Source organism: Nonomuraea sp. NPDC048882, from assembly GCF_040649755.1.
In the GTDB taxonomy this organism is placed as follows: Bacteria; Actinomycetota; Actinomycetes; order Streptosporangiales; family Streptosporangiaceae; genus Nonomuraea; species Nonomuraea maheshkhaliensis.
This window is the reverse complement of the sequence record NZ_JBEZGB010000010.1, coordinates 1-431,440: the sequence shown is the minus strand read 5'-3', so window position 1 is coordinate 431,440 and position 431,440 is coordinate 1. Positions and strand designations below refer to the sequence as shown.

The following is a 431,440-nucleotide window of genomic DNA, read 5'->3' as shown; positions in this document are numbered from 1 at the left end:
TCATGATCGCGATGGTTGCCTATGTCCCGAGACACACTCTGTTGAAGTTTCCTATGTCTTGCGACATGGGTTTCCTATGTCCTGAACCAGCACACCACCCGGGGCACCATCAGCCGCCCGGCTTCCTGGTCGGGCGGCTTTTGTCGTACCCGACTGCCACACTCTCCGCATGCATGACATCGCTCTGCGCGACCAGTCGCGCCGGCTGCTGAGCTCCGGGCTGAGCGTCAGTGAGACGAGCCGCCAGGTCGGGGTCAGCCCCGCCACTGTTCGCAGGTGGCGTGACAAGCCTGCGGACGATTCGCCCATGACCGGCACCTGCCCCCGCTGCGCCGCTTCTCCTCAGCTGCCCTCGCCTCCTGGGGCCTACGCCTACCTCCTGGGCCTCTACCTGGGCGACGGCTGCATATCCTGGGTGGGCGACCGCGCCAAGCAGGTCTGGGCTCTGCGGATCGCCTGTGCCGACACGTGGCCCGGCCTGGTCCAGGAGTGTGTCGACGCGCTGCGCGCCGTCCGGCCGACCAACAGGGTACGCGTGCTGCAGAAGCAGGGCTGCAAAGACGTCAACTCCTACTCGAAGCACTGGCCGCACCTGTTCCCCCAGCATGGCCCCGGCAAGAAGCACGAGCGCGAGATCGTGCTCGCTCCTTGGCAGCGAGAGATCGTTTCAGCTCACCCTGGACGGCTTGTCAGAGGGCTCATGCACTCCGACGGCTACCGAGGGATCAACCGTGTCCGCCGCGACCTGCCCAGCGGTGTCCATTGGTACGAATATCCCCGCTACCTGTTCAAGAACGAGTCCCCCGGCATTCTCGCCCTCTGCGGCGAGGCGCTCGACCTGCTCGGCGTCGCCTGGCGCTTCAACAAGCGCAACGAGTTGTCCGTGGCCAGGAGGGAGGCCGTGGAGTTGCTCGATCGGCATGTCGGCCCCAAATACTGACCGCCCAGGCCCGCGTTCAACCGCGCAGGGTCTGCCAGGCCGCGCGGGCCGCTGCCAGGGCTTCTTCTTCCGAGGCGCCGGTGTGGAGTGCGGCGCGGGCGAACTCCTCGGCCGCTTCGGCGAGCCTGAGCCGGAGCCGGTCGGCATTGTCGGTGATGACGGCCGCCCGGCCGCGCCGCAGCTCCACCAAGCCCTCGTCGCGGAGTTGCTGGTAGCCGCGCAGGACGGTGTGCAGGTTGATGCCGAGGGCGGCGGCCACGTTACGGGCGGAGGGGAGCCGGTCGCCGGGTGCGGCCGTGCCGCCGGCCAGCGCCGCCCTTACGGAGGCGGCCACCTGGTCGGCGAGCGGCTGGGGCGAGGCCGGGTCGATGCTGATGAGCATTACGCCGTCTCTCCTTGGCGCTGTCCGTTGAGCGTCACGCCGTCTCTCCTTGGCGCTGCCTGCTCAGCCATCCGTTGACGAGTGCCGCGGCGGTCTCGGCCCCGCGGGTGGAGTAGACGAACTGGCGGTCGTCGCTCAGCCTCGCCACCAGGGCCGGTCCTCTCCCACTGGTGATTCCCCAGCCGTCGTCGCCGTCGTGCAGCCGGTAGCGCCCTGGCGGGCGGCCGGTGCTGGCCTGGGCGAACCGTATCAGGCGGTAGGGCAGGGTCCGGTGCAGGGCGGGCAGCCAGGCGGCCCGTACGGTGATGCCCGCGTCGTCGATCTGGAGGCGGGTGCGTGCCTGGGCCAGCTCGAAGAGCGTCCATGCGCCCAGCAGTACGGGGCCCTGCCAGGTTTCCGAGCCGGCGAACGTGCTCAGCACGGTCAGCGTGCCCAGCACGGCGGCGGCGACCAGCCTGGGCCGCGACCAGGCCGACGTCACGAAGAGGGCGCGCTGAGTCGGCCCGAGCGCCATGGCGGGCGCGTGCACGGGTGGCGCGACTTTGGCCTCGGGCGGTTTCGGGACCGGGCCGGCGGCCAGGTAGCCCACCGCGACCGCGGCGACGGTCACGGCGATCTCCACGGCCCGGTGCCACGGTGGTGAGGGAACGGGGCCCGACTGCCCGGCGAGCGCGGCCACGGACAGAACGACGGCCGTGGCACGGGAGACGCCGACGAAGAACGCCAGGGCCACCACGCCGCGCTGCAGCTGGGGAAGGCGCCGGTAGCAGAGGAACGGGAAGATGAGCGCCGCTTCGAACACCACCAGGGACATCCACTGCTGAGAGAGCCAGCCTTCCCAGGAGGGCGCGTCCTGGGGTAAGGCCGACCAGCTGTCGACGTAGGCGCGGTCGGGGAGCCGATCGCCGTACCAGCTGACCGTGATCACGGGAACGGCCACCACAAGCAGGGGTGGAAGCACGGTCAGGGTCAGGCGGCGCAGGCGTCCTCGCGCCGCGAGATCGGAGGAACGGGGCATGGCGACCTCCAACTGTTTGTTTCTGACTATAACACTGCTAACAGTTGGCGTGGAGGGTCCGCAGTGCGGGGGTGGGGACTTTTCGGGATCGCTCCCATGGGGAATAGCCGTTTCAAGATCGATGAATACGGGGGTGGGCGGGATGCCGTTGAGTGTCGCGGCGCGGGAGGCGTTTCTGGCGGAGACGCACATCGCGAGCCTGGCCGTGGAGTCCGGCGAGGGGCGGGCGCCGCTGACCGTGCCGGTCTGGTACGACTACAGCCCCGGCGGCGAGATCCGGTTCCTGACCGACGGCGACTCGCACAAGGCCAGGCTGATCGCGAAGGCGGGCCGGTTCTCGATGCTGGTGCAGCGGGCGAGCCCGACCTACCGGTACGTCTCGGTCGAGGGGCCGGTCGTGCGGTCGGGGCCGACGACGCTGGAGGAGCTGACCCGCATCTCGGGGCGTTACCTGCCGCCCGACGCCGTGTCGGGATATGTGCAGGGCTCGGATCTGAACGTGCTGGTGACGTTCAGGATGCGACCGGAACACTGGCTCTCCGCGGATCTCGGCGCCCTGGGCTGACCCGCGAAGAGCTGCTGGCCTCCCAAGTGCCGTGGGCTGACCTGCGAAACGGTATTTTTGGCCCGTGACTGCTATCGCTCCCGACTCGACCGGCGCCTTCGGCGTCGGCCTCGCGACCATCGCCGCCGACGGCACCGTACTCGACACCTGGTTCCCCGCTCCCCAGCTGGGCGCGCCGCCTGTGAAGGGCACCGAACGGCTCTCCGTGGAGGAGGCGGGGCAGCTGGACGGGGAACTGGCCGAGCTGGTCGGCCCGGACCCGGCGCGCGGCGTGGAGGTGGTGGCGGTGCGCACCGGCATCGCCGACCTCGCCGAGCCGCCGGTGGACACGCATGACGTCTGGCTGCGCCTGCACCTGCTCTCGACCCGCCTGGTCCGGCCGCACGGCGTCAACCTCGACGGGGTGTTCGGCCTGCTGGCCAACGTGGTGTGGACGAACTTCGGCCCGTGCCCGGTGGCGGACTTCGAGCGCACGCGGCTGCGGCTGCGGGCGAAGGGGCCGGTGTCGGTGTACGGGGTGGACAAGTTCCCGCGCATGGTGGACTACGTGCTGCCCGCGGGCGTACGGATCGCCGACGCCGACCGGGTGCGGCTGGGCGCGCATCTGGCCGACGGCACCACGGTGATGCACGAGGGCTTCGTGAACTTCAACGCGGGCACGCTGGGCGCGGCGATGATCGAGGGCCGGGTCTCGGCCGGGGTGGTCATCGGCGACCACTCCGACGTCGGCGGCGGCGCGTCGATCATGGGCACGCTGTCGGGCGGCGGCAAGCAGGTGATCTCGGTCGGCGAGCGCTGCCTGCTGGGCGCGAACTCGGGGCTGGGCATCTCGCTGGGCGACGACTGCGTGGTGGAGGCGGGCCTGTACGTGACGGCGGGCACGAAGGTGGCCCTGCCCGACGGCACGGTGGTGAAGGCGGCCGAGCTGTCGGGCACGAACGGCGTCCTGCTGCGGCGCAACTCGCAGTCGGGCGCGGTGGAGGCGGTGCCCCGCAAGGGCGACGGCATCGAACTCAACGCCGCCCTGCACGCCAACTGACCCGGGCCTCAACCGCCCGGGCCCGGCGACCGGCCGTCACTCACCATGGGGGTGGCGGCCACCATGAGATCGGTGGCGGGCCGTCACTCACCATGGGGGTGGCGGACGCTGCTCACCATGGGATCGGCCGTGCCCGCCGACCAGCGGCCCGGCCGGCAACCGATCTCCCGCCGACGACGGCCACCGGCTTGGGAGCCGACGGCCGAACCGGTGAACGACGCGCGACAGCCCACCTCGACCATGGAGAGGGCCCACAGGGCGCGCCGTATCGGCGCCCGGCCCGTGAAGGGTCAGAGGCCGTTTCCCTGGAGGGCCTTCAGCGATCTACGTCGGGTGGCAGACCACGTCGCAGCGTAAAAGATAGCGATTTAGTGCACGTGAGAGACAGCGGAGCCAATCGTGTGGACGCGGAGAGCATTGGTGGAGCCGGGGGTGCCAGGAGGGGAGCCGGCCACGATGACGACCTTGTCGCCCTTCTCCAGCCGTCCCGAGGACAGCAGCGACGCCTCCACCTGCCGCACCATGTCGTCGGTGTGGTGCACGAACGGCACGTGGAACGTCTCCACCCCCCACGTCAGCGACAGCTGCCCCCGCACGTGGGGCGCGGAGGTGAAGGCGAGCAGCGGGATCGGTGAGCGGTAGCGGGCCAGCCGGCGCGCCGTCTCTCCCGACATAGTGAACGCGATCAGCGCCTTGGCCCCGACGATGGCGCCGACCTCGGCCGCGGCCCTGGCGATGGCGCCGCCGGTGGTCTCGGGCATGCGTTCGAGGGTGTGGGTGGCGTGCAGGAAGGACTTCTCCGCGGCGCAGGCGATGCGGTCCATCGTGTTGACGGATTCGATCGGGTAGTTGCCGACGGAGGTCTCGCCCGACAGCATGACCGCGTCGGCGCCGTCCATGACGGCGTAGGCGACGTCGGAGGCTTCGGCGCGGGTGGGGCGCGGGGCGTTCATCATGGAGTCGAGCATCTGGGTGGCCACGATGACCGGGTGGGCCTTCTCGCGGCACAGCTCGATGATGCGCCGCTGCACGATCGGGACCTCTTCGAGTGGCAGCTCGACGCCGAGGTCGCCGCGGGCGACCATGATGCCGTCGAAGGCGTCGACGATCTCGGGGAGGCGGTCGACGGCCTGCGGCTTCTCGATCTTGGCGATCAGCGGGAGGCGGACGGCCTCCTGCTCCATGATGTTGCGCACCACGTCGGCGTCGGACGGGCGGCGGACGAAGGACAGGGCGATCATGTCGCAGCCGGTGCGCAGGGCCCAGCGCAGGTCGGCCTCGTCCTTGTCGGTGAGGGCGGGGGCGCTGACGTTGACGCCCGGCAGGTTGAGGCCCTTGTTGTCGGAGATCATGCCGCCGATGACGACGCGGGTGACGATGCGTTCGGGGTCGACGCGGGTGGCTTCGAGGACGAGCCGGCCGTCGTCGACCAGGATCGTGTCACCGGGGCGGACGTCGTTGGGCAGCCCCTTGTAGGTGGTGGAGACCTGCTCGCGATCGCCGGGGACGTCTTCTGTGGTGATGGTGAAGACGTCGCCGAAGCCCAGCCTGACGGGGCCTTCCTCGAACGTGCCGACACGGATCTTGGGGCCCTGCAGGTCGGCGAGCACGCCTACACCGCGGCCGAGGTCGGCCGCCACCTCCCTGACCCGGTCGTAGACCTCTCTGTGCATGTCATGATTGCCATGGCTGAGGTTGAACCGTGCCACGTCCATGCCTGCGGCGATCAGCTCGCGGAGGCGTTCTTTGCTGGAGGTGGCGGGGCCTAGGGTGCAGACGATTTTCGCGCGACGAGTCACGAGTCCTACCTTAATTGGTACAGACCACTTGGCAGTCATTGACGACGGAGAACGTACCCGGCGTAGGAGAACAGAATGAGAACTGCGACTCCCAGACGTGCCAAGTTCGTGTACTCCTCCGGGTAGACGACGCCTTCGATGTAGTGGTCGATGAAGCCGCCGGCGGGCAGGCCCTGCTGGCCTGCGCTGCGCCGGGCCCAGTCTTCCACGTGCGTGAGGGGGCATTCGACGCCGGTGACGACGGACAACACTCCCCACGCGACGACGGCGACGTGCGCCCACAGCGTACGCCGCCACCGCCACGCGACGAACCCGCCCAGGGCCAGGTAGAGGAGAAAGGCGAAATGCGCCACCATCGCCGCGTCGGCGAGGAGGCGGTACATCATGGCTCTACGGGGTGGCGGCTTTCCAGGCGTCTACGATGCCGTGGCCGTAGAAGCCGTTGTCGGCCTCACCGCCCTCGCACGCGTGGGTCTCGCTCTGGCCGAAGGACTTGTAGACGTACTGGCGGGGGGTGGGGCAGGACTTGGGCGTGGCGGTCTTGAACAGGAGTTCCTCGGTGGTGGCGGGGGCGAGTTCGAGCCCGCCTCTTCCCGGCTTGCCGAAGCGGCTGACGAGGATGGCGGCGACGCCGGCGGCGTGCGGCGAGGCCATGGAGGTGCCTTCGAGGTACTGGTAGTAGGAGCAGACGCCGTTCTTGCAGTCCTTGACGACGTCGGCGCCCTTCGGCTCGCCCTTGGCGTCGATGCGGCCGGCGGCGCGCAGCACGCGTTCGGGGGCGGCGGCGAGGATCGTCCTGGTGACCTTGACGCCTTCGCCGTCGAGCGCGTCGCCGCCGGGGGCGGACACGTCGGTCTGCTCCTCGCCGTAGTCGCTGTAGATGGCCTTGCGGCCGGAGGGCCCGACGGCGGAGACGGAGATGACGCCGTTGGACTCGGCGGGCACGTTGAGGCAGGAGTTGTCGATCTGGCGGGTCCGCTCGTCGCCCTTGGGGTAGCCGGGGCTCTGCTTGTCGACCGTGGGGCGGCCGAGGTCGGTGGAGCCGTTGCCGAGGGCGGAGACGAGCGTGACGCCCTTCTGCCTGGCGTAGTCGAGGGCGCGCTGCATGCCGGTGATGATCGCGCGCTGTTCGAGCTGCTGCTTCTTGCTGTCGGCCTTGTTGGCGGCGCAGTTGTACAGCCAGGGGTCGACGTAGTAGCTCATGTTGACGACGTCCACGCCGATGTCGCCGGCGTAGGTGAGGGCGTCGAGGCTGGGCTTGAGGAAGAAGAAGCCGGAGTCCTGGCCGGCCCTGATGTTGACGATCTGCACGCCGGGCGCGACGCCGGCGATGCCGATGCCGTTGATCGGGGAGGCGATGGTGCTGGCCACGTGGGTGCCGTGGCCGTCGTCGTCGGCGTCGACGGGGTCCTTGCAGTCGCTCGCCTCGCAGGGGCCGTCGAGGGTCTCGCCGTAGTCGTCCTTGGGCCGGTCGGTGACGAAGTTGCGGCTGAGCTCGCGGTTGAAGTTGGGGGCGAGGTCGGGGTGCTTGCCGTCCACGCCGGTGTCGATGACGCCGACGAGGACCTTCTTGGTGCCGGGGGCCTTGGCGTTCGCGCGGTCGGCGCCGATCATCCGCATGTCCCACTGGCGGCCGGCCAGGGGTTCACCTCTGGCCTTGGTGAACGACTGCTCGTCGGGGAACCTGCCGGACGAGCCGATTCCCGAGGTGGCGGTGTCTGACGTGGCGGTGTCTGAAGTGTCGGGGCGGGCGGTTCTGGGGCGGGCGGTGGCGAAGCCGATCTGGCGGTCGGGTGAGACGCCGACGACGGACGGGTCCGCGCCGACGGCCTCCTCGAACCCGGTGCCCGAGCCGCCGGCGAGGAGGTAGCCGAGCTTGGTCTCGGCGGAGTACGTGGAGCCGCCGGCGCGTTCGACGGCCGCCTCCGCTTCGTGCTGCCTGCCGTTCGCGTAGAAGACGAGGAATTCGGCCTGCCCGGGGGCGGGCTCGCGGGGCGTGGCCGACGCACAGGCGCCGACCGCGACCACGGCGGCCAGCGCCATGATGCCAGAGGCGACCCGCCGCATTGTTCCCCCATCCACCGACTTGCCGCAGAACCTGCATCTTCCCGACAGTTATCAGCTGATGCAACTTAGTGGTGAAATTTCGGTCGATGGCAGGCGAAGCGGACCCCCTTTCGGGGCCCGCTCCACGCCCGGGCCGACCGGGCTCCACGGGCCAGGCCGATCGGGTCAAGCGGGCCGACCGGAACGATCAGGCCGGCCGCGGTCCCGCGTGGAACCCGCCGTCCGGGTCAGCCGTGGTGGGTGAGCCGTACGTTCCGCAGGCACGCCAGTAGCACCGCGACGACCAGCATGATCGGCCCGATCCAGGCGAACACCCCGGTGATCGCGTCCGAGAAGGCCAGCTGAGTCGCGTGCCGCACCCCTTCCGGCAGCGCCTGAATCGCCTCGGGCGTGAGCGCGCCCTGCCCGCCGCCCAACCGTCCGCTGAAGACGCCGCCCAGCACGGCCACCCCGACCGCCCCGCCGACGCCTCTGGCGAACGTGACGGCCGAGGTCGCCGCTCCCCTGTCGGCCTCGGGCGTGGTCGTCTGCACGGCGAGCAGCAGGTTCTGGCCGATGACGCCGAGCCCGGCCCCGGCCAGCACCATGTACGCGCCGGAGGCGAACGCGCTCGTCTCCAGCCCCATGGTGGCGAACAGGAACCCGGCCACGGCCGCCGACACCGCTCCCCCGACCATGAGCCACTTGTAGTGCCCGAGCCGGGTGACGATCTGCCCGCCCAGTGTCGAGGCCGCGATCATGCCGGCCATCATGGGGAGGAGCAGCAGCCCGGAGTCGGACGCGCTCGCGCCCGTGGCGAGCTGCAGGAAGAGGGGCAGGAACGTGGCCGTGCCGAGCATGGCGGTGGCCATCAGCACGACCGCGACGACCGGGATGGTGAACGCCCTGTCGCGGAAGAGCCGCAGCGGCAGCACCGGTTCGGCGACCCGCCGTTCCACCAGGAAGAACAGCACGGCCAGCAGCACCGCGCCGGCGCCGAGCCCGACGATGACGGGCGAGGTCCAGGCGTAGGCGGCGCCGCCCCAGGAGGCGAGCAGCGTCAGGCAGGTCAGCAGCCCGGCGATCAGCGCGGCGCCGAGCCAGTCGACGCGGTGGGGGGACGTGCGGCGGGGCAGCTTGAGCACGGTGAAGGCCACGGCCAGGGCGATGGCGCCGAGGGGCAGATTGAGGTAGAAGATCCAGCGCCAGGAGGCGTGCTCGGTGAGGTAGCCGCCGATGACGGGGCCGGCGATGGAGGCGATGCCGAAGACGGCGCCGAAGAGGCCCTGGAATTTGGCGCGTTCCCGCGGGGTGGCCAGGTCGGCCGCGATGATCATGGTGAGCACCATCCCGCCGCCCGCGCCGAGGCCCTGGAAGGCGCGGAAGGCGATGAGCTGGCCCATCGTCTGGGCCAGGCCGCACAGGGCCGAGCCGGCCAGGAAGACGATGATGGCCGCCAGGTAGAGGTGCTTGCGGCCGTACATGTCGCTGAGCTTGCCGTAGAGGGGGGTCACGACGCCCGAGGCCAGGGCGAACGCCGTGACCACCCACGACAGATCCCGCAGGCCGTTCAGCTCGCCGGCGATGGTCGGCATGGCGGTGGCCACGACGGTCTGGTCGATCGCGGCCAGGAACAGGACGAGGAGGAGTGAGCTCATGCTCACCCAGAGTGATCGCCGAGGGGGAGCCTCGGCGGGGATTGTCGCTACCATGGGGGTCGACTCCTTGCTTCTTTTTCGCGAGAGGGCAGGAGGAATCCGCGGCGATCGGGGGTGCCACCCCGGTCGCCGCTTCCGTTTGCCGAAATTTCAGCGGTCAGAGCCCGTTTTCGAGCAGGGTCAGCGCCTCCTCGAGCAGCTCTTCCACCGATCCGCCCGACTCGGCCGCCTCCTGGACGGCCGAGATCGTGGCGCCGAACGTCCCGATGACGAGCATCCTGGCGTGCAGCTTGCCCGACACTCCCGGCCGGTCCCTGACGGCCTCGAACACGTTCTCCATGATCTTCGTCTCGTCGGCCGCCCTGGCCTTGGCGGCCAGCTCGGGATGGCGCCGGCGCAGCTCTCCGAACAGCTGCGCGTCCGCCCAGATCGGGCCGACGCGGGCCGCGAGGATCCGCGCCACCGCCTTCAGCGACTCGAACGCGGGCTCGTCGCCGGGACGGGCGCCGAGCAGTTCGGTGAACTCCTCAGGGCGCCACAGGGGCTCCATGACGAGCGCTTCTTCCTTGGTGGAGAAGTAGTTGAAGAACGTGCGCGGCGAGATGTCGGCCGCCGCGCTGATCGCCTCCACGGTCGCGGCTTCGAGACCTTCGTCGAGCGCGATCTTGACGGCGGCCGTCCTGATGGCCTGCCGCTTCTCGGCCCGGCGCCGGTCGCGCCGCTCCTGTGGAGTCTCCATGCTTTGCACTCTACGCACCTTTTGCACACTCTGCAACCTTTGCACGGTGTGCAAAGAAAAGGACGGCCCGGCCGAAGCCGGGCCGTCCAGAGCGGCAGATGTCAGACCAGCGGACGCGCCGTCGGCAGGATCGGGTACGGCAGCGCCGTGTCCCCGGTCAGGAACCGGTCCACGCCGGAGGCGGCGGCACGCCCCTCGGCGATGGCCCAGACGATGAGCGACTGCCCGCGTCCCATGTCACCGGCCACGAAGACGCCGTCCACCTTGGACATGTACGTCTTGTCGCGGGCCACGTTCCCCCTGGCGTCGTAGAAGCCGTCACCGGCGACCTCGGCCAGGTCCTGCAGCAGCGCGCCCTTCTCCGGGCCGAGGAAGCCCATCGACAGGGTGACGAGCTCGGCGGGGATCTCCCGCTCGCTGCCGGGGATCGGCTTGAAGCCGGCCTGCGGCCCCTCGACCTCGACCAGCCGCAGCGCGCGCACGTTGCCGTCCGCGTCGCCGACGAACTCGGTGGTGGAGACCGCGTAGACCCGCTCTCCCCCGCCGTCGGCCAGCTCCTCGTGGGCGCTCTCCATCTTGAACAGCATCGGGTAGGTCGGCCACGGCTGGTTGGCGGGCCGCTCCGCCGGCGGCCGCGGCATGATCTCCAGCTGGGTGACGGACGTGGCGCCCTGCCTGATCGCCGTGCCGATGCAGTCGGCGCCGGTGTCGCCGCCGCCGATCACCACCACGTGCTTGCCCTCGGCCGAGACGGGCGGGGTGGCGTAGTCGCCCTCCTGCACCTTGTTCGACAGCGGCAGGTATTCCATCGCCTGGTAGACGCCCTTGAGCTCGCGCCCGGTGACCGGCAGGTCGCGCCACTGGGTGGCCCCGCCGGACAGCACCACCGCGTCGAACTGCTCGCGCAGCTCGGCGGCGGTGATGTCGACGCCGACGTTCACGCCGGTGCGGAACTCGGTGCCCTCGGCCCGCATCTGCTCAAGCCGGCGCTCGATGTGCCGCTTCTCCATCTTGAACTCGGGGATGCCGTAGCGCAGCAGGCCGCCGGCGCGGTCGGCCCGTTCGAACACGACGACGTCATGCCCGGCCCTGGTGAGCTGCTGGGCGGCGGCCAGGCCCGCGGGGCCCGAGCCGACGACCGCGACCCGCTTGCCGGTCCTGACCGCCGGGGGCTGCGGGGTGACCCAGCCCTCGGCGAACGCCCGGTCGATGATCTCGACCTCGACCCGCTTGATCGCCACCGGGTCGGAGTTGATGCCGAGCACGCACGCCGCCTCGCACGGAGCCGGGCAGAGCCGGCCGGTGAACTCGGGAAAGTTGTTCGTGGCGTGCAGCCGCTCGATCGCCTCGCGCCAGTCGGTGCGGTAGACGAGGTCGTTCCACTCGGGGATGAGGTTGCCCAGCGGGCAGCCGTTGTGGCAGAACGGGATGCCGCAGTCCATGCAGCGGGCCGCCTGCTTGGTCAGCTTCTCCGGGGAGAAGTCCTGGTAGACCTCGCGCCAGTCGCTGATGCGGACGTCCACGGGGCGGCGTGCCGGCAGCTCCCGGTCGTGCGTGAGAAAACCCTTCGGGTCAGCCATTCGGTACGCCTCCCTTGTCGTGAACGTGCGTGTGCAGGATGGGCCCGCCGCGGTGACGGCGGGCCTCGGAACGGCGGGTCATGACCGCACCGCGGCCGCCATGACGGCCTCGTCGACGTCCCTGCCCTCGATGCGGGCGGCCTCGGCGGCCTCCATCACCCTCTTGTAGTCGCTCGGCATGATCTTGCCGAACCGGGCCAGGGCCGCGTCCCAGTCGGCCAGCAGCTGCTTGGCGACCGGCGAGCCGGTCTCCGCGAAGTGCTTCTCGACCGTCTCCTTGAGGAACTCGGCGTCCTCCTCGGTGAGCGCCTCGATGGCGACCATCTCGCGGTTGACCCGCTCGGGCCGCACGTCCAGCAGGTACGCGATGCCGCCCGACATGCCGGCCGCGAAGTTGCGCCCGGTCGGGCCGAGCACGACGGCCTTGCCGCCGGTCATGTACTCGCAGCCGTGGTCGCCGACGCCCTCGACGACGGCCGTGGCGCCGGAGTTGCGCACGCAGAACCGCTCGCCCACGACGCCGCGGACGAACACCTCGCCGGACGTGGCCCCGTACAGGGCGACGTTGCCCGCGATGATGTGACCGTCGAGCGGGGCCTCGTCGTGCGGCCGGACGGTGATCCGCCCGCCGGACAGGCCCTTGCCGAGGTAGTCGTTGGCGTCGCCGGTCAGCCGCAGCGTGATCCCGCGCGGTAGGAACGCGCCGAACGAGTTGCCCGCCGAGCCGGTGAAGGAGATGTCGATCGTGTTGTCGGGCAGGCCCTTGCCGCCGTAGCGCTTGGTCACCTGGTAGCCGAGCATCGTGCCGACCGTGCGGTTGACGTTGCGGATGGGCAGCTCGAGCGTGACCGGGGTGCCTTCCTGGATGGCGCCCTCGGCGAGCTGGATGAGCGTGTTGTCCAGCGCGTGCTGGAGCCCGTGGTCCTGCTCGACGAGCCGGCGCAGCGCGGTGCCCGCGGGCAGCTCGGGCCGGTGCAGGATCGGCGACAGGTCGAGGCCGCTGGCCTTCCAGTGGTCCTCGGCCGCCGTCATGTCGAGCATCTCGACGTGCCCGATCGCCTCGTCGAGCGAGCGGAAGCCCAGCTCGGCGAGGTATTCGCGGATCTCCTCGGCGATGAACTCGAAGAAGTTGACCACGAACTCGGGCTTGCCGGTGAAGCGCTTGCGCAGCTCGGGGTTCTGCGTGGCCACGCCCACCGGGCAGGTGTCGAGGTGGCAGACCCGCATCATCACGCAGCCGGAGACGACCAGCGGAGCGGTGGCGAAGCCGTACTCCTCGGCGCCGAGCAGCGCGGCGATGACGACGTCGCGGCCGGTCTTGAGCTGGCCGTCCACCTGCACCACGATGCGGTCGCGCAGGTCGTTGAGCAGCAGCGTCTGCTGGGTCTCGGCCAGGCCGAGCTCCCACGGGGCGCCCGCGTGCTTGAGGCTGGTGAGCGGGGACGCGCCGGTGCCGCCGTCGTGACCGGAGATGAGCACCACGTCGGCGTGCGCCTTAGACACACCGGCCGCGACCGTTCCGACGCCGACCTCGGCGACCAGCTTCACGTGGACCCTGGCCTCCGGGTTGGAGTTCTTCAGGTCGTGGATGAGCTGGGCCAGGTCCTCGATGGAGTAGATGTCATGGTGCGGCGGCGGCGAGATGAGGCCGACGCCGGGCGTGGAGTGGCGGGTCTTGGCGATCCACGGGTAGACCTTGTGGCCTGGCAGCTGGCCGCCCTCGCCGGGCTTGGCGCCCTGGGCCATCTTGATCTGCAGGTCGGCGGCGTTCACCAGGTATTCGGAGGTGACGCCGAAGCGGCCGGAGGCCACCTGCTTGATCGCGCTGCGCCGGGCCGGGTCGTACAGCCGCTCGGGGTCCTCGCCGCCCTCGCCGGTGTTGGACTTGCCGCCGAGCCGGTTCATCGCGATGGCGAGCGTCTCGTGCGCCTCCATCGAGATGGACCCGTACGACATCGCGCCGGTCGAGAAGCGCTTGACGATCTCCGAGACCGGCTCGACCTCCTCGATCGGGATCGGGTTGCCCCCGCGCAGCTTGAACAGGCCACGCAGGGTCATCAGCCGCTCCGCCTGGGAGTCCACGAGGTTCGTGTACTCCTTGAAGATCTCGTAGCGGCGGGTCCTGGTGGCGTGCTGCAGCTTGAAGACGGTCTCGGGGTTGAACAGGTGCGGCTCGCCCTCGCGCCGCCACTGGTACTCGCCGCCCACCTGGAGCCTGCGGTGGGCGTTCTCCACCCGCGGGTAGGCGTGGGCGTGGCGCTGCGCGACCTCGGTGGCCAGCACGTCGAAGCCGACGCCGCCCAGGCGGGAGGTGGTGCCGGTGAAGCAGGCGTCGATGACCTCCTGGCTCAGGCCGAGCGCCTCGAAGATCTGCGCGCCGGTGTAGGAGGCCACCGTGGACACGCCCATCTTGGACATGACCTTGATGACGCCCTTGCCGTACGCCTTGATCAGGTTGCGCACGGCCTTGCGCTTGTCCATTTGCAGGGCGCCGGTGTCGACCAGGTCCTCGATGGTCTCGATCGCGAGGTAGGGGTTGATCGCGGCGGCGCCGTAGCCGATCAGCAGCGCCATGTGGTGGCACTCGCGGGCCTCGCCGGTCTCGATGACCAGGCCGATCTTGGTGCGGGTCTTCTCCTGGATCAGGTGGTGGTGCACCGCGCCGGTCAGCAGCAGCGACGGGATCGGCGCGAGCGTGTCGGAGGAGCCGCGGTCGGACAGCACGACTATGCGCGCTCCGTCCGCGATGGCCTGGGACGCCTCGGCGCGGATCTCCGCCAGGCGGCGCAGCAGCGCCTCGCCGCCGCCGGCGACCTCGTACAGGCCGCTGATGACGTACGGATGGAAGCCGGGCAGGTCGTGCTCGTCGTTGATGTGGATGATCTTCGCGAGTTCGTCGTTGTCGATCACCGGGTACGGCAGCACGAGCTGGCGGCAGGAGGTCGGCCCCGGGTCCAGCAGGTTGCCCTCGGGCCCGAGGGTGCTGGCCAGCGAGGTGACCAGCTCTTCCCTGATGGCGTCCAGCGGCGGGTTGGTGACCTGCGCGAACAGCTGGGTGAAGTAGTCGAACAGAAGCCGCGGCTTCTCGCTCAGCACGGCCACCGGCGTGTCGGTACCCATGGAGCCGATCGGCTCCTGGCCCGCCTTCGCCATCGGCGACAGGATGATGCGCAGCTCTTCCTCGGTGTAGCCGAAGGTCTGCTGCCTCTTGACGAGCGCCTCGTGGGTGGGGATCTCGCGCTGGCGGGCCGGCAGCTCCTCGAAGCGGACGAGCCCGGCGTGCAGCCAGTCGGCGTACGGCAGCTCGGCCGCCAGCTCCGCCTTGATCTCGTCGTCCTCGATGATCTTGCCGCGGGCGGTGTCGATGAGGAACATGCGGCCCGGCTGCAGGCGGCCCTTGCGGACCACGTCCTCGGGCCTGAAGTCGAGCACGCCGGCCTCGGAGGCCAGCACGACCAGGCCGTCGGCGGTCACCCAGAAGCGCCCGGGGCGCAGGCCGTTGCGGTCGAGCACGGCGCCGGCCAGGGTGCCGTCGGTGAACGTGATCGAGGCCGGCCCGTCCCACGCCTCCATGAGCGTGGAGTGGAACTCGTAGAACGCCCGCCGCGCCGGGTCCATCTCGGTGTGGTTCTCCCACGCCTCGGGGATCATCATCAGCACGGCGTGGGGCAGGCTGCGCCCGCCGATGTGCAGCAGCTCCAGCGCCTCGTCGAAGCTGGCGGTGTCGCTGCCGTCGGGGTCGCAGATGGGGAAAAGTCGGGAAATGTCGCCCGGGATGCGGGCCGAGACCAGCATCGCCTCGCGGGCGCGCATCCAGTTGCGGTTGCCCTTGACCGTGTTGATCTCGCCGTTGTGGGCGATGTAGCGGTAGGGGTGGGCCAGCGGCCAGCTGGGGAAGGTGTTGGTGGAGAAGCGCGAGTGCACCAGTGCGATGGCGCTCTCGTACCGTTCGTCGCTCAGGTCGGGGAAGAACGGCTCGACCTGGTCGGGCGTGAGCATGCCCTTGTAGACGACGGTCCTGGCCGACAGCGAGGGGAAGTAGACGTCGGCCTCGTGCTCGGCCCGCTTGCGCAGGCAGAACGCGAGCCGGTCGAGTTCGAGCCCCTCCTGCCCGTCGGGGGAGGAGACGAACAGCTGGGCGAAGTGCGGCATGACGGCCCGGGCGCTCGGCCCCGGCAGGTCACGGTCGACCGGCAGCTCACGCCAGCCGAGCACGGTGAGGCCCTCTTCGGCCGCGATCTCCTCGATGAGGCGCGTGGCCACGCCCCTGGCCTGCTCGTCGAACGGCAGGAACGCGATGCCGGTCGCGTACGACCCGGCGGCGGGCAGCGCGAAGGGCACGCTCGCGCGGTAGAACGTGTCGGGGATCTGCGTCAGGATCCCGGCTCCGTCGCCGGTGTCCGGCTCGCTACCCTTGGCCCCCCGATGATCAAGATTGCACAGCGCCGTCAGCGCCTTCACCACGATCCCGTGTCCACGGCGTCCCGCGACGTCGGCAACCATGGCGACACCGCAGGCATCGTGCTCATTGGCGGGGTGGTACAGGCCCTGGGGCTCGGGGAACCCGAGGTGGGCAGCAGGCATTGAATCCCTCCCGTCGTCTTCGTCTGTCTGAACTGCGCTACAGGCGGGGACGACGTTGGCCCTGCTGCATATCGTGGATAGAGGTTACCCCACCCTGCCGGAATGGTGCCCGCCGCGTCCGTATTGCGAACATTCGCACCGCTCCGGCATCCGAACGCTCTATCCCAAACCTCCAGCATGGGGCCCGAAATTCCCCGTCCAGGCCGCGGATTCGCGTCACGGCGATCGAGTGCCCCCGGCCCCGATAGGGTTCACCCATGGAGCGTGACGGGGTCGAACGGCTACTCACCGCAGCAGGGGCCGACAGCAGGCGGCTGAGGCACGCCCTGGCCCTGCTCTGCGAGGGCCACTGGTGGACCCTCGCCGAGCTGGTCAGGCAGAGCGCCACGTCGAGGCGCACGGTCGAGTCGCTGCTGCGCGAGGTCGTCCTGGAACGCGACGGCGAACGCTTCCGCGTCCCGCTCGTCGACACCCCCGCCTACCAGGACCTGCTCGCCGTGGCCGCGCCTCCGGAAGACCCGGTCGCCCACCTGCTGCCCCACTACGCCCACGTGCTAGACCGGCTGACCGCCCTCGTGGCCAAGGCCCCGCGCGCCCGCCACGTGCTCGACCACGTCTCGGCCACGCCGGAGACCGTGCTGCGCCGGGCGCTGCTGGTCGGCACCCGCTTCTGGCTGCCCGGGGCCCGCCTGCTGTGCGTGGGCGACCACGACCTGACCTCGCTGGCCGTCAAGCTCGTCCATCCCGAGACCGACGTGACGGTGGTCGACGTCGACGAGCGCGTCCTGGCCTACATCGACGAGCAGCGCCTGGGCGTCCGCACCCGCTGGGCCGACCTGCGCCTCGGCCTGCCCGCCTCGGCCAGGGACCACGACCTGGCGCTCACCGACCCGCCGTACACGCCCGAGGGGGTCGGGCTGTTCGTGGCGCGGGCGGTGGAGGGGCTGAAGGACGAGGGGCGGGTGCTGCTGGCGTACGGGGCGAGCGAGCGCACGCCGATGCTGGCCTTCAAGGTGCAGCAGGAGCTGTCGGAGCTCAACCTCGTCTACGAGGCCATCTATCCCGACTTCAACCGCTATTTCGGGGCAGAAGCGATCGGCTCGGCCGCCGACCTCTACCTCCTGCGCCCCACCACCAAGACCCGCCCCGCCGTCCAGTCCCGCCTCACCCGCCACCCCACCGCCATCTACACCCACGGCCCCCAGTCGATCGAAAGCAGCTCCTCGGCCGGCCAGAAAGCCGCCGCCCCGGGGGCGGAGGGTTCACCGGTCACCGGGCCCGCCACCGAGGACGCGCTGGCGGGCTTCGAGGCTGACCTCCTGGTGGGCGACTGGCCCAAAGGCCTCCCGCAGCCGCGGGTCCGGCTCTCGACCTGGCTGGCCAAGCCGTACGCCGCCGCACCGCAGCGGGTCGCCGTGGCGGTGCCGCCCGGCCTGGAGGCCGCACTCCCCCGCCTCCTCCTGGCCACCCGCGGCACCCACGTCCGCCTCGTCGGCACCTCCCTCCCACCCCTGCCCAAGGCCCTGTCGCCCGTGTACGAGGTGAGCGAAGCAGGCGAGAACATCCTGGACGCCGTACGCCTGCCGCAACCGGAAGGGGATGCGGACACGGTCCTGCGCCGCATCCTCGACCACGGCCACGCCAAACTGGCCAACACCTGGCGCGAGGCCCTCATCGCGGTGGCCGCCGCACAGGGATCGTCCCTGACGAAGAACGAGGCCCGCGCCCTGATCCGCGAGGCCGCCGACTGGTCAGACGACCTGACCCCCCTCGACGCCCCAATCCACCGCCTCTCATCCCTGCACGAGGCGGTCACCAGAACAGTCACAGCCCTGACCACGACCACGTGACCACGACGTTCGACCCCGCTACGACGACCTGCCACGCGAACGGATTGGCCGACATGGCCCGGTTCGGGTGGCCGCGACCATTCTTCAGCGTGAGCACCGTCGTGAGCCGACCATCGTCGGCGCGGGCACCATCGTGAGCCGCCAATCGTCAGTGATACACGGCCGACCTCCGGCAACGGCCGCGAATCCTTATCAGCGGAGCGATTCTGCAGGCGGGACTCGTCATTAGCGGAGCCAGGCATCAAAGCAACTGACAATCAAACGTCGGCGAAGGCAGGACCCAGGTGGCGGTCAGCATCGCCAGCCACAGCACCGGCCAAGCGACAGGCGGCCACAACTGCGGCCAGCACCAGCACCGCCAAGTCTGCGCAGCGCCGCGAGTACCCCGGCGGCTGTCAGGTGGCGGCGACGACGCGACCCTGGACTGCTCGGCCGAGGCCGTCCAGGGCTATGAGGGCGGCGACGAGATCCTGCCCGGGTTGTGGGAGTTGCGCAGTCGGCCCAGGATCCGAAGGTTGTGTGGACTCCGCGGGTTGCCCCGGTCGGCCGGTGCCCGCGAGGCCGCCCAGTTGCTCGGTGCCCGCCGATCGCCCCCGGCCGACATCTGATGGCTGGCCGGTGTCCGTGGGCTTCCTAGGCCGACCCACTTCCGTGGGCTGCTCAGGTCGGCCCATTTCCGCGGACTGCCCTGATTGGCCTGCTTCCGTGGACTGCGTACGTTGCCCTGGTTGGTCCGTGCCCGAGGGGCGGCCTTCCCGGCCCGTTTCTGTGGGCTGGGCCGGCTGGCCGGACTCGTCACGTTGGTCGGACTGGATGGGCTCGTTCAGCTGGCCGAATGGTTCGGAACCGGCCGGCGTCTGGCCCGGTTGCGCGGGCTGGGTGGTGCCGGTCCAGCTCACCGTCACGTAATGGCCCATCGCACGGACCTGGGCCAGGCTGCCGACGGGCTCGAACGCGACGTCCTGCCGTACGAACCCGTCCTTGCGCAGGGCGGACACCAGGGCGTCGGCCGCGCGCCCGTCCGCGAGGTTGAAGATGACGAACTGACCCGCCATGGAGCCGCCCGCGTACGTGGCCTGGAGCGCCTGTGTGCATTCGGTGGCTGAGGTGCCCCAGAGGAGTTCGTCGCAGTCGGTGAACTGGCGGGTGGACACCTGCCCCATGCCCGCCAGGCTCCGGGTGGACGGCGGGAACACCTCCTCGGTCGTCAGCGGCGTGGCGTCGCGCCGGCGGGTGTCGACGGCCGCGTAGAAGGCGGAGGTGAGTTCGGCGTGGAGGGTGGTGGGACGCGGGTCGTCCCCGCGCAGCCACAGCCAGCCCGCCACGGCGGCCCCCACCAGGACGGCGGCCACTCCGGGGATGACGATCCGGCGGGACATCAGGAGGACGTCCCCGTGATCGCGACGACGCGGCGGTAGACGGCCTTCTCCGCCCCGCGCAGAGCCAGGGTGAGGGAGACGAAGTCGTCCTTGGCGGTGGGTTCGGTGCCGTCCAGCCGGCCGAGCCACACCAGCCCGACGTAATGGCCGAGCGCGTAGCCGCCCGCCTCCGAGTAGCCGCCAGGCGGGAAGGCCACCTTGGCGGAGGTCAGCGGGCTGGCCCAGCCGCCGCGATAGAGGGTCTTCAGAGCCTCGACCAGTTCTGAGGCCGACTTGCCGTCCTTGAGGTTGAGCAGCGTGTACTGGCCGACGTAACGGCCGTCGGAGCTGGCGTACAGGCCGCGGGCGACCTGGGTGCAGCCGGCGTTCGCCGTCAGCTCGTGCAGGCGCTCGCCCCAGAGGGCCGTGGCGCAGTCGGCGTCGAGTTGCTTGGCGACGAGCTTGAGCTTGAGCTTCTTCGACACGGCCAGCGTCTTCTGGCTGAACACCTCCTTCTCCGTGAGCGCCTTCGGGTCCTTGGCCCGCTCGGTGACGGGGTCGAACAGCTTGGGCGAGTTCCAGCCGTGGAACACCTGCGGGACGGCCGCGTCGGGGCCGAGCACGGAGGCGGTGACCTGCCGTTCCGGGCGGTAGGTGCCCAGGGACCTGACGACTGTCACGAAGGCTCCGGCGGCGACCAGCACTCCGGCGACCGTGGCGATGATGACGAACAGTCGCTGCTGTTCCGGGCGGAAACCCATGTCGGTGAGTATGGGGAACTGCCAGTCGGAGCGTGGGGTCCTGCGCCGCTTGTGGTAGGCGGGCTCCCGTCGCCCGGATCCGTCGTCGTCACCCGCGCCACCGCCGGCGACCGTCAGCCCTTCGGCGTCGAACTCACCGGTCGCAGGCCCGCCGGCCCCCGCCTTCCGCCGCCCGGACTCAGCTTTCCGCCGCCCGAGCGTCGTTTCCGCACCACCAGAGTCCGCTTCCGGCCAGAACGCCGACTCGCGGCCGCTGTCCTCACCGCTCAGCCAGCCGGACGCCGTCTCCTCGTCACCGGTCTCGCCTCTCCGCCCTCCGGACGCCGCCTTCCGCCCGCGCCCGAACCGCCGTCTGCCGTCCGACTCCGATGCCTGTCGCGCACCGCCGTCCCCGGCACCAGCACCGTCCCCGCCGCCGGCACCGCCAGCACGGCCCGCGCCATCGACCGACCAGCCGCCGTCAGCCGTTCCGGCCATGAACATGGCGCCACTGTCCGGACCCGCCGACCTGCCATCGCCCGGCCGTCGGCCACCGTTCGCATCCGCCGGTCGGCCACCGTCCGCATGGGTGCCCCGGCCACGACCCGACCGCCGACCACCAGACCTATCCGCCGAACGGTCACTGTCGGCCGGCCGACCATGACCCGCGTTCGCGCCTCGGTCGCCGTCTTCCTGTCGGCCATCAACCGACCACGCATCATCCGCCGAACGGCCACCGTCCGCACTCGCGCCCCGGCCCCGGCCACGACCCCACCTGCGGCCACCACTCGCACCCGCTGACCCGCCATCGGCCGTATCCGCCGACCAGCCATCATCTGCCGGTCGGCCGCCGTCCGCGTTCGTGCCCCGGCCGTCGGAGCCCGAGCGGCCGCCTGCCATCAGTCCGCCGCCGGGCGCGTCCGTCGACCAGCCGTCGTTCGACAACAGGCCGTCGCCTGTGCTGGACGCCTGCCAGTTGCCGTTCACCGGCTCCTCGGCTCGGCCGCCATGGGAACGGGCGGCTCTGCGGCTGCCGCGTCCGCCCTCCGAGCGGCGGTCTTCCGGCTCGGCCGCCTGCGGGCCGCCGCCGGTGGCGTGCCAGCCGCGGCCGTCGGTGCCTGTCAGTGGTTGGCCGCCGTCCGCGCCCCTACCCTCGGCACCGCCCGCCGGCCAGCCACCGCCGTCGGTATGCGCGCCAGAACGGCCACGGCCCCGGCCGAAGTCGCCACCGTCCGAACGACGGCTCCGACCACCCGCACCCGCTCCGGACCGACCATCAGCAGCCGCCGACCAGCCACCGCCATCCGTCCCAGCAGCCTGCCAGCTTCCGCTGCCCGTTCCCGCAGCCCGCCAGCCCCGGCCATCGGTCCCGGCAGCCTGCCGGCCCCCATCGTCGGTCCCGGTTGTGTGCCAGCCGCCGCCGTCAGTCCCGGCTACCCGCCGACCACCACCATCGGTCCCGGCAGCCTGCCAGCCGCCACCGTCCGTCCCGGTGGCATGCCGGCCGCCGCCATCGGTCCCGGCAGCCCGCCGACCACCAGCGTCCGTCCCGGCGGCCTGCCAACCTCTGCCATCTGTCCCTGCCGCCGACCTACCGCCGTCCGTCCCATGACCGCGCCGCCCAGCCTCGGGGCCGGTACCGTGCCGACCACCGTCCGCACCGGCACGGGATCGGCCGCCGTCAGCACCGGCACCGGACTGACCGCCGTCGGTGCCTACACCGCGTCGCCGACCCTCCGGAGCGGCACCATGGCGGCCGCCGTCCGCACGGGTGCCGTCGCCCGCCGGCCAGCCGCCGCCGTCGGTATGCGCGCCAGAACGGCCACGACCCCGGCCGGAACCGCCGCCGTCCGAACGACGGCTTCGACCACCCGCGCCCACTCCGGACCGACCATCACCAGCCGCCGGCCAGCCACCGCCGTCCGTCCCCGCTGCACCAGCGGCCGGCCAACCGCCAGCGTCTGTCCCGGCGGCCCGCCAACCGGCACCATCCGTCCCGGCGGCCGAGCGACCACCACCGTCAGTCCCGGCAGTCCGCCAGCCGCCACCGTCCGTCCCGGCGGCCCGCCAACCGACACCATCCGTCCCGGCGGCCGAGCGACCACCACCATCGGTCCCGGCAGCCCTCCGGCCACCACCATCCGTCCCAGCTGCTGACCAGCCGCCGCCGTCGGTCCCGGTGGCGTGCCAGCTGCCGCCATCCGTCGCAGGACCGGGCCGACCGCCTTCGCTACCCGCGCCGCGTCGGCCACCGTCCGTGCCGGTACCGCGCCGACCGCTCTCGGCGCTGGCACCGCGTCGGCCGCCGTCAGGAGTTCCGCCGCGCCGTCCACCGTCAGAGGTCCCGCCGCGTCGGCCACCATCAGGGCTCCCGCCGGGTCGGCCGCTGTCAGGGGTCCCGCCGGGTCGGCCGGCATCCGTGTCGATGCTGTGGCGGCCGTCCGGAGCCGGCGCGCCAGGCCAGCGCGTGTCCGGGGAGGTGCCGTGGCGGTTGCCGGGGTCGGGGTCCGCGGCGGGCCAACCTGTGCTGTCTGTGGCCGGGGTCGAGCGGTTGTCTCTGGTGCGGCCCGTTCCGTCGTTGCCGCCTGAACGGCCGCCCTTGGAGCCGGACGGTGATCTTTTACGGGCCATCACAGCCCCGCCGCCCCGACGAGGTTTCCGACGGTGAAGGTGACCACCGCCGCGACCGCACCCACCAGTAGCTGGCGTAGCCCGGAATACCACCAGCTGCGTGCCGTCACCACCGAGACGATCGCCCCGGCCGCGAACAGCGCCACGCCGGACAATCCGGCCGACCAGAGCAGGTCGTGCGCCCCGAGCAGGTACGGCAGCAGCGGCAACAGCGCCCCCACCCCGAACGACAGGAACGACGACACCGCCGCCACCACCGGCGACGGCAGATCGCCCGGCGCGACCCCGAGCTCGTTGCGCGCGTGCACCTCCAGCGCCTGATCGGGATGGAGCGAGATCTGCCTGGCCACCTCGGCGGCCAGGTCGGGCGTCACGCCCCGGTCCACGAACGTCTGCGCCAGCTCCGCCCGCTCGTCGTCGGGATGGCTGGCCAGCTCGCGCCGCTCGACGGCGATCTCGGCCTGGGCCAGCTCGCGCTGGCTGGCCACCGAGACGTATTCGCCGCCCGCCATGGACAGCGCCCCGGCGGCCAGGCCGGCGGCCCCGCCGAGGGCGATGATCCTGGTGTTGGCGGTGCCGGCCGCGACGCCTGCGATGAGCGCGAAGTTCGACACCAGGCCGTCCATCGCGCCGAACACCGATGGCCGTAGCCAGCCTCCGGTGACGTCGCGATGTCGGTGGTGGGCCTCCGCGCGACCGCTCATCGGGAGTTCTTCTCCTTCGTCGCGGGTTCAGGCTCGGGAGATTCGGCGGTGGAAGGCTCTCCTGGGTCGTTGTCCGTCGCCTTGGTGCCCGTGTCGGTGTCGGCAGCACCGGCCTCCGCCGCCGCCGAACCCGTCTCGGTGGAGCCGGTCGTGGTGGGTTCAGGGGCCGCCGGTGCGTCGTCGGTGGCATCCGCGGTGTTGTCCTGGGAGCTCTCCGTACGCGCCGACTCCGGCATGTCCGCAGGCTCTTCGGCGGCGGCCGTGTCCGGCTGCTGGTCCCCGGCCTCTGGCTGGTCGGAGGCCGCAGGGTCCTGCGCCGAGGGCCCCGTGGACGGCTCCGTGGACGGCTCCGTGGACGGCTCCGTCGTCGTTTCCGGATCCGGAGTCTCGCCGGCCGTGGGGGCGTCGCCTGGAGGGGCGTCGGTCTTGGAGGACTCGCCCGTGCCGGGGTCGGCCTGGCCTGCCGAGTGCTCCGGGTCGGCGTCGGCCTGCGCGCCGGGCTCGTCCGACGACGGTGGCGAGACGATCTCCACGCCCGTCTTGTTGCGGGTGGCGAAGAAGTAGACCAGGGCGAGCACGAACAGCACGATCGAGGTCCACTGATTGATCCGCAGCCCGAGGAAGAGCACCGCGTGGTCGACGCCGCCGACCGGGTCGATGCGCAGCCCTTCGATCCAGAAGCGGCCGAGCGTGTAACCGGCGACGTAGAGGGCGAACAGCCGCCCGTGGCGCAGCGTCAGGGCGCGGCCCGCGAAGATGAGGGCGAAGCCGAGCGCGAGGTCCCACAGCGACTCGTACAGGAAGGTCGGGTGGTAGAGGACGCCGGGCTCGCCGCCGTGCTCGACGTCGATCTCCAGCCCCCACGGCAGCGTGGTCGGCGAGCCGTAGAGCTCCTGGTTGAACCAGTTGCCCCAGCGGCCGATGGCCTGCGCGAAGGCGATGCCGGGCGCGACCGTGTCGGCGACCGCGCCCATGGAGATGCCGCGCTTGCGCACGGCCAGCCAGACACCGAAGGCGCCGAGCGCGATCGCGCCCCAGATGCCGAGGCCGCCCTCCCAGATGAACAGCGCCTGGATGGGCTCCTTGATCGCGCGCGGGCCGAAGTAGGTCTGCCAGTCGGTGATGACGTGGTAGAGCCTGCCGCCGATCAGGCCGAAGATGACCGCGGGGACCGCGATGTCGATGATCGTCCCTTGCTGGCCGCCGCGGGCGCGCCAGCGCCGCTCGCTCAGCCAGACGGCGACGATGACGCCGAGCACGATGCATAGCGCATAAGCCCGGATCGGGATGATTCCGAGATACCAGACCCCCTGGGAAGGGCTGGGAATCGAGGCAAGGGGCATGTCAGGTGAGGGTAGCGGAAGCGAGGCTACTTGGCCGCCTTCGTAATCTCATCGCGAAGTTGCGACGGGCTGAACAGTACCGGATTGTCTATCTCTGTACCGTTCAATTTCACTGTCGGCGTGTGGTCGAGCTTCTGCGCCTCGCTGACCTTCTTGCTGTACGCGAGCTGCGCGTCGGCGTTCTTGTTCGAGGTCACGCAGGCGTCGAAGCCGGGATCGGTGACGCCGGCGTCCTTGCCCCACTGCTTGAGCTGGTCGGCCGTGAAGCCCACCTCACTCTCGGGGGGCTGGTTCTGGTAGAGCAGGTCGTGGAAGGCCATCCACTGCTTGCCGTCCGCGATGCACCTGGCCGCGCTGCCCGCCCGTACGGAGTTGGACTTGGTCGGCTCCTGCGAGAAGATCGTGATCGGGTGGAAGACCACCTTGGCCTTGCCCTCGGCCGCGAGGTTCTTGAACGTCGGGCCGCTGACCCGCTCCAGCTCCTTGCAGGCCGGGCACTGGAAGTCCTCGTAGATGTCCACCACGGGCTTCGTGACGCCCGCGTTGGCCATCACGACGCTGCCGTCGGGCTGCACGGTGATCGGCGCGAGCGCCGCGCCGGCCTCCTCGGAGCGGGAGATGCTGGCGGCGTACCACGCGCCGAGCCCGACGGCGGCCACCGCGACCACGCTCGCGGTCGTGTAGGCCACCACCTTGCGGCGCCTCTCCTTCGCCCGCGCCTCCGCCTGCTGCGCCTTGATCTTCTCGCGCGCCGACTGCGACTTCGTCTTGGTACGGTCGCCCTTGCTCATCGCTGGTCCCCCTCGTCGTCATCACCTGTGTCACCCTCGATGCCGAGGGCACCGTCGAGCGCGAAGCGCCCCGGCGGGAAGCGCACCGTCCAGGCGCCGAGCAGGACGAGGCCGAAGTCGCGCAGGATGTCGAGCAGGTAGGTCGGCTCCTGGCCCACCCCCAGCTGCCCGCCGCCGCCGAAGCAGCCGCAGTCGATCCGCAGGCCGTTGGCCCACGCCCAGGCGATCCCGAACACGAACGCGAACATGAGCAGCCCGGCGATCACCGCGGCCACCCTGGTGAGCAGCCCGACGATCAGCAGCACGCCGACCACGATCTCCAGGATCGGCAGGGCGTATCCCACCGCGACGGCGACCGGCTCAGGCAGCAACTGATAGGCCTTGACCGCCACGACGGAGTCGGCCGGGTTGCCGATCTTGAGCGCGCCCGCCGCGATCAGCACCCCGCCCAGCACGAGCCGGGCAACGGTTGTCACCCAGGGTATCGCCGTTGTCGCCCTCGGCAACGGTAGAGACGCGGCCACGTGTGTTCTCCTCTGGATCTGCGCGGAAGTCGCGCACAGTACCGGGATCTCCATCTGACCACGCCGCAGATAAGCATCAGCTAAGCGCGTTCCCCCTGGCCGACCTGGGAGAGTCGCCGCTTTTCACGACAAACGACACGGAGAATCGCCACGCCGCACACGGACCCAGGTCACACGGTGAACATGCTCCCCAAGCGCGCCGGCGTCTCCGCGCACGGCACCCGGGCCGCGCCCTCAGCGGGCCGCGCCCTCAGCGAGCGGGGCACTCAGCGAGCGGGGCCCTGGCTGATGGCCGTCCGGTCCCGGCGGCGCGCCACCGAAAGCGCGGCTCCGGTGGGCGCCCAAGCGGTGGCGGTACGTACGTGAGCGCCGGCGCACGCGGCCCCGCACTCAGGCGGCCGACCGGCGTTCGCTCAGCCGCGTACGCCCCACGTTCAGGCGTCCGACCGGCGTTCGCTCAGCGGCGTACGCCTCGCGCCATGTCCCTGGCCAGCGTGGCGATGGACTCCCGGCCGGCCGCCTCGTCGGGCGCGTCGAGGATGCGCCGGATGAACGCCGACCCGACGATGACCCCGTCGGCGTAGGCCGCCACCTCGGCCGCCTGCGCGCCGGTGCCGACGCCGAGCCCGACGCACACCGGCAGGTCGGTGTGGGCCTTGGTCCGCTCGACCAGCCCTTCGGCGGCGACGTTGACGCTCTCCCTGGCGCCCGTGACGCCCATGAGCGAGGCCGCGTACACGAAGCCGGTGCAGCAGTCGACGACGGCCTTGATGCGCTGCTCGGTGGAGCTGGGCGCGACCAGGAAGACCGTGTCGATGCCGGCCGCCGCGGAGGCGGCGCGCCACGGCTCGGACTCCTCGGGCGTCAGGTCGGGCGTGATCGTGCCGACGCCGCCCGCGTTGGCCAGGTCGCGCGCGAACCGGTCGGCGCCGTACTTGTCGATCGGGTTCCAGTACGTCATGACGAGCGTGGCGGCGCCGGTCGCGGCGACGCCCTCCACCGTGCGCATCACGTCGGCGATGCGCGTGCCGTTGGTCAGCGACCTGTGCACGGCGTCCTGGATCGTCGGCCCGTCCATGAGCGGGTCGGAGTAGGGCAGGCCGATCTCGATGACGTCGCAGCCGGCTTCCACCAGAGCCGCGGCGGCGGCGATGCCACCGTCCTTGGAGGGGAAGCCGGCGGGCAGGTAGCCGACGAGCGCGGCCCGGTTGTCCGCCTTGGCCTTGGCGAAAACCGTCTGAAGAGTCGTCATGTCTATCCGTTTCGAAGGTCGAGTCTCACCATGATGCCCTGCCGCGCGCCCGCCCCAGAATCCCCCGCGCCGGTCGGGCGCCGATGTGTCACGGCGGCTTCCCGGCCGCCACGAAGCCGCCACCAAGCCGCCGGGCCGCAGAACCGTCGAGCCGCGGTGTCACAGGGCCGCAGGTGTCAGAGGTTGAAGTACTTCATCGCCGTGCCCATGTCCTTGTCGCCGCGCCCGGACAGGTTGACCAGGATGGTGGCCGAGGGGCCGAGCTCGCGGCCCAGCTCCAGCGCGCCGGCCAGCGCGTGGGAGGACTCGATGGCGGGGATGATGCCCTCGGTCCTGGCCAGCAGCGAGAACGCGGCCATGGCCTGGTCGTCGGTGACGCCGTGGTAGGTGGCGCGGCCGGTGTCCTTCAGCCAGGCGTGCTCGGGGCCGACGCCCGGGTAGTCGAGCCCGGCGGAGATGGAGTGGGACTCGATGGTCTGGCCCTCGTCGTCCTGGAGCACGTAGGTGCGCGAGCCGTGCAGCACGCCGACCGAGCCGGCGGTGAGGGTGAGCGCGTGCTCACCGCTCTCCAGGCCGTGGCCGGCGGCTTCGTAGCCGTGCAGCGCGACGTCCTGGTCGTCGAGGAAGGCGTGGAAGACGCCGATCGCGTTGCTGCCGCCGCCGACCGCCGCGCACACCGCGTCGGGCAGCGCGCCGGTCAGCTCCAGCATCTGGCGGCGGGCCTCGACGCCGATGATGCGCGCGAAGTCGCGCACGATCTCGGGGAACGGGTGGGGCCCGGCGACGGTGCCGAACAGGTAGTGGGTGGTGTCGACGTTGGTCACCCAGTCGCGGAAGGCCTCGTTGATGGCGTCCTTCAGCGTCTGGGAGCCGTTGGTCACCGGCACCACGGTCGCGCCGAGCAGCTTCATCCTGGCCACGTTGAGCGCCTGGCGCTCGCAGTCGACCGCGCCCATGTAGATGACGCACTCCAGCCCGAGCAGGGCCGCGGCGGTGGCGGTGGCCACGCCGTGCTGGCCGGCGCCGGTCTCGGCGATCACGCGCTTCTTGCCCAGCCGCTTGGTCAACAGGGCCTGGCCGAGCACGTTGTTGATCTTGTGGGCGCCGGTGTGGGTGAGGTCCTCGCGCTTGAGCACGATCCTGGCGCCGCCGGCCTGCTCGCTGAAGCGCCGCACGTCGGTCAGCGTGGTGGGCCGGCCCGCGTAGGTGCGCAGCAGGTGGTCGAACTCGCGCAGGAACTCCGCGTCGTTCTTGGCCTTCTCGTAGACGGCGGCGACCTCGTCGAGCGCCGGGATGAGCGCCTCGGGCACGTAGCGGCCCCCGAAGATGCCGAACTTGCCGTGCACGTCGGGGTCGTCGCCACGCGCGCCGTTGCCGGCCAGGTCGGCGGCGGTCAGGATGGTGCCTTCGTTTGCCACTGCTATCCCTCTGCTGAGTGGTCGGGGCGCGTCGACGGGTGGGCGCCGGCGGTCACCAGCGCCTCCACTGCCTTGCGCGGGTCCTTTCCGGTGACCAGGCTCTCCCCCACCAGCACGGCATCGGCGCCGCCACGGGCGTAGGCGAGCAGGTCGTGCGGCCCGCGCACCCCCGACTCGGCGATCTTGATCACATTATCGGGGATCTTCGGCGCCAGCTTCGTGAAGACATCGCGGTCGACCTCGAGTGTCTTCAGATTGCGCGCGTTGACGCCGATGACCCGGGCGCCGGCGGCGACCGCCCGATCGAGCTCGTCCTCGGTGTGCACCTCGACCAGCGGGGTGAGCCCGATCGACTCGGCCCGCTCGATCAGCGACACCAGCGCCTCCTGCTCCAGGCACACGACCATGAGCAGAGCCAGGTCGGCGCCGTGGGCACGGGCCTCCCAGAGCTGGTAGGAGGTGAGGATGAAGTCTTTGCGCAGGATCGGGATGTCGACGCGGGCGCGGACCGCGGCCAGGTCTTCGAGGCTGCCGCCGAACTTGCGCCGCTCGGTCAGCACGCTGATGACGTGGGCGCCGCCCGCTTCGTAGTCGGCCGCCAGCGCCGCCGGGTCGGCGATCGCGGCGAGCGCGCCCTTCGACGGGCTGGAGCGCTTGACCTCGGCGATCACCGAGATCCTGTCGCCCCCGAGCGCGGCCATGGCGTCTCTGGGCGCGTGCGCCCGCTCGGCTCGCTGCTTGAGCTCGTCAATGGAGACGTCCCGCTGACGTGCGGCGAGGTCGGCGCGCACCCCGTCGAGGATGTCGTCGAGGACGCTTGGCCCTTCCGTCCGCTCACTCACGCGCTTGAGGTCCCTCCGGTCGGCTGCTGGGGGCGGCGGAGAGTTCGCGTCGCGTCCGCTCTCTCGCCTTTATCCTGCGATGGTATCGGCCCGCGTGGGGTCACCTCGCCACCGGCACCCGGTCAGGGAGCGAGGAACGCCCCGAAGGGCAGATTACGGACGACCCAGTAGACCATGACCACTCCGATGAACACCCACAGCCACGCCGGATGCGCCAGCGTCGTGCGTCGCGGCCGCCCCTGCCACGACCGCAGGACCCACCGTCCCCACCAGAACAGCAGGAACGGGATCATCGCCATGGCGAGCGGGTTGAGCCCGAGCGCGGCGACCGGGTCGAGGTGGGCCAGGGCGTGCATGGTGCGCAGCGTGCCGCACCCCGGGCAGTAGAGCTTGGTGATCGCCAGGAACGGGCAGGTCGGGTAGTGACCGGGCTCGTTGGGATCCACCAGGCCGACCACGGCGAACGCCACGCCGGCGGCGGCCGCAACACCGAGCGGCGGCAGCAGGGCCTTGAGGCGTCTCGTGCCGTGCCGCTCGGTTGTTGCGAAGCTCATGCTCTCAGTATCCGCCTTCCGGTACGTGCTCGTCGTCTCACGCGGCCTAGTACGACGAGTACGAGGACATGCTGGCGGCGAAGATCACGAAGAACAGCACGTACGCGATGATCAGCAGGCCGGAGCCGATGGCGCCGACGATCAGGCTGCGCTTCCACCACGTCTTGGCCTCTTCGGAGGCCTGCTGGGCGCCCGCGTAGTCGCCGATCTGCCACTTCTGGTTCACCTGCGACGACTTGACGATCGACACGACGCCGAGCGGGAGGCAGCAGAAGAGGGTGGTGAGGATGGCGGGGACGAGGTGGTTGTCCGGCGGGTTGCCGCCGGGGCCGCCGGGGCCGCCGCCGTAACCGCCTCCGTAGCCACCGGGAGGCTGCTGGCCGTAACCGCCACCGCTCGGAGGCTGCTGCCCGTAGCCACCGCCGTAGCCGCCACCACTGGGGGGCTGCTGGCCGTAGCCACCGCCACTCGGAGGCTGCTGGCCGTAACCGCCACCGCTGGGGGGCTGCTGGCCGTAACCGCCGCCACTCGGAGGCTGCTGACCGTAACCGCCACCGGGCGGCTGAGCGCCGTATCCGCCGTCGCCCTGGTTACCGTAACTCATGCTAATGACCCCTCATGTCGTCATCTTTGAGTCTGAGTTGCGCGCGGCAGCCTAGCGAGAAACCATCTACTACGTGGACTAACGTCCATCTTGCGGACAATTCGTAATCGGACCGCAAGCGGGTCGTCACGGTCCGGCTACGCGCGGCACATGTCGCCGCCGGTTTCAGTAGTCGTACGAGGACGACGTGGCGGCGGCGCTCAGGCCCATCAGGGACAGCAGCATGCCGCCGAAGATGAGCCAGCACAACACCCAGATGACAACCGTGATGTACGAAGTGACCAGACCGCCCACGGCCATGCCCGAGCCTTCCTCGCCCGTGCGCTTGATCCGGTTGAGCGCGATGTGGCCGAGGATCACGCCGGGGATGCTGGTCAGGCCGCAGAAGATCAGGCCGATGATGCCCAGGACGAGCGAGGCCACCGCCATGCCGTTGGTGGAGCGGGGCGGCGCGTAGTAACCCGGCTGCCCGTAGCCCTGCTGGCCATACCCTTGCTGCCCGTAACCGCCGTAGCTGGGCGGCTGCTGACCGTAGCCCCCGCTGGGAGGCAGCTGACCGTAGCCGAGCTGCTGCGGATGGCTGGCCGGCTGCTGCCCGTAACCGCCGCCGTAGCCACCGGGAGGCTGCTGCCCGTAACCGCCGCTGCTCGGCGGCTGCTGGCCGTAACCGCCGCTCTGGGGCTGCTGGCCGTAGCCTCCCCCCGTCGACGGCTGCTGGCCGTAGCCTCCCCCCGGAGGCTGGGCCCCGTAGCCGCCGTTTTCACCCTGATCCCCGTAGCTCATGAGCCGGCTCCTCAAATGTCCGTGGCGAGTTGCAACGGCAGCTTATTGAGGAAACGTCCGCCTGGCGGACAAGGCTTCAGAACAATGGTGGATCCGCCAGGGCCGGGTGCTCAGCGGGGATCGGTCGGGTCGTCGCCGCGGTCGAGGGCGTCCCAGAGCGCTCTGTCGTCGGCGACCTGCGCCTCCGCGCCGGCGGGCGGGCTCTTCTCCCGGTCGTAGCGGGCCGACATGCCGGCCCACGCGCCCGCGCGCACGACCGCGACCGCTCCCCCGGCGATCATCAGTACGGCCCCCGCGCCGGACACGACGGGCCACCAGGCCACCGGCTCCCAGGGCAGGTCGGTAACGCCGTGCAGCACGTTGCGTTCGCGCAGCCAGCCGGTGACGCCGGCGTCGTCGAGCGCCGTCCACGTCCCGGCCGCGGCGGCCACGCCGCAGAGGGCGAGCAGCACGCCGACGACGCGGCGGCCGAGCCCCTTGGCGGCCAGCACGGCCACCACCCCGGCCAGCCCGGCCAGCGCGGCGGGGGTCAGCACCGGGCCGAGGTCACCGCCGGTGGGCGCGACCGCCCCGGCGCCGCCGAGCACCCGCACCCAGGTCTGCCCGGCGGCGAAGAGCACCAGGAGGCAGCCGAGCGCGGTCGCCACGACCCAGCCCCACAGCTCGCCACGCCCGGAGGCCCGGCCCGATCCGGCCGCCCGATCGGCCGCCGTATGAGCCCCGTCCGGCCCTTCTGCCCTGTCAGCCCCCATGCCGTCCGCCTAGCTCAGCACGATGTCGAGCCGGTCGGCGTCGAAGCAGGTGCGCTCGCCCGTGTGGCAGGCCGCGCCCTCCTGGTCGACCTTGACGAGCAGGGTGTCGCCGTCACAGTCGAGCGCCACCGACTTGACGTGCTGGACGTGGCCGGAGGTGTCGCCCTTGACCCAGAACTCGGCGCGGCTGCGCGACCAGTAGGTGGCCCGGCCGGTGGTGAGCGTGCGGTGCAGGGCCTCGTCGTTCATCCAGGCCAGCATGAGCACCTCACCGGTGTCGTACTGCTGGGCGATGGCGGGGATCAGGCCGTCGGGGTTGCGCTTGAGCCGGGCGGCGATCTTGGGGTCGAGCGACATGCTGCCATTCAACCAGCCCAGGGTCGTGCCCCCGCCACCGCTGTGCCGCGCAGGCCTCCCCCGGATCTCAGGCCAGGGCCTGGGAGAGCGTGTCGTAAATGGGGAACAACGGCGCCAGATTGGTGCGCCGCAGCCGCCGCAGCACCAGCCCGTCGGGGACCACCAGGGCCATGGTCCCGTCGCGGTCGCGCAGCGCGGCCAGCTGCCGCACCAGCACGCCGAGCCCGGTGGTGTCGATGAACGTCAGCCCACTCAGATCGACCACCAGCCGGGGGCCGTGCGCGCGGACGGCCTCGTCGAGGCACCGGCGCACCCGGGAGACGTTGTCGACGTCGAGCTCACCCGCCAGGCTGACCACCACGAGCTCCCCGTGTTGATGTCGTGACATCTCCAGCACATCCACGCCCATGCTCCTCATGTCCCCTCCCACGGGTGGCCCCGCCGAAAAGGTACACCGGTCTGGGGTGCGTCACAGTGGGTTTTACAGAGAATGCGCTACGTGATGGCGTGGACCGGAGTAATTTCGGAGCCGACGCGTGCTAGGGGAGGACACGATCGTGGTGCACGTCGCGGGCTCCGTCCTCGATCCCGACCTGGGTGATCACGTCTGCCTGCCGTTCGAGGGCGAGCGGGAGCGGATGACGGCCACGCAGGCGTTCACGATGAACGGCCTGCGCCGCCGGACCAAGGTGGTGCTCATCACGCACGCCGACAGCCCCGAGCGGACGCGCGCGTGGCTGGCGCCGCTGGTGCCGGGGTTCGCCGACGCCGAGCACGCCGGGCGGATCGAGATCGTGGCGTGCGCCGACACCTACTTCACCGGCGGCTCGCTCGATCTCGAACGGGTGCACGCGAAGCTGGCCGGCGCCCACGACCGGGCCCGCGAGCACGGGCAGCACGGCGTGTACGCGCTGATCGACGCCTCCTGGGGCGTGGGCGACGCGCGCGGGCAGGCGACGTTCGAGGCGGCGACCAACGAGCTGTTCGGGGAGCGGTGGCTGGCCGCCGTGTGCCAGTACGACCGCCGGCTCTTCCCCCGCGACGCTCTCGACCGGGCCGCCTCGGTGCATCCGATCTCCCCCGAGCAGGCGCTGCTGCGCTTCGCCAACACCTGCTCGCCGCCGGGGCTGCGGGTGTGGGGGGACGTCGACCTGACCAACCGGCCGGCGTTCGCCTCGCTGCTGGCGCGGCTGGAGCACGAACCGGGCGAGGTCGTGGTCGACGCCACCGGGCTCGACTTCATCGACGCCGGCTCGGCGCAGCTGCTCACCGTCACGGCCCTGGCCAGGCCGCTCGGCAGCACCTCCGTGGTGTGCGGGGCGTCGGTGGCCCGGGTGCTCAAGCTGATCAGGGCCGACGAGGTCATCGCCGTGCGCCGGGTCGGCGATGTGTAGACAGGTGTACTGCACGAGCTTCGCACGGGGACGGATCACGTTCCTGCGCAGGGCGGTCGCCGAGCACGCCGGGCGCGCGGGGCTGAGCGGCAGGGGGCTGGAGGACTTCGTGCTGGCCGTCAACGAGATCGTCACGAACGCGGTCGTGCACGGGGGCGGGCACGGGCGGCTGCGGCTGTGGACGCGGGGCGAGCGGCTGTGGTGCGAGATCAGCGACGAGGGGCCGGGGCTGCCGGCGGGGTGGATGGGCGACATGCGCCCGCCCGCGGGGTTCGACTCCTGCGGGCGGGGGTTGTGGCTGACGAGCATGTTGTGCGAGCACATCACGATCGTGTCGGGTCCTGCGGGCACGAGCGTCACCTTCGCCGCCATGCGCGCCTGAGCCTCAGGAGCGGCGGCGCTCAGAGCGGGCAGGGCTCAGGAGCCGGGGGGCGTCAGGAGCGGGCGGCGGAGATCCAGGAGGCGTGCAGGTCGGCGTACACGCCGGGCTCGTCCACCAGCTTCGCGTGCGGCCCGCGCTGCACCAGGCGGCCGGAGTCGAAGACCAGGACCTCGTCCGCGTTCTCCGCCGTGGACAGGCGGTGCGCGATCGAGACGGCCGTGCGGCCCCTGGTGACGCCTTCGAGGGCGCGCGCCAGGCGTACCTCGGTGGCCGGGTCCACCGCGGAGGTGGCCTCGTCCAGCAGGAGCAGGTCGGGGTCGGCGAGGTAGGCGCGGGCCAGGGCGACGAGCTGGCGCTCGCCCGCCGACAGCGACTCGCCGCGCTGCCCGACCGGCGTGGCCAGGCCGGCGGGCAGGCCCTCCAGCCAGTCGGCCAGGCCGAGCTCGGTCAGCGCCAGCTCGATCTCCTCCGCGGTGGCCGACGGCTTGCCGAAGCGGATGTTGTCCTCCAGGGTCCCGTCGAACAGGAAGCCGTCCTGCGGGACCATGACGATCCGTTCGCGCAGGGAGGAGAAGCGCACGTCGCGCAGGTCGTGGCCGTCCACCGTGACACGCCCTGAGCCGGGGTCCATGAGCCTGGTCAGGAGCTTGGCGAACGTGGTCTTGCCCGAGCCGGTCTCCCCCACGATCGCGACGCGGGAGCGGGGCGGGATCTCGATCGTGACCTCGCTCAGCACGGGCACGCCGCCGGGGTAGGAGAAGTGCACGTTCTCGAAGGCGACCTCGATGGGGCCGCGGGGCAGCTGCACGCCGTTCTCGCCGGGGTCGGCGACGTCGGGAGGGGTGTCGAGGACGCCGAGGATGCGGCGCCAGCCGGCGACGGCGTTCTGCGCCTCGTTCAGCACCTCGGTGGCGGTCTGCAGCGGCGAGACGAACAGCGTCACGAGGAACAGGAACGCCACCAGCTCGCCCTGCGTGATGTCGCCCGACAGTCCGAGCCGCACGCCGAGCAGGACGATGCCGGCGATGGCGAGCGCGGCCACGATCTCGGTCAGCGGGAAGACGAAGCCGACGATGGTCTGCGCCCTGGTCTGGGCCTTCTTGTTGGCGTCCACGGCCTGGTCGACGCGCTCTGCGGTGCGCCGCTCCGAGGCGTAGGCCCTGATGACGGCGGCGCCGACGACGGACTCGCTGACGGCGGCCAGCATGTCGCCGGTGCGCTCGCGCACGACCGTGTACGCCCGCGACAGCAGCCGCTGGAAGCGCGGCAGGGCGATCATGAGCGGAACGAAGCAGGCCCAGACCAGCAGCGTGAGCTGCCAGGAGTAGACGAACATCAGGACGGTGGCCACGAACAGCTGGCCGAACGCCACGATGATCATCAGCCCGCCCCACTGCATGAAGGTGCTGATCTGGTCGATGTCGTTGGTGACGCGGGAGACCAGGGCGCCGCGGCGCTCGGTGTTCTGGGTGAGCACGGACAGGTCGTGGACGTGCCGGAAGCCCCGCACGCGCAGGGTGGCCAGGGAGGACTCGGTGGCCTTGTAGAGGCGCACGTTCATCACGTACGCGGCCAGGGCGGTGAGCACCACCGCGGCGGCGCAGATCACGACGGCGCCGGTGATGTACGGAACGTCGGGAGTGCCGCCCTTGAGGCCGGTGTCGATCGTCTGCTGCACCGCGATCGGCACGATGATCTTGCCGATGGTGGCGATGACGGCCAGCGCCAGCGTGCCCGCCAGCCCCTTGCGGAACTCGGGGGTCAGGGAGAGCCCCTGGCGCACCGTGGCCAGCGCGGAACGTTCCGAATCGCGCCGGATGCTCTGGACCGTCATGCGCTGATCTCTTCTTCCTCGATCGGGGGAATGTCGATGGCCGCGCGCTCGGCCTCCTCGCGCTCGTAGGCCGTCACCAGGTTGCGGTAGCCGGGGCAGCGCGCGAGCAGCTCCTCGTGCGTGCCGCGGTCGACGACCCGGCCCCGGTCGAGGTAGACGACCTCGTCGGCCAGCGCGATGGTGGCCAACCGGTAGGCGACGACCACGACCGTCGATGCCTCGGCCGCATCGCGCAGGCCGTGCAGGATCCTGGCCTCGACCTGGGGATCCACGCTGGAGGTGGCGTCGTCGAGTACGAGCAGGCGGGGGCGGCGCACGACGGCCCTGGCCAGGGCCAGGCGCTGGCGCTGGCCGCCGGACAGGGTGGCGCCGCGCTCGCCGACCCGGGTGTCGAGCCCGGAAGGCATGCGGGCGACGAACCCGTCGGCCTGGGCCAGGCGCAGGGCGGCCCACACGTCCTCATCCCCAAGATCGTTACCGCCGAGCGCGATGTTGCCGCGTACGGTGTCGTCGAACAGGAAGGTCTGCTGCGGCACCAGCGCCACCGACTCCGCGACGCCCCCGTACGGCAGCTCGCGCAGGTCGACGCCGTCGAGCAGTACCTGGCCTGAGCCGGGGTCGACCAGGCGGGCCAGGAGCTGGACGAGCGTGGACTTGCCCGAGCCCGTGGGGCCGACGAGAGCGACGGTGCGGCCGGCGGGCACGTCGAAGGTGACGTCGTGCAGCACCTCCGCTTCGCCGTAGGCGTAGGAGACGCCGCTGATCCGCAGCTCGGCCGGGTCGGCGGAGGTGGCGGCGGTGGTGCCGTACTCCATGGAGCCGGTCGCCTCCAGGACGGCCTGCACCCGCTGCCAGCCGACCACGCTGCGCGGCAGCTCGGCCAGCACCCAGCCCAGCGCCCTGATGGGGAAGGCCAGCAGCGTGAACAGGTAGGCCACCTGCACCAGCCCACCGGCGTCGATCGCGCCGGCCGACAGGCGGCTCGCGCCCACGGCCAGGACCGCGAGCACGCCCAGCGTGGGCAGGGCCTCCAGCATGGGGTCGAACAGGCCGCGCACCCGGCCGACGGCGATGTTGGCGTCGCGCAGCTCGTGGGCGCGGCGCCGGAACCGGTCGGTCTCCAGCTCCTCGCGGCCGAGCGTCTTGACGACGAGGGCGCCGTCGAAGCTCTCGTGCGCGATCTCGCTGACCTCGGCGCGCAGCTGCTGGGCCCGGGTGGCGAGGGGGCTGAGCCGGCGCTGGTAGACCAGGTTGAGCACGGCGATGGCCGGGAAGATGAGGAAGCCGACGAGGGCCAGCACCAGATCGGTGAACACCATCGCGACCGCCGCCGTGACCAGCATGACGATCACGCCGACCGCCATCGGCAGCGGCGCGAGGGGCGCCCAGGCGGCCTCGGCGTCGGCGCTGGCGTTCGACAGGAGCTGCCCGGTGGGGTGGCGGTGGTGCCACGACAGCGGCAGCCGCAGGTACTGCTTGGTCACGTCGCGGCGCGACCTGGCCTGCATGCGGTACTGCATGACGCCGGCCAGGATCCGCCGCCCCGCCACGCCGATGGCCTTCAGCAGCGCGGTGCCGAAGATCAGCAGCACGCCGGTCCACAGCGCGCCCGCCGTGACGTCGCCTTCGGTGAACGAGGTCAGCACCACGTTCTGCGTCGCCCAGCCGAGTGCCCAGGCGGAGGCGACGGTCATGCCTCCGTAGAGGGCGCTGGCGGTGACCGCCAGCGCGAAGACCGTCTTCTCAGTGCGGATGGCCACCCCAAGGACACGGAGTCCTTGACGCATCACGGCCGAGGTGACCTTGCTCGCCACGCGGGGGATTTCCTCTCAAGCTCGCACGTTTATACGTATGTCAGTATCACGTCTGATCACTTCGTTATTCCCACCGGTAGGGTTGGCCTGTGACTCATGCTCGTGGCGAACGCACCGCGCTCTGCGACCTGCTCGACCGGCTCGGCCCGGACGAGCCGACCCTGTGCACGGGCTGGACCACCGCCGATCTGGCCGCCCACCTCGCGATCCGCGAGCGCAGACTGGACGCGGCGCCCGGTCTCGCGCTCAAGCCGCTGGCCGGCTACACCGCCTCGGTGCAGAACCGCCTGAAGACGCGCCTGCCCTATCCCGAGCTGGTCGGCCTGGTCCGCTCACCCGGCGGCGTGTACGCGCTGCTTCCCGCGCTCGACGAGGCCGTCAACACGCTGGAGCTGTTCGTGCACCACGAGGACGTGCGCCGCGCCCAGCCCGACTGGGAGCCCCGCGCGCTGCCCGACGACCTCGAACGGCTGATCTGGAAGCGGGTCTCGGGCGGGGCCCGGCTGATGCTGCGCAGGTCGCCCGTGGGCGTGGTGCTGCACCGGCTCGGCGGCGGCATCGCGCTCGGCGGCCCCAAGGGCGGCGCCCGGGTCGAGGTCACCGGGCGGGCGGCCGAGCTGCTCATGTTCTGCTTCGGGCGGCAGGCGCACGCCAGGGTGGAGCTCACCGGCGAGCCCGACGCCGTCAGCGCACTGCGCGAGGCCACCCTGGGGGTCTGAACGACACGCCGACCGGCCCTGCCCGCGATCGGGCCGCCGAGCGGGATCCGGGCTCGACGCCCGCCCGCCTGCACTCCGATCGACCCTTGTGACCTGGCTGAAAGCCGATCAATCTTCTGTCACGGGGCACCCACCTGCCGCACCCCTGCCGTCACGGAAATCCCGGCGCGGCAGGCGCTCGCGCGCGGGTTCAAGCCCGTACCATGGCAGGAGAAAGAAGCCCCCCGGTTAGGATCATGTACATCTTCACAGAAGATGCCTAGTGATCGCCCAGATCCGGGTATATACGGCTGGGAATGGACTGCAGGAGGCCCCCCATGCAGGTCAAGAAGGTGATCACGTACGTGGCTGTAGCGTTCGTGGTCTTCTACCTGTTCACCCGGCCGGCCCAAGCCGCCGCCGCGGTCAACGGTGTGTTCGACGGAATCATTCAGGGAGCCAATCAGTTGGCCGTGTTCTTCTCAAGTGTTCTGACCTGACGGAAGGTTCTGTCTGCGTCAGGTGCTTCCAAGCGCTGCCAGATCGTGTTACGCAGGCAGAATGACAGATCGCCCGAGCGGCACCAAGATCAATCAGCTCGATCCCCACGCCCGGCGGATCCTCGAACGGGCCGAGCTTGAGGGCATCGAGCTGATCCGGTTCCTGTACGCCGACCACGGTGGCGTGATCCGTGGCAAGGCGGCTTCTCGGTCGCGGCTGGCCGAACGGCTCAGCACAGGCATCGGGCACACGGTGGCCATGATGGCGATGAACATGCTCGACCAGCTCCAGGATGTCGAGCACATGGGTCCGGTGGGTGAGGTACGCATCGTTCCCGACCCCGCCACGTATGTGCCGCTGCCGTACGCTCCCGGCGCCGCGGCCATGCTGTCGGACCTGCGCCGTCCCGACGGCGCCCCCTGGGAGGCGTGCGCGCGGACGTTTCTCAAGGACGCCATCGCCGATCTGGCGACCGAGGGTTACACACTCGTCGCCGCGTTCGAGCCGGAGTTCACGCTCGGCCGCAGGCTGCCCGATCCGGCGGGCGGGCCCGACCGGCTGGTGCCGATCGACGACACGCTCTGCTATGCCGGGCTGGGCTTCGACACCGCCCACGACTACACGATCAAGCTGATGCGCGCCCTGGAGACGCAAGGGCTGCGGGTCGAGCACTACCATCCGGAGCTGGGCCCCGGCCAGCAGGAGCTGTCCGTGCGCCACGCCCCCGCCCTGCGGGCCGCCGACAACCACGTCATCTACCGCGAGACCGTACGCGGCGTGGCCCTGCGCATGCAGATGTGGGCCTCGCTGGCCCCCAAACCGCTGGCCGACCAGGCCGGCAACGGCACCCACCTGCACCTGTCGCTGTGGAGCGACTCCCGTAACCTGTTCGCCGAGGACGGCGAGGTGCGGGCCGGCTTCATCGGCGGGCTGCTCGCCCACCTGCCCGCCCTCACCGCGCTGACGTGCGGCAGCGTCAACAGCTTCCGCCGGCTGGCGCCCCGCATGTGGTCCAGCGCGTACGCCGTCTACGGTCCCGACAACAGGGAGGCGGCCGTGCGCGTGTGCTCCCCGCTCGGCGACAGCGGCGAGCCCAACCTGGAGCTGAAGCCCTCCGACTCCTCGGCCAACCCCTACCTGTCGCTCGGCGCCGTCATCCACGCCGGGCTCGACGGCATCCGGCGCAAGCTCGACCCGGGCGAGGCCGTGGACGTCGACCCCGACACGGTTCCCGGCCGCTATCCCCGCCTGCCGGCCTCGCTGGAGGAGGCGCTGGACGCGCTGGAGGCCGACGAGGTGCTCATGGAGGCGCTCGGGCCGCTGCGGCGCAACGCGTACCTGACCGTCAAGCGGTCCGAGGCGGCCGCGTTCGCCGCCAAGGACGTCTCCTACGAGCTGTTCAACCATCTGCGGGTGTTCTGACCCGCGCGACAGGGACGCCCGTGACGGAACAGGCCCGGAGCGGCGCCGACGCCCGCCGGGGCGCGGCGGGCGTCAGGACAGAGGTTCAGCGGACCGGGTGGCCCGCCATCCGCAGCGTCTCCTTGACCTCTGAGATCTTCAGGGTGCCGAAGTGGAACACGCTGGCCGCCAAAACGGCGTCGGCGCCCGCCGCGACCGCCGGAGGGAAGTCCTCCAGCCGGCCCGCGCCACCGCTGGCGATCACCGGCACCCGCACGGCCGCCCTGACCGCGCGCAGCATCTCCAGGTCGTAGCCGTCGAGCGTGCCGTCGCCGTCCATCGAGTTGAGCAGGATCTCGCCCACGCCCAGTTCCTCGCCCCTGGCGGCCCACTCCACCGCGTCGATCCCGGTGCCGCGCCGGCCGCCGTGGGTGGTCACCTCGAACCCGCTCGCCGTGCCCTGCGCCCGGCGGGCGTCCACGGACAGCACAATGCACTGTGCGCCGAAGCGCCTGGACGCCTCGGTGAGCAGCTCGGGCCTGGCGATGGCGGCCGTGTTGAGCGACACCTTGTCGGCTCCCGCGCGCAGCAGCCGGTCGACGTCCTCGACCGCGCGGACGCCGCCGCCGACGGTGAGCGGGATGAACACCTGCTCGGCGGTCCTGCGCACCACGTCGAGCATGGTCTCGCGCTCGCCCGACGACGCCGTGATGTCGAGGAAGGTCAGCTCGTCGGCGCCCTCCTCGTCGTAGCGCCTGGCCAGCTCGACGGGGTCGCCCGCGTCGCGCAGGTTCTCGAAGTTGACGCCCTTGACCACACGCCCGGCGTCCACGTCGAGGCAGGGGATGACTCTTACCGCAACGGTCATGCTCGCAGTGCCTCTATCTCGATCTCGACCAGCATGCGCGGGTCGACCAGTCCTGCCACCCGCACCCCGGTGCAGGCGGGCCGTACTTTGCCGAAGACCTCGTTGATGGCCCGCCCGGCGTGGTCGAAGTGGCGCTGCTCGACCACGTAGTAGCGGACCATGATGACGTCCTCGCGCGCCAGGCCGCCCATCAGGACGGCTTCGAGCGCGATGTCGATCGCGGTCCGGGCCTGTCTGTAGGCGTCGCCGACGTGGCGCACCTCTCCGTCGACCGTGGAGGTGCAGCCGGACACGATCACCCGGTCACCCGCCACCACGGCGCGGGCGTAGCCGTACTTCTCCTCCCAGATGCCGCCCGAGAACACCCGGTATCCGGTGCTTTCCATACCGATGGAACCGACGCTCATCTCGCCCCCTCCCGGCAAGAGCTACACGCGTACCGCGGCCAGCGCGTTTCCCAGTGTGAACGCGTGAGCGTAGAGCGCCCTGCCCACGATGGCGCCTTCCACTCCCTCCGGGACGAGAGAAGCGAGTGCCAGCAGGTCATCGAGGCTGGAAACGCCGCCGCTGGCCACCACGGGCTTGTCGGTATGGGCGCAGATGCGGCGGTAGAGGTCGAGATTGGGGCCCTGCAGCATGCCGTCCTTGGTCACGTCGGTGACCACGTAGCGGGGGCAGCCGTCGGACTCCAGCCGGTCGAGGACCTCCCACAGGTCGCCGCCCTCCTCGGTCCAGCCGCGGGCGGCCAGGGTGGTGCCGCGTACGTCGAGCCCGACCGCGATCCGGTCGCCGTGCTCGGCGATGATCTTCCTGCACCACTCGGGGTTCTCCAGCGCGGCGGTGCCGATGTTGACCCGGCGGCAGCCGGTGGCGAGGGCGGCGGCCAGGGACTCGTCGTCGCGGATGCCGCCGGACAGCTCCACGTTCACGTCGACCCGGCCGATGACCTCGGCGATCAGGTCGCGGTTGGTGCCGCGGCCGAAGGCGGCGTCGAGGTCGACGACGTGGATCCACTCGGCGCCCGCCTCCTGCCAGGCCAGCGCGGCGGCCAGGGGCTCGCCGTAGCCGGTCTCGGTGCCGGCCTCGCCCTGCACCAGGCGTACGGCCTGGCCGTCGGCGACGTCCACGGCGGGCAGCAATACGAGCGACATTCAGATCCTCCGGTCGAAGGCGAGGGTCACGACAACGGGCGCGAGCAACAGGGAGAAGATGAGGACGCCGAAGCTGACCGGGAGCGAGCCCCACATCAGCCAGGCGATCACCTGGACGATCACGAAGCCGAGCGCCACCACCGCGTTCTGGGCGCGGTGGCGGCGGGCGAGCAGGCCGCCCTGGCGGTAGAACCGGATCGGGCGTGGGACCAGGCGGGCCAGCCAGGCGCGGCGGCGGGCCCTGCGGGCCTGCCGTTCCTCGTTGACCTGGATCGCGCGGGCCCGCTCGGCCTCACGTTCGGCCCGCCGCCGGGCGCGTTCCTTGCTCACGGTCTCTCCCGGCGGGCCTGACAGGCCAGGTGCGCGGCAGAGCGGCGGCTCATGGCGCCCCGGGCCGGGTGGTACGCGGCGGCGCGGCGGCTCATATCGTGCCGAGCCAGTTGCGCAGCAGCGCGGCTCCGGCGTCGCCGCTCTTCTCCGGATGGAACTGGGTGGCCATCAGCGGGCCGTTCTCCACCGCGGCCACGAACGGCACGCCGTGCTCGGCCCACGTGACCAGCGGCTCGGCGAAGCCGTCACCCGTGCGCAGCTCCCACTCGCGCACCCCGTAGGAGTGCACGAAGTAGAAGCGGGTGGCCGCGTCGAGCCCGTCGAACAGCACGCTGCCGCCGGGCGCCTTGACGGTGTTCCACCCCATGTGGGGCAGCACGGGGGCTTCGAGCCGCTCGACCGTGCCCGGCCACTCGCCGCAGCCCTCGGTCTCGACGCCGTGCTCCACGCCCCTGGCGAACAGGATCTGCATGCCCACGCAGATGCCCAGCACCGGCCGCCCGCCGGCCAGCCTGCGCCCGACGATCTGCTCGCCGCGCACGCCCTTGAGGCCCTTCATGCACGCCTCGAACGCGCCCACGCCCGGCACGACGAGACCGTCGCAGTCGAGCGCCGCGGCGAAGTCGGACGTCACACTCACCTCGGCGCCGATCCTGGCCAGGGCACGCTCGGCCGAGCGCAGGTTGCCCGAGCCGTAGTCGAGCACCACCACGTTCTTCTTGCTCACCACCACAACACCCCCGCCGTGATCGCCAGAACCGCGCCGACCGCGCAGACGGCCGCGCCGATCTTCAGCCCCTGCTTGAGCAGGGAGAACACACCGCCGCCCAGGAACAGCCCGATGAACACCATCACCCCGGCGAGCAGGTTGTCGGTCACAGGACGCCCTTGGTGCTGGGCACCCCGGTGGCGCGCGGGTCGAGCTCGGACGCCTCACGCAGCGCCCTGGCCAGCGCCTTGAACTGAGACTCCACGATGTGGTGGGCGTTGCGGCCGTAGGGGACGTGCACGTGCAGGCAGATCGCGGCCTGGGCGACGAACGACTCGAGGATGTGGCGGGTCATCGTCGTGTCGTATTCGGGGCCGATCATCGGCGCCATGCCCTCGGGCTCGGAGTGCACCAGGTAGGGGCGGCCGGACAGGTCGACGGTGACCTGGGCGAGCGACTCGTCCAGCGGGCACGACGCACTGCCGAACCGCCTGATGCCCGACTTGTCGCCCAACGCCTCGCGGAACGCCGCGCCCAGCGCGAGCGCGGTGTCCTCGATCGTGTGGTGGGAGTCGATGTGCAGGTCGCCCTCGGTCTTGACGGTCAGGTCGAAGAGACCGTGCTTGCCCAGCTGGGCCAGCATGTGGTCGTAGAAGCCGACCCCTGTGGCCACCTCGACCCGGCCGGTGCCGTCGAGGCCCACCTCCACCAGGACCGAGGTCTCCTTCGTGACACGCTCGACGCGACCTACGCGGCTCACAAGACTCCTTCCAGGGCGGCGCGGAACGCCGCCATCTCCTCGCCCGTGCCGATCGACACACGCAGCCATTCGGGCGGGCCCACCTCGCGGATGAGCACGCCGTGCTCCAGCATCCCCTCCCACACCTTGCGCCGGTCGGGGAAACGCCCGAACAGCACGAAATTGGCGTCGGAGTCGGCCACCGACAACCCCTTGCCGCGCAGCCAGGCCACCGTCGCGTCCCGCTCGCGCCGCAGCGCGTCGACCGTGCCGAGCAGCTCGGCCCGGTGCCGCAGCGCCACCAGCGCCGCCGTCTGGGTGAGCGTCGACAGATGGTACGGCAGCCGTACCAGCAGCAGCGCCTCCACCACGGCCGGATGCGCGGCCAGGTAGCCCAGCCGGGTGCCGGCCATCGCGAACGCCTTGGACATCGTCCGGGTGACGATCAGCCGCGGATGGGCGGGCAGCAGTGTCAGCGCCGACGGCGTGCCCTCCCGGGCGAACTCGGCGTAGGCCTCGTCCACCACGACCATGCCGGGCGCCGCGGCCAGCACCGCCTCGATCGTCTCCAGCGGCTGGGCGGTGCCCGTCGGGTTGTTGGGCGAGGTGAGGAAGACGACGTCGGGGCGGTGCTCCTCGATCGCGGCGGTGGCCTTGCCCGGATCGAGGGAGAAGTCCTCCTCGCGGGTCGCCCTGACCCACTCGGTGCTGGTGCCGCCGGTGATGATCGGGTGCATGGAGTAGGACGGCTCGAACCCCAGCGCGGTGCGGCCGTGGCCGCCGAACGCCTGCAGGATCTGCTGCAGCACCTCGTTGGAGCCGTTGGCCGCCCACACCTGCTCGGTGGTCAGGCTGTGGCCGAGGTAGCCGGCCAGGCCGGCGCGCAGCGCCACCGCGTTCCTGTCGGGGTAGCGGTTGAGCGTGCCCGCCTGCTTCCCGATCTCGCGGGCCAGGTCGGCGACCAGCTCGGGCGAGGGCGGGTAGGGGTTTTCGTTGGTGTTGAGCCGGACCGGGACGTCGATCTGGGGGGCGCCGTAGGGCGTCTTGCCCCGCAGATCGTCTCGGATCGGCAGATCGTCCAGGTTCACGCGGTCTCCGTCGGCACTCGCCAGTCGAATCGGGCCCGGATCGCGGCGCCGTGTGCGGGCAGGTCTTCGGCGTCGGCCAGCACCGACACGTGCGCCGCCGCGCCCGCGAGCGCCTCGCGGGTGTAGTCGACGACGTGGATGCCGCGCAGGAACGACTGCACAGAAAGGCCACTGGAGTGGCAGGCGCAGCCGCCCGTGGGCAGCACGTGGTTGGAGCCGGCGAGGTAGTCGCCGAGCGAGACCGGCGCGTAGGCGCCCACGAAGATCGCCCCCGCGTTGCGCACCCGCGCCGCGACGGCCGCCGCGTCGGCGGTGTGGATCTCCAGGTGCTCGGCGGCGTAGGCGTCGACCACCTTCAGCCCGTCGTCGATCGAGCCGACCAGCACGATGCCGGACTGCCGGCCGCTCAGCGCCTCGGTGATGCGCTCGGTGTGGCGGGTGGCCGAGACCTGGCCCGGCAGCTCCTTCTCGACCGCGTCGGCCAGCTCGGCGCTGGTGGTGACCAGCACCGCGGCGGCGATCGTGTCGTGCTCGGCCTGGCTGATCAGGTCGGCGGCGACGTGGACCGGGTCGGCCGTCTCATCGGCCAGGATGGCGATCTCGGTCGGGCCGGCCTCGGAGTCGATGCCGATGCGCCCCTTGAGCAGCCGCTTGGCCGCCGCCACATAGATGTTGCCAGGACCGGTCACCATCGTGGCCGCCGGGCACTCCTCGGTGCCGTAGGCGAACATGGCCACCGCCTGCGCCCCGCCCACCGCGTAGACCTCGTCCACGCCCAGCAGCGCGCACGCGGCCATGATCGTCGGGTGCGGCAGCCCGCCGAACTCCTTCTGCGCCGGGCTGGTGACGGCCAGCGAGCCGACGCCTGCCTCCTGCGCGGGCACCACGTTCATCACCACGCTGGACGGATAGACCGCCCGGCCGCCGGGGACGTAGAGGCCCACCCGGTCGACCGGCACCCACCGCTCGGTCACGGTGCCGCCGGGCACGACCTCGGTGGTCACGTCGGCGCGGCGTTGGTCGCGGTGGACCAGCCTGGCCCGCCTGATCGACTCCTCAAGGGCCGCCCGCACCCTCGGGTCCAGCTCGGCCAGGGCCCGCTCCAGGGTCTCGGCGGGGACGCGGGCGGAGGCGATCTCGACACCGTCGAACCTGGCGGTCAGCTCCCGTACGGCTGCCGCCCCGCGATGGCGTACGTCCTCGCAGATGGGCCGCACCTTCTCCAGGGCGGCCTCGACGTCGAGCTCGGCGCGGGGCAGCACGTCGCGCAGATTCCCGGGCAGGGAAGCGCGCATGTCGATACGGGAAATCACCCTGACAGTCTACGGAGTCCAGACCCTGAATCCGGTTCTGTCCACATCGCGGAACGGCCCGGCGGTCGCGGGGCGGCGCTCGCCGACGCACGCCCCGCGGCCGCCGCACCCCGGACCGGGCCTGCCGGGGTGGCCGCCGTGGCCGTCACGGGGGTACGGCCACGGCCGGGGAAAGCTCCGACACGCACCACTGCCCCCGGCGCGGCCTCACTAACGCGCCACGCCAAGAAAAACTTCGAGTAACCTAAAGTTAACGTTGCGTCGTTTTTACCCGCGCCGCGTGTCGTGGAGGGCGGTTTTCACCGGGTTTCCCGGCGTCTCCCCGCGACCACGGGGGCCGCCGGCATTACCTGTCCATTATGTCCACTCCCATACTCTTACCGGCATGGGACAGTGGCGCGGCCCCGACGGCATCCTGGTGGAGGCGATCATCCTCGACGATCGCCCGCTGCTGCGCGTCTCCCATCAGGTCAACGGCCGCACCTACCTGCGCGGCTACTGCGCCACCGTCGCCGAACTCGGCCAGCACGGTGTCGACCTGGCCGAACTCGTCGAACACACGCCGCTTGACCATCTGTAGACCCCTCCCCGTCACTGTCGATCAAGCAGACGGGGTACGGCATGCACCATGTCGCGGCTGCCGGCCTACTCGCCGATGCTGGCCCAGCTCGGCACCCTGACCTCCGTCCAGGGTGCGGACTGGGCCGTGGAGATGAAATGGGACGGAGTGCGCGCCCTCGCCTACGTCGAGGACGGCGCCGTCCGCCTGATGTCGCGCAACGGCAAGGACATCACCCCCGCCTACCCCGAACTCCAGCTCATGGCGGGCGCCGCCGGCCCGCTCCCCACCGTGCTCGACGGGGAGATCGTCGCCTTCGACGAGGCAGGACGGCCCAGCTTCGAGGCCCTGCAACCCCGCATGCACCAGCGCAACCCCGTCGCTGTCGCCGAACTGACCAGGACCACGCCGGTCACGTTCATGGCCTTCGACCTGCTCCACCTCGGCGACGACAGCGTCATCGCCCGCCCCTACACCGAGCGGCGCGAACTGCTGGAGAGCACGCTCACGCCGGGCTTCCGCTGGCAGGTGCCCGTCTGGTTCGCCGACCACGCCGCGCGGGCCTTCGACTCCTCGCGGCAGCTCGGGCTCGAAGGGGTCGTCTGCAAGCGCACCACCTCGCCGTACCGGCCCGGCCGGCGCAGCGCCGAATGGACGAAGGTCAAGAACGTCAGCACCGTCGAGGTCGTCATCGGCGGCTGGAAACCCGGCGGCGGGCGCCGGTCGGGGACGATCGGGTCACTGCTGCTCGGCGCGTACGACCCGCGCGGGCGGCTGCGCTACGTCGGCCACGTCGGCACCGGCTTCACCGAGACCATGCTGCGCGACCTGCTCGAACGGCTCACGCCCCTGGAACGCCCCGACCCGCCCTTCGGCGAGCCGGTGCCGCGCGAGCACGCCCGCGACGCGCGCTGGGTGGAGCCCCGGGTGGTCGGCGAGGTGCAGTACGCCGAGGTCACCGGTGACGGGCGGCTGCGGCACCCGTCCTGGCGGGGGCTGCGGCCCGACCGCGAACCGGCCGAGGCGAGCACGAACGAGATCCTTCCCCCGAACACGACCGGCGACGCCGCGGCGGGCTGACGTTTCGCTTGTCCCGGCAGGCGAACAGAGTGCGTCCGCCGTCATCCTCGCGACACGCCCACCCCGACCACTCTTCGCACCCTTATGGTGACTTAAAGTGATCGCTATATCGGTCGAGCTGCTCGGGGGACATTGTGCGGAGAACTCTGGTCACCACCCTGATCACGCTGACGGGCGCCGCGCCCGCGCTGCCCGCGGCGGCCGACCAGCCACCCGCGGCGCCGGCCGTCCTGTCGGCCGAGCAGGCGGCGGCCCCGATCCGGTCCGCGTGGGGCGCCGAGGCGTCGCCGCTGATGCGCCCCGGGAAGGCCGTGCGTTACTGGACGCCGGGCAAACAGGCCCAGGCCACCGCCTCCGACCTGCCCCAGAGCCTGCGGAGCACGACCCAGGAGACCACGGCCTCCCGGAACGCGGCCCCCGGAAGCTCAGCCCTGGGAAACGCGGTCGGAGTGAACGCGGCCCCCAAGAGCGCCACCGTGCGGCACAGCGTGCCCCCGGCCAAGCTGATCACCCCGGGCGGCGACGACAACGGATACGCCCGCATGCGCAGGCCGTACACCGACGCGCCCCTCAGCCGCATCAGCGGCCGGCTCTTCTTCGTCAACGCCGCCGGCAGCGGCGACTCCTGCAGCGCCTCCGTCATCCGCTCCGCCTCCAAGCTGCTCATCGTCACCGCCGCCCACTGCGTGTACGGCGTGCCGGACGACTCCTCGACCGGCCGGTGGCACAGCAACTTCGCCTTCGTCCCCGCCTACGACGGCCGAGGCGCCGGCATACGGGAGCGGGAGCCGTACGGGCGATGGGGCGGCCGGCGGGCGTGGAAGCCCGACGGATACACCGGCACCAGCGGCGGCGACTGGAACAGCGTCTACGACATCGCCATCATCGAGGTCGGCAAGCGCGACGGCACCCTTCAGGACGCCGTCGGCGCCTTCACCCCCATGCTCAACCAGGGCGGCAAGCACACGATCACCACCACCGGCTACCCCGGCCTGCTCGGCAGGAAGCCGTACGACGGCAGGGACCAGCTCTGGTGCCTGGGCAGGACCAGGCAGATCGCCGGCGTCAGCCACGCCGAGCCCATGCTCTCCGCCCGCAGCGCCACCGGGGAGACGGGCCGGGCGGGGCGGCTGGAGACGTACAACTGCCATCTGTTCAAGGGGCACAGCGGCGGGCCGTGGGTCATCAAGGGCACCGGCGACCTGGTCGGCGTGCTGTCGGCGGGCAAAGAGGACGGCGAGGCCGACGGCAACTCCGTCGCCAACGCCCTCAACGTCGAAGGCTACGGCGCGATCGTCAAGCAGGCCGACCCTGACGGCGTCTACGACGCGCTGTCCGTCAAGCTGAGCGGTCCCGCGCGCCCGGTCGCGCGCGGCGGCTCGGCGACCGTCACCGCCACCGTCACCATGCGCGGGCTGGCCGCCGCCGCCCAGGTACCGGTCCAGCTCACGTTCCCGGCCGGCGTCCGCCCCGCCTCGGCCGGCGGGGCCGCCTGCAAGAGCGCGGGCCGGAACGTGGCCTGCACGATCGCCGCCGTCCACCCGGGCAGGCCGGTACGGATCACCGCCCGGCTCGACCTCGCGGACGACGCCGCGCGCCGGCTGCCGATCACCGCCCGCGTCACCTCCACCCGCCTCGACCCGACCCAGCGCGACAACGTCAGCACCTTCCGACTCCAGACCCGCGCCTGACCACCACCCCTTGGTCAGGCCGGCGACGGGGCGGAGCGGCCCTCGTCCGGCCGGGCCGGCACCGGAGCCGGATCCTTCAACGTCCTGGCCAGCAGCCAGGCCAGGACAGGGAACACCATCAGGCAGGCCAGCGCCGTCCTGAGCGAGGACGCCTCCGCCACCGCCCCCACCAGCGGACTGGCCAGCCCGCCCACGCTCACCGCCAGCCCCAGCGTCACCCCGCTGGCCGTGCCCACCCTGGTCGGCAGGAAATCCTGGCCGAGCGTGACATGCAGGGAGAACGGCGCGTACAGGGCGATCGACGAGGCGGCGACGAACACGTACGCCACCGGACCGGGCACGAGCACCACGCCCGCGACCGCCGGGACGGCCAGCGCGTACGCCAGCCGCATCGTGCGCACCCTCCCCCACCGCGCCGCCAGCCGGCCACCCAGCACCGTCCCCACCGCCCCACCGGCGAACAGCACGAACAACGCCACCGCCCCCGCCGCACCGCCTCCCATGTAGAGGGCCACGAAGGCGCTCAACCCCACGTACACGACGGAACGGAACACGATCACCAGCGTCAGCCTGACAAAAGACGGCCAGTCGTCACTCCCCGCGGCCGGCCCCCCGACCAGCCCTGCGGCCTTGGCCGCCCGCTCACCCCCGGACAGCGCCCTGATCGCCGGCAGCGTCACCACGGCCCCCAGCACCGCCGGCAGCACCAGGAACGGCGAAGCCCCCAGACCCCACCCCGCCAGCAGCGGCGTCACCAGCACGGGAGCCGAGGCGAACCCCAGCGTCCCGCCCAGCGAGAACCAGCTCATCCGCACGTGACTGCCCTCGCTCGCGATCCGGGCTAGGCGCGCGGACTCCGGATGGTAGGCCGCCACCCCCAGCCCCGACAGCGCCACCGCCAGCCAGGTCAGCACGTACGAGTCCGTCACCCCGCCCGCCGCCACCCCCGCCCCGGCCAGCACCATGCTCAGCGGGATCAGCCACGGCATGCGCCATCTGTCGGTCAGCACCCCGAACAACGGCTGCACGATCGACGACAGCAGCGTGGCGGCCAGCACGATGCCGGACACGGCGACATACCCGTAACCGCGCCCGGCCACCAGGAACGGCACGAGAGCGGGGACCGCGCCCTGGTAGAAGTCCACGGTGGCATGGCCGGCGGCGAGCATGGGGATCCTGTTCACGGTTCCATCGTTCATCAGGGCGCTCTGGCTCGCTTCCGATAAAATGCCAACCCATGCCGGAAATCCGCCACCTGCCGCAAGCGCCCACCGGGCGGCGCCCGCTCGCGCCCGGCGCGGGCATCGACGCGCACCGGCACGACACCCACCAGATCGTGTACGCCTGCCGCGGCGTCCTGTCCGTCACCACCGGCGCGGGCATCTGGGTCGCCCCCGCCAACCGCGCCATCTGGGTGCCGGCCGGAACCGTGCACGAGCACCGGGCACACGGGGACACGGACCTGCGGCTGGTGGGGCTGACCGGCAACCCGCTCGGGCTGGAACGGCCGGCGGTGCTGGTGGTAGGGCCGCTGCTCCGCGAACTGATCATCGCCTACACCGACCCCACCGGCACCCCACCGTCCACCGGCCCATCGACCGGCCCACCCGGCGGGAGCGAGGGCGACGGCGGACGGGAGGGTGACGGTGGGGAGCGGGAGCGGTTGCTGGGCGTGCTGCTCGACCAGCTCAGGCGCGCCCCCGAACAGCCCCTCCACCTGCCCGCGCCCAAGGACTCCCGCCTGGCCGCCGTCTGCGCCCTGCTGCACCGCGACCCCGCCGACAACAGCACCCTGGACCGGCTCGCCGCCCGGTGCGGCACCAGCGACCGCACCCTCGCCCGCCTGTTCAGGGCCGAGCTCGGCATGAGCTTCCCCCAGTGGCGCACCCAGCTCCGCCTCCACCACGCCCTCCTCCTGCTCGCCGACGGCGTCCCCGTGACCACCGTGGCGCACCGGTGCGGGTGGGCGTCGGCGAGCGCGTTCATCGACGTGTTCCGGCGGGCGTTCGGGTACACCCCGGGCCGGGCCTTTACAATGTAGATTCGCTACACTGGGATGTCGTGAGCAAGACGAAAGGCAAGGGCGGCACCCCGGCCACCGTGGCGCTGGCCAAGGCGAAGGCGGAGTTCACGCTCCATCCGTACGAGCACGACGCCTCGGCCCAGGCGTACGGCGAGGAGGCCGCCGACGCGCTCGGCGTGCCGTACGAGCGGATCTTCAAGACCCTGGTCGCCGAGGTCGAGGGCGGGCTCGCGGTGGCGGTCGTGCCGGTGGCGGGCAAGCTCGACCTCAAGGCCCTGGCCGGCGCCCTCGACAGCAAGCGGGCCGCGATGGCCGACGCCGCGAAGGTCGAACGGGTGACGGGCTATGTCGTGGGCGGCATCAGCCCGCTGGGGCAGCGCAAGCAGCTCCCGACCGTGGTCGACTCCTCGGCGCTCGGCTTCGACACGATCTACTTCTCGGCCGGGAAGCGCGGGCTGCAGATCGAGACGGCTCCCGCCAACCTCATCACCCTCACCAGGGCCGTGACCGCACCCATCGGCAAGGCCGGCTGAGCTTACCTCCGCACGGGCGCTCAGCGCCGTTCAGCGACGGCCCTCGCCACCCTGTTCAGGACGCTGACGCACCGGCGGCCAGACGACCCGTTCGGGACGGCTCGGAGCCTGTACGGCGGGCCGCTGGGGACGGCTCGGAGGCTGGACGGCGACCCGTTCGGGACGGCTCGGCGGCTGGGCGACCGGCTCTTCGGGGCGGACGCGCACGGACGGCGGTGACGACACGGGAAGGTCGCTGGTGAGCCACTGCCGCAGCCGCTCCGACCGCCGCGGCCCGGGATCGTCCGTGGCCGAGTGACCGAGCAGCCACTCGAACAGCCGCCGGTGCCGCCGCCCGAACGGCCGCACGCCGCGCTTCTTCCGCTCCTCCTCGGCCAGCGCCTCCTTCAGCCCCGGCGTGTGCCCGCCGCCGAAGCGCGCCATGTTCGGCCCGGGGAACCCGCGCGGCTCCGTACGCCGCAGCGCCGGCCCCATCGACTCCACCCAGATCGGCCCGGGCAGCGACGCCCCCTGCACCGACCCGTACGAGCGGCCCCCGATCTCGACCCCGCGCAGCGGGAACTTGTAGGAGCCGCGGATGTCCCCCACGCTGACCGCCGCCGCCAGGGACGGCGTGTAGCCGGCGAACCAGGCCGAGGTGTAGCCGTTGTTGGTGCCGGTCTTGCCGGCGGCCGGCCGCCCGATGCTCTGCCCCTTCATCGTGCCCTGGTCGAAGACGCCCTTGAGCACGTGGTTGACCGCGTCGGCGATCGGCCGCTCGATGACCTGCTCGCACGAGGGCGGCACGTGCGTACGCCGCCCGTCCCTGCCGATGATCTCCATGATGGCCAGCGGCCGGCAGTAGAGCCCCCTGGCCGCGAACGCCGCGAACGACGCCGCCACCGTCACCGGGTCCATCTCGTTGACGCCCAGCGTGAACGTGGGCACCTCGCGCAGCGGCCCGCCGTCGGCACGCGCGATGCCGAGCTTCTTGGCGGTGCGGACCACGTTGCAGAGCCCGACCTTGCGCTCCAGCATCATGTAGAAGATGTTCACCGACTTCCAGGTGCCGGTCTCGATGCTGTGCGGGCCGCCCGAGCCCTCGCCGCTGGCGTTCAGTATGCGGGTGTCCGGGTCGTTCACGGAGCGGCCCGAGCAGTCGCGGTAGCCCTGCGCCGGCGACATCGCCCCAGGCGTCTGGAAGCCGTCGCCGAAGCGCCAGCCCTGCTGCAGCGCCGTGGCCAGGGTGAACACCTTGAACGTCGAGCCGGCCTGGAAGCCCTGGCCGCCCCCGTGCGCCACGTCGGCGGCCAGGTTGAAGGTGGTCTTGGCGCCGTTCTTGCGGTTGCCGGGGTTGCGGCCGAAGCGCTTGCTGGCCGCCATCGCCCTGATCCGCCCGGTCCGGGGCTCCACCATCGCCTCGGCGGCCACTTCGGTGTCCTCGGGTGAGACGTGCTCGCGGATGGCGCGGTCCGCGGCGCGCTGGGCGATCGGGTCGAGGCTGGTCCTGATCACCAGGCCGCCTCTGGCCATCCTGGCCTGCCGCTCGCGGGCGGTGTTGCCGAAGACGGGGTTCGACAGCAGCTCGCGCTGCACGTACAGGCAGTAGTACGGGTAGTCGCTCTGGGCGCAACCGCCCGGCTCGGGCCTGAGCCTGATGTCCAGCGGCGCGGCCTTGGCGTCCGCCGCCTCCTTCTGGCTGATCAGCTTGAGCCCGGCCATGCGGTCGAGCACGAGGTCGCGCCGCATCTTCAGCCGCGCCTGGTGCGTCGCGCCGAGCGAGGGGTCGGTCGAGTACGGCATGCGCACGGCCCCGGCCAGCGTGGCCGACTGGGTCAGCGTCAGCCGGGAGGCCGAGGTGGAGAAGAACCGCCTGGCCGCCGCCTCCACGCCGTACGCGCCCGCGCCGAAGTAGGCGATGTTCAGGTACCGCTCCAGGATCTCGTCCTTGCGGTACTTCTTCTCCAGCGCCAGCGCGTACCGCAGCTCGGTGATCTTGCGGGCCAGGTTCGGGGCGCGGGCCTTGTCCCGTTCGGCGTCGCTGCGGGCGCTCTCCACCAGGATGTTCTTGACGAGCTGCTGGGTCAGCGACGAGCCGCCCTGCCGGATGCCGCCGGCCTGGGTGTTGGTGAGCAGCGCCCTGAGCGTGCCTCTGACGTCGAGGCCGCCGTGCTCGTAGAAGCGGGCGTCCTCGATCGCCACTATGGCCTGGCGCATCACGGGCGCGACCGAGCCGAGCCGGACGGCCGTCCTGTTCGCCTCGTAGAACTGGGCGAACTGGCGGCCGTCCTTGTCGAGCAGCCGGGTCACCTGCGCGAGCGGCTCCTCGTGCGGGGCGGGCGGCAACTCCACGAACGTGTTCGCGACGCTCATCGTGGCCAGGCCGCCGCCACCGACGACGGGCGCGGCCACGGCGGCCACCAGCACTCCCCCGAGTGCCCCCGCCAGCCCGAGCGTGCCGACCGATCTGAGTAGGCTCACGCTAGTTGATCTGCGACGTCCGGATCAGTGGCAAACGCCCGCTTGGCACCTCTTTACCTGGGCATATTCACCGTTGACGTGTGCCGCGGAGCCCTGGCTTCACTGTTGACGCTTGAGGTTGAGCCCCAGCGAGGCGAACTGCTCGAACGGCCGGTGGTAGCCGCGCTCGATGTGGTGCACGCCGCGCAGCGTGGACGTCCCGTCGGCCACCGCCGCCGCCAGCACCGCCGAGAAGCCGGCCCTGATGTCGGGCAGCGTCACGTCGGCGCCCTTGAGCTTGGACACGCCGCGCACGACGGCCGAGTGGCGGGCGTTGGTGTCGTGGTAGCGGCAGGCCGGCCCGCCCAGGCACTGGTCGAACACCTCGATCTCGCAGCCCATCTTCTGCAGCGCGGGCACGTACACCAGGCGGTTCTCGAAGACCGTCTCGTGCAGCACCGACATGCCCTGGCTCTGCGTGAACAGCACCATCAGCGGCGTCTGCCAGTCCGTCATGAAACCCGGGTGCGTGTCGGTCTGCACGGCCGCCGCGCGCAGGCCCTCGGGAGGCGCCGTGGCGCACACGTACTCGTCGTTGATGTCGAACTGGGCGCCCATCCTGGCCAGCGTGGTGATCGCGGTGACCAGGCGGTCCTGGGGGCAGCCGTGCACGCGCACCTCGCCCTGGGTGACCAGGCCCGCCGCCAGGTACGAGAACGCCTCGATGCGGTCGCCGGTCAGCCAGGTGGAGGCCCCGCGCAGCCGTTCGACGCCCTCGATGACGATCCTGCGGTCGGGCGACAGCTCGATCCTGGCCCCCATCCGCTGCAGGAACAGCGCCAGCTCCACCACCTCGGGCTCCATGGCGGCGTTCTTCAGCACCGTCTTGCCCTCGGCCAGCACCGCCGACATGAGGATCGTCTCCGTCGCGCCCACGCTCGGGTAGGGCAGCTCGATCCGGGTGCCGTTGAGCCGCTTGGCCTTGGCGTAGATGCCGGTGTCGCCCACCTCCACCTCGGCGCCCATCGCGCGCAGCGCCTCGACGTGGAAGTTCACCGGCCGCCGCCCGATCGGGTCGCCGCCGACCAGCGGCACGAACGCCTCGCCCGCCAGGTGCAGGAGGGGGCCGAGCATGAGGATGGGGATGCGGTTCAGGCCCGTGAACGCGGCGGGCACCCGCGGCTCGATCTCAGGTCCCTGCTCGATCCTGATCTCGGTACGGGAGATGTCCACGTTGATGCCGAGGGCCCGCAGCATGGCGGCGGTGATCTCGACCTCGCCCACCTCCGGGGCGTTGTGGATGCTGCTCTCGCCGTTGCCCAGCATGGCCGCGACCATGTGCTTGGACACGCCGTTCTTCGATCCGCGTACTTCGACGTCACCCCGGAGCGGGCCGGAGGGTTCTATGAGCCAGACCTCTTCTGCAATCACGAAATGAGCCTAACCGGGGGATACCATCGAGCTGATTCGGCCGTACATGCGAGGGGGAATGGCGTGACGAGGGAAGTACGCGCTTTTGCGGTAACTGTCCTCACACTCGCCACTCTCGGGGTCGCCGCCGGGCTGCTCTGGTCCGGGCTGACCCCGCGCGCTCCGTACCAGGTCACCGAGCGGGGCACGGTGCTGGCCGACCCCGCCACGCAGGCGCTGATCGCGGCCGACGGCTGGTTCGCGGTGATCACGGGCGGGCTCGGGGTGCTGTGCGGCGGCGTGGCCTGGTTCTGCGGGCGGCGCTGGATGCTCGCCGTGCTGCTGGGGCTGTGCGCGGGCGGGGCGCTGGCCTCCTTTCTGACGTTGTGGACCGGCTCCACGTTCACGATCGGCGCGGTCACGGTCGAGGCCGCCGCGACGCCCGGGGTGAAGGTCGTCCCGGGCGCGCTCAAACTGACGGCCTCCGGCGTGCTGGTGTCGTGGCCGCTGCTGGCCGTGGGCTTCTTCGGGCTGCTGGAGGGCATGCACGGCTACCGCGAGTCTCCGCTGCGGCAGCCGTACGGCGGCCTCGACCCGAGCTGACCCGCCACCCGGAGCTCCTACAGCGGCGGCCGGCGCAGGCCGTGGCCGGCGGCCTGTTCGAACGCCCGCGCCACCCGCAGCACCCTGGCGTCCTCGAACGGCCGGCCCACGATCTGCACCCCCACCGGCAGCCCGTCCCCGGTGAACCCGGCCGGCACGGAGGCGGCGGGCGCGTGCAGGACGCTGATCCAGTACGCCGAGCGCATCCAGGCCAGATAATCGGGCAGCGGCTCACCGTTGATCTCGCTCACGTGAGGGTGCTCGACCGGGAACGGCGGCACCTGGCTCACCGGCGCGAGCAGCACGTCGTAGGTGTCGAAGAAGGCCGCCATGCGCTGGTAGAGGCCGCTGCGCGCCACCTCGGCCCGGACCAGGTCGGCGCCCGTGACCATGCGGCCCTGCTCGACGTTCCAGGCGGTGTTGGGCCCGAGCCCGCTCTTGTCGCCGTGGGCGAGCAGGTAGAACCAGGCCCGATAGGTCCGGAACGCCTCCTCGGCGCCGCTCAGGTCCAGCTCCACCTGCTCGACGTGGGCGCCTAGCCGCTCCAGGACGGCGGGCGCGGTCGCGGTCACCTCCGCCGTACGCGTGTCCACGGGCAGCCCGCCCAGGTCGGGGCTCCACGCCACGCGCAGCCCCGCCACGCCCTGCTCGGGCTCGGGCGCGAAGACCTCCTTGATCGAGTACGGCGAGCGCCGGTCGAACCCGGCGATGGCCCCGAGCATCAGCGTGACGTCGTCGACCGTCCTGGCCATCGGGCCGGGCACGGACAGGGTGTACCAGGCGGCGGTCTCGGAGTGGCTGGGCACCCGGCCGGGCGTGGGCCGCAGGCCGACCACGTTGCAGAAGGACGCGGGATTGCGCAGGGAGCCGCCCATGTCGGTGCCGTCGGCCAGCGGCACCATGCCGGTGGCCAGCGCGGCGGCCGCTCCCCCGCTGCTGCCGCCGGCGGACTTGGACAGGTCGTACGGGTTCCTGGTGGCCCCGAACACCTCGTTGACGGTGTGGGAGCCGGTGCCGAACTCGGGGGTGTTCGTCTTGCCCATCGTGATCGCGCCCGCCGCGCGCAGCCGCTGGACGACCACGTCGTCCCGGTCGGGCACGTTGTCGGCGAAGAGCGGCGAGCCGTACGTGGTGCGGATGCCCGCCGTGTCGGTCAGGTCCTTGTGCGCGACCGGCACGCCGTGCAGCGGCCCGGCGGGGCCCTCCCGCCGCAGCGTGGCGTCGGCCACCTCGGCCGCTCGCAGCGCCTGGTCGGCGACGAGGGTGACGACGGCGTTGACGTGCGGGTTGACCTGGTCGATGCGGTCGAGATGGGCTCGGACGACGTCCACCGCGCTCACCTGCCTGGTCCTGATCAGCTGGGCCAGCTCGGTCGCGGTCAGGTAGTGCAGTTCACTCACGCCTGCGATCCTGCCCCACCCGTGCCGGAAGTACGACGGCGAGCCTTGCCCACGAACGACACCCGCCCACAGGCGATCATTGCCCACCGGCCGCCGCGAAGCCGTAAAAGATGATCAAGCGCCCAGACAGGCGGGACCGAGCAGCTGCTTGAGATCGCCCATCAGAGCAGGAGACGGCGTGACTCTGAGCCGATCGCCGACGCGCATGACGGTCGTCTTAGGGCCGTTGTGCACCTGGAGGTGGACCTCGGACGTGCCCGGGTGCGTCGTCAGGATCTCCTTCAGCCGCCCCACCACCGGAGGCGTGCAGCGGGTCAGCGGCAGGCTGACCAGCAGCGGCCCGCCCGCCTCCCGGGTCAGGTCGGGCGCCGTCACCTCCATGGCGATCAGCTTGGCGACCTCCTCCCGCTTGTCGATGCGTCCCTTGACGAACACGATCGCGTCCTCGGCCAGGATCGTCGAGCACAGCTGGTACGCCGACGGGAAGATCATCACCTCGATGGCGCCCTCAAGGTCCTCCAGCTGGGTCAGCACCCACGTGTCGCCCTTCTTGGTGATCTTGCGCTGCACCCCGCTCAGGATGCCGCCCACGGTCACCACCTGCCCGTCGGCCCGGCTCTCGTCCTGCACGGCCGCGACGGAGCAGTCGGCCCCGGCGGCCAGGATGTGCTCGACCCCGAACAGCGGGTGGTCGGACACATAAAGGCCGAGCATCTCGCGTTCGAACTGCAGCAGCGTGTTCTTGTCCCACTCCCCCACCGGGATCTGCACGTCGAAGGTCTGGTCCTCGCCGCCGTCGATCGCGCCGAACAGGGAGTCCTGGCCGATGGCCTCGTTCTTCTTGATGTCGATGATCGCGTCGACGGCCTGCTCGTGCACCATGACCAGGCCCTTGCGGACGTGGCCGAGCGAGTCGAACGCGCCCGACTTGACCAGCGACTCGATCACGCGCTTGTTGCAGACGATGGCCGGCACCTTGCGCAGGAAGTCCTTGAAGTCGGCGAAGCGGCCCTTCTCCTTGCGCGCGGAGATGATGCCGTCGACGACGTTGCCGCCCACGTTGCGCACCGCCGACAGGCCGAAGCGGATGTCGGTGCCACGCGGGGTGAAGTCGAAGTCGGAGTCGTTGACGTCGGGCGGGAACACCTTGATGCCCATGCGGCGGCACTCGTTGAGGTAGAGGGCCGACTTGTCCTTGTCGTCCTTCACCGACGACAGCAGCGCCGCCATGTAGGCCGCCGGGTGGTTGGCCTTGAGGTAGGCGGTCCAGTACGCGATGAGGCCGTAGGCGGCGGTGTGGGCCTTGTTGAAGGCGTAGTCGGAGAACGGCAGCAGGATGTCCCACAGCGCCTTGACGGCGGCGTCGGGGTAGCCGTTGTCCTTCATGCCCTTCTCGAAGGAGGCGTACTGCTTGTCCAGCTCCGCCTTCTTCTTCTTGCCCATGGCGCGGCGCAGCAGGTCGGCGGCGCCGAGCGAGTAGCCGGCCACCCGCTGGGCGATGGCCATGACCTGTTCCTGATAGATGATCAGGCCGTAGGTGGTGTCGAGGATGTCTCTGAGCGGCTCTTCCAGCGCCGGGTGGATCGGCGTGATGTCCTGCTGGCCGTTCTTGCGCAGGGCGTAGTTGGTGTGGGAGTTGGCGCCCATCGGGCCGGGCCGGTAGAGCGCGAGGGCGGCGGAGATGTCCTCGAAGTTGTCGGGACGCATGAGCCGCAGCAGCGAGCGCATGCCGCCGCCGTCGAGCTGGAACACGCCCAGCGTGTCGCCCTTGGCCAGCAGCTCGTAGCTCTTGCGGTCGTCGAGCGGCAGGCCCAGCAGGTCGACCTTCTCACCCGTGGTCGCCTCGATCATCTTGAGGCAGTCGTCCATGATGGTGAGGTTGCGCAGGCCCAGGAAGTCCATCTTGAGCAGGCCGAGCGTCTCGCAGGTCGGATAGTCGAACTGCGTGATGATCGCGCCGTCCGAGTCGCGGCGCATGATCGGGACGTGGTCGGTCAGCACCTCGGCCGACATGATCACGCCGGCGGCGTGCACGCCGGTCTGCCTGATCAGGCCCTCCAGGCCCTTGCCGAGGTCCATCGTCGCCTTGACGTCGACGTCTTCCTCGTAGAGCCGGCGCAGCTCGCCGGCCTCGTTGTAGCGCGGGTGGTCCTTGTCGAAGATGCCGGCGAGCGGGATGTCCTTGCCCATGACGGCCGGCGGGAACGCCTTGGAGACGCGGTCGCCGAGCGCGTAGGGGTAGCCGAGGACGCGGCCGGCGTCCTTGATGGCGGCCTTCGCCTTGATGGTGCCGAACGTGGCGATCATGGCGACCTTGTCGGCGCCCCACTTCTCGGTCACGTAGCGGATGACGTCGCCGCGCCTGCGTTCGTCGAAGTCGATGTCGACGTCGGGCATGGACACGCGCTCGGGGTTGAGGAACCGTTCGAAGATCAGGCCGTGCGGGAGCGGGTCGAGGTCGGTGATGCCCATCGCGTACGCCACCAGCGACCCGGCCGCCGAGCCACGCCCCGGCCCGACCGGGATGCCGTTCTCCTTGGCCCACATGATGAAGTCGGCGACCACGAGGAAGTAGCTCGGGAAGCCCATCTGCTCGATGATGCCGATCTCGTATTCGGCCTGCTTGCGATGCTCCTCGTCGTAACCGCCCGGCCAGCGGCGGTCCATGCCCTCCCAGACGGTCTTGCGGAAGAACTCGCTCTCCGTCATGCCCTCGGGGATCGGGTAGGTCGGCATGAGGTTCTTGAAGGCGAAGAATCCGGCCGGATCGACCTTCTCGGCCACCAGCAGCGTGTTGCGGCAGCCCTCGGCCCACAGGTCGGAGGAGTCGACCGCGCGCATCTCGTCGGCGCTCTTGATGTAGTAGCCGCTGCCGTCGAAGCGGAACCGGTCGGGGTCGGACAGCTGCTTGCCGGTCTGGATGCACAGGAGGGCGTCGTGGGAGGCGGCGTCGGACTCGTAGGTGTAGTGCGAGTCGTTGGTCACCAGGGGCGGGATGTTCAGCTCCTGGCTGATCCTGGTCAGCCCGTCGCGGACGCGGCGCTCGATGTCGAGGCCGTGGTCCATGATCTCCAGGTAGAAGTTGTCCTTGCCGAAGATCTCCTGGTATTTCGCGGCCGCCCTGACCGCCTCGTCGTACTGCCCGAGCCGCAGCCGCGTCTGCACCTCGCCCGACGGGCAGCCGGTGGTGGCCATGAGGCCCTCGGCGTGCTCGGCCAGGATCTCGGCGTCCATGCGCGCCCACTTGCGCACGAAGCCCTCGGTGTAGGCGCGCGAGGACAGCCGCATCAGGTTGTGCAGGCCCGTCTTGTCGCGCGCCCAGATCGTCATGTGGGTGTAGTAGCCGCCCGCCGAGACGTCGTCGCGCTTCTGGTGCGGCTCGCCCCACAGCACCGGCTTCTTGTTGTGGCGCAGCTCCGGCGCGACGTAGGCCTCGATGCCGATGATCGGCTTGATCCCGGCGGCGGTGGCCTGCCTGTAGAAGTCGTAGGCGCCGTGCATGTTGCCGTGGTCGGTGATCGCGATGGCGGGCATGCCCAGGTCACCGACCTGTTGGAACATCTGCTTGAGGCGGGCGGCCCCGTCGAGCATCGAGTATTCGGTGTGGACGTGCAGATGGACGAATGAGTCGCTGGACGACATGGAGCGGCGCCTCCCCGTCTCAAGCCGGTGTGCGATCCGACTTTAGTAGGCCCGGCCGACAATCCGGGGCCGCCCGGCCCGGCCCCCCGCCGGCTCTTCGCGCAGGCCCGGCGGACCGGCGTGCCGGAGCCGCCGCGATCGGCCGCACCGATATCCTCGTGGTCACGTAATGTCATCAAGGAGTCACGCCGTGCGCACGCAGACCGACGAGGGTTACCTGCCCGCCCTGGGCAACCGGCAGGTGCAGATGATCGCCATCGGCGGGGCGATCGGGGTGGGGCTGTTCCTCGGCGCGGGGGGCCGCATGGCCGCCGCCGGGCCGGCGCTCGTGCTCTCCTACGCCGCCGCCGGGGTGGCCGCGTTCTTCGTCATGCGGGCGCTCGGCGAGCTCGTGCTCTACCGCCCTGCCTCGGGCTCGTTCGTCGAGTACGCGGGCGAGTTCATCGGCCCGTGGGCCGCGTTCGCCAGCGGCTGGATGTACTGGATCAACTGGGCGTTCACCGGCATCGCCGAGCTGACGGCGATCGCCGCCTACGTGCACTACTGGGCGCCGGCCTTCCCCCAGTGGCTCACGGCCGTGCTCGCCCTCACCGTCGTCATGACGGTCAACCTGCTGTCGGTGCGGCTGTTCGGCGAGCTGGAGTTCTGGTTCGCCATGCTCAAGGTGCTGGCCATCTCGGTCTTCCTGGTCATCGGGCTGGTGCTGGTGGTCTTCGCGGTGGGGCAGGCGGGGCCGCACAACCTGGTCTCCCACGGCGGGTTCTTCCCGACCGGGTTCCCGCTGGTGCTGATGAGCCTGCAGTCGGTGGTGTTCGCGTACGCCTCGATCGAGCTGGTCGGCATCACCGCCGGCGAGACGGCCAAACCGCGCGAGGTCATGCCGAAGGCGATCAACGGCGTGGTGTGGCGGATCGCGATCTTCTACGTGGGCTCGGTGCTGCTGCTCGGCATGGTGCTGCCGTGGACGTCGTACGAGGCCGGCACGTCGCCGTTCGTGACGGTCTTCTCGGGGCTGGGCGTGCCGTGGGCGGCCGACGCGATGAACCTCGTGGTGATCACCGCGGCGCTGTCGTCGTGCAACTCCGGCCTGTACGCCACCGGCCGCATCCTGCGCTCGATGGCCATGAAGCAGGAGGCCCCCCGCTTCGCCGGCGCGCTCAGCTCCCGGCACGTGCCGATCGGCGGCATCGTGTTCACCGCGGCCATGTTCCTGGGCGGGCTGGTGCTGTTCTACTTCATGCCCGAGCGAGCCTTCAACATCGCCACCGCCGTCGCCTCCCTGGGCGTGATCACCACGTGGGGCGTCCTGGTCTACTGCCAGCTGCGGCTGCGCCGTTCCGGCCACCGCTCGGACTTCCCGATGCCGGGCACGCCCTGGACCAACTGGCTGACGCTGGCGTTCCTGGCCCTGGTGGTGCTGCTGATGCCGTTCGCCGACGAGGACCAGCGGGTCGCGTTCTACCTGGTGCCGTGCCTGTTCGCGGCCATCGCCGTGGGCTGGTGGCGGCGCACCGTCTACCGCCGCCGCGCCCCGGCGCAGGCGCGGGCCGAAGCCTAGCCCGCGCGACACGCCCGCCCCGATGATCGGCTGGGTAGTCTCGATGGCGCGAACAGCAGGAGCCGTCATCCGGGGAGGTCGCGCTGGACGAGACGAGACGGAAGATCGTCCGGATCTCGGCGGCGGCCGCCATCGGCGTCGCGCTGGCGCTGGCGTGCCTGCCCCTGGGCGTCTACCCCAGGCTGGCCTGCGCCGTGCTCGACGCGGGCTGCCCCACGACCGCTGAGCCGCGCGGCGACCTGCCGCGGGCGGTGCCGATGACGGCGCTGCAGGTGGCCCAGAGCGGCACGTACGTCGCGCTCGGTGACTCCTACTCCTCCGGGGAGGGCGTCTACGACCTCGACAAGTCGCCGGTCAACGACGGGGCCGCGCGCTGCCACCGGGCGACGGGCTCCTACGTGCCGCTGGTCGCGCGAACCTACAAGTTCGGCGGCGGCACCGCCTTCTACGCCTGCAGCGGCGCCACCACCCGCCAGCTCCTGACCGGCCAGTACGGCCAGCCGCCGCAGATCACCCGGGTCGGCCCGGCCGCCAGCCTGATCACGCTCAGCATCGGCGGCAACGACGCCGGCTTCAGCAAGGTGCTGACCGGCTGCATCGTCAAGATCCCGTGGTCGTCGGCCTGCGTCGACCAGGACGCCGCCGTACGCAAGCGCATCGAGGAGTTGCGCACCGACATGGGCAAGGTGCTGCGTGAGCTGCGCGTGCGCGCCCCAGGGGCCCGCGTCATCGTGCTCGGCTACCCCCGGCCCTTCCCCGAGCACCCGGTGGCGAGCGTCGACAACATGAGCGTGGCCGACCAGCGCTGGATCAACGGCATGACGCGGCGGCTCAACGACACGGTGGGGGCTGCGGTGGCCGAGTTCGACCGGGCCATCGCGGCGTTCGGTGCGCCGGGCAGCGCCGAGTACGTGGACGCCTACGAGGCGTTCTCGGGGCACGAGGTGGGGCAGCCGCAGCCGTACCTGAACGGGCTGGCGGTGAACATGGAGGAGCTGACGGTCAACGCGCGCAGCTATCACCCCACTGGTGACGGCTACCGCCGCTTCGCCGACCTCATCACCAAGCAGGTCGCCGCAGGCCCAGGCCGCCCGATGCACAACTACCGCCTGGTCACCCCCGGCCCCGCCTGACCACCGTCGCGTTCCTCGGCCAGGTGCAGGCCCGCCTCGATGATCGCGTTCATGATCGGGGCCAGTCGCGCCTCGCCCAGCGTGGGCGCGCGTACGGCCATCCGCGCGACCAGGGCGCGCTCCCTGTCGAGGTCGCGCCCCGCGAAGCCGCCCACGGGCTTGATCCGCTGCACGGTGCCCGCCAGCTCCGCCCGCCGTTCCAGCAGCGTCGCGAGCGCGGCGTCCAGCCGGTCGATGGCCTGGCGGCACTCCGGCAGGGTGGCCGGCGCCTCGTCCCTGAGCAGCGCGCCCACCAGCACGACCGCTTCCTCGGCCACCAGCCGGTCAGCGCCCGTCCCCGTGCTCGTCCGTGCGTCCGGTGAGCTCGCCCCCACACCCGTACCCTGAATGGGGGTCGGGTCCGGAGAGCCGACGATGAGGCCGTCTGCGCCGGCCGCGACGGCGGCGGCCGACAGGCCGACGTCGGCGGAGACGTCGGCCAGCACGGGACGCCCAGAGGCGACCTTGGCCGCCCGCATGAGCCCGAGGTCCGGCCGGCCGCCCTCGCAGAGGATCACCTGGCCGTCACCCTCGGCCGCGCAGTAGTCGGCCAGCTCCAGCCACTCCGCCACGGAGGCCTCCCGCCGCCGCTCCACCACCACGGGCAGCCCGAGCCCCGCCGCCGCGCGCACCAGCGGGATGTCGCGCGTCCACGACGCCCCCACCACCACGGCGTCCGCGTGCTCGGCGATCGCCGGCAGGTCGTCGGCGGAGTACGGCTCCACGAGGGTGGCCCCCTCGATCGCCTGCCCACGCCGCGCCCGCAGGCTCACCCGGCCGCCGATCACCACGGCGGGCCCCTCGCCCACGAGCAGCCCGCCCACCGGCACCGCGCGCCGTTCCAACGTCGATGACATCCCGACTCCCTGCTCGGCCGGCCCCAGGAGCCGGCGGGACAACGAAAAAGGCAGAGACCGGTGTCTCTGCCTCGGGCCGACTCCAGGTGGTCGCTAGCCTGCGACCGGCTCTCCCGGAGCCGGCTCGGTAAACGCGTAGCGACGGCAAGTCATATCTGAACCCTACACCCCCGTCTCCACCTGCTGGGCAGCACATCTCGTATGGCGGACTGTCCTTCGCGCGAGTCGCCGTTGATCCCTGCCTATGGGAGTATTTCTTGGCCTAGAGGAGGGTTTGAGGCCGTTGATGTCGGATCGCAAGCAGGACGGACGCCGCATCGCCGGCCGCTACCAGCTGCAGGAACCCATCGGCAGGGGCGGAATGGGCATCGTGTGGCGAGCCTACGACGAGCTCCTGGACCGCACTGTCGCGGTCAAGGAGGTCAGGTACGCCGCCGCCCTGGGCGAAGAGGTGCAGCTGCTGAACCGGCGCACAATGCGCGAGGCGAGGGCGGCGGCCAGGTTCGAGCATCCCAACGTGATCGTCGTTCACGACGTGATCGAGGAGGACGGCAGGCCCTGGATCGTCATGCAACTCGTCCAGTCACGCTCCCTCGGAGCCGTGATCAAGCAGGATGGGCCGTTGCCGGCCACGCGGGTGGCGGAGATCGGCCTGGCCATGCTCGAAGCCCTGCACCGCGCCCATGAGGCGGGCGTGCTGCACCGCGACGTCAAACCCGAGAACGTGCTGCTGGCCGACGACGGCCGGGTCGTGCTCACCGACTTCGGCATCGCCACGCTGGAGACCGAGACGCAGCTCACGGTGACGGGCCTGGCCGGCACGCCGGCGTTCATCGCGCCCGAGCGGCTCAAGGGGCTGCCCGCGCGGCGCGAGTCGGACCTGTGGTCGCTCGGCGCCACGCTCTACACGGCGGTGGAGGGCCGCTCGCCGCACGAGCGCGGGATGGCGCTGGCGACCATGCACGCCGTGCTCACCGACGAGCCCGACCCGGCGCAGAACCTGGGCCCGCTCGAAGGCGTGATCAACGGGTTACTGAACAAGGAGCCGGTGCAGCGGCTGACGTACGAGGAGGCGCAGCGCATGCTGCGCGGCGCCATCGCGCAGGCGAGTGCGCCTCCGACCGCCCAGTTCCCGGCGGCGCAGGAGCTGCGCGTGCCCGCCCCGGCGCAGCCGAAGCGGGCCGTCGCCGCGACCGCGCCGAAGCGGCCGGCCAAGGCCAGGCGCCCGTACGCGCCGGTCGAGGACGACACCCCGACCGATCCGAACCTGCTCCCCTCGGCGCCGGAGTCCGAGCCGGTGGCGCCGCCCGAGACGGGTGCGCGCATCCCGCGCCCGCCGGCCGCGCCCTCGCGCCAGGAGACCGCCTCCACGGTGGAGTCGGGCCGGCCCGAGCAGCAGCGCAAGGCCGGGACGGTCATCGCGGCGGCCGTGGCGGTCGTGCTCGTCGCCGGCATCGGCGGCTACCTCGGCCTGCGTTCGGCCCCCGACGAGCCCGCCCAGGACACGGACACCTCCGCGGCGACGGGCGTGACCGGGTCCCCGGCGCAGTCGTCGCCGGGGACGGCCTCCACCCCGCCGCCCTCCCCTTCGGAGACGGCCAAGGAGCCCAGCCCGAGCCCGTCCACGAGTCCGGCCACGAGTCCGCCGGCCAGCCCGTCCCCCGGGAAGAAGAGCCCGATGGACGCGGCGAAGGCCGCGCTGCCCTCAGGGTGGAAGATGTACACGGACAAGAAGCTCGGCTTCTCGATCGGGCTGCCCCCGAAGTGGGACGTTCTGACGCGCAGCGGCAGGCAGGTCAGGTTCAAGGGCCCGGGCGCGGCGTCCAACGCCTACGTCATGATCGAGCAGGCGGCCAAGCCGGGCAAGGACCCGTACAAGGACTGGAAGAAGCAGGAGCCGCGGCTCAAGAACGGCTTCGGCGGCTACAAGAAGATCGGCATCAAGAAGGTCGAGGGCTTCCACAAGGCCGCCGCGGACTGGGACTTCACCTGGAGGACCAACACCGGGCTGACCCGCGTCCGCGACCGGGGCTTCGTCACCGAGAACGGCAAGGCGTACGCGATCTACTGGCACACGCTCAACAGCCACTGGAAGTCCGACTACGACTTCTTCGAGGGCTTCTGCGCGACGTTCGTGCCCGCCAAATAGACTGCGCGGCGTGCACGTCAGCAAGCGCTACCGACTGATCGAGCCGCTCGGCGAGGGCGGCATGGGAGTGGTGTGGCGAGCCCACGACGAGTTGCTCGACCGTACGGTCGCGATCAAGGAGGTCCGCTACACCGGCGTCGGCGACGCCAAGCGGGCCGAGCTGAACCGCAGGACCATCAGGGAGGCCAGGGCGGCGGGCCGCCTCGACCACCCCTCGGTCGTCGTCATCCACGACGTCGTGGAGGAGGACGGCCGGCCGTGGATCGTCATGCAGCTCGTCCGCTCGCGGTCGCTGGCCCAGGTGATCGGCGAGAGCGGGCCGCTGCGTGAGGGCCAGGCCGCGGTGATCGGCGGCCGGGTGCTCGACGCGCTGCGGGCCGCGCACGCGACCGGGGTGCTGCACCGTGACGTCAAACCCGAGAACGTGTTGCTGGCCGACGACGGCCGGGTGGTGCTCACCGACTTCGGCATCGCCACGCTGGAGACCGAGGCGGGGCTGACCGCGACCGGCGGGCTGGTGGGCACGCCCGCCTACATGCCGCCCGAGCGGCTCAACGGCGAACCGGCGCGGCCCGAGTCGGACCTGTGGTCGCTGGGGGCGACGCTGTACGCGGCCGTCGAAGGGCGGCCGCCGTACAAGCGCGACTCGTGGGCCGCGACGGTGGCGGCGGTGCTGCGTGACGCCCCTGAGCCGCCGGTGCGGGCAGGGGCGCTCGAACCGGTCATCATGGGGCTGCTGCGCCGCGACCCCGCCGCGCGGATGCCGGCCGAGGAGGCCGCCAGGCTGCTGTACGCGATCGCGTCCGCGCCCCGGCCACCGGCGGCGTCCGACCTCCCCTGGAGGGACGAGCCGGGCCGGCAGACGAGCGGCCGGACGGGCAATCCTTCGGGCGGCCACACGAGCGGTCCTGCGGGGGGCCGGGCGGGTGGCCAGGCAGGCGGCCAGGTCGGCGGCCAGGTCGGCGGCCAGGTCGGGCATCGCGGATATGACACGCACGGGTCCGTCCCCTCCGGCGGCGGGGTGCATCCGACGCTGCCCAAGCAGCGGCCGGCCGGGCGGGCGAAGGCGCTGTGGATCGGCGTGCCCTCGGCGCTGGCCGCCGTGGCGGCGCTGGGCACGGCCGGCGTGCTGCTGTCCGACCGCTGGTCCGCGCCGCGCGCGACCCCGGACCCGACGCCCACGTCCGGCCAGGTCACCACCACGCCCGACGCCACCCCTGAGCCCACCCCGACCCGCACCCCCACGCCTGAGCCCACCGTCACGCGCACGCCGCTCCCGGCGGGCTGGAGTTCCTACAGCAACGCGGCGGGCCGCTTCCGCATCGCCCTGCCGCCGCGCTGGCAGGCCAGGAAGGACCCGGAGCGCGACAGCATCCGCGTCACCGGCCCCGGTAGCCCGGGAGCGCTGATCGTGGAGTGGACGGTCCCCGACATCCCGTGGGACGACCCGGTCGAGCACTGGGCCGGCCTGGAGCGGGAGATCAGGGCGAGGGGCGAGTTCTCCGGATATCGGCGGATCGGCATCAGGCCCACCGGCTACCTCGGTCTGCGGGCCGCCGACTGGGAGTTCGTCAGGGTGCGCGGCGGCGAGACGATCCACGTGATCAACCGCGGCTTCCACACCGACGACGGCCGCCCGTACGCGCTCTACTGGGAGACCACGCACGCCCGGTGGAAGCAGGACCGGCACTACTTCGACACGTTCGCCAGGACGTTCAAGCCGGCGCGATGAGTCCGCCCGAGCGTGAGCAGGCCCGGTTCTGGCGGCATCCGGCGGTGCCGGAGACCGACCTGCTCAAAGCCCGTTATGTCACCCACCGCTTCGCCAGGCACGCGCACGACGGCTACGCCATCGGCCTCATCGTGTCGGGGGTGGAGGAGTTCGACTACCGCGGCACGCTGCACCGGGCGAGCGCGGGCGAGATCGTGCTGGTCAACCCCGACAGCGCGCACACCGGGCACGCGGGGGTGCCGGGCGGGTGGGCGTACCGGATGCTCTACCCGTCGATCGGCGCGCTGGAGGCGATCGCCGCCGAGCTGGGCGCGCCCGCGGGCACGCCGCACTTCCCCGCGCAGGTGGCGCGCGACGACCAGGTGGCGCGGCTGCTGGCGCGGGCGCACGAGGCGGCCGAGCGGGGCGACGCGCTGGCCGCCTCGACGCTGAGCCGGGCTCTGTTCGCCCGGCTGCTGACCCGGCACGCCGCGCCCAGGCCGCCCGGGGGCGGGCCCGCCGAGGGTCCTGGAGCGGTCCGTGAGGCGCTCGATCTGCTGCACGAGAGTCTGGTCGACCCGCCGACGCTGGACGTCCTGGCGGGCGCGGTGGGGGCGCGGCCGTTCGCGCTGCTGCGGGCCTTCAAGGCCGCGACGGGGATGCCGCCGCACGCCTACCTGATCTCGCTGCGGGTCCGCCAGGCGGGCCGGCTGCTGCGTTCCGGCGTACGGCCCGCGCAGGTGGCCGCCGAGGTGGGCTTCACCGACCAGGCGCATCTGAACCGGCACTTCAAACGCATCATGGGCGTGCCGCCCGCCGCGTACCAGCGGGCTGCAGGATCGTACAAGACCGGGACATTTCCCTCCGCCTAACCTCGGGTGGCATGGAAGAGACAACACACCGCTCCGCCGCCGTGCGGGACGGTCTCGGCGTCGGCCTGGCGGTGGGGCTGTCCGGCCTCGCCTTCGGCGCCGCGGCGATCACCGCGGGCCTGTCGGTGCCGCAGGCGTGCGTGCTCAGCCTGCTGGCGTTCACCGGGGCCTCGCAGTTCGCGCTGACCGGCGCGGTGGGCGCCGGCGGCGACCTGGCCGCCGCCGCGCTCGGCGCGCTGCTGCTCGGCGGCCGCAACACACTGTACGGCCTGCGCCTGGCCGACCTGCTCCGGGTCCGCGGCCCGCGCCGCCTGCTGGCCGCCCAGGGCGTCATCGACGAGACCACGGCCGTCACGCTCGCCCAGCCGACCCCCGAGGCCGCCCGCACGGGCTTCGTGACCACGTTCGCCAGCCTGTACCTGACCTGGAACCTCACCACGCTGGCCGGCGCGTACGGCACCTCGTCCCTGGGCGACCCCGGCGTGCTGGGCCTGGACGTGGTGGGCCCGGTCGCGTTCCTCGCCATCCTGTGGCCCCGCCTGAAGGCCGGCGGCGAGCTGCCCGCGCTGGCCGCCGGCGCGGCGGTGATCGCGCTGTGCGCCACCCCGTTCTTCCCGCCGGGCGTGCCGGTGCTGCTGTCGGCCGTGGCCGTTCTGGTGGTGATGGCGCGATGACGCTGTGGTGGGCGATCGCCGTGGTCTGCGCGGGCTGCTACGCGCTGAAGCTGGCCGGACTCGCCGCGCCGCGCAAGGTGCTGGACCATCCGATGGTGCGCAGATTCGCCGAGCTGGTGCCGGTGGCGCTGCTGGCGGCGCTGATCGCGGTGCAGATGTTCACGGAGGACGGAGCGCTGCGCTTCGACCCGGCCCGCGCGGCGGGGCTCGGGGCGGCGGTCGTGGCGCTGCTGCTGCGCGCTCCTTTTCTGGTGGTTCTGGCGGCAGCGGCGGCTGTTACGGCGCTTGTCCGGATCGTTCTTGGGTAGTCGCGGTGCATGTCCGATTCAGCGGTGATGGTCGGTGGGCGATATCGGCTGCTCAAGACGATCGGCCGGGGCGGCATGGGCACGGTGTGGCAGGCCCACGACGAGGTGCTCGGCAGGGACGTGGCCGTCAAGGAGGTGCTGCCGCCCACCGGCCTGACGGACGAGGAGCGCGAGGAGTTCGCCGTACGCACGTTCCGCGAGGCCAGGGCGGCGGGCCGGGTGGCGCACCCCGGCGTGGCCGCCGTCTACGACGTCCTGGAGGAGCAGGGTCACCCCTGGATCGTGATGCAGCTCGTGCACTCCCGCACGCTGGGCGAGCAGATCCGCGACGAGGGCCCCATGTCCCAGCTCGACGTCGCGAGCGTCGGGCTGCAGCTCACGGAGGCGCTGCGCGCCGCGCACGCGGCCGGCGTGCTGCACCGTGACGTCAAGCCGGACAACGTGCTGCTCACCGAGGACGGCCGGGCGGTGCTCACCGACTTCGGCATCGCCACCACCGAGGACGAGGCCCCGGTCACGAGGACCGGCATCCTGATCGGCACCCCCTCCTTCATGGCGCCGGAACGCGCGGCGGGCGGCCGGGCCCGGCCGGCGTCGGACCTGTGGTCGCTGGGGGTGACGCTCTACATGGCGGTCGAGGGCCGCTCCCCCTTCCACCGCGACAACGCGCTGGCGACGCTGGGCGCGGTCATGCACGCCGAGCCGGAGCCGCTGGCCAGGGCCGGCGTGCTCGCTCCCGTGGTGATGGGGCTGCTGCGCAAGGATCCGTCCGAGCGCATGACGCTGGACGAGGCCGCGCGGCGGCTGAGCGTGATCCTGGCGGGCGGCGCACCTGATCAGACCGGCCCTGTCGCGCTGCCCGGCGTGACGCGGCGCGCCGGGCTTCTGGGCCGGCCCGGAGATGGGAGCGGGCGCGGGCGGGCGCTGCCGCTGGCCGTCATCGCCGGGGGCGCGCTCGTCGTGGCGGTCGTCACGGGCGGTGCGGCCTGGTGGTCGAAGCGCTCGGACGACCTGCCGAGCGGCCCCGGCACCGTCCCCGCCGTGGTCGCCAGCACCGCCCCCGACCGGACGACACCGGCCACCGACCGGGCCACCGACCCGACCGGACCTGAGGACACCGCCTCCCGGCCGCCGGCGTCCCAGCCTACGGAGCGCGGCACCGTACCCCGGAGCACCGGCTCTCAGAGCAACGGCCCGCGCAGCACCCCGCCGCCCACGCGCGAGCAGCCGAGGACGCCCGCCCCCAAGCGGAGCGCGACCCCGTCGCGGGAGGCGACGGACGACAAGGAGAAGAAGGACGACACCCCGGCCAGGACACCTGGCCAGGTCGAGGGCTCATAGCCCGGACGAGCAGCCCTCAGGACTCCTCGCGGACGATGTCGAGCGCCTTCTGCAGGTCCTGCGGATAGTCGGTGCTGAACGACATCCACTCCCCGCTCGACGGATGCTCGAACCCCAGCGCCACCGCGTGCAGCCACTGCCGGGTGACCCCCAGGCGGGCGGCCAGCGTGGGATCGGCGCCGTACAGCAGGTCGCCCACGCACGGATGGCGCAGGGCCGACATGTGCACCCTGATCTGGTGCGTACGCCCGGTCTCCAGCTTGATGTCCAGCAGCGACGCCGCCCTGAACGCCTCCACCGTGTCGTAGTGGGTCACGGACGGCTTGCCACCCGCCACCACGGCGAAGCGGCCGTCGCCCGACGGGTGCCGGTCGATGGGCGCGTCGACCGTGCCCCTGAACGGGTCGGGGTGGCCCTGCACCAGCGCGTGGTACCGCTTGTCGACCGTGCGCTCCTTGAAGGCCCGCTTGAGGTGGGAGTAGGCGTGCTCGCTCTTGGCCACGACCATGGCGCCCGTGGTGTTGGCGTCGAGCCGGTGCACGATGCCCTGGCGCTCGGCGGCGCCGCTGGTGGCGATGGTGTGGCCGGCGCCGAGCAGCCCGCCGATCACGGTCGGGCCCGTCCAGCCGACGGTGGGGTGGGCGGCCACCGCGATGGGCTTGTTGATCACGATGACGTCGTCGTCCTCGTACACGATGGTCATGCCCGGCACGGGCTCGGCCACCGGCATCGGCGTGGTCACCGGCGGCGGCATCGTCACGTCGAGCCATGCTCCGGCGTGCACCCGATCGGACTTGGCCGGCTGCTGCCCGTCCACCAGCACCTCGCCGGCCAGGATCAGCTCGGCGGCGCGCGTACGGGAGAAGCCGAACAGCCGCGACAGCGCGGCGTCGAGCCGCTCTCCCTCCAGGCCGTCGGGCACGGGCAGGCTGCGCTGCTCACTCACCGTCACGCACCTCCTTCGACCCGTCGATCTGCACGTTCCGCCAGGCCAGCAGCACCGCCAGGATGCCGCCGCAGACGATCGCCGAGTCGGCGATGTTGAAGACGGGGAAGTAGTCGATGACGGGGAAGTTCCCGGGCAGGACCTCGATGAAGTCGACGACGTGGCCCTGCAGTTGCGTGGAGCGCCCGATCCCCGACGGGTAGCGCAGCAGCCGGTCGGTGAGGTTGCCGATCGCGCCGCCCAGCAGCAGGCCGAGCGAGACCGCCCAGGCCCTGCTGCCGAGTTTGCGCGCCGTACGTATGATCGCCACGACCACCCCGGCCGCGATCAGCGTGAAGACGAACGTCATCCCCGTGCCGATGCTGAAGGCGGCGCCCGAGTTGAAGATCACCCGGAACTGCAGCACGCCGGGGAGCACCACCAGCGGCGGCTCGCCTTCGAGCGTGCGCAGCACCACCGTCTTGGTGACGAGGTCGGCCGCGTAGATCACGGCCGCCAGCGCCACGAGGACCGCGAACAGGCCCCGGCGAGGCCCGCGCCCTGCCGGGGGCGCCCCCTCCCCGCGCCCGGCGTCGGCCGGAGCCCGGTCCTCGGGAGGGTCGTCAGGGGTGCCCGCTACCGGCGCTCCTCCTTCTGCTTGCAGGCCACGCACAGCGTCGCCCTCGGGAACGCCTGGAGGCGTTCCTTGCCGATCGGCTTGTGGCACGATTCGCACACTCCATAGGTCCCTGCGTCGATCCTGGCGATCGCACGTTCGTTCTGCGCGACCAGATCGCGCGCATTCAGGGTAAGGGCGATCTCGCGTTCGCGCTCGTACGTCTTGGCTCCGGCGTCCGCCTGGTCGTCGCCGGCGCCCTGGGTGACGTCACCAGAGGCTATCTCCGACTCGTGACGGTGGATGTCCGCCTCGAGCTCGTCGATCTCGGTCTGGAGCCGGCCGCGGACGTCGGCCAGCTCCTCTTCCGACCACATCGACGGTGTAGCGGTCTGCGTGACTGCCGCCATGCCTGCCTCCATGCTGAACAAGGGCCTAAAGGGTGCGGGCAGCTTAGGATCCTTATAACGGAACGGCAAACGACCCGCCGGACGGTTTACCTCCCCCGTACTATCCCGCCTCGCGCATTCAACTCCTTCTCAGCGGCGTCCATTCCCACAACTTTGCGCCGTTTACGACTCACGTACCGAAGCTCGGGCGCCGGCAGGGCAGCCACCCGGGAAAACCTGGAAGCCTTCGCCCCCGCTCTGCGTTATGGTTTGAGTCTGCAAGGCGTTGATGGGGCCCTCGACTGTGAGGGATATCACCCCGGAGCCGCCGGAAGAACGGCTCTTCGAGCTCATTAGACCCGGCCGCAGTTCGAATGAAGAGGGCCCCGCCCCGAGCGAGGCCAAGAAGGGTGGTACCGCGGAGCCGTCCGGCTTCGTCCCTTCACGCAACAGCCCTGCCGGCCGATCAAGCGTGGAGGTCCCGCCCGAGATGTCTTCTCCGTATTTCCGCTCTCTTTCCGCGCAGGTCGACCTGCCCGCGCTCGAGCGCGAGGTCCTCGACCGGTGGAGGGACGGGAAGATCTTCGAGCGTTCGGTGGAGCAGAACGCCGGCAACCCCTCCTGGGTCTTCTACGAGGGCCCGCCCACCGCCAACGGCCTGCCCGGCGTCCACCACGTCGAGGCCCGCGTGTTCAAGGACCTCTTCCCCCGCTACAAGTCCATGCGCGGATTCAGCGTTCCGCGTAAGGCCGGCTGGGACTGCCATGGCCTGCCGGTCGAGGTCGGCGTCGAGCGCGAGCTGGGCCTGTCCGGCAAGAAGGACATCGAGACGTACGGCATCGCCGAGTTCAACGCCAAGTGCCGCGAGTCGGTGCTGCGGCACGTGGACGCGTTCGAGCAGATGACCGAGCGGATGGGTTACTGGATCGACCTGTCGCAGGCCTACCGGACGATGGACCCGTCCTACATCGAGTCCGTGTGGTGGTCGCTGAAGGTCGTCTTCGACAAGGGGCTGCTGTTCCGCGACTTCCGGATCACCCCCTACTGCCCGCGCTGCGGCACCGGGCTGTCCGACCACGAGCTGGGCCAGCCCGGCGGCTACGAGACCGTCTCCAGCCCGTCGGTCTACGTCCGCATGCCCGTGACCTCGGGCCCGCTGGCCGAGCTGGGCGCGGCGCTGCTGGTCTGGACGACCACGCCGTGGACGCTGGTCTCCAACACGGCCGTCGCCGTCCACCCCGACGTCACCTACGTGGCCGCCCGCACGGCCGACGGCGAGGTGCTGGTCGTGGCCGAGCCGCTGCTGTCGGTGCTCGGCGACGACGTGACCGAGCTGTCCCGCCACACCGGCCGCGACCTGGAGCACACCACCTACACGCGCCCGTTCGACCTGGTCGACATCCCCGGCGCCCACTACGTGGTGCTCGGCGACTACGTCACCGTCGAGGACGGCACCGGCCTGGTGCACCAGGCGCCCGCCTTCGGCGCCGACGACCTGGCCGTCATCAAGCGTTACGACATGCCCGTGGTCAACCCGATCGGCCCCGACGGCCGTTTCCTCGACGACGTGCCCATGGTCGGCGGCCGGTTCTTCAAGGACGCCGACGAGGAGCTGACCGAGGACCTGCGGGCGCGCGGGCTGCTGTTCCGCGGCGGCCACTTCGAGCACAGCTACCCCCACTGCTGGCGCTGCCACACGCCGCTGCTCTACTACGCGCTCCCGTCCTGGTACATCCGCACCACCGCGGTCAAGGACCAGATGCTGGCCGAGAACGCCGGCACCAACTGGTACCCCGACACGATCAAGTGGGGCCGCTTCGGCGAGTGGCTGCGCAACAACGTCGACTGGTCGCTGTCGCGCTCGCGCTACTGGGGCACGCCGCTGCCGTTGTGGGTGTGCTCGCAGGACGAGTCCCACGTGACGTGCGTCGGGTCGCTGGAGGAGCTGAGCACGCTCGCGGGCCACGACGTCTCGGCGCTCGACCCGCACCGCCCGTACGTCGACGACGTCACCTTCGGCTGCCCCTCGTGCGGCGCCGAGGCCAGGCGCGTGCCCGACGTCATCGACGCCTGGTACGACTCCGGCTCCATGCCCTTCGCCCAGTGGGGCGAGCGCGGCAAGCCCGAGGGCCTCTACCCGGCGCAGTTCATCTGCGAGGCCACCGACCAGACGCGCGGCTGGTTCTACTCGCTGATGGCCGTCGGCACGCTCGTCTTCGGCCAGTCCTCCTACGAGAACGTGCTCTGCCTCGGCCTCATCCTGGCCGAGGACGGCCGCAAGATGAGCAAGCACCTGGGTAACATCCTGGAGCCGATCCCGCTGATGGACCAGCACGGCGCCGACGCGCTGCGCTGGTTCATGGCCTGCTCCGGCTCGCCCTGGTCGGCCCGCAGGGTGGGGCACAACACGCTGGAGGAGATCGTCCGCAAGGTCCTGCTGACGCTCTGGAACACCTCCTCGTTCTTCACCCTCTACGCCAACGCCGAGTCGTGGACGCCCGAGTCGCTGGCCGAGGCCACCGCCCCGGCCGAGCGCCCGCTGCTCGACCGCTGGGCGCTGGCCGAGCTGCACCGCACGGTCGCCGAGGTCACGGCGGCGCTCGACGAATACGACACCCAGCGGGCCGGCCGCCGCCTGGCCGACTTCCTCGACGACCTGTCCAACTGGTACGTACGCCGCTCGCGCCGCCGGTTCTGGCAGGGCTCGCAGGACGCCTTCGCGACCCTGTACGAGTGCCTGGAGACGGTCCTCAGGCTGATGGCGCCCATCACGCCGTTCGTCACCGACCACCTCTGGGACGTCCTGCGCACCCCGGGTGCCCCGTCCTCGGTGCACCTGACCTCCTGGCCGCAGGTGCGCGAGGACCTGCTCGACCCGGCGCTGTCGGACCAGATGGCCCTGGTGCGCCGCCTGGTGGAGCTGGGCCGCTCGGCCCGCGCCTCCTCGGGCGTCAAGACCCGCCAGCCGCTGCGGCGCGCCCTGGTGGGGGCGCACGGCTGGCCGGCGCTGCCCGCCGAGCTGCGCGGCCTGGTCGCCGACGAGCTCAACGTCCAGGCCATGGAGGACATGTCCGGCTTCAGCGCCGACCTCGTGTCCTACACGGTCAAGCCCAACTTCCGGGCCCTGGGCAAGCGCTTCGGCTCCCAGACCAAGCTCGTGGCCGCCGCGATGGCCGCCGCCGACCCGACCCGCGTGGCCCGCGCCCTGCGCTCGGGCGCCACGGTCATGGTGGAGGCGGACTCCCTGGGCGAGATCATGCTCGGCCCCGACGAGGTGATCGTCAACGAGCAGCCCCGCTCGGGCTGGGCCGTGGAGACGGGCGCCATCGGCACCGGCACCGGCGAGACCGTGGCCCTGGACCTGGAGCTCGACGACGAGCTGCGCCGCGCGGGCCTGCTGCGCGAGGTCATCCGCCTGGTCCAGGAAGCCCGCAAGTCGACCGGTTTGTCGATCACGGACCGCATCGACCTGTGGTGGACCGCCACCTCCCCCGACCTGGCGGCCGCGCTGCGCACGCAGGGGCAGGTGGTGACAGAGGAGGTCCTGGCCACGACCTTCACGGAGGGCACCGAGGCCGGCCTTCCGTCACACGTGGACGAGGACCTGGGCCTGACCTTCCAGCTCCGCCGCGCCTGACCCCGCTTCACCGAGAGGGGCGCCCTGTCACAGGGCGCCCCTCTCGCTTTCCCCGCTGTGAATCCCGGCGGTGACACCTCACCCCATCAGCCGTCGCAGCGGGGTCAGGCAGAGCTCATCGTGCTTCGGCTCGTGATGCGATTCCGCGGATCATATGACGCGGACCACCGGCTCGGCGTGCTCGTGGAGCGGGTTGTCGGTGGCGCCTGCCATCGTGTCCCGCATGGGTGAGCTGGTCGAGCGGGTGGATGAACGGGACCGCGTGCTGGGAGTCGTGGATCGGGCGGAGGCGGAGCGTCGGCGCTGGATGCATCGGATCGCGACCACGATCTGCCGCGATCCGATCGGGCGGATCCTGGTGCTGCGCCGAGCGGAGCAGCACGCTCGTTTTCCCGGCCACTATGACGTGATGGTCGGCGGTGCCGTGAACGTGGGCGAGTCGTATGAGGACGCGGCGGCTCGCGAGCTGGCCGAGGAGCTGGGCGCCGACGTCCCGGTGCGTTTCATGTTCAAGTTTCTGTGCCTGGACGGGGTCGGCCCTGTCTGGTTCGGGGTGCATGAGGCCGTGATCAGCCAGCCGTTGGTGCCAGACGCGTCCGAGATCGCGTGGAATGCCTGGCTTACGGAACTCGAACTGCGGGAGGTCGTGGATCGATGGCCTTTCGTTCCCGGTGGGCGAGAGGCGTTGCGCCGGTATCTGGTGTCTGGGAACGAGCCCGCTCGTCCGCGCTCAGCGGAGCGCTCTCCCCGGCCAGCCGCCATGCCTCCGGGCTGACCAAGAACGCCAGCAGCCAGCCGGCCGCCCCCGCCAGCGCGACACCGGCGTGCCCGGGCTGCGGCGGCAGAGACGATATCCGCACGCGGCGGCATACGGGGAGATCGGATACCCATACGCCCATTCCATCGCACCGGCGGTTGATTGATACCCGACAGCATGGACGGGGTTCCTGGCGAAGCCGGCATCGGCCACGCCGCTGGAGACACTGTTGGAGCAGCACCGCTCCTGGATGGTGCGAGAGCGGGGCTCGGCTCCGGCTACGGTGCTGAGCTACGAGAAGGCCGCCCGCCGGTTCCTTCGTGAGCAGGCGGCGATCGAGGACGTCTTCGCGCCTCAGACCCTGACAGGGGCCGACATCAACGCCTTCCTGCTCCGCGACGATCGTGTCTCGGCGGGGTCGGCCAAGGGGCGCATGGCGGCGCTGCGCTTCCTCCATCTAGGCATCCATCTGCGGGGCATCATCGCCTCAGCGCTGGGGACGGCGGTTCTCCGGTCGGTGGCGGCGCTAGGCCGACGTGCAGCCCACCATGACGGCAGCCGACACCCAGCCCCAGCTGGACGGCCGCGACAGGAGCACCGCGGTCGGCGTCCTGGTGAGGTTGCCGGACCCGGTGCGGGTCGGAGCGGTGGTTGAGGCGTGGGTGCGGGGATGCTGTTTCAGGAGACGGTCTGGCGGTCGTGCTGGCACACCGAGCAGCTGGTCAGGCCGGCTGCTTCGGCGGCGGCGAGGGTCATCGTCTCGACGCCGGTCTCGCCTGCGCCCCTGACCAGGGGGCAGGCGGTGCTGTGGTAGCGGCGGGTGCCGATGATGACCTTCACGACTCCCTGGCGCTCGCTTCCGCCGGAGCCGGCGGTGGGCTTGCCGACCCCTGGAGCCGGCTCGTCCTTGGTGCCGGACGCCGGGGTTTTCGTGGAGGCGTCGGAAGCGGACGGTCGGGGTGTGCCTGCGGAGGGCCCGCCCTTGGTGGCGGGAGTGTCGCCCTTGGTCGCGGGGCCGCCGTCACCTCGCGGTGTCTCTCCCCTGCCGGTCGCCGTCTTGGGGCCGGCCTTGGGGTCGCCGCCGCCCTCTGTCTTTCCCGGGCCGGCGGCGGGTGCGGCGCCCTGCGGTCGAGCCGGCGTGCCTGGAGGCAGCGGGCCCTTGGGCTTGGCCTGTGACTCGGACGAGGAGGCTGGCCGCTCGTGCAGGATCAGGGTCTCCCCCTGCGACGGCGACAGCGACTGCTCAGAAGGGCTGGAAGAGCCAGAAGGACGCTGGGACGGCTTGGCGCCGGCTCCGGTGGTTCCTCCCGTACTTCCCGTACTTCCGGTACGCCCTGACGTCGGCGACACGGTCACGCGGGGCTGCGGCGCCGTTGCGGGTCCTGGGCCGTCGTCATCCTGGTCATGCGCGTCCCTGGTCTGCCCTGTCTTGCCTGCGGACTGACCGGGCTTGCCTCCGGACTGCCCAGGCGTGGTACCCGGCTGACCGGGCTTGCCGGCGGACTGGCCCGGCACCGTGCCCGGCTGACCGCCCTTGCCCCCGGACTGGCCCGGCGTGCCCGACTGGCCGCCCTTGCTGCCGGGCTGGCCGGGCGTCGTGCTCGCCTGGCCGCCCTTGGCGTCGGCTTCATCCGGGTGGGTCGGCGTGGTGCCGGGTCGGCCCGGCTTGGCGGTGGGCTGGCCGGGCTTCGTGGCTGCCTGGCCGGGTCTGGCGCCGGACGGCTCCGGGGACGAGCCTGGCCGCTGCGTACCGCCCGTGGCGGGCTGTCCAGGCTTGCCGGCCCCGGTCTGCGGCTTGCTCGAAGGCCCGCTGTCACCGGGTGAGGTGTCGCCGGTGGAGGGCCTACCGGAGGCGGGCGTACCGGGCGCACTTGCACCAGCGGCCGGAGTCGCGCCCGAGCCGGGCTTCCCGGATCCGGGGGTGCCGGAAGACGGCCTGCCCGAGGGGGACGTGCTGGAAGACGGGCGGCTCGAAGACGAGTCGGTGGGGCGCGGCCCTGAAGAGGGCTTGCCTGCTCCGGCCTTGCCCGGCCCCGGTGCCCCTTCGGCTCGCTGCCCGGACGCGCCTTCGGCTCGCTGCCCGGACGCTCCCTCGCCTCTCTTGACGAACGGGGGCGGCCGGAAGTATGAGGTCTCCGCCTGCTCTGCGTCCGAGCCGGGCTCGGGGGCGGCGGAGGAAGTGTCGGTGCTGTCGGCCGTCGGACGGCCGAACCACCCGGGGGCGCCATCCTCGTGGGCGGCGGCAGGCTCCGGGTCGGGGGTGGAAGCCTTCGTGTCGGGCTTCGGCGGGGTGACCGGCGGACGGAGGTCGCGGGTCTCCGCGGAGTTTTCGGCCCGGCTCGCCGCGATGTCCTTGACGGGGGCGGACTTGCCGGGGGCGGAACCGGGGGCGACGACGGGCTCGGGGTCGGCGGCAGGCGGCAGCTGCCGTCCGCCGAGCGCTGCGTCCGGCAGGCACGCCGTGCAGGGCGTGAAGCCCTCCTCGCGTGCCTCCTCGTAGGTGAGCTCCTCGTGATCCCGGCCGGTCAGCTGCCTGCAGCCGGATACGTGGTAGCGCTTGCGTCCCGGGATCACCAGCACGATCGCGTCCGGCGCGACGCCGCCCCCGGTGGGGCGGCGCATGGCGGGCGCGGGGACCGTGGCGGTCCGCTGCGGCGCCTGCGGATGCGGTCGGGGGTGCGGCTGGGGCCGCATGGGTGGCTGGTGAGCCATGGGACCGGCCTGGTTGTACGGCGGAGCCGGCGGCATGAGCCCCTTCGGGGGGGTGGCCGGCGCAGCGGCCTGCCCACCTCCGGGAAAAAGCTCGTTACGCCGTAGGAACGCCCCGATCACCAGGAACAGCGCGGACAGCACGCTGACCACGATGGACCACATGATCAGGAACGGCTTCGCCAGTACGAAGCCCGCGATCAGCAGAACCACTGCCGCGAGCACCAAACCAGCACTGATAAGGATCACAGAGGGCTCTTTCGAGTGACAGGTCCTAGTGACCCGCTACTTTACCGGCGGTCGTTGTGGGGACCGTCACCGCCGGGGAAGGCACCCTGCGGAGCCTCTCCGCCGAACGGGCTCTGGCCACCGGGCAGAGGCTGCTGGCCACCCTGAGGCACGGCGTGCGACATGGCGGGAGCCTGGCCCTGCGGGCCGCCGGACATGACCGGGAAGCCGCCGCTGCCCTCCGCGGAGACGTTGAGCTCGGCGAGCTGGTTCTCCAGGTAGAGCTTGAGCCGGCTGCGGTATTCGCGTTCGAAGCTGCGCAGCTCCTCAACCTTGCGCTCGAGCTCGTCGCGCGTCTGCACGAGCGAGCCCATCGCCTGGCGGTGGCGCTCCTGCGCGTCGCGCTCGAGCGTCTCGGCGCGGGCACGGGCGTCGCCGATGACCTGCTCGGCCTGGCGGCGGGCCTTGGTGAGGATCTCGTCGGCCTCGCGGCGGGCGCGGGTGACCGTCTCGTCCGCCTCCCGGCGGGCGTCGGCGATCGCCTGGTCGGCGGTCTGCTGGGCGAGCGCGAGAACGCGGGCCGCGGTGTCCATGTTGTCCTCGGCGGGAGGCATGTTCATGGCCACGGGGACCGGCTGCTGCTGCACCGGCGGCGGCTCGGGGGCCCGCATGGGCTCCGGCTGCGGCGGCGCCATCATCTCGGGCTTGGGCTGCTCCTGGACCGGGGCGGAGGCCATGGGCATGTTCATGCCGCCCGGCACCTTCCCGCGCAGGCACTCGGCCAGCTTGGCGCGGAGCTCCTCGTTCTCTTGGATCAGGCGGTCGAGTTCAGCCTCCACCTCGTCGAGGAAGGCGTCGACCTCCTCCTCGTCGTAGCCCGGTCGCAACCGGGTGGTACTGAACTGCTTGTTCCGCACATCAGCGGGCGTCAGCGGCATTTTTTGGTCTCCTTGGCGCGCTTGGAGTCTGTCCGGAGGACGGTTACCCGAATCACCTCAGCGCGGACACGAGTTGGATCACGACCGAGCGCCGCACGGGCCCGGCTCATCGCAGCGTTCCGGCGATCTGGATCAAGATCAGCACCACGATGAACAGGACAGTGAAGCTTAGGTCAAAGGCCACCGTACCCAACCGGAGCGGAGGAATGAAACGGCGGAGGAACTTGAGGGGCGGGTCCGTGGCGGTGTATGTGGCCTCTGCCAGCACCAGTACAACGCCGGAAGGCCGCCACTGCCGGGCGAAAGCCTGAACCGTCTCAAAGATCATTCTGCCGATGAGCAGCACCAGATAGAGGGACAGGACAACGACCAAGATCCCACCGACGACATCCACGGCCCGGCCGCGCCTCCACTTCTGATGTGCCCGCCCGGCCTCGGTGAGACCGGGTTGGGTCCGATAGGCATACAGAGACTCTAACTCTGGTTGAAGAATCCGCGTTCCGCGATTCGGGCCTTGTCCTCGGCGGTCACCTCGACATTGGCAGGGGACAACAGGAACACCTTGTTGGTAACACGTTCAATGCTGCCATGTAGGCCAAAGACGAGACCTGCCGCGAAATCAACGAGCCGCTTGGCGTCGCTGTCAACCATCTCGGTCAGATTCATGATGACGGGGGTGCCGTCGCGGAAGTGCTCGCCGATCGTCCGCGCCTCGTTGTACGTCCTGGGGTGCAGGGTCGTGATGCGGGCCAGATCGGTCGTGCGGCGTTCCAGGATCGTCGTGGTGGGCCTGGGGGCGGGCACCCCGGCCTCGGGCTCGTCGTCGCGGTCCTGGACCGCCACGGGCCGTTCCTCACCGGTACGCTGCACCTCGTCGTCGTAGGCGTAGTCGTCGGTGTAGGTCTCATATCTCTCGTAGCGGTCGTCCTCCACGAGACCGAGGTAGACCGCCATCTTGCGCATCGCGCCGGCCATCGCTACGTCGTCCTCCTGCTCATGGTCGCACTTCCCCTGGGCCCGTCGCCGGGTCCGGGGCGGTAGGCGTGCCCCCTGGAGCTCACCGCTAGATCGACCTCTATCTGGTCGCGGGCTTGAAGACCCACTTGAGGGGACATTACCTGACGAAGGGCTTGCGACGACCGAGCAACGCCGTACCGACGCGCACGTGTGTCGCGCCGTACGCGACGGCCTGCGCGAGGTCCTCGCTCATGCCGGCCGAGATCATCGTGGCCCGGGGGTGCTGCTCCTGCAGGCGCGTGGCCAGGTCCCTGAGCTTCTCGAACGCCCTGGCCGGCTCCTCGCCCAGCGGGGCGACCGCCATGACGCCGCCCAGCCAAACCCCGTCGGCCAGGGCCACCTCGTCGGCGAGCGGGAGCAGGTCGGCGGGACGGGCGCCGCCCCTGGCCGGGTCGTCGTCGAGCGCCACCTGCAGCAGGCACCCGACCGAGCGGCCCTGGCGCACGGCCTCCTTGCTGATCGTCTCCAGCAGCCTGAGCCGGTCGACGGAGTGGATCACGTCGGCGTACCCGACCACGGAGCGGACCTTGTTGGTCTGCAACTGGCCGACGAAGTGCCAGGTGAGCGGCAGCCCGGCCAGCTCGCGAGCTTTGACCGCGGCCTCCTGGTCGCGGTTCTCGCCGACGTCGCGCACGCCCAGCTCGGACAGGATGCGCACGTCCTCGGCCGGACGCGTCTTGGTGACGGCGATCAGCGTGACCTCGCCCCGGTCGCGGCCCACGGCGCGGCAGGCCGCCGCGATGCGCGCGTCCACCTCGGCGAGACCGGACGCGATCTCGTCCCTTCTCACGTGCCTTCTCCCCTCGCGTTCCTCGTACGCCCCGCACAACCAGCCCGCAAATCCGCCGCAAATCCGCCCCGCACAACAGCCCCGCACAATCCGCCTCGCCTGGCCCGCACACGACGGCGCCGCTCCCGTGTCCCTGCGGGGAGCGGCGTCAGGCGATGTGCGGTTTCCGGCTGCTATTCGACGACTGCTACTTGAGGACTGCTATTCGAGGACGGCTATTTGAGGAAGTCGGGAACGTCGAGTTCCTCTTCCTGCTCCTCGAAGATCACCCGAGGACGTTTGGGCGGCTCCGACATGCGGGAGGTGATGGGCGTGGGCGGGTTGGCGGGCTCGGGCGTGGGCCGGGGGATCGAGACGGGGCCCGACGGCTCGTCCGCCGGCTCGTCGGCGACAGCCTCGGCCGCCTGCGCGGGCTCGACCGGGCGCACGGGCTCGGGGCGCGGCTCGACCCGCGGCTCGGGCCTGAACTCCGCCCGGGGCTCGGGCCTGAAGTCCGTACGCGGCTCAGGACGCGGCTCGGCGCGGAAGTCGGAGCGAGGCTCGGGCCTGACGGGCTCAGGACGCACCTCAGCGCGCGGCTCAGGCCGCAACGCGGGCGGCTCGGACTTCACACTCGGGGACGCCACGCTCGGCCGCACAGGAGACGACGGAGGCGGCGCGGCGGGCTGTGCGGCGGCCGGGCGCCCGGCCGGGCGCGGCACCTGCTTCTCCGCCGGCCCGGGCACGTCGTCGAAGCCGGCCGCGATCACCGTCACCCGCACCTCGTCGCCTAGGGCGTCGTCGATGACCGTGCCGAAGATGATGTTGGCGTCGGGCGCGGCGGCCATGGAGACGAGCTGGGCCGCCTCGTTGATCTCGAACAGGCCGAGGTCGGAGCCGCCCGCGATCGACAGCAGTACGCCGTGGGCGCCGTCGATGCTGGCCTCCAGCAGCGGGCTGGAGACCGCCATCTCGGCCGCCGCCACCGAACGGTCGTCGCCGCGCGCGTGGCCGATGCCCATGAGGGCGGAGCCCGCGCCCGACATGACCGACTTGACGTCGGCGAAGTCGAGGTTGATCAGACCGGGAGTGGTGATCAGGTCGGTGATGCCCTGGACACCCGACAGCAGCACCTGGTCGGCCGCCTTGAACGCGTCGAGCACGCTCACCTGGCGGTCGGAGATCGACAACAGGCGGTCGTTGGGGATCACGATGAGGGTGTCGACCTCGTCGCGCAGGGTCTCGATGCCCGCCTCGGCCTGCGAGGCCCTGCGCCGTCCTTCGAAGCTGAAGGGCCTGGTCACGACACCGATGGTGAGCGCGCCGAGCGATCTGGCGATGTTGGCCACGACGGGCGCGCCGCCGGTGCCCGTGCCACCGCCCTCACCGGCCGTGACGAAGACCATGTCGGCCCCCTTGAGGACCTCCTCGATCTCCTCACGGTGGTCCTCGGCCGCCTTGCGGCCGACATCGGGGTTGGCGCCCGCGCCAAGCCCGCGCGTGAGCTCACGGCCCACGTCGAGTTTCACATCGGCGTCACTCATCAGCAGCGCCTGGGCGTCGGTGTTTATGGCGATGAACTCGACGCCCTTGAGTCCCTCTTCGATCATCCGGTTGACGGCGTTGACTCCGCCGCCGCCGATGCCGACGACCTTGATGACCGCGAGGTAGTTCTGCGGTGCTGCCACGACGAGGGGCCTTTCCGCTCGTTGACTTGCCATTTCGGTGCGGATCATCTCCGCTTTTTGTTAGTTCGGGTAACTCTCGACCTCAGGTTGAGATTTAGATTTATGTCAACCTGAGGATTGATACGGACAGTAGGAGTTACGCTCCAGGCGGGTCAACTAACCGCGCCGCAAGCACGTCCGGCGTGTCGCGGGCTGTCCGTTTCGCTCCGCAGTCACGCCTGGTCGCGGGCCTCCACTGCCGAAAGTCCGGCTTACAGGCTCTCACGCCGCGACCCCCGCCTCGCACAGGCTCGGCGATGCCGTTGCCCCTCGGTTGCCAGACCCTGACGATCACGATCACTTCAGGGTCACCACGTCGGGTGAGCTGACGTCGTACAGGGTGACCGCTCTCTCCCGTCTGAGCAGCGCGACCAGGATGCGGCCCTTCTCCTCGGGCCGGTCGGTGCCGCCCCAGATGACGGTACGGCCGTCGGAGAGGATCAGGGTCACCCCCTCGGCCGTGCCCGCGCGGACCTGCCTGACCTTGGCCGCCACCTCGTCCGGCACGGACCGCACGACCTTGAGCGCCGCCGTCATGACCGGGTCGCCCTGGGCCGGGCGATCGACCTTGAGCAACGGCAGCATGGGCGGCACCGCGTTCTTGACCTCGATCACCACGCCCTGGCCGTCGACGATCGCGAACTTGTCGCCCGTCTGGACGGCGGCGACCGGTTCGCGCTCGACGACCTCGATCTTGAGCGTGCCGGGCCAGACCCGGTCCACCTTGGCGCCGGCGAGCTGTCTGATGGTCAGGACGCGGCTCTGCACGTCGGCGAGGTTGACGGTGGCGAGGGGATGGAGGTCGGGCACGCCGGCCTGCTGCTTGATGCGCTCGCTCGGCACTGTGAGATTTCCCACGATCTCTATCGAACGCACGCCCAGCACGGGCGAGAAGAACACCAGCCACGCGGCGGTGCCCACCACCCCGGCCGTCAGCAGCACCAGGAAAGCCGTGCGCGCCTTCATCGCCCTCCCACCAGCATGCGCCCATGTCGGCACCGAACCTACGCCGACGCACGGCCTGACACCGCGCGCCACGCCCAACCCGCATCAGCGCTGAGGGCCCCCTCAGCACGCGGTTCAGGACAGGCGCGCGACGATCTGCGGCCCGAGCTCGGTCACGTCACCCGCGCCCATGGTGAGGACGATGTCGCCGGGCCTGGCCCGCTCGGCCACCAGCCCGGGCACCGAGGACCGGTCGGGCGCGTACGCCACCCGCTCGGGCAGCAGCGGCACCCGCTCGGCCACCATCGCGCCGGACACCCCCGGCTCGGGATCCTCGCGGGCCCCGTAGACGTCGAGCACGATGGCCTCGTCGGCCAGCCCGAGCGCCGCGCCGAACTCGTCGGCGAAGTACCGGGTGCGCGAGTAGAGGTGGGGCTGGAAGATCGCGATGACCCGGCCCGTGCCGGAGTAGGAGGCCACCACGTCGCGCGCGGCCCGCAGATCGGCGGCCAGCTCGGTCGGGTGGTGGGCGTAGCTGTCGAACACCGCGATGCCGCCCGCCTCGCCCTTGGCCTCGAAGCGCCGCTTGGCCCCGGTGAAGGCGCCCAGCCCCTGCCTGATCTCCTCGAACGGCAGCCCCAGCTCGTCGGCCACGGCGATCACCGCGGTGGCGTTGAGCGCGTTGTGGGCCCCGGGAACGGCCAGGCGCACCTCGCCCCTGCCCTCGACGGTGAACACCGTGCCGAACCCGTCGGGCCTGACGCCGGAGATCCGGTAGTCGTCGCCGGTCACGCCGTAGGTCTTGACCCGCAGCCCGCGCTCGGCCGCCCGGCGGGCCGCCTCGGCCGCGCCCGGGTCGTCGGCGCACGCGATGAGCAGCGAGCCGATCCGGTCGGCGAACCTGGCGAAGCTGTCGTGGACGGCCCGCGGGTCGCCGTAGTTGTCGAGGTGGTCGGCCTCGACGTTGGTCACCACGGCGATGTCGGGGGCGAGCATGAGGAAGGAGCCGTCGCTCTCGTCGGCCTCCGCCACGAACACCTGCCCCTGTCCGTCGTCGGCGCCCAGCCCGGTGGTGACGAGCTGGCCGCCCACGCAGTAGGACGGGTCGGCGCCGCACTTCTGCAGCGCCACGGTCAGCATGGACGTGGTCGTGGTCTTGCCGTGGGTGCCGGCGATGGCGACCGCGGTGCGCCCGGCCATCACGGAGGCGAGGGCGGCGGCCCGCGGGATGATCCGCAGCCCCTGCTTGAGCGCCTCGCCCAGCTCGGGGTTGGAGTCGCGGATCGCGGTCGAGACGACCACGGTGTCGACGTCTCTGATGTGGGAGGCGGCGTGGCCGATGTGCACGGTCGCGCCCAGCTCGCGCAGCTCGGTGATCAGCTCGGAGCTGCGGGCGTCGCTGCCGGTCACCCGTACGCCGCGCTTGAGCAGGATGCGGGCGATGCCCGACATGCCGGCGCCGCCCACGCCGATGAAGTGCACCCGCCCCAGCTCTTCTACGGTGACGGGATCGACCAGCTTGACGAGACTCATCGGGCTATCTCCAACACTTTCCTGGCAAGCATGATATCGGCGTCCTTCCTCCCCAGTCTGGAGGCGGCCTCCGACATGGCGACGACCCGCTCGGGGTCGCGGAGGATGGGCAGCACGTTGTGGATGATCCATTCGGGTGACAGCTCGGCGTCGTCGGCCACCAGGCCGCCGCCGCCGCGGACGATGCGCTCGGCGTTGATGCGCTGCTCGCCGTTGCCGTACGGGAGCGGGACGTAGGCGCCGGGCAGCCCGACCGCGGTCAGCTCGGCGCAGGTCAGCGCCCCGCTACGGCACAGGGCCACGTCGGCGGCGGCGTAGGCGAGGTCCATGCGGTCGATGTAGGGCAGCAGCACGTATTGCGGGTCGCCAGGCGGCGGCTCGTGCTCGACGGTGTTCTTCGGGCCGATGACGTGGAGCACCTGCACCCCGGCCCTGCGCAGCACGGGCGCGGCGGCGAGCGCGGCGTGGTTGATCGACCTGGAGCCCTGCGAGCCGCCGAACACCAGCAGCGTCGGCCGGTCGTTCTCCAGCCCGAACCACGAGCGCGCCTTGTCGCCCGTGGACAGCCGGTCGAGCGTGACGATGTCGCGGCGCAGCGGCGTGCCGATGTATTCGGCCTTGGGCAGCGTGGTCTCGGGGAACCCGCTGAAGACGTGGTCGGTCAGCCGGGCGCCCAGCCGGTTGGCCAGGCCGGGACGCGGGTTGGCCTCGTGGACCACGATCGGCAGGCCGCGCCGCTTGGCCGCCAGATAGGCGGGCGTGGCCACGTAGCCGCCGAAGCCGACCAGGACGTCGGCCTGGACCCGGTCGAGTATGGCGGCCGTGGCGTTGATCGCCCCGGCGAGCCTGCCCGGCACGGTGAGCAGGCTCGGAGTGATCGCCCTTGGCAGCGGCACGGCCGGCACCAGCTCCAGCTCGTAGCCCCTGGCGGGCACGAGCCGCGACTCCAGGCCGCGCTCCGTGCCCACGCAGGTGATGCCGACGCTCCGGTCAAGATGGCGCAGCGCGTCCGCAAGGGCCAACGCGGGCTCGATGTGCCCGGCCGTCCCCCCACCGGCGAGGACCACCCTCATCTCGGTCACTCCCTAACGTGTCGCTCGGCCTTTGGACGTACCCCCCAGGCCAAGCCAGCTTAGGGCCCGCGCGGCCGGTCCGGGGCCACGAGCCGCCAAGGCCTCCCGCGCACCCGGCTCGCGTTTGGCGAACGACAGCAGCATGCCGAGCGCGGCGAGCGTGGGCAGCAGCGAGGAGCCGCCGTACGAGACGAGGGGCAGGGGGATGCCGGTGATCGGCAGCACGCCGAGCACGGCCCCCATGTTGACGGTGGCCTGCCCGACGATCCAGGCCACCATGGCGGCGGCGGCGAGCCTGGTGAAGGCGTCGTTGACGCGCACGGCGACGCGCAGCCCCGCGTAGCCGAGCAGCCCGAACAGGGCGACCACGATCAGTGTGCCCATCAGCCCGAGCTCCTCGCCGAGGATGGCGAAGATGAAGTCGCTCTCGCCGTGGGGCAGCCAGTTCCACTTCTGCCGGCTCTCGCCGAGCCCGAGGCCGAACCAGCCGCCCGAGCCCATCGCGATCTGTCCCTGCACGGCCTGGTAGCCCGCGCCCTGCGCGTCGGCCCACGGGTCGAGGAAGGCGCCGATGCGCGCCATCCGGTACGGCTCCACCTTGATCATTATCGCCGCCGCGAGCACCGCCAGCGCCATGATGCCGCCGAACAGCTTGACCGGCGCCCCCACCACCCACAGCAGCGACAGGAAGATCATGAACAGCACCAGCGTGGTGCCGAGGTCGCGGCCGAGCATGACCATGACGGCCAGGATCGCGGTGCCGGGCATGAGCGGGATCAGCATCTGCCGCCACTCGATGCGGCCCTGGCGTACGCGCCTGGACAGCAGGTCGGCGCCCCACAGCACGAGCCCCAGCTTGGCCGGCTCCGACGGCTGCACGGTGAACGGGCCGATGTAGATCCACCGCTGCGCGCCCAGCTCGGCCGAGCCGATGAACAGCACCATGACCAGCGCGATGATCGACAGCGCCATCAGCGGGTAGCCGGCCCACCGGAAGAACTTGACCGGCAGGCGCGAGCACAGGTACATCACCGGCACGCCCACCGCGGCCGACAGCGACTGCTTGATGAACCACGAGAACGGGCTGCCGGTCTTGTTCAGCGCCTCGATGCTGGAGGCCGACAGCACCATCATCAGCCCCAGCGCCAGCAGCAGCGCGCTGCACATGATGATCAGGTAGTAGGTGGTCAGCGGCTTGTCCAGCAGCTCCTTGAGCACGCCCAGTTGCTCGCGCGCCCAGCTTCCCGGCCCCTCCTGCGCGGCGGCCGGCCGCCGCACCCGTTCCTCAGCGCTCGTGCTCACGCCGCGCCCTCAGCCCGCGTACGGCACGCGCGAAGGCCTCCCCCCGCGCCGGATAGTTGGCGAACATGTCAAGGGAGGCCCCCGCCGGGGAGAGCAGCACGGTGTCCCCTGGCGAGGCCAGCCGGGCGGCTTCGGTGACGACTCTTTCCATCGCACCAGTGTCCCGATCGGCGATGTCCACGAGGGGGACATTCGGCGCGTGTCGCGCGATGGCTTCGGCGATCCGTGCGCGATCGGCGCCCAGCAGCACCGCTCCGCGCAGTCTCGGGGCCGCCTGGCGCACCAGCTCGTCCACGTCCGCGCCCTTGAGGAGACCGCCCGCCACCCACACGACCGACGGGTACGAGGCCAGCGCGGCGGCGGCGGCGTGCGGGTTGGTGGCCTTGGAGTCGTCGATGTAGTCGACCTCGCCGATCCGGTCCACGTGGGCCAGCCGGTGCGGGTCGGGCACGAAGTCGCGCAGCCCCTGGCGTACGGCCTCGGACGGCACGCCGAGCGAGCGGGCCAGCGCGGCGGCGGCCAGGGCGTTGGCCACGTTGTGCGGGGCGAAGGGGCGCACGTCGTCCAGCGTCGCGAGCTCCTCGGCGGCCTCGACCGGGTCGGCCACGAACGCCCGGTCCACCAGCAGGTCCTCGACCACGCCGATCTCGCCCCGCTTCGGCACGCGCAGCGTGAACCCGACGGCGCCGGGGTAGGGCGCGGCCAGCCGGGCGGCCTCGGGGTCGTCGGCGTTGAAGATCACGGTGCCGGCACGCTCGAAGACGCGGCCCTTGGCGGCGGCGTACTCGTCCATGGAGCCGTGCCAGTCGAGGTGGTCGGGGGCCACGTTGAGCACAGCCGCGGCGTGCGGGGCCAGCGTGCTCGACCAGTGCAGCTGGAAGCTGGACAGCTCGACGGCCAGCGCGTCGTACGGCTCGGCCACCGCCTGGACCACGGGCGTGCCCACGTTCCCCACGGCCAGGGCCTTGCGCCCGGCCGCCAGCAGGATGGAGGTGAGCATGCGGACGGCGGTGGTCTTGCCGTTGGTGCCGGTCAGCGCCAGCCAGGGGGCCGCCTGGGCGGGCCGCAGCCGCCAGGCCAGCTCCACCTCGCCGACGACCTCGACCCCTTCGCGCAGCGCGGCGGCGATCAGCGGGTGGTGCGGCGCCCACCCCGTGGTGACCACCCGCGTCGCGCCCTCGGGCAGCACCATCTCGCCGAAGCGGGTCTCGACGCCCACCCGCGCCAGCTCGGCCGCGGCGGCCAGTTGCCGCTCGCCCTCCGCGGCCTCCACGACGACGACCCGCTCGCCGCGCGCGGCCAGCACCCTGGCCACGGCGGTGCCGGACACGCCGAGCCCGGCCACGCAGGTGAGACTCATCGGGGCATCCACTCGACGTAGAACAGGCCCAGCCCGAGCGCCGCGCACAACATCGCGATCAGCCAGAAGCGGACCACGATCGTGGTCTCCGCCCAGCCCTTGAGCTCGAAGTGGTGCTGCAGCGGCGCCATCCTGAACACCCGTTTGCCAGTCATCTTGAAGAACCCGACCTGGATGATCACCGACAGCGTGATCATCACGCACAGGCCGGCCAGGATGATCAGCAGCAGCTGGGTACGGGTGGCGATGGCCAGCCCGGCCAGCACGCCGCCCAGCGCCAGCGAGCCGGTGTCGCCCATGAAGATCCGGGCGGGCGGGGCGTTCCACCACAGGAACCCGATCAGCGCCCCCAGCACGGCGGCGGCCACCACGGCCAGGTCGAGCGGATCTCGTACCCAGTAGCAGTTGGGGCCGAGCTGGTCGATGCAGTTGTTGCGCAGCTGCCAGTTGCCGATCAGCACGTACGCGGCCAGCACGACGCCGGTCGCGCCGCTGGCCAGGCCGTCGAGGCCGTCGGTGAGGTTCACCGCGTTGGAGAACCCGACGATCATGATGAGCACCCAGATGGTGAACCCGACGATGCCGATCGAGGGCGGGCCGAAGTCGCGCAGGAACGACAGGCGGGTCTCGGCGGGGGTGATGCCGTACACGTTGGGCTGGCGCGTCACCAGGACGGCGAAGACCGCGCCCACGATGAGCTGGCCGAGCGCCTTGGCGCCGCTGCGCAGGCCGAGGCTGCGCTGCTTGTAGATCTTGATGAAGTCGTCCAGGAACCCGACCGCGCCGAGTCCCGTCATCAGGAACAGCACCAGGCCGCCCGACACCGTCGGGGGCTCCAGCATGGCCAGGTGGGAGGCGCCGTAGGCCAGCAGCGAGGCCAGGACGAAGACGATGCCGCCCATCGTGGGGGTGCCGCGCTTGCCGAGGTGGGCCTGCACGCCCTCCTCGCGGATCTCCTGGCCGTAACCGCGCCGGGAGAACAGCCTGATCGCCAGGGGGGTGCCCAGCATCGAGAGGATCAGGCCCACCGCGCCGGCGATGATGATGTTGGTCACTGGGGGGAACCTCCGAGGATGATCTCGGCCGTGCGTTCCAGACCCATGGCCCTCGGCCCCTTGATCAGCACCGCGTCACCGGGCCGCAGCCACGGGCCCAGCTCTGCCGCCGCCGCCTCGGCGTCCGGCACGTGCACGATCCGCGTCGGCTGCCCGTAGTACGCCCCTCCCCCGGGGCCCGCCGGCCCACCGACCGGCGGCCCGCCCGGCGCTCCTGGCGGCATTCCGGGTGGGGGTCCGCCCGGCGCTCCTGCGGGGATCCCGCCGGGCACCCCAGGGGGTCCTCCCGGCGTCTCGGGCGCCATGCCCGTCGGCGCTCCGGGAGGTGCGCCCACCGGAAATCCGTCCGAGGAAGGTGCACCTGCCGGGAATCCATCGGGCGCTCCGGGCCCGCCTGCGGGGGCACCGCTCGGCATCGCGCCTATGAGGGGCCCGCCGGCCGCGGGAGGGCTCTGCCAGCCCTGGCCGTCGTCTTCCTGTCCGTGCCAGCCCTGCCCAGGAGGCACGGCGCCCTCGTCGGGCACCTGCCATCCCGACCCGGGAGCCGGCTGGTGCACACCCGCGTCGAACTCGGGCCGGCCCTGCGGCTGCGCACCGCCCGCCTCGGGGCCGTACCAGCCCTGCGGTACGCCCGCGTCGGGGGTCTGCCAGCCGGTCTGCGGTGCGCCGTGCTCGGCGTCAGCTCCGTGCCAGCCCTGCGGTGCGCCGTGCTCGGCGTCCGGCCCGTACCAACCTTGCGGTGCGGCGTGCTCGGTGTCGGGTCCGTTCCAGCTCTGTGGCGGCCCCTGCTCGGGGCCGTTCGGCTGCCAGTCCTGCGGCGCGGGCCCGTGGGGCGGCCCAGGAGGCGTCTGCGCGGGCCCAGCGGGCGCCTGCGGGCCGGGAATCCCCGCGCCAGGCACCGAAGGCCAGCCGGGAGCCACAGCGCCCGGCACCGCGCCACCCGGTCCGGCGCCCATCGGCCCCTGACCCATCGGCCCAGGGCCTGCCTGAGGACCGCCGATGCCCGGCTGCCCGGGCCCCATCGAGCCGGCATCGCCCGGCCCGGCGCCCATCGGCCCACCCATCGGGCCGGGGTCTGCTTGGGGGAGGGTCGCGGGGGCGGCCATGCGGGCGGCAAGTTCCAGGGCGGCGGTCTGGGCGGCCTCGTGGGCGCCGTCGAGCACCGGGCCCGCCTCAGGGCCGGCCACGATCAGCCCCGCCAGCCCCGCCCCGCCCGCCAGCCGGCCGAGTTCGGCGTTGAGCGCCGGCCCCTCCTCGCCCAGTTCGCGCAGCGCCGCGATGACCGCGAAGCGCCGGCGTCCCTTGCCGAGGGTGGCGAAGGCCTCGAAGGCCGCCTTCATGGAGTCGGGGTTGGCGTTGTACGCGTCGTTGACCACGGTCACGCCGTCGGCCCGGTCGGTGACCTCCATCCGCCACCGGCTGCGCGGCGTGGCCTCGGACAGCTCCTCGGCGATGGTGGCCACGGGCAGTCCCAGCTCGTAGCCGGCCGCCGCCGCGGCGAGCGCGTTGGAGACGGCGTGGGCGCCGTACAGCTTCAGTGACACGTGCGCGGCCCCCGACGGAGTGCGCAGCGTGAAGGAGGCGCGCCCCCTGGAGTCGATCACGATGCCCTCGGCCCTGATCGCCGCGGACTCGCCGCACCCGAAGTACGTGACCCGCGCCTCCGTACGGGAGGCCATCCCCCGCACGAGCGGGTCGTCGGCGTTGAGCACGGCGACGCCCGTGCGCGGCAGCGACTCCACCAGCTCGCCCTTGGCCTTGGCGATGGCCTCCTTGCCGCCGAACACGCCCAGGTGCGCGGTGCCGACGTTGAGCACCACGCCGATCTGCGGCGGCGCGATGCGGGTCAGGTCCTTGATGTGGCCGATGTTGCGCGCGGCCAGCTCCAGCACCATGAAGCGGGTCTCGAGGTCGGCCCGCAGCACGGTCAGCGGGTGGCCGAGCTCGTTGTTGAAGCTGCCGACGGGCGCGATGGTCGCGCCGATCCGCGCGGTGATCTTGGCCAGGAGGTCTTTGGTGCTGGTCTTGCCGGCCGAGCCGGTCACGCCGATCACGGTGACCTTGGGCAGCGTGCGGACCTGGGCGGCGGCCAGTTCGGCGAGCGCCGCGGCGGCGTCGGGCACGATCACGGCGGGCGCGTCGACCGGCCGGCCGGCCAGCACGGCGACCGCTCCCGCGCGTACGGCCTGCGCGGCGTAGTCGTGACCGTCGACCCGCGCGCCCTTGATGGCGACGAACAGGGATCCCGGTTCTACGGCCCGCGAGTCGATCACGACGGGCCCGCGCACCACCGCGCGGGGATCGGCCATGCCCGACAGGGCGCCCGAGGTTATCTCGGCGATCCTGGCCAGAGGCAACGGGATCATTAGTGCTTCCTGCTTTCCTTGCGTGCGTCGATCGCTTCGGCGACCACTTCGCGGTCGTCGAAGGGGATCACCTCGCCTGAAACGTACTGACCCTGCTCGTGGCCCTTCCCGGCCACGACGATCACGTCGCCGCGCCCGGCCCGGGCGATCGCCAGGCCGATGGCGGCCGCGCGGTCGGGCTCAATGATCACATGAGCGCGGTCGTGCTGCGGAACGCGGAGGGCCCCCTCCATCATCGTCGCGAGGATGGCCAGCGGATCCTCGGATCGGGGATTGTCGCTGGTAAAAATAGCGACATCTGCCAGTTCGGCGGAGATTTCCCCCATGAGAGGGCGTTTGCCCTTGTCGCGGTCGCCACCGCAGCCGAGCACGATCGTCAGGGTCCCGGCGGTGACCGATCGCAACGCGCGCAGCACCGACTCGACGGCGCCCGGCTTGTGCGAGTAGTCCACGACGGCCTGGAACTCGTCGCCGGCGTCGGTGACGCGCTGCATGCGGCCGGGCACGCCGGTGAGCGTGCCGACGCCGTGCACGGCCGTCTGCAGCGGCACCCCGGCCTCGACCAGCGTGACGACGGCCCCGAGCGCGTTGGAGACGTTGAACGGGCCGGGCAGCGCGATCTGCGCGTCGGCCTCGACGCCGCCGGGCCCGACCACGCGGAACGCGCTGCCGTCGGCCCCGAGCCTGGCGTCGACCGCGTGCCAGTCGGCCTCGGGGTCGCCCAGCGCCGAGAACGTGGTCATCGGCACCTTGGCCAGCCCGATCAGCTCGCGCCCGTAACGGTCGTCGATGTTGGTCACGCCGACCCGGCTCAGCTCCGGCTGGAACAGCTTCACCTTGGTCGCGAAGTAGTCCTCGAAGTCCTTGTGGAAGTCGAGGTGGTCCTGCGACAGGTTCGTGAACAGGGCGACGTCGTAGTAGAGGCCGTCGACCCGGCCGAGCGCGAGCGCGTGGCTGGAGACCTCCATGGCGGCGGCGCTGACGCCCTCCTCGCGCATGAGCGCGAACAGGCCGTGCAGCGCGGACGCCTCAGGCGTGGTGAGCGTGGGCTGGAAGCGCAGCTCGCCGGCGTGGATCTCGACCCCGCCCACCAGGCCCGCCCGGTGGCCGGCGGCCCGCAGGCCCGCCTCGATCATGAACGTGGTGGTGGACTTGCCGCTGGTGCCGGTGACGCCGAGGATCTGGATGTCGTGGGCCGGCTGCCCGTACACCCAGGAGGAGATCGGCCCGAGCAGCGCGCGCGGGTCGGGCACGATGAGCACCGGCAGCCCGGTGGCCACGGCCGCGTCGCGGCCGGCCCGGTCGGTGAGCACGGCGACGGCGCCGCCGGCCATCGCGTCGGCGGCGAATGTGGCGCCGTGGACGCGGTTGCCGGGCAGCGCCACGTAGAGATCGCCGCGTCTGACGTCGCGGGAGTCGATCGTGACGCCGGTCAGGGCGGCATGGGGCGACCTCGACGTGCCGGAATCGGCGTCGAGCATGGTCGCGAGCCCGGTCAGCGGGCGAGGCGGGCTGGTCGTGGGACGCATAGACGACGGGGGACGCACGGCGAGAGCGTACCTTCCCTGGTCACTGTCCCGCGCGCATCCGCACCTGCGGCGCGGCGGAGCCCGTGGGTGGAATCTTCATGCTCTTGATGGCGAACGTCATCACATCCTTGAACACGGGGGCCGCCAACTGCCCGCCGAAATGGCCGTTCTTCGGGTTCTGCAGCACCGAGAGGACCACCAGCCGCGGATTGTCGGCGGGCGCGAACCCGACGAAAGACGCGGTGTAGCCGTCGTAGCGGCCGAGCCGGGCGTCGTAGCGGTTGGCCGTGCCGGTCTTGCCCGCCACCCGGTAGCCGTCGATGGCGGCCAGCTGGCCGGTGCCCTCCTCGCCCACAGCGCTCTCCAGCATCGTCGTGATCTCCCTGGCCGTCGTCTCACTCACCACCCTGGTCTGCTTACCGGGAGGAGCGGGGACGAACCTGCCCGTCGCGTCCTTCGTGCCGGCCACGATCCGCGGCTCGATCTTGACGCCGTCGTTGGCGATGGTCTGGTAGACGCTGGCCATCTGCAGCGCGGTCACCGACACGCCCTGCCCGTAGGCGACCGTGCAGTTCTGGCTGCCCGACCACTTCTTGTAGTCGGGCAGCAGGCCCGCCTCGGCGCCGGGCACGCCGCCGCCGGGCGTGCTGCCGAAGCCGAACGCCGTGAGCATCTTGTGCAGCCGCTCGCTGCCCACCTTACGCGCCGCCATGACGGTGGCCACATTGCTGGACTGGGCCATGGCCTGGCGGAACGTCATCGACTCCGTCTTGTGCGCGTGGGCGTCACGCAGCACCTGGTCGGTGCACCTGATCCGGTCGGGCACCTGGAAGACCGTGTCGGGCGTCACCTCACCGGCCTCCAGCGCGGCGGCGGCGGTGATCACCTTGTTGGTGCTGCCGGGCTCGAAGACGTCGGCGGCGGCCTTGTTGACGTAGTGGGACTGCGGGGCCTTGCGCCAGTTGTTCAGGTCGAGCTCGGGGGCGTTGGCCATGGCCACGATCTGCGCCGTCCGCACGTCCATGACGATCACGGTGCCGCTCTCGGCCCCGGACTCGCGCACCTGATCGCCGATCGACTTCTGGGCGGCCCACTGGATGTCGCGGTCGATGGTCAGCCGCACGTCCTGGCCGTCCTCGGGCGCGGTGCGCTCGCTGCTGGTCATCGGGATCTGCTGGCCGTCGCGGCCGGTCTCGACGCGTTTCTTGCCGTCGCGGCCGGCCAGGAGGGAGTTCTTCGCCTGCTCCATGCCGCCGAGGCCGCTGCCCTCGTCGCCGACGAACCCGATGAGGCTGCCCGCCAGATCGCCCGCCGGGTAGAGCCGCCGGTAGGTCTTCTTGGCCGCCAGCGCGGGGATGGGGGCCTGGAGCAGCCGGGTGGCCACGACGGGGTCGACGTCCCTGGCCAGGAGCTGGTAGTGGGTGCCGGTCCTGGACAGCTTGGCGGCGATCTCCCGCTCGTCCTTGCCGAGTTGCTGGGCGAGGAGCTTGGCGGCGCCCGCGCGTACAGCCTCGGGGACCTTCGTCGGGTCGATCGACACCTCGCGGGCCTCGACCGTGACGGCCAGCGCGTTGCCGTTGACGTCGGTGATCGAGCCGCGCTTGGCCGGGATCGTCTCGGTGTGCGTGCGCTGGTCGGCCGCGGCCGCCGCGTACACCTTGGACTCCAGGCCCTGCATCTGGATGAGCCGCCCGGCGAAGATCGACAGCACGAACGTCATGCCGATGAGGCCGATGTTGATGCGCCTGCGCGGGCTGCCCAGCCGCAGCACCAGCGGCGGGCGCGGCGGCGGGGGCGGCGGCCTGCGCGGGCGCCAGGGGGGCGGTCCTTCGCCGTCGCGGCGGCCCGTCGTGCGGCCCGCTGTCCTGTCGGTGGCCCGGCCCGTAGTTCTGTCCGCTGTCCTGTCCGTCGTACGGCCGCGCGCCGCGTCCGGACGGGATCCGCCTGCCGGGGGCCTGCCCGCGGGCGTACGGCGAGCCGACCCGTCACCGGTTCGCTCACCGGCCCTCTCGCCCGCCCGATCACCAGCCCGGTCACCGGCCCGGTCACCGGAACGGCCGTGCGCGCGCTCGTCCCGGCCCTGGACGCGTCCTCTGAGCCGCTCGTCCTCGTCGCGCGACCGGGGCGCACGGCCTCGGGGGCGGTCGCCGTCGTCGCGTGACTGAGGGGCCCGCCTTCTCGGGGGGTCGTCGTCGTCACGGTCGCGCGAACGCCCGCGCGGGCCGTCGTCCCGTGACCGGCCCCGTGGGCCGTCATCGCCGGGCCGCGATCGGCCGCGCGGCTCCTCTCCCGGCTCACGCGGCGGGCGCGCCCGGCCGTCGTCGTGCCCGAACGGGAGGTCGAGCGGGTCGAGCCGCTCACGGGGCCGCCGCGGCGGGTTCTCCGGCGAGCCGGAACGACCCGCACCATCCGCTCGGCCACCGCCCGAACGACCGTCGTCAGAGCGGCCGCCGTCGGAAGGCCCCTCGTCGAAACGTTCCTCGTCGAAACGACCGCCGGAGCGGCCGCCCTGGCGTCCGCTCCTGCCCGGTCCGCCCGGCGTACGACGAGCGGCGCCTGGCCCTCCTTGAGAGCCGGCGCCGCCTGCGCCGCGGCCGGGTCCCTGCCCCCTGCCGCCGGAACCGCTCACCGTGTGCTGTCCGCCTGGCCGGCCTGGGTGTCGGTCGTGCCGCTGGTCCACGGGTTGACGTCGTCCCACCTGCGGCTGAGGCCCTGCTTGTCGGCCATGTCGGCGATGACGCCGGGCTGCGTCTTGCGCTGGTATTCCTGCTCGATCTTCTCCTTCTCCTGCTCGGCCACCGCGATCTGCTCGCGCAGCGACGCGTCGGTGATCGCGTCCTGGGCGAGCATGGTGTTGAGCAGCAGGAGGCTGACGAGGCCGCCGCAGAGCAGGCCGACGACGAGCAGCACGAACGGCGCCCGCGACCGGCGCGACGGATGCCGCGATGCGGCGGGCCGGGCCGAGGGACGGGACGACGTCGCGCCGCCGCTCTCGGGGCGCGCCGGGCTGGCCCGCTCGGCGGGCGGCGCCGTGCGGCCCGGCGCGGGACGCGTGCGGACCGGCGTCCTGCCGCCCGCCTCGCCCCGCGTGCGCTCGCGGGTCGGCGCCTTGGGCTCGGCGCGCAGCCGTTCGCCCTGCGCCCTGCTCTCGGGACGGGCCCGCTCGCCGACCGGCCGCTTGCTCTCGGCACGCTCGCGCTCACCGGCGGCTCTCCTGCCGTCGGCGCGCTCGCCCACGGGCCGCTTGCCGTCGGCGCGCTCACGCTCGCCGGCCGGCGCCTTGCCGTCGGTCTCGGGGCGGGTGTCGGGACGGGGACGCGGCTTGGGCTGGTACGACGTCGCCGACCGGCGCGTGCCCGTCTTGGGCACGGCACGGCGGACAGGCGCACCCCTGCCGGTCTCCTGCTCAGTCGTCAACACGGATCCTCTCTGCCGCCCGTAGCCGGGCCGAGGCCGCCCGCGGGTTGCGGGCGAGCTCTTCGTCGCTTGGGAGCTCCGCTCCCCTCGTCAGCAGGCGGAACCTCGGCTGGTGAGCCGGTAGCGGGACGGGCAGCCCTGGTGGGCTGGTGTCCTTGGTTCGCGCCGTGAGGGCCTGCTTGGTGAGCCGGTCCTCGAGTGAGTGGTAGGAGAGCACGACCACTCGCCCACCGAGCGTCAGCGCGTCGAGTGCCGCGGGCAGCGCCGCCTCCAGGGCGGACAGCTCCGCGTTCACCTCGATGCGCAGCGCCTGGAAAGTCCTCTTGGCGGGGTTGCCCCCGGTGCGCCGGGTAGCGGCGGGGATCGCATCGCGCACGATGTCCGCCAGCCGCTTCGTCGAGGTTATTGCCTCTTTGGCCCGTTCTTTGATGATCAGGCCCGCGACACGCTGAGCGAATCTCTCCTCGCCGTAGTCGCGCAGGATGCGCGTGAGCTCCGCGGCGGAGTAGGTGTTGACCACCCGATCGGCGGTCAGCTCCTGCGAGGTGTCCATGCGCATGTCGAGCGGGGCGTCATAGGAATAGGCGAAGCCGCGCTCGGCCTCGTCGAGCTGCGGGGAGGAGACGCCCAGGTCGAACAGCGCCCCGTCGATGACGGGACGCCCCGCCTGGTCGAGCACCTCGGCCAGGTCGCCGGAGGAGGCGTGGACCAGGGTGGTCCGGTCCGCGTAGGGGGCGAGCCTGCGGGTGGAGAACTCGATCGCGAAAGGGTCGCGGTCGATCCCGATCAGGTGCAGTGCGGGGTGTGCGGCGAGCAGGGCCTCCGAGTGGCCGCCGAGGCCGAGGTTGGCGTCGACGACGACGGGTGCGGGCCCGGTCAGCGCGGGAGCGAGCAGCTCCAGAACGCGCTCGAGCATCACCGGAACGTGACCGCCCGTGGCGACGTTGTCGTCCATCTCCAACCCCCCTCTCGCGTCCTTGCTCGCGGATGACGCGTATCGCCGATCGTTCGCCGGTCCTTCCTGGGTCCCCACCCCGGCGCCGTCCGGCCAGGTCCCCATCCGCACCCTCTTCGTGGACGCCCGCCATCTGACACCGGGGAAGGTGCATCAGCTGGCGGACAGTGGTTGCGGGTGGAGACCTCGCCGAACGACATCACCGACGGATCGACCGTGGTCACTACAGAATCCCTGGCAGCACCTCCTCCGACAGCTCGGCGAAAGCCTGCTCCTGCGCGCTGAGATAGGTGTCCCAGGCCTGCGCGTCCCAGATCTCCAGCCGGGTGTTGGCCCCGATGACGACGCAGTCACGCTCCAGCCCCGCGTACTGGCGGAGGCTCTGCGGGATCGTGATGCGTCCTTGTTTGTCTGGTTTCTCGTCGGACGCACTGGCGAAGAAGACGCGGCTGTAGTCACGCACCGCCTTGGCGGTGACCGGGGCGGTGCTGAGAGCCTCGGTAATGCGCTGGAACTCCTCCACGGGAAAGACGTAGAGGCATCGCTCCTGGCCTTTGGTGATCACAAGACCCTCCGCCAGCTCCTCACGGTACTTAGCCGGCAGGAACAGCCGTCCCTTGTCGTCCAGACGCGGTTGATGGGTGCCGAGGAACATCGGCCCCACCTCCCGTGCCTCGTGAAGCGCTCAGCGCTGGTGCACCGGGCTCTCCACTGCGCACCACCATACTCCACTTCTCCCCACCGTCAACTGATTCGAACCGTCTTCATCATCGGTTTCCCTTGCGTTACCGCAGGTCAGAGCGGTGGAGCGGAGTGGAGGGGGGTGACGGGGCGGTCAACCCTCATGGGCGTGTCGAGGGTTTGAATCGCCGTGGAAATAGGGGCGGCGGGCGTCCGGGGAGCTCGGCGGGGAGGAAAGTGGAGCGCTTGGCGGGTGCGCTGTGTCACGGGATTCGCACCTCTATGCGACATGAACGGGAACATCGCCGGGGTTCCCTGAATATCCACAAATGTCGCTGAAGAACCCACAGCGTCGTAGGGTCGTACAGACAATGGAAAAGGAATGGCATGGCTCCCGCAATGGCACCGCACGGGACAGCCGTCGCACTTCTCATGGAGGCCTGGTGGCAGTAACCCATGACGTCCCTCCCCAGCTCGACGAGCTGGTCTCCACCGCCCACCGGATTCGGCAGGCGATCGAATCGGTGATCGAGGGCAAGAGCGACGCCGTCCGTCTCACGCTGACGGTCCTGCTCGCCGAAGGCCACCTGCTGATCGAGGACGTGCCAGGGGTCGGCAAGACGATGCTGGCCAAGGCGCTCGCACGCTCCATCGACTGCCCCGTCCGGCGGGTCCAGTTCACCCCCGACCTGCTGCCCAGTGACATCACCGGGGTCAGCGCCTACAACCAGCAGACCCGGGAGTTCGAGTTCAAGCCCGGCCCGGTGTTCGCCAACATCGTGGTGGGCGACGAGATCAACAGAGCCTCCCCCAAGACGCAGTCCGCGCTGCTGGAGTGCATGGAGGAGCACCAGGTGACGGTCGACGGGAGGACGTACCAGCTGGACGCGCCCTTCATGGTGATCGCCACCCAGAACCCCATCGAGATGGAGGGCACCTATCCCCTCCCCGAGGCCCAGCGCGACCGCTTCACCGCGCGCGTGGCGATGGGCTACCCCGAGCCGCACGCCGAGCTGGAGATGCTCGACGTGCACGGGGGCACCTCGCCGCTCGACAAGCTCCAGCCGGTCGCGACGACGGCGGAGGTGCGCGCGCTCATCGAGGCCGTACGCGGCGTCTACGTCTCACAAGCGGTCAAGAAGTACGCCATCGACCTGGTCGTGGCCACCCGCCACTCCCCCGACCTGCGGCTCGGCGCCTCCCCCCGGTCCACGCTGCAACTCGTCAGGGCCGCCAGGGCGCACGCGGCGCTGACCGGCCGCGACTACGTCATCCCCGACGACCTCCAGGACCTGGCCATCCCCGTGCTGGCCCACCGGCTGCTGCCCAGCGTGGAGGCGCAGGGCCAGCGGCGGCTGCCCGAGCAGGTGGTGACCGATCTGATCAGGCGCATGCCGGTGCCGGAGACGCGAGCGTCGTGAGGGCCGGACTGCGGGCGCTGACCTCCAGGGGCAGGTCGTTCCTCGCCTCCGGGATCGCGGCCCTGGTCATGGCCGTCATCCTCGGGGAGAACGACCTGTTCAGGATCGGAGTCCTGGTGACGGCGCTGCCGCTGCTGGCCGCGATGGTGGTGGCGCGCACGCGCTACCGGCTGAGCTGCGCCAGGCGCCTGGACCCGCCGCGGGCCGAGGTGGGCGGCGAGGCCACCGTCACCCTCCGGCTGGAGAACGTGACCAGGCTCCCGACCGGCCTGCTGCTGATCGAGGACACGGTGCCGTACGCGCTGGGCGTGCGGCCCAGGTTCGTGCTCGACCGGGTCGAGTCGCGCGGTGTGCGCGAGATCGACTACCGGGTGCGCTCGGACCTGCGCGGACGTTACACGATCGGGCCGCTGGCCATCCGCATCGCCGACCCGTTCGGGCTGGTCGAGCTGACCCGCTCGTTCACGATCAGCGACACGCTCGTGGTGACGCCGCACGTCGCGGCGCTGCCCCACGTACGGCTGTCGGGTGAGTGGACGGGCGGCGGCGACAGCAGGACCAGGAGTGTGGCGGCGGCCGGCGACGACGACGTGGCGCCGCGCGAATACCGGCAGGGCGACGACCTGCGGCGGGTGCACTGGCGCTCGACGGCCCGCTACGGCGAGCTGATGGTGCGCAGGGAGGAGCAGCAGTGGCAGAGCCGCGGCGCGCTGCTGCTCGACACCCGCAGGCACGCCCACCGCGGCGAGGGCCCGCGCTCGTCCTTCGAGGTGGCGGTCTCGGCTGCGGCCTCGATCGGCGTGCACCTCGCGCGTGAGGGTCTCGGCCTGCGGCTGGTGACCGACCAGGGCGCCGAGCACCTGACCGACGACGGGCTCAGCTACTCGCTGCTCGACACGCTCGCCGTGATCAGGAACAGCCCGGCCCGCTCCCTGGAGATGGGGGTGTCGGCCCTGCGGCAGGGCGGCGGCGACGGGCTGATCGTGGCGGTGCTCGGCGCGCTCGACCCCGAGGAGGCCAGGGACCTGGCCAGGCTGCGGCACAGCGGCATCACCGGTGTGGCCGTCCTGCTCGACGTCGGCACCTGGGAGAGCGGCGGCGGCCAGGCCGCCGCCGAGAACCAGCAGGCGATGGAGACGGTCCTCGCCGGATACGGCTGGCGCATCGTCCGCCTGCCCGCCGGCACCTCGATCGCCTCCGTCTGGCAGGACGCCGCCAGCCGTGACAGATACACGGTCAACCGGACGGGGGGCGCGGCATGAGACTCACCATCGCCTCGGGGGTGGCCGCGTTCACGGCGGCCATCCTGCTCTATCCGCTCTTCCAGAGCGGGACCTGGTTCTGGACGTCGCTCGGCGCCGTGCTGGCCGTCGTCGCGGCAGGCCTGGTGACCACCCGCCTGTCCCTGCCCGCGTGGGCGGCGCCGCTGCTCGGCCTGGCCGCGACGTGGATCTACCTGACCGCGGCGTTCGCCGCCGGCAAGGCGTGGGCGCTGGTGATCCCCACCAAGTCGTCGGTGCTGGAGCTGGCCAGGCTGCTGGGCACCGGCTGGGACGACATCCAGCGCTTCGCCGCGCCGGTGCCGGAGACGAGGGGCATCACACTGCTGACCGCGGGCGGCGTGGCGGTCATCGCGATCGCCGTCGACCTGCTCGCCGCGCGCGTACGGCGGGCGGCGCTGGCCGGGCTGCCGCTGCTGGCGCTGGCCACGGTCCCGGCGACGATCCTGTCCGACCCGATCAGCTGGCCGGCGTTCATCGTGGCCGCGCTCGGGTTCGTCAGCCTGCTGATCTCCGACGGGCGCGAGCGGGTGGGCCACTGGGGCAGGGCGGTGCTGGTGCGCAGGGCGCGCTCGGCTCCTTCGCCGACCCGGTCCGCGCCGGGCGGCGCCCGCGCCGCGGCCGACACCAGCGGTCTGCGGCTGTCGGGCAAGCGCATCGGGTTCGCCGCGATCCTGCTGGCCGTGCTGCTGCCCGCGGCACTGCCGGCGATGGAGCCGGTGTCGTTCTTCACCTTCGGCGTGGGCGGCAGGGGCTCGGGGCCGGGCAACTCGATCAGCATCGCCAACCCGATCGCCAGCCTGAAGGGGCAGCTTGACCTGCCGGAGCGGCGGGTCGTGCTGACCTACACCAACAACGACGACACACCGCGCTACCTGCGGATCTACGCGCTGGACACGTTCGACGGGCAGCAGTTCGGGATGACGCAGCCCAAGGGGGCGCCGCAGAACAGGACGGAGAACGGCCCGCTGCCGCCGCCGCCCGGCCTCAGCCGCGACCCGCAGATCACCAACGTGGTGACGAGCGTCCAGATCAGCGACGACCTGGCGCGGCTGCGGTTCCTGCCGCTGCCGTACCCGCCGCGGCAGATCAGGGTGGACGGCGACTGGCGGGCCGACGTGGACACGCTGATGGTCTTCTCCACCCGCGAGGAGGCCGCCGGCCTGGAGTACGAGGTGCTCACCGCCGAGCCGAAGCCGACCGCGTCCCTGCTCGAATCGCTCGACGCCGCGCAGCCGGACACGGATCCGCGCTTCCTCACCCTGCCGGACAACCTGCCCCCCGAGATCGCCCAGCTCGCGGAGGAGGTCACCGCGGGCGCCGGCAGCAGCTACGAGGCGGCGGTGAAGCTGCAGGAGTTCTTCACCAAGACCGGCGGCTTCACCTACAGCCTGCGCACGCAGGGGCACGGCAACTCGGCGCTGCGGGACTTCCTGCTGCGTGACAGGGCGGGCTACTGCGAGCAGTTCGCCGCGTCGATGGCGGTGCTGGCCAGGCTGGTGGGCATCCCGTCGCGGGTGGCGATCGGCTACACCGGCGGCGTCAAGTCCGGCGACCGGTGGGAGGTGGGCACGAACGACTCCCACTCCTGGCCGGAGCTGTACTTCGAGGGCGTCGGCTGGCTGCCGTTCGAACCGACCCCCTCGGGGGCGGCCGGGCAGGGCAGCGCCCGCGTGCCGGAGTACACCCAGCCCCGCCCCGAGGCCACGCGGGAGACCACGGCGCCGACGCCGGGGGCGACCAGCTCCTCGGCCGACGAGCCGCAGGACCCGTCGGCCCGCCGCAACCCGCGTGAGGTGGACCGCGAGGGCACGGTCCTGCCCGGCGAGCTGCCGCCGGACGACTCGATGCCGCTGATCGCCCAGATCGGCATCGGGGCGGCGGCGCTGCTCCTCTTCCTGCTGATCCCCGCAGGACTGCGGCTGGTGACCAGGAACAGGCGCGTGCGCAGCCTGGGCTTCAAGGTCGCGCAACCCGCCGACGAGCTGACGGCCAGGGTGGCGTCGAACAGGAGTCACACGTCGGTGGCGGCCGCGTGGGCCGAGCTGGACGACATCCTGTACGACTACGGCATGGCCCGGGGGGCCAGCGAGACCCCGAGGGCGCTGGCGCGGCGGCTGACCCAGCAGTACGAGTTCGACGCCGACTCCGCCGCGGCCATCGCCGGGATCGCCTCGGCGGTCGAGCGGGTGCTGTTCGCCAGGGACGCGGGCCGGATCGAACCGATGCGGAAGGATCTGCGCACGGTGCGGCAGGCCCTGGCGGCCACGACGTCGCGCGGCAGGCGGGTGCGGGCGGTGCTGCTGCCCCCGTCGACGCTGCGGCGGCTGCGGCTCCTGGGCGAGCGGCTGCTCGACGGGTTCGACCTGCTGGAGAACATCAGGTTGCGGCGGACGGCGACCCAGAAGGGCGCCTGAACAGCGGATCGTGCGGCGCGGCCGTTCCCGGAAGGGGGCGGCCGCGTCGTCGTCTCCGGCCCGCCGTTGCTTCATGCGGGGGAACTCGGCCCGGCGCGTCCGTTGCTTCATGCGGCCGGGGCGGCCGTCCCTTCATGCAGGGGGCACCCCGGCCTGACGCGGCCGTCCACCCGTGGGGAGGACGGCCGCGACCGATCGGTCTGGCGGGTCAGCGCTCGTCGTGACGGCGGCGCCAGCGCTCTTCCATGCGTTCCATGAAAGTGCCCCGGTTGCCCCGGCGGGCCTGCTTGCCCGGAGGAGCGGCGGCGCCGGCGGCGGGGGCGGCGTCACCGAACCCGTTCATCTTTTTCCAGCTGGACAGGCCCCACAGACACGCGGCGAGCATGACCACGAAACCGCCGACGCCGAGCGGGATCAGAGCGTTGCCGCTCATGACGACGCCGATCATCATCACCACGACACCGAGGGCAAAGCCGATGGAGGCTTTGACCAGGCGGCGCTTGTAATGGCTGCGCGGATCGCTGATCCTTACGGTGTTGGCCCACTTCGGGTCCTCGGCGTAGAGGGCCTGCTCGATCTGGTCGAGCAAGCGCTGCTCGTGCTCAGAGAGCGGCACGGCGCCTCCCAAGGACGGCCCCAGGACGGGGAAGACGGCAACGGACGACACGGGGTGTCCGAACCTCGCGGTCGGTCATCCCCAGAATACGAGGCTGTAGACGTAGGCGAAAGCAAACGTCCAACGCAGACCAAACCGGAGGTGACGTCATGGCTCTATTGTGGACCATCTCGCCCCCCTCTCCCCAAAATCCTGACACGGATGCCCCCACCAAGTCCGGACATCGAACGTCATGTCTCTATTTCATCAAGCTTGCCACGTACTAGCGACGCCGGGAGCACCGCATCGGGCCCGAATCTTCGAATGGCCTTGTCCATGGCCTGCTCCGCCTCGCGCCACCCGGTCTCCTTCTCGCCGAGGCTGAGCTGCCGGGTGGCCTCTCCGGCCGGCCGCAGATTTTCCATCCTGACCCCCACCAGGCGCAATCGCACCCGATCGAGCCCGGCCGCCTCGAACAGCTCGACCGCGGTGGCGTAGACGACCTGGGCCACGTCGGTGGGCTCACGCAGCGTGCGCGAGCGGTTGATCGTGGTGAAATCGGCGCGGCGTAGCTTCACACTTACAGTTCTTCCCACGTGACCGGCCTTACGCATGCGCGCGGCCACCCGCTCGGAAAGACGCAGCAGCTCCCGCTTGATCACCTCGGGGTCGTCCACGTCGGCCGCGAACGTCTCCTCGTTGCCAATGCTCTTGTCGGGCACGTGGGAGGTCACCGGCCGCTCGTCGCGGCCCCAGGCCAGCGCGGCCAGATGGCCGCCCACGGCCTGGCCCAGCTCGCGCTGGAGCGTCGCCGGCGGCACCCTGGCCAGGTCTCCGACCGTGCGGATGCCCAGGCGCACCAGGGACTGCTCGGTGCGCTCGCCGACGCCCCACAGGGCCGAGACGGGCAGCGGGTGGAGGAAGCCGACCACCTGATCGGCGGGCACCACCAGCAGCCCGTCGGGCTTGCACTGCTTGGAGGCCAGCTTTGCCACGAATTTGCTGCTGGCAACGCCCACGGAACACGTGATGCCGAAGCGGTCGAGGACCTGCTCCCTGATCATGGCGGCCACGGCCGCGGGCGGCCCGAGCCGCCGCCTGGCGCCACCGACGTCGAGGAACGCCTCGTCGGACGCGATGGGCTCCACCAGCGGGGTGATCGTGTGGAAGATCTCCATGACGCCCTTGGAGACCTCGGCGTATTTCCCGTGGCTGGGCGGGATGATCGTGGCCCGCGGGCAGAGCCTGCGCGCCCTGCTCATCGGCATCGCGGAATGGACGCCCTGGGCCCTGGCCTCGTAGGTGGCGCTGAGCACGACACCGCGCCCGGCGGGCGAGCCCACGATCACCGGGCGGCCGCGCAGTTCCGGCCGTTCGAGCAGCTCGACGCTGGCGTAGAAGGCGTCCATGTCGACGTGGAGGATCGGGCAGCCGCTGTCATCGGCCCCGGTGCGTGGAGCGGGGCCGATGCCGGTGATCTGCTTGCGAGACACGCGACCGATTCTATCCGAACAGGCGTTCTACACCGAGGGGGGTGGCCATCGATTCTTTCCTCTCCCGATCCACTTCCGGTGCCACTTCCGGCGCCGCTTCCGGTGCCCCGTTCACGTCCGTGGCGGGCTCAGTTGCGGTGCGCGAGCACGTGCAGCTGGGTCGCGACGTCGCGCAGCACGGGATGGGTCGCGGCGGCCTGCTCCAGCGCCACCAGGGCCTCGGCCGCGCCCGGTTCGCCGTCCACGAGCCGGCTCGGCACCAGGTCGGCGAAGACGCGCACGCCGTGGACGGGACCGGGCGAGAAGCCGGTCGCGGTCAGCAGCTCGACCAGCGTGTCGGCGGCGAAGCGCCGGGGCGTGGGGTCGCGGTCGCCCCAGCTGCCGCTCGGGTCGGTCAGCACCGCCCTGGCCTCGTCGAACTGCCCCGACAGCGCACGGTGGATGGCGCTGGCCACGGGGTTGGCGGCCAGCACGCTGACGGCACCGCCCCTGCGCAGCAGGCCCGCGACCGCGGTCAGCGCGCTGATCGGGTCTTCGACGTATTCCAGCACGCTGTGGCAGAGCACCAGGTCGGCGCAGTCGCGGCTGAGCAGCTCGCCGAGGTCGGCGGCGTCACCCTGGAGGCCGCGCACGGCCACGCCCTTCTCCTTGGCGCGGCGCTCCAGCGCGGCCAGCGAGTCGGGGCTCGGGTCCACGACCGTGACGGCGTGCCCGAGCAGGGCCAGCGGCACGGCGAACCCGCCGGTGCCGCCGCCGGCGTCGACGATGTCGAGCGACTCGCGGCCGGTGGCCGCCGTGCGCTCGGCCAGCATGGACCGCAGCGCGTCCCAGACGACGGCGGTCCGCACCGCCGGGGTCCTCGTGACGCCTTCAGCGCGCAACGTCGGCTCGCCTCCCTCTCCCTGAGCGACGCCCGGACGGCGAACGCCCTCGCGCCCGTCGCCCTCGCGCCCATCGCCCTCGCGAACGTGCACGTCGCGCCGGGCCTTCCTCGTGGACTCGACTCGTGGACTCCTGGACGGGCCCAGCCTACGCCGTACGCCGGAGCTCCCGCTCCCCACCGGCGAGACTCCCCCGCGGTCCTTGACCGGGGGCATGGAACGGGGGCATGGAACGGGGGCGGCGACACAGGGGCCAGGAACGGAAGATGGGGAGGTGTGAAAACGGAAAGGGGCGCGTCGCGGCTGGTGACGCGCCACTTGTCCGTACGGCCGCGAGGTGCGCGGGCACAGGCCGGGCGGAGGCGCCAGACCTGGCCACGCGAGCCCGCGCGGGCCGGCGTGGTTGGAACGTACCCCGAACACGCCCTCCAGGCCCGCCGAAACGGGGTGTCTAAAGGGTGAGGCTTGGCTTGAGTTGTTTGAAGCGGGCCAGCAGCCCGTTGACGAACTGGGGGGATTCGTCGGTCGAAAGCTCTCCCGCCAGGTGCACCCACTCGCTGATGACCACGCCCTCCGGCACGCCGGGGATCCACAGCAGCTCGTAGGTGCCGCCACGCAGCAGGTTGCGGTCGACCGCGGGCATCCGGTCGAGCGTCCAGCCCTCGGCGTAGGTGGTGATCAGCTCGTCGATGCGCGCGTGGTGCCTGGCGACGCCCTCGACGATGGCCGAGGTGTATTCGTTGACCGGCGGCTCCTGCCGCTCCACGCGCTCGGCGAGGATCTTCAGCGGATCCTCGCTGCGCAGCTCTGCCTCGAAGAGGATGTCGAGCGCTCTTCTGCGTGCTTTGCCGCGTGCCGACACCTCAGGCCCGGCCGAGGTATTCGCCGCTGCGGGTGTCGACCTTGACCCTCTCACCGGTGGTGATGAACAGCGGCACCTTGATCTCGGCGCCCGTCTCCAGCGTGGCGGGCTTGGTGCCGCCGGTGGAGCGGTCGCCCTGCAGACCCGGCTCGGTCTCGGAGATGGTCAGCTCGACGGCCGCGGGCAGGTCGACGTAGAGCGCGGAGCCCTCGTTGAAGGCGACCGTGGCCAGAGTGTTCTCCAGCATGTAGTTGGCGGCGGTGCCGACGGTGCCCTGGGGCACGTTGACCATGTCGTAGGTCTCGGTGTCCATGAACACGAAGTCGTCGCCGTCCTTGTAGGAGAACTGCATCTCGCGCTTGTCGACGTTGGCCACGTCGACCTTCACGCCGGCGTTGAAGGTCTTGTCGACGACCTTTCCGGAGAGCACGTTCTTGAGCTTGGTGCGCACGAACGCGCCGCCCTTGCCCGGCTTGACGTGCTGGAACTCCACAACGGCCCACAGCTCCCCGCCGTCGAGCTTCAGCACCATGCCGTTCTTGAGGTCGTTGGTCGTCGCCACTCGTTCTTCTCCCGCGTGTGGCCGCTCTAAAGGACGAGCAGCTCCTTGGTCGTCTTGGTGAAAAGTTCCGGCCCGCCCTCACGTGTCACCAGGGTGTCCTCGATGCGAACCCCGCCCCGGCCAGGAAGATAAACCCCGGGCTCGACGGTGATCGGAACTCGATCCTCTAGTCTACCGGTCCTGGCGGGGCCGAGGAACGGCTCCTCGTGGATCTCCAGGCCGACGCCGTGGCCCAGACCGTGCCTGAAGTGGCCTCCGTGGCCCGCCTCCTCGATCACGGAGCGAGCCGCCGTGTCGACCTCCCTGGCCGTGGCGCCGGGCGCGAGCGCGTACCGGCCAGCCCGCTGGGCGGCGGCGACGAGGTCGTAGAGCTCGCGCTGCCAGGCGGCGGGCAGACCGAGGCTGACCGTCCTGGTCATGTCGGCGTGGTAGCCGTCGTACCGGGCGCCGAAGTCCATCGTCACCAGGTCTCCGGCGCGCAGCTCCCTGGAGGTGGGGGCGTGGTGCGGGACGGCGCCGTTCTCCCCCGCGGCCACGATCGTGTCGAACGCCGGCTTGTCGGCGCCCAGCTCGGCCATGCGGCCCTCCAGCAGGCGGGCCAGCTCGCGCTCGGTCATCCCGGGCGCGATGGCGGGGCAGACGTCGGTGAACGCCTGGTCGGTGATCGCGCATGCGGTACGGATGCGGTCCAGCTCGGCGTCGTCCTTGACCGCCCGCAGCGGCTCCACCACCGGCCCCAGCGGCACGAGCCGATCCCCCCGCCGATCCCCGAGCCTCAGGTAGGCGGCCACGCTCATGCTCGCCGCCTCGATCCCCGTTCCCGGCTCCGCCAGCCGGCCCGCCACGTCGGCCGCCTCCTCGCTGGGGACGTCGAGCGCGCGCGCCGCCTCGATGTAGCGGTTGTCCGTGACCAGCAGCGTGCCGCCGTCGGCCCGGATCAGGACGGCGGCGTTCGAGCTGGCCAGCCCGGTGAGGTAGCGGACGTTGACGGGGGAGGTGACGAGCAGGGCGTGGACGCCGTGGCCGGGCAGCAGCCCGGCCACCCGCGCCCGGCGCGCCGGATAGTCGAAGCTCATGGGGTCAACCTACGCGCTATGCCCCAATCGTCACTTTCGCCCTTCGCGTCCGGTCAGGCGCCTCGGCCGTACCGGTCGGGGATGCGCCAGTCGAGCAGGAACCTGGCCGCGGGGCCCGTCCCGTTCATGTCGCCCTTCTCCTGGGCCCGTATCAGGTCGCGGTAGACGCCGGCGATGTGGTCCAGAGCGGAGTCGACGTGTCCCTCGCGGGCCTTTCTGGCGGCTTTGCGCAGTTTCTCGCGGGCCTTGCCGGCGACCGCGGGGTTGATGCCGTTCGTCCGCTCCTGGGCGGTGATCGCCTCGTCGAACCTCTGCAGCCACTTGCCGTACCCGCCGGCCGGGGCCACGTCCCCGAGGGTCGCCTTGGGCGCGGCGGTCTCGATCAGCGAGGTCGGCTCGTCGTCGGGGTCGAGGGTGCGCACCAGGCCGGACTCGTCGTCGGTGGGCGTGGGGGACGGCGAGGTGGGGGGCGGCTCCTCGGTCGTGAGCGTGGGGGACGGCGTCGGGCTCACCACCGCGACCGGCGCCTCCTGCCTGGCTCCCGCCCACATCACCATGCCCACCGTCACGGCCGCGATGACCAGGACGGCCACGCCCAGCTGGATCACCAGCTTGCGGTTGGGCCCCGAGGGCGGGGCGGGCTCCAGGTCTCCCGCCTGGTAGATCGCGGTGTCACCGGCGCGCGGCGGCGCCCCGCCGAGGTGCTGGAACACCTCGGTGGCACCCGAACCGGCCCCCTGCCCAGCCCCGGCCGCCGGTCCCGCACCGGCACCCATCGCACCCGCGGCACCGGGTGCCGGACCCATCGAGCCCGCCGCACCGGGCGCCGTGCCCATCGTGCCCGTCTGGCCGGGCACCATACCCATCGCGCCCGGAGCGCCGGGTGCCGTGGGAGGCGCCTGGGGGGCGGGTTTGGGCCGGGCGATGGCGGCCAGGGTCCTGCGGATGTTCTCCCCGCTGGTGGGCCGCTGCGCCGGATCCTCGGCGAGCATGGCCAGCAGCAGCCGGTCGAGCTCCGGCGGGACTTCGCCCCTGATCGCGCTGGGCGGGACGGGCCGTCCCCCGCCCTCCCCCGCCGTCTCCGCGGGCACCCGCCCGCACAGCAGCTCGTAGCAGACGCAGCCGAGCGCGTACACGTCGCCGGGGGCCTGCGCGGGCTGTCCCGCGGCCCGTTCCGGCGCCGCGTACCGCTCGTCCCCCCGTACGGGCTCGCGGTCGTCCATCCCGAACCCGACGACCTTGAGCACCCCGCTGCTCGCCAGGCGGAAACTGTCCGGATCGACCTGCCCGTGCACGACGCCGGCCCGGTGCGCCGCGTCGAGCCCGGCCGCGGCCTGGCCGATCAGGTCGCACACCTCCATGATCCGCAACTGCCCGCGCGCCGCGCGCTCCTCGCGCAGGCTGTTCCCGGTGAGGTACTCCATCACCAGGAACGGCGCCCCTTCGTGCTCGCCGACGTCCAGCACCATGGCCGCGTTCGGATGGATCACTCTGGCCACGGCCTGGGCGTGCTGCCTGAGCACCTCCCGGGTGCCGGCGCCGGCGGCCTTGGCACCGAGCACCTTCACGGCCACGACCCAGTCGGCCCGCGTGTCGTATCCGCGCCACACCTCGCCCATCGGTCCGCTGCCGATGCGCTCGTCGAGCCGGTACCGGTCAGCGATCAAGGACGGCGCGCGCTCCGTCGCGTCGGACATATCCCCGCCAATTACTCGAAAATTGAGATTTCCGACCACCATAGGCCCCCACGGCCCCTGCCGCCCCTCCAACGTCCCGTACGGGCCCGTACGCCTCCTCCAACGAATAAGGGAGGGGGCGTGAACTCCGCCCCCTCCCCTCGCGTGCTGAAACAGCCGTCAGGCCACCGTCATCAGGCCACCGTCATCAGGCCACCGTCATCAGGCCACCGTCATCAGGCCACGGCCGGCTGCGGGACGCGCGGCGCGGGCGCGTCGTCGAGCGACTGCGGCGGCGCGTTGAAGACCGCCGTGTCCAGGCGGCCCTCCGAGCGCGCCACCAGCACCGGCACCACCATCTGACCGGCCACGTTGGTCGCGGTGCGGATCATGTCGAGGATCGGGTCGATGGCCAGCAGCAGCCCGACGCCTTCCAGCGGCAGCCCCAGCGTGCTCAGGGTGAGCGTCAGCATGACGGTCGCGCCGGTCAGGCCCGCCGTCGCGGCCGAGCCGACCACCGACACGAACGCGATCAGCAGGTAGTCACCCACCCCGAGCTGCACCCCGAACACCTGCGCCACGAAGATCGCCGCCAGCGCCGGATACACCGAGGCGCAGCCGTCCATCTTGGTGGTCGCGCCGAACGGCACCGCGAAGGCGGCGTAGTCGCGGTCCACGCCGTTGCGCTCGATGGTGACCCGCTGCGTCAGCGGCAGCGTGCCGACCGACGAGCGGGAGACGAACGCCAGCTCGATCGCGGGCCAGGCGTTGCGGAAGAACGCGACCGGGCTGACCTTGCCCCACACCGCGAGCAGGGCCGGGTAGACGGCCAGCAGGACGATGAAGCAGCCGATGTAGACCCCGGCGCTGAACTTGGCCAGCGGCGCGAGCAGGTCCCATCCGTACGTGGACACGGCCTTGCCGATCAGCCCCGCCGTCCCGATGGGCGCCAGGCGGATGACCCACCACAGCGCCTTCTGCACCAGCTCAAGCACGGAGCGGGCGAGGCCCAGGAACGGCTCGGCCTTCTCGCCGACGGCCAGGGCCGCCGCGCCGAGCACAGCGCCGAGGAAGACGATCTGCAGGACGTTGAGCTCGGTGAAGGCGGTGACGATGTTCGTCGGGACGATGCCGGTGACGAAGTCGAGCCAGGTGCCGGCGTTCTCGGGGGCCTTGGCGGCACCGGTGTCGAGAGTGACGCCCTGGCCCGGGTTGATGACCAGGCCGAGTGCGATGCCGACGACGACGGCGATCAGCCCCGTGGCCAGGAACCAGAACAGCGTCTTGCCCGCCAGCCGGGCCGCGCCGCTGACATTGCGCAGGTTCGCCACGCTGACCAGCACGGCGGTGAAGACGAGGGGCGGCACGGCCAGCTTGAGGAGCTGGACGAAGATCTGGCCGACCCTGGTCAGGGTCTCGGTCAGCCAGGTCACGTCCCACGTTCTGGCGGCGAAGCCCAGTGCCACGCCGGCGACGAGGCCCAGCAGCAACTGCAGGGAGAAGGAGAATCTCTTCACGGAGGGGTACGACTTCCGGTGTGAGGGCATGCCGAGGGCACGCCCGGGTGAGGACATGGACGAACGCGGGCGGAGCGGTCAGTAACACATCGATCCGTGCAGGCGGCACAGATCGATGTGCAGCCGCTCCACGAGCCACACGATCACCAGGGAGAACCTCACGAGTCCCCACAACACCGGCAATTATGGCCGGATTCCCCCATTCGGGGTGATTCACCTCACTCTGCGGCGATCTCCTTGATCGTCTCGATCAGCCGCAGCCGCTCCTCGTGCGTCCGGCCCAGCGGCGTCACGTTGAGCGTGGTCACGCCCGACTCCTTCAGCGCCCGCACCCGGTCGCGCACGAAGCCCTCGGTGCCGATCAGCGACATCTTCTCCAGCAGCTCCGCCGGGACCTGCGCGGCCGCCTCCTCCTTCTTGCCCTCCAGGTAGAGGTCCTGGATCAGCTCGGCCTCCTTCTCGTAGCCGTAGCGCCTGGCCAGGTCGTTGTAGAAGTTCTTGCCCCTGGCGCCCATGCCGCCGATGTAGAGCGCCGCCATCGGCCGCCCGAACTCCAGCAGCCCCGCCACGTCGTCGCCGATCGCCAGCGACGCCTGCGCGATCACGTCCAGCTCGCCCAATTCGGGGTCGCGCCTGGCCTTGCCCGCGGCCAGGGCCGGGCCCCAGACGTCGGCCGCCTTCTCGGGCACGTAGAAGATCGGCTCCCAGCCCTCGGCCACCTCGGCGGTCAGCTCGACGTTCTTGGGCCCGATCGCGGCGACCACGATGGGGATGCGGGCGCGTACCGGATGGTTGATGAGCTTCAGCGGCTTGCCGAGCCCCGTGCCCTGGCCGGCGGGCAGCGGCACGGTGTAGTGGCGCCCTTCGAAGTTCACCCGCTCGCGCCGCCAGACCTGGCGGCAGATCTCGACGACCTCCCTGGTACGCCCGAGCGGCGCGGTGTACGGCACCCCGTGGAAGCCCTCGATCACCTGCGGCCCGGAGGCCCCCAGGCCGAGCGTGAAGCGCCCGTCGGAGACGTAGTCCAGGCCCGCCGCCGTCATGGCGAGCAGCGTCGGCGTGCGCGAGTAGATCGGCAGGATGCCGGAGGCGATCTGCAGCCGCTCGGTCTTCGCCGCGATGTAGCCCATCTGGCTGACGGCGTCGAACGAGTACGCCTCGGCCACGAAGACGATGTCGAGCCCGGCCTGCTCGTAGTCGGCCAGTTCGGCGACCGTCTCCTTGAAACCGCCCGAGTAATTGAGTGCCATCCCGATGCGCATGCCGGCTCCCGCCCAACCGAATGATGTTCTGTTATGCCGGGAACACTCTATCGTGTCGGCGTGGCGGACCGGGAGCCGCTAGCCTGGATCAAGTGCTGAGCCGGGTCGTCGTCGTCGTATCCGCCGTGGTGGCCGTGGCCCTGGCGGGTCATCAGCTCATCCCCGCGCTCGGCGGATTCACCCCTGTCATGGAGAGCCTGCTGCCCTGGCTGGGGCTGGCGGTGCCGGTGCTGCTGGCCGCCGCCGCCATGGCACGTTCCACCAGGGCCGCCGCCGCCGCGCTGGTGCCGGGGGTGGTGTGGGCGGTGATGTTCGGCTCCGCGCTGCTGCGCACCCCGCCCGGCGGGCCCAGCGACCTGACCGTCGGCACCGTCAACGTGGGCGTGCGCAACAGCGCCTCGGGCGAGGCCGTACGCGCGATCGCCAAGGACCTCGACGTCCTGGCCGCCCAGGAGCTGACCAGCGGCGGGCCCGCGGCCAAACAGCTCAACAAAATGTTCAAGTACCACTATCCGGTCAGCACGGTCGGCCTGTGGAGCCGCTACCCGATCAGCGACACCAAGCCGCTCGACGTCGGCATGGGCTGGCCGCGCGCCCTGCGGGCGGTCGTCTCCACGCCCAAGGGCAAGGTGACCGTCTACGTCATGCACCTGGCCTCGGCCAGGCCCGGCCACACCACCTCGCGTGACGCCTCACTGGCGCAGGCGCGCAAGCTCATCGACGCCGACCCGAGCAAGCGCATCCTGCTGCTCGGCGACCTCAACACCGCCACCACCGACCGGGGCATGCGCGGGCTGACACCGCCGCTGACCGACGCCCAGAGCGCGGCGGGCGACGGGTTCGGGTTCACCTGGCCGGCCGAGTTCCCGATCACCAGGCCGGACCACATCCTGTTCAAGGGCATGACCGCCACCGAGGCGGGCGTCGCCCCGGCGACCGGCAGCGACCACCGCGCCGCCATCGCCTCCCTGCGCCTCTGAACACGCCCCTGAGCACGTCTCTGAGTCGCCTCTGAGCGCCCATGCGGCGTCCGGGCGCGCACGAGGCCGGACGCACGGGCATCCGGGCGCCCGGCTAGGTGAGCGACGCCCCCGAGCGGCCGGCCGCCTGAGCGCCGGCCTTGCGCCGCAGCCGGTCCAGGTCCTGCGGGGTGTCGATGTCGGCGGGGTCGCCGTGCTCGTCGCAGGCCACCTCGGTGACCAGCTCGGGATGCGCCTTCATGAACGGCCGCGCCCCCACGTCGCCCCCCGCCAGCGCGGACACCTCGGCGAAGTGCTCACGGGCGATCAGCACCGGGTTCCTGCGCCGGCCCCCGTAGGTCGCGACCGCCAGCCCGGCGCCGGAGCCGATCAGCGCGCGTACCGCGCCCGGCCCGATCAGCGGCTGGTCCACCAGCGCCACCACCACCGACTCCGCCTCCTCCGGCAGCGCGGCCAGCCCCAGCCGCAGGGAGGAGCCCATGCCGGTGGCCCAGTCCGGGTTGCGTACCGTGACCGCGCCGCGCACCTGCACCGTGGCCGCGCCGAGCACGACAACGACCGGATGGCAGCCGCCCTCCTCCAGCAGCCGCACGCCGCGCTCCACCAGCCGCTCGCCCCCGAACTCGACCAGCGCCTTGGGCCGGCCCAGCCGGGTGCCCTCACCGGCGGCCAGCAGCATCCCAGCGACCCTGCCCGACCTCACGGCGCCTCGTGCCCGCTCTCGGGCCCGCTCTCGGGCCCGCTCTCGGGCCCGCTCTCGGGCCGGCCCTCGGACTGTGCCTCGGGCTGCATCTCGTGGTGGATGCGGCCATCCGTCACGGACAGCGGACGCCCCGAGCCGCCCCAGCGCAGCTGGATGAGCTCGGCGGCGATGGACACGGCCGTCTCCTCGGGCGTACGCGCGCCGAGGTCGAGGCCGATCGGCGAGCGCAGCCTGGCCAGCTCGGCCTCGGTGAGACCGGACTCGCGCAGCCGTTCGAGCCGGTCCTCGTGGGTGCGGCGGGACCCCATCGCGCCCACATAACCCGCGCCGGTACGCAGCGCCACCTCCAGCAGCGGCACGTCGAACTTGGGGTCATGGGTGAGCACGCAGATGACCGTGCGCTCGTCCACCCGCACCGAGGCCAGGTAGTCGTGCGGCCACTTGACCACGACCTCGTCGGCGTCGGGGAAACGCTTGGCGGTGGCGAAGATCGGCCGCGCGTCGCACACGGTGACGTGGTAGCCGAGGAACTTGCCCACCCTGGCCACCGCCGCGGCGAAGTCGATCGCCCCGAAGACCAGCATCCGCGGCGGCGGCGCGAACGAGTGCACGAACACCGCCAGGTCGTCCAGCCGCCGCTCCCCCTGCCCCCCGTAGTGGCGCAGCCCGGTCAGCCCCTGGGCGAGCATGCCGCGGGCGTCGTCGTCCACGGCCTCGTCGAGCCGGTCCAGGCCCAGCGTGCCCACGGAGCGGTCGGTCCAGATGATCCGGCGCGCGCCCACCCGGCCGGGGCCGGAGACGATCGTGGCCACCGCGACCGGCTGGTGCGCCTCCACCGACGCCGCGATCTCCCCCAGCTCGGGGAACGTCTCCAGCGACACGGGCTCGACCAGGATGTCGATGATGCCGCCGCAGGTCAGGCCGACGGCGAACGCGTCGTCGTCGCTCACCCCGTACCGCTGCAGCACGGGGGTGTCGATCTCGGCGGCCAGCTCGAACACCGCGCCCTCGACGCATCCGCCGGACACGCTGCCGACCACCTCGTCGCCGCGCACCGCCATGGACGCCCCCGGCTGCCTGGGCGCGCTGCTCCACGTGCCCACCACCGTGGCCAGGCCGAACTTGAGCCCCGACCGCCACCACTTCATGATCTCCGGCAGCACGTCACGCATGGGCGAGCCTTTCGCTGAGTCGTTCGTAGGCGGCCAGGCTGTGCCCGGCCACCAGGTCGTCGAGATGGGGCAGCGCCGCGCGCATGCCGCCGGTGAGCGGCTGGTAGTCCGCGTACCCCTTGTGCGGGTTGACCCAGATCACCTTGTACGCCTGCCTGGCCAGCCGGGCCATCTGGGCGCCCAGCAGCTCGGGATCGCCGCGTTCCCACCCGTCCGAGGCGATCACCGCGATCGCGCCCCTGGCGCTGTAACGGGCGAGGAATTCCTTGAGTTCCGCGCCCAGCCGGGTGCCGCCGCTCCAGTCGGGGATGACCTTGGACGCCTCGTTCAGCGCGGTGCCGGGGTCGCGGTGGCGCAGCTCGGCCGTGATCGGGGTGAGCCTGGTGCCGACCGAGTAGACCCTGGTGAACCTGGGCTCGCTCCTGACCAGCGCGTGGGCGAAGCGCAGCAGCGTCTCGGCGTACGGGGCCATGGAGCCGCTGACGTCCACCAGCAGCACGACCGTGCGCGGCTTGGAGGTGTGCCTGCGGTGGCGGAGCCTGGCCACCTCGCCCTTCCTGAGCGCGTCGCGGATCGTACGGCGCTGGTCGAGCACTCCCCTGTGGGCGCTCTCGAAGCGGCGCGAGCGCCGCCGGGCCCGGCCGCCCTTCAGCATGGCCAGCATGCGATGCACCTCGGCCCGTTCTGCCTCGCTCAGCCTGGCCACGTCACGATGGCGCAGCACCTCCATGCGGCTCGCGGTCGCCGGGGCCGTCGTGCCGTCGTCCTCGCCCGTCTCGCCGTCGCCGTCGCGCGCGGCCAGGTGGCGGGTGACGCTCGTGACCGTCGTACGCGCCGGCGTGGCCCGTTGCCCGCCGAAGTAGGCGGCGAAGCAGCGGTCGTAGCGGGGCAGGTCGTCGGGCGTGGCGCAGAGCGTCAGCCGCCCGGCCCAGTAGACCTCGCCGGGGTCGTCCACGTCGAGGTGGCCGAGGGCGCGCAGCAGGTTCTGGGTCCGCTCGTGATCGGCCGCGACGCCCGCCGCGCGCAGTGTCCTGGCGAACCCCGTCATGGTGGCGGCCAGCTCATTCATGGGAGAGCAGCCCGTTGCCGAGCACCGCCGCGACGTCCTCCCGGTACTTCAGCGCCGCGCCGAGCGTGGCGGCGGCCCGGTCGGGGTCGAGCTCCTTGGCGCCCAGCGTCAGCAGCGCCTCGGTCCAGTCGAGCGTCTCGGCCACCCCCGGCGGCTTGACCAGGTCGGCCCGCCGCAACCGTTCGGCCGCCCGCGCCACCTGGGCCGCCAGCGTCTCGGTGCACTCGGGCAGGCGGCGCAGCAGGATGGCGACCTCGCGCTCGAAGCTCGGGTGCTCCAGCCAGTGGTAGAGGCAGCGGCGCTTGAGCGCGTCGTGCACCTCGCGGGTCCTGTTGGAGGTGACCACGACCACCGGCGGCGTGCTCGCCTTCACCGTGCCCAGCTCGGGGATGGAGATCGTGAAGTCGGAGAGCACCTCCAGCAGGAACGCCTCGAACTCGTCGTCGGCCCGGTCGATCTCGTCCACGAGCAGCACACTGGGCTGCGTCTCGACCGCCTTCAGCAGCGGCCTGGCGATGAGGAACCGGCGGTCGTAGATCTCGCCCTCCAGCCTGGCCACGTCGGTGATCCCGGCGGCCTCGGCGGCCTTGAGGTGGAGGAGCTGGCGGGCGAAGTCCCAGTCGTACAGGGCCTGGGCCGCGTCCAGGCCCTCGTAGCACTGGAGCCTGATCAGCGGCGCGTCCAGCAGTGCGGCGAGGGTCTTGGCCAGCTCCGTCTTCCCGACCCCCGCCTCGCCTTCGAGGAAGAGCGGCCGTCCCATGCGCAACGCCAGGAAGGCCGCCGTGGCCAGGCCTTCGTCTGCCAGGTAGGCGTGCCGGTCGAGGAGCTCGATGAGCTTGTCCGGCGACTCGATGTCCATTGTCCTGATTGTCCGCCGCAGCACCCCTTCAGGCTACGTCCACACGCGGTCTTGCGATATTCACCCGCGTATCGACCCGGAGTGACCGTCACGAACTGTAAGCTTCTGCTCACCGAACGAAGGGACGACAAGGCATGCCCCCGAGCCTTGCGCACGACATACCGATGGAAGAGCTCCGCCGCGGCCCGGACTTCGGCGTCGAGTCGCCGGCCCGGACGCAGATCGGTGAGGATTGATGCTGATGCAGCTCAGTACGCCCGAGCCCTGGGACAGACCCGTGTCACCGGAGGCCAGGCAGCGGAGCAAGATAACCGCGGCGCGGCGGGCGATCGACGTCGCCCTGCAGACCCGCTTCCTGTGGATCAGCCGGGAGAGGCGCGAGGCCATCTTCTCCTGCGAGGACCTCGACGACCTACAGCACCTGCTCATCCGCATCCTCACCGTCGACACGGTGGACGAGCTCTTCCCCGAACCGGGCTAGGCCGACCCTCGGGTGCCTCCCCGGATCAGGGCCGTCTCGCGGCTCCGGATCAGGGCCCTTCCTCCCGCGCCTCCCCGCGCTCCCGGATCAGGGCCCTCAGCTCGGCCAGGGCCTGACGGGCGCGCTCCTTCTCCGAGCCCTGGATGCCCATGGCCCCGACGGTGTGGCCGTCGGAGAAGTCGATCTTCGGCCACGGATCACCCACCACCATCGTGACCTCCAGCGCCTCAGGCCACGTGTAACGGTGGGTGCGGACGGCGTTGACGATCGTCAGGCCCTTCTCGTCGGCCTCCACCCGCACCCGGCCCAGCAGATGGAGCACGTACGCCACCGCGCATCCGAACGCCACGATCGCCACCCGGTCGGGCAGCTGGAACGGCGGCGCGATGAGGACGGCCATCACCACCGCCCCCAGCACGATCACGACGGCGAAGCCGTAGGCGACGAGGCGCCCCCGGCGCGGGCGCCAGGTGACGGGCAGGGGCGGCGGGGACACGGGCTCTGACACGAGGGAAACCTACCGTAGATCAGGCCAGGTCCCTCAGGAGGAGGGCGGTCTCAAGCGCGGCGACGGCCGACTCGTACCCCTTGTCCTCCTTGCTGCCCGGCAGGCCCGAGCGGTCGAGCGCCTGGTCCATCGTCTCGCAGGTGAGCACGCCGTTGCCGACCGGTGTCCGTTCGTCGAGCGAGATCCGGGTCAGGCCGGCCGTCACCGAGTCGCAGACGTAGTCGAAGTGGGCGGTCTCGCCGCGGATGACCGCGCCCAGCGCCACCACCGCGTCACAGCGGCGGGCCAGCGCCTGGGCGACCACCGGGATCTCCAGCGAGCCCGGCACGCGTACGACCGTGGCCGTCGCGCCGCTGTCGGCGCACGCCTGCACGGCGCGTGACACCAGCTGGTCGGTGATCTTGGCGTGCCAGCTCGCCGCCACCACGCCCACCGTCAGCCCCGACGCGTCGGGCGCCGAGGCGCCCGGCCGTCCTTCCCCGCTCATATCTCCCCCTTCAGCCGTAGCCGGTTGTCTGCCCTGGTCACGATGCCTCCGAGATGTCGTGGCCGAGGCGGTCGCGCTTGGCCCTGAGGTAACGCTCGTTGTACGGGTTCATCGCCACGGGCATGGGCTCGCGGCCGAGGACCTTGATGCCGTAGCCGTCCATGCCCTTGAGCTTGGCCGGGTTGTTGGTCAGCAGCCGTACCGACTTGACGCCGAGGTCGGCCAGGATCTGGCCCGCGTTGGAGAACTCCCGCGCGTCCACCGGCAGCCCCAGCTCGACGTTGGCGTCCACGGTGTCGCTGCCGTTGTCCTGGAGGCTGTAGGCGCGCAGCTTGGCCAGCAGCCCGATGCCCCGCCCCTCGTGGCCGCGCAGGTAGACGATCACGCCGCGGCCCTCCTGGGCGATGGCCGACATGGCGTGGTCGAGCTGCACCCCGCAGTCGCAGCGCAGCGAGCCGAACACGTCGCCGGTCAGGCATTCGGAGTGGGCCCGCACCAGGATGTTCTCGCCGCCAGCCAGGTCGCCGAAGACGAGCGCGACGTGCTCGCCGCCGTCGAGCGCGCTGGCGTAGCCGAAGGCCCGCCACATCCCGTACGCGTTGGGCAGCCGCGTCTCGGCGACCCGCGTCACCATGCTCTCGGCCCGCCGCCGGTAGTCGACGAGCTGCTCGATGGACACCAGCGCCAGATCGTGCTCGTCGGCGAAGCGGCGCAGCTCGGGCAGCCTGGCCATGGTGCCGTCGTCGTTGACGACCTCGGCCAGCGCCCCCGCCGACGACAGCCCGGCCAGCCTGGCCAGGTCGACGGCCGCCTCGGTGTGGCCGCGCCGGGCCAGCACGCCGCCCTCGTGGTAACGCAGCGGGAAGACGTGGCCTGGGCGGACGAGCTCGTTGGGCTCGGTGGCCGAGTCGGCGAGCGTGCGGATCGTCTTCGCCCGGTCGGCCGCGGAGATGCCCGTGGTGACGCCGTCGCGGGCGTCCACGGTGATCGTGTACGCCGTGCGCATGCGCTCCTTGTTGTGGAACACCATGAGCGGCAGGCCGAGCCGGTCGAGCTCCTTACCGTCCATGGCCACGCAGATCATGCCGCTGGTGTGCCTGATCGTGAACGTGCACAGCTCGGGCGTGGCCTTGGCCGCGGCGAAGATGAGGTCGCCTTCGTTCTCCCTGTTCTCGTCGTCGACGACCACCACGGGCTTGCCGGCCCGGATGTCCTCGATCGCGCGCTCGATCGGGTCGAGCGTGATGCCGCTCACTGTGCCACCGCCATTTCCCCCAGTGGCGCGGAACGGTATTCGCGCAGCCACTTCACGAACCCGACCAGCACCAGGACGAAGAAGATGCCGTACACGTAGCCGGAGACCACCAGTCCCGAGCTGAACGCGAGCGGCACCCCGACCAGGTCCACGGCCACCCACACGATCCAGAAGTCCACCAGCGCCCTGCCCTGCGCCCAGGTCGCCAGCGCGCTGCCGACGAAGATGTAGGCGTCGGCGGCCACCAGGAAGGCGCCCTTCGGCAGCGGCTCGTGCGCGCCCCACGACAGGCCGGTCACGAAGAACAGCACGCCCACCGCGGCGGTGCCCAGCACCATGAGGCCGATCAGGGTCAGCCGCTCCCACGGCCTGGCGGGCCTGACGGCCAGCTTTTTACCGTCCTGGGTGCCGCGCCGCCACGCCCACCAGCCGTAGACCGCCAGCCCCGCGAACAACGCCTGCTTGAGCGCGTTACCGGTGATGTGCGCGTTGATCGAGGCGATGAACAGCAGCACCGAGCCGGTGAACTGCACCGGCCACGTCCACATCGACCTGCGCATGGCCAGCAGGACCGTCGACAGGGCGGCGATGTTGCCGACCAGGTCGGTCCAGAGCACATGGGTGCCGAATATCTTGAATCCGGCCTCGGCCCAGTTCACTGCCTGACCACCAGCCTCTCCACATACTTCGCGATCACGTCGACCTCGATGTTCACCATGTCTCCCACCTGGCGTTCGGCCATGGTGGTGAGCTTCAGCGTGGTCGGGATGAGACTCACGCCGAAGCTTTCGTCGTCAACCGTGGTGACCGTCAGGCTGATTCCGTCGATCGCGATCGAGCCCTTCTCCGCGACGTAGCGGCTCAGCGCGGGCGACAGGGAGAAGCGCAGGTCGTCCCAGCTCTCGCCGGGGTCGCGCGACAACAGCACGGCGGTTCCGTCCACGTGGCCCTGCACGATGTGGCCGCCGAGGCGCTGGTCGGCGCGTACGGCCCGCTCCAGGTTCACCGCGGAGCCCTCGGTGAGGGCGCCGAGCGAGCTGCGTTCGAGCGACTCCTTGATCACGTCCACGGTGAACACGTCGCCCGCGACCTCCACGACCGTGAGGCACACGCCGTTGACGGCGATCGAGTCGCCGTGTTTCGCGTCGGAGGTGACGACCGGGCCGCGCACCGACAGCAGGGCTCCTCCGCCCTCCTGCCTGATCGCCACCACTTCGCCCAGTTCCTCGATGATTCCGGTGAACATCACTTCTCCCTGCCTGGTTGGGGGTTGGGCCGGGCGATCAGCCTTATGTCCGGCCCTATCTGGGAAATTTCGTCAAATGTCAGGCGATGCGACTCGCCGATCGTGCGCACTCCCGCGCCGCCGAGCGCCGCCCGCCCGGAGCCGAGCAGCGCCGGCGCCACGTACGCCACCACCCGATCGACCAGGCCCTGCCCGACGAACGAGCCGGCCAGCGTCGGCCCGCCCTCCAGGAAGACGCTCACGACGCCGCGCGCGGCCAGCTCACGCAGCAGGACCTCCAGGTCCAGGCCGGCGCCGCGGCGCGGCACTCGGATCAGGTCGACATCGCCGCGCGGCGGGTCGCTCTCGCGGTCCGGCGCGAGCTGCGGGCCGGTTGCGTGGCGCGGCGCGCGCAGCAGATCGGCCTCGATGCCGGTACGGGCGTCGTCGGCGACGGCGACGAGCGTGGGCGCCTGGCCGTCGAGGACCCGGGCGGACGGGGGCGTCCTGCCGTCGGGATCGACCACCACCCGCAGCGGCGCGCGCCCCTCGGCAGCCTGGCCGGCGGGACGGGCCGTGAGCAGGGGGTCGTCGGCGAGGACGGTGCCGATGCCCGCGACGATCGCGTCGGCGGCGGCCCGCAGCCGGTGCACGTCGGCCCTGGCCTCAGGGGAGGTGATCCACTGGCTGGTGCCGTCCTCGGCCGCCGACCTGCCGTCGAGCGTCGCGGCGAACTTCCAGGTCACGTGGGGCCGTCCGAGCCGCGCGTACGTCAGCCACTCCTCGTTGACCCGCTCGGCCCGCTCGGTCAGCACCCCGAAGGTGACCTCGACGCCGTGGGCACGCAGCCGGGCCGCGCCGCCGGCGGCCTTGGGGGTGGGATCGGGGACGGCGACGACCACGCGGGCCACCCCGGCGTCGAGGAGGGCGAGGCTGCACGGCCCGGTGCGGCCGGTGTGGTCGCAGGGTTCGAGGGTGACGTAGGCGGTGCCGCCCTTGGCCCGCTCGCCGGCCCGCTCCAGCGCGACGATCTCGGCGTGGGGGCCGCCCGCGTACGCGTGGAAGCCCTCGCCGGCGACCTGGCCCGCGGAGTCGAGCACGACGCAGCCCACGACAGGGTTGGGGCTGGTGGTGCCGTGTCCGCGCCCGGCCAGCTCGACGGCCCGCGCCATGGGGGCGACGTCTTCGGCGGATATCTCCACCCGGGTCTCCTACTCGCCAGTAGCTCAAAGCCATGGCGGGCCCCGGGGGATCTCGCCGCGGCGCAACCTCGTGCACCACGGCAGGTGCCCGGCTGGGACGCCGGACACCTCGCGCGCTTCCTCCCATCCGGACTTTAACCGTCGGTCCCGGAATTTCACCGAGTCAACCGGCCGATGGCATCGGCCGGGTCGCGGACTGTCACCGCCGGTTCGGAATTTCACCGACCCCGGAGCACGCTAGCTCTCTTTCGGCCTCCAGTCTGCCATGCCCGTTATGGGAAGCGCGACCGCCCCCGTCTATTTGACCAAGCGCTCGTTCAAGCAGCCATGAGCCGGTGCGCGCGCCGCGCCGCCGGGCTGTAGCGGACGTGCCCGGGGACCAGGCCGAGCCCGGTGTGCAGCGTGCGCAGCGTCGCTGTGGCCCACAGGTCGCCGACCGGCGTCGCGGGCAGGCCGTAGAGCCGGCGCGCCCAGCGCGGCAGCGTGGCGAACGCGAGCAGGGTCAGCGCGGGCATGGCGGGCTTGAGCGGGGTCAGCAGGCGCGGGAGGGGCGCGTTGAGCGACAGCCGCAGCGGATGGGCCGCCTCGGGGACGAAGCGCAGCCCCGGGCGTTCGGCGTCGATGTATTCGCGCAACTCGGCGACCGAGCCGGGCACGTCGTCCGGGTCGAGGCCCACCACCTCGGCCGCCCTCCGCCACTCGGCGACGAACGTGTCGGCCTCGTCGTCCGACAGGCGCACCCCGGCGCGGCGGGCCACCGACAGGTAGGAGTCGACCTCGCCCACGTGCACCCACCGCAGCGCGTCGGGCTCGTCGAGACGGAACCTGCGGCCGGTGTCGGGGTCGTAGGCGGTCAGCGTGGCGTGGATCTTGCGTACACGGCGGCCGGCCCGCTCGACCTCGGCCATGGTGCCGTAGGTGCGCACACGGACGAACTCGGTCGTCCGTACGAATCGTGACCAGGACTCGTGCGGGTCCATGAGCGCGGAGTTCTGCAGGACGCCGCGCATCGCCCGCGGATGCAGCCCCTGCATCAGCAGCGCGCGGAAGCCGCCCACCAGCAGGATCGGCTCACCCATCACCCGCCACGTCACCGAGCGGGGCCCGAAGATGCCATGGTCGCTCATAAGTGAAGAGTTACCCAGCTAACGCCCGCTTCATGTCACATCTCCCAGTCCCGGCTTCCTGCCACGAAGCGAAACAAACGGACGGAAGGTGGAAGGACCATGGTCACGAAGTGGCGCGAACCACTGCCACGAGCGCTGTCACAAAGTGGCGCGAATGGCCGCGGCGCGGAGCTCGTCGATGGCGACCACCGGGTCGGAGGCCCCGTAGACGGCGCTGCCCGCCACGAACACGTCGGCGCCCGCCGAGGCGCAGCGCTCGATCGTGCCGGCGTCCACACCACCGTCGACCTGCAGCCAGACCCTGCCGCCGTGCCGGCCGATGAGCTCATGCGCCCGCCGGATCTTCGGCAGCACCACGTCGAGGAACTTCTGCCCGCCGAACCCCGGCTCCACGGTCATCAGCAGCAGCATGTCGACCTCGTCCAGCAGGTCTTCGTACGGCTCCACGGGGGTCGCCGGGTTGAGCGCGAGCCCTGACCTGGCGCCGAGTGCGCGGATCTCCCGCAGCGTACGGATGGGCGCCTTGGCCGCCTCCGCGTGAATCGTCACACTGCCCGCCCCCGCCTCCGCGTACTGCGGCGCCCAGCGGTCGGGGTCGGCGATCATGAGGTGACAGTCGAGCGGGGTGTCGGTCGCCTTGCGCAGCGCCTCGACCACGGGCAGCCCGAGGGTCAGGTTGGGCACGAAGTGGTAGTCCATGACATCGACGTGCAGCCAGTCGGCATTCGGCACGGCGGCGGCCTCATCGGCGAGCCTGGCGAAGTCGGCGGCGAGGATGCTGGGCGAGATCTGTACGGCCATGATGGCCCAGTGTATTGAAAATCCCCACGTCCCCGGCCCGCTCGTCCACCCCCGCACGACCACGAGCGACCTTGGGCCGCCCGCACCTGCCACGGTCGGTCCCCAGGGGCCATCTCCCCCGGGGCCATCTCAGCGGGTGGCCTTCTCCCTTGTGGGGCGCGACATGAGCCCGAGCCTGATGAACAGCACAGGCGCGCCCACCTGCACCCATAGGGCCAGCAGCGCGTACCCGACGTACGTGGCCACCGCACCGCCCGGCAGCAGTTCGCGGCCGGCGTACCAGATGGCCACCGCCACGACCGTGCCGAGCGCCCAGCGAGCGGCGCGCAACCGCAGCGGGCCGCCCGCGTCGAACCAGCCGAGCCGGTACATGATCGACGTCCCGGCCAGCGTGCCCAGCAGCACGCCCGCCATGATGACGATCGGCTCCAGACTCTCGGGATCGATCACGCCGGCCGAGCTCCAGCTACGCGGCACGACCCATCCGGCGTACGGCGCGTTGGCCAGCGCGGCGGCGCCGATCAGCGCGGCGGACAGCCCCGCCGAGGCGACGAGCTGCGCCCACAGCGGAAGGCCGTGCCACCAGCGCGTGGCGGGCCGCTCCATCCGGTTCGCCACGAGCAGGACGACCAGCCCCAGCAACACCCCGGCCACCACGTCGGAGATGAAGTGCACGCCCAGATACACCCTGCTCAGACACACCAGCGCGATCAACGACCCCGCCGCCCACCACGCCCACGGCCGTCCCACCTCGGAGGCGAGCCGGCCCAGGCCCGCGGTGCCGTTCTGGGCATGCCCAGACGGCAGCCCGAACGCCCCCTCGACCGACAGCGGCTGAACCCTGGCGTCGATCCAGTACGGCCTGGGCTGGTGCGCGGCCAGCTTGCCGATCATGTTCGTGGCGGCGGCCAGCAGAACCACGAGCCCGAGCCGCAGACCCAGCGCCGGGCTCACGCACCAGTAGAGCACCGGCAGGCAGAGCAGGAAGAACGTGTCCGTGCCGAACACCGACACCAGCTCCAGCACGGGGCGCACGGCGTCGGGCAAGCCCTGAAGCCAGATGATCGGCCCCAGCTCCGCCAGGTGAAGGTCATCGAGGAGATCCACGCCGTCGATCGGACCACACGCCCCTTCCACCACGCCAGACAACGCACCCACCGATCACAACCCCGCACCGCTGCCCGTCATCCGCCCACCGAACCCTGACACGACCCCACCCCGACACCCCCACCCCACGCGACGGTCACCCAAGCCGCATCCCACACCCGGCGTCGAGTCACGGCACGTCCGGTCAACTGATCCACCAACGGTCCCAGCCCGGCACTTCGCCCCCACCCTCGCCAGCACGCACGTCCTCGCGCGTCAGCCAAGCACAGCCGACACCAACGTCCCGCACGCCTGGAGTCGCGCCCCTGTCTCCGCCCCAGCACCTCTGGCCCGAACCGATGGGGTGCTCGATCGTGTCGCTCCGGAACGGCCGCCTGTGTTCCCTCGTTGGGACGGCGGCTACGAGGATGGGTTAGGGGCGTTTGCGCAGGAGGGCCAGGAACATGGCGTCGGTGCCGTGGCGGTGGGGCCAGAACTGGGCGTGCGGCCCGTCGCCGAGCCTGTCCACCTCGGGCAGGTAAGCGCGGGCGTCGAGCTGTTCGACATCGTCTCTGCGGGCCAGGACGTCACCGATCACGACCCGGGTCTCGGCCAGGTGCGGGGAGCAGGTGACGTACGCGACGACACCGCCTGGGCGCACCGCGTCGAGCGCCGTCTGAAGCAGGCTCCGCTGCAGCTTGCCCAGGTCGGCGATGCCGGCGGGGTCGCGGCGCCAGCGCGCCTCGGGCCGCCGCCGCAGCGCGCCGAGCCCGGTGCAGGGGGCGTCGAGCATGACCCGGTCGAACACGCCGGGCCGCCACGCGGGCTCGGTGCCGTCGGCGGTGACGACCGTCGCGTCCCTGGTCGTCTCCCACACCAGCCGCGCCCGGTGATACTGCACGTCAGCAGCCAGCACCCGCGCCCCACCGGGAAACGCCTCCCCCAGCCCCTCACCCGAACCCGAACCAACGCCCACATCCGAACCTGAGCCAACGCCCGAGCCAGAGCCCACGCCCGAAGCCGAGCCAACACCCGTACCGGAGTCCACGCCCGAACCCGCGCCGGCGCCATCCTCCGTGCGCGCGGCATCGCCAACGCGGGACTCGGCGTCCAGGCCGGCCAGGTCGCCGTGGACGGCGATGGCGTCCAGGAGGCCGGCCTTGCCTCCGGGGCCGGCGCACATGTCGAGCCACACCTCGTCGCCGTCCCCGTCGAGCGGCACCCTGGTCAGGGCGAGCGCGACCAGCTGGCTGGCCTCGTCCTGGACGGCGGCGCGGGTCTCGGCCACCGCCTCGATCTGACCGGGGTCGCCTTCGCGCAGGTAGGCGGCGTACGGCGAGTAGCGCCCAGGCAGGGCGCCCGAATCTTCGAGCTCCGCCACCGAGCTGCGCCCCGGCCGCGCCACGAGCGTCACCAGGGGCCTGGCGTTGTCGGCGGCGAGCAGGTCGGCCAGTTCGTCACCGGGACCCAGCACGTCGCGGAAGGCGGAGACGATCCACCGGGGATGGCCGTGGGCGACGGCGAGGTGGCCGACGGGGTCGTCGGACGGGTCGGGCGCGACGATGGGTATCCATTCCTCGATCGTCCTCGACGCGATCTTGCGCAGCACCGCGTTGACGAACTTGGCCGCCCCCTGGCCGATGCGCAGGCGTACGAGGTCGACGGTGGTGCCGACTGCGGCGTGCGGCGGGACGCGCATGCGCAGGAGCTGGTGGGCGCCGAGCCGCAGCGCGTCGCGCACGTCGGGGTCGGGCTCGCGGTCGCTGCACATCTCGATGACCGCGTCGTAGGTGCCGAGCCCGCGCAGCGTCCCGTAGGCGAGCTCGGTCGCCAGCGCGGCGTCGCGCCCCTTGATGCCGCGCTCGCGCAGGAGGCGCGGCAGGAGCAGGTTGGCGTACGCGTCACGCTCGTCGACGGCGCGCACGACGTCGAAGGCGGCGTTGCGCGCCGGGTCACGGGCGGGCCTGCGCTGCCGTCCCGCGCGGTCCCCCCCGCCACCCGAACCGCCGCTCCTGCCGCCACCCGTGTTGCCGCGCCTGTCGCCGCCCGTATTGCCACTCGTGTTGCCGCTCCTGCCACCGCCCGAACCACCGCCCGAGCCACTGCTCCTGCCGCCGCCCGAGCCGCTGCTTCTGCCGCCACCCGTATAGCCGCCTCGGCCGCCGCCGGAGCCGCCGCCACCCGTGTAGCCGCCACCGGACCCGCCCGTGCCGCCGGATCCCTGGCTCCCCCTGGCCCTCATCACGTCGAACTCTCATCCAGGCCCGGACGGGCGGCCATCCGGACGCGTACGGCCCGCTTCCAGCGCAGAACAGCGGGCTCGATCACGTGAAGCTCTCCTTGGCCTCCGGGCGGACCCCGCGGGCCCACTCGCCGGCCTGCATCACCCGCTTGCCCTGCGGTTGCACCTCGCCCAGCAGCAGCGCGTCGGTGGCGGTGCCGACCAGCACGGTCGTCTTGGTGGCGACGATCTCGCCCGGCGCCGGGCGCTCGCCCTCGGCCACCCGCGCCGCCCCCAGCTTGACCCGCTGGCCGCGGAACTCCGTCCACGCCCCCGGGCCGGGCGTGCAGGCCCGGATGAGCCGGTCGATGTGCATGGCGGGCTTGGTCCAGTCGACGCGGGCGTCCGCGACGGAGATCTTGGGCGCGATGGTGACGCCGTCGGCCGGTTGCGGCCTGGCCTCCAGGGTGCCGTCCTCGACGCCGTCGAGGGTGGCGGCGAGCAGCCCGGCCCCGGAGATCGACAGCCGCTCCAGGAGGGTCCCGCTGGTGTCGGACGCGCGGATCTCCTCGGTCACCACGCCGAAGACCGGCCCGGCGTCCAGCTCTTTGACGATCTGGAACGTGCTCGCCCCGGTGATCTCGTCGCCGTGCAGGATCGCGTGTTGCACGGGGGCGGCTCCGCGCCAGGCGGGCAGGATCGAGAAGTGCAGGTTGATCCAGCCGTACCGGGGCACGTCGAGCGCCACCTGCGGCAGCAGCGCGCCGTAGGCCACGACGGGGCAGCAGTCGGGCGCGAGCTCGCGCAGCCGGTCGAGGAAGGCCGGGTCGCCGGCCTTCTGCGGGCGCAGCACCTCGATGCCCGCCTCTTCGGCGAGCTCCGCCACCGGCGACGGATGGACCTTGCGCCCCCGGCCGGACTGGGCGTCGGGACGGGTGACGACGGCCACGACGTCGTGCCGGGGCGAGTCGATCAGGGTGCGCAGTGACGGCAGCGCCGTCTCGGGCGTGCCCGCGAAGACCAGGCGCATGCTCTCAGAGTGCCTTTCCGCCGGTGGCGTGGGGCGACATCCTGATGACGGGGGCGGCCAGGCCGCTCCACTCCGCCTCGCGCACGGCCTTCATGGCCAGCTTGCGCTGCTTGGGGTCCATCCGGTCGATGAACAGGATGCCGTCGAGGTGGTCGGTCTCGTGCTGGAAGCACCGGGCCATCAGGTCGGTGCCCTCCAGCATGACGGGCTCGCCGTGCATGTTGAAGCCCTTGGCCACGGCGCGGACGGCGCGCGGCGTCGGGAACGACAGGCCGGGGAAGGACAGGCAGCCCTCCTCGCCCTCCTCGTCGCACTCGTCGGACAGGTCGAGGTCGGGGTTGATCAGGTGGCCGACCTGGTCGTCGACGTAGTAGGTGAACACGCGCAGCCCGACGCCGATCTGCGGGGCGGCGAGGCCGGCGCCCGGTGCGTCCATCATCGTGTCGGTGAGGTCTTTGACCAGCTTGCGGAGCTCCTTGTCGAAGTCGGCGACGGGGGTCGCCGGGGTGCGCAGCACCGGGTCTCCGAACAGCCGGATGGGCTGGATCGCCAAGGGGTCACTCCGTTTCTCGGTACGCGGGACCAGGTCAGTTTAGTGCAGCCACCGGCCCCGGCCCGCCGTCCTCACAGTGCCGGCGCGGACCCCGCTACCGGCCCTGGCCCGCCGACCCCGAGTGGGTGTGGGCCAGCGAGCGGGCCTTCATCGCGGCCTTGCGCGCGGCCTTCACCACGGCCTGGTCGTCGTGGGCCGTGGCGAGCATGTCGAGGACGGCGATCGTGTCGGGATGGCCGACCGCGGGCATCTCGCGTACGAGCTTGATCAGGTCTTCGCCCGGCTCGGGCGGGTCGAGCCGGCCCGCGGCGGGCGCCGACAGGTGCATGAGCGCCGCCAGCGAGTCGACCGCGATCCAGGTGTGGTCGTCGGAGCTCAGCGTGGGGGCGGGGAGGTCGCGGATGTGCAGCCAGGAGGCGGCGTAGCGGCGCATCAGCGGGTGGTCGAGCGCCTCCCGGACGGGAGCCTCGGCCTCGGGGCCGAGCTCCTCCAGGATGGCGCCGACGGCGCCGCGCTGGCCCGCCGTGCCGGACTTGGCGATCTCGATCAGGTCGCGGGCGGCCGACTCGGGCGCGCGCCGCTCCAGCCACCCGGCCACCGCGCTCTGCGTGGCGCTGCCCTTGACCAGCGCCTCCACCAGCTCGGCCGCCGACAGGTCGGCGAACACCTCCACCTCGGCCGCGGTCGGCGCGTCGTGCCCCTCGCGAAGCAGGTCGCGGCGGACGGCCCAGACGCCGAGCGGGGTGAGCGCGGTGCGACCGGCGGGGGTCTGCTCGACCAGGCCGCAGTAGGTCAGCAGCGACAGCGCCTCCAGCAGCTCCGCGGGCAGCGCGGCGGCGATCCTGCGCATCTCGACCGGGCCGGGCGCGCAGGCGACCTCGTGGGACTGCAGGATGCCCCGCGCGAGGTTGGCGGTGGCCACGCCGGAGCGTACGGAGTAGATCGTGGCCAGCATCTCGGCCAGGTGGCCGTCGACCACGGCCGAGCCGGTCAGGCCGTCGTCGGCGCGGTCGAGCACGTCCATCACCACGCCGTCCCAGAACTCCAGCGTGGCCTCCACCGTGAGCTGCATCGACAGCGGCCCGCGCGAGGCACGGCCGCCGAGGATCTGCAGCAGCCCGGTGTTGACGGCGACGATCCAGATGAGGCGCAGCCGCCCGGCCGGCAGGCCGAGGTCATCGGCCGCGGCGGCCGCGTCGGCCTCGCTCAGGTGCCCCTCGGGGCTAACCTGGCGGTTGCCCGTCCAGGAGGTGAGCCTGATCGCGTCGGCGACGAGCGGCACCGAGGGCACCGCTTTGGCCAGCTCCGCGTCGGGTGCGAGGAGGACCGGCGGGAACGTCAGCGCCTCGTGCTCCACGGGAGTCTCCTCAGGGGGCCGTGGCGGCACGGCGGCCTGCTCATCGATCAGCTTGCGCAGCTCGGCGAGGTCGAAGACATTGTTTGCCACCCACGAAACTTACTGCACACCGGTCACATGAGCGTACTCAACGGATGGCGCGGGAGCGGGCTTTGAACGCCGCCTTACGCGCCGCCTTGGCCACCGTTCCGTCGGGGATCGAGCGTCCGAGCAGTTCGAGGACGTCGACGACGTCTGGGTGGTCGACCCGCCACATCTCCTCGATGAGATGGGCGGGAGGACCGGAGGCCGCCATGTTCTCGGCGAAGATCTCGGGCTCCTCCTCGGCCGCGGGCATCGCCAGGGCCAGCATGTCGACGCTGACCCAGAGCAGCTCCTCCTGGGTGAGCTGCGGCGCGGGCAGGCCGCGCGCGGCCAGCCAGTGGATGGCGTGCGGCCGCAGCTCCTGGTCCTCCAGGTAGTCGCGGATCCGGGCCTCGGCCTCGGCGCCGAGCCGGTCGACGATGGTGATGGCGATGCCGCGGGCCACGGCGGGCGCGCCGGAGGCGGCGGCGAGCAGCTCGGCGGCGGCCTCTCCTGGCACCCGGCCGGACAGCCAGCGGTCGATGTCGGCCTCGGCCAGCTCGGTCGGCACGCCTTCGAGCAGCCCTTCGATGAGCCCGTGCGCGTCGGCGTCGGCCAGGTCGGGGGCCTGGGGAGCCTCGACGCCGAGCGAGAGGTAGTGCTCGCGCAGCGCCCAGACGCCGAGCGGCGTGAGCTCCGCGGTGTCGCCGGAGACCTGGAGCATGCCGCTCCACTCCAGCCGGCCGAGCACGGTGTCAAGGTCGGCGCCGTCGGCGATCTCGTCGAGGTAGTCGCCGACCACGGTGACGGGCACCCGCACCTGGAGGCGGTAGAGCATGTCGAACAGGTCGTAGAGGCTCTCGTCGAGCTCCGCCGAGCCGGTGACGGCGCCGCCGGTGTCCTGTTCGAGCAGGCGGGCGACGCGGGCCGCCCAGGCGTCGAGCAGGTCGTCGCCGCCGGGCAGCGGCTCCTCGGCCAGCATCGGCACGTCCGCCAGCGCGGCGCGCAGCTCGTCGGGCTCGGCCAGCCGTACGGCGGGCAGCGGGGTGCAGCCGGGACAGTCGCAGGGCGCCTCGCCCAGGTCGGGCAGCTCACCCGAGGGAATGGCGACCGACTGCTCGAGCGACTCGGGGCCGATGGAGCTGAACAGGCTCTTGGCCATGCCGAAGTTCGCCTCGTCGGCGAGGGCGCCTGGCATGCGGGTCGCGATGTCGTCGAGCCGCTCGCGCATGAGCGTCACGGTGGCCGCGCTCACGTGGCCCGCCTCGCTCAGGTAGGCGACGAGCGTGCGGGCGGCGGCGACGGTCTCGGGCGCGCTCTCCGGCGGGGCGATGACCTTGCGCGGGTAGATGGACAGCAGCAACTCGTCGAAGGTCTCGGGAGTGAAGTCGCCCAGTTCGTTGACGTTGAGGTAGTCGCTGGCGTAGTCGCAGAGCAGGCGGACCTCGTCCGCGTCCACTTCGACTTCCCGCGCCCGCCCCCAAGCACGCAGGTCGTCGATGGCCTGGTTCACCCATTCGATCGACACAGGGGCACGCTAACGGCTACCCAACGGTATGAGCGAATCGGGGAAACGGTCTAAATCAGGTCGAGCGGGTCGACACTCACCCTCACGACATCAGGCGTCTTACGCGCCGCACGCACCCCAATGGCCCCTTTGAGCGCGGCGGACAGGGCGGCTCCGCCCCCTCTGCGTACCCGGATCATGGCGCGTTCCTGGCCGGCCTCGTCCACCGGCACGGGGCCGAGCACCTGGGCGTCGGGCGGCAGGCGTACCTCGTCGAGCATCTGCCTGACCGCGCTGGCCACGCCGGTGAGCGTGGCCATCCGCACCGCCGGCGGGAAGCCCAGCTCGGCGCGGTCGCCGAGCTCGCGCTCGGCGTGGGTGACCGGATCCCACCGCAGCAGCGCCTGTACGGCGGGCAGCGCGGCGTCGCCGAGCACCACCAGCTCGGCGGCGGGGCGCAGGAGGGCCGCGGCGTTCATCCACCTTCGTACGGTCTCCTCCCCCGCCCGCAGGTCGGCCCGCCCGAGCAGCGCCCACCCGTCGAGCAGCACGGCCGCCGCGTAACCGCCGTCCGCCACCGGCTCGGCGCCGGGGGTGGAGACGACCAGCGCGCGGGTGCCCGGCACGGTGGCCAGCACGCCGTCACGGCCGGACGTGCGCACCGGCACAGACGGGAAGGCCCGGCCGAGCTCCTCCGCCGTGCGCCTGGCCCCCGTGACCACCGCACGCAGCCGCGGGCTGCCGCAGGAGGCGCAGCGCCAGTCCGCGTCCACCCGGCCGCACCAGCGGCAGTACGGCGCCGCGTGGCCGCCCCTGAGCGCGAGCGGGCCGTGGCACAGCGGCCCCGCCTCGGCCAGCGGCACCTCCGCCTGGGGCGCGGCCGTCCTGGTGGGCGGCAGGGCGCAGCGGGCCGGGGTACGGCAGTGCTGGCAGGCCAGGGAGGGCAGATAGCCGCGCCTGGGCACCTGGACGAGCACGGGGCCGCGCTCCAGCCCGTGACGCAGGGCCCGCCAGGCGATGCTCGGCAGCCGGGCCTGCCTGGCCGCCTGGTCCTTGGCCAGCTCGGCGTCCTCGCCGGTCGGGTGCACGCGCGGGGCCAGGCTCCTGATCGTCGTACGGGCGGCCACGATCGGCCTGGCCCAGCCGCCGGCCACGAGCTGGGTGGCCTCGGCGGTACGGGCGTAGCCGCCGATCAGCATCCCCGCACCCGTCCTGTGGGCACGCAGCCCGAGCACCTCGCGGGCGTGCGGGTAGGGGGCCAGGCGCTCGGCGTGCAGGTCGTCTCCGTCGTCCCAGATGGCGACCAGGCCGAGCCCGGCGACGGGGGCGAACATGGCGGCCCTGGTGCCGACGACGGCGCGCACCTGGCCTCTCAGGACCTTCAGCCACCGCCGGTACCGCTCCGCCGGACCCAGGTCGGCCGTCAGCGCCACGTGCCTGCCCGGGCCGAGCAGGCGGGCGAACTCGGCGTCGGCCAGCGCCACGTCCTTGCCGTCTGGGACTACGACGACCGCTCCCCTGCCGCCGTCGAGCGTGGCCCGCACGGCCTCGGCCACGGGACCCGCCCAGCCCTTCGCGCCGGGCAGCGCCGACCAGACGGCTCGGGGCGCGCGGCCGTCACGCAGCGCGTCGAGGAACGAGGCCCCGGCCGGGTACGCGTCCCAGGCACTCGGCCCGGCCCCCACCGGCGCGTTCGGGATGGCCGCCGGCTCGGGGATCGACGATTCCGGCGTCGTCGCGGGCTCCGGCCGGCCGGGCGATCCCGGCTCCTCGGAGGCCGCCTTGGGGGGCTGGACCGCCTTGGGAGCCTCTCGGGGGACCTCCATCGCGGGCCGAGCCTCCTTGAGGGCCTCTCTGGCGCCCTCCTTGGCGGGCCGAGTCTCCTCGGGCGCCTTTCCTGCGGCCTCCTCGGCGGCTTTTCCGGCGGCCTCCTCGGTGGGCCGAGCCTCCTTGGGAGCCTCTCCGGCTGCCTCCTCGGCGGGCTGCGTCTCCTTGGGGAGTTCCTTGGGGGCCTCCGCCTCGGCCTTGGCGTGGCGGGGTGGGATGGCCAGGCGGAGGACGTCGGTCAGGGTGCCCGCGTACCGGTCGGCGACCGCCCTGGCCAGCCCTGCGATCTCGGGGGTGAGCACCCGCTCGGGCGACACCACCCGTTCCAGCGGGGTGAGCTTGCCCTCGTGATCGCTCGCCGCCACTCGTTCCAGCAGGAACCCGTCCACGAGCTTGCCCGCGAACCGCACCCGCACGCGCACGCCCGGCTGGGCCGTCTCATGCAGTGAGGCGGGGATCAGGTAGTCGAAGAGCCGGTCGAGGTGCGGCAGCGGGCTGTCCACGGCGACCCGCGCCACGGGGTTGTCCGGAGCCGGGACGGGCGCCCCCTTGGTGTCCTTCGCCGACGTCACGGGCCGCACGGCTTCGAGCGGCAGGAGGGCGTCGTCGGAGGAGTGGGTCACGCATAACGTCTACCAGACCTCCACGCCCCGAATCGCCCACGCCCCATCGGCCACCCGACCGCCCAGCGGCAAGCCAACCCGGCACCACGGGCACGCACCTCGGACGCGCCGACCCAGCACGATGACGACACCCCGGCACCGACCGGCATCGGCCCCGGCGCGGCGTGGCAGGACACATCGACTCCACAGCACGACACCCACACGGGCACGTCCACCACCCACGCGCTGACCCCGCCCCGCGCGACGACCCCGGGCCGCACAACCGCGCCAACCCACCGGAACACACAAGGCCGAGCGGGCATGACGCCCGTCGAGTGCGTCAGTCCCTACGGACGTCACCACGCCGGTCCGCAGGCGGGCCAGGTTATGGGGACATGCGCCGACGACCGGTGCCACCCCTGAGGGCGGCGCCGGTCGTCGGCGAGAAGCCTGGAGCGCCCGCAGCGCAAGTCAGGCCGGGCTGCGGCGGTCAGCCCGCAGCGCAAGTCAGGCCGGGCTGCGGCGGTCAGCCCGCAGCGCAAGTCAGCCCGCAGCGCAAAGTCACGCCGCGGTGGGTGTCAGAGGCCGGCGGCGGTGCGCAGGGCCTCGGCGCGGTCGGTGGACTCCCAGGAGAAGCCCTCGCGGCCGAAGTGGCCGTAGGCGGCGGTCTCCGAGTAGATCGGCCGCAGCAGGTCGAGGTCGCGGATGATCGCGGCCGGACGCAGGTCGAACACCTGCAGCACCGCGGCCTGGATCTTCTCCACTTCGATCTTCTCGGTGCCGAAGCACTCGACGAACAGACCCACCGGCTGCGCCTTGCCGATCGCGTACGCCACCTGCACCTCGCACCGGTCGGCGAGCCCGGCCGCGACGACGTTCTTGGCGACCCAGCGCATGGCGTAGGCGGCCGAGCGGTCGACCTTGGACGGGTCCTTGCCGGAGAAGGCGCCGCCACCGTGGCGGGCCATGCCGCCGTAGGTGTCGATGATGATCTTGCGGCCGGTGAGGCCGGCGTCGCCCATCGGCCCGCCGATCTCGAAGCGCCCGGTCGGGTTGACCAGCAGCCGGTAGCCCTCGGTGTCGATCTCGACGTCCACGAGCACGGGGTCGACCACGTGCTCCTTGATGTCGGGCGTCAGCATCTCCTTGAGGTCGATCTCGGCGGCGTGCTGCGTGGAGACGACCACGGTGTCGAGGCGGACCGGCGTGTCGCCGTCGTACTCGATGGTGACCTGGGTCTTGCCGTCGGGGCGCAGGTAGGGGACCGTGCCGGACTTGCGCACCGCGGACAGGCGCTGGGCCAGCCGGTGGGCGAGCGTGATCGGCAGCGGCATCAGCTCGGGGGTCTCGCGGCAGGCGTAGCCGAACATGAGGCCCTGGTCGCCGGCGCCCTGGCGGTCGAGCTCGTCGTCGTCGCCGCCCACGCGGTGCTCGTAGGCGTCGTCGACGCCCTGGGCGATGTCGGGCGACTGCGCGCCGATGGACACCGACACACCGCAGGAGGCGCCGTCGAAGCCCTTGTGCGAGGCGTCGTAGCCGATCTCGAGGATCTTCTCCCTGATGACGCCGGGGATGTCGACGTAGGTCTCGGTCGTGACCTCGCCTGCGACGTGGACCTGGCCGGTAGTGATCAGAGTCTCGACGGCGACACGGCTCTTGGGGTCGTCCTTCAGCATGGTGTCGAGAATCGCGTCACTGATCTGGTCAGCGATCTTGTCCGGGTGGCCCTCGGTGACCGACTCGGAGGTGAACAGGCGACGTGACAACTCAGTGGCTCCTCATGCAGCGGCTGCTGACGTATGTAAGGCCCGGGGCGCATGAGCATGCCTGGGCCTCGCCGAAGTCTAGCCCTACCCGGCGCCAGGTCGCGAAACCGTCCACCATCTGACCGCCGTCACAGTTCGGGCAGCGGATCGGGCGGGAGGGTCTCCGGCGCGAACATCTCCGCGTCGGCGGCCGACACCACGGCGGCGTACTCCTCGTCGAACTCGAACACCATCGACCCCAGCTCGATCACGTGGCCGGGCAGGATGGGCCCGAGCCTGGTGTCGCGCGGGAACTCCGCGAACACCGACACGGGCCGATCGGAGCGCAGTGTCCTGGTGGCCAGGACGGATATGGCGGAACTGGTGACCACGATGAGGAAATTCCCCGTTCCCTCCGCGCCTGAGCAGAAGGCAGGGAAGACGTAGTGAATCTCCCCTTGGTCTCCGAGCAGCGTCCTACAACGATCCCTGACAGCGGAACCAACCGGCATTCCATCCCCCTTCGACCTAAGTATCCGCAGGCGTCCGGGGGTGTTGCAACAGGTGATCGAGTAATTGGCTATGAACGCTTTGTACGACAGATGGGCGTCGTGTCCAGTATGCGGGGTTTGGGGGTGTTTCAGGGGAGACGAGCGGCCACGAGGTCCCAGACCACGTCGGCCAGGTCCTCCTTGGGCCCGAACGGCACCTCGACCGCCTCGCCGCCCGCCACCAGCACGGTGGCCGCGTTGCCGGCGGTGCCGAAGGCCAGCCCATCCCCCACCTGGTTGACGACCAGGAGGTCACATCCCTTGCGGGCGAGCTTGGCCTGCCCGTTGGCGAGCACGTCGTGCGTCTCGGCCGCGAACCCGACGATGACCCGCGGCAGCACCGCGCCCGGGCGCTCGGACCCGTTCCCGGCCGCCGTCGCCACGTCCTGACGCTCGCGCGTGTCGCCTCCGACCGGCACCGCGCCCGCGCGTTCCCGCGGCTCCGCACCCACCGCGAGGCCCCCGTCCGCGAGCCCCCCGTCCGCCAGGCCGCCGTCCGCCAGGCCGCCGTCCGCCAGCGCGGCGCGGCGGCGCTCGCCGAGCTCGGCGAGGATGTCGGGGTTCTTGACCAGCCGGATCGCCTCGGGCTCGCCTTCGGTCTTCTTGATCTTGGCGTCGTGGCGCGTCTCGGGACGGAAGTCGGCGACCGCGGCGGCCATGACCACCACGTCGGCATCGGCGGAGGCGGCCAGCACGGCCTCGCGCAGCTGCGCCGTGGACTCGACCCGCACCATCGCGGCCCCCGCGGGGTCGGGGAGCGTGACGTTGGCCGCGACCAGCGTCACCTCGGCACCCCTGGCGGCGGCGGTCCTGGCGAGGGCGTAACCCTGCAGCCCGGTGGAGCGGTTGCCGATGAAGCGGACGGGGTCGATGGCCTCGCGGGTGCCGCCCGCGGAGACGACGACCTTGCGCCCGGCCAGGTCACGGGGCCGGCCGCGGAGCACGCGCAGGCACACCTGGAAGATCTCGGCCGGGTCGGGCAGCCGCCCTGGCCCGGTATCGGCGCCGGTGAGCCGGCCGACCGCCGGGTCGATCACGACGGCCCCGCGCGAGCGGAGCGTCGCGACGTTGGCGCGGGTAGCGGCGTGCTGCCACATCTCGGTGTGCATCGCGGGCGCGAAGACGACTGGGCACGTGGCCGTGAGCAGCGTGTTGGTCAGCAGGTCGCCGGCCAGCCCGTGGGCGGCCCTGGCCAGCACGTCGGCCGTCGCCGGCGCCACCACGACGAGGTCGGCCCCCTTGCCGATCCGCACGTGGGGCACCTCGTGGACGTCGTCCCACACCTCCGCCGACACGGGGTTGCCCGACAGGGCGGCCCAGGTGGGCGCGCCCACGAACTTCAGGGCTTCGCGGGTCGGGACGACCCGCACCTCGTGGCCGGACTCGGTGAACAGGCGCAGCAGCTCACACGCCTTGTACGCGGCGATGCCGCCGCTGACGCCCAGGACGACCTTCATCGAAGGGGTCAGACCGCGCCTTCGATGGGCTCGGCGTTGAGCAGGCCCTCGGAGACCTCGCGCAGCGCGATGGACAGCGGCTTCTCCTGAGCGTGTGTCTCGACCAGCGGCCCGACGTATTCGAGCAGGCCCTCGCCGAGCTGGGAGTAGTAGGCGTTGATCTGGCGGGCGCGCTTGGCACCCATGATCACCAGGGAGTATTTGCTGTCGACGATGTCGAGCAGCGCGTCGATCGGCGGGTTGGTGATGCCCTCCGCGGCCGGGGTGGTGCCTGCCACGATGTCAGACCTCTCGGTTGGTGGTTGTCGTGACCCCCTGAGGGTCAGTCATCAAGGCTATCAGGCGATGACACACGTCTTGGACGCTCGTGTTGACCAAGGTGAGGTCGAACTCGTTCTCGGCGGCCATCTCGACCCGCCCGGCCTCCAGCCGGCGCGCGATGACGTCTTCGGGCTCGGTGCCGCGTCCGCGCAGCCGCTTCTCCAGCTCTTCCCAGCTGGGCGGGGCCAGGAAGACCAGCAGCGCCTCAGGCATGCTGGCCCGCACCTGGCGGGCGCCTTCGAGGTCGATCTCCAGCAGGGTCGGTACGCCGTCGGCGAGTTTCTTCAGCACCGGCTCGCGCGGCGTGCCGTAGCGGTTGCCGGCGAACTCCGCCCACTCCAGCAGTTCGCCGCTCTCGACCAGCCGGTCGAACTCCTCGCCGTCGACGAAGAAGTAGTGGACCCCGTTGACCTCGCCGGGCCGGGGCCTCCTGGTGGTCACCGAGACCGACAGCCACACCTCGGGGTGTGCCCGCCGGAGCTCGGCGACTACCGTGGACTTACCGACGCCCGACGGTCCGGACAGGACCGTCAGGCGCTTGTCTCTCAGGGGTGGGAAGCCGACCTCCGTTCCGGGTCCGACCGCCTCGTGGGCACTGACATCGCCGGACCAGGACCTGTCGGTCACTTCCTACCCCCCGTTGAACCCGCGCTTTCCTGTGGAACAGAGATTAGCTCTCGTTGCCACCGAACTCGCGCTCGAGGGAGGCCCTCTGGTTCGCACCGAGACCCCGCACGCGGCGGGACTCGGCGATGGCAAGCCGCTCCATGAGCTGCTTGGCGCGGACCTTGCCCACGCCGGGGAGCGATTCCAACAAAGCCGACACCTTCATCTTGCCGATGACGTCGTCGGTCTGCCCATCCTTGAGCACCTCAGCCAGAGAAACCGCGCCATGCTTGAGCCGGTTCTTGACCTCGGCACGCTCTTTACGGGCCTTGGCAGCCTTCTCCAGGGCTGCGGCGCGCTGCTCAGGGGTCAGGGGAGGAAGAGCCACGCCGGGTCACCTCGAATTTCTGTCGATGTACTCGGACGGGAAGGGAAACTAGCTGGTCATCGCCCCCTAAGCAACGTCAAGAGCGGTTTCTCTCCCCACAAAATCCACTTCATCACTCTCCGTAAGCGTAAAATCACCTTCTGCTGATCAAATCGCCCTCACATCCGCCTTCACGCGTCGGCTCGCGCCGATGTCGCGAAACGCAACGATGATCGCCTTTCCGACACCGGCCGATGTCCGAAACCCGGCCCGCACCAGGGCCGAAACCAGATCGTCCAAGGGTGCGCGGCGGCCTGCACGGATGCATTATGATCTTGTGAGCGGCGCGTCGCGGGCGTGTCGCACGCGGCGCCGCGTCACGGTGCCCGCGCGCGACCGTACGCCACCACACCGTGTCGCGGCGTTCACCGTGCGTCCGGCCACCCGCCTCGGCGCACTGGGACGTTCACCGCACGGCCGGCCGCTCGCCACGCCCCCCTCGTGGCGACGCGCACCGGAGTCGGCGGATCGCCAGGAGGCGCCGCGTCAGACAGGCGGCGTCAGACAGGCGGCGTGTCAGGAGGCGCGGCGCAGGGAGGCGGCGATGGCGGCGGCGGCCGCGCCCGGGTCCGGCGAGCCCGTGATCGGCCGTCCGATGACGAGCAGGTCCGCCCCGTCGGCCAGGGCCTGCTCCGGCGTGGCCACGCGCATCTGGTCCTGCGTGGCGGCCCCGACGGGGCGCACGCCGGGCGTGATGAGCGTGATCCCGTTCCCGACCTCCGCCCGTACGGCGGAGACCTCGTTGGGCGAGCACACCAGGGCCGTCGCGCCCGCCTCGACCGACAGCGCTGCCAATCGGCGTACGGCGTCCTCGGCGGGGCCGGTCAGCCCGATGCGCTCCAGGTCGCCCTCCGTCAGCGAGGTCAGGATGGTCACGGCGGCGATCTGGGTGTGCGGGGCGGACTCGACGGCGGCCCTGATCATGGCGGGCCCGCCGGCGGCGTGCACCGTAAGGATCGAAGGCCGCAGCCGGGCCACGGCACGCGCGGCGCCGGCCACGGTGTTGGGGATGTCGTGCAGCTTGAGGTCGAGGAACACGCGCACGCCGCTGGCCCCCCGCACGGAGGCGATCACGTCGGGGCCGTAGCGCAGGTAGAGCTCCAGGCCCACCTTGACCGTGCTGACGTGGGGGGTGACCAGGGAGGCCCAGCGGGCGGCGGTCTCCAGGTCGGGGGCGTCGAGAGCGACGGCGATGGGTGCGGTGGTCAAGACGTGCTCTCCTGGCGTTCGGTGATCAATGCGTGCTCCCTGATGAGAGGCCCCGGCGTGCGGGGGTCAAGGCGTGCTCTCCTCGGTGTCGACCAGCAGGTGCCGGGGCGCGCTGCCCGGCGGGCGGTGCGCCAGGCCGACGGCGTCGGCCAGCCGCTGGAAGCCGCGGGCCCGCAGCAGGTCCTCAAGCTCACGCTCGATGCGCAGGCAGGCGTAGGGGTCGTGGAACAGCGCGGTGCCGACTCCGACCGCGCAGGCGCCGGCCAGGACCAGCTGGAAGGCGTCCCTGCCGCTCATCACGCCGCCGATGCCGATCAGCGGCACCCCGGGCAGGGCGGCGTGCACCTGCCACACGCACCGTACGGCCAGCGGCAGGATGGCCGGCCCCGACAGCCCGCCGGTGACGGCGGCGAGCGAGGGCCGCAGCGCCTCGGTGTCGATGGCCATGCCGAGCGGGTTGTTGATCATGGACAGGGCGTCGGCCCCGGCGTCCACGCAGGCGCGGGCGACGGAGACGATGTCGGCCACGTCGGGCGCGAGCTTGGCGACGACGGGCACGTCGTAGCGCATGATGGAGCGTACGGAGGCGATGACCTCGGCGGCGGCGCTGCCCTCGCGGGCGAAGACACGCCCGCGGTCCTCCATGTTGGGGCAGGAGAGGTTGACCTCCAGCGCGGTCACCCCGGGCGCGTCGGCGAGCCTGCGGGCCAGCTCGGAGTATTCGGCGACGGTGCCGCCGCCGATGGAGACGATGGTCTTGATGCCGCGCTGGGCCAGCCAGGGCAGCTCGCGTTCGAGGAACGCGTCGATGCCAGGGCCCTGCAGCCCGACGGCGTTGAGCATGCCGGAGGGCGTCTCGGCCATGCGCGGCGTGGGCCGGCCCGCGCGCGGCGCCATGGTGATCGAGCGGGTGGTCAGGGCGCCGAGCCGGTGCAGGTCGAAGAACTGGGCCAGCTCGCGCCCCGAGGAGGCGCAGCCGGCGGCCGTGGTGATGGGGTTCGCCAGCTCCACGTGCGCCAGAAAAGTCCGCATATCAACTGACATGTCGTGCACCGCCTCCGGGGGCGCCGAGCGCGTCGAACGGGATCGTTCCCACGTCCTCGAAGCGCACCCGCTCCCCCCGGAACACCGGCCCCTCCGCGCACGCCCTGACCATCCTGGTCGCCCCGTCGTCCCCGATGACGGGCAGCACGCACGTCATGCACACCCCGATGCCGCAGGCCATCGACTCCTCGACGGCCACCTGCACCGGGATGTCGAACTCCATCGCCACCGCCGTCACCGCCCGCAGCGTCGCCATGGGCGCGCAGGCGTAGACGGCGTCGGCCCGGGTGTCGGCGATCACCGCGGGCAGCGCGTCGGTGACCGTGCCGCGCAGCCCCAGCGAGCCGTCCTCGGTGGTCAGCGTGGTCGTCTCGGCCATCCTCCTGGCCCGCATCGCGCCGAACACCCGCTCGGCCCCGCTCCCGCCGAGCACGAAGTCGACCCGGCAGCCCCGCTCCAGCAGCGCGTCGGCCAGCGGGAAGAGCACGGCGGAGCCGTACTCGGAGCCGACCAGCACGCAGTGGACGGGGTCGCGCGGCAGCGGGAAGGGACGCCCGAGCGGCCCGACCAGGTCGAGCGTGTCACGGGCGCGCCGGTCGGCCAGCCAGGCCGTGCCGGGGCCGCGGGTGGTGAAGACGAGTTCGACCGTGCCGCCGTAGTCGGCCTTCACGTCGTGGATGGACAGCGCGCGGCGCGTCACCATCGACGTGTGGGCCCCTCCGACGGCCACGGAGACGAAGTGACCGGGACGGTAACGCTCGGCGATGCCGGGCGCCACCACCGTCAGCGCATGGTAGGCGTCGACCCGGCGCGTCGTCAGCACCGTGCCCGTCACCTGCACCGGTGTGCCGGCCAGTCGTCTTCACCTCCCGTGCGGGGTCAGCCCCGAAGTGCCTGAGCGTGCTCTTGCAGGGACCGTACGCCGATGTCGCCGCGCACGATCGCCTGGATGCCGGCCGCCGCGGCGGCGAGCCCCGAGACCGTGGTGATGCACGGGATGCCCCGCAGCACCGCGGCCGTGCGGATGTCGTAGCCGTCGAGGCGCGGCCCCGACTGCCCGGGACTGCCGAAGGGCGTGTTGACGATCAGGTCGACCTCGCCGTCCAGAATGGCCTGCACGCTCGTCGGCTCACCTCCTGGACCCGTCCCCTCGCTGTGCTTTCGCACGATCTTGGCATGGACGCCGTTGCGGCGCAGCACCTCGGCGGTGCCCTCGGTGGCGAGGATCTCGAACCCGAGATCCGCCAGTGCCTTCACAGGGAAGATCATCGCACGCTTGTCCCTGTTGGCCACGGATACGAACGCGCGTCCCTTGATCGGAAGCCGGCCGTAGGCGGCCGCCTGGGACTTGGCGAACGCGATCCCGAAGAACTCGTCGATGCCCATGACCTCGCCGGTCGAGCGCATCTCGGGCCCGAGCACGGTGTCGACGCCGCGGAACCGGTTGAACGGCAGCACGGCCTCCTTGACCGCGATGGAGGCGTCGAGCGGCAGCGTGCCCCCGTCGCCGTCGGCGGGCAGCATGCCCTCCTCGCGCAGGGAGGCGATCGACGCGCCGAGCATCACCCGGGCCGCCGCCTTGGCCAGCGGCACTGCCGTGGCCTTGGACACGAACGGCACCGTACGGCTGGCGCGCGGGTTGGCCTCCAGGACGTACAGGACGCCCGCCGACATGGCGTACTGGACGTTGAGCAGCCCGCGCACGCCCACCCCGGCGGCGATGGCCTCGGTGGCGGCGCGGATGGCCTTGATGTCGGCGCTGCCGAGCGTGATGGGCGGCAGGGCACAGGCGGAGTCGCCGGAGTGGATGCCGGCCTCCTCGATGTGCTCCATGACGCCGCCCAGGTAGAGCTCGGTGCCGTCGTAGAGGGCGTCCACGTCGATCTCGATGGCCTCGTCGAGGAACTTGTCGACCAGCACCGGGTGGCCGCCCTCCTGGGCCGCCATGTAGGTGGTGAGCGTCTCCTCGTCGTACACGATGGCCATGCCGGCCCCGCCGAGCACGTAGGAGGGGCGGACGAGCACGGGGTAGCCGATCTCGGCGGCGATCTCGCGGGCCTCGCCGACGGTCACGGCGGTGCCGTGCTTGGGGGCGGGCAGGCCCGCCTCGGCCAGCACCCGCCCGAACGCGCCGCGCTCCTCGGCCAGGTGGATCGACTCGGGCGAGGTGCCGACGACGGGCACGCCCGCGTCCTTCAGCGCCTGCGCCAGGCCCAGCGGCGTCTGCCCGCCGAGCTGCACGATCACGCCGGCGACCGGGCCTGTCTGCTGCTCGGCGTGCACGACCTCCAGGACGTCCTCCAGCGTGAGCGGCTCGAAGTAGAGCCGGTCGGAGGTGTCGTAGTCGGTCGAGACGGTCTCGGGGTTGCAGTTGACCATGACGGTCTCGAACCCGGCCCGCGACAGCTCGAACGAGGCGTGCACGCAGGCGTAGTCGAACTCGATGCCCTGCCCGATGCGGTTGGGCCCTGAGCCGAGGATGATGACCTTCTGCCGGTCGCCGCCGGGGACCTCGTTCTCCTCGTCGTAGGTGGAGTAGAGATAGGGCGTCTTGGCGGCGAACTCGGCCGCGCACGTGTCGACGGTGTTGTAGACGGGACGCAGCCCGAGCGCGTGCCGCAGGTCGCGCACCCTGGCCTCGTCGATGCCGCGCAGCTCGCCGATCTGCACGTCGCTGAACCCGAGGTGCTTGGCCCGCTCCAGCACCTCGGCGGTCAGCTCGTCGGCCGCGGCCACGGCCCCGGCCTCCTCGTCGAGCAGGAAGAGCTGGTCGATGAACCACGGGTCGACGCTGGTGGCCGCGAACAGCTCATCGGGCGTGGCGCCGGCCCTGATGGCCTGCTGCATCGTGCGCAGCCGCCCGTCGTGCGGGGTCCTGCACGCCTCCAGCAGCTCGTCCTTGGGCGCCACGTCGCCGGTCCAGGAGAAGGAGGAGTCCTTCTTCTCCATCGAGCGCAGCGCCTTCTGCAGCGCCTCGGGGAAGGAGCGGCCGATGGCCATGGCCTCGCCGACGGACTTCATGTGCGTGGTGAGCGTCTGGTCGGCGCCCCTGAACTTCTCGAACGCGAAGCGGGGCACCTTCACCACGATGTAGTCGAGCGTCGGCTCGAAGGAGGCCGGCGTCTCCTTGGTGATGTCGTTGGGGATCTCGTCGAGGGTGTAGCCGATGGCCAGCTTGGCCGCGATCTTCGCGATCGGGAAGCCGGTGGCCTTGGAGGCCAGCGCGGAGGAGCGGGACACGCGCGGGTTCATCTCGATGACGATCATGCGGCCGGTGCGCGGGTCCACCGCGAACTGGATGTTGCAGCCGCCGGTGTCGACGCCGACCTCGCGGATGACGGCGATGGCGACGTCGCGCATGTTCTGGTATTCGCGGTCGGTCAGGGTCAGCGCGGGCGCGACGGTGACGCTGTCGCCGGTGTGGACGCCCATCGGGTCGATGTTCTCGATGGAGCAGACGATGACGACGTTGTCGGCCTTGTCGCGCATGACCTCCAGCTCATATTCCTTCCAGCCGAGGATCGACTCCTCCAGGAGCACCTCGGTGGTCGGGGAGGCGTCGAGCCCGGCGCCCGCGATGCGCCGCAGGCCCTCCTCGTCGTAGGCGAACCCGGAGCCGGCCCCGCCCATGGTGAACGAGGGCCGCACGACCACGGGGTAGCCCAGCCCGGCCGCGGCGGCCAGGCACTCGTCCATGGTGTGGCAGATGACGGACTTGGCCGACTCGGCGTTGAGCCCGTGCTCGCGGGCGACCTTGGCGACGATCTCCTTGAACAGCTCGCGGTTCTCGCCCGCCTGGATGGCGTCGAAGTCGGCGCCGATGAGCTCGACCTCGTACTTGTCCAGCACGCCCGACTCGTGCAGGGCCACGGCGGTGTTGAGCGCGGTCTGGCCGCCCAGCGTGGGCAGCAGCGCGTCGGGGCGCTCCTTGGCGATGATCTTCTCGACGAACTCGGGGGTGATCGGCTCGACGTACGTGGCGTCGGCGAACTCGGGGTCCGTCATGATCGTCGCCGGGTTGCTGTTGACCAGGACGACGCGGAAGCCCTCGTCGCGCAGCACGCGGCACGCCTGGGTGCCGGAGTAGTCGAACTCGCACGCCTGCCCGATCACGATCGGCCCCGAGCCGATGACCAGGACGGACCTGATGTCCTCACGCTTGGGCACGGCTCAAGACCTCACAGAACTGGTCGGAATCGGATGCGCCGCGGCCTCGCCCCGGGCGGAGGCCATCACCGCGCAGAACTCGTCGAAGAGGTAGGCGGCGTCGTGGGGGCCGGCGGCGGCCTCGGGGTGGTATTGGACGCTGAAAGCCCGCCCGCTGAGCAGGCGCAGCCCCTCCACGCAGCGGTCGTTGAGGTTGACGTGGCTGACCTCGGCCGGCCCGTACGGGGTCTCGAACGGCCCGTCGAGCGGCGCCTGCACCGCGAACCCGTGGTTGTGCGCCGAGATCTCCACCTTGCCGGTCCGCACGTCCTGGACGGGCTGGTTGACGCCCCGGTGGCCGTAGCGAAGCTTGTACGTCGAAAGCCCGAGCGCCCGCCCGAACAGCTGGTTGCCGAAGCAGATGCCGAAGAACGGCACCCCGGCCTCCAGCACCTTCCGCAGGGCGGTGACGTCGGCCGTGGCCGGGTCGCCCGGCCCGTTGGACAGGAACACGCCGTCGGGCGAGACGGCCATGATCTGCTCGAACGTGGCGCCGGCGGGCAGCACGTGCACCTCGCAGCCGCGCTCGGCCATCCGGTGCGGCGTCATGCCCTTGATGCCCAGATCGACGGCGGCGACGGTGAAGCGCCTCTCGCCGACGGCGGGGACCACGTAGGTCTCCTCGGTGGCGACCTCGCCGGCCAGGTCGGCGCCCTCCATGCGGGGCGACTCGCGGACCAGCTCGACCAGCTCCTCGACCGGCGCCGAGGGCGCGCTGAAGATGCCGGCCCGCATGGCGCCGCGCTCGCGCAGGTGGCGGGTGAGCGCGCGGGTGCCGGGGATCGCGATGCCGACGACGCCCTGCTCCTTGAGGTAGTCGTCGAGCGAACGGTTGGCGCGCCAGTTGGAGACGACGCGGGACGGCTCGCGCACGACGTAGCCGGCCACCCAGACGCGGCCCGACTCGGGGTCCTCGTCGTTGACGCCGGTGTTGCCGATGTGCGGGGCCGTCATGGCGACGATCTGCCGGTGGTAGGAGGGGTCGGTCAGGGTCTCCTGGTAGCCGGTCATGCCGGTGTTGAAGACCATCTCGCCGAACGTCTCGCCTTCGGCTCCGTACGGGGTTCCGTGGAAGACGCGGCCGTCTTCCAGGACGAGCAGCGCTGTGTTCAAACCAGCTTCCCTTCGAGAACGGTCGGCCTGCCGCGCAGGAACGTGGCCACCACCCGGCCGGGCAGCGTCATCCCCTCGTAGGGGGTGTTCCTGCTCTTGGAGGCAAAGGCTGCGGGGTCGACCTTCGTGCGTACGGACGGGTCGTAGACGGTGAGGTTGGCGGGCGCGCCCACCTCGATCGGGCGGCCGTGGCCGCCGAGCCGGCCGATGCGGGCGGGAGCCGCGGACATGCGGTCGGCGACGCCCGCCCAGTCGAGCAGGCCCGTCTCGACCATGGCCTCCTGGACCACGCTGAGCGCGGTCTCCAGGCCGACCATGCCCATGGCCGCGGCCGACCACTCGGTCTCCTTGTCCTCGACCGGGTGGGGCGCGTGGTCGGTGGCCACGACGTCGATCGTGCCGTCGGCCAGCGCGGCGCGCAGCGCCTCGACGTCGGCGCGGGTGCGCAGCGGCGGGTTGACCTTGTAGATCGGGTTGTACGCGCCCACCGGCGACTCCTCGACGAGGTCGTCGGTGAGCAGCAGGTGGTGCGGGGTGACCTCGGCCGTGACGTTCCAGCCCTTGGACTTGGCCCAGCGCAGGATCTCGACGGAACCGGCCGTGGAGACGTGGCAGACGTGCAGCCGGGAGCCGACGTGGGCGGCCAGGAGGCAGTCGCGGGCGATGATCGCCTCTTCGGCCACGGCGGGCCAGCCGGTCAGGCCGAGCCGGCCGGACACGACGCCCTCGTTCATCTGGGCGCCGGAGGTGAGCCTGGGCTCCTGGGCGTGCTGGGCGATGACCCCGTCGAACGCCTTGACGTATTCGAGGGCGCGGCGCATGAGCACGGCGTCGTCCACGCACTTGCCGTCGTCGGAGAAGACCCGCACGCGGGCGGCGGAGTCGGCCATCGCGCCCAGCTCGGCCAGCTGACTGCCCTCCAGGCCGACGGTGACGGCGCCGACCGGGTGCACGTCGCAGTGGGCGAACTCGCGGCCGAGCCGCCACACCTGCTCCACCACGCCGGCGGTGTCGGCGACGGGCGAGGTGTTGGCCATGGCGTGCACGGCGGTGTAGCCGCCGCGGGCGGCGGACTGGGTGCCGGTCTGGACGGTCTCGGCGTCCTCGCGGCCGGGCTCGCGCAGGTGGGTGTGCAGATCCACGAGGCCGGGCAGCACGATCGCGCCCTGGGCGTCCACGGTGTCGCCTGCCGTTCCGGCCGCGCCCGGCCCGATCTCGGCGATGACACCGCCGTCGATCCGGATGTCGACGGGCTCCCCGCCGAGGATCCTGACGTTCGCTATGTTCACGCGTTCTCTCCCCCGAGCAGCAGGTACAGGACGGCCATGCGGATGGTCACGCCGTTGGCGACCTGCTCGACGATCGTGGATCGGGCCGAGTCGGCCACCTCGGCCGCGATCTCCATGCCCCGGTTCATCGGCCCGGGGTGCATGACGATCGCGTCGTCGGGCATCTTGGCGAACCGGTCGCGGTCGAGGCCGTAGCGGCGGGAGTATTCGCGGGCGCTGGGGAAGTACGCGGCGTTCATCCGCTCCTTCTGCACCCGCAGCATCATCACCACATCGGACTTGGGCAGCACGGCGTCGAAGTCGTAGGAGACCTCGCACGGCCAGGTGCCGATCGAGACCGGCAGCAGCGTGGGCGGCGCGACGAGGGTGACCTGGGCTCCGAGCGTGTGCAGCAGCAGCACGTTGGAGCGGGCGACGCGGCTGTGCAGCACGTCGCCGACGATGGTGACGTTGCGCCCTTCCAGGTTGCCCAGGCGGCGGCGCATGGAGAAGGCGTCGAGCAGCGCCTGCGTGGGGTGCTCGTGGGTGCCGTCGCCGGCGTTGACGACGCTGCCGTGCACCCAGTTGGCCAGGCGGTGCGGCGCGCCGGAGGCGCTGTGGCGGATGACGACCGCGTCGGCGCCCATGGCCTCCAGGGTGAGCGCGGTGTCCTTGAGCGACTCGCCCTTGGAGACGCTCGACCCCTTGGCGGAGAAGTTGATCACGTCGGCGGACATCCGCTTGGCCGCCGCCTCGAACGAGATCCTGGTGCGGGTGGAGTCCTCGAAGAACAGGTTGACCACCGTGCGCCCGCGCAGCGTCGGCAGTTTCTTGATGGAACGTTCCGAGACCCTCGCCAGCTCCTCGGCGGTGTCGAGGATGAGCAGGGCGTCGTCCTTGGCCAGGTCGCCGGCCGAGATGAGGTGCCGCTTCACTTGGTGTCCCCCTTCATGAGCAGGACGGCGTCGCGGCCGTCGATCTCGTTCAGGTAGACCTTGACCTTCTCGCTCTTGGCGGTGGGGAGGTTCTTCCCGACGTAGTCGGCGCGGATGGGCAGCTCACGGTGGCCGCGGTCGACCAGGGTGGCGAGCTGCACGGCGGTGGGGCGGCCGAGGTCGTTGAGCGCGTCGAGCGCGGCTCGCACGGTGCGGCCGGAGTAGAGGACGTCGTCGACGAGCACGACGACCCTGCCGTCGATGCCGTCGGGCGGCAACTCGGTGGGGCCGAGCGGGCGGACGGGGCCGCGCCGCAGGTCGTCGCGGTACATGGTGATGTCGATCGAGCCGATGGGGATCTTGCGGCCTTCGAACTGCTCGATGCGGTCGCCGAGCCGGCGGGCCAGCGTCGCGCCGCGCGTGGGGATGCCGAGCAGGACCACGTCGTCGGCGCCCTTGGTGCGTTCGAGGATCTCGTGCGCGATCCGGGTCAGCGCCCGGTGGATGTCGGGTGCCTCCAGCACGGCCCTTGAGTCGTGCCCGGGCTGTGGTGCGGAGGACGTCGCGCTGGAATCGGGTCCCCTGGAATCGGGCCCACTGGAATCGGGCCCTCTGGAATCGGACATGGCGAATCTCACCACCTTTCCCGCCTCACGGGACGGGTCTTAAAAGGGTGTCGGTCGGGACACACAGTACCAGGGGCTACCAGCCACGATGCGTGACCCCCGCCGCGCCCGCACGGGGAGCGAGCGTCCGGTCGCCGGTTCAGCCGATGGCCTCGACCAGGTAATTTCCCGGGCCGCCACGCTGGCGTCCTGGTGTCGGCGCGGCGCCGGCGGGGCAGGTCAGACGCGCGCGAGGCGGGGGCTGGCGCGTGATTTACGCCCTTTTGAGGGGGATAGAGCAGGGATGACCTTCCATGTCGAGTCCGAGGTAGGACGGCTGCGCCAGGTCCTGGTGCACAAGCCCGACCTCGCGCTGAAACGGCTGACCCCCACCAGCAAGGACGCCTTCCTCTTCGACGACGTGCTCTGGGTGCAGCGGGCGGTCGAGGAGCACGAGGAGTTCCAGCAGGTGCTCACCGACCGGGGCGTGGTCGTCCATGAGCTGGCCGACCTGCTCAGGGAGACGGTGGAGATCCCCGAGGCCCGCAAGCACATCCTGGACGCGGTCATCGACGAGCGCTGGCTGGGCCCCGTCGCCATCGACGACATCCGCAACACCCTCGACGGGCTCGACTCCGCCACCCTTCAGCTCTACCTGACCGGCGGCATCACCAAGCGCGAGCTGGTCGCGATGGGCTGCGAGCCCAAAGCCGTGACCTTCCACGCCACGGGCGACGACGACTTCATCCTGCCGCCGCTGCCCAACCACCTGTTCACCCGCGACACGTCCTGCTGGATCTACGACGGCGTGTCGATCAACGCGATGAAGAAGAAGGCCCGCATGCGTGAGACGGTCAACATGGAGGCCGTCTACATGTACCACCCGACGTTCGCCGGCGGCTTCAACCGGCCCGGCCAGGGCGGCTACCACTGCTGGATGCCCGGCCAGTCGGTGGCCCCCGCCACCATGGAGGGCGGCGACGTGCTGGTCATCGGCCGCGGCGCGGTGCTGATCGGGATGAGCGAGCGCACCCAGCCGCAGGCGGTCGAGATGCTGGCGCAGCGGCTGTTCAGGGCCGGCTCCGCGCACACGATCGTGGCGCTCGACATGCCGAAGGCGCGCGCGTTCATGCATCTCGACACCGTGATGACGATGCTGGACGTGGGGGTGTTCACCAAGTACGCGGGCCTCGGCATGCTGCCCGCGTACACCATCGAGCCCGGCGACACCCCCAAGGAGCTGAAGGTCACCGACCACCCGCCCGAGGACATGCACAAGGCCATCGCGCACGCGCTCGACCTGCCGGACATCACGGTCCTGACACCCACCCAGGACGTGTACGCGGCCGAGCGGGAGCAGTGGGACGACGGCTGCAACGGCCTCGCGCTCGAACCCGGCGTGGTCGTGGCCTACGAGCGCAACACCACCACCAACAACCATCTGCGTGACAACGGCATCGAGGTGATCACGATCAGGGGCAGCGAGCTCGGCCGGGGCCGCGGGGGGCCGCGGTGCATGAGCTGCCCGCTCGAACGTGACGCCGTCTAGGGGGATCTGGTCCAGATGAGCACAGCCCAGATGAGCACCGTCCAGATGAGCACAGCCCGGGTGAGCGCCGCACGATGACGGCCGTCGACCTGCGCGACCGCAGTTTCCTGAAAGAGCTCGACTTCACGCCGGACGAGCTCGGCTTCCTGCTGCGCCTGTCGTCCGAGCTGAAGGCGGCCAAGCACGCCGGCGCCGAGCGGCCGCGGCTGCGCGGCAGGAACATCGCGCTGATCTTCGAGAAGACCTCCACCCGCACCCGCTGCGCCTTCGAGGTGGCCGCCCACGACCAGGGGGCGCACACCACCTACCTCGATCCGGCCGGCACCCAGCTCGGGCACAAGGAGTCGGTGGCCGACACCGCGCGGGTGCTGGGCCGCATGTACGACGGCATCGAGTACCGCGGCAGCAGGCAGGCCCACGCCGAGGAGCTGGCGGCGCTGTCGGGGGTGCCGGTGTGGAACGGGCTGACCGACGAGTGGCATCCCACGCAGACGCTGGCCGACGTGCTCACCATGCGCGAGCACGCCGGCCGGCCGCTGCGCGAGGTGTCCTTCGCCTACCTCGGCGACGCGCGCAACAACATGGGGCACTCGCTGCTGGTGACGGGCGCCATGTTCGGCATGGACACCCGCGTCGTGGCCCCCAGGGCGCTGTGGCCCGACCAGGAGTCCGTGCTCGGGCCGGCCGAGCGGGTGGCGGCCGGCACCGGCGCCACGATCACCGTGACCGACGACGTGAACAAGGGCGTCAAAGGGGCCGACTTCCTCTACACCGACGTGTGGGTGTCGATGGGCGAGCCCGCCGAGGTGTGGGACGAGCGGATCAAGCTGCTGCTGCCGTACCAGGTGAACGAGGCCGTGGTGAAGGCCACCGGCAACCCCTCGGTGAAGTTCATGCACTGCCTGCCCGCCTTCCACGACCGCGGCACCGAGGTCGGGCGGGAGATCTACGACAGGACCGGGCTGGACGCGCTGGAGGTGACGGACGAGGTGTTCGAGTCACCGCGTTCGATCGTCTTCGACCAGGCCGCGAACCGGCTGCACACCATCAAGGCCATCATGGTCGCGACCTTGGGAGACTGAATGCGGGTCATCGTGGCTCTGGGCGGCAACGCCGTCCTGCGGCGCGGCCAGCGGCCGGACGCCGACACGCAGGTCGCCAACGTGCGCACGGCCGTCAGGACGCTCGCCCGGCTCGCGGCCGAGCACGAGCTGGTCATCACCCACGGCAACGGTCCCCAGGTCGGCATGCTGGCCGCGCAGTCGGCCGCCGACCCCGGCCTGACCAGGCCCTACCCGTTCGACGCGCTGGGCGCGCAGACCCAGGGCCTGCTCGGCTACTGGATCCAGCAGGCCCTGCAGAACGCGCTGCCGGGCCGCCAGGTGCTCGCCATGGTCACGCAGACGCTCGTCTCGGCCGTCGACCCCGCGTTCGAGCGGCCGGCCAAGTTCGTCGGCCAGGTCTACGAGCGGGAGGAGGCCGAGAAGCTGGCCGCCGAGCGCGGCTGGACGGTCGCCCAGGACGGCCGCCACTGGCGCCGCGTCGTCCCCTCCCCCGCCCCGCAGCGCGTGGTCGAGACCCGGCTGATTCGCCGGATGACGGGCGAGGGCGTGATCGTGGTGTGCGCGGGCGGCGGCGGCATCCCCGTCGTGCGCGACGAGCGCGGGCGGCTGACGGGCGTGGAGGCCGTGATCGACAAGGACCTCACCACCTCGATGCTGGCCGAGGCGCTCGACTGCGACGCGTTCCTGAGCCTGACCGACGTGCCGCGCGTCATGCGCGGCTTCGGCACGCCCGAGCAGAGCGAGATCGGCCACACCACCCCGCACGAGCTGCGGGCGCTCGACTTCCCCGCCGGGTCGATGGGGCCGAAGGTGGAGGCGGTCTGCCGGTTCGTCGAGACGACCGGCGACATGGCCGCCATCGGGCGGCTGGACGAGGCCGAGCGCATACTCGACGGCTCCGCGGGAACCATCGTCACACCCAACGGCAGGTGGCCGCTGACGAGCACGCTGTAGGGAGCGTCCATGACACTGGCCGGGCGTCTCTTGCGTACCAAGCCGACCGAGCGCATCGTCGCCGAGGGCGGTCACGGCGAGGGCGGCGAGCTGCGGCGCACGATGACGTTGTGGCAGCTGACGCTGTTCAGCGTCGGCGCGACGCTGGGCACGGGCATCTTCGTGATCCTCGGGCAGGCGGTGCCCAAGGCGGGTCCCGCGGTGGTGCTGGCGTTCGCGCTGGCGGCGATCACGGCGCTGTTCTCGGCGCTGTCGTACGCCGAGCTGGCCGGCACGATCCCGGTGTCCGGCTCGTCCTACTCGTACGCGTACGCGACGCTGGGCGAGCTCGTGGCCTGGATCTGCGGCTGGTGTCTGATGCTGGAGTACGCCGTCTCCGTGGCGGCGGTGGCCGTCGGCTGGGGCGAATACCTCAACTCCTTCCTGCACGCCCTGTTCGGCTTCGAGCTGCCGGACGCGATCACCCGCTCCCCCGGCCAGGACGGCGGCGTGGTCAACGTCACCGCGATCGTCATCGTGCTGCTGGCCACCTGGCTGCTGCTGTACGGGGCCTCAGAGAGCGCCAAGGCCAACGCGTTCTTCGTGCTCATCAAGATCGCGGTGCTGCTGTTCTTCTGCGCGGTGACGTTCACCGCCTTCCAGTCCGGCAACCTCGCGCCCTTCGCGCCCATGGGCGTGGCCGGCATCACCGCGGCGGCCTCCCAGGTGTTCTTCTCCTACATCGGCTTCGACGCCGCCTCCACCGCCGGCGAGGAGGCCAAGAACCCCAGGCGTGACCTGCCGCTGGCGATCATCCTGTCGCTGGTCATCGTGACCGCCGTCTACGTCCTGGTCGCCCTGGCCGCGGTCGGGGCGATGCCGTGGACCGAGTTCGACGAGGAGGGCACCGAGGCGAGCCTGTCGTACGTCGCCAACCTCGCCGTGGGCGCCACCTGGCCCGGCCTGATCGTCTCCTTCGGCGCGGTCGTCGCCATCGCCAGCGTCGTGCTCACCGTCATCTACGGCCAGACCCGCATCCTGTTCGCGATGTCGCGCGACGGGCTCATCCCCCGGATCTTCCAGCGGGTCAACCCGCGCCGGCAGGTGCCGGTCGCCAACACGCTCATCGTGGCCGCGTTCATCTCCGTGCTGGCCGGGCTGGTTCCGCTCGGTCAGCTCGCCGAGGCGACCAGCATCGGCACGCTGTTCGCCTTCGCCATCGTCAACGTCGGCGTGCTCGTCCTGCGTTACCGCAGCCCCGAGCTGCCGCGCAGCTTCCGCACGCCGCTGTTCCCGGCCACGCCGGTGCTGGGGGCGATCCTGTGCGTCGTGGTCATGGCGGGGCTGGCCGGGGTCACCTGGCTGGCCTTCGCGCTGTGGATGCTCGTCGGCCTGATCTGCTACTTCCTGTACGGCTATAGCCATTCACGGCTGAATGCCGAGGTGGGCTGAATGAAGCTGGACAACGTCCTGGCCGGATACGTCGCGAACCCGCGGGGACGCGACGGGCTGGCACTGGCCGTCCTGCTCAGGGACCGGGCGCGGGCGCGGCTGACGGTGGCGAACGTGCTCCCGCCCGCCACCTCCGCGCCGGGGCCCGCCAGGGCCGAGGAGAGCGCGTGGCGGGCCTACCTGCACGAGCAGGCCGCCGTCACCCTCGCCCAGGCCCGCGAGCTGGCCGGCGACGACGCCGAGTACGTCACGCACACCCATCGGGGCAGCGGACGCGGACTGGTGGAGCTGGCACGCAGGCGCGGCGCGGACGTCGTGGTGATCGGCTCGGCGCCGGGGCGCGGCAGGGGGCTCATCTCGGTGGGCAGCACCGCCGACCAGCTCCTGCACAGCTCCTCCGTTCCCGTCCTGCTCGCACCGCGCGGCTACGGCGACGATCCGCCGGCCGCCTTCGACCGGCTCACCGTGGCCTACCGGCGCGGCCCCGGCTGCGACGTGGCGGTCAAGGACGCGGCCAGGGCGGCTGCGGCGCTCGACGTGCCGCTGCGGCTGATCACGCTGGTGGTCAGCAGCGGCAGGCGGGTGAGGATCGAGGAAGAGATGCTCGCCCGTCTGCGCGACCAGGCCGCGGCCGACCTGCGCGCCGCGGCCAGAGGGCAGCGGCGGCGCTCGCCCGTGGAGGTCGAAGTGCTGGAGGGCCGCAACGTGGCCCAGGCACTCGCCGCGACCTCGTGGCTGCCCGGCGAGATGATCATATGCGCTTCCAGCGACACCGGGCCACTCAGGCGGGTGTTCCTCGGGGACACCTCGATCAAGATCGTCAGGGCCTCGACCTGCCCTGTCATGGTGCTCACCAGGCAGCCTTGACCGCCGCGAAAATGTCGTCAAACCCTGACGAAGCAGCGTTACCAGTGGGGCATGAGGGGCGTTTGCGGCGTTCCCTACCGGACCGGATTCGGCATCTTTTTTCCAATCAGCTTGACCTTCGGCGTCCACCCCTTTACCGTCACTGTGCGTAACCACACCGCGCGGCGTTCTGGGGTAAACCCAGGGCCATGGCTACCGATGGTGCCGAGCCTGGCATCAGACCCCCCGGTGGCCGGGGCATACGCCGCAAGGGAGCACAATCTACTGAGAGCGATACATACGAGAGCCGGGGGGCCACACGATGCCGTCTGAGTACGCAAAGTCGCTGGGTGCACGACTCCGCGCCATCCGCACCCAGCAGGGGCTGTCCCTGCATGGAGTCGAGGAGAAGTCGCGTGGCAGGTGGAAAGCCGTAGTCGTTGGCTCTTATGAGCGCGGCGACCGAGCGGTGACCGTGCAGAAGCTTGCCGAGCTTGCCGACTTCTACGGGGTGCCCGTCTCCGAGCTGCTGCCGGGCGGAGCCGCCCCCAGCCCGCTCGGGCCGACACCCAAGCTTGTGATCGACCTGGAGCGCCTGGCGACTCTGCCCAAGGAGAAGGCCGGCGCCCTTGCCCGTTACGCCGCGACGATCCAGAGCCAGCGCGGCGACTACAACGGCAAGGTGTTGTCGATCCGCCAGGAGGACCTGCGCTCCCTGGCCGTGATCTACGACAAGTCGCCGAGCGAGCTGACCGAGGAGCTGATCAGCTGGGGCGTCCTCGACGCCGAGGCCCGCCGGGCCGTGGAGTCCTTCTGAGACGTCCTTGAGGTCGTCCGGCCTCGGGCCCGCTGGTCCTCCAGCCCGAGGCCTGCCACTTTGAGACAGTCAGCTTGAGGCCCCGGCGGTTCCGTTCCACGCCGGGGCCGCCGGTTCAGACCCTCGGTCCACGGACGCCCGTCCGGAAGCCACCCGCTTCACCCTGGGGCCCGCCGCACATCGGCGGGCCCTTCGGCATCCCCTGCCGGGCGCACTACACGGAGCACCACGGTCCGAAGCCGGACCATGAGCACGGCAGGGGCTCAAGCAGGCCGCTGCGACGCGCAGGCCACCGATCTTCGGCCCACCCACCCATGCGCGGGCTTCACGCCGTCCAGGGGCGTCGTGCGCTCACGCGCGTGCGGGTACGGGTGTTGTGCCGCTCCGCGCCTCCGGAAGCCATCCCCCCGGAAGCCATCCCCCCGGTAGACAGCCAGCCGGTAGGCAGCCAGTCGGCGGGCCGCGATGGGGTTGCCGCAAATGGCCCTGGTGGAGGTGCCGGACCGGCGTGCTCGGCAGCGATGCCGAAAGGCGCGGAGGCGCGTCGGCCGGGCGTGAGTGTGCCGGAGGTCGGCCCGCTCGAACGGGCCACACCCGGAAGGCATCGCACCGGAAAGCAGCCCAGGCGCCGACAGCGCCGGTGATTGCCTTGGTGGCGGTGCCGGAAGGCGCGCTCGGCGTAGCGGCACCGAAAGGCGCGCGAGCCGGGTGTGTGGATGCCCCAGGGAGCGACCCGGTCCAGACGGGTCGTGCCCGGGGACACCCCGCCGGAAGGCGGCCCGGCCGGAGGTGGGTGCGTCCGCGCGCGGTCAGCCCGTCGGCTGCGCGGCCGCCGGGAGATGCCGCCACCGGCCGGGACGGCCACCGCTCGCCAGGGCGAGCGCCGGACCTCTTGCCGGGGCGGAGGGTAAGACGCCGGTCAGCCGGCCAGGGGGACGTTCACCGGGAGCTGGGGCTGCCCTGGAATGCCCAGGAGGTCTTCGACCGCTGAGACGAAGGTCTCGGCCTCGGCCAGGATCTCGTCCGCGTCGGCGGCGCTGATGCGGCGCACCATGCCCGCCTCCGCCGCCGCGCGCTTGTCGGCGGTGGTGGCGAAGTAGGCGGCCCACTCGGCCAGGTGCGGCTCCGCCTCCGGCAGCAGCTCCCACGCGCTGCGCAGGCGGCGCCGGCGCCCCTCCATGGGGCGGGGCCGGGCGGCCAGGATCGCCGCCGCAGCTCGGAGAGCCGCCAGGTGGGCGGCCACATATCGGGATGCCGGGGTGCGAGCGCCGGTCGCATCCGCCAGGCAGGAACGTGAATCGGTCAGGTGTGCCCGAACCGCAGCCGACAACCGGGGCCCGGGCGTTTCTCTAGGCCGTGGTGCCATCTTGCGCGCCTCCTTGGAGTCGTGGGCGGCGTCCGGCGTCTCCGCCGGTGATGCCAACAATCGCAGACGCCACCGACATTTCCGCCGGGCTGGCCGGACGAGGAGCTTCCCCTCACCCCGTCCGGCCAGGACACGCCCGCTCGTCTCCGCCGACGACGAGGACGCGCCCTTCGCCCGTGGAGCCTGGCCGCGGGGATCGCTTGGGGAAGCGAACGGCCCGCGACCAGGTCCTGGTGACGTTGAGCCGCGAGCCTCACCGTCACTAGGTCGAACATAATTTCGATCACGCTTGGTGTCAACCGATTCCACGAACACAGGTTCGATGACCATGGAGAGAAAGTGCCCACCGGTGACCGCTGACCGTCGCGTTCGCTCGACCGTACGGGCATTCGCGCCACCGTACGGGCTCGCGCCACCGTACGCATTCGCGGCACCGTACGGGCATAAGAGAGCCGCCGTCGCGGGACAGGGCGCGGCGGCGGCGGATGGGTGTCAGGAGGGCGTCAAGGGGACGCCGGCCCTCACTCGACCGAGATGGCCCCGGACGGGCACAGGGTCACGGCACGGCGTACGGCGTCCTCCAGATCCTGCGGCGGCGCCTCCTGAAGGAGCACGACCGTGCCCTCCTCCTCACTCTGATCGAACACCGCCGGCACCGTCAGCGCGCACATGCCCGCCCCGATGCACACCGATTCGTCTGCCTTGATCTTCATCTTGACCTACCAAGTGACAGGGAGGCGGTGCACTCCGTAGATGGACATGTCCGAGCGCATCGGCACCTCCTCGGGTGTTACCGCCAAGCGTAGGCCAGGCAGGCGGCGCAGCAGCGCGGGGAAGGCGATGCGCATCTCGGCGCGGGCGAGCTGCTGGCCGAGGCACTGGTGGATGCCGTGGCCGAAGGTGAGGTGCCCGCCGGCGGGGCGGGTGAGGTCGAGTTCGTCGCCGCCGGCGAAGCGGGAGGGGTCGCGGTTGGCGGTGGGCAGGTGGAGGGTGACCGTCTGCCCGGCCTCGATCGTGACACCCTCGATCTCCACATCCCGCAGCGCCGTACGGATGGGGCCGAGGTGGATGATCGTGAGGAACCGCAGCAGTTCCTCCACGCCGTTGTCCACCGCCGACGGGTCGTCGCGCATCGCGGCGAGCTGGCCGGGGTTCGTGAGCAGCGCGTACGTCCCCAGCCCGAGCATGTTGGCGGTCGTCTCGTGCCCGGCGATCAGCAGCAGGAGTGCGACGCCGGTGAGCTCCTCGTCGTTCAGCTCGCCGGTCTCGACGAGCCCGCTGATGAGGTCGTCGGCCGGCTGGGCGCGCTTGCGCTGGATCAGCCCGTACATGAACGCGGAGATCCGCCCCAGGGCCGCCAGGGCGTCGTCCGCCTCGGTCTCCAGGCTGGCCAGGAGCTTGGTGTCCTGCTGGAAGCTCGAGCGGTCCTCGTACGGCACCCCGAGCAGTTCGCAGATCACCAGTGACGGGATCGGCAGCGCGAACTCCTGCACGAGATCCACCGGGCCGCCCGCGGCCGCCATCGCGTCGAGGCGCGCGTCGACGATCTCCGCGATGCGCGGTTCGAGGAGCTTCATCCGGCGCACCGTGAACTGCCCGGTCAGCAGCTTGCGGAAGCGCGTGTGCTCGGGCTCGTCCATGCGCAGGAAGAACCCGGGCGGCAGCTTGGCCTTGCCCTTGTCCGACAGGTTCATCCTGGCGGCCTTGATCGGCGGATGCTGCTTCTCGGTCAGGTTGCTGAAGTGAGGGCTCGCCAGCACCGCGCGGGCGGCCGCGTAGCCGGTCACCAGCCAGCCCTGGTGGCCGTCGGCGTACGTCATGCGGTGCAGGGCGCCGTGTTGTCGCAGCTCTGTGAGCTTTTCCGGCGGGTCGAGCGGACGCCGGCGGGTGGTGGGCATGGTCAGTTCGGACATGATCGGGCTCCTTTCCTGTCTCCCTTCCTAGAAAACCTCAACGGATGCAAAATTTCAATGGATGCAACACTTCAATCCATGCAGTACAGTTCCGGCATGGCGGGTCTACGGGAGCGCAAGAAGCAGCGCACGCGGCAGGCGCTGATCGAGGCGGCGTTCCGGCTGTTCGACGAGAAGGGCTTCGAGGAGACGACCCTCGCGGAGATCGCGGCTCAGGCCGAAGTCTCGACGCGCACGTTCTTCAGCTACTTCGCCAGCAAGGACGACCTGATCTTCCATGACACCGACCAGCGCCTGGAGATGGCCGTCGGCGTCATCGCCGGGCGGGCGCCGGGAGAGACGCTGGTCGGCGTGCTGCACCGGCTCGTCGACACCAGCGTCGAGAACACGCTGAACCAGACGCTCGGCAAGAAGGAGGCGGCGGTGCGCACGCGCCTCATCCTGACGGAGCCGTCGCTGCAGGCCCGGGGGCTGCACCTGCTGTTCGACACCCAGCTGCGGCTGGCCAGGGCGCTGCACGAGTCCTTCGCCGGGGAGCTGACCATGGCGGAGTCGGCGGCGGCGATCGGGGCGCTGATCGGGGCGGTGAAACTGGCAGTCGTGGCCGATCTCCGGCCTGACCGCACGTTCGACGAGATCCTCGACACCGCCCGGCGGGCGGTGGAGATCGCGGTCTCCGGCCTGGGCTCCCTCTCCTGATCCCCGTTCCCGCTCGGCGCTCCTCTCCCCTCGGCGGGCGGCCGAGCCGGTGGTGGTGGGTCGCTCGGATCAAGGTCTTTTGAGAGGCTGTCCCCCTGAGCCGAGCGGAGAGGAGCGCCGATGGCGGTCAGCCGGGGGCGGGTGGCCGGTCTCGTTCTGCTGGCCATGGGGCCGGTTCTGGTCGCGGCGTACACGGGCGCGGGACACGTGGCCGTCCGGGCGGGGGTGCGGGCGCAGGTGACGGGGCCTGGGTGGCAGGGCGGCCGGATCGACGCCGCCGGCATGACCTCGCTCGGGGTGGACGCCTGGCGGCTGACCTGGTGGACCGCCGCGTTCGCCGGTCTGGTGGCGCTGTCGTACGTGGTCATCGGCGCGCTGCTGCGGCGCGGGCGCAGGGGCCGCACACCCTTACTGGTGCTGTCGGGCCTGCTGATCGTCCCCTACGCCCTGAGCTTCGTCGTGGCGCTGGTCAACCCCGTCGCGCTGCTGGCCAGGCCGTACCAGTCGCCCGACTTCGCCGCCGGCCTGCCCCCGTGGCAGCCGGCGACGGCCTACCTTCTGCTCGCCGCGGGCCTCGCGCAGGGCGCGGGGCTGGTGCTGGCGGCCGCCGAGGGCAGGCGCACCGCCCTCAGCCGGCCGCAGCCTCAGCGCTGAGCCCCTCAGCGGCCTGGTTCACGGCCGCCGCGATCAGGTCGCGTACGGGGCGCGGCGACTCCACGAACGCCGGCAGGTCGCTCCCCCGGGCCTCCAGCAGCCCGGCGACGACGTTGGCGTACGTGGAGATCGTGTGCCCCGCCTGGTACGGCTCCATCCCCGCGAGCGCCGGCCGCACCGCCCCCAGCGGCACCGCCGCGTACGTGACCGGCCGTCCCAGCGCCTCGGCGACGATCGCGGCCAGGTCGTGCCCGCCGACCGCGCTCAGCCCCTCCAGCTCGTACGTACGCCCGGCGTGCCGCCGCTCCCCGCCCGCGACCACGTCCCGCCACGCCTCGGCCGCCACCCGCACCGCCACGGCGGCCAGGTCCTCCCTGGCCACCACCGACACCCGGCCCGTGCCGAGCGGCGCCGCGAACACCCCGCTCTCCACCGCGTCCGGCAGGCCCGCGAGCGCCAGGCCCGCCGCGATCTCGGCGTACAGGCCGTTGCGCAGCACGGTGACGTCGAACGGCGCCCCGGCCAGCCGCGCCTCGGTCCACCGGTGCGCCAGGGCGATCGTGAGCCGATCGCCGGACCCGGCCAGGCTGGTGTAGATCACGTGCTCGACGCCCGCGTCCGCGGCCGCCCCGACCACCGCGCCGTGCCGGGCGAGCACGACGTCGTCCTCGGCGTACCCGGCGGACACGAACACCAGCACCTTCGCGCCCGCGAACGCCTCCTCCAGCGTCTCCGGTCGGTCGAAGTCGGCGTGGCGCACCCGTTCCCCGTCGCCGGAGCTGCTGGCCCCGGCCACCTCCATGCCCTCCCCAATACCCTCCACGGCCCGAAGGCCGGCCAGGATCGAACCGCCCAGCGCTCCGGACACACCCGTAACGACGATCATGAAACACCCCTAATGTGGTCATCGCAGGTCGACGACCCCCAGGATGGGGGCGTTCCGGCGCTCGCCGTAAGGAGGCACTCTCATGTCGGTCGCGCACACCGGGGTAACCCTCCAGCCCACGGGCCCGTGCGGAGACGACGACTGCGGGATCAGGGACGTCCTCGACCGCATCGGCGACAAGTGGACGGTGCTGGTGCTCGTGGAGCTGGCCAAGGGGGTGCGCCGGTTCAGGGAGCTGGAGCGCGCGGTGCCGGGGATCTCTCAGCGCATGCTGACGCTGACGACGCGGCGGCTGTGCCGGGACGGGCTGGTCGAGCGCACGGCGTACGCGACGATCCCGCCGCAGGTCGAATACCGGCTGACGCCGATGGGCGCCAGTCTGGCGGAGGCCGTGGCGCGGCTGGCCGACTGGTCGCGCGAGCACAAGGACGCCATGGAGGACGCCCGCGGGCGCTGGGACGCCACGCACGCGGACGAGCCCTGAGCACCGCCGGCGAGAAACCCCGGCGTGAGGGCCGCAGCCCTTCAGGCGCGCGGAACGGCCCGGCGCGGGGTCGCAGCCCTCAGGGACGTGCGGCTGCCCCGTGCGGGGCCGTCAGCTTCAGGCGCGCCTGAAGCGGCCCTTGACGTGCACCGGCACGCCTTTGCCGAGCATCCCCGGCAGGACCTGGGCCACGTTCATCGGCATGCGCACGCACCCGTGAGAGGCCGGGTAGAGCGGCACCGACAGCGCCCCGTGGAAGGCGATGCCGCCGTTGAAGAAGATCGGGTTGTAGAGCTGGCCGAGGTAGGACTTGTGCCAGCCGCTGGCGCGCCACGTCGTGCGGTAGTTGCCGGTCGGGGTGGTGGCCGAGCCGCAGAAGCGCTGCTTCCTGCCCTGCCAGGCGGCGGTCTCGCAGTAGGGGACGCCGCTGCCCGAGGAGACGTGGGTGATCAGCTTCACCTCGCCGCCGACGTACAGGACCATGATCTGCTTGGTCAGGTTGACCTCGGCGCGGGTCGGCTTGCCGTTGGGGACCAGGACCTTCGGCGCCTTGGGCGCCTCAAGGGCCTCCCACGTGCGCCGGGCGACGGTGCTGCTCGGCCTGATGCCGTTGACCTTCTGGAACGCCCACACGGCCGCCAGCGTGGTGCCGCCGTACTGGCCGTCGGCCTTGCCCGGCCGGTAGCCGAGCTCGGTCAGGCGCTTCTGCAGCCAGGTGACGGACTTGCCCTTGGCGCCCAGTTTGAGGGTCTTGCGCGGGGCGGTGACGGCCGGCGTCACGGGGGCCGCGCCGGCGGCCTGGGCGTTCGGTACGACGGCGGCCGCCAGGGCGGAGGCGCCGGGTGAGAGGCCCGGCCGATCGCCTTCCGCTCCCGTCGCGCAACCCGTGAGGACGACCGCACCGGCGGTCAGGAGAGCAGCCACCCCGGGCAGCCGTCGAGCCACCACCGTCACCACCTCATCATCGGTCAAGAACGGATCAGAGGACCCTACACCACCCACCATGAATGGGTAATCAGGGCGCCAACCTGTTTAGAGTGTCGTCATGTCTGAGAAGTTGCCCGCGAACGCCCTCATCGTCGAGTCCGCCCTGCGCGAAAGAGGAGCCGGCGGCGAGATCGTGGTCCTGCCCGAGAAGGCCCCCACGGCCGCGACCGCCGCCGCGCAGGTCGGCTGTGAGGTCGGTGCCATCGCCAACAGCCTGATCTTCGACGCGGACGGCGCGCCGCTGCTCGTCCTGACCAGCGGCGCGCACCGGGTGGACGTCGAGCTGATCGCGCGTACGGCGGGCGTGGCGAAGGTGCGCAGGGCGACGCCCGAGTTCGTCAGGGAGGCCACCGGCCAGCCGATCGGCGGTGTGGCCCCGGTCGGGCATCCGGCGCCCGTGCGCACGCTGGTGGACACCTGGCTGAGCAAGCACGAGGTGGTCTGGGCCGCGGGCGGGCATCCGCACACGGTGTTCCCGACGACGTTCGACGAGCTCGTGCGCATCACCGGGGGTACGCCGGTGGACGTCGAGTAGTGTGCGACGGGTGATCGAGTTTCGCGGAGCCGGTCCGGCCGAGTTCACCGAGCGGCTGGAGACAGTGATCGACATTTACGCGGCCGCGATGAAGCCGCCGGTGGACCAGATAGCCGGCCGCAAGACCATCATGCGAAACCACGGGACATATCCCCATTTTCAGTGTTATTTCGCGGAATTGCGTGATTCATCCCCCGATGGGGCGACCGCTGAACCCAGAATCGTCGGTTTCGCGTACGGATTCCGCGGCGCCCCCGGCCAGTGGTGGCACGACGTCGTCTGGCGCGGCCTGGCCGACCGGCTGGGCCAGGAGGCGGCCGACGCCTGGATGGGCTACGCGTTCGAGCTGGCCGAGATCCACGTGCACCCCGAGTGGCACAACAAGGGCATCGGCCGTGCCATGATCACCACGCTGTGCGCGGGCCGCCGCGAGCGCTCGGCCATCCTGTCCACCCACGACCAGCCCACGGCCGCCCGCCACCTCTACGCCAGCATGGGCTTCACCGACCTGCTGACCCGCTTCGTCTTCCCCGGCGGGCACGAGGAGTACGCGATCGCCGGCCGCCCGCTCCCGCTCACCTGAGGTCGCTTACGTGACCCGTGGTTTACCAGGCATGACGCGGGGCAGAAACTAGTCACGGAAAGTGATCGACCCTTTACCGATTGTCCGGTGTCCCCTGCCCGTCACCCGCCCGGTCCCCCTGCGGGCGGGTGGCGGGCCCGTACCTCCGGGGGCCGCGGTGACACCCGGGCCGCGCCTTCGGCGGTTGCGGCGACATCCGGGCCCGCGTGTCGGTGGTGATCTCTATCATGCTGCCCCAGAGATCGTCCGTGCCGATGGGGGCCCGCTATGAAGCGTCACTTCGTGAAGATCGTCGATGGCCCGTTCGCCGGATTCGACGCCGAGCTCGTCTCCGCGGACGGTCCGAGACTGACGGCCCGCGTGTCGGTCTTCGGCCGGGAGACGACGATCGACCTCCACCGCGATCAGGTCGAACGTCCCGAGGAGATGCCCGAGCTGTGGCGCGAGGAGGAGGACGACGAGCAGGTCCGCGCCGGCCTGCGGAAGCGGACGGCGGAGCAGTACGACGACCTCGCCCACATCGAGAAGTTCGGCTTCTTCCTCGATCGCGCCGATCTCCCCGAGCACGATCCGGCCCAGGAGTGGGACGCCTACCTCGGGTGGTGCACCGAGATCGACGCCCGGGCAGTGCGGCGGAAGGCGGCGGCGCTGGCGGCGTTCGACCAGGAGATCGCTCCCCTGCCGGCCGCCGAGGCGCGCGGCCGGATGGCGGCCGACCCCGGCCGCTGGCTGCCCGCCGAGGCCGCCATGAAAGAGCGCCGGTCCCGCTATCCGGGCCTCGACGGCCCCACTCCCGAGGAACGACTCCAGGCGGCGATCTTCGGCGGACCCGATCCGGCGCCGTCTGTGTGGGAACGGGCCCATCATCGGCGGGCCGCCGCGCGTTCCGCCGCCGAGCTGCGCGACTACGCGGCATGGAAGGCGGCGAACCGGTCGCCGGCCGAGGACGAGCGGCTGAGGTCGGCCGCCGCGGCCCAGGTCGAGCACAAACGCGCCGCGATCGAGGCCCGCGTCGCCCGCGACTGGGGATTCCGGCTGCCTGACTCGATCTTCCGGTTCCGGACCTTCCTGCTGTCCCTGTGCCCGGCCGGGAATCAGGCTTTCCACGACCTGGACCTGTCCCCGTTCGGAATCATGGACCTCTTCGACGATCCGGAACGCCGGTCCCGGGACGGCATCGACGTGCGCGTGCACGGCCGCTACTACCGCGACCCGCCCGAGTTCCTCACGTTCATGCACGGCGGCACCGACGGGCTGCACTTCGGGCTCTGGTACGACGACGGCCGCACCTGCACCGGCGTCGCCTCCTACTACAACAACGACGGCGGCGGCGTGGGCCTGCCGACCCGCACCCCTCTTGAGGCCGTCCGCGACACGCTCGAATGGCGATGGCGCGACCTGTCGTCCGAGGACGGCGAGCCGGCCGATCTCCTGGACCCCGACGTGGTCGTACGACGGCACCGGCTGCGGCTGCTGCGCGAGGTCCTGACGACCTTCGAGACCGGCGACCGCGACGAACAGGGCGAGGACTATCACGACGCCAGCGGCCACTCCCCCGAGCTACTGGAGCACGGAGACCCCGACCGGCTGGAGACCCTGGACGGCGGCGGCGCGCTCGTCGAAGGCGACACCCTGATCGAGGGCGGCAGGGCGATCGAGCCCGGCACAGCGATCACAGACGACACCATGATCGAGCGTGGCCGACAGCGACCGTGGGACGATTACGACTTCTGCACGGCCCTGGTGAAGGAGCTGACCGGCGACCCGGCCGTCCGAGCGGCCCACGTCACGGAGGCGCTGCGCCGCTGCGCCGCAGGGTTCCCCGCCGACGCGCTCGCCCTCGGCCGCGACCTGCACTGGATCAGCGCGGGCGACCCGGAACGCGAGGCCCAGGCGAACGAACTGCTCACCACGGCCTACCGCGCCCTGGGCCGCGACAACCTCGCGGCGATCGCCGAAGCCCATCACCGCCACCGCGATCTGCCCCAGGTGCACGTCCTGGAAGGGACCTGACGTCGCCCCACCGACCCCGAGCGACCCTCCCCGAGCGACCGCGCTCAAGCGGCCGGGATCAGGCGGACAGGGGGATGCGCTCCAGGCGCTGGAACACCTCGCGCGACGCGCTCGACCGGTTGAAGGTGATGAAGTGGATCCCCGGCGCGCCCTCGTCGAGCAGCCGCTGGCACAGCTCCGCCCCGTGGTCGATGCCGAGCCGCCGCACCGCCGCCGGATCGTCCTTGACCGCCTCGAACCTGGCCGCCACGTCCGGCGGGAACGGCGCCCCCGACAGCTGCTCGGAGCGGGCGATCGTGCTCATCTGGGTGACCGGCATGATGCACGGGATGATCGGCGTGTCACAGCCCCGGGCCGCCACCCGGTCACGCAGCCGCAGGTAGTCGTCGGCCTGGAAGAACATCTGCGTGATCGCGTAGTCGGCCCCGGCCCGGCACTTGCGTACGAAGTATTCGGTGTCGGACTCGATGGAGGGCGAACGCGGATGCTTGTAGGGGAAGGCGGCCACGCCGACGCAGAAGTCGCCCGCCTGGCGGATCAGGCGGACGAGCTCCTCGGCGTAGAGCACGCCCTCGGGATGCTGCACCCACTCGGCCGTCGGGTCGCCGGGGGGATCGCCGCGCACGGCCAGGATGTTGCGCACTCCGGCGTCGGCGAAGCGCCCTACGAGGTGGCGCAGCTCGCGGATGGAGTGGTCGACCGCGGTGAAGTGGGCGACGGGCGTGAGCGTGGTGTCGTGGGCGATCCGCTCGACGATGTCGACCGTGCGGTCACGGGTGGAGCCGCCGGCGCCGTACGTCACGGAGACGAACGTGGGCCGCAGCGACTCCAGCTCCCTGATCGCCCGCCACAACTGTTTGGCGCCCTCGTCGGTCTTCGGCGGGAAGAACTCGAAGGAGAACGACCGGCCACCGGCGGCGAGCATGTCGCGGACGGTGGGAACACGATCGGGCCTTACAGAGGGTCGACCAAGAGCCATGCCCACAAGATTAGCGCCACATCTCGCAGACCTGCCGGTCAGACAGACACCCTGGAGATCCGCACCCTCGCTCCCGGCCACTAGTCTCATGGGCATGACCACTGACGCGGCCGGCCTGGAGATCCTGCGCGCGCAGGTCGAGCGCGCTCTCGGAGAGTTCGTCGAACGGCAGCTGCCCGACGGCGGCGATCCCGAGTTCGCGCCGCTGCGCGAGGCGGCCGACAAACTGCTGTCCGGCGGCAAGCGGCTGCGGCCGGCGTTCTGCTACTGGGGGTGGCGCGGCGCCGGCGGCACCGACGTGCCCGGCATCTTCACCGCCGCCGCCTCGCTGGAGCTGCTGCAGGCCAGCGCGCTGGTGCACGACGACGTGATGGACAAGAGCGATCTGCGCCGGGGCATGCCGTCCGCGCACCGCCGCTTCCAGGCCATGCACGAGAAGTCGGGCTGGCACGGCTCGGCGGAGCAGTTCGGCGAGGGCGCGGCGATCCTGCTGGGCAACCTGCTGCTGATCTGGTCGGGCGAGATGTGGCGGGCCAGCGGGCTGCCGCGCGAGTCGCTGGAGGCGGCCCAGCCCGTCCACGACCACATGCGCACCGAGCTGATGTGCGGCCAGTATCTCGACCTGCTGGAGCAGGCGCACGGGGAGAACTCGTTCGAGTCGGCGCTGCGGGTGGCGCTCTACAAGAGCGGCAAATACTCGGTGGAGCAGCCGCTCAGGCTCGGGCTGGCGCTGGCCGGGCGGGAGCTGGCGCCGTGGATGGACGAGCTGTGCGCCGGGTTCGGGCGGCAGGTCGGGATCGCGTTCCAGTTGCGCGACGACATCCTCGGGGTCTTCGGCGACCCGGCGCAGACGGGCAAGCCCGCCGGCGACGACCTGCGGGAGGGCAAGCGGACGATGCTGGTGGCCCGCACCCTGGCCGCGGCCTCGCCCGCCGAGGCCGGCACCGTGCGCCGGCTGCTCGGCGATCCCGCGCTGGACGAGGGCGGGGTCGAGACGCTGCGGCAGATCATCGACGACACCGGGGCACTGCGGGAGTGCGAGGACCTGATCGGCGACTACCTGGGCGAGGCGCTGGCGGCGCTCGACTCGGCCCCGGTCACGCCGCAGGCGCGCGCCGCACTGACCGACCTGGCCATCGCCGCCACCAGCCGCAAGACCTGACCCGCCGCCGACCGGTCGGCCGACGGTCATCCGCCGGCTCGCCGGCCACCGATCACCGGCCAGCCCGCCGTCCGGCCGCTCACCCGCCGAACGGCCGACGGCCGGCGCTTCAGCCGGCCGGGGGTGTTCGGCTGCTCAGCCGGCCGACAGGCGTTTGGCGAACTCGGCAGCCGCCGCGCCGGGGTCGTCGGCCTCGGTGATCGCGCGGACGACCACCACCCGGCTCACCCCGTACGACATCACCTCGTCCAGGTTGGCGAGATCGATGCCGCCGATCCCGAACCACGGCCGCGAGGTGCCCAGCGCCGCCGCGTGCCGCAGCAGCGACGGGCCGGGAGCCGGGCGGCCGGGCTTGGTCGGGGTGGGCCAGACGGGCCCGCAGCAGAAGTAGTCGACGCCCTCCTCCACAGCCGCGGCGGAAGCCTCGGCGGCGGAGTGGGTGGACCGTCCGATGACGATGTCGTCGCCGAGTATCTCTCGCGCGACCGTCACAGGAAGGTCGTCCTGCCCCAGATGGAGCACGTCGGGGCGGGCGGCGTACGCGACGTCCGCCCGGTCGTTGACGGCCAGAAGTTTGCCGTGCCGGTCGCAGGCGTCGCGGAAGACCTCGAGGAGCGCGAGTTCTTCGCGTGCCTCAAGACCCTTCTCCCGCAGCTGGATGATGTCCACGCCGCCGGCCAGCACCGTGTCGAGGAACTCCGCCAGATCGCCGCGGTCGCGGCGGCCGTCTGTGCAGAGATAGAGGCGCGCGTCAGAAAGCGAGGGCTTGGGCACGCCGCTTGACCTCGGTATGACGGCCGGCCCTGATCGCCTCGACGGGCGATCCTGGCAGCGACTCGTCGGGGGTGAAGAGCCAGCGCAGCGACTCCACGTCGTCGTAGCCGGCATCCTGCAACACCGTCAGGGTGCCGGGCAGGCCCTTCATCACGTCCTTCCCATCGAGGAACACCGCGGGCACCTGTGGCCCGCCGCCGCCCCGGCGCACGCCGAGGAGCTTGTGGTCCTTCAGGAGCTGCTTGGCCCGGCCGATCGAAAGGTCGAGGCGCCTGGCCACTTCGGGGAGCGTGAGCCACTCGTCGATGAGCTGCTCGGTCTCCCGGTCGATCTGTGCAACAGAAAGCGTCACGAAACCACAACTACCACATGCCGTGCTTGCTCAAACAACACAATCCCGTAGAGAGACTTGTGGATCTACCAGGCGTTCCGTGTCCAGACGGTGACCGGCGTCGATGATCCGCCGCCCCTGTACGAGGTCGCGCGGCCGGTCCACGGCCAGTACGGCGGCCAGAGTGTCGTCCTCGGTGAGCCAGACGGCCGACCATTTGCCTTCTGGCTCGCCCCGGTAGACGAGCCGCTCGCCGGCCGGATGGTGTCCGGCGTACTGGATCATGTGGCCGAACTGCTCGGACCAGAAGTAGGGCACCGGGTCGTAGACCGCCTCCTCCCCCAGCAGCGTCGCGGCGGCGACCTCGGGGGCGTTGAGCGCGGTGTCCCAGTGTTCGACCCTGAGCCTGGTGCCCCAGCGGCGCGACCACCAGGCGGCGCAGTCGCCCACGGCGACGGTGCCGGGCAGCGAGGCGCGCAGGTGCTCGTCGGTGACGACGCCGTTGTGCAGGTCGATGTCGGCATCGGCCAGCCATCCGACGGCGGGCCGTACGCCGATGCCGGTGACGACCACGTGGGCCTCGATGAACTCACCGCCCACCAGCCGCACACCGCCCTCGTCCACGGAGTCGACCATGGCCCCGAGGCGCAGGTCGATGCCGTCGTACCAGGGCACGGTGCGCGCGCCGATCTCGGCGCCGACGGCGGTGCTCAGCGGGGCCCGCGCGCTCTCGACGACCGTCACCTCGCAGCCGGCGCGGCGGGCCGCGGTGGCCACCTCGGCGCCGATCCAGCCGGCGCCGATGATCGCCACGCGGGCGCCGGGGACGAGCACGGCGCGCAGCTCGTGGGCGTCGTCGAGGGTGCGCAGCACGTGCTGGAGGCCGTCGCCCGGCAGCCTGATCGGCTCGGCGCCGGTGGCGATGACCAGGCCGTCGTAGCCGATCTCGCCCTCGGTGGTCTCCACGACGCCGGCGCGCAGCGACTTGGCGCTGACGCCCGGCCAGAAGTCGACCTCCAGGGCGTCGAGGTCGGTGTCGACGAAGCTCGTGTCGGCCTCGCCCTTCAGCACGGCCTTCGACAGCGGCGGCCGGTCGTAGGGCCGATGGCGCTCCTCGCCCATCAGCGTGATCCGGCCGGTGAATCCGCGCCCTCGCAGGGCCTCGACCGTACGCAGGCCGGCCAGGCCCGCTCCCACCACCACGACATGGTTCACGTTCAAGACCATAACGGGGGCGGTGCACGGCCGCCGCACCGAGGCCGTAGGCTGTGGAGGTAAGACGCGCGGGAGTCCGGCCGTTTCACCGGGCTGAGAGGAAGGCTGTGACGGGCCTTCGACCGCAAGACACCTGATCCGGATCATGCCGGCGAAGGGAGCGCAGGTGGATGTGATCGTGGGCGGCGGGGTCGTCGGCCTCTCCGTGGCGTGGCGGCTGGCCCGTGAGGGGCGCCAGGTCACCGTGGTCGATCCGGCGCCCGGGCGGGGCGCCTCCTATGCCGCGGCGGGGATGCTGGCCCCGGTCAGCGAGGTGACCTACACCGAGGCGCCGCTGCTGCGGCTCGGGGTGGCGTCGCTGCGCCGCTGGCCCGCCTTCGCCGCCGAACTCACCGAGGACGCCGGGCTCGCGGGCCCGGGTACGAACGTCGGCGCGGCGCCGGGCGCAGCTGCCGAACTCGCCGGTCCGAGGATGGGCGCGGGTGCCGGGCTCGCCGGTGACGGCGCGGCCGGAGGAGATGCGCTCGCGCTGGATCTGCGGTCCGACGGGACGCTTGACGTCGCGTTCGGGGCCGACGACCTGGCGGCGCTGGACGAGCTGGCGGCGTTCATGGACAAGCTCGGGCTGCCGGTCGAGCGGCTCACCGGGCGCGAATGCCGCCGCCTGGAGCCGATGCTGGCCCCGTCCGTGCGTGGCGGGCTGCTGGCGCCCGGCGACGCCTGGGTGGATCCGCGCCGGGTGACCGCGGCCCTGCTGGCCGCGCTGGAGCGGCTTGGCGCCGAGGTGGTGCGCGCCCGCGTCACCGAGCTGCTGCGCGAAGGCGGCCGGGTCACGGGGGTACGCCTCGAGACGCCGGAGCCGTACGGGACCGGGCCTGGCGGCGGGCACGGTGAAGTCAGACCTGGCGCCAAGGCGGAGACCCGTGCGGGCACCAGGACGGGCGCCAGGAAGGAGACCGGCGCGGAGACCCGGGCCGAGATCAGGGCCGAGCGGGTCGTCCTGACCGCCGGCGCGTGGAGCGGCGAGCTGGCCGAGGTGCCGGTGCGGCCGGTCAAGGGGCAGATCATGCGGCTGCGCTCGCCGCAGCCGCTGCTGACCCGGTGCGTACGCGGCACCGTGCACGGCTCGTCGGTCTACCTGGTCCCCCGGGGCGACGGTGAGCTGGTGGTCGGCGCCACCCAGGAGGAGCTGGGCTTCGACACCAGGGTGACCGCCGGCGGGCTCTACGAGCTGCTGCGCGACGCCAGGGAGCTGGTTCCCGGCGTCACCGAGCTGGAGGTCGCCGACGTGGTGGCGGGGCTGCGGCCGGGCACCCCGGACAACCTGCCGGTCATCGGCCCCAGCGGGACGCCGGGGCTGACGTTCGCGACCGGGCACCACCGGGGCGGCGTGCTGCTCGCCCCGCTCACGACGGCCATCCTGCTGGGCGAGGAGGGCGAGCTGGCGGCGCTGTGCTCGCCGGAGAGATTTCAGGGAATTTCATGATTGTTACCATCAACGGGTCCGCGCACGAGGTGGCCGACGGCATGACCGTGGCGCAGGCCGTACAGACATTGACCACGGCCACCACCGGAGTGGCCGTGGCCGTGAACGACGAGGTGGTCACCCGCAGCGCCTGGGAGACGACGGCGCTCGGCGACAGTGACCGCGTGGAGGTCCTGACGGCGGTGCAAGGTGGATGATCTGATCATCGCCGGGGAGAAGTTCTCCTCCCGGCTCATCATGGGAACCGGCGGCGCGCCCTCGCTGGAGGTGCTGGACCAGGCGCTCGCGGCGTCGGGCACCGAGCTGACCACGGTGGCGATGCGCCGGCTCGACCCGGGCTCGCGCGGCACCGTGCTCGACGTGCTGCGCCGGCGCGACATCAAGGTGCTGCCCAACACGGCGGGCTGCTTCACCGCGGGCGAGGCCGTGCTGACCGCCCGGCTGGCCAGGGAGGCGCTCGGCACGAACTGGGTCAAGCTGGAGGTCATCGCCGACGAGCGAACCCTGCTGCCCGACCCGATCGAGACGTTCGACGCGGCCGAGCGGCTGGTGGCCGACGGGTTCGTGGTGCTGCCGTACATCGGGGACGATCCGGCGCTGGCGCGGCGGCTCGAGCAGGCCGGGTGCGCGGCGGTGATGCCGCTGGGCGCGCCGATCGGCTCGGGGCTCGGCATCCGCAACCCGCACAGCATCGAGCTGATCGTGGAGGCCGCGTCCGTGCCGGTGATCCTCGACGCGGGCATCGGCACGGCCAGTGACGCCGCGCTGGCGATGGAGCTGGGCTGTGACGCGGTGCTCCTGGCCACGGCCGTGACCAGGGCGCAGCGGCCCGACCTCATGGCGGCGGCCATGAAGGGCGCCGTCGCGGCCGGGCGGCTGGCCCGCCAGGCGGGCCGCATCCCCCGCCGCCGCTACGCCGAGGCCTCCTCCCCGACGTCCCCGTAACCCAGCCGGCCCGGCCGACGGAACGAGCCCGCCGCAACCCGCCCGATCCCCTCCCCTCTCGTACGCGACGCGCCTGGCCGGATCCGAGTCCACCACCCGCCCGGCCAGGACCGCGACACGCCGGGGGCGCAGTCGCGGGATGTCACGGAGGGTGCCGGGACAAGCACCGAGAGAGCCGCGTTTCAGGGGTGTGAGGGGGCCGGGACGGGTTCGGCGGGGCGTCGTGACGAGAACGTCTCCGCATCGGTTTCGGGCGGTGGGGCCCTGCCAGTGGCAAAACGCCCGTAAACTCAGCGGGGTGGATACGACGACTGCGGACCCCCTGGTCGGGCGGCTCCTCGATGGGCGCTACCGCATCGAGAGCCGAATCGCCCGGGGCGGTATGGCGACCGTCTACCTCGCGCTGGACATCCGGCTCGACCGGACGGTGGCGCTGAAGGTCATGCACCGCTCGCTCGCCGAGGACCCGGCATTCGTCAGAAGGTTCATCGGCGAGGCGAAGTCGGTCGCCAGCCTCTCCCATCCCAATGTGGTGCACGTCTTCGACCAGGGCACCGACAACGACGTCGTCTACCTGTCGATGGAATACGTCCCCGGCCGCACGCTGCGCGACATCCTGCGCGACCGCGGCAGGCTGCCCGCCCGCGAGGCGCTGGAGCTGATGATCCCGGTGCTGGCCGCGCTCGGCGCCGCCCACCAGGCCGGGCTCGTGCACCGCGACGTCAAACCGGAAAACGTCCTCATGACCGACGACGGCCGGGTCAAGGTCGTCGACTTCGGCCTGGCCAGGGCGATCGAGGCGACCAACCAGACCCGTACCGGCGTGATGATCGGCACGATCGGCTACATGGCGCCCGAGCAGGTCACCACGGGCGCGGCCGACGTGCGCAGCGACGTCTACGCCGCGGGCATCATGCTGTTCGAGCTGGTCACGGGGCAGCAGCCGTACGACGGCGAGACGCCGATGTCGGTGGCCTACCGGCACGTGCACGACACGGTGCCCGCGCCGTCCTCGGTGGCGCCCGAGGTGCCGCCGCTGGTCGACACGCTGGTGGCGCACGCGACCGCGCGCGAGCCGCAAGACCGCCCCGCCGACGCGACGGCCATGCTGGTCGCCGCGGTGGACGCGCACCGGATGTTGCCGCGCACGACGACCCCGCCGGGCACCGGCCCGATGATGCCGGGCACCAACCCGACGACGGTGTACGCCCATCCGGCGGGCGGCCCGGTCTCGGGCGCGCGTTCGATGCCGCAGCCCGCGCCGGCGCACACGATGATCCAGCCGCGGACGTCGGCTGAGGAGCCGCGGCGGCGCGGGTTCCGGCCCAACTGGTTCCTGGTGGCGCTGGCCGCCGTGATGGTGGTGGCGGTCGGGCTGACGGGCTGGTATTTCGCCCAGCCCGAGCTCGTCACCGTGCCCGACCTGATCGGCAAGAACGTGGCGGAGGCCGAGAAGACCATCGCCGGCCGCGGGCTGCAGATGCGCCAGGCCGACGGGAAGCACGACGAGAAGGTCGCCGAGGGCCTGGTGCTCAGCAGCGACCCGGCGGCCGACGCCGAGCTGGAGAAGGGCTCGACGGTCACGCTGGTGCTCTCGCTCGGCCCCGAGCGGATCGTCGTGCCCGACGTGTCGGGCCGGTCGAGCAACGAGGCCAGGGCCGCCATAGCGAAGGCGGGGCTGACCGTCGGCGCCGTCAAGCGCCTGCCCAACCAGCAGGTCGAGCGCGACAAGGTGATCCGCACCTCGCCGCAGGTGGGCGAGAAGGTCAGGAAGAGCGCCAAGATCAACATCTTCGTCAGCGCCGGGCTCGTCATGCCCGACGTCGGCGGCATGCCGAAGGACGAGGCGGCCGGCTTCCTCGGCGGGCAGGGCTTCCAGGTGCAGGTCAACGAGGTCGACGACGACGCCGAGCCGTGCACCGTCATCGCCCAGTCGCCCAAGGCCAAGTCCGAGGTCGACAAGGGCGTACCCGTGATGATCACGGTGGCGCGCTGCCAGACCGACTGGTGGCAGTGGTTCCGCGGCGACAACGAGGCCCGCGACGACCAGCAGTTCAGCGTCGTGCCCGGCGTGATCGGCAAGAACATCAACGACGCCAAGCCCGAGCTGGAGGCGCTGGGGTTCAAGGTGCGGGTCAACCGGCTGAGCAACGGCGGCGTGGTGCAGTTCCAGCGGCCGCTGCCCAACAGCGAGCGGCCGCCGGGCAGCGTGGTCTTCCTCTGGCAGTGACCTCCTGTCCCTGAAACGGGGACAGGAGCCGGGCTCAGGTGAGGTGGCCGTGCAGGCGGACCCGGGCCAGGCCGCCGTCCGGGTAGATGTCCACCCGTACGCTCGTCACCGGCTCCCGGTGGTCCAGGCGGAAGCGGTGCGGCGTGTCGGGCCGCAGCGGGGTCCTGGGCAGCAGCGGCACCTCGCGCTCCCCGTCCAGCCCCGTCAGCGAGACCGCGGCGGGCGCGTTGAACAGCAGGTTGGTGGTGTCGATCTCGGCCAGCCTGACGAGCCCGCGCCCGGCCAGCCGGATGACGATCCAGTCGTTGCCGTCGTCGCGCCGCCTGGCGGTCTCCCAGCCCTCCGCCTGGTGCCGGGCCAGGCCGGGGGCGATGACGTTGTTCGGGGAGGAGTAGAAGTCGTCGGAGCAGGCGGTGACCAGGCCGCCGTTGGCGAGCGCGGCCAGATCGAGCCCGAGACCCTCGTAGACGGACAGGTCGGGGCGGACCTCGCCGTGCACGCGCAGCCTGGACACGCCTCCGTCGGGGTGGATGTTGAGCCGCACGTGGGTGTAGCGGTGCTCGTCGGCGACCTCGAAGTGGTGCTCCGCGTCTCCCTTGAGCTCCGATCGGGGCACGATCTCCGTCCACGGGGCCCGCGCCAGCTCCTCCGGCGACGGGTAGCCCTCGACGGCCGCCGCCTCCACGGACGCGTACGGCGGATAGTTGCCCTTGAACCAGGCCGTGTCGATCACCACGCCCCTGATCACGCCGGGCAGGCCGAGCCGCACCAGGGCCCAGTCGTGCCCGGGTGAGCGGCGCCGGCGGGTCTCCCAGCCGTCGTACACCTGCCCCTTGCCGCCGAACGTCTCCGGGCTGAACGCCGGACGCTCCGGCCTGATCAGGCTCTCCTTCTCGGCGAAGGACTCGTCGCTGGCCGCCACGACCGAGCCGCCGAGCGGGCGCAGGGCGAGGTCGGGCAGGCGGGTGAACGGGGTCATCGGCGCGCTCCCATCAGCAGTCGTCCGTGCGGCCGGCCGTCCACCGGCCGGCCGCGCAGCCAGGTGGTCAGGACGGCGCCCTTGAGCGTGCGGCCGTGGTAGGGGGTGACGGGATTCTTGTGGTGCAACCGGGCGGCGTCCACCAGCAGGTCGGCGGCGGGGTCGAAGGCCACCAGGTCGGCATCGTTGCCCACCTTTATCCCGCCTTTTCCGGGCACGCCGGCCAGCGCGGCGGGGTTGGCGGACATCCAGCGGACCACGTCCCCGAGCCCGTGCCCTCGGCGCGCGGCCTCCGTCCAGATCGCCGGCAGCCCGATCTGCAGCGAGGCGATGCCGCCCCAGGCGGCGGCGAAGTCGGGCACCTTGAGATCGGCCGTCGAGGGCGAGTGGTCCGACACCACGCAGCTCAGCACCCCGCGCGCCAGCCCGTCCCACAGCAGGTCGCGGTTGGCCTCGGAGCGGATCGGCGGGCAGCACTTGTACGTGGTCTCGCCCTCCGGCACCTGCTCGGCCGTCAGCGTCAGGTAGTGGGGGCAGGTCTCGGCCGACACCGCCACTCCCCTGGCCTGGGCCGCCTCCAGGACCTCCAGGCAGTCGGCGCTGGAGACGTGCAGGATGTGCACCCGGGCGCCGCATTCCTCCGCCACCCGGACGACCTGCTCGACGGCGCTGCGTTCGGAGGCCCCCGGCCGTGAGTCCAGGAACTCCCGGTAGCCCGGCCCGCCCGGCTCGGCCAGCAGCGCCGGGTCCTCGGCGTGCACCACGGTCAGCCCGCCGAACCCGGCCACCTCCTCCAGGGCGAGCCGCAGCTCGGCGACCGTCAGGTGCGGGAACTCCTCGACCCCCGAGGGCGACAGGAAGCACTTGAACCCGTACACGCCGCGCCGGTGCAGCGGCGCGAGGTCCTTGACGTTGCCCGGCACGGCCCCGCCCCAGAAGCCGACGTCCACGTGGCACCGGCCGCCGGCGGCGCGCAGCTTGGCGTCGAGGGCCGGCTCGTCGATCGTGGGCGGCAGGGAGTTGAGCGGCATGTCCACGATCGTGGTGACGCCTCCGGCGGCGGCTGCCCTGGTCGCGGAGTCGAATCCCTCCCAGTGGGTCCGCCCGGGCTCGTTGACGTGCACGTGCGTGTCCACCAGGCCGGGCAGCAGGGCCACGTCGCGCAGGTCCACGTCCTCGGGGGCGTCGAGCGGCGCGGCGTAGTCGTACAGGGCGACGATCTTCTCGTCCCGTACGGCGACCGCCGCCGCCCGCTCACCCTCGGGCGTGACGGTCCTGCGGGATCTGACGACGAGGTCGAACGAGGTCATCCATCACCTTCCGAGGCGGTCTGCGGCGATCCGGGCGGCGAGGCGTTCGAGCAGCGGGCCCGCCTCGGCCATGCAGCGAGCCACGTCGGGCTCCAGATCCGTCAGGGCGTAGGCCGCCTCGATGCCCGCGGCCTTCAGCTCCTCGTCACTGAGCGTACGGCGGCCGCAGACGGCCACCACGGGCACCCCGGCCTCGGCGGCGGCGCGCGCCACGCCGACCGGCGCCTTGCCGCGCAGCGACTGCTCGTCCAGCGAGCCTTCGCCGGTGACGACCAGCCGGGCGCCGCGCACCACCTCGCCGAAGCCGAGCAGGTCGAGCAGGTAGCCGATGCCGGGCCGCAGCTCGGCGTGCAGGAACGCCATCGCCGCGAACCCGACGCCGCCGGCCGCGCCCGCGCCCGGCGCGCCCGCCACGCCCATGGCGCGCGGGGGGCCGTCGTGCTCGACCGCGCCCATGAGCCCGTGGGTGGCGGTGGCGATGGCCGCCAGGCGCGACAGCGCCGACTCCAGCGTCCTGACGTCGTCCTCCGTGGCGCCCTTCTGGGGGCCGTAGACGGCGGCGGCGCCGTGCGGGCCGAGCAGCGGGTTGTCCACGTCGCTCGCCACCACGAACTCCACGCCCGCGAGGTCGAGGAAGCCGGACAGGTCGATGCGGGCCAGATCCTTCAGCGCGGCCCCGCCGCGCGGCAGGTCGCGGCCCTCGTCGTCGAGCAGGCGGGCGCCCAGGGCCTGGGCCATGCCCGCGCCGCCGTCGGTGCAGGCGCTGCCGCCCAGGCCGAGCACCACCCGCTTGGCGCCGCGGCGCACGGCGTCGGCGATCAGCTCGCCCGTGCCGTAGCTGGTGGCCGTCAGTGGCTCGTGCCCGCCGGGCAGGCGGCGCAGCCCGGACGCCTCCGCCAGCTCGACCACGGCGGTGCCGGTGGGCTGCCAGGCGTACGAGGCGGGGATCCGCTCCCCGGTCGGCCCCGTGACCTCGATCGTGATCCGGCCGAAGCCGCCCGCGACGGCGGCGTCCACCGTCCCGTCACCACCGTCGGCGACGGGCAGCTCCACCGTGGGCACGCCGAGACCCGCCGACACCCGGGAGGCCACTTCGGCCGCCGTCAGCGTCCCCTTGAACTTGTCGGGGGCGACCAGTACGTGCTGAACCACTACGAACTCCCACCTGATGATGAACAATGTCCTGACACGCCTTCCTGCCCGGTGCGAGCGGGCAGGAAGGCGTGACTCATCATCCTGACACTGGGGTCCCACCGGATTCCATGCCGGTCCCCCGTCACGATCAGCTCTACCGCGCGATGCTCCAGACCCCGTGCTCCTACTCTGCGCTTTCGGATGAGAGGCCCCTCCCGGCGGTGAGTGAGGTGGATTAGGCTCGGCGCGGATTGAGGGGGTTTTGTGAGGGTTTCTACGCGGGAGCGGCGGGCGCGGCTGGCCTTGCGGCATCGGCTGGCCGTCAAAGTGGGTACGCCCGAGGAGGCGGCGGACGCCGTGGTGGCGTTGCACGGCACCGATCCGGCCACCGTGTTCCTGTCGGCCGGCGCCCGGCTGCTGGCGCCCGGGCCCGAGCCGGTCGAGCGGGCCCTGTACGCCGAGCACACGCTGGTGCGGATGACCGGGATGCGGCGCACGGTGTTCGTGGTGCCGGCGGAGCTGGTGCCGGTCGTGCACCACTCCACGATGCCGGCGATCGCCCGCAGGGAGCGCGCCTCGCTCATGAAGGCGTTCGGGCCGGGCGGCTGGGACGAGGCCTGGTTCAAGGACGTCGAGGCGTCCGTGCTGCGGATCCTGGCCGAGGCGGGCGACCGGACGGCGGCCGAGCTGGGCGCGCTGGAGCCGCGGCTGCGGGAGCAGGTCAGGGTGGCCGTGGGCAAGCCGTACGAGGGCGTGATCAGCGTGGGCTCGCGGCTGCTGCCCCTGATGGCGATGGACGGCCTGCTGGTACGCCGGGCGCGCGTGTCCGGCACCTGGGTCAGCGGCACGCACTTCTGGGCCCTGGCCCCCGAACTGGCGGAGCGGGCCGCGGACGAGGCGCGGGCGGCGCTGGTGGCGCGGTGGCTGGCCGCGTTCGGGCCCGGCACGGAGGCGGACCTCAAGTGGTGGACCGGGTGGACGCTGAAGGACGTGCGCGGGGCGCTGGCCGCCGTCGGGGCGGTGGCGGTGGAGCTGGAGGGTGGCGGCACCGGCTACCTGCTGCCCGATGACGATCTGACCGGTGGGGAGCCGGAGCCGTGGGCGGCGCTGCTGCCGGCGCTCGATCCGACGCCGATGGGCTGGCAGGAACGCGACTGGTACCTGCCGGGCGAGCACCGCGCCGAGCTGTTCGACCGCAGCGGCAACGTGGGCCCGACCGTGTGGTGGGACGGCCGGGTGGTGGGCGGCTGGGCGCAGCGCAAGGACGGCGAGATCGTGTGGCGGCTGCTGGAGGACGTGGGCGCGGACGCGAAGGCGGCGATCGAGGCGGAGGCCGGAGTTCTGGCGTCCTGGGTCGGCGAGGTCAAGGTGACGCCCCGGTTCAGGACTCCGATGGAGCGCGCCCTGTCCGCATCCTGAGCCCCCGCACGCCCGGTACGGCCCCTGGTCCCCGCGCCCTGTCCGCCTCCGAGGCCGGTACGACCCCTGATGCCGGCGAGCCGTCCGTCTCCTGGGCCGCCACACGCCGTCAGGACATGGTGCGGACGAACTCCTCGAAGGAGTAGCGGCCGTCCTGGTCGGAGTCGGCCTCCTGGCTCATCGCCCCGAGCGCCTCCGCCGGGAGGTCGGGGAAGTGCCGCTTCAGCTCGGCCTCGCTGATGTAGCCGTCGCCGTCGGTGTCGATCGCGGCGAAGGTGCTCTTGAGCTGCGCCAGCCGCTCGTCGGGGAGTTGCTCCGACACGGGACCGCCTTTCCTCCACGTTTAGGACATTTCCCACCCTACTGGGCGCCCTCCGCCAGCTTGGCCAGCCGCCCGCGGGCCTCGGCGCCGGCCCGGCCGGCCGCGTCCTGGGCCACGGTCCTCAGCTCGCCGCCGGCCACCACCGTCCTGCCGCCGACCAGCAGCAGGTCCAGTGGCGGCGGAGGCCCGAAGACCAGCGCGCAGACCGGGTCGGCGACGGCGGCGGTGAACGGCCCGTCCACCCGCCACAGCGCGATGTCGGCCAGCTTGCCGGGCTCCAGCGTGCCCAGCTCGTCCTCGCGGCCGAGGTTGCGTGCGCCGCCCAGCGTGGCCAGCTCCAGGGCCTGCCTGGCGGTCAGGGCCCGCGGCCCGTACCTCGCCCGCTGGATCAGCAGCGCCTGCCGCATCTCGCCCACGAGCGGGGTCAGCTCGGAGGAGGCGGCGCCGTCGACGCCCAGGCCCACGTTCGCGCCGCGCCGCAGCAGCTCGGACACGCGGGCGATGCCCGCGCCGAGCCGCCCGTTGGAGGAGGGGCAGTGCGCGACGCCGGTGCCGGTCTCCGCCAGTTTGCCCAGGTCGTCGTCGCTCAGGTGCACGGCGTGCGCGAACCACACGTCGGGCCCCAGCCAGCCCAGCCGCTCCATGTAGTCCACCGGGCGTACCCCGAACTGCTCCAGGCAGTGCTCCTCCTCGTCGAGGGTCTCGGCGAGGTGCGTGTGCAGCCGTACGCCCCTGTCCCTGGCCAGGGCGGCGGACTCGGTCATCAGCTCGGCGCTGGCCGAGAACGGCGAGCAGGGCGCGACCACCACGCGCAACATCGAGGAGGGCGAGGGGTCGTGGTAGGCGTCCACGGCCGCGGCGGTGGCGGCGAGGATGTCGTCCAGCTCCTCCACCACGGAGTCCGGTGGCAGCCCGCCCTTCGACTCGCCCCTGTCCATGGAGCCGCGCGCCGGATGGAAGCGCAGGCCCACCTCGCGGGCGGCCTCGATCTCGGCCGCGAGCAGGTCGCCCCGGCCCTTGGGGAAGACGTAGTGGTGGTCGCTCGCGGTGGTGCAGCCCGACAGCGCCAGCCAGCTCAGCCCGGCCGTGGCCGCGCCCCTGACCACCTCGGCGTCGAGGGCGGCCCACACCGGGTAGAGCGCCGTCAGCCACTCGAACAGCGTGGCCTCCTGGACGAGACCCTGCGAGGCCCACTGGTAGAGGTGGTGGTGGGTGTTGACCAGGCCGGGGGTGGCCAGGCAGCCGCCGCCGTCGATCCTGGTCGCGCCGGGGACCTCGGGCGCGGGCCCGGGGCCGAGGCTCGCGATGCGATCCCCCTCGATCCTGATGTGTCCGGACGGGATCTCGGGGCCGGCGACGGGGGCGATGTGCACGTTCTCGATGATCAAGGATCGAGCGGGCCCAGCGTCGGGGGGAACGGCGCCGGTGCGTACGGCCTCGGTCGGTACGGCATCGGGGGGAACGTTCACGAGGCGGCGCCCTTCCGCGCGGCGGCGAGCCGTACCGCGTCGAGGATCTTCTCATAACCGGTGCACCGGCACAGGTTGCCCGCCAGCGCCTCCCTGATCTCGGCGTCCGACGGCTCGGGCACCCGTTCCAGCAGGTCGTGCGCCTGCACCAGCAGCCCCGGCGTGCAGAAGCCGCACTGCACGGCCCCGCACTCCACGAACGCCTCCTGCACCGGATCGAGCCGGTCGCCCTCGGCCAGGCCCTCGACCGTGCGCACCTGCCGTCCCTCGGCCTGCCCGGCGGCGACCAGGCAGGCGCAGACGGGCACGCCGTCGAGGTAGACGGTGCAGGAGCCGCACTCGCCCTGCTCGCAGGCGTTCTTGGAGCCGGGCAGGCCGAGGCGCTCGCGCAGCACGTACAGGAGGCTCTCGCCCTCCCAGACGTTCTGCGCGCTCTGCTCGCGGCCGTTGACGGTGAACGTGACGCGCATCAGGCGGCCCTCTTCCCCAGGTGGTCGTTCCAGGCCCAGGTGAGCGTGCGGCGGGCCATGACGCCGATCGCGTGCACCCGGTAGGCGGCGGTGCCGCGCACGTCGTCGATCGGCGCGGCGGCCCGCGCGCACAGGTCGCCGAAGCGGCGCAGCAGCGCGGGGTCGAGCGGAGCGTCCCAGCCGAGCTCCGCGGCCAGCAGCTCCTCGGCCTCGACCGCCCGGCGCGGCGTGGGCGCGGCCGAGCCGATGCCCGTGCCGACGCGCCGCTCGCCGGGGTGCAGCGCGAGCGCGAACGAGCACACCGCGATCACCATGGCGTTGCGGGTGCCGACCTTGGAGAAGTATTGGGGCCCGGTGGCCGGCGGCACGTGCACGGCCCTGATCAGCTCGTCCGGCTCCAGCGCGCTGCGCTTGACGCCCAGGTAGAACTCGGCGGCCGGGATCATCCGCACGCCGCGCTCGCGCGACTCCACCTCGACCACGGCCCCCGCCGCCAGCAACGGCGGATGGCTGTCGCCTGCGGGTGAGGCCGCGCCCAGGTTGCCGCCGACGGAGCCGCGGTTGCGGATCTGCGGCGAGCCGACCGTGCGCGCGGCCTGGGCCAGGCCGGGCAGCGTCGCGCCGAGCTCCTCGATCACGGCCGTGTACGGCACCCCGGCCCCCACCCGGCACAGACCGTCCGCCATCGACCATTCGCGCAGTTCAGCCACCTGGTTGAGGTCGAGCAGCGCCGGCGGCCTGCGGACGTCGAAGTTCAGCTCGACCATCACGTCCGTGCCGCCCTGGATGGGCACGGCGTCCGGCTGGTCCGCCTTGGCGGCCAGCGCCTCGTCCCACGTCGTGGGGCGCAAGAAATCCATGTCTCTGCCTACTCCCAGGCGAATCCGGCGTCGGGCGCGTCCTCCCGCAGCACGCCGCCCTCGATGAGGCCGTAGGGGCGGTCGGCGGCGAAGAAGACCTCGTTGTCGTTGTCCAGGCCGAACGGGGACAGATCGACCGGGAAGTGGTGCTTGTTCGGCATGGCGAGCCTGATCTCGCAGATCTCGGGGCAGGCCGTGAGCGCGCGCTCCCCCATGGCGTACAGGGTCTGCTGGAGCGAGAGGCTGTGGGTGCCGGCGAACGCGTCGAGCAGGCAGCGCCGCACCTCCGTGTACGCCTTGGCGTAATCGGAGGCTGAGCCGGAGCCGGAGCCGGAGGCGTCCGCGTGGCGCCACTGGGCGGCGACGGCGGTGGCCAGGATGCGGTCGGTGGTGGGCTCCAGCGTGGTGTACTCGTCCACGATGTAGCCGTGGAACTCCGACCCGGTCGAGTTCAGCACCACGAGGTCCTTCAGCCCGGACACCACCGTGCTGCGGCCGTCCTCGTCGTGGTGGACCACGCAGGTGCGCACCTCGCCGCCGTCGCGCACGAACGAGTGGGGCCCCGTACGGTTCCAGCCGTACTCCTCGATCTCCACCCTGGCGTGGTGGATCGGGCGCTGCGAGGCGACGAAGTGCCTGGCCAGCAGCAGGGCGAACTCCTCGATCTGGCCGACGCCGTGGCGCCTGGCGAAGGCGTAGACGGTGTTCTTCTGCGAGTCGGTCGGCAGCACGGTGGCGTTGTCGCCGGTCAGGTGGACGGCCTCCATGTCGCCCGACAGCGAGGTGCTGACGCTGATGTCCTTGACGTGGTGGACGGGGCCCTGCCTGACCACGTGGACGAGCCTGGTCTCCGCCTTGCCGTAGCGGTTGGCGCCGAGCTTGACGGTCAATCTAGCTCCCTCGGTAGGTGGAGTAGGCGTACGGGCTGAGCAGCAGCGGCACGTGGTAGTGCTGGGCGGGGTCGGTCACGGCGAAGGTGACGACCACCTCGGGGTAGAACGTCTCCTTGAGGTAGGCGCCGGTGTCGAAGACGACGCGATGCACCCCGGCCGCCGGATCCCAGCCCTTGAGCCGGCCGTCGGCGTCGGTGCGGCCCTCGGCGACGACCCGGCCGTCGTGCTCCAGGCGTACGCGCAGGCCGGCGGCGGGCCGGCCGGTGACCGCGTCGAGCACGTGGGTGGAGAAGCTCATGCCCCCTCCTCGATGAGCCTGCCCAGCCGCAGCCGGGTGATGGCGGCCAGCTCGCCGCGTACGACGTCGTGCTCGCGCGCCTCGTCGTTGCCGAGCCGCTGCTTGAGCTTGTCGAGCATCTGGGTTCCCGTCAGCCCGGTTGCGCAGACGAGGTAGACATGCCCGAAACGCTCCTCGTAAACGCGGTTGCCCTCGGCGAGGGCCGCGCGCAGCTCCTCCTCGACGCCGGACTGCTCCCGCCGCGACCAGGACGCCTCCCGCCCGCTCCCGGCCGGCCGCTCGCCGATCCTGGGATGCGCGCTCAGCGCCTCCAGCACGTCGTCCCAGCTCAGCTCCAGCACGGCGGCGCGGGCGGTGTCGATGAGCCGGTCGAGGCTCTCGTACGGCCGCCGGGCGGCCACCTCGCCGGCGAAGGCGCGTGAGGCGCAGCAGCTCAGCAGCCCGGCCTCCGCCTCGGCCGGTGATCGCGCGTTGAACGCGGCGAGCGTTTCTGACATGTCAGAAGTACACACATGCGCTACGTGCCCGGTCCATCCGTGAGAACTCCAACCGGCGGCCCCCACGTGGGGCGGTTTTCGTGTCATGCTCCAATCGCCGGGCGCCCGCCACCGCATCGGCTCGCGGGTCCTAAACTGAGGGTCATCATGACCGTGAAATCCCTGATCGGCGGACACGTCTCCGTCGCCGGCGGCCTGGCGACGGGCGGCCTGAAATACATGGCCGAGATCGGCGCCGAGATGATCCAGGTGTTCGTCACCAACCCGCGCGGGTGGGCGCTCACCGAGGGCAAGCCGGCCGAGGACGCCAAGCTGGCCGAGTCCGGCGTCGAGACCTTCATCCACGTGCCCTACCTGGTCAACTTCGGCTCGCCCAGCCCCGAGACGCTGGCCAACTCCATCGCGATCGTGCGCCACACGCTGCGGCGCGGGGTGGAGACCGGCGCCAAGGGGGTCGTGGTGCACACCGGCTCGGCGGTGACGCAGTCGCGCGACGACGCGCTGCGGCAGTTGCACGACAACCTGCTGCCCCTGCTGGAGGACATCCCGGAGGGCGGGCCCGATCTGCTGCTGGAGCCGATGGCGGGCCAGGGCGCGATGTTGTGCGCCACCGTCCAGGACCTTGAGCCCTACCTGGCCGCGCTCGACTGGCATCCGCGGGCGTGCGTCTGCCTCGACACCTGCCACGCCTTCGCCGCCGGCCACGATCTGGCCGCCGAGGGCGGGGTGAAGGAGACGATGGACGCGCTGCACGCCATCGCGCCGGGGCGGCTCAAGCTCATCCACGCCAACGACTCCAAGGACGTGTGCGGGGCGAAGAAGGACCGCCACGAGAACATCGGGGCCGGTCACATCGGCGCCGAGCCGTTCGGCGACCTCATGCGGCATCCGGCGGCGGCCGGGATCTCGCTCTGCATCGAGACGCCGGGCAAGGCGCCGAAGCACGCCGAGGACATCACGCTGCTGAAGAAGCTGCGCGACGGCTGACCTCGCACCGGGCGCCCGATGGGCGGGCCGGCGCCCATGAAAGACCATGAAAGGGGCGCCCGCCCGAGCGATCCGGCCGCCCCCGCGTGCCGGATCGCGAGGCCCGGTTCGACAGCCTCGCGGGCGCCCCTTCACGGAACCGGCGTGGCGGGCCCAACCCCCCGGTCAAGGGCCCGACAGCCGCGGCGACCTGCGCGTCGCCGGTGAATTCCGCGCATCGGGCCGATCGTGAGCCGTGCGGCCCGTGTCTCCCGATGCGCCGGAAGAGCTCTCCGATGCCGAAACACTACGGTTGCGATCTTGCGGGAGAAACCCTGTTCACGTACAGCTCGCCGAACGGTCCGTAGTCAGCGATGTACGGAGAGTGCTACCGCGATCAGCGGTCGTCCCGGGACGACGAGCGGTAGGTCAGGGGGCCTGCGAGATGCTCGGGCAGATGCATCCTGGCCATCATCCGGCCCACGTCCCTGGGCGTCCTGGCCGGCGCGGCCAGGGAGATCAGCACCATCGCGGCGAAGGCGACCGGCACGGCCACCGGCACGGGGCAGGAGGTCAGCGGGCCCATGCGCACGCCCGCCTGCTCCCCGATCACCAGCACCGCCGTCGAGCCGCCCCCGAGAAGGATACCGGCCGCCGCGCCCGCGTCCGTCAGCCGCCGCCACCAGATCCCGAGCACGAGCAGCGGGCAGAACGTGGCCGCCGAGAGGCTGAGGCCGAGCAGCACGAGCGCCACCGACGCCCCGGGGGCGGTGACCGCCGTGAGCCCGAGCGCGGCCGCCAGGACCGCCACCACGGCCACGCGGAACGAGCGCGCCCCGGCCCTGGACGCGCGGGCCGACAGCGCGCCGCCCACGGCCGCCAGGACGCCCGCCGCGGTGGCCAGGAAGGCCGCGAACGCCCCCGCGGCCAGCAGGCCCGTCAGCACCTCCCCCACGGCCCCTGGGAACAGCCTGGCGGGCAGCAGCAGCACGATCTCGTCCGCGGCGGCGCCGCGCAGCCGCGCGTGCCCCATGAGCCCGTACAGCGGCGGTACGACGCAGAAGGCCGCCAGCATGGCCTGCGTGGCCACCATGGAGCGGCGCGCGGCGTGGCCGTCCCTGTCGGTGTGCACCCGCATGATCACGTGCGGCAGCCCCATCGTGCCCAGCGCGCACGCCAGCAGCACGGCCAGCACCCCCTGCAGCGAGGGGTCGCCCGCGCCCGCCAGCCCGGCGCCCCCGCCCCGGTACGCGCCCTCGAACCAGGCCACGGCCCCCTCTTCCGCCAGCCACCAGCAGACGATCCCGACCCCGAGGAAGACCACCAGCTTGAGCCAGAACTGCGCGGCCTGCACGCTCGTCACGCTGCCCAGCCCGCCGCCGACGGCCACCGCCAGCGCCGCCGCCGCGACGGCCGCCCAGCCCAGCCACGGCGGCAGCCCGGTCAGCAGCCGTACCACGACCCCGGCGGCGTGCAGCTGGGCGACCATGAACGCCAGCCCGACGACGAGGACGCAGCAGGTGGTCAACCGGCGCAACCGGGCCGAGCGCAGCCGCCACTCGGCGAATCCGGGCAGCGTGTACGTCCCCGAGCGCCGCAGCGGCGCGACCACGAGCGCCAGGATGACGACGAACCCCGCTGCCGCCCCCATCGGGTACCACAACATGGGCGAGCCGTGGGTGGCGATGAGCCCGGCCGTGCCCAGGCAGGCCGCCGCCGAGGTGAACTCGGAGCTGATCGCGGCCCCGTTCCACCAGGGTGGCACTCCCTTGGCGGCGACGTGGACGCCGGACACGCGGCGGGGCCGCGCGGCGCCCGCCGCGACGCCCAGGACCAGGACGAAGGCGATCCCGGTCAGCACGGCGACGTTCATCTCTCCAGCCGCTCCGCCCGCCTGAGCTGCAGCACGGCGAGGCCCACCCAGAGCCCCTGCACCGCCAGCGACAGGACGACCCAGGCGCGGGGGTCGGGCACCCACATCGCCAGCACCGGGGGCCCGGCCAGCAGGGCGGCGACGGCTCCCACGGTGCGCAGCGCCTGCCGTAACTGCCGCCCGACGAGTTCGGCCACGGGATCGCCCGGCTCGCCGTCGCGCGCGGAATCGGGCGCACGGCCGGGCCCGATATGGGGCCCGATATGGGGCCCGATATGGGGCCCGATATGGGGCCCGGCATGGGGCCCGGCATGGGGCCCGGTCTGAGGCACGGGATCGGGCCCGCCCTGAGGCCCGGTCTGGGGCACGGCATCGTCCGGGCGGCCGGGCGCGGCGGGCCGCCGGGACCCGGCGACGCGCCGCGCGGCGTTCACCGGGCCGCCCTCACGCGATCACGTCGCGGTGCTGGCGGACGAGCTGCTCGCGCACCTGCCGGCTGTGCCTCCTGCTGACCTGCAGTTCCTCGGTGCCGACGGTGAGCGTCACCCGCCCGCCTTCGAACCTGAGCTCGCTGACGTGGCGGGCCGCGACGAGCGTGCTGCGGTGGACGCGGATGAAGCCCGCCTCCGCCCAGCGCCGTTCGAGAGCGGCCAGCGACATGCGCACGAGGTAGCTGCCGTCGGCGGTGTGCAGGCGCACGTAGTCGCCCTTGGCCTCGGCGTACCAGACGGCCTGCTGCGGCACGAACCTGGTGCGCCCGCCCAGCTCGACCGGGATGACGTCGTCCTGGCCCGGCGCGGGCGCGGGGCCGCTGGCGGCCTCCAGCCTGCGCACCGCCTCGGCCAGCCGCTCGGCCCTGACCGGTTTGAGCAGGTAGTCGACGGCCTCCAGCTCGAACGCCTGCACCGCGCACTCCTCGTGCGCCGTGACGAAGACGAGCTTGGGCGGGCTGGGGAAGCCGCCGACGAGCCGGGCGAGGTCGAGCCCGTCGAGGCCGGGCATGCGGATGTCGAGGAAGACCCCGTCTAGCCGCTCGCCGCCGCCGATCATCTGGACCATGTCCTGCAGCGCGGTGACGCCGTCGGCCGCGGTCGTGACGTGTTCGATCCGGTCGTCCTGGCGCAACAGATAGGCGAGCTCCTCCAGAGCAGGCACTTCGTCGTCGACGGCCAGAACTCTCAACATGTCCATCACGCTGCCGTATAAAAGCAGAGGTCACCCGAGCCACGCCAGCATAGCGTAATGATTCGGCTACAGGGAGCTGAGCTGACTCTTGGGCACACGCAGCCGGACCTTGGTGCCCGCGCCGAGCGCCGTCTCCACCACGAGCCCGTAGCCGTCGCCGTAGATCTGGCGCATGCGCAGGTCCACGTTGGCCAGGCCGATGCCGCTGCCCTCGCGGGCGGGGTCCTCGTCGAGCATGCGCCTGGCGCACTCCGGGTCCATGCCGGCGCCGTCGTCCTCGACCGTGATGTGCGCCTCGGGGCCCGCGTCGCGGACGACGACGCGCACCTCGCCGGGGGTGCCGGGGCCGCGCATGCCGTGCTTGATGGCGTTCTCGACCAGCGGTTGCAGGCACAGGAACGGGACCAGCACCGGCAGCACCTCCGGGGACACCTGCATGCTGAAGCGCAGCTTGTCGCCGAAGCGGGCGCGCTCCAGCAGCAGGTAGCGGTCAACGCAGGTCAGCTCGTCGGCCAGGGTGGTGAAGTCGTGGGCGCGGCGCAGCGCGTACCGGGAGAAGTCGGCGAAGTCGAGCAGCAGCTCGCGGGCCCGCGCGGGGTCGGTGCGGACGAACGAGGCGATCGTGGTGAGCGCGTTGTAGACGAAGTGCGGCGAGATCTGCGCGCGCAGGGCGCGCATCTCGGCCTCCAGCGCGCGGCGGCGGGAGCCGTCGAGCTCGGCCAGCTCCAACTGGCCGGAGACCCAGCGGCCGACCTCGGCGACGGTACGCACGAGCGCGGCGCTGACCTCGTCGTCGAAGGCCGCCAGCGCGCCGACCACGGTGCCGTCCACGGTCAGCGGCACCACGACCGCCCCATGCTCGGGCCCATGATCCGGTGCCTCTTCGTCCCGGCACTCGGACCCTCGTGCCCGGCCCGGGAAGACCTGGGTCCGGCCGGCGGCCAGCGCGGCGCGGGCGTAGGTGAGCACGTCGTCGGTGCACGGCCCCTCCCAGGCCAGCGCCGCCTCGGTGGAGGTGATCGCGACAGCGCGGGTGCCGAGCAGGAGGCGCAGATGCCGCACGGCCTTGCGGGCGGAGTCACGGTCGAGGCCGGCCCGCAGGGCGGGGGCGGCCATCGCGGCGAGGTGCAGGGCGGTGAAGGTCGCGTCGTCCGTCCTGTGCTCGCCCGGCGGCGCGGGACGGCACCACAGGAGCCGTGCCAGCACGAGGCCGAGCAGGAAGGTCAGGAGGGAGGACAGCGCCACGCACGCGGTGGTCAGCATGCCGAAACCGTAGCCAACAACCTACCGTGTCCGAAGGAAAACAGGGAGTGAAGACCGGGTGACGTCAGGCGGGGCCTTCGCCGGGTTCTTCCTGGTAGGAGTAGCGCTGCTCGCGCCAGGGGTCGGCCAGGTTGTGGTAGCCGCGCTCCTCCCAGAAGCCCCTGCGGTCCTCCAGGAGGTATTCGACGCCGCGCACCCACTTGACGCTCTTCCACGCGTACAGGTGGGGGACCACGGCGCGCACCGGGAAGCCTCGGTCGGGGCTGAGCGGCTTCTCGTCGAGCTCCAGGGCGAACAGCGTGTCCGGCGCGGCGAAGTCGGCCATCCGCAGGTTGGCGCTGTAGCCGTATTCGGCCCAGATCATCACGTGGCGTACGGCGGGGTCGGGCGGGGCGGCCCGCATGATCGTGGCGGGGGTGACACCGCGCCACTCGTTGGCCATGAGGGAGAACTTGGTGACGCAGTGGAAGTCGGCGACGCGAGTGGCGCGGGGCAGCTGCTCGAACTCGGCCCAGGTGAAGTGGCGTTCCTCGCCGGAGGCGGTGGCGCCGAAGACGCGGAAGTCCCAGGTGTCCGGCTTGAACGCGGGCACCCGGCCGTAGTGGATCACGGGCCGGCCGCGCGGGACGTACTGGCCTGGAGGCAGGCGCGACTCCTCCACGATCACTCCCCTCACCGGTCTCGCGTCTTGGGCCATCCTGCCATCGGAGCGACGGCGGCTCGCGCCCGGGTACGCGACCGTCATCCTACTCATGGGTAACTTGAGTACGAATCCTCATGTGCGGGACATGCGCGCGCAGGCACGATGACCGCATGACGAAGCCCATCCAGCCCACGCGGACCGCCGCCTTCTACGCCCAGGCGGTCCTGTCGTTCGCCGTCTCGCTGATCTCGATGATCATCGCCCTGGCCTATCTGCCCGCGCAGGCGTGGGTGAAGGCCTTCCTCGCCCTCGGCCTGCTCTACGTCGTCACCTCGACGATCACCCTGTGCAAGGTGGTGCGCGACCGGCAGGAGCTGTCAGAGGTCACCAACCGGGTCGACCAGGCCAGGCTGGACAAGCTGCTGGCCCAGCACGACCCGTTCAAGGTCGACGCCTGAGCCGCCGTCCCGCCGCCCACGGGGCCGGCGGCGGGGCGGTCACATGCTGCGTCACCGGATGCGTCACAGGGTGTATTCCTGGATCGAGTCGGCCAGCTGCACGCACAGCTCTTCGGCGTCGAGGCGCTTCTCGATCTGCTTGAGGTCCTCGATCTTGGCCCGGGTCTCGGCCCGCTTGGGCGCCAGCAGCGAGCAGCAGTCCTCGTCGGGCAGCTCGGAGATCTCCAGCGTGCCGATGCGCCGGGCCTCGGCCATGATCTCGGTCTTGTCCCAGCCCACGAGCGGGCGCAGGATCGGCAGCTCGACGGCGTTGTCCTGGGCCGTGATGTTGGTCAGCGTCTGCGAGGAGACCTGCCCGAGCGCGTCGCCCGTGATCAGGGCGGCGGCGCGGATGCGGTGGGCGACCTCCTCGGCCGTCTTCAGCATCAGCCGCCGCTGCGCGATCACCGCCAGCCGGTCCTGGCCCGAGGTGCGGATCGACTGCTGCGCCTTGCCGAACGGCACCACCCACAGCCGCGACCTGCCCTGGAACCGGTCGAGCTTCCTGACCAGCGCGTACGCCTTGTAGATCGACTCCGAGGTGGTGAACGGGATGCCGGAGAAGTGCAGGAAGTCGACGTGCAGGCCGCGCCGCATCATCCGGTAGGCGGCCACGGGCGAGTCGATGCCGCCCGACATGAGCACCAGCGCCCTGCCGCTGCTGCCGACGGGCAGGCCGCCCTGGCCGGGGATGCCGCCGGTGAAGACGAACACCTCGTCCCTGTCGACCTCGATGAAGACCGTCAGCTCGGGGTTGCTCAGGTCGACCGGCAGGCCGTACTCGTCGTTGATGGCGCCGCCCACCAGCCGGTCGAGCTCGTTGGAGCGCAGCGGGAAGCGCTTGTCGCGGCGGCGGGAGCGGACCGCGAAGCGGGCGCCCCGCTTGGCCTCCTCGCTCTCGCCGACCAGTTCGAGCCCGGCCTTGAGCACCGCGTCGGGGTCTTTGGCGATCCGCCAGGCGCGGTGGATCCAGACCAGCCCCGGCACGTCGGCGACCCGCTGGGCCACCGCGTCGGCCTGCTCGGCGGTGGCGCCCTGGGGCAGGAAGATCGCGATCACGCCGTGCCGCCTGTGTACGTCGGTCTTGACGCCGAGCGGCTGGATCGCCTCGCGGATGTTGCTGACGAGGCGGCGCTCGAAGAGCTCGCGGTTCTTGCCCTTGAGGACGATCTCGCCCAGCTTGAGCAGAACGCACGGCTCGCCCAGGGCGGACATCGTCATGGTGGAACCTCCGGGGATGATGGGAAACGCGCCGTTGATGGCAACGTCGCGACCCATCGAGTTTAGTCCGCGTCGAGTCCCCGCTCGATCGCATATCGCACGAGCTCCACCCGGTTGTGCAACTGGAGCTTGCCGAGGGTGTTCTGCACGTGGTTCTGGACGGTGCGGTGCGAGAGCACCAGCCGTTCGGCGATCTGCCGGTACGACAGCCCCTTGGCGACCAGCCTGAGCACCTCGGTCTCGCGCTCGGTCAGCCGCGGCCGCTCCCCACCGGCTCGCTCGGCCGGCCCGCCGGGGCCGGGCTGCGCGGCCAGCCGCCGGTATTCGCCGAGCACCAGCCCGGCCAGGCCAGGCGTGAACACGGCGTCGCCGTCGGCGGTGCGCCGGACCGCGTCGAGGAACTCCTCCCGGCCCGCCGATTTCACCAGATATCCGGACGCGCCGGCCTTGACCGCCTCCAGGACGTCCTCCTGCTCGGCGCTGGCCGATAACACCAGCACCCTGGGCGCCGGCTCCACCGCGGCCAGCCGCGCGGCCACCTCGGGGCCGGGCAGGTCGGGCAGGTGCAGGTCGAGCACCACCACGTCGGGCCGCACCGCCCCGGCCACGCGTACCGCCTGCCGTCCCTCCCCCACGGCGGCCACGACCTCGTAGCCCGCCTCCGTGAGGTCTCTGGCGACGCCGTCGCGCCACATGGGATGGTCGTCCACCACCATGACCCGCACCATGCCGGTCACTCTAACGCGGCGCCCCTGGATCAGGACCAGACCGGGAATCACGCAGGGACGGTGATCACGCTGGGACGGTGATCACGCCGGGACGGTGATCTCGACCTCCGTGCCCTGGCCGGGGACGCTCACGATCGACACCCGCCCGCCCAGCTCGGCCACCCGCCCTCTGATCGACCTGGCCACCCCCATCCGCCCGTCGGCCGCCGCCTGCTCCAGCCGGCCGTCGGGGATGCCGGGCCCTTCGTCCCTGACGCTGACGGTCACGGCCCCGTCGCACGACTCGGCCAGGACCCACGCCCGCGCCCCCGTCCCGCAGTGCGCGCGCACGTTGTCGAGTGCGGCCCCCACGGCGGCGGAGAGCTCCTCGGCCACCTCGGTGGGCAGCACCAGCGGCGTGGCCGGGGTGGAGATCGTGACCTCGGGCGAGCCGTGCCGGCCGAGCAGCGCGCGCAGGTCGGCGCCGCCCCGGGGTGGCGGCGGGCCGGCCGCGACGAGCTGGCGCAGCGCCGCCTCCTGCTCACCGGCCAGCCGTCCCAGCTCGGCCGCCTCGCCGCCGAGCCGCTGCCCGCGCCGCTGCACCAGGGCGAGCACCTGCAGCACCGAGTCGTGGATGCCGCGCGCCAGCCGCTCGCGTTCGCGCTGGGCGGCCTCCATCTCGGTGGCGCGCTGCATGCGTTCCTCGGCCCGCCTGGCCAGCCGGGCCACGTCGCCGACCACGACGCCGGCCAGGAACAGCAGGACCGTGCCGTTGATGGAGACGGGCACGTCCTCGGCGCGCACGCGCAGCCACACGTCGCCGGCCGCGACGACGGCGGCGGCCAGCGCCCCGGCCCGCCGGCCTCCGTGCACGGCCCAGGCGAGCACGGGGCCGGCCACCCAGGTCGCGGGCACGGGCAGCGTGCCGGCCTCGCCCTGCTCCGCGCCCTGCACGTACGGGCTGGCCAGCAGGCACGCCACCGTCACGACCAGGTCGGCGGCGAGCAGCGGCCACCGGCGCAGCGCCGCGCGGGAGTAGGCGAACGTGGCCCCCGCGGTCCACAGCGCCATCGCGCCGACGACCAGCCAGCCGAGCACCGGCCGCTCGTAGCCGCCGTGCTGGGCCATGAGGACGGCCGCGTACGCCAGCGAGGCGACGCGGAAGACGGCGATCGCCCGCCAGAACGGGCCCTCGATAGCCATGAGACTCTCTCACGTTTTCCGACACGCGGAGTTGACAGATAGTTTCGATATCCATGCGAATAGGACAAGCCGGATGGCAGAATCCGGGGACCCCTAATGCAAGGAACCGATAGATGACCTCCGCCGTGAATCATTTCACCTATGGGTTGCTCACGCCGTTGCTCGCCTACGTCATGTCCTGCATCGGCTCGATGCTCGGGCTGCGGCTCACCGCGCAGGCGCACGCCTCGCGCGGCGGCGCCCGCGTGCGCTGGCTGCTGGGGGCGGCCATCTCCATCGGGGGCACCGGCATCTGGGTCATGCACTTCATCGCGATGATGGGCTTCGAGGTGGAGGGCATCCAGATCAAGTACGACGTCTGGCTCACCGCGGCCTCGGCGGTGGTGGCCATCGTGGTCGTCGGCACCGGCCTGTTCCTGGTCTCCTACGGGCGCGGGCGCGCCCTCGCGCTGCTCGGCGGGGGCCTGCTCACGGGGCTCGGCGTGGCCTCCATGCACTACCTCGGCATGTACGCCATGAACATGTCCGCCCACGTCTCCTACGACCGCCTCACCGTGGGCCTGTCCGTGGCCATCGCCGTCGTGGCCGCCACGGTCGCGCTCTGGTTCACCCTCCGCGTCAAGCGGCCCATCTGGATCACCGGCGCCGCCCTCGTCATGGGCCTGGCGGTGGCCGGAATGCACTACACCGGCATGTACGCCATGCACGTCTCCGTCGACACCGAGACCACCCCCGTCTCCGGCGCCGACGCGCTCGACTTCCTGGTCCCGCTCATGACCGTGATCAGCCTGATCACCCTGACCATGCTTCTCATGGTCATCCTGTCGCCCTCGGAGGAGGAACTGCACGAGGACGCCGAACTCGTGGCCAAGCTCGAACTGCGCCGCCGCACCGCCCAGCAGCAGCTCACCTACCCCGCCCCGGTGGTGCAGCACCAGCAGCCGATGCAGGCCAGACGAAGGTAGTTGCGCTCGCGACGACTCCCTGTTCATACTCCCTTATCGGTGCGTAAGGGATGGGTGGGGGTATGTCGCCGGTCGATCATTTCTCTTTTGGGCTGCTGACGCCCGTGCTCGCGTACGTGATGTCCAGCGTGGGGTCGATGCTCGGCCTCCTGCTGACCTCGCGCGCGCGGCTGATGGGCGGCCGCGAGGCCAAGTTCTGGCTGGCCGGGGCCGCGTTCGCGATCGGCGGCACCGGCATCTGGACGATGCACTTCATCGCCATGCTCGGCTTCTCCGTGCACGGCTCGGTGATCCGGTACGACGTGCCGCTCACGGCCGCCTCGGCGATCATCGCCGTCGTCGTCGTGGGCATGGGGCTCTTCCTGGCCTCCCACGGCGCCATTCGGGGGGCCGCCCGCGGGAGCGAAGGGACGGGCTACCTGCTCGGCGGCGGCGTCCTGACCGGTCTCGGCGTGGCCGGCATGCACTATCTCGGCATGGCCGCGATGAACATGTCCGGCCTGGTCTCCTACGACCCGCTGATCGTCACGCTGTCCGTGCTGATCGCCATCGCGGCGGCCACGGTGGCGCTGTGGTTCACGCTGCGGGTCAGCGGCGCGCTGCGGATCGGCGGGGCGGCGCTGGTCATGGGCGTGGCCGTCTCGGGCATGCACTACACCGGGATGTACTCGATGTCGGTCTCCGCGCACGCGGAGATGATGCCGGTCGCGGGCGCCCAGGCCGTCGACTTCCTGCTGCCGCTCATCGTGGGCATCAGCCTGATCACGGTCGGCCTGCTGCTCACCGTGATCCTGTCGCCGTCGGAGAAGGAGCTGCGCAGCGAGCAGGAGTACCGGCGGCGGCTGCACGCGCGCGACGACGAGGGCGCGCCGGAGGTGGATCTCTTCGGCACGCCCCGCGCTTGAGCTATGTGATGGGTACGGCTTGCGACGCGTAGTGGGCCGCCGACTCGCTGCGGCGCAAGCCGTACCCCTTGGGGGTTGTAGCGGTAACCCCGCTGCCCCAGAAGGTACGGCCGCCCGCTTTCACGTCACTTACAACCGGCCGGAGAACGGCTAACCGAAGAACACCTCCGCCTCGGAGTAGCGCGACACGGGAACGGTCTTGAGCTCGGCCGTGGCCTCGTCGAGCCCGACCCGGACGATGTCGGTGCCGCGCAGCGCGACCATCTTGCCGTAGTCGCCCTCGTGGGCCGCGTCGATGGCCTGGAGGCCGAACCTGGTGGCCAGCACCCGGTCGTAGGCCGTGGGGGTGCCGCCGCGCTGGATGTGGCCGAGCACCGTGGTGCGGGCCTCCTTGCCGGTGCGCTTCTCGATCTCCTTGGCCAGCACCTCGCCGATGCCGCCGAGGCGTACGTGACCGAAGGCGTCGAGCGTGCCGGCCTGCAGCTCCATCTGGCCCTCGATCGGGTGGGCGCCCTCGGCGACCACGATGATGGGCGAGTAGCGGGTGCGGAAGCGGGACTCGACGTACTCGCAGACGCGGTCGATGTCGAACGGCTTCTCGGGGATGAGGATGACGTTCGCGCCGCCGGCCATGCCCGCGTGCAGGGCGATCCAGCCCGCGTGGCGGCCCATGACCTCACAGATGAGCGCCCGGTGGTGGGACTCGGCGGTGGTGTGGAGCCGGTCGATGGCCTCCATCGCGATGTTGACCGCGGTGTCGAAGCCGAAGGTGTAGTCGGTGCCCGACAGGTCGTTGTCGATGGTCTTGGGCACGCCCACGACGTTGACGTCGCGGTCGTAGAGCTGTTTGGCGACGCCCAGGGTGTCTTCCCCGCCGATGGCGATCAGCGCGTCGACACCGGTCGAGGCGAGGTTCTCCTTGATCCGGTCGACCCCGCCCTCGATCTTGATCGGGTTGGTCCTGGAGGAGCCCAGTATGGTTCCTCCACGTGGCAGGATGCCGCGGACCGAGCCGATGTCCAGCGGCATCGTGTCGCCTTCCAAGGGGCCGCGCCAGCCGTCGCGGAAGCCGACGAACTCGTGGCCGTAAACGCTCACCCCCTTACGCACCACTGCCCTGATCACGGCGTTCAGGCCGGGGCAGTCGCCGCCTCCGGTGAGCACTCCAATACGCATGGCGGGTTCCTCCCGATAGGGGGTCACGAACCAGACCTTCATGTCAGACTCGCATTGTGCCCGCCCTCACACGCAGTGGTCTAGACCAAACGCCAGGGCCCGTGACTAAACCCTGATTTGGCGGAGATTTCGTGCACGTGTCGGCCACCGACACCCCGGACGGCAGGGGTTATAGCCCTCGTTCTCCCCGAAAACGGGCAGGCTTTCCGGCCGGCCCCGCGGCGAAGCGGGTGAGCACGTTGGTCGTCGCGCGCCGGGTGAAGGCGGCGGCCGCCTCGGTGACGCCGTGGCCGCAGTGCCGGCCGCGCAACGCGCACACCCAGCGCATCGTGCCGGAGGCGAAGACCCCCGCCCCGCTCGGCGCCGTGTAGTACGTGCTGTGCGCGACGCTCGCCCGGCCGCCGCACGAGAACGGCGACTCGGCCAGCACCTGAACGTCACGCGGCGAGCCCCGCGAGACCCGGTCGGTCTCCACGCCCACCATCCCGGGGAAGCTGCGGCCCTTGGTCCCGGCGAAGATCCAGTGGCCCGGCCTGGTGACCCGGTAGGCGCCCTCGGCCGGGAAGCAGTCGTACATCTGCCCCACCAGCGCGCTCTCCGGCTTCGACTCGCGCCACAGGCGGCAGACGTCCTCCTTGTCGCACACGACCTTCCTGCCGTCCATGGCGATGCGCCAGTAGACGGCGTTGGCGCCGAGGAAGGCGAGGTTCGTGCCGTGGTCCCTGGCCCTGGTGACCACCTGGCGCATGGCCGGCGACCAGTACTCGTCGTGGCCAAGCGACACCACCGCGCGGGCCCCGTCGAGCGCGCCCGGTTCGAGGTCGAGGCTGGTCAGGTACGCCAGCGGCACGCCGCTCGCCTCGGCCACGGCCAGGGCCTCCTTCTCGAAGTCGAGGAAGAGGCGGGCGCCGGTGCCGTCGTAGGGGCGGTCGAAGGTGACGGCGCGGGAGCGGTCCGCGTACCCGGAGGGGCCTGTGTAGAGGCTGCGCCCGCCCCACAGGTTGTACGCCTGCCAGGTGGTGACCGCGTTCACGATCACCACCCGCCCGGCGGTGGAGGCCGAGCGCACGGTGATCGGGACGTAGCGCTGGGCACCGGTGGAGGCGTCGAGCCGGATGAGGTACGCGCCCTCGGCCCAGCCCGTGGTGTCCACGGTCAGCGACGGGGTCCAGTGGGCGGCGCTCACCGTACCGCGTACGAGCCGCATCGGTGCCTGCCGCGTCCCCTTGACCCGCTCCGACTGCCACACCTTGGCCGGGTTCGCCCCCATACGGAAGGCACTGGCCGTGAAGCGCGGCGCGGTCGTGGAGACGCGCAGGCCGAACCGCTCCCCCGGCAGGACGCTCACCCGGTCGGCGTACCCCTCGATCTCGTGCTCGGCGCCGGGCCGGGTGATCCGCCACGACTCCTGCACGTCCGGCCGGTCCGGCTCGGCGGCCGGCGCCGCCCTCGGGAGCGGCGGGGCGGCGGGCGGCGGCTCACCGCAGGAGGCGACCAGCAGGACCAGGGCGAGAAAGATCTTGCGCACGAGGCCATGGTCGCCTCCCTCCGGCGCCGGGAGCTCCGGATTGGCGAAGTGATTACCGGATCAGCACGCAGGCAGGACTCTCCACCTCGTACCTCTCTCCCGAGGGCTCGGGGACGCCGTCCCGGAGCGTGAAGATCGTGACCTCGCGGGAGTTCTGGTTGGCCACGTACAGGCGGTCCCCGTCGATCGCGAAGTGCCTGGGCCAGTCGCCGCCCGAGGGCACCTCGGCGACCGGCGACAGGTCGGCGGCGCGCAGCACCGCGATCGTGTTCGGGCCGCGGTTGGCGACGTAGACGAGGTCGCCGTCGAGTTGCAGGTGGGAGGGGGCGTTGTCACCCTCGTGGCGGGAGGCGGGCACGGTCGTGCGGCGCTCGCCGTCGATCAGGGTGACGGTGCCGTCGAGCTCGCCCGCCACGTACAGGCGCGAGCCGGAGAAGGCGTAGTGGCGCGGCCCCGTGCCGGGCGGCAGGGTGATCGGCTCCAGCGCGGTGCCGTCGTAGCGGTAGCGGCGGATCTCGTCGGTGCCGAGGTCGGAGACGTGCACGAGCCCGTCGCGGAAGACGACCTGGTGGGCGTGCGGGCCCTCCTGACGGTCCTTGTCGGGGCCCGAGCCCTCGTGGCGCAGCACGATCGGCTCGCCCGCGAACGCGCCCCGCTCATCGAGGTGGTAGAGGGTGGCGGTGCCGTCGCCGTAGTTGGCCACCGCGAGCAGGCCGCCCTCGGGCGCCACGGCGACGTGGCAGGGGTAGGAGCCCTCGCTGGGGCGCTCGTCGAGGGGGCCGAGGTCGCTCCCGTCGGCCTGGAAGGCGGTGAGCCAGCCGCGTTCGAGCTCGCCCACGGCGTACAGGACGGGCTGGGAGGGATGGGCGGCCAGGAACGACGGTGACGTCACCCTGGTGAGCCCGCCGCCGACCGTGACAATGCCGGGGCCGTATCCGCCTATGCGCACGTACTTCACAGCGGGGGTCCTCCTATGGTTGACTGCGGCAATGAGTTCGTTGACGGAAGCAAGGGTCTCTGAGGTGAGAGCCTTCAACCGGTTCTATACGAAGGTGATCGGCGCGCTCCAGGCGGGGATGCTCGACTCGCCGTATTCGCTCACCGAGGCCAGGGTGCTGTTCGAGCTCGCGCAGGCCGAGCGGATGGAGACCGGCGAGCTGCGCGGCCTGCTCGGTCTCGACGCCGGCTACCTCAGCCGCATCCTGACCCGCTTCGAGGCCGACGGGCTGATCACCCGCGAACGCTCCGCCGCCGACGCGCGCAAGCAGCTCGTCCGGCTCACCCGGTCCGGCGACGAGGTCTTCGCCGGGCTCGACGCCCGCTCCGCCGAGGCGATCGGCCGGCTCATGTCCGGCCTGGCCGAGGCCGACCAGGAGCGGCTGGTGTCGAGCATGGCTTCGATCAGGTCCCTGCTGAGCGAGGCGGAGCGGGAGCGCGAGCCGTACGTGATCAGGCCGCCGCGCCCCGGCGACCTCGGCTGGGTCGTCGAGCGGCACGGCGCCCTCTACAGCTCCGAGTACGGCTGGGGCATCGAGTTCGAGCAGCTCGTCGCCAGGATCGTCGGCGAACTCGACCTCACCCGCGACACCGGCTGGATCGCCGAGTCCGGCGGCCGGCGCGTCGGGTGCGTCTTCTACGTACGCCAGGACGAGACCACCGCCAAGCTGCGGATGCTGCTGGTCGAGCCGTCCGCGCGAGGCCTGGGCCTGGGGCGGCGGCTCGTGGAGGAGTGCCTGCGGCACGCGCGGGCCGAGGGCTGCAAGCGGATCGTGCTGTGGACCCGAGACAGCCTGGTGAGCGCGCGGCGCATCTATCAGGCGGCTGGGTTCGAGCTGGAGTCGCAGGAGGAGGGGGTGGAGAACGGGGTACCGGTCAACGAACAGATGTGGTCCCTCGACCTCCACCCCACCGCCTGAGCCGCCTCCCGTCAGGCACGGAGGGGCCCGCCACTGGCCGCGTCCGCTCGTGTCAGGTGGGGAAGGGGCCCGCCGCCCCTGAACCGGTTGTCGTCAGGCACAGAGGGGGCCACCTCTGAACCGGCCGGCTCGTGGTCAGGGGCGGAAGGGTCCCGCTACCTCGAACGTGTGGCCCTCCGTGCGGCCGCGCCTGGCCGAGAAGTAGAGCCGTTCGCCAGCGGGTGAGAAGGCCAGCCCGGTCAGCTCGGCCCCGTCGTAGCCCTCCAGCCGCAGGAACGGGGTCACCGCGCGGTCGGGCGCGATGACGTCGATCTCCGCGCGCTCCCTGGCGACGTAGAGGTCTCCTGACGGGGCGGCGGTGATGGCCCGCACGCCTTCGCAGAGCCGGTCGAGCGACGAGGTCTGGGCGTCGTAGGCCCACAGCCCGGTGTCGCCCTTGGTGGTGAAGTAGCAGACCCCGCCCGCGTAGTGGCAGCCGTCGCCGCCGTCGAAGTGGCGGGCGTCGTCGACCTGGTGGCGGGCCTCCTTGAGCAGGGCCGCCGGCGACGGCACCGCCTGCCAGCGGCCGGAGCCGCACAGGACCTCCAGCGTGCCCTCGGTCAGGTCACCCCAGTCACCCGGCCGGAACCGGTAGAAGCAGCCGTCGGGCTCGTCCTCGGTCATGTAGATGACGCGCCGCTCTGGGTCGCAGGCGGCGGCCTCGTGCTTGAAGCGGCCCATGGACAGGCGGGGACGCGCGGCCCGCGCGCCGTAGGGGTCGCATTCGAACACACGGCCCCGGTGGCCGAGCTCGCACGACAGCCAGGTGTGCCACGGCGTCGCGCCGCCCGCGCAGTTGAGATCGGTGCCCGACAGGATGCGGTAAGCGTCGGCGACACTGCCGTCGGCGCGGAAGCGCAGCGCGGAGGCGCCGCCGAGCAGGGGCAACTCGGAGTTGGACACGTAGATCCAGCCGGCTCCGTCGGGGAAACAGGCGCCGCCGTCGGGCGCCGCGTGCCACGTCAGGCCGGCGACCTTGTCGCCCGAGCGGGCCACGACCCTGCCGGTGAACCCCGGGGGCAGCGCGAGGCCGCCGGGTCCGGTCAGGCCGAGCGGTCCGTACGGGCTGATGCCGCCCGCCAAGAGCGGGCCCGTGCGGAGGAGAGTCTTGCGGGACATCGTTGGGCCTCCCTCTAGGTGCCACGCTAGTCGACCGCACCGACATGAATGGCAGGGACTCGCGAGTTCAAACTCTGCGCAAACCCCGAAGCCCGCCCCGGCATGCGAAACCCAGCACCGACCTCCGACGGCCGGACACCCGAAACCCAGCACAGGCCTGCGGCTGCCGGACCTGCGAAAGCCCGGGCTCGCGAGCCCGGGCTCTCCGCCCCGCATCAGAGCTGGGCCTGCAACCCCGTATCAGCGCTGGGCCTGGAACATCCAGTGCTGCTTGTCCAGTTCCTGCGTCACCGCGATCAGCAGATCCTGGCTGACCGGATCGGCCTCCTCGGTGGCCCGGATGCGCTCGTACATGCGCTTGCTGATGCCGTCCAGGATGTCCGTCATCGTCGCCGCCACCTTGCCGTCCTCGATCCAGCCGCTCTCCGGCTGAGGCAGCTTCGTGGAACGGGAGACCGTGGCGGAGCGGCCGTCCGGGCTGATCCCGAGGGCGACAGCGCGTTCGGCGATGGTGTCCATGTGGGTTCTGGCCAGCTGGGTGACCTCGTCGAGCTGAAGGTGGAGTGCGCGGAAGTGGGAACCGACGAGGTTCCAGTGCGCCTGCTTGGCGACCAGGGACAGATCGATCAGATCCACCAGGGCGCCTTGAAGGGCTTCCGCGACGGTGTTCTTTGCATCGCCCGAAAGTGGGCCGGTGATCGTAGCCATGCTGTTTCTCCTCCCCGAGGGGTGAGCTTTACACCTGGATCAACCTCCTTCAGGGGGTGGTTCTTCCCACATTCTGCTAGTTGACAGTGTAATAGTGACAGTGTCAGTGTGGTCGTATGAGCGACACCTGGACGATCGGCGAGCTGGCCGAGCACGCGGCGCGCGCCCTGCGCGACAGCGCGCCGCCTCCTGCCAACGGCCGGGTCCGCGACGTGCCCGGGGAGCGGCTGATCAGGTGGTACACGACCATCGGCCTGGTCGACCCGCCCCTGACCCGACGCGGCCGGATCGCCCGCTACGGGCGACGGCACCTGCTCCAGTTGGTGGCGGTGAAACGGCTACAGGCCGCCGGCCGGTCGATCGCCGAGATCCAGGTGGCCCTGGCGGGGGCAACGGACCACATGCTGGAGTCAGCGGCCCACCTCGGCCCCGCTCCGGCCCCCATGCCCGGCGCCCTCCCCGACAGCAACACCCACCACGCCGCCGCCCACCGCCTCGACAGCACCCTCCGAGACAACGCCTCCCCAGACAACGCCACCCCCGGCAGCGCGCCCTCGGACAGCGCATCCTTGGACGGCACGTCCTCTGATGGCACCGCCCCGGGCAACGCACCCCCGGGCTACGCACCCCTGGACAGCGCCCCGCAGGACGGCGCATCCTCGGACAGCGCCTCCCCGGGTGGCACGCCCTTGGGCAGCGCCTCCCCGGACGGCGTCCTCCAGGACGGCGCATCCTCGGACAGCACATCCCTGGGTGGCGCATCCCTGGGTGGCGCATCCCTTGAGGACGGGCCCGTGGAAGGAGGCCCGGCCGACGGCGAAGGCGGTAGGCGGGCGACGCGCGGGCGGTTCTGGGCCGAGCGGCCGGACACGGCTAGCGGGCCGGACGCGCCAAAGGCTGCCGGTGCGGCAAAGGCTGCGGGCGCGTCGGACGGGAAGGCGGCAGCGGCGCGGCGGCGGGGCAGAGCCGGTGGTGGGGTGGTTACGGGGGTCAGGCTGGGTGACGGGGTGCGGCTCGTGCTGGACGCGGGGCGGGTCCCGTCGGAGGAGGACGTTCAGGCGGTGCTGGCGGCGGCGGGACCGCTGCTCGCGGTGCTCGAAGAGAGGGAGCTGATATGAAGATCACTTCGCTGGAGCCCGCGCGGTGCCTGCCGGTGCCGGACGCCGGGTTCGGCGCGCTGCTGACCGAGCGTGGCAACCTGCCGCTGGAGAGCGTGGACGTGGCCGCGGACATCTCGGGACTCATCGCCGGGGTCGAGGTCACGCAGGGGTTCAGGAACCCGTTCGACGTCACCTTGGAGGCCACGTACGTCTTCCCGCTGCCCGACCGCGCGGCCGTCACCGCGTTCCGGATGGAGGCCGACGACCGGGTGGTCGAGGGCGTGCTCAAGGAGCGCGGCCAGGCCAGGGCCGACTACGACCAGGCGCTGCGCGAGGGCAGGCGGGCGGCCATCGCCGAGGAGGAGCGGCCCGACGTGTTCACGATCAGGGTGGGCAACATCCTGCCCGGCGAGCGCGTCAGGGTCACGCTGTCGATGAGCCAGCCGCTGCCGTACGAGGACGGCGCGGCCACGTTCAGGTTCCCGCTGGTCGTGGCGCCGCGCTACATCCCCGGCAGGCCGATCGACGGGCCGCCGGCCGGTGACGGCACGGCGCCCGACACCGGCGCGGTCCCCGACGCCTCCAGGATCAGCCCTCCCGTGCTGCTGCCCGGCTTCCCCGACCCGGTGCGGCTGTCGCTGACCGCGCGCGTGGACGCCGCCGGTCTGGAGCTGCGCGAGCTGGCCTCCAGCCTGCACGTCGTGGAGGAGGAGACCGGCGGGCCCGATCAGGCGACCCGTACCGTACGCGTGCGTCCCGGTGAGCGGCTCGACCGTGACTTCGTGCTGCGGCTGTCGTTCGACGCCTCCACGGCGTTGCAGCTCGACGGCCGGGGCACGTTCGCGCTCACCGTGCTCCCGCCGCCGCTGGAGGCTCCGCGCACCCCACGCGACCTGGTGCTGCTGCTCGACCGGTCCGGCAGCATGGGCGGCTGGAAGATGGTGTGCGCCCGGCGGGCCGCCGCGCGCATCGTCGACACGCTGACGCCGCAGGACCGGTTCGCGGTGCTGACCTTCGACTCCGTGGTGGAGCAGGCGTTCGAGGGGATGGCGCAGGCGTCCGACCGCAACCGCTACCGCGCGGTCGAGCACCTGTCCCGGGTGGACGCGCGCGGCGGCACCGAGCTGCTGGAGCCGCTGCGTCAGGCCATCGCCCTGCTGGACGGCGAGAGCGGGCGCGAACGCGTCGTGGTGCTGGTCACCGACGGCCAGGTGGGCAACGAGGACCAGATCCTGGAGCAGGCGGGCGGCGCGCTGTCGGCCATGCGCGTGCACACGGTCGGCATCGACAGGGCCGTGAACGCCGGGTTCCTCGGCCGGCTGGCCGGGCTCGGCGCGGGCCGGTGCGAGCTGGTCGAGTCGGAGGACCGGCTCGACGCGGCCATGGAGCACATCCACCGCAGGATCGGCGCGCCGCTGGTCACCGACCTGGAGATCAAGGAGCTCGACGTCGAGCCCGGCACGGTCACCCATCTCGGGTCGATCTTCCCCGGGGTGCCGCTGCGCGCGTACGGGCGCTACCGCGAGGGCTCGTCGGTCACCGTACGCGGGATGGCGTCGGGCGCGCCGTGGGAGGAGCGGGCCGAGGGCGTGACGGTGGACAACCCGGCCGTCCGCGCCGTCTGGGCCCGCGCCCACCTGCGGGAGCTGGAGGACCGTTACGCCATGGGCGAGCACGGTCTGGAGGACACGATCGTGCGCACGTCGCTCGAGTACGGCGTGCTCTGCCGCTTCACCGCGTACGTGGCCGTCGACACCCGGCAGGTCGCCGGCGAGGGGCCGCAGCACCGGGTGATCCAGCCGGTCGAGCCGCCGAGCGGCTGGGAGATGCCGGCGCCGCCGCCGATGGGCGGAAGTTTCGCGGCCGGCGTGATGCTGGCCGCGGCCCCCGCACCGGCGGCCCCGCCCCGGATGCGCATGCCGTCGGCACCTGGGCTGACCGACCTGGACCAGGGATTCGCCGGCGGCGCCGGACCTGTGCCCGGCAGGCCGGGAGGCGCGCCCGCGTCCGGTGGGCCGGGTAGCGGGAATGTGCCCGGCGGGCCGGAGAGCGGGCCCTTGTTCGGCGGGGGCGAGCCCACGTTCGGCGGGCCGTCCGTGCCCGCCCCTCCCGCCCCTGCGGGGACGGGCAGAGGTGGGTGGTCCGCCCGCCGGCCAGGGTCCGCGGGCGGGCGCGCCGGGCACCGGGTGGAGTCGGTACGCCCCCAACTGGCCGCCGAGCTGGACCGGCTCAACGCCATGCCGCTGCCCGACCCGCTGTACCTGGCCGACCTGGGCACCCGGCTGGCGGCGCTGGCGGCCTACCTCGGAGGCCACGAGGAGCTGGAGCGGCTGGCCGGCGAACTGGAGGCGGCGGAGCGGCCGGGGGCCGACGCGCGAGCACTGCACGACCGCGCCGTCGAGCTCCTGACCAGGCTCCTCGGCGTCGACCGCCCGTCCCCCGGCCCTGGATCCGGCGTCGGCCCAGCCACCGACTCTGGCTCCGGCACCGATCCTGCTGCCGGTCCCGGTACTGCCGGCGGCCCCGGCTCGGGCACCGGTCCTGACCTCGACCCGGGCCGCCGCGGATCCGGCGACGGCTCCCGGTCCGAAGCTGACGGGAGGCGGCGCGGGCCGTTCTGGAAGCGCGGCTGACATCACGACACCGGCGGCTACAGGATCGGGCAACTTGCACGACCTTGTAGCCGTCCACCGCCGTCTACGGACCCGACGATGACTTTCGGCCCGGACCCGACAGCAGACGGCACGATCCCCTCTGAAACGCGGCTGACCTCACCACATGGACGGCTACAAGATCGGGCTCCACTCCCGCAGCAGCACGATCTCGTAGCCGTCCACCGCCGTGTACGGGTCCTGACCGAGGATGTCCCGCAGTTCCGCCTCGTCCGCCACCTCGTACACGTGCAGGGCCCCGCTGTCGTCGGCCCAAGGGCCGGCGGTCACCAGCCGGCCCTGTTCCTTGAGGCGGCGCAGGTGTTCTCGGTGCGCGGGGCGGGCCGCGAGTCGTCTGGGGTCGGTGTCGAAGGCCAATTGCAGCACGTATCTCGCCATGCCCCGTCACGTTAGGGCGCGGTGGCCCGGCCGGTCAGCATCGTGGGTCACGGGGGTGGTGTATCACGGGATACATGACGTACACACTGGCCTGCCTGCCCATGTTCGGCGGGCTCGGCGAGGAGCGGCTGCGCGCGCTGGAGGCGGTGGCCCGCGCGCGGCGGTACGCGGCCGGGCAGGTCCTGTGCACGGAGGGTGACCCGGCCGATCAGCTGATCGTGCTGCTGGAGGGGCGGGTCAAGGCGGGGCGGGTGAGCGCGGAGGGCAGGGAGGTGGTCCTGGCCGTCGAGGCGGCGCCGGTCGCGTTCGACAAGACGGCGCTGCTGGTGGACGGGCCGCACCGGGCCACGCGCACGGCCATGTCGGCGGTGCGGGTCGCCTACCTGCCGCGCGCCGCCGTGATGGAACTGGTCGCCTCGGAGCCGTCCGTGGCGGCGCGGATGCTGCGCACGCTGGCCGCCACCGTGCGGGATCTCGACGAACGGCTGCTGGACGCGGCGACGCGGGACGTGCCGTCGCGGGTGGCCTCCTGGCTGGTACGGCGCTGCGCGGGCGGCCGGGTGCCGCTGCACGGCGGGCAGGCGGGGCTGGGGGCCGAGATCGGGGCGACACGGGTGAGCGTCAACCGGGCCCTACGGGGGTTCGAACGGCGGGGCGTGATCAAGATCGGCGCGGGCGAGGTCCTCGTGCTCGACCCCCACCTCCTGGCCCACCTCGCCGCCCTGCCCACCCCTCCCCCATGACCTCTCGCCGCGAGTATCGCCGGAGTCGCGCGTCCGGCGGTGCCGTGCGATCACGGTGGTGCCGCCACCGGACGGGCCTGGCCTGCCCGGTCGTCTGATCGCCGCGTTCCGGGGCTGTTCGGGCCGCACATACCCTAAATAAGTGACGACACTTGTCCTGGACGGCGGGCTGGCGACGCAGCTCGAAAGGCTCGGCGCGGACCTGCGCGACGAGCTGTGGTCGGCGCGGCTGCTGCTGGAGGAGCCGGAGCTGATCAGGCGCGTGCACGCCGACTTCTTCGCGGCCGGCGCCGACGTGGCCACCACGGCCAGCTACCAGGCCTCACTGCCGGGATTCGCGCGGCGCGGTCTGGACGCGGCCGAGGCGGCGCGGCTGCTGCGGCTGTCGGTCGAGCTGGCGGGGCAGGCCCGGGACGAGGCGGGGCGGGGGCTGGTGGCGGCCTCGGTGGGCCCGTACGGCGCCTATCTGGCCAACGGCGCCGAATACACCGGCGACTACGACCTCGACGAGGACGGCCTGTACGCCTGGCACCTGCCGCGCTGGGAGATCCTGGCGGCGGCCGGGGCCGACCTGCTGGCCTGCGAGACGATCCCGTCCTACCCCGAGGCGCGGGCGCTGGCCAGGCTGCTGCGGAGCACGCCCGAGGTGAAGGCGTGGGTGAGCTTCTCCTGCCGCGACGGCGAGCGGCTCAACGACGGCACGCCGATCCGGCGGGCCGCCGCGCTGTTCACGGGCAATCCGCAGGTGGTGGCCGTCGGCGCGAACTGTACGGCGCCCCGCCACCTGCCCGGGCTGATCTCGTGCCTGTCCGGCCGCCTGCCCGTCGTGGTCTACCCGAACTCGGGCGAGACGTGGGACGCGGCCGGCCGTCGCTGGCTGGGCCTGGCCGACCCGGTGGAGTTCGGCGTGGCCGCCGTGGAGTGGCAGCGGGCGGGCGCGTCGCTGATCGGCGGCTGCTGCCGTACGACCCCCGAACACATCGCCCAGATCCGCGCCCGCCTGACCTGACCCGCCGGCGGGCGCATGGCAAGACCCCGCGCGCAACCGGCGGGCCACCGCAAGAGCCCGCGCACGGTGGGTGCGCGGGTCCTGGGCAGCGATGGCCGGTGGCTACGCGATGGCCGGGGCGGTGCCGCGGCGGCGATCGAATACGCGGTCGAGGGCGAAGGCGCCGCCCCCCGTGAACCCGACGGCCAGGCTGGCCGCGGCCAGGGCCAGCACGAACTCGTAGCCGCCCTCGCCCGCCAGCCCGTTGGCGCCGTGGACGAAGACGATCGCGCCGATCATGTCGAGGGCCAGCAGCGCGCCCGCGACGGGCAGCGCCACGCCCAGGATCAGCGCCAGCCCACCGGCGATCTCCAGGACGGCCACGGCCGGAGCCGCCAGGCCGGCCAGCGGGATGCCGACGGACTCGAAGAACTTGGTCGTGCCCGCGATCCCCATGGTCGCGAACTTCTGGTAACCGTGCACCAGGAAGATCACCCCGACGGCGATCCTGGCGAGCAGCAGGACGACGGGACGCACCTGATCCACCATGCGCTCTCCTCGATGATTGTTTGAATTTGAACGACAACTCTAGCAGTGGTCGTTCAAATTCGAACGACAGTACACTGATGCGGTGACGGACCCCCGGACAGACCCCCGCTGGCTGGACGCGACCGAGATGGCGGCGTGGCGCGCCTTCCTGTCCACCTCTCATCTCCTCGAACGGCGCATCGAGGAGCAGCTCAAGGCCGCCGCGGGGCTCACGCACCCGCAGTACGAGATCCTGGTGCGGCTCGCCGACGCCCCCGGCCGCCGGCTGCGCATGACGGAGCTGGCCAGGGGCGTCGTGTCGTCGAAGAGCGCGCTGACGTACCAGATCACCCAGCTGGAGAAGGCCGGTCTGGTGAGGCGGGAGACCTGCCCGTCCGACGACCGCGGCGTGCTGGCGGTGCTCACCGAGGCGGGCATGAGCTGCCTGGACCGGGTGGCGCCCGGCCACCTGGAGGTCGTGCGCGAATATCTGATCGACCGGCTCAGCCGCGAGGAGCTGCGCGCCATGACGAGCGCGATGCGCAAGACGGAGGAGGCCTTACGCTCCTCCGTGTGACCGGAGCCCTAGTGCTTGGCGGCCGCGGCGCGGGCGGCGCGCTCCATCTCGACCTTGGCGCTGGCGGCGTACTTGTCGACGTATTCCTGCCCCGACAGCTCCATCAGCGCGTACATGATCTCGTCGGTCACCGCGCGCAGCACCAGCCGGTCGTCCTCCATGCCGTAGTAGCGGGAGAAGTCGAGCGGCTTGCCGAACTTCACGCCCGGCCGGATGCCCAGCTTGGGCAGCAGCCGCCCTGGCGGCATCATCTCGTAGGTGTTGACCATCGCCCACGGGATCACCGGCACCCTCGACTCCAGCGCGAGCCGGGCCACGCCGGTCTTGCCCTTGTAGAGGCGGCCGTCGGGCGAGCGCGTGCCCTCGGGGTAGATGCCCAGGATGTTGCCCTCGCGCAGGATGCGCAGCCCGGTGCGCAGGGCCGCCTCGCTGGCCTTGCCCCCTGAACGGTCGATCGGCACGGTGCCGACCCCGCTGAAGAACAGCCGGGTGAAGAAGCCCTTGACGCCGCTGCCGGTGAAGTAGTCGGCCTTGCCCAGCGAGATGACCTTGCGGCGGATCTGCAGCGGGCCGAAGAAGTGATCGGCGAACGACAGGTGGTTGCCGGCCAGGATCGCGGGCCCCTGCTTCGGCACGTTGTCGGCGCCCTCGGTCCACGGCCTGAACACGAGGTGGAGGAACGGCCCCAAGATGGCCTTGACCACCCAGTAGAACACCTGGCACCTCTTCCTGCGCACGTCGTCATGCGGGCACTTCGTCCGGCCGTCATCCACCGGCGGGCAGAGTCATCTTCCCACCTCGACGGCCATGCTCCTACATCACCTCTCGCACAAACACCTCGAAACATGCGACGATCGGGCCGTTCTGGAGGAAATAGCCGGAATGAAACAGCACAGAGGAGCTGTTATGCCGCTCATGCCAGGCGCGGAGCCCTACCACCACGACGCAGGTCAGATCGGCGTGTTGTTGTGCCACGGTTTCACCGGGACGCCGCAGTCGCTGCGACCGTGGGCCGAGTACCTGGCCGGGCACGGGGTCAGCGTCTCGCTGCCCCGCCAGCCCGGGCACGGCACCAGGTGGCAGGAGATGAACCGGACCCGCTGGGAGGACTGGTACGCCGAGGTGGAGAAGGCGTTCGCGGACCTCCAGGGCCGGTGCGCGGAGGTGTTCGTGGCGGGGCTGTCGCTGGGCGGCTGCCTGGCGCTGCGACTCGCCGAGGTGCACGGCGCGGCCATCAGAGGCGTGATGGTGGTCAACCCGTCGATCACGCTCGACGTGCCGCTGCTGCGGCTGGCGCCCCTGCTCAAGTGGTTCGTCGCGTCGGTCCCCGGCGTCGCCAACGACGTCAAGAAGCCCGGCGTGAGAGAGCTGGCCTACACCCGCACCCCGGTGAAGGCGGCGGCCTCGCTGCCCGGCCTGTGGTCGCTGGTGCAGGCCGACCTGGCGAAGGTGACACAACCGCTGCTGGTCTTCCACAGCACGGAGGACCATGTGGTCAAGCCCGCGAGTGTCGCGATCATCCGTGCGAAGGTCCCGCAGGCCACGATCGAGGAGCTTACCGATAGCTACCATGTTGCGACGCTGGACAACGATGCCGACAGGATCTTTGCCGGTAGCCTCGACTTCATCCGGACACATGCCTCGGTACCCTTGCAGAGGGACTGATCGCACCCAGGGGGAAGTCGCGATCGCTGCGGAGAGGCCCATCTAGGTGACGCCCCAGAGTGACGAGGACGAGGTCTGGCGGCAGATCGTCGCGTCCTTCAACGACACAGCCGAGCGTGACTCGGCCGACCAGCCATGGCCGGACAGCGAAAACGTCCCCGCCGAGCCGATCCGCCGGGTGGTCAAGCCGCCGGAGCACCCGGAAGGCGGCGACGCGGCCGGCCACGATCCCGAGGACGACCCCACCGGCCGGGACGACGACGAGGAGGACGAGGGGCACTTCGAGCCCCCGCCGCCGCCTCCGCTGCCCAAGGTCGACCTGGCGACCAAGCTGGCGTGGGTGGCGCTGTTCGGCGGCCCCGCCTACCTCCTGGTCGCGGCGATGGCCAGCTGGCACATGGAGGGCTGGGCGCTGTTCACCGCGGTGGCGGCGTTCATCGGCGGGTTCGTGGCACTCGTGGTGCGCATGGGCGACGGCCCGCCGAACGACTCGGGCTGGGACGACGGCGCGGTCCTCTGAACCCGTTCTGGAACAACGGCGCGGTCCTCCGGAACGCGCCCTGGAACTGCGGCGCGGTCCTCTGAACGCCACCGCCACCGCCGGGCCGGGCGGTCTCGCGACCGCCCAGGACTGTCTCGCGGCCGCTCAGGACTGTCTCGCGGCCGCTCAGGATTTCTGGGTGGTCGTCTTGGGGGCGAACGTCTCCACCACGTCGGTGTAGCGGTCGGCCTTGTCGACCGCGTGCCCCACCGCCCACACCGTGCCCTTGCCGGCCAGATAGGTCACGGCCTGCAGCCGTACGCTGCTCCTGCCCTTCTTGGCCTCGCCCCTGATGACCTCGCAGCGCCCCTTCTCGCAGCGCGTCATGAACGGCTCCGCGGCCCGGGAGGGATCGTAGCCGGTCATCCAGTAGCGGCCCTTGCCGTCGCCGGTCACCCCGTAGATCCTGGCCTCGGCGCCGGGCAGCCGCAGCCGGCGCCAGCGCTTGCCGTTCCAGGCCAGCGCGAGCGGTGAGATCTCGCCGGGCCCGCGGTAGACGCCGCCCACGGCCAGCGCCCGCTTGGAGTTGTCGACCTGAAGGTCGCGCAGGTAGCCGCCGGGGACGGACGGCACCGGCATGGACTTCCACGTGCCGCCGGAGCTGTGCATGATCAGCGGCCCGGTGCCGGTGTCGCCGACCGCGAACCCGCCCGCCACCGCGTAGAGCGCGCCCTTCTCCTTGGTCTGCTGCGCGCTCCAGGTGCTGCCCTGGCCGGTGAGGATGAGGGCCTGGCGCTCGCGGCTGCCGACCGCCACGACCTTGCCGGACTTGGCGTCGATGCCGCCGAGCCAGTCTCCCGCCCGCAGCGCCTGCGGCCGGAGCCGGTCGAACCCGCCGGTGTCGCCGTGGGCGAGGTAGGGCACCCCGTCGTGCCCGTCGCCGACCGCCCACACGTCGGACGTCGACGCGGCGGCCAGCCCGCGCAGGTTGCCCGCGGCCGTGGCGTCGCGCACGCTGACCTCGGACCACCTGCTGCCGTCCCAGTGGCGGATGGTGCCGCGGTTCTTCCAGACGTCCCAGATCTCCTGCTGTCCGACCGCCCACACGTCGGTGGGAGAGATCGCCAGCACGTCGGACAGGGAGCCGTCGGGCTGGAGGCGGACGCTGGTCGACTGCTGCCATGCCTCAACCTGGGCCTCGCTCTGGGCGGGACGGGGATCGGCATGCGCGGCGGGCGTGACCTGCGTCAAGGCCACGGACGTCGCCAAGATCAAGGAGAGCGCACGCCGCTGAGAGCGACGGGTCATGAGGAAATGCTACGGGCTGGACAGCCTGTTCTGCCCTCTAGTGCCCAACTCGCAACTCCGCGGCGACAGGCAGATGGTCGCTGGCCCCGGCGAGATCGGCGCTCGGCGCGTCCACTCCCCCGCACGACAGGACGCTCGTCTCGCGCGCGGCGAAGACGGCGTCGATCCTGGCGGACGGCCGGTCGGCGGGGAAGGTCAGCCCGTCGCCTTTCGGCGCGACGGCGTAGCAGTCGGCCAGCCGGCCGGCCAGGTAACGCCAGGCCGGCTGGTGGGCGCGCTCGTTGATGTCGCCGGCCAGCACGATCGCGGCGTCGTGGCGGGCCGCCACGCTCTCCATGATCGCCATCGCCTCGGCGGCGTGGTGCGACCTGGCCGCCTGGTGCAGGTCGAGGTGGAGCGAGCCGACGGCCAGGCACGCCCCCTCGGCGCGCACCACGGCGACGGCCAGCCCGCGCCGCTCCAGACCGAGGAAGGAGCGCAGCGCGTGGCTCTCGGCGTGCAGCACGCGCACGCGCCGGCCGGTCAGCACGGCCACTCCGCCGGTCCTGGCGGGGGTGGCCACGGCGAGCCCCGCCGCGGCGGCCAGGGCCGCGCGCCTGGCCCGCCAGCGGCCGAACCTGGGCGCCTCCTGCACGCACACCACGTCGGCGCGCGCGGCGGCCAGGACCCGGCCCAGCGCGGGGACGTCGTCGCGCATCCCGTGGACGTTGTAGGTCGCGATCCTGATCGTCACGTGCGGGCGGCGGCTCTAGCGCCGCCTGGCCAGGTCGGCCGCGCCCACCACCCCGGCCGAGGCGCCCAGCTCGGCCAGCTTGATCTCGGCCAGCGGGCGGTGCCCCCTGCCGGTGATCCGCTCGCCGAACGCCTCCCTGGCCCGGTCGATGAACAGGTCGGCGGCGCGGGAGACCCCGCCTCCGACGATGAAGCAGCCGGGGTCGAGGATGGCGGCCAGGTCGGCCATGCCCTGCCCGAGCCAGTCGCCCAGGCTGCGGAAGGCGGCCAGCGAGGCCTCGTCGCCCAGCCGGGCGGCCTCGGTGACCTCCTCGCCCTCGATCTTGCCGCCGGCCAGGCCGAGCAGGGTGCGGGCCCGCTCCGGCTCCGCCTCGGCGATCTCCCTGGCGTCCTTGACCAGGGCCTGGCCGCTGGCGTACTGCTCCCAGCAGCCGACGTTGCCGCACCCGCACTGGCGCCCGCCGGGCAGCACCTGCATGTGGCCCAGCTCGGCGCCCATGCCCCAGCGGCCGCGGAAGAGTGCGCCGTCGAAGACCAGGCCGCCACCGATGCCGGTGCCGAGCGTGATGCAGACCACGTGGGACTGGCCCCTGCCGGCGCCGAACCGGGTCTCGCCCCAGGCCATGGCGTTGGCGTCGTTCTCGATCACGACCGGCAGGCCGACCATGCCGCTGATCTTCTTCTGCAGCGGCTCCTCGCGCCAGGCCAGGTTGGGCGCGAAGCGCACCATCGACCGGGTCTCGTCCACGAACCCGGCCGCCCCGACGCCGACGGCCTCGATGTCCCTGCCCTGCGAGAGCTCGCGAACGACGTCGGCCACCGTCTCGGCCACCACGTCCGGCCGGTCGGCGGCGGTGGGCCTCAGCGTGTGTTCGACGATCTCGCCACTGTCGTCGACCACGCCGGCGGCCACCTTGGTCCCGCCGATGTCGACACCGATCGTGAGCATGCCCCGTGTCTCCTCTATCCCAGATCTATGTGTTCCACGTCGCCGCGATCGCGTCCGTCGCGGTCGCGGTCGTCGCGCGGCCTGCTGTCGCGCGTGGCGGGCCTGCTCAGCGCGTCGAGCGCGCCGCGGAAGGCGGCGAACAGCTCACCGCCCGCGGCCACCAGGTGCCCGGTCACGTCGCCGCCGGATTCGCGCTGCGCCGCGATCGCCCGGCAGACCGGGCAGGCGCGGCAGATGTACTCGTCGTGCGGCTCGGAGACGGCCTCCTCCCACACGTCCCGCTCCTTACGGCCGCCGCCGCCGGTGAAGGAGTTGAACACGGTCTTGCCGACCTGGCGGGTCGCCCGGCCCTGGATCGAGTCGAACAGCTTGCGCGCCTCGTCGGCCACCGTGCCGATCGGATCCCTGGTGTCCCCGGCGCCGGCGCCGCTTCTGTTCCTGCCGGTGTCCCTGCCTGTGTCCCTGCCTGTGTCTCTGTCGTTGCTCTCGGTCATCCTGGCCCTCCCTGACTTGTGGGTCGCTCATCCATTCAACTCATCAGGTCGCGGATTCGCTCCCGGAGTCGTACGGCTGCGCGGACCAGGTCACGCGGAGCACCCCGTCGCGCAGCGCGGCGCCGCTGATCTTCCTGCGGGCCAGCGCCGCGGGCAGCGCCAGGATCCTGCGGTACGGGCCCGCGGTGACGATGAGCTCGTCGCCCTTGCGGGCCAGGTCGACGTCCTCGCGACCGGCGCCCGGCAGGGCCAGCGACAGCTCGTCCGCGCTCATCCGCAGCGGCGGCTCGACGGAGTGGGGGGCGAACGGGTCGGCGTCGCCGTACATCGCGGCCCCGACCTCGGCCAGCGCGTCCTTGCCCACGGGCTCGGCGGGCAGGTAGGGCACCACGTGGATGGGCAGCGGCGCGAACGACTGCTCCGCCTCGGACAGCAGGCGCGACTGCGCCGCCACCCACTGGGCGCGCCACTCGTCGGCGCCTCCGGCCGGGAAGACCCGGTTGGCGACGACGGCGTCGACGCGGTAGCCGTACAGGCTGAGCGAGGTCAGGGTGCGCCTGGCCTCGGCGAGCACCACGGCCTCGGGGGTGAGCACGAGCCGGACGGAGGCGTGGTCGCCGGTCAGCAGCTCGCGCACCTCCATGAGGCCGCGGTGGAAGCGCTCGCCCGCGTTGACGACGTCCTCGCCGGGCGCGCTCACGTGGGCCACGCTGCGCACGAACGGCGAGACCAGCCGCAGGACCTTGCGCCCGACCGGCATGAGCCTGGAGACGTGCCAGTCGAGCGCCTCGGGCAGGGCCAGCAGCCGCAGCGTCTCGGCGGTGGGCGCGCAGTCGACCACGATCACGTCCCAGCGGCCCTCGCGGGCGTGCTCGCGCAGCTCCAGCAGGGCGATGACCTCCTCGGCGCCGGGCAGGACGGTGATCTCCTCCGAGGTGATCTCGTCGAGGCCCAGCTCGCCCAGTACGCCTCTGGCGTAGTCGCGCAGCTCGCCCCAGTGGCGCTCCAGCGTCTTCTGCGTGTCCACCTGGTGCAGATGCAGGCCGGGCGCGATCTCGCCCGGCTCGACCGCGAGCGCGTCGGCCAGCGAGTGGGCGGTGTCGGTGGAGACGATGAGCGTCTTGAGGCCGCGGCGGGCCGCGAGCGTGGCGGTCGCGGCGGCGGCCGTCGTCTTGCCGACGCCGCCCTTACCGGTGAAGAGCAGGACGCGCGGGCTCAAGTCAGCGGCCTTCGACGCGCTTCTTGAGGCCCTTGAGCGCGGTGTCCACGATCACTTTCTCCGCCTTGCGCTTGATCAGGCCGATCATGGGGACGCTGAGATCGACCGTCAGCTCGTATGTCACCTCGGTGTCACTGCCCGCGCCGGCCAGCCGGTAACTTCCCTTGAGCTCGGAGACCATCTTCCCCGGCTCCGCCACCTGCCAGCTGACGCCCTCGTCGCCCTGCCAGGCGTAGGCGAGGGTGTAGGAGTCGCTGATCGGGCCGGCGTCCAGCGCGAAGCGGACCGTGCGCGGCCGGCCGTCCTCGTCGCGGGTGAGGACCTCCGCGCTCTTCACCTGCCCCGCCCACTGCGGGTAGGAGGGGAAGTCCGCGATGACCGCCATGACCTCGGCGCGGCCGGCGCCGATGGTGGTGCTCGAAGTGGTGCGATCAGCCATGCGAACACCGTAGTGCACAAACCACCGGTCGCGGCGGACCCGTGGAGGTGGCGGCCAGATCACCATTCCATGGCATACGGGATGCCCTTTCCGCGGAAGTGACCCACGTTCACGCACTCGGTGCGCCCGATCCTGGCGCGTGGGTGCAGGGGGTTGTGCACGTGGCCGAACAGGGCGTAGCGCGGCTGGGTGCGCCTGATCGCCTCCAGCGTCGCCTCGCTGCCGCGCTCGAACCTCCTGGCCACCACGTCGTAGAGCAGCTCGGGCAGGGCCGGCGGGATGTGGCAGCACAGCACGTCCACCTCGCCGACGGCCTCGACCTTGGCGGCGTACTCCTCGTCGCCGATCTCGTACGGCGTGCGGTAGGGCGTCTTGAGCCCGCCGCCCACGAACCCGAACCGCAGGCCGCCGATCTCCGCCACCTCGCCGTCGAGCACCCGGTGGCCGGGCCTGAGGTAGTCGGACCACAGGCGCGGGATGTCCACGTTGCCGTAGGTGAGGTAGGCGGGGGTGGGCATGGCGGCGAAGAGGGTGGCGTACTGGGTGCGGACGTTGCGCTCGATGTGCTCGCGCGGATCGCCGTCGAGCGTCGCCCACAGCCGCGCCGACATGTCCCTGGCCTCGTCGAAGCGCTTGGCCGTGCGCAGGGCGATGAACCGCTCGGCGTTCTCGGCGCCGAACAGGTCGGCGAAGATGCCCTGCGCGTGGTCGTCGTAGTCGATGAACAGGATCAGGTCGCCCAGGCAGATCAGCGCGTCCGCCCCGTCACCCGCCCTGGCCAGTGCGTCGGCTCTGCCGTGGACGTCGCTGACGACATGGACCCTCATGAGGGAAATCCTAAGAGCCGCTGCTGCTAGCGTGAGAAATGGCCTTCATAACGCCTCAATGACGGAGCTACCGGTGCGTAACTTCAGCCGGTAACGTCCAGGCCGTCCCCGAAGAGGAGTTGAGTTCGTGCGCGAGTACAGCGTCCCCGTCCTGGTCGACGTGCCTGCGTCCGCGGGTCTGGCCGACACCGTCTTCCGCCGGGCGGAGCAGGAGCCGGGCGCCGTGGTGATGCGCCGCAAGGTCGGCGACGGCTGGCCCGTCGTCACAGCCGCCGAGTTCCGCGACCAGGTGGCCGCGGTGGCCAAGGGGCTGATCGCGGCGGGCATCGGCCACGGTGACAGGGTCGCGCTCATGTCGCGTACGCGCTACGAGTGGACGCTGGTCGACTACGCCATCTGGGCCGCCGGCGCGGTGACCGTGCCGATCTACGAGACCTCCTCCGTCGAGCAGGTCAGATGGATCCTGGAGGACAGCGAGGCCAAGGCGGCGTTCGTCGAGCTGGACGCGCACGAGGAGACCGTCAAGGAGGCCGCGCCAGGGCTGAAGTCGGTGTGGCGGGTGGACGCCGAGCTGGAGACCGGTGCCGTCACCGACGCCGATCTCGACGAGCGCAGGCGGCAGGTCACCTCGTCCGACCTGGCCACGATCGTCTACACCTCCGGCACCACGGGCCGGCCCAAGGGCTGCCGGATCACCCACGACAACCTGCTGTTCACCGCGCTCAACGTGCTGCGCGGGCCGCTGGAGCCGCTGTTCGCCAGGAAGGACCCGGCGGCGCTGCTGTTCCTGCCCCTGGCCCACATCTTCGCCCGCATGATCCAGGTGGTGCTGTTCGAGGCGGGCGCGATCATCGCGCACACGCCCAACATGAAGAACGTCGCCCCCGACCTCCAGGACTTCAAGCCGACGTTCCTGCTGGGCGTGCCGCGCGTGTTCGAGAAGGTCTACAACAGCGCCGAGCAGAAGGCCATCTCCGGCGGCAAGGGCAAGATCTTCGCCCGCGCGGTGGACGTGGCGGTGGCCTGGAGCAAGGCGGAGAGCGCGGGTGGCGCGCCGCTCGGGCTGCGGGTTCAGCGGGCGGTCTTCGACAGGCTGGTCTACTCCAAGCTGCGCGCGGCCACCGGCGGCCGGCTCTCGGCGGCGGTGTCCGGCGGCTCCGCGCTGGGCGAACGGCTCGGCCACTTCTTCAAGGGCGTCGGCATCGAGGTCTTCGAGGGGTACGGCCTGACCGAGACCTCGGCTCCCGTCTCGGTCAACATGCCCGGCGCCAACAAGATCGGCACCGTGGGCAAGCCGCTGCCCGGCGTCACGCTGCGCATCGGCGACGACGGGGAGATCCTGGCCAAGGGCCGCAACGTCTTCTCCGGCTACTGGCACAACGACGCCGCCACCGACGACGTGATCGACTCCGAGGGCTGGTTCCACACGGGCGACCTGGGGGAGCTCGACGCCGACGGCTACCTGCGGATCACCGGGCGCAAGAAGGAGATCCTGGTGACGGCGGCGGGCAAGAACGTGGCGCCGGGCCCGCTCGAGGACGCGCTGCGCGCGCATCCGCTGATCTCCCAGGCCATGATCGTGGGTGACGGGCGGCCGTTCGTCGCGGCCCTGATCACGCTCGACCCCGAGGCCGTGCCGACCGGCTCCACCGTGGCGGGGCTGCGGACGGACCCTCAGGTCCAGGCCGAGATCCAGGGGGCCGTGGACCGGGCCAACCTGATGGTGTCCAAGGCCGAGCAGATCAAGAAGTTCGTGATCCTGGACGCGGACATCACGGAGGAGAGCGGGCATCTGACGCCGACGCTCAAGGTGAAGCGCAACGTGGTGATGCGGGACTTCTCCGGCGAGATCGACAGGTTGTACGAGGGGCGCTAGGTCCCCAAGAAAAACCCAGCGTCCCATTTGCGGGCATGGGCGCGGATAAAATCTGAAATTCCCTCACGAATAAGCCGCCACAACAAAAGCGGATTCTTCCGAATTGGGTCCGCTTTACACCTTCCGAACAGGGGAATCTCCATTCGATTCCCCCCTTCCGGCGCCGATTTCCGGTGTATCCTCGTGGCAAAGAAAAGCACGGGACCGGAGATGTACTGAATCCCCGGTCCCTACCTACAAAGGTAGAGGATTCAATCGTGAGTATCAAGGAAGACAACATCGAGGAACTCGGCGTCAAGTTCGCCACCAAGATTCACAACGAGTTCGTCCAGACCCGCACCGACCAGATCATGATGGGCGAAGACCTCACCCGCCGCATCAACGGCGTCTCCAACCAGGTCAAGAACCTGAATGGAACGGTCCAGAAGCTCGATGCCAGGGTCGGGCGTCTCGAGACCGCGGTCGATCAGCTCGGTGTCAAGGTCGGGAGCCTCGAGACCGCGGTCGATCAGCTCGGTGTCAGGGTCGGGAGCCTCGAGACCAAGTTCGACCAGCTCGGTGTCAGGGTCGGGAGCCTCGAGACCAAGTTCGACCAGCTCGAGACCAAGGTCGACGCGGGGTTCGACAAGGTCGACGGACAGATCTCCAGCCTGCAGAAGGGCCAGCTGGAGATGATGAACATCCTCATCGCCATCCAGCGCAAGCTCGACGTCAACTGACCGTGAGGATGTAGCCGCGAGGTTACGAAGAGGGCGGGCCACGTACGCGGCCCGCCCTCTTCGCATGCCTCAGGAGGCGCCGGCCGGCCGGGAGGGTGAGCGGCGAGGCGGCCGGATCTCAACAGGTTCCGACAGGGCCCGCCCGTCTTCGTGACCCGAGTCCGACAGCACCGCTCTCGGGCATTCGTTCCGAAACCGTGCGTTGACAGTGGGAAATGTTCGATTTCTGATGAAAGAAGGTGAGGGAACTCGGGGGAATCTGAAGGGTCCGGCAAGGAGGAACCATCATGGCCCAACGTTCGCCGATCACCCGCCGCGATCTCCTGCTCGGGGCCGCCGCCACGTTCGGCGTGCCCGCCTTACTGGTCGGGTGCGGCTCGGACGCCCCCGCTCCCGCCCCCGGACGGACGGGCGGCGATCTGGGCACGGTCACGATCGGCTCGAACGCCTCCGACGAGATCCCGAAGAAGAGCCTCGACACCGTGATCAAGGGCTTCACCCAGGCCACGACCAGGATCAACACGGTCGACCACAACACCTTCCAGGAGAACATCAACCGCTACCTGCGCGGCACGCCGGAAGACGTCTTCACCTGGTTCGCCGGCTACCGCATGCAGTTCTTCGCCGAGCAGGGGCTGGCCACCGACATCTCGGACGTGTGGCAGGAGATCGGCGGCAACTACACGCAGGCGTTCAAGGACCAGTCGACCGGGGTCGACGGCAAGCAGTACTTCATCCCGTTCACGTACTATCCGTGGGCCGTCTTCTACCGCAAGAGCGTGTGGCAGGAGAAGGGCTACACGCCGCCCGCCACGCTCGACGAGTTCACCGCGCTGGCCAGGAAGATGCGGGCCGACGGGCTCATCCCGATCGCGTTCGCCGACAAGGACGGCTGGCCGGCGATGGGCACGTTCGACATCCTCAACCTGCGCACCAACGGCTACGACTTCCACGTCTCGCTCATGGCCGGCAAGGAGTCGTGGACGGATCCGCGGGTCAGGCAGGTGTTCGACACCTGGCGGGGGCTGATGGAGTTCCACCAGCCGGCGGCGCTGGGCCGTACGTGGCAGGAGGCCGGGCAGTCGCTGGCGCAGAAGAAGACCGGGATGTACCTGCTCGGGATGTTCGTCGCCCAGCAGTTCCCCGAGGCCGACCGCGACGACCTCGACTTCTTCACCTTCCCCGAGATCAACCCGGCGTACGGGACCGACTCGATCGACGCCCCCATCGACGGCTACATGATCTCCGCCAAGGCCAAGAACGTCGAGGGCGCCAAGGCGCTGCTCAAGCACTTCGCCCAGCCCGCCTCGCAGAACATCGCCACCGGGCTCGACCCCGGCACGCTGGCGGCCAGCTCGAAGGCCGACACCTCCGGCTACAGCGCCCTGCAGAAGCGCGGCGCGGAGCTGGTGTCGAAGGCCACGCACATCGCGCAGTTCCTCGACCGTGACACGCGGCCCGACTTCGCCTCCACGGTGATGATCCCGTCGCTGCAGTCGTTCGTCGGCGAGCCGAACGAGATCGACTCTTTGCTGACGAGCATCGAGAAGCAGAAGGCGAACATCTTCCGCTGATGGCCGTCAAGACCCGTCGCTACTCCGCCCGCGACGTGACCGTCCTGGTCATCGGGCTGGGGGTGGCCATCGTCGTCAACGTGGGCCTCATCTGGGGGCCCACGCTGGCCTCCGTCGGGCTCTCCGGCACCGACTGGAACGGCATCGGGCCGATCGAGTGGGTCGGCGGCCGCAACTACCACGACCTGTCGGCCGAGTATCCGCCGTTCTGGTCGGCGGTCCGCAACAACGTGCTGTGGCTGGGCTTCCTGGGGCTGGTCGCGACGCCGTTCGGGCTGTTCTGCGCGGTGCTGCTGGATCGGCGGCTGCGGCTGTCGCGGTTCTACCAGAGCGCGCTCTACATGCCGGTCGTGCTGTCGCTGGCCGTGGTCGGCTTCATCGCGCAGCTCGTCTACTCCTCCGACTACGGCGTGCTGAACGCGGTGACCGGGCTGAGCGTGGACTGGCTGGGCGACAGTTCCATCAACATCTGGGTGGTCATGGTCGCGGCCGCCTGGCGGCACGTGGGCTACGTCATGATCATCTATCTGGCGGGGCTGAAGGCGGTCGATCCGGCGCTGAAGGAGGCGGCGGCGATCGACGGGGCCAGCGAGCGGCAGGCGTTCTTCCGGGTGGTGTTCCCGACGCTGCGGCCGGTGAACGTGATCGTGCTGGTCATCACGGTGATCGAGGCGCTACGGGCGTTCGACGTCGTCTACGCCATCAACAAGGGCAGGAACGGGCTTGAGCTGCTGTCGGTGCTCGTCACGGAGAACATCGTGGGCGAGGCCAGCAGGATCGGGTTCGGCTCGGCGATCGCGGTGATCCTGCTGGCGATCTCGATCGGGTTCATCGTCACGTACCTGTCGCAGCTGTTCAGGGAGGAGCGATGACGCTCACCGCCCCCGCCGCCGCTCCCCCGGCCCAGGAGGGGCCCGCCGCGCCGCGGCGTCCGGTCCGGCCGCTGCGGGTCCTGCTGCACGTCTTCCTGGGGCTGGTGGCGCTGGGATGGCTGCTGCCGCTGGCGCTCGCCGTGTACGCGTCGGTACGGCCGTACGAGGAGACCGCCAGGCTCGGCTACGTCTCGATGCCGGAACACCTCACGCTCGACTACTACGTACAGGCGTGGACGCAGGCCGAGCTGCCGCGCTACTACCTGAACACGCTGATCATCGTGGTGCCCGGCGTGGTGGTGACGCTCTTCCTGGCCTCGTTCACGGCGTTCGCGATCGCCCGGCTGCGCGTGCCGGGGCGCAAGGTCCTGCTGATCGTCTTCACCGCGGGCAACCTGCTGCCGCCGCAGGTGCTCATCACCCCGCTGTACACGTTCTACACGCTCGTCCCGCTGCCCGGATGGCTGTCGGACTCGCAGTCGCTCTACGACTCCTACCTGGGGTTGATCCTCATCCACGTGGCCTTCCAGTTCGGCTTCTGCGTGTTCGTGATGGCGAACTTCATGCGCACGATCCCCGAGGAGATCACCGAGGCGGCGCTGGTGGACGGGGCCGGGGTGTGGAAGCGGTACTGGCGGCTGACGCTGCCGCTGTGCCGGCCGGTGCTGGCGGCGCTGTCGACGCTGCAGTTCACCTGGATGTACAACGACTTCCTGTGGGCGCTGGTGCTGATGTCGTCGGGCGACAAGCTGCCCGTCACCTCTGCGCTGAACAACCTGCGCGGCCAGTTCTTCACCGACTACAACCTGCTGGCCGCCGGGTCGATGCTGGTGGCGCTGCCGACGCTGATCGTCTTCCAGTTGCTGCACAAGCAGTTCGTGGCGGGGCTGACGCTGGGCTCGACGAAGGGTTAGAGGGGGCTAGAGCAAAGCATGGAAGCGGGCGGCCACCTGGTCCCAGGCCCACTCGCGGGTGATCCAGTCGCGCCCGCCCCGGCCCAGCTTGCGGGCCTTGGCGGGGTCGCTCAGCAGCTCCACGACGGCCTGGGCCACCTCTCCCGTGTTCTCGCCGTCGACCACGAGCCCGGTGTCGCCGGGCCGCACCGCGTCCGGCGCGCCGCCGGACGCGCCCGCCACCACAGGCAGCCCGCTCGCGGACGCCTCCAGGAACACGATCCCGAGCCCCTCCACGTCCACCCCTTTCAGCCGGGTACGGCACGGCATCGCGAACACGTCCGCCACCGCGTAGTAGCCGGGCAGGCTCGCCGCCGGAACCGTGCCGGTGAACCTGATCGACTCCCGCCCGGCCGCCAGGCGCTCCAGCGTCCGCCGGTACGGGCCACCGCCCACGAGCAGCAGCACCGCGTCCGGCACCGAGCGCAGCACGTGGGGCCAGGCCCTGATGAGCTGATCCTGGCCCTTGCGCGGCACCAGGCGCGACACGCACACGACCACGGGCCGGCCGGCCAGGCCGAGCGCGGCCCGCAGACCGGGCGGGGCCGCGCCGGGGTGGAACTGCTCGACGTCCACGCCGGGCGCGAGCCGGACGAGCTTGGCCTCCGGAACGGCGGCGATCAGCCGTTCGCGGGTGTAGTCGCCGAGGTAGGTCACGACGTCGGCGTGCGCGCCGATCCTGCGCAGCACCGAGCGGAAGCCCGGCGCGCTCGCCCACGACGCCTCGTGGCCGTGGGTGAGCATCACCACGCGCCGCGCGCCGGCCGCGCGCAGGCGGGGGGCGAGCAGCCCGAGCGGGGCCGCCGCCCCGAACACGACGGTCCGCGCGCCGTGCTCGGCCACGAGCCCGGCCGCCGTGCGGGCGACGGCCGGCGTGGGCAGCATCAGCCGCGTCGGATGCCGGACCACCTGGTACGGCTGGCGCCGGTCGAACTCCGCGCAGCCCGGCCAGGCGGGGGCGTAGACCACCGCGTCCCGCGTACGCAGCGCCAGCCCGTGCACGAACGACTGGATGCCGCCCGGCCTGGGCGGGAAGTCGTTCGTGACGAAGAGCACGCTGTGCGGCCGGCCGCTCGCGGGGTGGGTCACGGTCGCGGGACGCCGTTCAGCTCGGCCCAGGCGCGGGCCAGCGCGATGCGCTGGGGGGCGGAGGGATGGGAGGCATAGAGCACATATTCCACCGCATCCGGCGACAAGTCGGAAATATTGGTCAATGCGAGGCGTTTCTGCATGGCCACGAACGTGGCCGGGTCCCGCGTGAGGTCGAGCGCGTGGGTGTCGGCCCTGGCCTCGACGTGCCGGCTGATCAGGTTCTGGGCGGGGCCGAGGAGCACCGAGCCGAGGGTGATCAGGCCCATGAGCGCGCCGGCCGCGCGGGGGTCGGTGATCGAGGTGACGCCGGTGCGCCGCCGTACCGTGCCGAACAGCAGGAACAGCACGATCACGCCCAGCCCCGACCCGAGCGCGCCGAGAAGCGTGCCGTGCAGCACGTCGTCGTGCTTGGCGTGGCCGAGCTCATGCGCGACGACCAGCGCGACCTCGCGCTCGGGCGCCCGCAGCAGCGTGTCGTAGACGACGATGCGCCGGGTGGCGCCGAAGCCGGACACGTACGCGTTGAGCGCCGTCGTCCTGCGCGAGGCGTCGGCCACCAGCACGTCCTCGACCGGCACCCGGTCGCGCTCGGCCAGCTCAAGCAGCTCGGTGCGGAGCGGGCCCGGCCGCATCGGGGTGAAGTCGTTGAAGATCGGCTCGAACACCACCGGATAGACGAACGACGCCGCCACCGTCAGCGCGAACGCGCCCGCCGCCGCCGGGATCCACCAGCGCCTGACCCTGCGGGCCAGCGCCATCAGGGCCAGCAGCATCACGCAGAGCAGGAACGCCTCCACGCCCATGCTCTTCAGCCGGTCCCCCGCCCAGCTCGACCAGTTCTGGACCGACAGGCCGTAGTCGCGCAGGATCGTCTCGTACCAGACGCCCAGCGGCCACCTGACCAGCTCGGTGATCGCGGTGATCAGCACGACGCCGAGGATCACCCGCAGCCACCACGGGCCTTTCAGCCGCCCTGTCACCTTCGCGCCGAACGGGGTGGCGACGAGGAGGCCGGCGAAGACGAGCGTGAGGGCGAGCGAGAGGTAGGCGGGCAGGCTGGTGGCCGCGTCGAACGCGCGCGCCTTCGCGATCTGGGCGGCGGTGAAGTCGCGGGACGGGTCCGGCGGGCCGCCGATCAGCGCCTGCCACGGCGTGCTGAACACGGCCACGGCCAGGACGGCGAGGCCGAGCAGCACGAGCGTGATCGCCGCCGGCCGCCTGAGGCCGCTGTCGGAATCCGGCTCCCGCTCCCCCACAGCTCCCTCCTCCCCTCCGTCCGGCCTGTCACGCGTCTCTCCAGACCCTGGGGTGGGCCCTGGGGCGGGTTCCGGGGCGGGGGTGGTGTCGCCGGGGCCGGGTGGGTTCGTGGCGGTCACCGCCGTCGTGGTGCCGTCCGGGGGCTCGTCCTGCCTCGGTGAGTCCTCCGTGTCCTGCCGTTCGCTCATCTGGCTCCCCTTCACCCGAGCTGATCCCGCACGTACGCGCGCCACCGTGCCGTCAGTGTGGCGGCCGTGAGTCCCCGCGCGGCGAGCGCCCGGTCGGCGCCGGTCGTCCTGGCCGCGCGGTAGAGCCTCACCAGGGTCTCCTCGCCGAACCGGTCGGCGAGGAAGCGACACGCCAGCCACGCCTCCTGGTACGCACGCGCCGGCCGCGCCGGGTCCCGGCCGTCCGCCGCGAAGTCCGCGGGGCCGGGCAGCGCGTCCGGCAGGCGTCCCGCGCGTACCTCGGCGACCAGTTCGGCGGCGATGGTCGTCACGGGCAGCCCGGCGTCGCGGTAGCCCACGTAGTCGGCGAATCCTTCGTACAGCCAGATCGGGAGCCCGTCGGTGCCCGCTGTGACGTGGGTAAGCTCGTGGGCGAGTACCACGTCCTTGCCGGTGGGGGTGAGGGTGGCGAAGAGCTCGGGAACGACGATCACGCGCCCGCCGTCGGCCAGCGCGGCCAGCCCGTCGACCCGGGCCACCCGCGCCAGGCGGGCGGCGTCCCGGGCGGAGTCCGGCACGATCACCAGCGGGCGCACCGGCCGGCCGAGCACCCGGGCGACCCTGAGCCCGGCCCTGTCGGCCCTCGCCGCCAGCTCCTCCAGCCCGTCGCCACCGCTGCCGTCGCCGTCCTTGCCGCCGCCCTTGTCGTCGCCTGCAGCGCCGCGGGCGTCTTCACCGCCGCTGCCGCCACCGCTGCCGTCGCCGGGGCCCACGACCGTGGAGAGCCGTCCGCGGCGGATCACCGTGCCGCGGCCCGGCCAGAGGTCGCGCGCCTCCGGGGGAAGGATCGGGGAGTCGTGGAGCGGCGCGCCGCCGGAGGCGATGAGCAGCAGGCAGGCCACCACGGCTCGTCGGCTCACCTGCTCGGACACGAAGCCCGATCGTAGCCGGACCCGCACGGACTTCATCCCGGCCGATCCGCCGCCGCCCACGCGGGCCGGTCCACACCGCCGTTCCGGCCGCCCGGCCCCACAGGGTGACACGGACGTGCCATGGGGATCCTGAACGTGCCCTGGCGTGCCTCGCGGGTGGCCGTAGGTGCGCCGTGAGGGCCGGGGACGGGCCGGGGGCGGCCCTGGACGTGTGAGAGGCGCCTTGGACGTGCGAGAGCCCCGTCCGGATCCGGGAAGGCTTTCCGTGGATCCGGGCGGGGCTTCTTCACATGCCGGGACGGACCGCGCCGACGAATGACGACCGGCGCCAACCGCCCAGCTTGTCGATGCGCACCCGTTCGCCTGTCCGAGGCGAGTGGATCATCTTGCCCTTGCCGACGTACATGCCGACGTGGCCGAGCCCGTTGAAGAACATGAGATCACCGGGCTTCAACCGCCGCCAGGAGATCTTGTTCCTGATGCGGGCGAACTGGCTGCTCGCCACCCGCGGGAGCTTCACTCCGGCTCTCTTCCAGGCGAACTGGACGAGACCGGAGCAGTCAAACGAACCAGGTCCTGTGGCTCCGTATCGGTACGGGTCACCGATCTGGTTCTTGGCCACGGCGACGGCCTTGCGGGCCTTCGTTTGCTGCCGAGCGACCTTGGCTGCCCTTCGCTGGGCGGCCGTGACCTTCTTCGAGGTCTTGGCGGTGGTTTCCGCCTTCACCGTCGTGACGGTCGATTCGCTCGTCGTCTCCGCCTGAGCCGTTGGGGCAAGGAGGATGGAACCTCCGGCCGTCACGGTCATGGTGAGCGCTACGCCACTCAGGGCAAGGCGGGACAGACGGGGGTTATGCAGGGAGCTGGACAGGATTTCTCCTTGTGTCTTCCACGAACGCCTACCGGGTTAGCTGACGGATTCGGGCCTGGAAGTCGCCCTACGGCGCGATAAGCGCGCCGATTCACCCCTGATCCCTGGGGAAACGTGGGATCGCTGGGTCCCCGGCTCCGTGCCTCCTGGCTGCACGGATTGGGCAGGTCGAAGCCCCGATGAAATGACATGGGGATATCGGGGAACGACCGGCGGATTTCTATCTGTCGCACATCGAGAGGGGACCGATGCGGGTTCGCGGGGCCATGGCTTGTGCACCGCGACGACGCCAGAAGCTACGCCGAAAGTTCAAGGATCGGCAAAGCGTGAGCCCGGCTGTAAAGATCAGACAGAGGACTTTGTCAGGTTCGAAACCCCTGCTGGAACACCAGGTTATGTTATGGAAATGTGACCCTGCTCACACTTGAGCGGGCCCAAGATTGTCAGGTCCAAGTTGTCGCTTATGTCACAGATTTCCCGTTTAAATCACGCGTTCGGGACCTGGGAGCGCTCCCGAGGCTTGTGCCCGCCTTAAGGGAGAGTCACGGCAGATTTCCGGATATGTACGGCGGCGGCCGTAGGCATCAACACAGGCCACAAGGCATTCCAGAACGCGACTCCGTCTCACGAACGATGATCCATAGTAGGATGAGGCAGAAAAAATCCCGCCGCCGGCCGAGAGCGGCCGGACGGCGGGATCGGAAACCGGCGCTACGGACGCACGGCCCCCACCAGCGTGCTGCCGTACGACGAGAGCTTGACCACCTTGACGACGTCACCCGTCTGCGGCGCGTGCACGATCTGCCCGTTGCCCGCGTAGATGCTGACGTGCCCGAGCCCCGCGCTGAAGATGAGGTCACCGGGCTGCAGCGACTTGAGGTCCACCTTGCGGTTGGCTCCCCACGCCCACTGCTGCCACGTCGTACGGGGCAGCGAGACCCCGGCCGCCCGCCAGGCCGCCTGGGTCAGCCCCGAGCAGTCGTACGAGCTCGGCCCCGTGGCACCGAACCGGTACGGCTTGCCCACCTGTGCGAACGCGAACCGCAGCACCGCCGCCGCGCTGCCGGAGGCGGGGCCGGTGTACTTCAGGCCCACGCTGTTGGGGTTGCCCGGGTTGTAGGCCCCCAGCTTCTCCAGCAGCTTCTTCTGATCCTTGATCAGCTTGAGGATCTCCGCGCGTTCCTTCTCGACGCCGTCGCGCTCCTTGTCGGCGTCCTGCAGCGCCTTCTGCGCCTTGCCCCGCTCGACCTTCAGGCCCCGGTTCTCCCGGTCGAAGGCCGCCAGCTTCTCGGCCTTCTCCTGCGAGACCTGCCCGGCCAGGGCCAGCCCGGCGAGCATGTCCTGCGGGTTGGGCGCGCCGAAGATGCCGGGCCACGAGGTGACGTCGTTGCCGGCCTGGTAGCTGGAGACCGCCATGCCGACGACCTCGGCCCGCAGGTCCGCGACCGTGGCCAGCTTGCGCTTGTAGCTCGCGTTGAGCTCGCCGTACGTGGACTTGGCCTTCTTGTAGCGCTCGGTCGCCGTGTTGTAGCGGTCGACGACCTTGTCGGCCTTGTCGTTGAGCTTGTCGAGCTTGGCCTTCGCCTGCGCGAGCGTGGGTTTGGGGTCAGCTGTGGCCGCCCCCATGGGGATCAGCATCAGCCCGAACGCGAGACCCGTGGCCACCGGCACCCGGCCAAACCTCACTTTGTCGCCTCCCAGGGATTATATCTGGGGCGAAATAGTACAGAAGTGGCGGGTGTGGTTCGACTAAACCGCCATTTCGTAACTTAGGCGCGACCGAGCCTGCGCAGCAGCAAACCCGACGGAACGGGTCTGGCTCCCATCCGCCGGACGGACTCGGCGACCTCGCGGTCCGACGACACCACGGCGATGGCCCGGCCCGGCGGTTCGGCGCGGACGAGCTGGCGGATGAGGTCGTCGGCGATCTCCCCGGGGGCGCTGAACAGCACCCGTACGCCGCGAGGGGCCACCACCTGCACGGGGGCGTTGAGCTCGGCCCCGTCGAAGACCACGGTCACCTCGACCCTGGTCTGCGCCACCAGCCCGCCGAGCCCGGTCATGAGCCGGTTGCGCTGGTCGGCGAGGGTGAGGGTGCCGTAGCCGGTCTTGGTGACGTTGTAGCCGTCGATGATCAGGTGCACCTGGGGCAGGGCGAGCAGCTGGTCGAGCAGCTGCGGGTCGTCGTCGGCCAGGGCCCGCGCGGGGACGCCGCGCACGCCGGGGCGCTCGCCGGTGACCGCCGCGACCGAGTCGGCGGGCCGGCTGATCGTGGTGGGCAGGGCCAGCTCGCGGCGCAGCCCGGCCGAGGCGTCCTGCAGCGCGTCGAGCAGCACGCGTACGCGGGCGTCCTCGATGCTCCTGCCCTCGCGGGCGGCCCGGCGCGAGGCTTCGAGCTGTTTCTCCACGTCGGCCAGCCGCTCGCGCAGCCGGCGCAGCTCGGACTCGCCCGCGCTGCCCGCGGCGCTGGCGGCGTGCCTGGCCTCCTCGGCGGCCTGCTCCATCTCCTCGGCGCGCCGCACCGCGCCCTTCGCCCGCTCGCGGGCGTCGTGCAGCTTGCGGCGCAGGTCGGAGTTCTCGGCGCGGGCCGCCCTGATCTGCTCGCGCAGCCGGTCGGCCTCCTCCTTGGCGGCGGTCTTCTGCGTGGCCAGCTGCTCGCGCAGCCGGGCCACCACCTCCTCGCGCTCCGAGCCCTCGGCCGCGACGGCGGAGCGCTCCAGGTCGGCGCGGGCGGTCTCGATCATCTCCTCCCAGCCGGGCGGCCGGGTGAGATAGGCCGCCGCGGCCACGAGCACGGGATCGGCGGCGGGCGGCACGTTGCCCTCGGCCAGCGAGGCGACCAGCTCGGGCCAGCCTGCGGCCACCGACTCGGCGACCAGCTCGCGGAACTTCTTGTCGTTCTCCAGCTGCGCCGCGATGGGCGCGCTGCCGAGTTTGGCCCGTTTGCGGGACTCGAACTTGGCGATGCCGCGCAGGGGCGGCGGCACGGAGGCAGCGGGCATCGTCCCGAGGACCTGAGAGGCCAGATCGACCACGTTGAGCCGCACCTGCTCGGGAAGCGGGCGAGACAGGCCTTCACCCGCTGAACTCATCCCACTTGTCCCTTCGTGACATGCCCTTTCAGACAAGGGTACGGCTGTTGCGTACCTGACCGTAACGACCACTCCTATATGGACAAGCGCTTGCTAGGCGGTATACGACTGTCGAAGGGCAGATGTCCATCCGGGAGGCCCGTCGTGACGGAGCAGATGCGCACCTCCACCCGTGACCTGGAAGAACTGCGCCGGCGCGCCACCGTGTGGCTCCGGTCCAAGGTCGGCGACAGCGCCACGGTGTCCGAGATGTCCAGGCCGTCGGAGAACGGCATGTCGAGCGAGACACTGTTCTTCACCGCCACCTGGAACGGGCACGCCACACGCTGCGTGGCCAGGCTCGCACCTGCTCGGGAAGCCGTTCCCGTCTTCCCCTCGTACGACCTGGAGTCCCAATTCGCCATCATGCGCCTGGCCAGGGAAAAAGCTGGGATCCCAGCGCCGCGCACCCTATGGTTCGAGCCGGACCCAGGGCCGCTCGGCACACCGTTCATCGTCATGGAGCGGGCCGACGGCGAGGTGCCGGCGGACGTGATGCCGTACACGTTCGGCGGCTGGCTGTACGACGCCTCCGCCGAGGACCGGCGCCGGTTGCAGGACGGCAGTGTGGCCGTGCTGGCCGCGCTGCACCGGACCGCGTTCACGCCGGCCGAGCTGGCCCCGTTCGGCGCTCCCGGGCTGCGCGCGCACGTCGACGCGCAGCGCGCCTACTACGAATGGGCGCACGGCGCGTACCGCATCCCGCTGCTGGAGCGGGCGTTCGACCGGCTGGAGCGGCTCTGGCCGGACGATCCCGGCCCCGACGTGCTGCTCTGGGGGGACGCCAGGATCGGCAACCTGATGTTCCAGGACTTCACGCCGGTCGCCGTGTTCGACTGGGAGATGGCCGCCGTGGGGCCGTGCGAGCTGGACCTGTCCTGGATGATCTTCTTACACCGCTTCTTCCAGGACCTCACCGCCGGTGCCGGCCTGCCCGGCATGCCGGACTTCATGCGCGCGGAAGACGTCTGCCGCACCTATGCGAACCTGACCGGGCACGAGCCGCGCCACCTGCACTTCTACGAGCTGTACGCCGCCCTGCGCCACGGCATCGTCATGGCCAGGATCTGGCAGCGCAGGATCCACTTCGGCGAGCAGACCAGGCCGGACGACCCCGACGACATGGTGTTGCACCGGGCCACCATCGAGGAGCTGCTGGCCGGCTACGAACCCGCGTCGTAGACGAGCAGCGCCACCTGGACCCGGTTGTTGAGCTCCAGCTTGGTCAGGATCCGCGAGACGTGCGCCTTGACCGTGGGCACGCTCATGAACAGCTCACGCCCGATCTCGGCGTTGGACCTGCCCTGACCGACGGCCATGGCGACCTCGCGCTCCCGCTCGCTCAGCCGGTCGAGCAGCTTCCTGGAGCGCTGGGCGCGCTCGTCGGCGCCGCCGTCGGACACGTGGGTGATGAGCTGCCTGGTCACAGCCGGCGACAGGATCGGCTCGCCCGAGGCCACCTTCCTGATCGCCTGCACCAGGTCGCCCGGCGCGATGTCCTTCAGCAGGAACCCGGCCGCCCCCGCGCGCAGCGCCCGCAGCACCTGGGCGTCGGCGTGGAACGTGGTCAGCACCACCACCTCGGGCGGCGCGGCCCTGCGGCGCAGCGTCTCGGTGGCGGTGAGCCCATCGATGCCGGGCATGCGGATGTCCATCAGCACCACGTCGGGCCGGTGCTCGGCCACCAGGGGCGGCACCTCGGAGCCGTCACCGGCCTCCGCGACGATCTCGATGTCGGCCACGCCGCCGAGGATCATCGACAGCCCGGCGCGCACCATCGCGTCGTCGTCCACGATCAGCACCCTGACGGGCGGCGCGCCGGCCTGCTCTCCAGCGGGCGTGCTCATGTGTCGTCCTCCCGAGTCGTCTCCACCGGCCACGGCAGCCAGGCGCGTACCACGAACTCCCCCTGCGGCGTCGCGCCGTGCTCAAGCCGGCCGCCCGCGAGCTCGGCCCGCTCGGTCAGCCCGATCAGCCCGGCCCCCGCGCCCGGGATGCGGCCGGGAAAGCGCGCGGACTGGCGTGCCCACAAGGGGTTGCTCACCTCCACCGACAGCTCCTTGCCCGGCTCGCCCGTCACGGCGACGCGCACCGGCGCCCCGCCGGCGTGCTTGCGCGCGTTGGTGAGCGCCTCCTGCACGATGCGGTAGAGATTACGGCCGAGCCCCTCGGGCGCGCCGGAGACCCGCAGGTCGAGCCGGACGTCCATGCCCGCGTGGCGGCACTCCTCGACCAGCGAGGGCAGGTCGGCGAGCGTGGGCTGCGGCCGGTCGGGCACCACGTCGTCGCCGTCGGGGGCGGAGTGGCGCAGCACGCCGATCACCTCGCGCAGGTCCTGCAGCGCCAGGTGGGCGTTGGTCCTGATGGCCCCGGCCGCCCTGGCGATCTCGGCCGCGGGCGCGTCGGGCCGGAACTCCAGCGCGCCCGCGTGCAGGCTGAGCATCGAGATGCGGTGGGCCAGCACGTCATGCATCTCCCTGGCGATGCGCTCGCGCTCCAGCCGCTTGGCCTCCTCGGCGGCGCCGTCGGCGCGCTGCCTGAGCGACCAGACGAGCTGGCGCCTGGCCCTGACCACGACGCCCCAGGCGAAGATGGCCAGCACGGCCGCCACGCCGAACGCCGCCGCCCAGCCCTTCTCCACGTCGGTGGGCGGCCGCAGGGCGACGTAGGGGGCCAGGGTGAGCAGGTTGAACAGGGTGATCGGCCCCGACACCTTGAACGGCCGGTGCACCGCCACCGTGAACAGCGCCACCACCGCGGCACCGCCGGCCAGCTCCAGATAGGACGAGAGCAGGGCGCTCACCACCGCGAGCGCGACCGGCCACCTGCGCCGCAGCCACACCGACACGCACGACAGCGCGCCCGTCACCTGCTCGGCCGCCATCAGCGCGTTCGGCTGGTCCTGGGCGTCGAGCTCCACCAGGGAGTAGAAGGTCAGGGCGCAGGCGAACAGGAACATGGCGGTGTCGACGATCCAGTCACGGGTCGAGCGCCGCACCCGCTCGCCCGTGCTGCCGTCGCCGAGCAGCACCGACGGCAGCGCCCACCGGTATTCGGGGGCGCGGAGGCCGTCTTCCAGCGGTCGCGTCACGTTCATCGAGGTTACGGCCTGTCCGGGCGCGGCGACAGCGACCAAAGTCGGTGTCCGCGCAGACCTCCGGCGGACGCGGGGACGGTGCCGGCGCGATGAGACTGACGGCATGCAAGCGGCATTGACGGCAATCGGCTGGCTGCTGCTCCTCCAAGGGGCAGGCGGCCTGATCAACTCGCTGCTGGGCTGGTGGTGGTGGGCGCGCGACCTGCTCGTGGTCAACCTCCTTCCCGTGCTGCGGGGATATGAGGTGTTCGTCTCCATCGTGCTCGGCGTGCTCGGCTTCGTGCTGCTCGCCGTCAGAGCGTCCGCGAAGCGGGCGGAGGAGGAGGGATGATGAGCGCGACCACGTTGCGGCCGCCGCGGCACCGGGCCGATCCGCGGGCGGTGGGGTGGTGGACGGTGCAGTGGCTGATCCTCATGGTGCCGGTGGCGGGGGCGGCCGTGGTGGCGTACTGGTTCCTGACGGAGCGGCCGCTCTGGCTGGGGGTCATGGCCGCGGTGTTCGCGGCGGGCTGCCTGCTGCTGGCCGTGGTGGCGCCGCGGGCGGCGTACCGGGTGGAGCGGTGGGAGGTCACCGACCAGGCGGTCTACACGCGCAAGGGCTGGCTGACGCACACCTGGCGGGTCGCGCCGATGTCGCGCATCCAGCGGGTGGACACCGCGAGGGGGCCGGTCCAGCGGTTGTTCGGGCTGGCGGACGTGACGGTGACGACGGCGTCGTCGGCGGGGGCGGTCAAGATCGAGGCGCTGGACCACGAGGTGGCCGCCGACCTGGCCGAACGCCTGACCGCGCTCACCCACGCCACGCAAGGGGACGCGACGTGACCACCCACCGGCACACCACGACCGCCCGCTCTCCGGGCCATGAAGCCGGACCCACCGCGGGGGCCGGCATCGGGTTCACGACCGACGCCGACGCGGGTCTCACGGCAGCGGCCGGCGGCGCTGCCGAGGTCAGCGGCACTGCGGAAGCGGGCGGCGCGGCCGAATTGGATGGCGCGCCGGAATCGAATGGCGCGGCAGATCCCGGGGACGTGACCCAAGCCGGCCGCGTGACCGAAGTCGGGGGTGTGGCTGAGCTTGGAGGGGGTGAGTGGCGGCGGCTGGCGGGGCGGAGTCCGTGGGCGTCGGGGGTGAAGTCGCTGGCCCTCGTGGCAGGCGCGGCGGCCGGGATCCTGCGGTTCCTGACCGGCCGGGACTGGCCGTTCTGGGGGATCGTGGCGGTCTGCGCGGGCGCGGCGGTGCTGATCGTCGCCGGCGTGGCCGCGTACGACGTGCTCCGGCTGCGCGCGGCCCGCTGGCGGCTCACCCCCGAGCGCCTGGAACTGCGCTCCGGCATCACCACCCGGCGGCACCGCTCGGTCCCGCGCGACCGGGTGCGCAGCGTCGACCTGCGGGCCGACCCCGTACGCAGGGCGTTCGGCCTGACCGTGGTCAGGGTCGGCACGGGCGAGCAGGCGGGCGACGACACCGAACTCGTCCTCGACCCTCTCGGCAGGCGCGAGGCCGAGGCCCTGCGCCGTGTCCTGCTGCACCAGGGCGAGCCGGCCGAGCGGGCGGACGGGCCGCTGGCGGAGCTGCGCTGGTCGTGGATCAGGTACGCGCCGCTGTCGGTGTGGACCTTCACCGGCGCGGCGGCGGTGCTCGGCGCGCTGTACAAGGCGCTCGACGCGTTCGGGCTGAAGAAGGTCACCGGCAGGGTGGCGGCCGGCGTGTGGGACTGGGTGGTGACGCTGCCGCTGCTCGCGGTGCCCGTGCTGCTGGCGGCCAACCTGCTCGCCGGGACGCTGGGCGCGGTCCTGCTGTTCGCCGAGTCGTGGGGCCGCTACCGCCTCGAACGCGAGCCTGGCCGGCTCCGGGTCCGGCGCGGCCTGCTGACCACCCGCTCCCTCACCCTGGAGGAACGCAGGCTGCGCGGGGTGGAGATCGGCGAGCCGCTCCTGCTTCGGCTGGGCGGCGGGGCCAGGGTCAGGACCGTCGCCACCGGGCTGGGCACGTCGAAAGGCGACGAGAACGAGGACGCCGCCGCGCTCACCCCGCCGCTCCCCCGCGCCCTGGCCTGGCGGATCGCCGCCCTGGTCGCCGGCGCGGGGCTGCCCGCGCTGACGCCGCACCCGCCGGCCGCGCGGCACAGGCGGATCGTCAGGGCGGTGGTGGTGACGGCCCTGATGACGGCGCTACTGACGGCTCTGGCGTCGGTCGCGACTCTGGGAACGGCCGCTTGGGCGGCATCGGCCAAGGACTGGCTGGACGGCTGGGGCTGGGTGCTGCCCGTGGTGGTGCCCGTGATGGTGCCCGTGATGGTGCTGGCGTACGGGCTGTGGCTGGCGGTGGCGGGCGCCACGAGCCTGGGACACGCGCTGAGCTCCCGGCATCTGGTCGTCAGGCGAGGCGCCGTGGCCAGGCGGACGGTCGCGCTGGAACGCCGGGGCATCGCGGGCTGGACGATCACCGAGTCGTACTTCCAGCGGCGGGCCGGGCTGGTGACCGTGCGCGCCACGACGGCGGCGGGCAAGGGTCACTACGAGGTGGTGGACGTGGGCCGCGGCGACGGGCTCGACCTGGCCGATCGGGCGGTGCCGGGGTTGCTCGCGCCGTTCCTCAACCGGTGATCGCCGTTCCTCAACCCGTGATCGTTGTTCCTGAGCCGGTGATCGCTGTTCCTCAACCGATGATCGCGCTCCTGAGCCGGTGATCGCCGGTCCCGGTCCGGTGATCACCGGACCGGGACCGAGGAAAGCCCGGCCAGGATCCGGGCGATAGTGGGAGCCGCGCGATCCCCATGGCTTGCCCATGCCCCTGTACTGGACAAACGTCATCGCGCGGCTCAAGTGCTTGCAGATATAACGGTATTTGTCCCGCTTGCAACCGGGTTGCAGCCTCATTAACCGTTGACGCATGTCTCCAGTCAGGGAGATGATCCAGCCCGTGTCGACTGGAGCGGCGCTGGCCTGCCGCGCCCTCACCTGCCGCGCCCTCACCTGCCGCGCCGGCGGCCGTACGATCAGGCCAAGAGCGGCCGACGCGACGACCGGCGCGCGTACTCGCTGGTCTGGCCGGACGCTGTTCGGCCCGCCGCTGCCGCGCGGCAGCGCTGGTCGCGGCGGTCGTGGGCGCCGCCCTGCTGGGTCGGCCTGCCGGCGGCGGCGCTGGTGTCGGAGCTGCTGCTGCGCGGCATCCGCGTGGAACGTCTCCGCGACGCACCGCCTGATGAGCCAGTCTGCTCTCCCCGTCCGAGGGGACCGCCCGAGTTGACCGGCGGCGCGGCTAGTCGCCCGCGGGATGGTCGGCCAGGGCCTGTAGGTAGGCCTTGGCCAGGGTGAGCGCGCCCGGCATGGCCTCCTTCTCCGGCATGAGCTCGACCTTGGGCGAGTTGGTCGCCTCCCCCTCGGGCCGCTGGTGGCCGGAGTAGTCGACCCGGACCACCACCGCGCCCTCGCGGATGACGATCGAGCCGCTGGCCGCGGCGACGTCGCCGTTCCTGGTCTGCACGTACTGCTGGTACGCCTGGTCGCCCAGCCCCTCGGCCTCGCTCAGCGGGCCCCACTTGATGTTGCCCAGGGAGGAGCCCCCGGTGGTCTTGGCGCGGCCGTACCCGCTGGCGTAGTACGACTTGGCCGCGGTCTCGTCCACCGCACCCGCCCGGTTCGTGAACCTATGGACGGTGATCAGCGCGCTGCGGATCTTCTTCTGGCCGTCGCCGCCGGGCACGTCGAGGTTGAGCCAGCGGCACTCGGTCTGGTTGTCGGCGCCGGCCTGGGTGCCGCGCGCCCGGGTGGTCGGCTGGGGCACGAGCCGCGTGGCCGTCTCCGTCACGGCGCCGCAGTCGGCGGGGAAGGAGGCCAGCACGGTCGGCGAGGGGGTCGGCTCGGCGCTCGGCGAGACCGTGGCCTCGGCCGACTTCTCCGCCTTGGCCAGCACGCCGGGATTGCGGGCCTGCCAGGCGGCCACGCCCTTGGCGAAGTGCCCGGCCAGGCCGCTCACCTCGCGGATGGCGTTCTCCTCGGTGACGGCCTGGGTGCTCTCGTTGGACAGGATCTGGGAGTCCTTGCGCTGCTGGCCGGCCTGGAACTTGACCTCGATCGTCATGTCGCCGACGCGGGCGTGGGCGGTGCCGTAGGCGTACCAGAGGAGTTTGCCGTCGCGGCGCCAGGTGTACTGGGCGAAGGCGTCGTCGCCGACGCCGGGGATGTCCTTGACCGGGGAGATGTACTGCTTCTCGTCGGGGTCGAGTGACGGGGTGGCGGTGGCGCCGAACTTGCCGCCGCGGTATTCGATCTCGTAGGAGTTCTGGGCCATCGCCCGGCCGGTCTTGGCACCCTCGCCCTTGTGCTGCTCGATCCTGACGTCGATCTCCCTGCTGCGCCAGTACTCGCCGTACGAGATGCGTTGGTTGATCCAGTTGCAGATGAAGTCGATCGTGTAGTCGCTCTCCCTGGAGCGCTTTGCCACGGTGGCGCCGGGTACCAGCCGGTCGGCCTCGTCCGGCGGCAGCATGGCGCACACGTCGGGTGCCGCCGCGGCGGGAGCCGTTCCCGCGGGTGAGGACGGCGCGGCGGTCGGGGGCGCGCTCGCGCCCGTGACCTTGCCGTAGAGGAGGTAGGCGCCCACGCCTCCCGCGGCGACCAGCACGACGAGGGCGGCGGCGAGCGTGGGCATGAGCCAGACGGGCCTCGCCCGCCGTGGCGGGCCCGGCGTGGGCGGCACGGTCGGGGGGAGGGTCGGGGCCATGCCGGGGGCGTCGTACGGATGGCCTGGCGTCTGGTACGGCGAGCCCGGCGGCGGATACTGCCCCGCCTGCTGCGGGTACTGCCCTCCGGGCGGCGGATACTGCCCTCCCGGCGGGTACGACCCGCCGGGCGTCTGATAGGCCGCGTCCTGCGGCTGTCCCCCTGGGGTCTGGTACGGCGAGTGCGGCTGTCCCCCTGAGTACGGCGGCTGCCCGCCGGGCGTCTGGTAGGGCGTGTTCGGTGGCTGGGACGGCCTGCCGGGCTGCTGGTAGGGGGTGGTCGGCGGCTCGAACTCGCTACCGGGATTCACGGGGACTCCTGGGGTTGCCCTGACTTGCGGTGGAACATGCTAGTCATGCCCCTTGCAAGGTGCTTGCAGGATCGGGGCTCACTTCGGCAGTGCCGCGAAGACGATCCGGGCGGCGGCGATCGCCGTGTCCTTGTCCGCCGGGACCTTCCGCGTCACTTCCTCACGGTGCCAGATCACTTCGCCCAGCAGGTTACTCGTTCGGAAAAGCAGCACGCTGTCCGATTTACCGGTTTCGGTGGAGTTGATGTAGAACTCGAAGGCGTTCTGGATGATGGCCGCCTCCCCCAGGCCCTCGACCTCCCTGACCTTGCCGTGTGAGGTCCGCAGGGACGTGCCCTCCGCCGCCGCCCTGGTGCTCCGCTCGCTGGTGAAGCGGCGCTGAGCCACCTCCGGCCCGCCGAGATCCTGCGTGGGCCGCTCGGCCCAGGCGCGCACGATGAGGCGGTTGCCCCTGCCGGAGTCGGAGCTCAGCTGCCACTGGCACTCGCCTGGCCGGGTGGAGGCGCGTTCGACGGCGCCCTTCATGAGCCGGGCGGCCTCGGCGTCGCCGAGCAGGGTGCACGGGTCGGGCGCGGCGGCGTACCGGCCGGTGTCCTGGGACGGGCCGCCGAGCGCGGAGGCCGCGTACCAGCCGCCCGCGCCCAGCACGACGACGGCGGCGATCACAGCGGCCCACGTGGCGCGGCGGCGGGAGCGTCCCGAGCCCCCGGCGGCGCCGGCCAGCCTGGTCAGCTCCGCGCGAACCTGGGCGGCGGTGGGACGGGCCGCCGGGTCCTTGGCCAGCATGGCCATCAGCAGCCCGCCCAGGTCGCGGCCCGCCCTGGCGGGGAAGGGCGGCTGGTGCAGCAGCACCGCCGCCGCGACGGCGGCGGGCAGCTCCCGCTCGAACGGCGCGCGCCCCTCCACCGCCGTGTAGAGGCTGGCGCCCAGCGACCACAGGTCGGACGACGGGCCGGAGGGCTGCTCGTTGAGCCGTTCCGGGGCCATGTAGCCGGGCGAGCCCGCGCTGCCGAACCGGTCGCCCTGCCCGCCCATCGGCGTGGCGATGCCGAAGTCGGTGAGCATGGCCGAGCCGTCGGCGTCGAGCAGGATGTTGGCCGGCTTGACGTCCTGGTGCAGCATGCCGTGGGCGTGGGCGACCTCCAGCGCCGACAGCACCCGCAGCCCGACCTGGGCGACGAACCGCGCCGGCAGCGGCCCGCTCTCCTTGATCACCTTGTCGAGCGAGCGGCCGGTGACCAGGTCCATGATGATCCACGGCTGGTCGCCTTCGAGGACGACGTCGTGCACGAGCACGATGGCCGGGTCACGCAGCCGCCCGGCCGACCTCGCCTCGTGGATGGCCAGGTCGGCGAACGCGGCCCGCTCGCGCGGACCCATGCCCTGCGGCACCCGGACCTGCTTGACGGCGACCTGCCGGTCGAGGGTCTCGTCGATGGCCCGCCACACCGTGCCCGCGCCGCCCTGCCCGAGCCGCTCGATCAGCCGGTAACGGCCGGCCAGCAGGTAGAGGTCACCCGGCATCGCGCAACGTCCGCTCGCTCGCCTGCGCGGCTCTCAGGGCCGAGCGCTTGACGTCCTCGTCGGTCGGCCGGTCGGCCAGGGTGGTGTATTCGACGCTCACCACGAGGTTGGCCAGCCGGTAGTAGACGTGGGCGGAGTGGACGCGGCCGGTCGAGCCCTTCAGCTCGAAGCCGAACGCCTCCTCCCCCAGGCCGGCGATGTCGTGCAGCGGGGTGCGCCGGGCCCGCTCCTTGTTCTTCACCCCGATCTCGGGCCAGGTCCAGTCGATGTCATCGTATTTCGCCCAGTAACGCTTCTGGTTGCGGAAGAGCGCGCGGGCCGAGGCGGCGGTCATCGACCAGGGGTCGACGGTGTCGGAGTCCTTCTGCACCTGTACGCCCACACCGGTGCCCTGGGCCGGCCAGCCGCACTTGGGGCCCACGGCGTCGGAGCCGGGCTGGGCCTTGGGCGGGCTCTGGGTGCGCAGCAGGCCGCCCACCTCCGCCGCGCCGAGCAGCGTGCACACGTCCATCGGCACGTCGAACGCCGCGGGCGGCGTGCTCTCCTGCTCCCTGAGCAGGAAGAACGCGCCGGTGGCGGCCACGAGGAGCACCACCACGACGGCGGCCGCCCACAGCGCGAACCTGCCGCGGCCGCGCACCTTGGTGGGCGCGGTCGTGTCGGCGCCGGCGGGCAGTTGCGGCGCCGGGCCGCCGGCGGCGACCTGCCTGAGCGCCTGTACGGCCACCCGCGCGTCGGGACGGGCCCCTGGCTGGGGCGCCATCATCGCGGCCACCAGGGGGCCGAGCGGCCCAGGCACGACGGGCACCGGCCGCGTGAGCGTGTCGCGCACGCGCTGGGCCACCGACCCCTCGAAGGCGGGCGCGCCGGTCAGCGCGACGTAGAGGGTGGCGCCGAGCGACCACAGGTCGCTGGCCGGGCCGCCGGGATGGCCTTCCAGCCGCTCTGGCGCGATGAACCCGGGCGAGCCGATCATCAGGCCCTGCTCGGTCAGCGTGGCCTGGCCCTCCTGCCTGGCGATGCCGAAGTCGGTGAGCACCACCCGGCCGCTCTCGGTCAGGAAGACGTTGCCCGGCTTGACGTCGCGGTGCTGCAGGCCCTGGGCGTGGGCCACGCTGAGGGCCTCCAGCACGTCGGCCCCGATCCTGGCGGCATGCGCGGGCGGCATGGGGCCGAACTCGCGTACGGTCTCGGCCAGCGTGCGGCCCCGCAGCAGCTCCATGACCAGCCACGGCCGGTCCTGCTCGACCACGACGTCGTGCAGCGCCACGATGCCGGGATGGCGCAGCCGCGCGGTGGCCTGCGCCTCGCGCACCGCTCTGGTCACCGATTGTGACCGGTCCTTGGGTGCCATGCCCTCGGGCAGGGTGAGCTCCTTGACCGCGACCTCGCGGTCGAGCATCTCATCCCTCGCGAGCCAGACCTTCCCCATGCCGCCCGCGCCGAGCGGGCGTTGCAGGGCGTAGCGGCCGGCGAGTCTTCCCGAGGACATAAAGGGAAGGGTAACTAATCGCCAAGAGGGGTGGTGACTCGTTCCTGTCGGTCGACCTCTCTATGGTCTTGGTTCGTGGATCCGGTTCAAGGCACTCTCGACGAGCTCGGCACTCCGCTGAGCGACGTCACGTTCGTCGTGTTCGACCTCGAGACGACCGGCGGCTCGCCCGCCGAGGACGCGATCACCGAGATCGGCGCGGTGAAGGTGCGGGCCGGCGAGGTGCTCGGAGAGTTCTCCACGCTGGTCGATCCAGGGGGGCCGATACCGCCGTTCATCTCGGTGCTGACCGGCATCACCGACAGCATGGTCATGGCCGCGCCCAAGATCGAGACGGTGCTGCCGAGCTTCCTGGAGTTCATCCGCGGCGCGACGCTGGTGGCCCACAACGCCGGGTTCGACACCCGCTTCGTCAAGGCCGCCTGTGCCGCGCTCGGCTATCCGCCGCCGGCCAATCCGGTCGTCGACACCGTCGACCTGGCCAGGCGCGTGCTGACCCGCGACGAGACGCCCAACGCCAAGCTGGCCACGCTGGCCCGGTTCTTCCGCAGCCCCGTCGAGCCGTGCCATCGCGCCCTGGAGGACGCCAGGGCCACCGTCGACGTGCTTCACGGGCTGATCGAGCGGGCCGGGTCCTTCCAGGTGCACACGCTGGAGGAGCTGAAGTCGTTCGTCCGCGCGCCGACGCCCGAGCAGCAGCGCAAGCGTCACCTGGCCGAGTCGGTGCCCCACGCGCCCGGCGTCTACATGTTCGAGGACGAGCGCGGCGAGGTCCTCTACATCGGCAAGAGCACCAACCTGCGCAACCGGGTGCGCTCCTACTTCACCGCCGGCGAGACCCGGCCGCGCATCCGCGAGATGATCGGCATCGCCGAGCGGGTGCGCCACATCGTCTGCGCCACCGCGCTGGAGGCCGAGGTCAGGGAGCTGCGGCTGATCGGCGGCGCCAAGCCGCGCTACAACCGCCGCTCCCGCTTCCCCGAGAAGGTCCTGTGGCTCAAGCTCACGGCCGAGGTGTTCCCGCGCCTGTCGATCGTGCGCGAGCTGAAGGACGACGGCGCCACCTACCTCGGTCCCTTCACCAGCGCCCGGCTGGCCGACGACGCCCGGATCGCGCTGCACGAGGCGGTCCCCCTGCGCCAGTGCACCCAGCCGGTGACGCTGCGCACCCGCAGGGCGGCCTGCGCGCTGCACGAGATGGGCCGGTGCGGGGCGCCGTGCGCGGGCGGGGAGAGCCCGGAGGAATACGCGCTCCACGTCGAGAGCGCCCGGCGGGCCATGACGCTCGACGCCTCCCCCGTCTTCACCGCCGTCTCGGCCCGCATGGAGCGGCTGTCGGTGGAGCAGCGTTACGAGGAGGCGTCGGTCGACCGTGACCGGCTGGCCGCGTTCGTCCGCACGGCGGCCCGCATGCAGCGCCTGAGCGCCATCACCCGCATCCCGCAGCTCGTCGCCGCCAGCCCTGCGTTCGGCGGCGGCTGGGACATCCACGTGGTCCGCTACGGGCGGCTGGCGGCGGCCGGGGTGATGCAGAAGGGCACCCACCCGACCCCCTTCGTCGCCTCGCTGACGGCCGCCGCCGAGGTCGTCCTGCCGGGTCCTGGGCCGGTCCACGCCGCGAGCGCCGAGGAGACCGAGTGCATCCTGCGCTGGCTGGAGTCGCCGGGGGTGCGCCTGGTGGAGGTCGACGGCGAGTGGAGCCTGCCCGCGCGGGGCGCGGCCCGGCACAAGGCCCGCATCGACCTGGCCTACCGCCATCTCGATCAGCGGCGCGATCGGGAGGGGCGACCTTTGAGGTGAAACGATAGAGTTGATGCATGGTCACGGCTATCGTCCACATCAATGCAGAGGTAGACCGGATCCCGGAGGTCGCCGAGACGATCGCCGAGATCCAGGGGGTCAGCGAGGTCTACTCCATCACCGGCGAATACGACCTGCTGGCCATGGTCAGGGTCGCCGCCTACGAGGAGATCGCCGAGGTGGTGCCCGGGCGGATCAACAAGGTGGCCGGGGTGCTCCACACCGAGACCCACATCGCCTTCCGCGCCTACTCCAAGCACGACCTCGACGCGGCCTTCTCCATCGGCTTCCCCGAGGCCGACTGACCCCTCCGAGCGCCTGTCCCAGGCGCACCGTACGAACGCCGGACGGGCCCGGACGAGAGATCTCGTCCGGGCCCGTCCGGTTGTGTGGCGTCAGGTGTCAGTGCGTGATGCTGCGGTCGTCGCCACCGGAGCCGCCACCGGAGCCGCCACCGGAACCGATCGCGGCGTGCTCGTCCTCGTCGTGCCCGTGCCCGTCGCCATGTCCGTCGCCGTGCCCGTGCCCGTCGTCCAGCGGGATCTTCTCCCCGCCGTACGCCTTCGACATGATCGCGCGCAGCTTGCCGATCGGCCCGCGCATGCCCTTGGGCGGGATGCCCGAGGGGTCCTCGGCCACCGGCAGCATCAGCACCGGCGTCTTGCCGCGCATGTGGGCCTCGATGTCCTCCGCCGGCGGCGTGTGGACCTCGATGAACTCACCGTGCGGCAGCCGCTTGATCACGCCGGACTCCACACCGTGCGAGATGATCGCCTGGTCGAAGCGCTGCAGGCCGAGGCACATGCGGTAGGTGATCAGGTACGCCAGCGCCGGCGCGACGAAGATCAGCACCCGGCCGGTGTAAGTCGTCCAGTTGAGGCTGACGTGGAAGAACGCCGCGATCTCGTCGTTGGCGCCCAGCAGCCACAGCACGCCGTAGAACGTGATCGCCGACATGCCGATCGAGGTGCGGTGGGGGTTGTTGCGGGGGCGGTCGGCGACGTGGTGCTCGCGGTTGTCGCCGGTCACCCAGCGTTCGAGGAACGGGTAGAGCGCCAGGCCCGTCATGATGATGCCCATCGGCACCAGCGCCGGGATGATGACGCTCAGCGGCAGCGTGCCCGCGTGGGAGGTGCCGAAGAGGTTGATCTCCCACGGCGGCATGATGCGCAGCGCGCCTTCGAGGAAGCCCATGTAGAAGTCGGGCTGCGAGCCGGCCGACACGTCCGCGGGCGTGTAGGGGCCGAACAGCCAGATCGGGTTGATCTGGGTGAAGGTCGCCAGGCCCGCCACCACCGCCAGCGTGAACAGGAAGTACGCGCCCGCCTTGGCCATGAAGGCCGGGTAGAACGGCGCGCCCACCACGTTGGCGTTGTCGCGGCCCTTGCCCGGCATCTGCGTGTGCTTCTGCACCCACATGAGCACCATGTGCGCCGTGACCAGCGCCAGGATGATGCCGGGGATGAGCAGGATGTGCAGCGAGTAGAACCGGGAGACGACATCCTCACCCGGATATTCGCCGCCGAACAGGAAGAACGTGATGTACGTGCCGACCAGCGGCAGCGAGATCGCCACGCCCTCGGTGATCCGCAGACCCGCGCCGGAGAGCAGGTCGTCGGGCAGGGAGTAGCCGGTCAGGCCCTCGGCCAGCGCCAGCGTCAGCAGCAGCACGCCGATGATCCAGTTGATCTCGCGCGGCTTGCGGTAGGCGCCGGTGAAGAACACGCGCAGCGCGTGCACCATCATGCCGGCCACGAAGAGCAGGGCCGCCCAGTGGTGCATCTGCCGCATGAGCAGACCACCCCGGACGTCGAAGCTGATCTCCAGCGACGACGCGTAGGCCTCGGACATCATGACGCCCTTGAGCGGCGCGTACGAGCCGTCGTAGGGCACCTCACCCATGCTGGGCTTGAACCAGAGCGTCAGGAACGTGCCGGTCAGCAGCAGGATGATGAAGGAGTAGAGGGCGATCTCACCGAGCAGGAACGACCAGTGGTCGGGGAAGATCTTGCGCATGTTGCGCTTGAGGAAGCTCGCCCCGCCGAGACGCTCGTCGAGGAAGTTCGACGGCCCGGCGATGGCCTTCGGCGTTTCCTTCAGCTCGTCGCTCATGCCTGGCCTCCCTTCTCCCTGACCTCGGCCTCGGCGTCGCCGCGTTCCCAGTAGCTGGGTCCGACCGGCACCTCGAAGTCGCCCTGGGCGATGAGGTAGCCCTCGGCGTCGACGGTGATCGGCAGCTGCGGCAGCGGCCGGGCGGCCGGGCCGAAGATGACCTTGGCGCCGTCGGCGGCGTCGAACGTCGACTGGTGGCAGGGGCAGAGGATGTGGTGGGTGTTCTGCTCGTACAGGGCCGCGGGGCAGCCCACGTGGGTGCAGATCTTCGAGTACGCGACGATGCCGTCGTGGGTCCAGTTCTGCCGGACGCCGCTCTTGATCTCCTCAGGGCGGAACTTGATCAGGATCAGCGTGGCCTTGGCCAGGGCGTTGAGGTCGTGCTGGTAGCCCTCGGGGACGACCGACAGGATGCCGCCCGGCGAGTTGAAGTCGGCGGCCCTGATGGGCTGGCCGGTGCCCTCGACGACGAGCCGCAGCGGCTTGCCCTCCTTGGTCTTCTCACCCCAGACCGTGTGGCGCAGCATCGAGTTGAACTTCGCGCCCGGCATCTTGCTGTTGTCGAGGTCGCGCAGGAGCACCAGCGGGACCAGGCCGAGCGGCGCCGCGGCCAGCAGCAGCGTGCGGCGCAGCAGCTTGCGCTTGACGAAGCCGCTCTCGTTGGCCCCGCGCAGGAACGTCTCGCCGACGACCTCGCGGTCCTCCTCGGCGGAGGCCATCGGGTGGCGGTCCTGGACCAGCGAGTACTTCGGCATGATCTGGCGGACCCAGATCACGATGCCGACCGCCAGGCCCAGGATCGCGATGGTGAGCGAGCTGCCCAGGGCGAGGTTGGAGGTGCCGGTCGCCTCGGGGCTGCCCACCTGGAAGTAGACGTAGGAGACGATGAACGCGATGGAGGCCAGGAACGTGATCGTGAAGCAGAGCGCCACGATCCTCTCGGCCTTGCGCGCCTTGGCCTCGTCCTGCAGCGTGACGCCGGGGACGTCCTCCTCGACGGCCGCGGGCGCCTCCGCGGCGCCGAGCATCGAGGTGCCCGGCGCGGGGGTGCCGATGACGCGCTTGGGTACGCGCTCGTCGGGCTGCTCGATCTCGTGCTCGTTGTCTGTCATGACTTCTGTCGCTTCTTCGCGGTGATCCAGATGGCGGCAAGTACGAGGGCGGCGATGCCCACTACGAACGCTACGAGACCTTCGGTGACCGGGCCGATGCGCCCGAGGCCGAAACCTCCGGGGTCGCGCTGCTCACGGACCTGGGTGATGTACGCGATCATGCTGCGCTTCTCTTCCGGCGTGATCGTCGTGTCGTTGAAGACCGGCATGGCCTGCGGGCCGGTGATCATCGCCTCGTAGATCTGCGTCGGGGTCGAGGAGTTGAGGTTGGGGGCGTACTTGCCCTGCGTCAGGGCACCGCCCGCGCCGGCCCAGTTGTGACACTGGATGCAGTTGGCGCGGAACAGCTCGCCGCCCTTGCCCGCGTCGCCCATCGCCGGGTCGACCTGCTCGTGCCCGGGCACCTGCGGGCCGCCGCCGAGCGACTGCACGTAGGCCGCGATCTGGCGGGTCGTCGTCTCGTTGACCCAGGGCGCCAGGGGCTTGCGCGGCGCCTGCGGCCCGGGGGCGCCGGCCGGCATGCGGCCGGTGCTCATCTGGAAGTCGACCGCCGCGGCGCCGACGCCGATGAGCGTGGGCGCCGAGGTGGTGCCCTGCGCGTTGGCGCCGTGGCAGCTCCCGCAGTGCAGCACGAACAGGCTCTTGCCCTCGGCCACGTCATCGACCTTGCCCGCCGCCAATGCCGCGTCGGCAGGCTTGCCCGCCTGGACAAAGGCGGCGTATACCATCCCGACCAGCGCCAACGCGAAAATCAGGACGGCGTATCTCGCGAGGGGATGCCGCCGCCAAGCGGTGATCCTAATCACAGAGATCCCGTTCCTTAACGAATGATGTAGATGGTCGCGAAAAGACCGATCCAGACGACGTCGACGAAGTGCCAGTAGTAGGACACGACGATCGCGCTGGTGGCCTGCTCATGCGTGAAGCGCTTCGCGGCGTACGTGCGTCCCAGCATGAACAGGAACGCGATCAGGCCACCGGTCACGTGCAGGCCGTGGAAGCCCGTCGTCAGGTAGAACACCGAGGTGTAAGCGTTAGCGGACAAGGTCGCGCCCTCTGACGCCAGCTCCATGTACTCGTACAGCTGCCCGGCGACGAAGACGGCGCCCATGAGGAAGCTGATGACGTACCAGAAGCGGAGCTTGCCGACCTGCCCCTTCTCTGCGGCCCACACGCCGAGCTGGCACGTCACACTCGACAGAACCAGGATGATCGTGTTGACCGTCGCGAACGGGATGTTCAGGTGAGCTGCCTCAGAGGCGTCGGCACCGGCTTGCAGGAACGCCGGTCCCCACTCGATGCCTCGGCCCTCGCTCACCGACCGGATGGTGAAGTACATCGCGAACAGCGCCGCGAAGAACATGAGCTCAGAGGACAGCCAGACGATCGTACCGACGCTGACCAGGTTCGGTCTCCGGTACGACTGTGCTGTCGTCGTCGAAGTTATTGCGGATGCTGTCGCCACGGGCAGCATTATTGCGGCTCTGGTGGTCGGTCGGTCGCACGACCCCCCGTTAGCAGGTACAAACCGCCTACCAACCTGGGATAATTGGAACAAAACGCCCAGCAGGCATGGTGGCCTGGGTCCGCACCCCTTCGCACCGGTACGATCCAGGTGACCCTACCTCTTCGACTGATAGTGAGCGCGACCGATGTCCACAGGGAGCACCGACGAGAAGATGAAGGTTCTCGTCTACAGCGACGACGCCGCCACCCGGGCCGAGGTGAGCCAGGCCATCGGCAGGCGTCCCGCGGCCGACGTACCGCTCGTGGAGATCGTGGAGTGCGCCACCGAGCCCAAGGTGCACCAGTGGCTGGCCTCCGGCGAGATCGACGTGGCGGTCCTCGACGGCGAGACGCAGCCGGCCGGCGGCATGGGCGTCGCCCGCCAGGCCAAGGACGAGGTCTACGACTGCCCGCCCATCTGCCTGATCATCGCCAGGCGTGACGACCGCTGGCTCGCCGAGTGGTCCAAGGCCGACGCCGTGGTGCCGCAGCCGCTGGAGCCGATGGTGCTGGCCGACACGGTGGCCGACCTCATGCGCCGTCGTTCCGCCACCCGACTCAACGCTAAGTAGGTGCCCATGGACTCCCGGACGACCTGGCCCTCCCTGCTGTCCGCTCTCCTGTCAGGAGAGCACCTCACCTCCGACGAGTCGGCCTGGGCGATGCGGGAGATCATGTCCGGCGCCGCCACGCCCTCCCAGATCGCCGGCTTCGTGATCGCGCTGCGCGCCAAGGGCGAGACCGTGGCCGAGGTGGTCGGCCTGGCCCGCACCATGCTCGACCTGGCCACGCCGCTGCGCGTCGAGGGCCCCGTGGTCGACGTGGTCGGCACGGGCGGCGACCGGGCCCACACCGTCAACGTCTCCACCATGGCCGCCATCGTGGCCGCCGCCGCCGGCGCGCGCGTGGTCAAGCACGGCAACCGGGCCGCCTCGTCCTCCTGCGGCGCCGCCGACGTCCTCGAACACCTGGGCATCAGGCTCGACCTCACGCCCGAGCAGACGGCGCAGGTGGCGAGCCAGGCCGGCATCGCGTTCTGCTTCGCGCCGGTCTACCACCCCGCGCTGCGCTTCGCCGGGCCGACCCGCAAGGAGATCGGCGTCCCCACGGTCTTCAACTTCCTCGGCCCGCTCACCAACCCGGCCCGCCCGTCGGCACAGGCCATCGGCGTCTACGACGCGGGCATGCTGCCGGTGCTGGCGGGCGTCTTCGCCGAGCGCGGGGTCTCGGCCCTGGTCTTCCGCGGCGACGACGGCCTCGACGAGCTCACCATCGCCGCCACCTCGACGGTCTGGGTGGTCAAGGACGGCACGGCGACGCAGACCACGTTCGACCCCGCGGTGCTCGGCATCCCGCGAGCCGACGTGGGCGCGCTGCGCGGCGGCGACGTGGCCTTCAACGCCCAGGCCGTGCACGACCTCGTGCGCGGCAAGACGGGGCCCGTGCGCGACGCGGTGCTGCTCAACGCGGCGGCGGCCCTGGTGGCGCTCGACGGGCCCGGCGACGACCTCGACTCGGCCATGATCGACGCGTACGCCCGCGCGGTGCAGGCGGTCGACTCCGGCGGCGCGTCCGCCGTGCTGGACCGCTGGATCGAGGCCAGCGGCTCCTTCCGCCCCGTCTGAACCACCCCTCCTGAGCGCCCCGCCTGACCGGTTCGTCCGGACGGGCCGCCCGGACGGGGCTGCCCTCCGGCACGGGGACGTCCGATCCGGCCGTCCCCTCTCCTACCTTCCGTAGTACACGGGCCGGGCCACCGTCAGCGGTCGAGCAGGTTGGTGGGGCCGTCCTTCAGCGCGCTCCACTTGAGCCACTGCTTCCAGGTCTCCTGCCAGTGCCCCCACCCGTTGGTGGGCTCCAGCTTCCGCGGCGTCCCCGTGATGATGATCGGATCGCCGATCAGCGTGTTCTTGATGAACCACGCCGCGTTGCCCGGGCTGACGTTCACGCAGCCGTGGCTGACGTTCGAGTTGCCCTGCGACCCGACCGACCAGGGCGCGCTGTGCACGTACTCGCCACTGTTGGAGATGCGCACGGTGTTGTAGACGGTCAGCCGGTAGTAGCCGGCCGAGCCGGGCCCGATCCCCGGCGAGGTCATCACGGTCACGGGCTCGCGTGACATGGCCAGGTGCACGCCCGAGGTCGTGTGGTACTTCCACTGGCCGCCCTGACCGGCGCTCATCGGCATGGTGCGGACGCGCTTGCCGTCCCGCCGGACGATCAGCACGTGCTCGTTGGTGCTGCCCTTGGTGATCTGCGAACGGCCGATCTTGAAGTCGAGCTTCACGTCGCGCTTGCCGTACATGCCGGGCCCGCCGCGCACGCCGGCCAGTTTGGCCTCCACCCGCACCTTCGTGTGCGCCGGCCAGTACTTCCGCGGCCGGTAGTCCACGTGCTGGTCGTCGAACCAGTGCCAGGCCCCCTCGACCGGTTTGGAGCTGTGCACGCTGAGGTTGCGCTCGACGGCCACCCGGTCGGTGACGGGCTGGTCGAAGGCGATCATGACGGGCATGCCGACGCCGACCGTCAGCCCGGTGTCGTCCTTGTTCGGGGTGATGGTCGCGATGTCGAACGTCTTGCCGCCCTTGACCGTGGTGAACCCGCTGCGGCTCTCGCTCTGCTTGCCCGCCGCGTCGGCGGAGACGGCGGTCACCGTGTACGAGGTGCCGGGCCTGGCGGTGCCGACGCTGCGCCACCGGGTGCCGTCGGCGCTGAGGACACCCTTGAGCGGGCCCGCCTTGCCCCCGTCCACCCGCACGCTCTTCAGCGTGCCTCCCTGGACCGAGACGACCACGGGCTGGTCCGTGGGCACGTTAGACGTCTTGTCGGCCGGAGAGAACCCCACAGAGGCGCCGGGCGCCTTCCCGGCCATGGCGACCCCCTGGGGGTCCTGCGCCGGGCTCTGCGCCGAGCACGCCGCCAGCAGCGCCAAGGCCAGCAAGCCGGCCGATCCATACGCTCCTCGCCCCACGAGTACTCCCTCGCCCGAGATCGAACCTATCCGCCTCCTTTATTACCCTGAGTAATTGATTCACCACATCCGTACACTGGTAAAGAACACCAAAAAGCGGGCGTCCCTCTCCAAGAGGAAGACGCCCGCTCCAGGTGTGGTGCCTCAGTGCTCAGTGCGAGAAGTGGCCCCGGTAGTACTGGAAGACGAATCCGATCATCGCCATGATGATCAGGAAGACGCCGATCAGGAACATCCAGAAGCCGATCACGAACCCGGCGAAGGCGAAGGCCGCCGCCAGGCAGAGGAACAGCGGCCACCAGCTGCTCGGGCTGAAGAAGCCGATCTCACCCGCGCCGTCACTGATGTCGGCCTGCTTGTCGTCCTCCGGCTGCGCGCCGATGCGCCGCGCGGTGAACATCAGGTAGTAGCCCACCATGAACGCGAAGCCGACCGAGATGGCCATGGCCGTGGTGCCGACCGGCTCACCCTGGCCCGTCGCCGCCTTGGTCCAGAACCAGTAGGCGATGTCGACGCCGGCGAAGAAGACGCCGCACAGCAGGAAGAGCCAACCCTGGACCTTCATCAGCCCTCGACCTCCTGGGTGGACTTGGCGGACGCGTGCGGGTAGTGCAGGTCGAACGCGGGGCGCTCGGACCGGATGCGCGGCAGCCTGGTGAAGTTGTGCCGCGGCGGCGGGCAGGAGGTCGCCCATTCGAGCGAGCCACCGTAACCCCACGGGTCGTCCACGGTGACCTTGGGCGCGCTGCGCCAGGTCTTCCAGACGTTGTAGAAGAACGGCAGCGTCGAGGCGCCCAGCACGAACGCGCCCACCGACGACAACAGGTTGAGGTCGGTGAAGCCGTCGGCCGGGCTGTAGTCGGCGTAGCGCCGCGGGAAGCCGGCCATGCCCAGCCAGTGCTGGACCAGGAACGTCGTGTGGAAGCCGATGAACAGCAGCCAGAAGTGCAGCTTGCCGAGCTTGTCGTCGAGCATCTTGCCGGTGAACTTGGGCCACCAGAAGTAGAACCCGGCGAACATCGCGAACACCACGGTGCCGAAGACCACGTAGTGGAAGTGGGCGACGACGAAGTAGGTGTCGCTGATGTGGAAGTCGAGCGGCGGCGAGGCCAGGATGACGCCCGTCAGGCCGCCCAGGAGGAACGTGATGAGGAAGCCGACCGAGAAGAGCATCGGCGACTCGAAGCTCAGATGGCCTCGCCACATCGTGCCGATCCAGTTGAAGAACTTCACGCCCGTCGGCACCGCGATGAGGAACGTCATGAACGAGAAGAACGGCAGCAGCACCTGCCCGGTCGGGAACATGTGGTGCGCCCAGACCGTGATGGACAGGCCCGCGATCGAGATCGTCGCACCCACGAGGCTGATGTAACCGAAGATCGGCTTACGGCTGAAGACCGGCAGGATCTCGGTGACGATGCCGAAGAACGGCAGCGCGATGATGTAGACCTCGGGATGGCCGAAGAACCAGAACAGGTGCTGCCAGAGCAGCGCCCCGCCGTTCTCCGAGGTGAAGATCTGGGTGCCCAGTTTGCGGTCGGCCTCCAGCGCGAGCAGGGCGGCGGCCAGCACGGGGAAGGCCATCAGCACGAGCATGCTGGTCAGCAGGATGTTCCAGGTGAAGATCGGCATCCGGAACATGGTCATGCCGGGCGCGCGCATGCAGATGATCGTGGTGATGAAGTTGACCGCGCCGAGGATCGTGCCGAGGCCGGACAGGGCCAGGCCCATGATCCACAGGTCGCCGCCGACGCCGGGCGAGTTGATCGCGTTGGACAGCGGCGTGTAGGCGAACCAGCCGAACGAGGCCGCGCCGCCCGGGGTGAAGAAGCCCGAGACGGCGATGAGGCTGCCGAACAGGTAGAGCCAGTAGCTGACCATGTTGAGGCGCGGGAACGCCACGTCGGGGGCGCCGATCTGCAGCGGCATCAGCTCGTTGGCGAAGCCGGCGAACAGCGGCGTCGCGAACATCAGCAGCATGATCGTGCCGTGCATGGTGAACAGCTGGTTGAACTGCTCGTTGCTGGTGAGCTGCAGGCCGGGCTGCGCCAGCTCGGCCCGCATGATCAGCGCCATGACGCCGCCGATCAGGAAGAAGGCGAACGACGTGATCAGGTACATGTGCCCGATGATCTTGTGATCAGTCGAGGACATCCACTTGGCCAGGATCTGGCCCTTGGAGATGGGCCTGACCGGCGCTGTCGTCAGTGGTTCGTGGATGGCGGTCACTGGGCACTCCCCGCCTGCTGGGTCGCGATGTACTGGCTCCACTCCTGCTCGTTCACGAGCTTCACCGAGAAGAGCATCCGGCTGTGGTCGACGCCGCAGAGCTCAGCGCAGCGACCGGCGAAGACGCCGGTGCGGTCGAGCGTCGTGATCTGGAACTTGCGGCCCGGGTTGTTCTCGGGGATGCCGGGGATGACATCGCGCTTGAACAGGAACTCGGGCACCCAGAACGAGTGGATCACGTCGTCGCTCGACAGGTCGAACTCGACCTTCTTCTTCACCGGCAGGACGAGCTGGGGGCCCTGGTGGAAGTCGCTCACCGGCACGCCGGAGACCGGCGCCAGCGTCTTGCCGTCGACGGTCGTGGTGAAGCGCCAGCTCCACTGGTACGCCTCGACCTTGACCTTGACGGGGGCGTCGCCGTCGACCTTGGCCAGCACCTCGCTGTCGCGGGCGGTGAAGAAGAAGAACACCGACACCATGACCAGCGGGATCAGGGTGTAGAGCATCTCGATCGGCAGGTTGTAGCGCACCTGCGGCGGCAGCTCGGCCTTGGCCCTGCGCTTGCGATGGAAGAACGACGCCCACAGGATCAGCACGATGACGACCGCGCCCGTGGCGAGTGCGGCGATCCAGGCCCCGTTCCACAGACTCTGGACCACACCGGCCTCTTCGGTGATGTGGTCGGGAAGAAGGCCGCGAGACCAGTTGGCCTCGGGGACGTCATTAGCACACGCCGTAGCAGTGGCCAGCAGCAACGCCAAAGCGGCGGCTCGTGGCACCCTGCGCCGGGCCAACGAACGCCGCGTCGTACGGCGAGTCGGACTCACGGATCGCCTACCCCACAGATGAAGCCCAAGAGTCTCTCCCTTGGGCGCTCGTATTGCTGTTTTCTGCATCAAGCACAGACTGACAAGCAGACACATTAGCGTGCGGGTGCCTCGCCCCACCTCTCGACCCCTCGATGGCGCCGGAAGTGGGACGATGTATCCCGTGGCGTATTTCGACGCGGCTTCCAGCGAGCCGCTCCACCCCCAGGCGCGCGAGGCGCTGCTGGCGGCGATCGACGCCGGCTGGGCCGACCCGGCGAGACTCTACGGGGCGGCCCGCCGCGCTCACCTGCTGCTGGAACAGGCCCGCACGGAGGTGGCCGAGGCACTCGGCGCGCGCCCTGACGAGGTGTCGTTCACCGCGTCGGGCACGCAGGCCGTGCATCTCGGCGTGCTCGGCACCCTACACGGAAGACGCAGAGCCGGACGCCACCTGGTGACGAGCGCCGTCGAGCACTCCAGCGTGCTGCACGCGGGCCAGGTGCACGAGCGCGAGGGCGGCACGGTCGAGACGGTGGGCGTCGACCTGAGCGGGCGGGTGGACCTGGCCCGCTTCACCGAGGCGGTCGCCGCGCCCGGCACGGCGCTGGCCTGCCTGCAGACGGCCAACCACGAGGTCGGCACCACCCAGCCGGTGGCCGAGGCGGCCGAAGTCTGCCGCGAGCACGGCGTTCCGCTGCTGGTGGACGCGGCGCAGACGGCGGGCCGGATGCCGATCCCGCCCGGCTGGTCGGTGCTGGCGGCCAGCGCCCACAAGTGGGGCGGCCCGGCCGGGGTGGGCGTGCTGGCGGTGCGGAAGGGCACGCGCTTCCGCTCGTTCCTGCCCGAGGACGAGCGGGAGCGGCGGCGGGTGCCGGGCTTCGAGAACGTCCCCGCCGTCGTCGCGGCGGCGGCCGCCCTGCGCGCGGTCCGCGCCGAGGCGGAGGAGGAGCAGGCGCGGCTCTCCGCGCTCGTCGACCGGATCAGGGCCAGGGTCAAGGAGACCGTCCCCGACGTGGAGGTCATCGGCGACCCCGTCGGCCGGGCCCCGCACATCGTCACCTTCTCGTGCCTGTACGTCGACGGGGAGGCGCTCCTGACCGAGCTCGACAAGGCGGGTTTCGCCGTATCGTCAGGAAGTTCGTGCACCGCTAGTACGCTTCGTCCATCGCACGTCCTTGAGGCCATGGGCGTGCTGACGCATGGCAATGTCCGGGTGTCGCTTGCCAGGGGCACCGGCGCGGACGAGGTCGACGCCTTCCTCGCCGCGCTGCCCGACCTGGTGCGCCGGATCCGGCAGGACGCAGGAGTCGCATGACCGAGGTTACCCAGCCGGCTTTGACGATCGACGCGCTCGGCAAGAAGTGCCCCATCCCGATCATCATGCTCGCCGAGCAGATCAACTACGTTCCGCTCAACGCCGTGGTGGCCGTGCTGGCCGACGATCCCGCGGCCTACACGGACGTGCCGGCGTGGTGCAGGCTGAAGTCGCACCGGCATGTGGGGTCGTACGAGCTGCCGGAGGGCGGCTGGGCGATCCACGTACGCCGCAACTACTGAAAGGCCCGCCGGCCGATTCAGGCCCCCACAGCGGGTAGGGCCTCCCCTGAGGAGTCATCGACAACTCGGGGGGAAGTCATGATCAGCGGAAATCCGCGCGAGACCGCCCGCGACATCATGAGCACGGGCGCGGAGTGCATCGCGGCACACGAGACCCTGGACCGGGCGGCGCAGATGATGCGCGAGAAGGACGTGGGCGCCCTGCCCGTCTGCGGTCCTGACGACCGCGTCACCGGCATCATCACCGACCGCGACATCGTGCTGAAGTGTGTCGCGGCCGGTCACGACCCGTCCAGCGTGACGGCGGGCGAGCTGGCCGTCGGGCTGGTCTGGGTGCCGTCGGACGCGACCGTGCAGGAGGCGCTGGCCCGCATGGAGGAGCACCGGATCAAGCGCCTGCCGGTGATGGAGAACGGCCGCATCGTCGGCATGATCACCGAGGCGGACCTGGCCAGGCACCTGCCCGACGGCGAGCTGGCCGAGTTCGTGCACCGCGTCTACGCCATGCGCTGAAACGCCGTCCGGGCCGTCCCACGCACGTGGGGCGGCCCGTCTCACGTTCTCCGGCTCAGGGGTGGTAGCAGCGGACGTGGGGGGCGATCTCCGCCGCGGCCTCCGCGCCGTACGCGGCGGAGAACCGCTCCAGGAATGCCTTCTGCCCGAGCTCGTACTCCTGCCCGCCCACGCGCTCCAGCACGTGGGTGGCGGTCAGGTTGCCGATCTGCCCGCACCGCTCCAGCGGCAGGCCCCAGGCCACGCCGGCCAGGAACCCCGCGCGGAAGGCGTCGCCGACGCCGGTGGGGTCGGCCTTGCCCCGCTCGGGGGCGGGGGCGACCTGGATGGACGGCTCGCCCTGGCGGTCGATGACGGCGCCCTTGGGGCCGAGCGTGGTGATCCGGACGCCGACCCGGCCGAGGATCTCCTCGTGGGACCAGCCGGTCTTCTGCTCGATGAGCCCCTTCTCGTAGTCGTTGCCGAACAGGTAGGCGGCGCCGTCGACGAGCTGGCGGATCTGCTCGTCCTCCATGCGGGCCAGCTGCTGGGAGATGTCGGCGGCGAACGGGATGCCGCGCTGGCGGCACTCGTCGGAGTGACGCAGCATGGCGTCGGGGTCGTTGGGGCTGATCAGGACCAGGTCGAGGCCGCCCAGGCGGTCGGCCACGGGCTGCAGCTCGATGAGCCGCGCCTCGGCCATGGCGCCGGTGTAGAACGAGGCGATCTGGTTGTGGTTCTCGTCCGTGGTGCACAGGAAGCGGGCGGTGTGCTGGGTCTCCGAGACGTGCACGGAGCCGCACTCGACGCCATGGCGCTCCAGCCACGAGCGGTAGTCGGCGAAGTCGTTGCCGACGGCCCCCACGAGGATCGGCTTGAGGCCGAGACAGGCCATTCCGAACGCGATGTTCGCGGCGCAGCCGCCACGGCGGATCTGGAGGTCATCGACCAGGAAAGAGAGCGACACCCGATCGAGTTGCTCGGCGATGAGCTGGTCGCCGAAGCTCCCAGGGAAGGTCATCAGGTGATCTGTCGCGATGGAGCCGGTTACGGCGATGCGCACGGGATTCTTCTTCCTCGTTGTCAGCAGGCCAATGAGCCCCACGAGGATACGCGAAGGTCCCGCACGCACAAAGGCGAGCGGGACCTGCGGGCCGTGGGCGACCCGTTCTAGTTGAACGAGTCGCCACAGGCGCACGAGCCCGTGGCGTTGGGGTTGTCGATCGTGAAGCCCTGCTTCTCGATCGTGTCGACGAAGTCGATCGAGGCGCCCATCAGGTAGGGGGCGCTCATCCGGTCGGTGACCACGCTGACGCCACCGAAGTCCGACACGACGTCACCGTCCATCGAACGGTCGTCGAAGAAGAGCTGGTAGCGCAGGCCGGAGCAACCTCCTGGCTGCACGGCGACCCGCAGCTGCAGACCTTCCTCGCCCTGCTGTTCGAGCAGGTTCTTGACCTTGGCGGCGGCCGCGTCAGTCAGGATCAGGCCCTGTGCCGTGGTCTCGCTGCTCTCAACCGTCATCTGCTGACTCCCTAACCCGGCTGTCTGTTTTCGACGTCCTGCTAATGACGCTACCAACACCTGGGCGATGCCACACATTCCCGGGGCCCCCTCCCCGAGAATGACCACATCTCTCCGTGTGCCATGATGGGTATCGTCAGAACGACGATAAGGGGGTACGGCCATGGCCACCCAGACTGGACTGCCGCTCTTCGTACTCGGCCAGGGTGCCGATCCGCACAGCGAGAAGGGGGTCGACTGTCCCGGCGAGCTGCCGCCGGCCTCCGACCCCGGCCTGGTCGAACGGGCCCGCAAGGCCAAGGAGGCGCTCGGCGAGCGCCTGTTCGTGCTCGGCCATCACTACCAGCGTGACGAGGTCATCCAGTTCGCCGACGTGACGGGTGACTCGTTCAAGCTGGCCCAGCAGGCGGCGGCGCGGCCCGAGGCCGAGTTCATCGTCTTCTGCGGCGTGCACTTCATGGCCGAGTCGGCCGACATCCTGACGGGCGCGGGCCAGAAGGTGGTCCTGCCCGACCTGGCGGCCGGTTGCTCGATGGCGGACATGGCCACGTTCGACCAGGTCGAGGAGTGCTGGGAGGCGCTGGAGGACGCCGGGCTGGCCGATCAGGTGGTGCCGGTCACGTACATGAACTCCAGCGCCGACATCAAGGCGTTCTGCGGCAGGAACGGCGGCGCCGTGTGCACCTCCTCCAACGCCCGCCGCGCGCTCGACTGGGCGTTCTCGCGGGGGGAGAAGGTGCTGTTCCTGCCCGACCAGCACCTCGGCCGCAACACCGCGGTGCTGGAGATGGGCATGTCCCTGGAGGACTGCGTGGTGTGGAACCCGCACCGCCCTAACGGCGGCCTGACCAGGGAGCAGCTTGAGCGGGCCAGGATGATCCTGTGGCGGGGCCACTGCTCGGTGCACGGCCGCTTCACCGCCGAGTCGGTGGACGACGTACGCGCCCGCATCCCCGGCGTCAACGTGCTCGTGCACCCCGAGTGCCGGCACGAGGTGGTGCTGAAGGCCGACCACGTGGGCTCGACCGAGCACATCATCAAGACGCTGGAGGCGGCGCCGTCGGGTTCGAGCTGGGCCATCGGCACGGAGCTCAACCTGGTCAAGCGGCTGGCGCAGACGTTCCCCGACAAGGACATCTCGTTCCTGGACCGGACCGTGTGCTACTGCTCCACCATGAACCGGATCGACCTGCCGCATCTGGTGTGGGCGCTGGAGTCGCTGGTGCTGGGCGAGGTCGTCAACCAGATCACGGTGGACGCGGACACCACCCACTGGGCCAAGGTCGCCCTGGACCGCATGCTGGCCCTTCCGTAGGGCGCGGCTCCAGGGCGCGGCTCCAGGGCCCGGCTCCAGGGCACGGTGAGGCGCCGGGCCAGGGCGGTGTCGCGGCCCTGGCCTGGCCCGCTGCGGACCCTGGCGTGGCGCGGGCCGGCTGAGCTCAATTCCGTTCAGGTCAGGCGAAGTCGTAGCCGAGGCGTACCGTGACGGTGAGCGACTGGCGGCCCGGGCTGATCGAGGCTTCCGAGTCGGCCGCGAAGTTCGCGGCCATGCGTGCCATCGGCCGCGGCGGCGCGGTGAAGTCCTCGCTCACCTCCGTCACCCGCCCCATCGGGCGCCCGGCCAGCTCGGCGTACTGCGCCGCCTTGGCCGCGGCGTCCCTGAACGCCCGTACCCGCGCCTCGGCCAGCGCCGCGGCCGGGTCGGAGCGTTCAAAGGCCACGCCGTTGAGCCTGGCCTCCTCCCCCACGCCCGCCACGGTGTCGATGACGTGATCGGCCCTGCTCAGGTCGCGGACGACGACCTCGACGCCCTGAACCGCCCGGTACGCGGCCACCTCCGGGTAGTTGGCGTATTCGGGCCCCAGCGACAGCTCCACCGTGGTCACGTCGTCGGCGGCGATGCCCTCGCGTCTGAGCGCCTCGGCCAGCCGGGCGGCGGCGGCCCGCACGGCGGCGAACGCCTCGGCGGCGGAGGTCCTGCGCACCTCGACGCCCGCGTGCAGGCGCAGGATGTCGGGCGCGGCCAGGACCGAGCCCTGGCCGATCACGGTGATGTCCACGAGGCCCAGCCCCTTCGCATGGGTTCCACCCCGATCTTAGGACGCCCCCGGGATCTACGCGGGCACGCGGGCGAAGCGGAATCCCATCTTGTCGAACTCGGCCTTCTCCGCCGCCGTCGCCAGCACCCGCGACACCTGGCCCTTCAGGTCGATGACGACCGCCTCGTACCCCCCGCCCTTGGTCCGCCACACGGCCAGGTGCTCGTCGTCCCACCAGCCGATGAGGCGGACGGCGGCGAACGGGATCGTCACCGCGTCCGTGTCGCCGCCGGAGGTGGAGCGGGCGCACAGCGTGGTGGCGTCCCTCGTGCAGTGGGCCAGGAAGCGGGTGCCGGTCGGCGAGACGTCGTCGCCCTCCACCCACACCGGCGCGCCCACGTTCGTCAGCGTGCGCAGGAGCCTGCCGTTGAGGTCGTAGAACGTCATCCGGTCGCCCACCCACGTGCCCACCGCCTGGCCGCCGGCGTCCCAGAAGAAGCGCCACTTGCCCGCGCCCTGCTCCTTGATCTCGAACACGCGGCCCTTCTCATAGGTGACGTCGATGATGCCGTAGCCGTACTCGACCGTGTCGTCCTGCGTGCCCTTGAAGAGGGTGACCAGGCCGTACCTGCCGTCGGGCGACCAGCGCGGCGTGGTGGGGAAGACCGGCCTGGGGCTGAGCCTGACCAGGCGTTTGCCGCCGGTGGCGTGATCGACGATCGAGACGGTGGCGAAGCCGTCGGTGGTGTAGTCGGCGTCGGTGGCGAGCGCGCGGCCGGTCCTGGGGTCGAGGGCGTACTCGAAGTAGCGGCTGTCGGCGGCGAATGTGCCGGTGGCGGGCTGCCTGACGTAGAGGCGCTTGCCGCTGTCGAGGGTGTAGGAGACGAGTTCGATGGGGTCGCCGGCGTGCTCCTCGACCCGCACCGACGTACCGGGCAGGGAGATCGAACGGGTGGCGGGGCGCGTCGTGGCGGGGCCTGTCGTGGGCGGGGTGGCGGGGGCGGAGGTGACGACCTGGGCGGCCGATGACGTGGGCGTCGCGCCGCCGCCGCCGGAACCCTCGGAGAGCCGGACGGCGACCAGCGCGGTGGCCGTGACCAGGGTGAGCGCCCCCGCTACAGCCGCCGTGACCACCCATCCGGTACGCCGGCGCCGGGTCGGCCACGTGGGCGGACCGGGACGCGGCAGTGGCTGCGCGGCGCCTGACTGGGGCGGGCCCGGGCGCGGCGGAGGGCCCGGCACGTGCGAACCGGCCGCTGTGTACGGGCCACCTGCCACCTGCGGGCCTGCCGTCGTGTATGCGCCGCCTACCGCCTGTGAACCGCCTGCCGCCTGCGGACCTGCCGCCGTATATGGGCCGCCTGCCGTCTGCGGGCCGGCCGGCGGCGTGTGCGGGCCGGCCGCCGCGCTGCCCTGTTGGAGCAGCCCGGACCCCTGGGCGCCGGGTAAGTGTCCGCCGGAGGCCGCCCTGGGGGCGGGGGCGTGGCCGAGGAGGCGCATGAGGGCGTCGCTCGCCGACGGACGTCCGGCGGGGTCCTTGGCCAGGCACTCCGTGACGAGCGCGCGCAGGGCGGGATCCGCGATCGAGCCGGTGTCGGCCTCGGTGTGCAGGATCCGGTTGACCACCGCGGGCACGCTGTCCTGCCCGAACGGCGGCTGCCCCGAGGCGGCGTACAGCAGCGTGCACGCCCACGCGAACATGTCCGATCTCGGCCCCGGGTTCGACTGGGTGAGCTGCTCAGGCGCCATGTACGACGGCGTGCCGATCACGGCCACGGTGAGGGTCGAGCTGAGGTCGAGCGCCTTGGCGATGCCGAAGTCGATCACGCGGGGGCCGTCGGAGGCCAGGAGCACGTTCGACGGCTTGAAGTCGCGGTGCACGATGCCTGCCTGGTGGATGGCGACCAGCGCGGTGATGGTGCCGATGGCGAGCCGGTGCAGGGAGGTGCCGGTGCGGGGGCCCTGCTCGCGTACGACGTCGGCGAGGGTGGGGCCGTCGATGTACTCGCTGACGATGTACGGGCGCCCGCCGTACAGGCCGGTCTCGACGACCTGCGCCGTGCAGAACGGCGCCACCCGCCGCGCCATCGCCACCTCGCGGACGAACCGCTCCGACGCCTCGGCGTCGCCCGCCAGGTCGGCGCGCAGCAGCTTGAGCGCCACCTTCGTGCCGTCCGGTGCCGTGGCGAGGTAGACGATGCCCTGCCCGCCCTCGCCGAGCCGGCCCGACAGGCCGTACGCGCCCACCGTCGCGGGATCGCCTGGCCGCAGACCCGCCAGGTCAGGCATTGGCACCCCCACAAATGGCCTCTTTTCCCGCCATTCTGGTGGGTGGCCCGCATATCCGTCACCCGTTCGAGCAACGCCGCCTCCGCCGACCGGCTCAGGGCCCGCTCCCCCCGTCATTGGATGTGGACTCCCGAGGCGACCCCTCGCCGGCCTCGGGCACCTGGGACGACACATCTCGCCGAACGTGAACGGGAGACAGGGCCGCGTCGGCGGCAGTGTGCGGGTGGTGGAGGTGAATACGCCGTCCAGGCCCTGGTACGCGTACGTGCTCGCCCCCGAGCTCGTCCGCCAGCCGCTCCCTGCAGCCGTCCCGGTCGCCCGCACTGATCACGACGACCGGCACCCCCGGGAACGGCTTCTCGGCCCGGAGCCTGCGCAGGTCGGCGGCCATGTCGCCACGAGCCAGCCACTCCCCCGCCATCGCGGAGACCGCCGTGCCGGTGCGGTAGATCCCCGACGGGTCGGGCAGCCCGGTGAGCAGCCGGTGCGCGGGCGGGCCTGTCAGCCGGGCCAGGACGGTCGCGCCCCAGGTCTCGCCGAGCGCGGGCAGCCAGCGCCCCACCGTCCTGGTGGCCGCCGCCGGCGCAGGCCGTTCGCCGACGCGGACCGGATCCACCAGGACAAGCCGGGCCAGGCACAGCGGGTGCAGCCGGGCGAACGCCTCCGCGTGCCAGCAGGCGACACCGTGGGCGATGACGGTGACCTGCTGGGGGTGGGCCGGGGCCAGCGCGGCCAGCCGGGCGACCTCGGCGTACAGGGTCGGCGGCACGGGCGAGGGCGGACTGAGCCCAAGCCCGGGACGATCGAACCGAATCACCCGACGACCGGCGGCAGCAAGCAGACCAGCCACCACGTCCCAGTGAAACCAGGCCCCCGCCGCCCCCGCCGCGATCAACACCGCAGGCCCGTCCCCCTGCACGACGACATGCTGCCTCCCACCCCCAGCCACCACCCCACCCGAACCCACCCCGCTACCCGCACCCGCAGCGCCGGCTCCATGCCACGCTTCCGCCGCACCTGCGAGCCCCCCGGCACCCGTCTCCATCGGGTGTCCCGCATCGGCCCCGTCCACCGCACCGGTCGCTTCTCCAGCGCCTGCGGCGCCGTCCGGGCGGACGCGGGCGCCGCCTACTCCGCCCATGCGGCCGGGGGCGATTCTCATGGCAAGGGTCAGTGCTTCGTTCTCTTCCCGGTCGTCGGAGACGAGCAGGCGGAGGGCCACGTACACGAGCCAGAAGGCGATCACGGCGAGCTGGGCCCGGTGTGCGAGCCCGGCGCCGCGCCCGCCGGCCAGCCCGGCCACGGTGAGCACGGTCGCGGCCAGGGTGAGCCAGGTGAACAGCCACGACACCCACGACCGCCAGCTCGCGCCGAGCAGCGCCATCGCGGCCACCACGGCCACCGTGCTCAGTGCGCCCGCCACGAGGTGGATCAGATGGCCGGACGAGGTCCCCTGATGGCCGCAGAGCGGGTCGCTCACCGTGGCACAGTCCAGCGGGAACAGCCCGGTCACGACCGTGAGCAGCCCGAACGCGGCCAACGCCAGCCAGCCGGGCCATTCGCGCGCCACCCTCGGCACGAGCGTCACGCCGAGCAGGCACGCCAGCCCCGCCAGCACGTCGCTGACCCGGAACAGACGCGTCCACGGCTGGTCACGTGCGGCCAGCTCGCCGACGTAACCGTCGGTCCTGTCCACGGCGGGGGTGGTGAACTGCCCGGTCATCCAGGCGCTGCCGAGTACCGCCGCCACGATGAACGCGGACGCGGCGAACACGAACAACCTTCGCTCCACGTAATGATTAGATCACCGTGGGCGATCGTCGCACATAAGAGCCCCACCCAGAGCCCCGCGCGGAACCCGGCAAAGCTCGGCACGGAGCGCACGGGGCCCGCCGCGAGCCGAGCCCCGCGTGAAACGGGTCAGGGCCGCTCGCGGAAGGCGGGCGCTCAGAGCCCGGGAGCGCCCCAGACGGGGAACCAGCGGCTGAGGTCCTTCTCCAGCGGCAGCTCGCCCTCCAGCGCTCCCCTGGCCTGCAGTTCGAGCGCGTTGTCGCGTTTCTGTCCGGAGGTGGGGGCGAACGGGTAGAAGGTGCCGCGTTTGTACAGGTACACCACGGCCAGCCGCCCACCGCCGTCAGGACGGGCGAACGACACCAGCGAGCACAGCAGCGAAGGCCCGAACCCGGCCTCCTCCAGCGACGAGTTCACCGCGTGCAACTCGGTGACCAGGTCGCTGAGGGCGTCGGGTGAGCGGCGTACCAGGAGCCAGGTGTAGCCGTAGCCGTCGTCGGACTCCTCGACCCGCTCGCCGAGCAGCGCCTTGACGTCGCGTTCGAGCGTGGCGAACGCGCCGCCCTCGGCGGCCCTGAACGCCACGGAGCCGGAACCGGTGGGGACGAGCCCGGTCGCGGCCTGCAGCGTCACGGCCGCCGACGGCAGCGCGAACAACGCGTCGAGGTTGGGCTTGACCGGCTTCGACCGGCCGAGGAGCGAGTCGAGCCAGCCCATGAGGTGTTCAGCCCCTTCCGAGTTGCCGCGAGATGTTCGCCAGCTGCTCCAGCCGGCGCTCCAGCGGCGGGTGCGTGGAGAACAGGCTCGCCAGCGTCTCGCCCTTGGCCAGGGCGGGCGCGAAGTAGAAGGCGTTGAACGGCTCCGCCTCGCGCAGATCCCTGGTGGGAATCCTGGCCATCTCGCCGCTCACCTTGGTCAGCGCGCTGGCCAGGGCCGATGGGCGCTGCGTGAGCAGGGCGCCGGCCCGGTCGGCGGCCAGTTCGCGGTAGCGCGACAGGGCCCGGGTGAGCAGGAAGCTGACGGCGTACACGATGACCGACACCAGCAGGATCACCAGCCCGATGGGCACGCCGCCCTGGCCGTTGCCCGCTCGGCGGCCGCCGAGCCCCGTGTAGAGCGCGAAGCGGGTCATGAGGCCCGCCACGATCCCGAGGAACGAGGCGATCGTCATGACGGCCACGTCACGGTGGGCCACATGGGACAGCTCGTGGGCGATCACGCCCTCCAGCTCCCGCGGGTCCAGGCGGCGCAGGATGCCCGTTGTCACGCAGACGACGGCCTTCTTCTGGTTGCGGCCGGTGGCGAACGCGTTGGGGACGTCGGAATCCGCGATCGCCACCCGAGGCTTGGGCATGTCGGCCATGGCGCACAACCGGTCGATCAGGCCGTGCAGCTCAGGGGCCTCCTGCGGAGAGACCTCCCGCCCGTGCATCGCGAACAGGGCGATGCGGTCGGACAGGAAGTACTGCACCAGCAGCAGGCCGCCCGCCAGCACCAGCACGGTCAGCGCCTGGACACCGAGAGCGATCAGGACGCCGACGAACACCACGTAGAGCAGGCCGAGCAGGAACATCGTCACGACCATGCGGCTGGTCAGGCCGCGATCGGACGCGAACCGCGTGCTCACGGTCTCAGCCCGGGATCAGGCCCTGGTCGCCCAGCATCTCCCGGACCTCCTCGATCGAGGCGTCCGCGGGGGGAAGGATCAGCTCTGACGGCTCAAGGCTGTCGTCGGAAAGCGCCTTGCCCACATGGCGCACCTTGTCGAGCAGCGCGTGCAGCTTGACCCGGAACGACTGCTCGTCGCCCGCGTCGATGGCCGCTTCGAGCTCGGAGTCCAGCTCGTTGAGGACCGAGATGTCTTCGGCGGAGATCTCCACCTGACCCTCGCCCATGATCCTGACGATCATGCGCCCTCCCCAGGCTGGCGCAGCTGCTGGGTGCCACCCTGCTGCTGCGGCTGGGCCTGCGGCTGAGGCTGAGCCTGCGGCTGCCCCTGCTCGATGGCGCTCTGCGGCGCCGGGCCCTGGCCCAGCTCGGCCTTCATCCTAGCCAGCTCCAGCTCGACGTCCATGCCGCCGCCCATGCGGTCGAGCTCGGCCTGGATGTCGTCGCCGCGGGTGCCGCTGTAGTCGTCGAGCGCGCCACTGGCCAGCAGCTCGTCGATCGCGCCGGCGCGGGCCTGCATCTGCGCCGTCTTGTCCTCGGCGCGCTGGATCGCCAGGCCGACGTCGCCCATCTCCTCTGAGATGCCGGAGAACGCCTCGTTGATGCGCGTCTGCGCCTCGGCCGCGGTGTAGGTGGCCTTGATCGTCTCCTTCTTGGTGCGGAAGGAGTCGACCTTGGCCTGCAGCCGCTGCGAAGCCGTGGTCAGCTTCTCTTCCTCGGCCTGGAGGTTGTCGTGCTGAACCTTGAGGTCGGCCATCTGCGACTGCAGGTTGGACCGCCGCTGCAGCGCCTCGCGGGCCAGATCCTCGCGGCCCACGGACAGCGCCTTGCGCCCCTGCTCCTCATAACGTCTGGCCTGGCTCTCCAAGCCGTTGATCTGCAACTCCACCCTCTTGCGCGAGGTGGCGACGTCGGCCACTCCTCGGCGCACCTTCTGCAGCAGCTCAAGCTGCCGCTGATAGGAGTAGTCAAGGGTCTCGCGCGGATCCTCCATCTTGTCCAGGGCCTTGTTGGCCTTGGACTTGAAGATCATCGAAAGTCTCTTCATCACGCTCATGCGCGTCGGCCGTCCCCTTCTAGGTCGTGCTGGTGTTATCCCGTGCAGCGCAGCCGCCTTGGGATTACCCTACGCATAACGCACGAGGGCGTCACTAAGTTGCAGTCCAGGTAGGGTTGACGCTGTGTTGCGACGCCGTTCCCAGACCTCCGTGGACGACACCCCCGTCCCCGTTGACGATCCTAAGCCCCAGGGTAAAGGTCGTCCCACACCCAAGCGCCGCGTTGCCGAAGGCAAACGGCGCCAATACGTCTCCGCGCCGAAAGACCGCAAAGAGGCCTATCGGCAGATGCGGGCCAAGCAGGCCGCCGAGCGCGATCGTGCCCGTCAGGGCATGCTCGCTGGTGACGAGCGGTATTTCCCCGCTCGTGACAAGGGCCCAGCGCGCAAGTTCGCGCGTGAATGGGTCGACTCGCGGCGGTTGCCGAGCCAGTATTTCCTGCCGTTCTCGCTAGTCATCCTGCTCGCCACATGGGTTCCCTGGCCGATGGCCATCAGGGCCCAGGTGCTGGGCTACGTGGTGACGATCGGCTGGCCGATCATGATGATCGGCGTGCTCTTCACCTCGGTCTACGTGGCCTGGAAGGTGAAGAAGGTGGTCGCGGAGAAGTTCCCGAACGAGAGCGTCAGAGGCGTGGGCTTCTACGCGGCGATGCGGGCTTTGCAGATCCGCAAGCTGCGCTTCCCGCCGCCCTCAGTGCTGCCTGGTGGCAAGCCGGTCCCGCCGAAGAAGTAACGGATATTTTCCGAAATTTCGTCCGTTTCCCGGCAAGCGCCGCGACCCGCTGCGTGCCGCCGCCCTGTGCGGCGGCACGGCCGGTGGCGAAATGTCGCGGTGTCCTGCGGCGGTGGCGGTGGCGTTACTTCCAGCGCAGCAGGCCGCGCTCGACCGTCGGGCGCCGGTCCTCGGACTCCCGCTCGCCGTCGAGCGTTAGGGCCGTGCCCTGCTCCAGGGCGTCGGCCACCGCCCGCATGAGCGCGTGGTACGACGGCACGCGGAGCATGCCGTCCGTGCCCTCCCAGGCGACGGCCCCGTCAGCGGGGGCGCTCATCGCGAGCTCCGCGGCGTACGTCACGACGTGCTCCGTCGCGTCCGATCCGCGCCCCTGACGGGACAGGAACGGGATCATCCGACCGTTCCGGCGGCCGGGCACGATCTCCGAGGCGCACAACCGCCGCCAGGTGTCCCTGATCTGGCGGATGCCGAGGTGGGACGCGACGCCCGACCGGACGCCCACCCCCAGCCCGAACGCGCCCGCACCGCGCGAGCCGTTGTGGCGCAGCAGCGAGGCCCGCAGGTCGTCGGGGAAGTTCACACCCATCTGCGCCTCGGCGACGGCGATCGTGCGCGCCTTGCCGGGGGCCCTCAGCGTCCGGTACGTGCGGGGCGCGTTCGCCTTCAGCCACCGTTCGATCCGCCGCCACTGCCGGTCGACGGCACGCTTCACCGTGGGATCGATCGGCCGCACCGTCACCGGACGCGGCGCAGGCGCACAACCTGAGCCGGTGTCGGGGCCGGATTCGGGGCCGAGACCGGAGTCGCGGGCGCTCGCCGCGGGCGAAGGCACGGACTGCGCGGTGGGCTCTGCGGTGGGCGGGGCGGGATTCGGCACGGTGGCCAGGATCTCGTCCCAGGTCAAGGAGTCCTCGTACGCCGCCCGCGCCTGCCACCCGCCCGCCGGCATCAGGGCGAGGACCAGCGTCAGCGCCACGATCGCCACGATGCCGGCCCAGATCGCACCCATCCCCGTACGGCGAGCGCGGCGGACGGGCGCCACCGGAGCGGCGGGCTCCTTCCGCGGCAGGCGGGCACGGCGGCGCAGTCGTACCGCGATCGCGGTCAGGATGGCCGCCGTCAGCGCCAGCCGTACTAGCTTCAGCACGTCGCGCACCCTATCCCGAAACGAATCACCCCATGCGCCGGGATTAAGGTCGGACCTATGGAATTCCGACACCTCGGCCGCAGCGGCCTCATGGTCAGTGAGATCAGCTACGGCAACTGGATCACCCACGGTTCCCAGGTCGAGGAGGAGGCCGCCAAACTGTGCGTGCAGGCGGCCCTCGACGAGGGGATCACCACGTTCGACACCGCCGACGTCTACGCGGGGACGAAGGCTGAGGAGGTGCTCGGCCGTGCACTGAAGGGCGTGCGCAGGGAGTCGCTGGAGATCTTCACCAAGGTCTACTGGCCGACCGGCCCCGGCCGCAACGACCGCGGCCTGTCGCGCAAGCACATCACCGAGTCGATCAACGGCTCCCTGCGCCGCCTGCAGACCGACTACGTGGATCTCTACCAGGCGCACCGTTTCGACTACGAGACCCCGCTTGAGGAGACGCTCAAGACCTTCGACGACCTCGTACGCCAGGGCAAGGTCCTCTACATCGGCGTCAGCGAGTGGACCGCCGAGCAGATCGCCCAGGCGCTCAAGATCGCCGATGAGATGGGCTTCGACCGCATCGTGTCGAACCAGCCGCAGTATTCGATGTTGTGGCGCATCATCGAGCCGGAGGTCGTGCCGCTGAGCGAGAAGGAGGGCGTGGGCCAGATCGTCTGGTCCCCGATCGGCCAGGGCGTGCTCACCGGCAAGTACCTCCCCGGCCAGCAGCCGCCCGAGGGCTCGCGGGCCACCGACAAGAGCGGCAGCGCCATGATCGCCCGGTTCATGCGGGACGACGTGCTCACCCGCGTGCAGGAGCTCAAGCCGATCGCCTCCGACCTGGGCCTCACCATGGCGCAGTTGGCGATCGCCTGGGTGCTGCAGAACCAGAACGTCTCCAGCGCCATCGTCGGCGCCACCCGGCCCGAGCAGGTGCGTGACAACGTCAAGGCGTCCGGCGTCAAGCTGGGGGCCGACGTGCTGGAGCGGATCGACGCGGTGCTCGGCGACGTCGTCGAGCGCGACCCCGCCAAGACCGTGAGCCCGCAGACCCGCCCATAACGCGCCCACGTAACAAAAACCCCTTGAGCCGCAAGACGCTCAAGGGGTTTTTCTTTTATAGGGGAATCACTGCTGGCGCAATGACAATCCCGTGTATTCAACACGGTCCTCTTCGAGCAAAGCGACTTGCTCGACACCGGATTCCAGCAGGTCACGATAGTTTTCGCCGAGCCAGGACTCCGCGTCGGCCTGGCTGGGAAAAACCTCTCGCGGCAAAGGGCGATCCGTCACCTCACCACCATTTGCATTTTCATAACGCCACCGCCATGTCATGCCATACGCTCCTTTTCCGCGGGTTCGCCGGCGCACCCTCCGCAGGCACTGGAACCCTACTCCCGAGCTCGGAGGTCAATCGATGCTGCGCGCGTATCGTGTTGCGGCCGGGGTCGCCATCGGGGCGGCCGCGTTCCTCTCCCTTCCCCATTCCGCACTCGCCGCCACGCCCGTCGCCCCCGGCGGGCCGGCCCCCGGAGCCGCCGACCCCGGCGCGCCGCGGTCGTGGAGCGCCTGGCTCAGCGACGGGACGGCCTGGCTCGCGGCCGATCCCGCCGGCTCGCCGCCTGACGGCTCCGTCATCGGCTGGCGCTTCTCCGTCGTCGCGGAAGGGGCCGGCGACTCCCCCGGCGGGGAGCTGCCGTCGTTCGAGTCGGTGTGCGGCCGGGACACCGCGGCCTCCGGGCACAAGCGGGTGGCCGTTTCGGTGGACTTCGGCGACGGGGACGCCGACGCCTACCCGGGCGACCAGCCTCCCGCGCAGGGGGTGCTGCGGTGCGTGGCGGGCGCCGAGGACGCCACCACCGCCCGGCTCCTCGCCACCGCCGCCCAGGTCCGGGTGAACGCCGAGGGCGACGTGGTCTCCGTGTCCGGGTACCCGATGCGCGAGCGCGGCGGCACCGAGCTGACCGCCGCCACGCCGGCCACCCCTGGCGGGCCGCCTGTCCTGCTGATCGCGGGCGGGGCGGGCGCGCTGGCCCTGCTCACGGCCGGCGCCGTCGTGGCCACCCGCCGCCGCACCCGCACCCCCGCCGAAACCCTCCGATAACCGACTCGCCGGTACGCTCGGCGCGGTGAAAGTCCTTCTCACCGGTACGGCGGGCGGCGCGGGCTGGCCGGAGCCCGGCTGCCGGTGCGTCTCCTGCGCGAGCCTGCCCCCGGGTCACCGCCGCCCGTTCGGCGTCGTCGTGGACGGCGTGGCGAGCTTCCCCTTCGACGCCCCGCCGGACGGTTACCGCACCCACGCCGGCGGCCTCGGGCTCTCCTGCCCGGACGGCACCCGGCTGCTGTGCCTCCCCAGGGACCAGGTAGTGCCCACAGACGCCAGGTACGACGTCGTTCTGATGGACCTGCTCGATCGCCCGGAGCGTCTCGGGGAGTTGCGCAGGGCCGGGCCGGCGGACGGCGCGACCGTGGTGGTGGCGACCGGCCTGGACCACCGGATCAGGTCCGAGCGGGAGCTGACCCGCCGGCTGCGCCTGTGGGGCGCCCTGAGCGTCCCGGACGGCACGGAGCTGGAGGTCACGCCCGGACGCGGCCTCACAGCGGCGTCACGGCCTCCAGGGGCCCAGGACGACGCCATCGTCACCGAACGCGAGCCACACCCGTGGCGGACGTTGCTGCTGGGCGGGTCCAGGTCAGGAAAGTCGGCCGAGGCGGAGATGCGGCTGGCCGGCGAGCCGTACGTCACCTACGTGGCCACAGGACCGGCCGGCGCGGGTGACGGCGAGTGGGCGGCGCGGGTGCGGGCGCACCGGGAGCGGCGGCCCGCGCACTGGGCCACCGCCGAGACCACCGACCTGGTCACGGCCATCGGCGCCGCCACCACCCCGCTGCTGATCGACGGCCTGGGCACGTGGCTGACGGCGGTGTTCGACGAGCACGGCGCGTGGGAGGGCGACCGCGCGCCGGTCGCCGCCGCCTGCGACGCCCTGGTGGCCGCCTGGCGCCAGACGCCTCAACCGATCGTGACGGTCTCTGACGAGGTGGGGATGGGCGTGGTGCCCGCGACGGCCAGCGGGCGGGCGTTCAGGGACGCGCTCGGCCGGCTCAACGAACGGCTGGCCGCCGAGTCCGAGTACGTGGCCCTGGTGGTCGCCGGCCGCCCACTCGAACTATGACCCCACCACCCCGCCCTGAGCGTCACACCCTCGTACCGTGACCCCGGACGCCCCACCACGACCGCGCGAGCGCCCAGGCCCGGGATCAGGGGCGGGCGGCTCTGGCGTACCAGCGGCCGTCGATGCGGTCCACGGTCAAAGGGCGGCCGAAGCAGTCGCTGAGCTGGTCGGAGGTGAGCACGTCGGCCACGGGACCGGCGGCCAGCACCCTGGCGTCGCGCATGAGCATCGCGTGCGTCGTGGTGGCCGGCACCTCCTCCAGGTGGTGCGTCACCGTGACGGTGGTGAGCACGGGCCGGGTGGTGGCCAGGTCCTCGACGGCGGTGATGAGGTCTTCGCGGGCGGGCAGGTCGAGCCCGGCGAACGGCTCGTCGAGCAGCAGCACCGCGGGATCGCCCATGAGCGCCCTGGCCACCCGGATCCGGGCCCGCTCCCCCTGCGAGCAGACACGGAACTTCCGCTCGGCGAGGTCCTTGCAGCCCAGGTCGGCCAGCAGCCGGTGGGCACGGTCGTGCTCGGTGTCGCCGTACTTGTCCCACAGCGGCACGCTCGTCCCGGTGTGCCCGGTGAGCACCACGGCGAGCGCGGTCGCCCCTTCCTCCTCCATCAGCTCCTCGTCCACCAGCCGCTGGCTGGAGGCGACGAGACCGATGTGGCGGCGCAGCTCCCGCAGATCGACCCGGCCGAGCCGGTGGCCGAGCACCTTGACGGCACCCTCGCTGGGATGCCGTACGGCGCCCGCCAGCGACAGCAGCGTCGTCTTGCCCGCGCCGTTGGGGCCGAGGATGGCCCAGTGGTCGCCGTAGTCCACCTGCCAATCGACACCGTCGAGCAGCGTTTTGCCGACAACCCGGACACCTACGCCTTCCAGTTCAACCACGTGCATCCCGCCACACTAGTGGGCCCTAGGATCGTGCGTTATGCGGCTGATGGACGGTGTGCGGCTGGCCGTGGGCACGCTCAGCGTCTTCCCCGTGCGCGTGGAGCGGGTGGATCGGCAGGTGGCGGGGCGGGCCATGACCCTGGCCCCGGCCGTCGGCCTGGTGCTCGGACTGGTCGCCGGGCTGCCGCTGCTGCTTCCCGCCCCGCCCCTGCTGGGGGCCGCGCTGGCGGTGGGGCTGCTGGCGCTGCTCACCCGGGGGCTGCACCTTGACGGCCTGGCCGATCTCGCGGACGGGCTGGGGAGCGGCAAACCGGCCGATCAGGCGCTCGGCATCATGAAAAAGTCGGACATCGGGCCTTTCGGCGTGATGACGCTGGTGTTCACGCTGCTCGTCCAGGTGGCGGCGGTCGCGGAGGCCGGCTACTGGGCGCTGGTGACGGCCTGCGTGGCCGGGCGGCTGGCGCTGGTGTGGGCCTGCCGGGCCGGGGTCCCCGCCGCACGCCCCGAGGGGCTGGGGGCGATGGTCGCGGGCACCGTACGCCGCTCCGCAGCCTGGCTGGTCACCCTGGGCACGGCGCTCACGGCCGTGGCGATCGGCCTGCTCGCCGACGTCTGGAGCGGCGTCCCCGGTGACGTGTCCTGGTGGCCCGAGCCGGTTCCGGCGAGCACGGAGGTGTACGGCATGGTCAGGACCTTCCCGACCGATGCTGAGCGCATCGTGGGGGAGGTCGGCGGGTGGCTGTCGGGCCCCGCCGGCGCCCCCATCGCGCTGCTCGCGGGAACGGGCGTGGCCCTGCTCCTGCTCCGCCACGCCAGGCGCCGGCTCGGCGGGATCACCGGCGACGTGCTCGGCGCGCTCGTGGAGACGGCCACGGCCGCCGCGCTGGTGGCCTGGGCCCTCTTCCCCTGAACGGGCCGGCCGCCACGAGGGCGGCCGGCCATACAGGCGAAACGCGGCAGAAGCCCGGGCGAAGCCGGCAGGCCGCCCGGCCCGTTCAGGTGGCCGGTTCGGACTCGACGGGGGCCGGCTCGGGCGCCGGCCGCGGCGGACGTACCGGAAAGAAACGCAGCAGAACCGCGCAGAGCAGCGCGAGCACCACCCAGCCCACCACGCCGGTGATCCCGGCCAGCACCTCGTTCGGCGGCGCGGCGGCGTCGCCGAGCAGCAGCGCGACCCCGGCGACGGCGTTCAGCGAGCCGTGCGCCACCACCGCGGGCCACACGCTCCCGGTACGCAGCCGCAGCCACCCCAGCAGCACCCCGGCCAGCATGCAGAAGCCGATGAAGACCAGCGCCGCCCATGAGCCGAGCCGCGGGTAGTTGTAGCCGAGCAGGGTGAGCGGCGCGTGCCACAGGCCCCAGATGGCGCCCGACATGAGCAGCCCGGCGAACACGCCGTTCGTGGCGGCGAGCCGGGGCGCCAGCCAGCCCCGCCAGCCCCACTCCTCCCCCAGCGCCGGGATCGCGTTCAGCACGGGCCCTGCCACGCAGGCGATCAGGATCTGCACGATGGCCAGGGTGCTCGGGTCCGCGGGCGGCTGGACGCCGTTGGCCCGCAGGCCGGCGGCGAAGAGGCTGAGCCCGGACAGGTCCAGGGAGACGAGCCCGACGGCGGCGCTGAGCCACAGGGACAGGAACGTCAGGACCGGCACGCCCGCCCAGGCCGCCAGCATCATCAGGACGGTACGGCCCTTGCGCTCGCCCAGCGTGAGCCCGGTGTGACGGGCCCATTCACGGAACGGCGCGCGCGACAGCGCCCAGACGCCGAGCACGCCCACCGACGGGGTGAACATCATCAGCGCGCCCAGCCCCTGCATCAGCGGCGAGCCCAGCCCGCCGCCGAACCACAGGGGGAGCGCCACGGCCCAGGACAGCCCGAAGGCCAGGACGAGGAAGACAACGAGGGGTTTCTTCACGACGTAACACGCTCCGCGATGAGGGTGTTGATGAGGGAGGCGCCGCGTTCGGCGTCGTCGATGCTGATGGCGAGCCGGCCGCCGGAACGGTAGCGCAGGACCAGGCATTCGCCGCCGCGCAGCATGATGGCGGCGCTGCCCGGCAGGCCACGGAAGCCCCAGCCGCCGACCTCGGACGGCCGCAGCTCCTCGGCCCACGCCGACTCGACCTTGGCCAGCGGGATGGTCCGCGCCGGCCGGCCGAACGGCCCGAACCCGATCACCACCTTCTCGTCGATCACCTTGACGGTGAGCGCCATGGTGGCCAGCCCGACGACGAGCACGATGACGAACGCGGGCAGGGCCGCGCCGACGCCGGCCACCCCGGACACTCCGGACGCACCGAACACGGTCAGTGCGGTCGTCACCACGATGACCGCCAGCGCGCAGAGGGTGATCGCGGTGAGCCACGGGTTGACGATCCTGCTGACCCAGACCGCCCGCTGCCCAGGGCCGAGGCGCAGGCGCGGCGGCGCCTGCTCGCCGGGAGACGGCTCGTCCCGCGGGCCCCTGCCCAGATAGCCGGCGGCGGTGCCGGCGACGATCATGCCGAGGATCACCAGGAGGACGTGCCAGCCGGGCAGCTCGGCCGCGCGCCAGCCGGGGGCGTCGAGGTTGACGGACAGGGTGGAGGCGGCGGCGCCGAGCAGCAGCGCGCCCAGCCCGAACAGCAACCCCCACCAGGTCACCCGGGCGCCGCGCCGGGCGCCGGCCCGGCCGGCGAACACCACCAGGAGGAGCCACGGCACGACCCACATGGCCGAGGACGTGACCACATGAGCGGTGAACGACATGGAGCCGTCGGGGACACTGCCGGACGAGCCCCAGTGCGTGGCCAGGGGATCGGGCAACCGGTCGCGCAGCGCGAGCGGCGCCAGGATCAGCACGGCGGTCACGGCCGCTCCCCAAACGAGGGCGACGGCACGGGGTCTCATGTCAGGTCCTCCAAGATGTCGATGAGGTCGTCACGGCTGTAGCCGTACTTCTTGGCCTCCTGCAGCAGCTCACGCGCCCGCTGGGCGAGCAGGGCACGGCCGTCGGCGCGGCCCGCCACGCTGACGCCGCGGCCTCTCCTGAACTCCAGCAGCCCCTCGTCCCGCAGGTCGCGCAGGGCCCGCAGCACGGTGTTGGTGTTGATGCCCAGCGCGCCCGCCAGGTCCTTGGCCGGCGGCAGGCGGTCGCCCGGCCGGTAGGAGCCCTCGCCGATGGCGCGGCGGATGGCGCTCGCCACCTGTTCGTGCAGGGGGCGGGCGTCGTGAAGATCGAGCGTCAGCAACATGGTGCTAATGACACTAGCACTATTACTCAACCGGGCGTCAACCAGCGATTGGTAGGATGAACCCCTGTTTGTGAGTACGCAGAAACCGTGGATAGCATCGGTTTACGTGACCACTGTGCGGCTGAACTCAGCAGATCCCGTCTCCATCGACACCGACGCCTTGATCGTCGGCTTCAGACCGGGCGAGGACGGCCCGGTTCCCGCGTCGGGCGCCGACTCCCTCGGCGCGGCCTTCGATGGCAAGCTCACCGCCTCGCTCGGCGCCGTGGGCTTCACCGGCAAGCCCGGCGAGCTGGCCAAGCTGCCGGCCTTCGGCGCCATCGCCGCCCCGCTGCTGGTCGCCGTCGGCCTCGGAGACTCCCCCGGGCCCGAGGATCTGCGCCGCGCCGCCGGCGCCGCCGTACGCGCGCTCGCCGGCACCTCCCGCGCCGTGCTCGCCCTGCCGGCCGGCACCGCGGCCGAGGCCGAGGCGGTCGTGCTCGGCGGGCTGCTCGGCGCCTACTCCTTCTCCCGTTACCGCACGAACGGCGAGCAGAAGGCGCCGGTGGCCGAGCTCACCGTGGTCACCGACCAGTCCGAGGAGGTCGCCGAGCGCGCGAGCGTGCTGGCCGAGTCGGTCTCCCTCGTGCGCGACCTGGTCAACACGCCTCCCTCCGACCTGTGGCCGGCCAAGTTCGCCGAGCTCGCCGAGCAGGCGGGCGGCAAGGCAGGGCTGACCGTCGAGGTGCTGGACGACAAGCAGCTCAAGGACGGCGGCTACGGCGGCCTCATCGGCGTCGGCCAGGGCTCGGTCAACCCGCCGCGCCTGGTCCGCCTGGCCTACAGCCACCCCGAGGCGGCCAAGACGCTCGCCTTCGTGGGCAAGGGCATCACGTTCGACTCGGGCGGCCTGTCGCTCAAGCCGTCGGCCTCCATGGACTGGATGAAATCCGACATGGGCGGCGCGGCCGCGGTGCTCGGAGCGGTGATCGGCATCGCCAGGCTCGGCCTGCCGGTCAACGCCGTCGGCTACCTCTGCCTGGCGGAAAACCTGCCGAGCGGCACCGCGCAGCGCCCCTCCGACGTCATCCACAGCTACAGCGGCAAGACCGTCGAGGTGCTCGACACCGACGCCGAGGGCCGCCTGGTGCTCATGGACGGCATCGCGCGCGCCGCCGAGGACGGCCCCGACCTGATCGTCGACGTGGCCACCCTCACCGGCGCCCAGATCGTCGCGCTCGGCTGGCGCACCGCCGGCGTCATGTCCAACGACGACGCCGTACGCGAACTCGTGGTCGAGACCGCGGGCGAGGCGGGCGAGGGCGCGTGGGGCATGCCGCTGCCCGAGGAACTGCGCAAAGGTCTCGACTCGCCCATCGCCGACATCGCCAACCTCCAGCCGGAGCGATGGGGCAGCATGCTGGCGGCGGGCATCTTCCTCAAGGAATTCGTGCCCCAGGGGGTGCGCTGGGCCCACATCGACATGGCCGGCCCCGCGTTCAACAAGGGCGAACCGTACGGTTACATCCCGAAGGGCGGCACGGGCGCCTTCACCCGCACCCTCATCGGACTCGCAGAGCGGCACGCGAGCATCTGAAACAAATGAAAAGATGACGGCATCACGAACACCCCGACAAGGAGCCTTCCTGTGGCCTATGACATCGTCGTCCTAGGGGGCGGCAGCGGCGGTTACGCCTGCGCGCTAAGGGCGGCCGAGCTGGGCAAGTCGGTCGCCCTGATCGAGCGGGACAAGATCGGCGGCACCTGCCTCCACAGGGGATGCATCCCCACGAAGGCCCTGCTCCACTCCGCCGAGGTCGCCGACGAGACCCGCGAGAGCGCCTCCTTCGGCGTCAAGGCGAGCTTCGAGGGCATCGACGTCCAGGGCGTCCACGCCTTCAAGGACAAGATCGTCACGCGCGCCTGGAAGGGTGTGCAGGGCCTGCTCAAGGGCGCCGGCGTGACGATCGTCGAGGGCGAGGGCCGCCTGGTCGGCGCCAACAGGATCCAGGTCGGCTCCGAGGTCTACGAGGGCCGCAACCTCGTCCTGGCCACCGGCTCCGCGCCCAAGACCCTGCCCGGCCTGGAGATCGACGGCGAGCGGGTGATCACCAGCGAGCACACGCTCAAGATGGACCGCGTGCCCGCCTCCGTGATCGTGCTGGGCGGCGGCGTCATCGGCGTCGAGCTGGCCAGCGTCTACCGTTCCTTCGGCGCCGAGGTCACGATCGTCGAGGCGCTGCCGCACCTGCTGCCGACCGAGGAGGAGTCCAGCTCCAAGCTGCTGGAGCGGGCCTTCCGCCGCCGCGGCATCAAGTACGAGCTGGGCGTCTTCTTCGACGGCGCCAAGACCACCGAGACCGGCGTGGTCGTCACCCTGGCCAACGGCAAGACCCTCGACGCCGAGCTGCTGCTCGTCGCGGTCGGCCGCGGCGCGGTGTCGGCGGGCATGGGCTTCGAGGAGCAGGGCATCACCGTCGAGCGCGGCGCGGTCGTGGTCGACGAGCACTGCCAGACCTCCGTGCCCGGGATCTACGCCATCGGCGACCTGATCCCGACCCTGCAGCTCGCGCACGCCGGGTTCGCCGAGGGCATCATGGTGGCCGAGCACATCGCGGGCCTCAACCCGCCGCCGATCGACTACGCGGGCGTGCCGCGCATCACCTACTCCGACCCGGAGGTCGCCTCGGTCGGCATCACCTCCGCCCAGGCCGCCGAGCGCGGCATCGAGATCGTCGAGCAGGTCTACGACCTGGCGGGCAATCCCAAGAGCCAGATCCTCGGCACCTCGGGCGCCGTGAAGGTCATCGCCCAGAAGGACGGCCCCGTCGTCGGCGTCCACATGGTGGGCCGCCGCATCGGCGAGCTCGTCACGGAGGGCCAGCTCATCTACAACTGGGAGGCGCTGCCCGCAGAGGTCGCCCAGCTCATCCACGCACACCCGACCCAGTCCGAGGCGGTCGGTGAGGCGATGCTGGCCCTGGCCGGCAAGCCGCTGCACGTACACAACTAGTCCAGCCCTCGAGATCAGAACGCGAGAGAAGAATAACGATGCCGGTCTCCGTACAGATGCCCCAGCTCGGCGAGAGCGTGACCGAGGGCACGGTAACCCGTTGGCTGAAGAAGGAGGGCGAGCGCGTCGAGGCCGACGAGCCGCTCCTCGAGGTGTCCACCGACAAGGTCGACACCGAGATCCCGTCGCCGTCCGCGGGTGTCCTCACCAAGATCGTCGTGGCTGAGGACGAGACGGTCGAGGTCGGGGCCGAGCTCGCCGTCATCGACGAGAACGGCCAGCCCGGCGCCGCGGCCCCGGCTCCCGAGGCGGCCGCCCAGCCGGCTCCCGAGCCTGAGCCCGAGCCGGAGCCGGAGCCCGCACCGGCTCCTCCGGTCTCCTCGATCCCGCAACCGGCTCCCGCGCAGGCCGCTCCTGCCCCCGCTCCGGCGCCGGCCCCCCAGGCCGCTCCTGCGGCGCAGCCCGCCCCCGCCGCCGAGCCCGCCCCGGTCGCGTCCTCCGGCGACAGCCCCTACGTGACGCCGCTGGTCCGCAAGCTCGCCAACGAGCACGGCGTCGACCTCGACTCCGTCAACGGCACCGGCGTCGGTGGCCGGATCCGCAAGCAGGACGTGCTGGAGGCCGCCAAGGCGCAGCGTGAGAAGGCCGCGGCCGCCCAGCCCGCCGCCGCTCCCGCCCCCGCCGCCCAGCCGGCCGCCGCTCAGGCTCCGGCCGCGCAGGCTCCGAGCGCCGCGGCGCCCGAGCCGGTCGAGGTGGACACCACGCTGCGCGGCCGCACCGAGAAGATGTCGCGCCTGCGTCAGACGATGTCGAAGCGCCTGGTCGAGTCGCTGCAGACGGCCGCCCAGCTCACCACCGTGGTGGAGGTCGACGTCACCAAGATCGCGCGGCTGCGCGACCAGGCCAAGGCCGACTTCCTGCGCCGCGAGGGCGTCAAGCTGACGTTCATGCCGTTCTTCGAGATGGCCGCCATCGAAGCGCTCAAGCAGCACCCCAAGCTCAACGCGACGATCAACAACGAGACCATGGAGGTCACGTACTTCGACGTCGAGCACCTGGGCATCGCGGTCGACACCGAGCGCGGCCTGATCGCGGCGGTGATCAAGAACGCGGGCGACCTCAACCTCGCCGGGCTGGCCCGTAAGACGGCCGACCTGGCCGAGCGCACGCGCGCCAACAAGGTCACGCCCGACGAGATCACCGGCGGCACGTTCACGCTGACCAACACCGGCAGCCGTGGCGCGCTGTTCGACACGCCGATCCTCAACCAGCCGCAGGTCGGCATGCTCGGCACCGGCGCCGTGGTGAAGCGGCCCGTGGTGATCGACACCGCCGAGGGCGAGGTCATCGCGGTGCGCTCGATGGTCTACCTGGCGCTGACCTACGACCACCGCCTGGTCGACGGCGCCGACGCCGCCCGCTTCCTGACGACGGTCAAGCGCCGTCTGGAGGAGGGGCGTTTCGAGGCGCAGCTCGGGCTCGCGTAACGCGGGGTCTTCGATCGGCCGGGCGGTCCCTCCGGGGACCGGCCCGGCCTTTCGCCGTTCCGGCCCGCTTGTCCGGAACTCTGCTGGAACGCTGCCAGGTCCTGGGGGTCGCGGGCGCGCGTCCTGGCGGCCGATCCGGCGGGGCGCGGCGTACTGTGAGGGCATGGCGATCATCGTGACCGGAGCGTCGGGCCTGCTGGGGACGGCACTGAGCGCCGCTCTGCGGGCGGACGGGCGGGAGGTCGTCCGGCTCGTACGCCGCACTCCCGCGAAGGACGACGAGGCCTACTGGCAGCCGGACGAGCAGGTCGTCGACCTGGCCGCGCTGGAGGGCGCCGAGGCCGTCGTGCACCTGGCCGGGGCGCCGATCGGCGACAGGCGCTGGAGCCCTGCCTACAAGCGCGAGCTCGTCACCAGCCGGGTGCACGCCACCCGGGTGCTCGTCGACGCGCTCGTGCGGCTCTCCAGGCCGCCTGAGGTGCTCCTGTCGGCCTCCGGCGTGGACTTCTACGGCGACACCGGTGACGAGGTGATCGACGAGAGCCGGGGCAGGGGCAACGGGTTCCTGGCCGACCTGTGCGAGCGCTGGGAGAACGAGGCCAGGCGGGCCGGCACGGCGGGGATCAGGACCGTGCAGTCGCGCACGGGGCTGGCGCTGAGCCGGGACGGCGGCGCGCTCGGCCGGATCCTGCCGATCTTCCGGATGGGGCTGGGGGCGCCGCTGGGGTCGGGCAAACAGTACTGGTCGTGGATCACGGTGGACGACTGGGTGAGAGCCGCCCTCCATGTCCTGAAAAATCGGGAAATCGAGGGGCCGGTCAATTTCATCTCCCCCGAGCCCGTCACCAACGCCGAGTTCACCAGGACACTCGGAAAGACCCTGCGCAGGGGCACGATGCCGATCCCGGTGCCGGCGTTCGCGCTGGCCGCGGGCATCGGCGAGTTCGCCCGCGAGGGTCTGCTGCCCAGTCACCGCGTCGTGCCCGCCAAGCTGACCGCCGCCGGCCACGCCTTCTCCCATACGAGTCTCGGCGAGGCCCTGCGCGCCGTAATCTAGTGCCCGATCCTCGTTCAGCAGCTGGGAGAACTCCGACATGACCCGGTCAGGCCAATCACACATCCTCGCCATCGGGGGCGGGTCCTTCCGCCCGAGCAGCCGCCACAACCAGATCGAGGCCAGCGCGCTGCTGCGCTACGCCCTCGACCTGACCGGTCAGGACCGTCCCAAGGTGGGCCTGGTGGCCACGGCGATGGGCGACTCCTCGGACTGGACGCTGAAGATGTACGGCGCGTTCGCCGGCTGGGACGTCGAGCTGAGCCACCTCACGGTCTTCCCGATGCCCAACGTGGCCGACCCACGGGCCTGGATGCTCGACCAGGACGTCATCTACGTCAGCGGCGGCAGCGTGGCCAACCTCATGGCGCTGTGGCGGCTGCACGGGCTCGACGAGGCGTTCGAGGAGGCGTGGCGGTCCGGCGTGGTGCTGTCGGGCCAGAGCGCGGGCGCGCTGTGCTGGCACGTCGGCGGCAACACCGACTCCTTCGGCCCCGACCTGCGGGTGTGGGCCGAGGGCATGGCGCTGCTGCCCTACTCGTGCGGCGTCCACTACGACTCCGACCCGCAGCGCAGGCAGCTCCTGCACGACTCGGTGGCCAGTGGCGAGCTGCCCATGGGCTACGCCGCCGACGAGGGCGTGGGGCTGCACTACGTCGGCACGGAGTTCATCCAGGCGGTGAGCGTGGAGCCGGGCGCGTACGCGTACAAGGTGGAGAGCGAGAGCGAAGGAAGGGTAAAGGAGTTCAGGATCGAACCACGGTTGCTGACCCCCTGATTACCCTTCAAGGGTGAGGGAACGGCACAATAGGCTCATGCGCCCCATCCAAGGGGACGATCCCCACGCACTCGCCATCGTCCGACTCGGTGTCGACGTTCCCTACGAGCAGGCCTGGTCGCTGCAGCGCTGGGTGCACGGCAAGCGGGCCGCAGGTGAGCTGACCGACACCGTCCTCATCCTGGAGCACGCGCCCGTCTACACCGCGGGCAAGCGCACCGCCCCGCACGAGCGGCCCTCCGACGGCACGCCCGTCGTCGACGTCGACCGGGGCGGGCGCCTGACCTGGCACGGTCCCGGGCAGCTCGTCGCCTACCCGATCGTCGCCATCACCGACGTGGTCGCGTACGCCTGCGCCCTCGAGGAGACGATGATCCAGGTGTGCGCCGACTTCGGCGTCACGGCCCGGCGGATCCGTGGCCGCGGCGGCGTCTGGGCGGCCGGCGACCCGGTGCTGGGGCTGCCCGACCGCCAGCTCGGCGCGGTGGGGCTGCGTGTCTCGCGGGGGGTGACCATGCACGGGTTCGCGCTCAACTGCGCCAACGACCCGCGCTGGTTCAACCGCATCACGCCGTGCGGCATCCAAGGCGTCGGCGTCTCCTCGCTGTCGGCCGAGACGGGCCGGCGCATCGTGGTCGAGGAGGTCATCCCGATCGCGGAGAAGCGGCTGGCGGAGGCGCTCGGCAGGGAGCCGTTCGACCTGCACGAGGAGGACCTGCTGCGCAGGTGACCGAATCGGCACCTGACCGCTGCGGAAACAGGACCGTCCCCGGCTTACCATCACGCCTGTGAAGCGCGTCCTCGCTCTCGTTCTCGCGCTCGTGGTGCACCTGCTGACGCTGGGGTTCGTCGCGCTGGGCGCGGTGGCCATCTCGCGGGCGCCCGGCTTCATCTGGTCGTGGCTCTTCGGCGGCGCCTGCCTGGCGATCGGCTGGGCGCTGCGGCCGCGCCTGGGCGCGCTGCCCGCCGACGCCGAGGTGCTCGACCGCGAGCAGGCCGCGCAGGTGTACGCGGTCGCGGACCGCGTGGCCGGGCGGATCGGGGTCCCGCGGCCCAGGAAGGTGGCGGTCAGGGACCTGGCCACGAGCACCGCCTACGACCGCGTCGGGCTGGCGCGCACCCCCGTCCTCGTCATCGGGCTGCCGCTGTGGCTGGCACTGCCGCCCAAGCAGCGGGTGGCGCTGCTCGCGGCGGCGTACGCGCGGCTGCCGACGGGCGGCGAGCGGGTGGTGAGCGAGGCGCTGGCCACGCTGGAGTCCTGGCGGGACGCGCTGCTGGGGTCGTCGGGGCCGCTGCGGGTCAGGGACGAGGCGCAGACGAAGATCGCGGCCTCGTCGCTGGGCGCCATGGACCATCCCGGTACCACGTACGAGGCGGCGGGCGCGTTCGGCCGCCTGATCGGGCGGGTGCTCGGCGGCCCGGTGCTGCTGATCCGGTACGCGCTGACCCGCCTGGTCCAGGCCGGCGCGGCCCGTACGCTGGTCAGGCAGCGGGCGCTGGCCCTGCGCGTCGCCTCCGAGCGGGAGCTGGCCGAGCTGGAGGAGCTGGCGGCGGGCGCCGGCTACCTGGCGCCCATGCAGGCGGCGGCGCTGCGCGGCGAGAGCGTGACGTCGATCAGGCAGAGCGCGCTGGCCAGGTTCCTGCTCACCGACGACGGCGTGCTCGACTCTCCCCCGCACTCCGAGCTGCTCGGCACCCGTGACTCGGAGCGGATCGACGAGGAGCTGCTGGCCCACTACACCCGGGCGATCCGCGGCTTCGGCCTCATCGGTTCTCCGTGAGCCTGGCCGGGAAAGGTCCGATGAGGGGGTGTTTCCCGACCCTGGATCCGGCCGCCGCCGCAGGAGACGTAAGCTGTGAATGTGACCGTTGCCCCTGAAGGCCGAAAGCTCCTCCGCCTGGAGGTGCGTAACGCCGAAACCCCTATCGAGCGCAAGCCCCCGTGGATCAAGACCAAGCTGAAGACGGGCCCCGAATACACCGAGCTGAAATCGCTCGTGCGCCGGGAGGGCCTGCACACGGTCTGTGAAGAGGCGGGCTGTCCCAATATCTACGAGTGCTGGGAAGACCGCGAGGCGACCTTCCTCATCGGCGGCGACCAGTGCACCCGCCGCTGCGACTTCTGCCAGATCGACACGGGCAAGCCGAAGGAATACGACCGCGACGAGCCGCGCCGGGTGGCCGAGTCCGTCCAGCAGATGGGCCTGAAGTACGCGACCGTGACCGGCGTGGCCCGCGACGACCTGCCCGACGGCGGCGCCTGGCTCTACGCCGAGACCGCGCGCCAGATCCACGCGCTGCTGCCCGGCTGCGGCGTCGAGCTGCTGGTGCCCGACTTCAACGGCAACCGCGACCAGCTGGAGGAGGTCTTCTCCAGCAAGCCCGAGGTGTTCGCGCACAACGTCGAGACCGTGCCGCGGATCTTCAAGCGCATCCGGCCCGCGTTCCGCTACGAGCGCTCGCTCGGTGTGATCACCACGGCCCGCGAGGCCGGGCTGGTCACCAAGTCCAACCTGATCCTGGGCATGGGCGAGACGCGCGAAGAGGTCTCCGAGGCCATGCGCGACCTCCACGACGCCGGCACCGACCTGCTGACGATCACGCAATACCTGCGGCCGACGCCGCGCCACCACCCGGTGGAGCGGTGGGTCAAGCCGGAGGAGTTCGTCGAGCTGCAGGCCGAGGCCGAGGCCATCGGGTTCGCCGGGGTCCTGTCCGGGCCGCTGGTGCGCTCGTCGTACCGGGCCGGGCGGCTCTACCAGCAGGCCATCGCGGCCCGCCAGACCGCCTGACCGCACCACCGAGCAGCCCCGGGGCCCACTCCCCGGGGCTTCTTCGTGCCCGCGCCTTCACGGGCTTTCCTGCGTAAGGCGCGCGTGCCGGAGGATCGCGCGGCCGGGCGGCCGGCGTCCCGCTATGTCGCGGGCCTCGTGAGGGAGCGGCCGGCGTCCTGCTATGTCGCGGGCCTCGTGAGAGGGCGGCGGGCCTGCCGGAGTGTCGGAGTGCGTCGTTAGCATGGGCAGCCCAGCCGATGGAGGGCGCCCCGCGATGGCCGTTCTGATCCGCACGAGTGACCTGCCGCGAGCGCGTCGCCACGACGCCTGGCGCAGCGTCGTCTGTGACACGCTCGGCCCGCTCGACCTGCGCATCGACGCCGAGGCGCCGCTCCGGGGCGAGATCGGGTTCGGCCGGCTCGGCGCCGTGGGTGTCGGCCGGATCCACACCTCCACCCCGCACAGCGTCCACCGCACGCCGAGCCTGATCCGCCGCGACAACCCCGACCACTACCGGGTGGTGCTCGCCCTCGACGGCAGCCCGCGCCTTGAGCAGGACGGCCGCCGTACGGTGCTCCAGCGGGGCGAGTTCGCGATCTACGACTTCACCCGCCCCTACGAGCTGGGCTACGACTCGGAGGTGCGGCTGGCGGTGTTCAGCTTCCCGCGCGACCGGCTCGCCTTGCCGATCGACGCGGTGGCCGAGCTCGCCGCGCTGCCGATCGGGGCCGAGACGGGCGCCGCCGCGCTGGCCGTGCCGCTGCTGCGCCGGGTGGCGCTCGACCACGAGACCTACCGCGATGCCAGCGCGGCGCGGCTGTCGACCGTGGTGACGGACGTCGTCGCCGCGGCCGTCGCCGAGCGCCTCGATCAGGAGCGCGCCCGGCCGGTCGAGCTGCCCGACGACTTCCGGCAGCGCACGCTGCTGCTGCGCGTGCGTGCCTTCATCGAGCAGCGCCTGGGCGAGAGCGACCTCGATCCGGCGGTGATCGCGGCCGCGCACCACATCTCGGTGCGCTACCTGCACCGGCTGTTCGAGTCGGAGGACACGACGGTGGCCGCGTGGATCCGGCAGCGCCGGCTCGAACGCTGCCGGGCCGACCTGATGGCGGGCGGTGCCCAGTCCGTCAGTGCTGTGGGGGCTCGGTGGGGGTTACCGGATTCGGCGCATTTCAGCAGGTTGTTCCGGCGCGCGTACGGGATGCCGCCCGCGGAGTTCCGGCGCGCGCACGCGATGAGCCACGAGCCCGCCACCGCGCTGCGCTGAACCCGCGCACCAAGCTCGTCCACCCGAGGCGTGCGCCCAGCCCGACCCACGAGCCCGACTCGTGCGCCCGGTCTGCCCGCTCGATGACGTCGCGCTGTTGATCCCGCCCGCCCGGACGGGCGGCGGGTTCGTGCGCTGAACGTCAATTCGCCTGGCGCTCAGGTGCAAGACCGGCCGGGGGCGTGCCCAGCAGACTGGAGGCGTTCCGCAGACGAGAAGGGATCCGGAGATGCAGCTCTTCGTCAACCTGCCGGTCAAGGACCTCGACCGGTCGAAGAAGTTCTTCACCGAGCTGGGCTTCACCCTGTTCGGCATGGCCGACGACATGGCCTCGGTGGTCATCAGCGAGCAGACGCAGGTGATGCTGCTGGCCGAGCCGACGTTCGCCGCGTACACCACCAAGGAGGTCGCCGACGCGGGCAGCAGCACGGAGGCGATCCTGGTGCTGGGGATGGAGAACCCGGCGCAGGTGGACGAGCTGGTCGACAAGGCGCTGGCGGCCGGCGCCACCCCGGCCGGGGTGAAGCAGGAGGCGGGCTTCCGCTACCAGCGCGGCTTCGCCGACCTCGACGGTCACCACTGGGAGGCGCTGTGCCTGGTTCAGCCGGCCGGGTGACGTCGGCGGACGGCACCGTCATCGCGTACGACCGCCGTGGCGAGGGGCCGGCGGTGGTGCTGGTCCAGGGGGCGTTCGCGGACCGGCGGCATCCGCTGATGACCGCCATCGCGGACGGCCTGGCCCGATGGTTCACGGTGTACTCCTACGACCGGAGGGGGCGCGGGGACAGCGGCGACACGGCGCCGTACGCGGTGGAACGGGAGATCGAGGACCTCGCGGCGGTCATCGACGCGGCGAGCGCCGCGCCAGACCGAGCGGTGCACGATTCCGCGGGCGACTCCACGGGCGGGTCGGCCGGTAGGTCGGCGGGCGGGTCGGTCGGCGGGTCGGTCATGGTGTTCGGCGGGTCGTCGGGGGCGGCGCTGGCGCTTGAGGCGGCGGCGGTGAATCCGGCGATCGCCAAGCTGGCCGTGTGGGAGCCGCCGTACCACGTGGACGACGGCGCGCCCGCCCTCCCCCTCGACTTCGCCCGGCAGCTCGGCGCGCTGGTCGAGGCGGGCAGGCGCGGCGAGGCGGTGGAGCGGTTCATGGTGGAGGCGGCCGAGGTGGCGCCGGCCGACGTGGCCGCGATGCGCTCGCACCCGTTCTGGGAGGAGGCCGAGGCCATGGCCCGCACGCTGGTCTACGAGGCCGCGGTGCTGGGTCCCGGCAACGCGCTGCCGGCCGGGCGGCTGTCCGGGATCAGGCGGCCCACGCTCGTGCTCAACGGGGCGCTGAGCCCGCCCTGGATGGCGAACGCGGGCCTGGCGGTGGCGGAGGTGATCCCGGGCGCCGTGCGGCGGGTGCTGGAGGGCCAGGCGCACGACGTGGCTCCTGAGGCGCTGGTGCCGGAGGTGCTGGAGTTCTTCGTGGCGGCATGACGGGTGGTGACGCGGGCTCATCGACGGCGCGACGCGGCCCGTCGAGCGCGAGACGCGGGCCCATGGACGGCCCGGCGCGGCGTCCGGCTCAAGCTCAAGGGTCAGGGTAATCGCGAGCCGACAGCGAACGGCGGCGGTCAGCAATGGTGAAGATGTAATCACAACGGGCAAAACGGCCGGGCCGCGTTTTCCCTCCTGCACCAGTTGGTTTGTATCCTTCTGAGCATGGCAAAGTCCGAGGATCCAGAGAAGCCGGGGCGTCTCAAGCAGCTCCGCATGGTCGCGCAGATCATCAAGCAGGCCAATCCCAAGGGGATGCCGATCGTCTTCCTTTCGGCGGTGGGCACGCTGGCTGTGGTCGTCGTGATCGGCCTGGTCACGGACTACCTGTGGTATTCGGTGTTCATCGGCGTCCTGGCCGCGTTCACCGTCGGCCTGGTGGTGTTCGGGCAACTGGCGCAGAAGGCGCAATACTCGATCCTGCACGGCCAGACCGGCGCGGCGGCGGCCGTGCTGCAGGGCATGCGCGGCAACTGGCAGGTCACCCCGGCCATCGCGGTCAACCGTGACCAGGACATCGTCCACCTCGTGATCGGCTATCCCGGTGTGGTGCTGGTGAGCGAGGGGCCGGGCAACCGGGTGGCGAAGATGCTCACGGCCGAGAAGAAGCGCATCTCGCGGGTGGCGCTGGGCATCGAGATCTACGACATCCAGTGCGGTGACGGCGACGGGCAGGTGCCGCTCGGCAAGCTGCAGCGCCACATCATGAAGCTGCCGCGTAACCTGAAGAAGCCCTCGGTCAACGAGGTGAAGGACCGGCTGCGTTCGCTGCCGCGCAACATGCCGATGCCGAAGGGTCCGATGCCCAAGGGCGCCCGCATGCCGCGCGGCCCCAAGATGCGCTAGTGCTGTCGTCCTCCTCGCGGGCCAACCGCGGCTGGTGGGACGGCAACGCCGACGACTACCAGGTCGAGCACGGCGGTTTCCTGCGTGACAGCGGCTTCGTCTGGGGTCCTGAGGGCCTCGACGAGGCCGCCGCGCGCCTGCTCGGCGAGGTGCGCGGGCGGCGGGTGCTGGAGATCGGCTGCGGCGCGGCGCAGTGCGCGCGGTGGCTGGTGTCGCAGGGGGCGCGGGTGGCGGCGTTCGACATCTCCCACCGCCAGCTGCGCCACTCCCAGCGTCTCGACGACGCGACCGGCCTGCGGGTTCCGGTGGTGCAGGCCGACGCCGAGTCGCTGCCGTTCGGGCCGGCGAGCTTCGACGTGGCCTGTTCCGCGTACGGCGCGCTGCCGTTCGTGGCCGATCCGCTGGCCGTCTTCCGCGAGGTGCGCAGGGTGCTGCGGCCGGGTGGCCGGTTCGTGTTCTCGGTGAGCCATCCGATCCGGTGGGCCTTCCCCGACGATCCAGGGCCGGGCGGGCTGACCTCCGACCGTTCCTACTTCGACCGCAGCCCGTACGAGGAGCGCGACGAGCGCGGCACGCTGACCTACGTCGAGCACCATCGCACGATGGGCGACTGGGTGGGGCTGCTGGCGGCGTCGGGCTTGACGATCACCGGGCTGCTGGAGCCCGAGTGGCCCGAGGACCATGAGGGGGTGTGGGGCGGGTGGAGCCCGCTGCGCGGCCGCCACCTGCCCGGCACGGCCATCTTCAGCTGCGCGAATATCTAGCGGCCATGGTGCCGAAGACCTTCTTCGGGCTCCAGGCGCCGTCGTCGTCGAGTTTGATCACGCCGTACGAGCCGAGGTCGGCCGGGCCGGTGCGGTTGTAGGCGGCGAACGTGAACCACAGGGCGGTCTCGACACCCTCTCGCTCGAAGACGTCCATCAGCTCGGTGAAGTAGCGGACCTGCTCGTCCTCGTCGCGCACGGCGCCGTCGGGCACCGCCCACGCCACGCCGCCCCGCTCGCCCGCGCCCCGGTAGGCGCAGGTGCCGAACTCGGTGACGGCGACCGGCTTGCCGTGCTTGAACTGGGCGCGCAGCTCGTCGGCGAAGTCGTGCGCGTTGTGCGCGGCGCGATAGGCGTCCACGCCGACGATGTCGTACGGGGCCCAGTCGATGGGCTCCCACGGGCCGGAGGCGTAGCTCAGCCGCCCCCCGAACAGCGGCCGCACGCTCTCGGCCACCCGCTCCATGTAGCCGCTGAAGCGCGGCATGACCTGCATGAGCGTGGTCCACCACGCCACGTCGCCCGTGACCATCGCCTGGAGCCGGTCGCGGTAGCCCGCGCCCTCGATGAACCCCTGGCAGAACGCGGTGAGCTCGCAGCCGGTGACCAGCACGACCTCGGCGCCGGAGCGGCGCAGGGCCTCGGCGCGTCCGGCGGAGTCGGTGAAGACGGCCAGCGCCTCGTCCTCGGTGAGGTCCACGGGGAACGGGGCGAACCAGACCTCCATCCCTTCGGCGGCGGCGTGCTCGGCGGCCACGGTGATGCGCGCGGGGTCGGCGCCGGAGATCCTGACGGTGTCGCAGTGGAGCTCGGTGGCGATCAGCCGCATCTCGCGGGCGACGGTGCCGGGGTCGAAGACCTTGCGGGAGTTGTCCTCCCCCGGCAGGATCCCGACGTCATAGTTGATCCCCTTTTTCATGATTTATCTCCCTTTAGCGTCGCGAAACCGTACTCAAGGAGGTCGAAGGCCAGCTCGACCTCCTCGCCGAGCAGCCGTCCGGCCTCCTCCGGCGACACGCCCGTGGAAAGCCGGTGGAAGAACGCCTCCTGCAGCGTGGTGATGGCGGCGGTGATCTGCGCGGCCATGAGCCGGGGCGCGAGCCCTCGCTCCGGCAGCGCCTCGGCGAGTGCGCAGGCCAGTTCCTCGCGCTGGCCCATGTGCGCCTGTTGGACCCCGGCGAGCAGCGCGGGGCTGGCCGAGATCACCCGGATCCGGGTGAGCAGCCCCTCGACGTCGATCTCATCCCGGCCCATCCGCCGGTAATGCTCGCGCAGGGCCTGGAGCGGCGTACGCTCGCCCCGCCCGGCCACGATCGCGGCCGTGTCCTCCTTGACGCCGTCGAGCACCAGGGAGTCCTTGGACGGGAAGTACGCGAACAGCGTGACCTTGGCCACCCCCGCCGCCTCGGCGACCTCGTTGACAGTCACGGCGTCGTAGCCGCGCTCGTCGAACAGCCGTAGCGCCACCTCGGCGATCCGCCGCCTGGTCTGCTCCTTCTTCCGCTCCCTGAGCCCTGCCATCATCATGCGGACAGCCTAAACCATACCGGGTACATTTATGAACCCGGTATGGTTTTTCTGTCGGCAGGTCACATGCGGACGACCATCGTGTTGGACACCCGATCGTGCACCCCGCGGTGGTCGCGGTCCCAGATCAGCGCGGGCACGGCCAGGCAGAGCAGCACCGTACGCACGAGCACGGGCAGCAGCCGCGGGTCGCCGCCGTCCATCGCGGCGACCCTGATGCCCATCAGCCGGTGGCCGAACGTCTGCCCCATGAACGCGATGAGCAGCAGGTATTGCACCGCGAAGACAGTCACCGGCGCCCACGGCGACTCGGCCGGGTTGATCCTGAGCAGCAGCTGCACGACCACCCACGTACAGATCATCCAGTCGATGACGAGCGCGCCGATGCGGCGCCCCCAGCCCGCCACCGATCCGCTGCCCTCCTGGGGCAGCCCCAGGCGCTCTCCCGGGTATCCGAGATCGACTCCGGCGGCGCGCACACCGCCCAGCCAGGTCTGCGTCCACCGAGGCTCGTTGCTGCTCATGACCTCAACGGTATCCGCCCGGGAGGCCGGTCGGAATTGTGACCCGACCGCGTCACAGCCACGCCAGAATATTCGCCATGCCACACGGGGATGATCTTGACCAGCGCTTCAACGAGCTGGTCTCGCAGATGGACGCCGGCGAACAGCGCCGGATGCGCTCGTCGGCCAAGAAGGGCGCCAGGAGCGCCTCGAACGAGGGCAAGGAGCACTTACCCGGCGGGCCGGGCCGGCGCCGCGACGCCGGCCGCCCCGGCTGGGAAACGCCGCCGCCGCGGCCACGGCGCAGGGCCGGGCGGGCCTGGCTGGCGGGCGCCGGCATCTCGATCGTGCTGGCCGCCGCCGCCGTTCTGGTCACGATGCGACCCGACCTGTTCCGGCCTTCTGGCCCGCTGCCCGGCGACCCGTTCGAGCTGGAGACCGTGGACGTGGCGCACCCGTTCGCCGGGTCGCCCGCGGAGAAGTACGCCGACGGGATCGCCGGGTTCACGCTGCCCGAGGCCAAGGCGCTCGGCGGGCTGACGAAGAAGGACGTCGCCGCGGGGCTCGAACGCACGCGTGAGCTGCTGGCCGCGGCCTACCTCGACAAGAAGACCGTGCTGGGCGGCAAGCCGGAGGCCTTCGCCAAGCTGCTGCACCGCGACCAGCGCGGCTGGTTCCGCGAGAACCTGGCGGACAAGGAATATGCCACCCGCTACATGGTGCACAGCTTCGCCCCCGGCAGCGTCGAGCTCACCACCGACGTGATCAAGGTGAACGGCCGGGCCACCCTGGGCACGTTCAAGGAGAAGAACCTGCGCGGGGTGAGCGTCAAGCTCAACTACCTCGCCGTCTACGCGGTGCACCGCCCCGGCCGGGCGCTCACCATGATGCGGGTCGTCGCGCACGAGACCGGCGAGATCCAGCTGTTCCGCCAGGACGGCCGGCTCGTCACCTGGGTGGAGGATCTGGGTGCCAGTGTCACTCCGGCGCGCTGCGACACGGAGGACGGTTTCGTCCATCCCTTTTTCGACGACTCCCCGCCCGACAAGGTCAAGGCCACGGGGAAGCCTCAAGACCCGTACGCGCTGGACCAGCCGCAATCGGACGACTGCACGACGACGGAGGCCACATGACGTCGCGTAACACGTGCGAAACAATCGAGACACCATACGGAAACGGCCACGCCCTAGCGTCGGCATGATGGCCAGTCCCCAGGGAGGTTCGAGAGTGTTCAACTCCGCCGACGACGTCCTGAAGTTCATCAGTGACGAAGGGGTGCAGTTCGTCGATGTCAGGTTCACCGACCTGCCGGGGACGACGCACCACTTCACCTTCCCGGTAGAGAACTTCAGCGCGAGCGTCTTCACCGACGGACTCATGTTCGACGGCTCGTCGATCCGCGGATTCCAGGCGATCCACGAGTCCGACATGCTTCTGCTGCCCGACCCGACGAGCGCCGTGGTCGATCCGTTCCGTCAGCACAAGACGCTCAACATCAACTTCTTCGTGCACGACCCGCTGACCGGCGAGGCCTACAGCCGCGACCCGCGCAACGTCGCCCGCAAGGCCGAGGCCTACCTCAAGGGCACGGGCATCGCCGACACGGTCTACTTCGGCCCTGAGGCCGAGTTCTACATCTTCGACGACGTGCGCTTCGAGACGAAGCAGAACGCCGGCTATTACTACATCGACTCCATCGAGGGCGCCTGGAACACCGGCAAGGCGACCGAGGGCGGCAACCTGGGCTACAAGCCGCGCTACAAGGGCGGCTACTTCCCGGTCCCGCCGATGGACCACTTCACCGACCTGCGCTCGGAGATGGTGCGCAACCTCATCGAGGCCGGCATCGAGGTCGAGATGCAGCACCACGAGGTCGGCACGGCCGGGCAGGCCGAGATCGACTTCAAGTTCGGCACACTGCTCAAGACCGCCGACAACCTGATGCTGTACAAGTACGTCATCAAGAGCACGGCGCTCGAATACGGCCACACGGTCACGTTCATGCCCAAGCCGATCTTCGGTGACAACGGCTCCGGCATGCACTGCCACCAGTCGCTGTGGAAGGACGGCTCGCCGCTCTTCTACGACGAGGTCGGCTACGCGGGCCTGTCCGACACGGCCCGCTACTACATCGGCGGCCTGCTCAAGCACGCCCCGTCGCTGCTGGCCTTCACCAACCCGACGGTCAACAGCTACCACCGCCTGGTCCCCGGCTACGAGGCCCCGGTCAACCTGGTCTACTCCCAGCGCAACCGCTCGGCGTGCGTCCGCATCCCGATCACGGGCTCCAACCCGAAGGCCAAGCGCATCGAGTTCCGCGTCCCGGACCCGTCGTGCAACCCGTACTTCGCCTTCTCGGCGATGCTGATGGCCGGCATCGACGGCATCCGCAACAAGATCGAGCCGCCGGAGCCGGTCGACAAGGACCTCTACGAGCTTCCGCCGGAGGAGGCCCGCCAGGTCCCGCAGGTCCCGGGCTCGCTCACCGATGTGCTCAACGCGCTTGAGGCCGACCACGACTATCTCCTTGAGGGTGGCGTGTTCACGCCCGACCTGATCGAGACGTGGATCGCGTACAAGCGGGAGAACGAGGTCGACCCGATCCGGCTGCGCCCGCACCCGCACGAGTTCGAGCTCTACTACGACGTGTGACAGCGGGTTTCCCGGCCTCGGCGATTTCCGTGAAACGGCGCTGAGCTGGGAGATCCTGTCGTCACCTGCCGCTGCTCCTCTTTGCTGAGCGGCGTCGGCCGGAACAGAGGCGGAACAGAACGGCCCGGCACCGTGTATCGGTGCCGGGCCGTCTGCGCTGATGAGAGGGCCCGAGCGGGTGAGGTGCATCGCAAGGCCGACGGCACGTCGGTGGTGCTCCCCTGCGATGGTGTGCAGTTGCTTCCCCGTACCGGCTGGTGGGCGGCCTGGTGAGGGATTGCCAGGTGCCGCAGGCCGTCGTCGCCGCGGCCCGAGCCGAGGCGTCCGGGCTTCGGACCAGGCTCGCTGCCGCTACCGAGCCGGTCGTACTCGCAGGCTGGGAGTGGCTGAGGCGAGCTCGATGAGCCGGTCTCCCGACAGGGGCGATTGACCGCCTGGTGGGTGTCAGCCGGCCGCGGGCGTACGGGAGCGGGTGGACAAGGCGTACGCGGCGCAGGTCAGTGCCGTCAGGGCGGCCGCGACCAGCAGGGGACGTCCGACGACGCCCATGACCGCCACCCCCAGGGTGGCGCCGACCTGGCGGAAGGCGTTCAGCACGCCGCCCGCGGTGCCGGCCGTGCCGGGCGGCGCGCTGCCGATGATTCCGGTCATCAGGGCAGGCAGGACGAACGACAGGCCGAAGCCCATGACGACGAGCCATGGCGCCGGTGGGCCGGTGAGCGCCGCTCCGGTCAAGCCGGCGGCGATGAGGACGAGGCCGGCGAGAATGGGTGGGCGGGGACCGTAGCGGGCCACCAGCCGCCCGGTGAGCAGCGGGTTGACCGTCATGGGCAGCGTGAGTGGCAGGAACGCCAGCCCGGCGGCCATGGGGCTCAGGTGGCGAGTCTCCTGCAGCAGCAGCGTCAGGACGAACAGGGCGCCGGAGAAGGCGAAGTTCGCCACCGTGCCCGCCAGCAGTTGCGGCCAGGTGGCGGCGAGCAGGCCGCCGGGCAGAGCGGGGGCGTGGCTGCGCCGCTCCGCGAGCACCAGGACGGTGAGGACGGCGACGGCTGCCAGACCGGCCACGGGCGCGGCGTCGATGAGGGCCTCGGCGACCAGGCCCAGGAAGGCACAGGCGAGGACCTGGACCCGCCAGTCGATCAGCCGGTGGCCGCGCGGCGAGGCGGCCCCACGCATGGCGAGCAGGCTGATCAGCGCGATGGGCGGGTTGAGCAGGAAGACGGCACGCCAGCCGTACAGATCGACGAGGACCCCGCCGAGCAGCGGCCCGGCGGCGAGCGCGGTGCCGGTGATGGCGGCCCACAGGCCGGTGGCGCGGGCCCGGGCGGCGGGCTCCGGGAACATCTCGGCGAGCAGGCCGAGCGAGCCACCGGTACAGAGCGCGGCCGCCACTCCGAGCAGGGCACGCAGGCCGATCAGCGACCCCAGGTCCGGCGCGGCGGCGCTGAGCAGGGAGATCACCCCGAAGGTGGTCACACCGAGCTTGAAGATCCGCGCCGCGCCGTACCGGTCGGCGACCGCTCCACCGGCGAGCAGGCAGGCGGCGAAGGCGACGGTGTAGGCGTTCACCGCCCACTGCTGGCCGGCCAGCGAGCCGCCGAGCGAGGCGCGCAGGTCGGGCAGCGCGATCGTCAGGGCGGTGGTGTCGAGGATCACCAGGAAGTAGGCGAGGGAGAAACCGAACATGCCCCTCAGCCTGCTGAGACGTGGTGCGGCGGCTCAACAGGCACAGCCTGCGAGGGCGTTCGGGAAAGCCGTATGCTGAAGGCCGTGGATTTGCGGCAGTTGAGGGGTTTTGTGGCTGTTGCCGGGTCGGGGACCGTCACGGCGGCCGCCGACAGTCTGGGCCTGGCGCCGGCCTCGGTGTCGGAGCAGGTGCGCAGGCTGGAGGCCGGCCTCGGCGTCACGCTCTTCGAGCGCTCGCCGCGAGGCATGCGGCTGACCGAGGCGGGCAGCACGCTGCTGGCGCGGGCCCAGAGCCTGCTCGACCACGCCGACGAGGTACGCAGGGCCGTGACGGGCGCCCGCCGCCGCGTGCGGATCGGAGCCCTGGAGATGCTGGCCGCGGCCAAGCTCCCGGCCGTGATCCGCCGCCTGTCGCGGCGCCGCCCCGATCTGGACGTGAGCGTCGAGTCGCTCACCAGGCAGCCTCTGCTCGACGCGGTGGCGGGCGGCCGGCTGGACGCGGCCCTCCTGCTGGACCTGGGCGACCAGGTCGGCGGGCTGGGGTTCGCCCGGCCCGCCGGGATGGACCACCTGGACGTGGGCGAGGTCCGGCTGTCGCTGGTCGCGGCGCCGGACGGCGACCGGGAGCCGCTGCTGGTGAGCCCGCAGGGGTGCTCGATCCGGCTGGCGGCCGACCAGTTGTTCGGCACGGGGGTGACGCGCAGGGAGCTGACCAGCATCGCCACCGCCCGCGAGTGGTCCAGGCAGGGGCTCGGGGCCGCGCTGCTGCCGGACTTCGCCCTGGGGACGGATGTGGAGTCGGGCGTGCTGGTGGAGCTCGACTTCGCCGCGCCCCCGCTGGCGTTGCGGCTGATCTGGCAGCGCGAGCGGGAGCCGTTCCTGCGCGATGTCCTGTACGCCCTCAGCGCCGCCTGAGCACGGCCGCGGGTTCTGGGAAGGCCGCCGCTGCTCTGCTGACCGCCCGGGCCTACGGCTCGCGGCTATCGGGGCTGATCCGGGTTGCCGGAAGGGGAGCGCGGTGGTCGGGGCGCAGAAGGGCGTGGAGCGGGAGCGGCTCTGGGCGGAGGAGGTCGCGCTCGTCCCGAGGTTCGCCGCGTTCGAGGCGGCCTCCGGCAGGCAGGTGCGGCTACGGGCGGCGCAGGCGGTAGAGCACGTGCGGGGACAACGGATGGTCCGCCGGGAGCAGGGGGTGGGCGAAGTCCTCGGCCGGGTCCCTGGTCAGGCCCAGGCGCCGCATCACGGCCTGGGAGCGCAGGTTGCTCACGGCCGTCATGGAGATGATCGCGTCGAGGCCGGCTTCTTCGAAGGCGTACCCGAGGGCCCGCCTGGCCGCCTCGGTCGCGTACCCCTGCCCCCACGCGGGCCGCGCCAGCCGCCAGCCGATCTCCATGGCGGGCAGGAACGGCGCGTCGAACGTCTGCAGGGCCAGCCCGGTGAAGCCGATGAACTCGCCGCTCGCGCGCACCTCCAGCGCCCACAGCGAGTAGCCGAGCCGGTCGAACTGGTCCTCGATCCGGTCCACCAGGACGTCGCTCTCCTGCCTGGTGAGCGGCGCGGGGAAGTGTTCCATGACCTCGAGGTCGGCGTTCATGGCCGCGAAGGGCTCCCTGTCCTCTTCGCGCCATCTGCGCATGATGAGGCGCTCTGTCTCCATCCGAGCTAGGGTACGCGGCCCAGGAACGATCCGAGCTAGAGTACGCGGCTCAGGAACGCCTGCGTCCGCGCACTGCTCGGGTTGTCCAGCACGTCGGCCGGCGTTCCCGACTCGACGACCACTCCCTCGTCCATGAAGACGACCCGGTCGGCCACCTCGCGCGCGAACCCGATCTCGTGGGTCACCACGATCATGGTCAGCCCGTCCTCGGCCAGGCCCTTCATGGTGGCCAGCACCTCGCCGACGAGCTCGGGGTCCAGGGCGCTGGTGGGCTCGTCGAAGAGCATGAGCTTGGGCCGCATCGCCAGCGCCCTGGCGATGGCCACCCGCTGCTGCTGCCCGCCGGACAGCTGGCGCGGGTAGCTGCCCGCCTTGTCCTCCAGGCCGACGCGGCGCAGCAGGGCGTGCGCGCGCTCGCGCACCTGCTCGCGCGGTTCGCCGCGGACGCCGACGGGCGCCTCGATGACGTTCTGCAGCACGGTCATGTGCGGGAAGAGGTTGAACTGCTGGAAGACCATGCCGATCTCCCCGCGCTGCCGGGTGATCTCCTTCTTGCGCAGGTGCCGGACCTTGCCGCCGGACGCCTGGAACCCGATCAGCTCACCGTCCACGTGGATGGCGCCGCCGTCGATGGTCTCCAGGTGGTTCACGCAGCGCAGGAACGTCGACTTGCCGGAGCCGGAAGGACCGAGGACGACCACGACCTCCCCGGCCTGGACGTCGAGGTCGATGCCCTTGAGCACTTCAAGGTGGCCGAAGTGCTTGCGCACGGCGCGGGCGTGCACCATGGGGACGCTGCTCACGAGGTCACCTCCGGGGTACGGCGCCGCCGGAAGGCCGCGAACGCCCAGAAGCCCTGCGGGGCGTGCCTGGTCGCGCCGCGGGCGTAGTGGCGCTCGATGAACGACTGGCCGACGTACAGGATCGAGGTGATCACCAGATACCAGACGCACGCCACGATCAGCAGCGGGATGGTCTGGAAGGTGCGGTTGTAGATGGACTGCACGGTGTAGAGCAGGTCGGCCAGCGCGATGACGCTGACCAGCGACGTGGCCTTCAGCATGCTGATGACCTGGCTGCCGGTCGGCGGGATGATGAAGCGCATCGCCTGGGGCAGCACGATCCTGCGGAAGGTGCGCGCGTCGCTCATGCCGAGCGCGGCGGCGGCCTCGCTCTGGCCGGGGTCCACCGACATGAGGCCGCCGCGGATGATCTCCGCCATGTACGCGCCCTCGTTGAGCCCGAGGCCGAGGATGGCCGCGAGCAGCGGGGTGATGAGCGCGTTGGTGTCGGCGGCGACGAACTCGGGGCCGAACGGGACACCGAAGGAGATCTCCGGCAGCAGGTACGACAGGTTATACCAGAGCACGAGCTGCACCAGCACCGGCGTGCCCCGGAAGAACCAGACGTAGAGCCCGCACGCGCCGCGCGCCACCGGGTTCTCCGACAGCCGGCCGATGGCCAGCAGCACGCCCAGCACGACGCCCACGGCCATGGCGATCACGGTGAGCAGCAGCGTGGTGGCGATGCCCTGGCCGATGAGCTGCGCGTTGACGTAGCGGCCGACCACGTCCCACTGGAAGTTGGGGTTGGTGACCAGCAGGCTGACGAGCTGCGCGGCCAGCACGAGCAGCACGATCGAGGCGACCCAGCGCAGCGGGTGGCGGGTGCGCGCGGCGCCCGCGACGTCGATCTCGGGCAGGACGCTGACAACAGTCGTCTGGTCCGTGCGGGTCATGACGTGGCCAGGTTCACGCCGGCCTGGTCCAGCTTGTTGTCGGAGGTGCCCCACTTGTCCATGATCTTGTCGTACGTGCCGTTCTCGATGAGCTTCTGGAAGCCGTCCCTGAGCACGTCACGCAGCGGCGAGTCCTTGGCCACCACGGCCCCCTGGTAGAGGTCGTCGAACCCGTTGGCCTGCCCCTTGCCGGCCAGCTCCAGCTTTCCGCCGGCCTGGTCCACGAAGTAGGTGAGCGGCGCCTGGGAGGAGAAGAACGCGTCGGCCCGCCCCGAGCTGACCGCCAGCACCGAGGTCGGCTGGTCCTTGTACGACTGCACGGTGATCTTCGGCTTGCCTTGCTTCTCGCACGTGGCGGACTGGCCCTTGATCACGCTCTCGGCGGAGCCACCGGCCATGACCGAGATCTTCAGCCCGCACGTGTCGGCGACCGAGCCGATCTTGTCCGGATTGCCGGCGGGCACGGCGAAGACGACGTACTCCTTGACCCAGTCGACGAAGTCGTTGGCCTTCTGCCGGTCGCGGAAGTCGCCCACGGGGCCGATGGCGAAGTCGTAGCGGCCGGAGGCGATGCCGGTGAGCAAGCTGGGCAGGCCGTCCACGGTGACGTGCTCGATCTTGACGCCGAGCACCTGGCCGAGCGCCTCGGACATGTCGGCGGCGGCGCCGGTCAGCGACCTGCCGTCGGCCCCGGCGATCTCGTACGGCGGGAACGAGCCGTTGTTGACCGACACCAGCTTGCCGGACTGCTTGACCTTGTCGGGCAGCCGATCGTGCAGGCTCTGGTCCTTGCTCTGGGCGGCGGCGCCGGGACCGGCGGGCTCCTGGGAGTTCAGCACCCCCTCGGCCTCCTCCGGGTTGGCGCCGCATCCGGCCAGCGCGAGCACGGCCGCGGACACGGCGGCGGCTAGAGCGGTGGTGCCGCTCCTGCGGGCGGCACTCCCCTTGACGCGTCCTCGCACGGGACGCTGGGGCAGGTCGTGATCAGGCATGTCGCTCCAATCGCGGGTCCACGGCGAAGCGCCGGTTGTCGAGGACGGGCAGGGTGCGGCGGGCACCGGCGAGCTCGCCCGCGTCGGCGTCGGCCCAGAGCAGCCCCGGCGCGTCGCCCAGGCGGGCGCGGGTGATGCCGAGCGGGTCGACGATCATGCTGGCGCCGATGTTGCGCCGGCCGCACTCGCCGGAGGCGGCCACGTAGCAGGTGTTCTCCAGGGCGCGGGCGGTGACCATGACCTCCCAGTGCCATTCCTTGGCCGGGCCGCGCACCCACGCGGCGGGCAGCGCGAGCACCTGGGCGCCCTGGTCGGCCAGCAGCCGGGCCAGCTCGGGGAAGCGCACGTCGTAGCAGGTCATCAGGCCGACCTTCCAGCCGGCGCAGTCGATCACGACGGGCGCGTTCGCGCCGGGGACGACGTTGTCGGACTCGCGGCGGCCGAAGGCGTCGTACAGGTGCAGTTTCACGTACGTGGCGACGATCTCGCCGTCCCTGGCGGCGACGAGGACGTTCGACACCCGGCCGTCCGCCTCCGGCACGTGCACGCCGGCGATCACGGTGGTCGAGGAGCCGCGCGTGCGCTCGACCAGGCCCCTGACGAACGGCCCGTCCAGCGGCTGGGCGGCCTCGCGGATGCGGGCGGGCTCGTCCACGAAGAGGGAGAGCGCGCCCTCGGGCAGGACCAGCAGGTCGGCCCCGCCGGCCGCGGCCGCGTCGATGAGCTCGTGGCAGGTCTTGAGGTTGTCGTTCCAGTCCTCCGCGGAGGCGAACTGTCCGACGGCGATTCTCAGCTGGGTCTTCATGCGGCGAAAACCTCCTCGGCTTCGATCCGGCGGTGGGAGATCCCCTGGGCGTGCAGCTCCTCGCAGAAGGCGGCGACCATGGGGGCGTTCTGGGCGGCGTCGTACGGCATCCAGTCCCGGCCGAAGGTCTCGGCGGTGCCGGCGAGCTCGGCGAGCAGCCACGGCGTGGTGTCGGCGAGCAGCCGCCGGCGCAGCACCCAGTGCCGCTTGGAGCGCTCGAACAGCTCCGTCACGGCCTGCGGCAGCCACGGGTGGCGCTCGACGCTCTCGCGCTTGAGCGTCACCAGGTGGATGCCGGGCACGAAGCCGGTCCGCTGGTAGTAGGCCAGCTCGGCGGCGCGGTGGTCGGGCAGCAGGTGGCGGAAGCGGCTGCCGGGGGTGAAGAACTCCTCCGGCATGAACGGCGTCATGATCGCGTCGTAGTGGCCGTCCGCGAGCCCTTCTGCCAGGCCGTCCCCGGTCACGGAGACGTTGTCGGGGAACGGCACCGGCCCGATCCGGTCCTTGCCGGTCTCGCCCGCCACGAGGGGGCCGACCGTCCAGGTGATGCCGGCGAGATCGACGCCCGCCTCGCGCAGCAGCGCCCTGGTCCAGGTGTTGCCCGAGTCGGGCCAGCCGGTGAGGCCGATCCTGGCGCCCTTGAGCTCCTCCAGCGAGGTCAGCTCGCTGTCGCTCCGTACGAGGACGCACCGGTGCCGGAAGCCGCGCATCACGAAGACCGGCAGCCCCACGAGCCGGTCGTCGCCCGAGGCGCGGCCGAGCACGTACCGGCTGAAGGACGTCTCGCCCCCGTCGAGGCCGGGCTCCTGGAGCACGTCCGGCGTGACGGCGCGGGAGTCGAGGTCCAGCTCGAACCCTTCGGGCCGCACGGCCCCTGTCACGACCGGCACGAGATGGTCCCAGTCCCGCACGGCGAGGCGAATCTTCGCCACCAAATCCCCCAAACAGCCACGAATTGCGATTGATTTCCCGAAACAATATGTTCAGGGACGAAGCCACACAAGAAGATCTTTGTTGCTGAACAAAGATTTACAGGGGGACAAAGTGGACGTCGCTTGGCTGGCGCGGCAGATCGGCGACCCGAGCGCGCGCGGCATCGCCGCCGCGCTCACCGACCTGATCAGGGAGGGCACGGTGACGGCGCAGACCCGCCTGCCGACGGTCCGCGGCCTGGCCAGGGAGCTCGGCGTCAGCTCGGGAACGGTGGCCGAGGCCTGGTCGGAGCTGCGCCGCCACGGCATGATCCGCACCGACCGGCGGCGCGGCACGGTCGTGCTCGGCCCGCCCGACGTGCCCCGCCCGATCCGGTACGAGCGTCTCGGCCACTGGGGCGACCGCCTGGCCATCGATCTGACCATCGCCTCCCCCGACACGGCGCTGCTGCCGCCGCTGGAGGCCGCGCTGGCGGCGGCGGCCGGCGCGCAGGGCCTCAACGACTACGCCCGCGAGACGATCACGCCCCGCCTGCGCGCCGCCGTCGAGCCGGACTGGCCCTTCCCCGCGCGCGGCTGGCTGGCCGTCGGCGGCGGGTACGAGGGCGTCCAGCTGCTCTGCCAGACCACGGCCCTGCCGGGCGACCGGATCGCGATCGAGGAGCCCACCGGGGCCAGGCTCCTGGACATCCTGGAGCGGACCGGCGCGCAGATCATCCCGGTCGCCTGCGACGAGCACGGCCCGATCCCCGCCGCGCTGGCGCAGGCGCTGCGGGCCAGGCCGGTGGCGTTCGTCTACCAGCCGCGCGGCCAGTCGCCCTGCGGCCACGCGGTGACGCGGGAGCGCTCGGCGGAGCTGGCGGCGCTGCTGGAGCCGGCCAAGACGCTCATCGTCGAGGACGACGGGATGGGCGAGCTGTCGGTCTCGCCGATGGTGAGCCTGGGCGCCCGCTTCCCCGACCGTACGGTGCTGGTCCGCTCGTACTCCAAGTCGCACGGCCCCGACCTGCGCATCGCCGTCATCGGTGGGGCGGCGGACGCGGTGGAGCGGGTTCGCGTGCTGCGCAGCTTCGGCACCGGCTGGACCAGCAGGATCCTGCAGGACACGCTGGCCCACCTGCTCGGCGACGCGGACGTGCGCTCACGGGTGGCGCACGCCCGCGAGGTGTACGCGCGCCGCCGCGCCCGCCTGGCCGCCGAGCTGGCCGCACGCGGCGTCCGGACCGGCGGCGGGGACGGACTGGCGCTGTGGGTGCCGGTACGCGACGAACCGGCGGCCCTGGTCACGCTGGCCGCCCACGGGATCTCGGTCGCGCCGGGCAGCCGCTACGTGATCGGCCCCCCGCAACGCCACCACCTGCGGCTGGCCACGGCCCGGCTCACCGACGACCCGGACGATCTGTCCGCGCTGGCCGACGTGATCGCCCTGGCCGCCACGGGCGGTGACCGGGTCAGCCCGTCGCCATGAACGCCCGGCTCATGAGCGCTTGGTCTTGATCCCCGTGATGCGCCGGAACACATCCCACCAGAACGGCGCCCCGAACAGCAGCGCCACGTACGTCAGCAGGAACCCGGGCCAGTGGCTCGGCGTGCTGACCCGCTCCCACCAGACGGCGAAGTTCGCGTGCACGCTCGGGGCGCCCTCGGCCGGGATCGACACGCTGACCATCGCCTGCCCCACCAGCTTGACCAGGGCCGGCTCGCTGAGCACCTCGGTGACGCACGGCACCGGATCGCCCCCCTGACACTTCGCCTGCAACTGGTCGTACGCCTCAGGCCCGGCCACCGCCGTCACCGAGGCGCGGTAGGCGTTGTCGCGCAGCAGCGTCTTGGCGTACTCCAGCCCGTCCATGCTGAACAGCAGCGTCACCACGATGCCGAGCGCCGCCACCACCCACTTGACGTAGCGCTTGTACAGCATGGACAGCCGCTGCATCTCCCCGTCGAACCAGCTCTCCACGCCCTGCCTGAACCGGTCGAGGTCGCCCTGGGCACTCTCCCACACGCCCTTGAGGTGCCCGTACAGGGGGCTGTCGATCTTCCGCAGACCGTCCAGGAACTGCCGCATGTCGCCGTCTCCGGCGGCGGCCAGCTCCATGACGGCCATCGCGAAGCGCGCGGGCGGGATGTCGGCGATGCTGGTCTTGCCGCGCTTGGCGTGGTCGATCTCGCGGACCCGCTCGTAGAGCAGGTTCATCATGGCGCGTCCGGTTCCGGCCTCGGGCACCTCCCCGGCCTTGGCCGGTGACGGGTCGCTGCTGTGCGTGGGGCGCGGGTCGCGCAGGAACGGCAGCACGCTGAACACGCCGGCCGCACCGGCCGGCAGCCACGACCCGGTCTTCTTGTCGGCGCCGTCCATGGTGTCCCTGAGGTAGGCCCACAGGAACTTGCTGCGGATGGCGAACACCCGCACGAAAGCCTCGTTGAGCCCGCTCACCAGCAGTGACAGCAGCAGGAACGCCACCACCAGCCCGAGGGCAAGGTCCACATATACGGATAACACCGCGCATTCATACACCCACGCGGCGTGGTGCCGCAATGCTCAGGCGCCGTAGAACACCCTGTCCACGACCTTCCTGGCCCGCCGCGTCACCCGGCGGTAGTCGTCGAGGAAGTCCTCGGAGCCGTCGGGCGGGTAGCCGAGCGCCTGGGCGATGCGCCTGCGCTCTCCCGAGTCGGCCGGCACGCTGTCGCCGGGGCGCCCCTTGACCAGCATGATCGCGTCACGTACGCGGGAGGCGAAGGTCCAGGCCTCGGCCAGCACCGTCTCGTCGGCCGGGTCGAGCAGCTCCTCCGCCACCGCCGCGCGCAGCGCCTCCAGCGTACGGGTGGTGCGCAGGGACGGCCGCGCGCCGGCGTGACACAGTTGCAGCAGCTGGGCCACCCATTCCACGTCGGACAGCCCGCCGGGGCCGAGCTTGGTGTGCAGCGCGGGGTCGGCGCCGCGCGGCAGGCGCTCGGCCTCCATCCGGGCCTTCAGCCGCCTGATCTCCCTGATCGCGTCGCCGCGCAGCCCGTCGCGCGGGTAACGCAGCTCGTCGATCATAGACGTGAACTCCGCCCCCAGCCGCGCGTCACCCGCCGAGAACCTGGCCCGCAGCAGCGCCTGCGCCTCCCACGGCGACGACCAGCGCGCGTAGTAGGCGCGGTAGGAGGCCAGCGTGCGCACCAGCGGGCCCTGCCGGCCCTCGGGTCGCAGGTCGGGGTCGATGATCAGGGGCGGGTCGGGCGCGGGCAGCGACAGCAGCCGGCGCACCTCGTTGGCCACGGCGTAGGCGGCGTCGGTGGCCTCGCGCTCGTCCACGCCGGGCAGCGGTGAGTGCACGAACATGACGTCGGCGTCGCTGGCGTAGGAGCACTCCATGCCGCCGAGCCGGCCCATGGCGATGATCGCGAACGAGGTGAGACCGGCCGCCCGGCCGAGGGCGGCGTCCAGTGCGGCCTGCAGCGTCACGTCGGCGATCTCCGAGAGCGCGCAGCCGACCGTCTCGATGTCGATGAGGCCGGAGATGTCGGCCACCGCCGTGCGGAACAGCTCCCTGCGGCGCAGCGCCCGCACCGCGGCGACGGCGGTCTCCGGGGCGCCCTCGTGCCGGGAGACCGCGGCCGACGCCTCGCCGAGCAGCGCCTCCTTGCCGCGTACGGCCAGCTCCTCGTCGGAGCCCAGGATCGCGACCGCCTCGGGCGCGTGCATGAGCAGGCCGGTGGCGTAGCGGCTGGTGCCGAGCACGCGGGCCATCCTGGCGGCCACGGCCGTCTCGTCGCGCAGCAGCCGCAGATACCACGGAGTGGTGCCGAGCTTGTCGCTGACCTGCCGGAACCCCAGCAGCGCGGCGTCCGGGTCGGGCGTGTCGGCGAACCAGCCGAGCATGACGGGCAGCAGCGTGCGCTGGATCGCGGCCCGCCTGGAGACCCCGGAGGCGAGACCGGCGATGTGGCGCAGCGCGCCGTTGGGATCGACGTAGCCGAGCGCCTCCAGCCGGGCCGCCGCCGCCGTGGTGGACAGCCGCGCCTCCGACTCCGGCAGCCGCGCCACGGCCTGCAGCAGCGGCCGGTAGAACAGCTTCTCGTGCAGCCGCCGCGCCTCCATCGCGTGCCGCCGCCACCGGGCCGTGAACTCCCCCACCGGGTCGGCCTGCATGCCGAGCGCCCGGCCGAGCCGGCGCAGGTCGTCGGTGTCGGTGGGCACGATGTGGGTGCGCCGCAGCCGGTGCAGCTGGAGCAGGTGCTCGACCTGGCGCAGGAACGTGTACGCCTCCGCCAGCCCCTTGGAGTCCTCGCGCCCCACATAGCCGCCCCGCGACAGCGCGGCCAGCGCGGGAAGCGTGGCCCTGCGGCGCAGCAGCGGATCGAGCCTGCCGTGCACGAGCTGCAGCAGCTGCACCGCGAACTCGATGTCACGCAGCCCGCCGGGGCCCAGCTTGAGCTGGCGTTCGCCCTCGGCGCGCACGTGGGCCTCGACCCGGCGGCGCATCGCCTGCACGTCCTCGACGAAGTGCTCGCGGGTGGCCGCCGTCCACACCATCTCGTTGACCGCCTCGACGTAGGCGGCGCCCAGCTCCAGATCGCCCGCCACCGGCCGGGCCTTGAGCAGCGCCTGGAACTCCCAGGTCTTGGCCCAGCGCCGGTAGTAGGCGAGATGGCTGGCCAGCGTGCGCACCAGCGGCCCCGCTCGGCCCTCGGGGCGCAGCCCGGCGTCCACCTCCCACAGCGAGCCCTCGGGGGTGGTCGCGGTGCAGGCCCGCATCATCGCCTGGGCCAGGCGGGTGGCGGCACGCAGCGCCTTGGCCTCGTCGGCGCCTTCCTTCGGCTCGGCCACGAAGATCACGTCGACGTCGCTGATGTAGTTGAGCTCCCTGGCGCCGCACTTGCCCATGCCGACGACGGCGAGGCGGACGTCGTCGGTCTCGACCTCGGCCCGCGCGATGGCCAGCGCGGCCTCCAGGGCGGCGCCGGCCAGGTCGGACAGCTCGGAGGTGACCTCCGCCAGCGTCGCCTCGCCGGTGAGGTCGCGGGCGGCCAGGTGCGCCAGCCTGCCCCGGTACGCCACCCGCAACGCCACCAGCGCGTCCGCCGCCGAGGCCCGCGGCTCGCCCGCATCTGCGGCGGCTCCTTGGGGGGCGGCCGCTTCCCGGGTGCCTCCGTCCGGTACGGCGCCGACGGCGCGGAGCAGCTCGGGGCCGGGGCCGCCGAGTCGCGGCTCGGTCAGGAGCGCGACCTGGGCGGGGTGGCGTACGAGATGCTCGCCGAGCGCGGCGCTGACACCGAGCACGGCCAGCAGCCTGCGCCTGAGCCCTTCGTCGGCGCGCAGGGCGTCGAGCACGCCGGGGTCGCGCTCGGCGAGCCGGGTCAGGGAGGCCAGCGCCAGATCGGGATCGGCGACGTCCACCAGCTGGTCGAGGACGTCGTCGAGATCGACCGCGGACTGGCGGACGAGCTGGGCAGCCCTGGCGCCGTCGGCGAAGCCGAGCTTGGCGAGCCGCGCGGCGGTGGATTCGATCCTGGGCACCTCTCCATCTTGACAGCTCTCTCCCGCGCGGCCGTAGCATGAGAACGCAACGTTGCGTTGCGTTTCGCGAAGGGCGGGATCGATGACGGAGCGGGAAACAGCCGGCCGGGTGCCGGCGGCGGTCGCGTGGGGGCTGCTGGCCGCATGGACGGTGCACGACGCCGAGGAACTGGCCACGATGGCGCGCTGGACCCGCACGGCCCGGCCCCGCCTGGAGGAACGCCTCCCCGGCGTGCCGTGGGAACGGCTGGAGGTCTCGCAGCGGCACGTGAACGTGGCCATCGGGCTGATGGGTGGGGTGATGGCGGGGGCGGCGACACTCGGGGCGCGCACGGGCGGACGCAGTGCGGTGTTCCAGGCGGCACTGGCCGGCTTCGGCGCGCACGGGGTGCTGCACCTGGCTCAGGCGGCACTGTTCCGCGGCTACACGCCCGGGGCGGCGACCGCGCCCGTCGTCGTGCTCCCGTACACGGTGTGGGCGTGGCGGCGACTCCGGGCATCAGGGGTGCCGATGCGGCCGGGGTACGGCGGTGTGGTGGCGCTCCCGCTGATCATGGCCGGCGTGCACATCCTGGCCCACGCCCTCGCCGGCCGCCACCGGAAGAACGGCCACGAACGGGGGCGCGGGGCCTGGCTCCCGCGCGGACGCCGGACCGAAGCCGGGAGCGGGCTCCGGTGAGGCGTCAGGCGCGGGCGGAGGTTCTGACGACGTCGGCGAAGGCTCGTGCGACCGGCCGCCAGGTCGACACCAGCGCGCCCTCGGCGGCCTTGACCTCGGCGTTCAGCTCCTCGGCCGTGTCCAGGGGCGGCTCTGCCGTCCACGAGGCGAAGATCTCGGGCGTGGCCTCGGGGTGGAACTGCACCGCCCAGGCCGCAGGGCCGAGCCGATAAGCCTGGTTCCGGTACGGGTCGCCGGTCATCAGCGGCACCGCGCCTTCGGGCAGCCGGGTGATGGCGTCCTGGTGGTACTGGATCGCCACGGCCCGGCCGACGCCCGACAGCAGCCGGTCGGAGGCGGCGGCGGGCAGGGCGACGACCTCGCGCGCGCCCACCTCCACGCCGTGCGCCCCGCGCTCCACCGTGCCGCCGCAGGCCATGGTGAGCAGTTGCGCGCCCAGGCAGACGGCGAGCGTGGGCGTGGCGTCGTCCACGGCCCGGCGCAGCAGGTCGCGGGTGGCCGGCTGCCAGGGGCTGCGCTCGTCCTCCCAGGCCGCGGCGGCGCCCCCGAGCACGATCAGCCCGTCCGCCGCCCGTTCGGGCACCTCCTCCCCCAGGTACGGCCGCACGACCTCGCAGGCCAGTCCCAGCCAGCCGGCCAGGTACCCCAGCCCGGCCTCGGCCTCGTGTTCGATGACGGTGATCCGCATATCACCCATTATCCGGCTATTCGTCCCAGCTGAGCTGCGCCTAAGCTCCGACCATGAGCGTCGAATTCGATGAGGCCGGCGGCCTGCGGATCGCCACCTTCGGCACCGGGCCACGCAAGATCATCGCCGTGCACGGGATCACCGCCTCGCTGATGGCCTGGGGCGCGGTCGGCCGGCGGCTGCCCGACGGCTGGTCCCTGGTCGCGATGGACCTGCGCGGGCGCGGCCACAGCGCCTCCCTGCCCGGCCCGTACGGGCTCGACCGGCACGCCGAGGACGTGCTGCGGGTGGCCGAGCACGTCAAGGCGGGCCCCGACGCGGTGCTGACCGGGCACTCCATGGGGGCGTACGTGGCGGCGCTGGCCGGTGCACGGCGCGACTTCGCCCGGATCGTGCTGGTGGACGGCGGCTTGCCACTGCCGCCGTTGCCCGAGGGGATGGACGCCGACGCGGCCACGGAGGCCACGCTGGGCCCGGCGCTGGAGCGGCTGCGGCGGACGTATCCGTCGGCGGAGGCGTACGTGGACTTCTTCAAGGCGCATCCGGCCTTCGCCGGGAACTGGAACGCCGACGTGGAGGCGTACGTACGCTACGACCTGACCGGGCCGGACGGAGCCCTGCGCTCGCGCGCGGTCGGGGAGGCGGTGCTGGAGGACGGGCGCTGGCTGCGCCTGGAGCCGGACCGGATCGCCGCCGCGCTGGAGGCGATCACCTCGCCGCTGCGCCTGCTGCGGGCCCCGCGCGGGCTGCTCGACCAGGACACCGGCCTGCTGCCCGACGACCTGGCCCTGCCGTGGGCCGCCCGGCTGCCCGGGCTGCGCGACGAGCTGGTGCCGGACTGCAACCACTACACGATCCTGTTCGACGAACGCTGCGTCGCGACCGTCGTGAACCACCTCACCGCCCCCGAGTGACCCCCTCACGGAACGGCGAAGGCCCCGGACCAACGTTCGGTCGGGGGCCTTCGGAAGTCCGGGCTAGCGTGGAGCGATCCAGGTGGCGCGCGCGGCGGCGACCAGGGTGCCGTCAGCCTCGTAGATGGCGCTCTGGCCGAACATCTTGCGGCCGTCGCGGCCGGTCGGGCGGGCGACCACCGAGTAGCGCCCGCCGGGCAGGACCGTGCGGTGGATCTGCACGACCAGCCGGCCGAGCAGGGCGCTCTCGCCCGGGCCGAAGTGGGCCCAGCCGGAGATGCAGTCGAGCACCGCGCCGACGATCGAGGCGGGCACGCCGTCCTCGCCCGCCACCGTGTGCGGCACCACCCAGCCGGCCGCGACCAGGTCCGTGCCCTCCACGGGGCCGGGGAAGATGCGCAGGCCGTCGCCCGGCTCGCGCAGACCGCAGGCGAAGCACTCGGCGAACGGGTGGGCCTTCAGCCCCGCGAACCCGGCCTCGGCGCGGGCGGCGTCGTTGAACGGCACGAACGCCGGCCCCTCCAGGTCCTCGGCCACCGGGATGGCCTCGACCAGCAGCTTGTCGCCGTGGGACAGGGACACGGTGTTGGCCACGTGTTCCAGCCGCAGCTCGGTCTCCAGCGGCGTGGGGGCGTGGAGGGTGACCTCGACGGCTGATCGACCACCGTTCAGCGCCTCGGCCATGGTGCCCGCGATCCACCCGCCGTTGGCGAGACCCACGGGACCACGGTAGCGCTCGGGAACGGTCAACACGGTCTGCAGGGCAGCCGTCGTCATGCCACACCCTCCTATATCGCCACACACGGCGAAAAGTCCGGAAATATCATAAAGAGCAGACCGATTTTACTGGACGCCCGGTTTCCCGGAGGCGTGGGGGTCCGGCGGTTGCTCCGTACAGCTCCATAACGCCTCGAAGGGGCTCGGAACTTCCCTCACCCGGGCATCACGACGCTAGGCGTCCCACATCGCTGGGATGTGACTCGGGGGTCAGAAGCAACGAAAATCGGCCTCACTCCGAAGTGCTCGGGGAGTGAGGCCGATCAAGGCGTTGGCAGTACCTTAACGGGGTTTCCCACGTCTCGCGACCAATCCCCCGATACTCCCGTCCCGATCGCCACGGCACCCGGCGCAGGGAGGCCGTGACCGGAACGGAACGGTCGAATATCGGCTTCCGCGCGCGTTCGCGGCCCGCCTCGGGGAGGCTGGAACCGCACACGCCTTATGCTGACGCGGCTGGGCGGACGAGAAGGCGAGTTGCGGGGGTGAGTCTGTGCCGGGGGCGAGGTTGCGGTTCCCGCCCGGATCCCTGGTCATCCTGACCGGGCTGCCGGGCGCGGGGAAGACGACGCTGCTGCGCCGCCTGTACGGGCTGCACGGCGCCGAGAGCGTCCCCCTCATGGCCGGCACGGTCGCGGTGATCGACTCCGCGCAGTCGAAGCACCACTGGCACGGCCGGCTCGTCTGGGCCCCCTATCCGCTGCGCCGCGCCGTGGTGTTCGTCACCCATGTCGGCCGCATCAGGCGGGCCCTGCTCGCGGGTCACTCGGTCGTCGCCCACAACCGGGGCTGCGGGGCGTACGTGCTGCGGGGCTTCGCCTGGCTGGCGCGCAGGCACGGCGCGGACTTCCACCTGCTGCTGCTGGACGCGCCGCCGGAGGCGGCGCTCGCGGGCCAGCGGGAGCGGGGCCGGGTGGTGGCGCCGCGCACGTTCGCACGCCACCGGCGCAGCTGGGAGCTGCTGATGACCCGGGTCAGAAGCGGCGACCCGGCGCCCGCGTCGGGGGCCCGCGTCGTCGACCGGGCGCAGGCCGCCCAGCTGCGGGCCATCGTCTTCGAGCCGGCCCCGGCCGAGCCCGCGCGGCCCCCGATCGCGCCCCCGATCGCGCCCTCGGTCAGGCCCCCGATCAGACCTCAGAGCACCGGCAGGTAGCGGCCCAGCTCGAACTCGGTCACGTGGCGGCGGTATTCGCGCCACTCGCTGCGCTTGTTGCGCAGGAAGAAGTCGAAGACGTGCTCGCCCAGCGTCTCGGCCACGAGTTCGCTGCGCTCCATGACCTCGATCGCGTCGTTGAGCGAGCCGGGCAGCGGCTGGATGCCGAGCGCCCGGCGTTCGGCGCTGGTCAGGGTCCAGACGTTGTCCTCGGCGGCGGCGGGCAGCTCGTAGCTCTCCTCGATGCCCTTGAGCCCGGCCGCCAGGATCAGCGCGAAGGCCAGGTAGGGGTTGCAGGCCGAGTCGAGCGAGCGGAACTCGATGCGGGTCGAGCCGCCCTTGTGCGGCTTGTACATCGGCACCCTGACCAGCGCGGAGCGGTTGTTGTGGCCCCAGCACACGTAGGAGGGGGCCTCGCCGCCCTGGCCCGCGATGGCCTCGGCGCCGCCCCAGAGCCGCTTGTAGGAGTTGACCCACTGGTTGGTGATGGCCGTGATCTCGGCGGCGTGCCTGAGCAGGCCGGCGATGAAGGAACGCCCGATCTTGGACAGCCGGTAGTCGGAGCCGGCCTCGTAGAAGGCGTTTCTGTCGCCCTCGAACAGCGACATGTGCGTGTGCATGCCGGAGCCGGGGTGCTCGGTGAACGGCTTGGGCATGAACGAGGCCCAGATGCCCTGCTCCAGCGCGACCTCCTTCATGACCAGGCGGAAGGTCATGATGTTGTCGGCCGTGGTGAGCGCGTCGGCGTAACGCAGGTCGATCTCCTGCTGGCCGGGCGCGCCCTCGTGGTGGCTGAACTCGACGGAGATGCCCATCGACTCCAGCATCATGATCGCCTGGCGGCGGAAGTCGTGGCCGGAGCTGTGGGGCGTGTGGTCGAAGTAGCCGCCGGAGTCGATCGGCTCGGGCCGCTCACCGGGCTCGGGCCGGTTCTTCAGCAGGAAGAACTCGATCTCGGGGTGGGTGTAGAAGGTGAAGCCCATGTCGGCGCACTTGGCGAGGGTGCGTTTGAGCACCCAGCGCGGGTCGGCGTGCGACGGTGAGCCGTCGGGCATGAGGATGTCGCAGAAGATGCGCGCCGCGCCCGGCGTCTCGCTGCGCCAGGGCAGGATCTGGAACGTGGCCGGATCGGGCTTGGCCAGCATGTCGGACTCGTAGACCCGGGCGAAGCCCTCGATCGCGGAGCCGTCGAACCCGATGCCCTCGGCGAAGGCCCCTTCGAGCTCGGCCGGCGCGATGGCCACGGACTTGAGGAAGCCGAGCACGTCTGTGAACCACAGCCGGATGAACCGGATGTCGCGTTCCTCGAGCGTGCGGAGCACGAACTCCTGCTGGCGGTCCACAGCATCCCCTCGTTTGAACTGACAGTACAGGCTATATACCAGCATGCCGTGCCCGTGTTTCGCACACGTTACGGGGGGTGCCGGTGCGAGCCTCGCTGACAAAGCCCCCCGCCCCGACTTACTGTGATCACGCAGTCAGTCTCGGGGGAGGCATTGGTGGCTATCGACCTGCTCAATCACAAGCTCGATCGGGCGTTCGACCACATCGACGCGACCGGAAACGGCGTCGTCGAGCGTGAGGACCTGCTGGGGCTGGGCGCGCGCATCCTGGTGGGCTTCGGGGAGTCCCCCACTTCGGTCACCGGGGCGAGCCTCGTGGACAGCTTCGACGGCATCTGGTCCACCCTGTCGGAGGCGCTGGAGCGCGACGGCGACTCCGGCATCACGCGCCCGGACTTCCTGCGGGGGATGACGGCGGCGTTCGTCACAGGCGACCGGTACGACCCGGTGTTCAAGCCGGCCACGCTGGCGGTGGCCGAGCTGTGCGACGCCGACGGCGACGGGCGGATCGGGCCGGCCGAGTTCCGGACGATGCTGTGCGCGTTCGGCGTGGCCTACGACGACGTGGACGAGGCGTTCGACCGGCTCGACCGGGAGGGCAGGGGCGCGCTCACCGTGGACGAGCTGGTCCTGGCCGCCGCCGACTACTACCGCAGCGACGACCCCAACGCCGCGGGCAACTGGCTCTACGGGCCCCTGTGAAGCACCCAGTGAAGAGCCGAGCGCAGAGCCCGGAGCAGAGCCGGGAGCACGACCGGGAGCAGGACCCGGCGAAGAGCCAGGGCGAGAGCCCGGGGACGAGTCCGGCGGAAAGTCCGGTGAAGGCGGCTGTGAACACGACGATGATCAGTACGACGAGCACCACTACTGGCACCACCACGGGCACCACTACGGGCACCACCACTGGCAGCACGACGGGCACGATGACCACCACCGTGCTGGCCACCGTGCGCACCGCCCTGCGCTCCGCCCTGGCGTCGATGCTGCCGCTGCCGCGCAGGGGCGGCCCGGCCGCGCAGGCGCTGCTGCCGCTCACCGAGCGGGTGCCCGCCATGGCGGCGCCGTGCCGGATGCATCCGGCCGTGTACGCGATCGAGGCCGCGGTGATCGACTGGGCCAGGCGGACCGGCCTGCGCGCCGACCCCGACGTGGGCTACCACCGCATGGCGGGCCGGGCGTTCGCCGAGTTCGACGCGGCCGCGGCGGCGCTGTTCGCGCAGTGGCTGACCTGGCTGTTCCACCTGGACGACGAGCTCGACGAACGCTCGGGCCCGCTCGAGGTCTTCCACGGCATGCTCAAGGGCGCCTCGCGCCATCCGCTGGAGGCGGCCTTCGCCGACCTGTGGCGGGTGACGAGCGCGCGGATGAGCGACCGGTGGCGGGCCAGGTTCGCGGTGGGGCTGCAGCGCCAGTACGACGCCTGCCGAACGGAGGCCGAGAACCGCGCGGCCGGGCGGATGCCGACGCTGGAGGAGTACCCGGCGCTGCGCAGGGGCACGGTGGGCCCCTACCTGTACGACCTGGTGGAGCCGTGCCTGCGGGTGGAGGTGCCGGGCTGGCTGCACGAGTCGGAGCCGTGGCAGCGGCTGGTGAACGCCTGCAGCGACGTCACCGCGTGGTGCAACGACGTGGCCTCGCGGCCGAAGGAGCACGGCGACGTGCACAACTTCGTCGTGCTGGCGATGCGCCAGCTCGGGCTGGGCGAGCGGGCGGCGACGGCGTGGGTGCTCGACCGCATCGCGGCGCGCTGCCAGGACATGAGCGAGGCGGCCAGGCGGCTGCCGCTGGACGACCTGGAGCCGAAGGCGGCGAGAGACGTCAGCAAGGTGGCCTGCGCCTACCTGGCGGCGCCGCGCGCCCACCTCGACTGGCTGCTGGAGTCGAAGCGTTACGCCTGACCGGCGAGCGCGTCACCGGTGGGGGTGCGACGGTAGACGACCTGCTTGCCGAGCCGCATCCCCACCGCGAGCCCGCCTCCGCTCAGCACGCTGAGGTGCTGGCTGATCGCGCCCGGCGTGAGGGACATGCGCCCGGCGAGCGCGGTGGTGGTGGCGGGCTCGGCGAGTGCGAGCAGGATCTGGGCCCGGCTCTTGCCGATCAGCGCGGCCAGCGCGCCCGGCGCGGGCGGCGGGCCCTGCTCCCACAGCGTGCCGACGCCGTGCACCGGGTAGACGAGCATCGACTGGTACGGCGCCGTCATCACCGCCACGGCCGGCCAGTAGAAGGCGCTGGGCACCAGCACGAGCCCGTCGCCGTGCGTCTCGCCCGACTCGCACCAGGGCCGGTCGATGATCAGCCGCTCCCCCGTCCACGTCACGGCCGGGCCGAGCCCGGCGAACAGCTCGCGCGCCCCGCCCTGCGCCAGTTGCCGCGAGCGGCGCAGCACGTCGCGTTCGAGCAGGGCGTACACGCGGGGCCAGAACTCCGCGAAACATTCGTCCCAGTACGTCCGCAGCGTGTCGGCGACCCTGGCCACGCCCGCCTCGGGGTCGGCCGTGAACCGCGCGATGACGGCGGCGTCGGTGCCGCGCACCTTCGCGGCCTCCTCCGCGGCCCGTGCCGGGTCCGTCCTCCCGACCCGGTCGAGCTCGGCGGCGAAGTCGGGCATCGGCGTGTCGGGCGGCGGGGTGACGAAGTCGGCCAGGTATCCGGACGGCGGCACGAGCGCGAACAGCTCCGCCAGGTCGAGCGCGCGTGCCTTGGAGCGCACGGCCTTGAGCCAGGGCAGGTGGATGGACTGCCTGGCCGGCTGCTGGAGGGTGCGCAGGCTGGTCACGAGCTCCCACATCGGCGAGAAGGCGAACCGGATGCGCGCCACGTCCTCCGGCTTCATCACCCAGGTAACGGTCATCCTTTTAGTGTGCACTAAATCGTTCGCCCGCCGAATGCCGACATATCACGCTTGCTTCCGTGTCAAGAGCAACTGTGGAGCGGCCGTCTTTCCTGCGGTCGCAATTAGGCGGTCTGCCGCGTCCGTTCTGGGCCCTGTGGAGCGGCACCCTGGTGAACCGGCTGGGCACCATGGTCGTGCCGTTCACCGGCGTCTATTTGACGCAGAGCCGCGGCCTGTCCGTCGTCGCGGCGGGCCTGGTGATGGGCGTGTTCGGGGCGGGGTCGCTGCTGTCGCAGGTCGTCGCGGGCGTGCTCGCCGACCGGATCGGGCGGCGGGCCACGCTGTCCGGCGGCATGCTGGCCACGTCCGCGGCCATGCTGGCGCTGGGCTACAGCACGTCGCTGCCGGCGATCCTGGCCTCGATGTTCGCGCTCGGCCTGGTGATCGACGCCTACCGGCCCGCCTCGAACGCGCTGGTCGCCGACCTGGTCCCGCCCGAGGAGCGGCCCAAGGCGTACGGGCTGCTGTTCTGGGGCGTCAACCTCGGCTACTCGGTCGGCATGACGACCGGCGGCTGGCTGGCCGGGATCGGGTTCATCTGGCTGTTCTGGATCGACGCGCTGTCGGGCGTGGTCTTCGCCGTGCTGGTGTGGCGGGCGGTGCCCGAGACCAGGCCCGAGGGCGGCCACTCGGCGGGCGGGTTCCTGGTGGTGCTGCGCGACCGGGTCATGGTCGGGTTCACGCTGGTGGTGCTGGGCAACGCGCTGGTCTACGCGCAGACGATGTCCATGCTGCCGGTGGCGATGACCGGCGTGGTGAAGCTGACGCCCGGCCAGTTCGGCACGGCCATGGCGCTCAACGGGGTGCTCATCGTGATCGTGCAGCCGCTGGTGTCGGGGTGGCTCGGGCGCATGGACCCGGCCAGGACGCTCGCGCTGGGGCTGGCGGTGATGGGGGCCGGGTTCGCGATGACCGCGTACGTGACCACCACGCTGGGCCTGGTGGTGACGATCGCGGTGTGGACGGCCGGCGAGATCATGACGGCGGGCATCGCCGGCGCCGTGGTGGCCCGGCTGGCGCCGCCCGAGTTGCGGGGGCGGTACGCGGGGCTGTTCGGGTTCGCCTGGTCGCTGGCGGGGATGCTGGCGCCGCTGCTCGGCGCGCCGCTGCTGGAGCTGGGGTCGCGGGCGCTGTGGTTCACGATCGGCGGGGTCGGCTTCGCTTCGGCGATCGGCATGCTCCTGCTCGGCCCGGCCATCAGACGCCGCTGACCGACCCCGGCGGGGCGGCGCCCGGCGGCGGCCGGCGGGCGCCCGGCGGGCCCGGGCACGGTTGCGGCGCGGGACCGATGGCGAAATTTCGCCATGTACCCGGACCCGCCGCCCCCTCTACAGTTACGCCTGACATGCTGACCTTCACCGCTCTCGGACCGTTCCAGGCCTGGGCCGACGGAACCCCCCTCGACCTCGGCGGCCAGCGGCAGCGGGCGGTGCTCGCGCGCCTGCTCGTGGCCGGTGGCCGCGCCGTCCCCGTCAACACCCTCATCGACGAGCTCTGGCCGGGCAGCCCGCCGGCGCAGGCGCTCTCCACGATCCAGGGGTACGTCTCCCGCCTGCGCCGCGCGCTCGAACCCGGCCGCGCGCCCCGCGAGGAGGCCGGCGTGCTGGTCTCCGCCTCTCCCGGGTACGCCCTGCGTGCCCGTACCGAGGAGGTGGACGCCTGGCACTTCGGGGCGCTGATGCGGACCGACGGCACGCCCGCGCAGGTGTGGGCCGCCATGGAGAGCGCGCTGGGACTGTGGCGCGGGCCGGCGCTGGCCGAGTTCGGGGAGCTGAGCTGGGCCGCGACCGAGGCGAGCCGGCTGGAGGAGCTGCGGCTGATCGCCGTCGAGCGGCGGGCGGGCGCCGGGCTCACGCTGGGGCGGGCGACGTCGCTGGTCGCGGACCTGGAGGCGCACGCGTCGGCGTACCCGCTGCGTGAGGAGGCCTGGCGGCTGCTGTCCGTGGCGCTCTACCGGATGGGCCGCCAGGGCGACGCGCTGGCGGCGCTGCGCAGGGCGCGCGCCGTGTGGCGGGACGAGCTGGGTCTCGACCTGTCGGCCGGGCTCAAGAGCCTGGAGGCCGACATGCTGGCGCAGCGCCTGGACGAGCCCCAGGCGGCGGCCCCGGCGGCCGTTCGCGAGCCCGGCGTGCTGCGCGTGCTCGTGGCCGACGACCAGGCGCTGGTACGGGCCGGGCTGCGGGCCATGCTGGAGAGCGAGGCCGGGGTGGAGCCGGCCGGCGAGGCGGCCGACGGCGAGGAGGCCATCGCGGCCGCCCGCGCGGAGCGGCCCGACGTGGTGCTGCTCGACATCCAGATGCCGCGCCTCGACGGCCTGGCCGCGGCGCGCAGGATCCTGGCCGGCGAACGGCCGCCGAAGGTCGTGATGATGACCACGTTCGGCAGCGACGAGAACCTGTACGCGGCGCTGCGGGCCGGGGTGAGCGGGTTCGTGCTGAAGACGTCGGCGCCCGAGCAGTTCCTGGCCGCGATCAGGGCCGCGGCGGCGGGCGACGCGCTCATCGACCCCGCGGTCACCACGCGGCTGATCGCGGCGTTCGCCGGGCGCACCGACCCGGCCTCTCCCCCGGCGCTGGCCGGACTCTCCGACGACCGGCTCGACGTGCTCAAACTCGTGGCCAGGGGGCTGACCGACCAGCAGATCGGGCAGACGCTCGCGCTGGCGGAGGAGGAGGTGGGCCTGGTGGTCAAGGGGCTGCTGGAGCATCTCGGGCTGTTCGACCGGGCGCAACTGGTGATGGCGGCGTACGAGTCGGGGCTGGTCACACCGGGGGCGAAATGAGCGCCTTTTCGTCGCTTTGACGATAAAAAAGTCGGCATACTAGGCTGTTCGCGTGGCACAACTGCGCATTGCCCTGGCACAGACGAACCCGACCGTAGGCGACCTGAGCGCCAACGCGGACCGGCTGGTCGCGTGGACCCGCGACGCCGCCGAGCGCGGAGCTCACCTCGTCGTCTTCACCGAGATGTTCCTCACCGGCTACCCGGTCGAGGACCTCGTGCTGCGCACGTCCTTCGTGGACGCCAGTATCGACACGCTGGAGGAGGTGGCCCGCCGCCTGGAGCGGGAGGGCCTGGGCGAATTGCCCGTGGTCGTCGGCTACGTCGACCGGGCCGGCCTGGCGCCCAGGGTCGGGCAGCCCAAGGGCGCCCCGCTCGACGCCGCCGCCCTCCTCCACCGAGGGGAGGTGGTGACCCGCACGGCCAAGCATCACCTGCCCAACTACGGGGTGTTCGACGAATACCGCTACTTCGTGCGCGGTGATCGGCTGCCGATCTTCCGGCTGCACGGGGTCGACGTCGCGATCGCGGTGTGCGAGGACCTCTGGCAGGAGGGAGGTCCCGTGTCCGTCGTCGGGCAGGCCGGGGCCGGGCTGCTGGTGGCGCCGAACGCCTCGCCGTACGAGAAGGAGAAGGACGACGTACGGCTGGAGCTGTGCGCGCGGCGGGCCCGCGAGGCGGGGTGCGCCCTCGCCTACGTCAACCAGATCGGCGGGCAGGACGAGCTCGTCTTCGACGGCGACTCGATCGTGGTCGACGCCGCCGGGGAGCCGGTGGCGCGGGCCGGCCAGTTCAAGGAGGAACTGCTGGTCGTCGACCTCGACGGCCTGCCGGTGGCCGACGCCGAGCCCGGGTCCTACCCGTACGACGCGGGCGACGGCTCCACCATCACGGTCGAGCGGCTGATCCTCTCCTCCGAGCCCGTCGCGCCTTACGAGCCCGAGCCCGGCCGCGTCGCCGAACGGCTCGACCCGCACGCGGAGGTTTACTCCGCTCTCGTCCTCGCGGTACGCGACTACGTGGCCAAGAACGGCTTCGAGTCGGTCATCCTCGGCCTGTCGGGCGGCATCGACTCCGCCCTGACCGCCACCATCGCCGCCGACGCCATCGGCCCCTCGCGGGTCAACGTGGTGCTCATGCCCTCGCGCTACTCCTCCGACCACTCGCTGGCCGACGCCGAGGAGCTGGTGCGCAGGCAGGGCATCACGGCGCAGGTGGTGCCGATCGCCGACATCGTCAGCGCGTTCGAGAAGGAGATCGAGCTGTCGGGCCTGGCCGCCGAGAACCTCCAGGCCAGGGTACGCGGCATGATCCTCATGGGCCTGTCGAACGAGCACGGCCACCTGGTGCTCACGACCGGCAACAAGAGCGAGCTGGCCACCGGCTACTCCACCCTCTACGGCGACTCGGCCGGCGGCTTCGCCCCGATCAAGGACGTGCCGAAGACCATGGTGTGGGAGCTGTCGAAGTGGCGCAACGCCCACTCCGGCGAGGGCTTCCTGCTGCCGGCCGAGCGGCCTATCCCGGAGAACTCGATCACCAAGGAGCCCAGCGCCGAGCTGCGGCCTGACCAGCGTGACACCGACTCGCTGCCGCCGTACGAGGTGCTGGACCGGCTCCTCGACGACTACGTCGAGAAGGACATGGGCTCCCGGGAGCTCATCGCGGCCGGCCACGATCCCGACCTGGTCACGCGGGTGATCCGGCTGGTGGACGTGGCTGAATACAAGCGCCGGCAGTATCCGCCCGGGCCGAAGATCACCCCGAAGAACTTCGGCCGCGACCGTCGTCTGCCCATCACCAACCGCTGGCGGGAGACCACCGGCTGACGGCCTGTCCACCGCGCGGCGGCGAGGGCCGGCGCGGCGACCGGATCGGCAGACAACGACACGGGACCGGCGACGGTTGCTGAACCGTCGCCGGTGCGGCACACGCGGGCGCGGACGTCCCCTCAGACAACCGCGCCCACCTCGCACTGCGGCATGCCGCGACTGGATGCACGACTGCGGGCAGACCTCTGGCGAAACGCGTAACCAGTAAGTTACGCTTTACGGGTGGACGAGGTGGCAGGGGCGATCGCGGATCCGGTGCGGCGGCGGATCCTCGTACTGCTCAGAGACGGACGGCTGACAGCAGGCGAGCTCGCCGGGCAGTTCGCGATCAGCAGACCCGCCGTGAGCCGCCACCTGCGGGTGCTGCGGGAGAGCGGCCTGGTACGCGACGAGCTCGTCGGCAGGCAGCGCTTCTACACGCTCGACCCGGAGCAGTTCACCGAGCTCATCGCCTGGCTGGCGGCGTTCGTGCGCCCGTCCGGCTGGGAGCACCGCTTCGACGCGCTGGAGACCGAGGTCTACAGGACGCGCCGCGAACGCCGCGACACCACCCAAACCAGCAGTCCAAGCAGCAGAGAGGAACATTCGGCATGAGCCCGAGCCCCATCCCCACAGGCAGGCTGTTCCGCACGGAGGAAGGCAGCGACCTCGTCCTCACCCGGACCTTCCGCGCGCCCGCAGAAGACGTGTGGGCCAGCATCACCGAGTCCGACCGCACGGCCCGCTGGTTCGGCCCCTGGGAGGGCGACGCGGCGCCCGGCAACACGATCAAGGTGCAGCTGCGTTTCGAGGAGCAGACGCCCTGGTACGACATGCGCATCGACGCGTGCGAGCCGCCGCGCCGGCTGGCGATCTCCTCGCTCGACGAGTCCGGCGCCTGGCACCTCGAACTGCTGCTGACCGAGACGGACGGCGTGACCGAGCTGCGTTTCGTCCAGCACCTGGAGTCGGAGGACGGGATCGGCGACATCGGCCCCGGCTGGGAGTACTACCTGGACCTGCTCGTCGCCTCCCGCGACGGCTCCCCCACTCCCGGCTTCGACGCCTACTACCCGTCCATGCAGGACTACTTCACCCGCCTGCGCGACGACGCGTGACCGACTCCCGGCGAACGAGGCCCAGCGAACGACGCCCAGCGAACGACGGCGATGAAGCGATGCCGACGAAGCAGCACCTGACGATCACCGGCGACAAGACGGCGGCAGTTTGCCGGTCACGGTGGGAGCCATGAACGAATTGGTGGCGCCATGAATTGTCGGTGGGGCCTGGCACAGTAGCCGCGTGGCTCAACCTCTGAAGGAAATGATCAACCTCCAGTCCGTGTCGGTGCTGGCCGACGGGCTGACCGCGGCCTGGGGCCGCTTCCCCCGTGACCGGTTCGTCGAGCAGTCCCTGGCCGGCCTCGACGGGCTGGAGCTCAAGGCACGCGTCGCCCACGTCGCCGCCGAGCTCCACGACGCGCTGCCGCTCCCCTATCCGCAGGCCGCCGAGCTGATCCGCGAGTGCGTCCGGTCGGGGCTGACGCTGGACATGTGGAGCGGCTGGCCGGTCACCGAGCACACGGCGGGCAGGGGCCTCGACCACCTGCACGAGGCGATGGACACGCTGTCCGTGCTGACCCCTTACGCCACGGGCGAGTTCGCCGTACGCCCCTATCTGGAGCGCTACCGCGACGACGCGTTGAAGATCATGTACGACTGGGCGGAGTCACCGGACGAGCACCTGAGACGCCTGGCCTCCGAGGGCTCACGTCCGAGGCTGCCCTGGGCCGGGCGGGTCGGCTGGCTGATGACGCCGGGCCCGACCCTGCCCCTGCTCGACCGGTTGCGCGACGACCCGAGCGAATACGTGCGCCGCTCGGTCGCCAACCACGTCAACGACCTGGCCAAAGACCATCCGGAGGCGGCGATCCGGCTGCTGGCCCGCTGGCGTTCCGACGGCGGCTCCCACGTGGAGAAGGTCCTCCGCCACGCCGTACGCGGGCTACTGCGCTCCGGCCACCCCGAGGCACTGACCCTGGTGGGCGCCACACCGGGCAGCGGCGCGGTCGAGGGACTGGCCCTGGAGACCGACACCGTACCCGTCGGCGGAAAACTGGCCTTCACCGTCACGGTCACAGCGGGCGCGGCCGGCCCGGTCCTGCTGAAATACGCCGTCAGACGGACGGGCTCCCGCCGCGTCTTCCACCTGGGCCAGCGAGAGGCGACCGGCCCCGGCGAGACGTTCACCGTACGCAAGAGCCACTCCTTCCGCCCGGTCACCACCCGCGACGAGCCACCCGGCGCCCGAGAGCTCGACGTGATCGTCAACGGCAGAGTGGCCGCCACCATCCCCTTCACCCTGATCGCCGCCCCAGGTTCCCTAAGCTGACCAGATGACCGGCGTACCAACGACTCCAACAACCGTCGACCCGTCAGGCACCGCCCTGCTCCAGATCGAGCTGGGCGTCATCTGGCGACTCGACGAGCAGGGCCGTCTCCCCGGCCCGGAGTCCATGGTGATCGGCGTGACAGCCGACGGCCTGATCGCCGCCGTCTCCCACACGCTCCCCACCCCTCTCGCCCAGGCCCTCCTCACCCTCGCCACCACGCCGACACCCCAGCCGCCCGGCAAGGCGGCGTCCGAAACAGCCCTGGCAACACCACCCGAGACAGTCACCGAGACAACATCCATGACAACCTCCGGGACTGCCTTCGGAGCGGTGCCTGACGTGCTGGAGGCTTGCCGGGCCTTGCTGGGCGGCGACAGTGTGACCGTGTCCGGCGGGCCGAGCTACCTGGTGACGCCACCCATCCGCTACGACGTCCGCGTCGACGTGCTCAGATCGGACGAGCCCGCGCACGCCGCCCTCGTACGCCCGCTACGGGCCGAGGGCTGGGACCCCGACGAGTGGGACGAACTCGCCGGCGGCGGCGAGGGCGCACCCTGGGCGATGATCGTCGAGAACGGCGAGGTGGCGGCCCTCTGCCACACCGCCCGCCTGACCCCGGCCGGAGCCGAAGCCGGCACCTGGACCGCACCCGCGTACCGAGGCCGAGGCTACGCCGCCGCCACCACCGCAGTATGGGCGGGGATGCTGCCCGGCATCCGGTTGTTCTACAGCACGAGCGCGGACAACCACTCCTCACAACGGGTGGCACAACGCCTGGCCCTGCGTCCCCTCGGCTGGTTCTGGAAACTCACCGCCTGACACCACCACCGGCCGCAGAAGCCGCTCGAATGATCCTCCGAACTACTTACAACGACTCACCCAGAACCCCTCGGACCGACTCACCCCAGACCCTCGGCTCAACTCCCCCAGGTACCGGACCAACTCCCTCGGACCGCCACCCTGCCAGACCGACTCCGACCCCCCGTAGGAAACCAATCGTTCAGTGGGCGAACCGGCGAATCGCCCGAAACCATCCCTCACACGAGCTACCGAACGTCCCCCGAGTGAGGCGTTCCGTTCCTATGCGGTGCCGGCGTGGAGGGCCTCTCGTTCCCACCGTTCCCGCGGCTGGGTGTGCAGGCGCCAATAGTGCTCGGCGATGTCGTCAGGGTCGAAGTCCGTGCCGGGGGCGACAGGGCCGGCGACGGTGACGCTGGCCGCGTGGACGCCGGCGGGCCCGTACTCCTCGTCCAGCAGCGCCACCAGTGTCCGCACGCCGGCCTTGCCGAGGGACAGGCTGACGTACCCCGCCTTGGGTTCGGGCATGCCGCCCGTCACGATGAACGTGCCGCTGCCCCGTGCGGCCATCGCGGGGGCCACGTGCGCGGCCGTGACGAGCGCGCCGACCACGTTGACCGCCCAGGCGTCGAGCTGCACGCGGGCGCTCACCTCCCCGGGCGAGTCGCGGCGGATGATCGCGGCGTTGTAGACCACGACGTCCGGCGTCCCGAGCTCCTGTGCCGCCGCGTCGAGTGCGGCGCGCAGTTCGTCCTCGTTCGTGCTGTCGGCCCGGTACGCGAGCGCCCCCTCCAGGTCGAGGGTGCTGCCGGTACGCGAGACGAGGGCCACCCGCAGTCCCTCCTTCGCGAACCGGCGGGCGACGGACCGCCCGATCCCCGGACCCGCCCCGATGATGACCGCTCCCGGCATCGATCTCCTCCTTGACGTTGTTGCGACTGACAGTCGGGACGGTAAGGCGTCACATCGATGTGAAGGTCAAGGCGAACGCATGAAGATCGGCGACCTGGCGCGCGAGACCGGGGTGAGCAGGCGGCTGTTGCGCTACTACGAGGAGCAGGGGCTGCTGCGGCCCCGGCGGCTGCCCAACGGCTACCGCGAGTACGCGGAGACGGACGTGGCCGGCGTGCGCCACATCCGCGCGATGCTCGCCGCCGGCCTGCCGACCGCCGTCATCGCCCGCCTGCTGGACTGCGTGCACGACGACGACAGCGAACGGATGGTCCCGACCGGCTGTCCCGGGATGGTCACCGACCTACGGCATGAGCAGCAGCGCATCGCCGCCGAGATCGACCGGCTGCGGACGTCCCAGGAGGCGCTCGACAGCATGCTCACCTCCGCCTTGCGCGACAACGCCAATCCCCGCTCCGAGCCGGCGTCGAACCGGCTCCGCGGCGAAAACAGCCTGCGGTCGTGATCGTCCGGCCGGTAGCCTGGCTCACATGTGCACCTACGCGGAGGTCCACTACAAGGTCCACTATGTGTGCGTCCCCTGCCGCCGAAGCTGCAAGCAGCCGTGGCGTGCGGAGGCGAGCCGTTGTGTCCGCTGCCGCAAGCCGATGCTGTTCGCCGGTCATGACTTCGCCGCGCCGCGCCGGGGCGACGAGCGCGGGTGGGGGGCCGTGGCCGCCGTGCTGGGGGCCGGGCTGCGGTACGAGGGGTTCGAGCCGTGCGGGTGCGGGCAGCAGCCCAAGTTCCGTCCTCGTACGAGTGCGCAGGTACGGGCGCGCCGGCGAGTGGCCGCGCGCAAGGGGCTGACCGACGCCGAGGCCCTCGCCCTGCGCGACCCGTCCGACGCCTGACCTGCACGATCGCGGCAAAGGCAGCCGGCCTCGAACTGCTCAACCTTGCCGGGGTCTTCGGGACGAAGGTCACAACAGTCGCGTCTCAGACCTGGGGTCCTCAGGGGCCGGCATCTCAGGCCCGGGGTCCTCAAGGGCCGGCGTCTCAGGGGCCGGCGTCTCAGGTCGTAGCCGGGCGGCGATGCCGTCCAGGATGATGTCGAGGCCGAGCGCGAACTGCCGGTCGAAGTCCGCGTTCTCCGCCTCGTCCACCCGCGTCTGCCCGGCGTACTCGGACATCCGCCCCCGAAGGAGCCCGGCCACCCTGGCCCGCAGCTCGGCGTCGGCCGCGGGCGTTCGGACCGTGGCCCACCAGGTGTTCTCCGCGGCGACGAACCCGTTCACGTACGACGTCAGCGTCCCCACGGCGGCGGTGAGCTCGGGCCCGGCCACCCCGGCACCGGCCAGCGCGCCGTAGAACAGGCGGGAGCGGGCCAGCGCGTTCGGGCCCAGCAGCGGGCGGGTGGCGGTGAGGGCGGGCACCCAGGGGTGGCGGCGCATGACGGCGCGGCTCTGGGTGAGCTGCCGGCTCAGCAGGTCCCGCCACGGGAGCGGCCCGACCGGTTCGGCGATCTCGCCGATCACCTCGTCGAGGGCCAGGTCCAGCACGTCCTCCTTGCTCTGGACGTACTCGTACAGCGACATCGTCCCCGCTTTGAGGCGCGCCGCGAGGCCGCGCATGGAGAACCCGCCGACGCCCTCGGCGTCGAGGTGCGCGACGGCGGCCGCGACGATGCGCTCGCGCGACAACCGGGGCCGGCGCGGCGGCCCCTCGTCGCGGAACCAGATGGTCTCCGGCACCGATCCCTCCCCAAAACACAAGCCGTGCACTGTACGGAAAACCGTACGGCTAGCTTGCCCCATCAAGGCGGAAGGAGAACTCATGAACTGGGACCAGGACCACGCGATGCTGGCCTTGCGCGTCGATCGCCTGATGAGCGGCGGTTCCGGCGGCACGATGCTCATCTACCGCGGCCCCGCCGAGTGGAGCGAGCAGGCGTCCGCCGAGCCGCCCCCCGCGCCGGGCGCGCTGGCGGAGGAGGCGGAACGGCTGCTGGAGAGCGCCCCGACGCCCTTTCTGGCCGCCCAGGTACGCGCCCTGCGCGCCGTGGCCCGCTACCTGGACGGCGACCGGCCGCCACTCGCCGAGTACGGGCGGGAGTGCCTGGGCCTGACGCCCCGGTGGGTGTCGGAGGAGCTGTTCGAGCAGGCGCACGCCGAGCTGGACCGGGCCCTGCCGAAGGGCTCCGGTTCGCTGGCCGGGCGGCTGCGGGCCTGGCGGCAAGCCCACACGCTGGAGCCGATCGAACGGCTGCCGGAGCTGGTGGCCCTGGCGGTGGACGAGACCCGGGCCAGGACGAACGCGATCATCCCCCTGCCGCCGGGCGAGGTGGTGGAGTGCCGGCTGGTGGAGGGCGTGGCCTTCCACGGGGCGGGCGAGTACGAGGGCGGCCTGAAGTCCACGATCCACGTCAACAGGGCGATCCCCTTCAATCTGGCCGACCTGCTCTATCTCGTGGCCCATGAGGGCCATCCCGGGCACATCGCCGAGTCGATGCTGAAGGAGCGGCACATGCCGGTGCGGTTCATGCTCTCGCCGGCGTTCGTGCTCAGCGAGGGGCTCGGGCTGCTCGCCGAGGAGCTGCTGTTCCCTGGGGACGAGGCCCAGGAGTGGCTGAACGCGAACATCCTGCCCAGGGCTGGGATCCGGCCGGACGGAAGCGACTTCGCCGCCGTCCACCACGCCAGGAACGTGCTGTGGGGCGTGTGGGGCAACGCGGCGTTCCTGGCGGCCGAAGGGCGGGGCATGCCGGAGTTGTCGGCGTACCTGAAAAAATGGGCGATCTACGACGACAACGAGGCGGCGCTGGCGGCCAAGCTGCTGACGCCGTCCCCGGCGAGTCCGTATATTTTCGGGTATTTCCACGGATGGGAGCTGCTGCGGCCCTGGACGGCCGGCCCCGAGCGGGTCCGCCGCCTGCTCACCGAGCAGTTGCTCCCCTCCGACATCGCTCTGTCCGGTTGATCGAGCCCGCAGGAAGATACCGACCATGCTGCTCACCCACCTGACCGCCCGTCGGCTTCCTGAGGACTGGCCCGCTGCCCTGCCTCCTGTTCGCCGGCTGGCGGAGCAAGGTCTTGAGCTGACCGCCCGGGTCACCTTCTTCGTCGGAGAGAACGGCTCGGGCAAGTCCACCATCATGGAAGCGATCGCCGACGTGGCCGGCATCAATTCCGCCGGCGGTAAGGCCGGTACCAAGTACGCCAGCACCGGGCCGATGACCCCGCTGGGCGAGGTTCTCGACGCCGATCTCACCGCTTCGGGAACGTGGCTGCTGCATGGTCCCCGGCTCAAGCGGCGCGCATTCTTCTTCCGCGCAGAAACGCTGTTCAACCTCGGGCAGAACGTCTCCGGCAGGCCCGGCTTCTGGGATGAGGATCTGACGGAGCAGTCCCACGGCGAAGGGTTCTTCACCGTTCTCGAACGCATGGTGTCGGGGCCGGGGCTTTATCTGATGGACGAGCCGGAAGCCGCACTGTCATTTCTGTCCTGCGTACGCCTGGCCGGCCTGATGCAGCGGGTCGCGGACGAGGGCGGGCAGATCATCTGTGCCACCCATTCACCGATCCTGACCGGTCTGCCGGGCGCGCAGATCATCGAACTCGGCGAGCACGGCATGCGTACGACCGCCTGGGAAGACCTCCAGCTGGTCGATCACTGGAGGCGCTTCCTCGCCAAGCCGGACTTCTACCTGCGACAGGAGGAGTGACGCCTCAGGGCGCCATTCCGGCCAGGGCCGCGTCCACGACGCGCTGGGGCAGGTCGGGCGGGAGGTCGCCGGCCGGGCCCCACTTGGTGTGCCACAGCATGGCGCCGGAGATGAGCGCCATGCCCATGTCGACGTCGAGCTCCGGCTTGAGCTCGCCGGTGGTGACGCCGCGCTCGATCACGGCGCGCATCGCCTGCCGGCGCGGCTCGACGGCACGCTTGAGGAAGCGTTCCATCAGCCGGGGATAGCGGTCGGCGTCGCTCATCGCGATGTTCATCACGCACCGGCCGCGCGTGTCGCCCGACTCCTTGCGCATCGCTTCGAGCAGGCTGATCAGGTCGTCGCGTACGGATTCGCCGGGCAGCTCCGGTATCGGCGCCCTGAGCGTGGCCAGGGCGTCCACGATCAGGTCCTCCTTGTTGGACCAGCGCCGGTAGATCGTGGTCTTGCCGACGCCCGCCTTCGACGCGATCGCCTCGATGGTCAGCTCGGACACGCCCATGCCCTCGGCGATCAGGTCGAGGGTCGCCTCGATGATCGCCTTCTCGGCCTTCTCGCTGCGCGGACGGCCCGCCGGGCGGGCACTCGCGGATTCCTGGATCGACATCGCGGCCTCACCATACATCTACAGCGCGCGAGCGCTGTGGTCCGACATGGGGAGGCGGCGCGCCTCCCGCGCGTCCGCCTCCCTCGTGAGCGACTGATCGCCGCATCGGCCCGTGCGTCCCCTCACCCGGAGGAGGACGACAGCGCCGGTTCCCGCCGCTCGGCGTGCTTGGCGGCGCGTGGCTTGCCGGGCATCCACCGCACGACCACGGCGAGCCCGATCAGCGCGATCACCGCCGAGACCGCCGCCGTGATGTGCATGCCTTCGATGAAGGCGTGGAACGCGGGCTGGACCAGCGCCTGGCCCCGCTCGCCGAGCTGATCCACGACGCCCATCGTCGCCATGATCGACTCGCCGGCCGCGTGCTGGACGCCCGCGGGCAGCCCGTCCAGCGCGGGCGCGATGCCGCCCCGGTAGCTGGACGACAGCACCGAGCCGAGCACGGCCACGCCGAGCGCCCCGGACACCTGGCGGACGGTGTTGCTCATCGCCGAGCCGACGCCGGCCTTCTCCCTGGGCAGCGACTCCATGATGGCGGTGGTGGCGGGCGGCATGATGTTGGCCATCGCGGCGCCCTGGACGAAGAAGATGACCTCGATCAGCAGGACGGGCGTGTTCTGGTCCAGGAACGCGTAGCTGGCCAGCACCAGTGTCACCACGCCCATGCTGACGCCGGCCGACAGCTTGGCGCCGAAGCGCTCGTTCACCCGCTGGCTGAGCGGGGCGAAGATCAGCTGAGCCGCGGCGAACGGGATCATCAGCGCGCCCGCCTGGATCGGCGTGAACCCCAGCACGATCTGCAGGTAGAACGTGAGGAAGAACATCCCGCCCATCATCGCGAAGAACATGATGCCCATGAGGCCGATGGCCGTGCTGAACCGGGCGTCGACGAAGCTGCGCACGTCGAAGACCGGGTGGTCGATGCGCCGCTCCCACCAGACGAACACGCCCAGCACCGCCAGCCCGAACAGCGTGGGCACCAGCACCTCGGCGCTGGCCACGGTGGCCAGCTCGCCGCCGCGGATGATGCCGTACACGACGGCCACCAGACCGATGATCGACAGCACCACGCCGACCGGGTCGAGCCTGGACGGCTTCGGGTCGCGGGATTCGGGCACGATGGTCGCGATGAGGATCATGCTGATCACCACGATCGGCACGTTCACCAGGAAGACCGAGCCCCACCAGAAGTGCTCGATCAGCAGCCCGCCGGTGATCGGCCCGATGGCCACCGCGATCCCGACGCCACCGGCCCACACCCCGATCGCCTTGCCCCGCTCGGCGGGCGGGAAGACGTTCGAGATGATCGCCAGCGTGGCCGGCATGATCGCCGCGCCGCCGATGCCCATCGCCGCCCTGGCCAGGATCAGCTGCATCGGATCCTGGGAGTAGGCACTGGCCAGTGAGGCCAGCCCGAACAGCGCCATGCCGATGAACAACATGCGCTTGCGTCCGGTCCTGTCACCGATCACCCCGAACGTGAACAACAATCCGGCGAACACCAGTGTGTAGGAGTTGATCGCCCATTCCAGCTCGCTCTGCGTGGCGCCCAGACCGACCGTCTTGTCGGCGATGGTCTTCATCGCGACGTTGAGGATCGTGTTGTCCAGGACGACCGCCAGCAGGCTGAACACCAGCACGCCGAGGATCCCCCATCGGCGTGGATGCCCCGTGTTCACTTCCATGGAGAGTCCTTAATTTCGATACGTCTAAGTTTCGCAACGTCACCGTATCGCAAGCTATTCCGATACGCAACGGTCCCGTTTCGTAAACCCTGTGTAAACTCTCGCCGTCCAGGGCCCGACGCCTGAGGTGAGCCTGTGTCCGCCCAGGTCAGGGGCACTTCTCTTGGTCCTGCGGGTCGGCGTACGGCCGACTCCCACCAGGGATGGAACGCCCCCTGAACGGCGCCTGCCACGTCTGACGGCCCACCCGCGGGTCTTCAGCGTGACCGGCCTCGGCGCAGCTCAGACAGGGTCACGCCGCGCCACGCTGTGCTGCAACACCAACAGCCCCGAAAGCCGTCTCAACTCTCGGGTGACGTTGACCACACCTTCATCACTCGACGCACGAGCACCCCGGGACAGGCCCGGCGACGGTCAGTCGCGCGGCGACGGCACCGGTGCGCTCGCCGCGACCGCTTCAGCGGCCGGGACCGCCGACGTTGGCTCAGCCGCTTCCGCCACATCAACCGCGTCGGCGGCCGCAGCCGGCGGGGCCATGACGGTGGCCGGCGCCGGGCGGCGGCGCCAGAACGGGAGCGCGGCCAGCACCATGGCCACGCCCGCCAGCCCGGCCACCACGAACGCCCACTGCGGCCCCATCCCGTCGATGACGACGCCCGCGATGGGCGCCGAGGCCGCACCGCCGATCAGCAGGGCGGTGCCGTGGAAGCCCATCGCCTCGCCCCTCGCCTCGCTGGGCACCCATCGGGTGAGCACGTCGACCGTGGCGGACAGGGACGGCGCGCAGAGCAGCCCGGCGGGCAGCAGCGCCAGGATCAGCCAGTGCCATCCGCCCCCGACCAGCGCCACGGGAACGGTCGCCAGGCCCATCGCGGCGATCAGGGTCAGGGGTGACAGTCCTCTGGACAGGCCGCCGTACACGAAACCACCGATGAGCGAGAAGACGCACCAGATGGCCACGGCCAGCCCCACCCACGCGGTCTGGCTCGCCTGGTTCATGGTGGCGACCAGGGACAGCTCGGTCGCGGTGAGCACGAACGTGGCCGCGGCCGCCGTGCCGAGCAGCGCCACGAAGGCCGGGGTGAGCCACTGACGGCGCGACACCCGCGCCCTGCCGCCCTCGGCCTCCGCCACCAGTTCCTCGGCCGAGCGGATGGGCGGGTTGAGCACGATCAGCCCCAGGCCGGCCACGGACATGCCGGCGCCGATGACCGTCATCGTCACGCCGCTGCCGAGCGTCGTGATGCCCGCGACGGCGAGCGCGGGCCCGGCCATGTAGGACAGCTCGACCATGATCGAGTCGAGCGCGAACCCGGTGCGCCGCTGCTCGACCGGCACGATGGCGGCCAGGCACTGCCTGGTCACGCTGAACACCGGCAGCCCCAGCAGCCCGGCCAGCGCCGCCGCCACCACCAGGGCGGGGAACGGCAGCGCCCACGCGCACGACCAGAAGGCCGCCTGCGCCACCGTGGTGACCGCCAGGACGGGACGAAGGCCGTGTCTGTCGACGAATCTGCCCGCCAGCGGCGAGCCGATGGCCATGCCGATCGTGCTGGCCATGGCGACCACCCCCGCCGGGCCGTAGCGAAGACCCATCACCTCGGCCACGTGCAGGGTCAGCGCCATGCCCGTGGCCGTGGCCGGCACGCGGGCAAGCAGCCCCACCAGGAGCAACGTGGGGACGCCGGGGATCTTGAACAGGCGCCGGTAAGGGGCGAGAGCCATGGTGTTTGTTACCTCCGCACCAATTCTGGCAAGAGGCACCGACAGTTTCGCCACCGGTTTTCGGCCGGGAGCCCGCGTGACATCATCGGAATGAGTCCGGGGACGCCGCTGGGGCGCCTCGAGACGGTTCTGGAGGGTTACTCATGTCCTCTTCAACTTCAACGACTTCTTCGACGACTTCGACGACGCTGTACGGTGGCGCGGCCGGACGCCGCGTCACCGTCCGCGACCTCGCCGCCGCCAAGGAGCGCGGAGAGCGGTGGCCGATGCTCACCGCCTACGACGCGATGACGGCGAGGGTGTTCGACGCGGCGGGCATCCCGGTGCTGCTGGTGGGCGACTCCGCGGCGATGGTCGTCTACGGCTACGACTCCACGCTGCCGGTCACGGTCGACGACCTGCTGCCCCTGACGGCGGCGGTCGTACGCGGCTCGTCGCGCGCCCTCGTGGTCGCCGACCTGCCGTTCGGCTCCTACCAGGCCTCGCCGGCGCAGGCGCTGGAGTCGGCGGCCCGCTTCATGAAGGAGGCAGGCGCCCACGCGGTCAAGCTGGAGGGCGGCCGCCGGGTCCTGCCGCAGGTGGAGGCGCTGGTGTCGGCCGGCGTGCCGGTGATGGCGCACCTCGGGCTGACCCCGCAGTCGGTCAACGTCATGGGCGGCTACCGCGTTCAGGGGCGCGGGCAGTCCGGCGACGAGCTCATGTCGGACGCCAAGGACCTGGAGCGGGCCGGGGCGTTCAGCGTGGTGCTGGAGTGCGTGCCGGCCGACCTGGCCCAGCGGGTGACGACGTCCCTGGCGATCCCGACGATCGGCATCGGGGCAGGGGCCGCTACGGACGCGCAGGTGCTGGTGTGGCAGGACCTGATGGGGCTCACGCCGCGGCCGGCCAGGTTCGTCAAGCGGTACTCGGGGCTGGCGGAGGAGATGGACCGCGCGGTACGCGCCTTCGCCGACGACGTGACGTCCGGGGCGTTCCCCGCACCCGAACACACCTACAGCTGACCGCACGTGGTGGCCGGCCTCCCACCGGCCACCACCCACCGGTCTCCCTGCGCGCGCCCCCGGCCTGTCTCCGCGCGCACGACCGGCCCCGCCTCGCACCCGACCCGTCCCGCACACGGCCGGCCCGCTCCCGCGCCGGCCGGCGGGGGGCCGTCCGTGGCGAGGGTGGCGGAGGATCAGTCCGCGGTGAGGGTGGAGGGTCGGTCTGCGGTGAGGGTGGAGAGTCGGTCCGTGGCGAGGGTGGCGGGGGTCAATCCGTGACGAGGGTGGCGGGGTCGGTGTTGGAGCCGCACACCACCACGGCCACCCGTTCTCCGGGCGCCGGGGTGTAGACGCCCGACAGCAGGGCCGCGTAGGCGGCGGCACCTGAGTGCTCGGCCACCACCCGGTGCCGCTCCCAGAGGGTGCGCCGGGCCCCAACGATCGCCTCGTCCGTCACGAGGACGCTCTCCACCCGGTCGCCGGACAGGATCTCGAACGCCAGCCCGCCGATCCTGGAGGCGCCCAGCGCGTCGGCCGCCACGCCGCTGACCTCCACCGGCACCGGCTCGCCCGCCCGGCGCGCCGCGTGCAGGGTCGGGATCCGCTCGGGCTCGACCGCCACGATCCGCGGCCCGCCGCCGTCTCCCCTGCCGTCCGCGCCGCCGGACGCCGCACCGTCCGCGCCGCCGGACGCCGCACCGATCGCGGCCCCGGACGCTCCGCCGATCCCGGCCCCGGCCGACGTGCCGACCGTGATGCCGGCCGCAAAGCCGCCGCCTCCGACCGCCGCCAGCACCGTGTCCACGCCGCCGGTCTGCTCCATGAGCTCCAGCCCGGTGGTGCCCTGCCCGGCCACCACCTCGGGCTGGTCGTAGGCGTGCACCATGAGGGCGCCGCTCTCGGCGGCCCGCTTGGCGGCGGCCTCGGCGGCCTCCGCGTAGATGGCGCCGGTCTGGGTGATGTGCGCCCCCAGCGCCGCCAGGCCCGCCACCTTCACCGGGCTGGTCACCTCGGGCACGAAGATCTCGGCCCGCGCCCCGAGCGCCCGCGCCGCGAAGGCCACCGCCAGCCCGTGGTTGCCGCCGCTGGCGGCGATCACCCCGCTCTCCGGCAGCTCGCCGGCGGACAGCATGCGGTTGAACGCCCCGCGCACCTTGAACGAGCCCGAGTGCTGGAGCAGCTCCAGCTTCAGCCACAACCCGTCGGCGATCTCGATGACCGGCGTGCGGAGCACGTGACCGCCGATCCTGGCGGCCGCCGCCAGAACGTCCTCATGAGTAACAGCGCACATGGTGCGAGGCTATGCCAGAGCCTGGGCCACGTCGGCCCACAGGTCCTCGGGATGCTCGATGCCGACGGAGACGCGTACCGTGCCCTCCCCGATGCCGCTGCGCCGCAGCTCGTCGGGGCTCAGCGAGCGGTGCGAGGTGGTCGCGGGGTGCAGGATGAGCGTCTCGACGCCGCCGAGCGAGGGCGCGAGCAGCGCCAGCCGTACGGAGCTCATGAACTTCTCCCCCGCCGCCCGCCCGCCGGCCAGGTCGAACGAGAACACCCCGCCGAAGCCGGGCAGCAGCTTGCCCGCCAGCTCGTACGACGGATGGGACTCCAGCCCCGGCCAGTGCACGGCGGCCACGGCGGGGTGCTCGGCCAGGCGGGTGGCCAGGAGTTCGGCGTTGGAGCAGTGGCGGTCCATGCGCAGCGCGAGCGTCTGCAGCCCGCGCAGCGTCAGCCAGGCCGCGAACGGGTCGGCCGAAGCGCCGAGCTCGATCGCGAAGCGCCACGACTGCTCGTAGAGCTCCTGGTCGGCGAAGACCGCGATGCCGCCCACCACGTCGGTGTGGCCGGACAGGTATTTGGTGGTGGAGTGCACGACGATGTCCGCGCCGTGCTCGAACGGCCGGCACAGCAGCGGCGTGGCGAACGTGTTGTCCACTACGGACAGAATGCCGAGCTCGCGGGCGGCCTCGCACATCGCGGGCAGGTCGGCGACCAGCGTCATCGGGTTGCTGATCGTCTCCAGGTAGACGAGCTTCGTCTCCGGGCGGACGGCGGCGCGCAGGGCGGCGGGGTCGTTCTCCGGCACGTAGGAGACGGCGATCCCGAACCGCTCGGCCAGCTCGTTGATCATCGCGGCCGTGCCGCCGTACAGGGAGCGCTGGGCCACCAGGTGGTCGCCCGGCCGCAGCAGCCCGAGCAGGACGACGTTGATCGCCCCCATGCCCGATCCGGTGGCGATGGCGCTGGTCCCGCCCTCCAGCCCGGCCACGGCCAGCTCCAGCGAGCGCACGGTCGGGTTGCTGTAGCGCCCGTACACGTACGATCCGTCGGGGCGTCCCATCGACGCGGCCATCACGGCGGGGTCGTCGAAGACGAACCCGGAGGTCTGGTAGATGGGCATGGTGATCGGACGGCTGCCGTCGATGGGCGGCGTCGGGACGTGCACGGCCTTCGTGTCGGGGCGGAGTTCGCTCATGTCACCAGGATTCCTTGCCGGAGTATGTCGCGTCAGAGCCAATACGGCAGAATTGGTCCATGAATGGGGCCAATCTCGATGATCTGGTCGATGCGCTGGGCCGATGGGCGTCGGGGCGCGGCCCACTGTACCTGCTGCTCGCGGCCGGTCTGCGGGCGCTGATCGACGACGGCGTACTGCATCCGGGCCAGCCGCTGCCGCCGGACCGGGTGCTGGCCAGGCGGCTGGCGGTGGGCCGGGGGACGGTGGTGGCCGCGTACGACCTGCTGCAGCAGGAGAGCCGCGTCGTGCGCCGCCAGGGCAGCGGCACCAGGGTGGCCGCGCTCGACCTGCCCGCCACGAGGACGGCCGACGGGGTGGCGGCCAATCCGCTGCTGCAGCACATCCTGCACCCGCCTGACGGCGTACAGCTGCTGACGTGCGCCGCCCCGCAGGATCCGCCGCCGGCGCTGTCCGAGGCGTACGCCGAGGCCGCGGAGCGCCTGGCCGGGCTGCGCGACATGGGCTACCAGCCGGCCGGCGACCCGGCGCTGCGCGCGGCGCTGGCCGCGTACTACACCGGCAGGGGCGTACCGACCTCGCCCGAGGAGATCATCGTGACGACGGGGGCGCAGCAGGCGCTCACGCTGCTCGCCTCACTGCTGCTGGCGCCGGGTGACACGGTGCTGGCCGAGACACCGACCTACCCGGGGGCGCTGGAGGTGTTCCGGCACGCGGCGGCGGCCGTCCGGCCCGCGGCGGGCATCGAGGACGTACGCGAGCGTCCCGCTCTGGCCTACTTCGTCCCCACGGCCCGCAATCCGGACGGCGCCGTCATGGACACCCCGTCCCGCAGGCGGCTGGCCGACCTGGCCGCCGCGCACGACGTGCCGCTGATCGAGGACGAGGTCTGCGCCGAGCTGTGCTTCGCCGAGGAGACACCCGCGCCGGTGGCGTCGTTCGGCCGGGGCGAGCAGGTGATCACGGTCGGCTCGCTGAGCAAGCTGGTGTGGGGCGGGCTGCGGGTCGGGTGGATCCGCGCAGCGGCGCCCCTGGTCTCGCGGCTGGCCAGGCTGCGGGCGGTGCACGACCTCGGCGGCGAGGTCGTCAGCCAGTTCGCCGCCGCCGTGCTGCTGCGCCGGCTGGACGAGGTGCGCTCCGCGCGGATCCGCACGCTGCGCGCGCGGCACGAGCACCTGTGCGCCGAGCTGCGGACTCGCCTGCCGTCCTGGACGTTCGAGCCCGCGCTCGGCGGCCAGACCCTCTGGGTACGCCTCCCGCGCGGCGACGCCGACTCCTTCGCCCAGGTCGCGCTGCGGCACGGGGTCGCCGTCGCGGCCGGCCGGTCGTTCGACCCGCTGGGCGGGCACACCGACCGCCTCCGGCTGCACTACCTGTTCCCCGAGGAGGAGCTTTCGCGAGCGGTGAACAACCTGGCCCTGGCCTGGGCCTCGTACGACGGGGCGGGGCACACCCCATCTCGGTGTGCCCTCATCGTCTGACAGGGTGGGATGATGCAGACGACGTTCGTACTCGTGCACAGCCCCTCCGTCGGGCCCTCGACGTGGGCTCCCGTGGCCGAGTCGCTGGAGCGCCGCGGGCACGCGGCCGTGGTGCCCGACCTGACCGGAGTCTCGGCGGGAGGCGCACCCTACTGGCCCAGGGTGGTGGAGACCGTGCGTGCCGCCACCCCCGACACCCCCGTGGTGCTGGCCGTGCACAGCAACGCCGGGTTCTTCCTGCCCGCGATCAAGGAGGGGCTGGGCGATCGGGTGGTGGCCTGCGTGTTCGCCGACGCGCACGTCCCGCCCAGGCAGGGGCTGGTCAGGACGGCCGAGGAGGAGTTCCTGCCGTTCCTGCGCGACCTGGCCGGTCCCGACGGCGTGCTGCCCCGCTGGACCGACTGGTGGGACGAGGAGGACGTGGTGGCCATGCTGCCCGACCCCGCCGTCCGCATCCGGGTCGCGGCGGAGCAGCCCAGGCTGCCGCTCGACTACTACACGCAGGCGATCCCGGTGCCGGCCGGCTGGGACGAGGTCAGGTGTTCGTTCCTGTGGTTCGGGCCCCCTTACGACGCGGCGGCGGAGGAGGCGGCCCGGCGGGGCTGGCCGGTGACCCGCCTGCCCGGGCTGCACCTGCACCAGATCGTCGATCCCGAGGGCGTGACGGACGCGCTGCTCAAGCTGTCCAGGAAGTCGTGAATTCTTCACTGTCGCGGGCGACGGGGCCCGGCGACAGTGGTGCGCATGACAGCCATCGAAGTGAACGGGCTCCGTAAGAGCCATCAGGGATTCGAGGCGGTGCGGGGCGTCTCGTTCGAGGTGGGCGAGGGCGAGGTCTTCGCCCTGCTCGGGCGGAACGGCGCGGGCAAGACCACCACGATCGAGGTGCTGGCGGGCTTCCAGCGGGCCGGGGGCGGGAGCGTGCGGGTGCTGGGTCACGACCCGTACGCCGAGCGGGCCGCCGTACGCCCGCGTACCGGCATCATGCTGCAGGAGGCCGGCTTCTTCCCCGAACTGACCGTCGCGCAGACCGTCGACGCCTGGCGCGGCTTCACCGACGCGCCCCGGCCCCGGGACGAGGCGCTGGAGCTGGCGGGCCTGACGGCGCGGGCGCGCACCCGGGTGCGGCAGCTGTCCGGCGGCGAGAAGCGCCGGCTCGACCTGGCGCTGGCCCTGCTGGGCCGCCCCGACGTCCTGTTCCTGGACGAGCCGACCACCGGCATGGACCCGCAGGCCCGCGCCGCCACCTGGACCGTCATCCGCGACCTGGCCGCGAACGGCACCACGATCCTGCTCACCACGCACTACCTGGAGGAGGCGCAGCGCCTGGCGTCCGCCATGGCGATCATGGACGAGGGCCGGATCGTGGCCTCCGGCGGTATGGCCGAGACGCTCGCGGCCAGGGGCGGGCGGGTGGCCTTCCGGCTGCCGGCGCACGTCGGGACGGATGAGCTGCCGCTGCCGGCCACCGTGGCGGACGGGCTGGCCGTGTGCCGGGCCGCCGACCCCGACCTGGCCGCGCAGACGCTGCTCACCTGGGCGGCCGAGCGCGGGCTGCGGCTGGAGGGCCTGGAGGTCCGCGCCGCCACCCTGGAGGACCTCTTCCTGGAGCACGCGCCGACCGCACGATCCACGGAGGCGCGCTTTGCGGAGGACGCACGAGCCGGCGAGAACGCACGATCCGGTGAGAACTCGCGATTCGCGGAGGACGCACGATGAGCCTGGCCACCACCTACCGTCTCGGCACGCGCCTGTTCTGGCGGGACAAGTCCATGTTGTTCGGCTCGGTCATCACGCCGGTCGGCCTGGCCGTGGGCATGCCCGTGCTCATGCGCCACGTCACCCGTGACGGCGCCGCCAACGCCACGGCGATCTTCCAGAGCACGATCGCGATCCTGCTGGCGATCACCGCGTTCATGAACATCGTGGTGGCCCTGACCAGCCGCCGCGACCAGCTCGTGCTCAAGCGGCTGCGCTCGACCCGGCTGACGGACGGCCAGATCCTGGCGGGCCAGATCGCCGGCACCGCCACCCAGACGGTGGCGCTGATCCTGCTGTGCGCGGTCACGGTGCGGTTCGCGGCCGACGTGCCGTTCCCGCCGGACCCGCTCGCCTTCGCCGCCGTCGTGGTCGCGGGCTCGGCCGTGCTGTCGCTGCTCGGCGCCGCGTACACGGCCGTGGTCCCGCGCGCTGAGCTGGCCGCCGCCTTCACCATGCCCGTCTTCCTGGTGGCCGGAGTGTCGGCGGGCGCGATGGGCCCCATCCCGCTGCCCTCCTGGCTGCGGCCGGTGCTGGACCTGCTGCCCACCACCGCCGTGGTGGACGCCATCAGGACCGGCGACCTGCTCGTGCCGCTCCTCGTCCTGGCCGGGTGGGCGCTCGCCGGCCTGACCGCCGTCCGGCTGTGGTTCCGCTGGGAACCCCGCCGATCGTAGGGGGCAGATCGTAGGGGGTCATAATCGACGTCGTGGTCTCCTCGTCCGCCCGGCGGCTATCGAGCGCGCTCATCACGGCCGTCTCGTGCGCGTACACGATCATCGCCCTGGTCTACTTCCTCCAGGGCGCGCTCTACGGCGTGCTGGCCGTCGTGGTCTTCCTCGTCGTGGTGGCCACCCACTACGTCAACATGCGGGCGGGCCTGCGCGGCGAGCGCCCGCCGGGCTTCCCCTTGACGGTGGTGCTGCAGGCGGTGGCCACGTACCTGCCCGACTTCCTGCTGCCGGGCGGCATGTCGGCGCTGACCACTCCGCTGCTGGCCGGCACGCTGCTGGTCTACCTGCCGCTGCGCTGGGGCGGCGCGGCGGTCGGGCTGATCATGCTGTACGAGGGCACGCTGCTCTGGTGGGGCCCGCAGGCCGCCCACGTGACCCTGTTCTACGTGGTCACCGTGCCCACGACCGGCGCCATGATCTACGCGCTGGTCCGGTTCACCCGGGTGACCGCCGAGCTCGAACAGGCCAGGGCCGAGCTGGCGGACGCCGCCGTACTGAAGGAACGGCTGCGCATCTCCCGCGACCTGCACGACGGCCTGGGCCGCAGCCTCACCGCGATCGCGCTCAAGGGAGACCTGGCCGGCCGCCTCATCGACCGCGACCCAGGCACCGCCCGCGCCGAGGTGGGCGAGCTGGTGCAGGTGGCCAGAGAGGCGGCCCAGGACGTGCGTCAGGTGGTCAGGGGCTATCGGGCCATGTCGCTGACGGGCGAGGTCGACCGGGCGGTGGCGCTGCTGGAGTCGTCCGGGGTGAGCGTCCAGGCGCACCTCGCCGACGTGACGCTGCCGAGGCGGTCGGAGGAGGCGCTGGCGTGGGCCGTACGCGAGGGCGTGACCAACGTCCTGCGCCACAGCCGGGCCACGACCTGCACGATCACGACGTCGCTACAGGAGGACACGGTACGCCTCGAACTCGCCAACGACGGCGCCCCACCCGACCCCGGCACCGGGACCGCATCCGGCGGCAAACCTGGCTCCGGGTCCGCGTCCGCCCCCGGACCTGAGTCCGGCGCCGAGCCTGGCACTGGCACCGCGTCCGACGCCGGCGGGGCGTCCGTCTCCAGTGGCGGGTCCGGAGCATGGGGCACCGGCATCATCAGCCTGGCCGAGCGGGCCGCCCAGGCGGGCGGTATGGCGGCCGCCGCGCGGACCGGCCAGGGCGGGTTCGTGCTGGCCATGGAGGTGGCCGTCCGGGCGGAGGCCGCCTCATGATCAGGGTGCTGCTCGCCGAGGACATGCACATGATCCGCGCCGCCCTCACCGCCCTGCTCCGGCTGGAGTCCGACATCGAGGTGGTCGCGGAGGTGACCCGAGGCGACGAGATCGTCCCCGAGGCGATGCGCGTGCGGCCCGACGTGGCCGTTCTCGACATCGATCTGCCCGTGGTGGACGGCATCACCGCCGCCGCCGTGCTCCGCGAGCGTCTGCCGTCGTGCCGGGTGCTGGTGCTCACCGCCATGGGCCAGCCCGGCCACGTCCGCAGGGCGCTGGCGGCCGGCATCCAGGCGTTCCTGGTCAAGGACGCCCCCGGCGACCGGCTGGCGGAGTCGATCCGGCGCACCGCCGCCGGGCTGCGCGTCCTGGACGCCGAGCTGGTCTCCTCGGCCATGGAGTACGGCGAGAGCCCGCTCACGCCCAGGGAGACCACCGTGCTCAGGGAGGCGGCCAGAGGCTCCTCGGCCGAGGAGATCGCCACCCGCCTCCACCTGTCCCCCGGCACGGTACGCAACTACCTGACCGGGGCGATCACCAAGACGGGAGCCCGCAACAAGATCGACGCCATCCGGATCGCCGAGGACGGCGGCTGGCTGTAACACCCACCGAACGCCCGCCGAACCCGTGCTCGATCACCTGTGTCCGGTGGCCGCCCATGCCTGGTGAGCCGATCACTGGTGGCGGCGCATTCTCGTGAGCCCGCCCACGCCGGAGACAGTCTCGTCGACGGTCAGATGTCGGTGATGCGCAGGCCGGCGTGGGCCTTGTAGCGGCGGTTGATCGAGATGATGTTGGCGGTCAGCGCCTCGATCTGGTGGGCGTTGCGCAACCGCCCGCCGTACACCCCGCGCACCCCCGGAATGGCCTCGGCCAGCGCTCGCACCAGGTCGGTGGCCTCGCGGTCGTCGCCCAGCACCAGCACGTCGAGATCGACCTTCTCCACCGCCGGGTCCATCAGCAGCACGGCCGACACGTGATGGAACGCCGCCACCACCCGGCTGTCGGGCAGCACGGCCGCCGCCTGCTGGGCGGCGCTGCCCTCCTCGACCGGAAGCGCGTAGGCGCCCTGCTTGTCGAACCCGAGAGGGTTGACGCAATCAACGACGATCTTGCCGGCCAGCTCGCCCCGGAGGGACTCCAGCAGCGCCTTGTGCCCCTCGTACGGCACCGCCACGATCACGATGTCGGCACGGGCGGCGACGGCGGCGTTCTCGTCACCGGTCGCGCCGGCGCCGATGGAGTCGGCCGCCTCCTGAGCGCGCTGCGCGCTGCGCGAGCCGATCAGCACCGGGTGCCCCGCCAGCGCGAAGCGCCGCGCCAGCCCTTTCCCCTGGTCACCGGTGCCGCCGAGGATGGCGATGGAAAGCCCGTTCACGTCTGTCATAGCCAGATCATGTCAGGCCCGCCGGGCCCACGATCCGGGTGGGCCCTTTTTGCGGCGGCGACGCCCGGCGGAGCACACCTCGTGCCCGCGCATCGGCACTGAATCGGTCACCACGTCCCCGCCCGTCAGGCACCATGGGGTGATGGACTCAGGATCGGTGGCACTCCTGCGCGAACTGCTCTCCGAGACCGGCTGGCTCGACCGCGCCCGCGAGCTGGGCGTGGCGCTTCGTGCCACGCGTTCGCCGGGTGGGCTGCTGGTGGTGGGCACCCCCGACGAGGAGCCCTGGCATGTGACCGCCCACCTCGCCGACGAGGCCCGCCTGTCCGGTCTGCCGCAGCTCGCCCCCACTCTGGTGCGCTGGTCGCCGCCGGTGGACGCTCCCCCGCACCTGCGCGTCGGCCTCGACCGGCTGGAGCAGGCAACTCGCGGGGAGACGTTGTTCGTGCTGTCCGAACGGCAGGCGCCGGTCCCGCTGCTCGAACGGGTGGACGACGCGCGGCGCGTCGGGGCCACCGTCCTGGCGATCGAGGGCGGCGACCCCGAGCTGACCGGGCTGGCGCACGACGCGATCACGGTGCCGCGCGACGGGCCGGTGACGTTCGACGGGGCGCAGCACCTGGTCAGCGCGGCGGCCGGCGAGCTCGAACGGCGCCCCGGCCTGCGCGCCCGCCTGGCGAGCCTCCTGGACAAGGTCAGCGGCCCCCGCCTGACCGACTAACCCGCTTCGCCGGGCTCGGCCGTCGGCTCTCCCAGTCGCCCGCGCAGCGACGCGGCCAGGTCCGCGGTGGCTTCCTCGATCGCGCCGATCACCACGGCCTGCACCGGGTCGGGTTCCCCCGACCGCGTACGGCTCACGCGGGTGACGGCGTCCAGCCGGCGGGCCCCCACGTCGCGCACCTCGCTCACCCGCACCTCTCCCTCCGGCACGTCGAGCAGCGCCAGCGTGGGCACGATCGCCACCCCGTGCCCGGCCGCCACCAGCGCCAGCGTCGGCCCGAACTCGGTGATGACGTGCACCTTGCGCGGCTCGAACCCGTGCAGCCCGGCCAGCCGCTCCAGCGCCTGCCCGCACGCCTGGTTCGGCTCGCCCGCCACCCAGGGCAGCCGGATGAGGTCGGCGACGGTGGCCGGCGGCTCCGTCCAGTCCGGCGGGACCACGATGCGGTATTCGTCCACGTATAGCAGCCGCGTGCTCAGCGACGGCTGCGACAGGGCGGGCAGGCTCATGTCCTGCTCGGTGATGAGCAGGTCGACCGCCCCGAGCCGCAGCTCCTGCAGCGCCGGCTGCCCGTAGATCTCGTGGATGATGAGCGAGATCTTCGGATGGCGTACGGCCAGCTCACGCATGGCGGGCACCAGCACGTGCTTGATCACCGTGGGGAAGGCGGCGATGCGCACCGGCCCGGCCAGGCGCTCGGTGAAGCGGGTGAGCTCCCGCTTGGCCTCGTCCAGCTCCTCCTCGACCCGTTCGGCGTAGCCGGCCAGCACCCGCCCCGCCGGGGTGAGCGACACGCTGCGCTGGGAGCGGTCGATGAGCGCGAGCCCGACCTCGCGCTCCAGCTGGGCGAGCTGCTGGGAGACGGCGGAGGGCGTCAGGTAGAGCGCTTCGGCGGCCCGCATCACGCCGCCGCGCCGCGCGACCTCGCGTAAGACGCGCAGCCGCCGGGGGTCGATGTCCATGCAGGTCAGCTTACGCGCGCAGTGAAGGAGCCTTCATTTGTGCTACAGGGCCCGCGATCCCGACAATGACGCCATGGATCTCCTGCTCGCCGTCGTCGGCTGGCTCGGCGCCGCCCTGCTGCTGGCCGGCTACGCGCTCGTCTCGTCCTCCCGCCTGTCGGGCGACGGGACCGCGTACCAGCTCATCAACCTCGCCGGCTCGCTCGGGCTGATGATCAACAGCGCCTACAACGCCGCCTGGCCGTCGGCCGGGCTCAACCTCGTGTGGGCCGCCATCGGCGTCGTGGCCCTGGTCAAGCTGGCCCGGATCGGGACGGTGCGCAAATGATCGTCGAGCTCAGCCACCGCATCACCGACGGCATGCGCACCTATCCCGGCATTCCGGCCCCGCGCCTGGGTGTGCACCTGAGCAGGGAGGACTCGCGGAAGGTGTACGCGCCGGGCACGGAGTTCCACATCGGCACCATCACGCTGGCCGCCAACACCGGCACCTACCTCGACACCCCCTTCCACCGCTACGCCGACGGCCCCGACCTGTCACAGGTGCCGCTCACCAAACTGGCCGACCTCCCCGGCCTGGTCGTCCGCGCGCCCGGCCGCACGTCCGGCCACGCGGGGCACACCGGCACGGAGCCGGACGTGCGCGGCACCGGGCGCACGACGGACGCCGGCGAGGAGCCCGCCGTCAGCGACGCCGGCCGCGCGGTGCGGGTCAGCGAGGAGCTGGACGTACGGGGCCGGGCCGTGCTCATCCACACCGGCTGGGACCGGCACTTCGGCACCGACGCCTACCTGCACGGCCACCCCTACCTCGCCCCCGAGTCGGCGGCATGGCTGGCCGAGCAGGGCGCGGCCCTGGTCGGGATCGACTCCCTGAACATCGACGACACCCCGGCGCACGGTGAACGCCCCGCGCACTCGATCCTGCTGGCGGCGGGGATCCCCCTGGTGGAACACATGACCGGCCTGGCAGCGCTGCCCACCGAGGGCTTCCGCTTTCACGCCGCGCCACCGATGATCACCGGCATGGGCACGTTCCCGGTCAGGGCATACGCGATCGTCCCCTTGTAGTTTCTGGCCCCGGCGTGCCGTCAGTCATCGTCCTGGTCGGCTTCGTCCCACGCCTTGTTGCGGTCGGCGGCGCGCTGGAGTGCTCCCGCCGCCTCCTGCTCCGAGGCGTAGGGACCCATCCGGTCCTTGTTGGGGCAGCCCTCGTCGGGCTCGACCCGCATGTGCTTGAGACAGAACCACCACTGGCCTTCGCTCACAAGGTCAATTCTGCCCCGTAGACTCAGGTTTCATGACGACACTGCTCCAGCCAGGGCGAGTCTCGCCCCTGCGAAAGGTCCCCGCGCACATCGAGCGGCCGGAGTACGTCGGCAAGAAGCGCCCCAAGACCGGCGAGTCCGACGTGAAGAGCCCCGAGACCATCGAGCGGATGAGGGTGGCCGGCCGGATCGCCGCCCAGGCTCTCGAAGAGGTCGGCAGACACGTCCGGCCCGGCGTCACGACCGACGAGCTCGACCGGATCGGCCACGAGTTCCTGCTCGACCACAACGCCTACCCGAGCACGCTCGGCTACAAGGGCTACCCGAAGTCGCTGTGCACCTCCATCAACGAGGTCATCTGCCACGGCATCCCCGACGACACCGTGCTGCGCGACGGCGACATCGTCAACGTCGACATCACCGCCTACATCGGCGGCGTCCACGGCGACACCGACGCGACCTACCTGGTGGGCGAGGTGGACGAGGAGTCGCGGCTGCTGGTGGAGCGCACGCGTGAGGCGACGATGCGGGCCATCAAGGCGGTCGCGCCCGGCCGCCAGCTCAACGTGGTCGGCCGGGTCATCGAGGCGTACGCCAAGCGGTTCGGCTACGGCGTGGTGCGCGACTTCACCGGCCACGGCATCGGCACCAGCTTCCACTCCGGCCTCATGGTGCCCCACTACGACGATCCGTCGCTGCGGGTGGAGCTGGTGCCCGGGATGACGTTCACCATCGAGCCGATGCTGACGCTCGGCACGATCGAATACGAGATCTGGCCGGACAAGTGGACGGCCGTGACGAAGGACCGCAAGCGCACGGCCCAGTTCGAGCACACGATCGTCGTCACGGACACGGGCAGCGAGATCCTCACCCTCCCCTGACCCGGCCGCCCGAGCCCACCAGCCCGAGCCCACCGGCCCGAGGCCCCGGACCTCGGGCCCTGAGGCCCCGGAAGCAGGCGCCCCGGGCCGGAGCGAGCCGGCGGGCGAACGCGTCAGCGGTGGCGGGGGACCACCCCCGTCACCGTCGTGCCCTCGCCCAGCACGCTGTTCACCGACAGGGTGCCGCCGATCTCCGCGAAGGCCGCCCGCATCCTGGCGATCCCCCGCCCGTTCCCGCTCAGCGGGAAGCCCTGGCCGTTGTCACTGATCGTCATGCGCAGCCCGCTCTTGCCGGCCGTCACGGCGATGGACACGGTCCTGGCCCTGCTGTGCAGCTCCACGTTGGACAGGGCCTCGCGCATGGTGGCCATGACGCCGCTCGAGACGCGGGAGGGCACGTCGGTCGAGGGCAGTGCCCAGGTCTCGACCGCGATGCCCGTCCGTTCCGACCATTCGGCCAGGTAGCTTTCGAGCGCCTCGGCCAGGCTCTGCCCCCCGCGCATCCGTGTCTCTTCCGACAATGGTTTCGCCTTCCTTGGCACCCGGGCCCAGCGCCGGTCCCCACTCCAGCGCTCCCCGACCGGCGCTGCGCGCCCCCCTCAAGGCCTGCGCACGCTAGTCAGTGGGGTTATGCCCGTCTCCCCTGTAAGAAAGGCTACCTGTCGGTCCAGAGACTTGTAGTCGGAAGGTAGAAGGCCATGACCGAACCGCTACTCGCCCTTGTCAGCGCGGTTGAGACGGGCGAGATAGTCGTTGTAGGAGTCGAGTTCCGGGTCTCCTGCGCCGGTCCGGTCGGCCCGGCGGTCGGCCCGGCGGGCCTGCCTGTCGTCGTCCTTGTACCACTGGACGGCGATGGCGAGCAGGACGAGCAGCGTCGGGATCTCGCCGAACCCCCAGGCGATGGCGCCGCCGTCGCGCTGGGTCTGCAGCAGGGTGTCGCCCCAGGTGCGGCCGAGCTGTTCGTACCAGCCTGAGGCGATCACGGAGCCCATCATCATGAGCGCGATCCCGAAGAAGGCGTGAAACGGCATGGTCACGAAGAGCATGAGCAGCCGCCACACGTACGGGAGCCGGTGCGGCCCAGGATCGACCCCGATGATCACCCAGAAGAACAGGCTGCCGCTGATCAGGAAGTGCAGGGTCATCCAGATGTGGCCGAGGTGCTCGTTCATCGCCGACTCGAACAGCGGCGTGAAGTAGAGCGCGTAGGTGGAGGTGATGAAGATGGCGGTGGCGACGAGGGGGTGAGTGACGACCTTGGTGAAGCGGCTGTGCAGGATCGTGGTGATCCACTCGCGCGGCCCTCGGTCGCCTCTCCTGGCCGCGGGCTTGAGCGCGCGCAGGGCCAGCGTGACGGGCCCGCCGAGGACGAGGAAGATCGGCACCACCATGGACAGCGTCATGTGCTCGATCATGTGGATGTCGAACATGACCTTGGCGTAGCGGGCCAGGCCGCTCTGGGTGGAGAAGACCAGCAGGGCCACGCCGATGTACCAGGCCGCGGTGCGTCCCCACGACCAGCGGTCGCCGCGCCGCAGCAGCCGGATCACGCCGACCGCGTAGAGGCCGGCCAGAGCGGCCGCCACGACGGCGAAGAACAGGTCGAACCACCACATCGTGAAGATGCCGGACAGCGTGAGCGGCGGCGGGAGCGGGAAGCCGAGCAGTTCGAAGGCCCGGTCGGCGGGGACGGCGTATTCGGGCGGCGGCGTGCGCGACAGCGCCACGGCCACGCCGACGGTGGCGAACATGAGCAGCGTCTCGCCGCCGGCCAGCCGGGTGAACGCCCGCGGCTTGCCGGCCCGCAGGTCGGTCAGCGTGCGCTGGCGGTGCCAGTAGCCGACGTAGCCGAGCAGCACGAAGGCCACGATCTTGGCCAGCGCGAGCAGGCCGTACTCGGAGACCCACAGGTCGGAGAGCGCGCCCAGCCGCGCGACGAGCGCGAACAGTCCGGACAGCCCCACTCCGGCGTAGCACCACAGCGCCATCCGGGAGAACCGGGTGGCGACCACGTCGAGCTGGGGCTGCTTGCGCAGCGCGTGCAGGGCCAGCACGCCGAGCCCGCCCACCCACAGGGCGAGCGAGAGCAGGTGCAGCGAGACCGAGGAGGTGGCCAGGTCGTGGTTGGGCGAGGAGGAGGTGTGTCCGGTGAGCGGCGCGGGCAGCAGCGTGACGAGCGCGAACACCAGCAGCCCGGCGGCGGCGCCGGCCGTGATGGCGCCGCGCGAGAACAGCGCGATGGCCACCCCGAACAGCACCACGAGCGTCAGCGCGACGCCCTGCGTGGTCTGGGTGGCGTAGCTGGTCAGGATGGTGCGTTCGAGGATCTGGGGCACGGTCCTGCCGATGGACTCGGCGACGCCGAAGACGATGGCGAGGAAGGCCGATCCGGCCCACACCAGCGCCGCCCACGAGGCGGCCTTGACGTAGTCGAGGGCGCTTTTGCCGAGCACGCCCTTGTCGTTGGGCAGCAGCAGGGCGGCCATCAGGAGCAGGCCGACGGTGACCACGCCGGCGGAGTCCATCAGCAGCTTCGACACCGGCAGGCCCCACCGCACGACCGCGCCGGAGTCGGGCAGGCCGGGGATGATCCTGGGGAACGCCCTGCCTCCGGCGATCATGCCGATGACCAGGGCGGCGATCGCGGCCGCTGAGGCCGCGAGAGTGAGGCGCACGGCCCTGCTCATGGCTGCTTTTTCCGCGCGCTGAGCAGGAAGCCGATGCCGATGCCGACGAGGGCGCCGATGACGACGATCAGCCAGACGGGGAAGGAGGCGTCCTGCCCGGCCGAGGCGCGGTCGGCGACGGCCTGGCTCTCGGGCGCGCTCGCGGCGGGTGACGGCGGGCTCGCGCTCTGCTCCGCCGACGGCGCGGCGCTGCCCGTCTCAGCGGGCGTCCCAGCGGGCGTCCCAGTGGGCGTCCCAGTGGGCGTCTCAGCGGGCGCGGCGCCGGTGGCGGTGGCTTCGGCAGAGGCCGAGGGGCTGGGGGACGGCGTCGCGCCCTCCACCCGGAACGGGATCTCGCCCTCGATCGGGTGCCCGTCGGACGACACGACCCGGTAGGCGATCGTGTATTTCCCGTCGGGCAGCGGCCCGTCGACCGCCTGCGTCACCACGGCGCCGTCGATCTCGGGCTTGCCGCTCTGGTACTGAGCGTCTCCGGCGCCGCGCACGATGACGAACGGCATCCGCATCTTGGCGCTGAACTCGAGCCTGACCTCGTCGAGCGAGGTGACCTTGGCGCCCTTGGCCGGGGAGCTGCTCTTGAGGACGTCGTGCGCCAGCGCGGGGGCCGCGGCGCCGAACACGAGCAGGGCGGCGGCGAGCATCGCGGTGAGGGCCGCGATCGGGGATCTCTTCATGACGCCCCCAAGGCTACCGACGCCACTGCCCGGTCCGGACTCCGCTCTACAATCCCGCGCAGGCGAGCGCGCGCTGGTAGGCGTCGACCGCGCCGTCGGCGTCGCCGAGCTGCTCCATCGTCTCGGCCGTGGCGTACCAGTGGGAGGCCGAGCGGCGGGAGTCGGGCAGCGGCGAGAGCCAGCCCTCGACGGCGGCGGCGTGCCTGCGCCCCTCCTCCATCCGGCCGACCTCGCCGTAGATGCGGCCGAGCAGCAGGTTGGCCTCGGCGCCCATGACGTGGCCGTATTCGGGGAGCAGGTTTCTGCTGGCCACGGCGTGCTCGGCGGCGCTGTCGAGGTCGTGGGTCATGTATTCGGCGCAGGCCAGCTCCAGGTAGAGGACGGCCTGGTCGATCGTGCTGGTGGAGGTCTGCTCGAACTCGGTGATGGCCGCGCGCAGCACGTTGCGCACGCTCATCGGGTCCTGAGCGCCGGTGCGCAGCCGGGTGCGCGCGGACTGGACCCGCATCCTGGCGGTGTTGCGCGGCTGGCCGTGTTCGAGCTGGACGGCCAGGGCCCGCTCGATGAAGGTCACGGCCTCGTCGTTGTGGCCGGTGGCGCGGGCGACGAGGGAGGCGTTCCAGTTGGCCGCCACGATGGAGCGCGGCGTGCCCAGGGTGTCGGCCGCGTTGAGCAGCTCGGCCGCGAACTGCCTGGCGCGCAGCATGTCGCCGCGCTCGTAGTAGGCCATCAGCAGCGTGGCGGCCAGCTCGACGAGCAGATCGTTCCAAGGCTGGCGGGCGTTGCCGCTGAGCAGCTGCTCGCCGACCTCGACGGCCTCGCTGAGCCGCTCGCTCTCGCGGTAGGCGCGGCACAGCGCCACGGCCACCTCGATGGCGCGCTCGGGGGAGAGCTCCTCCTCGCGCAGCTTGAGCATGATGGAGATCGCCTGGTCAAGGTCTCCCCCGGCCTCCGTGGCCAGGGCCAGCCCGAATTCGGCGTCTTGACGCAGCGCGGTCAGACCTGCCAAGTTACTGTTTCCCAGGAGCTCCGCGAAACGCGTGCGGGCCTCGGCGACCTCGCCGTTCTCGAGCGCGAGCCGCGCATAGCCGAGGGCGAGCTCGATGTCCTCCATCTGTTCGGCGGTGACGCCGTTGATCAGATAGGACAGCGAGCAGTCCAGCTTGTTGGCGAGCAGCTCCAAAACCGCAGGGGTGGGAGTACGCTTACCGCTCTCGATCAGTGAGACGTAACTGTCGGACAACTCGGGATGGGCCAGCTGCGCCTGTGACAAGCCGCGTTGCCGCCGAACCGTCTTGATACGGAGTCCGACTAGGTCAGATGTGGTCACAGCAGCCGCTCCCTGAGAAGATAAGTCCGAGCAACTCACATAGGCGAGGGAGAAACCCCCATGCGCATGCGCATTGCCCTGTCAATCCTGGCTGTCGCGATCGGCGCCGCGGTAGCCCTTGGAGGTAATGTTACGGCCGCAGGTGCCGCGACGTCTTCCCTCTCCAGCGCGGCCACCGACATCGGTTGCTGCTGAACCGGCCGATGCCGGGAAAGGACAAGGCGACACCCCGGACACGTACCGCACTTCGTGTCCGTCTCACGCGATGGCTCGGCCGGTGAAAGGACCCGCTGGTCCCGCCACCTGCCGTCCACGCAGCCCATACTGAGCGGCCGGTCAGACAGGGCCCCTGTGACCTAATACACACCCAGCACGGTCGAATGACAAGGTATCGACCGCATCTACATTTCTTCTACATGCGTCACGGGGCCCTTGCCGCCTCCACGAGCGTCTAAGCTCCCTACGTGGATCCGACAGTCGATCACGGGAGTCCGAGGGCGGCCGGTCTGACCATAGGTCTGCTGGGACCGGTGACCGGCGCCCTCGACGGCGCGGGTATCGATGCGGGCCCTCCGCTGCAGCAGGCGATCATGGCGATGCTGGCGGTCCGGGCCGGCCGGGTGGTCACCCTGGCCCAGCTGATCGAGGGCGTGTGGGGAGACTCTCCCCCGCCCAGCGCCGCGCAGAGCGTCTACACCTACATCGCCGGGTTACGCCGGGCCTTCGAGCCCGGCCGGGGTCGGCGCGAGCCCCCCGGGGTGCTGGCCCGCACCGCCGGCGGCTACCGCCTCAACCTCGATCCCGAGCAGGTCGACACCCACGTCTTCGCCGGGCGGGTGGCCGCGGCGGCGCGGGCGAGCAGGGCCGGCGACCTCGAAGCGGCGGTGCGCGAGCTCGACGAGGCCCTCCCCCTCTGGCGCGGCCGGCCGCTGAGCGGCGTGCCGGGCCCCTTCTGCGACGACGAGCGCGCCCGCCTGGAAGAGCTGCGGCTGACCGCCGTCGAGGCGCGGGCCGAGGCGCTGCTGCGGCTGGGCCGCCCGCGAGACTGCCTCGCCCAGCTGCAGGACCTGTCCCGCGGCCATCCGCTCCGCGAACGCCCCCGCGAGCTGCTCATGCTGGCCCTGCACGGGTGCGGGCGCCAGGCCGAGGCGCTCACGCTCTACGAGCAGACCCGGCGCGTGCTGTCGGAGGAGCTCGGCGTCGATCCCGGTGCGGGCCTGCGCCAGGCACACCGCGTCGTCCTGTCCGGCACCGGCGGGCCGGCCGTGCCCGATCCCCTCATCCCCCGACAGCTGCCCCGCGACCTGCTCGCGTTCGTCGGCCGCTCGCGGGAGATCGTCCGGCTGCGGACGCTGCTCGACCCCTGGGACGAGGATCCGCCGCATCCGTTCGTGGTGATCTGCGGCCCGCCGGGCGTCGGCAAGTCGGCGCTGGCCGTCCACGTCGCGCACGCGGTGCGCGACCGGTTCCCCGAGGGGCAGCTGTACGTCGACCTGCGCGGCGGCACCCCCAACGTGGCCCGGCTGTCCTCGCACGAGATCTTCAGCCGGCTGCTGCGCGGCATCGGCACGCCCGACGACGCCGTGCCGGTGGACGAGGACGAGGCCGCCGCCCTGTGGCGGAGCAAGCTGCAGGGCAGGCGGCTCCTCGTTCTCCTCGACAACGCGGCCGACCTGGGCCAGGTCAGGCCGTTCGTCTCGGCGCCGCTCGGCACGGCGGTCCTGGTGACGAGCCGGGAGTCGCTCGTGGCCGGCGACGACTGCGTTCAACTGCGGCTGGGCCCGCTGTCCGACGCCGAGGCGACCGCCATGCTGTCCAAGCTCGTCGGCGCCGACCGCGTCTCGGCCGACCTCGGCCAGACCACGCGGCTGGCGCGCCTCTGCGACGGCTTCCCCCTGGCCCTGCGCATCGCCGGCGCGCGGCTGGCCGACCGCCCCGACTGGGCCGTGGGGGCGCTGACGGCGCGGCTCACCGACGAACGGCAGCGGCTGCGGGAGCTGGAGGCGGGCGAGCTGGCCGTACGGTCGAGCCTGGCGGCCAGCTGGGGCGCGCTCAACGGCAGCAGCCGCGAGATCGACGGCGACGCGGCGCGGCTGCTGGGCCTGCTCGGCCTGCTTCACGTGCCCGACATCACCGTGGAGGCGGCGACGGCGCTGTCCGGTTCGCCGCCGTACCAGGTCGAGCGGGCGCTCGAACGCCTGTGTGACGCCCACCTGCTGGAGGCGACCGAGCCGGGGCGCTACCGCATCCACGACCTGGTGCGGCTGTTCGCCGGCGCGCTGATGGAGGCCGGGGAGCGCGTGCCGCCGCTGCGGCGGGCCATCGGCTACTACGCCGCGTCCGCGCGGGCCGCGGCCGTCACCAGCCAGCCGCACCGGGTCCACTGCGCGTATCCGGAGGTCAGGGAGCGGGGCCGCAGGTTCGGCGGCGCGGACGAGGCGCACGACTGGCTCAGGAAGGAGGAGCCCATCCTGCTCGCCGCCGCCTTCCAGGCGATGGCCGACCAGGACGACGACATCGCGCGGGCGGGCACGGCGATCGGTTTCGCGCTGTGGTGGTACCAGCAGCGGGCCTACCGGGTGGCCGACCTGGTCTCGCTCGGCGAACGGCTGCTTGCGACGGGGCGCCGCCTCGACGACCCGATGATCACGATGGAGGGGCACGCCCACCTCGCGACGGGCCTGTACCTGAGGGGCGACCGCTCCGTCTTCCAGCACGGCGAGCAGCACCTGCGCCTGGCCCGGCAGCTCGGTGACCGGTTCAACGAGCAGCGCGCGCACGGCAACCTGGCCTCCACGCACGTCAAGTGGGAGCAGTTCGACGACGCGCTTGAGCACGCGCGGGCTCAGCGGGAGATCGCGTCCGGCATGGGGTCGCGGGTCGGGGAGCTCTACGCGCTGCTGACGATCGGGCGCGTCTGCATCGAGCTGGGCCGGTTCGACGAGGCGCTGGGGGCGCTGGACGAGGGGGCGGAGATGGCCCGCCGCGCGGGCGACGGGCTGCGGCTGGTGGAGTTCGCGCTGGCCAGGGGCAGGGCGCTGATCGAGCTGGGCGAGCTCGCCACGGCGCTCTCCGTGCTCACCGACGCCTCGGGGCCCGCCCGGTTCAGCAAGATGACGGAAGTGGGCTGCCTGGTCTACCTGGCGCGGGCCCACCGCCTGCTCGGCCAGGGCCGGGAGGCGATGCGGCGCGGCGCGGAGGCGGTCGCGCTGGCCGAGAGCATGGGCAGCGCGTACTGGCTGGAACGGGCGGTCAAGGAGCGCGAGGCCGCGGGACCGGCCAGAGACTCGGTCACCACCTGAGCGGCCCGGTCACCGGGGCGGCGCGGTCATCGGGGCGGCGCGGTGTCCCTGAGCGCGAGGAAGAAGTCGACCCGGTCGGCCATCGTGGACAGGTCTCTGCCGGTCAGCTCCTCGATCCGGCGGATGCGGTACCGCACGGTGTTGACGTGCACGTGGAGCAGCTCGGCGCAGGCGTTCCACGAGCCGGCCCGGTCGAGGAAGATCCCGAGCGTGCGCACGAGGTCGGACTGGTGCCTGCGGTCGTAGTCGAGCAGCGGCGACAGCAGCCGGGAGGAGAAGGAGCGGCGCACGTCTCCCGGCACGGTGGCCAGCAGCAGCGCGTGGGTGTAGATCTCGTCGCTGGTCACCACGCCGCCGTCGCGGACCTCGGCCAGGCGGCGGGCGTGCCCGGCCTCTTCGACGCCGCCCTTGAGCGCGGCGGCGCCGGTGAGCGCGCCGCTGAGGCCGGCGCACACGCGGGTGCCCGGCAGCGCGGAGAGCACGGCCACGCCGGCGCGCAGCCGGGCGGCCAGCCCGTCGGCGGTGCTCTCGCGCAGCGGCACGACGGCGACCGCCCCGCCGGCTCCGGCGGCGGCCACGACCTCGCGGCCGAGCAGCTCCTCAACGATCTGACCGCCGAGCGTGGCCGGGTCGGGGCCGCGGGTGGCGCCCTGTGTGGGCCCCTGGGTGGACGCTGCGACGTCCACCACCGCGTACGGCTCCGCCGCGTCGATCCCGCACATGCGCAGCCTGGCGTTGAGCTCGGACACGTCGGCCTCGGTCAGCGCGGCGGCGACGAGCTGACCGGCCAGGCGGCGCTCGACCCTGCGGCCCTCCTCGATCCGGCCGCGTTCGAGGCCCACGCAGGCGGCCAGCTCGTAGCCCAGGTCGGCCCGGCCGAGCAGGTCGCCGTCGCAGGCCAGCGCCCAGCCGGCGGCGCGGTGGCCGCGCCCGACGGCGAAGATCGTGTGCTCGCCGGCGACGGCGGGCAGCCGGGGCGCGGCCAGGTACGCCTTCGCCAGCCCCACGGGATCGCCGGCCGAGCCCACGATCACCTCGCCGGAGGCGGACAGGACGGCGCCGGTGACGCCCAGCTCGGCGGCGGTCACCCGGAACAGCTCGGTCAGGTCGGCCCCTTCGGCGAGGGCGGCGACCAGCCGGCGGTGGCGGCCCAGCGCGTCGCGCACGTCACCGGCCAGCCGGGGCGCGACCAGCTCGGCCAGCGTACGGAAGGAGACCTCGACCGGCACGTCCACCAGCGGCAGCCCGGCCTCCGCGCAGGCCGCCACCAGGTCGTCGGGCACGTGGCCCAGCCAGGCCCGGCCGGCGCCCAGCGCGGCCACCCCGGCCCGCGTCAGCGCGGCCACGAACCGGGCGGAGTCGGCCGGGGCGTGCCACCACATCAGCCCGGTCAGCACCAGCTCACCGCCGCCGAGGTAGCGGCCGGGCTCGGGCAGGTCGGTGATGTGCACGGTGCCGAACTCGCGGCCGGGGTCGCCGGTGAGCAGGGTCAGGCGCAGGTCGTCGATGGCCAGCAGGTCGGAGATGCGCACTTGGAGGAATATACAAGCCCGATATGACAAGCGATGACCGCGATTTCACGTCGGGCGCATAGGTCTGCCCGCCGGGCGGTGCTCTACTCGGAGGATGACCCAGACCTCAGACACGGGGACCACAGACACGGGGACCACAAGCACGGGGACCACGTACACGGGCACCCCGGTCACCGGCGTCGGGGAGAGCGCGCGGCGGCCGGACGCCACGCTCAAGGTGACCGGCGAATTCGCGTACGCCTCCGATCTGTGGCTGGACGGCATGGTCTGGGGGGCGACGCTGCGCAGCCCGCACCCGTCGGCGTGGATCCGCTCCATCGACGTGGGCCCGGCGCTGCGCATCCCGGGCGTGTTCGCCGTGCTGACGCACGAGGACGTGCCGGGCGAGAAGTTCTACGGCCTTGAGCACAAGGACCAGCCCGTGCTGGCCATCGACCAGGTCCGCTACCAAGGCGAGCCGGTGGCGCTGGTGGGGGCCGACCATCCGGAGACGGCCCGCAGGGCGGCGGCGGCCATCGTGGTCGAGTACGAGCCGCGCGAGGCCATCACCGACCCCCGGCGCTCCCAGCACTTCGTGCGCCACCAGCCGGTACGGCGCGGCGACACGTTCGAGGCCGAGGTGGTCGTCACCGGCGAGTACGAGGTCGGCATGCAGGATCAGGCGTTCCTCGGCCCCGAGTCCGGCCTGGCCGTGCCCGCCGAGGACGGCGGCGTGGACCTCTACATCGCCACCCAGTGGCTGCACGTGGACCGCGACCAGCTCGCGCCCTGCCTGGGCCTGCCCCAGGACAAGGTGCGCCTGACGCTGTCGGGCGTGGGCGGCGCGTTCGGGGCCCGCGAGGACCTGTCGATGCAGGTGCACGCGTGCATGCTGGCGCTGCGGCTGAACCGCCCCGTCAAGATCGTCTACGGCCGGGAGGAGTCGTTCTTCGGTCACGTGCACCGCCATCCCGCGCGGATGCGGTACGAGCACGGCGCCACCCGTGACGGCCGGCTGGTCTACGTCAAGGCGGACATCCTGCTGGACGGCGGCGCGTACTGCTCCTCCTCCCCCGCCGTCGTCGGCAACGCCGCCTCGCTGGGGGTGGGCCCGTACGAGGTGCCGAACGTGCGCGTGGACGCGACCGGCGTCTACACCAACAACCCGCCGTGCGGCGCGATGCGCGGGTTCGGCGCGGTGCAGGCGTGTTACGCCTACGAGTCGCAGATGGATCGCCTGGCCGAGGCGTGCGGCCTGTCGCCGATCGAGATCCGGGTGCGCAACGCCGTCTCCCAGGGCTCCCGGCTGATCACCGGCCAGCTGATCGACGCGCCCGCCCCGCTGGCGGAGATGCTGCGCGACCTGGAGACGATGCCGCTGCCGCCCGGTGAGCCGACACGAGACCTGCGGGGGCTGCCGGGCGGCGTCTCGCAGACCACGCACGGCGAGTCCGTCCGCAGGGGCGTCGGCTACGGCGTGGGGATCAAGAACATCTGCTTCTCCGAGGGCTTCGACGACTACTCCACGGCCCGGGTGCGGGCCGTGCTGATCGGCGGCGAGCCGCACGTCACCGTGCACACGGCGGCGGCCGAGGTGGGCCAGGGGCTGGTGACGGTGCAGGCCCAGATCGCCCGCACCGAGCTGGGCGTCGAGAATGTGACCGTGGCCGCCGCCGACACCTCGGTCGGCTCGGCGGGCTCCTCCTCGGCCTCGCGGCAGTCGTACGTGACGGGAGGCGCGGTCAAGGCGGCCTGCGAGGCCGTGCGCAAGCGGTTCGAGGGGCTGCCGGCCGCCGAGGCGCTGGCGCGGTTCGGGCCGATCGAGGAGACGCGCGAGTACCGGCACCGGCCCACATACCCGATGGACCCGCTGACCGGGCAGGGCGACTCGCACACGCAGCTGGCGTTGTGCGTGCACCGGGCGGTCGTGGACGTGGACGTGGAGCTGGGCCTGGTGAAGGTGGTCGAGCTGGCGGCCGTTCAAGACGTGGGGCGGATCCTGAACCCACAGGCGCTGGAGGGCCAGATCCACGGCGGCTCGGCGCAGGGGCTCGGCCTGGCGCTGATGGAGGAGATCCAGGTCCGCGACGGCCAGGTACTGAACCCGTCGTTCACCGACTACCTCATCCCCACCATCCTCGACATGCCGCCCATGACGATGAAAATCCTGGAAAATCCGGACCCGTCGGCCCCGTACGGGCTGCGCGGCGCCGGAGAGCCCCCCACTCTGTCCTCCACCCCTGCCATCGCCGCCGCCGTCAGAGCGGCTACGGGACTCCGGTTGACTCGTGTTCCGATCAGGCCGGAAGATATCGCCTTGTTCGACAGCGGTACGTTCCATGAAAGCTCGACAAAGGGGGCATCCGATGACAAGCGCGCATGAGGCGGCCGAGGCGGAGTTCAGACGGTTCGACTCCGACGGCGACGGGCTGCTGACCGCCGACGAGATCAGGCAGGCCAACGAGGCGCTGGGCGGGCAGGGCGCGTCGGAGAGCGAGATCGAGGCGTTCATCCGCTCGGCCGACAGCGACGGCGACGGCACGGTCAAGCTGGAGGAGTTCGTCGCCCTGGTGGGCCACGGCCGCCACGAGAAGGCTTGACCGCCGCCCACCCTGGGTAGGCCACCCGGCATTCCCCCTGATCACACGAGGGGGAATGCCGGTGCTCGACCGACTCTTCGAGCTGAGCGGCCGGGGCAGCGCCGTCGGCCGTGAGGTGCGCGGCGGAGTGACCACGTTCGTGGCAATGGCCTACATCATCCTGCTCAACCCGATCATCCTGGCCGGCGCCAAGGACGTCACCGGCGCCCGGCTCTCGATCGGCGAGCTGACCACCTCCACCGCGCTGGCCGCGGCGATCTCCACGCTGCTCATGGCCTTCGTCGGCAACGCCCCCTTCGGGCTGGCCGCGGGGCTCGGGCTGAACGCGGTCGTCGCCTACCAGGCCGCCCCGCACATGACGTGGGCGCAGGCCATGGGCCTGGTGGTGCTCGAAGGCGCCGTGATCATCCTGCTCGCGGTCACCGGCCTGCGCACGCTGATCATGAACGCGATCCCGCTGGCGCTCAAGCACGCGATCAGCGTCGGCATCGGGCTGTTCATCGCGCTGATCGGCCTGGTGGACGCCGGCTTCGTGGCGCGGGGCTCGGGCACGCCGGTGCAGCTCGGCGCGACCGGGCACCTCACCGGCTGGCCGGTCGCGGTGTTCTGCTTCGGCCTGCTGCTGATGATCCTCCTGTACGTCCGCGGGATCCCCGCCGCCATCCTCATCAGCATCGCCGTCACCGCGCTCCTGGCCATCCTGGTGAACTCGCTGACCGCCGTCGACCCCGCCGACTGGGGCGTGGTGGCCCCGCGCGTGCCCGAGTCGCTGGTCGCGGCGCCGGACTTCGGGCTGGTCGGCCAGTTCGACCTGTTCGGCGGCTTCGTGACGGCGGGGGCGCTGACGGCCACCGTGGTGCTGTTCACGCTGGTGCTGTCGGGCTTCTTCGACGCCATGGGCACGATCATCGGCGTCAGCGACGAGGCCGGTCTCGTGGATCAGGAGGGCCGGGTGCCCCGGCTGGGCCGGATCCTGACCGTGGACGGCGTGGCCGGCATGGTGGGCGGCGCGACGAGCTCCTCGGCCAACACCGTCTTCGTGGAGTCGGCCGCAGGCGTGGGCGAGGGCGCGCGTACCGGCCTGGCCAGCGTCGTGACGGGGGCGCTGCTGGGGCTGACGCTGCTGTTCACGCCGCTGGCGGCGGTGGTGCCCGCCGCCGCGGCCGCGCCCGCGCTGGTGCTGGTGGGGGCGCTGATGATGACGCAGAGCAAGAACGTGCCATGGAACGACCTGGACCTGGCCGTGCCGGCCTTCCTGACCATCTCGCTGATGCCGTTCACGTACTCGATCACGAACGGGGTGGGCGCGGGCGTGATCGTCTACACGCTGATCAAGGCGGTCAAGGGGCGCTTCGCGGAGATCCCCTGGCTGCTGTGGGTGGTCACGCTGGTCTTCCTGGCCTACTTCGGCATCGACTGGCTGGAGGAACTGTTCGCCTGACGGATGCCTCTAGCGGATGTCGGCGCTGTTGCAGGCCACGCCGTTGGCGTCGGCGTCGACGTACCAGGTGTACTCCTCGTGCGTGCCCCGGTAGTAGGGGCCGTCGCCGGCCGCCACGGCCTCCTTGCAGGAGGCGTAGCGCTTGTCGAGGGCGCGGCCGCCCGTCGCGGGCGAGGTGGTGCCGCCGGGCTGACCGGTCGCGGCCGGGCCGGTCGTCGCGGGGCCGGTCGGCTGCTGGGGCGTGCCGGTGCCGGGGGTGCCCACGTCGGGGCTGCCCGTGCCGGGGGTGCCCTGGTCGGGAGTGCCCTGGCTGGGGGTGCCCGCGTCGGCCGGGCTCGTGCCGGTCGGGTTCGCGCTCGGCGTGCCGCCCATCAGGCGGGTGACCAGCGCGTCGGCGTCCTCCTTGGTGAGGCCGGAGATGCTCACGCTGTCGCCGTTCATCTGCTGGGTGACGATGGGCGCGGCCAGCACGACCTTGGGCCGGTCAGCCTGCTCGGGCGCCAGCACGATCGCCACCGCCCGCTGGTCGGGCACCAGCTCGTCGATGAGCTCGACCAGCCGGTCCTTGAACGCGGGCGCGATCGCGATGCGCACGGAGTATTGGCCGTCGTTGCCGCGCACGGCCTCGATCCGCTGCACGGCGCCGACCGTGACGCCGTCTTCGAGCAGGTAACAGGTGCGCTGCTGCTCGTCGAGCACGGCAGGGTCGCCGGGGCAGGGCGCGACCTTGGTCTCCCTGACCGGCGCGAAGTGGATGGGCACGGCCAGGTGCTGCGGGGGTGTGCCGCCGAGCAGCGGCGTGTCAGGGCTCCTGGTCATGAGGACGGCGACCGTGCCGAGCACGCCTGCGACGAGCACGACGAGGACGAGCGAGACGATCAGCACGATGGTGGTGAGTCTGCTGGCCTTCGGCTCCCCCGGGTCCGCCAGCGGCGGCTCTTCCGGCTTGTCCATCGATGACGAATCCCATCCTGATGTTCGGGCTGCCGGTGAGCCTATCGAGGAGAAGCCGCACCGGGGTAATCAGCCGGACAATCCTCACTGATCTGTGAACTGAGGGGAAGAAACACAGCAGGAAGGCACGTCCGGCGAGAAGAGCTGTCCCATGAAGGTCGGAGTACCGCGCGAGGTCAAGAACAGCGAATATCGGGTGGCGCTCACGCCGGCCGGCGTGCACGAGCTCGTCCGGCACGGCCACCGCGTCTTCGTCGAGGCGGACGCCGGCGCGGGCTCCGCGATCCCCGACGCCGACTTCGCCGGGGCGGGCGCCGTCCTGGTCCCCGGCGCCGACGAGCTCTGGGGCACGGCCGACCTGGTGATGAAGGTCAAGGAGCCGGTCGCCGAGGAGTACCACCGGCTGCGCAAGGGCCAGGTGCTGTTCACCTACCTGCATCTGGCCGCCTCCGCCGCCTGTACGCGGGCGCTGCTGGATTCGGGCTGCACCGCGGTGGCCTACGAGACCGTCCAGACGCCCGGCGGCGCGCTGCCGCTGCTCGCGCCCATGTCGGAGGTGGCCGGGCGGCTGGCGGCGCAGGTGGGCGCCTACCACCTGATGCGTTCGCAGGGCGGCAGGGGCGTGCTGATGGGCGGCGTGTCGGGGGTGCGCGCGGCGCACGTCGTGGTGATCGGGGCCGGGGTGTCCGGCATGAACGCCGCCGCCATCGCGCTCGGCATGCAGGCCGAGGTGATGCTGCTGGACAGGAACATCGACAAGCTGCGCCAGGCCGACCTGATCTACCAGGGCCACTGCCAGACGATCGCCTCCAACATGCTGGAGATCGAGCGCGCGGTGCTGGAGGCCGACCTGGTCATCGGCGCGGTGCTGGTGCCCGGCGCCAAGGCTCCTGAGCTGGTGAGCAACGACCTGGTCAGCCGGATGAAGCCGGGCTCGGTGCTGGTGGACATCTCGATCGACCAGGGCGGCTGCTTCGCCGACTCGCGGCCGACCACGCACGAGCGGCCGACGTACCGGGTGCACGACTCGCTGTTCTACTGCGTGGCCAACATGCCCGGCGCCGTGCCGCACACCTCGACGTTCGCGCTGACGAACGTGACACTGCCGTACGCGCTGGGCATCGCCGACCTGGGCTGGCGGCGCGCCATGCGCGAGGACGCCAGCCTGGCCGCCGGCCTGAACACGCACGAGGGGCGGCTGACCAGCCGCCCCGTGGCCCAGGCGCACGATCTGGAGTGGATGCCGCCGCGGGAGATCCTCGGCTGAGCGACCGGTTCCCCCTGGGGTCTGTTCATCGAGCGCCCGAACAGTTACCGTAAGTAGTGATCAGCTACTTACGGTGACAACTCGGCATGAGAGCCGCGCAGGGCCCTGCGGGGGCGGGGCCCTGCGCTCAGGCCCGGCTACTGCTGGCTCTGGCTGGGCGACGGGGAGAGGGTCTCCATCGGCGTCTGCTGCTGGCCCGTGGGCTGCGGCGGGAGCGGCGCCTGGTCGGCCGTGGTGGTGATCGCGTCCTGGCCGCCGCAGGTGGCGCCGGGCTCAGGCGTGTCGGCGCCGTTCTGGTAGCGCTTGATGAACGCCCCGAGCTTCGGGTCGGCCGGGTCGGTCAGCTTGAGCTGGTGGCCCCAGGAGGAGACCACGATCGGGGCCGGCAGGTTGGGGAAGGGGCTCATCAGCATGTAGTCCTGCTGGCCGGTCGAGCCGGCGACCTCCTTCAGCTTGTCGACCTGCGCCTTGGCCAGATCGGGCCGGTAGGTGATCCAGACGGCGCCGTGTTCCAGCGAGTGCACGGCGTGCTCGCTGTGGATCGGCTTGTCGTAGATGGCGCACTGCTGCCAGTAGTTGTTGTGCTCACCGCCGACCGGCGGCGTCTCCTTGTACGAGACCGCGTTCCACACGTGCTGACCGGCGTCGTACTTGGCGCTCGTCACCGCGTCGAGCGAGGTCTGCCTGGCCTCGTTGATCAGATAGAAGCCGACCACGCCGACGAGCACCACGATGATGAGCCCTCCCGTGCCCCACATCAGCAGTGCGGCGCGGCGTTGTTTGCGCTGCTGCTCGGCCCGCATCTTCTGCAGATGCTCGCGCCGCGCCTGCGCCTTCTCCTTCGTCATCGTTCCTCCATCGGCGTGCCAACTCCGGGGTCACCCTATGCCCTCTGGGCGTATGCAGAGAATAAGAGCGACATAAGCGTCCGATCACGAGTCCGGCCGCAGGTGGGTACGCTGGACGGGCGATGGAAAAGCCCGTGAGAAAACCTCTTCTGCTCATCTGCGGCGTGCTGGTGCTCGCCGCGGCCGCGTTCCTGGTGTTCGGCCGCGACGGCACGCCCGGCGACGCCTCGCCCGAGGCCGGGTTCGCCCGCGACATGGCCACGCACCACGCGCAGGCCGTCGACATGGCGTTCATCGTCAGGGACAAGGGCCCCGCCAAAGAGATCAGGAGCCTGGCCTTCGACATCATCAACACCCAGGCCAACCAGCGCGGCATGTTCCAGGGCTGGCTGCAGCAGTGGCAGCTCACCCAGGCGACCGACCAGCGGCCGATGGCGTGGATGAGCGGCCACGGCCACGGCGCCGCCCCGGCCGCGACGGTCCCGGCGGGGACGATGCCCGGCATGGCCACCCCGGAGGAGCTGACCAAGCTCAAACAGGCCGAGGGCACGCAGGCCGAGGTGCTGTTCCTGCAGCTGATGATCCGCCATCATGAGGGCGGCGTGGAGATGGCCGAGGGGCTGCTCAAACTGTCCACCCGCAGCGAGGTGGTCAGCATGGCGCAGAAGATCGTCGACGGCCAGACCGGGGAGATCAAGCTCATGACGGAGTTGCTGAAGCAGCGGGGCGCCCAGCCCTACCCGTCGATACTGAAGACCTCATAGGGGCAGAACAGGGGCAGAGCGATGCGCGCCGACGCGGTCGTCGTGGGGTCGGGGCCCAACGGACTGGTCGCCGCCGTCACGCTGGCCCACGCCGGGCGCGAGGTGCTGCTGCTGGAGGCGGCCGAACGGTTCGGCGGCGGGCTGAGGTCGGCCGAGCTGACCCTGCCCGGCCACGTGCACGATCTCGGCGCCACGGTGATGGCCATGGCGCTGGCCTCCCCCGCCTTTCGCGGGCTGGAGCTGAAGGGTGTCGAGTTCGCCCACTCCCCCGTGGCCGCGGCCCATCCGCTCGACGACCGGCCGGCCGTGCTCGTCCACCGCGACGTACGGCGCACCGCCGAAGGGCTCGGGCCCGACGCGGGCGCCTGGCTGGCCAGCGTCGGGGCACTGGTCAAGGCCGGATTGCCGCTGGTCGAACTGCTGCTCAAGCCGCTGGGCCCGTGGCCGGTCGCGCCGCGTGCCTTCGCGGGGGCGGCCTGGTTCGGGCCCATGGCGGCGCTGCCCGCGACGACCTTCGCCAAGGCCCTGCGGACCGTGGAGGCGCGGGCGCTGCTCGCCGGCATGGCCGCGCACTCGATGCTCGACCTGCGCTCCCCCCTCACCGCCGGCTACGGGCTGACGCTGGCGGGCCTGGCCCACCTGGTGGGCTGGCCGGTCGTGCGGGGCGGGTCGCAGGTGCTGGCCGACGCGCTGGTGGCCGAGCTGAGGTCGCTGGGCGGGCAGGCCGTGGCCGGGCATCGGGTACGCCGCCTGGCGGAGCTCGACGCGCCGATCGTCGTGCTCGACGTGACGCCCCGGCAGCTGCTCGCCCTGGCCGACCTGCCCGCGGGTTACCGCCGGCGGCTGGAGCGCTACCGCTACGGGCCCGGGGTGTTCAAGCTGGACTGGGCGCTCGACGGGCCGGTGCCGTGGCGCGATCCCGCGGTCGCCGGGGCGGCCACGGTGCACCTGGGCGGGACGTTCGAGGAGATCGTGCTCAGCGAGGCGGAGATGGCCGCCGGGCGGCACTCGCCCCGGCCGTACGTGCTGCTCGTGCAGCCGTACGCGGCCGATCCGACGCGGGGCGGGCACACGTTGTGGGCCTACTGCCACGTGCCCAACGGCTCGGCGTTCGACATGAGCAACGCGGTGGAGACCCAGATCGAGCGGTACGCGCCCGGCTTCCGCGATCGGGTGCTGGCCCGGCACGTGTCGGGGCCCGCCGAGTTGGAGGCGGGCAACCCCAACCTGGTGGGCGGCGACATCGGGGGCGGGCTGGCGAGTCTGGGGCAGTTCCTGCGCCGCCCGGTCTGGTCGCCCGCGCCGTGGCGGACGCCGCTGCCGGGGGTGTTCCTCTGCTCGTCCTCGACGCCGCCGGGGCCCGGTGCCCACGGGATGGGCGGCTGGCAGGCCGCCCGCCTGGCCCTGCGCACGTAGGCGGTCAGTGGTCGCCGTCGGTGGCCTGGAGTTCTTCGGCCAGGGCGGTGGCGAAGGCGTCCACGTCCTCCTCCGTCGTGTCGAACGCGCACATCCACCGCACCTCACCGGTGGACTCGTCCCAGGTGTAGAAGCGGAACCGCTTGCGCAGCCGCTCGGCGGCGTCGCGCGGCAGCACGGCGAAGACGGCGTTGGCCTCGACCGGCCGGGCCAGCTCCACGCCGGGGATCTCGCGCACGGCCTCGGCCAGCCGCCGCGCCATGGCGTTGGCCCGCCGGGCGTTGCGCAGCCACAGGTCGCCCGACAGCAGCGCCTCGAACTGCACGGAGACGAACCGCATCTTCGACGACAGCTGCATGAACGTCTTGCGCAGGTAGTCGACCCCGGTGGCCGCGTCCGGGTTGAGCACGACGACGGCCTCGCCGTACAGCAGGCCGATCTTCGTGCCGCCGAAGGAGAGCACGTCCACGCCCGCGTCGGTGCTCAGCGCGCGCAGCGGGACGTCGAGCGCGGCGGCGGCGTTGGTCAGCCGGGAGCCGTCGAGGTGGACGAGCAGGCCCAGGTCGTGGGCGTGCGCGCAGATCGCGGCGATCTCGGCGGCGGTGTAAACGGTGCCCAGCTCGGTGGTGTTGGAGATCGACACCACCTTCGGCTGGGCGCGGTGCACGTCGCCGAAGCCCCACGCCTGCCGGTCGATCAGCTCGGGGGTGAGCTTGCCGTCCGGCGTGGGGACGGTCAGCAGCTTGATGCCGCCGGCCACCTCGGGGGCGCCGCCCTCGTCGGTGTTGATGTGGGCGCTCTCGGCGCAGATCACCGCCTCCCACTGGGCGGTCATGGAGCGCAGGGAGACGACGTTGGCGGCGGTGCCGTTGAACACCGGCCAGGCCCGCGCCGCCTGGCCGAAGTGCCGCTGGAAGACCTCCTGCATGGCCTCGGTGTAGACGTCCTCGCCGTAGGCGATCTGGTGGCCGCCGTTGGCCGCGGCGACGGCCTGGAGGATCTCGGGGTGCACCCCCGCGTAGTTGTCGCTGGCGAAGGCCTTGAGGCGGGGGTCGTGCCGGGGAGTCAAGAAGTGAGGTCCAATCTGGTGCCGTTGATCTCGGCGGCCGGGCGGTCGTAGAGGCCGCCGACGGCCGCCGCCAGGTCGTCGACGTGGGTGAAGCCGGGAAATTCCGCGTCGGGGTCGGCGGCGCGCATGGCGTCGTTGACCAGGGCCTTGACCACGAGGATGGCCGCAGCGGAGCCGGTGCCCCTGAGCGCGTCGGCCAGGGAGAGCGTCCAGGACTCCGCCGCCGCCTTGGCCGCCGCGTAGGGGGCGCCCTTGGCGCTCGGGGCCTCGGCGGCCTTGGCCGAGACGATCACGAAGCGGCCGTTGTCGCTGCGGCGCAGCAGCGGCTCGAAGGCCAGCGAGACGTGCTGGAGGGTGCGGATCAGCAGGTCGTGCAGGAGGTCCCAGTCGCCGAGGTCGGTCTCGGCGAATGAACGGGAGCCGCGCCAGCCGCCCACCAGGTGCACCACGCCGTCCACCCGGCCGTGCTCGCGCTCGACGCGGGCCGCCAGCTCGGCGACGGCCCCGCGGTCGAGCAGGTCGACGTCATCCTTGTCGACGCCGATCACGGTGTCACCCTTTTTGCCGAAATATCCGCACACGGCGGCACCGGTGGGCCCGCCGGCCCCGGTCACCAGAATGATCATGCTCGGAGTCCCTTAGTCGATTCGACCACGTCGGCCAGCTTACGGCGCAGCGCCTCGTAGAACATGCTGAGGGGGAACTCGTCCGGCAGGACCGCGTCCACCTTGGCCTTCTGCTCCTCGGGCAGCGCCTGCACGCCCTCGGCCCAGACCGAGGCCGGATGCGGCGCCACGTACGCGCTGACCAGCTCGTGCGCCGCCAGCCAGTGGGCCAGCTTGGAGCGGTCGATGCTGTCGCGGTAGAGCTTCTCGACCTCCCCGCGCAGGTCGGCGACCCCGTCGGCGACCCGCTGCCAGTCGATCGTGAGCCGGTTGTCGGTCCAGCGCACGATGTCGTTGCGGTGCAGGTAGGCGAAGAGCAACTGCCCGCCGAGCCCGTCGTAGTTGCGCACCCGCTCGCCGGTGATCGGGAACCTGAACAGCCGGTCGAACAGGATCGCGTGCTGGACGTAGCGGGCGTGCGGCACCCCCTGGGCCTCCAGCTTCACGGCCTCGCCGAACGCGGTCAGGTCGCAGCGCAGCTCCTCCAGCGAGTACAGCCAGTACGGCATCCGCTGCTTGATCATGAACGGGTCGAACGGCAGGTCTCCGTGGCTGTGCGTCCGGTCGTGCACCAGGTCCCACAGCACGAACGTGTCCTGGGCCAGCCCCTGCGAGCGCAGCAGCCGGTCGGCGTCCGGCTGCAGGTCCAGCCTGAGCGTCTCGACGGCGGCCCTGGACACCCGCCTGAACCTGGCGGCCTCGCGGTCGGCGAAGATCCCGCCCCAGGTGAACCGCTCGGGCGCGCGGCGCACCGCGACCGTCTCGGGGAACAGCACGGCGGAGTGCGTGTCGTAGCCGGAGGTGAAGTCCTCGAACGCGATCGGCACGAACATCGGGTTGTCGTAGCCGCCCGCCTCCAGCTCGGCCAGCCAGCCGGGCCAGATGGTCCTGATCCAGACGGCCTCCAGGTTGCGGCTGGGATTGCCGTTCTGCGTGTACATGGGGAAGACCACGACGTGCTCCAGCCCGTCCACGCGCTGGGTGTCGGGGTGGAACAGGTCGAGCGAGTCGAGGAAGTCGGGCACGCCGAGGTCCTGGGCGGCCCACTTGAGCAGGTCGGCGCGGACGGCCGCGAGGTAGGCGGCGTCGTGCGGGAAGTGCGCCGGCAGCTCGCCCACGTGCCCGGCGATCTCCGCGACCAGCTCCCCGGCCCGCGCCCTGGACTCCTCCGGCACCGAGCCGTCCTTGGCCTGCAGCGGCCGCAGCTCCTCCACCGACGTCTTGAGCTTGGCGAACAGGGCGGCCTTCGCCTCGTCCCTGGCCCGGCCGCCCGTCTCGGCGTCGGGGACCCTGGCCGCCCAGGTGATCACGTTGCCCCAGAGCGTCCGGTGGTCGTGGTCGTCGATCGAGTCGTCGCCGAACAGGTCGGAGTCGGCGAACACGGCCACCCGCCCGCGCCCGTGACGCAGCGCGACGGCCAGCGGCGCGCCCGCCGGGTCGGCCGCCGCCGACGTGGCGAACAGCACCTCGGGCGCCTCGCGCGGCTCACCTTCCGTCGTGAGCGTGCCCGCGCGGTAGAAGCAGGCCGACCGGACCCCGGCCAGCAACCCCGAGTCGCTGGAACGTTCCCCCATCACCCAGGTGGCCACGCCCCTGAACGCGTGCGCCGGATCGCGTACGGTGCCGTGCACGACCCGCACCCCGAACCGGGCGAGCAGCTCGTTCAGGTTGTTGCCGTACTTGTCCTGCTCCTCCTCGGCCAGCACCACCAGCCCGCCGCCCCCGGCGACGAACTCCTCGACGGCGTCCAGTTCGGCCGCGGAGAACAGGGGGCTGCCCTGCCCCGTGGTGCGCTCCCAGCGCTCACCCGACGGGTGCGCGATCACCAGGACGTCCTGGTCCGCGAGGGCTCCGGCGTCGAGCGGGCCCCGCGTGCGGGCCGTGACCGTGTGCCCCAGGTGCCGCAGCAGCCCGGCCGCGCGGGCGTAGCTGTTGTCGTCGGGATGGGCGGGGTTGATGGCCTCGGCCACCTCGCGCCGGACGGTCCACGACTCGCTGTGCGCTTCGTCGAACAGCACCCGAGGAAACGATGACATGAAAGATCTCCTGTATCTACCGCCTTATGACGGAAAATATACACACAAAGCGGGCATGCTCCGCCAAACCCTTCCGCATGGTGAGACGGCTCAGGCCGCGCCGGGGCTCACGACGCCGGTCTCGTACGCGAAGACCACGGCCTGCGCCCGGTCGCGCAGCGACAGTTTCATCAGCACCCTGGCCACGTGCGTCTTGACCGTGGCCTCGCCCACGTACAGCTCTCTGGCGATCTCCGCGTTGGTGCGGCCGCGCGCCAGCAGCCGCAGCACCTCCAGCTCGCGCGGCGTCAGCTCGGCCAGCGCGGGCGACGGCCTCGGCTCGGCCCGCCCGGCGAACGAGGCGATCACCCGCCTGGTCACGGCCGGGTCGAGCAGCGCGTCGCCGGCGTGCACCACCTTGATCGCCTCGATGAGCTGCTCCGGCGGCGAGACCTTGAGCAGGAACCCGCTGGTGCCGGCGCGCAGCGCGGCGTAGAGGTTCTCGTCGGTGTCGAACGTGGTCAGCGTGATGACCTTGGGCGGCGAGGGGACGCCGAGCAGCTCCCTGGCCGCCGCCAGGCCGTCGAGCCTGGGCATCGAGATGTCCATGAGGACGATGTCCGGCCGCGTGCGCCGGGCCACGGCGACCGCCTCACGGCCGTCGGCCGCCTCGCCGACGACCTCCATGCCGGGGTCGCTCTCGACGACCATGCGCAGCCCGGCCCTGACCATCGCCTGATCGTCGGCGATGACTATGCGAATGCCCACACGCCGGAGGGTAGACGCCGCGCGCCCGGCTGAACACCGCCGGGAGGCGGCGGCCAAGCGGGGCGCAAGTGAGTTCCAAGTCAGGACACGCGCACGCTCTGCCTGATCCTGGTCTGGGTGGCGTCGTCGCAGGTGGATTTGGCGCAGAAGTACATGACGAGCATGGTCTTGGGCTCGCGGTCGATCACGTAGCTGACGAACGCCAGCGTGGTGCCGCTGTCGGGGTCGTGCAGGTTGCCGTCGAAGCGGGTGGCCGGGCTGTCGCCCGCCTGGTCCTGGACGGGTTTGCCGACGTTCACCTGTCCGGGCAGGAGCACCTCCATCTTGGCCTTCATCAGTTCCGAGGTGCCGTTGGCGTCGAGGGTGTCGGAGACCTGGACGTAGACGCCGGAGGCGGCCTCGGGGTCGTCGGCGACGATCTGGGTGATCTTCGACCAGTCGGCGCCAGGGCCGGCCACGAACAGCTGCTCGAAGTCGGTGGCGTGCGGGGAGACCACGGCGAAGAGGTCCTGGTGGGTGCGGACGGTCCAGTCGCCCGGATACTCGAACGTGAGCGGCGCGGCGGCGCTGGTCTTGTAGCGGGTCCAGGTCTCGCCCTGGTTGCTGAGGATGACGAACGCGACCAGCGCGAGCGCCGCGACGGCGGCCACCAGCGTGGCGGCCACGATCGGCAGCCGCCCCGGCCGCTTGGCCGCTCCCCTTCCCGCCGCACCGAACGGCGCGGCATGCCGGGGCCCCGTGCCAGGACCCGCGGAAGAGCCGGCAGAGCCTGCGGAAGGGCCCGCAGCAGGTCCGGCGGCAGGTCCGGCGGCAGGTCCCGCGGCGAGCCCCGGGACGGGCGCCGCGTGCGGCAGCGAGTGCGGCCCCGAGGACGGGCCGGGGGGCGGCTGCTGTACGGGGTACGGCCCCGAGTGCGGGCTCGCCCCTGGCGGGGGCACCAGGTGCGGCCCCGAGCCAGGCCCGCCGAACGGGTCGTACCTCGGCCCGCTGATCGCGTCGCGCAGCGCGGTCACGAACTCGGCGCAACTCGCGTAGCGCTGCTCGGGCGACTTGGCCAGCGCCCGCATCATCACGGCGTCGACCTGCGGCGGCAGCTCGGGCCTGATCTGCGACAGCGGTGTGGGCTGCTCGGCCAGGTGCGCCCAGAGCAGCGCGATGTCGTTCTCCCGCTGGAACGGCAGCCGCGCCGACAGCCCCTCGTAGACCACGCAGGCCAGGGCGTACTGGTCGCAGCGGCCGTCGATGTGCTCCTTGTTGATCTGCTCGGGCGACATGTAGCGGGGCGTGCCGATGAACTGGTCGGTCTGCGTCAGCCCGGAGATCGACGAGCGGTGCTTGGTGATGCCGAAGTCGGTCAGGTAGACGTGGTCGCCGGCCAGCAGGATGTTGGCCGGCTTGACGTCGCGGTGGATCAGGTCGTGGGCGTGGGCGGCGTCGAGCGCGGCGGCCACCTGGGCGAAGATCTGGTTCGCCTGGCCGATCGGCAGCGGCCCCCGGTCGTAGATGAGCCGGCGCATGTCGAGGCCGTCGACGTAGCGCATGGCGATGTAGAGGACGCCGTCGGCGTCGGCGTTGGCCTCGTAGATCGGGATGATGTTGGGGTGCTCGATGCTGGCGACCGTCCTGGACTCCAGGATGAAGCGCTGCCTGAACCGGTCGTCGACGCTCAGCACCGGGTTGAGGATCTTCAGCGCCACCCGGCGGCTCAACCTCGGGTCGAGTGCCAGGTAGACGACGGCCATGCCGCCCTTGCCGACGATGTCCTCGATGTAGTACCCGGCCACCTCCTGGCCGATGAGCGATCTTTCGTTCAATGGCATCACGTCTCGATGGGGTGGCCGCAGTAGCCGCAGAAGCGGTGTGCCGGTCCGAGCCTCATGCCGCACGACGTGCAGTACTTGATCGCCGGGTCCGGCGCGGTCATCACCTGCTGCTGCTGCGGGACCACTTGGAACGACTGGGACCGCCGGACGACCACGGTCTGGTTGGCGCCGTCGTCGAGCGGAGGACCGGCCGCCAGCGGCTCTGGCAGTTCTGTCGGTGTTTCAGGAGAGCGGCGACGCCACAGCAGATACGCTCCACCGGCCGCGGCTATGAAAAGTATCGCGGCCGCCAGGATGAAGGGCCACAGCGGCGTGGAGCGCACGGGCTCGCTCGCCGGCTGCTTGGTGCCCTGGTCCTCAGGCCCGCCGCGCTTGGCCAGCGAGGTCTTGAGCAGCCCGGCCGCGACCACGTTGCCGGGGTAGAGCTCCAGCACGCGCTGGAAGCCCGGCGCGGCCTCGGTGTAGTACTTGGTGTGGTAGCGGGTCAGCGCCGCCTCGAACGCCGTGTCGATCGCGCCTCTGCGCGGCACCACCTTGGCGGCGGCCAGGATGCCGGTGATCTCCCTGACCCCGATCATCCTGCCTTCCTTGCCGCCGCCGACGAGCATGCCGATGACGTGGCCGTCCTTGTCGCCGATGACGGGCGCGCCGACCAGGCCCTTGTCCGCGAGGCCGCCGAGCTTGACCGGCTCGTCCACCTTCTTCTCCGGGTCGGCGAACGGCCGGCCGCCCGATCCGGCCCCGCCGCCCGCGGCCAGGTGGGCGATCTCGACGCTGTGCGCGACGTTCGGGCCTGGACGGCCCAGGAAGCCGGCCACGTTCGTGGGTGAGCCCGCCTGCTCGGGCACCTTGCCGGCCAGCGGCGCGGTCGGCATGCCGACGCTGCCGGCGGCGGGGGTCAGCGGCACCAGCACGGCCGGGCTGTCGGGGTCGGAGCCGGCCTTGATGCACTTGACCTTGAACCCTTCCGCGCTGGCCGGCGAGACGTTGGGGAAGGCCGTGATCTCGGTGGTGACGTTGATGATGCAGGTGGCGGTGCTGCTCTTGGGCGGGTAGCAGTCCTGGAGGTGGCGGTTGAGCAGGTCGTCGGAGAGCTTGTGCTTCTTGTCGTCGTCGGGGATCTTGACGTCGTGGTGCTCGGCGAAGATCTTGTTGGCCGCGCGGATGGCCACGTCGTCCGGGTTCACCGCCAGCCGTCTCAGGGCGACGATCGTGCCGTCGGGGCTGACGACCGTACCGGTGCCCTGGGCGAACGGGAAGTCATAGGACCGCTCCACATGCTTCAGCTCGCTGACGTGATCGAGCAGCGTGATCTCCACGTGGGACACGGCTTCGAGTCGTACGACGGCGGGGCTCACCAGGTCGGTGATCCCGCTCGGGTGTTCGTGCGCCGCGACCGGCAGCGCGGTGAGCGCCAGTGCCGCCGCGACGCCGGTGACAAGAGCTGTGAGGCGCGCCATCTCTCCGCTCCAAACGCAGGACCTAGGACCAGCGTCCCAATCACCTGCCGTAAGTCAATAGACCACTTCATAGACAAGCGCTTGCTCGGGGACATAACGTACGTGAATGGGTTACACGATCGGCGTGGACGTCGGCGGTACCTTCACCGACGTCGTCGTTCGGGACACGTCCGGCGCGATCTCCGTGGCCAAATGTCTGAGCACCCACTACGACCCCATCGCGGGGATCGTCACCGGCGTTACGCGGGCGCTCGGCGGCCGGGACCCGGCGCAGGTCACGCGGGTGGTGCACGCGACGACGCTGGCCACCAACGCGGTGCTCGAACGTACGGGAGTACGTGTCGCCTATGTCACGACTCAGGGCTTTCGGGCGGCCATTCCGCTCGGCCGCTACGCCCGGGTCGAGGAGGACCGCTACGACCTGCGCTTCACCCCGCCCCCTCCTCCCGTGGCGCCCGGCGACTGCTTCGAGGTGGTGGAGCGCGTCTCGGCCCGCGGTGAGGTGCTGACCCCGCTCGACCCCGCCTCCGTGCGCCGGGCCGCCGCCGAGATCGCCGCCCGGGGCATCGGCTCGGCCGCGGTGTGCCTGCTGCACGCGTACGCCAACCCGGCCCACGAACGGCAGGTGGCCGCGATCCTGCGCGAGCGGATCCCCGATGTGGTGACCTCCTCGGAGATCTGGCCGGAGATCCGCGAGTACGAGCGCGCCACCACCACGATCATGTCCGCCTACATCGGCCCCCTGATGGCGTCCTACCTCACCCGGTTGCGCGAACGCCTCGCCGATGTCGGGATCCGCGCGCCCGTGCACGTCATGGAGTCCGGCGGCGGCGTCGTCTCCGCAGAACGGGCCGCCAGGCGGGCCGTGGCCACGATCGAGTCGGGCCCGGCCGCCGGGGTGCTGGCGGCGGCCTCGCTCGCGGCGTCGGCCGGGTTCGCGGACGCGATCTCGTTCGACATGGGCGGCACCACCGCCAAGGCGTGCGTCGTGCGCGGCGGGCGGCCGGAGATCACCCACGAGTTCCACGTGGGCGGCAAGGGCAGCTTCGGCGGGCGCAGGGCGGGCACCGGCGTGCCGGTCAAGACGCCCGCGATCGACCTGGCGGAGGTGGGCGCCGGCGGCGGCAGCGTGGCCTGGCTCGACCCGGCCGGCGCGCTGCGGGTCGGCCCGCGCTCGGCCGGCTCCTCCCCCGGGCCCGCCTGTTACTGCCTGGGCGGCTCCGAGCCGACCGTGACGGACGCGAACCTGGTGCTGGGCTACCTCTCCTCGGCCTCGATCCCGCTGTCGCCCGCGCTGGCGGACAAGGCGCTGGACCGGCTGGCGGGGCCGCTCGGGGTGACGCGCGAGGAGGCCGCGTACGCGGTGCACTCGATCGTCAGCGCCTCCATGGCCTCGGCCGTGCACGTGGTGACGGTGCAGCGGGGCATCGACCCCCGCGGCTTCGCCCTGGTGGCCTTCGGCGGGGCCGGGCCGATGCACGCGGCGCGGGTGGCGGAGCGGTTCGGGATCTCGACCGTGGTCGTGCCGCCGTACTGCGGGGTGGCCTCGGCGGCCGGGCTGCTGGCGGGCGAGCTGTGCGCGGACCGCGTCCTGTCCCGCCTGGACGCCCCCGACCCGGCCGCCCTGCTCGCCGGCCTGGCCTCGGACGCCGCCGCCGACCTCGGCGTCTCGCTCTCCGCGCCGGAGGTCCGGGTGCTGCGGTCGGTGGACGTGCGGTTCAAGGGGCAGTCGCACGATCTGACCGTGGAGTGGACGCCCGATCGGGGGGAGCTGGAGTCGCGGTTCTTCCTGCGGTACGCGCGGGTGTACGGGATCGAGCAGCGGGGGGAGATCGAGCTGGTGAGCTACCGCGTCCGCGTCACCACCCCGGCCGGCCGGCCGGAACCCACGCCCGGGATCGGCCGGTCCGACGCGCCGCAACCGGCTTCTGGCCCGCCACAACCCCGCGCGTCCGGCACGCCGCGGCCCACGCCGCCCGACGCGCCGCAGGCCGCTCCAGAGCCCGGCCTGTCCGGAGTGCCGCGCCCTGGTCCGGAGCCGCGCCCGCCGGCCCCGGCTACGCGCCGGGCGTACTTCCCCGAGTGCGGCGGTTACGCCGAGGTGCCCGTGCACACCAGGGACACCCTGACCGGCGAGCTGCGCGGCCCGGCTGTGGTCGAGGACGCCGAGTCCACGATCGTCGTCCCGCCCGGCTGGACCGCGACGCTCGCCCCTGACCTGGCCGTCCACCTCACCAGGAGCGGAGGCGGCCGATGACCGATCCCCTGACCGCGGAGGTGCTGCGCAACGCGCTGGTCGTGGCGGCGGAGGAGGCCAGCATCGTGGTGGTGCGCTCGGCGTACTCGACATTCATCGTGGAGGGCTCCGACGCCTCGGCCGCCGTGCTGGACGCGCGCGGCCGTCTGATCGCGCAGTCCATGGCCACGACGCTGATGAACAGCATGGCGCTCAGGGTCGCCCTGCCCGAGCTGCTCGCGGACTTCCCGCTCGGCACGATGCGCCCGGGCGAGGTGTACGCGCTCAACGACGCCTACCGCGGCGGCGTCCACACCAACGACCTGCTCGTCTTCCGCCCCGTCTTCGCGGAGTCCGGCGACGAGCCCGCGTACTTCACCGCCACCATGATCCACGTCTCCGACCTCGGCGGCCTGTCGGCGGGCGGCATGGCCCCGCTGGCCACCGACATCTTCCTGGAGGGCCTGCAACTGCCGCCGGTACTCCTGGCCACCGAACGAGGGCTCGAACCGGCCGTCGAGGCGATACTCAAGGCCAACAGCCGCACTCCCGACAAGGTGATGGGCGACGTCAGGGCCCTCGTGGCGGGCACGGCGGTGGCCGCCGCCCGGATGGAGGCGCTGATCGCCGAGTACGGCGTGCGCGGCCTGGCCGAAGGCGTCGACGACTACCTCGATCACACCGAGGCCAGGACCCGCGCCGCGCTGGCCGAGCTGCCCGAGGGCAGGTTCGCGGCGGCGTACCCGATCGACGACGACGGGATCGACCAGGACAGGGCGCACCACGTCCGGGTGGCCGTCACGCTCGGCGGCCGGTCGGCGGTGCTCGACTTCGCCGGCACGGACCCGCAGGTCCCGGCGGCGATCAACGCCTCGGCGTCGCAGTCGCTGGCCGCCGCCGTCTTCGCGATCCGCTGCTTCCTCGATCCGGCGATCCCCATGAACGAGGGCTGCCTGCGCGCCATCGACGTGCGCCTGCCGGAGGGCTCGCTGCTCAACGCCCGCTCCCCCTACCCGTGCGGCGGCCGGTACGTGCCCATCTACGCCGCCATGGAGGCCGTCTTCCAGGCCCTGTCGGACGCCGTGCCCGAGCGGGCCATCGCGGCCAGCGGGATCCTGCAGCCGTTCTCGATCGCGGCGGTGGGGGCGCCGTACTGGATCCACCTGTCGTACGACTTCGGCGGCGTCGGCGCCCGCAGGGACCTGGACGGGCCCGACGCGACGGGCGTGCACTTCGGCATCGGCCGCAACTCGGTGCCGCAGGTGGAGCCGGTGGAGAGCCGCTGCCCGCTGATCGTGGAGTCGATCGAGACGATCCAGGACTCCGGCGGGCCCGGGCGGCGGCGGGGCGGGCTGGGCTCGCGGACGGTCTACCGCTTCCTGGCGGACTGCCACGTCACGACCCGCGGCGACCGGCTGCGGCTGGCGCCTCCTGGGCGGGAGGGCGGCCTGCCGGGGCGGCTGGGCGGCTTCTACCGGCGGCGGCTCGACGGGACGGTGGAGCGGCTGGCGTCCAAGGTGAACAACGTGCGGTTCGCGGCCGGTGAGGCGTTCATCGTGGAGACGACGGGCGGGGGCGGGCTCGGGCCGCCCGGGGAACGGGAGCCCGAGGCGCTGCTGGCCGATCTCGACGCCGGCCACGTGTCAGCGGACGGCGCGGCCCGCGACTACGGGTAGGCGATCAAATCGGCGGGATCGAAGATGACCGGAAAGGGCCGTGAAAGACTGACCTTGGTCCCGGCCTCGTGGGCGCTAGGCCCCCGGTAGGAGTCGTCTTCGAGCTCGTAGACGTAGAGCTGCGGCCCCTCGTCGAGTTCTATCCGCCAGTAGGAGGGGATCCCCGCCGCGGCGTACGCGGCGGCCTTCGTCGCCCGGTCGCGGATCCTCGTGCTCGGGCTGACCACCTCCACCGCCAGGCACACGTCCTCGGGAGCGAACATGAGCTGCACCGACTGGCCCCTCTCCGTCGGCACCACCACAAGGTCGGGGATGTAGAAATCGCGGTCGGAGGCACGCACATTGACGGCGGAGTACACCAACAAGTGCGGCGGCGACGCACGATGGAGGATCATCTGCAGCTGGAAGATCGCGTGTTGGTGCAGGGGGGTTGGGGCAGGGCTCACCAGCAGGCTCCCGTTGAAGAGCTCGTAACGGTTCCCGTCGTCCGGGAACTCGAGCAGGTCGTCGACGGTGAACGACGCGCGGGAGGGAACCGTGCGCCTCGTCAGCGTCTCGTCGGCTTCCGTTCCGGTCTTCGGTTCGATCGTCGCCATTGCGGTCACCCACTCATCATCGGGAGTCTCGCTCTCGCCCACATGCTACTTCCCCGAAAAAACTCACTTTAAGTGACCGGGCCGCCACGCCTCGGCTCCGCAGCGCACGGCGGTGTGCACCGCTCGTGCCACCCTGGCGCCCCACTCCGAGCGGGGGCCGCCGAAGACCTCCTGCGGGCCGGCCTCGGGGACGGCCACGCAGACCGCGTCGGACGCCGTGCCCGTGCCGGGGAAGCCGGTCTCGATCATGGCCTGGGATTTCGCCTCGGTGACCGTCATGACCGTGTTCACCAGCGCCGCGTCCGTCATGGCCACCGGCAGGACCACGACGATGTTGATCGTCCCGACCCTGATCGGGGCCAGCTCGGGATCGGTGTGCCCCTCGGGGGCGGCGGCCCAGGTGGGGACGCGCAGGCCCACGGTGGCGTACGCCTCGACGCCGCCGTCCGCGGCCCGTACGTACCGGTCCACGGAGGCGGCGGTCATCATCCCGACCCCTTCGCCGTGCGCCGGTCCGAGGGAGGCGAGGTGGTCGGCCGGGTCCATCCGCGCGTAGCCGGCCACCACCTGCGCGTTCAGCACCCACTCCCGCGCGCCGATGCCGCCGCCCAGCATCGCCGAGGAGATCATCCGCCAGCCGGGCCCGAACTCCCAGAGCAGCGACCCGAGCCGGGCCCCTTCCTCCGTCCGGTAGGTGAGCTTCACGGTCCTCCTCTGACCAGGTGCACGACGGGCCGCCCGTCGGGCCCGGGCTCGATCTTCACCCGCGCGTCGAAGTGCCGTCCCACGAGGTCCTCGGTCAGCACCTGGGCGGGCTCGCCGGCGGCGGCGGCGCGACCCTCGGCGAGCAGCAGGAGGCGGTCGGCGTACAGGCCGGCCACGGTGAGGTCGTGCAGGGTGGTGACGACGGTGAGGCCGTCGGCCCGCCGCAGGCGGTCGATCAGCTCCAGTGCCTGCTGCTGGTGCCCGAGGTCGAGCGCGGTGGTGGGCTCGTCGAGCAGCAGCACGGGCGCCTCCTGGGAGAGCGCCCTGGCGAGCACGACGCGCTGCCGTTCGCCGCCGGACAGCTCGCCCGCGCGGCGCATGGCCAGCTCCGTCAGGTCCAGCCGCTCCAGCACCGACTCCGTCACGGCCCGGTCGTGCCGGCTCTCCCGCCCCAGATAGGGGATGTACGGGGTGCGTCCCAGCAACGCGTAGTCGAAGACCGTCATGTCGGGCGGCAGGGCGGGCGTCTGCGGCGCGTACGCCACCAGCCTGGCCCGCTCGCGCGGCTTGAGCGCGGCGGCAGGCCGCGAGCCGAGCACGACCTCGCCCCGCCGCGCGACGAGCCCCATGACGGCCTTGAGCAGGGTGGACTTGCCGGCCCCGTTGGGCCCGATGACGGCGCACCACTCGCCGCGGCGCACGTCGAGGTCCACACCCGACAGCACCTCGCGCCCCCCGAGCCGTACGGACAGTCCATGAGCGCTGATCATGTGGCCGCCCGCCTGGTCACGCGCAGGACGGCGACGAAGAACGGCGCGCCGACGAACATCGTCACCACGCCGATAGGCAGCTCGGCCGGCGCGATCACGGTGCGGGCGACGAGGTCGCCCAGCACCAGGAACGCCGCCCCGCCGATCATCGACAGCGGCAGCACGACCCGGTACGAGCCGCCGGCCAGCCGCCGCACGACGTGCGGGATGACGATGCCGACGAACCCGATCAATCCACTCACCGCCACGGCGGCGGCGGTGGCCAGGGAGGCGGCCAGCAGCACGGTGAGGCGTACGCGGGCGGCCCGCACGCCGAGGCTGCCGGCTTCCTCGTCGCCCACGGACAGCACGTCGAGCATGCGCCCGTGCAGCAGGAGCAGCACGGAGGAGACGGCGGCGTACGGCAGGACCAGCCAGAGCTGGTCCCACCCGCCGCCGACGTCGCCGAGGATCCAGGAGTAGACCCGCTGGAGCTCCTCGACCTTGAACTGCTGGATGAACGTCTGGATCGCGGTCAGGAAGGACGTGACCGCGACCCCCGCGAGCACGAGGGTGGCCGTGCCGCCGGCCCGCCCGGCGGTGCTGCCCAGCGTGTACGCCAGGAACACGCCCCCCACCGCCCCGATGAAGGCGGCCACGGGGATGCTGCCCGACACGGACGGCAGCAGCACGATGGCCGCGGTCGTCGCGAGCCCGGCGCCGGCGGCGGCGCCGAGCAGGTAGGGGTCGGCCAGCGGGTTGCGGAAGACGCCCTGGTAGCCGGCGCCCGCCATGGCCAGCAACCCGCCGACCACGGCGGCGACCAGCACCCTGGGCAGGCGCAGCTCGAACAGCAGCCCCTGCTCGACCGGCGCCAGCCCCGAGTCCACGTGAACGAACGGCAGCCAGTCCGCCATCTGCAGCACGACCTGCCAGGGCGAGATGTCGGCCGCCCCGTCGAGCAGGCCGGCGATCATCGAGACGGCCAGCAGGCCCAGGGCGCACACCACCCACAGGGGTCTGGCCCTGGCCGGGCCCGCCTGCCTCACCACGTCAGTTCGAGCCCGCCTTGGAGGCGGCGGCCACGGACGCGCCGATGGACTCGGCGAGCTGGACCACGCGCGGGCCCCACCGGGAGGCGAGATCGTCGTCGAGCTGGACGACCCGGTCGTTCTTGATCGCGGACAGATTCTTCCAGCCGGGCCTGGCTGCGAGGGTCTCCTTGCTCTGCTGGCAGCACTTGACGTCGGCCAGGAAGATCAGGTCGGGGTCGGCCTGGGCCACGAACTCGGCCGACAGCTTGGGGTAGCCGCCGGCCGCGTCGGGCGCCTCGTCGGCGATGTTGGTCAGGCCGAACATGGCGTAGACCTGGCCGATGAAGGTCTTGGACGTGACGGCGTAGGGGGTCTGGTCGAGCTCGTGGTAGTAGCTGAGCTTGCCGTCCTTGGGCGCCTCGGCGGCCAGCTTGTCCAGGGCCGTCCTCATCCCGGAGACGACCTCGCCGGCCTTGGCCTGGTTGCCGGTGGCGGCGCCGATCTCGGTGATCTCCTCGTACGCCTCGTCCAGGTTCGTCGCGGCCGGCTGGTGCAGCACGGGCACGTTGAGCTTGCCCAGCTCGGCGACGACCTTGTCGAGGTCGTCGGAGACGATGACCAGGTCGGGCTTCTGGGCGACGATGGCCTCGATGTTCGGCTTGAAGCCGGACAGCGCGGTCTTGGGCGCCTCCGGCGGGTAGTTCGACCGGTCGTCCACCGCGACGACCTGGGGGCCGGCGCCGATGGCGAAGAGCGTCTCGGTGTGGGTGGCCGACAGCGAGACGATCCGCTTCGGCTTCCCGGCGATGGTGACCTTGCCGTTGGCCGCTTCGACGGTGACGGGGAAACCGGCGGCGGCGTCGGAGGTGGCGGAGGAGGTGGGGGCGGCGCTGGAGGGGGACGCGGACGGGGAGGCTGTGGTGCCGCCGCCCTGGCCGCAACCGGCCAGGAGGAGCGTTCCCAGCAGCGCGCCCGCGAAGGCCGTGCGTACGGGCCTCACGAGTGGTCCTTTCACACTGTTCGGAACCGAGAGACCCGCGATGAGCGACGGATCACCCTTTTCCACGAGGGTTGATGACGTCAGCGCGGAGGCAGGCGACCTGGCTATGACAGTTGCGGGACAGCGCCGGACTCGCACCGGACTTCGCTGCGCTCTGCGCGTCGGACGTACGCTATCAATCCTCCTGAAGCCGCCCGCGTCAAGGGGTGAGTTGGGCCTCCGCCTCGGCGATGATCCGCTGGATGCGCAGCCCGTGAGCGGCGTCGAGGGGGTGTCCGCCCTGGCGTACGGTCCTGGCGAACTCCTCGGCGACCGTCTCCAGGGGGTCCTCCTCGAAGTGCGGCAGGACGGCGCTGCCGGTGCGGCCGTAGACGGCGATGGTCTGCGGGGGCGCCTCGCCGGGCGTGGTCATGCACAGCGACACCTCGCTGACGGCCCCGCCCTCGTGTTCGAGCAGCAGGCCGGTCCAGCCGAGCGAGCGGCCGTGCGCGCGCACGCCGGTGACCTGGCCGAGCGCGGCGTCCAGCACGTCGATCACGTGCGGGCCGACGTCGAGCAGCGCGCCGCGCTCCAGCCGCCAGGGGGTGGCGAACGGGTGGTCGCCGAGGAGGGTGCCGGAGATGTTCACGGCGTGGCCGCCGAACGGCTCGATCTCGGCGCAGCGGGCCAGGAAGTCGCGGGTCTGGGCGGCGTAGCGCAGGGTGAGCACCATCTGGGAGGGCACGCCCGTCTCGGCGATGACGTCGGCCAGGCGGCGGGCGTTGCCGAGGGAGTCGGCCAGCGGCTTCTCCAGCAGCAGGGCCTTGCCCGCGCGGGCGGCGAGGGCGGCGTACTCGGCCTGGACGGCGGGCGGGACGCAGAAGGCCACGGCCTCGCAGTGGTCGAACAGCTCCTCGATCCTGGTGAACACGGGCGCGCCGAGCTCGGCTGCGCTCTCGGGGCGCCTGGCCCACACCCCGGCCAGCCGCGTGTGCGGCCCCTTGGCCAGCATCGGCCCGTGTGCCATCCGTGCCCACGGCCCCGCTCCGACCAGCCCGACCGCCACCGGCTCCATACATCCTCCTAGATCAGCTCAAAGCCACCATAGGGGACGTTCCGGACGGGAGGCGCCGCCGGGTCACTGGTGGTCGCGCCACTGCTGGACGGCGTGCTGCGGCCGGTGCGCGAGGGTGCCCGAGTCGAGGACGAGGGTCTGGCCGGTGAGGCAGCGGGACTCGGCGCAGGCCAGGAAGGACACCAGGTCGGCCACGTCCTCCACCGTGCAGGCCCACGGCAGCAGGCGCTCGGCCGCCTTGTCGGCGAGCTGGGCGGGCGTCATCGCGCGCCGAGCGGTGTCGGTGAGGACCAGGGCGGGGGCCACCGCGTTGCAGCGGACGCCGCGTGGGCCGTACATCGTCGCCACGTAGCGGGTGAAACCGATCAGGGCCGCCTTCGAGGCGCCGTACGCGGCGTGCGCGACGTCCCCCACCAGCGCCGACACCGACGAGGTCAGCACGATGGCGCTGCCTTCGCCCATGGCGGGCACCGTGTGCTTGACCATGAGCATGGCCCCGCGCAGGTTGACCTCCATGGTGCGGTCCCAGACGGCGGTGTCGAGGTCCTCCAGGGCGCCGTCGCGGCCGTACACGTCGGGGTCGAGCGCGGCGGCGTTGGCGTGCAGCACGTCCAGCCGCCCGAACGAGGCCACCAGCGTCGCGACGGCCTCCTCCACCTGCTTCTCGTCGGAGACGTCGCAGGTCAGCGCCATCGCGGTGCCGCCGTGGGCGCGGATGGCGGCGGCGCAGGCCCGCGCGGCGGCGGCGCGCAGGTCGAGCACCCCGACGCAGGCCCCCTCGGCGGCCAGGCGGGCCGCGCAGGCCGCGCCGATGCCGGACCCGGCGCCGGTCACGAGCGCCACGCGCCCGTCGAAGCGCCCGTTCACCACTCCACCGCCAGGGACGACAGGCCGCGGCCCACGATGGACCTGCGGTAGGCGATGTCCTGGCCGGGCACGAGCCGCAGGCCGGGCAGGCGGCGGCCGAGCACCTCCAGCGCCGTGCGCAGCTGCAGCCGGGCCAGCGCGGCCCCGACGCAGAAGTGGATGCCGTAGCCGAAGACCAGGTGCTCGGCGGCGTTCGGCCGGTCGATGACGAATCGGTCGGGATCGGGGAAGACGCTCTCGTCGTGGCCGGCCGAATCGGTGGACAGCAGCACCAGGGCGCCGGCCGGGATCGTTACGCCGCGCAGGGTGAGCTCGCGCGCCGCGTACCTGAACGAGCCCAGCGACGCGCCGTCGATGCGCATGCACTCCTCGGAGGCGTTCGCGAGGAGCGCGTCCGGCACCGGCCAGACCCCCTCGCGCAGCAGCCGCAGGACGGTGTTGCCGAGCTGGTTCGGGACGGTGTCGTTGCCGCCGAGCAGGATCGTGGAGATCAGCTCCACCACCTCGCGGTGGGTCAGCTCCGCGCCGATGAGCGCGGTCATCAGGGAGGTGAAGTCGTCGCGCGGGTCCTTGGCGCGGGCGGCGACCAGCCGGTCCACGTAGTCGAGGTAGTCCAGGAAGCTGCCGGCCAGCTCCAGCTGCCGCTCCGGCGGCTGGGGCGACAGGAAGAGCTGGAACCAGTCCTTGACGTGCGCCTGCACGAACGCCTCGTCCGCCTCGGGCACCCCGATGAAGCGGGCGGTCAGCTTGATCGACGGCTCGTGGCCGAGGTCGGTGACGAAGTCCGCGTGCCCGCGCGGCGCCACCCGGTCGAGCAGGTCCTCGTTGAGCCGGCGGAAGCGCTGTTCCAAGGCGGCGACCGCGCGCGGCGTGAACGCCCTGGACACCGACCGGCGCAGGCGGGTGTGGTCCGGCGGGTCCACGTTCGCCACGAAGCTGGACAGGAACGAGCCGTGCTCGCCCAGCTTCTCCCTGGTCTCGCGGGTCAGGCTGCGCGAGATCGTCAGCGAGCCCTTGGAGGAGAAGCTCTGGGGGTCGCCGTACGCGGCCCGCACGTCGGCGTGACGGGTCAGCACGTACGCGCCGAGGTGCTCGCTCTTGAACACCGGCGACGCGGCGCGCAGCCGCCGCAGGAAGGCGTAGGGGGCGGCGACGTGCCAGTCCGACGTGACGTCGAAGTCCTCGCTCATCCGAAGATCCTCCGCGGGTTGCCGACCATCATCTGATCGATCTGGTCGTCCGTGACGCCCCGCCGGCGCAGCTCGGACAGCACGTCGCGGGAGATGTGGAGCAGGTGGTAGCGGGGGTGCCGGCGCCGGACCACGCCGGCGTCGAAGCGGTCGTTGAAGCAGTAGGAGTCGTGGCCGAGCACCATCCGGCCGGCGTGGCCGCGCGCGCACATCTCCGCCACGATCGCCACCCGGTCCTCGAACGGGCTGATCGTCTCGATGCCGAAGCGGTCCATGCCCAGGTACGAGCCGCGCGCGACCAGCTCCTCCAGGTAGGCCACGTCGGTCGAGTCGCCGGCGTGGCCGATGACCACCCGGCCGAGGTCCACGCCCAGCGACTCCAGCAGGTCCTGCTGCTCCAGGCCGCCCTTGGAGGCGCTGTGGGAGTGGGTGGTGATCGGCGCGCCGGTCTCCAGGTGGGCCTCGGCGACCGCCCTGAACACCCGTTCGCAGCCCTTGGTCATGCCCAGGTGGTCGGAGGCGCACTTGAGCATGGCGGCCTTGACGCCGGTGCGCCCGATGCCCTCGGTGAGGTCGCGGACGAAGAACTCGGCCAGCCGGTCAGGCCCGCCGAACAACGATCCGGGGCCCCGGTTGCCGAAGTAGGGCGGCAGCGCGTCGTAGGTGTAGAGGCCGGTGGCGGCCACGATGTTCACCTCGGTCAGCTCGGCCACCCGTTGCACGGCGGGGACGTAGCGCCCGAGCCCGACCACGGTGAGGTCCACGATCGTGTCGACGCCCTCGGCCTTGAGCGCGTCGAGCTTGCCCGCCGCCTCGCGGGCCCGCCGTTCCAGGTCCCAGCCCTCCGGAATGTCCGGCCAGTTCCACAGGATCTCCGGGCTCAGCCCGAAGACGTGCTCGTGCATGAGCGTCGCCCCGAGGCCGGCGACCGGGCCTCTCACGGTCTCGGGCACGGGAACCTCTCGTGCTCGAACGGCTGGTTGACCCGCAGCCCGAGCCCGTCGGTCTGCCGGTAGGGCAGGCCCGTGTAGAGGGCGTCGGCGTCGAAGTAGGTGACGGTGAACGACAGGCGCGGGCTGTCACGGCGGTTGGCGGGGGCGCCGTGCACGGTCAGCGCGTGGTGCACGGTCGCGTCGCCGGCCTTGAGGTCGAGCGGCGGCGACAGCTCCAGCTCCTTGAGCCAGGGGTGCTGGCTGAGCTGGTCGTCGCCCGGCCGGGTGAAGCTGCGGCCGAGCAGGCCGCAGCGGTGGGAGCCGCTGTAGAAGCGCAGCGACCCCATGTCGGCCGGCACGTCTGCCAGGGCCAGCCAGACGGTCAGCATGGCCGAGCGGTCCATCGGCATCCAGGGGAAATCCTGGTGGAACTCGGTCGCGCCGTGCTCACCCGCCTCCTTGACCAGCAGGTTGGTCACCTGGACGCGGACGGCGCGCACGCCGCGCAGCAGCCGTACGGCGGTGCGGCCCATCCCCTGGCTGAGGGCCAGCGCGCCGAACAGCTCGTCGCTCGCCGCGATGTCCCTGGACTGCCCGAACGCCTGGTCGACCAGCGTCTCGCGGCTCTTCGCGCGGGCGTCGAGATGGCGCATGGCCCGCTCGCGCAGCTCCGCGGCCAGGTCCGGCTCGATCAGCCGGTCGAGCCTGACCCATCCGTGCTCGTGGAAGAACGCCGCCTCGTCGTCGCTCGCCTGGCGCACGGGGATCTCCATGGGCCCAGTCTGACACCTAAAGCAAGCGCTTGGTAAGACGCGTCGCGATGATTGTGGACCGGCCGGGGGCCTCCTTCAGCTCCAGGATGCCGTGCAGCGGGTTGGTGGCCTGCCGTACCTTGCGCTTGAGGTCGGCCACGGTCAGCACGCACACCGCGACCGCTCCGGTCATGACGGTGACGGCCAGGGGCACGTTCGTCAGGTCGCGCAGCGCGACGAAGGCGAGCACGCCCGCCGCCGTCAGCGCGGCGGCGTAGTGGATCGCGACGCCGGCGACGAAGGCCGACCGGAGCGTGAACAGCCCCGCCGAGGCCCGGGCGGTGAGCAGCCACAGCAGCCAGACTCCGGAGACGAGGCCCGCCCAGGCCAGCCAGGCGGGCGGCCCCGGCCACTCACCGGTCAGGACGACCACGCCGCGCACCACCGCGAGCAGCGGAAGCAGGGCGGACAGCGCCACGCTGAACAGCCAGGGACCCGAATCCTCGCGCTCGGGCCCGGGAAGGACGGCCAGGAAAGTGGCGAAGCCCAGCACGACGGCCGCGATCGCCCAGTTCCAGCCGATCAGCTCAGCGAGCGTCACCAGCGCGAGCGATCCCGGGGCCGCGACCACTGCCGGCAGGAACAGCAGCACGCTGGTCACCACGGCGGGTTTGCAGCGCAGGACACTCCAGCCGATGGCGCCCTGCCTGGTGAGGTCGAGGACGAGCATGGCCGTGATCACGGCGATGGACGTCGCCGCGAGCAGGGCTCCCCAGGCGAGCCACGGCTCACCCCACGGCGCCCGCCCGTTGAGCACCAGCACGGCGCGCATCCAGGCGGCCAGGACGAGACCCGACGTCAAGGCGGCGATGAGCCCCACGTGCATGCCCTGCCGGAACTCGACGGGCGCCGTGACCCGCCGCCAATCGTCCTCCGTGGCCGCCCGCCCGGACGCACCGAAGAGGCGGGTCAGGAGCCTCATACGCTGTGCCGGGTTCAGGCTGTCCAGCAGCGTGTAGATCGCGGGATGCGACTCGAAAGTCCATCGCGACACGAGCGCGTCCAGTTGTTCGCTCAGCTCCTCCTCGGAAACGAGCGACAGACTCTCCCCAGGGGGTATGGCCAGGTGTGTCTGCGACTTCCCCAGAGCCATCGCGACCAGCGGGAGCGCCAACCGGCTGTCCACGCGCACGTGCGGCGACACGGTCTCCGCGTCCGAGTCCGCGAGCAGCCACGCGATGCGTTCCGCGACCGCGGTCAGGGCCGCGGGCGAACTCTGGGCGAACGGCGCCCACACCCACGCCAGCCCGGGCCCGCCGACCGGCTCCGCGTCCGGTGGCGGGTCGCCGAGTGCCGTCTCGATGTCGGCCGAGCGCAGCATGGCCCCCAGATGCCAGGCTGCCCTGGTCGCGACCGGCTTCTCGGCGGACAGCAGTCCGGCCAGCGTCCAGGCCGCCTCCGGCGTGCCGATCGCGGCCAGGTCGTCCACGGCCGCCGGATCGTGCGGCGCCCGGTTGCGCAGGGCGCCGATGGCGAGGTTGCCCATGTCGATCAGCGCCGTACGCACCTTCGGGTCGTCGGGGGCCAGCCCGGCCAGGACCTCGGCGGCGGCGGGCAGATTGGTGGCCGCCAGCGCGGCGATCGCGGCCTCCCGCCGCGCCCCCGAGCCCGTGCGCGCCGTACGGGACAGGAACGCGTAGACCTTGCGCCCCCGCTCCCCCGGCCCCGCGGCCACCAGGGCGAACGCGCCGATCGTCTGCTCGGCGTCGGCCGCCTGCCCCGGCTCCCCCAGGTGCCGCTCGAACCACGCGGTGATCTCCCCGGCCAGCTCCTCCTCCAGGTCCGCCGCCTCGGCCACGCAGGCGAACGCCAGCACCCGGTCCCGCCGGTAGATCTCGCGGACCACCCCGGACGCCGGCCGTCTGGTCACCCCGCACCACATCTTCACCACCTCGCGCCACACGTCCGGCGCCTCGGCGTGCGCGCGCAGCAGCTCGTCGGGGTCCTCGGCCAGCTCGCAGGCGGAGAAGTACTCCTGCAGCGTCTGGTGCGCGAAGCTGAACCCGCGCCCGCCGTCCACGGGCAGCAGCAGCCCGGTCCGCTCGACGATCTCGGTCAGCATCGGCTCGGCCGCCTCGGGCTTGCCGCCGAACCTGGTGGTGATCACCTTCTCCAGCTCCGCGAGCACGTTCTCGTACGGGAGCGTGAGCCGGTCCTCGCGCCCGATCGCGGTCCTGTGGGCCAGCAGGGCCAGACGTTGCAGGGCGCGGCGGCGCTGCTGCTCCTTGAACCGGGTGGCGTGGGTGAGCTTGGTGCGCAGCAGGTAGTCGGTGGCGTGGGCGTAGAAGACGGTGCGCGAGTTGGGCAGCTTGATCTCGTCGTCGCCGTTGTAGAGGTAGGCGATCATCGTCAGGAGCAGCGGGTTGCGGGCCAGCTGCATGATCAGCGGCGCGTCGCGCAGGGTGGCCATGAGCTCGTCCACCCGCTCCCTCCTTGCGTGCGCGTCCTCCGGGGAGCCGCTTCCGTTCTGCCAGGGCCAGCTGGTCAGGAAGCGCCGCATCTGCGCCTCGTCGAACGGGGCCACCTCCACCGTGCACGTGGCCACCTCGGCGAGCCGGCGATCGTAGACGGCCGAGCGGCAGGTGACCACCATCTGGTTGCCGTCGGGATGGTCCCTGGCCCACGCCTGCAGCTCGGTCACCACCCGTTCCTGGTCGGCCATGGCGACCTCGTCCAGCCCGTCGAAGAGCACGGTGAGGCAGCCGCGTTCGAGCAGCCGGTCGAGGTAGGTCCCCGCGTCGCCGACCCGCTTGAGCGCGCCGGCCACGTGCGCGTGGAGCGGCCTGGGATCGCCGCTGCACGCGCGTAAGCGGACGAGGACGGCCACCCGCCGGGTGCGTCCCTCGCCCAGAACGGTCTTGGCCCACTGCAGCATGGAGTGCCGCAGCAACATCGACTTGCCGGCGCCCGGCGGCCCGAGCACGACCGTGCACGGCTCGTCCCTGACCCGGGCGTACATGTCGTCGGAGCCGGGCTGCAGCCGGTCGTCGTCGTGGCGCAGCGGCACGTAGACGCCGTCCATGCGCAGCTTCATGCCCTCGGTGAACGGCACGTGGAAGGTGGCGAACTCGTCGCGGACCCTGGTGGCGTAGCGGCGCAGCCCGCGCCGGTTCCACCGGCCGCTGCCCAGCGTCCTGGCGGCCAGCTCGTCGCCGACGTGCTCCGACAGCCGCCCCCACCAGCGCGCCAGTGCCTTCCTGGACAGCAGGACGAGCAGCACGAGCACGACGAACCAGACCGGGTGCTGGAAGAACCTGACGAGCTCGTCGAGCGAGGGCAGCTTCATGGGCGCTCCACCGGGGCGGTCCCCGAATTCTAACGGCGTTCCCCCGTCCGAGCCCTGCGATTAGTATCCCAAGCAAGCATTTGGTCCAACGAAAGGGCGCGCCGATGCGGCGGTTCAGGTTCGGGGCGGTCGTACGGGAGGCGGCGTCGGCGAAGGAGTGGGCGGACAAGGCCAGGCGGCTGGAGGAGACCGGGTTCGACGTGCTACTCGTGCCCGACCACCTGGTGGGGCCGAGGTTCGCCCCCATCGCCGCCCTGACCGCCGCCGCCTGCGCCACCACCCGGCTGCGGGTCGGCACGCTGGTGTTCGCCAACGACTTCCGGCATCCGGCCGTGCTGGCCAAGGAGACGGCCACGCTCGACGTGCTGTCCGGCGGGCGGCTGGAGGTCGGCATCGGCACCGGCTGGATGGCCGGCGACTACGCGGGGGCCGGGCTGGAGCTGGCACCGCCGGGGGTCAGGATCGAACGGCTGCGGGAGGCGCTGGCCGTGCTCAGGGGCCTCTGGGGCGAGGGCCCGTTCCACTTCGAGGGCCGGCACTACCGGATCTCCGGGCTCGACCAGCGGCCCAAGCCCGTGCAGCGGCCGGGACCTCCGCTGGTGATCGGCGCGGGCGGAGCCAGGATGTTGCGGCTGGCGGCCGAGGAGGCGGACGTGGTGAACATCGGCACGCGGGTGCTGCCTGACGGAAGCGGGCCCGACGCGGCGGACGGCGGGCGGCCCGCGCTGCTGGCCAAGCTCGCCGCCGTACGGGAGGCGGCGGGCGACCGGTACCCGCGCCTGGAGCTGGGCACGAGCGTCATGCAGGCGGGCGAGCTGAAGCCGGAGGAGACGTGGAGCGCGGCCGACAGCTCCGCCCTGGACGGGACGCCCCAGGTCCTCCTGGGCACCCGTCACGACATAGCCGACAAGCTCCGCTATTGGCGGGATGAGCACGATATTTCGTATTTCGTGGTGCATCATGAGCGCGACCTTGCCGCGTTCGAGCCCGTCGTCGAGGAACTGGCCACCTGACGCGACCGCACGACCCGCCGTGCCCGATGATGGGAACCATGGACGAGATGCTGCTGCTCCGGCACGGTGAGACCGAGTGGAGCAAGGCGGGCAGGCATACAGGCCGCACGGACCTGCCTTTGACGGAGCACGGCGAGGAGCAGGCCAGGGCGCTGGCGCCGCTGGCGAAGGAGCCGTTCGGCCTGGTGCTGGTCTCCCCGGCCCAGCGGGCCAGGCGCACGGCCGACCTGGCGGGTCTGACCGGCTACGAGATCGACCCCGACCTGTGGGAGTGGGACTACGGCGGCTACGAGGGCATCACCACACCCGACATCCGCCAGGGCCGGCCCGGCTGGTACCTGTGGCGCGACGGCGTGATCCCCGGCGACGCCGACCATCCGGGCGAGAGCGCCGCGCAGGTGGCCGCCCGTGCCGACCGGGTGATCGCGCGGGCGCGGAAGGCCGGCGGACGGGTGGCGGTGGTGGCGCACGGCCACTTCCTGCGCGTGCTGGCCGCCCGCTGGCTGGGCCTGGCGCCCGAGGAGGGCCGGCTGCTCAAGCTCGACACCGGCACCTACTCGCGGCTCGGCTTCGAGCACGCGGAACCCGTCCTCACCACCTGGAACGCCCCGGTCGGCTGAGCCGCCGACCGGGCGCGCAACCCGCCGAAACGGGCAGGCCGGGCAGTCTGTTCAGCCGACCTTCGCGCGCAGGGCCGACTCGTGCAGGGCCCGGCTCACCAGCCAGCCGCGCAGCGACCCCAGGCCTGGATCGTAGGACTGCGGGCTCTCCCAGAGCGCGACGAAGACGTTCTGGGTGATCTCCTCGGCGTACGCCTGGCTGCCGGTGACCTTGGCCGCCACCCCGAACACGTACGAGCCGTGCAGGTCGTACGCCTCGGCCAGGGCGTCGAGGTCGCCGGCCGTCAGCCGTGCGCACAGGTCCATGTCGCTCATCAGTCGCATCCCAGCGTGGCGGCGGCGCGGATCAGGTCACGGGCGAGGGCGGGGTCGCCCTCAGCGGCGTACGGGAACGAGCCCGGCGGCCACCGGTCGGCCAGCAGGCGGCAGAAGCCGACCGCGTCCGCCGAGATGAGCACGGCGACGTGGTCGGAGGCGGGCGAGAGCGGGATCGTCCAGGTGCCGCCGCCCGGGCCGGTGAGCACGATGGTGGCGGAGACGTCACGGCGCGGGCCCTTCATCGCGCGCGGCAGCAGCGCGAGCCCGAACTCGGCGATCATGTGCACGTGCTCGGGACGCGGCGCGGCGCGGGAGCGGTCGGTGGCGGCCCTGATGTCGTCGGCGTGCGTCCAGGTCTCGAACGTGCGCTGGATCATGGCCTGGCGCAGCGGCGCGCGGGCCGGGCGGGTGCCGGCCAGCGAGACCTCCACGCCCATGAGCACCTCGCTGCTGGCCGAGACCCGTTCGAGCAGGGTTCCGGCCTGCTCACGCCAGCGCCGGTGCGCGGGCGCGCCCTCGTCGCGGCCCGGCAGCCCCATGAACGCCGCCACGGTCGCGTCGTTGGCGGTCAGGTGCTCGACCAGCCCCCTGACGGTGCCGTGCCGGGCGATCGGGGCCTCCCACTGCGGCGCGCTCAGCTCCGCGAGCAGTTCGTCCATGACGGCGACCTGCTCGGCGTAGGGGGTGGCCACGCCGGCCACGCCCACCGCGGCGGGGCTGCGGCGGCGCCGGGCCATGGACAGCACGGCCGCGCGCAATGACGGTGGCGGCTCGACGGCCGTGCCGGGCTGGTCGAGCAGGGCGACGGCGGCGCCGCAGTCGGGGCACGAGGCGACATGATCGTCCGGCCGCTGCCCGTTGTAGAGGTATGAGTCTGACATGACCACCTCCGCGGCCGACGCTAGGCCGGCGGTTCTCCCGGAGCCAGGCGGCAACCGGGGAAGGGTGCCAGAAGCGTCTCACGCCAGCGGCCTTCTAGGTAGTCGCGAGCCCGTTTTCCCCAATCCAGCAGCCGGGAGTCGGGCGCCACCTCGTCGTCGAGGCCGAGCGCCGCGTCCCTGGCGCGCTGGGTGGCCAGGTGGTCGTCCAGGGAGACGGCCCACAGGGTGACCGCCTCGGTGTCGCAGAAGAGCACCTCGTACAGACCGGCCAGGGTGTGGCCGTGCTCGGCGAGGACGGGCGCGCGCTCGGTGCGTACGGCGTGCAGGTAGTCGAGGGCGGCGCCGGGGCGGACGCGGGCGCTCTCGAAGAGGTAGAGCTCGGCGGCGGGGGCCGCGGACAGCGGCGGGCAGCCGGGGGCGGCGCCGAGCGGCCGGGAGAAGGCGGAGAAGCGCAGGTCGTCGATGTCGGACAGGAACAGGCGCTCGTCCACGCCCTGATAGATCTCCATCATCTGCCGCCAGCCGCCGTCCCAGCCGCCGTGGCAGTCCCAGAGCGTGACGACCTTGAACTGCGGATGGCCGGTGATGCCGACCGCGTAGAAGGCCCCGACGAGGTCGATCTCGCGGGACCTGATGGACATGCCGGAGGTGAGCGACGGCGCGGTACGCGTCTCGTCCTCGCGCTTGTAGCGGGTCAGCCAGGTGAGGTATTCCAGGGGGCGCCTGGAGTTCATCGGCCGGAAGTCGACCTCCTCGATCAGGTGGATCGCTCGCCGCACTACGCCTCCTCTACCAAGCGGTTGCTTGGCCCGAGGATAGCGATCAGGCGGGCGTCTGGGAAGGTTGCGGTCCTCGGCCGGTCAGCCACTCCAGCACCCTGCGGTGCCCGGAGGCGGCGTCCTCGAAGTGGCCCCAGTGCCAGTAGCGGGGCTGGTCGCGCAGGCCGGTCACCCAGGTCCGGTAGGAGACGGTCGCCCCCGCGGTGGCCGGCGCCACGCCGTAAGTGCGGATCACGACCTTGCCGCCCGGCGCGAACAGCACGTCGTCGGCGATCGGATACAGGGTCATCTGGTCGAGCATGACCCCGATCCTGACCGCAGGACGAGGCCGGGCGGTTACGCCTCCGGCGCGCCGCCGTTAAGCGGGCGCGCCGGAGGTTACAACGCTGTTAAACGAGGAGGCCGTCGAACTCTCCGTCCTTCACCCCGAGCACCAGGGCCCGGATCTCGTCGCGGGTATAGATGAGCGCGGGGCCGTCGGGGAAGCGCGAGTTGCGCACCGCGATGCCGCCGTCGGGCAGCTCCGCGAGTTCCACGCAGTTGCCCTGCGAGTTGCTGTAGCGACTCTTACGCCAGGCGACCTGGGTCAGGTCCGCCGCGGGCATGCCGTTGTAGGTCTGGTTCATCTACATCTTTCTGAGAAGACCGCCGATGAGCTCGACGGTGCCCCCTGGCGTGGTGCTCTCCACGCACAGCTGCTCCATGGCCGTGAGGTACGGGTCGATGTCCTCACGTTTGTCCAGGTACAGGGCACCCCAGAGCTGCTCGACATAGACAACGTCCGACAAGTCGGACTCGGGAAACCGCAAGATGCTGAACGCGCCCCCTTCGGCGGCATGTTTGCCGAACCTGAAGGGCATCACCTGGAGGGTGATGTTGGGAAGGGCGGCGACTTCTAGCAGATGCTGGAGCTGCTCGGCCATGACTTCCCGCCCGCCGATGGTCCGCTTGAGCGCCGCCTCGTCGATGACGGCCCACAGACGGGGGCCGTCCTTCTGGGTGAAGCGCTCCTGGCGCTGCATACGCATGTGCACGCGCCGCTCGATTCTCTCCGGACTCGCATCGGGATTACCCAGCTGGAAGACCGATCGCGCATACGAGGCCGTCTGCAGCAGGCCGGGCACGAACTGCACCTCATAGGTGCGGATCACGCTGGCTGCCTCCTCCAGGCCGATGTACGTGGTGAACCACGACGGCAGTTCGGCGGAGTACTTGTGCCACCACCCGGGGGTGTTGGCCTCGCGCACCATCTCCAGCAGGGAACGGCGTTCGGCATCGTCGACGACGCCGTACAAGGTGAGAAGGTCTTCTACGTCACGTGTCTTGAAACCGACGCGGCCGAGCTCCATCCGGCTGATCTTGGACTCGGACGCCCGGATGTGGAATCCGGCCTGTGCCCGGTCGAGCCCGCTGGCCTCGCGGAGACGCCTGAGGCTCGCCCCCAGCATGATGCGCCTTACGGTCGAACCGGAACCGGGCGGATCAATCGACACGTGCTGCTCCTTGGTCGTTTCCTTGCGACACAGTCTGTCACTTCACGGCCGAAAGATCATGGGCCGCGGACAAGATCCCCTTTCCCCCATATTGACCATTTGAGGGCAACCGTAGCGTGTGCACGAGTTGTCTGCACGTGCATTCGCTCTTGCACCTGCACGAGAGTTTGGCGCAGAATGATCAACGTGCAACAAACCACGGCACACGGCCAGTGGACCACGTTCGATTGGTGGCCCCCAATCGGTTGGTGGCCGGAGGCGGCCGGCGATCTGCTGGTGCCCGGACCTTCCGCGAGCGCCACGTTCGTACTCCCGCCCACCGCGTCCTCGGTTCACGCCGCCCGGAGCTTCACCGCCGGCGCCCTGTCGGGCTGGGGCCTGGGTGAGGAGCTCGCCGACAATCTCGAACTGGTGGTCTCCGAGCTCGCCACCAACGCGCTGCGCCACGGCCTGTGCCTCGACGACCCGCGCCGCGAGCGCACGGTCCACATGTCACTCGTCCGCCGCGGGCCGCTCATCACCTGCGCCTTCACCGATCCAGGCTCCTCGGTGCCGGTGCTGCGATACCCTGGGCCTCTCGACACCGGCGGCCTCGGACTCCACATCGTCGAATCACTCAGCCTCCGCTGGGGCTGGTCCGCACTCGCGCCTCACGGAAAGATCGTCTGGGCAGTCCTCTCCTGACCGGGGGTGATCTGCATTACCGTGGATGGTCATGGCTCACGGTGAGTCCGGCGCGCGACCCCATGAGAGTGCTGACAGATGGAAGATCACCTGCTCGGCTGGCTGCGAAAACTAGACGAAGAACGGCTTGGCCGCATCCTGGCGAACAGGCCCGACGCCATCGCCGCGCCCTGGCCCAGGCGGCTCGACACCCTGGCCCAGCGGCTCGGCAACGGCTTCGCCGTGATGGAGACCCTGCGCGGGCTGCCCCTGCCCTGCCTGCAGCTCGCCGAGGCCGCGCTGGCCATGACGCGGCCCACCCTGGAGACGCTGGCGTGCTTCGTCGACGCGCGCCCCGAGGACGTCACCCCCTGGCTGGAGCACCTCTACGATCACGCTCTGGCCTGGCCGGGCGACGACGGGGTGATCCACCTCGCCGAGGGCGTCACCCGCTACTGGTCCGCGCCCCTGAGCCTGGGCGAGCCACTCGATCACTACCTCAACTCCTGGTCCATCAGCAACGACGCGCTGCACGCGCTCGCCCGCGCGCTCGGCCTGCCCGCCCACGGCAACAAGCGCCGCATGATCGCCCGCGTCATCGACACGCTCGGTGACCTCGCTCACGTCAAGGCGCTGATGCGCAAGGCGCCCGAGGGCACCGTGGCGCTGCTCGACCGGTTCGCCTGGGAGGGGCCCGCGCTCGACGTCGACGGCGGCAGGTTCGTCGTGCCGGGCACGCCCGAGAAGTGGTGCGCCGACCACGGGCTGCTCTTCCGGCCGAGCTGGCACGTCGCGGAGATCCCCCGCGAGGTGGCGATCTGCCTGCGCGGCCCCGCCTACCATCCGGCCTACCGGCCGGAGGCGCCCGAGGTGGCCACCATCCCGGTCGATCCGGAAGAGGTCGACCATCTGATGACGCTGGCCGCACCCCACGTGGTCGAGCGGTGCGCCGCCCTGCTCGACAACACCTCCAAGACGCCGCTGCCGCTGCTCAAGACCGGCGGCGTGGGCGTGCGCGAGGTCCGCAGGGTGGCCAAGGAGACCGGCTGCGACGAGGACGAGACCCGGCTGCTGCTGGAAGTGTGCACGGTGGCCAGGCTGCTGGCCTGGGACGAGCCGTCCGGCGGCATGATCCCCACCGAGCGCTTCGACCGGTGGCGGCTCGACGAGGGCGCGGCCCGGCTGCGGGTGCTGCTCGCGGCCTGGTGGCGAATGGAACGATCTTCCCTGCGCAAGATCGACGGCAAGTACGGCACCGTGCTCGGCGACGACCCCGCCGGCAGCGCGCTGGCCCGCATCCGCAGGGCGGTGCTGTCGGTGCTGGCCCACCTGCCCTCCGGCACGGCCTTCGCCGACCGCGACAGCCTGATGAGCAACGTCCACTGGCACGCGCCGCTGATCGACGTGCCGCTGCTGCGCGAGTGCGCGCCCGCGGTGCTCGACGAGGCCAGGCTGCTCGGCCTGCTGGCCAACAACGCGCTCACCGACCTCGGCCGCGCGCTGGCGGGCCTGGGCGCGAAGGCCGGCGACGAGAACGACGACGCCGTCCCCGTGGTCGAGCACGATCCGGTCCTGGCAGAGGCGGCCACCCGGGCGCTGGCCAGCGTACGCAGGAGCGCCCTGTTCGGGCCCGACCTGACCGCGGTCGTCACCGGGCCGCCGTCGGCGGAGCTGGCGGCGCTGCTCGACCGGACCGCCGAGCGCGAGTCCAGGGGCGCGGCCTCGGTGTGGCGCTTCACCACCGAGAGCGTGCGGCGGGCGCTCGACCGCGGCTACGAGGCCGACGACCTGCTCGACGAGCTGGCCACGGTCGGCACCATCCCGCAGCCGCTCGAATACCTCGTCCGTGACACCGCCCGCAGGCACGGCGAGGTCACGGTCAGCACGGTCGGCTGCGTCGTGCAGGCGCCCGACCCGGCGTTGCTGGCCGAGATCGCCGCGCACCGGCGGCTCGGACGGCTCGGCCTGCGGCTGCTGGCGCCCACGGTGCTGGTGAGCGGGGCGCCGGCCGATCGCACGCTGGCGGCGCTGCGCGAGGTCGGCTACTCCCCCGTGCCCGTCTCCGACACCGGCGAGATCACCATCCACCGGGTCAGGTCGGAAGAGCCGGCCAACGGCAAGCTCATCCTGCTGCCCGGCGGGCAGGTGGCCGAGCTGTCGGAGTTCCCCGGCCTGACGGAGCTGGAGGCGCCCGCCCACATGCTCGCCGAGCCGGCACCCGACCCCTACGAGCACGCCCGCCGCCTCGTCGCCGCCGGCCGCAGCGAGGACGCCAAGAACGGGCGCACCTGGGCCATCATCGGCCGGATGGCGACCAGGCTGCCGACGGCGCAGCAGTCGCTGCTCGGGTTCGTCGTCGACCGGGGCGTGCGGGCCGGCATCACGCTCACCGACGGGCTGACCGCCACGATCAGCCACGGCGAGCTCAAGGGCGCCGCGCTGGACGCCTGGTGCGAGGAGGCGGGCGACTACCTGGAGTTCCCCCTAGCCGAGATCGTCGAGGTCCGCGGCGCCTACTGAGGCCGGCGGCCTACGAGAGCTGGGCGGGCGGGCCTACGTGAGCGGCCCTACTTGAGCGGCTTCGCCTTCTTCAGGTTCGCGACCAGGCCCTCCAGGAAGGCCGCGTAGCCCTGGTAGCTGTAGGGCGCCTCGGCGTTCCACGGGTAGAGCTGGCCCGCCTCGACCGCGGGGAGCTTGGCGAAGGTGGGCTTCTTCATCATCTCCTCGGGCTTGAGCGCCTGCGTACGGGTGTCGTAGAGGATCACGTCGGCCTCGTACTCGTCGGCGTTCTCCCAGCTCAGCGTCTGGAAGAAGCCGCCCTCGTCCACCTTCGACGGGGTCACCACGTTGAGACCGGCGTTCTTCAGGTGCACGATGTCGGGATATTCCGGCGGGTTGACGATCCAGAACGCGTCCGCGCCGCCCGACACCATGAGGATCTTGAGGTCACCGAACGCGGCGAGCTCCTTGGTGGCCGCCTCCATGCGGGCCTTGGCCTCGGGCACCCCCTGCATGTCCGCGCCGAGTGACTTGGCCAGCGCCTCGTAGGTGCCGATCACCTCGGTGGCGCTCTTGCCGGTGAGCATGACGCCCACGCTGGGGGCGACCTGCTCGATGGTCTCCTTGGACTTCTCGGGCACGTACCAGAGGGTGTCCTTGACGTACATGCTGCTGACCAGGAGGTCGGGCTGGAGGCCGATGTACTGCTCGACGTTGAACTCGTCCCAGACGTTGCCGAGGCCGGTGACCTTGGTGATGTCGACGTTGCCGACCTGCGGGTCCTTGCTGCCGTCCTTGAGCTTGTGCGGGCCGAAGACGGCGATGGGGCGCACGCCGAAGTCCCAGAGGGCGGCGGCCGAGCCGACCTGGGCCACGATCCTGCTGGGGGCCTTGGGCTGCTCCAGCTTCTTGCCGCGGTCGTCGGTGAAGGTCCAGCTCTGGGCAGCGGAGGCCGCGCCGTCCGAGGGGGACGCGCCGCCTGACGGGGCCGCCGTCCCGGTGCCGCCGTCGCCGCACGCCGTGAGTGTCAGGGCCACCGCGAGGCCTGCCGCGCCCGACAGGAAGCCCCGGCGAGCCAGTACCGGTCCTGACATGTGGATCTCCTTGGTTAGGGTTGCCTTGTTATCCGCCCATTAGATTAGCCTTGCCTAAGTTTGACGTGCGACGAGAGGGGGTCGGGTGCGCCCGGCTGATGACACGGCCCCAGCGACGGCCCCAGGGAGCGCTGTGAGCGCTCCGGAGAAGGACGGGCCGCGGACGGTGAAGGGCCGGCCGCCGGTGCTGGTGGCCGGACTGCTCGTCACGTTCGCCGTGCTCGTCCTGGTCGCTCTGGCCAGTGTGGCGCTGGGCGCGCGGTCGGTGTCGTTCGGCACCGTCATCGACGCCTTCGCGGCCCCCGACGGCTCCAGCGACCACACGGTCATCCGCGAGCTGCGCGTCCCGCGTACGCTGCTCGGCCTGGGCGTGGGCGCCACGCTGGGCCTGGCGGGGGCGCTCATGCAGAGCCTGACCCGCAACCCGCTGGCCGACCCGGGCCTGCTCGGCATCAACGAGGGCGCGGCGCTGGGCGTCACGCTGGCGCTCGGCCTGTTCGGGCTCAGCGACCCGGCCGTCTACGTGTGGTTCGCCTTCGGCGGGGCGGCGCTGGCCTCCGCCGCCGTGTACGCCCTGGCCTCCTCGGGCCGCTCGGGTTCGAGCCCGGTACGCCTGGCGCTGGCCGGGGTCGCCTTCGGCATGGTGTGCACGGCGGTCGCCTCGGCCATCCTGCGCATGGACCAGCAGACCTTCGACCGGATGCGGTTCTGGCTGACCGGCTCGCTGGCCGGGCAGACGGCGGACACGCTGGTGCGGCTGGCGCCGTTCATGGTCGCGGGGCTGGTGCTGGGCCTGCTGCTGGCCAGGCCGCTCAACATGCTGGCGCTCGGCGACGACGCGGGCAAGGCGCTGGGCGTGGCGGTGAACCGGACCAGGATCCTCACCGGCGTGGCCGTCACGCTGCTGTGCGGCGCGGCCACCGCGGCCGCCGGGCCCCTGTGGTTCGTCGGGCTGATCGTGCCGCACGCCGTGCGGGCCCTGGTGGGGCCCGACCAGCGGTGGGTGCTGCCGTACTCGGCGCTGGCCGCGCCGGTGCTGCTGCTGGGGGCCGACGTGGCAGGCCGGCTCATCGCCCGGCCGGGAGAGGTGCAGGTGGGGATCGTGTGGGCGGTGATCGGCGCGCCGATCTTCATCATGCTGGCCAGGCGGAAGCGGGTGGCGGCGCTGTGAACGTGCACGCCGGACGCTGTTCCGTACGGCCGAGGCGGGTGGCGCTGTGAACGTCCGTGTCGGCCCCTGGTCCCTGCGGCTGGCGCCGCGCGCCCTGCTCGTCACCGCGCTGCTCGTCCTGACCGGCTTCTGCGTCGCCGTGGCGGCGCTGTCCACGGGCGAGTTCACCGTGCCCGTGCCCGACATCCTCGGCGCCCTCTTCGGCCAGGGCACCCCGGTCGCCGAGCTGATCGTGGGCAGGCTGCGCGCCCCGCGCGTGGTGACGGGCCTGCTGGTCGGGGCCGCGTTCGGGGTCAGCGGCGCCATCTTCCAGAGCCTGACCAGGAACCCGCTGGGCAGCCCCGACTTCATCGGTTTCACCGCCGGCGCCTCCACCGGCGGCATCATCGCCGTGGTCTCGGGCGGCTCGGCCGCGATGATCGCGGGTGGCGCGCTGACAGGCTGCGTGGTCACGGCGGTGCTGGTGTACGCGCTGGCCTACCGGGGCGGCGTGCAGGGCTACCGGCTGGTCCTGGTCGGTATCGGGGCGAACGCGCTGCTGGTGGCGCTCAACTCGTACCTGCTGACCAGGGCCAACATCAACGACGCGGCCACGGCGGGAGCCTGGCTCACCGGCAGCCTCAGCGGGCGCGGGTGGGACCACGCCCTGCCGGTCGCGCTGGCGCTGGTGGTGCTGCTGCCGGTGTGCGCGTACGTCTCCCGGCCGATGCGCATGATCGAGATGGGCGACGACGCGGCCAGGGCCATGGGCATCAGGGTCGAGGTCGTGCGCGGCGCGGCGCTGACGGCCGGCGTGCTGCTGTCCGGGGTGGCCACGGCCGCCGCCGGGCCCGTCGTCTTCGTCGCCCTGGCCGCGCCGCAGCTCGCCCGGCGGCTCACCCGCTCGCCCGGCGTGACCATGGGCGCCTCCGCGCTCATGGGGGCCGTGCTCCTGACCGGCGCCGACCTGGCCGCGCAGCGGCTGCTCGCCCCCACCCAACTGCCCGTCGGCGTGCTGACCGCCGCGATCGGCGGCACGTACCTCGTCCTGCTCCTGCGAAAGGACCGCCATTGATGGCCACCTCCGCGCGCCTGTCAGGCACCGGGCTCACCCTCGCCTACGACCAGCGGATCGTGGCCACCGGCCTGGACGTGACGATCCCCGACGAGTCCTTCACCGTGATCATCGGGCCGAACGCCTGCGGCAAGTCCACCCTGCTGCGGGCGCTGGCCAGGATGCTGAAGCCGAGGACGGGGGCGGTGCACCTGGACGGGAGCGTGATCACGTCGCTGCCGTCGAAGGAGGTGGCGCGGCGGCTCGGGCTGCTGCCGCAGAGCTCGCTCGTGCCCGACGGCATCACGGTGGCCGACCTGGTGGCCAGGGGCCGCTATCCGCACCAGCGGCTCATGCGGCAGTGGTCCAGGGCCGACGAGACGGCGGTGGCGGAGGCCATGCGCGCCACCGACGTGACCGACCTGGCGAACCGGATCGTGGACGAGCTCTCGGGCGGGCAGCGGCAGCGGGTGTGGCTGGCCATGGCGCTGGCGCAGGAGACCCCGATCCTGCTGCTGGACGAGCCGACCACGTTCCTGGACATCTCCCACCAGATCGAGGTGCTCGACCTCTGCGCGGACCTGCACGAGGAGGGGCGGACGATGGTGGCCGTGCTGCACGACCTGAACCAGGCGTGCCGGTACGCCACCCACCTGATCGTGATGCGCGACGGGCGGATCGTGGCCGAGGGCGACCCGGCGGAGATCGTCACGCCCGACCTGGTGCACCAGGTGTTCGACCTGCGGTGCGAGATCATCCCGGACCCGCAGTCGGGCACGCCGCTCATCGTCCCCGAAGCCCGCCGCCGCGTACCGGCCTGACACCCCCGGCCGAGCGGCAGCGCTGTACCGAACGTTTCTCCTGGAACGCGCCAAAAGACATGGAGCGGCGAGCCACCTCGGGAGACCCTCTGCGCGACACGCAGAGAACTCTCCCAGGGGGGAACAGATGGACCACGCCGTCGTCATCGGCGCCAGCATGTCGGGATTACTGTCCGCGGCGGCACTGCACCGGCGCTTCGCCCGGGTCACGGTGCTCGACCGCGACATCCTGCCGGCCGTGGACGCCCACCGCAGGGGCGTCGGGCAGAGCCGCCACGCGCACGGCCTGCTCGCCAGGGGCCGGGAAGTCATGGAAGAACTGCTGCCCGGCATCACCGGGGAGCTCGTCGCCCAGGGCGCGATGCTGGGCGACATGCAGGAGCGGGGCCGCCACGTGCACGCCGGGGTCCGGCTGGCCCGGGGGACCTGCGGCCTGGACGGGCTGCTGGTCAGCCGGCCGCTGCTGGAGGGCCAGATCCGGCGCAGGACGAGCGCGCTGCCGGGGGTGCGGGTGCTGTCCGAGCGGACTGTCACCGGCCTGCTGTCCGAGAAGGGCCGGGTCACGGGGGTGCGGCCGGCCGACGGGGAGCCGATCCCGGCCGATCTCGTCATGGACGCGGCCGGCCGGGGCTCGCGCACGCCGTCCTGGCTGGGCGAGCTGGGCTACGAGCCGCCACGCGAGGACCGGGTGGAGATCGACGTACGGTACGCGACGTGGGAGTTCGTGCGCCGCCACGACCACCTCGACGGAGACCAGGTCGTGATCATCGGGCCCACGCCGGAGACGCCGCGCGCGGGCGTGGCGCTGGCGCTGGAGGACGACCGCTGGATCGTCACCCTGGTGGGGTACGGCGAGAGCGCGCCGCTCGACCTGCCCGGCTTCGCCGCCTACGCCGCCACCCTGCCCGTCCCCGACCTGTACGAGCTGGTCACGACGGCCGAGCCGATCGGGCAGCCGCGCGCGTACCGTACGCCGGCGGCCGTCCGGCGCCGCTACGAGCGGCTGGCCCGCTTCCCCGAGGGCCTGCTGGTCACCGGCGACGCGGTCTGCGCCTTCAACCCCCTGTACGGCCAGGGCATGACGGTCGCCGCCATGGAGGCGGGCGCGCTGCTCGACCCGGACCTGAACCCGCGCCCGTTCTTCCGGCGGATCGCCGGCGTCGTGGACATCCCCTGGGAGATCACGGTCGGCGGCGACCTGCGGATGCCCGGTGTCCAGGGCGACCCGACACCGAAGATGCGGCTCGTGCACGCCTACCTCGACCGCTTCCACGCCGCCGCCGCGCACGACCCCGAGCTGACGCGGCGATTCCTGCGGGTGACGAACCTCTACGATCCGCCGCCCGCGCTCATGAGCCCCGCCGCGCTGATCAGAGTGCTGCGCAGCGGCGGACAGCGAGCAGTGCCAGTGCCCGCGTGACCTCGTGCAGCTCCTTCAGCCGCACCTGCTCCCTGGGCGCGTGCGCGAACCGCACGTCGCCGGGGCCGTAGTGCAGCGTGGGGATGCCGCCCGCCGCGTACAGGCGCAGGTCGCTCCCGTATGGCGCCGCCGACTCGACCGGCCGCACCCCGGTCGTGTCCGCCACCGCCCGGCCCACCTGGTCGAGCAGCTCGTGCCCCGCGGGCAGCCGGCCGCTGGCGAACTGGCCGCCCGGCCACGTCACCACCGGCGGGTTCTCCCGCAGCCAGGGGTGCGCCACCTCCGCGACCGCCTGCTCGAACGCCGCCCTGGCCGCGGCCGGGTCCTCGTCCAGCCGCACTCCCAGGCGGCCCTCGGCCACCAGCAGGTCCGGCACGGTGCTGGCCCAGTCGCCCGCCCGCACGGTGCCGACCTCGATCGGGTACGGCGTCGCGGTGGCCGTGAAGAGCGCGGGCGCGTCCCGGTTCCGCTCGGCCTCCAGGCGCCTGATCGCCTCGAACACCGGCCAGAACACCTCGATGGCGTTGATCCCCTCGTGCCGCGTGGCGCCGTGCGCCGCCCGCCCGGCGATCTCCAGCCGGAACGTCAGCGCGCCCGCGTTCGCCGTGATCACCGCGCCGCTGGTGGGCTCGCTAATCACCGCGGCCTCGGCCGTGTGCCCTCTGGCCAGGGTGGCGAACGCGCCGAGCCCGCCGTCCTCCTCGCTGATCACGCACTGCACGGCCAGCGGCCTGGCCAGCCTGACGCCTGATTTGGCGATGGCCCGCGCCACGGCCAGGTTCGCGACCAGGCCCGCCTTCATGTCGCACGCGCCCCTGCCGTGCAACGCGCCGCCCTCGATCCGGGCGGCGAACGGGTCGCTGCCCGCCCACTTGGCCAGGTCGCCGGTCGGCACCACGTCCACGTGGCCCTGCAGTGCGAGCGCGGGCGGGCCCTCGCCGCCCGGGGTGACGGCGGCCACGCCGTAGCCCTCGGTCCTGGGCGCCTCCGTACCGGGGAAGCCGGGGCGGGCGGTCAGGTCGGGGAGGTCCAGCTTCCAGACGTCGACGTCCATGCCCGCCTCGGTGAGCAGGCCCGCCAGATGGTGCTGCAGTTCGGACTCGGCGTCGGTGCCAGTCACGCTGGGGACCCTGACGGTCTCGGCCAGCAGATTCACGGTCTCGGGCTCGTCGATGGCGTCGAGTACCCGGGCTTCCACGTCGTGCATGGGGCACACCTTCTCACTTCTGGTGGCGCCCATGAACCTTTCTGGGGCTTCGTGGCGATACAGGGCGTGCGGACATGGATGAGCTGGATCGTGGTGGTGCCCTTCGGCCTGTGGGCCGTGGTCAGATTGAGCGGGTTCGAGCCGGACTTCCCGTGGGTGCCGGTGGTGTCGTACACGCCGTACGCGCTGGGCGCGGCCGTGCTCGCGCTGATCCTGGCCTGCGTGCTGCGGCGGTGGGCGGCGGGCACGGTCGCGCTGGTGTCGGTGCTGGCCATGACGCCCGTCGTACTGCCCCGCGCGCTCGCCGACGGCAACCCCGGGGCGAAGGGGCCCGCGCTGCGCGTGCTGGCGGCCAACCTGCTGGTGGGCGGCGCGGACACGGACGAGCTGATGGCCCTGGTGACCAGGCTGAAGCCGGACGTCCTGACGCTGCAGGAGTTCACGCCGGCCGCGATGCGCCGGCTGGAGGCGGCCGGGCTGCGGCGCGCGCTGCCCCACGCCGTCGCCCGTCCCCTGGAAGGGGTGGGTGGGTCCGCGATCTACGCCCGGCATCCGCTCGACGCCGTACCGATGATCAAGATCGGCGGGTTCGGGCAGGCCAGGGCCTGGCTGACGCACTCCGGCGGCACCCGGGTGGAGATCGTCTCCGTGCACCCGTGTGCGCCCAAGCGGACCCGCAGCACGCCGTGCTGGGCGGCCGGCCTCCAGGCGCTGCCGCGCGGCGACGGCAAGCTGCGGGTGCTGGCCGGCGACTTCAACGCCACGCTCGACCACCTGCCGATGCGCGACCTGCTGGCGGCCGGCTACCGGGACGCGGCCGACGTGATGGGACGCGGGCTGCGAGCCACCTGGCCGCAGGGTGACTCACCGGTGCACCTGCCCGGGGTGACGATCGATCACGTGCTGGCGGACTCGCGGATGGCGGTGCGGGCGTTCGAGGTGCTGTCACTCAAGCGCACCGACCACCGGCCCGTCTTCGCCGAGCTCCGGCTCCCGCGCTGACCCCTTCGTTCCTGGTTGTGGAGTTCCCGGGCTTGCCCTGCTCTTAGACTTGTGCCTGTGGTAGAGCCCAAGTTCGAGATTCAGATGCTGCACGACCGAGTCATGATCAGGTTGGAGCAGGAGGCCGAGGAGCGGCGCAGCGGCTCCGGGATCGTCATCCCCGCGACGGTCAAGATGGCCAACCGCCTGGCATGGGGCGAGGTCTGCGGCGTCGGCACGAACGTGCGCTCGGTCAAGGTCGGCGACAAGGTGCTGTTCAACCCCGAGGAGCAGTTCGAGGTCGAGGTGCACGCGAAGGTCTACCTCGTCATGCGCGAACGCGACCTGCACGCCGTCGCCACCCAGGAGACCGACCACGGCACGGGCCTCTACCTCTGACTCCTTAGATGAAGCGGGTGGCGATGGCGATGACGTCCACGCCGAGCGTCAGCAGCCCGAAGTACACGATCACGCCCGCGGCGGCGACCGTCACGATGAGCACGAGGATGCGGACGGTCCAGCCCTGCCGCTTGTACCACTCGGTCCAGGCGCGCAGGGTCTGCTTGCCGAACTCCAGCAGCTTGTGCGCCCAGTGGAACTCCGTGGCCAGCACGGCCAGCCCGGCGAAGACGACCAGCCAGCCCGGCCCGGGGAACGGCACCATGATCAGCCCGCCCGCCACCATGACGGTCCCGATCAGGCCGATCACGATCTTCAGGGTGAGCGCTCCTGTGCGGGTGGAGCGGATGCCGTCCAGCCATCCCTGGAGGCCGGTACGGCGCTCGGGCATGCTGGAACGATCGGCGGCCTCGTCCTTGATCACGTCGGCTCCGCCGGTTTCGGCGTTCTGAAACGGCACGATTACCCCCCGGCAGTCGGTGTGCTCCCCAGGATACGGCTCCGGGTCCGTGCCCACTTGCAGCTCGGTTGCAAGGACTCAAACCCCACACGAAGTAAAATTTCCTGCCAGCCCCGGCTTTGCCCGGCAAACATCGGTTAATGTCTGTTATGCCCGACGTTCTGCTCCGTACCGTCACCGGCCCTGTACGCGCCGCCGCCATCGAGGGCGCCGTACTCCCCCACGAGCACCTGCGCACCGACATGCGCTGGGCGGTCGGCATCGACTCCGACCCGCACCGCTGGCTCGACGAGGAGAGCACCGTCACCGCCGAGCTCAGGGAGCTGCGCCAGTCGGATCACGGGCTCGGCCTGGTGGTGGAACTGACCTGCCTGGGCATGGGCCGCGACGCCGCCGCCCTGGCCAGGATCGCGGCCGGGAGCCGGGTGCCGGTGATCGCCTCGACCGGCCTGTTCGCGGAGCCGTTCACGAACGTGGGCGAACAGGACGTGGACACCCTCACCGGCCTGCTCATGGAGGAGATCGTCAGCGGCGTGGACGGGACCGGCGTGTTCCCCGGCGTCATCGGCGAGGTCGGCTCCTGGGGCGCCGAGCCGACGCCGCGCGAGGAACGCTGCCTGGTCGCCGCCGCCCGCGCCGCGCTGCGCACGCGCCTGCCGGTCGCCACGCACGGGCGAAACGCCCCCGCCCTGCTGGAGATCCTGCTCGGCCAGGGCCTGCCCGGCGCGCGGGTGGCCGTCGGCTACGCGGGCGGCGACCTGGGCGCGGCCAGGAAGATCGCCGAGGCGGGCGCGTACGTGAGCCTCGGCTCCCTGGGCCTCGGCCACGAGCAGGTGGCCAGGATCGCGCTCGGCCTCATCGAGGACGGCCACGCCGACCGGCTCCTGATCAGCACGGGGGTGAACCGGGTGGCGCAGGTCGCCAAGTACGGCGGCCCCGGCTACGCCCACCTCTTCGACGCCCTGCTGCCGCGCCTGCGCGAGGCCGGGACGGACGAGGACGTCCTCCGCCTGATCACCCACACCAACCCGCTCCGCTGGCTGACCCAGGGCCTTTCCTGATCACGGGGGCCGATGCCTTCGTGATCACCTTGACCTCCACTGAGGTTAAGGTTGCACACTGAGGCGCATGACCTTCACAACCACGGAACTCGACTACCTCGCGACCCAGCGCCTCGGCCGCCTGGCCACGGTGACGCCCGGCGGGCAGACGCAGAACAACCCGGTGGGCTTCTTCCTGGACGCCGGGAGCGGCACGATCGTCATCGGTGGGCACGCCATGGGGAAGTCGAGAAAGTTCAGGAACGTCCAGCAGGGCAGCACGGTGGCACTCGTGGTGGACGACCTGGCCTCCGTCGACCCGTGGGTGGCGCGGGGCATCGAGATCCGGGGGACGGCGGAGGCACTGACGGACGCCGAGCCGCCGGTCCCGTTCTTCTCCCGGGAGATCATCCGTATCACCCCCACCAAGATCATCTCCTGGGGCCTGGACGGGCCGAGGGAGAGCCGCACGGTGTGAAAGCTCGCTAGGATCGGGACTACACGAGCCTGAGTCGGGGCCGCAGGAGCCTGAGCGGGTGGGGGATGGCGACCGAGGAGACGCGAGGGGACACGCACCCGCGCCGACTGCCCACCGCCTGGGCTCGCCTACGCCGCTCCCCCACCGCCCTCCTGCGCCCGCGCCGGTCATCCGCCGCTCTGTCGGGGCTGAGCCGGCTGGGCGACGTGCCGGTCGTGGTGATGCTGGCGTGGGCCGGATGGCTGGCGGTGCCGTGGTCGTTCAGCGGCCTGGCCCAGGCCCGCGCGGCCGCCGCGGCCGCCGCCGCGAACACCGAACCACCCCGCCTCCACTCCTCAACCACCACCGCGGACGCCGAGCCACCGAGCCGCCATTCCCGTGCCACGGACCGCCCACACTCCCCCGCCACCGCGACCGCGCATCACCCAGCGCTCGCTGAACCATCACGGGCGGCATGGGGTGTCCCTAGCGTCCACAAATCGCCATTCGCCACCATTCGCCCGGGGCAACCCGACACGACCCCGCACGTCGGCAGCCCGGCGGCACCACCAACACTGCCGCAGGCGGACGATGCATCGACCCAGGTGGACGTGGTGGCGCTGGAGCGGGCCAGGATCGCCGGCGAGGTGCATGACGTGGCCGGACACGGGCTCGCCGCCATCGCCATGCAGGCCGGCATCGCGCTCGTCTTCCTCGACGAAGACCCCGAACAGGCCAGAGCCTCACTGCAGGCGATCAGACAGACCAGCACGACGGCTCTCGCGCAGCTGCGGGCGGCACTCGACGGCATCGACCCACCGGACGGCGACCTGGCCGCACTCATCGACGGCGTCCGAGCGGCGGGACTGCCGGTGGACGTCGAACCCGCCACCCTCACCGAATCCGCTGCCCTGACCGATCCCACCGTTCTCACCGTCCCCGACCACCTCCGGGAGACCGTCTACCGGGTGGTGCGCGAGTCGCTTACCAACGTGCTGCGCCACGCCGGCCCGACCAGAGCCTTCGTCCGCGCGACCGAGGACCGGCAGGAGTTCGTACTGGAGGTGGCCGACCGAGGCGCCGGCCACGCGGGAGCCCCCGAAGGGCGGGGCTTGGCAGGAATGCGCGCCCGAGTCACCGAGGCAGGCGGCCACCTCACGGCCGGCGCCAGAGAAGGCGGTGGCTTCCAGGTCGTAGCCAGATTCCCGCAGGTGCAGGCATGATCGACACCAGTAGCGCCGCCCGGGCAGACAGGTGAAGGTGTGACCGACACCGGCGACACCTCCCACCAGGCGGGCAAGGACGTGATCAGGGTCGCCATCGCCGACGATCAGGCGGTCGTCCGGATGGGGCTGCGGGCGCTGCTGGAGCGGGAGCCGGGCATCGAGTACGCCGGAGAGGCCAGCGACGGGCAGGCCGCGCTCGCGCTACTTCGCCGGGCCCGCCCCGACGTCCTGCTGCTCGACATCCGCATGCCCGGTATGGACGGCCTGACCGCCCTGCGCGCCATCGCCGCCGACCCCGCCCTGCGCGCCACCAGGATCGTCGTGGTGACGACCTTCGCCGTGGACGAGTACGTCTTCGCCGCCCTCCAAGCCGGGGCCAGCGGCTTCCTGCTGAAGGACAGCGACCCCGCGGAGCTGGTCAACGCCGTACGCGTAGTGGCCGCCGGCGAAGCGCTGCTGTCACCGGCGATCACACGGAAGGTGATCGGCCTGTTCGGAAGGGCAGGCGCGGAGCCGGTCGAGGGGCTGGAGACACTGACGCCCCGGGAGCGGGAGATGGTGGCGTGGGTGGCCACCGGCCGTTCGAACGACGAGATCGCCGCCGAGCTGACGATCAGCCCTGACACCGTACGCACCCACGTCAGCCGCGCCCAGGTGAAACTGCATGCCAGAGACCGCGCCCAGCTCGTGGTGTTCGCCATCCGAGCCGGCCTCGCCCTCCCCACCTGACCCCGATCAAGCCCGCCAAATCCGGCTATTTCAGGAACCCTTCGTAGTTGCGCTGCTGAAGCTGGGATTCGATCTGCTTCACCGTGTCCAGCCCCACCCCCACCATGATCAACACACTCGTCCCCCCGAACGGAAAGTTCTGCTGCGTTCCCGGATCCCGCAGGATCGCGAACGCCACCAGCGGCAACAACGCCAACACCCCCAGGTACAAGGCCCCAGGCGCGGTCAACCGCGACAGCACGAACGCCAGATACTCCGCCGTCGGCCGCCCAGGCCGGATCCCCGGCACAAACCCCCCGTACCGCCGGATGTTGTCCGCCACCTCCACCGGATTGAATGTGATCGCCACGTAGAAGTAAGCGAACGCCGCGATGAGCAGCACGTACACGGTCATGTAGAGCGGATGCGACCCCGCGGTCAGGTTGAGCTCCACCCACGCCCGCGCCTCCGCCCCGAGCAGCGGCGCGGCCAGCGTCGGCAGGTACAGCAGGGACGAGGTGAAGATGACCGGGACGATTCCCGCCTGATTCACCTTCATCGGGATGTACGTGCCCCGCCCCCCGTACATCCGCCGCCCCACCATCCGCTTGGCGTAACTCACCGGGACCCGCCGCTGCGCCTGCTCGACGAACACCACGGCCGCCACCAGGCAGAGCCCGGACCCGACCATCACCGCGAAGCTGAACGGGCTGAGCACGAAGATCTTCGACATGTACGCCGGAAAGACGGCCACGACCTGGGTGAACATCAGCAGGGACATGCCGTTCCCGATCCCGCGTTCGGTGATCAGCTCGCCCAGCCACATGACCGCGCAGGTCCCAGCCACCATGGTCAGCACGATCACCGCCACGGCGAACAGCCCGTCGTCCCGCAGCAGCGGCCGGGCGCAGCCGGGCAGGAGCTGCCCCGCGCGGGCCAGCGCGACGACCGTGCCGGCGTTGAGCACGGCCAGGCCGACGGTCAGGTAGCGGGTGTACTCGGTGATCTTGGCCTGCCCGCGCGAGCCCTCCTTCCTGAGCGCGTCCAGGCGGGGCACCACGACGGCTAGGAGCTGCATGACGATGCTGGCGGTGATGTACGGCATGACGCCGAGCGCGAACACCGACAGGTGCAGCATGGCGCCCCCGCTGAGCAGCTGCACCATGTCGAACAGCCCGCCGGAGGCCGATCCCGCGCACTCGCGCACGGCCACCACGTCGACGCCCGGCGCGGGCATCACCTGCCCCAGCCGGAACAGCCCGATGAGTGCGAGCGTGAACAGCAGTTTCCCGCGCAGTTCCGGCACCCGGAACGCCCTGGTCAAGACGGTCAGCATGAGCAAGGAGTCTGACCGCCGCGCGGGCCGGGGTCGTCCGCCGGAACGAGGCATCGGCGTACGCAGATCCGCGTACCCGCATCCGCGCGGCCCGGGCTACGGTGATCGCGTGAGCACTGTGTGGGTGATCAGCGGGCCGCCGGGCGCGGGCAAGTCCACGGTCGCGGCCGAGCTGCTCGCCCGCCTGTCCCCCGTACCGGCCCTGCTCGACAAGGACACCGTGTACGGCGGCCTGGTGGCGGAGGTGCTGCGCGCCCACGGCCGTCCGGACGGCGAGCGCGAGGGCCCCTGGTACGACGAGCACGTCAAACACCACGAATACGCGGGGCTGACCGTGATCGCCCGCCAGATCCGCGGCCACGGCTGCCCGGTCGCGCTGGACGGCCCGTTCACCACGCAGGTGCACGACGCGGCCCGGTGGGAGCGGTGGGTGGAGGAACTGGGCGGCCCGCCCGTCCGTCTGTTGTGGGTTCGTTCCGATGGCCCGACCCTGCGCGAACGCCTGACGGCCAGGGGCCTGAGCAGAGACACGGGCAAACTGTCCGCGTTCGATGATTATCTACGCGCCATCCGGGTGAACGAGCCGCCGGTCGTACCGCACCTGGAGATCGACAACCGACGCGGCGCGCCGCCGATCGGGCAGCAGCTCACGGCGGCGGGCATCCCGCCGCGAGCATGTGCGGCGGCCGAGTGAAACGGCCAGGTGCCAGCAGGTGTACCGCGAAGCGTACGACGCCTGCAAGAGGCACTTGCGGCGAAATATCGCGCTAAATCACCAAATAGTCATCGTCCCGAGCATCCGTGATCGCCATATGCCCCGGCAGATGCCCGATCGCGTACTCGACGCCGCTGGCCAGCACCGCCGCCTGCGGCGTCACCCCGCACGCCCAGAACAGCGGCACCTCCCCCGCCCGTATCTCCACCGGATCCCCGTAGTCGGGCTTGCTCAGATCGCGGATCCCGATCGCGGCCGGGTCGCCCACGTGGACGGGCGCGCCGTGCACCATCGGATAGCGTCCGCTCACCTCGACCGCGGTCGGCACCAGCGCCTCCGGCACCGGCCGCATCGACACGACCAGCGGGCCCGACAGGCTGCCGGTCGCCTCGCAGGGCAGGCTGGTGACGTACATCGGCACGTTCGTCCCCGCCTCCAGATGCCGCACCGGCACTCCGGCCGCGAGCAGCGCCCGCTCGAAGGTGAAGGAGCAGCCGATGAGGAACGGCACCAGGTCATCGCGCCACTCCGCCACCACGTCACCGAGGTCGGCCACCGCCACGCCGTCCCGGTAGAGGCGGTAGCCGGGCAGGTCGGTACGCAGGTCGCCGGAGAACAGGTCAGTCGACCAGGCCCCCGGCTCCCCCACGTCGAGCACCGGGCACGCCTGGGGGTTGCGATGGGCGAACAGCAGCAGCTCGTACCGCAGCCGCTTCGGCACCGCGATGAGGTTGGCCTGCGCGTAGCCCCGGCACCAGCCGGCGGTGGGCACTCGCTCACCACCGCGGAAGCGCTCCCGCGCCTGCGCCGGGCTCAGTTCGGCGACGTCCACCTTCTGACATTAAGAGCCCGGCGTGCGCCGGTCCACCACCTGGGAGCGGGTCGCGTACCCGTCTTGACGCCTGGCTCCAGGCCGAGCGGATCTTAGTATTCGACCTCGAACGTGTGATGGCCGAGCGCGTACCCGTCGCCCCGCGGGACCACGTACCCATGCCCGACCAGCCGCTCCAGGCTCTCGCGCACTTCCTCCTCCGTCAGCCCGCACGCCCGGACCACCGCGCCGAGCCCCGTGCCACCGGACTCCACCACCTGAGACGCCACAGCCTCGTAGACGTGAATATCCACATCCGACAGTGCCTGCACATCATGACGCTGAACGTCATGGTCCTGCACATCATGAGCCTTACTCATCATCGCTGCCTCGCTCCCTCCCTCAGCCGCGCGGGGTCGACCTCGCGATCCGGGACACGGCGCAGGTATTCGGCTTCGAGCTCGTTCGTCCGCGACGTGTGGTGGGTCAGCGCGTCGTCCGAACCGTGGAAAAAGGTATCGCTCCGCGTGGCGTGCAAATGGCGCAGCTCACGCACCAGATCATCGTCGCTGAGCTGGGCCGGATCTATTCCCATCGTCGTCATGGGCTCCCCCTACCCCAGGAAGCTCCGAACAATATCTGTCACATTTCCTGACATAGAGGCATTGTCTGTAAGACATCGCCGCCTTACCTTCCCGTTATGGACCTCGAGCTCAGGCACCTCAGGATCGTCCGCGCGGTCGCGGACGCGGGAAGTGTGAGCAAGGCCGCGTCCCTGCTCGGGCTGGCACAACCGGCCTTAACCGCACAGCTCAAGCGCATCGAGAGGCTGCTCGGCGGCACCCTCTTCGAACGCGACCGCCACGGCGCCAGGCCCACCCGCCTCGGCGAACTCGTGCTCGCCAGGGCGCGCGTGCTCCTCCCCGCCGCCAAGGAGCTGCAGGAGGAAGCCGTACGCTTCGCGCACGCCCCCTCTCCCGGCTTCCGCATAGGCGCCACCAACGGGCCGATACTCGGCGGCCTCGTCGACCGGCTCGCCACGGAGCGCAAGGTCAGCACGTACACGTCCTGGTCGGCCCGCGAACTCAACGGCATGGTCGAAATGGGCCGCCTCGACTACGTACTGACCGGCGCCTGCGGCGACTCCGGCACCCCCACCGGCACCCTGCTGTGGGAGACGATCAGCCTCGACCCGGTCTTCTGCCTGGTCCGAGACGCCCATCCGGTGGCCAAGGAGAAGGAGGTCGAACTGGCGGACCTCGCCGACGAACAGTGGGCGGTGACGCCCGGCGACGGCTGCTTCGCCGACTGCTTCGCGATGGCCTGCGCCCGATCCGGCTTCACCCCCGGCACCATCTACGAGACCGACGTACCGACCTGCGTCCACCTCGCCCAGGTCGGCCGCGCCGTCGTCCTCTGCCAGGCCACCCACCAGGCGGCCCCCGGCCTCACCATGATCCCTTTGGCCGGCGCCCCGCTCCGCTGGCGCCAACTCCTCGGCCGCCACCCCACCGCCCCCGAAGCCGCCTGGGTCGTCGCCCAGGCCAAACAGGCCCACATGGACGCCGTACGCCGCAGCCCGATCTACTCGGACTGGCTGGTCCGCAACCCCGGCTACGGCACCGCCCCCTGACCCTCCACCTCCCTACTTTCACCAGCACCGGAACCGGCACGCACACCCTGGGCCCGAACCACCTCATAGCCCCACTTTCGCGGCGAGTGCGAGCCGCGCCCCCGTACTCGCCGCCCCTCCCCCACCCGCCCCCGGAGCTCCCAGCCCCCGACTATGATCGACTTACGCTCCACCGACAACGACAGACGTGGAATGATGTCGGCGGAGACCTGTCACCCATCCAGCGGGCACCGCTATCGCATCCGATGCTCTAGCCTTAGCTTGCGCGGGGTGGCATGATCCTCTCGTCGCCGTACAACTCAATCCAGGGGCGGTAGCTCAGCCGGTCAGAGCATCGGACTCATAATCCGTGGGTCGTGGGTTCAAGTCCCACCCGCCCTACCTTTCCACCTGGTGCTCTACCTGCGGCTACCTTGATCCCGTCGAGTCCGCAGGGCGATGGTTCCCCGCTTGGGAGACCGAGGGGAGACCGCCAGTCTCGGACGCCCCCGTCACCACGACAGCCCGGGGCACCAGGGCAGCACTCGCTTCGGCCGCTTCCCGCGCCACCTCCGGCAGAACCGTCGTGTAAAGATCGGCCGTGATCGAGATGCTGGAGTGCCGCAGCATCGCCGATGTCGTCTTCATGTCGTTCCCGGCCGCCAGGGACAGTGTGGCCGCGCCATGGCGAAGATCGTGCAGCCGGATCGGCGGCAGACCGGCCGCGAACGTCAACCGCTCGAAATGCTCGCTGACCCAGTCGGGCGTCAACTCGCTGCCGTCCACTTTGGTGAAGATCCGCCCGCTGTCGATCCACGCCGACCCCGCCGCCAGCCGCTCCGCCTCCTGCCGCTCCCTGTGCGCCCGAAGGACAGCCACCGTTCCCGAGTCCAGCGCGACCACCGCGTCCGACGACTCCGTCTTGGGCGAGGATGAGGAGCACACGGGCCCGCTGATCGGCGTCAGTATGCGGATTGCCAGCCAGCGCTACGAGCGCTTCCACGCTCAATAACCTCTCCACCTCCCAGGGATCTAGTGGATATATCTCGCGCAAGTAGGAAACCGTCTCGCCGTCATCTTCATCAGCTAGCGAATCCCAGTCGATAACATCTGGATTTGCCATCACTATGGCTCCCACTCGTCTTGGTTCGTGGCGGGCGGACCGCGGCATCCCTTTCGACGCTCGGCAGTGGGCTCGGAGTGCACTTTGAGGGCGAAAAGAGGATCTCTCAGCCAGCGACCTTGACCGTGCCGACCTTAGCGGAGACCTCACCGATGATGGTGAGGTGGGTAAGGAATCCAGGCCTCGATCGGATCGGCCGAATCGGCGCTCGTTCATGCCGGGGTACAAGCACACCTACCGCCGCTCGGTTCAGCAACGGTGTCGCGGCGCGTCCAGTTCCCGGCAGCAGTGCAGGCCGCGGGGCACGGCGCGGCCGTGACGGGCATGGTGCCGAACGTCTCGGCGCACTCGCGAGCGTATAAACGGAGCAAGTCATGCATGCGGTAGCGACCGGTGCCGAGCGCCTCCACCAGTTGGCCCTCGACCAAGCTTTCTAGTAGCTCGTCGGCGCGTCCGACAGGAAGGTCGGCCAGAGCCGCGACTGCCTCCGGACCCACGTCCTTGCATCCGAACACTCCTAGCAGTCGGAACAGCCGCGCGGCGTCGACGCCGTCGCAGCCCCTCGTAAGATCTCGGTAGCTCACCTCGAAGCTGGCACGGATCGCCCGATCGCCCATCTGGAGTTCGGCCAACCGGTGCGGCTCGCTCGTGAGCCTGTCCCTCAGCGCGGCGACCGACCAGGCCGGCCGCGCGGCCAGACGGGCGGCCACGATGCACAGCGCCAACGGCAGGCCGTCACACAACCGCACCACACTGGCCGCAGCCTCAGGTTCCGCCTCGATACGTTCCGGCCCGACCAGGCGCGACAGAAGCAGGCCTGCCTCCTCCTCGGCCAGCACGTCGAGGCCACGATGAACGACACCGCTGAAAGGAGCGAGCGTGCGCCGAGAGGTGATGATCACACCGCACCCGAGCCCTCCGGGAATGAGCGGACGCACCTGCTCAGCATCGCGAGCGTTGTCCAGCACCACCAACACCCGTTTGTCGCTGGTCATGGACCGGAACCGGGCTGCCGCCTCCTCGACCGAGGCGGGCACGGCCGCCTCCGCCAGGCCCAAAGAGCGCAGGAACCGCTTGAGCACTTCATCAGGTGGCGGCGACTCGATGTCGACGCGGGCGCCGTGCAGATCCACATACAACTGGCCATCGGGGAAATGACTGGTTATCTGATGCGCGGCATGGATGGCCAGTGCCGATTTGCCCACTCCGCCGACGCCGCTGATCGCAAAGATCGCCGGCTGCCGGGTGCCGCCGATCATGTGGTCACACAGACGTTCCACCTCGGTGGCCCGGCCTGTGAACGCGCCAGTGTCGGCGGGCAATTCAGCCGGTACGAGACAACCGGTTGCCTGCTGGAACGGCGCCTGTGGCACCATCGAGAGGGAGCTGTTGATGCGCTCATGCGCCTGCTGAATCTCCGGACCCGGGTCGAGGCCGAGCTCCGTATGGAGCAGCTCGCTGACCGTCCGATACGTCTCGAGCGCCTCCACCTGACGTCCCCCTAGAGAAAGCGCGAGAATCAGCTGAGCCCAGAACCGTTCATGCGTGGGGTGCGCATCAACGGCCGCTCGCAGGTCCGGAATCACCTCGACGGGCTCACCCAGCCTGATGCATACCTCGAACCAGCGTTCCTGCGCGCGCAGACGTTCCTCTTCCAGGGGCGGCACAACCTCACGGTGCAGGGATTCCGAGGCGACGTCGGCCAGGACGGGGCCGCGCCACAGCGCCAGCGCCTCACGCAGCAACTGCGCCTCTTGCCCGGCGTCATCCCGCGATCTCACCTCTGCGGCCGACCCTACGAGATGGCGGAAACGCAGCACGTCCAGCGTCTCCGCACTGGCTTGTATCGAGTAGCCCAGATCGTGCGTCCTTATCAGATGCCGCCCACCACGTAGAGCATGCCGAAGCCGGGCGATATGCGTATGTAAGGAAGCCGACGGGTCAACCGGGAGGTCGTTCGCCCATATCCGATCAATCAGCTCATGCCTGGTGACCAGATTATTGGCCTGCAACAGCAGAGCGACTAAAGCCACTCGTTGTTTAGCCGCCGCAATGATAACTGGAGCTCCCCCTCTGACGATCTCCAGCTGGCCGAGAACGCTGAAATGCAGCCCATCGCCTATCTTCTCCATTGTGTCGAACACCACTCCACCGCCTGGACCTCTCTCCCACCACTCGGCGGAAGCTCGTCGGACAGCTCGGCCACACGCCCGCTAGCTTGACCTCCCCGACAGCGTTAGCGCCCAGGCCAGCAGTCCGAACGCAGTCGTGGATGTGATCACACGGACGATATTCCAGCTCGCCCACCGCGCCTCGTTGAACCTCTCCCGGACCGCGGCAAGGTCGATGCGGTCGGGATCCCCCGCTGCCTTGATCGCGTCATTGAGAGGCACATTGATCGCGATCGTGATCACAAATGTGATCGCATACAGGACTAGCGCAGCAGCGACCCAGCACAGACCATCACGCCCGATGTGAGCGACCGTGGCGAGAATGGTGAACACCAAGGCGCCGAAGAAGCCACCTCCCAGGAACCACGGATTGATGATCGCCCTGTCGATGGACTGGAACGCACCGACGAAAGTCCGATCGTCCGTCCGCCCGAGACCTGGCATGATCGTATGCGCGTAGAGGCCGAACACTCCTGCCACCAGGCCCGTCGATATGGTGGCAATCATCAAGGCGGCGATCCGCATTCCTTCCACAAAATCCTCCTCGTATGGCTCAATTGCAACCCTGGGCGTCTACGATTTCATCGTGTTCTTTCGCGCGCCTTACTTGAGCCTGTCGTCCCTATTCGTGCGGCATTGGACGGTCGTAGGCCGTGTACGTTGCCGGCAAGGACGTCAAAGCTGCCGTTGGATGACCTCTGGCGTTTCGGGTGCGGCACTCGTCTGGATGTCGTGCTTGTCGCTCGCGGAAATGAGACCGAGGTCGTGCAGAATGTCGGCAGCCTTGTCCCAATACCCGCGCGCGTCGTGAATCTTGCCGAGATCGTGCAGAGCCTGGCCCAATCCCCACAATCGTTCGGCATACCCGTAGGAGCCGCCGTGCCCCGCACGGCGATCGAGGTCGAGGGCCTGCTCGAAATGGCCGGTCGCACGCTCTGGCCAACCCGCCAGTCGGCAGGCTTCAGCGAGATTGCCCAGCGCGGCCGCATGGAGCCGACTGTTGTCAGCGGCCTGAAAGACGGCAATGGCTTGATTGTGCAAGCGGGAGGCGTCGTGGAAACGCTCGATCCGTTGGTGGACGAGTCCGAGGTTGGTCAGCGTGATCCCTGCGCCGAGCCGGTTGCCCAGCTGACGGTGGATCCGGAGCGCTTGCCGATGGTAGTCGATGCTCTCGGCGTAGCGGCCCTCACGGCACATGGCACTGCCCAGATCGTCGAGCAGGGTGGCCTCATGACGAGGCACACCCACCTGTCGATAGGCACGCAGTGCCTTTTCCAGGTGGGGGACTGCGTCGGCCATCCGATCGCTGGCCGACAGAGCGGTACCCAGATTCTGGTGGATGATGGCCAGGTACAGGGGGTTGCCCGACCGGATGGCGGCCTCCATCGCGGTTTCGCAGATCCGCAGTTCCTGCCTCCAGCGGCCGCGAGTGAAGAGCACGTATGACAACGCCGCGGCCAACGCGACAGTGACATCGTCGTCCCGGCTTCCGGCCGCCTGTCGCACCACGGTCACCAGGTTGTGTCCTTCGGTATCGGTCCAGGACAGCGCCTCTTCCCGCGTCCTCAGCGCGATCCCGTCGTGGGGTGAAAGGGCTGGCCCCACCTCGGCTCGCCACAGTTGCGACCGGCTGAGCGCACCCACTGCATGGCGCGCGGTGGCCAGGTAGAAGTCCAGGAGACGTCGCACCGCGTCGGCCGCGTCGCGCTCTTCTGCGGCGCGCTCACGGGCGAACAGGCGCAGCAGGTCATGCATGCGGTACCTGCCGGGCACGTACGTTTGCACCAGTTGCGCGTCCGCCAGCAGTTCGAGCAATCTCTCAGCCTGCACGGCAGGCACGTCCGCCAGCGCGGCGGCGGCCCGAACACCGATGTCATGGCCGTCGAAGAGGCCGAGCAGTCGGAACATGCGCGCGGCCGACCCGCCGGCGGTGCAGGTCAGCAAATCCTGATAGCTCACCATGAAACTGGCGCGGATGGCCTGATCATCCGCCTTTTCCCCACTGCCCGGCCACCGTTCGACGCCCTGAAGTCGGCTGGCCATAGCCGAAATCGGCCAATCAGGCCGTATGGCCAGGCGAGCGGCCACGATGTGCAGGGCCAACGGGAGCCCGCCGCAGCGCCGTACCACCTCCGCGCTCGCCTCCGGCTCGGCCTCGAGACGCTCAGTGCCCAGCAGCCGTCCGAGCAGCGTGTGCGCTTCTCCCTCCGGTAGCACGTCCAACTGTAGGTGCCGCACTCCGTCGAGGGAGGAGAGCATCCGGCGGCTTGTCACCAACACGCCACACCCCCTGTCACCGGGCAGCAGCGGACGTACCTGCCCCGCATCCCGCGCGTTGTCCAACACGATGAACAACCGCTTCCCGCGCGTCATCGAACGGAACAGATTCGCTGCTCCTTCCACCTCGTCGGGAATCGCCGAGGCAGGCGCGCCCATCGCATACAGAACGCGGCCCAGCGCCTCGCGCGGCGTCAGCGCGGGCACATCGGGAGTGGCTCCGTGCAGGTTGACGTACAACTGCCCATCGGGAAAGCGGCTGGCGATCCGATGGGTGACGTGGATGGCCAGTGCGGACTTCCCGACGCCGCCAGGCCCGGCGATCGCCGCCACCCCCAACTGATCCAGCGCGGATATCAAGGACTTCGCCTCGCCGGTTCGACCGGTGAACGTAGGCGCATCGGCCGGCAACCGGCCCACAAGCGGACTCGGGTCTGGCTCTGCTGAAGAGCGATCAGCGGCAACCGCCATGACGGCGCTACCCTTCACCTTCTCCGACCCGGGGGCGGCATCCTCTCTTGTTATCCCCAGGTGGGCTGGCTCGATCGGCTGCTGATGCAGGACCAGAGCCTGCACCTGTCTCATCTCCTGGCTCGGCTCCAGGCCGAGCTCCTGGCGGAGCCTACCGCGTACCGCCTCATATGCCTCTAGCGCCTCCGCCGGGCGCCCCGACTGATAGAGGCACAACATGAGCTGCGTGCACAACCGCTCGCTCAGTGGGAAGGCGCTCAATGCCGCCCGCAACTCACCGATGACCTGCGCACCCTGGCCGGAGCGCAACGCAAGGTCGAACCAGCGCTCCTGCACGCTCATGTGCTCTGCGGCCAGAGTAGGCACCTCTTCACGATGCAGCACATCCGATGGCACATCGCCCAGCAACGCTCCACGCCACAACCCGAGCGCCTCTTGTAGCAGGCCTTCAGCATGACCTTGATCCTGGGTTGCCTCGGCCACAAGTCGCCGAAATCGCAGCAAGTCCAACGATTCGGGACATGCCCGCAGGAGATAGCCGCCCTGGCTGGTCTCGATCAGGCCCGGTTCGTCTCGACCGTCGCCCAGCGTGTGCCGTAGCCGCGCCATGTGCGTATGCAGCGAGGAACGCGGATCATACGGACCCCCGTCGTACCACAGCCGATCGATCAGCCGCTCCATCGAGACATACCGATTGGCGTGCAACAGCAACGTTGCCAACACGATCCGTTGCTTGCTCGCGGCAATCGCAAGCGCTGTTCCGTCGCGCTCAACCTCCAGGGGACCAAGCACACGGAAAACAAGCACCTCAACCTCCTTCGGAACCATCAGAGGCATGTGAGCAGGCGCAACGCCAGCGGCTGCGCGGTCCTAGAACATCTACGGGCGGGAGGCCACGTGCGAAGCTCCTCCTCTCGCACGCGAAGATAGACACCCGTCTTTTCACATGCCTTTCGTGACGCTTTCGCCGCAGGCTCGTTCGTACGGATCGCCCGTCGGAGTGCCACAGTCCTGCGCGAGGAGAAGGAGAAGGTCCACCAGGTCGTTTACGGCGCGGACAACATCGCACGCGAACACTGACCCCGCACGGCCTGGCCAGCGTCGGGCTCGGCGACGAACAGGTGGTCTACACCCAGGTCCATCTACGTGTGGTCGTGACGGAGCACTCGATGTGTGGCAACTCTCACGGGCCGGCGCCGATCGGCCACCCCGTCCAGGGCGTGGTCGGCTTGTCGGCCGCACCAGGTCCGGACGGTGTCCACACTCACGCTGCGGCGATGGGAGATCTCGTTGTTGGAGTGGCCCCATCCCGCGTCCAGCACGATCCGAACGCGGATCACCTGCTGCTAAGGGGCAGTGCGCGTGGGCAAGGGCGAGGGATCGCCCAAGGCCATCAAGGAGACGTGGCGGTGGTCGCTGACCCGCAGCACCGACGCGAGAGCCTCCCAAGGGACGCCAGCACTGCAGGCAGCCTGATCAGGTCGGGCTCGACTCGGCCAGCCCGTCGCGCACAGGTTCGCGCGAACCCGGCGACAATCTTGGTCAGCATGTGGCACACCCCAACTGCCCCAATACGCCCGGGTCAATGCCCAGGCGAAGGAGCGCGATCTAGTGCCGACGAGGGGGCGCGCTCGGGTGCCTGGCCGTCGGCTGACGGCACCGTGCCCCGGCCAGCCACCATCGCGACGATCACCTGGCCAGCCGCAGCGACGCACATCAAAACGATTGATGCATGCCAGCCCGAACTGACGGTGTGCAGCAGCCCGAAAATTGTCGGTCCTGTGGCGGCCAGCAGGCGCCATCGCTGACAACGCGCCAGCCACGGTCGCATCCTGGGCACGCATGCTGAGGAAAGCCAATGCGAGCACAAGGCAAACTCCGCCGCCCAGCCCGAGGACAACGCTCCACAGCAACGCCCATCCCGGCGCCACCAAAAGTCCAAGGTAGCCAGCGAGCAAAACCACCGACCCTACCGTCGCCACCGCGCGTTGATCAGACACCCGCCGGAGTACGGTGGGCACCACCAGGGTGGTCAACACCCCGACTGCCTGGAACAGAAACAGCAGCCATCCCGCCGCGGCCGCACCAACTCCACTATCCCGGAACACCTGCGGCAACCACGTCACAAGGACATAAAAGCCCAGCGACTGCAACCCCATGAATGCCGAGACCGCCCACGCCAGCGGCGATCCCCACGGCAACCGGTGCCTGCGAATCGCCTCCGAGGCCTGCCGCGAAGTCTGCGACCGTGGAAGCCACAGCACGACGGCCGCCAGCGCGAGCACGATCCAGCAACCCAACGCGGAAGACCAACCGCCAGGGGCGACCTGACTGATCGGCACCACCACCCCGGAGGCCACCGCGGCCACAGCGCCCATCACGGTGGCGTATGCGCCGGTCAGCAGCCCCACTTTGGTGGGGAAATCGCGCTTGATCAGGCTCGGCAGCAGCACATTGCCCACGGCGATTCCTGCCCCGATCAGCACGGTTCCCGCGAACAGACCGACTGCCGTCGGAACCCACCGGACCGCGATCCCGAGCGTCAACACCACGAGCGCGCCCCAGAGGAGCCGCTCGGGTCCCCACCGCGCCGCCAACCGCGGAACCATCGGGGATATTGCGGCAAACGCCATCAATGGCAGCGTGCTCAGCAGACCCGCCGCGACCGGAGCCAACCCCAGATCGGCCTGCACACGATCCAGCAACGGCCCAACGCCAGTCAGGCTCGGCCGTAGATTTGCGGCTACCACGAGCAACGCGCACACCAGTAGCGCCCTATCGGACCGCTCCGTCGACCGCTTTACATGTGGTGAGAACAGGGTGAAACGCTCCTTCGGCACGTGTCGACCTCTCATGCGGAATATGGATTCCGTATTCCGGATCGGAACCTGGGCAAGGGATCGTTTCGGATGTCAACTCCGCAGACCCGCCGCAAGACGCGTACGGACGCCGAATGCAATCGAGATCGTGTCCTGCATACGTCTCGCGCCTTGTTCGCCCAGTCCGGCTACGACATGCAGATGTCGCAGGTCGCACAGGCGGCTGGCGTCGGCATCGGGACTCTCTACCGCAAGTTCCCGACCCGGGAGACCCTGATCGAGGCTATCGCTAAGCACCGAGCCGCCGAGATCGTCGCCAACGCACGCCAGCTCACCGGCGCCGACGATCCGGCTCAAGGCTTGGCCGGGTTGCTCCACTACGTAGGCGAGGCGCTGGCCGGCGATCGCGGCATTTCCGAGGCGATTGAGAAGGTCATGGGCTCGGCCGAGCCACGGGGCGAGCCCCGTAAGGCACTGCTCCCCCTCGTCGCGAAGCTGATCGACCAGGCGCGGGTGAGCGACAGGGCGGGGCAGAACGTGACCACCGCGGACATCAACATTGCCATCTGCGGCCTGGTGGCGGTCATCCGCAACGCAGCGGGCGTTTGGCAGCGGTATTTCGAGGTCGCGCTCAATGGTCTCCGTCCTCGCTGACCGAACGCTCACCCGTCTGGACCATGCTCCGTGAACGAATGCTCCACCTCGCGATCCGCTACTGTATCGACGCCTCGTAGTGCGGCAGGTCACATCGTCCCTGGTGGCACTGGCTCCCGGGAGACGGCCATACCCCCAAGGCCGTTGCGGCACCACGTCGAGCTCGAGTATCCAGGCCGCAGAGATGATCCACCATCACCTGTAACGTGTCTCGCCGTAGACAAAGACATCAGGGGCCTGCACGGGGTGAGCAGGCCCCCAACGGCACGCCAGCTTCACTGATCACTGAAGCTATTTCATCCCCCTGGTGGCGGGGTGCTGGTCACAGCATGATCGCGAGCCTGGCGTTCGCCTGACGACGTAAGAAACCCCTGGTAGATGGATTGATCACCACAACCAGATCCGTCACAACCAGGGGCTTCGGATGCTTTTCTATCGTGCTGCCGTCGATTTGTCGCGTTCAACGCTGAACTACGTTGCTGGCCTCATCCGCCGGCATCGCAAGGCGATCGGGTCGGCCTGGCGGCTGCTCAACCCGGGACAGCAGGCGCTGCTGGTGCTGGTCTACCTGCGCAAGGGCGAAACGTTCACCGAGCTCGGAGCCGGATTCGGGGTGTCGACGGCAACCGCGTGGCGGTACGTGGAGGAGACAGTCGCGCTGCTGTCGGCACGCTCGCCCAAACTCGGCCAGGCGCTACGCAAAGCCAAGCGGGACGGGCTGCACTACCTGGTGCTGGACGGCACGCTGATCCACATCGACCGGGTCAAGGCCGACCGGCCCTACTTCTCCGGCAAACACCGGGTGCACGGCATGAACATCCAGGTCATCGCCTCACCCGATGGGACCATCCTGTGGACCTCCGGAGCGCTACCAGGCAAGGCCCACGACCTGAGCGCCGCCCGGATCTGGGGCATCCTGCGCGCGCTGGAGCAGGCGGGCATCATCACCCTGGCCGACAAGGCGTATCAAGGAGCCGAAGGCCCGGTCCGGACCCCGTACAAGGGCAAGAACAAACCCGAGTCCCAGAAGCAGGCCAACCGAGCCCACGCCAAGCTCCGCGGGCCCGGCGAACGAGCGAACGCCCAGCTCAAAAGCTGGAAGATCCTCCGAAAGCTACGCTGCAGCCCCAGCAAGGCAGGCCACCTCTGCAAGGCCATTGCCGTCCTTCAGAGTGCGTTCCGCGAGCATATGCCTGTGATGTCGCTATGTGATCGTATGGATTTGTAGCGTTACCGCCGGTCGGTGGGGTCTGCTGTGCTGGGA

Annotated in this window: 402 protein-coding genes, 1 tRNA gene, 1 pseudogene and 3 riboswitches; of the genes and pseudogenes, 154 read left to right on the top strand and 250 right to left on the bottom strand. The window is 71.5% G+C overall.

The genetic code is table 11. The features are described 5' to 3' along the window. The first annotated feature begins 169 nt into the window (after positions 1-169). Positions 170-940 (top strand): helix-turn-helix domain-containing protein, encoded by a 771-nt coding sequence (locus AB0C27_RS34000; protein WP_357852465.1) that lies wholly within the window; start codon positions 170-172, stop codon positions 938-940. Between the two features lie 16 nt (positions 941-956). Here AB0C27_RS34000 and AB0C27_RS33995 read toward each other — a convergent pair whose 3' ends face one another. Continuing rightward, positions 957-1,322: a GntR family transcriptional regulator gene (locus tag AB0C27_RS33995; RefSeq protein WP_357852462.1), complete on the bottom strand. Its 366-nt coding sequence runs from the start codon at positions 1,320-1,322 to the stop codon at positions 957-959. Positions 1,323-1,356: 34 nt separating this feature from the next. Further along, the gene (locus AB0C27_RS33990) at positions 1,357-2,340 is read right to left on the bottom strand and encodes a hypothetical protein (protein WP_357852459.1); all 984 of its coding nucleotides are present in this window, start codon (positions 2,338-2,340) and stop codon (positions 1,357-1,359) included. A gap of 142 nt (positions 2,341-2,482) precedes the next feature. On the opposite strand from AB0C27_RS33990, the gene AB0C27_RS33985 reads away from it, so the two are divergent. Continuing rightward, positions 2,483-2,905: a pyridoxamine 5'-phosphate oxidase family protein gene (locus AB0C27_RS33985; protein ID WP_357852456.1), complete on the top strand. Its 423-nt coding sequence runs from the start codon at positions 2,483-2,485 to the stop codon at positions 2,903-2,905. Between the two features lie 64 nt (positions 2,906-2,969). Further along, positions 2,970-3,944, top strand: a complete 975-nt coding sequence (gene dapD / locus AB0C27_RS33980) for a 2,3,4,5-tetrahydropyridine-2,6-dicarboxylate N-succinyltransferase (RefSeq protein ID WP_357852453.1) — start codon at positions 2,970-2,972, stop codon at positions 3,942-3,944. A 368-nt stretch (positions 3,945-4,312) separates the two neighbouring features. Here the strand turns inward: dapD and pyk are convergent, their stop codons facing one another. The 7 genes from pyk to gltB form a co-directional block, all read right to left on the bottom strand. Continuing rightward, positions 4,313-5,743, bottom strand: a complete 1,431-nt coding sequence (gene pyk / locus AB0C27_RS33975) for a pyruvate kinase (RefSeq protein WP_357852450.1) — start codon at positions 5,741-5,743, stop codon at positions 4,313-4,315. 35 nt (positions 5,744-5,778) lie between these two features. After that, a complete protein-coding gene (locus tag AB0C27_RS33970; protein ID WP_357852447.1) occupies positions 5,779-6,129 on the bottom strand; it encodes a DUF2784 domain-containing protein in 351 nt (116 codons plus the stop codon). 4 nt (positions 6,130-6,133) lie between these two features. Next, positions 6,134-7,810: a S8 family serine peptidase gene (locus AB0C27_RS33965; protein ID WP_357852444.1), complete on the bottom strand. Its 1,677-nt coding sequence runs from the start codon at positions 7,808-7,810 to the stop codon at positions 6,134-6,136. Between the two features lie 227 nt (positions 7,811-8,037). Next, positions 8,038-9,447: an MDR family MFS transporter gene (locus AB0C27_RS33960; protein WP_357852441.1), complete on the bottom strand. Its 1,410-nt coding sequence runs from the start codon at positions 9,445-9,447 to the stop codon at positions 8,038-8,040. Between the two features lie 157 nt (positions 9,448-9,604). After that, complete coding sequence (locus tag AB0C27_RS33955) at positions 9,605-10,186, bottom strand: helix-turn-helix domain-containing protein (RefSeq protein ID WP_357852438.1); 582 nt, start codon at positions 10,184-10,186, stop codon at positions 9,605-9,607. Between the two features lie 101 nt (positions 10,187-10,287). Next, complete coding sequence (locus tag AB0C27_RS33950) at positions 10,288-11,766, bottom strand: glutamate synthase subunit beta (protein WP_357852435.1); 1,479 nt, start codon at positions 11,764-11,766, stop codon at positions 10,288-10,290. Between the two features lie 78 nt (positions 11,767-11,844). Then, positions 11,845-16,350, bottom strand: coding sequence for a glutamate synthase large subunit (gltB, locus tag AB0C27_RS33945; protein ID WP_357852433.1), 4,506 nt, complete (start codon positions 16,348-16,350; stop codon positions 11,845-11,847). Between the two features lie 257 nt (positions 16,351-16,607). On the opposite strand from gltB, the gene AB0C27_RS33940 reads away from it, so the two are divergent. Further along, positions 16,608-18,200 (top strand): bis-aminopropyl spermidine synthase family protein, encoded by a 1,593-nt coding sequence (locus tag AB0C27_RS33940; RefSeq protein ID WP_357852430.1) that lies wholly within the window; start codon positions 16,608-16,610, stop codon positions 18,198-18,200. Between the two features lie 395 nt (positions 18,201-18,595). On the opposite strand, the gene AB0C27_RS33935 is transcribed toward AB0C27_RS33940, so the two are convergent. From AB0C27_RS33935 to AB0C27_RS33860, 16 genes are all read right to left on the bottom strand, one after another. Then, positions 18,596-19,579: a hypothetical protein gene (locus tag AB0C27_RS33935; RefSeq protein ID WP_357852427.1), complete on the bottom strand. Its 984-nt coding sequence runs from the start codon at positions 19,577-19,579 to the stop codon at positions 18,596-18,598. Beyond that, positions 19,579-20,802, bottom strand: coding sequence for a hypothetical protein (locus tag AB0C27_RS33930; protein WP_357852425.1), 1,224 nt, complete (start codon positions 20,800-20,802; stop codon positions 19,579-19,581). Before AB0C27_RS33930 ends, AB0C27_RS33935 begins: the two co-directional genes overlap by 1 nt. Before the next feature lie 1,211 nt (positions 20,803-22,013). Next, positions 22,014-22,661: a hypothetical protein gene (locus tag AB0C27_RS33925; RefSeq protein WP_357852421.1), complete on the bottom strand. Its 648-nt coding sequence runs from the start codon at positions 22,659-22,661 to the stop codon at positions 22,014-22,016. 267 nt (positions 22,662-22,928) lie between these two features. Beyond that, positions 22,929-23,633 carry a VIT1/CCC1 transporter family protein gene (locus AB0C27_RS33920; protein ID WP_357852418.1) on the bottom strand — a complete coding sequence of 235 codons (705 nt, stop codon included), beginning with the start codon at positions 23,631-23,633 and terminating at the stop codon, positions 22,929-22,931. Continuing rightward, a complete protein-coding gene (gene lgt / locus AB0C27_RS33915; protein WP_357852415.1) occupies positions 23,630-24,976 on the bottom strand; it encodes a prolipoprotein diacylglyceryl transferase in 1,347 nt (448 codons plus the stop codon). Before lgt ends, AB0C27_RS33920 begins: the two co-directional genes overlap by 4 nt. 26 nt (positions 24,977-25,002) lie before the next feature. Continuing rightward, entirely contained in the window at positions 25,003-25,767 is a 765-nt protein-coding gene (locus tag AB0C27_RS33910) for a thioredoxin domain-containing protein (protein ID WP_357852413.1), read from the bottom strand. Further along, on the bottom strand, positions 25,764-26,243 hold the full coding sequence (locus AB0C27_RS33905) for a DoxX family protein (protein ID WP_357852410.1): 480 nt from the start codon (positions 26,241-26,243) through the stop codon (positions 25,764-25,766). Before AB0C27_RS33905 ends, AB0C27_RS33910 begins: the two co-directional genes overlap by 4 nt. Positions 26,244-26,748: 505 nt before the next feature. Beyond that, complete coding sequence (gene trpA, locus AB0C27_RS33900; RefSeq protein ID WP_357852407.1) at positions 26,749-27,543, bottom strand: tryptophan synthase subunit alpha; 795 nt, start codon at positions 27,541-27,543, stop codon at positions 26,749-26,751. 176 nt (positions 27,544-27,719) lie between these two features. Beyond that, entirely contained in the window at positions 27,720-28,925 is a 1,206-nt protein-coding gene (gene trpB, locus AB0C27_RS33895) for a tryptophan synthase subunit beta (RefSeq protein ID WP_357852505.1), read from the bottom strand. Positions 28,926-28,963: 38 nt separating this feature from the next. Beyond that, positions 28,964-29,803, bottom strand: coding sequence for an indole-3-glycerol phosphate synthase TrpC (gene trpC, locus AB0C27_RS33890; RefSeq protein WP_357852405.1), 840 nt, complete (start codon positions 29,801-29,803; stop codon positions 28,964-28,966). A gap of 122 nt (positions 29,804-29,925) precedes the next feature. After that, the gene (locus tag AB0C27_RS33885) at positions 29,926-30,357 is read right to left on the bottom strand and encodes a DUF2752 domain-containing protein (RefSeq protein WP_357852402.1); all 432 of its coding nucleotides are present in this window, start codon (positions 30,355-30,357) and stop codon (positions 29,926-29,928) included. A gap of 46 nt (positions 30,358-30,403) precedes the next feature. Then, entirely contained in the window at positions 30,404-30,961 is a 558-nt protein-coding gene (locus tag AB0C27_RS33880; RefSeq protein ID WP_357852399.1) for a CD225/dispanin family protein, read from the bottom strand. A 165-nt stretch (positions 30,962-31,126) separates the two neighbouring features. Further along, a complete protein-coding gene (locus AB0C27_RS33875) occupies positions 31,127-31,744 on the bottom strand; it encodes a DUF4190 domain-containing protein (RefSeq protein WP_357852397.1) in 618 nt (205 codons plus the stop codon). Between the two features lie 110 nt (positions 31,745-31,854). Next, positions 31,855-32,496, bottom strand: a complete 642-nt coding sequence (locus AB0C27_RS33870) for a Trp biosynthesis-associated membrane protein (protein WP_357852394.1) — start codon at positions 32,494-32,496, stop codon at positions 31,855-31,857. 9 nt (positions 32,497-32,505) lie between these two features. Beyond that, positions 32,506-32,865 (bottom strand): phosphoribosyl-AMP cyclohydrolase, encoded by a 360-nt coding sequence (hisI, locus tag AB0C27_RS33865; RefSeq protein ID WP_357852391.1) that lies wholly within the window; start codon positions 32,863-32,865, stop codon positions 32,506-32,508. A gap of 55 nt (positions 32,866-32,920) precedes the next feature. After that, a complete protein-coding gene (locus AB0C27_RS33860) occupies positions 32,921-33,271 on the bottom strand; it encodes an STAS domain-containing protein (RefSeq protein WP_357852388.1) in 351 nt (116 codons plus the stop codon). Between the two features lie 118 nt (positions 33,272-33,389). On the opposite strand from AB0C27_RS33860, the gene AB0C27_RS33855 reads away from it, so the two are divergent. Continuing rightward, on the top strand, positions 33,390-34,247 hold the full coding sequence (locus tag AB0C27_RS33855; protein WP_357852385.1) for an MEDS domain-containing protein: 858 nt from the start codon (positions 33,390-33,392) through the stop codon (positions 34,245-34,247). A gap of 4 nt (positions 34,248-34,251) precedes the next feature. Next, positions 34,252-34,629 carry an ATP-binding protein gene (locus AB0C27_RS33850; RefSeq protein ID WP_346111757.1) on the top strand — a complete coding sequence of 126 codons (378 nt, stop codon included), beginning with the start codon at positions 34,252-34,254 and terminating at the stop codon, positions 34,627-34,629. Between the two features lie 52 nt (positions 34,630-34,681). Here AB0C27_RS33850 and AB0C27_RS33845 read toward each other — a convergent pair whose 3' ends face one another. After that, positions 34,682-36,463 (bottom strand): ABC transporter ATP-binding protein, encoded by a 1,782-nt coding sequence (locus AB0C27_RS33845; protein WP_357852382.1) that lies wholly within the window; start codon positions 36,461-36,463, stop codon positions 34,682-34,684. Further along, positions 36,460-38,250: an ABC transporter ATP-binding protein gene (locus AB0C27_RS33840; protein WP_357852502.1), complete on the bottom strand. Its 1,791-nt coding sequence runs from the start codon at positions 38,248-38,250 to the stop codon at positions 36,460-36,462. Before AB0C27_RS33840 ends, AB0C27_RS33845 begins: the two co-directional genes overlap by 4 nt. 116 nt (positions 38,251-38,366) lie before the next feature. Here AB0C27_RS33840 and AB0C27_RS33835 point away from each other — a divergent pair, with 116 nt between their 5' ends. The 3 genes from AB0C27_RS33835 to AB0C27_RS33825 all read left to right on the top strand — a co-directional run bounded on the left by AB0C27_RS33835 (position 38,367) and on the right by AB0C27_RS33825 (position 40,898). Beyond that, complete coding sequence (locus AB0C27_RS33835) at positions 38,367-38,996, top strand: TIGR03085 family metal-binding protein (RefSeq protein ID WP_357852379.1); 630 nt, start codon at positions 38,367-38,369, stop codon at positions 38,994-38,996. Positions 38,997-39,313: 317 nt separating this feature from the next. Next, the gene (locus AB0C27_RS33830; protein ID WP_169789240.1) at positions 39,314-39,475 is read left to right on the top strand and encodes a hypothetical protein; all 162 of its coding nucleotides are present in this window, start codon (positions 39,314-39,316) and stop codon (positions 39,473-39,475) included. A gap of 61 nt (positions 39,476-39,536) precedes the next feature. Then, positions 39,537-40,898, top strand: a complete 1,362-nt coding sequence (locus AB0C27_RS33825; protein WP_357852376.1) for a glutamine synthetase family protein — start codon at positions 39,537-39,539, stop codon at positions 40,896-40,898. Positions 40,899-40,983: 85 nt separating this feature from the next. Here AB0C27_RS33825 and hisF read toward each other — a convergent pair whose 3' ends face one another. From hisF to hisD, 9 genes are all read right to left on the bottom strand, one after another. Further along, positions 40,984-41,745 carry an imidazole glycerol phosphate synthase subunit HisF gene (hisF, locus tag AB0C27_RS33820; RefSeq protein WP_346111761.1) on the bottom strand — a complete coding sequence of 254 codons (762 nt, stop codon included), beginning with the start codon at positions 41,743-41,745 and terminating at the stop codon, positions 40,984-40,986. Then, complete coding sequence (locus tag AB0C27_RS33815) at positions 41,742-42,152, bottom strand: Rid family hydrolase (protein WP_357852372.1); 411 nt, start codon at positions 42,150-42,152, stop codon at positions 41,742-41,744. Before AB0C27_RS33815 ends, hisF begins: the two co-directional genes overlap by 4 nt. Before the next feature lie 21 nt (positions 42,153-42,173). Next, positions 42,174-42,896 carry a bifunctional 1-(5-phosphoribosyl)-5-((5-phosphoribosylamino)methylideneamino)imidazole-4-carboxamide isomerase/phosphoribosylanthranilate isomerase PriA gene (gene priA / locus AB0C27_RS33810; protein WP_357852369.1) on the bottom strand — a complete coding sequence of 241 codons (723 nt, stop codon included), beginning with the start codon at positions 42,894-42,896 and terminating at the stop codon, positions 42,174-42,176. Continuing rightward, positions 42,897-43,226, bottom strand: coding sequence for a hypothetical protein (locus AB0C27_RS33805; RefSeq protein WP_357852366.1), 330 nt, complete (start codon positions 43,224-43,226; stop codon positions 42,897-42,899). Positions 43,227-43,317: 91 nt separating this feature from the next. Next, positions 43,318-43,956: an imidazole glycerol phosphate synthase subunit HisH gene (gene hisH, locus AB0C27_RS33800; RefSeq protein WP_357852363.1), complete on the bottom strand. Its 639-nt coding sequence runs from the start codon at positions 43,954-43,956 to the stop codon at positions 43,318-43,320. Then, entirely contained in the window at positions 43,950-44,105 is a 156-nt protein-coding gene (locus tag AB0C27_RS33795) for a hypothetical protein (protein ID WP_346111766.1), read from the bottom strand. Before AB0C27_RS33795 ends, hisH begins: the two co-directional genes overlap by 7 nt. Next, on the bottom strand, positions 44,102-44,695 hold the full coding sequence (gene hisB, locus AB0C27_RS33790; RefSeq protein WP_106244651.1) for an imidazoleglycerol-phosphate dehydratase HisB: 594 nt from the start codon (positions 44,693-44,695) through the stop codon (positions 44,102-44,104). The genes AB0C27_RS33795 and hisB overlap by 4 nt, the downstream gene beginning before the upstream one ends. Further along, on the bottom strand, positions 44,692-45,762 hold the full coding sequence (locus tag AB0C27_RS33785; protein ID WP_357852359.1) for a histidinol-phosphate transaminase: 1,071 nt from the start codon (positions 45,760-45,762) through the stop codon (positions 44,692-44,694). Before AB0C27_RS33785 ends, hisB begins: the two co-directional genes overlap by 4 nt. Then, positions 45,759-47,075 carry a histidinol dehydrogenase gene (gene hisD, locus AB0C27_RS33780; protein WP_357852356.1) on the bottom strand — a complete coding sequence of 439 codons (1,317 nt, stop codon included), beginning with the start codon at positions 47,073-47,075 and terminating at the stop codon, positions 45,759-45,761. The genes AB0C27_RS33785 and hisD overlap by 4 nt, the downstream gene beginning before the upstream one ends. A gap of 385 nt (positions 47,076-47,460) precedes the next feature. Between hisD and AB0C27_RS33775 the strand changes: the two genes are divergently transcribed. The 3 genes from AB0C27_RS33775 (at position 47,461) to AB0C27_RS33765 (ending at position 50,405) form a co-directional block, all read left to right on the top strand. After that, the gene (locus tag AB0C27_RS33775) at positions 47,461-47,655 is read left to right on the top strand and encodes a hypothetical protein (RefSeq protein ID WP_357852353.1); all 195 of its coding nucleotides are present in this window, start codon (positions 47,461-47,463) and stop codon (positions 47,653-47,655) included. A 48-nt stretch (positions 47,656-47,703) separates the two neighbouring features. Then, on the top strand, positions 47,704-48,714 hold the full coding sequence (gene ligD, locus AB0C27_RS33770; protein WP_357852350.1) for a non-homologous end-joining DNA ligase: 1,011 nt from the start codon (positions 47,704-47,706) through the stop codon (positions 48,712-48,714). Positions 48,715-48,848: 134 nt separating this feature from the next. After that, the gene (locus AB0C27_RS33765; RefSeq protein ID WP_357852348.1) at positions 48,849-50,405 is read left to right on the top strand and encodes a trypsin-like peptidase domain-containing protein; all 1,557 of its coding nucleotides are present in this window, start codon (positions 48,849-48,851) and stop codon (positions 50,403-50,405) included. A 14-nt stretch (positions 50,406-50,419) separates the two neighbouring features. On the opposite strand, the gene AB0C27_RS33760 is transcribed toward AB0C27_RS33765, so the two are convergent. Next, a complete protein-coding gene (locus AB0C27_RS33760) occupies positions 50,420-51,589 on the bottom strand; it encodes an MFS transporter (protein ID WP_357852345.1) in 1,170 nt (389 codons plus the stop codon). Between the two features lie 53 nt (positions 51,590-51,642). On the opposite strand from AB0C27_RS33760, the gene AB0C27_RS33755 reads away from it, so the two are divergent. Together AB0C27_RS33755 and ybaK are read left to right on the top strand one after the other, a co-directional pair. Beyond that, on the top strand, positions 51,643-52,446 hold the full coding sequence (locus AB0C27_RS33755; RefSeq protein WP_357852342.1) for a helix-turn-helix transcriptional regulator: 804 nt from the start codon (positions 51,643-51,645) through the stop codon (positions 52,444-52,446). Between the two features lie 20 nt (positions 52,447-52,466). Next, a complete protein-coding gene (ybaK, locus tag AB0C27_RS33750; RefSeq protein WP_346111775.1) occupies positions 52,467-52,961 on the top strand; it encodes a Cys-tRNA(Pro) deacylase in 495 nt (164 codons plus the stop codon). 30 nt (positions 52,962-52,991) lie between these two features. Here the strand turns inward: ybaK and AB0C27_RS33745 are convergent, their stop codons facing one another. Then, positions 52,992-55,421, bottom strand: coding sequence for a transglycosylase domain-containing protein (locus AB0C27_RS33745; protein ID WP_357852338.1), 2,430 nt, complete (start codon positions 55,419-55,421; stop codon positions 52,992-52,994). A gap of 99 nt (positions 55,422-55,520) precedes the next feature. Next, on the bottom strand, positions 55,521-56,831 hold the full coding sequence (murA, locus tag AB0C27_RS33740) for a UDP-N-acetylglucosamine 1-carboxyvinyltransferase (RefSeq protein WP_357852335.1): 1,311 nt from the start codon (positions 56,829-56,831) through the stop codon (positions 55,521-55,523). Between the two features lie 63 nt (positions 56,832-56,894). On the opposite strand from murA, the gene AB0C27_RS33735 reads away from it, so the two are divergent. Further along, positions 56,895-57,413, top strand: coding sequence for a hypothetical protein (locus tag AB0C27_RS33735; protein ID WP_357852332.1), 519 nt, complete (start codon positions 56,895-56,897; stop codon positions 57,411-57,413). Between the two features lie 17 nt (positions 57,414-57,430). Here AB0C27_RS33735 and AB0C27_RS33730 read toward each other — a convergent pair whose 3' ends face one another. Further along, complete coding sequence (locus tag AB0C27_RS33730; protein WP_357852329.1) at positions 57,431-58,813, bottom strand: amidase; 1,383 nt, start codon at positions 58,811-58,813, stop codon at positions 57,431-57,433. A 114-nt stretch (positions 58,814-58,927) separates the two neighbouring features. After that, positions 58,928-62,455: a DNA polymerase III subunit alpha gene (gene dnaE / locus AB0C27_RS33725; RefSeq protein WP_357852327.1), complete on the bottom strand. Its 3,528-nt coding sequence runs from the start codon at positions 62,453-62,455 to the stop codon at positions 58,928-58,930. A gap of 190 nt (positions 62,456-62,645) precedes the next feature. Here dnaE and AB0C27_RS33720 point away from each other — a divergent pair, with 190 nt between their 5' ends. Both AB0C27_RS33720 and AB0C27_RS33715 read left to right on the top strand, forming a co-directional pair. Then, positions 62,646-64,013, top strand: coding sequence for an amino acid permease (locus AB0C27_RS33720; RefSeq protein WP_357852324.1), 1,368 nt, complete (start codon positions 62,646-62,648; stop codon positions 64,011-64,013). Between the two features lie 194 nt (positions 64,014-64,207). Further along, positions 64,208-65,146, top strand: coding sequence for an SGNH/GDSL hydrolase family protein (locus tag AB0C27_RS33715; RefSeq protein WP_357852321.1), 939 nt, complete (start codon positions 64,208-64,210; stop codon positions 65,144-65,146). Here AB0C27_RS33715 and AB0C27_RS33710 read toward each other — a convergent pair. Further along, on the bottom strand, positions 65,116-66,042 hold the full coding sequence (locus AB0C27_RS33710) for a chorismate mutase (protein ID WP_357852318.1): 927 nt from the start codon (positions 66,040-66,042) through the stop codon (positions 65,116-65,118). The two genes, AB0C27_RS33715 and AB0C27_RS33710, sit on opposite strands and share 31 nt — an antisense overlap. A 286-nt stretch (positions 66,043-66,328) precedes the next feature. Between AB0C27_RS33710 and AB0C27_RS33705 the strand changes: the two genes are divergently transcribed. The 6 genes from AB0C27_RS33705 to AB0C27_RS33680 are packed head-to-tail and all read left to right on the top strand — an operon-like array spanning position 66,329 to position 73,097. After that, a complete protein-coding gene (locus AB0C27_RS33705) occupies positions 66,329-68,191 on the top strand; it encodes a protein kinase (RefSeq protein ID WP_357852315.1) in 1,863 nt (620 codons plus the stop codon). 10 nt (positions 68,192-68,201) lie between these two features. Then, positions 68,202-69,923, top strand: coding sequence for a serine/threonine-protein kinase (locus AB0C27_RS33700; protein WP_357852312.1), 1,722 nt, complete (start codon positions 68,202-68,204; stop codon positions 69,921-69,923). Beyond that, a complete protein-coding gene (locus AB0C27_RS33695) occupies positions 69,920-70,774 on the top strand; it encodes an AraC family transcriptional regulator (RefSeq protein ID WP_357852309.1) in 855 nt (284 codons plus the stop codon). The genes AB0C27_RS33700 and AB0C27_RS33695 overlap by 4 nt, the downstream gene beginning before the upstream one ends. Before the next feature lie 11 nt (positions 70,775-70,785). Further along, positions 70,786-71,448 carry an AzlC family ABC transporter permease gene (locus AB0C27_RS33690; protein ID WP_357852306.1) on the top strand — a complete coding sequence of 221 codons (663 nt, stop codon included), beginning with the start codon at positions 70,786-70,788 and terminating at the stop codon, positions 71,446-71,448. Beyond that, on the top strand, positions 71,445-71,756 hold the full coding sequence (locus AB0C27_RS33685; protein ID WP_357852304.1) for an AzlD domain-containing protein: 312 nt from the start codon (positions 71,445-71,447) through the stop codon (positions 71,754-71,756). Before AB0C27_RS33690 ends, AB0C27_RS33685 begins: the two co-directional genes overlap by 4 nt. A 9-nt stretch (positions 71,757-71,765) precedes the next feature. Then, positions 71,766-73,097 carry a protein kinase gene (locus AB0C27_RS33680; RefSeq protein WP_357852301.1) on the top strand — a complete coding sequence of 444 codons (1,332 nt, stop codon included), beginning with the start codon at positions 71,766-71,768 and terminating at the stop codon, positions 73,095-73,097. A 16-nt stretch (positions 73,098-73,113) separates the two neighbouring features. Here AB0C27_RS33680 and AB0C27_RS33675 read toward each other — a convergent pair whose 3' ends face one another. Genes AB0C27_RS33675 through AB0C27_RS33665 form a run of 3 tightly spaced genes read right to left on the bottom strand, consistent with a single transcriptional unit; the run spans position 73,114 to position 75,048 of the window. Continuing rightward, complete coding sequence (locus tag AB0C27_RS33675; RefSeq protein ID WP_357852499.1) at positions 73,114-74,043, bottom strand: RluA family pseudouridine synthase; 930 nt, start codon at positions 74,041-74,043, stop codon at positions 73,114-73,116. Further along, a complete protein-coding gene (gene lspA / locus AB0C27_RS33670) occupies positions 74,036-74,695 on the bottom strand; it encodes a signal peptidase II (protein ID WP_357852299.1) in 660 nt (219 codons plus the stop codon). Before lspA ends, AB0C27_RS33675 begins: the two co-directional genes overlap by 8 nt. Beyond that, positions 74,659-75,048 (bottom strand): TraR/DksA C4-type zinc finger protein, encoded by a 390-nt coding sequence (locus tag AB0C27_RS33665; RefSeq protein WP_346109073.1) that lies wholly within the window; start codon positions 75,046-75,048, stop codon positions 74,659-74,661. Before AB0C27_RS33665 ends, lspA begins: the two co-directional genes overlap by 37 nt. 469 nt (positions 75,049-75,517) lie before the next feature. Between AB0C27_RS33665 and ileS the strand changes: the two genes are divergently transcribed. Continuing rightward, complete coding sequence (gene ileS, locus AB0C27_RS33660) at positions 75,518-78,664, top strand: isoleucine--tRNA ligase (protein WP_357852296.1); 3,147 nt, start codon at positions 75,518-75,520, stop codon at positions 78,662-78,664. Between the two features lie 223 nt (positions 78,665-78,887). Further along, entirely contained in the window at positions 78,888-79,439 is a 552-nt protein-coding gene (locus AB0C27_RS33655; RefSeq protein WP_357852293.1) for an NUDIX domain-containing protein, read from the top strand. Between the two features lie 660 nt (positions 79,440-80,099). Here the strand turns inward: AB0C27_RS33655 and AB0C27_RS33650 are convergent. The 18 genes and pseudogenes from AB0C27_RS33650 to mraZ all read right to left on the bottom strand — a co-directional run bounded on the left by AB0C27_RS33650 (position 80,100) and on the right by mraZ (position 102,999). After that, on the bottom strand, positions 80,100-82,343 hold the full coding sequence (locus AB0C27_RS33650; RefSeq protein ID WP_357852290.1) for a hypothetical protein: 2,244 nt from the start codon (positions 82,341-82,343) through the stop codon (positions 80,100-80,102). 77 nt (positions 82,344-82,420) lie between these two features. Then, positions 82,421-83,296 (bottom strand): DivIVA domain-containing protein, encoded by an 876-nt coding sequence (locus AB0C27_RS33645; protein WP_357852287.1) that lies wholly within the window; start codon positions 83,294-83,296, stop codon positions 82,421-82,423. 106 nt (positions 83,297-83,402) lie between these two features. Beyond that, complete coding sequence (locus tag AB0C27_RS33640) at positions 83,403-83,690, bottom strand: YggT family protein (protein WP_106244610.1); 288 nt, start codon at positions 83,688-83,690, stop codon at positions 83,403-83,405. Positions 83,691-83,770: 80 nt separating this feature from the next. Further along, complete coding sequence (sepF, locus tag AB0C27_RS33635) at positions 83,771-84,271, bottom strand: cell division protein SepF (RefSeq protein ID WP_357852284.1); 501 nt, start codon at positions 84,269-84,271, stop codon at positions 83,771-83,773. Positions 84,272-84,410: 139 nt separating this feature from the next. Further along, on the bottom strand, positions 84,411-85,103 hold the full coding sequence (locus tag AB0C27_RS33630; RefSeq protein ID WP_357852281.1) for a YggS family pyridoxal phosphate-dependent enzyme: 693 nt from the start codon (positions 85,101-85,103) through the stop codon (positions 84,411-84,413). 215 nt (positions 85,104-85,318) lie between these two features. After that, positions 85,319-86,770 carry a cell division protein FtsZ gene (ftsZ, locus tag AB0C27_RS33625; protein WP_357852278.1) on the bottom strand — a complete coding sequence of 484 codons (1,452 nt, stop codon included), beginning with the start codon at positions 86,768-86,770 and terminating at the stop codon, positions 85,319-85,321. A gap of 336 nt (positions 86,771-87,106) precedes the next feature. Continuing rightward, complete coding sequence (locus AB0C27_RS33620) at positions 87,107-87,775, bottom strand: FtsQ-type POTRA domain-containing protein (RefSeq protein ID WP_357852275.1); 669 nt, start codon at positions 87,773-87,775, stop codon at positions 87,107-87,109. A 114-nt stretch (positions 87,776-87,889) separates the two neighbouring features. Beyond that, positions 87,890-89,287, bottom strand: coding sequence for a UDP-N-acetylmuramate--L-alanine ligase (gene murC / locus AB0C27_RS33615; RefSeq protein ID WP_357852273.1), 1,398 nt, complete (start codon positions 89,285-89,287; stop codon positions 87,890-87,892). Continuing rightward, positions 89,284-90,360, bottom strand: a complete 1,077-nt coding sequence (murG, locus tag AB0C27_RS33610; protein WP_357852270.1) for an undecaprenyldiphospho-muramoylpentapeptide beta-N-acetylglucosaminyltransferase — start codon at positions 90,358-90,360, stop codon at positions 89,284-89,286. The genes murC and murG overlap by 4 nt, the downstream gene beginning before the upstream one ends. Positions 90,361-90,372: 12 nt before the next feature. Next, positions 90,373-91,662: a putative lipid II flippase FtsW gene (gene ftsW, locus AB0C27_RS33605; protein WP_357852267.1), complete on the bottom strand. Its 1,290-nt coding sequence runs from the start codon at positions 91,660-91,662 to the stop codon at positions 90,373-90,375. After that, positions 91,646-93,022, bottom strand: coding sequence for a UDP-N-acetylmuramoyl-L-alanine--D-glutamate ligase (gene murD, locus AB0C27_RS33600; protein WP_357852264.1), 1,377 nt, complete (start codon positions 93,020-93,022; stop codon positions 91,646-91,648). Before murD ends, ftsW begins: the two co-directional genes overlap by 17 nt. Beyond that, entirely contained in the window at positions 93,019-94,077 is a 1,059-nt protein-coding gene (mraY, locus tag AB0C27_RS33595; RefSeq protein ID WP_106244599.1) for a phospho-N-acetylmuramoyl-pentapeptide-transferase, read from the bottom strand. Before mraY ends, murD begins: the two co-directional genes overlap by 4 nt. A gap of 1,148 nt (positions 94,078-95,225) precedes the next feature. Next, positions 95,226-96,443: pseudogene (gene murF, locus AB0C27_RS33590) on the bottom strand (UDP-N-acetylmuramoyl-tripeptide--D-alanyl-D-alanine ligase); the annotation flags it as partial. Further along, positions 96,443-97,972 carry a UDP-N-acetylmuramoyl-L-alanyl-D-glutamate--2,6-diaminopimelate ligase gene (locus AB0C27_RS33585; protein ID WP_357852259.1) on the bottom strand — a complete coding sequence of 510 codons (1,530 nt, stop codon included), beginning with the start codon at positions 97,970-97,972 and terminating at the stop codon, positions 96,443-96,445. The pseudogene murF and the gene AB0C27_RS33585, both read right to left, overlap by 1 nt. A gap of 40 nt (positions 97,973-98,012) precedes the next feature. Beyond that, positions 98,013-99,743, bottom strand: coding sequence for a penicillin-binding protein 2 (locus AB0C27_RS33580; protein ID WP_357852256.1), 1,731 nt, complete (start codon positions 99,741-99,743; stop codon positions 98,013-98,015). A gap of 854 nt (positions 99,744-100,597) precedes the next feature. Beyond that, entirely contained in the window at positions 100,598-101,389 is a 792-nt protein-coding gene (locus AB0C27_RS33575) for a hypothetical protein (RefSeq protein WP_357852253.1), read from the bottom strand. Further along, a complete protein-coding gene (rsmH, locus tag AB0C27_RS33570) occupies positions 101,379-102,344 on the bottom strand; it encodes a 16S rRNA (cytosine(1402)-N(4))-methyltransferase RsmH (RefSeq protein ID WP_357852250.1) in 966 nt (321 codons plus the stop codon). Before rsmH ends, AB0C27_RS33575 begins: the two co-directional genes overlap by 11 nt. Positions 102,345-102,567: 223 nt before the next feature. Continuing rightward, entirely contained in the window at positions 102,568-102,999 is a 432-nt protein-coding gene (gene mraZ / locus AB0C27_RS33565) for a division/cell wall cluster transcriptional repressor MraZ (RefSeq protein WP_106244593.1), read from the bottom strand. 469 nt (positions 103,000-103,468) lie between these two features. Here mraZ and AB0C27_RS33560 point away from each other — a divergent pair, with 469 nt between their 5' ends. From AB0C27_RS33560 to AB0C27_RS33550, 3 genes are read left to right on the top strand one after another with little or no spacing between them, the layout of a single operon-like run. Next, complete coding sequence (locus tag AB0C27_RS33560) at positions 103,469-104,446, top strand: MoxR family ATPase (RefSeq protein ID WP_357852247.1); 978 nt, start codon at positions 103,469-103,471, stop codon at positions 104,444-104,446. Continuing rightward, entirely contained in the window at positions 104,443-105,708 is a 1,266-nt protein-coding gene (locus AB0C27_RS33555; protein ID WP_357852244.1) for a DUF58 domain-containing protein, read from the top strand. The genes AB0C27_RS33560 and AB0C27_RS33555 overlap by 4 nt, the downstream gene beginning before the upstream one ends. Continuing rightward, positions 105,705-108,143 (top strand): DUF3488 and transglutaminase-like domain-containing protein, encoded by a 2,439-nt coding sequence (locus AB0C27_RS33550; protein WP_357852241.1) that lies wholly within the window; start codon positions 105,705-105,707, stop codon positions 108,141-108,143. Before AB0C27_RS33555 ends, AB0C27_RS33550 begins: the two co-directional genes overlap by 4 nt. A 208-nt stretch (positions 108,144-108,351) precedes the next feature. Here the strand turns inward: AB0C27_RS33550 and AB0C27_RS33545 are convergent, their stop codons facing one another. From AB0C27_RS33545 to AB0C27_RS33500, 10 genes are all read right to left on the bottom strand, one after another. Continuing rightward, positions 108,352-108,759: a DUF3040 domain-containing protein gene (locus tag AB0C27_RS33545; RefSeq protein WP_357852496.1), complete on the bottom strand. Its 408-nt coding sequence runs from the start codon at positions 108,757-108,759 to the stop codon at positions 108,352-108,354. 230 nt (positions 108,760-108,989) lie between these two features. Further along, positions 108,990-110,231 (bottom strand): DNA polymerase IV, encoded by a 1,242-nt coding sequence (gene dinB / locus AB0C27_RS33540; RefSeq protein ID WP_357852238.1) that lies wholly within the window; start codon positions 110,229-110,231, stop codon positions 108,990-108,992. Between the two features lie 128 nt (positions 110,232-110,359). Beyond that, on the bottom strand, positions 110,360-111,079 hold the full coding sequence (locus AB0C27_RS33535; RefSeq protein WP_357852235.1) for a methyltransferase domain-containing protein: 720 nt from the start codon (positions 111,077-111,079) through the stop codon (positions 110,360-110,362). A 484-nt stretch (positions 111,080-111,563) separates the two neighbouring features. Further along, positions 111,564-111,974: a transcription antitermination factor NusB gene (gene nusB, locus AB0C27_RS33530; protein WP_357852233.1), complete on the bottom strand. Its 411-nt coding sequence runs from the start codon at positions 111,972-111,974 to the stop codon at positions 111,564-111,566. Between the two features lies 1 nt (position 111,975). Then, the gene (efp, locus tag AB0C27_RS33525) at positions 111,976-112,536 is read right to left on the bottom strand and encodes an elongation factor P (protein WP_346107765.1); all 561 of its coding nucleotides are present in this window, start codon (positions 112,534-112,536) and stop codon (positions 111,976-111,978) included. Between the two features lie 26 nt (positions 112,537-112,562). Beyond that, entirely contained in the window at positions 112,563-113,612 is a 1,050-nt protein-coding gene (locus AB0C27_RS33520) for an aminopeptidase P family protein (RefSeq protein ID WP_357852229.1), read from the bottom strand. Between the two features lie 53 nt (positions 113,613-113,665). Further along, on the bottom strand, positions 113,666-115,279 hold the full coding sequence (locus tag AB0C27_RS33515) for a serine/threonine-protein kinase (protein ID WP_357852226.1): 1,614 nt from the start codon (positions 115,277-115,279) through the stop codon (positions 113,666-113,668). A gap of 245 nt (positions 115,280-115,524) precedes the next feature. Further along, entirely contained in the window at positions 115,525-116,805 is a 1,281-nt protein-coding gene (locus AB0C27_RS33510) for a dicarboxylate/amino acid:cation symporter (RefSeq protein ID WP_357852223.1), read from the bottom strand. A 78-nt stretch (positions 116,806-116,883) separates the two neighbouring features. Beyond that, positions 116,884-116,979 (bottom strand): putative leader peptide, encoded by a 96-nt coding sequence (locus tag AB0C27_RS33505; protein ID WP_357852220.1) that lies wholly within the window; start codon positions 116,977-116,979, stop codon positions 116,884-116,886. 44 nt (positions 116,980-117,023) lie between these two features. Next, positions 117,024-118,067, bottom strand: coding sequence for an LLM class F420-dependent oxidoreductase (locus AB0C27_RS33500; protein ID WP_357852217.1), 1,044 nt, complete (start codon positions 118,065-118,067; stop codon positions 117,024-117,026). 92 nt (positions 118,068-118,159) lie between these two features. Here AB0C27_RS33500 and AB0C27_RS33495 point away from each other — a divergent pair, with 92 nt between their 5' ends. Beyond that, a complete protein-coding gene (locus AB0C27_RS33495) occupies positions 118,160-119,047 on the top strand; it encodes an endonuclease/exonuclease/phosphatase family protein (protein ID WP_357852215.1) in 888 nt (295 codons plus the stop codon). 94 nt (positions 119,048-119,141) lie between these two features. Here the strand turns inward: AB0C27_RS33495 and AB0C27_RS33490 are convergent, their stop codons facing one another. The 4 genes from AB0C27_RS33490 to AB0C27_RS33475 are packed head-to-tail and all read right to left on the bottom strand — an operon-like array spanning position 119,142 to position 122,850. After that, the gene (locus AB0C27_RS33490) at positions 119,142-119,726 is read right to left on the bottom strand and encodes a nucleotidyltransferase family protein (RefSeq protein ID WP_357852212.1); all 585 of its coding nucleotides are present in this window, start codon (positions 119,724-119,726) and stop codon (positions 119,142-119,144) included. Positions 119,727-119,746: 20 nt separating this feature from the next. After that, positions 119,747-120,922 carry an XdhC/CoxI family protein gene (locus AB0C27_RS33485; protein ID WP_357852209.1) on the bottom strand — a complete coding sequence of 392 codons (1,176 nt, stop codon included), beginning with the start codon at positions 120,920-120,922 and terminating at the stop codon, positions 119,747-119,749. Beyond that, positions 120,915-121,991: a VWA domain-containing protein gene (locus tag AB0C27_RS33480; RefSeq protein WP_357852206.1), complete on the bottom strand. Its 1,077-nt coding sequence runs from the start codon at positions 121,989-121,991 to the stop codon at positions 120,915-120,917. The genes AB0C27_RS33485 and AB0C27_RS33480 overlap by 8 nt, the downstream gene beginning before the upstream one ends. Beyond that, positions 121,984-122,850 carry a MoxR family ATPase gene (locus AB0C27_RS33475; RefSeq protein WP_357852202.1) on the bottom strand — a complete coding sequence of 289 codons (867 nt, stop codon included), beginning with the start codon at positions 122,848-122,850 and terminating at the stop codon, positions 121,984-121,986. The genes AB0C27_RS33480 and AB0C27_RS33475 overlap by 8 nt, the downstream gene beginning before the upstream one ends. 241 nt (positions 122,851-123,091) lie before the next feature. On the opposite strand from AB0C27_RS33475, the gene AB0C27_RS33470 reads away from it, so the two are divergent. Further along, entirely contained in the window at positions 123,092-123,331 is a 240-nt protein-coding gene (locus AB0C27_RS33470) for a hypothetical protein (protein ID WP_357852199.1), read from the top strand. A 49-nt stretch (positions 123,332-123,380) separates the two neighbouring features. Here AB0C27_RS33470 and AB0C27_RS33465 read toward each other — a convergent pair whose 3' ends face one another. The 29 genes from AB0C27_RS33465 to pyrR all read right to left on the bottom strand — a co-directional run bounded on the left by AB0C27_RS33465 (position 123,381) and on the right by pyrR (position 155,690). After that, positions 123,381-123,839, bottom strand: coding sequence for a PH domain-containing protein (locus AB0C27_RS33465; RefSeq protein WP_357852196.1), 459 nt, complete (start codon positions 123,837-123,839; stop codon positions 123,381-123,383). A gap of 19 nt (positions 123,840-123,858) precedes the next feature. Next, the gene (gene ribH, locus AB0C27_RS33460; RefSeq protein WP_357852193.1) at positions 123,859-124,326 is read right to left on the bottom strand and encodes a 6,7-dimethyl-8-ribityllumazine synthase; all 468 of its coding nucleotides are present in this window, start codon (positions 124,324-124,326) and stop codon (positions 123,859-123,861) included. A gap of 37 nt (positions 124,327-124,363) precedes the next feature. Then, the gene (locus AB0C27_RS33455) at positions 124,364-125,581 is read right to left on the bottom strand and encodes a bifunctional 3,4-dihydroxy-2-butanone-4-phosphate synthase/GTP cyclohydrolase II (protein ID WP_357852190.1); all 1,218 of its coding nucleotides are present in this window, start codon (positions 125,579-125,581) and stop codon (positions 124,364-124,366) included. Continuing rightward, complete coding sequence (locus AB0C27_RS33450; protein ID WP_357852187.1) at positions 125,578-126,240, bottom strand: nicotinamide mononucleotide transporter family protein; 663 nt, start codon at positions 126,238-126,240, stop codon at positions 125,578-125,580. The genes AB0C27_RS33455 and AB0C27_RS33450 overlap by 4 nt, the downstream gene beginning before the upstream one ends. Then, entirely contained in the window at positions 126,237-126,827 is a 591-nt protein-coding gene (locus tag AB0C27_RS33445; protein WP_357852184.1) for a riboflavin synthase, read from the bottom strand. Before AB0C27_RS33445 ends, AB0C27_RS33450 begins: the two co-directional genes overlap by 4 nt. Then, on the bottom strand, positions 126,827-128,008 hold the full coding sequence (gene ribD / locus AB0C27_RS33440; RefSeq protein ID WP_357852181.1) for a bifunctional diaminohydroxyphosphoribosylaminopyrimidine deaminase/5-amino-6-(5-phosphoribosylamino)uracil reductase RibD: 1,182 nt from the start codon (positions 128,006-128,008) through the stop codon (positions 126,827-126,829). The genes AB0C27_RS33445 and ribD overlap by 1 nt, the downstream gene beginning before the upstream one ends. 109 nt (positions 128,009-128,117) lie before the next feature. Next, a riboswitch (FMN riboswitch) is annotated at positions 128,118-128,248 on the bottom strand. A gap of 77 nt (positions 128,249-128,325) precedes the next feature. Continuing rightward, positions 128,326-129,135, bottom strand: a complete 810-nt coding sequence (locus AB0C27_RS33435) for an oxygenase MpaB family protein (RefSeq protein ID WP_357852178.1) — start codon at positions 129,133-129,135, stop codon at positions 128,326-128,328. A 138-nt stretch (positions 129,136-129,273) separates the two neighbouring features. Then, the gene (gene rpe / locus AB0C27_RS33430) at positions 129,274-129,936 is read right to left on the bottom strand and encodes a ribulose-phosphate 3-epimerase (protein WP_357852176.1); all 663 of its coding nucleotides are present in this window, start codon (positions 129,934-129,936) and stop codon (positions 129,274-129,276) included. 129 nt (positions 129,937-130,065) lie between these two features. Next, positions 130,066-131,043 carry a phosphatase PAP2 family protein gene (locus AB0C27_RS33425; protein ID WP_357852173.1) on the bottom strand — a complete coding sequence of 326 codons (978 nt, stop codon included), beginning with the start codon at positions 131,041-131,043 and terminating at the stop codon, positions 130,066-130,068. A gap of 412 nt (positions 131,044-131,455) precedes the next feature. Next, a complete protein-coding gene (locus tag AB0C27_RS33420; protein ID WP_357852170.1) occupies positions 131,456-133,264 on the bottom strand; it encodes a transcription antitermination factor NusB in 1,809 nt (602 codons plus the stop codon). Positions 133,265-133,346: 82 nt separating this feature from the next. Next, a complete protein-coding gene (fmt, locus tag AB0C27_RS33415) occupies positions 133,347-134,273 on the bottom strand; it encodes a methionyl-tRNA formyltransferase (RefSeq protein ID WP_357852167.1) in 927 nt (308 codons plus the stop codon). Between the two features lie 4 nt (positions 134,274-134,277). Continuing rightward, positions 134,278-134,826, bottom strand: a complete 549-nt coding sequence (def, locus tag AB0C27_RS33410; RefSeq protein WP_106244554.1) for a peptide deformylase — start codon at positions 134,824-134,826, stop codon at positions 134,278-134,280. A 94-nt stretch (positions 134,827-134,920) separates the two neighbouring features. Continuing rightward, positions 134,921-136,273, bottom strand: a complete 1,353-nt coding sequence (locus AB0C27_RS33405; protein ID WP_357852163.1) for a hypothetical protein — start codon at positions 136,271-136,273, stop codon at positions 134,921-134,923. 37 nt (positions 136,274-136,310) lie between these two features. Beyond that, entirely contained in the window at positions 136,311-137,774 is a 1,464-nt protein-coding gene (locus AB0C27_RS33400) for a hypothetical protein (RefSeq protein ID WP_357852160.1), read from the bottom strand. Positions 137,775-137,824: 50 nt separating this feature from the next. Continuing rightward, positions 137,825-140,161 (bottom strand): primosome assembly protein PriA, encoded by a 2,337-nt coding sequence (locus tag AB0C27_RS33395; RefSeq protein ID WP_357852493.1) that lies wholly within the window; start codon positions 140,159-140,161, stop codon positions 137,825-137,827. A gap of 599 nt (positions 140,162-140,760) precedes the next feature. After that, the gene (gene metK, locus AB0C27_RS33390; protein ID WP_357852158.1) at positions 140,761-141,948 is read right to left on the bottom strand and encodes a methionine adenosyltransferase; all 1,188 of its coding nucleotides are present in this window, start codon (positions 141,946-141,948) and stop codon (positions 140,761-140,763) included. 128 nt (positions 141,949-142,076) lie between these two features. Next, positions 142,077-142,319 (bottom strand): hypothetical protein, encoded by a 243-nt coding sequence (locus tag AB0C27_RS33385; RefSeq protein ID WP_357852155.1) that lies wholly within the window; start codon positions 142,317-142,319, stop codon positions 142,077-142,079. Positions 142,320-142,567: 248 nt separating this feature from the next. After that, positions 142,568-143,935 (bottom strand): bifunctional phosphopantothenoylcysteine decarboxylase/phosphopantothenate--cysteine ligase CoaBC, encoded by a 1,368-nt coding sequence (gene coaBC, locus AB0C27_RS33380; protein WP_357852152.1) that lies wholly within the window; start codon positions 143,933-143,935, stop codon positions 142,568-142,570. A gap of 8 nt (positions 143,936-143,943) precedes the next feature. Beyond that, the gene (rpoZ, locus tag AB0C27_RS33375; protein ID WP_043638590.1) at positions 143,944-144,213 is read right to left on the bottom strand and encodes a DNA-directed RNA polymerase subunit omega; all 270 of its coding nucleotides are present in this window, start codon (positions 144,211-144,213) and stop codon (positions 143,944-143,946) included. 4 nt (positions 144,214-144,217) lie between these two features. Further along, complete coding sequence (gmk, locus tag AB0C27_RS33370) at positions 144,218-144,805, bottom strand: guanylate kinase (RefSeq protein ID WP_357852490.1); 588 nt, start codon at positions 144,803-144,805, stop codon at positions 144,218-144,220. Positions 144,806-144,926: 121 nt separating this feature from the next. Next, on the bottom strand, positions 144,927-145,250 hold the full coding sequence (gene mihF / locus AB0C27_RS33365; protein ID WP_020541698.1) for an integration host factor, actinobacterial type: 324 nt from the start codon (positions 145,248-145,250) through the stop codon (positions 144,927-144,929). A 555-nt stretch (positions 145,251-145,805) separates the two neighbouring features. After that, complete coding sequence (gene pyrF / locus AB0C27_RS33360; RefSeq protein ID WP_357852149.1) at positions 145,806-146,498, bottom strand: orotidine-5'-phosphate decarboxylase; 693 nt, start codon at positions 146,496-146,498, stop codon at positions 145,806-145,808. Positions 146,499-146,564: 66 nt separating this feature from the next. After that, positions 146,565-147,542, bottom strand: a complete 978-nt coding sequence (locus tag AB0C27_RS33355) for a dihydroorotate dehydrogenase (RefSeq protein ID WP_106244887.1) — start codon at positions 147,540-147,542, stop codon at positions 146,565-146,567. Beyond that, positions 147,532-148,383, bottom strand: a complete 852-nt coding sequence (locus AB0C27_RS33350) for a dihydroorotate dehydrogenase electron transfer subunit (protein WP_245956052.1) — start codon at positions 148,381-148,383, stop codon at positions 147,532-147,534. The genes AB0C27_RS33355 and AB0C27_RS33350 overlap by 11 nt, the downstream gene beginning before the upstream one ends. 38 nt (positions 148,384-148,421) lie before the next feature. Next, positions 148,422-151,709 (bottom strand): carbamoyl-phosphate synthase large subunit, encoded by a 3,288-nt coding sequence (gene carB / locus AB0C27_RS33345; RefSeq protein ID WP_357852145.1) that lies wholly within the window; start codon positions 151,707-151,709, stop codon positions 148,422-148,424. Between the two features lie 3 nt (positions 151,710-151,712). Beyond that, entirely contained in the window at positions 151,713-152,861 is a 1,149-nt protein-coding gene (gene carA, locus AB0C27_RS33340) for a glutamine-hydrolyzing carbamoyl-phosphate synthase small subunit (RefSeq protein WP_357852142.1), read from the bottom strand. Beyond that, positions 152,858-154,150, bottom strand: coding sequence for a dihydroorotase (locus tag AB0C27_RS33335; protein ID WP_357852139.1), 1,293 nt, complete (start codon positions 154,148-154,150; stop codon positions 152,858-152,860). Before AB0C27_RS33335 ends, carA begins: the two co-directional genes overlap by 4 nt. After that, positions 154,147-155,064, bottom strand: coding sequence for an aspartate carbamoyltransferase catalytic subunit (locus AB0C27_RS33330; protein ID WP_357852136.1), 918 nt, complete (start codon positions 155,062-155,064; stop codon positions 154,147-154,149). Before AB0C27_RS33330 ends, AB0C27_RS33335 begins: the two co-directional genes overlap by 4 nt. Beyond that, positions 155,061-155,690, bottom strand: a complete 630-nt coding sequence (pyrR, locus tag AB0C27_RS33325; RefSeq protein ID WP_357852133.1) for a bifunctional pyr operon transcriptional regulator/uracil phosphoribosyltransferase PyrR — start codon at positions 155,688-155,690, stop codon at positions 155,061-155,063. The genes AB0C27_RS33330 and pyrR overlap by 4 nt, the downstream gene beginning before the upstream one ends. Before the next feature lie 283 nt (positions 155,691-155,973). Between pyrR and AB0C27_RS33320 the strand changes: the two genes are divergently transcribed. From AB0C27_RS33320 to AB0C27_RS33295, 6 genes are all read left to right on the top strand, one after another. Beyond that, positions 155,974-157,218, top strand: coding sequence for an arginine deiminase (locus tag AB0C27_RS33320; protein WP_357852130.1), 1,245 nt, complete (start codon positions 155,974-155,976; stop codon positions 157,216-157,218). 74 nt (positions 157,219-157,292) lie between these two features. Continuing rightward, positions 157,293-158,300: an ornithine carbamoyltransferase gene (gene argF / locus AB0C27_RS33315; RefSeq protein WP_357852127.1), complete on the top strand. Its 1,008-nt coding sequence runs from the start codon at positions 157,293-157,295 to the stop codon at positions 158,298-158,300. Next, positions 158,301-159,236, top strand: coding sequence for a carbamate kinase (gene arcC / locus AB0C27_RS33310; RefSeq protein ID WP_357852124.1), 936 nt, complete (start codon positions 158,301-158,303; stop codon positions 159,234-159,236). It abuts the gene before it with no gap. Between the two features lie 9 nt (positions 159,237-159,245). Beyond that, positions 159,246-160,667, top strand: a complete 1,422-nt coding sequence (locus AB0C27_RS33305) for an amino acid permease (protein WP_357852121.1) — start codon at positions 159,246-159,248, stop codon at positions 160,665-160,667. Further along, entirely contained in the window at positions 160,668-161,534 is an 867-nt protein-coding gene (locus AB0C27_RS33300; RefSeq protein WP_357852118.1) for a universal stress protein, read from the top strand. A 301-nt stretch (positions 161,535-161,835) separates the two neighbouring features. Continuing rightward, positions 161,836-162,330 (top strand): transcriptional regulator, encoded by a 495-nt coding sequence (locus tag AB0C27_RS33295; protein WP_026214021.1) that lies wholly within the window; start codon positions 161,836-161,838, stop codon positions 162,328-162,330. A 919-nt stretch (positions 162,331-163,249) separates the two neighbouring features. On the opposite strand, the gene AB0C27_RS33290 is transcribed toward AB0C27_RS33295, so the two are convergent. The 3 genes from AB0C27_RS33290 to AB0C27_RS33280 all read right to left on the bottom strand — a co-directional run bounded on the left by AB0C27_RS33290 (position 163,250) and on the right by AB0C27_RS33280 (position 165,609). After that, complete coding sequence (locus AB0C27_RS33290) at positions 163,250-163,696, bottom strand: SAV_6107 family HEPN domain-containing protein (RefSeq protein ID WP_357852115.1); 447 nt, start codon at positions 163,694-163,696, stop codon at positions 163,250-163,252. Positions 163,697-164,217: 521 nt separating this feature from the next. Beyond that, positions 164,218-164,409 (bottom strand): ferredoxin, encoded by a 192-nt coding sequence (locus tag AB0C27_RS33285; protein ID WP_357852112.1) that lies wholly within the window; start codon positions 164,407-164,409, stop codon positions 164,218-164,220. Between the two features lie 6 nt (positions 164,410-164,415). Further along, complete coding sequence (locus AB0C27_RS33280) at positions 164,416-165,609, bottom strand: cytochrome P450 (protein ID WP_357852109.1); 1,194 nt, start codon at positions 165,607-165,609, stop codon at positions 164,416-164,418. Between the two features lie 96 nt (positions 165,610-165,705). Here AB0C27_RS33280 and AB0C27_RS33275 point away from each other — a divergent pair, with 96 nt between their 5' ends. Together AB0C27_RS33275 and AB0C27_RS33270 are read left to right on the top strand one after the other, a co-directional pair. Beyond that, entirely contained in the window at positions 165,706-166,308 is a 603-nt protein-coding gene (locus AB0C27_RS33275; RefSeq protein WP_357852106.1) for a helix-turn-helix domain-containing protein, read from the top strand. A 120-nt stretch (positions 166,309-166,428) separates the two neighbouring features. Continuing rightward, positions 166,429-166,962 (top strand): hypothetical protein, encoded by a 534-nt coding sequence (locus AB0C27_RS33270; RefSeq protein ID WP_357852103.1) that lies wholly within the window; start codon positions 166,429-166,431, stop codon positions 166,960-166,962. Here AB0C27_RS33270 and AB0C27_RS33265 read toward each other — a convergent pair. Then, positions 166,937-167,848, bottom strand: coding sequence for an NmrA family NAD(P)-binding protein (locus AB0C27_RS33265; protein ID WP_357852100.1), 912 nt, complete (start codon positions 167,846-167,848; stop codon positions 166,937-166,939). The two genes, AB0C27_RS33270 and AB0C27_RS33265, sit on opposite strands and share 26 nt — an antisense overlap. A gap of 82 nt (positions 167,849-167,930) precedes the next feature. Between AB0C27_RS33265 and AB0C27_RS33260 the strand changes: the two genes are divergently transcribed. Beyond that, the gene (locus AB0C27_RS33260; RefSeq protein WP_357852097.1) at positions 167,931-168,332 is read left to right on the top strand and encodes a helix-turn-helix domain-containing protein; all 402 of its coding nucleotides are present in this window, start codon (positions 167,931-167,933) and stop codon (positions 168,330-168,332) included. A gap of 117 nt (positions 168,333-168,449) precedes the next feature. On the opposite strand, the gene AB0C27_RS33255 is transcribed toward AB0C27_RS33260, so the two are convergent. Next, entirely contained in the window at positions 168,450-169,304 is an 855-nt protein-coding gene (locus AB0C27_RS33255; RefSeq protein ID WP_357852094.1) for a L,D-transpeptidase family protein, read from the bottom strand. Between the two features lie 73 nt (positions 169,305-169,377). Between AB0C27_RS33255 and AB0C27_RS33250 the strand changes: the two genes are divergently transcribed. From AB0C27_RS33250 to AB0C27_RS33240, 3 genes are all read left to right on the top strand, one after another. After that, positions 169,378-169,854 (top strand): YbaK/EbsC family protein, encoded by a 477-nt coding sequence (locus AB0C27_RS33250; protein ID WP_346107679.1) that lies wholly within the window; start codon positions 169,378-169,380, stop codon positions 169,852-169,854. 10 nt (positions 169,855-169,864) lie between these two features. Beyond that, the gene (locus AB0C27_RS33245; RefSeq protein ID WP_357852091.1) at positions 169,865-170,437 is read left to right on the top strand and encodes a GNAT family N-acetyltransferase; all 573 of its coding nucleotides are present in this window, start codon (positions 169,865-169,867) and stop codon (positions 170,435-170,437) included. Between the two features lie 282 nt (positions 170,438-170,719). Continuing rightward, positions 170,720-172,450 carry a hypothetical protein gene (locus AB0C27_RS33240; RefSeq protein WP_357852088.1) on the top strand — a complete coding sequence of 577 codons (1,731 nt, stop codon included), beginning with the start codon at positions 170,720-170,722 and terminating at the stop codon, positions 172,448-172,450. A gap of 58 nt (positions 172,451-172,508) precedes the next feature. Here the strand turns inward: AB0C27_RS33240 and metF are convergent, their stop codons facing one another. Further along, positions 172,509-173,375 (bottom strand): methylenetetrahydrofolate reductase [NAD(P)H], encoded by an 867-nt coding sequence (gene metF, locus AB0C27_RS33235; RefSeq protein WP_357852085.1) that lies wholly within the window; start codon positions 173,373-173,375, stop codon positions 172,509-172,511. A gap of 148 nt (positions 173,376-173,523) precedes the next feature. Here metF and AB0C27_RS33230 point away from each other — a divergent pair, with 148 nt between their 5' ends. Continuing rightward, positions 173,524-174,591: a polyprenyl synthetase family protein gene (locus tag AB0C27_RS33230; RefSeq protein WP_357852082.1), complete on the top strand. Its 1,068-nt coding sequence runs from the start codon at positions 173,524-173,526 to the stop codon at positions 174,589-174,591. Between the two features lie 135 nt (positions 174,592-174,726). Here the strand turns inward: AB0C27_RS33230 and thiE are convergent, their stop codons facing one another. The 3 genes from thiE to AB0C27_RS33215 are packed head-to-tail and all read right to left on the bottom strand — an operon-like array spanning position 174,727 to position 176,911. Further along, a complete protein-coding gene (gene thiE / locus AB0C27_RS33225; RefSeq protein ID WP_357852079.1) occupies positions 174,727-175,365 on the bottom strand; it encodes a thiamine phosphate synthase in 639 nt (212 codons plus the stop codon). Then, on the bottom strand, positions 175,343-175,717 hold the full coding sequence (locus tag AB0C27_RS33220; protein ID WP_346107668.1) for an Rv2175c family DNA-binding protein: 375 nt from the start codon (positions 175,715-175,717) through the stop codon (positions 175,343-175,345). Before AB0C27_RS33220 ends, thiE begins: the two co-directional genes overlap by 23 nt. Before the next feature lie 30 nt (positions 175,718-175,747). Next, positions 175,748-176,911: an FAD-dependent oxidoreductase gene (locus AB0C27_RS33215; RefSeq protein ID WP_357852075.1), complete on the bottom strand. Its 1,164-nt coding sequence runs from the start codon at positions 176,909-176,911 to the stop codon at positions 175,748-175,750. 58 nt (positions 176,912-176,969) lie between these two features. Further along, a riboswitch (TPP riboswitch) is annotated at positions 176,970-177,088 on the top strand. Between AB0C27_RS33215 and AB0C27_RS33210 the strand changes: the two genes are divergently transcribed. From AB0C27_RS33210 to pknB, 4 genes are all read left to right on the top strand, one after another. Beyond that, a complete protein-coding gene (locus AB0C27_RS33210) occupies positions 177,057-178,397 on the top strand; it encodes an FAD-dependent oxidoreductase (protein WP_357852072.1) in 1,341 nt (446 codons plus the stop codon). Its footprint overlaps the riboswitch before it by 32 nt. After that, the gene (gene thiS / locus AB0C27_RS33205) at positions 178,394-178,594 is read left to right on the top strand and encodes a sulfur carrier protein ThiS (protein WP_346107663.1); all 201 of its coding nucleotides are present in this window, start codon (positions 178,394-178,396) and stop codon (positions 178,592-178,594) included. The genes AB0C27_RS33210 and thiS overlap by 4 nt, the downstream gene beginning before the upstream one ends. Then, the gene (locus AB0C27_RS33200; protein WP_357852069.1) at positions 178,587-179,342 is read left to right on the top strand and encodes a thiazole synthase; all 756 of its coding nucleotides are present in this window, start codon (positions 178,587-178,589) and stop codon (positions 179,340-179,342) included. Before thiS ends, AB0C27_RS33200 begins: the two co-directional genes overlap by 8 nt. A gap of 298 nt (positions 179,343-179,640) precedes the next feature. Next, positions 179,641-181,572, top strand: a complete 1,932-nt coding sequence (gene pknB / locus AB0C27_RS33195) for a Stk1 family PASTA domain-containing Ser/Thr kinase (protein ID WP_357852066.1) — start codon at positions 179,641-179,643, stop codon at positions 181,570-181,572. Between the two features lie 34 nt (positions 181,573-181,606). On the opposite strand, the gene alc is transcribed toward pknB, so the two are convergent. The 3 genes from alc to AB0C27_RS33180 are packed head-to-tail and all read right to left on the bottom strand — an operon-like array spanning position 181,607 to position 185,013. After that, entirely contained in the window at positions 181,607-182,551 is a 945-nt protein-coding gene (gene alc, locus AB0C27_RS33190; RefSeq protein WP_357852064.1) for an allantoicase, read from the bottom strand. Continuing rightward, the gene (gene allB / locus AB0C27_RS33185) at positions 182,548-183,861 is read right to left on the bottom strand and encodes an allantoinase AllB (RefSeq protein WP_357852061.1); all 1,314 of its coding nucleotides are present in this window, start codon (positions 183,859-183,861) and stop codon (positions 182,548-182,550) included. The genes alc and allB overlap by 4 nt, the downstream gene beginning before the upstream one ends. A 3-nt stretch (positions 183,862-183,864) precedes the next feature. Next, a complete protein-coding gene (locus AB0C27_RS33180; RefSeq protein WP_357852058.1) occupies positions 183,865-185,013 on the bottom strand; it encodes a glycerate kinase in 1,149 nt (382 codons plus the stop codon). A gap of 246 nt (positions 185,014-185,259) precedes the next feature. Here AB0C27_RS33180 and AB0C27_RS33175 point away from each other — a divergent pair, with 246 nt between their 5' ends. After that, the gene (locus tag AB0C27_RS33175) at positions 185,260-186,414 is read left to right on the top strand and encodes a winged helix DNA-binding domain-containing protein (RefSeq protein ID WP_357852055.1); all 1,155 of its coding nucleotides are present in this window, start codon (positions 185,260-185,262) and stop codon (positions 186,412-186,414) included. 109 nt (positions 186,415-186,523) lie between these two features. On the opposite strand, the gene AB0C27_RS33170 is transcribed toward AB0C27_RS33175, so the two are convergent. From AB0C27_RS33170 to uraD, 7 genes are all read right to left on the bottom strand, one after another. After that, the gene (locus tag AB0C27_RS33170; protein WP_357852052.1) at positions 186,524-186,736 is read right to left on the bottom strand and encodes an EF-hand domain-containing protein; all 213 of its coding nucleotides are present in this window, start codon (positions 186,734-186,736) and stop codon (positions 186,524-186,526) included. A gap of 38 nt (positions 186,737-186,774) precedes the next feature. Continuing rightward, entirely contained in the window at positions 186,775-188,118 is a 1,344-nt protein-coding gene (locus AB0C27_RS33165) for an 8-oxoguanine deaminase (protein ID WP_357852486.1), read from the bottom strand. An 83-nt stretch (positions 188,119-188,201) separates the two neighbouring features. Continuing rightward, entirely contained in the window at positions 188,202-188,675 is a 474-nt protein-coding gene (locus AB0C27_RS33160; RefSeq protein WP_357852049.1) for a (2Fe-2S)-binding protein, read from the bottom strand. After that, positions 188,675-189,535 (bottom strand): FAD binding domain-containing protein, encoded by an 861-nt coding sequence (locus AB0C27_RS33155; protein ID WP_357852045.1) that lies wholly within the window; start codon positions 189,533-189,535, stop codon positions 188,675-188,677. The genes AB0C27_RS33160 and AB0C27_RS33155 overlap by 1 nt, the downstream gene beginning before the upstream one ends. Before the next feature lie 8 nt (positions 189,536-189,543). Then, positions 189,544-190,425: a factor-independent urate hydroxylase gene (gene pucL / locus AB0C27_RS33150; RefSeq protein WP_357852042.1), complete on the bottom strand. Its 882-nt coding sequence runs from the start codon at positions 190,423-190,425 to the stop codon at positions 189,544-189,546. A gap of 1 nt (position 190,426) precedes the next feature. Further along, positions 190,427-190,726 carry a hydroxyisourate hydrolase gene (gene uraH, locus AB0C27_RS33145; RefSeq protein ID WP_357852039.1) on the bottom strand — a complete coding sequence of 100 codons (300 nt, stop codon included), beginning with the start codon at positions 190,724-190,726 and terminating at the stop codon, positions 190,427-190,429. Beyond that, a complete protein-coding gene (gene uraD / locus AB0C27_RS33140; protein WP_357852036.1) occupies positions 190,723-191,223 on the bottom strand; it encodes a 2-oxo-4-hydroxy-4-carboxy-5-ureidoimidazoline decarboxylase in 501 nt (166 codons plus the stop codon). Before uraD ends, uraH begins: the two co-directional genes overlap by 4 nt. Before the next feature lie 147 nt (positions 191,224-191,370). Between uraD and AB0C27_RS33135 the strand changes: the two genes are divergently transcribed. Further along, a complete protein-coding gene (locus AB0C27_RS33135) occupies positions 191,371-192,210 on the top strand; it encodes a deoxyribonuclease IV (protein ID WP_357852033.1) in 840 nt (279 codons plus the stop codon). 376 nt (positions 192,211-192,586) lie between these two features. Here the strand turns inward: AB0C27_RS33135 and AB0C27_RS33130 are convergent, their stop codons facing one another. The 5 genes from AB0C27_RS33130 to AB0C27_RS33110 all read right to left on the bottom strand — a co-directional run bounded on the left by AB0C27_RS33130 (position 192,587) and on the right by AB0C27_RS33110 (position 197,171). Continuing rightward, entirely contained in the window at positions 192,587-194,062 is a 1,476-nt protein-coding gene (locus tag AB0C27_RS33130; RefSeq protein WP_357852031.1) for a cation acetate symporter, read from the bottom strand. After that, entirely contained in the window at positions 194,059-194,259 is a 201-nt protein-coding gene (locus AB0C27_RS33125; protein WP_357852028.1) for a hypothetical protein, read from the bottom strand. The genes AB0C27_RS33130 and AB0C27_RS33125 overlap by 4 nt, the downstream gene beginning before the upstream one ends. 247 nt (positions 194,260-194,506) lie before the next feature. Next, on the bottom strand, positions 194,507-195,247 hold the full coding sequence (locus AB0C27_RS33120; protein WP_357852025.1) for a LytTR family DNA-binding domain-containing protein: 741 nt from the start codon (positions 195,245-195,247) through the stop codon (positions 194,507-194,509). Between the two features lie 66 nt (positions 195,248-195,313). Beyond that, complete coding sequence (locus AB0C27_RS33115) at positions 195,314-196,510, bottom strand: histidine kinase (protein WP_357852022.1); 1,197 nt, start codon at positions 196,508-196,510, stop codon at positions 195,314-195,316. A 64-nt stretch (positions 196,511-196,574) separates the two neighbouring features. Continuing rightward, positions 196,575-197,171 carry a molybdopterin-dependent oxidoreductase gene (locus AB0C27_RS33110; protein ID WP_357852019.1) on the bottom strand — a complete coding sequence of 199 codons (597 nt, stop codon included), beginning with the start codon at positions 197,169-197,171 and terminating at the stop codon, positions 196,575-196,577. A gap of 152 nt (positions 197,172-197,323) precedes the next feature. Here AB0C27_RS33110 and AB0C27_RS33105 point away from each other — a divergent pair, with 152 nt between their 5' ends. After that, positions 197,324-197,611 carry a YiaA/YiaB family inner membrane protein gene (locus AB0C27_RS33105; RefSeq protein WP_357852016.1) on the top strand — a complete coding sequence of 96 codons (288 nt, stop codon included), beginning with the start codon at positions 197,324-197,326 and terminating at the stop codon, positions 197,609-197,611. 63 nt (positions 197,612-197,674) lie between these two features. On the opposite strand, the gene thiI is transcribed toward AB0C27_RS33105, so the two are convergent. The 3 genes from thiI to AB0C27_RS33090 all read right to left on the bottom strand — a co-directional run bounded on the left by thiI (position 197,675) and on the right by AB0C27_RS33090 (position 200,781). After that, positions 197,675-198,871, bottom strand: a complete 1,197-nt coding sequence (gene thiI / locus AB0C27_RS33100; protein ID WP_357852013.1) for a tRNA uracil 4-sulfurtransferase ThiI — start codon at positions 198,869-198,871, stop codon at positions 197,675-197,677. Positions 198,872-198,933: 62 nt separating this feature from the next. Next, the gene (locus AB0C27_RS33095; protein ID WP_357852010.1) at positions 198,934-199,599 is read right to left on the bottom strand and encodes a response regulator transcription factor; all 666 of its coding nucleotides are present in this window, start codon (positions 199,597-199,599) and stop codon (positions 198,934-198,936) included. Between the two features lie 81 nt (positions 199,600-199,680). Beyond that, positions 199,681-200,781: a DUF5931 domain-containing protein gene (locus AB0C27_RS33090; RefSeq protein WP_357852007.1), complete on the bottom strand. Its 1,101-nt coding sequence runs from the start codon at positions 200,779-200,781 to the stop codon at positions 199,681-199,683. A gap of 113 nt (positions 200,782-200,894) precedes the next feature. Here AB0C27_RS33090 and AB0C27_RS33085 point away from each other — a divergent pair, with 113 nt between their 5' ends. After that, positions 200,895-201,746, top strand: coding sequence for an MHYT domain-containing protein (locus tag AB0C27_RS33085; protein WP_357852004.1), 852 nt, complete (start codon positions 200,895-200,897; stop codon positions 201,744-201,746). Positions 201,747-201,808: 62 nt separating this feature from the next. After that, positions 201,809-202,651 (top strand): MHYT domain-containing protein, encoded by an 843-nt coding sequence (locus AB0C27_RS33080; protein ID WP_357852001.1) that lies wholly within the window; start codon positions 201,809-201,811, stop codon positions 202,649-202,651. A gap of 150 nt (positions 202,652-202,801) precedes the next feature. Here AB0C27_RS33080 and AB0C27_RS33075 read toward each other — a convergent pair whose 3' ends face one another. From AB0C27_RS33075 to AB0C27_RS33065, 3 genes are all read right to left on the bottom strand, one after another. Next, positions 202,802-203,827 carry a 6-phosphofructokinase gene (locus AB0C27_RS33075; protein WP_346112626.1) on the bottom strand — a complete coding sequence of 342 codons (1,026 nt, stop codon included), beginning with the start codon at positions 203,825-203,827 and terminating at the stop codon, positions 202,802-202,804. A gap of 169 nt (positions 203,828-203,996) precedes the next feature. Beyond that, positions 203,997-205,355, bottom strand: coding sequence for a N,N-dimethylformamidase beta subunit family domain-containing protein (locus AB0C27_RS33070; RefSeq protein WP_357851998.1), 1,359 nt, complete (start codon positions 205,353-205,355; stop codon positions 203,997-203,999). 52 nt (positions 205,356-205,407) lie between these two features. Next, positions 205,408-206,313: a beta-propeller fold lactonase family protein gene (locus AB0C27_RS33065; protein WP_357851995.1), complete on the bottom strand. Its 906-nt coding sequence runs from the start codon at positions 206,311-206,313 to the stop codon at positions 205,408-205,410. A gap of 64 nt (positions 206,314-206,377) precedes the next feature. Between AB0C27_RS33065 and AB0C27_RS33060 the strand changes: the two genes are divergently transcribed. Beyond that, entirely contained in the window at positions 206,378-207,271 is an 894-nt protein-coding gene (locus AB0C27_RS33060) for a bifunctional helix-turn-helix transcriptional regulator/GNAT family N-acetyltransferase (RefSeq protein ID WP_357851992.1), read from the top strand. Between the two features lie 135 nt (positions 207,272-207,406). Here the strand turns inward: AB0C27_RS33060 and AB0C27_RS33055 are convergent, their stop codons facing one another. Then, a complete protein-coding gene (locus AB0C27_RS33055) occupies positions 207,407-208,429 on the bottom strand; it encodes an alkaline phosphatase PhoX (RefSeq protein WP_357851989.1) in 1,023 nt (340 codons plus the stop codon). 240 nt (positions 208,430-208,669) lie between these two features. After that, positions 208,670-209,137, bottom strand: coding sequence for a DNA starvation/stationary phase protection protein (locus tag AB0C27_RS33050; protein WP_346112621.1), 468 nt, complete (start codon positions 209,135-209,137; stop codon positions 208,670-208,672). A gap of 116 nt (positions 209,138-209,253) precedes the next feature. Between AB0C27_RS33050 and AB0C27_RS33045 the strand changes: the two genes are divergently transcribed. Further along, on the top strand, positions 209,254-210,255 hold the full coding sequence (locus AB0C27_RS33045) for a helix-turn-helix domain-containing protein (RefSeq protein WP_357851986.1): 1,002 nt from the start codon (positions 209,254-209,256) through the stop codon (positions 210,253-210,255). After that, on the top strand, positions 210,252-212,870 hold the full coding sequence (locus AB0C27_RS33040; RefSeq protein WP_357851983.1) for a VIT domain-containing protein: 2,619 nt from the start codon (positions 210,252-210,254) through the stop codon (positions 212,868-212,870). The genes AB0C27_RS33045 and AB0C27_RS33040 overlap by 4 nt, the downstream gene beginning before the upstream one ends. Before the next feature lie 153 nt (positions 212,871-213,023). Here the strand turns inward: AB0C27_RS33040 and AB0C27_RS33035 are convergent, their stop codons facing one another. Continuing rightward, positions 213,024-213,287, bottom strand: coding sequence for a YciI family protein (locus tag AB0C27_RS33035; protein ID WP_357851980.1), 264 nt, complete (start codon positions 213,285-213,287; stop codon positions 213,024-213,026). A gap of 74 nt (positions 213,288-213,361) precedes the next feature. Between AB0C27_RS33035 and AB0C27_RS33030 the strand changes: the two genes are divergently transcribed. Together AB0C27_RS33030 and mmuM are read left to right on the top strand one after the other, a co-directional pair. Then, complete coding sequence (locus tag AB0C27_RS33030; protein ID WP_357851977.1) at positions 213,362-214,030, top strand: Crp/Fnr family transcriptional regulator; 669 nt, start codon at positions 213,362-213,364, stop codon at positions 214,028-214,030. Positions 214,031-214,172: 142 nt separating this feature from the next. Continuing rightward, entirely contained in the window at positions 214,173-215,039 is an 867-nt protein-coding gene (gene mmuM, locus AB0C27_RS33025; RefSeq protein WP_357851974.1) for a homocysteine S-methyltransferase, read from the top strand. A gap of 102 nt (positions 215,040-215,141) precedes the next feature. Here mmuM and AB0C27_RS33020 read toward each other — a convergent pair whose 3' ends face one another. Beyond that, positions 215,142-215,567, bottom strand: a complete 426-nt coding sequence (locus AB0C27_RS33020; protein ID WP_346112614.1) for a DoxX family protein — start codon at positions 215,565-215,567, stop codon at positions 215,142-215,144. Positions 215,568-215,649: 82 nt separating this feature from the next. Between AB0C27_RS33020 and AB0C27_RS33015 the strand changes: the two genes are divergently transcribed. Continuing rightward, positions 215,650-216,123: a MarR family transcriptional regulator gene (locus AB0C27_RS33015; RefSeq protein ID WP_357851971.1), complete on the top strand. Its 474-nt coding sequence runs from the start codon at positions 215,650-215,652 to the stop codon at positions 216,121-216,123. Between the two features lie 8 nt (positions 216,124-216,131). Here AB0C27_RS33015 and AB0C27_RS33010 read toward each other — a convergent pair whose 3' ends face one another. Beyond that, positions 216,132-216,839: a lysophospholipid acyltransferase family protein gene (locus AB0C27_RS33010; protein ID WP_346112630.1), complete on the bottom strand. Its 708-nt coding sequence runs from the start codon at positions 216,837-216,839 to the stop codon at positions 216,132-216,134. A 190-nt stretch (positions 216,840-217,029) separates the two neighbouring features. Between AB0C27_RS33010 and AB0C27_RS33005 the strand changes: the two genes are divergently transcribed. Then, positions 217,030-217,788 (top strand): alpha/beta fold hydrolase, encoded by a 759-nt coding sequence (locus AB0C27_RS33005; protein WP_346112612.1) that lies wholly within the window; start codon positions 217,030-217,032, stop codon positions 217,786-217,788. Between the two features lie 46 nt (positions 217,789-217,834). Then, a complete protein-coding gene (locus AB0C27_RS33000) occupies positions 217,835-218,308 on the top strand; it encodes a hypothetical protein (RefSeq protein WP_357851968.1) in 474 nt (157 codons plus the stop codon). Positions 218,309-218,455: 147 nt separating this feature from the next. Here the strand turns inward: AB0C27_RS33000 and AB0C27_RS32995 are convergent, their stop codons facing one another. The 7 genes from AB0C27_RS32995 to AB0C27_RS32965 are packed head-to-tail and all read right to left on the bottom strand — an operon-like array spanning position 218,456 to position 224,237. Continuing rightward, positions 218,456-219,577, bottom strand: coding sequence for a hypothetical protein (locus AB0C27_RS32995; protein WP_357851965.1), 1,122 nt, complete (start codon positions 219,575-219,577; stop codon positions 218,456-218,458). A gap of 37 nt (positions 219,578-219,614) precedes the next feature. Continuing rightward, positions 219,615-220,310: an endonuclease/exonuclease/phosphatase family protein gene (locus AB0C27_RS32990; RefSeq protein ID WP_357851962.1), complete on the bottom strand. Its 696-nt coding sequence runs from the start codon at positions 220,308-220,310 to the stop codon at positions 219,615-219,617. A 15-nt stretch (positions 220,311-220,325) separates the two neighbouring features. Then, positions 220,326-221,258: an ROK family glucokinase gene (locus AB0C27_RS32985; protein WP_357851959.1), complete on the bottom strand. Its 933-nt coding sequence runs from the start codon at positions 221,256-221,258 to the stop codon at positions 220,326-220,328. 14 nt (positions 221,259-221,272) lie between these two features. Next, positions 221,273-221,752 carry a DUF5304 family protein gene (locus tag AB0C27_RS32980; protein ID WP_357851956.1) on the bottom strand — a complete coding sequence of 160 codons (480 nt, stop codon included), beginning with the start codon at positions 221,750-221,752 and terminating at the stop codon, positions 221,273-221,275. Between the two features lie 43 nt (positions 221,753-221,795). Then, entirely contained in the window at positions 221,796-222,971 is a 1,176-nt protein-coding gene (locus AB0C27_RS32975) for an ArsA family ATPase (protein ID WP_357851954.1), read from the bottom strand. A 1-nt stretch (position 222,972) separates the two neighbouring features. Then, a complete protein-coding gene (locus AB0C27_RS32970; RefSeq protein WP_346112605.1) occupies positions 222,973-223,410 on the bottom strand; it encodes an SRPBCC family protein in 438 nt (145 codons plus the stop codon). Between the two features lie 59 nt (positions 223,411-223,469). Next, complete coding sequence (locus AB0C27_RS32965) at positions 223,470-224,237, bottom strand: metallophosphoesterase (protein WP_357851950.1); 768 nt, start codon at positions 224,235-224,237, stop codon at positions 223,470-223,472. Positions 224,238-224,364: 127 nt separating this feature from the next. On the opposite strand from AB0C27_RS32965, the gene AB0C27_RS32960 reads away from it, so the two are divergent. The 5 genes from AB0C27_RS32960 to AB0C27_RS32940 all read left to right on the top strand — a co-directional run bounded on the left by AB0C27_RS32960 (position 224,365) and on the right by AB0C27_RS32940 (position 230,192). Beyond that, the gene (locus AB0C27_RS32960) at positions 224,365-226,113 is read left to right on the top strand and encodes an AMP-dependent synthetase/ligase (RefSeq protein WP_357851947.1); all 1,749 of its coding nucleotides are present in this window, start codon (positions 224,365-224,367) and stop codon (positions 226,111-226,113) included. A 257-nt stretch (positions 226,114-226,370) separates the two neighbouring features. Then, positions 226,371-226,832, top strand: coding sequence for a hypothetical protein (locus AB0C27_RS32955; protein WP_357851944.1), 462 nt, complete (start codon positions 226,371-226,373; stop codon positions 226,830-226,832). 287 nt (positions 226,833-227,119) lie between these two features. Next, positions 227,120-228,406 (top strand): ABC transporter substrate-binding protein, encoded by a 1,287-nt coding sequence (locus AB0C27_RS32950; RefSeq protein ID WP_357851941.1) that lies wholly within the window; start codon positions 227,120-227,122, stop codon positions 228,404-228,406. Continuing rightward, complete coding sequence (locus AB0C27_RS32945) at positions 228,406-229,278, top strand: sugar ABC transporter permease (RefSeq protein WP_357851939.1); 873 nt, start codon at positions 228,406-228,408, stop codon at positions 229,276-229,278. The genes AB0C27_RS32950 and AB0C27_RS32945 overlap by 1 nt, the downstream gene beginning before the upstream one ends. Next, on the top strand, positions 229,275-230,192 hold the full coding sequence (locus AB0C27_RS32940; protein WP_357851936.1) for a carbohydrate ABC transporter permease: 918 nt from the start codon (positions 229,275-229,277) through the stop codon (positions 230,190-230,192). The genes AB0C27_RS32945 and AB0C27_RS32940 overlap by 4 nt, the downstream gene beginning before the upstream one ends. A gap of 6 nt (positions 230,193-230,198) precedes the next feature. On the opposite strand, the gene AB0C27_RS32935 is transcribed toward AB0C27_RS32940, so the two are convergent. The 6 genes from AB0C27_RS32935 to AB0C27_RS32910 all read right to left on the bottom strand — a co-directional run bounded on the left by AB0C27_RS32935 (position 230,199) and on the right by AB0C27_RS32910 (position 237,642). Next, complete coding sequence (locus AB0C27_RS32935; RefSeq protein ID WP_357851933.1) at positions 230,199-231,320, bottom strand: glycosyltransferase family 4 protein; 1,122 nt, start codon at positions 231,318-231,320, stop codon at positions 230,199-230,201. Further along, positions 231,317-232,768 carry a M48 family metallopeptidase gene (locus AB0C27_RS32930; protein ID WP_357851930.1) on the bottom strand — a complete coding sequence of 484 codons (1,452 nt, stop codon included), beginning with the start codon at positions 232,766-232,768 and terminating at the stop codon, positions 231,317-231,319. The genes AB0C27_RS32935 and AB0C27_RS32930 overlap by 4 nt, the downstream gene beginning before the upstream one ends. 11 nt (positions 232,769-232,779) lie before the next feature. Beyond that, positions 232,780-233,679: a hypothetical protein gene (locus AB0C27_RS32925; protein ID WP_357851927.1), complete on the bottom strand. Its 900-nt coding sequence runs from the start codon at positions 233,677-233,679 to the stop codon at positions 232,780-232,782. A 286-nt stretch (positions 233,680-233,965) separates the two neighbouring features. Then, the gene (locus AB0C27_RS32920) at positions 233,966-234,487 is read right to left on the bottom strand and encodes a C40 family peptidase (RefSeq protein ID WP_357851924.1); all 522 of its coding nucleotides are present in this window, start codon (positions 234,485-234,487) and stop codon (positions 233,966-233,968) included. 73 nt (positions 234,488-234,560) lie between these two features. Beyond that, positions 234,561-234,726, bottom strand: a riboswitch (cyclic di-AMP (ydaO/yuaA leader). A 535-nt stretch (positions 234,727-235,261) separates the two neighbouring features. After that, the gene (locus tag AB0C27_RS32915) at positions 235,262-236,236 is read right to left on the bottom strand and encodes a C40 family peptidase (protein WP_357851921.1); all 975 of its coding nucleotides are present in this window, start codon (positions 236,234-236,236) and stop codon (positions 235,262-235,264) included. An 83-nt stretch (positions 236,237-236,319) separates the two neighbouring features. Next, positions 236,320-237,642 (bottom strand): NYN domain-containing protein, encoded by a 1,323-nt coding sequence (locus tag AB0C27_RS32910; RefSeq protein ID WP_357851918.1) that lies wholly within the window; start codon positions 237,640-237,642, stop codon positions 236,320-236,322. A 144-nt stretch (positions 237,643-237,786) separates the two neighbouring features. Between AB0C27_RS32910 and AB0C27_RS32905 the strand changes: the two genes are divergently transcribed. After that, on the top strand, positions 237,787-238,863 hold the full coding sequence (locus AB0C27_RS32905; protein WP_357851915.1) for a phosphotransferase family protein: 1,077 nt from the start codon (positions 237,787-237,789) through the stop codon (positions 238,861-238,863). Here AB0C27_RS32905 and AB0C27_RS32900 read toward each other — a convergent pair. Next, the gene (locus tag AB0C27_RS32900; RefSeq protein ID WP_357851912.1) at positions 238,845-239,528 is read right to left on the bottom strand and encodes a response regulator transcription factor; all 684 of its coding nucleotides are present in this window, start codon (positions 239,526-239,528) and stop codon (positions 238,845-238,847) included. The two genes, AB0C27_RS32905 and AB0C27_RS32900, sit on opposite strands and share 19 nt — an antisense overlap. Beyond that, the gene (locus tag AB0C27_RS32895) at positions 239,525-240,778 is read right to left on the bottom strand and encodes a histidine kinase (protein WP_357851909.1); all 1,254 of its coding nucleotides are present in this window, start codon (positions 240,776-240,778) and stop codon (positions 239,525-239,527) included. The genes AB0C27_RS32900 and AB0C27_RS32895 overlap by 4 nt, the downstream gene beginning before the upstream one ends. Positions 240,779-240,881: 103 nt before the next feature. On the opposite strand from AB0C27_RS32895, the gene AB0C27_RS32890 reads away from it, so the two are divergent. The 3 genes from AB0C27_RS32890 (at position 240,882) to AB0C27_RS32880 (ending at position 243,387) form a co-directional block, all read left to right on the top strand. Beyond that, entirely contained in the window at positions 240,882-241,109 is a 228-nt protein-coding gene (locus AB0C27_RS32890; RefSeq protein ID WP_357851906.1) for a hypothetical protein, read from the top strand. Then, positions 241,109-241,600: a PH domain-containing protein gene (locus tag AB0C27_RS32885; protein ID WP_357851903.1), complete on the top strand. Its 492-nt coding sequence runs from the start codon at positions 241,109-241,111 to the stop codon at positions 241,598-241,600. The genes AB0C27_RS32890 and AB0C27_RS32885 overlap by 1 nt, the downstream gene beginning before the upstream one ends. A gap of 245 nt (positions 241,601-241,845) precedes the next feature. Continuing rightward, a complete protein-coding gene (locus AB0C27_RS32880; RefSeq protein WP_357851900.1) occupies positions 241,846-243,387 on the top strand; it encodes a PH domain-containing protein in 1,542 nt (513 codons plus the stop codon). A gap of 655 nt (positions 243,388-244,042) precedes the next feature. On the opposite strand, the gene AB0C27_RS32875 is transcribed toward AB0C27_RS32880, so the two are convergent. From AB0C27_RS32875 to AB0C27_RS32865, 3 genes are all read right to left on the bottom strand, one after another. Beyond that, positions 244,043-245,815, bottom strand: a complete 1,773-nt coding sequence (locus AB0C27_RS32875) for a hypothetical protein (RefSeq protein WP_357851897.1) — start codon at positions 245,813-245,815, stop codon at positions 244,043-244,045. Between the two features lie 78 nt (positions 245,816-245,893). Further along, a complete protein-coding gene (locus AB0C27_RS32870) occupies positions 245,894-247,339 on the bottom strand; it encodes a serine/threonine-protein kinase (RefSeq protein ID WP_357851894.1) in 1,446 nt (481 codons plus the stop codon). After that, positions 247,329-248,831: a serine/threonine-protein kinase gene (locus AB0C27_RS32865; protein WP_357851891.1), complete on the bottom strand. Its 1,503-nt coding sequence runs from the start codon at positions 248,829-248,831 to the stop codon at positions 247,329-247,331. The genes AB0C27_RS32870 and AB0C27_RS32865 overlap by 11 nt, the downstream gene beginning before the upstream one ends. A 75-nt stretch (positions 248,832-248,906) precedes the next feature. Here AB0C27_RS32865 and AB0C27_RS32860 point away from each other — a divergent pair, with 75 nt between their 5' ends. Further along, on the top strand, positions 248,907-250,631 hold the full coding sequence (locus AB0C27_RS32860) for a DEDD exonuclease domain-containing protein (protein WP_357851888.1): 1,725 nt from the start codon (positions 248,907-248,909) through the stop codon (positions 250,629-250,631). Between the two features lie 17 nt (positions 250,632-250,648). Further along, positions 250,649-250,936, top strand: a complete 288-nt coding sequence (locus AB0C27_RS32855) for an Lrp/AsnC ligand binding domain-containing protein (RefSeq protein ID WP_106242714.1) — start codon at positions 250,649-250,651, stop codon at positions 250,934-250,936. A gap of 97 nt (positions 250,937-251,033) precedes the next feature. On the opposite strand, the gene AB0C27_RS32850 is transcribed toward AB0C27_RS32855, so the two are convergent. From AB0C27_RS32850 to AB0C27_RS32835, 4 genes are read right to left on the bottom strand one after another with little or no spacing between them, the layout of a single operon-like run. Further along, positions 251,034-252,743 (bottom strand): ubiquinol-cytochrome c reductase cytochrome b subunit, encoded by a 1,710-nt coding sequence (locus AB0C27_RS32850; protein ID WP_357851885.1) that lies wholly within the window; start codon positions 252,741-252,743, stop codon positions 251,034-251,036. After that, positions 252,740-253,855: a Rieske 2Fe-2S domain-containing protein gene (locus AB0C27_RS32845; protein ID WP_357851882.1), complete on the bottom strand. Its 1,116-nt coding sequence runs from the start codon at positions 253,853-253,855 to the stop codon at positions 252,740-252,742. The genes AB0C27_RS32850 and AB0C27_RS32845 overlap by 4 nt, the downstream gene beginning before the upstream one ends. Next, positions 253,852-254,661 (bottom strand): c-type cytochrome, encoded by an 810-nt coding sequence (locus AB0C27_RS32840; RefSeq protein WP_357851880.1) that lies wholly within the window; start codon positions 254,659-254,661, stop codon positions 253,852-253,854. Before AB0C27_RS32840 ends, AB0C27_RS32845 begins: the two co-directional genes overlap by 4 nt. A 14-nt stretch (positions 254,662-254,675) precedes the next feature. Continuing rightward, on the bottom strand, positions 254,676-255,329 hold the full coding sequence (locus AB0C27_RS32835; RefSeq protein WP_346113166.1) for a heme-copper oxidase subunit III: 654 nt from the start codon (positions 255,327-255,329) through the stop codon (positions 254,676-254,678). A 178-nt stretch (positions 255,330-255,507) separates the two neighbouring features. Between AB0C27_RS32835 and AB0C27_RS32830 the strand changes: the two genes are divergently transcribed. After that, positions 255,508-255,933: a hypothetical protein gene (locus AB0C27_RS32830; RefSeq protein ID WP_357851877.1), complete on the top strand. Its 426-nt coding sequence runs from the start codon at positions 255,508-255,510 to the stop codon at positions 255,931-255,933. A gap of 6 nt (positions 255,934-255,939) precedes the next feature. Beyond that, positions 255,940-256,986 carry an anthranilate phosphoribosyltransferase gene (gene trpD / locus AB0C27_RS32825; protein ID WP_357851874.1) on the top strand — a complete coding sequence of 349 codons (1,047 nt, stop codon included), beginning with the start codon at positions 255,940-255,942 and terminating at the stop codon, positions 256,984-256,986. Positions 256,987-257,120: 134 nt separating this feature from the next. Here trpD and AB0C27_RS32820 read toward each other — a convergent pair whose 3' ends face one another. The 4 genes from AB0C27_RS32820 to AB0C27_RS32805 form a co-directional block, all read right to left on the bottom strand. Next, on the bottom strand, positions 257,121-258,302 hold the full coding sequence (locus AB0C27_RS32820; protein WP_357851871.1) for an Ig-like domain-containing protein: 1,182 nt from the start codon (positions 258,300-258,302) through the stop codon (positions 257,121-257,123). A 181-nt stretch (positions 258,303-258,483) separates the two neighbouring features. Beyond that, entirely contained in the window at positions 258,484-258,897 is a 414-nt protein-coding gene (locus AB0C27_RS32815; protein WP_357851868.1) for a cytochrome c oxidase subunit 4, read from the bottom strand. Continuing rightward, positions 258,897-260,486, bottom strand: a complete 1,590-nt coding sequence (ctaD, locus tag AB0C27_RS32810) for a cytochrome c oxidase subunit I (protein ID WP_357852483.1) — start codon at positions 260,484-260,486, stop codon at positions 258,897-258,899. The genes AB0C27_RS32815 and ctaD overlap by 1 nt, the downstream gene beginning before the upstream one ends. Positions 260,487-260,557: 71 nt before the next feature. Next, positions 260,558-261,220, bottom strand: a complete 663-nt coding sequence (locus tag AB0C27_RS32805) for a cytochrome c oxidase subunit II (RefSeq protein WP_357851865.1) — start codon at positions 261,218-261,220, stop codon at positions 260,558-260,560. Between the two features lie 331 nt (positions 261,221-261,551). Between AB0C27_RS32805 and AB0C27_RS32800 the strand changes: the two genes are divergently transcribed. From AB0C27_RS32800 to AB0C27_RS32790, 3 genes are all read left to right on the top strand, one after another. Then, positions 261,552-262,685: a cysteine desulfurase family protein gene (locus tag AB0C27_RS32800; protein WP_357851862.1), complete on the top strand. Its 1,134-nt coding sequence runs from the start codon at positions 261,552-261,554 to the stop codon at positions 262,683-262,685. Further along, entirely contained in the window at positions 262,682-262,927 is a 246-nt protein-coding gene (locus tag AB0C27_RS32795) for a sulfurtransferase TusA family protein (protein ID WP_043638353.1), read from the top strand. Before AB0C27_RS32800 ends, AB0C27_RS32795 begins: the two co-directional genes overlap by 4 nt. A gap of 78 nt (positions 262,928-263,005) precedes the next feature. Continuing rightward, positions 263,006-263,440: a CBS domain-containing protein gene (locus tag AB0C27_RS32790; RefSeq protein ID WP_357851859.1), complete on the top strand. Its 435-nt coding sequence runs from the start codon at positions 263,006-263,008 to the stop codon at positions 263,438-263,440. A 55-nt stretch (positions 263,441-263,495) separates the two neighbouring features. Here AB0C27_RS32790 and AB0C27_RS32785 read toward each other — a convergent pair whose 3' ends face one another. After that, positions 263,496-264,482, bottom strand: a complete 987-nt coding sequence (locus tag AB0C27_RS32785; RefSeq protein WP_357851856.1) for a carbohydrate kinase family protein — start codon at positions 264,480-264,482, stop codon at positions 263,496-263,498. 107 nt (positions 264,483-264,589) lie between these two features. After that, entirely contained in the window at positions 264,590-264,943 is a 354-nt protein-coding gene (erpA, locus tag AB0C27_RS32780) for an iron-sulfur cluster insertion protein ErpA (protein ID WP_106242686.1), read from the bottom strand. Positions 264,944-265,106: 163 nt separating this feature from the next. Between erpA and nadA the strand changes: the two genes are divergently transcribed. Then, positions 265,107-266,258 (top strand): quinolinate synthase NadA, encoded by a 1,152-nt coding sequence (gene nadA, locus AB0C27_RS32775; protein WP_357851852.1) that lies wholly within the window; start codon positions 265,107-265,109, stop codon positions 266,256-266,258. A gap of 139 nt (positions 266,259-266,397) precedes the next feature. Here nadA and AB0C27_RS32770 read toward each other — a convergent pair whose 3' ends face one another. The 7 genes from AB0C27_RS32770 to AB0C27_RS32740 form a co-directional block, all read right to left on the bottom strand. Then, a complete protein-coding gene (locus AB0C27_RS32770; RefSeq protein WP_357851849.1) occupies positions 266,398-267,003 on the bottom strand; it encodes an SIMPL domain-containing protein in 606 nt (201 codons plus the stop codon). A gap of 54 nt (positions 267,004-267,057) precedes the next feature. Then, positions 267,058-269,271 (bottom strand): protein kinase, encoded by a 2,214-nt coding sequence (locus AB0C27_RS32765; RefSeq protein WP_357851846.1) that lies wholly within the window; start codon positions 269,269-269,271, stop codon positions 267,058-267,060. Between the two features lie 94 nt (positions 269,272-269,365). Beyond that, the gene (locus tag AB0C27_RS32760) at positions 269,366-271,063 is read right to left on the bottom strand and encodes an alpha/beta fold hydrolase (protein ID WP_357851843.1); all 1,698 of its coding nucleotides are present in this window, start codon (positions 271,061-271,063) and stop codon (positions 269,366-269,368) included. 155 nt (positions 271,064-271,218) lie between these two features. After that, on the bottom strand, positions 271,219-271,779 hold the full coding sequence (locus tag AB0C27_RS32755) for a hypothetical protein (protein ID WP_357851840.1): 561 nt from the start codon (positions 271,777-271,779) through the stop codon (positions 271,219-271,221). Positions 271,780-271,786: 7 nt separating this feature from the next. Continuing rightward, positions 271,787-272,689, bottom strand: coding sequence for a zinc metalloprotease HtpX (gene htpX, locus AB0C27_RS32750; protein ID WP_346114990.1), 903 nt, complete (start codon positions 272,687-272,689; stop codon positions 271,787-271,789). Between the two features lie 4 nt (positions 272,690-272,693). Next, complete coding sequence (locus AB0C27_RS32745) at positions 272,694-272,972, bottom strand: hypothetical protein (protein ID WP_346114989.1); 279 nt, start codon at positions 272,970-272,972, stop codon at positions 272,694-272,696. Further along, positions 272,969-273,787 carry a PspA/IM30 family protein gene (locus AB0C27_RS32740; RefSeq protein ID WP_346114988.1) on the bottom strand — a complete coding sequence of 273 codons (819 nt, stop codon included), beginning with the start codon at positions 273,785-273,787 and terminating at the stop codon, positions 272,969-272,971. Before AB0C27_RS32740 ends, AB0C27_RS32745 begins: the two co-directional genes overlap by 4 nt. Before the next feature lie 151 nt (positions 273,788-273,938). Between AB0C27_RS32740 and AB0C27_RS32735 the strand changes: the two genes are divergently transcribed. Then, complete coding sequence (locus tag AB0C27_RS32735) at positions 273,939-274,523, top strand: DUF3043 domain-containing protein (RefSeq protein WP_357851835.1); 585 nt, start codon at positions 273,939-273,941, stop codon at positions 274,521-274,523. 124 nt (positions 274,524-274,647) lie between these two features. Here AB0C27_RS32735 and AB0C27_RS32730 read toward each other — a convergent pair whose 3' ends face one another. Beyond that, a complete protein-coding gene (locus AB0C27_RS32730) occupies positions 274,648-275,670 on the bottom strand; it encodes an SMI1/KNR4 family protein (RefSeq protein WP_357851832.1) in 1,023 nt (340 codons plus the stop codon). A gap of 57 nt (positions 275,671-275,727) precedes the next feature. Here AB0C27_RS32730 and AB0C27_RS32725 point away from each other — a divergent pair, with 57 nt between their 5' ends. After that, on the top strand, positions 275,728-276,726 hold the full coding sequence (locus AB0C27_RS32725; RefSeq protein WP_357851829.1) for an aldo/keto reductase family protein: 999 nt from the start codon (positions 275,728-275,730) through the stop codon (positions 276,724-276,726). 66 nt (positions 276,727-276,792) lie between these two features. Here AB0C27_RS32725 and AB0C27_RS32720 read toward each other — a convergent pair whose 3' ends face one another. Beyond that, on the bottom strand, positions 276,793-276,999 hold the full coding sequence (locus AB0C27_RS32720) for a hypothetical protein (protein ID WP_346114984.1): 207 nt from the start codon (positions 276,997-276,999) through the stop codon (positions 276,793-276,795). An 82-nt stretch (positions 277,000-277,081) separates the two neighbouring features. Here AB0C27_RS32720 and AB0C27_RS32715 point away from each other — a divergent pair, with 82 nt between their 5' ends. Further along, positions 277,082-277,768, top strand: a complete 687-nt coding sequence (locus AB0C27_RS32715) for an SCO2322 family protein (protein ID WP_357851826.1) — start codon at positions 277,082-277,084, stop codon at positions 277,766-277,768. Positions 277,769-277,793: 25 nt separating this feature from the next. Then, entirely contained in the window at positions 277,794-278,840 is a 1,047-nt protein-coding gene (locus tag AB0C27_RS32710) for a bifunctional adenosylcobinamide kinase/adenosylcobinamide-phosphate guanylyltransferase (protein ID WP_357851823.1), read from the top strand. 85 nt (positions 278,841-278,925) lie between these two features. On the opposite strand, the gene AB0C27_RS32705 is transcribed toward AB0C27_RS32710, so the two are convergent. Beyond that, positions 278,926-279,726 (bottom strand): ATP-binding cassette domain-containing protein, encoded by an 801-nt coding sequence (locus AB0C27_RS32705; protein WP_357851819.1) that lies wholly within the window; start codon positions 279,724-279,726, stop codon positions 278,926-278,928. 34 nt (positions 279,727-279,760) lie between these two features. Between AB0C27_RS32705 and AB0C27_RS32700 the strand changes: the two genes are divergently transcribed. Beyond that, the gene (locus AB0C27_RS32700) at positions 279,761-280,633 is read left to right on the top strand and encodes an adenosylcobinamide-GDP ribazoletransferase (RefSeq protein ID WP_357851816.1); all 873 of its coding nucleotides are present in this window, start codon (positions 279,761-279,763) and stop codon (positions 280,631-280,633) included. A gap of 85 nt (positions 280,634-280,718) precedes the next feature. Here the strand turns inward: AB0C27_RS32700 and AB0C27_RS32695 are convergent, their stop codons facing one another. The 3 genes from AB0C27_RS32695 to AB0C27_RS32685 are packed head-to-tail and all read right to left on the bottom strand — an operon-like array spanning position 280,719 to position 282,957. Further along, positions 280,719-281,639, bottom strand: a complete 921-nt coding sequence (locus AB0C27_RS32695) for a CPBP family intramembrane glutamic endopeptidase (RefSeq protein ID WP_357851813.1) — start codon at positions 281,637-281,639, stop codon at positions 280,719-280,721. Continuing rightward, the gene (locus AB0C27_RS32690; RefSeq protein WP_357851810.1) at positions 281,636-282,574 is read right to left on the bottom strand and encodes a hypothetical protein; all 939 of its coding nucleotides are present in this window, start codon (positions 282,572-282,574) and stop codon (positions 281,636-281,638) included. The genes AB0C27_RS32695 and AB0C27_RS32690 overlap by 4 nt, the downstream gene beginning before the upstream one ends. Before the next feature lie 35 nt (positions 282,575-282,609). Next, entirely contained in the window at positions 282,610-282,957 is a 348-nt protein-coding gene (locus AB0C27_RS32685; protein ID WP_346114977.1) for a GntR family transcriptional regulator, read from the bottom strand. A 106-nt stretch (positions 282,958-283,063) separates the two neighbouring features. On the opposite strand from AB0C27_RS32685, the gene AB0C27_RS32680 reads away from it, so the two are divergent. The 13 genes from AB0C27_RS32680 to AB0C27_RS32620 all read left to right on the top strand — a co-directional run bounded on the left by AB0C27_RS32680 (position 283,064) and on the right by AB0C27_RS32620 (position 296,458). Next, entirely contained in the window at positions 283,064-284,533 is a 1,470-nt protein-coding gene (locus tag AB0C27_RS32680; protein WP_357851805.1) for a leucyl aminopeptidase, read from the top strand. Positions 284,534-284,584: 51 nt separating this feature from the next. Further along, a complete protein-coding gene (gene lpdA, locus AB0C27_RS32675; RefSeq protein ID WP_357851802.1) occupies positions 284,585-285,949 on the top strand; it encodes a dihydrolipoyl dehydrogenase in 1,365 nt (454 codons plus the stop codon). A 38-nt stretch (positions 285,950-285,987) separates the two neighbouring features. After that, positions 285,988-287,436 (top strand): 2-oxoglutarate dehydrogenase, E2 component, dihydrolipoamide succinyltransferase, encoded by a 1,449-nt coding sequence (gene sucB, locus AB0C27_RS32670; RefSeq protein ID WP_357851799.1) that lies wholly within the window; start codon positions 285,988-285,990, stop codon positions 287,434-287,436. A gap of 163 nt (positions 287,437-287,599) precedes the next feature. Further along, entirely contained in the window at positions 287,600-288,493 is an 894-nt protein-coding gene (locus AB0C27_RS32665; RefSeq protein ID WP_357851796.1) for a TIGR01777 family oxidoreductase, read from the top strand. Positions 288,494-288,530: 37 nt separating this feature from the next. Beyond that, the gene (locus AB0C27_RS32660; protein ID WP_346109799.1) at positions 288,531-289,268 is read left to right on the top strand and encodes a peptidase E; all 738 of its coding nucleotides are present in this window, start codon (positions 288,531-288,533) and stop codon (positions 289,266-289,268) included. Positions 289,269-289,305: 37 nt separating this feature from the next. Then, positions 289,306-289,998: a lipoyl(octanoyl) transferase LipB gene (gene lipB, locus AB0C27_RS32655; protein WP_357851793.1), complete on the top strand. Its 693-nt coding sequence runs from the start codon at positions 289,306-289,308 to the stop codon at positions 289,996-289,998. A 58-nt stretch (positions 289,999-290,056) separates the two neighbouring features. Next, positions 290,057-291,049 carry a hypothetical protein gene (locus AB0C27_RS32650; protein ID WP_357851790.1) on the top strand — a complete coding sequence of 331 codons (993 nt, stop codon included), beginning with the start codon at positions 290,057-290,059 and terminating at the stop codon, positions 291,047-291,049. An 81-nt stretch (positions 291,050-291,130) separates the two neighbouring features. Further along, positions 291,131-292,060 (top strand): lipoyl synthase, encoded by a 930-nt coding sequence (lipA, locus tag AB0C27_RS32645; protein ID WP_357851787.1) that lies wholly within the window; start codon positions 291,131-291,133, stop codon positions 292,058-292,060. A 256-nt stretch (positions 292,061-292,316) separates the two neighbouring features. Beyond that, on the top strand, positions 292,317-293,309 hold the full coding sequence (locus tag AB0C27_RS32640; protein ID WP_357851784.1) for a helix-turn-helix domain-containing protein: 993 nt from the start codon (positions 292,317-292,319) through the stop codon (positions 293,307-293,309). A gap of 229 nt (positions 293,310-293,538) precedes the next feature. After that, on the top strand, positions 293,539-293,925 hold the full coding sequence (locus tag AB0C27_RS32635; protein WP_357851782.1) for a VOC family protein: 387 nt from the start codon (positions 293,539-293,541) through the stop codon (positions 293,923-293,925). Beyond that, entirely contained in the window at positions 293,901-294,788 is an 888-nt protein-coding gene (locus AB0C27_RS32630; protein WP_357851779.1) for an alpha/beta fold hydrolase, read from the top strand. The genes AB0C27_RS32635 and AB0C27_RS32630 overlap by 25 nt, the downstream gene beginning before the upstream one ends. Before the next feature lie 225 nt (positions 294,789-295,013). Further along, positions 295,014-295,694 carry a DUF4191 domain-containing protein gene (locus AB0C27_RS32625; protein ID WP_357851776.1) on the top strand — a complete coding sequence of 227 codons (681 nt, stop codon included), beginning with the start codon at positions 295,014-295,016 and terminating at the stop codon, positions 295,692-295,694. After that, positions 295,694-296,458: a class I SAM-dependent methyltransferase gene (locus AB0C27_RS32620; protein WP_357851774.1), complete on the top strand. Its 765-nt coding sequence runs from the start codon at positions 295,694-295,696 to the stop codon at positions 296,456-296,458. The genes AB0C27_RS32625 and AB0C27_RS32620 overlap by 1 nt, the downstream gene beginning before the upstream one ends. On the opposite strand, the gene AB0C27_RS32615 is transcribed toward AB0C27_RS32620, so the two are convergent. The 3 genes from AB0C27_RS32615 to AB0C27_RS32605 form a co-directional block, all read right to left on the bottom strand. Further along, a complete protein-coding gene (locus AB0C27_RS32615) occupies positions 296,439-297,377 on the bottom strand; it encodes a hypothetical protein (RefSeq protein WP_357851771.1) in 939 nt (312 codons plus the stop codon). The genes AB0C27_RS32620 and AB0C27_RS32615 overlap by 20 nt on opposite strands. After that, a complete protein-coding gene (locus tag AB0C27_RS32610; protein WP_357851768.1) occupies positions 297,374-297,985 on the bottom strand; it encodes a TetR family transcriptional regulator in 612 nt (203 codons plus the stop codon). The genes AB0C27_RS32615 and AB0C27_RS32610 overlap by 4 nt, the downstream gene beginning before the upstream one ends. 62 nt (positions 297,986-298,047) lie before the next feature. Then, complete coding sequence (locus AB0C27_RS32605; RefSeq protein ID WP_357851764.1) at positions 298,048-298,509, bottom strand: RDD family protein; 462 nt, start codon at positions 298,507-298,509, stop codon at positions 298,048-298,050. A 77-nt stretch (positions 298,510-298,586) separates the two neighbouring features. On the opposite strand from AB0C27_RS32605, the gene AB0C27_RS32600 reads away from it, so the two are divergent. Further along, complete coding sequence (locus tag AB0C27_RS32600) at positions 298,587-299,621, top strand: hypothetical protein (protein ID WP_357851761.1); 1,035 nt, start codon at positions 298,587-298,589, stop codon at positions 299,619-299,621. Between the two features lie 94 nt (positions 299,622-299,715). Next, positions 299,716-301,140 (top strand): type I glutamate--ammonia ligase, encoded by a 1,425-nt coding sequence (gene glnA / locus AB0C27_RS32595; protein ID WP_357851758.1) that lies wholly within the window; start codon positions 299,716-299,718, stop codon positions 301,138-301,140. Positions 301,141-301,584: 444 nt separating this feature from the next. Here the strand turns inward: glnA and AB0C27_RS32590 are convergent, their stop codons facing one another. Then, positions 301,585-302,826, bottom strand: a complete 1,242-nt coding sequence (locus AB0C27_RS32590) for an MFS transporter (protein WP_357851755.1) — start codon at positions 302,824-302,826, stop codon at positions 301,585-301,587. Positions 302,827-302,898: 72 nt separating this feature from the next. Between AB0C27_RS32590 and AB0C27_RS32585 the strand changes: the two genes are divergently transcribed. Continuing rightward, the gene (locus tag AB0C27_RS32585; RefSeq protein ID WP_357851753.1) at positions 302,899-303,741 is read left to right on the top strand and encodes a LysR family transcriptional regulator; all 843 of its coding nucleotides are present in this window, start codon (positions 302,899-302,901) and stop codon (positions 303,739-303,741) included. Positions 303,742-303,952: 211 nt separating this feature from the next. Here AB0C27_RS32585 and AB0C27_RS32580 read toward each other — a convergent pair whose 3' ends face one another. Genes AB0C27_RS32580 through AB0C27_RS32555 form a run of 6 tightly spaced genes read right to left on the bottom strand, consistent with a single transcriptional unit; the run spans position 303,953 to position 308,947 of the window. Next, the gene (locus AB0C27_RS32580; RefSeq protein ID WP_357851751.1) at positions 303,953-304,480 is read right to left on the bottom strand and encodes a GNAT family N-acetyltransferase; all 528 of its coding nucleotides are present in this window, start codon (positions 304,478-304,480) and stop codon (positions 303,953-303,955) included. Positions 304,481-304,515: 35 nt separating this feature from the next. Continuing rightward, positions 304,516-305,268: an amino acid ABC transporter ATP-binding protein gene (locus AB0C27_RS32575; protein WP_357852480.1), complete on the bottom strand. Its 753-nt coding sequence runs from the start codon at positions 305,266-305,268 to the stop codon at positions 304,516-304,518. Between the two features lie 11 nt (positions 305,269-305,279). After that, entirely contained in the window at positions 305,280-306,218 is a 939-nt protein-coding gene (locus tag AB0C27_RS32570; RefSeq protein WP_357851749.1) for an amino acid ABC transporter permease, read from the bottom strand. Beyond that, positions 306,215-307,210 carry an ABC transporter substrate-binding protein gene (locus AB0C27_RS32565; RefSeq protein WP_357851746.1) on the bottom strand — a complete coding sequence of 332 codons (996 nt, stop codon included), beginning with the start codon at positions 307,208-307,210 and terminating at the stop codon, positions 306,215-306,217. The genes AB0C27_RS32570 and AB0C27_RS32565 overlap by 4 nt, the downstream gene beginning before the upstream one ends. Then, on the bottom strand, positions 307,203-308,015 hold the full coding sequence (locus AB0C27_RS32560; RefSeq protein WP_357851743.1) for a deaminated glutathione amidase: 813 nt from the start codon (positions 308,013-308,015) through the stop codon (positions 307,203-307,205). The genes AB0C27_RS32565 and AB0C27_RS32560 overlap by 8 nt, the downstream gene beginning before the upstream one ends. Next, entirely contained in the window at positions 308,012-308,947 is a 936-nt protein-coding gene (locus tag AB0C27_RS32555) for a hypothetical protein (protein WP_357851740.1), read from the bottom strand. The genes AB0C27_RS32560 and AB0C27_RS32555 overlap by 4 nt, the downstream gene beginning before the upstream one ends. 112 nt (positions 308,948-309,059) lie before the next feature. Here AB0C27_RS32555 and AB0C27_RS32550 point away from each other — a divergent pair, with 112 nt between their 5' ends. Next, complete coding sequence (locus tag AB0C27_RS32550; RefSeq protein WP_357851737.1) at positions 309,060-310,415, top strand: PLP-dependent aminotransferase family protein; 1,356 nt, start codon at positions 309,060-309,062, stop codon at positions 310,413-310,415. A gap of 9 nt (positions 310,416-310,424) precedes the next feature. Here the strand turns inward: AB0C27_RS32550 and AB0C27_RS32545 are convergent, their stop codons facing one another. Both AB0C27_RS32545 and AB0C27_RS32540 read right to left on the bottom strand, forming a co-directional pair. After that, entirely contained in the window at positions 310,425-311,435 is a 1,011-nt protein-coding gene (locus tag AB0C27_RS32545; RefSeq protein WP_357851734.1) for a hypothetical protein, read from the bottom strand. 54 nt (positions 311,436-311,489) lie between these two features. Next, positions 311,490-314,456 carry a bifunctional [glutamine synthetase] adenylyltransferase/[glutamine synthetase]-adenylyl-L-tyrosine phosphorylase gene (locus tag AB0C27_RS32540; protein WP_357851731.1) on the bottom strand — a complete coding sequence of 989 codons (2,967 nt, stop codon included), beginning with the start codon at positions 314,454-314,456 and terminating at the stop codon, positions 311,490-311,492. An 82-nt stretch (positions 314,457-314,538) separates the two neighbouring features. Between AB0C27_RS32540 and AB0C27_RS32535 the strand changes: the two genes are divergently transcribed. Next, positions 314,539-315,135 carry an HXXEE domain-containing protein gene (locus AB0C27_RS32535; RefSeq protein ID WP_357851728.1) on the top strand — a complete coding sequence of 199 codons (597 nt, stop codon included), beginning with the start codon at positions 314,539-314,541 and terminating at the stop codon, positions 315,133-315,135. A 4-nt stretch (positions 315,136-315,139) separates the two neighbouring features. On the opposite strand, the gene AB0C27_RS32530 is transcribed toward AB0C27_RS32535, so the two are convergent. Then, on the bottom strand, positions 315,140-315,823 hold the full coding sequence (locus tag AB0C27_RS32530; protein WP_357851725.1) for a type 1 glutamine amidotransferase: 684 nt from the start codon (positions 315,821-315,823) through the stop codon (positions 315,140-315,142). Between the two features lie 53 nt (positions 315,824-315,876). On the opposite strand from AB0C27_RS32530, the gene AB0C27_RS32525 reads away from it, so the two are divergent. Next, positions 315,877-316,737: an alpha/beta hydrolase gene (locus tag AB0C27_RS32525; RefSeq protein ID WP_357851722.1), complete on the top strand. Its 861-nt coding sequence runs from the start codon at positions 315,877-315,879 to the stop codon at positions 316,735-316,737. Positions 316,738-316,800: 63 nt separating this feature from the next. Here the strand turns inward: AB0C27_RS32525 and AB0C27_RS32520 are convergent, their stop codons facing one another. Beyond that, complete coding sequence (locus AB0C27_RS32520) at positions 316,801-317,514, bottom strand: hypothetical protein (protein WP_357851719.1); 714 nt, start codon at positions 317,512-317,514, stop codon at positions 316,801-316,803. A gap of 493 nt (positions 317,515-318,007) precedes the next feature. Between AB0C27_RS32520 and AB0C27_RS32515 the strand changes: the two genes are divergently transcribed. Next, complete coding sequence (locus AB0C27_RS32515; protein WP_357851717.1) at positions 318,008-318,667, top strand: AAA family ATPase; 660 nt, start codon at positions 318,008-318,010, stop codon at positions 318,665-318,667. On the opposite strand, the gene AB0C27_RS32510 is transcribed toward AB0C27_RS32515, so the two are convergent. Continuing rightward, positions 318,649-320,010, bottom strand: coding sequence for a glutamine synthetase family protein (locus AB0C27_RS32510; RefSeq protein ID WP_357851714.1), 1,362 nt, complete (start codon positions 320,008-320,010; stop codon positions 318,649-318,651). The two genes, AB0C27_RS32515 and AB0C27_RS32510, sit on opposite strands and share 19 nt — an antisense overlap. 156 nt (positions 320,011-320,166) lie before the next feature. Here AB0C27_RS32510 and AB0C27_RS32505 point away from each other — a divergent pair, with 156 nt between their 5' ends. Next, a complete protein-coding gene (locus AB0C27_RS32505) occupies positions 320,167-320,712 on the top strand; it encodes a hypothetical protein (protein WP_346109768.1) in 546 nt (181 codons plus the stop codon). 8 nt (positions 320,713-320,720) lie between these two features. Beyond that, a complete protein-coding gene (locus tag AB0C27_RS32500; RefSeq protein ID WP_357851710.1) occupies positions 320,721-321,908 on the top strand; it encodes a terpene synthase family protein in 1,188 nt (395 codons plus the stop codon). Here AB0C27_RS32500 and AB0C27_RS32495 read toward each other — a convergent pair. Beyond that, the gene (locus AB0C27_RS32495) at positions 321,899-322,861 is read right to left on the bottom strand and encodes a DUF5937 family protein (RefSeq protein ID WP_357851707.1); all 963 of its coding nucleotides are present in this window, start codon (positions 322,859-322,861) and stop codon (positions 321,899-321,901) included. The two genes, AB0C27_RS32500 and AB0C27_RS32495, sit on opposite strands and share 10 nt — an antisense overlap. Positions 322,862-322,920: 59 nt before the next feature. Here AB0C27_RS32495 and AB0C27_RS32490 point away from each other — a divergent pair, with 59 nt between their 5' ends. From AB0C27_RS32490 to AB0C27_RS32460, 7 genes are all read left to right on the top strand, one after another. Then, on the top strand, positions 322,921-324,114 hold the full coding sequence (locus AB0C27_RS32490) for an MFS transporter (protein ID WP_357851704.1): 1,194 nt from the start codon (positions 322,921-322,923) through the stop codon (positions 324,112-324,114). Positions 324,115-324,248: 134 nt separating this feature from the next. Beyond that, on the top strand, positions 324,249-325,685 hold the full coding sequence (locus AB0C27_RS32485; RefSeq protein WP_357851701.1) for a BTAD domain-containing putative transcriptional regulator: 1,437 nt from the start codon (positions 324,249-324,251) through the stop codon (positions 325,683-325,685). Between the two features lie 52 nt (positions 325,686-325,737). Then, positions 325,738-327,513, top strand: a complete 1,776-nt coding sequence (locus AB0C27_RS32480) for an NAD+ synthase (RefSeq protein WP_357851698.1) — start codon at positions 325,738-325,740, stop codon at positions 327,511-327,513. Between the two features lie 225 nt (positions 327,514-327,738). Continuing rightward, the gene (locus AB0C27_RS32475; RefSeq protein ID WP_357851695.1) at positions 327,739-328,110 is read left to right on the top strand and encodes a metalloregulator ArsR/SmtB family transcription factor; all 372 of its coding nucleotides are present in this window, start codon (positions 327,739-327,741) and stop codon (positions 328,108-328,110) included. Then, positions 328,107-328,613, top strand: a complete 507-nt coding sequence (locus AB0C27_RS32470; RefSeq protein WP_357851692.1) for an SRPBCC family protein — start codon at positions 328,107-328,109, stop codon at positions 328,611-328,613. Before AB0C27_RS32475 ends, AB0C27_RS32470 begins: the two co-directional genes overlap by 4 nt. Before the next feature lie 184 nt (positions 328,614-328,797). Beyond that, a complete protein-coding gene (locus AB0C27_RS32465; RefSeq protein WP_357851689.1) occupies positions 328,798-329,886 on the top strand; it encodes a DNA alkylation repair protein in 1,089 nt (362 codons plus the stop codon). A gap of 4 nt (positions 329,887-329,890) precedes the next feature. After that, positions 329,891-330,706: a GNAT family N-acetyltransferase gene (locus tag AB0C27_RS32460; RefSeq protein WP_357851686.1), complete on the top strand. Its 816-nt coding sequence runs from the start codon at positions 329,891-329,893 to the stop codon at positions 330,704-330,706. Between the two features lie 261 nt (positions 330,707-330,967). On the opposite strand, the gene AB0C27_RS32455 is transcribed toward AB0C27_RS32460, so the two are convergent. Continuing rightward, positions 330,968-331,597, bottom strand: coding sequence for an SDR family NAD(P)-dependent oxidoreductase (locus AB0C27_RS32455; protein WP_357851684.1), 630 nt, complete (start codon positions 331,595-331,597; stop codon positions 330,968-330,970). Positions 331,598-331,676: 79 nt separating this feature from the next. On the opposite strand from AB0C27_RS32455, the gene AB0C27_RS32450 reads away from it, so the two are divergent. Further along, complete coding sequence (locus AB0C27_RS32450; RefSeq protein WP_357851681.1) at positions 331,677-332,102, top strand: MerR family transcriptional regulator; 426 nt, start codon at positions 331,677-331,679, stop codon at positions 332,100-332,102. Between the two features lie 25 nt (positions 332,103-332,127). After that, the gene (locus tag AB0C27_RS32445; RefSeq protein ID WP_357851678.1) at positions 332,128-332,487 is read left to right on the top strand and encodes a hypothetical protein; all 360 of its coding nucleotides are present in this window, start codon (positions 332,128-332,130) and stop codon (positions 332,485-332,487) included. A 69-nt stretch (positions 332,488-332,556) separates the two neighbouring features. On the opposite strand, the gene AB0C27_RS32440 is transcribed toward AB0C27_RS32445, so the two are convergent. After that, on the bottom strand, positions 332,557-333,327 hold the full coding sequence (locus tag AB0C27_RS32440; RefSeq protein ID WP_357851675.1) for a TetR/AcrR family transcriptional regulator C-terminal domain-containing protein: 771 nt from the start codon (positions 333,325-333,327) through the stop codon (positions 332,557-332,559). An 82-nt stretch (positions 333,328-333,409) separates the two neighbouring features. On the opposite strand from AB0C27_RS32440, the gene AB0C27_RS32435 reads away from it, so the two are divergent. After that, positions 333,410-334,552 carry a hypothetical protein gene (locus AB0C27_RS32435; protein ID WP_357851672.1) on the top strand — a complete coding sequence of 381 codons (1,143 nt, stop codon included), beginning with the start codon at positions 333,410-333,412 and terminating at the stop codon, positions 334,550-334,552. A gap of 25 nt (positions 334,553-334,577) precedes the next feature. Then, positions 334,578-335,297 carry an AAA family ATPase gene (locus AB0C27_RS32430; RefSeq protein WP_357851669.1) on the top strand — a complete coding sequence of 240 codons (720 nt, stop codon included), beginning with the start codon at positions 334,578-334,580 and terminating at the stop codon, positions 335,295-335,297. A gap of 4 nt (positions 335,298-335,301) precedes the next feature. Here AB0C27_RS32430 and AB0C27_RS32425 read toward each other — a convergent pair whose 3' ends face one another. The 3 genes from AB0C27_RS32425 to AB0C27_RS32415 form a co-directional block, all read right to left on the bottom strand. Beyond that, the gene (locus AB0C27_RS32425) at positions 335,302-335,904 is read right to left on the bottom strand and encodes a TetR/AcrR family transcriptional regulator (protein ID WP_357851666.1); all 603 of its coding nucleotides are present in this window, start codon (positions 335,902-335,904) and stop codon (positions 335,302-335,304) included. A gap of 122 nt (positions 335,905-336,026) precedes the next feature. Next, entirely contained in the window at positions 336,027-337,589 is a 1,563-nt protein-coding gene (locus AB0C27_RS32420) for an MFS transporter (RefSeq protein WP_357851663.1), read from the bottom strand. A gap of 414 nt (positions 337,590-338,003) precedes the next feature. Continuing rightward, positions 338,004-339,314 carry an MFS transporter gene (locus AB0C27_RS32415; protein WP_357851660.1) on the bottom strand — a complete coding sequence of 437 codons (1,311 nt, stop codon included), beginning with the start codon at positions 339,312-339,314 and terminating at the stop codon, positions 338,004-338,006. A 143-nt stretch (positions 339,315-339,457) separates the two neighbouring features. Between AB0C27_RS32415 and panB the strand changes: the two genes are divergently transcribed. Continuing rightward, the gene (gene panB, locus AB0C27_RS32410; RefSeq protein WP_357851657.1) at positions 339,458-340,315 is read left to right on the top strand and encodes a 3-methyl-2-oxobutanoate hydroxymethyltransferase; all 858 of its coding nucleotides are present in this window, start codon (positions 339,458-339,460) and stop codon (positions 340,313-340,315) included. Between the two features lie 250 nt (positions 340,316-340,565). Here the strand turns inward: panB and AB0C27_RS32405 are convergent, their stop codons facing one another. Both AB0C27_RS32405 and AB0C27_RS32400 read right to left on the bottom strand, forming a co-directional pair. Beyond that, complete coding sequence (locus AB0C27_RS32405; RefSeq protein ID WP_357851654.1) at positions 340,566-341,588, bottom strand: threonine/serine dehydratase; 1,023 nt, start codon at positions 341,586-341,588, stop codon at positions 340,566-340,568. A 9-nt stretch (positions 341,589-341,597) separates the two neighbouring features. After that, on the bottom strand, positions 341,598-342,770 hold the full coding sequence (locus AB0C27_RS32400; protein WP_357851651.1) for an aminotransferase class I/II-fold pyridoxal phosphate-dependent enzyme: 1,173 nt from the start codon (positions 342,768-342,770) through the stop codon (positions 341,598-341,600). A 59-nt stretch (positions 342,771-342,829) separates the two neighbouring features. Between AB0C27_RS32400 and AB0C27_RS32395 the strand changes: the two genes are divergently transcribed. Genes AB0C27_RS32395 through AB0C27_RS32370 form a run of 6 tightly spaced genes read left to right on the top strand, consistent with a single transcriptional unit; the run spans position 342,830 to position 348,556 of the window. Beyond that, the gene (locus tag AB0C27_RS32395) at positions 342,830-344,251 is read left to right on the top strand and encodes a PLP-dependent aminotransferase family protein (protein WP_357851649.1); all 1,422 of its coding nucleotides are present in this window, start codon (positions 342,830-342,832) and stop codon (positions 344,249-344,251) included. A gap of 12 nt (positions 344,252-344,263) precedes the next feature. Beyond that, positions 344,264-344,950: an alpha/beta hydrolase gene (locus tag AB0C27_RS32390; protein WP_357851646.1), complete on the top strand. Its 687-nt coding sequence runs from the start codon at positions 344,264-344,266 to the stop codon at positions 344,948-344,950. Positions 344,951-344,995: 45 nt separating this feature from the next. Then, complete coding sequence (locus tag AB0C27_RS32385; RefSeq protein ID WP_357851643.1) at positions 344,996-345,970, top strand: ABC transporter ATP-binding protein; 975 nt, start codon at positions 344,996-344,998, stop codon at positions 345,968-345,970. Beyond that, positions 345,967-346,686 (top strand): ABC transporter permease, encoded by a 720-nt coding sequence (locus AB0C27_RS32380; RefSeq protein ID WP_357851640.1) that lies wholly within the window; start codon positions 345,967-345,969, stop codon positions 346,684-346,686. The genes AB0C27_RS32385 and AB0C27_RS32380 overlap by 4 nt, the downstream gene beginning before the upstream one ends. A gap of 32 nt (positions 346,687-346,718) precedes the next feature. Further along, entirely contained in the window at positions 346,719-347,954 is a 1,236-nt protein-coding gene (locus AB0C27_RS32375; RefSeq protein ID WP_357851637.1) for a histidine kinase, read from the top strand. Beyond that, positions 347,951-348,556 (top strand): response regulator transcription factor, encoded by a 606-nt coding sequence (locus AB0C27_RS32370; protein ID WP_357851634.1) that lies wholly within the window; start codon positions 347,951-347,953, stop codon positions 348,554-348,556. The genes AB0C27_RS32375 and AB0C27_RS32370 overlap by 4 nt, the downstream gene beginning before the upstream one ends. Positions 348,557-348,687: 131 nt before the next feature. On the opposite strand, the gene npdG is transcribed toward AB0C27_RS32370, so the two are convergent. Further along, entirely contained in the window at positions 348,688-349,341 is a 654-nt protein-coding gene (npdG, locus tag AB0C27_RS32365; protein ID WP_357851631.1) for an NADPH-dependent F420 reductase, read from the bottom strand. A 142-nt stretch (positions 349,342-349,483) separates the two neighbouring features. On the opposite strand from npdG, the gene AB0C27_RS32360 reads away from it, so the two are divergent. Then, positions 349,484-350,062 (top strand): hypothetical protein, encoded by a 579-nt coding sequence (locus AB0C27_RS32360; protein ID WP_357851628.1) that lies wholly within the window; start codon positions 349,484-349,486, stop codon positions 350,060-350,062. On the opposite strand, the gene AB0C27_RS32355 is transcribed toward AB0C27_RS32360, so the two are convergent. After that, positions 350,059-351,024 carry a LysR family transcriptional regulator gene (locus tag AB0C27_RS32355; RefSeq protein ID WP_357851625.1) on the bottom strand — a complete coding sequence of 322 codons (966 nt, stop codon included), beginning with the start codon at positions 351,022-351,024 and terminating at the stop codon, positions 350,059-350,061. The genes AB0C27_RS32360 and AB0C27_RS32355 overlap by 4 nt on opposite strands. A gap of 73 nt (positions 351,025-351,097) precedes the next feature. On the opposite strand from AB0C27_RS32355, the gene AB0C27_RS32350 reads away from it, so the two are divergent. Further along, a complete protein-coding gene (locus AB0C27_RS32350) occupies positions 351,098-351,352 on the top strand; it encodes a hypothetical protein (RefSeq protein ID WP_357851622.1) in 255 nt (84 codons plus the stop codon). Then, positions 351,349-352,095, top strand: a complete 747-nt coding sequence (locus tag AB0C27_RS32345) for a cyclase family protein (protein WP_357851619.1) — start codon at positions 351,349-351,351, stop codon at positions 352,093-352,095. Before AB0C27_RS32350 ends, AB0C27_RS32345 begins: the two co-directional genes overlap by 4 nt. Before the next feature lie 20 nt (positions 352,096-352,115). Here the strand turns inward: AB0C27_RS32345 and AB0C27_RS32340 are convergent, their stop codons facing one another. Continuing rightward, on the bottom strand, positions 352,116-352,292 hold the full coding sequence (locus AB0C27_RS32340; protein WP_326626525.1) for a hypothetical protein: 177 nt from the start codon (positions 352,290-352,292) through the stop codon (positions 352,116-352,118). Between the two features lie 32 nt (positions 352,293-352,324). On the opposite strand from AB0C27_RS32340, the gene map reads away from it, so the two are divergent. After that, a complete protein-coding gene (gene map, locus AB0C27_RS32335; RefSeq protein WP_346109735.1) occupies positions 352,325-353,173 on the top strand; it encodes a type I methionyl aminopeptidase in 849 nt (282 codons plus the stop codon). Between the two features lie 113 nt (positions 353,174-353,286). On the opposite strand, the gene AB0C27_RS32330 is transcribed toward map, so the two are convergent. The 4 genes from AB0C27_RS32330 to AB0C27_RS32315 all read right to left on the bottom strand — a co-directional run bounded on the left by AB0C27_RS32330 (position 353,287) and on the right by AB0C27_RS32315 (position 357,864). Then, the gene (locus AB0C27_RS32330; protein ID WP_357851615.1) at positions 353,287-353,676 is read right to left on the bottom strand and encodes an ATP-binding protein; all 390 of its coding nucleotides are present in this window, start codon (positions 353,674-353,676) and stop codon (positions 353,287-353,289) included. A 207-nt stretch (positions 353,677-353,883) separates the two neighbouring features. Further along, a complete protein-coding gene (locus AB0C27_RS32325) occupies positions 353,884-355,860 on the bottom strand; it encodes a cytochrome c oxidase assembly protein (protein ID WP_357851612.1) in 1,977 nt (658 codons plus the stop codon). Further along, a complete protein-coding gene (locus tag AB0C27_RS32320) occupies positions 355,857-356,534 on the bottom strand; it encodes a copper resistance CopC family protein (protein ID WP_357851609.1) in 678 nt (225 codons plus the stop codon). Before AB0C27_RS32320 ends, AB0C27_RS32325 begins: the two co-directional genes overlap by 4 nt. 46 nt (positions 356,535-356,580) lie before the next feature. Further along, entirely contained in the window at positions 356,581-357,864 is a 1,284-nt protein-coding gene (locus AB0C27_RS32315; RefSeq protein WP_357851607.1) for a helix-turn-helix transcriptional regulator, read from the bottom strand. 464 nt (positions 357,865-358,328) lie between these two features. On the opposite strand from AB0C27_RS32315, the gene AB0C27_RS32310 reads away from it, so the two are divergent. Next, complete coding sequence (locus AB0C27_RS32310; RefSeq protein ID WP_357851604.1) at positions 358,329-361,166, top strand: BTAD domain-containing putative transcriptional regulator; 2,838 nt, start codon at positions 358,329-358,331, stop codon at positions 361,164-361,166. Positions 361,167-361,192: 26 nt separating this feature from the next. Here the strand turns inward: AB0C27_RS32310 and AB0C27_RS32305 are convergent, their stop codons facing one another. Beyond that, the gene (locus AB0C27_RS32305; RefSeq protein ID WP_357851601.1) at positions 361,193-362,698 is read right to left on the bottom strand and encodes a helix-turn-helix domain-containing protein; all 1,506 of its coding nucleotides are present in this window, start codon (positions 362,696-362,698) and stop codon (positions 361,193-361,195) included. Positions 362,699-362,792: 94 nt separating this feature from the next. Between AB0C27_RS32305 and AB0C27_RS32300 the strand changes: the two genes are divergently transcribed. The 3 genes from AB0C27_RS32300 to AB0C27_RS32290 are packed head-to-tail and all read left to right on the top strand — an operon-like array spanning position 362,793 to position 366,718. Further along, positions 362,793-365,060 (top strand): molybdopterin cofactor-binding domain-containing protein, encoded by a 2,268-nt coding sequence (locus AB0C27_RS32300; protein WP_357851599.1) that lies wholly within the window; start codon positions 362,793-362,795, stop codon positions 365,058-365,060. Further along, complete coding sequence (locus AB0C27_RS32295; RefSeq protein WP_357851596.1) at positions 365,044-365,277, top strand: EF-hand domain-containing protein; 234 nt, start codon at positions 365,044-365,046, stop codon at positions 365,275-365,277. The genes AB0C27_RS32300 and AB0C27_RS32295 overlap by 17 nt, the downstream gene beginning before the upstream one ends. Positions 365,278-365,332: 55 nt before the next feature. Continuing rightward, positions 365,333-366,718, top strand: coding sequence for an NCS2 family permease (locus tag AB0C27_RS32290; RefSeq protein ID WP_357851593.1), 1,386 nt, complete (start codon positions 365,333-365,335; stop codon positions 366,716-366,718). A gap of 9 nt (positions 366,719-366,727) precedes the next feature. On the opposite strand, the gene AB0C27_RS32285 is transcribed toward AB0C27_RS32290, so the two are convergent. Beyond that, positions 366,728-367,672 (bottom strand): excalibur calcium-binding domain-containing protein, encoded by a 945-nt coding sequence (locus tag AB0C27_RS32285; protein WP_357851590.1) that lies wholly within the window; start codon positions 367,670-367,672, stop codon positions 366,728-366,730. Between the two features lie 151 nt (positions 367,673-367,823). Between AB0C27_RS32285 and ald the strand changes: the two genes are divergently transcribed. Continuing rightward, the gene (gene ald / locus AB0C27_RS32280) at positions 367,824-368,939 is read left to right on the top strand and encodes an alanine dehydrogenase (RefSeq protein ID WP_357851587.1); all 1,116 of its coding nucleotides are present in this window, start codon (positions 367,824-367,826) and stop codon (positions 368,937-368,939) included. 137 nt (positions 368,940-369,076) lie between these two features. Here ald and AB0C27_RS32275 read toward each other — a convergent pair whose 3' ends face one another. Beyond that, positions 369,077-369,787: a DUF3105 domain-containing protein gene (locus tag AB0C27_RS32275; RefSeq protein ID WP_357851584.1), complete on the bottom strand. Its 711-nt coding sequence runs from the start codon at positions 369,785-369,787 to the stop codon at positions 369,077-369,079. A 134-nt stretch (positions 369,788-369,921) separates the two neighbouring features. Here AB0C27_RS32275 and AB0C27_RS32270 point away from each other — a divergent pair, with 134 nt between their 5' ends. Further along, positions 369,922-370,551, top strand: coding sequence for a DUF305 domain-containing protein (locus AB0C27_RS32270; RefSeq protein WP_357851582.1), 630 nt, complete (start codon positions 369,922-369,924; stop codon positions 370,549-370,551). Between the two features lie 21 nt (positions 370,552-370,572). Continuing rightward, positions 370,573-371,967, top strand: coding sequence for an NAD(P)/FAD-dependent oxidoreductase (locus AB0C27_RS32265; protein ID WP_357851579.1), 1,395 nt, complete (start codon positions 370,573-370,575; stop codon positions 371,965-371,967). Positions 371,968-371,971: 4 nt separating this feature from the next. Here AB0C27_RS32265 and AB0C27_RS32260 read toward each other — a convergent pair whose 3' ends face one another. The 6 genes from AB0C27_RS32260 to AB0C27_RS32235 all read right to left on the bottom strand — a co-directional run bounded on the left by AB0C27_RS32260 (position 371,972) and on the right by AB0C27_RS32235 (position 379,767). Beyond that, positions 371,972-373,036, bottom strand: coding sequence for a low specificity L-threonine aldolase (locus tag AB0C27_RS32260; RefSeq protein WP_357851577.1), 1,065 nt, complete (start codon positions 373,034-373,036; stop codon positions 371,972-371,974). Then, entirely contained in the window at positions 373,033-373,662 is a 630-nt protein-coding gene (locus tag AB0C27_RS32255; RefSeq protein ID WP_357851574.1) for an SDR family NAD(P)-dependent oxidoreductase, read from the bottom strand. The genes AB0C27_RS32260 and AB0C27_RS32255 overlap by 4 nt, the downstream gene beginning before the upstream one ends. Beyond that, positions 373,659-375,737, bottom strand: a complete 2,079-nt coding sequence (locus tag AB0C27_RS32250) for a DUF6421 family protein (protein ID WP_357851571.1) — start codon at positions 375,735-375,737, stop codon at positions 373,659-373,661. Before AB0C27_RS32250 ends, AB0C27_RS32255 begins: the two co-directional genes overlap by 4 nt. Before the next feature lie 90 nt (positions 375,738-375,827). Beyond that, complete coding sequence (locus AB0C27_RS32245; protein ID WP_357851568.1) at positions 375,828-376,484, bottom strand: response regulator transcription factor; 657 nt, start codon at positions 376,482-376,484, stop codon at positions 375,828-375,830. Between the two features lie 80 nt (positions 376,485-376,564). Then, positions 376,565-378,304: a serine/threonine-protein kinase gene (locus AB0C27_RS32240; protein ID WP_357851565.1), complete on the bottom strand. Its 1,740-nt coding sequence runs from the start codon at positions 378,302-378,304 to the stop codon at positions 376,565-376,567. Next, a complete protein-coding gene (locus AB0C27_RS32235) occupies positions 378,304-379,767 on the bottom strand; it encodes a zinc ribbon domain-containing protein (protein WP_357851562.1) in 1,464 nt (487 codons plus the stop codon). The genes AB0C27_RS32240 and AB0C27_RS32235 overlap by 1 nt, the downstream gene beginning before the upstream one ends. A gap of 106 nt (positions 379,768-379,873) precedes the next feature. On the opposite strand from AB0C27_RS32235, the gene AB0C27_RS32230 reads away from it, so the two are divergent. Further along, entirely contained in the window at positions 379,874-382,024 is a 2,151-nt protein-coding gene (locus AB0C27_RS32230; RefSeq protein ID WP_357851560.1) for a hydantoinase/oxoprolinase family protein, read from the top strand. Further along, entirely contained in the window at positions 382,021-383,679 is a 1,659-nt protein-coding gene (locus AB0C27_RS32225) for a hydantoinase B/oxoprolinase family protein (RefSeq protein ID WP_357851557.1), read from the top strand. Before AB0C27_RS32230 ends, AB0C27_RS32225 begins: the two co-directional genes overlap by 4 nt. Here the strand turns inward: AB0C27_RS32225 and AB0C27_RS32220 are convergent. The 11 genes from AB0C27_RS32220 to AB0C27_RS32170 all read right to left on the bottom strand — a co-directional run bounded on the left by AB0C27_RS32220 (position 383,670) and on the right by AB0C27_RS32170 (position 395,904). Further along, positions 383,670-384,275 carry a Uma2 family endonuclease gene (locus tag AB0C27_RS32220; protein WP_357851555.1) on the bottom strand — a complete coding sequence of 202 codons (606 nt, stop codon included), beginning with the start codon at positions 384,273-384,275 and terminating at the stop codon, positions 383,670-383,672. The genes AB0C27_RS32225 and AB0C27_RS32220 overlap by 10 nt on opposite strands. 63 nt (positions 384,276-384,338) lie before the next feature. Further along, positions 384,339-384,980, bottom strand: coding sequence for an adenosylcobinamide amidohydrolase (locus AB0C27_RS32215; RefSeq protein ID WP_357851552.1), 642 nt, complete (start codon positions 384,978-384,980; stop codon positions 384,339-384,341). Continuing rightward, positions 384,977-385,750, bottom strand: a complete 774-nt coding sequence (locus AB0C27_RS32210) for an ABC transporter ATP-binding protein (RefSeq protein WP_357851549.1) — start codon at positions 385,748-385,750, stop codon at positions 384,977-384,979. Before AB0C27_RS32210 ends, AB0C27_RS32215 begins: the two co-directional genes overlap by 4 nt. Then, positions 385,747-386,778, bottom strand: coding sequence for an iron ABC transporter permease (locus AB0C27_RS32205; RefSeq protein ID WP_357852477.1), 1,032 nt, complete (start codon positions 386,776-386,778; stop codon positions 385,747-385,749). Before AB0C27_RS32205 ends, AB0C27_RS32210 begins: the two co-directional genes overlap by 4 nt. Before the next feature lie 4 nt (positions 386,779-386,782). Continuing rightward, positions 386,783-387,763 carry an ABC transporter substrate-binding protein gene (locus AB0C27_RS32200; RefSeq protein ID WP_357851546.1) on the bottom strand — a complete coding sequence of 327 codons (981 nt, stop codon included), beginning with the start codon at positions 387,761-387,763 and terminating at the stop codon, positions 386,783-386,785. A gap of 199 nt (positions 387,764-387,962) precedes the next feature. Further along, entirely contained in the window at positions 387,963-388,817 is an 855-nt protein-coding gene (locus tag AB0C27_RS32195; RefSeq protein WP_357851543.1) for a Gfo/Idh/MocA family oxidoreductase, read from the bottom strand. A gap of 63 nt (positions 388,818-388,880) precedes the next feature. After that, the gene (locus tag AB0C27_RS32190; RefSeq protein ID WP_357851540.1) at positions 388,881-389,684 is read right to left on the bottom strand and encodes an SDR family oxidoreductase; all 804 of its coding nucleotides are present in this window, start codon (positions 389,682-389,684) and stop codon (positions 388,881-388,883) included. Next, positions 389,681-390,874, bottom strand: coding sequence for a cytochrome P450 (locus AB0C27_RS32185; RefSeq protein WP_357851537.1), 1,194 nt, complete (start codon positions 390,872-390,874; stop codon positions 389,681-389,683). Before AB0C27_RS32185 ends, AB0C27_RS32190 begins: the two co-directional genes overlap by 4 nt. Further along, positions 390,871-391,827 (bottom strand): phosphotriesterase-related protein, encoded by a 957-nt coding sequence (locus tag AB0C27_RS32180; RefSeq protein ID WP_357851534.1) that lies wholly within the window; start codon positions 391,825-391,827, stop codon positions 390,871-390,873. The genes AB0C27_RS32185 and AB0C27_RS32180 overlap by 4 nt, the downstream gene beginning before the upstream one ends. After that, positions 391,812-392,579, bottom strand: a complete 768-nt coding sequence (locus AB0C27_RS32175) for a phytanoyl-CoA dioxygenase family protein (RefSeq protein ID WP_357851531.1) — start codon at positions 392,577-392,579, stop codon at positions 391,812-391,814. Before AB0C27_RS32175 ends, AB0C27_RS32180 begins: the two co-directional genes overlap by 16 nt. Positions 392,580-392,595: 16 nt before the next feature. Continuing rightward, positions 392,596-395,904: an NACHT domain-containing protein gene (locus AB0C27_RS32170; RefSeq protein WP_357851528.1), complete on the bottom strand. Its 3,309-nt coding sequence runs from the start codon at positions 395,902-395,904 to the stop codon at positions 392,596-392,598. 104 nt (positions 395,905-396,008) lie between these two features. Here AB0C27_RS32170 and AB0C27_RS32165 point away from each other — a divergent pair, with 104 nt between their 5' ends. Beyond that, on the top strand, positions 396,009-396,917 hold the full coding sequence (locus AB0C27_RS32165) for a TIGR03621 family F420-dependent LLM class oxidoreductase (protein ID WP_357851525.1): 909 nt from the start codon (positions 396,009-396,011) through the stop codon (positions 396,915-396,917). A 38-nt stretch (positions 396,918-396,955) separates the two neighbouring features. Continuing rightward, a complete protein-coding gene (locus AB0C27_RS32160) occupies positions 396,956-397,537 on the top strand; it encodes a histidine phosphatase family protein (protein WP_357851521.1) in 582 nt (193 codons plus the stop codon). Between the two features lie 51 nt (positions 397,538-397,588). On the opposite strand, the gene AB0C27_RS32155 is transcribed toward AB0C27_RS32160, so the two are convergent. The 6 genes from AB0C27_RS32155 to AB0C27_RS32130 form a co-directional block, all read right to left on the bottom strand. Continuing rightward, entirely contained in the window at positions 397,589-397,852 is a 264-nt protein-coding gene (locus AB0C27_RS32155; RefSeq protein WP_357851518.1) for a sigma factor, read from the bottom strand. Continuing rightward, a complete protein-coding gene (locus AB0C27_RS32150; RefSeq protein WP_357851515.1) occupies positions 397,852-398,736 on the bottom strand; it encodes a maleylpyruvate isomerase family mycothiol-dependent enzyme in 885 nt (294 codons plus the stop codon). Before AB0C27_RS32150 ends, AB0C27_RS32155 begins: the two co-directional genes overlap by 1 nt. 20 nt (positions 398,737-398,756) lie before the next feature. Beyond that, positions 398,757-399,515: a hypothetical protein gene (locus tag AB0C27_RS32145; RefSeq protein WP_357851512.1), complete on the bottom strand. Its 759-nt coding sequence runs from the start codon at positions 399,513-399,515 to the stop codon at positions 398,757-398,759. A 43-nt stretch (positions 399,516-399,558) separates the two neighbouring features. Then, positions 399,559-399,816 (bottom strand): hypothetical protein, encoded by a 258-nt coding sequence (locus AB0C27_RS32140; RefSeq protein WP_106242400.1) that lies wholly within the window; start codon positions 399,814-399,816, stop codon positions 399,559-399,561. A gap of 88 nt (positions 399,817-399,904) precedes the next feature. After that, entirely contained in the window at positions 399,905-400,141 is a 237-nt protein-coding gene (locus tag AB0C27_RS32135) for a DUF397 domain-containing protein (protein WP_043632079.1), read from the bottom strand. After that, the gene (locus tag AB0C27_RS32130) at positions 400,142-400,963 is read right to left on the bottom strand and encodes a helix-turn-helix transcriptional regulator (RefSeq protein WP_357852474.1); all 822 of its coding nucleotides are present in this window, start codon (positions 400,961-400,963) and stop codon (positions 400,142-400,144) included. A gap of 222 nt (positions 400,964-401,185) precedes the next feature. Between AB0C27_RS32130 and AB0C27_RS32125 the strand changes: the two genes are divergently transcribed. Continuing rightward, on the top strand, positions 401,186-401,692 hold the full coding sequence (locus AB0C27_RS32125; RefSeq protein ID WP_357851508.1) for an ATP-binding protein: 507 nt from the start codon (positions 401,186-401,188) through the stop codon (positions 401,690-401,692). 78 nt (positions 401,693-401,770) lie between these two features. After that, the gene (locus AB0C27_RS32120; protein WP_357851505.1) at positions 401,771-404,191 is read left to right on the top strand and encodes a helicase-associated domain-containing protein; all 2,421 of its coding nucleotides are present in this window, start codon (positions 401,771-401,773) and stop codon (positions 404,189-404,191) included. A gap of 47 nt (positions 404,192-404,238) precedes the next feature. Here the strand turns inward: AB0C27_RS32120 and AB0C27_RS32115 are convergent, their stop codons facing one another. After that, positions 404,239-405,264 carry an ABC transporter substrate-binding protein gene (locus AB0C27_RS32115; RefSeq protein WP_357851502.1) on the bottom strand — a complete coding sequence of 342 codons (1,026 nt, stop codon included), beginning with the start codon at positions 405,262-405,264 and terminating at the stop codon, positions 404,239-404,241. A gap of 133 nt (positions 405,265-405,397) precedes the next feature. Here AB0C27_RS32115 and AB0C27_RS32110 point away from each other — a divergent pair, with 133 nt between their 5' ends. The 4 genes from AB0C27_RS32110 (at position 405,398) to AB0C27_RS32095 (ending at position 409,709) form a co-directional block, all read left to right on the top strand. After that, complete coding sequence (locus AB0C27_RS32110) at positions 405,398-406,435, top strand: iron chelate uptake ABC transporter family permease subunit (protein WP_357851499.1); 1,038 nt, start codon at positions 405,398-405,400, stop codon at positions 406,433-406,435. 46 nt (positions 406,436-406,481) lie between these two features. After that, complete coding sequence (locus AB0C27_RS32105) at positions 406,482-407,489, top strand: iron chelate uptake ABC transporter family permease subunit (RefSeq protein WP_357851497.1); 1,008 nt, start codon at positions 406,482-406,484, stop codon at positions 407,487-407,489. After that, entirely contained in the window at positions 407,489-408,289 is an 801-nt protein-coding gene (locus AB0C27_RS32100) for an ABC transporter ATP-binding protein (RefSeq protein WP_357851494.1), read from the top strand. The genes AB0C27_RS32105 and AB0C27_RS32100 overlap by 1 nt, the downstream gene beginning before the upstream one ends. Positions 408,290-408,416: 127 nt before the next feature. After that, the gene (locus AB0C27_RS32095; protein WP_357851491.1) at positions 408,417-409,709 is read left to right on the top strand and encodes an FAD-dependent monooxygenase; all 1,293 of its coding nucleotides are present in this window, start codon (positions 408,417-408,419) and stop codon (positions 409,707-409,709) included. On the opposite strand, the gene AB0C27_RS32090 is transcribed toward AB0C27_RS32095, so the two are convergent. Further along, positions 409,660-410,916: an ArgE/DapE family deacylase gene (locus AB0C27_RS32090; protein ID WP_357851488.1), complete on the bottom strand. Its 1,257-nt coding sequence runs from the start codon at positions 410,914-410,916 to the stop codon at positions 409,660-409,662. The genes AB0C27_RS32095 and AB0C27_RS32090 overlap by 50 nt on opposite strands. Positions 410,917-410,994: 78 nt before the next feature. Between AB0C27_RS32090 and AB0C27_RS32085 the strand changes: the two genes are divergently transcribed. Together AB0C27_RS32085 and AB0C27_RS32080 are read left to right on the top strand one after the other, a co-directional pair. Then, positions 410,995-411,918, top strand: coding sequence for an endonuclease/exonuclease/phosphatase family protein (locus AB0C27_RS32085; RefSeq protein WP_357851485.1), 924 nt, complete (start codon positions 410,995-410,997; stop codon positions 411,916-411,918). 57 nt (positions 411,919-411,975) lie between these two features. Continuing rightward, the gene (locus tag AB0C27_RS32080; RefSeq protein ID WP_103957875.1) at positions 411,976-412,296 is read left to right on the top strand and encodes a co-chaperone GroES; all 321 of its coding nucleotides are present in this window, start codon (positions 411,976-411,978) and stop codon (positions 412,294-412,296) included. A 4-nt stretch (positions 412,297-412,300) separates the two neighbouring features. Here AB0C27_RS32080 and AB0C27_RS32075 read toward each other — a convergent pair whose 3' ends face one another. Further along, the gene (locus AB0C27_RS32075; protein WP_357851482.1) at positions 412,301-412,756 is read right to left on the bottom strand and encodes a TIGR02611 family protein; all 456 of its coding nucleotides are present in this window, start codon (positions 412,754-412,756) and stop codon (positions 412,301-412,303) included. Positions 412,757-412,905: 149 nt separating this feature from the next. On the opposite strand from AB0C27_RS32075, the gene AB0C27_RS32070 reads away from it, so the two are divergent. From AB0C27_RS32070 to AB0C27_RS32055, 4 genes are all read left to right on the top strand, one after another. After that, positions 412,906-413,817, top strand: a complete 912-nt coding sequence (locus AB0C27_RS32070) for an aryldialkylphosphatase (RefSeq protein ID WP_357851479.1) — start codon at positions 412,906-412,908, stop codon at positions 413,815-413,817. Between the two features lie 67 nt (positions 413,818-413,884). Further along, positions 413,885-414,274, top strand: coding sequence for a PPOX class F420-dependent oxidoreductase (locus AB0C27_RS32065; protein ID WP_357851476.1), 390 nt, complete (start codon positions 413,885-413,887; stop codon positions 414,272-414,274). A gap of 65 nt (positions 414,275-414,339) precedes the next feature. Next, complete coding sequence (locus tag AB0C27_RS32060) at positions 414,340-415,476, top strand: sensor histidine kinase (RefSeq protein ID WP_357851473.1); 1,137 nt, start codon at positions 414,340-414,342, stop codon at positions 415,474-415,476. A gap of 39 nt (positions 415,477-415,515) precedes the next feature. Continuing rightward, entirely contained in the window at positions 415,516-416,208 is a 693-nt protein-coding gene (locus AB0C27_RS32055; protein WP_357851470.1) for a response regulator transcription factor, read from the top strand. A 25-nt stretch (positions 416,209-416,233) separates the two neighbouring features. Here AB0C27_RS32055 and secY read toward each other — a convergent pair whose 3' ends face one another. Then, positions 416,234-417,523 carry a preprotein translocase subunit SecY gene (gene secY, locus AB0C27_RS32050; RefSeq protein ID WP_357851467.1) on the bottom strand — a complete coding sequence of 430 codons (1,290 nt, stop codon included), beginning with the start codon at positions 417,521-417,523 and terminating at the stop codon, positions 416,234-416,236. A 109-nt stretch (positions 417,524-417,632) separates the two neighbouring features. Between secY and AB0C27_RS32045 the strand changes: the two genes are divergently transcribed. Continuing rightward, positions 417,633-418,217 carry an AAA family ATPase gene (locus tag AB0C27_RS32045; protein WP_357851465.1) on the top strand — a complete coding sequence of 195 codons (585 nt, stop codon included), beginning with the start codon at positions 417,633-417,635 and terminating at the stop codon, positions 418,215-418,217. A 73-nt stretch (positions 418,218-418,290) separates the two neighbouring features. On the opposite strand, the gene AB0C27_RS32040 is transcribed toward AB0C27_RS32045, so the two are convergent. From AB0C27_RS32040 to AB0C27_RS32030, 3 genes are all read right to left on the bottom strand, one after another. Beyond that, positions 418,291-419,070, bottom strand: a complete 780-nt coding sequence (locus AB0C27_RS32040) for a putative hydro-lyase (protein WP_357851462.1) — start codon at positions 419,068-419,070, stop codon at positions 418,291-418,293. 92 nt (positions 419,071-419,162) lie between these two features. Beyond that, a complete protein-coding gene (locus AB0C27_RS32035) occupies positions 419,163-419,381 on the bottom strand; it encodes a hypothetical protein (protein ID WP_357851459.1) in 219 nt (72 codons plus the stop codon). Positions 419,382-419,428: 47 nt separating this feature from the next. Further along, positions 419,429-419,653, bottom strand: coding sequence for a DUF6158 family protein (locus tag AB0C27_RS32030; RefSeq protein WP_357851456.1), 225 nt, complete (start codon positions 419,651-419,653; stop codon positions 419,429-419,431). A 96-nt stretch (positions 419,654-419,749) separates the two neighbouring features. Here AB0C27_RS32030 and AB0C27_RS32025 point away from each other — a divergent pair, with 96 nt between their 5' ends. Then, entirely contained in the window at positions 419,750-420,682 is a 933-nt protein-coding gene (locus AB0C27_RS32025) for a LysR family transcriptional regulator (protein WP_357851453.1), read from the top strand. Positions 420,683-420,989: 307 nt separating this feature from the next. Further along, positions 420,990-421,063: transfer RNA gene (locus AB0C27_RS32020), tRNA-Ile, on the top strand. Positions 421,064-421,090: 27 nt separating this feature from the next. On the opposite strand, the gene AB0C27_RS32015 is transcribed toward AB0C27_RS32020, so the two are convergent. From AB0C27_RS32015 to AB0C27_RS31995, 5 genes are all read right to left on the bottom strand, one after another. Further along, on the bottom strand, positions 421,091-421,447 hold the full coding sequence (locus tag AB0C27_RS32015; RefSeq protein ID WP_357852471.1) for a tyrosine-type recombinase/integrase: 357 nt from the start codon (positions 421,445-421,447) through the stop codon (positions 421,091-421,093). A gap of 549 nt (positions 421,448-421,996) precedes the next feature. After that, complete coding sequence (locus AB0C27_RS32010; RefSeq protein ID WP_357851450.1) at positions 421,997-423,916, bottom strand: BTAD domain-containing putative transcriptional regulator; 1,920 nt, start codon at positions 423,914-423,916, stop codon at positions 421,997-421,999. A gap of 81 nt (positions 423,917-423,997) precedes the next feature. Beyond that, entirely contained in the window at positions 423,998-424,480 is a 483-nt protein-coding gene (locus AB0C27_RS32005) for an anthrone oxygenase family protein (protein ID WP_357852468.1), read from the bottom strand. Between the two features lie 150 nt (positions 424,481-424,630). Then, positions 424,631-427,531 (bottom strand): BTAD domain-containing putative transcriptional regulator, encoded by a 2,901-nt coding sequence (locus AB0C27_RS32000; protein WP_357851448.1) that lies wholly within the window; start codon positions 427,529-427,531, stop codon positions 424,631-424,633. 518 nt (positions 427,532-428,049) lie between these two features. Then, entirely contained in the window at positions 428,050-429,558 is a 1,509-nt protein-coding gene (locus AB0C27_RS31995) for an MFS transporter (RefSeq protein WP_357851445.1), read from the bottom strand. A gap of 54 nt (positions 429,559-429,612) precedes the next feature. Here AB0C27_RS31995 and AB0C27_RS31990 point away from each other — a divergent pair, with 54 nt between their 5' ends. Together AB0C27_RS31990 and AB0C27_RS31985 are read left to right on the top strand one after the other, a co-directional pair. Next, positions 429,613-430,176 carry a helix-turn-helix domain-containing protein gene (locus tag AB0C27_RS31990; protein ID WP_357851442.1) on the top strand — a complete coding sequence of 188 codons (564 nt, stop codon included), beginning with the start codon at positions 429,613-429,615 and terminating at the stop codon, positions 430,174-430,176. A gap of 424 nt (positions 430,177-430,600) precedes the next feature. Beyond that, positions 430,601-431,404, top strand: coding sequence for a transposase family protein (locus tag AB0C27_RS31985; protein WP_357851439.1), 804 nt, complete (start codon positions 430,601-430,603; stop codon positions 431,402-431,404). Positions 431,405-431,440: the final 36 nt, after the last annotated feature.

Coding starts and splice junctions, on each gene's coding strand:
- AB0C27_RS32185 (WP_357851537.1), bottom strand. CDS start 390,874: ATGAGCGAGGACTTCGACGTCACGTCGGACTGGCACGTCGCCGCCCCC.
- AB0C27_RS32560 (WP_357851743.1), bottom strand. CDS start 308,015: ATGAAGACCCAGCTGAGAATCGCCGTCGGACAGTTCGCCTCCGCGGAG.
- AB0C27_RS32175 (WP_357851531.1), bottom strand. CDS start 392,579: ATGGAGATCCCCGTGCGCCAGGCGAGCGACGACGAGGCGGCGTTCTTC.
- AB0C27_RS32815 (WP_357851868.1), bottom strand. CDS start 258,897: ATGAAGGTCCAGGGTTGGCTCTTCCTGCTGTGCGGCGTCTTCTTCGCC.
- AB0C27_RS32130 (WP_357852474.1), bottom strand. CDS start 400,963: ATGCTGGGGGCGAGCCTCAGGCGTCTCCGCGAGGCCAGCGGGCTCGAC.
- AB0C27_RS33940 (WP_357852430.1), top strand. CDS start 16,608: ATGGAGCGTGACGGGGTCGAACGGCTACTCACCGCAGCAGGGGCCGAC.
- panB (WP_357851657.1), top strand. CDS start 339,458: ATGTCCTCTTCAACTTCAACGACTTCTTCGACGACTTCGACGACGCTG.
- rpe (WP_357852176.1), bottom strand. CDS start 129,936: ATGGCCGTACAGATCTCGCCCAGCATCCTCGCCGCCGACTTCGCCAGG.
- AB0C27_RS33985 (WP_357852456.1), top strand. CDS start 2,483: ATGCCGTTGAGTGTCGCGGCGCGGGAGGCGTTTCTGGCGGAGACGCAC.
- murG (WP_357852270.1), bottom strand. CDS start 90,360: ATGAGGGTGGTCCTCGCCGGTGGGGGGACGGCCGGGCACATCGAGCCC.
- dnaE (WP_357852327.1), bottom strand. CDS start 62,455: ATGTCGTCCAGCGACTCATTCGTCCATCTGCACGTCCACACCGAATAC.
- AB0C27_RS33620 (WP_357852275.1), bottom strand. CDS start 87,775: ATGAAGGCGCGCACGGCTTTCCTGGTGCTGCTGACGGCCGGGGTGGTG.
- murD (WP_357852264.1), bottom strand. CDS start 93,022: ATGAGTCTCACCTGCGTGGCCGGGCTCGGCGTGTCCGGCACCGCCGTG.
- AB0C27_RS32625 (WP_357851776.1), top strand. CDS start 295,014: ATGGCAAAGTCCGAGGATCCAGAGAAGCCGGGGCGTCTCAAGCAGCTC.
- AB0C27_RS33775 (WP_357852353.1), top strand. CDS start 47,461: ATGGGACAGTGGCGCGGCCCCGACGGCATCCTGGTGGAGGCGATCATC.
- ribH (WP_357852193.1), bottom strand. CDS start 124,326: ATGAGCGGGGAAGGACGGCCGGGCGCCTCGGCGCCCGACGCGTCGGGG.
- lipB (WP_357851793.1), top strand. CDS start 289,306: ATGCGCCCCATCCAAGGGGACGATCCCCACGCACTCGCCATCGTCCGA.
- AB0C27_RS32000 (WP_357851448.1), bottom strand. CDS start 427,531: ATGGTTCCGAAGGAGGTTGAGGTGCTTGTTTTCCGTGTGCTTGGTCCC.
- AB0C27_RS33925 (WP_357852421.1), bottom strand. CDS start 22,661: ATGGTGGCCGACGCGGCGGGACCTCTGACGGTGGACGGCGCGGCGGAA.
- AB0C27_RS32885 (WP_357851903.1), top strand. CDS start 241,109: ATGAGCGCGACCACGTTGCGGCCGCCGCGGCACCGGGCCGATCCGCGG.
- AB0C27_RS32010 (WP_357851450.1), bottom strand. CDS start 423,916: ATGGAGAAGATAGGCGATGGGCTGCATTTCAGCGTTCTCGGCCAGCTG.
- AB0C27_RS32170 (WP_357851528.1), bottom strand. CDS start 395,904: ATGAAGCTGCCCTCGCTCGACGAGCTCGTCAGGTTCTTCCAGCACCCG.
- AB0C27_RS33290 (WP_357852115.1), bottom strand. CDS start 163,696: ATGGCACCACGGCCTAGAGAAACGCCCGGGCCCCGGTTGTCGGCTGCG.
- AB0C27_RS32295 (WP_357851596.1), top strand. CDS start 365,044: ATGACAAGCGCGCATGAGGCGGCCGAGGCGGAGTTCAGACGGTTCGAC.
- AB0C27_RS33690 (WP_357852306.1), top strand. CDS start 70,786: ATGGAAGAGACAACACACCGCTCCGCCGCCGTGCGGGACGGTCTCGGC.
- AB0C27_RS32425 (WP_357851666.1), bottom strand. CDS start 335,904: ATGTCGATCCAGGAATCCGCGAGTGCCCGCCCGGCGGGCCGTCCGCGC.
- AB0C27_RS32755 (WP_357851840.1), bottom strand. CDS start 271,779: ATGGGCTGGCTCGACTCGCTCCTCGGCCGGTCGAAGCCGGTCAAGCCC.
- AB0C27_RS32430 (WP_357851669.1), top strand. CDS start 334,578: ATGCTGCTCACCCACCTGACCGCCCGTCGGCTTCCTGAGGACTGGCCC.
- AB0C27_RS32345 (WP_357851619.1), top strand. CDS start 351,349: ATGATCGTCGAGCTCAGCCACCGCATCACCGACGGCATGCGCACCTAT.
- AB0C27_RS32150 (WP_357851515.1), bottom strand. CDS start 398,736: ATGTCAGACTCATACCTCTACAACGGGCAGCGGCCGGACGATCATGTC.
- AB0C27_RS32590 (WP_357851755.1), bottom strand. CDS start 302,826: ATGTTCGGTTTCTCCCTCGCCTACTTCCTGGTGATCCTCGACACCACC.
- AB0C27_RS32370 (WP_357851634.1), top strand. CDS start 347,951: ATGATCAGGGTGCTGCTCGCCGAGGACATGCACATGATCCGCGCCGCC.
- AB0C27_RS33990 (WP_357852459.1), bottom strand. CDS start 2,340: ATGCCCCGTTCCTCCGATCTCGCGGCGCGAGGACGCCTGCGCCGCCTG.
- AB0C27_RS33645 (WP_357852287.1), bottom strand. CDS start 83,296: ATGCCGCTGACGCCCGCTGATGTGCGGAACAAGCAGTTCAGTACCACC.
- AB0C27_RS33050 (WP_346112621.1), bottom strand. CDS start 209,137: ATGGCTACGATCACCGGCCCACTTTCGGGCGATGCAAAGAACACCGTC.
- trpD (WP_357851874.1), top strand. CDS start 255,940: ATGGACTCCCGGACGACCTGGCCCTCCCTGCTGTCCGCTCTCCTGTCA.
- AB0C27_RS32950 (WP_357851941.1), top strand. CDS start 227,120: ATGGCCCAACGTTCGCCGATCACCCGCCGCGATCTCCTGCTCGGGGCC.
- AB0C27_RS32360 (WP_357851628.1), top strand. CDS start 349,484: ATGGACTCAGGATCGGTGGCACTCCTGCGCGAACTGCTCTCCGAGACC.
- AB0C27_RS33280 (WP_357852109.1), bottom strand. CDS start 165,609: ATGTCCGAACTGACCATGCCCACCACCCGCCGGCGTCCGCTCGACCCG.
- AB0C27_RS32135 (WP_043632079.1), bottom strand. CDS start 400,141: ATGAACCAGACCTACAACGGCATGCCCGCGGCGGACCTGACCCAGGTC.
- AB0C27_RS32580 (WP_357851751.1), bottom strand. CDS start 304,480: ATGGAGACAGAGCGCCTCATCATGCGCAGATGGCGCGAAGAGGACAGG.
- AB0C27_RS33295 (WP_026214021.1), top strand. CDS start 161,836: ATGCCGTCTGAGTACGCAAAGTCGCTGGGTGCACGACTCCGCGCCATC.
- AB0C27_RS33090 (WP_357852007.1), bottom strand. CDS start 200,781: ATGGCTATCGAGGGCCCGTTCTGGCGGGCGATCGCCGTCTTCCGCGTC.
- AB0C27_RS32290 (WP_357851593.1), top strand. CDS start 365,333: ATGCCGGTGCTCGACCGACTCTTCGAGCTGAGCGGCCGGGGCAGCGCC.
- AB0C27_RS33020 (WP_346112614.1), bottom strand. CDS start 215,567: ATGGTGGATCAGGTGCGTCCCGTCGTCCTGCTGCTCGCCAGGATCGCC.
- AB0C27_RS32320 (WP_357851609.1), bottom strand. CDS start 356,534: ATGAAGAGATCCCCGATCGCGGCCCTCACCGCGATGCTCGCCGCCGCC.
- AB0C27_RS32025 (WP_357851453.1), top strand. CDS start 419,750: ATGGACCTCGAGCTCAGGCACCTCAGGATCGTCCGCGCGGTCGCGGAC.
- trpA (WP_357852407.1), bottom strand. CDS start 27,543: ATGACGACTCTTCAGACGGTTTTCGCCAAGGCCAAGGCGGACAACCGG.
- AB0C27_RS33080 (WP_357852001.1), top strand. CDS start 201,809: ATGTCGCCGGTCGATCATTTCTCTTTTGGGCTGCTGACGCCCGTGCTC.
- nadA (WP_357851852.1), top strand. CDS start 265,107: ATGGCCACCCAGACTGGACTGCCGCTCTTCGTACTCGGCCAGGGTGCC.
- AB0C27_RS33480 (WP_357852206.1), bottom strand. CDS start 121,991: ATGAATGAGCTGGCCGCCACCATGACGGGGTTCGCCAGGACACTGCGC.
- sepF (WP_357852284.1), bottom strand. CDS start 84,271: ATGGCCGGCGCGATGCGCAAGATGGCGGTCTACCTCGGTCTCGTGGAG.
- AB0C27_RS32525 (WP_357851722.1), top strand. CDS start 315,877: ATGAGCGTCGAATTCGATGAGGCCGGCGGCCTGCGGATCGCCACCTTC.
- AB0C27_RS32350 (WP_357851622.1), top strand. CDS start 351,098: ATGGATCTCCTGCTCGCCGTCGTCGGCTGGCTCGGCGCCGCCCTGCTG.
- AB0C27_RS32100 (WP_357851494.1), top strand. CDS start 407,489: ATGGCCACCTCCGCGCGCCTGTCAGGCACCGGGCTCACCCTCGCCTAC.
- AB0C27_RS32720 (WP_346114984.1), bottom strand. CDS start 276,999: ATGACATGGCGGTGGCGTTATGAAAATGCAAATGGTGGTGAGGTGACG.
- AB0C27_RS33970 (WP_357852447.1), bottom strand. CDS start 6,129: ATGATGTACCGCCTCCTCGCCGACGCGGCGATGGTGGCGCATTTCGCC.
- AB0C27_RS33840 (WP_357852502.1), bottom strand. CDS start 38,250: ATGCGTCAAGGACTCCGTGTCCTTGGGGTGGCCATCCGCACTGAGAAG.
- npdG (WP_357851631.1), bottom strand. CDS start 349,341: ATGACAGACGTGAACGGGCTTTCCATCGCCATCCTCGGCGGCACCGGT.
- ligD (WP_357852350.1), top strand. CDS start 47,704: ATGTCGCGGCTGCCGGCCTACTCGCCGATGCTGGCCCAGCTCGGCACC.
- AB0C27_RS33695 (WP_357852309.1), top strand. CDS start 69,920: ATGAGTCCGCCCGAGCGTGAGCAGGCCCGGTTCTGGCGGCATCCGGCG.
- AB0C27_RS32405 (WP_357851654.1), bottom strand. CDS start 341,588: ATGTGCGCTGTTACTCATGAGGACGTTCTGGCGGCGGCCGCCAGGATC.
- map (WP_346109735.1), top strand. CDS start 352,325: ATGACGACACTGCTCCAGCCAGGGCGAGTCTCGCCCCTGCGAAAGGTC.
- AB0C27_RS33870 (WP_357852394.1), bottom strand. CDS start 32,496: ATGGGGGCTGACAGGGCAGAAGGGCCGGACGGGGCTCATACGGCGGCC.
- AB0C27_RS33685 (WP_357852304.1), top strand. CDS start 71,445: ATGACGCTGTGGTGGGCGATCGCCGTGGTCTGCGCGGGCTGCTACGCG.
- AB0C27_RS32685 (WP_346114977.1), bottom strand. CDS start 282,957: ATGTTGCTGACGCTCGATCTTCACGACGCCCGCCCCCTGCACGAACAG.
- AB0C27_RS33875 (WP_357852397.1), bottom strand. CDS start 31,744: ATGAGCTACGGGGATCAGGGTGAAAACGGCGGCTACGGGGCCCAGCCT.
- AB0C27_RS33030 (WP_357851977.1), top strand. CDS start 213,362: ATGACGTACACACTGGCCTGCCTGCCCATGTTCGGCGGGCTCGGCGAG.
- ileS (WP_357852296.1), top strand. CDS start 75,518: ATGTCTTCTCCGTATTTCCGCTCTCTTTCCGCGCAGGTCGACCTGCCC.
- AB0C27_RS33250 (WP_346107679.1), top strand. CDS start 169,378: ATGTCTGAGAAGTTGCCCGCGAACGCCCTCATCGTCGAGTCCGCCCTG.
- AB0C27_RS32970 (WP_346112605.1), bottom strand. CDS start 223,410: ATGGCTGATCGCACCACTTCGAGCACCACCATCGGCGCCGGCCGCGCC.
- AB0C27_RS32140 (WP_106242400.1), bottom strand. CDS start 399,816: ATGCTCGACCAGATGACCCTGTATCCGATCGCCGACGACGTGCTGTTC.
- AB0C27_RS33880 (WP_357852399.1), bottom strand. CDS start 30,961: ATGAGTTACGGTAACCAGGGCGACGGCGGATACGGCGCTCAGCCGCCC.
- erpA (WP_106242686.1), bottom strand. CDS start 264,943: ATGACGGTTGAGAGCAGCGAGACCACGGCACAGGGCCTGATCCTGACT.
- AB0C27_RS33485 (WP_357852209.1), bottom strand. CDS start 120,922: ATGCGTGACGTGCTGCCGGAGATCATGAAGTGGTGGCGGTCGGGGCTC.
- AB0C27_RS31990 (WP_357851442.1), top strand. CDS start 429,613: ATGTCAACTCCGCAGACCCGCCGCAAGACGCGTACGGACGCCGAATGC.
- AB0C27_RS32700 (WP_357851816.1), top strand. CDS start 279,761: ATGCGGCTGATGGACGGTGTGCGGCTGGCCGTGGGCACGCTCAGCGTC.
- AB0C27_RS32980 (WP_357851956.1), bottom strand. CDS start 221,752: ATGACCGAGAGCAACGACAGAGACACAGGCAGGGACACAGGCAGGGAC.
- AB0C27_RS33475 (WP_357852202.1), bottom strand. CDS start 122,850: ATGGACATCGAGTCGCCGGACAAGCTCATCGAGCTCCTCGACCGGCAC.
- AB0C27_RS32030 (WP_357851456.1), bottom strand. CDS start 419,653: ATGACGACGATGGGAATAGATCCGGCCCAGCTCAGCGACGATGATCTG.
- AB0C27_RS32255 (WP_357851574.1), bottom strand. CDS start 373,662: ATGATCATTCTGGTGACCGGGGCCGGCGGGCCCACCGGTGCCGCCGTG.
- AB0C27_RS32605 (WP_357851764.1), bottom strand. CDS start 298,509: ATGAGCAGCAACGAGCCTCGGTGGACGCAGACCTGGCTGGGCGGTGTG.
- AB0C27_RS32765 (WP_357851846.1), bottom strand. CDS start 269,271: ATGCCTGACCTGGCGGGTCTGCGGCCAGGCGATCCCGCGACGGTGGGC.
- AB0C27_RS32420 (WP_357851663.1), bottom strand. CDS start 337,589: ATGGAAGTGAACACGGGGCATCCACGCCGATGGGGGATCCTCGGCGTG.
- AB0C27_RS33085 (WP_357852004.1), top strand. CDS start 200,895: ATGACCTCCGCCGTGAATCATTTCACCTATGGGTTGCTCACGCCGTTG.
- AB0C27_RS32795 (WP_043638353.1), top strand. CDS start 262,682: ATGACCGAGGTTACCCAGCCGGCTTTGACGATCGACGCGCTCGGCAAG.
- AB0C27_RS32610 (WP_357851768.1), bottom strand. CDS start 297,985: ATGATGATGGCAGGGCTCAGGGAGCGGAAGAAGGAGCAGACCAGGCGG.
- AB0C27_RS32740 (WP_346114988.1), bottom strand. CDS start 273,787: ATGAGCGTGATGAAGAGACTTTCGATGATCTTCAAGTCCAAGGCCAAC.
- AB0C27_RS32470 (WP_357851692.1), top strand. CDS start 328,107: ATGAGCCCGAGCCCCATCCCCACAGGCAGGCTGTTCCGCACGGAGGAA.
- AB0C27_RS32230 (WP_357851560.1), top strand. CDS start 379,874: ATGGGTTACACGATCGGCGTGGACGTCGGCGGTACCTTCACCGACGTC.
- ctaD (WP_357852483.1), bottom strand. CDS start 260,486: ATGTCCTCGACTGATCACAAGATCATCGGGCACATGTACCTGATCACG.
- AB0C27_RS32910 (WP_357851918.1), bottom strand. CDS start 237,642: ATGAGTTCAGCGGGTGAAGGCCTGTCTCGCCCGCTTCCCGAGCAGGTG.
- AB0C27_RS32745 (WP_346114989.1), bottom strand. CDS start 272,972: ATGATCGTCAGGATCATGGGCGAGGGTCAGGTGGAGATCTCCGCCGAA.
- AB0C27_RS33420 (WP_357852170.1), bottom strand. CDS start 133,264: ATGAGGGCCAGGGGGAGCCAGGGATCCGGCGGCACGGGCGGGTCCGGT.
- ald (WP_357851587.1), top strand. CDS start 367,824: ATGAAGGTCGGAGTACCGCGCGAGGTCAAGAACAGCGAATATCGGGTG.
- AB0C27_RS32485 (WP_357851701.1), top strand. CDS start 324,249: ATGCTGACCTTCACCGCTCTCGGACCGTTCCAGGCCTGGGCCGACGGA.
- AB0C27_RS33035 (WP_357851980.1), bottom strand. CDS start 213,287: ATGGCGAGATACGTGCTGCAATTGGCCTTCGACACCGACCCCAGACGA.
- AB0C27_RS32725 (WP_357851829.1), top strand. CDS start 275,728: ATGGAATTCCGACACCTCGGCCGCAGCGGCCTCATGGTCAGTGAGATC.
- AB0C27_RS32535 (WP_357851728.1), top strand. CDS start 314,539: ATGACGGAGCGGGAAACAGCCGGCCGGGTGCCGGCGGCGGTCGCGTGG.
- AB0C27_RS33910 (WP_357852413.1), bottom strand. CDS start 25,767: ATGAGCAAGGGCGACCGTACCAAGACGAAGTCGCAGTCGGCGCGCGAG.
- AB0C27_RS33885 (WP_357852402.1), bottom strand. CDS start 30,357: ATGAGCTTCGCAACAACCGAGCGGCACGGCACGAGACGCCTCAAGGCC.
- AB0C27_RS32870 (WP_357851894.1), bottom strand. CDS start 247,339: ATGCCGGGTGACCTCTACCTGCTGGCCGGCCGTTACCGGCTGATCGAG.
- AB0C27_RS33935 (WP_357852427.1), bottom strand. CDS start 19,579: ATGTCCCGCCGGATCGTCATCCCCGGAGTGGCCGCCGTCCTGGTGGGG.
- AB0C27_RS33155 (WP_357852045.1), bottom strand. CDS start 189,535: ATGGATTTCTTGCGCCCCACGACGTGGGACGAGGCGCTGGCCGCCAAG.
- AB0C27_RS32285 (WP_357851590.1), bottom strand. CDS start 367,672: ATGGACAAGCCGGAAGAGCCGCCGCTGGCGGACCCGGGGGAGCCGAAG.
- AB0C27_RS33815 (WP_357852372.1), bottom strand. CDS start 42,152: ATGAGCGTCGGTTCCATCGGTATGGAAAGCACCGGATACCGGGTGTTC.
- AB0C27_RS33830 (WP_169789240.1), top strand. CDS start 39,314: ATGCAGGTCAAGAAGGTGATCACGTACGTGGCTGTAGCGTTCGTGGTC.
- AB0C27_RS32275 (WP_357851584.1), bottom strand. CDS start 369,787: ATGACGAAGGAGAAGGCGCAGGCGCGGCGCGAGCATCTGCAGAAGATG.
- uraD (WP_357852036.1), bottom strand. CDS start 191,223: ATGTCAGAAACGCTCGCCGCGTTCAACGCGCGATCACCGGCCGAGGCG.
- AB0C27_RS32570 (WP_357851749.1), bottom strand. CDS start 306,218: ATGACCCGCACGGACCAGACGACTGTTGTCAGCGTCCTGCCCGAGATC.
- AB0C27_RS32920 (WP_357851924.1), bottom strand. CDS start 234,487: ATGACCGTGACGGCCGGAGGTTCCATCCTCCTTGCCCCAACGGCTCAG.
- AB0C27_RS32895 (WP_357851909.1), bottom strand. CDS start 240,778: ATGAACGTGACGCGACCGCTGGAAGACGGCCTCCGCGCCCCCGAATAC.
- AB0C27_RS32330 (WP_357851615.1), bottom strand. CDS start 353,676: ATGCGCGGGGGGCAGAGCCTGGCCGAGGCGCTCGAAAGCTACCTGGCC.
- AB0C27_RS32900 (WP_357851912.1), bottom strand. CDS start 239,528: ATGAGCACGCCCGCTGGAGAGCAGGCCGGCGCGCCGCCCGTCAGGGTG.
- AB0C27_RS33210 (WP_357852072.1), top strand. CDS start 177,057: ATGCCGGCGAAGGGAGCGCAGGTGGATGTGATCGTGGGCGGCGGGGTC.
- AB0C27_RS32085 (WP_357851485.1), top strand. CDS start 410,995: ATGAGCTGGATCGTGGTGGTGCCCTTCGGCCTGTGGGCCGTGGTCAGA.
- AB0C27_RS32435 (WP_357851672.1), top strand. CDS start 333,410: ATGAACTGGGACCAGGACCACGCGATGCTGGCCTTGCGCGTCGATCGC.
- fmt (WP_357852167.1), bottom strand. CDS start 134,273: ATGCGCCTGGTCTTCGCGGGCACGCCCGAGACGGCGCTGCCGTCACTG.
- AB0C27_RS32520 (WP_357851719.1), bottom strand. CDS start 317,514: ATGACGACGGCTGCCCTGCAGACCGTGTTGACCGTTCCCGAGCGCTAC.
- AB0C27_RS33045 (WP_357851986.1), top strand. CDS start 209,254: ATGAGCGACACCTGGACGATCGGCGAGCTGGCCGAGCACGCGGCGCGC.
- AB0C27_RS32945 (WP_357851939.1), top strand. CDS start 228,406: ATGGCCGTCAAGACCCGTCGCTACTCCGCCCGCGACGTGACCGTCCTG.
- AB0C27_RS32940 (WP_357851936.1), top strand. CDS start 229,275: ATGACGCTCACCGCCCCCGCCGCCGCTCCCCCGGCCCAGGAGGGGCCC.
- AB0C27_RS32495 (WP_357851707.1), bottom strand. CDS start 322,861: ATGACCGTTACCTGGGTGATGAAGCCGGAGGACGTGGCGCGCATCCGG.
- AB0C27_RS33435 (WP_357852178.1), bottom strand. CDS start 129,135: ATGAGCGACCATGGCATCTTCGGGCCCCGCTCGGTGACGTGGCGGGTG.
- AB0C27_RS32160 (WP_357851521.1), top strand. CDS start 396,956: ATGGACGAGATGCTGCTGCTCCGGCACGGTGAGACCGAGTGGAGCAAG.
- AB0C27_RS33705 (WP_357852315.1), top strand. CDS start 66,329: ATGTCGGATCGCAAGCAGGACGGACGCCGCATCGCCGGCCGCTACCAG.
- AB0C27_RS32865 (WP_357851891.1), bottom strand. CDS start 248,831: ATGTCCTCGGGAAGACTCGCCGGCCGCTACGCCCTGCAACGCCCGCTC.
- AB0C27_RS32125 (WP_357851508.1), top strand. CDS start 401,186: ATGATCAACGTGCAACAAACCACGGCACACGGCCAGTGGACCACGTTC.
- AB0C27_RS33955 (WP_357852438.1), bottom strand. CDS start 10,186: ATGGAGACTCCACAGGAGCGGCGCGACCGGCGCCGGGCCGAGAAGCGG.
- AB0C27_RS32985 (WP_357851959.1), bottom strand. CDS start 221,258: ATGCTCACGATCGGTGTCGACATCGGCGGGACCAAGGTGGCCGCCGGC.
- AB0C27_RS32265 (WP_357851579.1), top strand. CDS start 370,573: ATGCGCGCCGACGCGGTCGTCGTGGGGTCGGGGCCCAACGGACTGGTC.
- AB0C27_RS32705 (WP_357851819.1), bottom strand. CDS start 279,726: ATGCACGTGGTTGAACTGGAAGGCGTAGGTGTCCGGGTTGTCGGCAAA.
- AB0C27_RS32855 (WP_106242714.1), top strand. CDS start 250,649: ATGGTCACGGCTATCGTCCACATCAATGCAGAGGTAGACCGGATCCCG.
- uraH (WP_357852039.1), bottom strand. CDS start 190,726: ATGAGCTTCTCCACCCACGTGCTCGACGCGGTCACCGGCCGGCCCGCC.
- AB0C27_RS32930 (WP_357851930.1), bottom strand. CDS start 232,768: ATGAGCGAACGGCAGGACACGGAGGACTCACCGAGGCAGGACGAGCCC.
- AB0C27_RS32210 (WP_357851549.1), bottom strand. CDS start 385,750: ATGATCAGCGCTCATGGACTGTCCGTACGGCTCGGGGGGCGCGAGGTG.
- AB0C27_RS33160 (WP_357852049.1), bottom strand. CDS start 188,675: ATGCGCGTCACGTTCACCGTCAACGGCCGCGAGCAGAGCGCGCAGAAC.
- AB0C27_RS32095 (WP_357851491.1), top strand. CDS start 408,417: ATGGACCACGCCGTCGTCATCGGCGCCAGCATGTCGGGATTACTGTCC.
- AB0C27_RS33755 (WP_357852342.1), top strand. CDS start 51,643: ATGCCGGAAATCCGCCACCTGCCGCAAGCGCCCACCGGGCGGCGCCCG.
- metF (WP_357852085.1), bottom strand. CDS start 173,375: ATGCTCGCCGCCGGTGGCCGGTCGTTCTCCTTCGAGTTCTTCCCGCCG.
- arcC (WP_357852124.1), top strand. CDS start 158,301: ATGCGGGTCATCGTGGCTCTGGGCGGCAACGCCGTCCTGCGGCGCGGC.
- AB0C27_RS33270 (WP_357852103.1), top strand. CDS start 166,429: ATGGCGGTCAGCCGGGGGCGGGTGGCCGGTCTCGTTCTGCTGGCCATG.
- AB0C27_RS32995 (WP_357851965.1), bottom strand. CDS start 219,577: ATGACCCGTCGCTCTCAGCGGCGTGCGCTCTCCTTGATCTTGGCGACG.
- AB0C27_RS32120 (WP_357851505.1), top strand. CDS start 401,771: ATGGAAGATCACCTGCTCGGCTGGCTGCGAAAACTAGACGAAGAACGG.
- secY (WP_357851467.1), bottom strand. CDS start 417,523: ATGCTGACCGTCTTGACCAGGGCGTTCCGGGTGCCGGAACTGCGCGGG.
- AB0C27_RS32240 (WP_357851565.1), bottom strand. CDS start 378,304: ATGCCATTGAACGAAAGATCGCTCATCGGCCAGGAGGTGGCCGGGTAC.
- AB0C27_RS33265 (WP_357852100.1), bottom strand. CDS start 167,848: ATGATCGTCGTTACGGGTGTGTCCGGAGCGCTGGGCGGTTCGATCCTG.
- AB0C27_RS32115 (WP_357851502.1), bottom strand. CDS start 405,264: ATGTCAGGACCGGTACTGGCTCGCCGGGGCTTCCTGTCGGGCGCGGCA.
- AB0C27_RS33520 (WP_357852229.1), bottom strand. CDS start 113,612: ATGAGCTTCGACTATCCGGCGCGCCGGGCGCGGGTGGCCGGGCTGCTG.
- AB0C27_RS33445 (WP_357852184.1), bottom strand. CDS start 126,827: ATGTTCACCGGAATCATCGAGGAACTGGGCGAAGTGGTGGCGATCAGG.
- AB0C27_RS33095 (WP_357852010.1), bottom strand. CDS start 199,599: ATGGTGCGGGTCATGGTGGTGGACGACCATCCCATGTGGCGCGACGGC.
- AB0C27_RS32220 (WP_357851555.1), bottom strand. CDS start 384,275: ATGGCGACGATCGAACCGAAGACCGGAACGGAAGCCGACGAGACGCTG.
- hisF (WP_346111761.1), bottom strand. CDS start 41,745: ATGACCGTTGCGGTAAGAGTCATCCCCTGCCTCGACGTGGACGCCGGG.
- AB0C27_RS32455 (WP_357851684.1), bottom strand. CDS start 331,597: ATGCCGGGAGCGGTCATCATCGGGGCGGGTCCGGGGATCGGGCGGTCC.
- AB0C27_RS32530 (WP_357851725.1), bottom strand. CDS start 315,823: ATGCGGATCACCGTCATCGAACACGAGGCCGAGGCCGGGCTGGGGTAC.
- AB0C27_RS33230 (WP_357852082.1), top strand. CDS start 173,524: ATGACCACTGACGCGGCCGGCCTGGAGATCCTGCGCGCGCAGGTCGAG.
- AB0C27_RS32155 (WP_357851518.1), bottom strand. CDS start 397,852: ATGAGCGACATGGACCTGTGCGCACGGCTGACGGCCGGCGACCTCGAC.
- AB0C27_RS33005 (WP_346112612.1), top strand. CDS start 217,030: ATGCCGCTCATGCCAGGCGCGGAGCCCTACCACCACGACGCAGGTCAG.
- AB0C27_RS32890 (WP_357851906.1), top strand. CDS start 240,882: ATGCAAGCGGCATTGACGGCAATCGGCTGGCTGCTGCTCCTCCAAGGG.
- AB0C27_RS32065 (WP_357851476.1), top strand. CDS start 413,885: ATGACCTTCACAACCACGGAACTCGACTACCTCGCGACCCAGCGCCTC.
- thiI (WP_357852013.1), bottom strand. CDS start 198,871: ATGACGATGTCCGCCCTGGGCGAGCCGTGCGTTCTGCTCAAGCTGGGC.
- AB0C27_RS32400 (WP_357851651.1), bottom strand. CDS start 342,770: ATGAGCGAACTCCGCCCCGACACGAAGGCCGTGCACGTCCCGACGCCG.
- AB0C27_RS32415 (WP_357851660.1), bottom strand. CDS start 339,314: ATGGCTCTCGCCCCTTACCGGCGCCTGTTCAAGATCCCCGGCGTCCCC.
- AB0C27_RS32640 (WP_357851784.1), top strand. CDS start 292,317: ATGGCCGTTCTGATCCGCACGAGTGACCTGCCGCGAGCGCGTCGCCAC.
- AB0C27_RS32585 (WP_357851753.1), top strand. CDS start 302,899: ATGCTGAAGGCCGTGGATTTGCGGCAGTTGAGGGGTTTTGTGGCTGTT.
- AB0C27_RS33305 (WP_357852121.1), top strand. CDS start 159,246: ATGACACTGGCCGGGCGTCTCTTGCGTACCAAGCCGACCGAGCGCATC.
- AB0C27_RS33105 (WP_357852016.1), top strand. CDS start 197,324: ATGACGAAGCCCATCCAGCCCACGCGGACCGCCGCCTTCTACGCCCAG.
- AB0C27_RS32845 (WP_357851882.1), bottom strand. CDS start 253,855: ATGACAGACAACGAGCACGAGATCGAGCAGCCCGACGAGCGCGTACCC.
- AB0C27_RS33680 (WP_357852301.1), top strand. CDS start 71,766: ATGTCCGATTCAGCGGTGATGGTCGGTGGGCGATATCGGCTGCTCAAG.
- AB0C27_RS32195 (WP_357851543.1), bottom strand. CDS start 388,817: ATGGAGCCGGTGGCGGTCGGGCTGGTCGGAGCGGGGCCGTGGGCACGG.
- AB0C27_RS32635 (WP_357851782.1), top strand. CDS start 293,539: ATGCAGCTCTTCGTCAACCTGCCGGTCAAGGACCTCGACCGGTCGAAG.
- AB0C27_RS33965 (WP_357852444.1), bottom strand. CDS start 7,810: ATGCGGCGGGTCGCCTCTGGCATCATGGCGCTGGCCGCCGTGGTCGCG.
- AB0C27_RS33120 (WP_357852025.1), bottom strand. CDS start 195,247: ATGTTGAGAGTTCTGGCCGTCGACGACGAAGTGCCTGCTCTGGAGGAG.
- AB0C27_RS33930 (WP_357852425.1), bottom strand. CDS start 20,802: ATGTTCATGGCCGGAACGGCTGACGGCGGCTGGTCGGTCGATGGCGCG.
- lgt (WP_357852415.1), bottom strand. CDS start 24,976: ATGCCCCTTGCCTCGATTCCCAGCCCTTCCCAGGGGGTCTGGTATCTC.
- AB0C27_RS33860 (WP_357852388.1), bottom strand. CDS start 33,271: ATGAGGAGCATGGGCGTGGATGTGCTGGAGATGTCACGACATCAACAC.
- coaBC (WP_357852152.1), bottom strand. CDS start 143,935: ATGAAGGTCGTCCTGGGCGTCAGCGGCGGCATCGCCGCGTACAAGGCG.
- AB0C27_RS32090 (WP_357851488.1), bottom strand. CDS start 410,916: ATGCACGACGTGGAAGCCCGGGTACTCGACGCCATCGACGAGCCCGAG.
- AB0C27_RS33055 (WP_357851989.1), bottom strand. CDS start 208,429: ATGTCCCGCAAGACTCTCCTCCGCACGGGCCCGCTCTTGGCGGGCGGC.
- AB0C27_RS33920 (WP_357852418.1), bottom strand. CDS start 23,633: ATGAGCGGTCGCGCGGAGGCCCACCACCGACATCGCGACGTCACCGGA.
- AB0C27_RS33710 (WP_357852318.1), bottom strand. CDS start 66,042: ATGTCATCGACGTTGGAACGGCGCGCGGTGCCGGTGGGCGGGCTGCTC.
- AB0C27_RS31985 (WP_357851439.1), top strand. CDS start 430,601: ATGCTTTTCTATCGTGCTGCCGTCGATTTGTCGCGTTCAACGCTGAAC.
- AB0C27_RS32565 (WP_357851746.1), bottom strand. CDS start 307,210: ATGCCTGATCACGACCTGCCCCAGCGTCCCGTGCGAGGACGCGTCAAG.
- AB0C27_RS33470 (WP_357852199.1), top strand. CDS start 123,092: ATGCAGCTCAGTACGCCCGAGCCCTGGGACAGACCCGTGTCACCGGAG.
- AB0C27_RS32445 (WP_357851678.1), top strand. CDS start 332,128: ATGTGCACCTACGCGGAGGTCCACTACAAGGTCCACTATGTGTGCGTC.
- AB0C27_RS33320 (WP_357852130.1), top strand. CDS start 155,974: ATGACCTTCCATGTCGAGTCCGAGGTAGGACGGCTGCGCCAGGTCCTG.
- AB0C27_RS33130 (WP_357852031.1), bottom strand. CDS start 194,062: ATGAACGTCGCCGTGCTGACCGGGATCGCCTTCGTCCTGGTCCTGGGC.
- AB0C27_RS32965 (WP_357851950.1), bottom strand. CDS start 224,237: ATGAGGGTCCATGTCGTCAGCGACGTCCACGGCAGAGCCGACGCACTG.
- AB0C27_RS32395 (WP_357851649.1), top strand. CDS start 342,830: ATGAATGGGGCCAATCTCGATGATCTGGTCGATGCGCTGGGCCGATGG.
- allB (WP_357852061.1), bottom strand. CDS start 183,861: ATGACCTCGTTCGACCTCGTCGTCAGATCCCGCAGGACCGTCACGCCC.
- AB0C27_RS32250 (WP_357851571.1), bottom strand. CDS start 375,737: ATGTCATCGTTTCCTCGGGTGCTGTTCGACGAAGCGCACAGCGAGTCG.
- alc (WP_357852064.1), bottom strand. CDS start 182,551: ATGACCCCGTTCACCCGCCTGCCCGACCTCGCCCTGCGCCCGCTCGGC.
- AB0C27_RS32460 (WP_357851686.1), top strand. CDS start 329,891: ATGACCGGCGTACCAACGACTCCAACAACCGTCGACCCGTCAGGCACC.
- gltB (WP_357852433.1), bottom strand. CDS start 16,350: ATGCCTGCTGCCCACCTCGGGTTCCCCGAGCCCCAGGGCCTGTACCAC.
- AB0C27_RS32385 (WP_357851643.1), top strand. CDS start 344,996: ATGACAGCCATCGAAGTGAACGGGCTCCGTAAGAGCCATCAGGGATTC.
- AB0C27_RS32165 (WP_357851525.1), top strand. CDS start 396,009: ATGCGGCGGTTCAGGTTCGGGGCGGTCGTACGGGAGGCGGCGTCGGCG.
- AB0C27_RS32325 (WP_357851612.1), bottom strand. CDS start 355,860: ATGAGCAGGGCCGTGCGCCTCACTCTCGCGGCCTCAGCGGCCGCGATC.
- AB0C27_RS32790 (WP_357851859.1), top strand. CDS start 263,006: ATGATCAGCGGAAATCCGCGCGAGACCGCCCGCGACATCATGAGCACG.
- AB0C27_RS33655 (WP_357852293.1), top strand. CDS start 78,888: ATGGGTGAGCTGGTCGAGCGGGTGGATGAACGGGACCGCGTGCTGGGA.
- AB0C27_RS32660 (WP_346109799.1), top strand. CDS start 288,531: ATGACCCGGTCAGGCCAATCACACATCCTCGCCATCGGGGGCGGGTCC.
- AB0C27_RS33260 (WP_357852097.1), top strand. CDS start 167,931: ATGTCGGTCGCGCACACCGGGGTAACCCTCCAGCCCACGGGCCCGTGC.
- AB0C27_RS33355 (WP_106244887.1), bottom strand. CDS start 147,542: ATGTCAGTTGATATGCGGACTTTTCTGGCGCACGTGGAGCTGGCGAAC.
- AB0C27_RS33500 (WP_357852217.1), bottom strand. CDS start 118,067: ATGCGCATCGGGATGGCACTCAATTACTCGGGCGGTTTCAAGGAGACG.
- AB0C27_RS33950 (WP_357852435.1), bottom strand. CDS start 11,766: ATGGCTGACCCGAAGGGTTTTCTCACGCACGACCGGGAGCTGCCGGCA.
- AB0C27_RS32615 (WP_357851771.1), bottom strand. CDS start 297,377: ATGAAAAAGGGGATCAACTATGACGTCGGGATCCTGCCGGGGGAGGAC.
- AB0C27_RS32450 (WP_357851681.1), top strand. CDS start 331,677: ATGAAGATCGGCGACCTGGCGCGCGAGACCGGGGTGAGCAGGCGGCTG.
- mraZ (WP_106244593.1), bottom strand. CDS start 102,999: ATGTTCCTCGGCACCCATCAACCGCGTCTGGACGACAAGGGACGGCTG.
- AB0C27_RS32225 (WP_357851557.1), top strand. CDS start 382,021: ATGACCGATCCCCTGACCGCGGAGGTGCTGCGCAACGCGCTGGTCGTG.
- AB0C27_RS31995 (WP_357851445.1), bottom strand. CDS start 429,558: ATGAGAGGTCGACACGTGCCGAAGGAGCGTTTCACCCTGTTCTCACCA.
- AB0C27_RS33995 (WP_357852462.1), bottom strand. CDS start 1,322: ATGCTCATCAGCATCGACCCGGCCTCGCCCCAGCCGCTCGCCGACCAG.
- AB0C27_RS33825 (WP_357852376.1), top strand. CDS start 39,537: ATGACAGATCGCCCGAGCGGCACCAAGATCAATCAGCTCGATCCCCAC.
- thiS (WP_346107663.1), top strand. CDS start 178,394: ATGATTGTTACCATCAACGGGTCCGCGCACGAGGTGGCCGACGGCATG.
- AB0C27_RS32575 (WP_357852480.1), bottom strand. CDS start 305,268: ATGGTGCACGCCCGCGCCGTGCGCAAGCACTTCGGCCACCTTGAAGTG.
- AB0C27_RS32715 (WP_357851826.1), top strand. CDS start 277,082: ATGCTGCGCGCGTATCGTGTTGCGGCCGGGGTCGCCATCGGGGCGGCC.
- priA (WP_357852369.1), bottom strand. CDS start 42,896: ATGTCGCTCGTATTGCTGCCCGCCGTGGACGTCGCCGACGGCCAGGCC.
- murC (WP_357852273.1), bottom strand. CDS start 89,287: ATGAGTCTCGTCAAGCTGGTCGATCCCGTCACCGTAGAAGAGCTGGGG.
- AB0C27_RS33135 (WP_357852033.1), top strand. CDS start 191,371: ATGACCGTGAAATCCCTGATCGGCGGACACGTCTCCGTCGCCGGCGGC.
- AB0C27_RS32300 (WP_357851599.1), top strand. CDS start 362,793: ATGACCCAGACCTCAGACACGGGGACCACAGACACGGGGACCACAAGC.
- AB0C27_RS32005 (WP_357852468.1), bottom strand. CDS start 424,480: ATGCGGATCGCCGCCTTGATGATTGCCACCATATCGACGGGCCTGGTG.
- AB0C27_RS32380 (WP_357851640.1), top strand. CDS start 345,967: ATGAGCCTGGCCACCACCTACCGTCTCGGCACGCGCCTGTTCTGGCGG.
- AB0C27_RS32235 (WP_357851562.1), bottom strand. CDS start 379,767: ATGGCGCGCCTCACAGCTCTTGTCACCGGCGTCGCGGCGGCACTGGCG.
- AB0C27_RS33075 (WP_346112626.1), bottom strand. CDS start 203,827: ATGCGTATTGGAGTGCTCACCGGAGGCGGCGACTGCCCCGGCCTGAAC.
- AB0C27_RS33490 (WP_357852212.1), bottom strand. CDS start 119,726: ATGCTGCTGGCCGCCGGTGAGGGCACCCGGCTGGGCCGGCCCAAGGCG.
- pyrR (WP_357852133.1), bottom strand. CDS start 155,690: ATGTCCGATTCCAGAGGGCCCGATTCCAGTGGGCCCGATTCCAGGGGA.
- AB0C27_RS33275 (WP_357852106.1), top strand. CDS start 165,706: ATGGCGGGTCTACGGGAGCGCAAGAAGCAGCGCACGCGGCAGGCGCTG.
- AB0C27_RS33665 (WP_346109073.1), bottom strand. CDS start 75,048: ATGGCGGCAGTCACGCAGACCGCTACACCGTCGATGTGGTCGGAAGAG.
- AB0C27_RS33040 (WP_357851983.1), top strand. CDS start 210,252: ATGAAGATCACTTCGCTGGAGCCCGCGCGGTGCCTGCCGGTGCCGGAC.
- AB0C27_RS32390 (WP_357851646.1), top strand. CDS start 344,264: ATGCAGACGACGTTCGTACTCGTGCACAGCCCCTCCGTCGGGCCCTCG.
- AB0C27_RS33550 (WP_357852241.1), top strand. CDS start 105,705: ATGAGACTCACCATCGCCTCGGGGGTGGCCGCGTTCACGGCGGCCATC.
- AB0C27_RS32070 (WP_357851479.1), top strand. CDS start 412,906: ATGCCCGACGTTCTGCTCCGTACCGTCACCGGCCCTGTACGCGCCGCC.
- AB0C27_RS33115 (WP_357852022.1), bottom strand. CDS start 196,510: ATGCTGACCACCGCGTGCGTGGCGCTGTCCTCCCTCCTGACCTTCCTG.
- AB0C27_RS33845 (WP_357852382.1), bottom strand. CDS start 36,463: ATGACGGTCCAGAGCATCCGGCGCGATTCGGAACGTTCCGCGCTGGCC.
- AB0C27_RS33960 (WP_357852441.1), bottom strand. CDS start 9,447: ATGAGCTCACTCCTCCTCGTCCTGTTCCTGGCCGCGATCGACCAGACC.
- AB0C27_RS32665 (WP_357851796.1), top strand. CDS start 287,600: ATGGCGATCATCGTGACCGGAGCGTCGGGCCTGCTGGGGACGGCACTG.
- sucB (WP_357851799.1), top strand. CDS start 285,988: ATGCCGGTCTCCGTACAGATGCCCCAGCTCGGCGAGAGCGTGACCGAG.
- AB0C27_RS34000 (WP_357852465.1), top strand. CDS start 170: ATGCATGACATCGCTCTGCGCGACCAGTCGCGCCGGCTGCTGAGCTCC.
- AB0C27_RS32835 (WP_346113166.1), bottom strand. CDS start 255,329: ATGCTGCCCGTGGCGACAGCATCCGCAATAACTTCGACGACGACAGCA.
- AB0C27_RS32600 (WP_357851761.1), top strand. CDS start 298,587: ATGCCACACGGGGATGATCTTGACCAGCGCTTCAACGAGCTGGTCTCG.
- AB0C27_RS33300 (WP_357852118.1), top strand. CDS start 160,668: ATGAAGCTGGACAACGTCCTGGCCGGATACGTCGCGAACCCGCGGGGA.
- AB0C27_RS33285 (WP_357852112.1), bottom strand. CDS start 164,409: ATGAAGATCAAGGCAGACGAATCGGTGTGCATCGGGGCGGGCATGTGC.
- rsmH (WP_357852250.1), bottom strand. CDS start 102,344: ATGGACGACAACGTCGCCACGGGCGGTCACGTTCCGGTGATGCTCGAG.
- AB0C27_RS32355 (WP_357851625.1), bottom strand. CDS start 351,024: ATGGACATCGACCCCCGGCGGCTGCGCGTCTTACGCGAGGTCGCGCGG.
- AB0C27_RS32850 (WP_357851885.1), bottom strand. CDS start 252,743: ATGAGCGACGAGCTGAAGGAAACGCCGAAGGCCATCGCCGGGCCGTCG.
- AB0C27_RS32830 (WP_357851877.1), top strand. CDS start 255,508: ATGTCCACAGGGAGCACCGACGAGAAGATGAAGGTTCTCGTCTACAGC.
- AB0C27_RS33585 (WP_357852259.1), bottom strand. CDS start 97,972: ATGCGTCCCACGACCAGCCCGCCTCGCCCGCTGACCGGGCTCGCGACC.
- argF (WP_357852127.1), top strand. CDS start 157,293: ATGACGGCCGTCGACCTGCGCGACCGCAGTTTCCTGAAAGAGCTCGAC.
- AB0C27_RS32060 (WP_357851473.1), top strand. CDS start 414,340: ATGGCGACCGAGGAGACGCGAGGGGACACGCACCCGCGCCGACTGCCC.